This window comes from Pseudomonas sp. ASL8 (assembly GCF_056680355.1).
In genome coordinates this window covers 2057155-2517481 of sequence record NZ_CM155278.1, presented here as the reverse complement: position 1 = coordinate 2517481, position 460327 = coordinate 2057155, and the positions used below count along the sequence as shown (strand labels likewise).

The following is a 460327-nucleotide window of genomic DNA, read 5'->3' as shown; positions in this document are numbered from 1 at the left end:
ATCGCGGGTCAGATCACGCGAGTAGAAATCAGCAGCCTCGTCGCTCAAGGAAAAGCTCACGACCTGGCGTCCATCCGCCCGTGCTTGCCAGATGGCGAACGCCTTGTCATCACGATTGAGTACCGCGATACCGGTTGCGTCGAGGCCATCGATAATTTCACCCTTGGCCTGGACAATTTTTTCCGGGCCGCCGAACTCACCCACGTGGGCAGTTCCGGCATTGGTGATCAGTGCGACATGGGGTTTGGCCAGGCTGACGGTGTAGGCAATTTCGCCGACACGTGAAGCGCCCAGCTCGATCACTGCGGCCGTGTGTTCAGGCGCCAGCTCGAGCAGGGTCAGCGGAACCCCCAGGTCGTTGTTCAAATTACCGCGCGTGGCCAGTACCGGCCCGCGCGTGCGCAAGATGCTCGCGAGGATTTCCTTGACCGTGGTTTTACCGCTGGAGCCGGTGATCGCGGCAAGCGGCTTGTCGAACGCATTACGGTTCAGGGCACCGAGCTGCGCCAGCGCCTGACGGGTATCTTCGACCACCAGTTGCGGCAGAACGGAGCCTGCAACCTCACGCTCGACCAACGCACCGACCGCGCCTTTGCTCGCGACGTCATCAAGATAATCATGGCCGTCGAAACGTGGACCGGTCAGCGCTATAAACAGCTGGCCCGGAACAATCGCGCGGCTGTCGATGCTGACACCGGTAAAGCTGCAATCTGCATTGACCTGACGGCCAGCGAGTGGCCCGATCAGTTGACTGAACGTCAGCGGCTTAAGCATGTGCCACCCCCCATGCAGTCAACGCTTTGCCGGCTTCTTCCAGATCGGAGAACGCATGGCGCTCGCCCTCGATTTCCTGGTAGTCCTCATGACCCTTGCCTGCCAACACGATCACGTCCGCCGCGCTGGCACTGGCAATCAATTGGGCAATGGCCTGACCGCGACCGGCAACAAAGCTGACTTTATCGACGGCAACAAACCCTTGGCGGATGTCATCGAAAATCTGCGCAGGCACTTCTGTCCGTGGATTGTCATCGGTGACCACGACCGTATCCGCCAGCCGCTCAACCACTTCAGCCATCAACGGACGCTTGCCGCGATCTCGATCCCCGCCACAACCGAACAGGCACATCAGCCGGCCCTTGGCGTGCGGGCGCAGAGCTTCGAGGACTTTTTCAAGCGCGTCGGGGGTGTGTGCGTAATCGACCACGACCAACGGCTGGGTGCCGCCGCCCAGGCGCTGCATGCGACCGACCGGACCTTCCAGTTTCGGCAGCACGCTTAAAATTTCATCCAGCGCGTAGTCCAGGCCCATCAGCGCGCCGACCGCAGCCAGCACGTTGCTCAGATTGAAACGACCCAGCAGGCTACTTTGCAGATTGTGCTCGCCTTGCGCGGTGACCAGCATGGCGCGTACGCCATCGTCATCGAAGTGCGCATCACGGCAGTAAAGGTCTGCGCGGGGATCGTCAAGGCTGTAGCTGATCAGCCGCGATTCGTGTTTTTCTTTGACCAGTTGCCGACCGAAATCGTCATCCAGATTGATCACCCGGCAATGCAGATCTGGCCAGGCAAACAATTTCGCCTTGGCGGCTGCGTAGGCTTCCATCGTGCCGTGGTAGTCCAGATGATCACGGGACAGGTTGGTCAGCACCGCGACGTCGAACGCCAATGCAGTCGCACGTCCCTGATCCAGACCGTGGGAAGACACTTCCATCGCCACCGCACGCGCGCCGGCTTTCTTCAAATCGGCCAGCATCGCTTGCACGGCTATCGGATCAGGCGTGGTATGACGGCCGCTTTGCAGCGCGCCGTAAAACCCTGTGCCCAGGGTGCCAACAATCCCACAGTGTTGCCCAAGCTGATCCAGCGCTTGCGCGACCAACTGGGTGACACTGGTTTTACCGTTGGTGCCGGTGACGCCCACCAGATTCAGGCTGCGGCTCGGGTCACCATAAAAGCGCCCGGCGATGTCGGACAGTTGTGCCCCCAAGCCCTTGACCGGAATCAACGGCGCATCAGTGATGGGCAAAACTGTTGCGCCTTCAACTTCGTAAGCAACTGCCGCAGCGCCCCGCTTGAGCGCATCGGCGATATGCGCACGACCATCGAGTTTGCCGCCCGGCACCGCCAGAAACAGATCGCCAGCCCGCACATTACGGCTGTCGAGAGTCAACTCGCGGATCAACAGATCGCGCTCGGCGTGGGCAAAAATCTTGTTCAGGCTAACAGGCATTAACCACGCCCTCCTTTAACAACAGGCGCAGCATTGACTTGTTCCTGCGTGGGAATAGGGGCCAGGTTATCCGGGGTAACGTTCATCAGTCGCAACGTGCCGGACATGACCTTGCTAAATACTGGCGCCGACACCAGACCACCGTAGTAGCCCGCTTTGCCGGGTTCGTCGATGACCACGACTACCGCGTACCGCGGGTTGCTCATCGGACCAAAGCCTGCGAACAAAGAGCGATAGGAGTTTTCGGCGTAACCCTTGGTGCCCACCGCTGTTTTACGTGCGGTACCGCTTTTGCCGGCCACATGGTAGGACGGCACCCGGGCGCGGAACACACCACGCGGGTCTTCGATCACTTGCTGCAACATGCCTTGTACGGTTTTTGCGGTGGCCTCCGGAATCGCCTGGGTAGCCTCCGGTGGCGTATCGGTTTTCAGGATGGTCAGCGGCACGATACGGCCATTGTTGGCCAGCGCGGAATAGGCATGCACCAGTTGCAACGCGGTGACCGACAGACCGTAGCCGTAGGACAAGGTCGCGGTTTCTGCTTTGCGCCACTCACGGTAGTTGGGCAAATTGCCAACGCGCTCGCCCGGGAAACCCAGGCCAGTGTATTGGCCCAGCCCGACTCGCTGCATCGCACGGAAAATCGCTTCGCCGCCGACGTCGAAGGCCACCTTGCTCATACCGACGTTACTGGAGTTGATCAGGATCCCGGTCAAATCGAGGATCGGGCCCTCGGTCTTGGTAACGTCACGAATGGTGTATTTGCCGATCTGCAGTGTGCCTGGGTAAACCTCGACTTTGTCGGTAGGTTTCCAGCGGCCACTGTCCAGAGCGGCGGTCATGGAGATCGGCTTCATGGTCGAGCCGGGCTCGAACACGTCGATAATGGCGCGGTTACGCATCGCCGCCGGCACCATGGTGCGACGGTTGTTGGGGTTGTAGGTCGGCGAGTTGACCATGGCCAATACTTCGCCAGTCTTCACGTCCATGATCACCAGGCTGCCAGCTTTGGCGTCGTTTTCCTGAATGGCGTTGCGCAACTCGCGGGTGGCCAGATATTGCAGGCGCAGATCAATAGACAAAGCCAAGGTCTTCCCGGCCTTGGCGTTTTTTGTAACCTGGACATCCTTGATAAGTCGTCCGCGCCGATCCTTGATGACCTGTCGCTTGCCCGGTACACCGGCCAGCCAGTCGTCATACGCCAGTTCGACCCCTTCACGACCGTGGTCGTCCAGGTCGGTGAAGCCGACCATGTGCGCAGTGACATCGCCCGCCGGGTAGAAACGCCGGAACTCTTCGATGCCATAGACGCCTGGGACTTTCAGGTCGAGCACGACTTGACCTTGCTCCGGCGTCAGGCCGCGAACCAGGTAGATGAATTCTTTACCGGCCTGAGCATCCAGGCGGTCGCCGAGCAGTTTTGCGTCCTGGCCCAGAGCGGCGGCAAGCGCAGGCCATTTTTCTTTGGCCAGTTGCATTTCTTTCGGGTTGGCCCACAGCGTCGTCACGGGCGTACTGACCGCCAACGGCTCGCCGTTGCGGTCGGTGATCAAGCCACGGTGAGCCGGGATAGGGATGTGCCGTACGCTGCGAGCATCGCCCTGACCTTTCAGGAAGTCATGGTCAATCACCTGCAGATCGATGATGCGCCAGCAGATCGCGCCCACCATGATCCCAAGCAGCCCCACCACCACGCGAAAGCGCCAGGGATAGAGGGCGCCCTCGAGCTTCATCATGGCGCCACCATCCGCACTTCAGCAGCGCTGGGGATACGCATTTTCAGCTGTTCGCTGGCCAGCGTTTCAATCCGGCTGTGGGCGGTCCAGGTGCTTTGCTCGAGAATCAGGCGCCCCCACTCTGCCTGCGCTTTGTCGCGCACGCTCAGCTCGGAGTACAGGGAGTTAAGTAACTGCCGGTTCCAGTGTGCGCTGTAAGCCACGCCGATCGCCGAAACGAGCACGGCAACGAACAGCAGCAACATAATGAAACTGCCGCCAGGCAGAGGCTTGAGAAAAAGCCGGCTCACCGGAGCTTCTCCGCCACACGCATGACAGCGCTACGCGAACGTGGATTGGCTTTGGTTTCAGTCTCGGAGGCGAATTGCGCCTTGCCCAGGATTTTGATTTTTGGATCAAACGCCTGAAAACGAATCGGCAGGTCGCGGGGCATTTTGTCGGCTTCGCCTTTGGCGAGCTTGCGCATGAACAGTTTGACGATGCGATCTTCCAGCGAGTGGAAGCTGATCACAACCAGACGGCCACCGATTTCCAGCGCTTCGAGTGCAGCCTCAAGCCCGGCTTCAAGATCGCCCAGCTCGTTGTTGACGTGAATACGCAATCCCTGGAACGCGCGGGTCGCTGGATTCTTGCCTTTTTCCCACGCAGGGTTGGCAACCTTGAGCACTTCAGCCAGATCGCCCGTGCGCTCGAAACGCTGGGTCTCACGACGCTGAACCACGGCATTTGCCATGCGCTTGGCAAAGCGTTCTTCGCCGTATTCCTTGAACACACGGGCGATTTCTTCTGCTGATGCAGTGGCGATAAAATCGGCAGCGCTGATGCCACGACTCGGGTCCATGCGCATGTCCAGCGGACCGTCGTTCATGAAGCTGAAACCGCGCTCAGGGTCGTCCAGCTGCGGAGAGGACACGCCAAGGTCGAGCAAAACGCCGCTGACCTTGCCCGCAAGACCGCGACTTTCGAGTTCAGAACCCAGCTCGGCAAAGCTGCGCTGCACAATGACAAAGCGGCCGTCTTCGGCCGCCAGCGCTTGCCCGGTGGCAATTGCCTGGGGGTCTTTATCGAATCCCAGCAAGCGACCGCCGGGACCCAGGTGCTGCAATATCAAACGGCTGTGTCCGCCACGCCCAAACGTGCCATCCAGGTAGCAGCCATCGGCACGCACCGCGAGAGCCTCTACAGCTTCATCAAGCAGTACGGTGATGTGGGTAAAGCCGCTATTCATAGTCACAAGATCAAATCACGCAGTTCATCAGGCATAGCGCCCGGTTGTTGAATGGCCGCCAGATCCGCTTCAGCAAGAGCGTTCCAGGCGTCCTCGTCCCACAGTTGAAACTTATTAAGCTGGCCAACTAACATCACGCGCTTATCCAACTTGGCATAATCGCGAAGGCGCGGCGGGACCAGAAAACGGCCGCTACCATCAAGCTCTAAATCAACCGCATTCCCGATCAATAACCGTTGCAAGCGACGGTTCTCTTCACGAAATGTCGGCAAATCACGCAATTTGGCTTCAATCAATTCCCATTCGGACAATGGGTACAAACATAAGCAGGGGCTGGCAGCATCAATTGTCACGATCAACTGCCCGGCGCTAAGCGAATCCAGCTCGTCGCGGTACCGGCTCGGCATAGCGAGACGGCCCTTTGCATCGAGATTGATTGCATTAGCACCACGAAACACAACCGCGATCTCCGAATATTAACTTTTTACGGCGAAAAAACCCACTTCATGCCACTTCTCGCCACTTGTGCACACTATAGGAATGCGCCCACCACACCGTCAAGGCGCGGTCCTAAGGAAAACCCTTACAGATCGGAGATTTAGGAGGGGAAAAACAGGTGAAGGAACAATTTCTCAATTGTTTTGACGAATAAACCTGAATTGACTCAAAGCACTGTGGCTCGAAGTTAAAGTGATTTATCAAGAGTAAGATTTTTTTGATATTACAAAAGCGCTTCTGCTACGAAAAAGCAGAGAGGGGGAAAAGGTGGAGAGTCGATCTGTAAGCCGGGTTCTGTCGAGGACAGTCATTCCTCTACGACGGCCATCACTGGACGCCTTTAGCAACCTACCCGGTTCCAGCGCGGGCCACGCCTTGGAACCCTATTTGGTCTTGCTCCGAGTGGGGTTTACCTTGCCACGAACTGTTGCCAGACGTGCGGTGCGCTCTTACCGCACCTTTTCACCCTTACCGGCACCGAAGTGCTTAGGCGGTTATTTTCTGTGGCACTTTCCGTAGGCTCGCGCCTCCCAGGCGTTACCTGGCACTCTGCCCTATGGAGCCCGGACTTTCCTCCCCCCCCTATTGCGGAACAATAGAAGGCAGCGACTGTCCAATCGACTCTCCGCCGCCAAGGTTAGCGGCACGGAGGCTCAAGAACAAGCTTTAATAAGTCCCGCGCATTTTGACGGTCAGGCCAAGAAGGATCTTTTATGCATCTTTTTGTTTTTCCAGCGCTACCTGATAAAGCAAATTCTTGCGCACCCCGGTGATCTCCGCCGCCAAGGCCGCCGCGCGTTTGAGAGGCATCTCCTCCAGCAGCAAATCCAGGATACGCCGAGCTTCGGTACCGATGACGTCCTCATCTTCGGGCAAGGTCCAGCCTGCCACCAGCACCACGCATTCACCGCGCTGCTGATTACTGTCACCTTCGACGAACGCACGAAGCTCCGCCAAGGGCAGACCTTTGAGGGTTTCGAAGGTTTTAGTCAGCTCGCGCGCCAACAACGCCGGACGCTCAGGGCCGAACACCAGTTCCAGGTCTTGCAGGCACTCAAGGATGCGGTGTGGCGCCTCATAGAAGATCAAGGTGCGCGGCTCTTCTTTCAGCAGTTCAAGTCGCGCCCGCCGCCCTACCGCTTTGGCTGGCAAGAAGCCTTCGAAAATAAACCGGTCCGAGGGCAAGCCGGCCGCTGACAAGGCCGCGATCAGCGCACAGGCACCCGGCACTGGAACCACCGCGATGCCAGCGGCACGCGCCTGTCGCACCAGGTGATAACCGGGATCAGAGATAAGCGGCGTCCCTGCATCAGAGATCAGTGCGACGTCATCGCCCGCGAGCAGCCGTGTAATGAATCGACTCCCCTCCTCACGCTCGTTGTGCTCGTGACAGGCAGCCAAGGGCGTGGAAATACCGAAATGCTGCATCAGCCGTAACGAGTGGCGAGTATCTTCAGCGGCAATCAGCGCAACCTCTCGCAACACTTTTAATGCGCGCACGCTCATATCATCCAGGTTACCGATAGGCGTGGCCACGACATAAAGCGAGCCAGCAGCGGAATTCAAAGCACCTGGAGCAGTCAAAGCGCACACCTCTTGTGTTGGTGAAAAAAACGCATTGTACAGATTACGGCATGAACCAATGGGTAGCCGGCCAAGGTCAGCACTTAAAAAAGAATGAAAAAAGCGTTTGCTTTCGTTGCAACAGAGGATGAACAGCATGAAAAAAGGCTGGATTCATCCTTATTTCCCGGCCCAACGACCAATATGACCGCTTTAACGCCACTAACATCGCGCCCCGGCCAGTGCTTGGGTACAATTCCCCGCTAATTTGCTCGAGTATCAGGAACACTTACATGATCGCTTGCCTGCGGCTGTTCTCTGCCCTCTTTCTTGCTGCCCTGTTGGCAGCTTGCGCCAGCTCGCCCTCGTCAAGTCTTGGCGAGCTTCCACGCACTCCGGACGCCAGCATCGAGCAATTGCTCGAACAAGCCGCTGCCGCCAAGTCGCCCGATAAAGCTGCACTGCTGAGACTCAGTGCAGCCGATCAGGCCAATCGGCAAAATGACCCAGGTCGCGCCGCGCGGATTCTCGAGCAGGTGCCTCTTGATCAGCTCAAGCCTGCGCAACAGGTGTATGCCAGCACGCTATCCGCTGAACTGGCGCTGGGCCGCAACCAGCCCAAGGCCGCGCTGACAGCCCTGAGCCACCCTAGCCTGCAACGACTGGGTGAGCTGCCGGTCGAGCAGCAGATACGCACCGGGCTGGTCCAGGCACGCGCCCTGGAAGCTGACGGGCAGATCATGCCTGCTGCCAGCGAGCGAGTATTTATTGCGCCATTGCTCAAGGGCGCTCAAGCCAGCGCTAACCATGAAGCAATCTGGGCACTGGTTGCCGGCTTGCCCGCCGAGCAACTGCAAAGCACCAGCAACAATGACCTGAGTGGCTGGCTGAGCCTGGCCCGCGCAGTCAAAGGCGGCGGCACCCTGGAGCAACAACAGGCGGCCATCGATGCCTGGAAAGCGCAAAACCCACAGCACCCGGCCGCCCTGCAACTGCCAGCCCCACTGGCCCAACTCAAGGCGCTGACCAGCGAACCACTGACCAAAATCGCCCTGCTGCTGCCGCAAGACGGCCCGCTCGCGTCTGTTGCCCGCGCATTGCGTGAAGGCTTTATGGCGGCGCACTACCAGGCGCAGCAAGCAGGCCAAAAGCCGCCAGCCATCGAAGTGTTCGACAGCTCGCACCTGACCTCTCTCGATGACTTCTACCGCCAGGCCAAAGCATCAGGCGTGCAGTTGGTCATCGGTCCGCTGGAAAAGCCGCTGGTCAAACAACTGAGCAGCCGCCCGCAATTGCCTATCACCACACTGGCGCTGAACTACAGCGACGCAGGCCGGGACGGACCACCGCAGCTGTTCCAGTTCGGCCTTGCCGCTGAAGACGAAGCCCGCGAAGTCGCACGTCGCGCCTGGGCCGATGGCAAGCGCAGTGCCGCAGCCATGGTCCCTAAAGGCGAATGGGGCGACCGCGTCCTGGATGCCTTCCGCCAGAGCTGGCAAGCGGCCGGCGGCACGTTTATCGTTGCTGAACATGTCGACCAGCCTGTCGCCCTGGCCCAGCAAATCGCTGACATGTTCCAGCTCCGGAACAGCGAAGCTCGCGCCAAGAGCCTGCAAAGCACCGTCGGCACGCAAGTAGCGGCACAACCGACACGTCGCCAGGACATCGACTTCATCTTCCTCGCGGTAACGCCTCAGCAAGCGCAGCAGATCAAGCCCACGCTGGTGTTCCAGTACGCAGGCGATGTTCCGGTGTACGCGACTTCACACCTGTTCACCAACAGCGGCGACCAGGCGCAGTATCTGGACCTGGAAGGCATTCGCTTCTGTGAAACGCCGTGGCTGCTCAACACCAACGATCCACTGCGCCAGCAAGTGACCGTGCAATGGCCACAAGCGGCAGGCAGCCTTGGCCGACTGTACGCCATGGGGATCGACGCTTATCGTCTGGCACCGCGCCTGGCACAGCTCAAAACCCTGCCAGACAGCCGCATCGACGGCCTGACCGGCAGCCTGAGCATGGGTTCGGGTCAACGTGTCGAGCGTCAATTGCCATGGGCCCAGTTTGTCGGCGGCAAGGTTCAGCATCTGCCGGACACTCCGCGTTAATGCCGAGCACCCCTCGGCAACAAGCAGGGCGCGAGGCTGAAGCCTACGCCCTGCAACATTTGCAACAACAGGGCCTGCGCCTGATTACGCAGAACTGGTTATGTAAACGAGGCGAGCTCGATCTGGTCATGCTCGACGGCGATACAGTAGTATTCGTCGAGGTTCGCTATCGACGTCACGCAGGCTGGGGCGGAGCGCTGGAAAGCGTCGATGTCCGCAAGCGTGGAAAGCTCATACTCGCCGCACAGTTTTTTCTCCAAAAAGAGTCGCGCTGGGCAGATTCCCCATGCCGTTTCGATGTGGTGGCCATTAATGGCGACCCCGGCAGCGCACCTCCGCTGGACTGGGTGAAGAACGCATTTGATAGCTGATTCAAAGCGCCCGACTGACCCTTTGGACGGCGCGTTTCAAGCCCTGACGTATAGAAAGCCCACACACCGATTTCGCTCTTTGCTTTGCAGGCTGCACTTTCTTGTGCCTGGAGCAGCCGCCCTACTTAAGGTCACCCGATGGACATGCAATCCCGAGTTCGCCAGCTTTTCCAGGCCAGCATCGATACCAAGCAGCAGGCGATGGAAGTGCTTGCCCCCTACATTGAGCAAGCCAGCCAGGTCATGGTGAATGCCCTGCTCAACGAGGGCAAAATGCTTTCCTGTGGCAATGGCGGCTCGGCCGGTGACGCACAGCACTTCTCCTCGGAGCTGCTCAATCGCTTCGAGCGTGAGCGCCCAAGCCTGCCCGCGATTGCGCTGACCACCGACAGCTCGACCATCACCTCCATCGCCAACGACTACAGCTATAACGAAATCTTCTCCAAACAGATCCGCGCACTGGGTCAACCGGGCGATGTCCTGCTGGCGATTTCCACCAGCGGCAACTCGGCGAACATTATTCAAGCCATCCAGGCCGCACATGATCGCGAAATGATTGTCGTAGCATTGACGGGGCGCGACGGTGGCGACATGGCCTCGTTGCTACTGCCCGAGGACGTGGAGATACGTGTCCCGGCCAAAGTCACCGCACGGATTCAAGAAGTCCATCTGCTGACGATCCATTGCCTATGCGATTTGATCGACAGCCAACTGTTCGGGAGTGAAGAATGACCCCTAATCGCCTTAGCCTACTGGCTTTGACACTGTGCCTCAGCATCAGCGGATGCAGCTCGGTCCTGACCGCAACCCGCGACAAGCCCATTGAGGATGATCGTGGTACCCGGACTTTCGGTAGCAAGATCGATGACTCCCTGATCGAAACCAAGGTCGCGGTCAACGTTGCCAAGGCCAACCCCGATCTCGACGAAGGCTCGCATATCGTCGTGAGCAGCTTTAACGGCATCGTATTGCTCGCGGGCCAGACACCACGCGCCGACCTGAAAGCCCTCGCAGAGCAAGCCGCCAGCTCCGTGCAGCGCGTCAAGAAGGTCAACAACGAACTTCAAGTCATCGCACCCTCCTCGCTGCTGGCGCGCAACAATGACGCCTGGCTGACCACCAAGATCAAGACGCAAATGCTGACTGACAACACCATTCCAGGCTCGCGCATCAAAGTCGTGACTGAAAATGGCATCGTCTACCTGCTGGGTCTGGTGACTCAACAGGAAGCCACCCGCGCAACCAACCTGGTGCAGGGCGTGTCGGGCGTACAGAAAATCGTCAAGCTGTTTGAGTACATTGATTAACAGCAGCACGCCGGTTTTGTCTCGATGGCAAAACCGCGAATCAAAAAAGGCGATCCCTGGGGATCGCCTTTTTTTTGACTCTTTGCTTCAGGTTACTTGACCACTTTCAGACTGGGCCTGCCGGTAGGTCGCGGTGGTTCGCTACCCGGTGGCGGACTGTCATCATCGGGTTCGATCACGCCATCCTCTTCCAGAGGAGGCTCCAGATCGAAAACCATACCTTGGCCATTCTCACGAGCATAAATGCCCAGGATCGCGGCTATAGGGACGTACAACGTATGTGGCACGCCACCGAAGCGGCCTTCGAAGCTGACGGCGTCGTTATCCATGTGCAGATGACGCACAGCACTGGGCGACACATTCAAAACAATCTGACCGTCATTGGCAAAGCCCTGAGGGACCTGTACCGACGGGTACTCCGCATTGACCAGCATGTGCGGGGTGCAATCGTTATCGACAATCCACTCATACAAACCGCGAATCAAATAAGGGCGACTGGAGTTCATCAACGGCTCCTTAAGCCTTAGCGCATATCGCGTTCAGCACCGGACAGACTTGTCTGGAAAGCTTCACGCGCAAATTGGCGCTCCATGTAATCAAGCAGCGGCTTGGCTGGCCGCGGCAATTCTATACCCAGGATCGGGAGACGCCAGAGTATGGGCAATAGACAACAGTCGACCAGACTTTGATCTTCACTGAGGAAAAAAGGTTTATCAGCGAACAGCGGAGAAACGCCGGTAAGGCTTTCACGCAGCTCTTTACGCGCCTGAACACGAGCAGGCTCTTTGCTGCGCGAATCCAGAATCAAATCCACCAGACCACACCAATCACGCTGAATGCGATGAATCAGCAGACGGCTATTGGCACGCGCGACCGGATAGACCGGCAGCAGAGGTGGATGCGGGTAACGTTCATCCAGATATTCCATTATCACTGTCGACTCGTACAGCGCCAGGTCACGATCGACCAGTGTTGGCACGCTGCCGTACGGGTTCACCTCGATCAGCTTTGGCGGATGACGACCCGCCACTACATCAATGATCTCAGCGCTGACACCTTTCTCTGCGAGCACAATGCGCACGCGGTGGGAATAGTGGTCGGCGGGGTCGGAGTAACAGGCCAACCGATTGGTCACGCCCATGGCGGTCCTCCTCGCTTGTTAAAGTTTTCAGAAGCAGAAAAACGAGCGCGCCCAAAGGGCGCCTCCGATATCGACCGCGCAGAAACAGGTGGCCGTTGAAAGCAGCCCGGCGGCTCATCCATCAAACATGAATGACCCAACCTGACCACCTTCGCCCTACCTGCCCCACGCTCGTTATCTTTAAAGAGACGCCCTAGGGCGCGCATCGTTAACAGCAGGGATTACAACTTGATCAATGGACATCTTTCCAGTATTCGCGCTTCAGCAGGTAAGCGAATACGAAGAAGAACGCCAGGTAGAGCAATACATACGTACCGATGCGCTGATGTTCCAGCTTCACCGGGTTTGCCGAGTAGGCCAGGAAGGTCACGAGATTCTTGACCTTCTCATCGAACTGCTCTTCGTTCAGCGCACCGGTTTTCGGCAACACGGTCAGTTGATCGCACGCTTCATGAGTCAGCGGAGTACCGGTCAACGGATCATATTGCTTCTTGCCGCCCTCAACCACTTGCACTTGCTTGCAACCGATCACCTGACGACCTTGCAGGCCGACCAGAACGTTTGGCATGCCGACGTTCGGGAAAATCGTGTTGTTCACGCCCCAAGGACGCGTCGGATCTTCGTAGAACGAACGCAGGTAGCTGTAGAGCCAGTCAGTACCACGAACACGGGCCACCAGGGTCAGATCGGGCGGTGCCGCGCCGAACCAGGCTTTCGCGTCAGAAGGCTGCATGCCGATACTCATGTGGTCGCCAATTTTGGCGCCGGTGAATATCAGTTTTTCCTGCATCAGATCGTGAGAGATGCCCAAATCGTCCGCAACGCGTTCATAGCGCTGGAACTTGGCACTGTGACAGCCCATGCAGTAGTTGGCGAAGGTACGCGCCCCATCCTGCATCGCGGCCTTGTCAGACACGTCGATATCGACCTTCTCCAGCTCAGGACCCTCTGCGTTTGCAAAGGACAAGGTAGGCAGAAGCGCAAACATCAATACAGCAAATAGCTTTTTCATCAGCCAGTCACCCTTTCTGGAACCGGTTTGGTCTTCTCGAGCCGGGTATAGAACGGCATCAGAATGAAGTAGGCGAAGTACAGGAATGTACAGACCTGCGACAAGATCGTGCGCTCAGGGGTTGGCGGCAGAACGCCCAACACACCCAGAATCACGAAGGCCACGCAGAACACTACCAACCAGCCCTTGCTCAGCCAGCCTTTGTAGCGCATGGACTTGACCGGACTACGGTCGAGCCATGGCAACACGAACAGCACGGCAATCGCAGCACCCATGGCGATAACGCCCATGAGCTTGTCCGGAATCGCACGCAGGATCGCGTAGAACGGCGTGAAGTACCAAACAGGAGCAATGTGCAATGGAGTCTTGAAGGCGTTCGCCACTTCGAAGTTAGGCTTCTCGAGGAAGTAGCCACCCATCTCAGGGAAGAAGAACACGATCGAGCAGAAGATGAACAGGAACACCACCACGCCGACGATATCTTTCACGGTGTAGTACGGGTGGAAGGCAATGCCGTCCAGCGGTATACCGTTTTCGTCTTTGTGCTTCTTGATGTCGACGCCATCAGGGTTGTTCGAACCGACTTCATGCAGCGCCAGAACGTGCAACACCACCAGACCCAGAATGACGATCGGCAACGCGACCACATGGAGGGCAAAGAAGCGGTTCAGGGTAATCCCGGAAATCAGGTAGTCACCACGAATCCACTGCGTCAGGTCGCCGCCAATCACCGGGATCGCACCGAACAGCGAGATGATCACCTGGGCGCCCCAGTAGGACATCTGACCCCAAGGCAGCAGATAACCCATGAAGGCTTCAGCCATCAGCGCCAGGTAGATCAGCATCCCGAAGACCCATACCAACTCGCGCGGCTTCTGGTAGGAACCGTAGAGCAAGCCACGGAACATATGCAGATAAACCACGATAAAGAAGGCGGAGGCCCCGGTGGAGTGGAGCAGGCGCAGGATCGAGCCGTATTCCACGTCACGCATGATGTATTCGACAGAAGCAAACGCCTCTTCAGCCGACGGCGTGTAACTCATGGTCAGCCAGACACCCGTAACGATCTGATTGACCAGCACCAGCAAAGCCAGCGAGCCGAAGAAGTAGAAGAAGTTGAAGTTTTTTGGTGCGTAATATTTGCTGAGATGGTCTTCCCACATTTTTGTGGCGGGAAAGCGCGCATCAACCCAGTCCATGAACTTGCTCATCACGCTTTCTCCGGATCGACGCCAATGACAATAACATTGTCCGACTCATAGGAATGCGGCGGCACTGGCAAATTCAAAGGGGCTGGTTGCGATTTGTAGACGCGGCCTGCCAGATCGTAGTGAGAGCCGTGGCATGGACAGAAGTATCCGCCCACCCAGTCTTTACCCAGATCAACGGGTGCGACTTCAGGACGAAACGTCGGCGAACAGCCTAAGTGGGTGCAAATTCCGACCAACAGAAGAATCTCTGGCTTGATCGAACGTGTCTCTGGGTCGACGTAGGTCGGTTGTATTGAGTTCTTGGAGTTCGGATCGGAGAGTTGCCCTTCGATCTTCTTCAGGTTTCCCAATATTTCCTCGGTACGACGAACGATGAACACCGGCTGACCTCGCCACTCAGCAATCATCTGCTGACCTGCTTCGATCTTGCTGACATTCACCTTTACCGGTGCACCTGCGGCTTTCGCCTTGGCACTGGGAAACCATGACCCCACGAACGGGACCGCAGCCCCCACCGCTCCTGCAGCACCCACGACGGACGTGGCTGCTACGAGGAAGCGACGCCGGCCTGCATTCACGCCGTCATTGCTCATTCCGTTCCTCTCCCATCAGCTCTGTGACCTGTTAAACCAGGCATCTACTAAGTAAAAATCTGAACTGTGTAAAAATTTTGCCGAATGGTAATGAAAAGCCCCTTAGTTGACAAGGTAATTACCATCCTGAAACGGCTTGAAGCCTTATAACACGCGGCGCCCGTTGATGTGGCAAGTTGTCACACCTAAAATGAACGCCCATAAAAAACGCCCAGCTCCGAAAGGAAACTGGGCGCTTTTGAACGAAGCAGCGAATTAACGCTTCGAGTACTGCGGACGCTTACGCGCTTTACGCAGGCCAACTTTCTTACGTTCAACTTCACGAGCATCGCGAGTTACGAAGCCTGCTTTGCGCAGAGCGCCGCGCAGGGTTTCGTCGTACTGCATCAGAGCGCGAGTGATACCGTGGCGGATTGCGCCAGCTTGACCACTTACACCGCCACCGATAACGGTGACGTAGATGTCGAACTTCTCGGTCATCTCGGTCAGTTCCAACGGCTGACGAACTACCATACGGGCAGTTTCGCGACCGAAGAACCCGTCGAGGGTACGGTTGTTGATGGAGATGTTACCGGTACCTGGACGCAGGAAAACGCGAGCGGTTGCGGTCTTGCGACGGCCAGTGCCGTAATTTTGAGTCGCCGACATAATGAACTATTCCGTTAAAACTTCAGTTCTTGGGGCTGCTGAGCAGTATGAGGGTGTGCAGTGCCCGCATAGACTTTCAGCTTACGATACATGTCGCGACCCAGCGGGTTTTTAGGCAGCATGCCTTTAACCGCGGTCTCGATCACGCGCTCAGGAGCTTTGGCGATCAGCTTTTCAAAGTTGATCGACTTGATCCCGCCCGGAAAACCGGAGTGTGAGTAGTAGATCTTGTCGGTGGCTTTAGCACCGGTAACGCGGATTTGCTCAGCGTTGATAACGACGATGTAATCGCCAGTATCGACGTGCGGAGTGTATTCCGGTTTGTGCTTGCCACGCAGACGGCTCGCGATCTCGGTCGCCAGACGACCCAGAGTCTGACCAGCAGCGTCGACGACGAACCAGTCGCGCTGAACTGTTTCCGGTTTAGCAGTAAAAGTCTTCATTCTTTAATAGCCTCAGGGGCCGCCCTGATAAATTAGACGGCGGATCTTACTGAATAGTGCGTACTTTGACAAGGTCAAAGGCAGCCGGAAACAGACGCTGTCGGGGGCTCGGGTCGGCGCGTCCGTAATACGGCAAGATTCTTCGGCAGACGGCGCATCACTTCCACTGCAAAGAGCTGCGGAATTATGCAGATTGCGAAAAAAATTTCAACCTGCTTTTATGATTCCCCTCAATTAAAGGAGAAAAATATGGATTACCGCCGACTCGGCCGAACCGACCTGAACGTCAGCGCCCTGTGCCTGGGCACCATGACCTGGGGCGAGCAGAACAGCGAGCCAGAGGCCTTTGAGCAGATCGAGAGAGCCAAGGCTGCCGGGATCAACTTCATTGATACGGCGGAAATGTACCCCGTACCGCCCAAAGCCGACACCTACGCTACCACTGAGCGGTTCATCGGTAATTATTTCAAAACCCGAGGCGATCGCGCCGACTGGATTCTGGCCAGCAAGATCGCCGGGCCTGGCAACACCATTGATTACATCCGTGACGGCAGCCTCAAACACAATCGCGAGCACATCGTTGCCGCCGTGGATGCCAGCCTCAAGCGCCTGCAGACTGACTACATCGACCTGTACCAGCTGCACTGGCCCGAGCGCAGCACCAACTTCTTTGGCCAGCTGGGCTACACGCACAAGGAAGGCGAGTTCACGCCGCTGGAAGACACCCTCGAAGCACTCGACGCGCAGGTCAAGGCTGGCAAAATCCGCCACATAGGCCTGTCCAACGAAACGCCGTGGGGCACGATGAAGTTTCTGGAATTAGCGCAAAGCCGCGGCTGGCCGCGTGCAGTGTCGATCCAGAACCCTTACAACCTGCTCAATCGGACGTTCGAGATCGGCCTTGCAGAAGTCGCCATTCGTGAGCAATGCGGCCTGCTGGCTTACTCACCGCTGGCGTTCGGCGTGCTGTCAGGAAAGTACGAAAACGGCGCACGGCCACCCAAAGGCCGCCTGAGTCTTTACAGCCGCTTCAGCCGCTACTTCAACCCGCAATCGGAAGCCGCCTGCAGCCGTTACGTCGCGTTGGCGCGAGAGCACGGCCTGGACCCGGCGCAAATGGCCCTGGCTTTCGTCACTCGCCAGCCGTTCGTCACCAGCAACATCATCGGTGCGACCACCCTCGAACAACTGGACAGCAACATCGCCAGTTTCGAGCTGAATCTTTCCGACGAAGTGCTGGCGGGCATCGAAGCGATTCACAAGGATCACCCAAACCCGGCGCCGTAGTACGGCGCCAACCTGCGTTACAACGCCCGGGCGATGATCTCTTTCATGATTTCGTTGGTCCCGGCGTAAATTCGCTGTACCCGAGCATCTGCCCAGGCCCGGGCAATCGGGTATTCCCACATGAAGCCGTAGCCGCCATGCAGTTGCACGCACTCGTCGAGCACCTTGCATTGCAGGTCCGTGCACCAATATTTCGCCATCGCGGCCGTCGGCACGTCCAGCTTGCCTTGCAAATGAAGCTCCAGGCAACGATCAACGAATACGCGGCCGATCTGCACTTCGGTCGCGATTTCAGCGAGTTTGAAGCGGGTGTTCTGGAACTCGGCAATCGCCTTGCCGAACGCTTTACGCTCACGGGTGTACGCCAACGTCCACGCCAACGCCGCCTCAGCCGATGCCAAGGCCCCTATGGCGACGGTGAGGCGCTCCTGCGGCAATTCCTGCATCAAGTACGCGAACCCCATGCCGGCCTGCCCCAGGAGGTTCTCCTTGGGCACACGCACGTCCTGGAAAAACAGTTCAGACGTGTCTTGCGCCTTCATCCCGACCTTTTCCAGACGCTTACCCTTGGCGAAGCCCGGTGTATCGGCTTCAACCAGGAACAAACTGGTGCCTTTGGCGCCCGCCTTGGGGTCGGTTTTCGCTACCACAATGACCAAATCGGCCAGAAATCCGTTGGTGATAAACGTTTTCGAGCCGTTGATCACATACTCGTCACCGTCCAGCACGGCGGTTGTTTTCACCCCCTGCAGGTCCGAGCCTGCGCCCGGCTCGGTCATCGCGATCGCGGTCACCATCTCGCCCGACACCAGTTTAGGCAGGTACTTGAGCTTCAACGCTTCGCTGCCGTAATGCAGGATGTACGGCGCAACGATGTCCGAATGCAGAGAAAAACCAATGCCGGTCAAACCCAACCGACCGACCTCCTCGATCACCACGGCGCTGTAAAGGAAGTCAGCCGCCATGCCGCCATATTCCTCGGGCAGGTGCGAGCACAGCATCCCCTGCTCCCCCGCCTTGTTCCAGAGCGCACGGTCGATGTAGCCCTGTTTTTCCCATTGAGCATGAAAAGGCACGGCCTCCTGTTCGAGAAATTTACGCACGCTGCTACGGAAAAGTTCGTGCTCGGAGCTGAACAGGGTTCTAGGGATCATGCGGCACCTGCGAAAGTGGGTAAGCCCGGATTGGCATGCAGAGCCTAAGCCGATGACCTGCGCGAGGACACTGGACACATCCGCCAAAAAATAAGACGATCCAGCCGTTGTTTGACCACTTTCCCATATAAGAACAAAAGAATTATGTCTACCCAACACTCCGCGCCCCTGCGGCGCGTCAGCATCCTGGCCATTGAAGGGGTGTTCGCTTCAACCCTGATGCAAGCCAAAGATTTTTTCCATCTCGCCAGCCTGCGCTACGGCAAACAGCTGGGCCAGGGCCTCAAGACGACCTTCGAAACCCGCATCGTCAGCCCGGACGGGCTCCCGGTGCGCAGCTTCAGCGATGTGATCCTGCCCGTGGATGGCGGCCTGGAACAGAGCGACGTGATCATCCTGCCCGCGTTCTGGGATGACTTCGATGCACTGTGCCTGCGCTACCCCCAGGTTTTGCCATGGCTGCGCGAGCAACACGCCAAGGGCGCCGTGCTGTGCGGCGAAGCCAGCGGCGTTTTCTGGCTGGCGCAGGCAGGCCTGCTCGATGGCAAGGAGGCGACCACTTATTGGCGATTCTTCAGCGAGTTTGGCGAACGCTTCCCCGCAGTACTCCTCAATCAGGAAAAGCACCTGACCGATGCGGACAATGTGTATTGCGCGGGCGGCACGACGTCAGCCTGTGACCTGTACATCTACCTGATCGAGCGCTTCTGCGGGGCAAATGTCGCGCAAGCCGTAGCCCGCGACATTCTTTACGAGGTGCAGCGCAATTATTCGCCGGGACGAATGGGTTTCGGCGGGCAAAAACTGCATCAGGACGTGATCATTTTGCAGATACAGCAATGGCTCGAAGAGCATTTTGCTGACAAGTTTCGCTTCGAAGATGTCGCCCGCGAACACAGCATGAGCATCCGCAATTTCATGCGCCGCTTCCAGACCGCCACGGGAGACAAGCCCCTGCATTACCTGCAACGGCTGCGCATCGAAACCGCCAAGGGCCTGCTTTCCGGCACCCGCAAAAGCATCAAGACCATCAGCTACGAAGTCGGCTACGACGATGCCAGCTTCTTTGCCCGGCTCTTTCGCCAGCACACCGAACTGTCACCGAATCAGTATCGACAACAGTTTCTGCAAGCAGCTTGAGTTGAATGGGCACACCCTACGAAGGCTGTGCATCCAGCCCTACGGCTTGTGTGCCCGCGACAGGAACTCGTGGGACTGCATTTCCAGCAGACGGCTGAGCGTGCGCTGGAACTCGAAGTTCAGGCGCCCACCGGTGTACAGGTCTTTTAGCTCGACCTCGGCGGAAATGATCAGCTTGACGTTGCGGTCGTAGAACTCGTCGACCATGTTGATAAAGCGTCGGGCGATATCGTCAGTGGTCACACTCATCTGCTCGACGCCGCTGATCAACACGGCGTGGAAGATTTTTCCGAGTTCAATGTAGTCGTTCTGGCTGCGCGGACCGTCGCACAGCTCACGAAAATCGAACCAGGCCACGTCATCGCACGTCAGCAGCGCGCGAATCTCACGATTCTCGATCATCAGCACGTCGTCTTTGGTCGCCTGAGCGCAGTCCGGGGTCAGCGCACGGAAACTCTTGCGCAGGCTCTCCTCGGCGGCAGCATCGAGCGGAAAATGGAAAAGCTCGGCTTGCTCCAGATGGCGCAGACGATAATCCACGCCGCTGTCGACGTTAACGATTTCGGTGTGCTGCTTGATCAGGGCGATGGCAGGCAAGAAGCGCGCGCGCTGCAGACCGTCCTTGTACAGACCGTCAGGCACGATGTTCGACGTAGCGACCAGGGTTACGCCATTTTTGAACAATTCTTCCATCAAGGTGCCGAGAATCATCGCGTCGGTGATGTCCGAAACGAAAAATTCATCGAAACAGATCACCCGCGCCTCATCGGAAAAACGCTTGGCGATCAGGACCAGCGGGTTCTTCTCGCCGCTGAGAGTCCGCATCTCTTCGTGCACACGCTTCATGAAACGGTGGAAGTGAGTGCGCACCTTTGCCTTGAACGGCAAGGCTTCGAAGAAGGTATCGACCAGGTACGTCTTGCCCCGGCCAACGCCACCCCAGAAGTACACGCCCTTGACGGGCACCTGTTCTTTCTTGCCGAACAGTTTGCCGAACATCCCTGGCTTGTTCTGCTGCGCGGCGACCAGATCGTCGTACAGGCGCTGCAAATGACGCACAGCGTTTTCCTGCGCGGCATCATGGAAGAAGTCAGGGTTTTTCAGATCAGCTTGATATCGTTCTAGGGGAGTCATATTCGTTAGCAAGGCAACAAAAACGGGCCGCCACTGTAGCGACGACCCTTGAAAATGGCAATCAGACCTATTGCGGTGTCAGTGCCGTTTTCAGGTTTTCGATGGCCGCGTCACGCGCAACGCTGTCGGAAAACAGCGGACTGTCTGCCACACAAGCACCCTCCAGCCATACGCTAAAACGGTCATCCTCACTGCGCAGGTCCAGTTCGCCGCCTTGCTGCAACTGCTTGCTGACGGCACCCGCCGTCTTGCCGTCGGCAAAATTGCGCGACAGCAGCAATTGCTCGCCATCGGCAGCCAGCAACCGGAAACGGAAACTGCCGTCGTCTTCACGGAAGCTGACGAAACGCGCGCCCTTCACTGCTTTTTTCTTACCGCTGTCCGCGCTTTGGACGACGCTACGGAAAGAACGCAGGCCGACGGCCTCACGCAACTCACCGAGAAACGGCGTTGCAACGCTGCGTGCTTTTTCCGCACCGGCCAGAAGAATGTCTTCCAGATCGGCCGGACGTTCCATAAACCCGTGGTAGCGCTCACGCGCCTCGCTCAGCTCGCCCTCAAGCAGCTGGAACAAGCGCTGCTTGGCCTCGCCCCAACCCAGGCCCTGCAACAGCTCAGAACGGAACTCAGCGCCTTGCTCGGGCGTTGCGAAGGCCTGATAGAGCGTAAACAGGTGCGAATTATCAGGATCCTTGGCTTCACCCGGCGCACGTGAGTCAGTAACGATGCGCGAAATCGCCTCTTTCATGTCCTTGGGGCTACTGAACAACGGGATGGTGTTGTCGTAGCTTTTGGACATTTTGCGCCCGTCCAGACCCGGCAGCGTGGCGACGCTCTCCTCGATCAAGGCTTCGGGCATGACAAAGAATTCCTTGCCCTTGCCGAACAGATGGTTAAAACGCTGACCGATGTCGCGGGCCATTTCGACGTGCTGAATCTGGTCACGACCGACCGGCACTTTATGCGCGTTGAACATCAGGATGTCGGCGGCCATCAGCACCGGGTAGCTGTACAAGCCCATGGTGATGCCTGCGTCCGGGTCTTCGCCGGCTTCGACGTTTTTATCCACCGAGGCCTTGTAGGCATGCGCACGATTGAGCAAGCCCTTGGCCGCGACGCAGGTCAGCAGCCAGGTCAGCTCAGGGATTTCCGGGATATCCGACTGGCGATAAAAAGTGACCCGATTCACGTCCAGGCCAGCAGCCAGCCAGGTTGCGGCGATTTCCAGACGCGAGCGCTGAATGCGCAGCGGGTCATCGCATTTGATCAGCGCGTGGTAGTCGGCCAGGAAATAGAACGAATCGGCACCGCTCTGGCGGCTGGCGACGATGGCCGGACGGATGGCGCCGGCGTAGTTGCCAAGGTGTGGCGTGCCGGAGGTGGTAATACCGGTCAGGATACGAGTGGTCATGGCTAGTCGCTTATAGGGTTAGGCGCCTATGGAGTCAGGCGCTTGTGGCTGCAATCAATTCGAAAGGCGCGGCAGGACCAGCTCTTTGAGTTCGGTCAGCTTGCCATGAAAAAAGTGCCCACATTCTGCCACTTTCAGTAGCTCATGGGGGCGTTCAAGGGCGTCGGACCACGCGTAAACCGCTTGCGGGTCGACCACCTCGTCAGCTTCGGGCTGAATCAGGGTCAGCGGGCAGTTCTGCGGCAGTACATGCTCATTACCCAGACGCGCCACCGCCGCCGCCACCATGAACAGATGACTCAACTGCTCACCCTTGGCTTCCAGGCGTCCGCCCAGGCTCGCCGCGACAAAGCCGCCGAAGGAAAACCCGAACAGCGTGATCGGCAGATCGGGATGCTGCTCGCGCAACCATTGTGCTGCGGCTTCGGCGTCGTCGATTTCGCCAGAGCCCATATCGTGTGCGCCAGCGCTGGCGCCAACCCCGCGATAATTGAAGCGCAAGGTGATCAAACCGGCGTCGCGAGCAGTGCGCTGCAACGTCGACACGACTTTATTGAGCATGGTTCCACCCTGCACCGGGTTAGGATGGCAGATCAGCGCCATGCCGCGGGCGTCCTCAAGATCGAGGTAAAGGGCTTCAAGCTGGCCTACCGGGCCATCAATCAATACAGGGGTTTCGCGGATGAGCAAGAATGAACTCCGTGACCTCGAAATGGGTCGACTCGTCTAGCTGATAGTCTGTGACTTGCATACCCGTGAGCGTGCCACGGTATACAGCGCAGGTTCGAGCCGTTAACGTAAAGCAAAGCCGTTTATAGAGGAAGGACTCGTGGAACTCTCGCTCTTAGTTTGGTTGTTGCCGACGCTTGCCCTGGTTGTCGGCGTCGTCGTTGGTTTCCTGGTCGCACGTCTGCTACCCGGCGCCGCCCCTAACAGCACGCAGCGTCAGCTGGATGATGTTCAGGAGCGCTTCAACAGTTATCAGAACGAGGTGGTTACCCACTTCAACAGCACGGCAACCCTGGTGAACAAGCTTTCGCAGAATTTCCAGGAAGTACAGGACCATCTCTCCGATGGTGCCAACCGCCTGGCGCTGGATGAAGTGACACGTCAACGTTTGCTGGCCAGCCTGCACGCCGATGCAGCACAAGCGCCTCGCGACCGCCTGACCCCACCCCGCACCACAGAAGCGCCGAAGGATTACGCGCCCAAAACACCGAATGCCCCCGGCATGCTCGATGAGCATTACGGTTTGAAAAAATGATTTGAGTTCCAAAAACAAAAAACCGCCGCTCTGACCGAGCGGCGGTTTTTTTATTTGGGCGGGACGCGTAGTTGCAAACAAGCCCACAGGGTTTTATGTGCAGCAAACCTGTAGAAGCGCTTGCCCGCGATGGCGGTGTGTCAGACACACCGCCTCATACCCATCAGATCGCGCCGCGGCTGCGTAGCAGCTCCAGGACTTGCTTGACGCTGTCGTCGAGTGACAGCGATTGAGTGTCGATCACCAGATCGGCATTCAACGGCACGTCATACGCGAAGGATTCACCCGGAATGTTGTCGCCATTGGCGGCATACAGACCCTGCGGATCACGCTCGCGGCAGACCGCTGGCGAAGCCTGGACGTAAACGGTGATCAGACGATCATCGCCAATCAGCGATTTAGCCTGTTCGCGACCTTCGGCGTCCGGCGCAACGAATGCCGCCAGTGTCAGCAGGCCCGCTTCGTTGAACTGACGCGCCACGTGCGCGGCACGTCGCCAGTTTTCGGTACGCCCGGCACGGTCCTGCGGTAGACCCTTGTTCAGGTCGTGGCGCAGGTTCTGGCCGTCAAGCACGTAGACCGCACGGCCCATGTCGAACAGCTTGCGTTCAACGGCATAGGCCAGGGTGCTTTTGCCAGCGCCGGACAAGCCGCTGAACAATACCGTGGCAGGCTGTTGACCGAAACGACGCGCACGTTCTTCAGTGGCAACGTGAGCCTTGTGGTCGTGGTGGCTACCACCAACAACGACTGGGCGGGCGATGATCATGCCCGCAGCAACGGTGCCGTTGGTCAACCGATCGATGACGATGAAAGAACCCGTGGTGCGGTTGCTGTCATAACCATCCAGCGCAATCGCGCTGTCGAGGCTGATCTTGACCCGACCGATTTCGTTCAGTTGCAACGCGCTGGCCGGACCTTCGGCCAACGTGTTGACGTCGACCCTGTAGGCGATGCTGGCAACAGAGCCCTGCACGTAGCTGGTGGCACGCTTGATGTCGTACTTCTTGCCCGGCAGCATCGGCTCTTCAGCCATCCACACCATCATCGCATCGAAGCTGTCAGTGATCTGCGGAATGCTGTCGGCATGCACCAGCAAGTCGCCACGGGAGATGTCGACTTCGTCTTCCATGGTCAGGGTCACGGCCTGGCCTGGACCGGCGTGTTCCAACTCGCCATCAAAGGTGACGATGGATTTGACCCGGCTGGTCTTGCCGGACGGCAACACGATGATTTCATCGCCTTTGTGCACGATGCCGCTGGCCAGGGTACCGGCGAAACCACGGAAGTTCAGGTTCGGACGGTTAACGTACTGCACCGGGAAACGCAGGTCGGTGAAGTTGCGATCAGCCGCAAACTCTACGGTCTCGAGAATCTCCATCAACGTCTGGCCGGTGTACCACGGCGAACGCTCGCTGTGATTGACCACGTTGTCGCCTTTCAGCGCGGACATCGGGACGAAATGCATGGTGGTCGGCTTGAGCGCGATGCCATCGGCAAACTTCAGGTAATCGGCCTTGATCGACTCGAAAACACCTTCATCGAAGTTCTTCAGGTCCATCTTGTTGATGGCGACGACGATATGTTTGATGCCCAACAGCGAAGCGATGAAGCTGTGGCGGCGGGTCTGGGTCTGCACGCCGTAACGGGCGTCCACCAGAATGATCGCCAGGTCACAGGTCGACGCACCGGTGGCCATGTTGCGGGTGTACTGCTCATGGCCCGGGGTATCGGCAATGATGAATTTGCGTTTGGCGGTGGAGAAATAGCGATACGCGACATCGATGGTGATGCCCTGCTCACGCTCGGCCTGCAGGCCGTCTACCAGCAACGCCAGGTCGATATCGTCGCCGGTGGTGCCGACTTTTTTCGAGTCGCGGGTAATGGCTTCCAGGTGATCTTCGTAGATCATCTTGGAGTCATGCAGCAGGCGGCCGATCAGCGTGCTTTTGCCGTCGTCGACGTTACCGCAGGTGAGAAAGCGCAGCAGTTCTTTACGTTCGTGCTGGCCCAGATAGGCGAGGATGTCCTCGCTGATCAATTCTGATTGATGCGACATGTGAGACACCCTGTTTAGAAATAGCCCTGACGTTTCTTGTCTTCCATGGAACCGGCGCCATCGTGATCGATGACTCGGCCCTGGCGTTCGGACGTTCGCGTCAGGAGCATTTCCTGAATGATGTCCGTGAGGCTGGTCGCCTCGGACTCAACCGCGCCCGTTAACGGGTAGTCGCCAAGTGTACGGAAACGCACTTTCTTCTTGACGATACGCGCCTTGTCCTCATCGCTGAGGTGATTCAGGAGACGCTCGTCGTCGATCATGACCAGGGTGCCATTCATCTCGATCACATCACGCTCGGCCGCAAAATACAGCGGTACGATCGGGATGCCTTCGAGGTAGATGTACTGCCAGATATCCAACTCGGTCCAGTTCGACAGCGGGAATACCCGGATCGACTCGCCCTTGTTGACCTTGCCGTTGTACACGTTCCACAACTCGGGACGCTGGTTCTTCGGGTCCCAACGGTGCTTGCTGTCACGGAAGGAATACACGCGCTCTTTGGCGCGGGACTTCTCTTCATCGCGGCGAGCACCACCAAACGCGGCATCGAAGCCGTATTTGTCGAGGGCCTGCTTGAGGCCTTCGGTCTTCATGATATCGGTGTGTTTGGAGCTGCCGTGAGTCAGGGGGCTGATGCCCTGCGCCACGCCGTCCGGATTGACGTGCACGATCAGATCCAGGCCCAGTTCTTCGACCATGCGGTCGCGGAAGCTGTACATTTCCTTGAACTTCCACCGGGTATCGACATGCATCACCGGAAACGGCAATTTGCCCGGGAAGAACGCTTTACGCGCCAAGTGCAGCATTACGGCGGAATCTTTACCGACGGAGTACAGCATCACCGGGTTATCAAACTCGGCGGCGACCTCGCGGATGATGTGGATGCTTTCCGCCTCCAGCTGTTTCAGATGCGTCAGTTTGTCGACCATAGCTACTCACGAAAACGTACGGATGGACGGCCAGCGGGCCGTGTTCGAGCCGGGCACTCTAGCACAGCGCCTGCTTCTATTCAGGGGGCGAGCTAGATCGAAACGTTCTATGAATAGATCGCCTCGTTTGGGTCTTCAAATTGGATTGGGGCAATCGATGAACAGATGCTCCAGCGCAAAGCGTCGCGCCAGATAATCCCCCAGCGCTTGAACACCATAGCGCTCGGTGGCGTGGTGACCGGCGGCGATAAAACTGATGTCGTTTTCCCGCGCGCTATGGAACGTCTGCTCGGAGGCCTCGCCACTGAGGTACAGATCGACACCGGCCAGTACACCCTGATCGATATAACCCTGACCACCCCCGGTGCACCACCCGACCCGACGAATCATTTTGCTGCCTTCGATCAGCAGCGGCTCTCGACCCAGCGCGTCCTGCACGCGCCGGGCGAAGTCACGGGGCGTCACCGGCTCGGCCAACGAACCGACCAGCCCGACGATGCGCGGATTGTCCGGGTCCAGCGGCCCTTCGACGGTGATGTCCAGCTGACGAGCCAGTTGCACGTTATTCCCGACTTCTGGGTGCAGGTCCAGCGGCAAGTGGTAAGCCAACAGACTAATGTCATGCTTGAGCAATGTTTTCAGGCGACGCTGCTTGATGCCGGTGATGCAAGGATTCTCGCCCTTCCAGAAGTAGCCGTGATGCACCAGGATCAAATCCGCCTGAGCCTCGACCGCGGCATCGAGCAAGGCCTGGCTGGCAGTGACACCGCTGACGATCCTCATCACTTGCGGGCGGCCCTCGATTTGTAATCCGTTGGGGCAATAATCCTGGATCCGCGAGCTATTCAGATAGCGGTCCGCTTCCTCGACCAGGGTGCTCAGGGCAACAGCCATAAAAGACTCCTAAATATGCAGTTCAGCGCTGCTCGGTACTCGTATAATGCCCGCCATTATGGCGCAGCTCAGGCAAAAAGCTGCTGCGCTTGGCAATCATCAGGACTTTGCTCAATGCTCAAGGCACTGCGTTTCTTCGGCTGGCCGTTGCTGGCCGGCGTGCTCATCGCTCTGCTGGTTATTCAGCGCTACCCGCAATGGGTGGGGCTGCCCAGCCAAGACGTGAACCTGCAACAGGCGCCGCAGTCGTCTACGGTGCAGAAGGGCCCGGTGTCCTATGCCGATGCGGTCAGCATCGCCGCACCTGCCGTGGCCAACCTGTACACGACCAAAGTGGTCAACAAATCAAATCACCCGCTGTTCGAAGACCCGCAGTTCAGACGCTTTTTCGGCGACAACCTGCCCAAACAGCGGCGCATGGAGTCGAGCCTCGGTTCAGCCGTGATCATGAGCCCGGAAGGCTACCTGCTGACCAACAACCACGTGACCGCGGGCGCTGATCAGATCGTCGTGGCACTCAAGGATGGCCGTGAAACATTGGCCCGGGTAATTGGCAGCGACCCTGAGACCGATCTGGCGGTCCTGAAAATCGACCTGAAAAATCTGCCCGCGATCACCATCGCCCTCTCGGACAACATCCGTATCGGCGACGTCGCGCTGGCCATCGGCAACCCGTTCGGGGTTGGCCAGACCGTGACCATGGGCATCATCAGTGCCACCGGGCGCAATCAACTGGGCCTCAATACGTACGAAGATTTCATTCAGACCGATGCGGCGATCAACCCCGGCAACTCCGGCGGTGCGCTGGTGGATGCCACCGGCAATCTGACCGGGATCAACACGGCGATTTTCTCCAAGTCCGGTGGCTCGCAAGGCATCGGCTTTGCGATCCCGACCAAACTGGCGCTGGAGGTGATGAAAGCAATCATTGAGCACGGCCAGGTGATTCGAGGCTGGCTAGGGATTGAAGTTCAGCCACTGACCCAGGATCTGGCCGAGTCTTTCGGCTTGAAAGACCGCCCAGGCATCGTGGTAGCCGGTATTTTCCAGGACGGTCCGGCGCAAAAAGCCGGCCTGCAACTGGGCGACGTGATTCTGAGCATCAACGGCGAACCTGCCGGCGATGGTCGGCGCTCGATGAATCAGGTAGCGCGCACCAAGCCCAGCGACAAAGTCGACATTGAGGTTATGCGCAACGGCAAGGATCTCAAGCTGACCGCTGAGGTCGGCTTGCGTCCGCCGCCGCTGACGAAGCCAGCAACAGAGGAATAACGCGGTACATCGGCCAAGCCGTGGGAACGAATGAGTTCGCGCCCACGGTTTTTCTGGCTAGCCTTATAAATCAGAGCTCGCCCAAGCCGTCCAGCAACGCCTGATTCTGCTCTGGCGTGCCAATGCTGATCCGCAGGAACTGCGCGATGCGTTCCTGTTTAAAGTGCCGAACGATAACGCCCTGCTCCCTCAACTTGGCCGCCAGCCCCGCGGCGTCATGCTGCGGGTGACGTGCAAAGATGAAGTTGGCCGCTGAAGGCAATACGTCGAAACCCTTGCCCTTCAACTGCTCGACCAACGCGTCACGGCTGTCGATAACTGCCTTGCAGGTGGCGTCGAAATACTCACGGTCTTCAAACGCAGCTGCCGCACCGACAATCGCCAGACGATCCAGTGGATAAGAGTTGAAGCTGTTCTTGACCCGCTCCAACGCATCGATCAGGTCCGGATGCCCCACCGCCAAACCTACCCGCAGCCCCGCCAGCGAACGCGACTTGGACAGGGTTTGCGTGACCAGCAGATTCGGGTAACGGTCCACCAGACTGATCGCGGTTTCGCCGCCAAAGTCGATGTATGCCTCGTCCACCACCACTACCGATTCGGTATTGGCCTTGAGCAACTGCTCAATGGCGTCCAGCGCCAGCAGGCAACCGGTTGGCGCATTCGGATTGGGGAAAATGACGCCGCTGTTAGGCTGCGCGTAATCCTCGAGACGAATCTGGAAGTGCTCGTCCAGCGGCACTGCGGTGAAATCAATCCCGTATAAACCGCAATACACCGGATAGAAGCTGTAGCTGATATCCGGAAAAAGCAGGGGTAGATCGTGCTTGAAAAACGCGTTGAAGGCGTGAGCAAGCACTTCATCGGAGCCATTGCCGAGAAACACTTGATTGCCCTGCACGCCGTAATATCTGGCAACCGCCTGCTTAAGCAGGTCGCTGTTCGGATCCGGGTACAGGCGCAGGTCGTCGGAGAGCTCGGCGCGCATCGCCGCCAATGCTTTTGGCGATGGCCCATACGGGTTTTCGTTGGTGTTGAGCTTGGTCAGCTTGGTCAGCTTCGGCTGCTCGCCCGGCACATAAGGCACCAGACCGCTGACGAAAGGACTCCAGAATTTGCTCATATTATTTCGCCTCATTGCCAGCTGCGGGCTCTTTATTGTCGACGATCCGGTATTCGGCGCTACGGGCATGGGCGGTCAGGGACTCACCACGCGCCAGCACCGAGGCCGTTTTGCCCAACTCGGAAGCACCTTGCTCCGAGCAATAAATGATCGACGAGCGCTTCTGGAAGTCATACACACCCAGCGGCGACGAGAAACGCGCGGTGCCGGAGGTCGGCAACACGTGGTTCGGACCGGCGCAATAATCGCCCAGCGCTTCGCTGGTGTGACGCCCCATGAAGATCGCGCCAGCATGGCGAATCTGCGGCAACCAGGCTTCAGGATCGGCCACCGACAACTCAAGGTGTTCCGGAGCAATACGGTTGGCCACTTCAATGGCTTGCTGCATGTCGGCCACTTTGATCAGGGCCCCACGGCTGGTGATCGAGGTCTTAATGATCTCGGCGCGCTCCATGGTCGGCATTAATCTGGCGATGCTCGCCGCCACTTTGTCGAGGAACTCGGCATCCGGGCTGACCAGAATCGCCTGAGCATCTTCGTCGTGCTCGGCTTGGGAGAACAGGTCCATGGCGATCCAGTCCGGATCTGTCAGGCCATCGCACACCACCAGAATTTCTGACGGACCGGCGATCATGTCGATACCCACTTGGCCAAAGACGTGACGCTTGGCGGTGGCAACATAGATGTTGCCAGGGCCAACGACTTTATCGACCTTGGGTACGCTTTCGGTGCCGTAGGCCAGCGCGGCCACTGCCTGAGCGCCGCCGATGGTGAACACGCGATCAACGCCCGCAATGCACGCCGCCGCGAGTACCAGCTCATTGATTTCGCCACGAGGCGTTGGCACGACCATGACCACTTCGGCCACGCCAGCCACTTTGGCCGGAATCGCATTCATCAATACCGATGACGGGTAAGACGCCTTGCCACCGGGCACGTACAGGCCGGCACGGTCCAAAGGCGTGACTTTCTGGCCCAGCACCGTGCCGTCGGCTTCGGTGTAGGTCCAGGAGTCCTGTTTTTGCTTTTCGTGATAGATGCGCACGCGCTCGGCAGCTTTTTCCAGCGCTTCGCGTTGCGCAGCAGTGATGCGGGTCAGGGCAAGTTCCAGGCGCTCGCGGGGCAGAATCAGCTCTGCCATGGAGGCGACTTCAAGCCCGTCGAAACGCTGAGTGAATTCCACCAATGCAGCATCGCCGCGCTCACGCACAGCCTTGATGATGTCGAGTACGCGTTCATTGACTGAGTCGTCAGACACACTTTCCCAGCTCAGCAGATGATCCAGATGGCGTGCAAAGTCTGAGTCAGCAGCATCAAGTCGGCGTATTGCAGTGGAAGCGGTCATAGCGAGGCCTCAATAATTGGCGATTTGCTCAGGTGCCGGGTGGGCGTGATCGCCCTAAGCTACCAAGCCATCCGCGCGGGCACCTGAGAAATTTGGCTATGACACGGATAGATGGGCGCGACTTAACGTCGCGCAGGTGGATCAGCCGCGGTGTCGCGACTCAACTGCTTTACGCAGCGTATCGATCAGCGCCTGAATGCGCGCATGTTGCATCTTCATCGAAGCCTTGTTCACCACCAGACGCGAACTGATAGTTGCAATCAGCTCCTGGGGCTCGAGGCCGTTGGCACGCAGCGTGTTGCCGGTGTCGACCACGTCGATGATTTTGTCGGCCAAACCGATCAGGGGAGCGAGTTCCATCGAGCCATAAAGCTTGATGATATCGACCTGACGGCCTTGCTCGGCGTAGTAACGCTTGGCAACGTTGACGAACTTGGTCGCCACACGCAGACGGCCCTTTGGCTCGATCGCGCCGATGGCACCGGCAGTCATCAGACGGCACTGGGCAATTTGCAGGTCCAGTGGCTCGTACAGGCCCTGACCGCCGTATTCCATCAGCACATCTTTACCGGCAACGCCCAGGTCGGCGGCGCCATGTTCGACATACGTTGGCACATCGGTGGCGCGCACGATCAGCAGGCGTACATCTGCCTGAGTCGTGGGGATAATCAGCTTGCGGCTTTTGTCCGGATTCTCGGTCGGCACAATGCCTGCTTCAGCGAGAAGCGGCAGGGTGTCGTCAAGAATGCGGCCCTTGGACAGTGCGATGGTTAACATGGGAAACGTAGGTCCTTAGCAATCGGGCACATCCGTGTGCCTCACGTGTCCTGTGCTGAACGAATTCAGGTCCAGGACATTAGTGCAGAACGATCAGTACGCAGGCCCTAGCCCGGAACGCGACGGATCTTGGCGCCGAGCATCTGCAGTTTTTCTTCGATGCATTCATAACCACGGTCAATGTGGTAAATGCGATCGATCAACGTGTCGCCCTGAGCAACCAGCGCCGCGATCACCAAACTGGCCGACGCACGCAGGTCGGTCGCCATGACGGGCGCGCCTTTGAGCAAATCAACACCGGTCACGACCGCGGTATTACCTTCAACCAGGATCTGTGCGCCCATGCGCTGCATCTCATAGACGTGCATGAAACGGTTTTCGAAGACCGTTTCAATCACGGCACCGGTGCCTTCGGCGATAGCATTCAGCGCAACGAACTGCGCCTGCATATCGGTCGGGAACGCCGGGTAGGGTGCGGTGCGCAGGTTCACGGCTTTAGGCCGCTTGCCGTGCATGTTCAGTTCGATCCAGTCAGCGCCAGTAGTGACTTCAGCGCCTGCTTCCTGGAGCTTGAGCAACACAGCTTCCAGAATGGTTGGATCGGTGTCCTTGAGCTTGACGCGACCGCCAGTGGCCGCCGCCGCTACCAGGTAAGTGCCGGTCTCGATGCGGTCGGGCATCACTTTATAGGTGGCACCGTGCAAACGCTTAACGCCATCGATGGTGATGGTGTCAGTGCCCGCGCCGGTGATGTTCGCACCCATGGCGATCAGGCAGTTAGCGAGGTCGACCACTTCCGGTTCACGGGCAGCGTTTTGCAACACGCTACGGCCGTTGGCCAGACTGGCTGCCATCATGATGTTTTCGGTACCGGTCACGCTGACGGTATCGAAGAAGAAGTTCGCGCCACGCAGGCCGCCTTCTGGCGCCTTCGCTTTGATGTAGCCGCCTTCAACGTCGATGGTCGCGCCCATGGCTTCAAGGCCACGGATGTGCAAATCGACCGGACGTGAACCGATGGCGCAACCGCCAGGCAACGCCACTTCTGCTTCGCCGAAACGGGCAACCATCGGACCCAGCACCAGGATCGAAGCACGCATGGTTTTCACCAATTCGTACGGGGCGATCAGGGTCTTGATGGTGCGTGCGTCGATTTCAACGCTGAGCTTTTCGTCGATCACAGGCTCGATGCCCATGCGCCCGAACAGCTCGATCATGGTGGTGATGTCGTGCAGGTGCGGCAGGTTGCACACCGTCACCGGCCCATCGGCCAGCAACGTTGCAGCAAGAATCGGCAGGGCAGAGTTCTTTGCCCCGGAAATGCGGATTTCGCCATCAAGACGAACGCCGCCAGTAATAATCAGTTTATCCATTAGAATCTCGACGCCAATTGGCTCAGGTGCGCTCGGCCCATGCAGCGCGGCTGAAAAATTTCATAGTGATCGCATGGATGCTGCCATCAGCGATCCAGGGGTTCAAATGGGCATAGATCTGCTGCTGACGCTTGACTGGGCTAAGGGTCGCCATCTCGTCACTGATCACATTCAGCTGAAAATTGCAGCCTTCACCTTCAACTTCTACCTGGATTTCCGGCAGCTTTCCTTCAAGGAAGCTTTTAACTTCTACGGCCTGCATGCTTAACCTCGATCGGCGCCCTACGCGCGCGGGTCGGCCATCATACAAAAAAGCCCCCTCGCTGCGAACCCCGGAATGACAGACTCGGACGGAAAGCTTTCTTTTATGACGGCTGATTCGGTTCCAGCAACTCAATCAAGCCGGACACTTGGGCGATTTGGCGCATATCGTCCGGCAGCGACTGAACGCTGACACTTTTTCCGGCTGCGTCGGCGTCGCGCATGAAAGCGAGCAGCAACGCCAGGCCGACACTGCTGGATTTCTCCACAGCGGAGCATTCCAGAATCAAGGTCGGCGCAGTGCAGGCCTTGATCAGGGCCTGGCCTTGCTTGCGCAAAGCCGGCCCGGTGCGGAAGTCGAGCACGCCACTCAGGTACAACTCACCTGCCGCGCCAAGACGAACACCTGACTCACTCATTGACAGGTTTCTCGGCCGCTTGATCGATGGTGCCCTTGGCCTTGGCAACTTCGCCCGCCCAACCGTTGATGGTTTTATCAAGGTCATTGCCATTGTGTTGCATGGCGTCAGCAAACTGATCACGGAACAGCTTGCCAATGTTGATGCCGTTGATAATGACGTTACGCACTTTCCACTCGCCGTTGATTTTCTCGAGCGTGTAGGACACAGGGTACAGGGTGCCGTTGGTGCCCTTGACCTGCATATCGACGCTGGTCCGGGTGTCGTTTTCATCTTTGGCGGCGGCGACTGTAATGCCCTGGTTGTTGTACTCAAGCAGTGCGTTGCCATAGAACTGCATCAGGCTCCGCTTGAAATTATCCTGAAAGCGCAGCATTTGCTCAGGTGTCGCTTTGCGAGAGTACTTGACCGTCATGATGCTTTTCGAGATGCCCTCGGCATCCACTACCGGGCCGACAATGCGGTTCAAGGCATCGTAAAAAGCGCTCGGATTGGTTTTGTATTGCTCTTTATGCGCGGCCAGATCGCTCAACAATTCCTTGGTCGTGCGATCCACCAGATCATGGGCGGACGGCGCGGCCGCCGCATTCGCGACCAATGGAAGCGCAGCCAGCAACACAAGCAGGCCACGGCGCAAGATTGAGATCATAGAGAAGCTCCTCATTTGGCGTCTTTACTCACGGTATTGAGCAGGAATTTGCCGATTAGATCCTCCAGCACCAGCGATGACTGGGTATCGTGAATCGTGCTGCCGTCTTTGAGCAGCGCCTCTTCCCCGCCCACGCTGATACCGATGTATTTCTCGCCCAGCAAACCGGCGGTAAGGATGGAAGCCGTGGAGTCCGATGGCAGGTTATTCACCCGCTTTTCAACTTCCATTGTCACCCGACCGGTAAAGCTGTCGCGATCCAGATCGATTGCAGTGACCTTGCCGATTGTCACGCCCGCCATGGTCACCTTGGCTCTGACAGTCAAACCGGCAATATTGTCGAAGTAGGCATAGAGTTTATAGCTGTCGTTGGTCGCGCTTACGCTCAAACCACTGACCCGCAAGGCCAGCAACAGCAAAGCCAAGATCCCGGCCAGCAGGAATAGGCCGACACCGGTTTCCAGGGTGCGGTTTTGCATCAAAAGTCTCCAAACATCAGGGCAGTCAGAATAAAGTCCAGGCCTAAGATGGCCAACGAGGCATACACCACTGTTTTAGTGGTGGCACGACTGATCCCTTCCGAAGTGGGCTCGCAGTCGTAACCCTGAAACACGGCAATCCAGGTAACAACAAAAGCAAAGATTACGCTTTTAATAACGCCATTGAGCACATCATCCGTGAAAGACACGCTGTTTTGCATGTTTGACCAGAATGAGCCTTCGTAAACGCCCAGCCAGTCGATCGCAACCCACGAGCCGCACCAGATCCCGACCACACTGAAGATCATCGCCAACAGCGGCAGAGAGATGAATCCAGCCCACAGACGCGGCGCAACGATGTACTTGAGCGGATCGACGCCAATCATTTCCAGGCTGGACAATTGCTCAGTGGATTTCATGTTGCCGATTTCAGCGGTCAGCGCAGAACCCGCGCGCCCGGCGAACAGTAGAGCCGCAACCACAGGCCCCAACTCACGCAACAGGGTCAACGCAACCATCTGCCCGACGGCCTGCTCCGAGCCATATTTAGTCAGGATGTTGAAGCCCTGGAGTGCCAACACCATGCCGATGAAGCCCCCCGAAACCACAATAATCAGCAGGGACATGACGCCGATTGAATGCAGTTGCCTGACCAGCAGTTGAAAACTGCCGCCAATGCCGCCGCGGCCGAACAACACATGAACCAGAAATATGCCGGAGCGCCCCAGCACCGCAATGCTATCGATCGCAGCGTGCCCGAACAGACGAATCCGCTCCAGTAGTGACTTTCTGCGCATCAGCGCTTCCCCAAAAGTTCTTCGCGATAATCCGGTGCCGGATAGTGAAACGGCACAGGGCCGTCAGGGTCACCGGTCATGAATTGATGAATACGAGGGTTGTCCGAGTTCATCAACTCCTCGGGGGTCCCCTGCCCCAATACCTGGCCATCGCCGACTACATAGAGGTAGTCAGCGATACTCGCTGTTTCGGCAAGATCGTGGGACACCACAATGCTGGTGATCCCCAACGCATCGTTGAGCAACCGAATCAAGCGCACCAGCACCCCCATGGCAATCGGGTCCTGGCCCACGAAGGGTTCGTCGTACATAAGGATTTGCGGGTCAAGGGCAATCGCCCGAGCCAGTGCCACACGACGCTTCATGCCGCCTGACAACTCGTCGGGCATCAGCTCGATGGCGCCGCGCAGTCCGACCGCCTGCAATTTGAGCAGGACGATGTCGCGGATCATTTCTTCCGGCAACTCGGTGTGCACACGAAGCGGAAAGGCCACGTTCTCGAACACATCGAGGTCCGTGAACAAGGCGCCACTCTGAAACAGCACGCCCATTTGCTTGCGTGCGTCGAACAGGTCGCTGCGCGACAATTCCGGCAGATTCTGGCCGTTGACCCAGACCTCGCCTTTGCTGGGACGCAACTGCGCGCCCATCAAACGCAGCAAGGTCGTCTTGCCACAGCCGGAAGGTCCCATGATGCCGGTGACCTTGCCCCGCGGAATACGAATATCAACATTATTGAAAATGCTGCGCGTCCCGCGCATGAAGGTGACACCCTTCAGCTCGACCGCGTAGGCGTTATCGGCACTCATCTAAACTCCTTGCGATGCAGCCTCACACTCTGACGCCAGGTCCGTGCCGCAAGACACGCGCTGTGGCTGTCCGGGGGGCAGAACCGGCGGCGAACTATACCACCGCCCGCGCGTGCGGCCCACGGTAGAAGCCTCTTTCGTTAAGGTGTGGGACAGATAATTCGAACAATTGCGAAACGTCCTACAAAGGACACAATCAGTCCATGTGTACCTGACCTGATTTTTGGGCGTACGACAAAGTCGGACGATCAAGCGTGAGGGATTGAGCCATTACCGCTATAATCGCCGCCTTTTCATCAGGCTGACCGATTTTTGACATGAGCCAATCCAGCGACCTGATTCAAACAGCACAACGCACCATCCGCCTCGAAATAGAAGCCGTAGAAGGCTTGCTGGCCCATATCGACGCGGATTTCGTGCGCGCTTGCGAGATGATTCTGGCCGGCACAGGCCGTGTTGTAGTGGTCGGCATGGGCAAATCCGGGCACATCGGCAACAAGATTGCCGCCACCCTGGCAAGCACGGGCACCACCGCCTTCTTCGTCCACCCGGCTGAAGCAAGCCACGGTGACATGGGCATGATCACCCGCGACGACATCATTCTGGCGATCTCCAACTCGGGTTCGACCGCCGAAATCGTCACCTTGCTGCCGCTGATCAAACGCTTGGGCATCAAGATGATCAGCCTGACCGGCAACCCTGATTCGCCGCTGGCCAAGGCCGCAGAAATCAATCTCAACGTCTACGTCACGCAAGAGGCCTGCCCGCTGAACCTGGCCCCGACGTCCTCGACCACCGCCGCACTGGTGATGGGTGACGCACTGGCGGTCGCCCTGCTCGAAGCGCGCGGCTTTACAGCAGAAGACTTTGCCTTCTCCCATCCAGGCGGCGCGCTTGGCAGACGTTTGCTGCTCAAAGTCGAACACGTCATGCATACCGGTGAAGACTTGCCGAAGGTTCAGCGCGGCACGCTGCTGCGTGATGCGCTGATGGAAATGACCCACAAGGGCTTGGGCATGACCGCCGTTGTGGAGGCCGATGGCCGCCTCGCCGGGATATTTACCGACGGCGATTTGCGCAGAACCCTGGACCGCAGCATCGATATTCGCAAAGCGACCATAGACGAAGTGATGACACTCCATGGCAAGACCGCTCGCCCCGAGATGCTTGCAGCCGAGGCGTTGAAAATCATGGAGGACCACAAAATTGGAGCCTTGATCGTGGTCGACAAGAACGACCACCCTATTGGCGCCTTCAACCTGCAAGACCTGCTGCGCGCGGGGGTTATGTAATGAGCGAAGTGACGATGCAGGACCTGCTGCAACGCGGCAAGAACATCAAACTGGCCATTTTCGACGTCGATGGCGTGCTAACGGACGGCCGCCTGTACTTTCTCGAAGACGGCAGTGAGTTCAAAACGTTTAATACGCTCGACGGTCAAGGCATCAAAATGCTGATCGCCTCGGGCGTGCACACCGCTATCATCAGCGGGCGCCGCACACCGGTGGTCGAGCGCCGCGCGCAGAATCTGGGCATCCAGCACCTGTATCAAGGCCGCGAAGATAAACTGGTCGTTCTTGACGAACTACTTGCCCAACTCAATCTAAGCTATGAACAAGTCGCTTACCTGGGCGACGACCTGCCAGACCTGCCCGTCATTCGGCGCGTCGGCCTTGGCATGGCGGTCGCCAATGCGGCCAGCTTTGTCCGGCAACACGCCCACGGGATTACTCAGGCTCGCGGCGGCGAAGGCGCGGCTCGCGAGTTTTGCGAGTTGATCCTTAGTGCTCAAGGCAGCCTTGAAGCGGCCCACGCCGCCTACTTATAGAAGTCATTTATGCTGAGTAAAAAGATTCGCCGGTTTTTGATTCTGGGTGTGCTTGCGCTGATGCTGGCGGCGGCAGGCTACTGGAACATCAGCCCTGAAACCTTTCTGGAGCAGCGGGCTGCACCTGTTGACGCGGCCACCATCGATTTTTATGCGATGAATGCTCACAGCGTGCAGTTCCTCCCGGACGGCAAGCTTCAATACGACATGACCGCCGACAAGGTCGAGCATGTGCAGATTTCCGACATCACCCTGCTGACCAATCCGGACCTGCAACTGTATCGCGGCGCCCTCTTCCCTTGGCATGTCCAGAGCAAGAAGGGAGAAGTCTCGCCCGGCGGCACGGAGGTCGAGCTCATCGATTCGGTACGTATCGCACGCACTGACGAAAAAAACCGGACAACGATTATTACCAGCAGTCGAATGACTGTATTCCCACAGAAGCAATATGCGCAGACCGAGCAAGCCGTTAGAATCGATGGTTTCGGCGGTGTATCCACTGGCACGGGTATGAAAGCGTATTTGAACGACGGCAGGATGCACCTGCTGTCCAACGTAAGAGGACAGTATGAGGCTCGTTAAAACCCTCCCTTTTTTGCTCGGTTTGGGCGCAGCACTGGGAAGCGTGAGCGCCTGGGCTCTGCCGACGGACCGCGATCAGCCTATTCATATTCAGTCTGACGATGCGCAACTCGATGACAAGCAGGGCATTGCCACCTACAAAGGCAATGTCATCATCACCCAAGGCTCGATGAAGATCACCGGCAACACCGTGACCATCACCCGGACACCAACCGGTGAAGTCGACGTATTCACCGCCGTCGGCAATCTTGCTTACTACGAACAGAAACCTGCCGTCGACAAGCCTATCGTTCAAGCGTACGGCGTGACCATCCAGTACTTCGCCGCCCTCGACCGGATCATCCTGATCGACAAGGCCAAGGTCATCAACGACGGCAATACGTCCGAAGGCGAGAAAATCGTCTATGACACGGTGAAACAGATCGTCAATGCCGGCCGCGCCAACGGCGCCAAGGTGACGGCACCACGTCCGCGAATCGACATGGTCATCCAGCCGAAAAACAAACCTGCACCGCAGAAGGCTCCGTAATGGCGACGCTTAAAGCCCAGCATCTGGCTAAAAGCTATAAGGGTCGTCAGGTTGTGCGTGATGTCAGCCTGTCGATCGAGAGCGGGCAGATCGTGGGACTGCTGGGCCCTAACGGCGCGGGCAAAACCACCTGTTTCTACATGATCGTAGGGTTGGTCCAGGCCGATCAGGGCCGCGTCTTGATCGACGATCAAGACGTCAGCCATCAACCCATGCACGGTCGCGCACGCGCCGGGATCGGCTACCTGCCGCAGGAAGCCTCGATTTTCCGCAAGCTGTCGGTTGCCGATAACATCATGGCGATCCTCGAGACCCGCAAGGAACTCGACCGCACGGCACGTCGCAAGGAGCTGGAAAGCCTGCTGCAGGAGTTCCACATCAGCCACATACGCGACAACCTGGGCATGAGCCTGTCCGGTGGTGAACGCCGCCGTGTGGAAATCGCTCGCGCCTTGGCGACTTCGCCAAAATTCATCCTGCTTGATGAACCGTTTGCCGGTGTCGACCCCATTTCCGTCGGCGACATCAAGCAAATTATTTATCACTTGAAAGCCAAGGGCATCGGCGTACTGATCACCGATCACAACGTACGTGACACCCTGGATATTTGTGAAACAGCTTACATCGTCAACGACGGGCAACTGATCGCTGAGGGTGATTCAGAAACCATTCTGGCTAACCAACTGGTTAAAGAGGTTTACCTCGGCCATGAATTCCGCCTGTAAGTTCTGCGGTGTTTCGCTCTTCATCGGCGACGGACGCTAGGGTGCAGTGCTAACAAGAACATTAATTGTCATCACACCCTAGGCAAACACTTAGGTTTCAGGCATATAATTTGCTTAAGCTGGCGCTTCGGCGCCCTGTAGTGGATGGCGCATGTGCGCCGGCGAATAAGGTGTTAAGCCCCTGCCATGAAACCATCGCTAGTCCTGAGAATGGGCCAGCAGCTGACGATGACACCGCAGCTGCAACAGGCCATCCGCCTCCTCCAATTGTCGACCCTGGACCTTCAACAGGAAATCCAGGAAGCGTTGGAGTCGAACCCTATGCTGGAACGCCAGGAAGAAGGCGACGACTTCGACAATGCCGATCCGCTGGCCGACAACATAGAGAAACCCAATCCTGACGTGCAGGAACCCACCTACCAGGAGCCCGCCCCGACGGTGGACAACCTGGAAGAAGGCGACTGGAACGACCGCATCCCCAGCGAGCTGCCCGTTGATACCGCTTGGGATGACGTGTATCAGACCAGTGCCAGCAGCCTGCCCAGCAGCAACAACGATGATGACGAATGGGACTTCACCACTCGCACATCGGCCGGCGAGAGCCTGCAAAGCCATCTGCTGTGGCAATTGAATCTGGCACCCATGTCCGATACTGATCGATTGATCGCTGTCACGCTGATCGACTGCATCAACAATCAGGGCTACCTGGACGAGTCGCTTGAGGAAATCCTCGATGCCTTTGATCCGGAAATGGATGTCGAACTGGATGAAATCGAAGCGGTACTGCACCGTATCCAGCAATTCGAACCCGCAGGTATCGGCGCTCGCAACCTGAGCGAATGCCTGTCGCTGCAATTGCGTCAGCTCCCCGCGAAAACGCGCTGGCTGGCCGAAGCACAACGCTTGGTCGGAGACTTCATCGACCTGCTTGGCAGCCGCGACTACGCTCAGCTGATGCGGCGCATGAAGCTCAAGGAAGACGAGCTGCGCCAGGTCATTGAACTGGTGCAAAGCCTTAACCCGCGCCCCGGCTCGCAAATCGAGTCCAGTGAGGCCGAATACGTCGTGCCCGACGTGATCGTGCGCAAAGACAATGAACGCTGGCTGGTAGAGCTCAATCAAGAGTCCGTGCCCCGCCTGCGGGTCAACCCGCAATACGCAGGGTTTGTCCGCAGGGCCGACACCAGCGCTGACAACACCTTCATGCGCAATCAGTTGCAGGAGGCCCGCTGGTTCATCAAGAGCCTGCAGAGCCGCAACGAAACGCTGATGAAAGTGGCCACACAGATCGTCGAGCACCAGCGCGGCTTCCTTGAGTATGGCGACGAAGCCATGAAACCCTTGGTTCTGCATGACATCGCCGAAGCGGTAGGCATGCACGAATCGACGATTTCACGGGTAACCACGCAAAAATTCATGCATACCCCGCGCGGTATTTACGAACTGAAATATTTCTTTTCCAGTCACGTAAGCACCTCGGAGGGCGGAGAGTGTTCGTCCACAGCCATCCGCGCGATCATCAAAAAACTGGTTGCCGCGGAAAATCAGAAAAAGCCGTTGAGTGACAGCAAGATCGCTGGTTTACTGGAGGCACAAGGCATTCAGGTAGCCCGACGCACTGTCGCTAAATACCGCGAATCACTTGGGATAGCACCGTCAAGCGAACGCAAGCGATTGATGTAAGGGTGGCCGTACGCCGTAGCGTTCCAGTGGTAGGCATTCAGGCCTGCCTCTTTATGTACTGGCAACGAAGGAGACGCTGTATGCAAGTCAACATCAGTGGACACCAATTGGAAGTGACCAAGCCCCTGCGCGAATACATCGAGCTCAAACTCAAGAAGCTCGAAGGGCACTTTGACAAGATTACCAATGTGCAGGTCACGATGGCGGTCGAGAAACTGAAACAGAAAATCGAAGCCACGCTGCACATCCACGGTGGAGAGGTGGTCGCTAACGCAGAACATGACGACATGTATGCGGCAATCGACCTACTCACTGACAAGCTGGACCGACAATTGCTCAAGCATAAGGAAAAGCAGCAGAACATCCTAAAGGGTGCGACAGCTCGCTAACACCCACAACCCATGATCCGACTTGAAAATATCCTGACTGCCGGCCGTTCACTTGTGAACGTGCCGAGCAGCAGTAAAAAAAATGTTCTTGAGCAAATTGCCAAGCTGATCGGCCGTGAAACGGAGCTCGATTCGGATTTGGTACTCACGAGTCTTATCGCCCGCGAAAAACTCGGCTCGACCGGCTTCGGTAATGGCATCGCTATTCCGCATTGCCGGCTGACGGGCTGTCCGATGCCCATCAGCGCCCTTTTACACCTCGACACCCCCGTAGACTTTGACGCCATCGACGGCAGGCCTGTGGACCTGCTTTTTGTGCTTCTGGTCCCGGAAGCTGCCACCGATGAACACCTGGAGCTGCTGCGCCAGATCGCCAGCATGCTCGACCGCGCCGATGTGCGCGACCGCCTACGCAGTGCCCAAAGCGATGAAGCGCTTTATCAGGTGGTACTGGACGTGCAGAACGGCCACTGATGATGCGCATGATCATCGTCAGCGGCCGATCCGGCTCCGGCAAGAGCACCGCGCTGGATGTACTGGAAGACAACGGTTTCTATTGCATCGACAACCTGCCTGCGGGCCTGCTCCCGGAGCTGGCCGAACGTGCCCTGATTCATACTGAGCTGGCTCAGCCGCTGGTCGCAGTCTCCATCGACGCGCGCAACCTGCCGAGCCATCTGTCGCGCTTTCCCGAATTGCTGGAAGAGGTCCGCAGCCGCCACATCCAGTGCGATGTGCTGTACCTCGACGCCGATGAAGAAACCCTGCTCAAACGTTTCTCTGAAACCCGTCGTCGCCACCCCCTGAGCAGCGCCAACCGCTCGCTTGCCGAAGCGATACGTGACGAGAGCAACTTGCTTGGGCCGATCATCGATCTGGCCGACCTGAAAATCAACACCACGCACCTGAACCTCTATCAGCTCCGTGACATGCTTAAACTGCGCCTGCTGAACAAGCCGGAGCCGGGCACTGCGTTTCTGGTTGAATCGTTTGGTTTCAAGCGTGGCATGCCAGTAGATGCTGACCTGGTATTCGATGTGCGCTGCCTGCCCAACCCCTACTGGAAGCCGGAGCTGCGCGAACTGTCCGGGCTCGACCAGCCCGTGGCCGATTATTTGGCGGCACAGCCGGATGTCGAAGAAATGTTCCAGGACATCTACACCTACTTGAACAAATGGTTGCCGCGCTTTGCGGCCAGCAACCGCGCCTACGTGACTATTGCCATTGGCTGCACCGGCGGACACCACCGATCCGTCTACCTGACCGAGCGCCTGGGTCAGGTCTTGCAACAATCTCTCAAGAACGTTCAGGTCCGCCACCGCGACCTCAGCTGAAAGGACCTTCATCGCGATGCCCGTTCGTCAAATCACCATCATCAACAAGCTTGGCTTGCACGCGCGCGCCGCCGCTAAATTCGTCGGCGTCGCCGGAAGATTCCCCTGCCAGATCAGAGTAGGTCGCGCGCCCGACAGCATGGTCGACGGCAAAAGCATCATGGCCGTAATGATGCTGGCTGCAGGCAAAGGCACCGACATCCACCTGCACACAGAAGGTGAAGACGAGCAGGCAGCACTCGAAGGCTTGATCGAGTTGATCAACAACCGGTTTGATGAAGGCGAGTGACCGTATCAGTAAGCGATGAACCAAAGTGACTTATTCGCAGACAAGTCAGCGCCCACCTCGACCGAGTTTGCTGTGTGACAGTGCAACGTATTGAGGCCGCTCGTACATCAAGGCGTTTCATGCGGGGAGCATGAAGCGCCTTTTTTAATGCAGATCAGCTACCCGCAACCGTCATGCGTTCGATCAGCACAGAGCCTGTGCGGATATTGCTGCGCAGTTCGAGATCGCTGCCGACCGCGACGATCTGTTTGAACATGTCACGCAGGTTGCCGGCAATGGTGACTTCCTGAACCGGGAACTGGATTTCGCCGTTCTCGACCCAAAAGCCTGCCGCGCCACGAGAGTAGTCGCCGGTGACCATATTCAAACCACTGCCCATCAACTCAGTGACCAGCAAGCCGCGGCCCATGCGACGCAGCAGCGCTGTCTGATCTTCCACACCGTGGGTGACGAACAGGTTATGCACGCCGCCTGAGTTAGCGGTGCTCGGCAGACCCAGCTTGCGGCCTGAGTAAGTGCCCAGAACGTAGGACACTAAATCGCCGTTCTCCACGAAGGGCTTGGCATAGGTTGCCAGGCCGTCACCGTCGAACGCCGAGCTGCCCATGGCACGCATCAGGTGCGGCCGTTCGTCGAGGGTCAGCCATTCAGGGAACAGGCGCTGCCCCATCGCTCCTTCCAGAAAGGATGATTTACGGTACAGATTGCCACCGGAAATGGCGGACAGAAGATGACCGAACAAACTGCCCGCCAATTCCGCAGCGAACAACACCGGAACTTCACACGTCGGTACAGGACGCGCACCCAAGCGGCTGGCCGCGCGCTGTGCCGCACGACGACCAATGCTTTGCGCGTCCGCCAACAACTCGCCCTGGCGACTCACGTCGTACCAGTAGTCGCGCTGCATCTGCCCTTCGCCCTCGGCGATCATCACGCAGCTCAAGCTGTGGCGCGTCGAGGCAGAGCCGCCAACAAAACCGTGGCTGTTGCCATACACGCGACACCCTTGATGGGTGTTGAGCGTGGTGCCGTCGGCATTCTTGATCCGGCTGTCGGCATCGAACGCCGCCGCTTCACAGATCAAGGCACGCTCAATGGCTTGTTCCGGGGTGATATCCCACGCGTGGAACAGATCGAAGTCTGGCTGTTCTTTAGCCATCAGCGCAGCGTCGGCGAGGCCGGAGCATTCATCTTCGGAGGTGTGTTTGGCAATCGCCAACGCAGCCGCTACGGTTTCGCGAATGGCGTCAGCGCCGCTGGCGGAGGTACTGGCCGAGCCTTTGCGCTGACCGACATACAGGGTGATACCAAAGCCCTGGTCGCGGTTGAACTCGACGGTTTCCACTTCACGCTGGCGAACCGTGGTCGACAAGCCCTGCTCCAGGGACACCGCCACTTCACAGGCGCTTGCGCCCTGACGCTTGGCTTCGGCGATGATTTGCTCAACCTGTTCTTGCAGTGCAGGCAAGGCTTGCGGGCCTACGCTTTGAGCTGTACTCATGACTTTCTCCATCAAATTCTGCTTTCGGCACAGGCCGAATACCGACCGGGCCGGACAAGTGGCCCCTGACTGGTTATCATGGCGGCGTTTATTAGCGGACTGCCCCCATGGTTGATTCTTACGACGACTCCCTCGATGAGGGTAAAAGCAAAACTCAGGTCAAACGCGAGCTTCATGCTCTGGTTGACCTTGGCGAGCGCCTGACAACACTCAAGCCTGACTTGCTGGCGAAACTGCCCTTGACCGACGCGTTGCGCCGGGCCTTGGCCGAAGCGCCCAAGCACACCGCAAACATTGCGCGTAAACGGCATATCCTGTTCATCGGCAAGCTGATGCGCGATCAAGACCTGGACGCCATTTTGGTGTTGCTTGATCAACTTGATGCCTCCACTCGCCAATACAACGAACGTTTTCACGGTCTGGAACGCTGGCGTGATCGCTTGATCACAGGCACCGACGACGTAGTCGAGAAGTTTGTCGGCGACTATCCGGAAGCGGATCGTCAGCAACTGCGTTCGCTTATACGCCAGGCCCAGCATGAACTTGCCCAAAGCAAGCCACCTGCTGCCAGCCGCAAACTGTTCAAGTACATCCGCGACCTGGACGACATGAAGCGCGGCCTGCGCTAGTGTTCAAGCACCGAATGAGTCGCACCCTGCGATTCATTCGGTGCAGTCTTTCAGGAACCCGTACCGCCTACCGTGATCGCATCGATCTTCAAGGTCGGCTGACCGACGCCTACTGGCACTGACTGACCGTCTTTGCCGCAAGTGCCCACGCCGCTGTCCAGCGCTAGGTCGTTACCGACCATCGACACCCGACTCATGGCTTCAGGCCCGTTACCGATCAAGGTCGCCCCTTTGACCGGCGCAGTGATTTTGCCGTCTTCGATCAAATAGGCCTCACTGGTCGAAAACACGAATTTGCCGCTGGTGATATCCACCTGACCGCCGCCAAGGTTGGCGCAGTAGATGCCCCTCTTCACCGACGCGATGATTTCCTCAGGATCGCTTTGCCCAGCCAGCATGTAAGTGTTGGTCATGCGGGGCATCGGCAGGTGCGCATAGGACTCGCGACGACCGTTACCGGTACGCGCCACACCCATCAATCGAGCGTTGAGCTTGTCCTGCATGTAACCCTTGAGCACGCCGTTTTCGATCAGCGTGGTGCAGTGGGTCGGCGTGCCTTCATCGTCCACCGTCAACGAACCTCGACGACCGGCCAACGTGCCGTCATCGACAATCGTGCACAGCTTGGACGCCACCATTTCACCCATTCGCCCGCTATATGCCGAGCTGCCTTTGCGGTTGAAATCGCCTTCAAGGCCATGGCCGACCGCTTCGTGCAGCAGTACGCCGGACCAACCGGAACCAAGCACCACCGGCAACGTGCCGGCAGGTGCGGGGATCGCTTCAAGATTCACCAGCGCCTGACGTAACGCTTCACGGGCATAACCCATGGCACGGTCCTCCGTCAGGAAATACCGGTAATCGGTGCGCCCGCCACCGCCATGCCCGCCTCGTTCGCGTCGGCCATTCTGCTCGACGATGACGCTGACATTAAAACGTACCAGCGGACGCACATCCGCCGCCAGGCTGCCATCGGTGGACGCGATCAGAATCCGCTCCCACACCCCGGCCATGCTGACCGTGACCTGCTGAATACGTGCATCCAATGCTCGCGTGGCAACGTCGATGCGCTTGAGCAGCTCGACCTTTTCCGCGCGCGTCATCACGTCCAGCGGGTTGTCCGGCGCATACAACTGGGCCACATCCTGCGTGGTGAATGCTTGCACCCGGCCTTCCTGCCCGGCGCGGGAAATCGAACGGGCAGCGCGCGCGGCAAGGCTCAATGCCTCAGGGGTAATCGCATTGCTGTAGGCAAATCCGGTTTTCTCACCCGATTGCGCCCGTACACCGACGCCCTGATCGAGGTTGAAACTGCCTTCCTTGACGATGCCGTCTTCCAACGACCAGGACTCGGAAATCTGCCCTTGGAAATACAGGTCAGCCGCGTCGATCCCGGGGCCAGCCAGCTCGCCCAGCACCGACTGCAAGCTGTCGAGGCTCAGGCCGCCAGGCGCTAAAAGGTGTTCGCTGACAGAGGACAAGTCGCTCATATTCACTCCGAGGTGTGCGCAGGCCGCAATGCGTCCCGCGAAAAAAATCGCCGGTGATCAGACACCGGCATCCGCGCCCGTATGGACGCCTGTTCATCGCTATCACGTTCGGCCAGCAGCACCGCTTCGCCCTGGGCCTGCTCAGCCAGCACGCGCCCCCAAGGGTCGATGATCGCGGCATGCCCGTAGGTTTCCCTTGGGCCGGGGTGCATACCCCCTTGCGCCGCCGCCAGCACATAGCACTGGGTCTCTATCGCGCGCGCCCGAATCAGAATGTCCCAATGCGCGGCGCCGGTGACGGCAGTGAAGGCCGACGGTGCAGTGATCAATTGCGCGCCCGCTTCACGCAGCGCGCTATACAACTCAGGGAAACGCAGGTCGTAACACACGCTCAAACCCAGGCGCCCCACGGGTGTATCGGCAACCACCACGTTGTCACCGTGGGCGTAATCATCCGATTCCCGATAACGACCCCGGTTGTCGGCCACGTCCACATCGAACAAATGCAGTTTGTCATAGCGCGCCACTTGCTCGCCGTGCTCATCGATCAGCAACGAACACGCGGTGACTTTGCCCTGCGGCCGATCAGCCGGTGGTAGCGGTAACGTGCCAGCCACTATCCATAATTTGAGGTCGCGAGCGGCCAGTTTCAACCATGGCAGGATCGGACCCTGGCCTTGAGCCTCGGCGCGACCGATATCGGCAACGTCGCGACGGCCCATGGCGGCAAAGTTTTCCGGGAGCACCGCAAGGCGCGCGCCGGACTCGGCAGCCTGTTCAAGCAAGCGGCGAGCCTGAGCCAGATTGGCCAGGACATCGCTCTGGCTGACCATTTGAACTACAGCAAAAGACATGGCGCGCTCCGGACAAGACATGCCACCACTGTACTCCATGGCGCGCTATTGAGGTTTTTCAAAGGGTTTGTCGAAGGTGATCTTGGGTTCTTTCCAGGGGCCTTCAACGCGGTATTGCACGCTGGCGAATCGCGCCACGCGGTCGCCCAGCAATTTGTCGACCAGGAACAAGGCACCACCAATGGCCGGCGCGCCAATGAGTAACGCCGCGATCGGCAAGTTATTGGTCACCGGCAATGTCACCAGAAGCTTGGCATCGACCCGGTCGTTGACCATGTCCAGCGTGCCCTCGAGCTCAAGATTGCTCGACGGCCCGGTCAGGGTGATCGGGTTTCGGGTCACATACACCCCGTCGCTGGAGACCAACAGCCCTTTGACCCGGTCGTAACTCAGGCCCTTGCCGAGCAAGTCCGAGAAATCCAGGCGCAAACGACGGCCGATGGAGTTGAAGTTGAGCAGACCAAACACCCTCAGGGCTTGTGCGCCCCCTTCCACTTCAACGAACTGACCGGAGCGAAGCGTCGCATCCAGGCTGCCCGAGTAACGCTTGACCCCTATCCAGGCCGGCGAACCGGGCCAACGGCCGTCGGCGTTCAGCTCGAACGTATCGCTGGTCACGGTCGGTGCAAACCCCCAGGCCTTCAATACATCCGCAAGGTTCTTGCCGCCGACACGGCCCTTGTACCAGCTACTGGTCGATCCCGGCGCGCCTTCCCAGCCACCGTCGCCCTGTAACAACATCCCCTTGAGACCCAGATTCAAATCGGAGAGCCGGACGCCCGCAGCGGTTGGCCTGGCTTTAAGCGCCCACGCTCCGACCAACTGATCGCCCTGGAACAGCTGAGAGACCTTGATATCCATCGCCGGAATTTGCCGTGGATCGACATCGACCAGTGGGTCCTTGCCATTCTCTACCACCGCCGCACTGGGATCAGGCGCAGGCAAACGCACATAGAGAAGGTCGATACCAATGGGGGCTGTTTTTGCGTCGGGCAGGTTGGCCGTGCCCTTGAGCAAGGCGCTGTCGACCGCCAAAGACCAGGAGGCGTCTTTTCGATTGAGTTGCACATCGACCTGATCGAGCGTGGCGCCCAGCGCACTCAATTTTCCGATCTGCAGGTTCGCGCTGCGCAGTAACTGCTTGGCGCTGCCGCCAGGATCATTGCCGGCATAGCGCTCGACCATGGTTTTCCATGGCGCGATGTCCAGCTCGGAGAGTGCCCCGCGTACTCTTAAACCTTTAGCGTCAGGAAGGACCGCACTGTTCTGACCGAGAAACAGCTCGCCCCGGCCTTCTGCGATATTGCCGCCTGGCGCCACGAATGCCAGATTAGCCAAGGCATCGTAAGTGGCCCAGTAACGCCGGTCAGAGCCACGCAAGGTCATGCGAAACTCACTCTCGCGCACGTCATCAGCCGCCTTGCCAAAGGGCGCAGGCAGATCGACGGCCAACCCTTTGAGGTTAGAGTTGACCCGCAGCTGACTGTCGGCACCGTCAAGGGTGACCTGCACCTGATACGGCAAATCACCGGACACTGGCAACGGCTGAGTCTCGCCTAGCCAATCGGTGAGTTTCTTCAGCGCGACCTGGCCATTGGCGACGACCCGGGTGGTGATCGCCCCCGGTTTTCCTTCCGCATAGATCTGCGCGGTGATCGGCCGCTCGAACGCTTGGGCGCGTATGCCGCTGCCGCTCAAGCCCTTGGCGTTGTCGAAACGGAATGCCCCCTTGAGCTGAGTCAACTCCAGCGGCGGCTCGCTCAGTTTCAAGCGTGCAGCGTCGGTGTTGAAGTCCACTGCAATTTTCTGCCCTTCGCCTTTGGCCAAGGGAATGTCCAGCTTCAGCTTGCCCTGCAACGAACCGTCGCCTTGCCAGCCCGCGAACATATCGGCCGTGCCGATGGGAGCCTCCTGAAGAATCTTCAGGCCATCACCCAAACCACCGACGAAATCACCGTCGACCAGCAAGTGACTGACTTGCCCGGTAGCCACATGCGGAATATTGACCAGAACATTGCTGACCTGGGTATCCAGAAGCTTGCCCTTGCTCGCTTTGATGCGGACGCCGCTGTCCTCGACGAATACATCCCCGTCCACGCCATTGAGCTGCGGCCAGCCAGGCTGGAAGGCCAGCGAGGCGTCGTGCACCTTGAAAAACAGACTGATGCTGCGCGCAGCGTCCGTTGCGTCGCTTCTGAGCGAGCCTTGATACTGGAAGAACCCTTGATCCACCGCGCCCCCCAGGATCGCGGTGCGCAGCCATCCGTCCAGCGCCGGGCTGAGCACGGCAGGCAGGTACTTGGCGGTGTAACGACCGTCGCCCTCGACCATACCGACCCGCAGGTCCATGTAATCTTCCTGGGTGTGATCGAAATGCAGGCGGATCAGAAAGTCGCTGGCGATTTTTCCTTCGTCGCCCAACACCTGGATGTAGGGGGCAATCAGGGTGAAGCCCTGCTCATCCAGCTTCCAGGTAAGACGGGCGTTAGCCTTTCGGTATTGCCAGGGATGCGTGAAGATCGGGTACAAATGCAGCATGAAGTCATCTGTGGCCAGGCGCAGTTCGCCCTGCCCCAGATCACCGCTGATGCTGCCGCTGACATTGCCGGCCGCCGGTGCGCCGTGGTAAGCATTGAAGCCGACCTTGTCCAGATTGGCCGCAAAGCTGAGACGTTTGTCACCCACGGCTTGTGGCCGGTAATCGAGCAATACGTTGCGCAATCCACCCGTGACTTTCAGGTTGTCGAGCACCGTCATGAGCGCGTCAGGCAATGGCGCCAGGGAATCGAGTATCGGGGTGATCGGCGTCAGGTCCAGGCGATCGGCCTGCACATGCCAAAGCTCTTCAACGTCCGGGGTCGCATCCTGCTGCTTGAGCTGAATGCGGCTTTCCCAGCGTTTGTCGCCAAGGTTCATGGCCAATGACTCGAACGACAGGCTGAAACCATTATTACTGCGCTGGAACCAGGCGTTGAGCGCCAGATTATCGATTTTCGTCGCCTTGCGGGCGGCATAGACCCCTTTCAACAGCGGGGCATTGACTCGCGCCACAGCACTTTGCAGCATGCCTTTGCCCCAGGTCAGCCAGAATTCACCGCCAGCCTTGAGTGTGGCGACCGTCCATTGCCGGGTCAGGCTGGCTGGCAACCAGCGCGCCCAGTCACTCTGCGGCAGGCTCAGGTAGACATCGGCCTCGCCATCACGCCAGTTTTCCGCCTGCACCCGTGAGCGCAGGTTGAGCGCCATCGGCTGGCCATCAGGCAAGGTCAAACGCGCGTCCAGCCGTTGACTGCTGCTCCCTGTGCGCAAACTGAAGCTGACGTACGTAAGGGTCGATGGCGCCTGTTCGTAAGGCTGAAAGGTGATCTGACTGTCGAGCAACGACAGTTCGGCAACCGCCTGCATCTGGGTCAATACGTGTTCCGGGTCGAAGGGCTTATCGTCCTGGACCGGCAAGCCCTGAAGCGCCCAATGACCATCCTTGTCTTCTTTGAGGCTCAGTTGCAGGCCATTGAATTCCAGGTGAGCGATGCGCACCTCGCGGGCCAACAGACTGGCCCAGATGTCAGGTACAGCCCGCACATTGTCCAGCCGCAGGGCACGGGCGCCCTCGCCCACCATCACATCGTGGGCCACCAGTGTTGGGGTAAAACCGTGCCAGCGGCCTTCGAGGCTGCCAATACTCAACGGCATATTCAGCGCGGCGCGGGCCTCGGTTTCAACTTCGCCACGGTACTCGGCCACCAAGGGCACCAGTTGTCGGCCGAGGCTGACGTACAGCGCCGTCAACACTAAACCCAAGGCGCACACGCCCAGACTCCAGCGAGTCAAGGCGGCGAGAAAACGCGTCAGACGCTCCATGTCAGCTGGCCCTCAGGGCTGAAGGCTGCGCGTGCAGGCGGCGCGGCCGTGCAGTCATCGATGGGGCCAGGAATTGCTCATTTGCCACGCAGAGTTCTCATTAGAAGGCGTCCTGCCATTAGTACTGAAGCTGACGGATGGTTGGCTGGTTAGAGCAACACCACGTCGTATTGCTCTTGGGAATACATGGTCTCGACCTGAAAACGAATGGTGCGGCCGATAAAACCTTCCAGCTCGGCAACGTTGCCCGATTCTTCATCGAGCAAACGGTCCACGACTTTCTGATTGGCTAATACACGATAGCCTTCCGCTTGATAAGCGCGGGCTTCGCGCAATATTTCTCGGAAAATTTCGTAACAGACCGTCTCGGGCGTCTTCAACTTGCCGCGCCCCTGGCAACTGCTGCAAGGCTCGCACAGCACTTGTTCAAGGCTTTCGCGGGTGCGCTTGCGGGTCATCTGCACCAGGCCCAACTCGGTAATACCGATGATGTTGGTTTTGGCGTGATCACGCTCCAGTTGTTTCTCCAGCGTACGCAGAACCTGGCGTTGGTGCTCGCCGTCCTCCATGTCGATGAAGTCGATGATGATGATCCCGCCCAGATTGCGCAGGCGCAATTGACGGGCAATCGCGGTGGCCGCTTCCAGATTGGTCTTGAAGATGGTCTCTTCGAGGTTTCGATGACCGACGAACGCCCCGGTGTTCACGTCGATGGTGCTCATCGCTTCGGCTGGATCGATGACCAGATACCCGCCGGATTTGAGTGGCACTTTGCGGTCCAGGGCTTTCTGGATTTCATCTTCGACACCGTACAGGTCGAAAATTGGCCGTTCCCCCGGGTAATGCTCCAGGCGATCAGCGATTTCCGGCATCAGTTCGGCGACAAATTGGGTGGTCCGCTGGAAGGTCTCGCGTGAATCGATACGGATCTTCTCGATGCGCGGGCTGACCAAATCCCGCAGGGTGCGCAGGGCCAGGCCCAGGTCTTCATAAATAACGCTGGGGGCGCCAACGGTCTTGATCTGCTCGCCGATCTGATCCCAAAGACGGCGCAGATAGCGGATATCCATCAGGATTTCATCCGCGCCAGCGCCTTCAGCTGCTGTGCGCAGGATGAAGCCACCGGCCTCCTTGATGCCTTCCAGCGCAACGCAATCGGTGACCACCTTTTTAAGGCGCTCGCGCTCGGCTTCGTCTTCGATTTTCAGGGAGATCCCGACGTGGGAGGTTTTGGGCATGTACACCAGATAGCGCGACGGGATCGACAATTGCGTGGTCAGACGCGCGCCTTTGCTGCCAATCGGGTCTTTGGTGACCTGCACCACCAGGCTCTGGCCTTCATGCACCAAGGCGCTGATGCTTTCGACGGCCGGACCTTCGCGCATGGAAATTTCCGACGCATGAATGAACGCCGCACGGTCCAGGCCGATGTTGATGAAGGCCGCTTGCATGCCAGGCAGCACCCGTACGACTTTGCCTTTGTAAATATTGCCGACGATGCCGCGACGCTGGGTCCGCTCGACGTGGACCTCCTGCAGCACACCGTTCTCAACCACGGCCACGCGCGACTCCATCGGCGTGATGTTGATAAGAATCTCTTCACTCATGGCTTATTACCTTCCAGGCGTTGCCAACAGGGTATGCCGAAATGGCCGAGCAGTTCTGCGGTTTCGCACAACGGCAATCCGACCACCGCCGAATAGCTACCGCGCAGATCAGCGACAAAAATAGCCGCCAACCCCTGAATCGCGTAACCGCCCGCTTTGTCGTGTGGCTCACCGCTGGCCCAGTAGGCCTTGGCTTCCTCAACCTGAATCGAGCGAAAGCGCACCAGGCTGCGGACCACACGGGTTTCGCAACGCTGATTATTGATCACGGCGATGGCGGTCAAGACTTCGTGTTCACGGTTGGATAAGGCGCTCAACATCGCCAGGGCATCGGCTTCGTCGACCGGCTTGCCGAGGATTTTCCCCTCGAGCACCACGGCGGTGTCGGCACCGATCACGCAAGGGCTGGAACCCTCTTTGCTGACTGCCAGCAATGCCAGACCGGCCTCGGCTTTGCCCCGCGCAAGCCGTTCGACATAGGTCGTCGGGGCCTCGTCGGGCAAAGGGGTTTCATCGATCTGTGCACTGAGCGAAGTGAAAGGCACGCCGATCTGCGTCAGCAGTTCACGGCGACGGGGTGAGCCAGAAGCCAGATAGAGCGGGGGCATAAGGACATCTCCCTGTCAGTGATCGTGGGCGTTGCCACTCTGCAATACGCGCTATGCAAAAAATGCCGCGGGACGAAACGTCAGGCGAATGTGAATTCGCCTAATTGATACTCAAGCGGTTACGCAAACCTCGCAGGCCATAACTCACCCATGGCCACAACAACGCACTGACCAGCGCTGGCAACACCAGTGCAAGCGTCGGCTGACGATTGCCGGTCAACGCGCTGAGCCAGAGCTGAGCCAACTGCGCCAGACCGAAAATCACCAGAATCACCAGACTTTGTTGCCACATCGGGAACATGCGCAAGCGCTGCTGCAACGACAACACAAGGAAGGTAATCAGGGTCAGGATCAGCGCGTTCTGCCCCAGCAAGGTGCCGTACAGCACGTCCTCGGCCAGACCGAGCAGCCAGGCGGTGGTCATGCCGATTTTGTGCGGCAACGCCAATGCCCAGAAAGCCAACAGCAGTGCCAGCCATAGCGGGCGAAAGATTTCCATGAACTGCGGCAGTGGTGAAACACTCAGCAGCAAACCGACCGCGAAAGTGAACCAGACCACCCAGCCGTTTTTTGCACGGGCGAGATTAACCATTATTGCCTCTCCCGAGGGGTAGCAGGCGCGGCGGCCGGTGGCTTGGACGTAGCGGGCTTGGCGACCGGTTTCGACACTGCGGTTGCCGGTGAACGAGTGGCAGTCGCTGCGGGTGCAGGTGTCGCAGGCGCACGGGACGGCACAGCGGACGCAGGATTTGCGTGCGTCGTCGCCGGGGTCGTCGGCGCAGCAGCAGGTGCATGGGCCGCAGCCGGATTGGCTGGGGTTGCGGCAGGGTCGGCTGCCTGCCGATCGATCGCTTCCTGAGCTTGCGCGGCGTCAGCGGCGCGCTGCTCGGGCGAGCGGCTATCACTGAACACCAGCAACAGGTAACGGCTGCGATTCAGCGCAGCGGTCGGCACCGCACGCACGATGGCGAACGGCTGACCGGAGTCATGAATCACTTCTTTGACCGTCGCCACCGGATAACCTGCCGGGAAGCGCTGACCGAGGCCGGAACTCACCAGCAAATCGCCTTCCTTGATATCAGCGGTGTCGGCGACGTGACGTAATTCCAGGCGCTCCGGGTTGCCGGTGCCACTGGCAATGGCACGCAGGCCGTTGCGATTGACCTGTACAGGAATGCTGTGGGTAGTGTCCGTCAGCAGCAGAACCCGCGAGGTGTAGGGCATCAGCTCGACCACCTGCCCCATCAAGCCACGGGCATCGAGTACCGGCTGACCAAGGACTACACCATCGTGCTCGCCTTTGTTGATGATAATGCGATGCGTGAAGGGGTTGGGGTCCATGCCGATCAACTCGGCCACTTCGACCTTTTCATTGACCAGTGCGGAAGAGTTGAGCAACTCGCGCAGACGTACGTTCTGCTCGGTCAAGGCCGCCAGTTTTTGCAGGCGCCCTTGCAGGAGCAAGGCTTCAGTCTTGAGTTTTTCGTTTTCGGCGATCAGCTCGGTACGACTGCCGAACTGGCTGGCGACACCCTGGTACAGGCGCTGTGGTAGATCAGCGATCCAGTACGACTGCATCAACACCAGTGACATCTGACTGCGAACGGGCTTGAGCACCGTGAAGCGGGCATCCACCACCATCAGCGCAACCGACAACACCACCAGCACCAACAGGCGCACGCCCAGAGAGGGACCTTTTGCGAAAAGCGGTTTAATAGGCCGCTCCTCCCAGGCATTTTTTTGCTGGATTGAGCTTCATCGGGTTGTGCTTATTCGGCATGGAACCGGCCTGGACGCAGATTGAGAAGTTGGACACCAAATGTTGGCGTCAGCCCAGCGCATACAGGTAGCACTGCTGAGTGCTACCTGTAAACGGGGCCACATGGAGAGTCGTCCGGCGAACTTATTCGCTGGAGAGCAGATCCATGGTGTGCTTATCCATCATTTCCAGGGCGCGACCACCGCCACGAGCAACGCAGGTCAGCGGGTCTTCGGCAACGATCACCGGCAAACCGGTTTCCTGAGCCAGCAGTTTGTCCAGGTCACGCAGCAACGCACCACCACCAGTCAGCACCAGACCGCGCTCGGCGATGTCCGAAGCCAGTTCCGGCGGCGATTGTTCCAGGGCGCTTTTCACCGCCTGAACGATAGTCGCCAAGGATTCCTGCAGTGCTTCAAGCACTTCGTTGGAATTCAGGGTGAAGGCACGTGGAACGCCTTCGGCCAGGTTACGGCCGCGTACGTCGACTTCACGTACTTCGCCGCCCGGGTAGGCCGTACCGATTTCCTGCTTGATACGCTCTGCAGTCGATTCCCCGATCAGGCTGCCGTAGTTACGACGCACATAGGTGATGATCGCTTCGTCGAAACGGTCGCCGCCCACGCGTACGGATTCGGCATACACCACACCGTTGAGGGAGATCAGCGCGATTTCAGTGGTACCACCACCGATATCGACCACCATCGAACCGCGAGCTTCTTCAACCGGCAGGCCTGCACCGATTGCCGCAGCCATTGGCTCTTCGATCAGAAATACTTCGCGTGCACCGGCACCCAGGGCTGATTCACGGATCGCCCGGCGTTCCACCTGAGTGGATTTGCACGGTACGCAGATCAGCACACGAGGGCTGGGCTGCAGAAAGCTGTTTTCGTGAACTTTGTTGATGAAGTACTGCAGCATTTTTTCACACACGCTGAAATCGGCAATAACGCCGTCTTTCATTGGGCGAATAGCTGCAATGTTGCCTGGAGTCCGGCCCAGCATACGCTTGGCCTCCATCCCGACAGCAACGACGCTCTTCTGGTTGCCGTGGGTGCGAATGGCCACAACCGACGGTTCATTCAGAACGATACCGCGCTCACGCACGTAAATAAGGGTGTTGGCAGTGCCCAGGTCGATAGACAGATCGCTGGAAAACATGCCACGCAGTTTCTTGAACATGGGAAAGGGACCCTAGGCAACGCGTGGGTAAAAAAGTGCGGCAAACTCTAACAACGACAGGGATTTTGGGCAAGGAGCCAATATGTTAAATTGGCTGTTTTTCCGAGCACGACCCTAGACGTTCGCGGCCTTATGACCGTAGAAATGCGATAGTGTTCCGACAATCTACCACACGGATGACATCCGTTTGCCTTCCACTGGAGAATCCCATGGCGCTTGAACGCTCCGACGTGGAAAAAATCGCTCATTTGGCTCGACTGGGCCTCAATGACGCCGATATCCCGCGTACTACCGAAGCACTTAATAGTATCCTCGAACTGGTCAGCCAGATGCAGGCCGTCGATACCCGCGGTATAGAGCCCCTTGCGCACCCGCTGGAGGCCTCTCAACGTCTGCGCGCGGACGTCGTGACAGAGCGAAATAATCGCGAGACTTACCAAGCCATCGCACCAGCGGTCGAAAAAGGCCTGTATCTGGTTCCGAAAGTCATCGAGTAAGGGAAAGAGCCTGCAATGCATCAATTGACTCTGGCCGAGATCGCCCGCGGACTCGCCGACAAAAAGTTTTCTTCCGAAGAATTGACCCGGGTTCTGCTGGCGCGTATCGCCCAGCTCGACCCCCAGCTCAATAGCTTCATCACGCAGACCGAAGCGCTGGCGATCAGCCAGGCGCAAGCCGCCGATGCCCGTCGCGCAGCCGGTGAGAACGGCCCTCTGCTGGGCGTGCCACTGGCGCATAAAGACCTGTTCTGCACCGAGGGCGTACGCACCAGCTGCGGCTCGAAGATGCTCGACAACTTCACATCGCCGTACGACGCGACCGTTGTTGCCAAGCTCGCAGCTGCTGGCACGGTCACGCTGGGCAAGACCAACATGGACGAATTCGCCATGGGTTCTGCCAATGAATCGAGCTACTACGGCCCGGTGAAAAACCCGTGGAATCTCGAATACGTTCCCGGCGGTTCGTCCGGTGGTTCGGCAGCAGCCGTTGCCGCTCGTCTGATACCTGCTGCAACAGGCACAGACACCGGCGGATCGATTCGCCAACCGGCAGCGCTGACCAACCTCACCGGCCTGAAACCGACGTACGGTCGCGTTTCGCGCTGGGGCATGATCGCTTATGCCTCCAGCCTCGATCAGGCAGGCCCGCTGGCTCGTAACGCGGAAGACTGCGCCCTGCTCCTGCAAGGCATGGCCGGTTTCGATCCAAAGGACTCGACCAGCATCGACGAGCCTGTGCCGGATTACTCCGCCAGCCTCAATGCCTCGCTGCAAGGCCTGCGCATCGGCATCCCGAAAGAATACTTCGGCGCGGGTCTCGACCCGCGCATCGCCGAGCTGGTGCTTGAAAGCGTCAAAGAGCTGGAAAAGCTCGGTGCCGTGGTCAAGGAAGTCAGCCTGCCGAACCTGCAACACGGGATCCCGGCCTATTACGTGATCGCCCCGGCGGAAGCATCCTCCAACCTCTCGCGCTTCGACGGCGTGCGGTTTGGCTATCGCTGCGAAGACCCGAAAGACCTGACGGATCTGTACAAGCGCTCACGCGCCGAAGGCTTCGGCCCGGAAGTTCAGCGGCGAATCCTGGTCGGTGCTTACGCACTGTCGGCCGGTTACTACGACGCTTATTACCTGCAAGCGCAGAAAATCCGACGCCTGATCAAGAACGACTTCATGAACGCGTTCGCTGAAGTCGACGTGATCCTCGGCCCGACCACGCCTAACCCGGCCTGGAAAATCGGCGCCAAGAACAACGACCCGATTTCTGCCTATCTGGAAGATTTCTACACCATTACCGCCAACCTCGCGGGCTTGCCGGGCTTGTCCATGCCTGCCGGTTTCGTCGAGGGCCTGCCGGTCGGCGTGCAACTGCTCGCCCCGTATTTCCAGGAAGGCCGCCTGCTCAACGTCGCGCATCAGTACCAGCAAGTCACTGACTGGCACACCCGCGCCCCCCAGGGATTTTGAAAGCTGCTGCGCTCGGTAATACTGCGTTGAAAACTGGCTCGCAATGCTCATTGACTACAGTCAACTCCGCTTGCTCGCCAGTTTCCGCCTTGTCTTACCGTCGCTCGCTACACTTTCAAATCTCCCTGGCATTTTTTGAGGAATGAACATGCAATGGGAAGTTGTGATCGGGCTGGAGATTCATACCCAGCTCGCCACCCAATCGAAGATTTTCTCCGGCAGCAGCACCACGTTCGGCTCTGAGCCCAACACCCAGGCCAGCCTGATCGACCTGGGCATGCCAGGCGTGTTGCCGGTGCTGAACGAAGAAGCGGTGCGCATGGCGGTCAAGTTCGGTCTGGCGATTGATGCCGAGATCGGTCAGCACAACGTGTTCTCGCGCAAGAACTACTTCTACCCGGACTTGCCCAAGGGCTACCAGATCAGCCAGATGGAATTGCCGATCGTCGGCAAGGGCCACCTGGACATCACGCTGGAAGACGGCACGGTTAAACGCGTCGGCATTACCCGTGCACACCTGGAAGAAGATGCGGGCAAAAGCCTGCATGAAGACTTCAGCGGCATGACCGGGATCGACCTCAATCGCGCGGGCACGCCCTTGCTAGAAATCGTGTCCGAGCCGGACATGCGCACCGCCAAGGAAGCCGTGGCTTACGTCAAGGCGATTCACGCGCTGGTTCGTTACCTGGGCATCTGCGATGGCAACATGGCCGAAGGTTCGCTGCGCTGCGACTGTAACGTCTCGATCCGGCCAATGGGCCAGGTCGAATACGGCACGCGTTGCGAGATCAAGAACGTCAACTCGTTCCGCTTCATCGAGAAGGCGATCAACACCGAAGTGCAACGCCAGATCGAGCTGATCGAAGACGGCGGCCGGGTCATCCAGCAAACCCGCCTGTACGACCCGAGCAAAGACGAAACCCGCTCCATGCGCAGCAAGGAAGAAGCCAACGACTACCGTTACTTCCCCGATCCAGACCTGCTGCCCGTGGTGATCGAGGACGCGTTTCTGGTTGAGGTGCGCGCCACCCTGCCTGAACTGCCGCCGCAAAAGCGCGAACGCTTCCAGGCGCAATTCGGTCTGTCGGCCTATGACGCGAGCGTGCTGGCGTCGAGCCGCGAGCAAGCCGATTACTTCGAAAAAGTAGTCAGCATCGGCGGCGACGCCAAGCTGGCGGCCAACTGGGTCATGGTCGAGCTAGGCAGCCTGTTGAACAAACTGGGCCTGGAAATCGAGCAGGCACCGGTCAGTGCCGAGCAATTGGGCGGCATGTTGCTGCGCATTACCGACAACACCATCTCCGGCAAAATCGCCAAAATGGTGTTCGAGGCCATGGCCAACGGCGAAGGCAGCGCTGACGAGGTCATTGCCCAACGCGGCCTGAAACAAGTCACTGACAGCGGCGCCATTGAGTCGATGCTGGACGAGATGCTGGCCGCCAACGCCGAACAGGTCGAACAGTACCGCGCCGCGGATGAAGCCAAACGCGGCAAAATGTTCGGTTTCTTCGTCGGTCAGGCAATGAAGGTATCCAAGGGCAAAGCCAACCCACAACAAGTGAACGAATTGCTCAAAAGCAAGCTCGAAGGCTGATACATCGGCCCAGACAGGAACTGACGTGTCTGCTAAGCGTCAGTTCCTGTATCAGGGGATTAGTGCCGACCCCAAATCTGCTCAACATGAAGGACCCAAATCCATGTGGCGGCTCTTCAGCGCTTGTGCACTGCTTACTCTCCTGGCCGGTTGCGCCAGCCATGACATTGACCCACGCGGTTACAACGAAGTCGGCGGCGCCAGCTATTACGGCGCCAAACATCAGGGAAAACGTACCGCCAGTGGTGAACGCTTCGATCAAAACGCCCTGACCGCTGCCCATCGCGAACTGCCTTTCGGCACGCGGGTATTGGTCACCGATCTGGACAACGACAAGACCGTCGTAGTGCGCATCAACGACCGTGGCCCGCATACCCGTGGCCGCTTGATTGATTTGTCACGCAAAGCCGCTGCACAACTGGGTATGCTGCACAGCGGTGTAACGCGGGTGCGCGTGCAAACCTTGAGCGACTGAAGGGTGATCTGAATTCTCGAGCTATCGACGCTTCCGCTGCCAAGCCTGCTTCAGCTGTTTGGTGGCTTGCTCCTGCTGGTGATCGGTGCCGAGCTGTCGGTACGCGCCGCCGTGCGCCTGGCCGCCAGCCTTAAGGTCCGCCCGCTCATCATTGGCCTGACCGTGGTCGCACTGGGCAGCAGCGCCCCGCAGATGGCGGTCAGCCTGCAAGCGGCCTTTTCCGACAGCCCCGACATCGCCGTGGGCAGCGTGATCGGCAGCAATATCTTCAACATCCTGGTCACCCTTGGGTTCTCGGCGCTGATCATTCCGCTGCGAGTGGCCCGGCAACTGGTGCGCGTGGATATTCCGCTGATGATCGGCGCCAGCCTGCTGGTCTTCGGCCTCTCATACAATGGCCAACTCAGCGCGCTGGACGGCTCGATCCTGCTGGTTGCCCTTTTTATCTATCTGTTGATCCTGCTGCGCCGATCCGCGCAAGGCGGTCGCCACAGTCATCTGCAGAACAATGCCCCGACAGAGGCACTTCCCACGAAAGCTCCGTGGCTCAGCAGTCTGGCGGTAATGGCCTGCGGTCTGGTCTTGCTGGTGATCGGCGGACGTTTACTGGTGGAAGCCGCCGTGGTGATCGCCCAGAATCTGGGCCTCTCCGAACGGATCATCGGACTCACCGTGATCGCCGTCAGCACCTCGCTACCGGCACTGACCACCTCGTTGATCGCCGCGTGGCGTGGCGAGCGGGACATTGCCGCCGGCAACGTGATCGGCAGTAATCTGTTCAACCTGCTGGGGGTCCTCGGCCTGACCGCCTTGATCGCACCGACCCCATTATCGGTATCGCCCAACGCGCTGGATTTCGATATACCGGTCATGCTGGCCGTCGCGGCGCTCTGCCTGCCGGTGTTCTATTCAGGTCTGCGGGTAACCCGTGCCGAAGGCTTGCTGCTTCTGGCCCTGTATGGCGCCTATGGGCTGCATATCATTTCGTTCACCACCGGCATGCCGCTGGCTGACACCCTTGAAAAACTGATGATTCATTTCGTGCTACCCCTGCTTGCCGCCTTGCTTGCGTTCAGCACGGTTCGAGCCTGGCGGCGCCAACATTGAGGAGATTGCCATGACTGACAGCAATAACAACGGCGTAAACATGCGCCGCCAGGTAATGGGTGATGCGTTCGTCGACCGGGCGCTGAACAACGCCACCGACTTCACCCAACCGTTGCAGGATTTCGTCAACGAACATGCGTGGGGCAGCGTCTGGAACCGTGAAGGTCTGCCGCTGAAAACCCGCAGCCTGATCACCCTCGCCGCCCTCACCGCGCTCAAATGCCCGCAAGAACTCAAAGGCCATGTGCGCGGCGCGTTGAACAACGGCTGTACTGTCGAAGAAATTCGCGAAGCGCTGCTGCATTGCGCGGTGTATGCCGGCGTACCGGCGGCGATCGATGCGTTTCGCGCGGCGCAGGAAGTGATCGACACCTACCAAAAAGCGGACTAGATCCAACCGCCCCATTGCAGAATGAAAATGCCGAGGTTAGTCGTCACCGCCGCCGCCAGGGTGGTGATGACGATGATCGCCGCAGCCAGCTCATGATTGCCATTGGCCGCGCGCGCCATGACAAAGCTGGCCGCAGCGGTCGGGCTGCCGAAGTACAGGAACAGAATCCCCAGCTCCGCCCCGCGAAAACCGCACAGCCAGGCGCCCAAAGTACAGAACACCGGCAGCCAGACCATCTTCACCAGACTGGCGCTGACCGCCATGTCACCACTCTTGCGCAATGCCGCCAGCGACAAGGTGCCGCCGATGCAGATCAATGCCAACGGCAAGGTCATCTGCGCCAGGTACTTGCCGGACGTTTCCAGCCAACCCGGTAAGCCAATAGTGAAATAGGCAAAAGGCGCGGCAGCCAGCACGCTGATGATCAAAGGATTGCACAGGATGCTTTTGAACACACTCCACGGGTCGGACTTGATCACCGGGCTGTAGACCGCCAACACGATGGTCGACAGCGTGTTGTAAAACAGGATCACCAGCGCAGCGAGAATCGCCCCCAGGGAAATGCCATAGTCTCCGTACATGCTGGCAGCCAGGGCCAGGCCGATGACGCCATTGTTCCCGCGAAAGGCGCCCTGGGTATAAATCCCGCGATCTTCATGCGGGCAACGCCAGATCGCCCAACCCCAGGACAAGGCAAAACTCAGCAACGTCGCCACGACAAAATAAGCGAGCAGCCTGGGCTGAAAGGCCGCATGCAGATCCGCATGAATAATGCCGAGAAACAACAGCGCAGGCATGGTGACGTTGAACACCAGCGCGGAAGCTGTGTGGATAAAGCTGTCGTTGATCCAGCCCACCCGCTTGAGCAACACGCCCAGAAACAGCATGGCAAACACGGGCGCGGTGATGTTCAGGGTTTCAAAAAATATACCCAGCATGCGGTTAAAACCCTGACCTGTCGTTAGGTGGCTAATGATAGGCCAGCCAGGGTTCTAAAGCCGCAGGGAATTTGCGTTTTGTAGGAGCGCGCTTGCCCGCGATGGAGCGCGAAGCGGTCCAAAAACGCTGAATACGGTTCTCTCTGGTAGAGTCGAGCGCGCTGATTTACGACTGCTACGGTCATCGCGGGCAAGCGCGCTCCTACAGTTTGAACCGCACGACAGCGATGCATCGAAGATGGGGGGGAATCTCCCACATGAAATCGACAACCCGTCAGACCACCGGCACCCCTTCCATTTCCACCACTTCCGGCCGCTTCAAAACCGCATACGCTACCCCCGTCAGTAAACTCCCAGCGACGATGGCGACTAAATACAGCAGCGCATGGTTGATCGCGTTGGGGATCAGCATGACGAACAGGCCGCCGTGAGGCGCCATCAGTTTGCAGCCAAAAAACATCGACAAGGCACCGGTCAGCGCGCCGCCCGCGACACTCGCCGGAATCACCCGCAGCGGGTCCTTGGCCGCGAAAGGAATCGCGCCTTCGGAGATGAAGCACAACCCCAACACCAGTGCAGCTTTACCGGCCTCGCGTTCACTCTGTGCAAACTTGTGCCGCGCGATGAAGCTGGCGATCCCCATACCAATCGGCGGCACCATGCCCGCCGCCATCGCGGCAGCCATCGGGGCATAACTCTGCGACGCCAACAACCCGACCGAGAACGCGTAAGACGCCTTGTTGATCGGCCCGCCCAGGTCGACGCACATCATCGCGCCGAGCAACACACCGAGCAGGATCGCGTTGGTCGTGCCCATGCTGTCGAGGAAATGCGTCAAGGCCTCGAGCATGCCCGCCACCGGCTTGCCGACCACATAGATCATCACCAGCCCGGTAAACAGACTCGACAGCAGCGGGATGATCAAAATCGGCTTGAGCGCCTCGACACTGGCCGGCAGGCGCGCATAACGATTGATCGCCCACGCGCTGTAACCGGCCAGGAAACCGGCGATGATCCCGCCAATAAAACCGGCGCCCAAGGTGCTGGCCAGCAACCCGCCGATCATCCCCGGTGCCAGGCCTGGACGGTCGGCGATGGAATAGGCGATGTAACCGGCGAGCAACGGCACCATCAGTTTGAACGCAGCGTCTCCGCCGATCTGCATCAGCGCAGCGGCCAGGGTGCCCTGTTCCTTGAACGCGGTAATCCCGAAAACGAACGACAGCGCAATCAATAAGCCCCCCGCCACCACCATCGGCAGCATGAACGACACGCCGGTCAGCAGGTGCTTATAGACCCCGGTTTTCTCTTGTCTCGGGGCGACTTGACCGGCGGCGGCCGAGGACTCCACCTGCCCTTCAGCCAAGGCTTTTTTCAGCGTGGCCTCAGCCTGTTTGAGGGCAATGCCGGTGCCGCAACGATAAATGCGCTTACCGGCGAAACGCTCGGTGTTGACCTCGATGTCCGCCGCCAGCAACACCACATCGGCCTCGGCAATGGCTTGGGCACTGAGTGGGTTACGCGCGCCGACCGAGCCCTGGGTTTCGACCTGCAGATCGTAGCCGAGGCGCTTGGCCGCTTGCTGGATGGCTTCGGCGGCCATAAAGGTGTGAGCAACCCCCGTCGGACAAGCAGTCACCGCGACCAGCTTTGGCTGAGCGCCAGTGCTGGCGACCGTTTGCACTGGCGCCGCTTGCGGGGCGACATAGACCGTCGCCTGCTCGGCTGCCGTGCGCAAAAAGCTTTCGACATCCTGCAACGCTTGGGCCGGTGACGTCTGGAACAGACGCTTGCCGACAAACCGGCTCAGGTCCAGCGGACCGGTATTAACGACCAATACCCAATCCGCCGCCGCCACGGCCTCGGGCGATAAACGATTGCCAGGCGCGTGCGGATCATGGATTTCAACGTTGGTGCTCCAACCCTGACGCTGCGCTGCCGCGTCCAGCAACCGTGCGCTGAGCACGCTGCTGACCTTGCCGTTCGGGCAGGCCGTAACAATGGCTAACTTCATCACAATCCCTCTTATTGTTCTGTCAGGGCGCGCACGCTGACGCCTTTTTCCAGCAGCTTCAGGTGTGCGACATCGCTGATGCCAAAGCCAATCTGTGTCACCGCCATCGCCGCAATGGCGGTGGCTGTGCGCAAAATCTGTTGTGGCGGATGGCCGCTGAGTAACCCGTGAACCATCCCGGCCAATAGCGAATCACCGGCACCCACGGTGCTGGCAACCACCACCTTGGGCGGCAAGGCTTGCAGGGCCACACCGGTACTGAACCAGTGCACACCTTCCGAACCTTGGGAAATCACTACATGTTCGACACCCTGCGCCCGCAAGCGGCTCGCCACCTCGGCCTGCGCCGCGATGGAAATGATCGGCGCATCCAGGGCGTCGGCCAGCTCTTCGGTGTTGGGTTTGATCAGCCACGGGCCCGCCGACAATCCAACCCGCAATGCCATGCCACTGGTATCCAGCGCCACTTTCAAGCCCAGTGCTTTCAGGCGCAGTAACAGCGCGTGCAACCATTCAGGACTGACGCCACGGGGCAAACTGCCGGCCACCACCACCACGTCGAAGTCGGGAGCGATCTGCTCAAGACGGGCCATCAACGCCTGCTGCGCCTCTTCGCTGACGAGCGGACCTGGGCCATTCAGATCGGTAATGCGTCCACTGCTTTCCGCCAGCTTGATGTTGCTGCGGGTTTCCCCGGCCACGCGAATGAACTCGTCGACGAACTGTCGATGCGCAAACAGCGATTCGAACGCTTGCTGGTTATCGACACCCAGAAAGCCCGCCACCGTCAGGTCATGCCCGAGGTCAGCCAGCACTTGCGCAACATTCAGGCCCTTGCCTGCCGCATGGCTGAGCATGGCGTTGCTGCGATTGACCTGGCCGACCTGCAACTGATCCAGCTGCACGGTCAGGTCCAGCGCCGGGTTCAGGGTCAGGGTGAGAATTTTCGCCATTACATGACCTCCGTGAACATGGCTTCCACCATTGTGCGCACTTCGCCAGCAGTCCCCAGGGTCAGCGCCTGCTGAGCCAACTGCTGCGTCGTACTCAGATTCCACTCGCGCACGCAGGCCTTGACCTCGCCAATGCTGCGCGCACCAACACTCAGCTCATCCACACCCAGGCCGACCAGGATCGGCACCGCCAACGGGTCCGCCGCCAACTCGCCACACACCCCCACCCATTTGCCATGGGCGTGGGCGGCACGCACAGTGATATCGATCAATTGCAAGACGGCCGGGTGCAAACCATCGGCCTGCCCCGACAACGTCGGATGACCCCGGTCGATGGCCAGGGTGTATTGGGTCAAGTCATTGGTGCCCACGCTGAAGAAGTCCACCTCACGGGCCAGCACCGGGGCCAAGAGTGCCGCCGACGGTACCTCGATCATGATGCCCAGCTGCAAATCTACGACCGGGATCTCTTCGCGTAAACGCAACGTCATGTCCCGCGCCTGGCGCCATTCTTCGACAGTGCCAACCATGGGAAACATGATTCGCAACGGGCGATTGTCTGCTGCGCGCAACAAGGCGCGTAGCTGGCTTTCCATGATCTGCGGGCGTTGTAAGGTCAGACGAATCCCGCGCACGCCGAGGAAAGGGTTTTCCTCTTTATCGATCGGCCAGTACGGCAGAGGCTTGTCGCCGCCGACGTCCAGGGTCCGAACGACCAAAGGCCGCCCGGCGAGCGCATCAAGCACACGGCGGTATTCGACTTCTTGAGTCGCTTCGTCCGGCGCCTGGGTGTGGGCCATGAAAATCAGTTCGGTGCGCAACAGGCCAATGCCCTCGGCCCCCTGCTCGACCGCAATGGCCGTGCTCGCGCTGTCGCCGATATTGGCGAACACCTCCACGGCATGCCCGTCCCGGGTCAACGCAGGCTCCAGACGCAACGCCGCAGCAGCCTGCAAGCGTTGGTCGCGGGTGTCACGTTCTTGCGTGGCGCGCTGCAAGGCCGCCGAATCCGGCGCGACACTCAGGCGTCCCCGTTGACCATCCAGCAGCAGCAACGTGCCCGGCGCGATCAGCAACACCGCATCACCCGCCCCCACCAGCGCCGGAATGCCCAAGGCGCGGGCGACAATCGCACTGTGCGCCGTCGCGCCGCCCCGGGCTGTCAGAATGCCCGCCACTCGCGCCGGGTCAAGCCGCGCCACGTCCGACGGGCCCACTTCCTCCATCACCAGAATGTAGGGTTGTTCAGGCTCGACCAGGGTCTCGACACCACACAGCTGAGCCAGTACCCGACGCCCGATGTCACGCAGGTCTGCGGCGCGCTCGGCCAGCAGGGCATCCTGCAACAGCTCCTGTTGCCGTGCGGCGGCGTCAATCACGCCAATCCAGGCCGCTTCCGCGCTTTCGCCCTGCTCCAGGCGGCTGCCGACTTCATCGGTCAGGCCTGGGTCATCGAGCATTTCCTGGTGGGTGGTGAAAATCTCGCGAATGGCTTTCGCCTGGCTGCGCTGGATCAGCCCTTCAAGATCCTGGCGGACCTCGCTCAGCGCCTGCTGCAAACGCTCACGCTCGACAGCGAAGGACTCTCCGCGCAGCGGATAATCGAAGGTCTGCGGCACCTGAATGTGCGCCGGCCCCATGGCGATACCGGGGGCGGCTGCGATGGCCTGAATCAGGCTACCTTCGGCGGGCGCAAGCAGACTTGGCCCCCATGCGTCGACCTCCAACACGGTGGTGATGACAACATCAACCTCAACGGCCGGGGCTTCCTGTGGCAACGCCTCGACGTCTTCGCCAAGACCTTCTCGTACGGCGGCGAGTATCGCGGGCAAGGCATCGGCGGCGATGCTCGGTTCAGCAATAAACTCCAGCACCTGACCGCGGCGCGCCCCCAGGCTGAGCAGCTTGCTCAGGCTCTTGACCGAGACGGCGGCTTCATCGCTGTCGACGATGCGCACCCGAATCTCGCCTTCAAAACCTTTAGCCAATTGCGCGAGGTTTTTCGCCGGGCGTGCATGCAAGCCATGGGCGTTGGCCAGCGCAATACGCTCACTTGGCCAATCCTGCGGCAGTTCACCCCCCAATACTGCGAGCACCGCGCGGCTGCTGGTGGCGTGGCCCAACTCATGACCACGACCTTCGATCAGCAGCGCGCATAAACGCTCAAGCAATGCCTGATGGGCCTCGCCCAGGCTGGCGAGACAGAACAAACCATTGAGTGGCTGACCCAGAAAGCGAATCGGTTTATCAGGCGTGACAAACGCCAGCCCCGGACGCTTGACCGTCTGCTCGCTGTGCAGCCACCACAAACCGTCGCCTAGAGGCAGCGCTTCAACCTGTTGCAGCACCGCCGCGAAGCCATTACTGACGCAATCAGCCTTGCGCAACAGCCGCGCGCCACGCCATACCAGCTCTTCAAAATCATCCGCCGACACGCCGAGGCTGATCATCTGCGCATCGAGCGCCAACTCCTGTGGCGCACCCTGAAGTAATTTCAGCAACGCCTCGGGGCTCTTCGCCCGACGCAACGCTTCGCCCAGATCGGTTTCGCCCAATGCACGCGTGAGCAATTGCAGTAAACGCAGATGCTCGTCGGATTTGGCGGCTATACCTATGGCCAGATAAACCATCTGCCCGTCGCCCCAGTCCACGCCCTCGGGGAACTGCAGCAAGCGCACGCCGGTGGCGAAGACCAGGTCACGGGTTTCGGGAGTACCGTGGGGAATGGCAATGCCCTGGCCCAGAAAGGTCGAGCCTTGCGCTTCGCGGCCCTGCAAACCCTCAAGGTAGCCCTCGGCAACCAGTCCATCGGCAACCAGCTTGCCGGCAAGCAGGTGCAATGCGGCGGACTTATCCACAGCCGTCTGGGCCATGGATATTTGCTCTACGGTGAGTTCGAGCATGCCTTTCTCCTTTGTAGCGCCGTTGGGCGCTTGCTTCTTGTTTTAGGAACCGATGAACAAGAACGGGGTGAATTGAACGACAGCTTAGGCGATGAAGGGATAACTGTCTGACAGTCCTGTGTTGTAGATTACGGCAGAAAAATTGTCTTGCTGAATCGTTTAATCTATCAAGTCCGGCACGTTACTCGATAATCTGCTGTCGTTGAAGTCCAACCGTCAGATGGTGGGCGGAAGTTTTTTCAAGGCACCCCCTGAAAAAGCTCGGGGCTTAATGAGGGATGATGACCTCATGAGCGAATAAATTTGCGAAAGCGCACTACCGGACGCAGAACATTCACCAGGCAATATAGAATTTCCACACAGATCGGCGCGCACACAAACAACGAAAGGAATTCTCGGTTTGAAACTCACTGATATTGCCCGTCTGGCCGGTGTTTCCGTCACGACCGCCAGCTATGTGATCAACGGCAAGGCCGAACAGCAGCGCATCAGCAGCGCTACGGTCGAGCGCGTGCGCAAAGTGGTCGAGGAACATGACTTCCGCCCCAACCCGCAGGCCGCCGGTTTGCGCAGCCGCCACACCCGCACCCTCGGCTTTATCCTGCCGGACCTGGAAAACCCCAGCTACGCCTGCATCGCCAAAGCGCTGGAGCAAGGCGCCCGCGCCCACGGCTATCAACTGCTGATCGCCAGCTCCGATGATGCGCCTGCCAGCGAGCTGCAATTGTTACAGCTGTTTCGCGCCCGGCGCTGCGATGCCCTGTTCGTCGCCAGCTGCCTGCCAGACAGCAATGACAGCTACCGCGAACTGCAGAAAGGCGGATTGCCGATCATCGCCATCGACCGGGAAATGGACGCCACGCACTTTTGCTCAGTGGTCAGTGACGACCATGAGGCCAGCCTGCAACTTACGCGCAGCCTGCTCAAACCGCTGCCACGGCATATCGCGTTGATCGGCGCGCGCCCTGAGCTCAGTATCAGCCGCGCCCGCGCCTCGGGCTTTCAACACGCGCTCGAAGGCTTCAAGGGCGCGGTGATGCTCGAACAGGGCGAGGCCTTCAGCCGTGCCTGTGGTCTGCGCCTGGCCGGCGACTTGCTCGAACGGCTCGGGTATTTACCCGATGCGTTGGTCACCACTTCATACGTGCTGTTGCAGGGTGTTTTCGACCTGCTGCAACACCACGCGCTCAACCCCGCACACTTGCACTTGGGCACGTTCGGCGACACGCAGTTGCTGGATTTTTTACCCCTGCCGGTCAACGCCATGGCCCAGCAGCATCACCTGATCGCCGAGAAAGCACTGGCCCTGGCGCTGGCGGCCATCGAGAAGGATGACTACCAACCCGGCGTCCACGCCATCGCGCGGACATTCAAGCAGCGGATTCACGAGGCCTGAGCATGACGCTGATCGACACCCACACCCACCTGGATTTCCCGGATTTCGACGCGGATCGCCAGACGGTCCTGGCCAATTGTCGGGCCATGGGTGTGCAACGGTTGGTGGTGCTGGGCGTGTATCAGCGCAATTGGCAACGCGTGTGGGACCTGGTGCAAAGCGATGCAGGACTGTACGCCGCGTTCGGCCTGCATCCTGTGTACATCGATGAACATCGTCCCGAGCACCTGACGGAACTGGGCGACTGGCTGACACGCTTGAAGGGCCATCGACACGTTTGCGCAGTCGGTGAAATCGGTCTGGATTATTACCTCGAATCCCTGGACCGCGAGCGCCAGCAAGCCCTTTTCGAGGCGCAACTGCAACTCGCGGACGACTTCAAACTGCCCGCCCTGCTGCATGTGCGGCGCAGCCATGCACAGGTGATTGCCACGCTCAAACGCTACAAATTGCAACGTAGCGGGATCATCCACGCCTTTGCCGGCAGTCGGGAAGAGGCACGGGAATACATCAAGTTGGGGTTCAAGCTTGGCCTGGGCGGTGCCGCGACCTGGCCGCAAGCACTGCGCATGCACCGGGTCATCGCCGACCTGCCGCTGGACAGTGTGGTGCTGGAAACCGACGCGCCGGACATGCCCCCATCGATGTACCCGAACCAGCGCAACAGCCCGGAGCATCTGCCCGATATTTGCCGGGTGGTCGCGGAGTTGATGGGCGTGCGCGCCGACGATCTGGCCGACGCCAGCACCCGTAACGCGTGCGAATTGTTCAACTGGGAATCAACGGCGACTCCCGTTGCTGGCTGAATACCCTCAGACCCGAAACGCGCTGATCAGCTGTTTCAACTCCACCACCTGCGCGGACAGTTGACGGCTGGCGTGCTCAGTCTGATTCGCGCCCTCAGCCGTACGCTCGCCAGCGCGATTGATCTCGACGATGTTTCGATCAATGTCGTGGGCGACGGCTGTCTGCTGCTCAACGGCTGTCGCAATCTGCTGGTTCTGATCGACGATCATGCCCACTGCGCCAAGGATATTTTCCAGCGCCCGCTGGACCTTTTCCGATTGGCCCACCGTGCCGTTGGCCACCTCATGACTGACGCCCATGGCCTTGACGGCCGCGCCCACGCCACCTTGCAACCTGGCGATCATTTGTTCAATTTCTTCGGTGGACTGTTGGGTGCGTTTGGCGAGGGTGCGCACCTCATCGGCGACCACCGCAAACCCTCGACCTTGCTCACCCGCACGCGCAGCCTCGATGGCAGCGTTGAGCGCCAGCAGGTTGGTTTGTTCTGCAATGCTTTTGATCACGTCCAGCACACGGCTGATCGACGCGCTGTCATTGGCCAGCTGATTGATCACCAGCACCGACTGATCAATCTCACTGGCGAGCCGGGCAATGCTGCCCTGCTGTGATTCGACCAGGCCGCGGCCACTCACGGTTTCCTGATTGACACTGTGCGCACTGCTCACCGCCGCTGCCGCACTGCGCGCCACTTCCAGCGCGGTCGCCGACATCTGATTCATCGCGGTGGCAACCTGCTCGATCTGGCTGCGCTGCCCCGCCACTGCCTGATTACTGACCGCCGATACCGACTCTACCTGGCTGGCCTGACGCTCGACCTCGACAACGGTCTGGCCCACCCGCTCGATCAGGTCATGAATTTTCATCACGGTGCCATTAAATACCATGCCCAGTTCGCCCAACTCGTCGCGGCTATCAGCCTTGAAACTGGCGGTCATGTCGCCCGCCGCGACTTTGTCCATCACGGCACCCAGTCGTTTCAACGTCGTCCGGGTCGACGCATAGAAGCCGCCGTACAGGTAAAAGATCAGGAAAAAGACCACCGCCAGCGCGGTCACCAGCAACATCATGTGCGAGCGGTTCTGCACCAGTCGCCCTTGCAGTTCCTGATTGAGAAACCCCAGGGTGGCATCATTCAGTTGATAGGTTTGCGCCATCAGCCCGGTGGTGTGCTGATAGAATTTTTGCCACGGCATATCCAGCGTATCGGCCGTGACCACCTGTTCTTCGAACAGCTCACTGCTTTGTTTGAGTGTTCCCAGGCTGGCCTTGGCCAACGCCTCAAGTGCCTTGCGCACGGCAGGACTGGCGTCCATGGCATCTTGCAGTTTCAAACCGTAATCGGCCTGAAGTTTTTCCAGATTCTGCAACAGCTCATCGAAGCGGGTACTGGCCGATGAATTAAGCACGCCCTGGCCTAACGAATACGAGCCCATGGCGCGACCGTCGCCAATCATCTGCGTCACCATCGGGGTCACACTGGTGACCAGCTCGATCAGTTGCCGCACATCGCTGCTGTCGTCCTGGCTGAGTCCGGCCTGGCTGGCGATGACTTTGCTGAAGGTCTGAGCCTTATTCAGCAGTTTTTCCATCAAGGCGCTTTTGTTTTGCAACGACGATTCGCCCTGCTGCGCCTTGAAGTCGGCGATCAGTTCGTCCCGTTTGGTGTTGAAAGCAGCGACTTGAACGACGTCTGTCGTCAGCAGCGTCAGGCTTTGCACGGTGTTGAGCAGCATGGCTTCCAGGGCGCTGATCTGCGCCTCGAGTTCCGCGGCTTGCACGGACTGGCCAAGAATGGCGTTGATCTCGACCAGATCGGTCAGGGTTTCCAGGTCCCGGCGCAGGGACAGACTGGTCCCCAGCAACTCAAGGCTTTCCAGCTCGGTACGGGTACCGACCAGCTCGTGATACGCATCACGCACCAGATAAAAATTGGTGACCAGCATGGGCAGGAAAAACAGGATGCTGATGAGGGTGAACTTCATCGCGAAGCTCAGACGGTTCATCAACGCGATTGCCGGGTACAAAAGGCTCTTCACAAGAAGTCTCCCTTTTCTTTTATTTTTATTGGGTGCCGCGAGTCATCCAAATAGCGCAAAGCCACTATTTAGCGATATGACCTGTATACCTGATATCGACTGGGGGTTTTGTAACTAAAGGTAAACGCGACAGCGCGGCGTCGCAGACCAGACGGCGCGATCTACCTGCCGCCCCACGATCCAGATCATGGCTATAGGGTCAAACCCAAACCTGTCGAAAGCCCGTGCCGGGCTTATTCGCAGACAAGTCAGCTCCCACGCCTTGAACTGCGCCCAAAGTGTTGGTCGTTGATCAGACCAGCAACGTCCACAAGGCAAAGCCTGCATACCAGACTATCGCTGAGCGCAGCAGCAGTTCCCAGAGCGCATCGAGGCTGGCAACGCCATCGGCGCCCACCACCGGCGCGGGTATTTCGCCCGCTACCCGACCGATTTTCGTGACCAACTGGGCCGCACTGATGTTCCAGTTGAGCAGCTCATGCAACATCACTCGGGTGACGGCGACAAAGTTGCCGACCAACGCAAAACTGGCGGCCAATAAACGCACCGGCACCCAATCAAAAGCATGCCGCAACTGCCCGGCACGCTCGATCAGTGCAGGGGTTTTCCCGTGCTCAGCGGCCAGGGCCAATAGCCGATAGCTCAGGGCCGCAACCGGGCCAAGCAGGAAATACCAGAAGATCACCGCAAAGAAGCTTTGATAGGCCTGCCACAGCAAATAACCCTGAACGCCTTCGAGCAGTTCCTCGCTGTTATCAGCGACCACCCTCATGTCGCGCTCCGCTACATGGCTGCCAGCCTGTTCGTCGCCTCTGCGCCAGGCATCGCGAAAGGGCCCCAATGCGGCCAACAGGTCGCCGCGCCCCAAGCTGTAGATCAACACCAGCAGGTGCACCGGAAACGCCAGCCAGCCATACGCCACCGACTGCAGCACAATCAACACCAGCGCCAGCAGCAACACCGGCAACAGCACCATCAACGCCAGGATCAGCCAGGGCCGGGTGCTCATGCGTGGGCCGGCTTCCATTTTGGCCAACTCCCGCAGCCACACGCCGTCACGCTGAACGCGCTGACGCAGGGCCGAAAACTTCTCTATCCAGACTGCCAGCAGTAACACCAGAAAACTCATTACCTGTCCCTCACTTCAATCCTGCAAAGCAGCTCGATAACGCGCCCAGTCAAAACAGGGGCCCGGATCGGTCTTGCGCCCCGGGGCAATATCGCTATGGCCACAGATTCGCTGCGTGGTGATGCTCGAAAACGTCGCCTGCAACTGCCGGGTCAACTCGATCAGCGCAGCATACTGGGCGTCGGTGAACGGCACATCATCGGTGCCCTCCAGCTCGATCCCGATGGAAAAATCATTGCACGTCTCACGCCCTTCGAAGCTGGACACACCGGCATGCCAGGCGCGGTCCAGACAGGAGACGAACTGAGTGACCACCCCGTCTCGCTCGATCAAAAAATGCGCCGACACGCGCAAATCAGCAATACCCGCAAAATAGGGGTGTTCTGTGACATCCAGTTGATTCTGAAAAAACGCCTGCACTTTGCCGGTTTTGAACTGAGCGGGCGGCAAGCTGATGTTGTGGATCACCAGCAGCGAAATTTCAGCGTTGGGTCGCGCATTGAAATTGGGCGACGGGCAGTGATGCACGCCGTGGCACCAACCGCTTGCGGAGTCCAGCTGCATGAAGGGTTCCCTGAACAGACGAATCGATGGGCACAAGTATGCCCTCGATAAGGGGAAGTGGGGCAGCAATATTCAGTGTCTGAACATGCCTCGCGACTGAGTTCGCTCCCACAGCCTGCACAGAAGGCCTGTGTCAGGCAGACAGGTTAATCGCGCTTGAGCCGACGCAAATTGCTGATCACCGATTCCAGCGCTCGATCAAACAGTAACGCATCGTCCAGCAGGCGGATGGCGCCACGGCGAAACTCCACAGCCAGGCCCATGCGGGTCTTTTCCAGGACTTTCATGCCTCTGCGGTTAACAAAAATATAACGGCCCGAGGGCTCAATGATGGTCGCCAGTTTGCAACGCATTGCCTGATCGTCATCTTCTTGCATCTCCACCCAGCAGCCTACCCGCAGCGTGTCGACCTGAAGCAGCGCGACATCGTCATCCGCCAAGCGAACCAAGGGCTCGCCGACCGGTTGTTCACCGGCCGCAAGCAGGACGATTTCCTCAACCACCTGAACCATTTCAGGCGTTGGCTCAGGGGCTGCGAGGTTATCTTCCTGAAGCTCCTGCTGACGTGCGAAGTGCTGAAAGGCCTGCACATGCAAGGCTTCCAGCTGACTGAAAAACTCGCTGGTGGCAAACGGATCAAACGCGGCACTGGTCAGACCGTCACGCAACGACTTGAGTAAACCGGGCACCAGATCCAGTAAGCGCTGGCGAGCATCGGCCTCCGAATGCAACTCGACGCTCCAGATCAGATCGTCCATGGCCGCCAGGCCCGCACTCCACTCCGCTGACTGCTCACCGTGCTTCAGGCAGGTCAACAACAACACCTTGCTCCAGGCTTCCTCCAGCAGGCGCACCACCACCTCGGGCAATGTCTTGCCCAGCAGACGCTGGTTCAATTCCTGCTGGACGCGCTGGCGAGCCAACTCGGCCCTGGCGCGACCCTCTTCAGCATCGCGGGTGCGCTGTTCCAATAACTCACTGCGCCGACGTTCATCGTTGGTGAACGTCAGAAAGTCCGCGAGCAACTCGGAAAAAATCGCCGGATCATCGACGAAATCATTCAGCAGGCGTTGCACGATGTGTTCGACCCGCAGGTACAGGCTGTCGCGCAGATTATCGTCACGCCCGCCCCAGCCCAGCGCGGCTGAAGCGATTTCATTGAGCAGCCGCCGCGCCGGATGGGTGCCGCGACTGAAGAAACTTTTGTCGAGTACCGCGACCTTGAGCATCGGGATTTGTAGCCGCCCGATCAAAGCCTTGAGCGAATCCGGCAAATTGCGGTCATCAAGGATGAACTCGAAGAGCATCGCGATCAGGTTGATCACGTCCTCATCCATCACGGCCACCACGCGAAACTTGCCGCTTCTCATACTGACCCGGGCCAACAACTGATCCAGCTGATTACGCAGATCGAAATCATCCTGCGCGTCCGGGGTCGGCACGTACTGCTGCATATGCGACAACAGGCGCAACAGGTCTTGACTGGAAATCGGCCTGGTTTCGCTGTTGGCTTCATTCGGGGGCGTCACACGGCCGCGCACGAGCAAGAGTAACTCCTGCAATGCCGCAAACACCTCTTGCACGTCCTGTTCAAGTTTCTGACTGGCGCGTATCGAAACAGCCTCTTCAGCGCCCTGAGTTAAACGCACGCTGGCGGTCGCACGGTCTGCGGCGCGACGCACAGGCGCGGCTTTGAGTTCAGGAAGAATGCCATTGTCGATCAACAACTGGTTGGCTTCGGCATACAACTGATCAGCATCGGCCAGTACGTACTTTTCAAACAGCTTGAAGATGATCAGTTTGACCTTGATTTCCACGCCAAGGCTGCGCCCTGCCTGCAAAAAGAAATCGCACAACAAGGCCGGCCCCATAGGGTTGGCTTCGTCGCTCAAACGCTTGGGGATGAGGGTGTTCAAGCGCGTGGTCAACTGGCCCAAGGCAAAGCCATCGCGACTCAGTACTTTGGAGACCATCGCCTCTACGGCAACCGTCCTTTCCAGGTCGTCGTTGTGCACCAATGCCAGCTTGTCGAAGGACACGGGCGGCGCAATGATCGGTTCGTTGACCTCGTATTGCCCCAGACGCAGGAAGGCCTCGAAAAACTTGTCGAGAAAGCCGCGCTCGATGCTTTTGCGCTTGAGGCGCAGGTCGCGCATGGCCTCGAAGAAAATATTCTGTTCGGCGTTGTTGTGCGCCCGATCCGCCATTTCGAACAATGTGTCGTCAGCGTTATCGAACAAGGTTTGCAGCGCTTCCTTGAGTTGCTGCGCGGCTTTATCGCGGACTTGCAACAGCACGACGGGCAGCCTGGCCAGCGACGAACTCGCCGCTTGCTCAGGGGTTACCTTATTCAACGGCACCACTTTTCCGTCGTTTTGCATGCAAGCTTCCTCTTGAATACAGTCAAAACCCCTCTGACAGACAAGACGTGTAAGCCGTGCCTGTAAAGCGATTTCCTTTAAATTCGATTTCCGTCAAAGCCATGACGTCAATTGCAAGGCGGAGTATCTTGCAAAAGATGTCTGTTATGCCAGCGAACTCTTCATCCCGCAGAAAATGACCTGCGCTGGATAGACCGTCAAAAACGTCATCTATCGCACAGCCGTCGATAAAACCGACCAACTGCACGCCAAGGCTTTAGACAAGGGGCGTGTCACGGGGTGGGTTGCGGCGGTGGGGTGCCTTATACTCCGGCCACTTAGAAAGTGGAGCCCGCTATGCCAAATCTACGCCTCGCCCACCTGACTGCCGAAATCGAAGCCAACGTGCGCCGTGCGTTGCTTGAGGACGTTGGCAGTGGCGATATCACCGCCCAATTGATCCCCGCAGAACGCCTCGCCAAAGCCACCATCATCACTCGCGACGCCGCAGTGATCAGTGGCACGGCGTGGGTGGATGCGGTTTTTCGTCAGTTGGACCCCCGCGTTGCCGTGCACTGGCAGGTCACCGATGGTGATCGGGTCAAGCCCAACCAAGCGTTGTTCCACCTCGAAGGCCCCGCGCGTTCATTGCTCACCGGCGAACGCAGCGCGCTGAACTTTCTGCAAATGCTGTCGGGCGTTGCGACGTGCGCCCAGTTCTACGCGGACAAAGTCGCCGACACCCAGGTCAAACTGCTGGACACCCGTAAAACCTTGCCGGGCCTGCGCCTGGCCCAAAAGTACGCCGTCACCTGCGGCGGCTGCCATAACCACCGCATTGGCCTGTTCGACGCCTTCCTGATCAAGGAAAACCACATCGCGGCCTGCGGCGGCATTGCCCAAGCCATCAGCGCCGCCCGTAAAATCGCCCCCGGCAAGCCGGTGGAAGTCGAAGTCGAAAGCCTCGACGAACTCAACCAGGCCCTCGCTGCCGGTGCTGACATCATCATGCTCGACGAACTGAGCCTGGACGACATGCGCGAAGCCGTCCGCCTCACCGCCGGCCGCGCCAAACTCGAAGCCAGCGGCGGCATCAACGACACTACCCTGCTGCCGATTGCCGAAACCGGCGTCGACTACATCTCCATTGGTGCGCTGACCAAGGACGTAAAAGCCGTGGACCTCTCGATGCGTTTGAGCCTCTGACGTTTTGCCAGAACATGAAAAAGCCCGATCAGTGATCGGGCTTTTTCATGCGTGGAAATCGGAGTCAGGACTGCTCCCGCGCATGCGCAGAGCGCTCTGTGTAATGTCGCGTCGCGATCCGCGACGGACGGCAACATAATTGAGCCGTTTTGTACTAATTTCTACACAGCATTAGTACTCGAGCGAGCAGGTGTCATGACCACCGCCGATTACCCAATGCAGGTCGGAGACGCGAGCTAGACAGTGGCTGTGCACCTGTCACCCAGCGTCATCGACAAAGCTTTCAAGGCATGGGCACACAGCTCCCACGCCAGATAAGCGCTACAACCCGCAGCCTTACGGGCAGTCGGCTGTTGATTGTGAAGGGGGCAATTGATGACTGCCGTTTTTGTGCTCGACCCCAACTCCGTCTATGACGTTAAACACCCCGACCATGTAAATCCCGTCTGGCGCATCCAGGATCGGAAGGTCTACGCATACCTTGAGGACGATGCTCGCCGGGACTGGAGTGGTGATATAGGCATATTGATCCTCTGCTCGCCGCAGCGACTGGTCGATCACGACGGGCAAGAGTTTGCGTTCATCGAAGGTGGCAACGTGCGTTGCGTCGACGGCAGGCAACTTTCTCTAATTGAAGCCTGGATATAAGCGCCGGACGCAGCAACATTGCGCATGGAGGCAGGCACCAAACCCTGACGCGCCGCAAAAGGCGAGCGCAAAAAAACCGGCTCAAATATGGCCGGTTTATCTGGTTTACAGCCTGACTCAATGGAGCTTGGGAGTAAGGGGACACATGTAGCTGGTGCCGAAAATAGGAATCGAACCTACGACCTTCGCGTTACGAGTGCGCTGCTCTACCGGACTGAGCTATTTCGGCAATAATCTAACGCTAGCAGCAAAAGAACCCGTTTTTCACAAGTAGGGCTCTCTGATGCTCAAACCACAAAAGACGTTGAAATCATCACTTGATGCTTATCAGCAACCTTTTGGCAGATAATCCGCGCCAACGCTTGAAGAGCAAGTCCAAACCCCATCCGCAGCACGAGCAAGCGTGACAGTACCTGCAGCCACAGCAGGAGGCGCGTTTGCCAGAGTACACACGAGGGCTGCTGCTGTTACACCTACGACTGTAGTACAGTTGGCAGTAGTGGCTGGAACCGCAAGAAGAGCATTGGTCGGGGCTGTTCCCTGATTAATCAGGTCTTCATAACCAACCTTCAAAGCTGTTATTTCTGCCAACCCCGCAGTAACCTTCGCTTTAGCCTGATATTTGGAATATGCCGGAATAGCAATCGCGGCCAAAATCCCGATGATCGCAACAACGATCATTAACTCGATGAGGGTAAAGCCTTTTTGCCCTTTCATTGGGTACTTCTCCAAGCGTGAGTTAGGTGTCGCATTGTTTAACCAAAAGCACGGTTTATGCCAACCCATTTTACTAACGGTGGCAATGCATTTCTAAGCATATTCGTGATCGATACACCCCCAAAAAGAGTACAAACTGACAATTTTAGTCACTTTTCTTTGCTATATTTGGCAGCACCGTCCGACTGCGCTATAAACCTCCCACTGTCTGTGTCTGGTGGTTTTATGACTGATGTTGTCCTTACCGGTTTGGCCAAGCAATTAGTGCTGACCAACCTGCTCGACGAAAAAACTGCGCAGCAGGCGTATCAACAAGCCCTACGCGACAAGGTTTCGCTGGTCAGCTACCTGGTGCAAAACAAGCTGGTGAAAAGCCTGGTGCTGGCCGAGATCGCTTCCGAGCAATTTGGCGTGCCGTTCCTGGACCTGAGCAGCCTGGACAAGGACAGCCTGCCCAAAGGCCTGGTCAGCGAAAAGCTGATTCGCCAGCACAATGTGTTGCCGTTGTGGCGTCGCGGCAATAAATTGTTCATCGGGATATCCGACCCGACCAATCACCAGGCCGTCACCGACATTCAGTTCAATACCGGGCTGACCACCGAAGCCATTCTGGTCGAGGACAACAAGCTCACTGACGCCATCGACAAATTTTTCGACAGCCAGTCCTCGGGGATGGGCGACCTCGCCGATGTCGATCTCGAAGGATTAGACGTTGGGGTCGCTGACGATAAAAAGCAGGACTCTATTGCGGGTCAAGATGCCGACGATGCGCCCGTGGTGCGCTTCGTCAATAAGATGCTGCTGGACGCCATCAAACTGGGCTCATCGGACTTGCACTTCGAGCCGTACGAAAAGTCTTACCGGGTGAGGCTGCGTACCGACGGCATTTTGCATGAAGTCGCCAAGCCACCGATCCAGTTGGCCGGCCGAATTGCAGCGCGCTTGAAGGTGATGGCCGGTCTGGATATTTCCGAGCGGCGCAGGCCGCAGGATGGCCGGATCAAGCTGCGCATCTCAAAAACCAAGTCGATCGATTTTCGGGTCAACACCCTGCCGACCCTGTGGGGCGAAAAAGTTGTGATGCGGATTCTCGACTCGTCCAGCGCACAAATGGGCATTGACGCCCTTGGCTACGAACCCGAGCAAAAAGCACTGTACCTGGAGGCGCTGAAACAGCCGCAAGGGATGATTCTGGTCACCGGCCCCACGGGCTCGGGTAAAACCGTTTCGCTGTACACCGGTCTGAACATCCTCAATACCGAAGACATCAACATTTCCACCGCGGAAGACCCGGTGGAGATCAACCTGGAAGGCATCAACCAGGTCAACGTCAACCCGAAACAGGGGATGGATTTCGCCCAAGCGTTGCGTGCGTTTCTGCGTCAGGACCCGGACGTGATCATGGTCGGCGAAATCCGCGACCTGGAGACTGCTGAAATTGCGATCAAGGCCTCGCAGACCGGGCACATGGTCATGTCCACGTTGCACACTAACAGCGCAGCTGAAACCCTGACCCGCCTGCAGCATATGGGTGTCGCGGGGTTCAATATCGCGACCGCGATCAACTTAATCATCGCTCAACGCCTGGCGCGTAAACTCTGTACCCATTGCAAGAAAGAAATCGATATTCCGCGTGAAACCCTGATCAAGGAAGGCTTTCCTCCTGAACGCATCGGCAGCTTCAAGATTTATGCACCGGTCGGTTGCGAGCACTGCAATGGCGGTTACAAAGGTCGCATAGGGATTTACGAAGTGGTTAAAAATACGCCAGCCCTGTCACGGATTATCATGGAGGAAGGCAACTCCATGGATATCGCGATCCAGATGCGTAAAGATGGTTTTAACGACCTGCGCACCTCCGGCCTGATGAAGGCCATGCAAGGCATCACCAGCCTTGAAGAAATCAACCGCGTCACCAAGGACTAAACATGGCAACAACAGCAGTCAAAGTCAGTGTTTACTCTTGGGAAGGTATCGACAGGAAAGGCACCAAACTGACGGGTGAATTGAGTGGGCACAACCCTGCGCTGATCAGAGCTCAGTTACGTAAACAAGGCATCACACCGAGTAAAGTGCGCAAAAAATCCGCCTCTATTTTTAGTGCCGGCAAAAGAATCAAATCACTGGATATCGTACTGTTTACCCGACAGATGGCGACCATGATGAAAGCGGGGGTTCCGCTGCTGCAGTCCTTCGACATCATCGGAGAGGGCTTCGATAATCCGAACATGCGCAAATTGGTCGAAGAAGTGAAACAAGAAGTAGCTGCGGGCAACAGCTTCGCCACGGCGCTACGCAAAAAACCACAATATTTCGATGAGTTGTACTGCAACCTGGTAGACGCAGGCGAACAAGCTGGTGCATTGGAAACCTTGCTGGACCGGGTCGCGACCTACAAGGAAAAAACCGAGGCGCTTAAGGCCAAAATCAAGAAAGCCATGACCTACCCTATCGCGGTTTTGGTCGTGGCATTCATTGTGTCAGCTATTTTGCTGATCAAAGTTGTGCCGCAATTTCAAATGGTCTTCGAAGGTTTCGGAGCAAAACTACCAGCGTTTACCATGATGGTCATTGGCCTTTCTGAAATGATGCAGGAGTGGTGGCCAGCCGCGATTGCGGGCGTAGCTATCGCTGTATTTGGATTTAAATACGCACTGAAGCGCTCGCAACGTTTTCGCGATGGTCTGGATAGAGGCTTGTTGAAGCTACCTATCATTGGCGCCCTTATTTACAAGTCGTCAGTCGCCCGTTATGCACGCACGCTTTCCACTACTTTTGCTGCTGGCGTACCCTTGGTCGAAGCGCTGGAGTCAGTCGCAGGCGCGACAGGTAATGTTGTATTCAAGAATGCGGTCAATCGAGTTAAACAAGACGTCTCAACCGGTATGCAGTTAAATTTCTCCATGAGAACTACCGGCGTCTTTCCTACCATGGCAATTCAGATGACTGCCATTGGTGAAGAGTCGGGTTCGCTGGACGCCATGCTCGACAAGGTCGCCACCTATTACGAAGACGAAGTCGACAATATGGTCGATAGCCTGACGAGCCTGATGGAGCCTTTCATCATGGCGATTCTGGGCGTTGTCGTCGGTGGATTGGTCGTCGCCATGTACCTCCCCATCTTCCAGCTCGGAAACGTAGTCTAAACATGCCCCTCCTCGACTTCCTGGCCAGCTCACCGCTGGCCTTTGTTTTATCCACGCTGATCCTGGGCCTTCTGATCGGTAGTTTTCTCAACGTCGTCATCTACCGCCTGCCAAAAATGCTCGAACGCGAGTGGAAAATTCAGGCTCGGGAAGTATTGGCGCTACCTGCTGAACCCATCGGCGAAACGTTCAACCTGATGCTGCCCCACTCCCGGTGCCCGCAGTGCGCGCACACGATTCGTGCCTGGGAAAACCTGCCGGTGATCAGCTATCTGTTCTTGGGTGGTAAATGCTCAGGCTGCAAGGCGCCGATCAGCAAACGTTACCCCTTGGTTGAGCTGGCCTGTGGCGTGCTCTCGGGGTTTATCGCCTGGCATTTCGGCTTTGGCTGGCCAGCGGCGGCGATGCTGGTGTTGAGCTGGGGCTTGTTGGGGATGAGCCTGATCGATGCGGATCACCAACTGTTGCCCGATGCACTGGTGCTGCCGCTGTTGTGGCTGGGGTTGATCGTGAACGCCTTTGGGCTGTTCACCAGCCTGCATGACGCCTTGTGGGGCGCAGTGGCCGGGTACATGAGCCTGTGGCTGGTGTTTTGGCTGTTCAAACTGGTCACGGGCAAGGAAGGCATGGGCTACGGTGACTTCAAGTTGCTGGCGATGCTGGGCGCCTGGGGTGGCTGGCAGATTCTGCCGTTGACGATTCTGCTGTCGTCGCTGGTGGGCGCGGTGCTCGGCCTGATTATGCTGCGGTTGCGCAATGCCACGACCAGCACACCGATCCCCTTTGGTCCCTATCTGGCGATTGCAGGGTGGATTGCTTTGCTCTGGGGTGGTCAAATAACCGCCTCCTACATGCAGTTTGCCGGTTTCAAATGACCAACCCTGCTTTCAAACCCTGGATTCTTGGCCTTACCGGCGGCATCGGTAGCGGCAAAAGCGCTGCGGCGCAGCACTTTATCGACCTCGGCGTTCATTTAGTGGATGCCGACAATGCCGCGCGCTGGGTGGTTGAACCCGGCCGTCCAGCCCTGGCGAAGATCGTCGAGCATTTCGGCGCCCAGGTGCTGCAGGCCAATGGCGAGCTGGACCGCAGCGCATTGCGCGGCCTGATCTTTCAGGACCCCGAGCAGCGCCGCTGGCTGGAAACATTGCTCCATCCGCTGATAGGCCAGGAGATCATCAGTTACCTGGCACGCGCGGAATCGCCCTATGCGATTCTGGTGTCACCGTTGCTGGTGGAGTCCGGTCAGTACAAGATGACTCAGCGCGTGCTGGTCATTGATGCCCCGGAGCAGTTGCAGATCCAGCGCACGATGCAGCGCGACAGTACCAGCGAGGAACAGGTGCAGGCCATTCTCAAGGCTCAAGCCAGCCGCGAGCAGCGTCTGAGTCACGCCGATGACGTGCTCATCAACGACCGCGATCCCGCGTGGCTGAAGAGCGAAGTCGAGCGTCTGCATCACTTTTATTTAACCTTGCGTGGAGGCCAACCATGAGCAAACCATTGACCATCGACTGCCCAACCTGCGGCGCGCCCGTAGAATGGGGCACTGCCAGCCCGTTTCGCCCCTTCTGTTCTGATCGCTGCAAGCTGATCGACCTAGGCGCCTGGGCTGCAGGGGAAAACGCGATCCCTGTCAGCCCGGATGCCGAAGACGAACTGTTTTCCGGCGACTTGCCGTCACACGACCATTGATCAAGCGCGACAGCTGATGACCCCCATCAGCTGTCGCCTTTGCGCGGCCCGTCATCGTTCCACGGCGCTTGCAGGTAACGGGTTCGATTGAACGTTTCGAGCCATTCGGGACAAAAAACCACCAGCGCACTGATCACGATGCCGTTGATAAACGCCTCGGGGAAAATAATCAACCACAGGTAGCCGACAAAATCCTCCAGCCACTCGGGCATGGCGAACAGGCCGTCGAACCACAGCACACCAAGCCCCAGCAGCAGGCAAAACAAAGCCGACAATGCCGCGGCAAAAAAGCCCGAGCAGAAGATGTACACGAACGGGTTTTTCGGTTGCGCCCGCTCCACCAATACCGCGCAGGTTTCGGTCACGAGCACCGGCAGCACAATAAGAAGCAGGCCGTTCACCCCCAGAGCCGCAAGATCCTGCCGCCCCAGCGCCAGCAAACCCAGTTGCGCCACCAGCCCACCGACAATTGCCAGCGGCCAATCGAGCAGCAAGGTCACCGCAGTCATGCCAATGAAGTGGTACGACACACCGGTATCGAAATCACGCCGCACCAGCCATAGCAGAAACAACGCGAAGACGGTCCCGAACAGCAGGTGTTGGCGGCGACTGTCGGTAAACAGCTCGACCCACGGCGAACGCCACACCGCCCACAACAGCACGGGCAGATAGAGTAGCCAGCCAACGGTCATGGTTTCCGTGGACAGGACCTGCGCGCTGATCATGGCTGATCAAGCGCCTTGCGCAACTCATCAGCCGTGCTGAATTGCTGTTCTTTGACCAGCCGCCCGTTATGCAATTGCAGCCACAGTACTTTGTCGGGGTCACCGGTATAACGTGGCACGACCCGCGCTTCGCGATCGAGCATGACCCGGTAGGAATAAGCGCGCATGGCGGGCACCGCGAACAGCTTGGCGACTAAGGCTGGCATCTTCTCGATATCGGCAACGAACACGGTATTGCGCGCTTCCAGGTAGCCCTTGGGTTTGCCCTGCAAAGCGGCATTCACCAGCTTGGCGGCACCCATGCTCCGAGCAACCAACAAGGTGTGCGCCTGGTCATTCAAGGTGTAGGCCTGATCGAACTGATCCAGTAGCGTCCATGGGGCCACCTGTTCCCCGACTTCAAGCGCCTGCGCACCCAATGGCAAAAGACAGAGCATTAAAACTGGCCAAAATTTCACCCGACGTTCTCCTCTGGTACCGGTTTAATTCTTGCTCGCAGTCTACACCGACGCCGTGGCGCCAAACTCAATGCATTCGTAGACCTGAACGCAAACATACCGCTCAGTCAGGTATTTTGCATTGACCCGCAGAGTTACAGCGCCTGGCACCTTCAGGGTGAGGTAACCATGCAAGATGTGGCCGCAATACGCTGAATAGCTTATAGGCGATCAAAAGTATCGGTCGCAAAAGAGGCCAGGCCAAGGGCGCAGCCCATCGACCAAGGCCTGCGGCGCGCCAGCTCCATAAGGTGGCGTCAATACCTGTCAGCCAGGTGCCGTTGGCAGTGCGCGCATGAAGCCGATTGCGCAACGCGTTTACATCTCGATCAAGGCCGCTCGCGTCGAACTCAGGCGCGCTGATATCAATCAGTATCAACCGGGCCGGATCGGCATGACGCCGCAGCCAGGCAACCTCTCGAGCGCATAACGGACAATCCCCATCGACATAGAGCGCCAGTGGCAGAGTCGGCGCCCCGCAAAATGCTTTAGTCCTCATTACAGCTCTCCTCATCTGTACCGACAGGCCGTCAGGCAATAATTCACAGGCGTGCACCGCGACTGTCACACCGCAAAATGTTGTACACGACTATCAACGAACCATCAATCTGTACAAGTATATTCGCTATTAGCGAGAGATTAACGCCAAATAATTGTACACAGTACTATTTTTCGTATAAGTTTTTATCCGGAGGGCAGTTGGCAAGGTGTCGTACTGGTCAGGTACCCAGCACTGCGTCGCTGCCCTCCTCTTGTCATCAACCTCAAGCGAACATCCCGCTGACTGCGGCGCCACCGTAGCCCCGACACCTCCGAGTCCAGCCCCCTTCATGAATTTTCAACATTATAAAGACGCTTACCCAAGGCCAAGCCTGCAAGGACTACATTCAATGAATGACCAACTGCCTGATCAGTACCGCGAGATTCTCTCGAGTATTGGCGAAAACCCTGAGAGGGAAGGCTTGCGCGATACCCCCAAGCGTGCGGCCAAGGCCATGCAATACCTGTGTAACGGCTATGGCAAAAGCCTTGAGACCGTGGTCAACGGCGCACTCTTCAGTTCTTCAAGCGATGAAATGGTGATCGTCCAGGACATCGAGCTCTACTCGCTGTGCGAGCACCATCTGCTGCCTTTCATCGGCAAGGCACATGTGGCCTACATTCCCACGGGCAAGGTCCTGGGACTCTCGAAAGTCGCACGCATTGTCGATATGTATGCGCGGCGTTTGCAGATCCAGGAAAACCTGACCCGGCAGATTGCCGAGGCCATTCAAGAGGTCACCCGTGCCGCCGGTGTAGCGGTGGTGATCGAGGCCAAGCACATGTGCATGATGATGCGCGGGGTGGAAAAGCAGAACTCGGTGATGAACACATCGGTCATGCTGGGCGCATTCCGAGAGTCCAGCACGACTCGTCAAGAGTTCCTGCAGTTGATAGGACGGCACAAGTAAGTACTCAGGCTTCGAGTAGCTGCACCTGCCCCGTCATATTGTCTTGGTTGAAGACCTGTTGGTGGCGTTCGCCAACAAGAGCAACCGCTGAAAACCTGCCGGCTTTCAGGCGGCAGCGTTATCCATCAGCGCACAAAAGCCATCAGCCGTTGTTTACAGGTACCAGCGGTATTCCCGCGCATTGATTTCTTGCATGAAGGCCAAGTGGTCCTGGCGTTTATTCTCGCAGTAGACGTCGACAAACTCCGCGCCCAGGCCCTCGCGGATCCGTGGTTCGTCTTGCATGGCACGCACTGCGTCGAGTATTTCCAGCGGAAAGTCGATGCCGCTGCTGCGGTCTTCGTTGAGTGGCGCGATGGGTTCATGGCCGTTGGCCAAGCCGTTCTCCAGCCCGATCAGGATCGCCGCCAGAACCAGATAAGGATTGGCGTCGGCGCTGGCCAGACGATATTCGATTCGCAGGTTCTGCGGGTCCGACTCGGGAATCCGCACACAGGCATCTCGATCCTCAAAACCCCAGCTGGCCCGCGTCGCTGCGTTCACTGTGCCGCCCAGACGGCGAAAGGCATTCTGGTTAGGTGCGAAGATCGGCATGCAATGGGGTAGCAGCTCCAGGCAACCGGCCACCGCATGACGCAGCGCCTGCTGTTGGTTGGCTGCCAGCAGGTTATTGCCCTTCTCATCGTAGAGGCTGACATGTACGTGCATGCCACTGCCCGGGTGCTGCAAATACGGCTTGGCCATGAAGCTGGCGCGGTAGCCGTGCTTGAGGGCGACACCACGCGTGCTGCGGCAAAACAAAGCGGCCCAGTCAGCGGCACGCAGACCGTCATTAAGGTGACCAAAATTGATCTCGAATTGACCCGGACCCAGCTCGGCCGTGATCACCGTGGTGTCGATGCCCTGGGCCAGCGCCGTCTCGACCATGTCATCGAGCACCGGGGCAAAACGCGACAAGCGTTCGATGTGCATATTCGGCTGATCATCGGCATCGTCCGTCAACAGATCGCGTGGGAACTGTGGCTGTCCATCGCGCAGCTGTTTATCGAACAAATAGAACTCCAGCTCGAAGGCCACCACAGGGTGAATACCCTTGCTGCGCAGGCGATCCAGCACCTGTGCCAGGACTTCACGCGGTTCGAACTCGATAGGCGCCTCGGTACCATCGGAGGTAATCAACATCTGCCCCAAGGGTTGTGCTTCCCAGCTCACGGGCTTGAGTGTGCCGGGCACCAGACGGCGACGGGCATCCGGGTCGCCGTCGTTGAAGCAGTAGTCGCCAATTTTGAACAGCCCGCCCTGCACACCCAGCAGCACGCAATTCTGCGGCAGTTTAAGGGCGCTGCCTGCAGCAACTTTCTCAAGCATATCCAGCGGATAGCGCTTGCCGTAAAAATGCCCGGGAATGTCCAGGGAAATCAGGTCGACGTAACGCACCTCAGGGTAGCGTTGGCGAAAAGCACGAACCTCGGCCAGCAGATCGGAGCATGCAGCATCCATCGTTGTTCTTCCTTTGATTTTTGTCGGTGTTATCAGGTGTAAACCCATAGAACCCGGGTGAGCTGATCCGTGAGGTTGCCGTAGCGACAATGGGTATGGCTGGCCAGTTGGAAACTGTCGCCGGGGTACAAGGTGACCGGCTCCTCGTCATCCTTCAGCCACAGCGTCAATTCGCCTTCCAGGACATAGCCACCCTGCTCGGAGCTGTCGCTCAAGTGCCTCTCGCCACTGCTGGCACCCGCCTCCAGCTGGCTTTCGAGCATGGAGAAGGCGGCCTTCATCTTCGGCGAGACCAAAATATCGGTAATCCCGTTGGCGAAATACAGCGTGCGTCGCTCATCCGGCCGGGTAACCCAAGGCAACTCCTTGAGTTTTGGCAAACTGTAAAAATAGGTAGTCGGTACCCCAAAGGTTTCACTGATCGCCGTCAAATCAGCCACGGTGGGCCGTGACAAACCACGCTCGACTTGCGAGAGAAAGCCGACGGAACGGCCGATTTTGTCTGCCAGTTCCTTCAGGGTGTATTTCTTGTGCTTGCGCAGATCGCGAATAAGGATCGCCAAGGCAGCGATTTCTTCTTGCTTGTTCATGCCAGGCGCTCCAAAAGGTGAGCGTAATAGCGGGTAACGTGCGGGGTTGATTGCTGAAACATGCAGGCGCCTGTGAAATTATTATTTAATAATTTCATGAAAAACTACCACCTAAATTTCATGCACGCAACACTCCGTTTCAATCACTCAAACAAATAGCCTTTTCGAATCCGAGCCCTGAAGGCGGATGAGCCTCAAACCTTTGCCGTGGACCTAATGCCGCAGGCAGGGGTTATTCGGTAAAAAGTCTGAAAGACTCTATTTTTCAGGACCTAAATGAACGCTAAGCTTGGTTCATGGATGACTCAGATTATTTACGCCTGCTTACGATCCAGGCCGAACAAGCCAACGCGTTCCTCTCCAATGCGCGTAAGTGGGAGCGTGAGCGTTGGGTTTGCCAGCGTTTGCTGCAAGGCCTGAATATCACGCACCGCAATGAAGACTTCACCCCGGCCGGACAAGAACCGCCAGACGTGCTGTTTCGCGATGCGAGTTTCGAAGTGTTTTTTGTTCTCGATGAAGGCCGTCGGTTGAACGACGAGTGGCGCGAAGAGTTACAGCGGCGGCGCAGCGCGTTTTCGTTAAGCCAACTGGTGCGGCGCGAGGCGAAACCCAAGCGCATCGCGGCCCATGAACTGTTGCAGCGCCTCGCACCCACCTTGCGTAAAAAAGCACACAACTACGGCGAACGCGGGCTGGACCTCGGCGAACTGGACATCATTGCTTTCGCCAGCCTCAAGCGTGAAGTGCTCGACCTGAACAGTCACTTTCCGCCACCCACGGAATACCTGCGCCAAGGCTGGCGCTCGTTATCGTTGGTCGGACCAACCTTCGCCCGCGTGCTGTTCGCGCACCCGGATGCACCGGATTTCCTGCGAACCAATCTAGGTCGCAGTGTCGTTTTCGATGTTGGAATCAGCTTATGAACCCGTTACAGACCAGCCCACTGCAAGCACTGCTGGCGGATGTCCCTCAACAGGGCCAGGTACGCTGGATCGGCGTACGCCCCGAATCCCGCATCGACATGATCGAGCTTGAAGCGGTGGAAGCACGCCGTGAGGCTGGCCTGACGGGCGATCATTCGCGGCCAGGCCCGCGTAACGCACGCCAGGTGACGCTGATCCAGTGGGAGCATCTGGCGGTGGTCAGCTCGTTAATGAGCCGGACCGAGAAAAACCCCATCGTGCCGCAAGACCTGCGGCGCAATCTGGTGATCAGCGGCATCAACCTGTTCAGCCTCAAGGGACGACGCTTCAAAGTCGGTCAGGCGATCCTGGAAACCACCGGCTGGTGCCAACCCTGCGCCCGGCTTGAGCAACGCTTGGGACATGGCACCTTTCAGGCCCTGCGTGGCCACGGCGGAATCACTGCACGGGTGCTGCAAAGCGGGATCATTCGCCTGGACGACGCCCTGTGCATCGAACCCCTTTAGATCATTCGTGCCTGACACCAAGAGAGTCCGGTTTTCACGACTAGACTTCCACTCATGTGTTTTCACCGACCGAATGAGGCTCAAATGACCAGCCGCCTGAACCCTGAAGATCAACAACGCGTCGAAGAGTACCTGCGAACACCCGTGCATACCGTCGAGCGCAGGCCTTTCAGGCCGTGGCTGCTCCTTGCTGTGGTGCTGATCGTGGTGATTGGTCTGGGCCTGTTGAGCCGCTTGTTGAGTTATCTGACGTTATGAGCTGCGCCGAAAACCGGGCGGCATCTCCTACAAAACCAGTATCAACCTCAAATCAAAGGCATAAAAAAAGGCGTCCCGAGGGACGCCTTTTTTATTTGGCTTCGATGCGCATCGCATCTCGCCTTGATCTTCAACCCATGTACAACCTGAGTAGAATATGGTCGGGGTAAGGGGATTCGAACTCCTGACATCCTGCTCCCAAAGCAGGCGCGCTACCGGACTGCGCTATACCCCGGTTGAAACTTTAGAGACACCTCAACAAGCTGTCTTGCGACCTGACACTCATGGCATCAGATCTATAAGATTCGGCTTCAAAGATTACTTTGAAGCCAAAAATGGTGGGTCGTGTGGGATTCGAACCTACGACCAATTGGTTAAAAGCCAACTGCTCTACCAACTGAGCTAACGACCCAAAAATGGTCGGGGTAAGGGGATTCGAACTCCTGACATCCTGCTCCCAAAGCAGGCGCGCTACCGGACTGCGCTATACCCCGATAATACAGCTACATCTTGATGAAAATGGCTCCACGACCTGGACTCGAACCAGGGACCCAATGATTAACAGTCATTTGCTCTACCAACTGAGCTATCGCGGAACTATGCATTTCAGACGTAACTTCTACAACTACTGCGCTGAATTTGCTGCTTATTTCAGCCTCAACGACCCGTTTGCATCGCTACGTTCGCGTCTCTGAGGCGCGCTATTCTACAATTTTAAAAAAGACTGTCAACCCTTAAAACTGCATTTAAGACAATGATTTGCGATTTTTTTCGGATAGCCCGGCTTACACCTGATATCCCGGTTTCTCGCCCCTAACGCCGCGCTGATAAAAAGGCCCTCACGAGGAGGGCCCTTCTATATATAGATACAACGAACGAATCAGCCGAAAGCAATCTCGTCGCCGACCACGGTACCGGTCACGGTGGCGCCAGGCAGGAAGTGCCCGGACAGAATCAACTGCGCCAACGGGTTTTCGATCCAGCGCTGTATCGCACGCTTCAGAGGCCGTGCGCCGTACACCGGGTCGTAACCCACCGCGATCAGTTTATCCAGCGCCTCGGCGCTCAGCTCCAGCTTCAGCTCGCGCTCAGCCAGACGACCACGCAAACGGCCTAGCTGAATGTTGGCGATGCCAGCAATCTGATCACGCGCCAATGGCTCGAACACCACGACTTCATCGATACGGTTGATGAACTCAGGACGGAAGTGCGAACTGACTGCGTCCATCACCGCCGCACGCTGCGCCTCGCGATCACCAACCAACTCCTGGATCTGCACCGAGCCCAGGTTGGAGGTCATCACGATCACGGTATTGCGGAAATCCACCGTGCGTCCGTGGCTGTCAGTCAGACGACCATCCTCAAGCACCTGCAGCAGCACGTTGAACACGTCCGGGTGAGCCTTTTCCACTTCATCCAGCAAGATCACTGAATAAGGCTTACGCCGCACGGCCTCGGTAAGGTAGCCGCCCTCTTCATAGCCCACGTAGCCCGGAGGCGCGCCGATCAGGCGAGCCACAGAGTGTTTCTCCATGAACTCGGACATGTCGATACGCACCATCGCCTCTTCGGTATCGAACAGGAACTCGGCCAGCGCCTTGCACAGCTCCGTCTTACCGACACCGGTAGGGCCGAGGAACAGGAACGAGCCGCTCGGACGATCCGGATCGGACAACCCGGCACGCGAGCGCCGCACGGCGTTGGATACCGCGACCACGGCTTCGTCCTGGCCAATCACGCGTTGGTGCAACAGGCTTTCCATCTTCAGCAGCTTGTCGCGTTCGCCTTCGAGCATTTTCGAGACCGGGATCCCGGTCCACTTGGACACGACCTCGGCAATCTCTTCTTCGGTCACTTTGCTGCGCAGTAACTGGTTTTCGCTTTTGCCGTGCTGATCGACCATCTGCAGGCTGCGCTCCAGATCAGGGATAATCCCGTACTGCAACTCTGCCATCCGATTCAGATCGCCACGACGACGGGCCGCTTCCAGCTCCTGACGCGACTGTTCGATTTTCTGCTGAATCTGCGCCGAACCTTGAACCTCGGCTTTTTCCGAGGTCCAGATTTCTTCGAGATCGGCGTACTCACGCTCAAGCCGGGCAATTTCCTCCTGAAGTTTCTCCAGACGTTTGATTGCGGCTTCGTCGTCTTCTTTTTTCAGGGCCTGGGATTCGACCTTGAGTTGAATCAGGCGCCGCTCAAGACGGTCGAGCACTTCCGGCTTGGAGTCGATTTCCATCCGAATACGGCTGGCCGCTTCGTCGATCAAGTCGATGGCCTTGTCCGGCAATTGACGATCAGTGATATAGCGATGGCTCAACTTGGCCGCCGCGATGATCGCGCCGTCGGTAATAGCAACCTTGTGGTGGACTTCGTAGCGCTCTTTCAAGCCACGCAGGATCGCGATGGTGTCTTCTTCACTTGGCTCATCCACCAGCACTTTCTGGAAGCGCCGCTCGAGGGCCGCGTCCTTCTCTATATATTGACGGTATTCGTTGAGCGTGGTCGCGCCGACGCAGTGCAGCTCGCCGCGAGCCAGAGCAGGCTTGAGCATGTTGCCTGCATCCATCGCGCCTTCGCCTTTACCGGCGCCGACCATGGTGTGCAGCTCATCAATGAACAGGATGATCTGACCTTCCTGCTTCGACAGCTCGTTCAGCAGCGCTTTCAACCGTTCTTCGAATTCACCGCGGAACTTGGCACCGGCAATCAGTGCGCCCATGTCCAGCGACAGTACACGCTTGCCTTTAAGGCCATCCGGCACTTCACCGTTGACGATCCGCTGGGCCAGGCCCTCGACAATCGCGGTTTTACCCACGCCAGGCTCACCGATCAGCACCGGGTTGTTCTTGGTCCGACGCTGCAGCACCTGAATGGTCCGACGAATTTCGTCATCACGACCGATCACCGGGTCGAGCTTGCCTTCTTCGGCGCGCTTGGTGAGGTCGATGGTGTATTTATCCAACGCCTGACGCGACTCCTCGACGTTGGCATCATTGACCGCCGCACCGCCACGCAGGTTGGTAATGGCGTTTTCAAGCGCCTTCTTACTGACGCCCTGGCCCAGCAAGAGTTTGCCAAGCTTGTTGTTCTCGTCCATTGCCGCCAGCAGCACCAACTCGCTGGAGATGAACTGGTCGCCCTTCTGCTGCGCCAGGCGATCAGCCTGATTGAGCAGGCGCGCCAAATCCTGCGACATATTCACGTCGCCGGTAGGGTTCTGGATTTTCGGCAGTTGGTCGAGCTCTTTGCTCAACGCCTTGCGCAGGCTGTTGACGTCAAAGCCGACCTGCATCAGCAGGGGCCTGATCGTACCGCCCTGCTGTTCAAGCAGCGCCTGCATCAAGTGCGCCGGCTCAATGCCTGAATGGTCCAACCCCACAGCCAGGGACTGAGCATCAGATAAAGCCAACTGCAACTTGCTGGTTAACTGGTCTATACGCATTAGTTACCTTCCTTATTAAGCAGGCCGGAGCGATGGAGACACCTATAAAGAAAACCTGCTGGACTGCCCATTAGATGTGGTCGATTTTGCAGGATTCAAGCGCTGTTTGATTGACGTAAGTCAGCAATTATGATGAGTGAGCGTAGTCGACTCAGTCAATCCAGACCAGAGAGGCGAAACGACCGGTGCGAGCGCTCCGGCGATAGGAATAGAAGCGTGGATCATTGACTGTGCAGAAGCCGCCGCCATACACCGCCGTCACACCACATGCCGCCAGACGCAGACGCGCGAGGACATAGATATCGGCCATGAAGCGACCGGCATTGAGGCTTGGCACAAATGCCAGGGCGGTTTCGGGGTGAGTACTTATAAACGCTTCACGAACTTCCGGTCCGACTTCGAACGCTTGCGGACCGATGGCCGGGCCGAGCCAGACCAGAATGTCGTTCGCCGGCACTGCCAAACGATCGACCGTCGCCTCCAGTACGCCAGCAGCCAGACCACGCCAACCGGCATGGGCCGCCGCGACACGACTGCCCGCACGATCACAAAACAGCGCTGGCAAGCAGTCCGCGGTCATGATGGTGCACGCGACACCTGGAGTCATCGTCCAACTGGCATCGGCTTCGACAACACAAAGAGGATCGGCTTGAGCAACGACAACACCGTGCACCTGACGTAGCCAGGCAGGCTGGATATTCAGGCTGGATGTCAGACGCTGACGATTGGCAGCCACCGACTCTGGGCAGTCATCAACGTGATCACCCAGATTGAAGCTGTCGAACGACGCCTGACTGACGCCGCCCGCACGGGTGGTGACACACGACTTGACCCCTGCCGGCGCAGGCCAGTCAGGGATCAGCCAGTCCGTCACGAACGTGTTCACCCGATGAACGCCTCGCGATCCTGCTTCAATAGCGTCAACAGCCAGACAAAATCGTCTGGCAGCGGCGATTCCCACTTCATTCGCTTACCGGTCGTCGGATGATCCAGCTCCAGGAAACGCGCATGCAGCGCCTGACGCGGGAAATGTTTCAACGATTCGACCATGGTCACGCTGGCAGCCGGCGGAATACGGAAGCGCCCACCGTAGGCGGGATCACCGACCAACGGGAAGTTGATGTGCGCCATGTGCACACGAATCTGGTGAGTACGACCGGTTTCCAGCTTGACCCTTACATGGGTGTGGGAACGGAAACGCTCAAGCACACGGTAATGACTCACCGCCTGCTTGCCACCCTCCATGACCGCCATGCGCTGACGCTGCTGGCCGTGACGGCCGATCGGTGCGTCGATCTTGCCACCTGCGGTGACAACACCAATGACGATGCATTCATAGATCCGGCTGACGCTGCGATTCTGCAACTGCGTCACCAACTGGGTCTGCGCCTGGATTGTCTTGGCCACCACCATCAGACCGGTGGTGTCCTTGTCCAGACGGTGCACGATGCCGGCACGCGGAACATTGACGATGTCCGGAAAGTGGTGCAGTAGAGCGTTAAGCAGCGTGCCATCGGCATGACCCACTGCTGGGTGAACCACCAAACCGGAAGGTTTGTTGATCACCATAATTTGATCGTCCTCGTAGACGATATCGAGCTCAATATCCTGCGCCACCCATTCACCTTGGGCTTCCTGCTCTGCGGACAGCTGCAGAACAGCGCCGCCATGAACGATGTCACGTGGGCGCAAAACGCCTCCGTCCACAGTCAGGCAGCCGTCTTTTATCCAGGCGGAAAGGCGCGAGCGCGAGTGCTCAGCGAATAATTGTGCGGCGACTTGATCGAGGCGTTGACCGCCCAATTCGGACGGCACCTCTGCGCGGAGTTCTATATTCTCGGACATGCTCAGACTAGGCTGCGGCGTAGCCTTTGGTTTCGGCTGCGCGCTTGTGGTTAAATACGGCGTCTTTTGCCCCGGTGGTTTCACGGGGCGCCCATCATAACAGGACGGCCCCGCCCAAGACAGCGGGCCGTCATAGGGACGCTAGCCGCCATGCAAGTGAAACACCTGCTGCTGATCGCCATCCTCGCACTCACCGCTGCCTGTTCATCGAAAGAAGTCATCGACGAAAATCTGAGCGAAGTCGAGCTGTACCAGCAGGCGCAGGCCGACCTGGACAACAACAACTACAACAGTGCAAGCAACAAGCTTAAGGCACTGGAGTCGCGTTATCCCTTTGGACGCTATGCCGATCAGGCACAGCTGGAGCTGATCTACGCCAACTATAAAAACGGTGAGCCGGAGGCTGCGAAGTCTGCCGCTGAACGTTTTATTCGTTTGCACCCACAGCACCCCAACGTCGACTACGCCTACTACCTGAAGGGCCTGACCTCCTTCGACCAGGACGTCGGCCTGCTGGCTCGCTTCCTGCCGCTGGACATGACCAAGCGTGACCCGGGCGCTGCCCGCGACTCCTACAACGAGTTCGCCCAGCTCACCAGCCGCTACCCCAACAGCCGTTATGCGCCGGATGCCAAGCAGCGCATGATTTACCTGCGTAACCTACTGGCTGCCTACGAGATCCACGTCGCGGACTACTACCTGACCCGTCATGCTTACGTTGCAGCCGCTAACCGTGGCCGCTACGTGGTCGAGAACTTCCAGGAAACGCCGTCCGTCGGCGATGGCCTGGCAGTGATGGTCGAGGCTTATCAGCATATGCACCTGGACGAACTGGCTGCCACCAGCCTGGAAGTCCTCAAGCTGAACTACCCGAACCATCCAAGCCTGGTCGATGGCCAGTTCGTGCCGCAGATCGCCGACGAGGACAACCGCTCATGGCTGTCGAAGGTCACCCTGGGCTTGATCGAAACCAATACGCCGTTGCCGCCAGGTGAAACTCGCGCCAACCAGGACGTGCTCAAACAGTACCAGGATGCCAAGGACGCGATTCCGTCGGAATTGCTGCCTGCCAATCAGGACGAGGTCGACGAGCAGAATCATCAAGCGGAAGGCAACAGTAAAGACCGCTCGTGGTTCAGCTACATGACGTTGGGTATTTTCGACTGAATTCAGTCGGATTGAAAAAGAGGCCTGCGGGCCTCTTTTTTTATTGGGCATTTCTCCGCTGTGCGCCCGACAGCTCCTTGGCTACACTGCCGAATCTTCAATCAGAAAGCTGGTAGTCATGGTTCGCTTACTTTTGTGGGTCGTTTTAATCGGGGCGGCGGTGTACTTCTTCAAACGCATGGGTAAACGCTCTGCGCCAGACAGGAAGACTGAGCCACCTGAAATTGCTGCCGAGCCCATGGTCCGTTGCGCCCACTGCGGCGTCCATCTACCCCGTGACCGTGCGCTGAGCCTGGAATCGAACGTGGGGAAACAGTGGTACTGCAGCCAGACACACCTGGAACAAGGCCCAGGCTCTCGTGACCGCTGAGACACTCTCACTGAGCGGCAATCAGGCCCAGCGTATCCTGCGGCTTTATCACCTTTATCGCTTGGTCATCGGCATCACGCTGGTCCTGATGATCTCCAGCAATCTGGACGATGACCTATTGGAGCTGGCCAACCCGATCCTTTTTCGGACCGGTTGCTGGCTGTATCTGGTGTTCAATATTCTGGTCGTCGTGCTGCTGGACAGGCCGAACAACGCGGTGCAGACATTCAGCCTGGCGCTCGCCGATGCAGTGATGCTTTCGGCGTTGTTCTACGCAGGCGGCGGCGCGCCCAGCGGCATCGGCAACCTGCTGATCGCATCGGTCGCCATCAGCAACATACTGCTGCGAGGGCGCACCGGGCTGTTGATTGCCGCGGTTGCAGCCATCGGCATCATTTACCTGACGTTCTATCTGAGCTTCAATCGACCGTCGGCGTACAACCACTATCTCCAGGCTGGCTCGCTTGGCGCCATGTGCTTTGCCGCCGCGTTGTTGGTACAGGCACTGACCCATCGCCTGCACCTTAGCGAGTCGCTGGCGAAAGAACGCGCGGCAGATGTCGACAACCTCGAAGAACTCAACGCGCTGATCCTGCAACGCATGCGCACCGGCATTCTGGTGCTCGACGCCCAGCGTCAGGTGCTGCTGGCCAATCACGGCGCCCTGACCCTGCTGGGCCAGGAACACCTGATCGGCAAAACCATCGACGACTATTCCCCACAACTGGTCGACCGGCTGCAGCAATGGCAGGTCAACCCGATGTTGCGCCCGCAGAGCATTGCGACGTCCGCACTCGGGCCTGTGCTGCAACCAAGCTTCATCGCCCTCAATCGCGACGAACGGCGTCACACGCTGGTCTTCCTCGAAGACCTGTCGCAGATCTCCCAGCAGGCCCAGCAACTCAAGCTCGCCGCATTAGGCCGCCTGACCGCCGGGATCGCCCACGAAATTCGCAATCCACTGGGCGCCATCAGCCATGCCGCCCAGTTGCTCAAGGAGTCAGAGGATCTGACGGCGCCTGATCAGCGCTTGGGCCAGATCATCCACGATCAATCGCGGCGGATGAACCTGGTGATTGAAAACGTCCTGCAACTGTCTCGCCGACGTCAGGCCGAACCGCAGCGGCTCGATGTCAGACGCTGGCTGGAGCCGTTTATCAGCGACTTTCGCAGTGCCGCCACGGCCAACCAACAGTTGCATGTCGACATCGGCATTGGGACCCTGACGACGCGCATGGACCCCGAACAGCTGACGCAGGTGCTGACCAACCTGCTGCAAAACGCATTGCGGTATAGCGCCAAGGTCAATGAACGGGCGCAAGTCTGGCTAAAACTGTGTCACGATCCGATCAGCGACTTGCCGATTCTGGAAGTGTTTGATGACGGCCCCGGCGTGGCCAGCGAGCATCTAGCGAAGATTTTCGAACCCTTCTTCACCACGGAAAACAAAGGCACCGGACTGGGCCTTTATATTTCCCGCGAGCTGTGCGAAAGCAATCAAGCACATCTGGATTACAGTCCCCGGGAAGGTGGCGGGAGCTGTTTCCGCATCACCTTCGCCCATCCGCTCAAACTGAGTTGAACATGAGCCCACGGCAAAAAATCCTGATCGTCGACGATGAACCGGATATCCGCGAACTTCTGGAGATCACGCTGGGGCGGATGAAGCTCGACACCCGCAGCGCACGCAACGTCAAAGAAGCGCGCGACTGGCTGCTGCGCGAGCCTTTCGACCTGTGCCTGACCGACATGCGCATGCCCGATGGCAACGGCCTGGAACTGGTGCAGCACATCCAGCAACGTCACCCGCAGGTGCCGGTCGCGATGATTACCGCGTATGGCAGCCTCGACACCGCGATCAATGCACTCAAAGCCGGGGCCTTCGACTTTTTGACCAAGCCGGTGGACCTCACCCTCCTCCGCGAACTGGTGACCAGCGCCCTGCGCCTGCCCCCCCCGACCCCAGCTGACAGCAGCAGCATCGACAGTCGCTTGCTGGGCAACTCGCCGCCCATGCGTGCGTTGCGCAACCAGATCAGCAAACTGGCCCGCAGTCAGGCGCCGATCTACATCAGTGGCGAGTCGGGCAGCGGCAAAGAGCTGGTTGCGCGTTTGATTCACGAGCAAGGTCCGCGCATCAGCCAACCCTTTATTCCGGTCAACTGCGGCGCAATTCCCACCGAACTCATGGAGAGTGAGTTCTTTGGCCATCGCAAAGGCAGCTTCAGCGGCGCGGTGGAGGACAAGCCCGGATTGTTCCAGGCTGCCAACGGCGGGACGCTGTTCCTTGATGAAGTCGCGGACCTGCCGCTGGCCATGCAGGTCAAGCTGCTGCGCGCTATCCAGGAAAAAGCCGTGCGCTGCGTGGGTGGACAGCAAGAGTTGGTGGTGGACGTGCGCATTCTTTGCGCGACCCACAAAGACCTGAGCGCCGAAGTCGCTGCCGGGCGTTTCCGCCAGGATTTGTACTACCGCCTGAACGTCATCGAACTGCGCGTACCGTCCTTGCGCGAGCGCCGGGAAGACATCGGCCAACTCGCCGACAACGTCCTCCGACGCTTGGCCAATGGCTCGGGCCAGCCCGCTGCGAAGCTCAACGCACACGCGCTGGAGACCCTGAAAAGCTATCGATTCCCCGGCAATGTGCGCGAGCTTGAAAACATACTTGAACGCGCCTACACCCTGTGCGACAACGACCAGATCGACGCCAGCGACCTGCGCCTGGCCGACTCACCCAGCGCCCACGACCCCGACGGCCCCAACCTGGCCGAGATCGACAACCTGGAAGACTACCTGGAAAGCGTCGAGCGCAAGCTCATCCTCCAGGCCCTGGAAGAAACCCGCTGGAACCGCACCGCCGCCGCCCAACGCCTGAACCTGACGTTTCGGTCCATGCGCTATCGGCTGAAGAAACTGGGGCTGGATTGACGGGTTCCACGCTGTCGCGGAGCAACCTCGGTCAATTGTAGGAGCTGTCAAAGGCTGCGATTGGCCACCAAACGACAGCGCCCCGAATACACATAAAGGTCGTTCCGACCTTATCGCAGCCTTCGGCAGCTCCTACATTAAGCAGCCCGGCACCTCAGCCCACCAATCTTCCATCTGGCGCATACGGCGCGGCATCGATGATCGGCTCTCGCCCGGACAGCAGGTCCGACAGCAACTGGCAGGACGCTGGCGCCAGCACCAGACCGTTGCGGAAATGCCCGCAGTTCAGCCACAACCCGTCAAGCCCGGGCACAGGCCCGATGTAGGGGATGCCTTCAGGCGAGCCAGGACGCAGCCCCGCCCAATGCCCCACAACCTCAGCGTCCGCCAGTGCAGGGATCAGCTCAACGGCTGAGGCCTTCAGGCTCTCCAATGCGCTGTCCGTGGTGGTTTTGTCGAAGCCCTCATATTCCAGCGTACTGCCGACAAGGATGTGCCCGTCACGCCGCGGAATCGCGTAGCGACCCTTGGCAAGGATCATCCGAGGCAGGAAATCCGAGGCGCATTTGTACAGGATCATCTGACCCTTGACCGGCTCGACCGGCAGCTCCAGGCCAAGGGTCTTGAGCAGTTCACCACTCCATGCCCCCGCCGCTAGCACCACGCGATCCCCGAGCACGTCACCGGCCGCAGTGTGGACGCCAAGCACCTTGTCACCTTCGCGGATAAAACCACTGACTTCGCACTGCTCATGAAGCGTGACGTTGGGCAGCGCCAGCAAGGCCGCTTTCAGCGATTTCACCAGACGCGGGTTACGCACGTTGGCGACGTTGGCCATGTAGATCGCCCGCGAATACCCCTCGCCTAGCACCGGCACCGCCGCGTAAGCCGCCGAAATATCCACCGCACTCAACGGCCGGTTTTCCCGAACCGCCCACTCCAGTGCTTCTTTTTCATCATCCAGATCGAGCCAATACAGGCCGGTCGTATGCACCTCGGGATCGATGTCCGTGGCCGCAAACAAACGCTCGGCCAATTGCGGATAAAAATCCTGCGACCAATGCGCCAACGCGGTCACCGCCGGGCTATAGCGCCAAGGGTAAAGCGGCGAAACAATACCGCCACCCGCCCAGGACGACTCCTGACCGACGTCGGCACGATCAAGCAAAACAACGCTTTCTACCTCGGCCGCGAGAGTGAACGCGGTCAACAGACCGATCACCCCACCGCCGACGATCACTACTTGCTGATGCTTAGCCATTATTTATCCGACAGTAAAATAAGATATGTGCGCCGTCGAGCTAACGCCCCAGAGGGTACGCGGTCGACGTTTGAGCCTGGTTTCGATTATGGCCCTTGTCACGCGCAACGACGAGAGTTGTGACTGATAGGGATCAAATTGCCACTGGTCTGGTGAATTGCCCGGATATCTATTACATAAGGACTTTCAATCTGAGTAGTATCACGATATTTCAACCTGCAAAATGGAATTCCCGTAATGGATTTCGGCTCTGGCTTCAGACATTCGAAAGCGCATCGCAGCCGTCACAGCCCATGCCCAGCAGGCTCTAATCGAGGATTCACGTTGATCGAATTAGTCGTCACCATGGTCATCGTAGGGATCTTTGCCGCTATTGCGATCCCCAGTTTCAGCAGCCTGATCCATCGAAACAGCGTAACCGCTACAGCCAATGAGTTTTACGACCTGCTGCAATACTCGCGCGGCGAGGCAGTGACACGCGGGACTAAAATCGTCATCAGTGCACCCAGCGCCAATAACGCTGCCTGGAATGGCGACATTGCAGTGAGCATCAAATCTCCGGCTCTCGTACTCAGACAGATTGGCGTCGGCGGACTGCAAACCGGGGTCACCATCACCGCGACAGTCGGCAGTCTCGAGTTCTCGCCCACTGGCAACGCCTCATCGGCAGCCTGCTTTGAATTTAGCTACAACGGAGACGCCGCGATTCAAACCCGATATGTCGGCGTACAAGCGAGCGGCCGTATCAACGCGCCAGCGGGGGCATGCAATTGATAACCGGCACCGCCAGCAAATCTTCCGGTTTCAGCATGATAGAGGTGCTGGTCAGTCTTCTGATCATTGTTATTGGTGTGCTGGGCATGGTCGGCCTGCAAAGCAAGGCGATCCCTTACACCCAGGACTCGGTACAACGAAATTCCGCCATCATGCTCGCCGATGATTTGCTGGAGCTGATCCGAAGTAGCCCGGACTGCAGTACATCTGGCAGTTGTCAGAAACTTCCCGGCGCGACCTTTCCAAGCGCTCCGTCGTCCTGTAGTCCCACACCCGCCAGTTTTAATGACCGGCTGGGATGCTGGGCTGCACAAGCAGCCAGTGCTCTGCCGGGGGCGAGCAACCTGTTAGATAGCACCTTCTACATCTGCTGGAGTTCAACCCCAGGCGACACAACCACTACAAGTTGCGGCTCAGGAAAAGAGCTAGAGATCCAACTGGCGTGGACCGTCAAAACAGCAAGCGACTGCATGGACCCCTCAAACAGCAGTACGACCTGCACTTACAAAATCAGGACGCGCCGGTGATGAGTTCAATGTTCAAAAAAAATAGCGTCCATCGTTTTCAACGAGGTATTTCGTTGATCGAGTTAATGGTTGCCATGACCATCGGCTCTTTTTTAGTGCTCGGCATTACGCAAATCTTTATTACTAGCCAAAAAAACTACCTCTTTCAGCAGAGCCAGCTTGGCAACCAGGAAAATGGACGTTTTGCACTTGTAGTCCTGGGGCAGGAGTTATCCAAAGCGGGCTACCGTAGCAAGCCGACCACCTTATTCGCCGCCAGCAGCGCCGTGGTTTCAGGCTGCAACTTTCCGGAAGGCGCCTCAGTGGTAGCACTCTCGACGACATCCCTGTGTATTCAATACCAAGCCAGTAATCGCGCTGAAATAACGTGCCAAGGTGCTGCGCTGTCGGGCGCAGATCAAGCCACCATCGTCAGTCCTTATGGCCAAATCAACCCACTCATCGTTGAAAAAATCGAGTTTGATAAAAATACGAATTCAATAACCTGCACAACGGGTGGCGCCACACAGCAGTTGGTGACAGGCGTTGCCGATATTCGCTTCGATTACGGCTCCGGGGATAACAAAACAGTGACAGCATTTGGCTCCAGCCCCACCCTGACGGTAGGCGCTGTCCGCTATGCCGCACTGATGCAAAGCGGTAACTCCACGATTCGCGATACCACGACGGTGCCCAAGGTTCTTTCAGACTGGAAAAACCGCTTCGGCGGAACGGTTTCCGACAACACCAAAATTTATCAAATCGTGCAAAGCACCATCATGCTCAGGAACCAGATGCAATGAGTGCCCCCTTGAGCCCACGCCTCACCCTCGTGCCACGCAAGCAAGCAGGGGTGACATTGATAATAGCGATCGTCTTTCTACTGGTGATTACTGTTTTGGGTATTTCCAGCATGCGCGGTGTATCGCTTGAGTCAAGAATCACTGCCAATCTCAAACAGCAAAAAGCACTGATTGGCGCAGCGGAAGCCGGTTTACGTATCGGTGAGAATTGCGACACCTTGAAGGAGTTGGCGCTGCCCGTCGCAGATACCAACATAGATACCCCGCCTCTTTTCACGGCGGCTAATGCCGCAAAAGTGGCAACGTTAACGACTGAATACGCTACTAAAATTCAATGGTATGCAATACCGCTCGGACCGCTCGGGCCGAGTATCGGTAATAACGCAGCCACGGGAGAAGGACTCCATTATTTCGAGATCAACGCCTGCGCATCGACGGTGCTGTGCACCAGCGATACGACCACACGGCGCATCATCCTACGCAGTGTCCTTGCCTGCTCTAAATAATGAATACGCGCCAACACTGGACAACTAATGAACAGTTTAAAAAAATTCCAGATCATTTTCACTGCGCTCACCAGCCTGTGCATTCTCCATTTTTCGACAGCAGAGGCAGCCGCTGTCAGCCAAATCCCCGCGCAATTGCCCCTGTTCGTCAATAGCGCGGTTCCGCCACTTAACATGCTCATTGTCGGGCGCGACCATAAACTTTTTTTCCCAGCGTACAACGACGCCTCAGACCTTGACGGTGACGGATCAATTGATATCCGCTACAAGCCCTCCATCACGTACCTCGGCTATTTTGACTCCAATAAATGCTACACGTATGGAAGCGGCTATTTCTCGCCAACGTCCACGACCGCGACTAAAAAATGCAGCGGCAACTGGAGTGGCGACTATCTAAACTATTTGACCACCTCCAGGGCCGATGCATTACGCAAGGTACTCTACGGCGGCTACCGTTACGTTGATACGGCAACGCAAACCATTTTGTCGCGGGCTTACATCTCTCCAGACGCACACACGTGGGGCAAGGAATATAAGAGCCTCGCGGTGGATGGCTACAACCTTTCCGACTACACGCCGTACGCGAATCCCGACGCTGGAAATTACGCATTGTTTGCCAATAACAGCCAGGGCACTAATGAGTCCACCTCTCCGCCACTGCTCAGGGTTCTCCCCAACATTGCCAACGTCCGTATATTTGGCTGGGTTTCTCGAGAAAGCGTCCAGGGTGGTACCACCGCCACGAATACAAGCTTTACAAACGTTACTGTTGCGCCCACTGACCTCAACGTGAGAGTCGAGGTCTGCAAGACTAACTTCCTGGAAAGCAACTGCAAAATCTATCCCAACGGCCATTACAAACCTACCGGTATTCTTCACGATTACGGTGAAGGCAATCAAATGTATTTCGGCCTGATGACCGGCACGTATACCAACAACCTTCAGGGTGGAGCACTTCGCAAAGCAATGGGCAGCTTTGCAAGCGAAATAGATGCAACTACGGGGATTTTCGGGACCCTATCCGGCTCAACTTATACCAAAGGGGGCATCATCGGAACACTCGACGGCATCAAGCTGAGCCCCACCACTTGCTATATTTATAGCAACATCCTCCCCAACTCCAATTGCCCCAATTGGGGAAATCCGCTTGCTGAAATGATGTTCGAAACCATGCGTTATTTCAGCGGCACCACCGCGCCTACGACCGGCTATCTTTCAGGCTCTGCCGATACCGGGCTCAGCGGACTTACCGTCTGGACTAACCCCTACTCGAGCAGTCCCAACGCTAATGCAACCAACCCGACATACCCCAGTTGCTCCAAACCCTTTGAAACATTGTTCAGCGACGTCAACCCAAACTATGACTCTGACCTCCCCGGGAGCAGCTTTACCACCACGGCAGAGCCAACCGCAACGACAGCTCTGCAAGACCTAAGCGTTTCGACCCTCGGTAGCACAATATGGAACACGGATGTCGGAGGTAGTAAAAGCATCAATATTGGCGAAGTGCTGACCATTAACGACACAGCCCCTACGGCCAAAACAGCATCAAGCTTTGGTTCCATACGAGGGCTCGCGGAAGAACCGACGAAACAGGGAACCTTTAATGCAGGGGCGGTGGCGTACTTTGCGAATACCCACCCGATCACGTCACTTGGCAACCAAAAAGTTCAGACGTTTTCCATTGCGCTCTCGTCAACGCTGCCACGCATCCAGATGCCCGTAGGTACCGGCACTATTACCTTGCTGCCCTTCGGCAAAGTAGTCGGTACCGACGTGACCGAGCAATTTTCCGGTTTTTATATCGACTCACTCTATAACATGCCAGGACAGCCATCGGATGCCACCATCAATGGAGGTCGAGCACGGGCTGTGTTCCGGGTGGTATTCGACGACTGCGGCCAAGGCTGTGACTATGATATGGACGCTATCGTACTGTACACGGTAGCGGTGACTGCAACCGGGACGCTCGACGTTACGCTGCAGACTGTTTACTCGGTATCGGGCTCAGAGTCTCACATGGGGTATACCATTTCGGGTACTACGCATGACGGCATCTATATCGAAGTGACCGGCGGAGGCAGTTTAGCTAAGACAGCTCAATACAGCCTTGACACCCCAGGAACTCAACTTCCCGGGTCATGCAAAAGTCCCGCAAACTGTGCCCTCTTGCCCGGCCGGAAGACCAACAGCGTTATCGTTAATGGCAGTGATACCCATACGCGTAATTTTACGGCGTCATCAACAACGTCTATTACCAACCTGCAGAACCCACTCTGGTACGCCGCCAAGTGGGGCGGTTTCGGTGATGCAGCCAATACAACGAGCAGCCTGCCTGTCGCAGGGCAATGGGACTCGAACACCGCCGGCACCCCTAACAACTACTTCCTGGTGACCAACGCCTCTACCCTGAAAGCTCAATTGTCCAAGGCCTTCAATCAGATTTTGCAGAAGAACAGTGCAGTGGCCGCGCCTGCAGTGTCCCAATCGCTTAGCGCCAGCAACTCAAGCTCTTCGTACGTGAATAGCCTAAACGTCGCCTACTGGAGTGGCGATCTGACCAAGAGCACCACGTCCAGCACGACAACAGGCACAACCACCACCACGACCACCGTGCAAAACTGGGTCGCGAGCCAACAGATGCCCGCGTGGGGGTCGAGACAGATCATGATGGCCAACACGGCCGGCACAGGCTTGCAGAGCTTTACTTACAGCAACCTCTCAAACCTCACGTATGCGGGCGTTCAGCTTCAAACCACCTTGACCTCTGCGCAGGTAGACTTCGTGCGAGGCGACACCAGCAAGGAGACGTCAACCTTTCGCAAGCGCGCCTCGCTGATAGGAGACGTGGTCAACTCCGGACCGGTTGTTGTCAGCACCGCTGACTTCCTGCCTTCTGTCGCCGACACCCTGGATGGCACATCAGGGACCTACGCTACGTTTAAAACCACACAAGCCTCACGCCGCGCCCAAGTATATGTGGGCGCCAACGACGGGATGCTGCACGCTTTCGATACCACCACCGGTGTCGAAAAGTTTGCCTTCATCCCCACCGCCGTCATTTCCAACCTCAGCACCTTAAGCACCAGCACCTATAACTCAGACTCATCACTGCATAAGTATTATGTGGACGGCACCTCTGTGACCTCGGATGTGTACTTTGGCGGTGCATGGCACACCGTACTTGTTGGCACACTGGGGGGCGGGGGGCGTGAAGTTTTCGCACTGGATGTCACTAACCCAGACAACATTACACTGCTGTGGGAGTTTACCTCGCAGACAGACGCCGACCTGGGTTACACCTTTGCGGCACCCGTGATTGCTAAACTGCATTCAGGGGAATGGGGGGTCATCGTTGGCAATGGCTACAATGGCAACAACGGTAATGCGTCGCTGCTTATTCTCAATATTGCCACGGGTGCCACCATTAAAAAACTGGCAACCTCCGTCAGCGGTAATAATGGTTTATCGTCCCCGGTGGTACTCGATGCCAACTCCGACGGCATTGCTGATTACGTGTACGCGGGCGATCTACAGGGCAACGTGTGGCGCTTCGATCTTATCGGCGCAAGTTCACTGACTGACACAGCATCTGCCAGTAGTTTCAAAGTTGCATTTGCCAATAAGCCGCTCTATGCAGCCACCGCAAGCGATACAGCGGGTTCCGCCGTCCAGTCCATTACAGCGCCGCCAACCTTAGTGCGGCACCCGAGCGCAAACGGAATTTTGGTAGTGTTCGGTACCGGCCGCTATTTCACGACGGCGGATAAGTCCACCACCGACCTGCAGACCTTGTACGGCATCTGGGATAAACAGACCGCTGCACAAGCCGCAGCGAGCACGCCAATCCTCGCTCGATCCAGCCTACAGGCGCAAACCATTACGTTGCAGGTCAACAACGCAACCTTTGGCTCATCCACAAGCGCCATACGGACTGTCAGTAAAAACTCCGTCGACTGGGGCAGCAAATCCGGCTGGTACCTGGACCTCGTCGTTGGGAGCTCGCTAATCGGTGAACGCCTGGTTGATCCCATAATCCCTTTCGGCAGTGTACTGTTTGCGTCAACACGAACACCGAGCACAGATGTGTGTACCCCCGGCATCACCGGATGGACGTATGGCCTTGATCCAACGACGGGAGGGCGAACCAGCTTTTCGGTGTTCAACCTGTCCAGAAATGGCACCGTTTCCGACTCTGACAAATACAATGACACCGTCGTAAGCGGCTTCAGCACGGCCGCAGGTGGTTTTGTTGTGACATCCAAATCTAATGGATCCGGCAGCGTGAACATTGAAAACAACATCGACACCCTCGGCGCGTACACCGGGCCCAATTTTAATGGCCGTCAAACCTGGCGCGTTATTCCCTCGCCTTAGGAATTAAGCATGCGTAATGTCACGAAAGCACAACACGGCTTCACCCTGATCGAACTGATGATCACCGTGGCAATCATCGGCATCCTTACCGCGATTGCTTACCCTAGCTATACGACGTACGTGCAACGCGGCTATCGCTCCGAAGGCATCGGAATGCTGGCAGACGGGGTTGCGAGGATGGAGCGTTACTATGCTCAAAACAATAGCTACGCAGCCGCAGATTTGGCCGCTATAGGCATTACCAACGCCGCATCCCAAAGTGGAAAATATGTCATCAGTTTCAACGGAGCTACAGGCGCTGCAACTTATTCACTTCAGGTAGTCCCACAAGGCGCACAGGCCAATGATGGGTGCGGAACATTGAGCATTAATCAAACCGGCACAAAATCACCTGTCACCGCTAATTGCTGGAAATAATTCCTCCTGACCTACGACCCTGTTGTGGGGCCGTTGTATATGACGGGTTAACGGCTCCAGCACAACAGCGTTATAGCCCCACCGGCCATGTTGAGGTTGTCGCGTTTGCCAGTATTGTCGATTACAAAACTGCCGCATTTATCACCCTTCATCATGGCCGTTCCGATAGGCGTGGCGGTCAGGGTAAATGCCTGAGCATTCGTGCGATCCGCGACGACAGCGTAGAACGCGTTTCCGGCAGAGACCTCAAGCGTCACAGAAGGCGGACCGGGAACATCGGAATACTGCCCATTACGCGAATAAAACCGCTCCAGGTGCTGGGCGGTTTCCGAGAGCAGTCCGGCGATTTCGGCGCGATGGGTTCTCTTCACATATTCTGTGTAGCTCGGGTATGCGACAGCCGACAGAATGCCTACTATCGCCACGACGATAATCAGTTCGATCAAGGTGAGGCCTTCATTCTGCCGATGCATGGGTTCCCTCTTCACTGTATTTGCCGCCACATGATTCGGCGGCTAACGCCATAGACGCTCTCCAGCACCGTCCGGGAACCGCCCTGCACACCCACTCCAGTGATGCGGTACAACGTCCATTGTTCTGGCTCTTGCGATCCAGTCACCGGTCGCACATTGACGGGGTCCGTTGTTATGGCGAAATTTTGCACAGCATAAAAACCGCCACTGACGGCTACCCACGTCACGCCTGACGCCGAACGCGGACCGGCTGCCGTCAAGGTGATCGCCTCAGGGGGAGGTGCACAGGTGGTGACTGTCGGACAGGCCGGCAGCGAGTAATCGGGCCGTTGCACGGCTGACTCGCCTATCCGCAAGGCGGCCTCCGCGAACTGGAAAGACTCGTTGCGCAGCTTCACGCTACCGGCCATTTTTTCCTGAAGGGTCGCATTCTGCATTGACGACAGGCAGCTCAACGTCAGCAACAGCAGGAAGACCAGACTGATCAACAACACCGTCCCACGTTGCGAACGCGCAAGCCCCGGACTGACCCCAAACGTTTTCATACTGACGCCCCCTACCCTAGCCGGTTGCGCAGGGCTGCCACGACACTGAATGTCTGGCTTTTGACCCTGTTGGCCGAATCCGATAACGTCATGGACACCCGAATACTTCGGATAAGTGCAGGGTCTTCAGGGTTGGCGGTATACCGTGAAACGACGGTATCCGAGGCGGTAGCGGCAACACCGAAAAGCACATCGAACGCACTGACGTTATTGATCAGTACCAGAGGACCAAGCAATACCTCATGACGGCGACTGCGGTAGGTGTATTCGACCTTACGGATCGGGAACGCCAGCTCACCTTCCTTCAAACCCGGGGCATTTAGACCGGAATAAGCGGTGGCGAATGACGCGCAGTCAGAATGCACAATCCAACTCGGTGTACCGCCCCCAATGCCGACGTCAGCTGTCATCAGTGTCAATTTCTGTGCACTACTGTCCCAATGGATCGGCGTACGTTGGGCGGCCATAAAATCGCCCGTTGCACTGGAGTCCTTCACCGTCGCCAGGCAGCCGAACATGCCAACCATGCGGAGTTCCTGAATCATTTTGCTCAGCACGAATCGCGCATCCTCTTGCATGCTGGCTGACGCGTTCTGGCTGATATAGGTGCTCTTGGCGCTGGTGAGTATTTGGATAAGGGCCAGCGTAATGACCAATCCCAATGTCATCGCCACCATGATTTCGATCAACCCAAAGCCCTTGGACAGGTTGTTCATCGGACCACCAGCGGGTCGATTGCGACGCGACTCTTCAAGGTAAATGTCTGCAGACTGCCCGGTGCGTTAACGGCACGGGAGTCGTTCCAGGTGATGGTTATCGTGACTGCGCGCGTGGCCACTGCAATGGCGGCAGCCGCGTCCAGGCCCGCGAAGTCGGTGACATGGGTGGCGAAGTCGAAGAGGTCTTGATCGCGCGGCGCGGCGAGATTGCCAGCCGTCGGTGCATCACCCAAGGAGGCCAGCGTGTAATCCCCCTCCGGGTTGGCGCGTATGCGATCCATCATGTCGTAGGCGATGAAACTGGCCTGACTGCTCAGGGTGGCGCTGTCGGTGTACTTCAGTGCATTGAGCTGCATAGCCGCTGCACCGAGCAAACCGATGGCGAGGATGAGCACTGAGATCAGTACTTCGATCAACGTCATCCCGACTTGGGAATGTTTGTTTCCATCACGCATCAACAGGCTCCATCCAGACCAATCCGTCCAGACCATTGAAGCCGATGAAAGGGATGTACGTGGTCTCGCGAGCAATCTGATTTGTAACTATTCCGCTCCGTTCATGCCGACACAGCGACTAACAATTCAATCAGGCTGAAGCCCTTGGAGCGATGGCGCATCGGGTGTCTTCTTGACGACCCGCTCGACACCCCATTTCCAGGAAGGAAGCCCCACATGAAGCAAACAGGTTTTGGCCTCATCCAGCTACTGACAGGGATCACGCTGATCGCGATTGTCGCCCAGTTTGCCGTTCCGGGGTTTACCCAATTGATTGAAGCCCAGCGTCGTGATGACGCAGCCCGGCAGTTGGCCAGCGGAATACGTTCAGCACGCACCGAAGCGATCATGCGCAATCAGGTGGTGTTGATCCATGCGATAGACGATGACTGGAGTCTGGGCTGGCGGATTATTGTCGACCACAACGGTGCGGGTGCAGGAGACGAGAGTAATCCGGTGCTGGTGGAGCGGGCGAGTAGTGGGAAAGTCCCGATTGTCGGCAATACCCCGGTGAAGCGTTTTGTACGCTTCAACGGCCTGGGGGCGCCACTGCATGCGAGTGGCGGCTTTTTGGCCGGGACGCTCCACGTTTGTGACCCGAAACAATCTGCCAGTTACTACCAGGTGGCGCTGTCGAAAACCGGGCGGGTCAGTCTCAGAAGCAACAAAACCGAAAACAAGCTTTGCCGCCCGGTATAGCACTCAAAGCAACGACTTCACCCGCAGTTCCTTGGGCATAGAGAACGTGACGTTCTCTTCACGGCCAACCAGCTCATCAGCGCCGGTTGCACCCCAGGCGTGCAGTTGCTGAATTACGCCGCGCACCAGCACTTCCGGGGCCGAGGCGCCTGCGGTGATGCCGATCCGCGCGACGCCATCAAACCAGCTGCGCTGCAGGTCTTCCGCGCCATCGATCAGGTAGGCCGGAGTGGACATGCGTTCCGCCAGCTCGCGCAGACGGTTGGAGTTGGAGCTGTTCGGGCTGCCGACCACTAACACCACGTCGCACTCGTCTGCCAGTTGCTTGACCGCGTCCTGGCGGTTTTGCGTGGCGTAGCAGATGTCGTCCTTGCGTGGGCCGCCAATGCTCGGGAAGCGCGTGCGCAGGGCATCGATGACGCGACTGGTGTCGTCCATGGACAACGTCGTCTGGGTCACGAACGCCAGGCTTTCCGGGTTGCGCACTTGCAGGTTGGCGACATCATCTTCGTCTTCGACCAGGTAAATCGCCCCGCCGTTGCTGGCGTCGTATTGGCCCATGGTGCCTTCGACTTCCGGGTGTCCGGCATGGCCGATCAGGATGCACTCGCGACCGTCACGGCTGTAGCGCGCAACCTCGATGTGCACCTTGGTTACCAGCGGGCACGTGGCGTCGAATACTTTCAAGCCACGACCAGAGGCCTCGGTGCGCACGGCCTGGGACACGCCGTGGGCACTGAAAATCACGATGACGTCATCCGGCACCTGATCCAGCTCTTCGACGAAGATCGCGCCACGTGCGCGCAGGTCTTCGACGACGAATTTGTTGTGAACCACTTCATGGCGCACGTAAATCGGCGGGCCAAACACTTCAAGTGCGCGGTTGACGATTTCGATCGCACGGTCAACGCCCGCGCAGAAGCCACGTGGGTTGGCGAGTTTGATTTGCATGCGGTGCCTCGTGTCTACGCGCAGGAGAACAGGACGTTCAACCGGCCCGACCGAAGCCGGGCACAGGTTGGGCTCTAGAAGATCAGAGCGCTTTGACCTCGAAGATTTCCACTTCGAAACTCAGCGTCTTGCCAGCCAACGGGTGATTGAAGTCGATGGTCACTTGAGCATCGTCGAACGCTTTGACCACGCCCGGCAGCTCAGTATTGGCCGCGTCGTTGAAGATCACCAGCAGGCCTTCGGACAGCTCCATGTTCTGGAACTGCGAACGCGGGATGATCTGCACGTTTTGCGGGTTAGGCTGACCGAAAGCGTTTTCCGGCAACACTTCGACGGTGCGTTTGTCGCCGGCCTTGAAGCCGAACAATGCCATTTCGAAACCCGGCAACAGGTTACCGTCGCCGACCTTGAAGGTCGCAGGCGCCTTGTCGAAGGTACTGTCGACGGTGTCGCCGTTCTCCAGGCGCAGGGCGAAATGCAAGGTGACTTCCGTGTTCTGGCCGATGCGTTGCTCAACCAATAACTGCTCAGTCATGAACGGGTTCTCCGGACTTTTTACTTTTGAACATATCCAGCGCCAACATGATCGCGCCGACGGTAATCGCGCTATCGGCAACGTTGAACGCCGGGAAATACCAGCGGTTCTGCCAATGCACCAGAATGAAATCGATCACATGACCCAACACAATGCGGTCATAGAGGTTGCCAAGGGCGCCCCCCAATACCAGCGCCAGCGCCATGGCCAACCAGGTTTCGCCCGGGCCCAGGCGTTTGAGCCAGACCACCAGCACCGAGCTGACCACCACCGCGATCAACGCGAACAACCAACGCTGCCAGCCGGAGCTGTCAGCGAGGAAGCTGAACGCAGCGCCGGTGTTGTAGGCCAGGGTCCAGCTGAAGTAATCCGGTATCACGACAATTTGCTGATACAAGGTCAGCCCATGCTCGAAATAGAACTTGCTGGCCTGGTCAATGACCAGTACCAGCACGCTCAACCAGAGCCAGCTCAGACGGCCGATACGGCTCGCCGTGCCCGCATTAGGCATAGTGACGCACCTCGCCCTTGCCGCTGATGTTGTCTACACAACGACCGCAGATTTCCGGGTGCTCCGGATCGACACCCACATCTTCGCGGTGATGCCAGCAACGGGCGCATTTCGCGTGCCCGGACTTGACCACTTTGAGCTTCAGACCGCTGACTTCGGTGACGACGGCATCGGCCGGCGCATCGAGCAGAGGCGCAACAGTAGCCGTGGAGGTGATCAGCACGAAGCGCAATTCGTTGCTCAGCTTCGACAGGTCGGCGACCAGCGAGTCTTCAGCATACAAGGTGACTTCAGCCTGCAGGTTGCCACCAATCGCTTTGGCTGCACGCAGGTTTTCCATCTCTTTGTTGACCGCGACTTTGACCGCCATGATCCGCTCCCAGTAAGCGCGGTCCAGCTCGAAGCCTTCCGGCAATTCGCTGAGGCCTTCGTACCAGGTGTTGAGCATCACCGATTCGTTGCGCTCGCCCGGCAGGTACTGCCACAGCTCGTCGGCGGTGAAGGCCAGGATCGGAGCGATCCAGCGCACCAGCGCTTCGGAGATGTGGAACAGCGCGGTCTGGCAAGAGCGACGCGCGGTGCTGTCGGCCGCCGTGGTGTATTGGCGATCCTTGATGATGTCGAGGTAGAAACCGCCCAGCTCCTGCACGCAGAAGTTGTGCACCTTGGAGTAAACGTTCCAGAACCGGTATTCGCCGTAATGCTCTTGCAGCTCGCGTTGCAGCAGCGCGGCACGGTCAACCGCCCAACGATCCAGCGCCAGCATTTCTTCGGCCGGCAGGATGTCGGTGGCCGGGTTGAAGCCGGTCAGGTTGGAAAGCAGGAAGCGCGCAGTGTTACGGATGCGCCGGTAGGCGTCCGCGCTGCGTTGCAGGATCTGGTCGGAAACCGCCATTTCGCCCGAGTAGTCGGTGGCAGACACCCACAGACGCATGATATCGGCGCCCAGGGAGTCATTGACCTTCTGCGGCGCAACGACGTTGTTCAGCGACTTGGACATCTTGCGACCGTTCTCGTCGACGACGAAACCGTGGGTCAGCAATTCGCGGTACGGCGCGTGGTTGTCGATGGCACAACCGGTCAACAGCGACGAGTGGAACCAGCCACGGTGTTGATCCGAACCTTCCAGGTACAGGTCAGCACGCGGGCCGGTTTCGTGGCCCATCGGATGCGAGCCGCGCAGGACGTGCCAGTGCGTGGTGCCGGAGTCGAACCAGACGTCCAGGGTGTCGGAGATCTTGTCGTACTTCGATGCTTCGTCACCGAGCAGCTCGGACGCGTCCATTTTGAACCAGGCTTCGATGCCTTCCTGTTCGACGCGCTGGGCAACCTCTTCCATCAGCTCAACGGTACGCGGGTGCAGCTCGCCGCTTTCCTTGTTCAGGAAGAACGGGATCGGCACGCCCCAGTTACGTTGACGCGAGATGCACCAGTCCGGGCGGTTGGCGATCATCGAATGCAGACGCGCCTGACCCCAGGCCGGGATGAACGCGGTCTCTTCAATGGCCTTTACGGCACGTTCACGCAAGGTGGCGCCCGTGACCGGCTGCTTGTCCATGCCGACGAACCACTGCGCGGTGGCGCGGTAGATCAGCGGCGTCTTGTGGCGCCAGCAGTGCATGTAGCTGTGGCTGATGATTTCGGTATGCAACAGGCTGCCGACTTCCGCCAGCTTGTCGACGATGTTCTGGTTGGCCTTGAAGATGAACTGGCCACCAAAAAACTCCAGCGAGTCAACATACACACCGTTGCTCTGCACCGGGCTGATGATGTCGTCGTTGGTCAGGCCGTAACTTTTGCTGATCACAAAGTCGTCGACGCCATAAGCGGGCGAGCAGTGAACCACACCGGTACCGGCGCTCAGTTCGACGTAGTCAGCCAAGTACACCGGCGACAGGCGATCGTAGAACGGGTGACGGAAGTTGATCAGTTCCAGCGCCTGGCCTTGAGCGGTGGCGATCACCGAACCTTGCAGGTTGTAGCGTGCAAGGCAGGACTCGACCAGCTCTTCGGCCAGCAGCAGCAGTTTGTCGCCGACATCGACCAGGGCGTAGGTGAACTCAGGGTGGACGTTCAGCGCCTGGTTGGCCGGGATGGTCCACGGTGTAGTGGTCCAGATCACGACGGAGGTCGGTTTGCTCAGTTCAGCCAGGCCGAACGCCGCCGCCAGCTTCGCTTCATCAGCGATCGGGAACGCCACGTCGATGGTTGGGGATTTTTTGTCGGCGTATTCGACTTCAGCTTCAGCCAGGGCCGAGCCACAGTCAAAACACCAGTTGACCGGTTTCAAACCCTTGAACACGAAACCGCCCTTGACCATTTCAGCCAGCGCGCGGATTTCCCCGGCTTCGTTGGCAAAATCCATGGTGCGGTAAGGGTTGCTCCAGTCGCCCAGCACGCCAAGCCGGATGAATTCGGCTTTTTGCCCTTCGATCTGCTCGGCAGCGTAGGCACGGCACAGCTCACGCGTCTTGTCGGCGGTCAGGTTTTTGCCGTGGGTGACTTCGATTTTGTGCTCGATTGGCAGACCGTGGCAGTCCCAACCCGGAACATAAGGCGCGTCGAAACCCGAAAGGGTTTTCGAGCGGATGATCATGTCCTTGAGAATCTTGTTTACGGCGTGACCGATGTGAATATTGCCGTTGGCATAGGGAGGACCGTCGTGCAGAACGAACTTTGGACGATCCTTGCCAATTTCGCGCAGCTTCTGGTACAGGCCAATGCTGTCCCAGCGCTGCAGAGTTTGCGGCTCGCGCTGGGGCAGGCCGGCCTTCATTGGGAAGGCGGTGTCCGGAAGGTTTAGCGTGGCTTTATAGTCGGTCATTTAAGGCTCTTAATTAGCGATTAGCGCTACTTATGTTACTGGCGCCAATGGGCACGGGCGGCGGCGACATCCGCATTGATCGCCGTCTTCAGCGCCTCCAGAGAGGCGAAACGCTGCTCATCACGCAGCTTTTGGTGGAAAGCCACCGTCAAACGCCGGCCATAGAGATCACCGGTAAAATCCAGAATATGTATTTCCAGGTGGGCACTGCCATCACCTGACACGGTCGGACGCACGCCAATATTGGCGACACCCGGCCATGTTTTGCCATCAATTTCCGTACTGACCAGATAAACCCCGGTCAACGGTACTCGACGACGTTTGAGCTGTACGTTGGCGGTGGGCGTACCCAACTGCCGAGCCAGTTTCTGTCCATGCAAGACCCGTCCGGCAATCTGAAACGGGCGACCCAGCAAACGTTCGGCCAGGACGAAATCCGCCGCAGCCAAGGCATCACGAACCTTGGTGCTGCTGACCCGAACCCCGCCTATTTCAACAGTCTGCGCCGCTTCTACGGTGAACCCTTGGGCCACGCCCGCTTGCTGCAGAAAATCGAAATCGCCGAGCCGATCACACCCGAAACGGAAGTCGTCGCCGACTTCCAGATGCTGTACGCCCAGGCCGCCGACCAGAATCGTGTCGACGAACTCGGCGGCACTGAGCTTCCTCAGGCGCTGATTGAAGGCCAGGCATAACACCAGGTCGACGCCCTCACCTGCCAATAACTCGAGCTTGTCACGCAAACGTGTCAGGCGCGCAGGTGCGGTGTCGGGTGCAAAAAACTCACGCGGTTGCGGTTCAAAAATCACCACGCAGCTGGGCACGCCCAACTCGACCGCTCGCTCACGCAGGCGCGCCAGAATAGCCTGGTGGCCACGGTGAACACCGTCAAAGTTGCCAATAGTGGCGACACAGCCCCGATGCTGGGGGCGCAGATTGTGGAGGCCTCGAACCAGCTGCATAACACGCTTCTTGCTCATAAAGTGGCCGATTATAACCACACACAGCCCTGGACGACAGGCAACAGTCCGAGGCAAAACGCAAGCAGTCGGCCTTCAGCCCGAAAAACCGACGATTGCCCCTCCTCTAACCCCTTACATAATCGCCTTGCGAGCGAAGTCCTTCAGGCGAAAGCCAAGCAACAGCAACGCGCCGAAATAGACCGCGACACCCGCCGCCACCAACGCCCCAAGGCGAATAAGGCGTTCAAGCATGTGCCCCTCGTCCCACGCCGGCATGACGTGCATCAGGCCGAGCAACACGCCGGACATCAACAACACCGCGACGACCAGCTTGAATAGAAATTTCGTCCAGCCTGGCTGCGGCTGAAACAGTTCCTGCTTGCGCAACTGCCAAAACAACAGCCCGGCATTGATGCAGGCGCCCACGCTGATTGCCAGTGCCAGCCCGGCGTGCTGCAGCGGGCCAATGAACGCGAGGTTGAGCAACTGAGTGACGATAAGCGTGAAGATCGCGATTTTCACCGGGGTGCGAATATTTTGTTGCGCATAAAACCCCGGCGCCAGGACCTTGATCACAATGATGCCCAGCAGCCCCACCGAATAGGCGATCAATGCACGCTGAGTCATGGCGGCATCCAGAGCATCGAATTTGCCGTACTGAAACAGCGAAACCGTGAGCGGCTCGGCCAGAATCCCCAGCGCCAAGGTACACGGCAAGACCAGCACGAAGCACAGACGCAGACCCCAATCGAGTATCCGCGAATACTCTTGACGGTCTTTGCTGGCGTAGGTTTTCGACAGAACCGGCAGCAGGATGGTGCCCAACGCCACGCCGAGGACGCCGGAAGGCAACTCCATCAGGCGGTCGGCGTAGTACATCCAGGACACAGAGCCGGCAACCAGAAACGAGGCAAAAATCGTGTTGATGATCAGGGATATCTGACTGACGGAAACACCCAGAATCGCCGGCAGCATCTGTTTCATGACACGCCAGACACCGCTGTCGTGCAGGTTCAGACGCGGCAGGACCAACATGCCGATTTTTTTCAGGTGTGGCAGCTGATACAGCAATTGCAGGAGCCCACCGGCCAGCACTGCCCACCCCAACACCATGACCGGCGGATCGAAATACGGCGTCAGGAACAGCGCAAACCCGATCATGGCGACGTTAAGCAGGGTCGGAACGAAGGCCGGCACTGCAAAGCGGTTCCATGTATTGAGGATCGCCCCTGCGAGCGATGACAGGGAGATGAGCAATATATAAGGAAAGGTCACTCGCAACAGATCGGTGGTGAGCGCGAACTTTTCCGGCGTATCGGCAAAACCGGGGGCGGTTACCCAGATCACCCAGGGTGCCGCGACGATCCCCAGCAGCGTGACCAGCGCCAGCACCAAGGTCAGCAAGCCGCTGACGTAGGCAATCAGCGTGCGCGCCGCCTCCTCGCCCCGCTGGCTTTTATATTCGGCCAGAATCGGCACGAAGGCTTGAGAGAAAGCGCCTTCGGCGAAGATCCGGCGCAACAGGTTGGGCAGCTTGAAGGCGATAAAAAAGGCATCCGTCGCCATTCCAGCACCAAAAGCACGCGCAATAATCGTGTCCCGCACAAAGCCCAATACGCGGGAAAGCATCGTAATAGAGCTGACGGCGGCTAATGATCGAAGTAGGTTCATTGAAAGAGTTGTGCGCCTTGGCTAAAGGACGGGCCCTTAAGCTGCCCGTTTATGCGATACTCCGCGCCGCAGCAGCACAGAGCCAAAGTCCGCGAGTTTACAGGTCGTACGCTGGAAATAAATAACCCGGCGATATACCAGTACCACTCAGCGGAGCGCATCATCTGCCCTTGACAAGACATCAACTCGTCGGCATGATTCGCGGCCTTATTTGTTTGCTATTTCACAAGTCTTTCGAGGAGCTCGACGGTGGCCAACACACCTTCCGCCAAAAAACGTGCAAAACAGGCTGAGAAGCGTCGCAGCCACAACGCCAGCATGCGTTCCATGGTTCGTACCTACATCAAGAATGTAGTTAAGGCCATTGACGCAAAAGACGCTGAAAAAGCGCAAGCTGCTTATGTTCTGGCTGTGCCAATCATCGACCGTATGGCCGATAAAGGCATCATCCACAAGAACAAAGCTGCTCGTCATAAGAGTCGCCTGAACGGCCACGTCAAGGCTCTGAACCTTGCTGTAGCTGCGTAAGCGATAAGCTTGTTAAAAAACCGACCTCAGGGTCGGTTTTTTATTGTCTGCGATTTGAGGCTTATCTGAAACATCGAATCGCCTGATTCGCAGCGGGACGCATAGTTGCAAGCTTGCGCCCATCAAACTAGATGTAACTGATTGAAAATAAAGAATATATATTATTGAATTTTCAGCCAATCACCGATCCTCTACAGGAGCGCGAAGCGGCCCCAAAAATGCCGAGCACCGCTCTACTGTCAAAATCGAACTCGCTGATTTTGCGACTGCTACGCAGCCGATCGCGGGCAAGCGCGCTCCTACAGGATCATTTCACCCTCAAGGCGCGCTGTGTGTCCACGGCAGGATCGGAATAGCTGTCACCGCATTCTGCGGGCTGCCTTCGATGATTCGGTCGCTGTAGACCAAATACACCAACGTATTGCGCTTTTTGTCGAAGAAGCGAACGACCTGCATGGTTTTGAAAACCAGCGAGGTGCGCTCTTTGAAAACCTCTTCGCCATCCCTCAACGGCTCCTGGAAGCGAATCGCCCCCACCTGCCGGCACGCAATGGAGGCTTCGGCGCGATCCTCTGCCAGACCCAGACCACCTTTCAACCCACCGGTCTTGGCGCGGGACAGGTAGCACGTCACACCCTCGACTTTCGGATCGTCGAATGCCTCGACCACGATTCGATCATTGGGCCCGACAAACTTGAACACCGTCGACACCTGACCGATTTCTTCGGCCGAAGCCAGCAAGGGCAGCGCCAACAGCACGCCCAACACGCCTTTTATTACTCGCATCACACCTTCCTGCTTCTTAATAGGGGGCCGGGTCGCAACCGCTCACACCAGAATCAGATTATCCCGATGCACCAACTCCGGCTCAGCCATATAGCCCAATACACGGACGATGGCCTCGGATGACTGGCCTATGATTTTTTGAGCCTCTAGCGCACTGTAGTTGCTCAAGCCCCGAGCAACCTCACGACCATCCGGCGCGACGCACACCACCATTTCGCCGCGACGGAAGCTGCCTTGCACCAGCTTGACGCCCACCGGCAGCAAGCTTTTGTTGCCTTGCGCCAAAGCGACCACCGCACCCGCATCAAGCACCAGGGTGCCGCGCGTTTGCAGATGCCCAGCCAACCACTGCTTACGCGCCGCCAGCATTTCCCGCTCAGGTGACAGCAGCGTGCCCAGTCGCTCGCCAGCTTTAAGTCGCGCCAGCACACGCTCGATACGCCCACCAACGATAACGGTGTGCGCCCCGGAACGTGCAGCCAGACGCGCCGCACGCAGCTTGGTCTGCATGCCACCACGACCCAGTGCGCCGCCGGTACTGCCCGCGACAGCGTCCAGCGCCGGATCATCGGCACGCGCTTCGTGAATCAGTTTCGCATCAGGATTGTTGCGCGGATCAGCATCGAACATGCCGTCGCGATCAGTGAGGATCACCAACAGATCAGCTTCAACCAGGTTCGCCACGAGCGCCGCCAGCGTGTCGTTGTCACCGAAACGGATCTCGTCAGTGACCACGGTGTCGTTTTCGTTGATCACCGGGACCACGCCCAGCTCGACCAAGGTGCGCAACGTGCTGCGTGCATTCAGATAGCGTTTACGGTCGGACAGGTCGTCGTGAGTCAATAGGATCTGCGCGGTATGGCGACCATGCTCGGCGAAACTCGACTCCCACGCCTGCACCAGGCCCATCTGGCCAATCGCAGCAGCGGCTTGCAACTCGTGCATGGCAGTGGGTCGAGCTGTCCAGCCCAAACGACTCATGCCGGCAGCGACAGCCCCGGAAGAAACCAGTACCAGTTCGACGCCCGCCTCGTGCAACGCCACCATTTGCTCGACCCAGACACCCATTGCCGCCCGATCCAGACCCTTGCCATCAGCGGTCAGCAAGGCACTGCCGATTTTCACGACCCAGCGCTGGGCACCCGTCACTTTGCTGCGCATCATCTTCCAACCTTAGCCAGAGAATTTTGGTTAATACAAATCCTAGATACTAAAACGCCGCTATCAAAGCGGCGTTTAGTTTACTGCACCCGATCAGTCACGGACGTAAATGATTTCCGGACCATCTTCATCGTCCTCTTCATCATCGCCCCAAACATCTTCTTCGGCATCATGCACGCTCTTCACGCCGCTGCGGCGCAGAGCACGCTGATCGTCCAGCGCTTGCAGCTGCGCACGCGCCTCGTCTTCGATGTTCTGATCCAGCTCGGCCAGTTCACGGGCGAACGCCGGATCTTCAGCGATACGCAGGTTACGCTCTTCGAGGTAACGCATGATGTCGCGGCTAAGCTGCTCGGTGCCCTGCTTGGAGATCGCGGAAATGACGTAGACCGGACCGGCCCACTCCAAACGATCCACAATTTCCTTGACCCGCTCTTCGTGCTCTTCTTCGAGGATCTGGTCGCACTTGTTGAGTACCAGCCAGCGATCACGCTCAGCCAGTGACGGGCTGAACTTGATCAGCTCGTTGACGATGACTTCAGCCGCGTCCGGTGCGCTGGTGTCATCCAGCGGCGCCATGTCGACGAGGTGCAACAGCAAACGCGTACGCGCCAAGTGCTTGAGGAAGCGAATCCCCAGGCCAGCACCGTCGGAAGCACCTTCGATCAAGCCTGGAATATCGGCTACCACGAAGCTCTTCCAGCGATCGACGCTGACCACACCCAGGTTCGGAATCAACGTAGTGAACGGATAATCCGCCACTTTCGGCTTGGCCGCGGACACAGAACGGATAAAGGTACTTTTGCCCGCGTTTGGCAAGCCCAGCAGACCGACGTCCGCCAGCACTTTCAATTCCAGTTTGAGGTCACGCTGATCGCCGAACTTGCCCGGCGTGGTCTGACGTGGCGCACGGTTGGTGCTGGATTTGAAGCGGGTGTTGCCCAGGCCGTGCCAGCCACCGCTGGCCACCAGCAAGCGCTGACCGGCCTTGGTCAGGTCACCAATGATTTCCTGGGTCGCAGCATCGATCACCGTGGTGCCGACCGGCACACGCAGCACCATCTCTTCGCCTTTCTTACCGGTGCAGTCTGCGCTACCGCCGTTGGAACCGCGCTCAGCATCGAAGTGCCGGGTGTAACGGTAGTCGACCAGGGTGTTCAGGTTTTCGTCGGCGATCATGTAGATCGAGCCGCCATCACCGCCATCACCGCCGTTAGGGCCGCCGTTTTCGATGAACTTTTCCCGACGGAAGCTCATGCAACCGTTGCCACCATCACCTGCTTTTACTCGAATCGAAACTTCATCTACAAATTTCATAACGCACGCCTCCCGCCACAGGGACGAGCTGAAAAACACAAAGACATAAGACTCTTGCAAAAATGAGCGTTGCGATACCGATCAGAAACCAGCGACCCCAAGGGTCCACATCACAACAGCCCGCACAAACAGTTTTGCGAGAGACTCACCTACATCTACAAACAAAAAAGCCCCGTCGCAAGACAGGGCTTTTCCAGCAACTACGTAATTATGCCGCGACGACTACTGCAGCTGCAGTCTTCGGAACGATGCTTACGTAACGACGACCGAAGGCGCCTTTAACCTGGAACTTGATCACGCCTTCCACTTTCGCGAACAGGGTGTGATCTTTGCCCATGCCAACGCCGTAGCCAGCGTGGAATTGGGTGCCGCGCTGACGCACGATGATGTTGCCCGGAATGATTGCCTGGCCGCCATACATCTTGACGCCAAGACGCTTGGCTTCTGAGTCGCGACCGTTACGGGTACTACCACCAGCTTTTTTGTGTGCCATGAGTTCAATACTCCAAATAGAGGATTAGGCTGAATTAAGCCTGAATACCGGTGATTTTGATCTCGGTGTACCACTGGCGGTGGCCCATACGCTTCATGTGGTGCTTACGACGACGGAACTTGATGATGCGGATCTTATCGTGGCGACCTTGGGAGATCACCTCAGCGACTACAGTGGCGCCAGGAACGACTGGAGCGCCGATGCTGACGTCGTCGCCGTTGCCGATCAACAGAACACGATCAAAAGTCACGGATTCGCCGGTAGCGATTTCCAGCTTTTCGATCTTCAGGTATTCGCCCGGGGCGACTTTGTACTGCTTGCCACCGGTAACAATTACTGCGTACATGGTATTTCTCCGTTAATCCTGCTCACCCAGCTCTTTATAAGTAGAGTATTGGCTGGCATGGCTGCATTGGGCTGGAACGGCCCGTTGCAATTGCGTAAGGCAGGTGCTGCCCAGGAAAGTTAGGGTGCGCGATTGTACGCAAGGCGCAAAAGCGATGCAAGTGCCTAATCAGCATACCTTGACAGGGTAAGGCCCTAGACCTAGCATGCCGCGCAACCCTTTTGGAGCGCCTGTCGCTGATGCAACCCCAAGCTTTCTACCGCGCGGTGGCGGACGACTTTAGTGCCGTTGACGTCATTATCAAAAAGCAGCTGGCGTCACGCGTGCCGTTGGTGTCGAAAATCGGCGACTACATTACCTCGGCCGGTGGTAAACGCCTGCGTCCTCTATTGGTACTGTTGTGCGGTAAAGCGCTGGGTCGCGAAGGCGATGACCTGCGTCTGCTGGCGGCTACCATCGAGTTCCTGCACACCGCCACCCTGCTGCACGACGACGTGGTCGACATGTCCGGCATGCGCCGTGGCCGCTCCACTGCCAACGCCTTGTGGGGCAACGCGCCCAGCGTATTGGTCGGTGACTTTCTGTACTCGCGCTCTTTCGAGATGATGGTTGAACTGGGCTCTATGCCCGTGATGAAAATCCTCTCCAAGGCCACGCGCGTCATCGCAGAAGGCGAAGTGCTGCAGCTGTCGAAAATTCGCGACGCCAGCACCACGGAAGAAACCTACATGGAAGTGATTCGCGGCAAGACAGCCATGCTGTTCGAAGCCTCGACTCACAGCGCTGCAGCCTTGTGCGGCGCCACCCACGAGCAAAGTGAAGCCCTGCGCACGTTCGGCGATCACCTGGGCGTGGCCTTCCAGTTGGTCGACGATCTGCTGGATTATCGCGGCGATGCCGAAACCCTGGGCAAAAATGTGGGTGATGACCTGGCAGAAGGCAAACCAACCCTTCCGCTGATCTACACCATGCGCGAAGGCACGCCAGAACAGGCTGCACTGGTGCGTCAGGCTATCCAGAAAGGTGGTCTCGAGGACCTGGAAAGCATTCGAGAAGCCGTCGAAAACGCGGGCGCCCTGGATTACACCGCGCAACTGGCCCGTGATTACGTCGCCAAGGCCATTGCCTGCCTTGATGTGCTGCCAGCGAGCGAATACCGCGATGCGCTGGTTGAACTGAGTGAGTTTGCGGTCGCGCGTACCCACTGACACACAGCATCAGCTCATTTGCAGACACGTCAGCTCCAGAATCGCGTACACCGCGATAGGTGCACCCGGCACAGATCATGTGCGGGAGCTGACGTGTCTGTGAAAGCGACCTCGCTGACACCCCTCCAAACAAATATCCAATAGTCCCTTGCTATTATCTGAATAAGAATTATTCTCATCTAAACCCGAAAGGAGATGAGACATGACTTATGTGATTGATGCATGGCTGGACCGCCCACACCCTTACCTGCGAATCCTCCATCGTGAAACGGGGGAAGTTTGTGCGGTACTGGAAGAGGAGGCGCTGGACGAATTGCGTGATCAGGGAGATCTGGACGTTACGGGGCTGAGTTCGAGCGAACCCGGCGTGCTGAAGGAGATGGTGCGAAACCTGTTTTTATTTTGCTATGCGCGGGCGCTACGCCCTGCCGGTGAGCTGCACTGAACATGCGCGCTGAGCACACCCTGCCTGCCTGTCATGGTTGAACGGACCAGGACGATCCGTTCAGCCATCATCTGCTTACAACGCTACGATTACAGAACGTCCAGCAGCTCGACGTCAAATACCAGAACGCTGTGCGGAGGAATGCCGCCGACGCCTTGTGCGCCGTAAGCCAGTTCGCTCGGAACGTGCAGACGCCATTTGCTGCCGGCGTTCATCAGTTGCAAGGCTTCAGTCCAGCCGGCAATCACGCCACCGACCGGGAATTCAGCAGGCTCGCCACGATCGTAAGAGCTGTCGAACACAGTGCCGTCGATCAGCGTGCCGTGGTAGTGAGTACGAACCTGATCTTCGCGCGATGGCTTGGCGCCTTCACCGGCGTTCAGGATTTCGAATTGCAGGCCCGAGGCCAAGGTTGTAACGCCTTCACGCTTGGCATTCTCAGCCAGGTAAGCCAGGCCAGCACCCGCGGCTTGTTCAGCCTTGGCCGCTGCTTCTGCCTGCATGATTTCGCGGATGACTTTGAAGCTGGCAGACATTTCGTCCTGACCTACACGGCTTTCTTTGCCGTGGAAGGCGTCATTCAGGCCAGCCAGGATCGCGTCCAGGCTGATGCCCGGTGGCGGGTTATCACGCAGCTGGTCACCCAACTGACGGCCAATACCGTAGCTGACGCGGGTTTCGTCGGTGGACAAGTTAACTTCGGACATAACACTGCTCCGCTGAGGGGGCGCCTGGAAAAGGCCGGACGTGGGCACGCTGAGCGGCTAATCCACGGCTCGCCTGAAGACGCCCCGAACCAAAAGGGCAAGCAGCCTAGCACAGATGAGCAAGCGCTCCCTACCCGCAGGTATCACCACGCAGAGTGGAAGGCGATCGGCACACTCAGGGGTTGTTCGTCGACAGTGTGCAGACCGCACATTTCGTCGTGAACCACGGCATGCACCAGATTGAACGGCACCTTTGGCAAGGCGTGCAGCAGATCCCGCGCGTGCTCCACGGAGCGCAAGTGCAGGGTTTTGCCGTTCAGGTCATTGAGCGGGTACGCCACGCCACGTACGCGGGCCTCCAGCAAATAGATACCCCCTTCCATAGAGATCAGATTCAATTCATCCACAAGCCCTGCATGGGCAAAAGCGGTCAGTTCCTGGAGATTCATGAGAAGGTCCTGTCACAGCTGTACCGATGAGTCGGAAGTATAAGTCTTGTACAGGACGGCGAAATCACAACCTGGAAACGGCACCGCCCGTCCATTTCCTCTCCGAAGAGCGTAATGGCCGGGCGGCTGATGGTCGGTGGTCAAAGCGCTTAGTGCTTGGTCAGCTTGTCCAGGTAGCCCATGGCGAAAGCCGAAATAACGAACGTCATGTGAATGATCACGTACCACATGAGGTATTGCGGCTCGATGTTCTTCGCATCCATGAACACTCGCAGCAGGTGGATCGAGGAAATGGCCACGATCGACGCCGCAACTTTCATTTTCAGCGAGGTGGAGTCCATCTTGCCCAGCCAGCTGAGCTTTTCTTTGTCCTCAGCGATGTCCAGTTGCGAGACAAAGTTTTCGTAGCCGGAAATCATCACCATGACTAACAAGCCGCCGACCAGCGCCATGTCGATCAAGGACAGCAGAACCAGGATGAGATCGGATTCAGCGAGGGAGAAAACATTGGGAATAACGTGAAAGACTTCCTGGAAAAACTTCAGCGCCAAGGCCAGCAAACCCAAGGACAAACCAAAGTAGATCGGCGCCAGCAACCAGCGCGAGGCGTACATCGCATTCTCGAAAAAGCGTTCCATTAATACTCACAAGTGGTTAAAAAATCGTCGCGAGTATATCAGTGGCCGCTTGTGCGAAATGGTTGATAGCCACTGTAGGAAAGGTCCGCGCGAACAAAACTGTAACCAAACATGTAAAAGCAGAGAGCGCCCAAGGGCGCTCCCTGACACGCATTAAAAACAACAGCCCCCGACGAGAACGAGTAACAAACCTCGTCAGCGCCGCGCACTCAAAACGGGGACATTCGCTGACAACGCGAGCCTTCTCCGTTTATGCGACGCAACTCGCCTTGCAGGTGCACCTGCCAAATGGGGACGTCTTCGGCCACCTGATAACCATGCAGCGTCAGGCTTTCGGCGATGGCCATCAATACCGTTTCAGCAGCCAGTGGCCCATGGAAAGGCCCTTGAGCCTTGAGTGCGGAGGGTTGCTCGTCTGACATGCCGGCGGCGAACAGTAACGTCCACATACCGTTATCTCCTGAGAGCGGGCGAATCACACATTCGATACGGGTGACCAGACCCAGACATTGGCGGGTAAGACAGAGGCTGCGCGACATGGCGAGCTCCTCGATAGATACAGTGTTCGCCCCTCAAACCGCAGGAAGGAGCGCGTCAGTCCTTTTGACAACTGTGATATCTGTCCAGAGTAGAACAAAAGCAGAATTCGAAAAGTACCCAGCGTGACTGGGCGCCGAATGGTCATGCCATCCCTGCGGCGCCCTGCCCTTTCAGTCCGCTTTTTTTGCCAAGGCCTTGAGTTCCGGCTGCAACTGCGCCGGTTCTTTTCCCAGCTCCTTGAGTTCTTCATCACTGAGTATCTCGGCGATGTCCCGCAAACGCTCAACCACACGAGCGTTTACACTGCCTTCCGGGAACTGACCGTCTTCGTCTGGCGCTCCGGCAGGCTCGCCAACCAACAGGCTCAACGCCTCGTCAGCCTGACGCACCGCGTACACATGGAACTGCCCGGCACGCACGGCTTGCAGCACACGCTCGTCGAGCATCAGGGTGGCCACGTTCGCCTGCGGAATGATTGCACCCTGCTCGCCAGTCAAGCCACGCGCCTCGCAGAGACGGAAGAAGCCTTCGATTTTTTCGTTGACCCCGCCCACCGCCTGCACTTCACCAAACTGATTGATCGATCCGGTAATGGCGAAACACTGCTTGAGCGGTGTTTTCGAGAGTGCCGAAATCAAGGTACACGCTTCGCCCAGTGACGCACTGTCGCCATCCACATAACCGTAGGATTGCTCCAGAGCGATGCTCGCGGAAATCGCCAGCGGGAATTCCTGCGCGTAGCGGCTGCCCAGATATCCCGTGAGAATCATCACCCCCTTGGAGTGGATCGGCTGACCCAGGTTGACCTCACGTTCGATGTCGACGATACCGCTGCCCCCGGGATAAACCGTCGCCGAAATCCGCGCCGGCACGCCAAACGCCGAATCGCCGACTTCCAGCACCGTCAGCCCGTTGCACTTGCCCACGGCAGCACCGGCGGTGTCGATCAGGATGATGCCCGCGAGCATGTCGTCGAGAATCCGCGCCGACACCCGGCCCGTGCGCGTGGCCTTGGCCTTGAGCGCGCGCTCGATGTGCCCGGCATCGGTCTTGTCGTCATTGGCCAGTTGGCGAATGAAATCCGCCTCGCTGACCAATTGGAACAGGTCACCGATGCGCGCCGATAACCGGCCCTGATGTTCAGCCAGGCGGGCGCTGTACGTGGCCAGGCGGGCGACAGCGTCAGCGGTCAACGGCGCCATGCCTTCTTCGGAGGTGCGGGTTTTGAGCAACTGGGCGAACTGCTCCAGCGTCTCGTCGCCCATCGGGATGTCTTCATCGAAATCCACCAACACCCGGAACATCTCCTGGAAGTCCGGATCGGCGTCTTGCAACGCGTAATACAGTGAACGTGCACCGATGATGATGACTTTGACCTGTAGCGGGATCACTTGCGGGTTCAAGGTCACCGTCGCCAGACGACCCAACTCGCCCAGTGGCGATTCCATTTTCAACTTGCGCGATTGCAAGGCGCGCTTGAGCGCGTCCCAGACAAACGGCTCGCTGAGCATTTTTTCGGCTTCGAGCACCAGAAAACCACCGTTGGCCCGATGCAGTGCACCGGGGCGCAATTGACGGTAGGTGGTGTATAGAGCGCCTTGATCGGTGCTGTATTCGATGCGCCCGAACAGGTTGTCGTAGGTGGGATGCGGTTCGAAAATCACCGGCGCGCCCGAATTGACCGGGTGGTCGACCACCAAGCTCGGGCAGTACTGCTCTTCGAGCAGCTTACGCGCCTCGGCGTCGGTCTTGCTGTCGTCGACCAACTGCTCGACCACGGTTTTCAGCAGGTAGACCTGCACCCCTTGCAGGTACGCACAAACCCCGGCGTTCTCGTCGTACTTCTCGGACAACGGTGCCAACAACGGCTGCAAGGCCAGCGTGATGGTTTCTTCATTCAACTGGCGCATCTGGTTGCTGGATTCACGCTTCCATTGCGGCAGGCTGGCCAGTTCCTCGTTGAGGCGCTCTTCCAGAGCGGAAATATCGGTATGAAAACGCTCGCGATCAACTTCAGGCAGCTGCGAAAATTCGGCCTCGTCCAGCGCCTTGCCTTCGCTCATCGGCGTAAAGGCAATGTTGGTGCTGTCGCGGTAGAGGGCGACTTCTTTTTCCAGGGCCAAACGCTCGATAACGTCCAGCGCGCGGTCATAACGTTGATTGAAAGCGCGGTCGATGGCGCTTTTTTTCTGCTGGTACGACGGGTGTTCGAACACCGCCGGGAAGGTCGCCAGCAGGTTATCGATCAGGCCATTGATGTCCGCAATGAACGCACCCGCGCTGCCAGGAGGCAACTCCAGTGCGCGCGGCTCGCGAGGTTCATCGAAATTGTTGACGTAAACCCAGTCCGACGGCGTCTCCATGCGCTTGCCTTCGGCCTTGAGGTAGCGCTTGACGAAGGAGAAGCGGCCGGTACCGGGCTCACCCATCACAAATACGTTGTAACCGGGGCGCGGCATGGCCACGCCAAACTGTAAGGCTTCGACTGCTCGCTCTTGGCCGAGCACACCGCGAAAGGGTTCCAGATCATTGGTTGTCGTGAAGCTGAACTGTTCAGCGGAGAAAGGACATGTCAGCGCTTCAGGCGCAAGACGCAAGCTGGCAGCAACAGGATCGGGCATCGGACATCCTTACATCGAGCGGGGCAGATAGCGGCATTCTGGCGCTCGCTGTACCCCGCTGGCAAGGCACGGTGCGGCCGATTTTTTTGCACATAACCCTTCACTCTCCTTAATGGGAGAAAAGTCTCCAACCCTATAACAATTTGCAATAAATCACGGAACCCTTGGATCGTGCCTAAACTCCAACTTGCGCGGCCAGTCATAACAACTCTGGCTTGCCCTGGCGCAATGACCGGCCAGGAACCTTGACCCTTGGTTGATCACAAAAGAGACTAAAGCTATGAAACGGATTCTTCTTGGTACTCTCTTCACCGTCGCATCCCTCAACGCCATGGCCCAAGCGCCAGGCGGCCCGGATTGCGGCTGGGGCAACATGCTGTTCGAAGGCCAGCGTGGAACTCCAGCCCACTTTCTGGCTTCCACCACCAACGGCACATCGGGTAACGCCACCTTCGGCATGACCTCCGGTACGAATGGCTGCGCCACCAACGCTGCGTTGACCTACGGCGGCAAATCCTGGCTTGCCATGAACGGCATGATGGACGAGCTTTCCAAAGACATGGCCATGGGTCAGGGCGAAGCGCTGACCACGTACGCGGTCGTGTTGGGCGTTGCACCGCAAGACCGTGCGCATTTCGCCGCAGTCACCCACGAGCACTTCCAGCAAATTTTCAGCAAAGCAGACACGACCGCTGAAGATGTCCACAACAACACCCTCGCGGTGTTGAAAAACGACCCTCTTCTGGCGAAATACGCAACTCAGGCTTAAGCTCGCACCGCCTGCCCCCGCCTCAGGGGGCAGGCCTCTGTTTACAATCCCGAACATTGATTGCCCTGCCTCCTGACTAGTTGCCCTCTATGCTCAAACGCCTTGGTTATGTGGCGCTCTGTGTCTGCGCCCCGCTGTATGCCACGCCGCATATCGACAATGATCGCTTGCAGCAACTGGCAAATACGCAGTTCTGGATATCCCTGGGTCACTATGAGACGGCCAAGCTGGGTGGTTGGCGCAGCTATGTAGATGACCCCAAATTTTTTCTTGCCGCCAACGGTGCCCACGATCCGGCAGCGGAACTGAGCGCCACGCTCGATGCGATTTATGCGCCCGTCAGCAGCAACGACACCCTGGCTCAAAACAGCCACGCCCAATGCGTTTATCCGGCACGGACCCGTTGGCTGCGCGACCAACTGCAACTGACCGACCTGCCCGCCGTGGACTGCAAAGAATTCAAGCAATGGTTCAAGGACGTGGCACCCGACAGCGCCGTATTGATCTTTCCGGCCGCTTATTTGAACAGCCCTTCCTCCATGTTCGGTCACACCCTGTTGCGCATCGACCAGGCTGACGTGCAGACCAATCACACAGCCCTGCTCAGCTATGCGATTAACTTTGGCGCGTACATCGAAGGCATGGACAACAGCATTCTGTATGCGTGGAAAGGCTTGATGGGCGGTTATCCGGGCCTCTTCGCACTGGTGCCCTACCAGGAAAAACTGTCCGAATACCGCAGCCTGGAAAACCGTGACCTTTGGGAATACCGGCTGAACCTGACCCACGAAGAAACCGGGCGGATGGTCGAGCATGTCTGGGAGCTCAAGCAGATTCGCTTCAGCTATTTCTTCTTCGACGAAAACTGCTCGTATCGTTTATTGGAGCTGCTGCAAGTCGCACGACCCGGCCTGAACCTGACCCAGCACTTCCCGCTGACAGCGATCCCGACCGACACCGTACGCGCAGTGAAAGACGCAGGTCTGGTGGAGAGAACCGACTATCGGCCGTCCCGCGAACGTGAGTTGCTCAGCCGCGCCGCGCCCCTTGAGAGTGAAGAACAGCAATGGGTGCTGAAGGTCAGCGCCGATCAGAAACAACTGCAAAATAACGATTACCTGGCCCTGCCCAAAGAACGCCGCGCGTTGATTCAGGACGCCGCCTACCGCCTCGAACGCTATCGCGCCAACGGCCTGGAACGCGATACAGAGCGCTCGCAGCGCAGTTTCGAGCTGCTGCGTGCGATCAACCAGAACCCGCCGCCACCACTGGACATCGCACGCCCCGGTTTGACGGAGGACGGTCATGAGTCTCGTACCTGGCAATTGGGCGCGGGCAGCCGTGATGACAAGGGGTTCGCCGAATATGGCCTGCGCATGGCGTATCACGACCTGAACGACAATGCCTATGGTTTCCCATTGGGCGCGCAGATCGAGATTCTCCAGCTCAAATTGCGCCAATACGAAGGAAATCACTGGCAGGTCCAACAGTTCGATCTGGCAACCATCCGCTCGCTGACTCCACGCAATGCCCTGCTCAAACCCTGGTCCTGGCAAGTCTCCGGGGGGCTGGAACGGGTGCTGGGCAAACATGAAGATGAAACTCTGGTCAGCCACGTCAACGGTGGCGGCGGCGGCACCTGGCAACTGACCGACGACATGCTCGGTTTTGCATTGGGCACCGTGCGCATCGAACACAACGCCGACTTCGCGGCCCTTGTTTCGCCTGCTGCGGGCTTCAACACCGGCCTGCTGTGGCGCAACCCGCTGGGCAACCTGAGCCTGGAGGCCAAGGGTGATTACTTCACCAATGGCGAAGTACGCCGCAGCATCAGCCTGAACCAGCAATGGGAACTGTCACGTAACCTTGGCCTGCGCCTGAGCGCCCAACGCGAGTACAGCCAACTGGCTTCGCCGATCAACGAAGTGATGCTGGAAATGAAGTGGTATCACTATTGATCTTAAGCGTCTTCACGGACGCTTTCGCGGACATCACAGATTTATAACGCCGTTTTTACGCGGCACTCACACATGCCCCCCTAGACTTGATACTTGAGTCGAGGAGTGGGCAATGAAGTGGCGTTGGTCTGTGCTGTGCTTGATCGTGTTTGTCGGCGGTTGTCAGTCAACCCGAGAACAGCTGTTGGCTGAAGGTTACCCACCGGCCTTTGCCGATGGCTTTCAGGATGGGTGTGGCAGCGGTCGTCAGGCTGCGGGCGTTATCAGCGGAGAATTCAAGAAAAACGTCCCGCGTTACCTGAAAGACCCCCAATACGCCGAAGGCTGGGATGATGGCTTTCGCCAATGCAAGGCGATGGTGGAAAGCCAGGACCGCAACGACTACCGCGACCATTACTGGAATGAGCGCGACCAACGATGGCAGCGTGAAAAGGATCGCGATAACGCCAGGGCTTATCGATCGCAATAGGTCGCTCTCAAGCAACTGACGCCCCTCAATCAGGGCCATCATGGTCAAAACCCAATACAGGGAGAAACGCCATGAGCCGCGCCTTCGTCAATGAAGATCAAGCCGCCGCGCAAGCCGACCAACCGGTGGAACGACGGATCAGCGAGCAGCCCAACTACGTCACCGCCCGCGGCCTCGTGCAGCTACAGACGCACGTGACCGAGTTGCAGGCGCAGTACAGCGAACAATCGGCCCTCGGGGATCAGGCTGACAAGCAACGTCAGGCCGACATCGAGCGCGATCTGCGCTACTTCAACCAACGCCTGCACAGCGCCCAAGTGGTCGCACCGGCCCTGTCGACCGAGAAGGTGCACATCGGCAGTTGGGTGACGTTTGCCGATGAGAACGGCGCGGAACAACGGGTGCAGTTGGTGGGTGAAGACCAGGCCGACGCGGCCAGCGCCTTGATCAACTGGGGCTCACCGCTGGGCCGGGCGCTGCTGGGCGCGCAACCGGGCGATGAGGTGCTATGGAAGCGCCCGGCGGGGGATCAGTTGATTGAGGTGGTCAGGATAGAGGCGGATGTTTGATTTATTGCGATCACTTCGTGATCGTTCGCAGACACGTCAGCTCCTACGCCCTACGGGCAGAATCGAGACCCCGTTTGCTCATCGAGGGTCAAGACGGTATCTACAGTTGATCGCATTCCCCTGTAGGAGCTGACTTGTCTGCGAAGACGGCATATCAGGCACAGGCAATTTGCCTGAACTAAACCCCACATGAAAACGGAGCCCGAAGGCTCCGTTTTCATGGCAGATCAAATCACGCCAGTTTCTTGTGACGTACCCGGTGCGGTTGGGCCGCTGCTTCGCCGAGGCGTTTCTTGCGGTCGGCTTCGTACTCGGTGTAGTTACCTTCGAAGAACACGGCTTGCGAGTCATCTTCGTACGCGAGGATGTGCGTCGCTACGCGGTCAAGGAACCACCGATCGTGAGAGATCACAATGGCGGCGCCCGGGAAGTCGAGCAACGCTTCTTCCAGCGAACGCAGGGTTTCAACGTCGAGGTCGTTTGACGGTTCATCGAGCAGCAGCACGTTGCCGCCCTCTTTGAGCGTCAATGCCAGGTGCAAGCGACCGCGTTCACCACCCGAGAGGTCCTTGACGAACTTCTGCTGATCGCCCCCTTTGAAGTTGAAACGGCCAACGTAGGTGCGCGACGGGATTTCATAGTTGCCGATGCGGATCACATCGGAACCATCGGAAACCGCCTGGAACACCGACTTGCTGCCGTCCAGATCGTCGCGGCTCTGATCCACGCACGCCAGCTGCACGGTTTCACCGACTTCAATCGTGCCGGAGTCCGGTTGTTCCTTGCCCATCAGCATGCGGAACAAGGTCGACTTACCGGCACCGTTACCACCGATAACACCGACAATCGCGCCTTTAGGCATGGAGAACGACAGGTTGTCGATCAGCACGCGATCGCCATAACCTTTGGAAACGTTCTTGAATTCGATGACCTTGTCGCCCAGGCGTGGACCGGCCGGGATGTAGATCTCATTGGTTTCGCTACGCTTCTGGAATTCCTGCGATTGCATTTCTTCGAAGCGTTGCAGGCGCGCCTTGGATTTCGATTGACGCGCCTTGGCACCTTTGCGAACCCACTCCAGCTCGTCTTTCATGGCCTTTTCATGGGCCGACTGCTGCTTGGATTCCTGGGCCAGACGATCGGACTTGGCTTCAAGCCAACCCGAATAGTTGCCCTCGTAAGGAATACCGGCGCCGCGGTCGAGTTCGAGAATCCAGCCAGCGACGTTATCCAGGAAGTACCGGTCGTGCGTGATCGCAACCACAGTGCCCGGGAAGTCATGGAGGAAATGCTCCAGCCAGGCCACGGAATCGGCGTCCAGGTGGTTGGTCGGTTCGTCGAGCAGCAGCATGTCCGGTGCGGACAGCAGCAGACGGCACAGGGCCACACGACGCTTTTCACCACCGGACAGGAATTCGATCTTCGCGTCCCAGGCCGGCAGGCGCAGCGCATCGGCAGCGACTTCCAGTTGACGGTCCAGGTTATGACCGTCGCTGGCCTGGAGGATGGACTCAAGCTTGGCCTGTTCGGCAGCCAGCTTGTCGAAGTCGGCATCCGGCTCGGCGTATTCGGCATATACCTGATCAAGGCGCGCCTGCGCATTTTTGATCACGCTGACCGCTTCTTCGACCACTTCACGCACAGTCTTGGTCGGGTCCAGCTGTGGTTCTTGCGGCAGATAGCCGATGTTGAGCTCTGGCATCGGCCGAGCTTCACCGTCGAACTCAGTGTCGACACCGGCCATGATTTTCAACAGTGTGGATTTGCCCGAACCGTTCAAGCCCAGTACACCGATCTTGGCGCCTGGGAAAAACGACAGGGAGATATTTTTCAAAATTTCCCGCTTCGGCGGCACAACTTTGCTCAGCCGATGCATGGTGAAGACGTATTGAGCCATGGAAAGAAAACCCGGTGTCTGTAGCTGTGATAAAGCGCGGGCTTAGAGCGCGCCTCGAAAATAGCGGTACAATTTTATTTATCTCCGGCGCTTGCCGCCAGAGAGATTGACGCTTTGATTGAACGTGCGCCGACCGGACATCGATTGCCGACATCACGTTATCTGGATATGGATCAATGCTTGCAGGCAGTGAAATCACTATCGTTAGAAACGGCCTAAACCGCACATCGGGCAAAGCTACCCGAATGCACCCGTCAGGGCAAACCATCCAGCCCAATGGGACTGGCACTTCGCCACACATCAAGGCATGCTAGCCGCCCTTTGGGCGTCCGGCTTATAGTGCATTTCGCATTCGCCGCTTCAGTCCCGTCTTCAGGATTAAAGTTTGTCCACATCACTGTCCCCTTCTCCTCTGCGCACCCCTAGACGCGTACCCACGGTGCATTTTCGCGGCTCAGTGAAAGCTGTGCTCGCAGCCTTGGTGTTGCTGATGGTTGTGCTGTTGTTCTGGCAACTGATGGATCAATTCCAGCAGACTCAGGACCGCCAGCGTCAGCGTAGTCTCGACTACAGCGCCCAGCTGGCCGATCGTTTGAGCCTGAACATGGCACTCAGTGCGCAGGGCGCGCTCAACGTCCTGGATAATACGAAAGCGCAAACCCCAACCGCCGCACAACAAGTGCTGATGCTGGACACCCTGCGCCAGACCCTGCCGTCATTGCGCAGTGCTGTCTGGTTGAATGCCGAAGGCGAAGTGGTTAAAGACAGCGCCCGCAGCGATGCAGGTCCATCCAGCGACGCGACCTTCCTCGCGCAATTGATGCAGCGTGGTCAGGCGCATGCTTATTATTTCGGCAACGCATCGGATGGCTCACAGGTTTATTTGTTGGTGCGTCAGCCTGGCGAGACGACAAAAGGCTATTGGGTACTGCGCCTCGCGCCCGATGTGCTGACGAAACTTACTCACCAGACAACTCAGGATTTCCAGCCCATGTGGCTGCTGGAAAACAGCGTCAGCCAAACGGTGATCCATCGCGATGCCGCCGGCATGGACAGCCCGGAAGACGCCAGCCTTGATGGCATCCAGAATGTGTTGCTGTCACCGTTGACCCATAGCGACTGGCAATTGCGCGGCCTGTTCGATGCCAGCAAAGCGCGCCAAGAGTTGCTGCCTGCGCTGATCGGCAAATGCCTGATCGGGCTGTTGTGTTCTCTGCTGCCGCTGCTGGCCCTTGCCAGCCTGCGCCGTCGCCAACGACAAATGCTTGAGAGCAAACGTCGCTATCAGGACATTTTCGACGGCACCGGCGTCGCGCTCTGCGTGCTCGACCTGTCAGGGCTGCTGGGCTACCTGGGCAAGCTGCAGGTACACAGCCGCGATGATCTGGACCGTGTACTGACGACGCAACCGCAGCTGTGCCCGGAACTGCTACAACAACTGCGCATTACCGAAGTCAATCAGGTCGCGCTCGATCTGCTGAAAATCGAATCCGGCGCCCAGGCGTGGCAGCACCTGATCGAGGGCTGCCCGAGCACCCAGCAAGGGATTGGCCTGCAACTGATTCACGCGGTACTCACCCGGCAGAGTCAACTCGAACTGGAAATCCGTCTGGCCAGCCCGCAAGGCGACGATCAGTACCTGTGGCTGGTGATGCGCTTGCCGGAACCAGCCGACTATAAGGCCGTGATCCTCAGCATCAGCGACATCAGCAGCCGCAAGCGCGTCGAACTGTCTTTGGTCGAGCGCGAAGGTTTCTGGTCCAATGTGGTGCGTACCGTACCGGATCATCTGTACGTGCAGGACGTCATCAGCCAGCGAATGATTTACAGCAACCACCATCTTGGCGAAACGCTGGGCTACAACAAGGCCGAGCTACAGAAGATGGGCGAGTACTTCTGGGAGATCCTGCTGCACCCGGACGACGCCGAACACTATCAAGCCATGCGCCGACTGCAACGGCAAACCGGGCATGCCGAGTTGCTGCAATGCCAGCTGCGCTTCCGTGATCACAATAATCACTGGCGTCGCTTCGATATCCGCGAGCAAGCGTTGGTGCGTGACAAGAACGACGTTGTGACGCGCATCATCGGCGTGGCCAAGGATATTACCGAACAGCTCGAAGCCAGCGAGTCCCTGCGCGACAGCGAACAGCGTTACCGGATGCTGGCTGAAAGCATCAGCGATGTGATTTTCTCCACCGACAGTGCGCTGAAACCCAATTACGTCAGCCCCTCGGCGCAGACCGTCCTGGGCTACAGCGCTGAATGGATCCTCAAGCACGGCTGGCAATCGACCATCGCCAACCCACAGCAATTGACCAAGATGAATGCGCTACTCGAACGTGTCGCCAAGGCCTTGGGCAGACCCGACGAGTTGGCGAAATTGCGCGCGGACCTGCCGACCCAGTTGTTCCTCTTTGACTGCCTGCGAGCCGACGGACGCAAGATCCCGATCGAGCTGCGCCTGATTCTGGTGTGGGATGAGCACGGGACCTTTGAGGGCATCCTCGGTGTCGGGCGTGACATCAGCCAGCAACGTCGTGCCGAGAAAGACCTGCGCATGGCCGCCACGGTATTCGAACACTCCACGTCGGCGATCCTGATCACTGACCCGGCTGGCTACATCGTGCAGGCCAACGACGCGTTCAGTCGCGTCAGCGGTTATGACGTGTCAGAAGTACTCGATCAACTGCCCACCATGCTGACCGTCGATGATCAGCAGGAAGCGCACTTGCGTTACATCATCAAGCAGCTGCACCAACGCAGCAGTTGGGAAGGCGAAGTCTGGCTCAAGCGTCGCAGTGGCGAGCATTACCCGGCGTGGGTCGGGATCACTGCGGTGCTCGACGATGAGGGCGATCTTGCCAGCTACGTGTGCTTCTTCAGCGACATCAGCGAGCGCAAGGCCAGTGAACAACGCATCCATCGGTTGGCCTATTACGACGCCCTGACGCACCTGCCCAACCGCACCCTGTTCCAGGACCGCCTGCACACCGCACTTCAGCAGGCCGAGCGTCAGCAGGCGTGGGTAGTGCTGATGTTCCTCGACCTGGACCGTTTCAAGCCGATCAACGACTCCCTCGGCCACGCCGCTGGCGACCGCATGCTCCAGGAAATGGCCTCGCGACTGCTGGGTTGCGTTGACGACGATGACACCGTGGCACGTATGGGTGGTGACGAATTCACCCTGCTGCTGCAACCGAGGGCCACTCGGCAGATCGCCCTGAACCGCGCGATCCATGTTGCTGAACAGATCCTCGGCAGCCTGGTGAAACCATTCGTCCTCGAAGGTCGCGAGTTTTTTGTGACCGCCAGTATCGGCATCGCGCTCAGCCCGCAGGATGGCAATGAGCTGAGCCAGTTGATGAAAAACGCCGACACGGCCATGTACCACGCAAAAGAGCGCGGCAAAAACAACTTCCAGTTCTATCAAGCCGACATGAACGCCACCGCCCTTGAGCGTCTGGAACTCGAAAGCGATTTGCGTCACGCCCTTGAGCAAGAAGAATTCACGTTGTATTACCAACCGCAGTTCAGCGGTGACGGTAAGCGCCTGACAGGTGCCGAAGCCCTATTGCGCTGGAACCACCCGCGACGCGGTCTGGTGCCGCCGGGCGACTTCATTCCGGTGCTTGAAGAACTCGGGCTGGTCGTGGAAGTCGGGGATTGGGTACTGATCGAAGCCTGTCGCCAGCTCAAGAGCTGGCACCAGGCCAAGGTCCGCGTGCCCAAGGTGTCAGTCAATATTTCCGCGCGGCAGTTCTCCGACGGTCAGCTGGGCACGCGCATTGCCAACATTCTCAAAGACACCGGCCTGCCGCCGGCGTGCCTTGAACTGGAACTGACCGAAAGCATTCTGATGCGTGAAGTCAACGAAGCCATGCTAATTCTGGACGGTCTCAAGCGCCTGGGCCTGAGCATCGCGATTGATGACTTCGGCACCGGCTACTCGTCGCTGAACTACCTCAAGCAATTCCCGATTGATGTGCTGAAAATCGACCGGACGTTCGTCGACGGCCTGCCGTCGGGTGAGCAGGACGCGCAGATCGCTCGCGCCATCATCGCCATGGCCCACAGCCTCAACCTATCGGTCATCGCCGAGGGCGTGGAGACCCATGAACAGCTGGAGTTCCTGCGCGAACATGGCTGCGACGAAGTTCAGGGCTACCTGTTCGGCCGCCCGATGCCGCCCAATCGCTTCGAAGCGCAATTCGCCAACGATGCGCTGTTCATGCTTGATTGATGGCTGCGGTGACTCACGTGAAAACCGCTTGTCTCTGACATGACTGCCTTTCATATGCCAGATAAAAGCCTATGGGTTAGAATGGCCTCCTTTTCTACTCCCCCGATCCTTGAGGACCGCCATGTTCAGCCGTGATTTGACTCTCGCCAAGTACGACTCCGATCTCTTTGCCGCCATGGAGCAAGAAGCTCAGCGCCAAGAAGAGCACATCGAGCTGATCGCTTCGGAAAACTACACCAGCCCCGCAGTGATGGAAGCCCAAGGCTCGGTCCTGACCAACAAGTACGCTGAAGGCTATCCAGGCAAGCGTTACTACGGCGGCTGCGAATACGTCGACGTGGTTGAGCAACTGGCTATCGATCGCGCTAAAGAGCTGTTCGGCGCCGACTACGCCAACGTTCAACCACACGCAGGCTCCCAAGCCAACAGCGCGGTCTACCTGGCATTGCTGCAAGCGGGCGACACCATTCTGGGCATGAGCCTGGCTCACGGTGGTCACTTGACCCACGGCGCCAGCGTCAGCTCGTCCGGCAAGCTGTACAACGCCGTACAGTACGGCATCGACGGCAACGGCCTGATCGATTACGACGAAGTCGAGCGTCTGGCCGTTGAACACAAGCCAAAAATGATCGTGGCGGGTTTCTCCGCGTACTCGCAAATCCTGGATTTCCCGCGCTTCCGCGCAATCGCTGACAAAGTCGGCGCTTACCTGTTCGTCGACATGGCGCACGTAGCCGGTCTGGTTGCTGCGGGCGTGTACCCGAACCCGGTTCCATTCGCTGACGTGGTCACCACCACGACTCACAAAACCCTGCGCGGTCCACGTGGCGGCCTGATTCTGGCCAAAGCCAACGCCGACATCGAGAAGAAGCTGAACTCAGCCGTCTTCCCGGGCTCCCAGGGCGGTCCGCTGGAACACGTGATCGCAGCCAAGGCCGTCTGCTTCAAAGAAGCCTTGCAGCCTGAGTTCAAGACTTACCAGCAACAAGTGGTCAAGAACGCCAAGGCCATGGCCGGCGTGTTCATCGAGCGCGGCTTCGACGTAGTGTCTGGCGGTACCGAGAACCACCTGTTCCTGCTGTCGCTGATCAAACAGGACATCTCCGGCAAAGACGCTGACGCTGCCTTGGGTCGCGCATTCATCACCGTGAACAAGAACTCGGTGCCGAATGACCCACGCTCCCCGTTCGTGACCTCCGGCCTGCGCTTCGGCACCCCAGCCGTAACTACCCGTGGCTTCAAAGAAGCAGAATGCAAGGAACTCGCTGGCTGGATCTGCGACATCCTGGCTGACCTGAGCAACGAAGCCGTGATCGACGCAGTACGTGAAAAAGTCAAAACCATCTGCGCTAAATTGCCGGTGTACGGCGCTTAATCGCCCCGTATTACTGGCGACATGAAAAAGCCCGGCTCTTGAGCCGGGCTTTTTGCTATATAAATACAGTCAAGCCTACAGCAATAGCACCCCATTTATTGTCGATCCTTATTCCAAAAAACTCTTGAAACCTGTCACTTCTGACAGTAGATGAAACCCCCAACAAACCCTTATGATTTTTCCTCGCCCGAAAATTAATTGGCAAGGCAAGGAGATTTATCATGAGCACGGAAGTAGAAAACTCGTTCTTGGCCACGCTTACCTTTGAGGCAGGCTTGGATGCAAGAAACAACCCAATTAACGTGCCTATTGATTTTTCATACTCCACGTTAGTTAGCGACACTAACGCTAAAACTATAAATTTGACGGGCGATGTTAGCGCTCATTTCGAAAACGCACATAACGAATATTTATACGCGAATGTTTTTGCGGAAAAACCCGTACTGCTTTATTTCCGATACATCGAATCGACAGGCTTTTATAATATTTGGATTCGAGACGGAGAGCAGTTTGGCAAGTCCATATCAAAAAGCAATTTGGGGTATATATACGCTGACTCCGGCGGCCTGCGAGTCGGCGACTTCAACTTGATTAGGAACGGAAAAAAAATAACGCTAGGCGATATCGAAGGGGATTCAGAAGCTGCAATTCGCCTTCAGCTAATGGTAGATAACACTGGGTTCAACCTAGAACTTTATAACAGGGTAACACTCGACCCCCGCGCCCCAAACAGATGGCATGCTTCCGTCGTCGACAAAGCGTCAGGCAACGCATATTTTACCCTCCACATATCAAAAAGAAATGTTGATTATATAAACCCGTAAGACACCTTTTTATTTAAACCACAATAATATTCTACTGAAACCAATTTGTTGGCGAAGCGTTGTATCAGACTCACCGCCTCGCCAACAAGTCTTCTATAAGCTGTTTTAAATCACCCGCGCAAACCCTGCCCTGATCTTCTCTTCCGGCAATTCATCAGCAATAAACACGATGACGCTTTCGCGCTTTTCATCTTCAGACCATTCAGTGTCCCAATCAAAGCCATACAACTTCAGCACGCCTTGAAACACCATGCGTCGGGGTTCGTTGGCGATGTTGAGGACGCCTTTGTAGCGCAGCAGTTGTTTGCCATGGTCTTCCAGCAGTTCGTTCATGAACTCGCTGAGTTTGTCGATATCCAGTGGCTGATCGGTGCGCAGGACGAGGCTGGTGATGCGGTCGATGTTGCCTGCGCTGCTTACTGGTTTCAGCGGACGCAACGTCATGCCGCCGCCAACGTCGGCATTGAGGTTGAAGCCGCGTACGTCCAGCAATTCAGCCAGATCAATATTGCCGTGTTCAACCACTCGAATCGGAGCACGACGGTTGATCCGGGTCAGCCGTTCACTCAGGGCATTAAAAGCGGCGTCATCCACCAAATCGCGCTTGCTCACCAACAGGCGATCAGCGAAACCGATCTGCGCCTGGGCGATGGTTTGGGTCAGGTGTTGCTCGGCATGGGCCGCGTCCACCAGGGTGATGATACCGTCGAGGAGATAACGCTCGCGCAGCTCCTCATCAATGAAGAAGGTTTGCGCCACCGGTGCCGGATCGGCCAGCCCGGTGCATTCAATCACCAGACGGTCAAAGGCAATCTCACCGCTGTCGAGCCGCTCAAGCAGCAAGTACAACGCCTTGGTCAAATCGGTGTGAATGGTGCAGCACACGCAGCCGTTGGACAGGGTCATGACCTGCACGGGCTCGGTGCCGAGCAATTGGGTGTCGATCCCCGCATCGCTGAACTCGTTCTCGATGACGGCGATTTTCAGGCCGTGTTCAGCCTTGAGCAGATGGCGCAGCAAGGTGGTTTTGCCCGCGCCGAGAAAGCCACTGAGTACAGTGACCGGAATGGGTTGCGAAACAGTCATGCGTACTCCTGCGTTTAAATGCGCTTCATAGCCAGACCCCAGAAACGAAAACGCGCCACGACTGGCGTGGCGCGCGGGATCAGAGATGACAATCCATCAGAGGTTCAGCAGCACTTCGGGCCACCTTTGCCACCGTAACGAGCCTCTTGGCGTTCACGAAAGAACGCTTCGTAGGTCATTACCGGCTTATCAGGGTGCCTGATCTGCATATGCTCGACGTAATTGTCATAGTCAGGCATGCCCACCATCAGGCGCGCAGCCTGACCGAGGTATTTCCCGAGACGACTCAGGTCATTGAACATGTGCAATTCCTCCGTTGAAGCCCGGGTTCATCGTGCGTTCGGCAGCGCCTGGAAAGGCGCCTCTTTGTCCGTACGCCCTTTGGTGCCCCACGCTGCCACACCGACCTTGATCGCATAGAACAGGATCGCGAACACCACCACCATGAACAGCGCGGTCAGGGTCGCGTTGGTGTAAGCGTTGAAGATCACGTGCTGCATCTGATCAATGCTGTTAGCCGGAGCCAACACCTGACCGGCGTCCAGAGCTGTGCGGTACTTGGTCGCCAGTGCCAGAAAACCAACCGCCGGGCTCGGGTCGAACAGCTTGATGTAGCCGGCCGTGGTGGTGCAGATCAGCAGCCACACCGCTGGCAGCATGGTGACCCAGATGTAGCGTTGGCGTTTCATTTTGATCAGCACAACAGTCGCGAGCATCAGTGCAATGCCAGCCAGCATCTGGTTGGAGATGCCGAACAATGGCCACAAGGTATTGATCCCGCCCAACGGGTCGATCACGCCTTGATAGAGCAAGTAGCCCCACATCGCGACGCAGCCTGCGGTCGCGATCAGGTTGGCAGGCCATGAATCCGTGCGTTTAAGCGCCGGAACAAAAGTACCCAGCAAATCCTGGAGCATGAAACGACCGGCTCGGGTCCCCGCATCCACGGCGGTGAGGATGAACAGCGCCTCGAACAGAATCGCGAAGTGGTACCAGAACGCCATGGTGTCTTTGCCCGGCAGCACCTGATGCAGGATCTGCGCGATACCGACGGCCAGGGTTGGCGCGCCACCAGCACGGGCCAGCACCGTGGTTTCGCCGATGTCTTTAGCCACCGCAATCAGCGCTTCCGGGGTAATGGTAAAGCCCCAACTGCTGACGGTTTGCGCAACCGTGACCGCGTCGCTGCCGACAATCGCTGCCGGGCTGTTCATCGCGAAGTACACGCCTGGATCGATCACCGAAGCCGCCACCATGGCCATGATCGCCACGAAGGACTCCATGAGCATGGCGCCGTAGCCGATGTAACGGGAGTGGGCTTCGCTCTCAAGCAGCTTCGGCGTGGTGCCCGACGCGATCAACGCGTGGAACCCGGACACCGCACCGCAGGCAATGGTGATGAACAGGAAAGGAAACAGTGCGCCTTTCCAGACCGGACCGGTGCCGTCGGTGAACTGAGTCAGCGCAGGCATTTTCAACTCAGGCGCAATGATCAGGATGCCAATCGCCAAGGCGAGGATGGTGCCGATTTTCAGGAACGTCGACAGGTAATCCCGGGGCGCCAACAGCAGCCAGACCGGCAGTACCGCCGCAACGAAACCATAACCGACCAGCATCCAGGTGATTTGTACGCCGGTGAAGGTGAAGGCCTTGGCCCAGACCGGATCCGCAGCAATCTGCCCGCCGGTCCAGATCGACGCCAGCAGCAGAATCACACCCACCAACGAGATCTCGCCAATCCGACCCGGACGGATATAGCGCATGTAGATGCCCATGAACATCGCAATCGGGATCGTCGCGAGCACCGTGAACATGCCCCACGGACTGCCCGCCAGCGCTTTAACCACGATCAGCGCCAACACCGCGAGGATGATGATCATGATCAGGAAGCAACCGAACAAGGCAATAGTGCCCGGCACACGGCCCATTTCTTCACGGACCATCTCGCCCAGGGAGCGACCGTTACGCCGGGTGGACAGGAACAGAATCATGAAATCCTGCACCGCACCGGCGAACACCACACCGGCAATCAGCCAGAGCGTGCCGGGCAGATACCCCATCTGCGCCGCAAGCACCGGGCCTACCAGAGGACCAGCGCCCGCGATGGCGGCAAAGTGGTGACCAAAAAGAATGTGTTTGTTGGTCGGCACATAGTCCAGACCATCGTTATTGAGGACCGCAGGGGTGGCGCGATTAGGGTCCAGTTGCATCACTTTGGTGGCGATGAACAGGCTGTAATAACGGTAGGCAACCAGATAAATCGCGATAGACGCGACCACGATCCAGAGTGCGTTGATGGCTTCACCGCGACGTAAAGCCACGACCCCCAAGGCAAACGCTCCAACAACTGCAAGGATCAGCCAGGGCACATGACGCAGCAGGCTAGTATTGTTTTTCATTTTTTTTATTTTCCAGCGAGTGATCTAGGAACAGACCTCCGAGTTTAGACTCAACAGCGCGAAAGGCCACCCCCCGAACAGGGTCCAGCGCGGGTTTTCGGCGACGAAAGACCAAGAACAGCTCGCAATCAACCCGCAGGGAAAATGTCGGCAGGTACAGGCCGGTTTATGACGCTATAGTCAGCGCTTCAGAGGGTGAAACCATGACCGAATCCAACGCAGAGCGTCGACGTTTCAAACGCATCGCTTTCGACGCCAAAACCGAACTCAGCCAAGGCCCGAACCGCTGGCCGGTGCGGCTGCTTGACCTGTCCCTCAAGGGCCTGCTCATCCAGCGCCCAACCCCATGGCTCGGCGACCCGGATCAACCCTTCGCCGTCGACATCCACTTGAGCGAAGACGTCGATGTGCGCATGGACGTCCAACTGACCCACGAAGACAACCAACAGCTGGGATTTGTTTGTTTGCATATCGGGCTCGAGTCGATCAGTCACCTCCGTCGCCTGATCGAGCTGAACCTCGGGGATATGGATGAACTGGAGAGAGAAATAAAGGCGTTGGTTGAGGGTTGAGGTCAGGAGACAGTGCGAAAATGGCTGACCATGACCTGCAGCTCATTGCCCAAGCGTGCCAGTTCGACGCTGGAGGCTGCGGTTTCCTCGCTGGCGCCAGCGGTTTGCTCGGAGATGTCGCGCACATTGAGCACGCTGCGATTGATCTCCTCGGCCACGGCACTCTGCTCCTCGGCGGCGGCGGCAATTTGCTGGTTCATCGACTGGATGGTCGACACCGTGCGCGTGATACTTTCCAGTGATGTGACGGCGCGACGGGTCAATTCGACGCTGCTATCCGTGAGGATTCGGCTGCTTTCCATTACAGCAGACACTTCCTGTGTACCGCTTTGCAGGCTAGTGATCAGCCCTTCGATTTCCTCGGTGGATTTCTGAGTGCGCTGAGCCAGGCTTCGGACTTCGTCGGCAACCACAGCGAAACCCCGTCCCGCCTCTCCCGCTCGTGCGGCTTCAATGGCGGCGTTGAGCGCCAACAGATTGGTTTGTTGAGCCACGGCCTTGATCACATCGAGTACGCCGCCGATTTTTTCGCTTTCTTCCTTCAGATGGTTCATCGCGTTGTTGGAGTTGCCGACCTCGACAGCCAACAGTTCGATTTGATCGATAGCCTCGCCAATAACTTTTTCGCCTGCTCGCGCCTCTTTATCAGCGGCGGCGGCAGCATTTGAGGCTTCTTCGGCGTTACGTGCCACTTCTTGTACGGTGGCGGTCATTTCGTTCATGGCGGTCGCGACTTGATCGGTTTCGACTCTTTGGCTGTTCACACCCGCACTGGTCTGCTCGGTAACGGCAGACAACTCTTCCGCCGCACTGGCAATCTGGGTGACACCCTTGCTGATGCCTCCAATCAGCTCGCGCAAGCTCACCGTCATACCCTGCATGCTGCGCTGTAACTGGCCAAGCTCGTCACGCCGCTCGGTCTTGATGTCATGACTAAGATCACCCGCAGCGATGCGTTCTGCGGCTTTCAGGGTTTCCAGCAGCGGATGGACTATCTGTGCCGTGATGACCCAAGCCGCGAGGATGCCCAGGGCCAACGCCAGCAGCGTGCTGATCACCAGCCATTGGCGAGCACTTTGCGCTTCGCTGTCGCGTGCCAGGCTTTGGCTGTCTATGAGCTTCTGGCTAAGCGCTTCCAGACTGACGCCCGAAGCAGCCATCAGATCGAGCGTTTCCAAGCTGGTGTGTACTTGCGCAGCATAGTTCTGCACATCCTTGCGGTACTGTTGCAGCACGTGTTCCGCTTGCGTCAGGCCGCCCTGCTCTCGAGACCCGGTCGCGGCGCGGACCTTGATCAGTTCAGCGGTGATCTGGTCAATAGTCGCCAGGGTTCCTTGCTCTTTGTTCGGATCATTGGTGTAGATGAAGCTGTACACCGCTATGCGGGCCTGCTGGATATGCACGGCGAGCAGGCTGACGGCCTGGAACTGGCTTAGACGCAGAGAGTCATCTTGCCCTTCAATCGCCGGGGCGCTCACAAGGTCATGGGTGGTTTCATTTAGCGCCTCGGTAATTTCCGCAGCGCTCTGCACCAACTTCGCGAGCGCTGCTTCGCGGTCTTTAAAGGTTCGCTCAAGCGTGCTGAACCGGGTCCGGTAGTCCTCGACGATGCGGCCTTGCTCCTCGATAAGTTGCAGGTCCACAGGATTATTCATCACGCCGTTCAGAGACCGCTGACTGTCCTGGATACGCTCCAGCACGCCTGTCACTGCGGCGCTGTTTTGTTCGTTGCGCTCAGCCTGATAGCGCAGGCGGTTAACGCGCAAATCTTTAGTCAGGGCACTCAGGTTAGCAATGGCGCTGATCTTGTTGCTACGGTCAACCATATTATTGGCGCTGTGCCAGCCGGTCAGCGCGATCAATAAGGTCAGTAGCACCAACAGGCCGAAGCCCAAACCAAGCTTGGCATTTACACCGACATTACCCAAGGTCTGACTAAAACGTTTAAACATTGTATTTCCTCAAAGGGCTGCGAACTGACGGCCACAAACAGATGTGACAGCCAATCGGCTGGATATGGCCGATATCGGCCGTGTCCATGAGGAACTGTAGGGTGTGGGATGAGCGACTTTAGTCTGCTTGTGCCAGTGCACCATAAGAAACTAAGGGGTGCCAGAATGCAGTGACAGCTGCTGCCGTGGATCCCTTGGTTGACCACCTCGCCGGTGGCTTGAAACGCCCCACACTCCGGCTTTCGAATGCATGATTCAGCCCTTGGAAAACCCGCGCGTGAACGCCTGAAAACACCCTTTAGTTTTTCTTCCTGATTAGCTTGTTCATGTAGTACTTAAGGCTTAAACGATCTTTAGGCCTTGGCTTGTAGTGGGTTTTGTTTCGCTGCGCAGGATCAACTGCAACGGTTGACGCGGTGTAGTAATAAAGCGCAATGGACTTGCGCGACAGGTGCACTGGCGTACTCAAGGGCTCTGGGTGCCCATGATTGCTGTCTTTGTCTGTATTGAAAATGACACAACGATTATACACAGGGAGGATTTTTTTCAGGCAGGTCTTCATGTCGACGTCCCAAAGCTCCAGGTGACCGCCGTATTCCTCTTTCCAGTCGTTGTTCAGGTAAATAATGATATTCAGCCTGCGCTCAATATTAAGCTTTTTGTTCAGCCTGAAATCAGAGTGCACACCCAGGAAACCACCCGTTTTCGTTTCATGCAATCCGCCACCGCTGAAATAAGGATCGGGTATCAGGCCTTCGATGCCGGTGAGCTTTTCAAGAAATTGCAGCATGGGTGCCGAGTTGAAGGCGCTGAAAATATTTCTCAGAAAGGGATCGCATTGAGTGGGGTTGATTTGCCTTTTGTGCTGCCCCTTGTAACCGCGCTCGTAGAGCATTTCATTGTGAGTGGGTTCGATTGGAAAGTGCGAGCAAATGCCTGCAATCAGGTCTTCCGGTAAAAAATTATCGATTACGATGTGCGGAAATGGCGTGGCCTGAGTGTAGCCACTGGCGAGCGAGTGACCAAACGCGCTGGCGGCGTCCAAGTCAAAATCAAGTTCCGGGGTGATGGCGATGGGCAGTGTGTGGGGGATGGATGTCATTGCCGCTCCAATAGACTAATAATAAACATCATGGATGACGTTAAGTAATGTCGCACATACTGCTTACTCACCGCCTGCAAAATTACTCTTTGTAGCCACTCTTACTCAGACGCTTAAGTATAGTATTGTACATCTTGGTTCGCCGATGAGTTTTTCCATAACTGCCAGCGGCTGCAACAGTGCCCGACTGAATGTGATCCAGATAGCTGAATATTTTACGGGGCGATAAAAATTCAACGGTATAACCCAACGCGCTCATGCGGTCTTGCAGGGTATAACCAGGCACACGATCATCCATCAAAAAATGCATATCGTGTTGCTTGATCAGCTTGCAATTCCATAGCGTACAGAAGCTCTTCAAGTGGACTTCCCTGTAGGGTTTTGGCTCTTTTGAGCGCAAACCAAGGGACAACTTCAGGCATCTGTAGTGGTGTTTGAACAGTCGCGAACTAAAGCGCCAAAGGGTTCTCGCGGTACCGCGGTTTATTTGCTCTACACAGCCGACCGCCACCACCTTCGGATTCTTTATGCACTTATTCAGCATCATGGAAAACACATTTTTATCGAAAACAAATGTATCGGTGTGCAGCAGGAATAAATAGTCGGTTTCAACTCGGTCCAAAACCATATCAAGTGCTTTGCCATGCGCAATATGGCCCTGCTCTGAGTCGGGGGTGACTCGTTCGATCAGGTTGATCCAGTCAAGGGTGCGCAGATACTCAGTACTGTCATCGGCGGAACCGTTATCAACCACCCACACCGGGACATTGCTGTTGCCCACGTGCTGGTGCAGTAGCCCCAAACATATCTTGGTCATTTCGAGTGTTTTGTAATTAACCAGAACAATACTGAAAACTGGATTTTCTCCAGACAAAAAATCAGTGTTACTCATTGTTCTGACACTCCGTAATCGCCTGGAGACCGATGCACAACTAATCACGCCTGGCTCCAGCAGCTGTTTATTATTGCCCGCTTGCACTTTGCGCGGGCAATAATGGTAGCTTTTTTAAAACCGCCAGTCACTCCGAGAGCCATCATCGCCGACCAAAAACCAACCAATAATTGTATCTGAAAATTTCATCGCATAAGACTCTCGCGTGCTGTTTTTTGGAACAACTTACTCTTTCATCAGCGCTCCCATCGCGGCGCGTGCTTGCTGGAGCGTGCTCAAAAAGATCCAGACAGCCCTCGCACCGCAAGTAACACCTTACGAAATCAATAGGGGCCACATTGTCCAATAGTCACTTAAGCAAAAGATACTCATCGGCACCTACGATAGTATGGGTTCATGCATTCAATGGTCGTGGTTTTGCAACGAGGCATTGACAGCAATTTATGCGCCAGAGTTATATCTTTTAAACAACCAATAAACCCTCGCTTTCTCTATCATGCTTGCACCCGAACCCTGGGTTCATGCGCATTGATAATCGGGGCAAATGAATACACAGGGCAGACATGTACCCGACGCTCAAGCACGCACTTCTCTGCACTGTCTGCGTTTGCGCATCGATGACGGTGCACGCACAAGAAACTGAGCTTGCGCCGATTCACGTCATCGGCAGTTCCCCTGTAGCCGGCGATGCAATTGATCGGGACAAAGTTTCGACAGACACTCAATCGCTGATTTCTGACGACTTCGACCGCAATAAATCAACTTCCGTGCTGGATACGCTGGTTCAGCAGACGCCTGGCATGGTGATCTCCGATGTACAGGGCAACCCGTTTTCCCAGGACATCAACTTGCGCGGCTTCAGTGCATCTCCCGTGCAAGGAACACCGCAGGGACTGGCCGTTTATCTCAATGGCGTCCGGGTCAACGAAGCGTTTGGCGATACCGTGAATTTTGATCTGGTGCCAACGGTGGCCATCGACCGCGCCGACGTGTGGACCAGCAATCCGGTCTTTGGCCTTAATGCCCTTGGGGGAGCGATCAACCTGCAACTTAAGAACGGGTTCACTTATGACGGATTAGAAGCGGAAGTCTCGGGAGGATCATTTGGACGAATCGGCAGTTCCCTCCAATACGGTGCTCAGAAGGACAACTGGGCTTTCTATACATCGGGTGAAGAAATTCATGAAGACGGCTGGCGTGATCATTCCTCTTCTACCATCAAGCGGTTCTACACCGACCTTGGGTACCGAGACGACAAGAGTGAGTACCATCTGAGCCTCTCGGGTGCAGCGAATACGCTTGGCGTTATTGGTCCAACACCCGTTGAGGAGTTGTCCCGAAAATACTCCAGCGTCTACACGTTTCCCCAGACAACAGAAAATAATATGTTGATGGCAGCCCTTAACGGCAAGGTATCAATCAATGACAACTGGGCGGTGCAAAGCAATATTTATGTGCGTCATTTCGACCAGAAACATGTCGATGGCAACACCTCTGATGTGACGGCATGCGAGGCGGATTCAACGCTGTTGTGCCTTGGTACTGCAATTACGCAGAACGCATCGACCGGAGCGAATCTATCATCAAGCTTGCTCCCTGGCACCGGATTGAACCAAGGGATCGCCGGATCGATAGACCAGACTCACGTCAACTCCAACACGGTCGGCGGCTCTCTCCAGACCACTTATGATGGAGTGTTCCTCGACCTGAACAATCATTTCGTGGCTGGTGGCAGCATCGACTATTCCAGCCTGTCGTTTTCTGGAAAAAATGAACTCGGTACGATACCGGACACGACGATAGACCCTTATGTCGCGGGTACCGGAATCACTTACGAGACAACCGACGGATTGATTCAGCCGGTCAAGCTGAGAGCGAAGAACACTTATCAGGGGCTGTTTGCTTCCGATACGCTCGATGTGACAGATCGTCTGTCGGCCACTGTCGGCGCGCGGCTGAATATCGCCCAGATCAACTTGAACGACTCGCTGGGGACCTCCCCCGGGCTCACCGGCAACCACCACTACGCGCGATTGAACCCGCTCACCGGTCTCACGTACAAGCTGACCCCGGATCTGACGGTCTACGGCGGTTACTCGGAAGCCAACCGAGCCCCCACTCCGCTTGAACTTGGCTGTGCAGACCCGGCGAAACCCTGCCTGCTCGAAGGCTTTCTGGTATCAGACCCGAGCCTGAAGCAAGTCGTCTCAAGAACATACGAGGCGGGTCTTCGTGGGCACAGCGCGGTGGCCACCGACTCGATGATTGACTGGAAGCTTGGCGCATTTCTCACTAACAACACTGATGACATCGTCAGTCAGCCAAGCAGTCTGGTTCCGGGCTATGGCTACTATCTGAATGCGGGCAAAACCCGTCGGCAGGGTGTCGATGCCTACTTCCAGTACCGGACCACCGACTGGTCGGCCTACACAACACTGGCCTATGTCGATGCAACCTACCAATCCAAACTAACCCTGACGTCGGCCAACAACCCTGATGCCGATGCAAACGGCACTATTTTTGTCACCCCCGGCAACAAGATCCCCGGCATTTCGCCCCTACAGTTCAAGTTGGGCGGCGACTATAAAATGACGTCTGCATGGACCTTGGGTGGGGACGTGATCGCCAACAGCAGCCAGTATTATGTTGGCGACGATTCAAACAAAAATGCCAAGTTGGGCGGGTATACGGTTTTCAATGTCCACAGCGCCTACCAGCTTACTGACACCATCAAACTGTTCGCCAAACTTGATAACGCCCTTGATCGGCAATATACGACCTACGGTGGATTCGCCGCCGTTGGCGACATCCCCTCCCTTGGGCTATCAAACCCCCAAACAACCACCCCCGCGGCGCCTCGCGCGATGTACGCCGGGTTCAACGTCAAGTTCTGAGGCCTTCAAAACAGAAAGCCGGCTATTCGAACAACGCATCCAGCGCCTGTTCCAGACGGCTCACGGCAATGATCTGCAGCCCTGGCGGCGCTTCCTTGGGGGCGTTGCCTTTGGGGACGATGGCGCGTTTGAAGCCGTGTTTGGCCGCTTCTTTCAACCGTTCCTGACCGCTGGGCACCGGACGGACTTCGCCGGAGAGGCCAACTTCGCCAAACACCAGCAAGTCGTGAGGCAGCGGGCGGTTGCGCAGGCTGGACATGACGGCGGCCATCAAGGCCAGGTCAGAGGCGGTTTCCAGTACTTTCACGCCGCCGACCACGTTGAGGAATACGTCCTGATCATGGGTAGGAATCCCGCCGTGGCGATGCAGGACGGCCAGCAGCATGGCCAGACGGTTCTGATCCAGACCGAGCGTGACACGACGCGGATTGGCCAGATGGCTGTCGTCGACCAGCGCCTGAACTTCCACCAGCATTGGCCGGGTACCTTCCCACGTCGCCATGACGACACTGCCGGGGACTTCTTCCTGTGCGCGGGTCAGAAATATCGCCGAAGGGTTGGAGACTTCTTTCAAGCCCTTATCGGTCATGCCGAACACGCCCAGTTCGTTGACCGCGCCGAAGCGGTTTTTCACCGCGCGCAACAGACGCAAACGCCCGTCTGATTCGCCTTCGAAATACAGCACGGTGTCGACCATGTGCTCGAGCACGCGAGGACCGGCCAGTGAGCCTTCTTTAGTGACATGCCCAACCAGGAAAATCGCCGTGCCGCTCTGTTTTGCGTACCGCACCAGCAGCGCCGCGCTCTCGCGCACTTGCGACACGCCGCCAGGTGCCGATTGCAGTTGTTCGGTGAAGATGGTCTGGATCGAGTCGATCACCATGACCTTGGGCTGCTCGATGCGAGCCGTGGCGATGATGGTTTCGATGCAGGTTTCGGTCATGACCCGCAGCTTGTCCTGGGGTAAACCCAGACGTCGGGCGCGCATGGCGACCTGTTGCTGCGACTCTTCGCCGGTCACGTAAAGCGCGGGCATACGCTCGGCGATAGCGCACAGGGTTTGCAGGAGAATGGTGGATTTACCGATGCCAGGGTCGCCGCCGATCAGCACCACTGACCCATCGACCAGGCCACCGCCCAACACACGATCAAGCTCGGCGGAGTTGGTGGAGAAGCGGGGGACCTCCTGGACGCTGACTTCAGCCAGAGTCCTGATTTGCGCTTGCTGCCCGGTCCAGCCGGAGCGACCGCTCGGAGGGGTGGCAGCACCGTGTTCCAGGAGGGTTTCGACCAGGGTGTTCCAGGCGCCACATTCGCCGCACTGGCCCGCCCATTTTGGAAAAGTCGCACCGCACTCGGTACAGCCGAACATGCGCTTAGCCTTGGCCATAACCACCCCAGTCTAAAAAGGGGGCAATCATAACGCAGGTTTGCGCGCCTGCGACGGCGTGGAACATGAGTACGCTCATGGGATTCCTTTGCATGCATCACTTCCACCCAACCTGCACCGAGGCAGAAGTGACACGACGCTGCCGACTGAATCAGTCCGTCAGTTTTTTCGCTAGCGCTTTTACCCGAACGAGATCGCCCATCGCAACCTTGGTGACGCCGGTGCCATATTCCGGGTCTGCCTTGTAAAGGAACGAAAGGATGATGTGTTTGCTTTCATCGTCGGAGGAAGACAACGAGCCGCCGAAATTTTCAATCAGATCGGCCCGCTCTTTTTTGCTGTAGGAACGGTACAGCTCTCCAGCTTGCTTGAAGTTCTGCTCACGCTGGATTTTCGCTTGCTGGGTTGTACCTGCCAACGGTAGCTGACTGTAACGGGCATCCGCCTGCTCTTCACGCGGGCTGAGGCGGCTCGGCTGATAATTGACACCCGAACTGCTGTGACCTGCGTTCATCGCGCCGTCCTGATTACCGTTATTGACCGGCACTTTTGGCGCATTGACTGGCAGTTGCTGCGCGTTTGCACCCAGGCGGTACAACTGCGTGTCGGAATACGAGAAGACCCGTCCCTGCAGCAGGCGGTCTTCGGATGGCTCGATGCCCGGCACCAGATTGGAAGGCGCCATCGCGGCCTGCTCGGTTTCCTGGAAGACGTTGCCCGGGTTCTTGTTCAAGACCATCTGCCCGACCTTACGCTGAGGAACGTCTGGCCAGATTTTGGTGGCATCCAGCGGGTCAAAGTCGAACGTTGCCAACGCTTCAGGCTTGAGCACCTGCACATACAGGTCCCATTTCGGAAAGTTACCCTGATTGATATGGGTCACCAGGTCGTTGGTCATGTGGCTGTAATCGCGGCCCTGCACTTCAGCGACCTGCTTCGAGTTGAGGTTTTTTATGCCCTGCAAACTCTTCCACTGAAATTTCACGTAGTGAACCTGACCTTTGGCATTCACCAGTTTGTAGGCATGCACCCCGTTACCGTCCATTTCACGGTAACTGGCTGGCGTGCCGCTATTGGAGTACAGCTCGGTCAACGTGCGGGTGGCTTCAGGGACATGGGAGAAGAAATCAAACCGACGGGAGTCGTCGTCAAGGTTGGTCCTCGGATCCGGCTTGAACGCATGCACCATGTCCGGGAACTTGATGGCATCGCGAATAAAGAAGGTCGGAAAGTTATTGCCTACCAAATCCCAATTGCCTTCACGGGTATAGAACTTGGTCGCGAAACCTCGCGGATCGCGCAAGGTTTCGGGGGAGTGATTGCCATGCACCACTGCGGAAAATCGTACAAACACCGGGGTCGTTTCACCGGCAGCGAAGACTCGGGCTTTGCTCAAGTTGCTCAGGTCGTCCGTTACCGTGAACTGACCATAAGCCCCTGTGCCGCGAGCATGCACGACACGCTCCGGGATACGCTCGCGATCGAACCGTTGAAGCTTCTGGATCAGCTGCACGTCTTGCAGCAAGACCGGGCCGCGCTCGCCCGCAGTTTGCGAGTTTTGATTGTCACCGACGAGTGCCCCGTTATCGCGGGTCAGGTTTGCGGCTTGAACGGAAACGGAAAGCAGGCTGACCGTCAAAAGGCTCACAAGTCTTCGGCGGGAAACAATTCCCAGCGCGAGGGTGGCGTTCATGCTTAACGTCCTTTTATTAAGATTTTTAGGCGCATTCAACTGCGCCCTTCAATCCTAAAAGCAATCGGCGCTTTTTTTCGCAAAAGTCACCCGATGAAACACATCATAAAACTTGTTTATTTTCAAATAGATAGCTGAATTCAGAGTCCATCTGAAAACCCTGGTAAAACTAATCGGGCAATTTTCGGTCGATTGTCAAGTCGCAGGGCGCGATGCGTATAGCTGAATTACACTGCGTTAACCCACTCATCTGTAACAAGGAACAACCTATGAGCGTACTGAGCGAGTTCAAGGCATTCGCCGTCAAAGGCAACGTGGTCGACATGGCGGTCGGGATCATCATTGGCGCGGCCTTCGGAAAAATCGTTTCGTCGTTCGTCGGCGATGTTGTCATGCCACCGATTGGGCTGTTAATCGGCGGGGTGGATTTCAGCGATCTGGCCGTTACTCTCCGACCTGCAGAAGGCACTCTGCAGGCCGTGGTCGTGTCTTATGGCAAGTTTATCCAGTCGATTATCGACTTTGTGATCGTGGCGTTCGCCATCTTCATGGGCGTCAAGGCCATCAATCGCCTCAAACGCGAAGAGGCTGTCGCGCCAACGCTGCCGGCCGCTCCTAGCCCGGAAGAAGTGCTGTTGAGCGAGATCCGTGACTTGTTGAAAGCACAGAACAGCAGACCGCTGGAAAGTGTGATTGCCGATCCAACCCGGCTGGGTTGATGCGCCACTGATCGTTCCCCCATACGCCATGCGGGAACGGTCACTTACCAATAATTTTCCACCGCGACCTGCCCCGGACGGCGGCTCAGGCTGAGTTGCAGGTCGCGCAGCTTGAGCATCTGGCGGGTGTCGTCGATCATTTGCGGGTTACCACACAGCATGACTCTCGAGTGCTCGGGGGTCATTTGCAGCCCGGCCGCCCGTTCCAGTTCGCCGCTTTCAATAAGCTGAGTAATGCGTCCACCCAATGCTCCGGGGTAATGCTCGCGGGTGACGGTCGGCAAAAACAGTAACTTGCCGGCGTAGTCGGCCAGATAGTCGCGCTCGGTGAGTCCGGCGATCAGTTGCTGATAGGCCAGCTCGCGAGCTTCACGCACGCTATAGACCAGAATGATGCGCTCGAATTTTTCCCACACCTCGAAGTCCTGCAGGATCGACAGGAACGGCGCAATGCCGGTGCCTGTGGATAACATCCACAGGTCACGCCCGTCGACGAAGCGGTCCAGGGTCAAGAAGCCGAATGCCTGACGATCGATCAGCAGCGTGTTGCCTTCACGCAGACGGCTCAGTTCGCTGGTGAATTCGCCGTCCGGTACCACGATGGAAAAGAACTCGAGAAATTCATCGTGGGGCGACGACACCATCGAATACGCCCGCCAGACAATGCTGCCGTCGGCCTTGGTCACGCCCAACCGTGCAAACTGACCCGCCCGAAAGCGAAAACCCGGATCGCGGGTGGTACGCAAGGTGAACAGATTCGGGGTCAATGACGTGACGTTGAGCAGCGTCTGGTGGGTGTATTTCTCTGCGCTGGCAGTCATGGGCGCTCCTGGCTCCTGCAATTAAAAAGAGGAGCGTCCAGTGTCCCGCAAAGCAACGTCGATAAACACCGGCGGTTTGTAGTGGCATTTAGAAGAAAAGAGCGTGTTGACCCTACGCAAATGCTCTAAACACAAAAACGTATAACGCCACGCTGAATCATTCTGATCTGGACTTAACAGGTCTCACCCTCTTTTCGAAAACCTCGGTCGCTCCCCCCGTACAAGCAGGGGTTTTATGGAAAAACGAACCAAAAAAATATCGTTCGTTTGAATAGTGTGTAACGGCCAACCCATTCACCTGATCACTTGCCGGCCCTACTTACCTCACAGTGTAGGAAAATTCCTCCTACACTGGGAATCGTATGTATCGAGTATGGAAGCTCAATAATGGACAGCTTAAACCCGGATCAACTAGAGACATTGATGTCCACCGTGGAAGAATCCGTTTGGGAAAATGCCTTTTCCTCTCGGTTGAGACAGAGCGGAGTCCACTCTATTCAGGACCTTCGTGGCGTCAAAAAAAGACTGACACAGACACGTAATCACGAAACGACTTCATCCACAGAGTGCTACGAAAAAGTCGAACAAACGTTATGGCTGTGTAACCTGCTGCGCACCTTCATGACAGAACGGTTATCAACCAAAACCCCGCCCACCATCAGCCCCCCGCTGTCGATCAGGGAAACTGAAGTACTCAAATGGTCTGCCAAAGGCAAAACCGCCGATGACATAAGCACCATCCTCAAGTTGAAAACACGCACGATCAATTTTCATATCGCCAACGCGATTAAAAAAATGGGCGCGACCAACAAAACCTCGGCGGTGGTGCAGGCCGCCTTGAGCGGCATCCTCTGAGTGTTTTTATAGCCACTCGGAAATCCAGCAGGTGTCCGGGTGCAAAAGCACGTAAAATCGACGGCTTCTGCGCGCGTCATGCCATCAGTGACGTGCGCAATAGTCTCCGAAAACAGAGTTCCCCTGCCCATGCCCCTGCTTAACAGCCCTTTCGCTCAGCTCGATCTCATCCGCCAGCCTGACCAACAGAACGAGCCGTTGCAGGCGTTCGACGCAGCCGATGAATACCTGCTCAGTCATGTGGCGGAGCAGGGTCTGACTCCGGACAGCCGCGTGCTGGTGCTCAACGACAGCTTTGGCGCGCTGGCAGCCAGCCTGGCCAGCCACGCGAACGTGGTCAGTAGCAGCGACTCCTTTCTCGCCGCGCAAGCACTGGAGAAAAACCTGGTGCGCAACGGCCAGGCCTTTGATGCAGTGCCCATGATCCCGGCCAGTGACATGTTCACCGGACCGTTCGATTGGGTACTGATCCGTGTCCCGAAGACTCTGGCCTTGCTTGAAGAACAACTGATTCGCTTGCAGGGCCAACTGGCACCGGGTGCGCAGGTGATTGCAGCCGCGATGATCAAACATCTGCCGCGCGCGGCGGGTGATTTGCTGGAGCAATACATCGGGCCGGTGCAGGCGTCATTGGCGGTGAAAAAAGCGCGCTTGCTGTTTGCCACCCCGCACATCAAAAGCGTGCAGCCCTCACCCTACCCGACCCGCTACACACTCGAAGACCCGGTCATCGAACTGGTGAACCACGCCAACGTGTTCTGTCGCGAAGGGCTGGATATCGGCACCCGGGCGTTTCTACCGCACTTGCCGAAAAACCTCGGTTCGGCACGTGTAGCAGACCTGGGCTGCGGCAACGGAGTGCTGGCCATTGCCAGCGCACTGGCCAATCCGCAAGCGCACTACACGCTGGTGGATGAGTCGTTCATGGCCGTGCAGTCAGCCACTGAAAACTGGTGGACCGCATTGGGTGAGCGCGAGGTTATTGTGCGGGCTGGCGACGGGTTGGCCGGTCAGGAGGCTGACTCGCTGGACGTGGTGCTGTGCAATCCGCCCTTCCATCAGCAACAGGTGGTCGGCGATTTCCTCGCCTGGCGTATGTTCCAGCAAGCGCGTGATGCGTTGGTGGTGGGCGGTGCGCTGTACATCGTCGGTAACCGCCATTTGGGCTACCACAGCAAACTGGCGCGACTGTTTCGCGGCGTGGAGCAAGTCGCCACAACCCCGAAGTTCGTGGTGCTTAAAGCACGTAAATGAAGGCACCGCCGCGATGGCGGTGCCTCAGGCAAACCGCGGCGGGACGCGTAGTTGCAAGCGCGCTCCTGCAAGGAGCTTGCGCGAGCCCTCAGTGCGTAGTCAGCCCTGCCGCGTTCATGAACAACCGCATACCGTAAGCGACTATCCCCAACGCCATCACGCTGCCGGCGTAGATCGCAACCAGCCAGGCTACACGCTGCCAGACCGGTTTTTTCAGCGCCGGGTCCGGCTCATGGGAAGATTCTTCAGCAGACATCGTCATCCCCTCCTCACTAGTGATAGCCGTCTTCGTGGGTGACCTTGCCACGGAACACGTAGTAGCTCCAGAAGGTGTAGCCCAGGATGAACGGGATGATAAACAGCGTGCCCACCAGCATGAAGCCCTGGCTTTGCGGCGGCGCGGCGGCCTCCCATATGGTGATCGACGGCGGCACGATGTGCGGCCACAGGCTGATGCCCAACCCGCTGTAGCCGAGGAAGATCAACACCAGCGTCAGCAAAAACGGCGTGTAGTGAGCATGGCGTGCCACGGCACGCAGCAGACCGTACATCGTCACCAATACCAGAATCGGCACCGGCAGGAACCAGAACAGATTCGGCAGGCTGAACCAGCGGGTGGCGATTTCAGGATGGGTCAGCGGCGTCCAGATGCTGACGATAGCGGTCACCGCCAACACCACCAGGGCCAACGGCCGAGCCAGATCGTGCATCTGTTTTTGCAGCTTGCCTTCGGTTTTCATGATCAGCCAGGTGCAGCCCAGCAGCGCATAAGCGACGATCAGGGCCACGCCACAGAACATCGTGAACGGCGTCAGCCAGTCCAGTGAACCCCCGGCGAACTGGCGATTGACCACCGGAATACCATCGATGAACGCCCCCAGCGCTACGCCCTGGAAGAAAGTCGCGGTCAGCGAGCCGCCGATAAACGCTTTGTCCCACAAGTGACGCTTGTCATCTTTGGCCTTGAAGCGGAACTCGAAGGCAACCCCGCGAAAGATCAAACCGATCAGCATCAGGATCAGCGGCAGGTACAGCGCCGACAACACCACCGAATAGGCCAGCGGGAAGGCGCCAAACAACGCTGCGCCCCCCAAGACCAGCCAGGTTTCGTTACCGTCCCACACGGGGGCCACGGTGTTCATCATCACATCGCGCTCGGAATCGTCCTTGATGAAGGGGAAAAGAATCCCGATCCCCAGGTCGAAACCGTCCATGACCACATACATCATGATCCCGAAGATGATGATCACAGCCCAGATAAGCGGAAGATCAATACCCATGACTCAATTCCCCTTGCTCAGGCTGTGAGTGTCATCACCGCCGGAGCCGTCTTCGGCAGCCGAGAGTGGACGTGCAGGCGTGCGTTGCTGGCCCGGACCACCGGGGTTCTGCTCCTTGCCTTCGTTGCTGACCGGGCCTTTGCGCACCAGGCGCATCATGTAGCCCAGACCGACGCCGAACAGCGTGAAGTAGACCACCACGAACAACCCCAGGGTCAGGCTCATCTGCCCGAAACTGTGCCCGGACGACGCATCGGCGGTGCGCATCAGACCGTAGACGACCCACGGTTGACGCCCGATTTCAGTGGTGAACCAGCCCGCCAACATTGCAATCAGGCCCGACGGGCCCATCCATAAGGCCAGGTACAGGAACGCCCGCGAGTGATAAAGCTTGCCGCGCATGCGCAGCCACAGGCTCCACAAACCGGTAAAGATCATCAGGAAGCCCAGCCCGACCATGACCCGGAACGACCAGAACACGATGGTCGAGTTAGGCCGGTCTTCAGGTTTGAAATCCTTCAACGCAGGCACTTGCTCGGTCAGCGTGTGGGTCAGGATCAAGCTGCCAAGGTAGGGGACTTCCACGGCGAAGCGGGTTTTTTCAGCCTTCATGTCCGGCCAGCCGAACAGGATCAGCGGGGTCGGCTCATTGCCGACGTTTTCCCAGTGACCTTCAATCGCGGCGATTTTAGCCGGTTGATGCTTGAGCGTATTGAGGCCGTGGAAGTCGCCGATCACTGCCTGAACAGGCGCCACCAGCAAGGCCATCCACATGGCCATTGAGAGCATGGTGCGAATTTGTGGGGTGTCACGACCGCGCAATAAATGCCAGGCCGCCGAGGAACCCACGAAGAACGCGGTTGCCACAAATGCCGCCGTGGCCATGTGTGCCAGACGGTAGGGGAACGACGGGTTGAAAATCACCGCAAACCAGTCCACCGGAATTACTTGGCCATTGACGATTTCAAAGCCCTGCGGGGTCTGCATCCAGCTGTTGGAGGCGAGAATCCAGAACGTCGAAATCAGCGTGCCGATGGCAACCATGACCGTGGCGAAGAAGTGCAGGTTGCGACCGACCTTGTTCCAGCCGAACAACATCACCCCGAGGAAGCCCGCTTCCAGGAAGAATGCGGTGAGCACTTCATAGGTCAGCAGCGGCCCGGTGATCGACCCGGCGAAGTCGGAGAACCGACTCCAGTTGGTGCCGAACTGATAGGCCATGACTAGCCCGGAGACCACGCCCATGCCGAAGTTGACGGCAAACACCTTGGACCAGAAGTGGTACAGATCACGGTACACATCGTTCTGCGTTTTCAGCCACAACCCCTCAAGCACCGCCAGGTAACTTGCCAGACCGATGGTGATGGCAGGAAACAGGATGTGGAATGAGATGGTGAACGCAAACTGAATTCGGGCGAGATCGAGTGCCTCTAAACCGAACATAGGACTTCCTCTAATCAGGTGGTACTGGCTACTGACCCGAGGTCAGCAGCGACTGCCCCCATGGATATGGAGTGCTGCGGGTTGAAATTGTTCTGTTTTGTTTCGCAATGCGAGGATTCGTGCAGCCGATCAGCATGCAAAGCCAGAAAATGCATTGACGCAGATCAACCAGCGATCAAAGAGTAGCCCTGTTTTGCAGGGTGAACTGTGTGGTCGATTGTCGCGTGGCGAGTTGCCCCACCTTCGCAAAACCGGATTGCGGCGCGCCCATAGTGGCAAACAAATGTTACAAAGCACGTGATAATCTCTCGCATTCACCGCCGAGGCCGCCTTTCCAATGCCTGATCAAGCACCTGTGTTGCTGCGTCATCATCGACCCTTCCTGGCTTTCTGGTTTGCGCGAATCTTCACCGCCAGCGGCTTTCAGATGTTGACCGTGGCCATCGGCTGGAACCTCTATCAACTGACCGGCAACGTTTTGGATCTGGGCCTGGTGGGCCTGGTCCAGTTCATCCCCCGGGTGATTTTCATGCTGCACACCGGGCACATGGCTGACCGTTATGACCGACGCAAGGTCTCCGCGATCTGCCAGGCAGCCCAGGCCTTGATCGCCCTGGCACTGGTGATCGGCAGCACCACCAACAGCGTCACCCCGGAAATGATCTTCATTCTTTCGTTTCTGCTCGGTGCCGCCCGCTCTTTCGAAATGCCGACCACTCAGGCGCTTTTGCCTTCCATCGTGCCCAACTCGCTGTTTCCAAGGGCGGTGGCGGCGTCGCAGTCCGCTCAGCAGTCGGCAACCATTGTCGCGCCCGCGCTGGGCGGCTTTCTGTTTGCGTTCGGCAGCACCTGGGTCTACGGCCCGACGGTGCTGCTGTATGTCATTGCCTGCGCGCTGATGCTCAATCTGCCTGCGCGGCAGACGCCATTGAGCAAAGCCAAGGCCACGCTGGACTCGCTGCTGGCCGGGATTCGTTATATTCGCAGCCGCCCGGACATCCTCGGCGCGATTTCGCTGGACCTGTTCGCCGTATTGCTCGGGGGCGCCACGGCGCTGCTGCCGGTATTCGCCAAAGACATTTTACTGACCGGTCCCTGGGGACTGGGTCTGCTGCGATCAGCTCCCGCAGTGGGTGCGCTGCTGATGTCATTGTGGCTGGCGCGCTTCTCGGTCGAGCGCAACGTAGGACGGGTGATGTTCACTGCCGTGGGCATCTTCGGCGTCGCCACCATTGCCTTCGGCCTGTCGACCTCGTTCTGGTTTTCCCTGGCGGTGCTGGTCGTACTCGGCGCGGCGGACATGATCAGCATGGTGATTCGCGCCTCGTTCGTGCAGCTCGAGACACCCGACGAAATGCGCGGCCGGGTCAGCGCAGTGAATGGCTTGTTCATCGGTGCGTCCAACCAGCTCGGTGAATTCGAGTCCGGCCTCACTGCGCATTGGATGGGGACTGTACCGGCCGTGGTACTCGGCGGCATCGGCACACTCGCCGTCACCGGAATCTGGATCAAACTTTTCCCCAGCCTGGCCAAGCGCGACCGAATGCGCGATCTGGTGGTAGAGCAAGAGAAACAGCCGGCCTGATAGAGGGCGCTGCCTTACACGACAGGCGACATTAGATAAGCAGCAACTTAACCATGGCCGCCCGTTTACCTTTACCGCACAACTGCTCCACCAGCGTCAGCGCAAACTCCAACGCTGCACCAGAACCTTGCGCGGTGATGCAGTTGCCATCGACCACCACCGGTTGATCGACGTAGGTACACCCCGACAACCGATCACTGAATCCCGGATGGCAAGTCATGCGCCGTTGTTTGAGCACGCCGTACACTTGCAGTGCCACGGCAGGCGCTTCACCGATGGCGGCGTAGAGCCGCCCCGCCTTCACCTGTTCATTCACTCGCTGGGCCAACGGCTGATGATCGGCCAGATGCTGTGCGCCTGGCATGCCCCCGGGCAAAACGATCAGGTCGAAGCTTTGCGCCAGCACATCGACCAGCATCGCATCAGCGGTCAACCGCGTACCACGCGCGCCCGTCAACATGCGTCGGGACTCGACGCTGGCGACCAGCACTTCAATCTCGGCGCGGCGCAGCACATCGATCAGGGTCACGCTTTGCAGGTCGTCGATGCCGTCGGCAACGGTGATCAGGGCTCTTAACGTCATAAACGAATCCTTGGCAGTGATGCGTTGAGTCTAGTCAGCTTTTATGGCCCGGCAGCTTTTCCCCTAAGCATCTGCTAACCCCCATCCACACACGCTGCTGTTATGATGCGCGGCTTTTTCCGACCTACAGAAAATGTACAGGCCAGTGGCACAGTCTGTGCTTTGCTGCTTTAGTCGATTCATTCAAGGCGCAGGACGCGTCACGGGGAGCCAGGCATGCTGGAAAGGCTGTTTCAACTCAAAGCACACAACACCAATGTGCGCACCGAGATTCTTGCGGGCGTTACCACCTTCCTCGCCATGGCCTACATCCTGTTCGTCAACCCGAGCATTCTCGGCGAAACCGGTATGGACAAGGGTGCGGTGTTTGTCGCCACCTGTCTGGCAGCTGCCATCGGTTCGGCCGTGATGGGCCTGATCGCCAACTACCCGATTGCGCTGGCGCCGGGCATGGGCCTCAACGCCTTCTTTACCTACACCGTGGTCCTGCACATGGGCCACACCTGGCAAGTGGCGCTGGGTGCGGTGTTCATCTCGGCAGTGATGTTTTTCCTGCTGTCGATCTTCAAGATTCGTGAATGGATCATCAACAGCATTCCGTTGGCGCTGCGCTCGGCGATTGCGGCCGGTATCGGTTTGTTCCTGGCGCTGATCGCCCTGCACAACGCCGGTATCGTGGTCGGTAACCCGGCGACCATGGTGGGCCTGGGTGATCTGAAACAACCGGCACCGATCCTCGCCACCCTGGGCTTTTTCCTGATCGTCGCGCTGGAAGCCCTGCGCGTGCGTGGCGCGGTGTTGATCGGCATTCTGGCCGTGACCATCGTGTCCATCGTGCTCGGTTTCTCCCCGTTCGGCGGCGTGATGTCGATGCCGCCGTCGCTGGCACCGACCTTCTTGCAACTGGACATCAGGGGCGCACTGGATATCGGTCTGTTCAGCGTGATCTTCGCCTTCCTGTTCGTCGACCTGTTCGACAACTCCGGCACCCTGATCGGCGTAGCAAAACGTGCTGGCCTGATGGGCAAGGACGGCTATATGCCGAAAATGGGCCGCGCCCTGATCGCCGACAGCACCGCCGCCATGGCCGGTTCACTGCTGGGCACCTCGACCACCACCAGTTACATCGAATCGGCGGCCGGCGTGAGCGCGGGCGGACGTACCGGCCTGACCGCCGTGGTGGTCGGGATCCTGTTTCTGCTGGCGTTGTTCTTCGCACCGCTGGCCGGTAGCGTTCCGGCGTTCGCCACGGCACCCGCCCTGTTGTTTGTTGCGGTGTTGATGATGTCGGGCCTGGCTGAAATCGACTGGGACGACATCACTGTTGCCGCACCGGTGGTGGTTACCGCCCTGGCGATGCCATTCACCTACTCCATCGCCAACGGCATCGCCTTTGGTTTTATCTCCTGGACGGCTATCAAGCTGTTGTCCGGGCGCCGGCACGAACTGAATTCGGCGCTGGTGATTCTGTCCATCCTGTTCGTGATCAAGTTGGGTTGGTTTAACGCATGAGTGTCCCTTTCGACCCTACGAGCTATAGCCATCAGCTCGCAGAAAAAACCACGCGCTTGCGTGAATTGCTGGCGCCGTTCGATGCGCCCGAGCCGCAGGTATTCGACTCGCCGCGCGAGCACTATCGCCTGCGTGCCGAGTTCCGCTTGTGGCGCGAGAATCAGCAGCGCTTCTATGCGATGTTTGTCCCCGGCAACAACCACACGCCGATTCTGGTCGACGACTTCCCTATCGCCAGCCAGCGCATCAATGACTTGATGCCGCTGCTGCGTGAACGATGGGAAGCCAGCGCGACCTTGAACTTCAAGCTGTTCCAGGTGGATTTCCTGACCACGCTGGCAGACGATGCGATCATCACCCTCTGCTATCACCGGCCACTGGATGACGTCTGGCAGGCGGTTGCGGAACAGCTCGCGGCCGACCTTAATGTTTGCGTGATCGGCCGCTCAAAGGGCCAGCGCATTGTCATCGGTCGGGACTATGCGATCGAAGAGCTTGAGGTAGCCGGACGCACCTTCAGCTATCGGCAACCGGAAGGCTCCTTCACCCAACCCAACGGCGCGGTGAATCAGAAGATGCTCAACTGGGCATTCGACGCTCTGGGCCAGCGCGACGATGACTTGCTGGAGCTGTATTGCGGCAACGGCAACTTCACCCTGCCTTTGGCGACTCGGGTGCGCAAAGTGCTGGCGACCGAGATCAGCAAGACCTCGGTCAACGCCGCCCTGAGCAACCTTGCCGACAACGGCGTGGACAACGTGACCCTGGTTCGCCTGTCTGCCGAAGAGCTGACCGAAGCATTGAATGAAGTTCGCCCGTTCCGCCGCTTGTGGGGCGTCGACCTGAAGAGCTACGAATTTGGAAGCATCTTCGTCGATCCGCCGCGCGCCGGCATGGACCCGGACACCTGCGAACTCAGCCGGCGTTTCGAGCGCATCCTGTATATCTCCTGCAACCCGGAGACCCTTGCGGCGAACATCGCGCAACTGCACGACACCCACCGCATCGAACGCTGCGCACTGTTCGACCAGTTTCCCTATACACACCATATGGAATCAGGGGTGATGTTGGTTCGGCGATAAATACAGGACAGAGGGCCATTGCGCGAGAGCCTGAAAACGCCACTGTCCTGCGAACTATTGGCTGAAATCTGTCTCTACATCCGCAACAAATCGCTATTGATGCCCCTGAACGGACTGGCGCGGGGCATCGTCAACAGCGACACTCCTCGCTGGGTAAACAGAGGCTTCCCACATGCTATGGAAAAAAGGCAGACGCAGCGACAACGTGGAGGATGCACGTGATGACGCAGGAGGCGGTGGTGGGATGCGTTTTGGCGGAGGCAAAGGCCTGGGGATCGCCGGGATTGTGATCGTCGTCGCCTTTGGGCTGCTGACCGGGCAAGACCCGATACAGATCCTCAACCAGCTTACCGGTCAGATGAGCCAAACCTCGACGGCCGTCACTCCCCAGACCCGAAAAGCACCGCCAGCCAATGATCAGCAGGCCGACTTCGTGCGGGCCATTCTGGGTGATACGGAGGACACGTGGCGCTCGGTCTTCCAGCAGGGTGGCCGCCAATATAAAGACCCGACCCTGGTTTTGTTTCGCGGTCAGATAAACTCGGCCTGTGGCTTCGCTTCATCGGCCAGCGGGCCGTTCTATTGCCCGGCGGATCAAAAGGTCTATCTGGACATGGACTTCTTCCGCGAAATGTCCCAACGCTTTTCCGCAGCCGGTGATTTTGCTCAAGCCTACGTCATTGCCCACGAAGTAGGCCATCATGTACAAACCCTGCTGGGGGTCTCAGCCAAGGTTCAGGCCGCCCGCCAACGGGGTCAACGCATGGAAGGCAACAACGGTTTACTGGTGCGCCAGGAGCTGCAGGCCGATTGTCTGGCCGGGGTGTGGGCCTATAACGCACAAAAGCGTTTGAATTGGCTGGAGCCGGGTGATATTGAAGAAGCTCTGAATGCAGCAAACGCTATTGGCGATGATCGCTTGCAACAGCAGGGTCAAGGCCGCGTGGTACCCGATTCGTTTACTCACGGCACCTCTGCACAGCGCGTGCGCTGGTTCAAGACAGGTTTCGCTCAGGGCCAACTCAATCAGTGCGACACTTTCGCCGCAAAGAGCCTCTAATCACATGATAAAACCGCTATTGGTCTTGTTGTTGAGCACCCTCCTGAGCCTTACGGCGAATGCAGCGGATACTGCGGTGAAAGCCCTCAGCCCCCAGCGGCTGGCCATCAATGGCGGTCTGGCGACTGTCGGCCTGAGCAAAGACTGGAAAACGCCGCAGCCCAACACCCGACGCGCCGTGATCGTCATTCACGGTCGCTTGCGCAACGCGCAAACCTACCTGCGTAGCGCCGAACGAGCGGCCTATCGGTCCGGGTATCGCAGCACTACCCTGCTGATCGCTCCGCAGTTCCTGGATCGGAAAGACATCGTCAAACACCAACTGCCGGATTCGATACTGCGCTGGCACAAAGACGACTGGATGGAGGGTGACGCGGCTATCGGGCCGGTGCCGGTGAGCTCCTTTACGGTCATCGACGAAATTCTGGCGAAGCTGAGCGATCGCAAACTGTTCCCTGCGTTGCGCGAAGTGATTGTCGCCGGGCATTCGGGCGGTGCGCAGGTGGTTCAGCGCTACGTGTTGATTGGCAAGGGCGGTGTGGCACTGGAGAAAGCCGGAGTCACCCTGCGTTACGTGGTCGCCAACCCGTCGTCATACGCGTATTTCGATGCACAGCGGCCCGGACCGGTGGACAAGGCGTCTTGCCCGGGGTTCGATACCTGGAAATACGGGATGAACAAGTTGCCGCCTTACGCTGGCAAGCAAACCGTCGAGCAGATCGAACAGAATTATGTGAAGCGTGACGTCACTTACCTGCTGGGTCAGCTCGATACCGACATCGATCACCCGGCACTGGATAGAACCTGCGCCGCCGAAGCTCAGGGCGCCTACCGCCTGATTCGTGGTCACAACTTCTTCAACTATCTGCAACAGCGCCACCCTGAAGGGCTGAACCAGCGGTTGATTGAAGTGCCTGGCGTCGGGCATGACGGCGATGCGATCTTCACCTCACCTGAAGGGCAAGCCGCATTGTTCAGGCCGGAGTAAACGACTCAACAGGATCGGTTCTGCTCGGAGGGCGTAGCAGCTGAGTTCATCACGCCAAATGCGCGACTGCTGCGCAGCCGATTCGCAGACAAGTCAGCTCCTACAAATAATGTTCTATTTCAAATGGTTACCGGTTGCTTGATAGATGCTGGCTTAAAGCGCCAGCATCTCGCGCAATGCAAAGCAATCGCTGGCGTACCAGTCGGTCAGTTCCGGCCATGGATTTTCGGGCAGGTTGACCAATACGGTATGGGTGCCTGCCGCACGACCACAGTCGAGGTCGAAGCGGTAGTCGCCGACCATCACCATCTGTGAGGGGTCGACATTCCACGCCTGAGCCAGTTTCAGCAGCCCTCCGGGATCGGGTTTTGGCGGCGCTTCGTCGCGACCGAGAACGTCATCGACGGCAAAACAATCCGCCAGGCCAATCGCGCCGAGCGTTACGTGCGCCAACTCGCGGGCATTGCGAGTGAGGATGCCCAGCCGATATCCGCGCGCCGCCAACTCTCGCACCAGTTCGACCGCACCCGCCGCAGGCTGCGACGCCAGGGCCAGCTCACGCTCGTGCTCCAGCAGCCAGGCATGCTTGGCCGCTGAAATATCGGGCGGCAGCGCGGCCAGATGACTGAGGATGTCATCCTGCTGCGGGATATCCAGGGCACGCTTGATCGCGGGAAAATCATGCACGGCCAAGGTCAGGGTGCCATCCATGTCGAACACCCAATGCCGAACCTGCGCCAGACTCACACCCAATCCTTACGATGACGGATCAAGCCTTCCTGGGTGACAGAGGCCACTAACTTGCCTGCGCGGGTATACACGCTGCCTCGCGAGAAACCACGAGAATTGCCGGCCCACGGGCTGTCCATCACGTACAGCAACCAGTCATCGGCGCGCAGATCGGCGTGAAACCAAAGGGAGTGATCAAGGCTGGCGACCTGCATATCTTTCTGCCAGACCGACTTGCCGTGAGGCTGCAACGACGTCGTCAGCAGATTGAAATCCGAGGCGTATGCCAGCATGTACTTATGCAGTGCCGGCACATCCGGCAGCGTACCGTCGGCGCGAAACCAAACGTATTTGATCGGCTCTGTCGGCTGAGGGTTATAAGGATCAATGTCAGTTACCGGGCGGAACTCGATCGGCTTCGGGCACAGCAGTTTTTCACGCATGTGATCCGAGAGCAGGTGCGCGCGCTGGCGGGTCAACTCAAGTTCCGAGGGCAGGTTTTCTGGCCCGACGACGTCCGGCATCGTGGACTGGTGCTCATAACCCTCTTCGTCGTACTGAAACGATGCGCTGCACGTGAAGATCGGCTGCCCCTTCTGGATCGCCGTGACCCGACGGGTGCTGAAGCTGCCGCCATCGCGCACCCGGTCGACCTGATACACCACAGGCAAGGCGACGTCGCCGGGGCGCAGGAAATAGCCGTGCAACGAATGCACATGGCGCTCGTCTTCGACCGTCTGACTGGCTGCCGACAGGGATTGGCCCAGCACTTGCCCGCCGAACAACTGGCGAAAGCCAAGGTCCTGACTACGTCCACGAAAGAGGTTCTCCTCAATGGGTTCCAGGGTTAGCAGTTCAACCAGATCATCCAGCACTTGGCTCATTCAGGGACTCCTCTCACAAAACTATGCTGCGCCTTCAAGGCTGCGGCGGGCGACGTATTCAGGCAGAGACAGAGGGTAACCCTAAGGTGTTGTCCCGGTCTGCGCGGCCGATGGCCAAATGATACAGAATTTGTCGGCGCCAGCCTTACTCATCCCTTCAGGGTTTGCAGCCATTGTTGCCGAGTGATTCGATACAACACATGAGGCTTCAACGGATCACCGTCAGCCAGTTTCGGATGCTCGAAGTCATCCGCAAGATCATGCTGCATGCCGATGGCCTGCATGACTTTCTGTGACGCCAGATTGTTCTGCGCAGTGAAAGACACGACTTGATCCAGCTCTAAGCGCTCGAAGCCGCAACGCAGAGCGGTCCAGGCCGCCTCACTGGCAAAACCCAAACCCCAATGTTCCCGCGCCAGACGCCAGCTGATCTCGACAGCCGGTGTGAAGTGAGCATCGAAGCTCACCACTTCCAACCCGGTAAAGCCGATAAAAGCCCCCGTGTCCTGGCGTTCCAATGCCCACAGACCAAACCCCAGCTCGGCGAAATGCCCGCGCATTCGTCCGATCTGGGCCGCGCTTTCCAGCCGGCTCATGGGTGCTGGAAAATAACGCATCACCTGCGGGTTGGCACACATCGCCGCGAACGCCGGCAAATCGTCATCTCGCCACTGCCGCATCAGCAACCGGGCACTGTTGAGTTCCAGTATCCGCTCCATCGGGCTGCTCCTATAACTGTCCAGTAAATGGCTTGCCAAAGTAGTACACCGCTCAGCAGTCCTCAATCAAGGTGCTGTGCGGGCAAGGACAATGCTGGCAACATTCAGCTTCGACCGCTGACCGGAAGCAAAATGCCCCTGCCGCTCATCTACCACGATGATTACAGCCCGGATTTCCCGGCTGAGCATCGCTTTCCGATGGATAAATTCCGTTTACTGCGCGACCACCTGATCGAAAGCGGCCTGACCACTGACGCCCAGCTGTTGCGCCCGGACGTCTGCCCAAGCGATGTTCTGGCGTTGGCCCATGATCCGGCGTACATCCAGCGCTACATGAGCGGTGACCTGTCCCGCGAAGACCAGCGCCGCCTTGGCCTGCCGTGGAGCGAGGCCCTGGCGCAGCGCACAGTGCGTGCGGTGGGCGGCTCGCTGCTGGCGGCCGAACAGGCGCTGCAACACGGCATGGCCTGCCATCTGGCGGGCGGCACGCACCATGCGCACTATGACCATCCCGCCGGCTTCTGCATTTTTAACGACCTGGCAGTGATCAGCCACTATCTGCTGGAAAGCGGTCGGGTCGGGCGCGTATTGATCTTCGATTGCGACGTGCATCAGGGCGACGGCACCGCGCGCATCCTCGCCAACACGCCCGACGCGATCACCGTTTCCCTGCATTGCGAAAAGAACTTCCCGGCACGCAAGGCTGAAAGTGACTGGGACATCCCCCTGCCCATGGGCATGGGCGATGACGATTACCTGAAAGTGGTCGACGATCTGTTGAACTACTTGCTGCAGTTCTATCAGCCGGACCTGGTGCTGTATGACGCCGGGGTCGACGTGCACAAGGACGATGCCCTGGGTTATCTGCAACTTACCGACGCAGGGGTGGCGGCTCGCGATGAAGCCGTGCTGCGCCATTGCCTGCACCGGGACATTCCGGTGATGGGCGTGATCGGTGGTGGCTACAGCAAGGACCGCAAGGCGCTGGCGCGACGGCACGGGATACTGCACCACAGTGCGCAAAAGGTCTGGGTGTCTGCCGGACTGAACTGAGCGTTTACCGCTGCCGCCCCGCCTTAACTGTCCACAATGGCTGTGGAACTGCCTGTGGATAACCTGAGCGAAAGCCTCTCCAGGCCCTATTCCGCGGGGCCTGGCGATAGCTGTATGTTTTTTGATCACGAGTTGTCCACAGGCTGATCCTGCGCACAGCCCTGAACAGAGCGCCTGTCCTCCGGTAGAATGCACGGCTTACTTCGCCGACCCGCAGTGCGCCATGACCCACGTCCCTCCAGCTGTTGCTCATTCAGTCGCGATCATTGGCGGCGGCCCTGCGGGATTGATGGCGGCCGAGGTCTTGAGCCAGGCCGGGATCAAGGTCGATCTGTACGATGCCATGCCCTCGGTAGGTCGCAAATTCCTGCTGGCGGGTGTTGGCGGGATGAACATTACTCACTCCGAACCCTACCCGGCGTTTCTCTCCCGTTACGCTGAACGCGCGCCCTTCATCGCGCCGTTACTGCGCAGCTTTGGCGCCGATTCGTTGCGCAACTGGATTCACGAACTGGGCATCGAGACCTTTGTCGGCAGTTCGGGCCGGGTGTTCCCCACGGACATGAAAGCAGCGCCGCTATTGCGCGCTTGGCTCAAGCGCCTGCGCGAATCGGGCGTCACCCTGCATACCCGCCATCGCTGGCTGGGCTGGAATGCCCAAGGTGAGTTGCGCATGGCCCACGCTGACGGCGAACAAACAATCAAACCCGACGCGGTGCTGTTGGCACTCGGCGGCGCCAGTTGGGCGCGGCTCGGTTCAGATGGCGCCTGGCTGCCCTGGCTGGAGCAACGCGGTATCAGCATCACGGCCCTGCAACCGAGCAACTGCGGGTTTGAGGTGGCGGGCTGGAGCGAACTGATGCGTAACAAATTTGCAGGCGCCCCGCTGAAGAACATCGCCATCGGCCTGCAAGGGCAAACGCCTCGCCTGGGCGAATGTGTACTGACCGAGACCGGCGTCGAGGGCAGCCTGATTTATGCGTTGTCGGCGCACATCCGTGAGCAGATCAATCAGCAGGGCTCGGCAACCGTGGACATTGACCTTCTGCCGGGCAAGTCGATCGGGAACGTCCAGGCAGCGCTGGCCAAACCACGTGGCTCGCGCTCGATGTCCAAGCACCTGCACAGTCAGTTGGGGATAGATGGGGTCAAGGCGGCGTTATTGCGCGAACTGGCGCCCACTGAGTCGTTCGCCGACCCAGTATTGTTGGGCAACGCGCTGAAGGCTTTGCCGCTGACGCTGGTCAAAGCGCGACCGCTGGATGAAGCCATCAGCACCGCAGGCGGGGTGCCGTTCGAAGCGATGACGGAAAACTTGATGCTCAAACAGCTACCGGGAGTGTTCTGTGCCGGAGAAATGCTCGATTGGGAAGCCCCCACCGGCGGCTACCTGCTGACAGCGTGTTTCGCCAGCGGCCGCGCGGCAGGGTTGGGCATGCTGGAATGGCTTCACAGCAACTCCCTCTAGCAGCGCGCTTGCCCGCGATGGCGGGCAAGCGCACTCCTGCATCAAGGTTTTTTCTTGCGCGGCCCGGTATTGAACACCGGCACTTTACGCACTGCCTTGACCATCGGCACGTCGGCGGCGGTTTCGCCACTGTCGACCCATTTGCCCAGGTTACGTTTGCCACCGCCTGACACTTTTGGTCTTTTCGGCTTCTTCGGTTTTTTCAGAATCTGGCCGCTGGCGTCGGTGGTCGGCACGCGATGCTCCGGCTCGAAATCCTGCTCTTCATGACGTTCCAGGGTCTGGCGAGTCAAGGTTTCGATGGCAGACAGCAGTTCCACTTCATCGGCGCAGACAAACGAAATCGCTTCGCCAGTCAAACCCGCACGCCCGGTACGACCGATCCGGTGGATGTAATCCTCGGCAACAATCGGCAGGTCGAAGTTGATCACGGTCGGCAGGTCGTCGATGTCCAGACCGCGAGCGGCGACGTCGGTGGCGACCAGAATCTGGACCTCGCGGGCCTTGAAACGATCAAGCGCGCGCTGACGGGTTGCCTGCGGCTTGTCGCCATGAATACCGTCGGCGTTGATGCCCAAACCTTGCAAGCGCTCGACCAGTTGATCAACACCCACACGGGTCTTGGCGAATACCAGCACCTGACTCCAGTGCTGCTTTTTCAGCAGATGGATGAACAGTTCGGTCTTGCGTTTTTTGTCTACCGGCACCACCCACTGCTTGACCGAGCTCGCCGCGACGTTGCGCGGGCTGACTTCGATGGTCAGTGGGTCATCGAGCATCTGCCCGGCCAGTTGGCGGATGGCGTCGGAGAAGGTCGCGGAGAACAGCAAGGTCTGACGACGCTTGGGCAAGGCAGCATAGATGTCACGCAGCTCTTCGGAGAAACCGAGGTCGAGCATGCGATCCGCCTCGTCGAGAACCAGGATTTGCAATTGATTAAACTTCAGCGCTTTCTGCCGATAGAGATCCAGCAGGCGACCTGGGGTTGCCACCAGTACATCGACCCCGCTGCGCAGCTTCATCATCTGCGGATTGATGCTGACGCCGCCGTACACCGCGTAAGTTTTCAGCGGCAGGTTTTCGTTGTACTGCTCAATGTTTTCATGAACCTGCTCCGCCAGTTCGCGGGTCGGCACCAACACCAGTGCGCGCACTGAGTTGGAGGCCACTTTCGGGCCTTCCATCGTCAGGCGTTGCAGCAGCGGCAAGGCGAAACCGGCGGTCTTGCCGGTGCCGGTCTGGGCGGCGGCCATCAAGTCGCGACCGGCCAGCACCGGAGGAATCGCTTGTGCCTGCACAGGCGTCGGAGTCTGGTAGCCGAGGGCCTCAAGGGCACGCAACAAGGGTTCGATCAGGCCGAGGGTGGCGAATGTCATGGGGATACCGTAGGGGAAATTCAGCGCAAGGCGCGCAGTTTACCCTGTCCGCACCGATCCAGCCTGTTCCTGTTGTTGTTCTGGTTGCTGTTCCAGGCCAGGTTGCTTGCGCCACTGTGGCAAACCGATCAGCACCACCGCGCTGATGATGACTGCCATCGCCAGACACTCTTCGACGCCGATGTGCTCACCCGCGAACACAATACCCAGCAGCACCGCCACGGCCGGGTTGACGTACGCATAGCTGGTCGCCGCCGCCGGGCGCACGTTTTTCAGCAGGTACATATAAGCGCTGAACGCCACGATTGAGCCAAATACCACCAGATACGCCAAGGCGCCCCAACCTGCTGCGCTCGGCATTGCGTGCAGATGCTCACCGCTCAAGGCGCTGCCAATCAACAGCACCACACCGGCGACGATCATTTCCGCCCCGCTGGCGATGGGGCCGACTGGCAACGGCAGACTTTTGCTCCAGACCGAACCGAACGCCCAGGAGGCCGCCGCGAAAATCACCAGCGCCGCGCCATACGGGCTGGACTGCAGATTGGAACCCATGTTGAGCAGGCCGATTCCGATCAAGCCCAGGAAGATCCCGGCCCATTCCAGACGGGTGTTGCGATGCCCCCATAACAGACCAAACAGCAGCGTGAACAAGGGCACAACGGCGACAGACAAGGCCGCGACACTGGATGTCACGCCCAGATGCTCGGCCACCGTGATCCCGCCGTTGCCGCAGGCGAGCAGCAGAAAGCCGATCATGCCCGCCGCCTTCCATTGCCTCCAGGTCGGTGCCGGGGTCCCGCGAAAGCGCATGAAGGCATAGAGCAGGCAACCGGCAATCAGAAAGCGCACCCCAGCCATCATCAGCGGTGGCCAGGATTCGATGCCGATGCGAATCACCAGGTAGGTCGATCCCCAAATCACATACAGCGCAAAAAAAGCGCCAATCAGGAGCAATGGAAAACGGCGTGAGTTCGACATACCAGGCTCTTAAGTCAGTTCTTGTGATGACTTATCTTATGAAAGTGCCAGCGGAAAAATAAGCAGCAAACCCTGTTTGTTCGCACCTGATACTTTTCAAAGAACGGATGTTTGGCTTATAAACAGTACTTTCGAAAGCTGGCCAAAGGTGCGTGATGAACCTGGATAAATACGATCGAATATTGCTCGATGCACTGCTGGAAAACGGCCGCGCTTCTTTTGCGCAATTGGCGCGCCTGGTCAACCTGTCAGCACCCGCAGTGGCCGAACGCGTGGCCAAGCTGGAAGCCAGTGGAGTGATCACCGGCTACGAGGCAAAGGTGGACATGGCCAAGGTCGGCCTGCCGATTCAATGCGTGATCGAGTTGCGCCTGGCCAGCCATGGCAATCAGCAGACTTACGATGATCTGGTGCGGATTCCCGAGCTGACCCAATGCCACCGCGTCACGGGCGACCCGTGCGTGATCATGCAGGCGGCTGTGGGTTCGATGCCGGAATTAGAGAACCTGATCAACCGGGTGGCACAGTTCGGCTTCAGCAAAACCTCAATCGTGCTGTCGACAGCAATCGAGCGGCGCATGCCGCTGGGTCATCTGGACGGTCACGGGAAGGCCTGAAAGGCGCCGCTTAAAAACCGCGCTGACGCTTCAGGGCTTCGCTGATTTTAGCCGCGGGGACTTTTTGCAAGGTGCACAGAAACTGATGGGACACCCCGGCGATGCCGTGGGTCTGGCGCAGCTCATTGGCCAGGTGCGCGGTGAGGTTGGCCGCCATCTCCGCATCGGCCATGGCCCTGTGCGCCTTGCCCGTGTGCGGCAGCTTGGCCCACGTGGTCAGGGTGCCCAGCTTGTGATTCGGTGCGCCCGGCATCAAGCGGCGCGCCAACAGCATCGAACAGGCGAAGCTTTGTTCGCGGCTGCGTTGAATGCGCGACAGTTCGTAGTCCCAGAACTTCTGGTCGAATGAGGCGTTGTGCGCCACCAGCGGGGTGGTGCCGACAAACTCCGCCACTTCATTCATGACCTGGGTCGCCGAGGGTGCCGTGCGCAGCATGCTGTTGCTGATGCCGGTCAGCCCTTCGATAAACGCGGGGATACGCACCCCGGCATTCATCAGGCTTTGGTAACGCTCGACAATGCGCCCCTGCTCCATGATCACCACGGCAATTTCGGTGGCCCGGCAGCTGTTGTTGGGGGAAATGCCAGTGGTTTCAAAGTCGATGACTGCAATACGTTCCAAACGTGATCCAACCCGTCAAAAATTTCAAATACAAAAAAGTCAGCGTTTCTGCGTTTCAGCCGATCAGCTTTTCAGCAGCAGCGCGCCTTCGATCGGCACATAACGGCTGGCGGCGCGAATCAGTGAGTTCGCGGTCAACCCTGGCACGCCATACGCGATGGCTTCGACCCCGTGTTTGCTGATGATACGATCGAGCAGCAGATCGAAATCGCCATCACCCGAAGCCAACACCACCTCATCGACATGCGGCGCGGCGTCCATGATATCGATGGTGATACCCACGTCCCAGTCGCCCTTGGCCGAGCCATCGCTGCGCTGGATATAAGGTTTGAGTTTCACGGTAAAACCGAGATTGCGCAGAATCTGCTGGAACTGCTGTTGTTTGCTGTCACCCCGATCGATGGCGTAGGCATACGCCTCGACAATCTGCCCGCGCTGGCTGATATCGGCCCACAGGGCGGCGTAGTTGAAGTGGCAACCATAAGCCTGGCGCACGGTGTAATAGAGGTTCTGTACATCGGCGAACACCGCGATTTTCTTCACCGGAAATCCTCATGGCGCAGGCGTGCGCAAGCTGGCAGCAACGACCCGGAGATTGGGTCGGTGCTCAGTATGCCAGCTTGGGGGATATTTGAAGAGAAAGGGTGTTACCCCTGTAGCGCACTTTAATCAGACGAAGGAATCGTCATCGTCGGAAAACGAACCGCCGTCATCATTGCCGTAGTCGGTATCGGCGAAACCACCCTGGTCGTTGCCATAGCCGTTGTTGTCGGTCACGCGCTGATTGTCATTACCCCAGTCATTATTGCTGCTGTTGTCACTGGCCTGGGCTGGCTCTTCCTTGATCACCTCGACCACTTCCTGCGGTTGCTGGTTGTGATGGAACAGGCTACTGATGCCTTGTGCCAACATCACGCCACCGGCCACACCGGCTGCCGTCTTCAATGCGCCGCCGAGAAATCCACTGCCCATCGGCGCGGCAGGTGCTTGTGGTTGAAACTGGCCTTGAGGCGGAGCCGCGTAATTGCCTTGTGGGGCGTTATACGGTGGCGGGCTTGCCGACGGTGACGGTTCGCGCCAGCCACCGGAAGAAGGCTGCGCGGCTGCCGGACGAGGCTGCGAGAACGATTGTGGCTGGGCTTGAGGCTGAGCGTCGCGCGAGCCACCAAAAATGCTCGACAGGAAACCGCCGCTGCTTGGCGCCGGAGCTGCCGCTTGGGCCTGAGCCTGCGCTTGTTGCAGTTGGGCCTGCAGTTGCTTGACCTGCTCGGCGAGCTGTTTGCCGTGCTCATCGAGTTGTTTGATCGCTGCTTCTTGCACCAGGATCGCCTGCGCCATGTAGTACGGGGCGGCTGGTTGCTGGTTCAGATGCTCCTTGATCCGTGCTTCAGCCTGGGCATCCCGGGGGGCTGAATCCGCTTCGGCTTGCCTCACTTTCGAGAACAGGCCATCGATCAGGGTTTGTTCTTCGCTGTTCATGGCGACCTCGTTAGATTGCCGTTAAAAAACATCACCCAGTCAGATTGACCGGACGTATTCAAGGTAATGGGGTTGATCGACGCCGTTTCAATAGAGGTTTCAAAATGTTGCCTCACCCGTGGACACGTCTCCGGGCTAAGTGCGCGGTTGGCCCGTCCCCGGCCATACGCTAAAGTGTGGCACCGCTTTTTGCCTTGCGATCCGATCAATGAATCCGCTGACCGTTCTACAAGACTCGCTGTACTTTTTCCGGCGCAACCTGAGCAGCATCCTGATGCTGTGCCTGCCGCTGGTGGTGGTCGAGGCCTTGAGTAAACAAATGCTCAGCAATGCGCTGGCCGCTGACGCCTCGCCTGCTTACGAATTACTCGTGGGGCTGCTGTTCTACCCACTGTATACCGGCGCGCTGATTCTGTTCCTGGACGCCCGCACCCGCAGCGAACAACCGCGTAAACGCGACTTGATGGCCATGGCGCTACGGCTGTGGCCGACCTTTGCCGTGCTCTCGGCCTTGAGCACGCTGCTGATCATGTTCGGCCTGTCGATGTTCATCATTCCCGGCATCTGGGTGATGGTCAAACTGGTGTTCTCCGAGTACCTGCTGGTCTTGCGCGGGATGACGCCACTGGCGGCCATGCGCGAGAGCATCAAGATGACCCAAGGCCATTTTCTGCGGATCCTGGCCTGTGTGCTGTGCGTCTACGTGCCCTTGTCGGTGCTTGAAGGGGTCAGCCTGTTCATCCTGCCAGAACCGTTGAGCATGCCGGTTTCCTTGATCATCGACAGCACCAGCAGCTTTTTGCAGTTATTTACCAGCGTCGTGATGTTCCGCTTGTTCATGCTGATCGAGGACGCCCCGGAAAAGGTTTGACCTCCCAGGCCTCTGCCCCTTTGGCGACACCTCGGCTATGCTCAGGCTCATCTTGCAACGCGATTCAGTCATTGAACGTCCTGCGTTCTAAGTTGAGCCGATGACCCGTTTATTGCGCTACACCTTGATTGGCCTGTTGGCGATGGGCTTGATGTGCCTTTTGATCTACACCCTGACCTGGCATCCCGCCGCACGCGAGTCGCTGCAGGCCAGTTGTAAAAACCCGGCACCGGTGTTGGTGCCCGGCCAGGCGCTGAAAGTCATGACCTGGAATATCCAGTACCTGGCCGGCAAGCGTTATGTGTTCTGGTACGACATGGCCGACGGCAGCGGCCCGGATGATCGCCCTACTCCGGAGGACACTGCCTACAACCTCGATGAAGTGGTCCGGGTGATCCGTGATGAACAGCCAGACATCATCCTCCTGCAAGAAGTGAACGACGGCGCCAAGAACACTGACTACGACAACCAGCTGGCGTTAATGCAAGAACGGCTCAGTGATCTGTACCCCTGCAGTTCGGAGGCGTTTTACTGGAAGGCCGACTTCATTCCGAGCCCGCATATCTTTGGCAGCGTCGGGATGAAACTGGCCACCTTGAGCCGCTACGAAATCGAACACACAGAACGCATCCAGCTGCCGCAACCCTCGACCAATCTGATCCATCGCCAGTTCCAACCCAAACGCGCCCTGCTCGTGAGCTACCTGCCATTGCGAGATGGCGGACAACTGGCAGTGATCAATACGCACCTGGACACCTTCACCCCGAACGACGACACGCTGCAGCGCCAGATAGAGGCGACCGGCAAACTGCTGGATAAATTCGAGAGTCGCGGCACGCCGTGGTTGATCGGGGGCGATTTCAATCTGTTGCCCCTGGGCCAATACCAACGGCTCGCCCCGGAACTGCGCAGTGAGTACATGCCAGACAGTGAGCTGCACAGCCTGTGGGACAAGTACCCGATGATCCCGAGCAACGCTGAAGTCGGCGGTATTGATCGCGGCAAATGGCTAACCCACTTCCCCAACGACCCACGCATCAGCGGCCCGGACCGGACCGTGGATTACTTCTTCTACAGCCCGCGACTCAAGCGCATCGACGCTCAGGTGCGAGGAGAAGACACCCTGCTGATCTCTGATCACTTTCCGGTGATAGCGCGGTTTCTCCTGCCGATGCTGCCTTAAGGCCGCATCGGGGCTTTCTGGCTCACTTCCGGGGTTTTATCCGCGCGGTCGCTTCGGCCACTAACGGGTCATCCGGCCAATAGTGTTTGGGGTAACGCCCCTTCAGGTCCTTTTTCACTTCGGCATAGGTGCTGCGCCAGAAGTTGGCCAGGTCTTGAGTCACCTGCACCGGGCGGCGCGCGGGTGACAGCAGGTGCAGTTTGATAATTTGTCGGCCGCCCGCAATGCGCGGGGTTTCGGCCAAGCCGAACAGCTCTTGCAAACGCACCGCCAGAATCGGTGGATGCTCGCTGTAGTCCAGACGCACTGAAGATCCCGACGGCACGCTCAAGTGATGCGGCGCCAGTTCATCGAGACGCTGCGGTAACGGCCACGGCAACACATTGTGCAGGATCGACGACAGGTCCAGGTTGGCGAAATGACTGAGGCGCGACACCTTGCCCAGATACGGTTGCAACCAGTGTTCCAGGCTCGCGAGCAATGCTGCATCACGTACATCCGGCCATTCGCTATCGGCCTGTTTGTCCAGATCCAGCTGACGCAGCAGCGCCACCCGCGCCTGCCATTGGCGCAGCTCGGGGGTCCACGGCAACAGCTCCAGTCCTTTACGCCGAATCAGTGCCAATAACGCCTGACTGCGGGCGGATTCGTCGAGACCCGTCAGTGGCTCGCGGCTGAGGATCAGTTCGCCCACCTTGCGCTGACGCTCGGCACGGAACACGCCTTCTCGCTCGTCCCACTCCAGATGATCGAGGGCAATCACTTGTTCTGCGAGTACTGAGTCGAAGAGCGCCGGATCAAATTCCGCCGCCAGATAAATACGTTCTTCACGCTGACCCTGACGACTGCCGAGATCGGCGACCACCAGCCATGGTTGTTTCATCAAGGCATCGGCTTCCGCGAACAACGCGGCACGACCATTGGCCAGGCGATATTCAGCGCCCCCGGCACGCCGCTGCTGTGCCACGCGATCCGGATAAGCCAGCGCCAGCAAGGCGCCCAGCCAGCGTGGGTGATCGGGATCGCTGACGGGGGTGTTAGCCGCGCTACGCTGCTGTCGCTGCAAAAGACTTCGGTACTGCCGGGCCAATTGTTTCGCCCGCTGCACACCGCCCTGAGCACCACGGGCCGCGCGCTCGGTGCCGGCCAGCAAGGTCAGTCGACTGTGCAAGTCGGCGCCGCCGCCACGCAAGATGTCGCGCTCGCCGAGCAAGGCCGCCACGTCACAGGCCAGCTCGCCCAGACCCAGCGCCTGACCGCGCAACAGTAAATGCGCAATGCGTGGATGCGCCGGCAGCTCAGCCATGGCCTGGCCGTGCCCGGTGAGTTTCCAGTCCTCACCCGATTTCTGGCTCAGCGCACCCAGCCGACCGAGCAGGTCCTGGGCCTGCGCAAAGGCGGCCGCCGGTGGCTGGTCGAGCCACACCAGTTGCGCCGGCGTAACGCCCCAGCGCGCCAGTTGCAGGGCAAGCCCTGCCAGATCCGCCTGAAGAATTTCTGCCGTGCCGTAGGCGGCCAATTGATCGTGCTGGGCTTCGGACCACAGCCGATAACACACGCCCGGCTCCAGTCGCCCCGCCCGCCCGGCGCGCTGGGTCGCACTGGCGCGGGAGATGCGCTGAGTATCGAGGCGAGTCATGCCGCTGCCGGGATCGAAACGCGGCACGCGCGCCAATCCGGCATCGATCACCACCCGCACCCCATCAATAGTAAGACTGGTCTCGGCGATATTGGTCGCCAGCACCACTTTGCGTGTGCCACTCGGCGCTGGCTCGATGGCCGCGCGCTGGGCATTCAAGTCCAGCTCGCCGTGCAACGGACACAGCAAAATATCGTGGCGCTCGCCCAGGGCCTCGGCCAATTGTTGATTAACCCGGCGAATCTCGGCCTGCCCCGGCAGGAATACCAGCACGCTACCCGACTCATCGCCCAGCGCGTCGAGTACGGTTTGCACCACCCGAGGCTCGATAAATTCACCGGTCTGAAACGCTCGCCCCCAGCGCATCGCCACCGGGTACATACGCCCGTCACTGCGGACAACAGGCGCATCGCCCAGCAGACTGGACAGGCGCTCACCTTCCAGCGTCGCCGACATCAACAGGATCTTTAGCGGTTGCTCGTCCCGAAACAGGCCTCGTCCATTCAGGCTCAAGGCCAGTGCGAGGTCGGCATCCAAGCTGCGCTCGTGGAACTCATCGAAGATCAGCAGGCCGACGCCTTCCAGCGCCGGATCGTCCTGCAAGCGACGGGTGAGAATGCCTTCCGTGACCACTTCGATTCGGGTCGTGGGACCGACTTTGCTTTCCAGACGGATCCGGTAGCCGACGGTTTCACCGACTTTTTCGCCCAGCTCCCAAGCCAACCGCTCAGCCGCCGCTCGCGCTGCCAGCCGTCGCGGCTCAAGCATCAGAATGGTCTGCCCGGCCAGCCACGGTTCTTGCAACAGCGCCAAAGGCACACGCGTGGTTTTACCGGCGCCCGGAGGCGCTTCGAGCACCGCTTCGTGACGCGCCGCCAAGGCATCGCGCAAGGCAGGCAGGACAGCATCGATTGGCAGAGAAATCATGGCAGCTCCAGAACAGGCTGCCGATTATACGGGGCCAGCGTCATCGCACGAAGGACGACTGCAATAGTCTTAGCCATGAAGCATTTGCCTTGTATAGTTACCCCCATCATTCAGGAGATCTTTATGCGCATTCCTTCCCGCATTATCGGCGGCGTTCTGGTCGCTGCCTTACTGACCCAAATGACCGCCTGTGGCAGCATTTTCTTCCCCGATCGCCGTGGCCAGATCGACGGCAAGGTCGACCCCCTGGTGATCGGTCTTGATGCCATCGGCCTGTTGTTCTACATCATTCCCGGCTTGATCGCCTTTGGCGTCGACTTTGCAACCGGCGCTATCTATTTGCCCGGCGGCAGCACTGCCCAGGTCACCCCTGAAAAGCTGCAACCTGCGATCAAGGCTGACGGCAGCGTCGATAACAGCAAGCTGCAAGCAATCCTAGAAAAAGAGCTGGGCCGTAGCCTGCCGCTCAATGACCCACGCCTGATCCAGCACCGTGGCAGCGTGCAACAACTGGCGATGTACGGCCTGCAACCGTCAGCCTGATTTAGGAAAGCACCATGACCACCCTCCCCGAACACGCGCGCCTGTTGCGTCTGGCGACCCGTGCCTCACTGGCTGTCGCGAGCATCCTGATCGTCACCAAAGGCATTGCCTGGTGGCTGAGTGGCTCGATCAGCCTGCTGGCCGGGTTGACCGACTCGGCGCTCGATGGCGTGGCGTCGTTCCTCAATCTGCTGGCGGTGCATTATGCGTTGCGTCCGGCCGATGACGATCACCGTTATGGCCACGGCAAGGCGGAAGCACTATCAGGCATTGCCCAGGCGTTGTTCATCGCCACGAGTGCGGCGCTGATCGCCTATCAAGCGGTCGAACGAATCCTGCACCCGGAGCCGTTGGGGGCGCCGGGTTTGGGGATTGCGGTGATGGTGTTGTCGATAGTGTTGACGGTGGCGCTGCTCATGCTGCAGCACAAGGTCATCCGCGAAACCGGCTCGACCGCCATCCGCGCCGACTCGCTGCATTACCGTTCCGACCTGCTGCTCAACGCCAGCATCCTGCTGGCGCTGATCCTTGCCCTGTTCGGCTGGCAGCAACTGGACGCGTATTTCGGTCTGGCAATCGCCGTGTACATTTTGTGGAGCGCAGTCCAGATCGCCCGCGAAACCGTGTCGGTGCTCATGGATCAAGAACTACCGCCGGATGTCAGCCAGCGCATGCTGGACATGGCGTGCAGCGTGCCCGGCGTACTGGGCGCCCATGACATACGCACCCGGATATCGGGTAATCATTGGTTCGTTCAGTTACACCTGGAGCTGCCAGGGCATTTGACCCTGTCCGTCGCTCACGCCCTGTGTGACCGAGCGGCCGATGCCATCCAGGAAGAGTTCCCGAAGGCCGAAGTGCTGGTGCACGCCGACCCACGGGAAGTGCTCGAACCTAGCGTTTAGTTGACGCTGTAACCGCGCCCTGCAAGGCAAGCAGCCATCGAACGGCGGTAGATGTCCGCAACCGAGGCCGGAGGCGCATAGGCTGCGGCTGCCGGGTCAAAGCCGCTTTGGTTCACGCCCCACATATGGCAGTCGTACATATCCTGCTGTTGCTGCTCAGGACCTTGACCGTTGGCGGGGTAAGCCACGGGATCATAGCCGTTGGCTTGCACCTGCTGCTGTGGCGGACCTGGGGCATAGATGGGCTCGACACCTTGCGGCGGGGTGGCGACAACGTAGTCCTGAGTCTCCGCTTGATACAGGTAATAGGTGCCGGCGGCGAGGAAGAACAATGTGCTGCCCAACCAGACTTCCTGCGAAAACGACGGCAAGCTGCGCACACGAATCCCGTAGGGCGGCGCCACTATCACGTAGCGTGGGCCTTGTGGGCGATACCAGTAACCACCGGAGTAAAAGTAATCCTGTCCACGCCAGCCAATGCGCGAATGGCTGCTGGGCATGCGGTTAATCTCATAGCCGGGACGGTACTGCGGGCCTGGGCCCCAACCGTTGCCATGCCCATCGGGCCGGCCTTGCCAGTGGTCATTGCCAGGTCGACCGTCGCCACCACCGGGACGCGGCGAGTTGCCGCTCTGCCAGTGTTGATTCTGGTTTGAATTGCCCTGACGAGGATTGTCCTGGTAATAGCCCTGACGCGGTTGCTGGGTTTGCCGCACCTCGTCGGGGCGACTCTGGATCGGCAGGCGCTGTTGCTGCTGACGCTGTTGATCCTGCTGATGCTGTTGCTCTTGCTGCTGGCGCTGTTGCTGCTGCACCTGCTGCTGACGTTGCTGGTCTTGCTGCTGACGTTGTTGTTGCTGCCCCTGCTGCTGGCGCTGTTGCTCTTGCACCTGCTGCTGACGTTGCTGATCTTGCTGCTGACGCTGTTGCTGCTGCGCCTGCTGCTGACGTTGCTGGTCTTGCTGCTGACGTTGTTGTTGCTGCCCCTGCTGCTGACGTTGCTGATCTTGCTGCTGGCGCTGTTGCTGCTGCCCCTGCTGCTGACGTTGTTGGTCTTGCTGCTGACGCTGCTCTTGCCCGGATTCTTGACGGCCCTGGCCCGAATTGCCCGGACGCTCATGATTATCGCCGTTACGGCCGTTACCGTTTTGGTTCGGCCCTGAATCATTTCGTTCGTCCGCCAGCACCTGAGCGTTGACACTCAAACACAGCAAACTTACACCTGCCAAACGCCAGATGCGCGATTTCATGCTTTCCTCACTATGGTGCAAATGCCCATTGATAAAACTGCTTTTTGGATGCGCCAGGAGCAGCACTTTAACAGCCCATTCGACACGTGACGGGCGCTTTTAGTTAAAGGTCACGCACAATAAAAAAGGGAGCCAGTGATGGCCCCCTTCGGGAATTTCGTCCGTGCTCAACGCTTTTGACGTTGGCTCACCTCACGCCGTCTTCTGGACAGTGTGTAGCCCGGGGGCCTGCCCAACCCTGTGGGGTTGGCGGCCGCGGCTGACCTGATTCGGAGAGCCGCGCTGGACGCTATGTCCGGGCAGTGATTCTGGTGTTAAGAATAGGCCTGAGGCAGCAGCAGAGGATTGCGAATATTGCTCAATAAAACATGACTTGCGCAATTTTTAACTTCAGATAGATAATTCAGCGCAATAGATATCATAAAGGGGCATTTAGTGAGCAAACTCGACAGATATGACCTGAATATATTGGCTGAGCTGCAACGTGACGCACGCATCTCCAACCAGGAATTGGCCGAGCGCATCGGCTTGTCGCCGTCACCTTGCTCACGACGGGTCAAACAGCTGGAAGATGACGGCTATATTTCCCGCCAGGTTGCGCTGCTGGACCGCAAAAAGCTGGGCCTGAACCTGACCGCTTACGTACTGATCGGCATGGATCGACACACGCCCGAGCGTTTCGAGCATTTCGAGCAGCAGATTCGTACCCTGCCCCAAGTGCTTGAATGCAGTCTGGTGACCGGGATGGACGCTGACTATCAGCTGAAAGTCGTAGTGCCAGACATGGATCATTATCAGAAACTGCTGCTGGGCCATCTGACCCGTATCGACGGCGTCACCAGCGTGCGTTCGAGCTTTGTACTCAATCAAGTGCTGGCCAGTACGGAACTACCGTTGACGCACCTGCGCGGTTAAGCCTCACGCAGCGCCCCGGACTTTCCCGTATAATCGCCGCCCCATTGCCATCCGGTTGGAGATTAATGATGGATATCGATCCTGCGCTATTTGAAGAGTGGATGATGACGATTCTGGTCACCATCCTGGTCGGCTTCATGGGTTTCATCGTCTGGGATCTGGCGAAGAAGTCCAAGGCTGGCAAGTTCGGCACCTTTATTCTGTTCTTCGCACTCGGGCTGGGTATCTTCGCCTTCGTGGTCAAAAGCGTTGTGATCGCGTTTATTGAAGCCTGACCGGACAGTCGAGCAGCAACAAACCACGTCTCAGAGCGACGCCGGCACTTCCCGCCACTGCCCTTGATCCAGCCCTTCTATAGTCCAGTCGCCGATGCGCACGCGCACCAATCGCAGGGTTGGCAAGCCGACTGCCGCGGTCATGCGTCGAACCTGGCGGTTGCGGCCTTCCTTGATCACCAGCTCCAGCCAACTGGTCGGTATGCTCTGACGAAAGCGCACCGGCGGATTGCGCGGCCAAAGCTCAGGCTCGTCCAGTTGCCGCGCTTGCGCAGGCAAGGTCGGGCCATCGTTCAGTTCGACACCCTCACGCAAACGCTGCAACTGCTCAGCCGTCGGCACGCCTTCGACCTGGACCCAATAGGTCTTTGGCAGCTTGTGTTTGGGATCGGCAATTCGCGCCTGTAGCTGACCGTCGTTGGTCAGCAGCAACAAGCCTTCGCTGTCACGGTCCAGTCGCCCAGCCGGGTACACGCCCGGGATCGAGATGAAGTCCTTGAGTGTCGCCCGCCCTTCTCCGTCACTGAATTGCGTCAGCACATCAAACGGCTTGTTGAACAGGATCAGCTTGGGTTCGGCGGGCGGGGCTTTGGCCACGCGCCGGGTATTCCCTGAGTTGTTGGCGGCAGGACGGCGGGACACTGGACGTTGGGTGCGGGGCATGACGATTCAATATTCGAAAACAGAAAGGGCCACTTTAGTGGCCCTTCGCGTAAATGACTAACCCAACCGATCAATTAACGGAACGGTGGCTCATCAAAGCTGCGCAGTTTGCGCGAGTGCAGCGAGTTGAGTTGGGTACGCAGCAGGTCGACTGCGGCGATACCAATTTTCAGATGCTGACTGACCGCGCGCTCGTAGAATGCGTTGGCCGAGCCGGGCAGCTTGATTTCGCTGTGCAAGGGCTTGTCCGAAACGCAAAGCAACGTGCCGTAAGGTACCCGCAAGCGATAACCCTGGGCGGCGATGGTGCCGCTTTCCATATCCACCGCGACGGCCCGCGACAGGTTGATCAGCGGCCGTTCCTGAGCCCAGCGCAATTCCCAGTTACGGTCGTCGTAGGTCAACACGGTGCCGGTACGCAGACGTTTTTTCAGCTCATCGCCGCGCTCGCCGGTGACTTGTGCTGCGGCTTCATGTAACGCGAGCTGTACTTCGGCCAAGGCCGGAATCGGAATATTCGGCGGCAAGACCCGGTCGAGAATGCCGTCGCGGCGCATATACGCATGAGCCAGCACGTAGTCGCCGATGGTCTGCGATTGGCGCAAGCCGCCGCAGTGACCGATCATCAACCAGCAATGCGGGCGCAGTACGGCCAAGTGGTCAGTGATGTTCTTGGCGTTGGACGGGCCGACGCCGATGTTGACCAGGGTTACGCCATGACCGTCGGTCGCGATCAAGTGATAGGCCGGCATCTGGTAGCGGTGCCAGACCACGCCAGCGACGATGGCCTGCGCCTCGCCGTGATCCATGCTTTTGTCGACGACCACGTTGCCTGGCAAGACCATGCGCACGAAGCGCGGGTCATCACGCAGTTTTTCCAGGCCATGGACGATGAACTGATCGACATAGCGGTGGTAGTTGGTCAGCAGAATCCACGGCTGCACATGACGCCAGTCGCTGCCGGTGTAATGCACCAGTCGGCGCAGGGAAAAGTCCACCCGCGCGGCATCGAACAACGCCAGGGGCAGCGGGTCGGTGTTGGCCCAGTCGTACAGACCGTCGGCAATACCATCAGTTGCAGCGGACAAGTCAGTACTCGGGAATACCCGCGCCAGCGCCGCAGCAGTGACGCCGGAGCCGGCCAGTTCATCGCCCTGCTCGACCACGTACGGATAAGGAATGTTCTGCTCGCTGACGCCCACTTCCACCGTGATGGTGAAGTCGTTCATCAACGGCACCAATTGCTCGAGCAAGTAGTTACGAAACGCCGACGGATGGGTCACGGTGACACTGTAGGTGCCCGGCAACTGGACCTTGGCGTAGGCCCGAGTCGTCAGTGGCACTTCGCCCTGGCACAGATACGTCAGGCGCAATTCCGGGTAGTGGAACAGTTCACGCTCAGCCGCATCCGGCTCGACCCGATCTTTGAGATAGCGCTTGAGCGCCTGACTCAGCGCGCTGGTTGCGCGCTCATGCAGTACAGCAAGCCGGTCCACGGCTTGCTCGGCGGTTTCAACGACAATAAAAGCTTCGGTCACGGTACGCATCCTGTCTGATCTTGCAGGCTTGTATCTTGCCTGCATCGCCGGACGAAGGCACTAAGGGCTTTTATGGACAACACGCTGAGCCCTGCAGGGACCACGCAGGATCACCCCACCTGCGGCGACGACCTTGCCACCAGCTCCTCGACATCAACCCCTCGCGGCAACGTGCCATACACCCGGCCCGAGGCTGCCAGTCGGCTGGCGATGAACCCGTCGCTGACGCTGGCATTGCCGGCTTCCAGCAAGAGCTTGGCTTGCAGCCCTATGGCGATGTCTTCAGTTAATTGTCGTGCGCGGTACTGGATGTCAGTGGTGTCCTTGAACGCCGCTTTAAGGTGCACGATGTGCGCAGCCAACCGTTTGTCGCCGTGGCCATCGCCCAGCTCGTCGAACAACGCATCCAGCACGCCGGGCTCCTTGGACAGCGCGCGCAGGACGTCCAGGCATTGCACATTGCCAGAGCCTTCCCACGTCGAGTTGACCGGCGCCTCACGGTACAGGCGCGGCAAAATGGTCTCTTCGACATAACCGGCGCCGCCCATGCATTCGGCTGCTTCGTTGATCATTGCCGGGGCGCGCTTGCAGATCCAGTATTTGCCCACGGCCGTGACCAAACGGGCGAAGCGCCCTTCTTGCGAGTCTTGCAGATGGTCCAGCGCGCGCCCCATGCGCATCGTCAGCGCCAACGCCGCTTCGCTTTCCAGCGCCAGATCGGCCAGTACGTTTTGCATCAACGGCTGCTCGCTGAGCACTCGCCCGCCAACGCTGCGATGCGCGCAGTGGTGCGCCGCCTGAGTCAGGGCCTGGCGCATCAGGGCGCTGGAGCCGACCATGCAATCGAAACGGGTCATGGCCACCATTTCGATAATGGTGGGTACGCCGCGCCCTTCTTCACCGACCATCCAGGCGAGCGCGCCTCGGAACTCGACTTCGCTGGAGGCGTTGGACCAGTTGCCCAGCTTGTTTTTCAGGCGCTGGACGTAGAACTGATTGCGGCTGTCGTCCGGGCGATGGCGCGGCAGCAAGAAGCAGGTCAGTCCTTTATCAGTTTGCGCCAACGTCAGAAACGCATCGCACATCGGCGCCGAGCAGAACCACTTATGCCCAACCAACTCATACGCCTGACCCGGCCCCGTCGCACCGACCGGATAGGCCCGCGTGGTGTTGGCGCGCACATCGGTGCCGCCCTGTTTCTCGGTCATCGCCATGCCGATGGTCACACCCGCCTTGTGGCTGATGCCGACATTGCGCGGGTCGTATTCGGTGGCAAGGATTTTTGGCAACCAGATCTCAGCCAGATCAGGCTGGATTTTCAGCGCTGGTACGCTGGCAAACGTCATGGTCAACGGACAGCCACTGCCCGCTTCAGCCTGACTGTGCAGGTAACTCATGGCCGCACGTGCGACGTGAGCCCCAGGTTGCGGATCGGTCCAGGGCAGGGACGGCAATCCATGCTCGACCGCCGTGCGCATCAGTTCGTGATAAGCCGGATGAAACTCCACCAGATCGATGCGATTTCCGTAGCGGTCATGGCTGACGAACACCGGTTTGTTCTGATTGGCGAGGAACCCGGCCGCCATCAGCGGTCCCCCGGCCAGCGCGCCGTAGGTGTCGATCCTCGACTGCGCCCAACCGGCACCGTAACGATGCGACCACTCTTGCAGGGGCAGGTCGATGCGGTACAAATTGATGCCGTCCAGTGAAGGCGGCTGGTTGGTGACCTCATGGGTCTCGGCGAACTGATGCAGGTTCATTCCTGAGCGCTCCTGTCTTCGCGGACGTACCAAAGGACACGCCCATAAAACTCAGTGAATCACGCACACAACCCTATAAAAAGTGACATATCCGACTAAATACCGGCGCTTTCACCCTGCAATTCATCTCAACCCACTCACCATGGGCCGTGACTGACCATTGATCCGCATTGCGACGTTTCGGCTTCGCGCTGAAGTTCAAGCCGGAGCCTGAAGCAACTGCCCCGCCCCGGCTCGGATTCATGACTCAAACGGCCGCCCATCCGCTCAACCAATTGTCGGCAGATCGCCAGACCAATGCCCAAGCCACCGTATTCACGGGTCATGGAGCCGTCGACCTGGAAAAATGTCTGATACAAGGTCGCCTCATCCAGCCGATGAAAACCAATGCCGGTGTCGATCACTTCAATCAACAAACGCAGGGTTGCCACATCGTCTGACTGACCCGTCACCCGAACCATGATCGCCCCGGTCTTGGTGAATTTTATCGCGTTATCCAGCAGGCACCCGACGCATTGCTGCAATTTGCCGACATCGCCGAGCACGTTATCAGGCAGCTTCTCATCCAGCTCAATGGCGAAATCCAGGTGTCTGTCCTCTGCCAGGCTGGCGTACCTGCCGTGCACGCTGGCGAGCAGTTGACGCAAACTGAAGGGGCTATTCACCGCGCCAAGCCTGCCGGCCTGCAATTCAGTCAACGTCAAAATGCCATTGATCATGCCCATCATGTCCTGGGCAGAGTCGGCAGCGGTCTGTTGGTAGAACGTCAGTTCGCTGTCCATCGGCACCGTGCGCATCAACTCCAACGAACCGATCACCCCATTCATTGGGGTACGCAGCTCGTGGGTGAGCGTGGCAAGAAACTCGTCCTTCAAGCGGTTACTGGTAGCCAACTGCTGATTCAAACGTTCGAGGCTTTGCCCCGCCTCAAGGAGGGTTTGCGCTTGTTGATCGCGCATCAAGTTGATTCGGTCAGCCAAGGCCAGCGACAGCAGCGCCACTTCCAGTACCGAGCCGATCTGACTGGAATACATGGTCAGGAAGTTATTGGGCAAGTAGCCGAGCAGCATGAACGCATTGATCAGGCCTCCGGTGAGAAACACCGACCAGGCAATGACGAAGTAGCGCGCAACGCGCAACCCGTGCAGCCAGGCCGTGATGCCGGTGGCGACCATCACCAGGGTAAACAGCAGCACCAATCCCGTTGCCAGTCGTAGCGCCAAACCGTAGCCGGCAGCCACTGCCAGGACCATGACCACCGCAGCAGAAGCCATCATCAACACGAGCAAGCGATCAAGCCAACGGCCCCAGGTGGGCGTCTGTAAAAAGTGCCGAGAGAACTGACTGGCGAATAACACCGACGCGCCCACCAGAAACGGGGTTGCCGCATTCGCCCACCACGGATTGTTCGGCCACAAGAACTCGATGCCCGCGCCGTTCACCGAGATCTGATACAGCCCGAACGAGGCGATATAAAGGATGTAGTACAGGTAACTGGTGTCACGCACGCTGAGGTAAATGAACAGGTTGTAGACCAGCATCCCCAGCAACATGCCGTAAATCAGACCCAGCACGTAGATGCGCGCAGGTTGCGCTTCGATATAGGCGTGGCTGGACCAGAGGGCGAGTGGCGCCTGGATCGAGCCTTGGCTGGTCAGGCGCAGGTACACCGTCTGCACTTGATTGGCCGGCAGGTCGAGGGCAAAGAGGTAATTGTTCTGTTCAATCTGGCGACTGGAAAAAGGCAGCATATCCCCGGTCTGCCAAGCCACCCGAAAGCGACCGGAGGCGTCGGCGGTGAAGAGATCGACGTGGTCCATGGGTGGATAGGCCAATTCCAGCAGCCAATCCCGCTGAACGTCTGGACGTTTCGGGCGAAACTGCAGGTCCAGCTTCAGCCAGAACGCCGAACGTGAATAACCCGCGTTGAGGGTGTCGGCGTTCAGCGCACGAAAGAGCGCAGCCGTGGCCGGAGCGCTGACCTGATCGATGGTCGCCTCACCCGTTACGTCTTCGAACACCTGCACCGCCCGCCCTAAAGGCAAGGTGCCGGTATCCTCGTCAAATTCGATGGCGCTGGCAAAAAGAGGCACCCAGGCGACCAGCATTATCAGCAAATAGCGCATACAACCCCAGCATGGCCTGTCCGGCTGATCGCAAAGCCCCCTCTCCCTGTGAGACACCGTCAACCTGCAGGTCCTGTTATTAGTATTGAACACGTCAAGGCCCGGTTTCACGCCGGCTGTCCATTGTGCGTGAGACCGTGTTTTTTGCAAATTTGCTTAGTTCTCGGCAACTGAAGCGCCGGCCAGGCACTGTTGCCTCGGTAAGGATGGCGTGAGCATAGCGGTGAATGGCCATGAGACACCACTCTTTTAGTTAAACGGAAGGCTCTATTCCGGGCCTTTCAGAAGAACTCTCGAGTAACCGTCGACGTGTTCGAGCCCTTCAAACAAGCGACGGGGCCGTTCAGTTGTATGAAAAATCCGACACCGGCTAGCGGCTCCGGAAAAAGTTTGGTGGTAAGCTCGCGCACCATGAATACCTATAGCTCCCGCCCCGTTGTCCTCTGTCTCTCCGGCCACGATCCTAGTGGTGGTGCCGGCCTGCAGGCAGATATCGAAGCCCTTCTCGCTCAAGGCTGCCATGCCGCACCGGCAATCACCGCCCTGACCGTGCAAGACACCGTCAATGTCAGCGATTTCCGGGTCCTGGACCGCGAGTGGGTATTGGCACAAGCCAACGCCGTGCTCAACGACTCGACCGTGGCCGCCGTCAAGCTGGGCATGCTCGGCTCGCTGGAAATGGTCGACACCGTTGTCGGGCTGCTCCTGGCGCATCCGCATTTGCCCCTGGTCTGCGACCCGGTGCTGCGTGCTGGCGGTGGCGGTCGCCTGGGCAAGGACGAAGTCGGTTACGCCATGCGCGAACGACTGCTGCCACTGGCCACCATCGCGACCCCGAACTTGCCTGAAGCGCGCATCCTTGCCGAACTGCCCGAAGGCACCGCCGACGAATGCGCGGAAAAGCTTCTGCCCTTTTGCCAGCACCTGCTGATCACCGGCGGTCACGGCGACGAAGAACTTATCCACAATCGCCTGTACATCCGCAACGGCGAAACCCGTACGTTCACCTGCCAACGCCTGCCCGGCAGCTACCACGGTTCTGGCTGCACATTGGCGAGTGCACTGGCCGGACGCCTGGCATTGGGGGAAAATCTGGTGAGCGCGGTGCAAACGGCGCTCAACTATACTTGGCGCACGTTGCGCGATGCCGAGCAGTTGGGCAAAGGCCAATACGTGCCGCGCCGTCTGCCCCTTGATTTTTGCTCGTAAGACCCTGTTTGCCCGTAACGCCGCGCCATGAGGTTTGACCGATGAAACTACGTGGCTTGTACGCCATTACCGACAGCCAACTGCTGGCTGGCAAGTTCCTGTCTTACGTCGAGGCCGCCCTTGAGGGCGGCGTCACCCTGTTGCAGTACCGCGACAAAAGCACCGACGAAACCCGTCGCTTGCGCGAAGCCGATACCCTGCTCAGGCTGTGCGAGCGCTACAACACGAAACTGATCATCAACGATGATGCCGAGCTGGCCGCGCGCCTCGGCGTCGGCGTGCACTTGGGCCAGACTGACGGCTCAATGCCGGTCGCCCGTGCCCTGTTACGGCACAAGGCGATCATCGGCGCGACCTGCCATGGCCAACTGGAGCTGGCTGAAAAAGCCAAAGCCGAGGGCGCCAGCTACGTCGCGTTTGGGCGCTTCTTCAATTCCAGCACCAAACCCGGCGCGCCCACTGCGACCCTCGATCTGTTGGACCAGGCTCGCGCCCGCCTCCATCTGCCGATTGCAGTCATTGGCGGGATCACCCTGGAGAATGCCGCGCCACTGGTGGCCCACGGTGCCGACCTGCTGGCGGTGGTCCACGGCCTGTTCGGCGCGGACAGCACCCAGGAAGTCACCCGACGCGCCCGCGCATTCAACGCCTTGTTTAAATCCGCCTGACGCCGATTCAAACCTTTTTCCGATTCAAATAGAGACCCGACCATGTCCCGTTCTGAAATCCTGTTCGCCAACGCCCAAAAACACATCCCAGGCGGTGTCAACTCGCCGGTTCGTGCCTTCAAAAGCGTGGGCGGCACGCCGTTGTTCTTCAAGCACGCTGTCGGCGCCTACGTGACCGACGAAGACGATAAGCGTTATGTGGATTACGTCGGCTCCTGGGGCCCGATGATTCTCGGCCACAGCCACCCGGACGTGCTCGATGCCGTGCGCAAGCAACTGGAACACGGCTTGTCCTACGGTGCGCCAACGGCCATGGAAACCGAGATGGCCGATCTGGTCTGCGCCATCGTGCCGTCGATGGAAATGGTGCGCATGGTCAGCTCCGGCACCGAAGCGACCATGAGCGCGATTCGTCTGGCTCGAGGTTTCACTGGCCGCGACAGCATCATCAAATTTGAAGGCTGCTACCACGGTCACTCCGATAGCCTGTTGGTCAAGGCCGGTTCCGGCGCGCTGACCCAAGGCGTTCCAAGCTCGGCGGGCGTTCCCGCTGCGTTCGCCAAACACACGCTGACCGCACCCTTCAACGATATCGACGCGGTCGAGCAACTGCTCAACGAAGTCGGTCAGGAAGTGGCGTGCATCATCGTTGAACCAGTCGCCGGCAACATGAACTGCGTACCGCCAGCGCCGGGTTTCCTCGAAGGCCTGCGCAGGCTCTGCGACAAACATGGCGTGGTCCTGATTTTCGACGAAGTGATGACCGGGTTCCGTGTCGCACTCGGCGGTGCCCAAGCGTTTTACGGCGTGAAGCCGGACCTGAGCACCTTCGGCAAGATCATCGGTGGCGGTATGCCGGTCGGCTGTTTTGGCGGTAAGCGCGAAATCATGTCGCACATCGCGCCATTGGGCCCGGTCTATCAGGCTGGCACCCTGTCGGGCAACCCGCTGGCCATGGCCGCAGGCCTGACGACGTTGCGCCTGATCAGCCGTCCAGGCTTCCATGACGAACTGAGCAGCTTCACCCGCCGCCTGCTCGATGGCCTGCAACAACGCGCCGACGCTGCGGGCATTCCGTTCGTGACCACTCAGGCGGGCGGCATGTTTGGTTTGTATTTCAGCGGTGCAGACGACATCGTCACCTTCAAGGACGTGATGACCAGCGATGCCGACCGCTTCAAGCGCTTCTTCCACCTGATGCTCGAAGGCGGCGTGTACCTGGCACCGAGCGCATTCGAAGCCGGCTTCACCTCCATTGCCCACGGTGACACCGAACTGCAACTGACCCTCGATGCTGCTGAAAAAGCGTTTGCTGCATTGAAATAAGCCACAGCCGATCTCCTGTAGGAGCCGCCAAAACGCGGTTTTCTGGAAGAATCTTGACACCGGTTTTCGACCGTTTCACGGTCGATCGCGGGCAAGCGCGCTCCTACAAGGGGATTTATGGGGGTTTGATCAGCCTTTTCCCTCGCAAAATCAGGCACATCAAGCCCGCGCAGCAGAAAATCAGTAAAGACTTTGTAAGGTTGGCCCTGCTTATTTCATAATGTGCCGCCAGCACGTTCCGCTGGACGGGTACGCCCGCACCTTTTCAGAGGCAAGTCGATTCCCATGAACCGCACCGGCCGGGCCCTTGCTTTGGGCTGCCTGTTGCTTCTTCATCCCCTGCTGGCGAATGCAGGCGGCAACTCGTTGTTAATCCCAGCGGTGGGTCGTTGCACCCTCAATACTCAGCCAGACAATCTGCCTGAGGCGTTGGCGGCATGCCAAAAAGCTGCGCAAACCGGGGATGCACAAGCACAATTCGAGTTGGGCGAGTTTTACTACGACGGCAAAAACGCACCGCGTGATCTCACCCAGGCACTGAACTACTTCGAGCAGGCTTCGCTGCAAGGCCATGCCCAGGCGCAATATCGGCTGGGTTTGATGTTTTATCGGGGCGAAGGCGTGCAAGCCAATAACATTCAGGCTTATATCGTGCTGAAGATGGCGGCGGTCAATGGTGCAGAGGACGCGCTGGATACGGCCGATGAAGTATCTGCACAGATGCAGCGCGACGAGCTGGAAATCGCAACTCAGGTACTGGGACAGATTTTCCGCAATTACCTGCTGGAGCTGCAATCGGCTGAAGGTCGTACGCCGTTCGCGCCATTACCTTGATTCACTGATTCAATCCTTGAACCCTGAACAGCCTCTTACTTGTCCGGCATCGGCATCGGGAACGGCATGACATTGCTGGTGCCCCGGGCCTCGCTGATCTTCGGCGTGCCCATGCGCTCGACTTCATCGATGCGCACAATCGAGTGCATCGGCACAAAACTGCGCACCACACCTTCGAACTGAGCCTTGAGTTTCTCTTCGCTCGGGTCCACGACCACGGTCGTGCGCTCACCAAAGACGAACTCTTCCACCTCCAGAAAGCCCCACAAATCGCTTTGATAGATCTGCTTGGCGTACATTTCGAACACCTGGCCCTGGTTGAGGAAAATCACCTTGTAAATTGGAGCATCACGTTTGGTCATAACGGGCGGGTAACAATCGGGGGATATAAAAGAGGGCGCAAACTATAGCATGTCCGCTGGACAGGCAACGCTAGGAACCGGAGGCTGGCGCCACTATAATGTGCGGTTCTTCGAATCACCTGATGATCACGCATGGCCAAGAAGCTTTATATCGAAACCCACGGTTGCCAAATGAACGAGTACGACAGCTCGCGCATGGTCGATCTGCTGGGCGAACATCAAGCCCTGGAAGTCACTGCTCGCGCAGAAGATGCCGACGTCATCCTGCTCAATACCTGCTCGATCCGCGAACGTGCTCAGGACCGGGTTTACTCCCAGCTGGGCCGCTGGCGTGAACTGAAACTGGCAAAACCGGACATGGTGATCGCCGTCGGCGGTTGCGTGGCCAGCCAGGAAGGCGCAGCGATTCGTGATCGCGCACCCTATGTGGACGTGGTCTTCGGCCCACAGACCCTGCACCGTTTGCCGGAAATGATCGACGCCGCGCGCACCACACGCCTGCCTCAGGTCGATGTGTCGTTCCCGGAAATCGAAAAATTCGACCACCTGCCCGAGCCTCGCGTCGATGGACCGAGCGCCTATGTGTCAGTGATGGAAGGTTGCAGCAAATACTGCACCTTCTGCGTGGTGCCCTACACCCGGGGCGAAGAAGTCAGCCGTCCGTTCGACGGTGTTGTCGCCGAAGTTATGCACTTGGCCGAAAACGGCGTACGCGAAGTGACGCTTCTGGGGCAGAACGTCAACGGCTATCGCGGCGCGACGCATGACGGGCGCGTGGCCGATCTGGCCGAGTTGATCCGAGTGGTCGCGGCAATCGACGGCATCGACCGTATTCGCTACACCACCTCGCACCCGCTGGAATTTTCCGACAGCCTGATCCTGGCCCACGCCGAAGTGCCCGAACTGGTCAAACACCTGCACTTGCCGGTGCAATCGGGTTCCGACCGGATCCTGTCGGCGATGAAGCGCAATCACACCACCCTCGAATACAAATCCAAGCTGCGCAAACTGAGAGCCGCCGTACCGGGCATCAGCATCAGCTCGGACTTCATCGTCGGCTTCCCCGGCGAGACCGAAAAAGATTTCGAGCAGACCATGAAGCTGATCGAAGACGTGGGTTTCGACTTTTCGTTCTCCTTCGTCTACAGCCCACGACCGGGTACGCCTGCGGCCGACTTGAAAGATGAAACCCCTGAAGCGCTGAAAAAGCAGCGCCTGGCCGCCTTGCAGCATCGCCTGAATCAGCAGGGTTTCGAGATCAGCCGGCAGATGGTGGGCAGTACTCAGCGAATCCTGGTGACCGATTACTCGAAAAAAGACCCCGGCGAGTTGCAGGGTCGCACCGAGAATAATCGAATCGTCAACTTCCGCTGCGACAATCCCAAGCTGATCGGTCAGTTCGCCGACGTCTATATCGACGACGCACAGCCGCACTCGCTGCGGGGGTCATTGTTGCAATAAGCCGACGCACACAACTTTGTAGGCGCTGGTGAGTTCAACGAGTCCGCGACTGCTTCGCAGCGGGTCGCGGGCAAGCCCGTTCCTACAGTTTTGCGGTGCGAGCCAATCGCCCCAACCACCATTAGTAAGTGAAGGCTTTCCCACACAGATTTACGGGGTTATCCTTGATTCCATCTCCATTGCCATAGGGCGGCTATAAACGACCTTGAACGCACCCATAGCACCTCATCGTTTCATCCTCGAACCTTTTGAGGCCCATCGCTTCGCAAATCTGTGCGGGCAGCTCGACGAGCATTTGCGCTTGATCGAACAACGCCTGGATATCGAAATCCGCAATCGCGGTAATCAATTCGAATTGATTGGCGAACTTAAACACACCACTTCTGCCGAAAACCTGCTGCGCCGTCTGTACCGGGAAACCCAAGGTACGGATCTGTCGCCAGACATGGTTCACCTGTTCCTCCAGGAATCGGGCGTAGACGAACTGGACAACCACCCTGCTGCCGAAGTCGGCGTAGCCTTGCGCACGAAAAAGGGCATGATTCGCCCGCGCGGCTTGAATCAGCAGCGTTACGTCAAAGAGATTCTGAGCAACGACATCAACTTCGGTATTGGCCCGGCGGGTACAGGCAAGACGTATCTTGCGGTTGCCTGCGCGGTGGACGCACTGGAGCGCGAGCAGATTCGACGCATCCTGCTGGTGCGCCCGGCGGTCGAAGCGGGCGAAAAGCTCGGCTTCCTGCCCGGCGATCTGGCACAGAAAATCGACCCGTACCTGCGCCCGCTGTATGACGCGCTGTATGAAATGCTCGGCTTCGAATATGTCGCCAAGCTGATCGAACGTCAGGTGATCGAAGTTGCACCGCTGGCCTATATGCGCGGTCGCACACTCAATAACTGCTTCATCATTCTCGACGAAAGCCAGAACACCACCGTCGAACAGATGAAGATGTTCCTGACCCGCATCGGCTTCGGCTCCACGGCCGTCATCACCGGCGACATCACTCAGGTCGACTTGCCCAAGGGCACCAAGTCGGGTCTGAACCATGTCATCGACGTATTGAAAGACGTGCCAGGCATCAGCTTCACCCACTTCAAGCCCAAGGATGTGGTACGCCACCCGTTGGTGCAGCGCATTGTCGAGGCCTATGAGCGCTTCGAAGATCGCTTCAGCGACGAGCCGCCGGCCAGAGCCTCCTCCAACAGGGACAACCGCCGCGATGCTTGAGCTGGACCTGCAACTTGCCAGTGAAGCGCCCGCCCCCAACGAAACCCAGTTCCGCCAATGGTGCGAACTGGCGTTACGTCAACGCAGCGCTGATTCGGAGCTGACCATTCGCCTGGTCGACGAAGCTGAAGGCCGCGAACTCAATCACACCTGGCGCCACAAGGACTACGCGACCAACGTGCTGTCCTTTCCCGCCGACGTGCCTGATGAGTTCCTGGATATTCCGCTGCTCGGCGATCTGGTGATTTGTGTGCCAGTGGTGGTTCGCGAAGCCGCCGAACAGGGCAAGACACTCGATGCCCATTGGGCGCATCTCGTCATTCATGGCTGCCTGCATCTGCTGGGTTACGACCACATAGACGATGCCGAAGCCGAAGAAATGGAAGCACTGGAACGAACGTTGCTTGAGGAACTGGGCTACCCCGATCCTTATGCCGACGACGAAACCGCTGACCATCATCATCCAGAGACAACCAGCAAGGACCACGAGTAAGGGCTATGAGCGAAGACCGATCGAGCACCGGGCAAAAGTCATGGCTGGGGAAAATCACCCAGGCTTTTGCCCACGAGCCGAAAAACCGCCAGGAGCTGCTTGAACTCCTGCGCGAAGCCCACCAGAACAAGCTATTGGACAGCGAAGCGCTGGCCATCGTCGAAGGCGCCATTCAAGTGGCTGACCTGCAAGTGCGCGACATCATGGTGCCGCGTTCGCAGATGATCAGCATCAAGGCGACCCAGACCCCTCGTGAGTTTCTTCCTGCCGTCATCGACGCCGCGCACTCGCGCTATCCGGTGATTGGCGAAAGCCACGATGACGTGCTCGGCGTGTTGCTCGCCAAGGACTTGCTGCCGCTGATCCTCAAGGAAAACGGCGAAAACGAAAGCATCACCAATCTGCTGCGCCCGGCGACGTTCGTACCTGAGTCCAAGCGCCTGAACGTGCTGCTGCGTGAGTTCCGCGCCAACCATAACCACATGGCCATCGTCATCGACGAGTACGGCGGCGTGGCCGGTCTGGTGACCATCGAAGACGTGCTGGAACAGATCGTCGGCGATATCGAGGACGAACACGATGTCGAGGAAGACAGCTATATCAAACCGCTGCCCAGTGGCGACTTCCTAGTCAAGGCCCTGACCCCCATCGACAGCTTCAACGAGTTCTTCGACAGCGAGTTCTCCGACGACGAATTCGATACGGTTGGCGGTCTGGTGATGAGTGCGTTCGGCCACTTGCCAAAGCGCAATGAAACCACGGAAATTGGTGCTTATCGCTTCCGTATCCTCAATGCCGACAGCCGTCGCATCCACTTGTTACGCTTGAGTCCCATCTCCCGCTAAGGAATGTAAATGCGCTGGATCACCCGCCCCGGCTGGCCCGGTAACCTGCTGGCCATGGCGGCCGGCGCGATTACCACCCTGGCCCTGGCGCCTTTTGATATCTGGCCAGTGGCCCTCGTATCACTGGTCGTTTTTTACCTTGGTTTGCGTGAACTGAATCCCCGTCAGGCCTTGGGCCGTGGCTGGTGCTATGGCTTCGGCCTGTTCGGCGCAGGCACCAGCTGGATCTACGTCAGCATCCACACCTATGGCGGCGCCTCGGCCCTGCTGGCCGGTTTGCTGATGCTGGCGTTCATCGCGGCCATCGCCCTGTTCTTCGCCCTGCCCGCCTGGATCTGGGCGCGCTGGATTCGGCGCAATGAAGCGCCGCTGGCCGATGCCCTGGCATTCGCCGCGTTGTGGCTGGCCCAGGAAGCCTTTCGCGGCTGGTTCCTGACCGGCTTCCCTTGGCTTTACTCCGGCTACAGCCAGCTTGATGGCCCCCTGTCCGGCCTTGCCCCGATGGGCGGTATGTGGCTGATCTCCTTTACCCTGGCGCTGACCGCCGCCCTGCTGTGCAACCTGCCACGGCTGCGGGCGCGCAAGGCGTTTCTCGGTGCGGGCGTGCTGCTGCTTTTGGCGCCATGGGTGCTGAGCCTTGCGCTGAAAAACCACGAATGGACATCCCCGTCGGGTCCGCCATTGAGCGTTGCAGCGATTCAGGGCAACGTTGAACAAAGCATGAAGTGGGACCCGGCGCAGTTGAACGCACAATTGGCCCTGTATCGCGACATGACGTTCAGCTCCAGACGCGCGGACCTGATCATCTGGCCAGAGACTGCGATTCCGGTACTGAAGGAGTCGGCGGAAGGCTTCCTGACAATGCTCGGCAAATTTGCGGCTGATCGCGACTCGGCACTGATCACCGGTGTGCCGCTTCGTCAGCAAGGCGGACGCGGCGAGTACCGCTACTACAACGCGATCACCGTGGTCGGCGAGGGTGACGGCACTTACCTGAAACAGAAGCTGGTGCCGTTTGGTGAATACGTACCCTTGCAGGATCTGCTGCGCGGACTGATCACCTTCTTCAACCTGCCGATGTCGGACTTTGCTCGCGGACCCAGCGATCAGGCACTGCTGCAAGCCAAGGGCTATCAAGTCGCACCGTACATCTGCTACGAAGTGGTCTACCCCGAGTTCGCCGCAGGCTTGGCCGCCCAAAGCGAGCTGCTGCTGACCGTCAGTAATGACACGTGGTTCGGCACCTCAATCGGCCCGCTGCAACATTTGCAGATGGCGCAAATGCGGGCACTTGAGGCTGGACGCTGGATGATCCGTGCCACCAACAATGGTGTGAGCGGGCTGATCAACCCGTTCGGCAAGATCACCGTGACCATCCCGCAGTTCCAGCAGGGGATCCTGTATGGCGACGTAGTGCCGATGCACGAACTGACGCCCTATCTGCGCTGGCGTTCGTGGCCGTTGACGATTTTCTGTCTATTCCTGTTTGGCTGGGCCTTGTTGGCCGGTCGGATTGCCAAGACAGTCTGACACCCTACGGCAGCTCCCACAGGCAGGCCGTGCGCCACTGTGGGAGTGGCTATTCCCGTCCACGAAGACATCGTCATTGCAACGCCGGACCAGAAGCACGCCCTGCCCTACCGATACACCAACGGATACATCAATAATCCCACCGCTTCATTGAGCAACAGCCCACTCTGCCAAACCGCTTTGCTCTCTGGCAGCCAGCCCTTGAACGGCCGGGCATTGTCTACGCCAACAAACCCCACCGGCGCACTGATCACCGTAAAACCGGCCTGTTCGAAACTCCAGCGCGCCCTTGGCATGTGCCAGGCCTGCGTCACCAGTACCACCCGCTTGATGCCCAACGGCTGCAACACCGCAGCGGTCATCGTGGCGTTTTCCCACGTAGTCCGGCTGAGCCCTTCTTGCCAGCGCACGGTAACGCCAAAGTCATTTTGCAACGAGTCCGCCATGATCGCCGCTTCACTTGGCGGTTCGTCGTAGTGCAGGCCGCCAGTGGTCAATATCGGCAGCCCTGACTCTTTTGACAAACGCGCAGCAAAACGCATGCGTTCCAGTGCCAGGCCGGTAGGGATGTCGCTGCCCCACGTAAGGTCTTTGCGCTCACGCCCGGAACCCAACACCACAATGGCATCGGCCTGTTGCCCAAGGGTCGCCCATTGGGCCTGCGCCAACGGCGGCTCTTGCTCAAGCGCGCGCGCCGCCCACTCCACGGCAATCGGCAGGCTCATCACCCATAACCCGACAAAACCCAGAACGAAGCACAGCCCGGCGAGCCGCGGGCGAGAACGACGAAACCACCAGGCAAGCAAAAGCAGCAGCAAAAGAATGCCGGGCGGCAGGAGCAATTGTTTGAGCAAGTATCGAATAGGCATCGAGCATCTCCAGAGATGCTCGAAGCCTAGAAGGATTAACGCTAAGCAACAATGCTTATCAAGCAGGCCCGCAGCCTGCGTAGGCTAACGTGCAACGGTGTAACGTTTGCTGACTATCACAATCACCTGAAAGACAACGATTTAACCTTTATCGAAACCTTGTCGCGCTTTTTATCCTTCAACCAGATGACCTCGGCTGAACGACGCGGCGTCGAAATCGACCCATCAAGCTCCGGTGCAGGAAAAGAACTCCTCCACACATCATCAGCCTTAAAACCAAAAGCGCCTGTGTCCAGATAGGCTTCGATCAACTCGAATTCAGCAGGACTCAGACCACGCAGTTCCAGATCAACAGGTACTTCATCACGAAGCCAAACTGCTGTTTTGGCCACATCCAGGGCGATCCCCAGACGATTAATCAAGCGGTCGTATAGCTCGGGTTTTACTGCTGTTTGCTGCAACTCTGCCATCCGCTCACCTCATTGAAGATAAAACATGCACCCTCATTCAACAGCTTAGCGCTGCGCTCCGATTCAGCCCGATGCCGCGACCAACGGCCTCGGAGAGCATCGACGAAGCAATCAGGGTTTCCCTCGATAGTCGGCGCTCATGTATGCTACGGCGCTTCCTGTAATTCCACTTCCCGCTCTCCTGAGCCCGAACGCACCGCACAGGCAGTCTCAATCTTCCGGCAAGCGGTGCCGACCGATTCAGAGTTGCAACGAAGAGGTTAAGGTCACCCCTTTTTAGTAAAAAGTAGCCATGCACGAACTCTATCAGCCCCGCGAAATCGAAGCCGCCGCCCAAACCTTTTGGGACGAGCAAAAATCTTTTGAAGTCAGTGAACAGCCAGGCAAAGATACTTTTTATTGCCTGTCGATGTTCCCTTACCCCAGCGGCAAGCTGCACATGGGTCATGTGCGCAACTACACCATCGGTGACGTGATCGCCCGCTACCAGCGCATGCTGGGCAAGAATGTCTTGCAACCCATGGGTTGGGACGCGTTCGGCATGCCCGCGGAAAACGCCGCGATGAAGAACAACGTGGCCCCGGCCAAGTGGACCTACGAAAACATCGCCTACATGAAAACCCAGCTGCGAAGCCTGGGCCTGGGCGTCGACTGGTCACGTGAAATCACCACCTGCAAACCCGATTACTACCGCTGGGAACAATGGCTGTTCACTCGCCTGTTCGAAAAAGGCGTGATCTACCGCAAGAACGGCACCGTCAACTGGGACCCGGTGGACCAGACCGTACTGGCCAACGAACAAGTGATCGACGGCCGCGGCTGGCGTTCCGGCGCGCTGATCGAGAAGCGCGAAATCCCGATGTACTACTTCAAGATCACCGCTTACGCGGAAGAATTGTTGGAGGGTCTCGACGAATTGCCGGGCTGGCCTGAGCAAGTCAAAACCATGCAGCGCAACTGGATTGGTAAATCCCGTGGCATGGAAGTGCAATTTCCGTATCACCAGGCTTCGATTGGTGAAGCTGGCGCACTGAAAGTGTTCACGACACGTCCGGACACCCTGATGGGCGCGACCTATGTCGCCGTTGCCGCAGAACACCCGCTGGCGACCTTGGCGGCGAAAGGCAACCCTGAGCTGCAAGCGTTCATCCTTGAATGCAAAAGCGGCAGTGTCGCGGAAGCGGACATCGCCACCCAGGCGAAAAAAGGCCTGCCAACTTCCCTGTTCGTCGAGCACCCACTGACCGGCGAAAAATTGCCGGTGTGGGTCGCCAACTACGTATTGATGCATTACGGCGATGGCGCCGTAATGGCTGTCCCGGCTCACGACGAACGCGATTTCGAGTTCGCCACCCAGTACAACCTGCCGATCAAGGCCGTTGTGCGCACCAGCGCTGGCGATGAAACGCCTGCCCCGTGGCAGGATGCGTATGGTGAACACGGCGAACTGATCAACTCCGGCATTTTCGACGGGCTGGATTTCGCAGGCGCCTTCGACGCCATTGAAGTCGCCCTGCAGAAAAAGAGCCTCGGCCAATCACGCACTCAGTTCCGCCTGCGCGACTGGGGCATCAGCCGTCAACGCTACTGGGGCTGCCCGATCCCGATCGTGCATTGCGACACCTGCGGTGACGTGCCGGTCCCTGAAGACCAGTTGCCGGTTGTATTGCCAGAAGACGTCGTGCCCGATGGCGCCGGTTCGCCGCTGGCGCGCATGCCTGAGTTCTACGAATGCGCCTGCCCTAAATGCGGCGCACCGGCAAAACGCGAAACCGACACCATGGACACCTTCGTCGAGTCCTCATGGTATTACGCTCGTTATGCCTCGCCGCACTATGAAGGTGGCATGGTCGACCCGGAAGCAGCCAACCACTGGTTGCCGGTGGATCAGTACATCGGCGGCATCGAACACGCAATCCTGCACCTGCTGTATGCGCGCTTCTTCCACAAGTTGATGCGCGACGAAGGCCTGGTCAGCTCCAACGAACCGTTCAAAAACCTGCTGACCCAAGGCATGGTCATCGCCGAAACGTACTATCGCCTTGAGGCCAACGGCAGCAAGACCTGGTTCAACCCGGCCGATGTCGAACTCGTGCGTGACAGCAAAGCCAAGATCATCGGCGCCACACTGATCAGTGACGGCCTGCCGGTCGAAATCGGCGGCACCGAGAAGATGGCCAAGTCGAAGAACAATGGCGTCGACCCGCAGTCGATGATCGATCAATACGGCGCCGATACCTGCCGTCTGTTCATGATGTTTGCCTCGCCACCCGACATGAGCCTGGAATGGTCCGATTCGGGCGTCGAAGGCTCGCACCGGTTCTTGCGTCGGGTCTGGCGTCTGGCTCAGGCGCATGTCAGCCTGGGCTCAACGGTCAAACTTGCCATCGCCGCCTTGAGCGACGAGCAGAAAGTCATTCGCCGCGCGATCCACCTGGCCATCAAAAACGCCAGCCAGGACGTCGGCCAGCACCAAAAATTCAACACGGCCATCGCTCAGGTGATGACGCTGATGAACGTGCTGGAAAAGGCCGCGCACACGACCGAACAGGACCGTGCACTGCTTCAGGAAGGTCTGGAAACCGTCGCCCTGCTGCTGGCCCCGATCACCCCGCACATCAGCCATGAGCTGTGGGGCCACTTGGGCCACAGCGGCGCAATCATAGACGCTGGCTGGCCGGTACTGGATCAGACCGCGCTGGTGCAAGACAGCCTGGTGTTGGTCATTCAGGTCAACGGCAAGCTGCGTGGACAGATCGAAATGCCTGCCAGCGCTACCCGCGAAGAAGTCGAAGCAGCGGCGCGCATCAATGAAAACGTGCTGCGTTTCACCGAAGGCCTGACGATCCGCAAAGTGATCGTGGTCCCTGGCAAGCTGGTCAATATCGTCGCAAGCTAATGGCATCAAGCGCCCGGTATCGATCGGGCGCTGAACACAACTTTCAGGGGACGCAACGTCGGCCCCTACGGATTCAAGGGGAGCATCAAATGATCAAACGCAATTTGCTGGTGATAGGTCTCGCCCTGTTGCTGGGCGCCTGTGGTTTCCAGCTGCGTGGCACGGGCACTAACCAGCTGACGATCACAGAAATCGATCTGTCTGCACGTAACGCTTACGGCGAAATCGTGACTCAGTTGCGTCAGACCCTGGAAGGCAGCGGCGTGCGGGTTCATTCCGGTGCACCGTACAAACTGATTCTGGTCGATGAAAACGAATCGCAGCGCTCCCTCAGCTACACCGGCGCGTCAGGTTCGGCCGAATATGAAATGACCGCCGTGCTCAACTATCAGATCCATGGCGCTCAAGACCTGTCGCTGCTCGACGGCAAACTGCAAGTGCAGAAAGTCTACGTGCATGACGGCAACAACTTGATGGGCTCTGATCAGGAAATGGAGCAGGTTCGTAAAGAAATGCGCAACCAGCTCGTCCAGAACATGATGGTTCGTCTGCAACTGCTGACTCCGACCCAACTGGAGCAACTGCAGCAGACCGCAGACAACAAAGCAAAAGCGGATGCTGATGCCCTGGAAGCTGCGCAGAAGATCGAGAACGAGACACCTCGACAATCGCCTATTGAAATCCCTTCCCGATAAATGCCTCGGGGCCGGTTCGCTGGCCCCGGCATCTTCTGACCTATGAAGCTCACTCCAGCCCAACTCGGCAAACACCTCCAGGGCAACCTTGCGCCGGTGTATGTCGTCAGCGGCGATGATCCGTTGCTGTGTCAGGACGCGGCAGACGCCATCCGCGCGGCCGTACGCCAGCAAGGTTTTGACGAACGCCAGGTGTTCAGCGCCGATGCCAGTTTTGATTGGGGCACGCTGTTGCAGGCGGGCGCCAGCATGTCGTTGTTCGCGCAAAAGCGCCTGCTGGAGCTCCGTTTGCCTTCGGGCAAGCCCGGTGACAAAGGCGCGGCAGCACTGATCGAGTATTGCTCGCGCCCGGCCGAAGACACGATTCTGTTGATCAGCCTGCCAAAACTCGACGGCAGCGCGCAAAAAACCAAATGGGGCAAGGCGCTGGTTGAGGGTCCACACACGCAGTTCGTGCAAATCTGGCCGGTGGATGCCAGCCAGTTGCCGCAGTGGATTCGTCAACGCCTGTCACAGGCCGGCTTGACGGCCAGCCAGGATGCGATCGAACTGATCGCCGCCAGGGTCGAAGGCAACTTGCTGGCCGCTGCTCAGGAAATCGAAAAGCTCAAACTGATGGCCGAAGGTGGCCAGATAACCGTCGAAACCGTGCAGGGGGCCGTGGCCGACAGTGCACGTTTCGATGTTTTCGGTTTGACCGATGCCATTCTCAACGGCGAAGCCGCTCATGCGCTGCGCATGCTTGAAGGCCTGCGCGGCGAAGGGGTGGAAACGCCGGTGATTCTCTGGGCCCTGTGTCGTGAACTGCGGGTGCTGGCCAACCTGGCGTTGCAGTTCAGCCAGGGTATCCCGCTGGACAAGGCCTTCAGCCAAGCCAGACCGCCGATCTGGGACAAACGCAAACCGCTGATGAGCAAAGCCCTGCAACGCCACTCTGCGCAACGCTGGGGCCAGTTGCTGATGGATGCTCAACGCATCGACGCACAAATCAAGGGCCAGGCCGCCGGTTCGGCCTGGAGCAGCTTGAGCCGATTGGCGCTGCTGATGGCTGGACAGCGGCTGAATTTGCCTGCTGAGTAAACCCTGATCCCTGTAGCCGCTGGCTTGCCTGCGATAGCAGACATCTATTAGACAGATCCCTCCGTCAAGCGGATGATTTGCACCGATTCAACCCCCACTGAGAGAGTATCCGCCATGAGCAAGCCGTCCAGGCCCAACAAGGCCAAGTCCATCATCGCCCAGCCGTTGTTCCGCAGTCGTCAGGAACCCGCCGGCAAGGGCAAAGGCAGCTACCGCCGCGAAGCCTTCCAGTCTAAAAGCTGGGAGGCTTCTTACTTTCTGGCCGCCTGAACCGTCGCCACTCTTGCCAAGGCCCCTTCGAACGTACAGGCATGATAAGGTCTGCGTTTGTCGGTAATACCCTGGACCCAAGCATGCCCTCTAGTTTTTCCCGTCGTTGGCATTTTCGCCAACTGATCACCGCCTCCAGCTTCATCCTGTTAGTCGCCTGCGCGGAAAAACCGACCGCAGCAGACGCCACGCCTCTTCAAGTCGCTAACACCCCTGCGGCTGCCGCGTTGCCTGCGAGCCCGCCCGCCAATGTGCCCGGCGATAACGAATTCGATATTCAGCCCACCATGAGCTTCAGCGACTGGGAAGCCGGTTTTCGAGTCGAAGCGCTGAAGGCTGGCATCCGGGCCGATATTTTCGACAGAGCCTTTGCCGGCGTCGTGCCGGACATGACCGTGGTCAAATTTGATCGCAGCCAGCCCGAATTCACTCGCCCGGTCTGGGAATACCTGGACGGCGCCATGTCTGCGGTGCGCGTGCGCAAAGGTCAGGCCTTGCTCGTGCAATACGCCGATGTGCTGCAAAGCATTGAACAACGCTATGGCGTCGACCGCCAGGCACTGGTCGCGATCTGGGGCATGGAAAGCAGCTTCGGCCAGTTCCAGGGCACACAATCGGTGATTCGATCGCTTGCGACGCTGGCCTACGAAGGCCGTCGTCCAGGCTTTGCGCAAAGCCAGTTGCTGGCGGCGCTGGAAATTCTTCAGCACGGCGATATCGCGCCCGAGAACATGCTCGGCTCGTGGGCGGGTGCCATGGGCCAGACGCAGTTCATCCCCACCACCTATAACACCCATGCCGTGGACTTCGATGGCGACGGTCGTCGCGATATATGGAATACCCCGGCCGACGCTCTGGCCTCGACAGCTCACTACCTGCAAAGCTCGGGCTGGCAAAAAGGTCAGCCGTGGGGGTTTGAAGTCAAGCTGACGCAAGGCTTTGACTACGCACTGGCCGATGCCTCGACACGCAAAACCGTAGCCGAATGGCAGCAGATGGGGCTCAAGCTACCCAGCGGCAGCGCCCTGCCCGCCAATGTCGCGCAACTACAGGCTGCCCTGCTATTGCCAGCGGGTTACCGAGGCCCGGCATTTCTGGTGCTGGATAACTTCCGCACGATCCTCAAGTACAACAACTCGTCGTCCTACGCCATGGCCATCGGCCTGCTGTCCGAGCGTTTCAACGGCGGCGGCTATGTACTGGGCGATTGGCCGCGCGGAGACCTTCCTCTGAGCCGCTCTGAGCGCATAGAGCTGCAAACCCTGCTCTCGTCACGGCAGTACGACGCAGGCGCGCCTGACGGCATCATCGGCGCCAATACGCGCAAAGCAATCCGTAGCGCACAACAGTCGTTCGGCTGGCCGGCCGATGGTTACCCGACTCATGAACTGCTGGATAACCTGCGCAAGCCGTAACGGCCTCTTCGCAGGCAAGCCTGCGCCTACAGGTGATCACGTTCACCCTGTGAGGGCAGACACCACAAAAAAGGGCCGGATATCACTATCCGGCCCTTTTTTTGATCAGCGCCTATTCAGCTCAGATCATGGCCTTGATCGCGGCACCCGCCTGCTCATCGGCATGGTACGAAGAACGCACCAGCGGGCCTGAGGCGACGTTCTTGAAGCCCATTTTGTAGCCTTCCTCAGCGAACCAGGCGAAGACGTCAGGGTGCACGAAACGCTCCACTGGCAAGTGGCTGCGCGACGGTTGCAGGTACTGGCCGAGGGTCAGCATGTCGATATTGTGCTCACGCATACGTTGCATGACTTCGATGACTTCCTCGTCGGTTTCGCCCAGACCCAGCATCAAGCCGGATTTGGTCGGTACGTGCGGGACCATCTCCTTGAAGCGTTGCAGCAAGGTCAGCGACCACTGGTAATCCGAACCCGGACGCGCAGCCTTGTACAGGCGCGGCACGGTTTCCAGGTTGTGGTTGAACACATCCGGCGGCTCTGCAGCGGTGATTTCCAGCGCGATGTCCATGCGTCCACGGTAGTCCGGGACCAGGGTCTCAAGCTTGACGTTTGGCGACAGCAGGCGAATTTCGCGGATGCAATCGGCAAAGTGCTGGGCACCGCCGTCACGCAGGTCATCCCGGTCAACCGAGGTGATCACCACGTACTTGAGGCGCAGATCGGCGATGGCAACGGCCAGGTTTTTCGGCTCGTCGACGTCCAGGGCTTTCGGTCGGCCGTGGCCAACGTCACAGAACGGGCAGCGACGGGTGCAGATATCACCCATGATCATGAAGGTCGCGGTGCCGCCGGAGAAACACTCGCCCAGGTTCGGGCAGGATGCCTCTTCGCACACGCTGTGCAGCTTGTGCTTACGCAGCAGTTGTTTGACGCGGTCTACTTCGGGAGAAACCGGGATACGTACACGAATCCAGTCGGGCTTCTTCGGCAAGTCGACGGTCGGAATGATCTTTACCGGAATTCGCGCGACTTTTTCCGCGCCGCGCAGCTTCACGCCGGCTTCCACTTTCGGACGGGCCGCATGCTCAGCGATGGCGAGCGTCGGGATAAGGGTTGGCGCAGTATCAGTCGCAGTAGTCATAGTCAGTCGATTCCGCCCGTTAGGGTCGTCTGCTCAGCATAGTCGAGGTGTTTGACGAGCTGCGCGCGCAGCCGGGCACTTACCTCGGCAAATTCAATCGGGCCTGCATGGTCGCGTAGCTGGGTCATTGCCAGCCCCGCATACCCGCAGGGATTAATTCGTCGAAACGGTTCAAGGTCCATGTCCACATTCAACGCCAGGCCGTGGAATGAACAACCGTTGCGAATCCGCAGGCCGAGGGAAGCGATTTTCGCTCCATCGACATAGACACCCGGCGCATCCGCTTTCGCTACCGCTGTTACGCCGTAGCTGGCCAACAGTGCAATCAGGCTGCGCTCGATCCGGGTGACCAGTTCGCGCACACCGAACCCCAAGCGCCGTACATCCAGCATCAGGTAGGCGACCAGTTGGCCCGGCCCATGATAGGTCACTTGACCACCACGATCGACCTGTACCACCGGAATATCACCCGGCAGCAACAGATGTTCGGCTTTGCCTGACTGACCTTGGGTAAACACGGGGGGGTGCTGCACCAGCCAGACCTCGTCACCCACATCGCGCGCGCGCTCGTCGGTGAAACGCTGCATGGCGTGCCAGGCCGGCTCGTAAGCGACCAGACCCAGGTCACGGAAGCCCAGGCTGCCGGACATCAGAGCACCATGTGCACGAAACCCGTAGCGCGCAACGCACTATTGATATCGCGCAATTGTTCTTCGCCAGTCGCGGTGATGTGCAGCTGTACGGTGGTGTATTTGCCATTGCTGCTTTGACGCTCGGCGAGCGTGGCAATGTCGAGCGTGGCGTGCTTGGCCAGGGTCTCGATCACAAGGGCAGTGAAACCTACGCCGGTGTCGCCGATCACCTTGATCGGGTAGTCGAGGCAGGGAAATTCGATTTTATGCGACTTAACGTCGGTATCAGTCATGGCAGTAACGGCCTCGTAAGCCGTGACGAGCGGCACGCACCGCGCTCTGGGTCAGAGCCGGTGCACGCCGGTCGGCAATATCAGTTGAACAAACCGTAGAAGAACAGGCGAATGCTGTCCCACACGCGACGGAAGATTCCACCCTGGTCGACAGCGTCGAGGGCGATAAGGTCGGCAGTGTGCACGATCTTGTCGTCCATTTTCACTTCAACTTTACCGATCACGTCGCCCTTGGCGATAGGCGCAACCAGCTGTGGATTCATAGTCATGCTAGCGGCCAGCTTTTTCAATTGGCCTTTAGGCAATGTCATGGTCAGGTCATCAGCCAGACCGGCTTTGACTTGATGCTCGGCGCCTTTCCAGACAGCTGCCTGAGCCAGCTCAGTGCCCTTCTGATAGAACGTCTGGGTTTCGAAGAAGCGGAAACCGTACGTCAGCAGCTTTTGAGTCTCGGCCGCACGAGCCTGTTCACTGTTGGTACCAAACACCACGGCGATCAGACGCATACCATCACGTACTGCCGAAGACACCATGCAGTAACCCGCTTCGTCGGTGTGACCGGTTTTCAGACCATCAACGGTCTTGTCACGCCACAGCAGCAGGTTGCGGTTAGGCTGTTTGATGCCGTTCCAGAAGAACTCTTTCTGCGAGTAGATCGCATAGTGAGCAGGGTCTTCATGGATGATCGCGCGGGCCAGCACGGCCATGTCATGAGCCGACGAGTAATGCTCCGGGTTTGGCAGACCGGTCGGGTTCATGAAGTGGCTGTTGGACATGCCGAGGTCGCCGGCAGTTTTGTTCATCATGTCGGCGAAAGCATCTTCGCTGCCGGCAATGTGCTCGGAGAGCGCGACGCTGGCGTCGTTGCCCGACTGGATAATGATGCCGTGCAGCAGGTCGCTGACGGTCACCTGGGTGCCCACTTTGATGAACATCCGCGAACCGCCTGTGCGCCAGGCGTTTTCGCTGACGGTCACTGGATCGTTTTCACCGATCTGGCCGCGACGGATTTCCAGGGTCGCAATGTAAGCCGTCATCAGCTTGGTCAGGCTTGCGGGCGCCAAACGCTGGTCGCCGTTATTCTCGACCAGAACGTTACCGCTGGAGGCGTCCATGAGCACATAGGCTTTGGCGGCCAGTTGCGGCGGCGATGGCATCATCTGTTCAGCCGCCCAGGCGGCAGGGGCGATGATAAGCGGGACTAGCAGGCACAGGCGTTTTGCAAAGGTGGTGATGTTCATCCGTCTCTCGAAATTGCTAATGGGCAAACATGCCCTCGCGGGCAAAGCTAATCTGACTGGCGAAAAATGACGTTTTCATCCGGTCTGCGACGCCAGGCATTACCCCTGGCTTACAAAACAGCCTGATTGATCAGGCTGCCCTGTGAACAGTTGCATGTATCGCTTGCTCTGTCGGCAAGTCACCGTCGGCCAAACAACTGCACATCAACCCTGAACCAACCCGGGTTGAATTATTAATCCGACGTCACCACGCTCGGCTGGCCAAGATTGGCCGACCGGACGCTGGCTTGTAATTGCTGGGCTTCACCCTGAGTGTCTATCGGCCCCATCCGAACCCGATACAGCGTTTGCTGACTGCGTACTGTCGAGCTGACGAACACTGGAGTTTGCACCATCCCGCTCAGCTTCGACCTCAGGAGTTCCGCAGCGTCCGGGTTGGCGAAAGCGCCCACCTGGAGATACAGCCCAGAGGCTTGTGCGGAAGCGTTTTTTTTTGCATCAATTTGCATGGCTGGAACTGCCACAGCGTGCTGCTGGGGCGGTGGCGTATATTGCTCGACCGTTCCAGTGGAAGCCGTAAAGGCAGGCGGCGCAGCCTGGGCGATGACTTGCGGTTGTTCAAGCATCAGCGGCGCTGGACGTCCGCGCTGCGCCCACCACTCCTGCGGGTCGATACCTTCAACCTTGACCCGCGCAGTACCGATTTCGGCGTAACCGAGCTTTTTCGCGGCCGCGTAGGACAGGTCGATAATCCGGTCGGAATAGAACGGCCCACGGTCATTGACCCGCAGGATCACGCTCTTGTTGTTGTCCAGATTGGTCACACGCACATAGCTGGGCAACGGTAACGTCTTGTGGGCGGCACTCATGCCGTACAGGTCGTATTTTTCACCGTTGGCCGTGTCCTGGCCGTGGAACTTGGTGCCATACCAGGACGCTGTTCCCGACGCTACGTAGCGCTTGGAGTCAGACAGCGGGAAATAGGTCTTGCCCAACACGGTGTAGGGGTTGGCCTTGTACGGGCCGTTATGCAGGGTCGGCACTGCGTCCGGAATCCGCGAGACATCGACATCCCACCACGGCGCACCATCTTTGTGCGCACGGTTGATGTCCAGACCGGGGCCCGAACGCACGGTCGTGCTCTGTGGCGAGCGGCTGGTCGAGCAGCTGGCCACCAGGATGGTCAAGGCTGCAAAGGCCAGGAACTTTAGTGGTTTGCGAATCGGCAATGCCCGCATTACTTGACGCCCCGTGCTTGGATCAGCAGTTCAGACAGTTGATGCACGGCCATGGCGTACATCACACTGCGGTTGTAGCGCGTGATTGCATAAAAATTCTTCAGGCCCATCCAGTATTCGGGGCCATTTTCGCCATCGAGCCGGAAAGCGGTCACCGGCATATCATCGCGCAGCGCATCATGACTCGACCACCCCAAAGCTCGCAACTCCCCAACATTCTTTACCGGATCGATTCCGGGGCTCAAACCTTCGTCGGCATGCTCCCCGCGCACCGTCGCAAAGCTCACAACGGGCTCGCCTGCGACCCAACCGTGACGCTTGAAATAGCTGGCAACGCTGCCAATTGCGTCGTCCGGGTTGGTCCAGATATTAATGTGGCCATCACCGTCGAAATCCACGGCATACGCCCGAAAACTGCTGGGCATGAACTGCGGCAATCCCATCGCTCCGGCGTACGAGCCTTTAAGTGTCAGGGGGTCGACCTGTTCTTCACGCGCCAGCATCAGGAACTCGCGCAGCTCCTTGCGGAAGAAGTCGGCACGCGGCGGATAGTCGAAGCCCAACGTCGACAAGGCGTCTATTACGCGGTAGTTGCCGGTGTTGCGACCGTAAAATGTTTCCACGCCGATGATCGAAACGATGACTTGAGCCGGTACGCCGTACTCCTGCTCGGCACGTGCGAGAGCCGCTTCGTGCTGACGCCAGAAGTCCACGCCACGCGCGATACGCGCATCAGTGACGAAAATCGGCCGGTAGTCCTTCCACTGTTTTACCCGTTCGGCCGGACGAGAAATCGCGTCGAGAATGGCCTGTTTGCGTTCTGCTTCGCGGAAAACAGCCATGAGCTGTTCACCGGCAAACCCATAATCGCGGGTCATTTCACCGACGAATTCAGCCACTTGCGGCGAGCCTTCGTAATCGCCTGCGGCCGCCTCCTGCACTGAACCAAGGATGCCCACCAGGCCGACCAACGGAGCATATCGAGCAGCCCAGCTACGCATTACTTGCATTGAGTTGTTCACCTTAATCAAACCTGTGCGATCCACTTACGATGGGTATGGACCGACATCAAAACCCCAAACGCTGACAGCAGTGTTACCAAGGAGGTTCCGCCATAGCTAATAAATGGCAATGGGACACCTACAACCGGCAACAGGCCACTGACCATACCGATGTTGACGAAAACGTAAACAAAAAACGTCATTGTCAGGCTGCCGGCCAACAATTTGCCAAACAGCGTCTGCGCTTGAGCGGTGATCACCAGCCCTCGACCGATCAGCAGGACATAGATCAGCAACAGGGCGCAAATGCCTACCAGGCCGAATTCTTCACCCAACACCGCAATGATAAAGTCGGTGTGGCTTTCCGGCAAAAAGTCCAGGTGCGACTGCGTGCCCAGCAACCAGCCCTTACCAAATACGCCGCCCGAACCAATCGCCGCCTTGGACTGAATGATGTTCCAGCCCGTGCCCAGCGGATCGCTTTCCGGGTCGAGGAAGGTCAGGATTCGTTGTTTCTGGTAGTCGTGCATGAAGAAAAACCACATGCCGACCGCCACCGGCACGGCGGCGGTGACCACGCTGATAATCCAGCGCCAGCGCAGGCCGGCCATGAACAGCACAAAAGTACCCGACGCCAGAATCAGCAGAGAGGTGCCCAGGTCCGGCTGACGCACGATAAGGATGAACGGGAGACCGATCAGCCCCAGGCTCAAGGCCACGTGCTTCAAGTGCGGCGGCAACGTGTGCTTGGCCAAGTACCAGGCGATGGTCGCTGGCATGATGATTTTCATGAATTCGGAAGGCTGGAAGCGGATGACACCGGGAATGTTGATCCAGCGGGTCGCGCCCATGGCGTTGTGGCCCATGACGTCCACTACCACCAGCAGCATCAGCCCCACTACGTAGGCGGCCGGTACCCAGCGCGCCATGAAGCGCGGCTCGAGTTGCGCGATGATGAACATCGACACCAGACCGATACCAAAAGAAGTTGCCTGTTTGATCAGCAGATCCCAATTCTTGCCGCTGGCCGAATACAGCACGAACAAACTGCCGGCAGCCAGGGTCAGCAACAGGATCAACAACGGCCCATCAATATGAATGCGCTGGAGGAAACTGGCGCGACGGCGCATCACGTCCTCGCTGGAAAGGATGCGGTCGAAATTACTCTTCACGGGCCGAAGCCTCCGCATTTGAGGTGCTGGCGTACTCAGGTTTGAGCACGCCGTCCGGGCCGAGCAACCAGGCATCCATCACCTGGCGGACCACGGGGGCCGCGACGCCGGAACCGGACTCGCCGTTTTCCACCATCACTGCCACGACTATTTTCGGGTTATCCGCCGGGGCAAAGCCGACGAACAGGGCGTGGTCACGGTGACGTTCCTGAATCTTGGAGCGGTCATACTTCTCGCCCTGCTTGATCGCCACCACTTGAGCTGTACCGCTCTTGCCGGCAATCCGGTATGGCGAACCGATCGCCGCCTTGCGCGCCGTACCGCGGGCGCCGTGCATCACTTGTTGCATGCCGTGGTTGACCTTGTTCCAGTCCGAGGCGTCACGCAGCACGATGTCCGGCATCGGGTTTTCGTCTACCGGCGGCAAGCCTTCGATGGTTTTTGCCAGGTGCGGACGATTCCACTTGCCCTTGTTGGCCACCAGCGCAGTCGCTTGCGCCAGTTGCAGCGGGGTCGCCTGCATATAGCCCTGACCGATACCGAGGATCAGCGTCTCGCCAGGAAACCAGGCCTGACGCCGGGTTATCCGCTTCCAGTCTCGCGACGGCATCAAGCCCGGCGACTCTTCGAACATGTCCAGCGACACCTTCTGCCCGATCCCGAACTTGTTCAGGTACGACGACAGCCGGTCGATGCCGAGCTTGTGCGCCAAGTCGTAAAAGTAGGTGTCGTTGGAGCGCATGATCGCCGTGTCCAGATCGACCCAGCCATCGCCCGTGCGGTTCCAGTTGCGGTATTTGTGGTCGTAGTTCGGCAATTGGTAATAGCCCGGGTCAAATACCCGGGTGGATGCCGTAACGACGCCACTGTCGAGCCCGGCGATAGCAACGGCCGGTTTGATCGTCGAACCCGGCGGGTACAAACCACGCAGAATACGGTTGAACAGGGGCCGGTCAATGGAGTCCCGCAGCTCGGCATAGGCTTTGAAGCTGATGCCGGTGACAAACAGGTTAGGGTCAAAACTCGGCTGACTGACCATCGCCAGTACTTCGCCAGTACGTGGATCAAGCGCAACCACCGCACCGCGACGCCCGGCCAATGCAGCTTCGGCGGCTTCCTGCAGTTTGATGTCGAGGCTCAGGACGATGTCTTTGCCTGGCGAAGGATCGGTGCGTTTGAGCACACGCAATACTCGCCCACGGGCGTTGGTTTCAACTTCTTCGTAGCCCACCTGACCATGCAGCTCCGGCTCGTAGAAACGCTCGATGCCGGTTTTGCCGATATGGTGGGTGCCGCTGTAATTGACCGGGTCGAGCACCTTGAGCTCTTTCTCGTTGATCCGCCCCATGTAACCCACCGAGTGCGCGAAGTGCGCGCCCTGCGGATAGTGGCGAACCAGCTGCGCAACCACCTCAACGCCGGGCAGCCGGAACTGGTTGACGGCAACACGGGCAATTTGCTCTTCAGTCAGCTCGAACAGAATCGGCACCGGCTCGAATGGCCGACGCCCCTGCTTCATGCGCTTCTCGAACAGCATCCGATCATCAGGCGTCAATTCCAGCACGCTGACGATGACGTCCAGCACCTGCCCCCAGTCGCCAGAACGCTCGCGGGTCATGCTCAAGCTGAAACTGGCCCGATTATCGGCGACGACCACGCCATTGCGGTCGTAGATCAACCCACGGGGTGGCGGAATCGGCTGAACATGAACCCGGTTGTTCTCTGACAGGGTCGAGTGATACTCGTACTGGATGACCTGCAGGAAATACAGCCGCGCAATCAGCACGCACACCAGTACCACCACCGCCACAGCCCCGACCACGACTCTGCCGCGCACTAGGCGGGCATCTTTCTCGTGGTCCTTGAGGCGAATCGGCTGGGACATTTAGGGCGAGTTCACACGACTACTTGTGATAAGGGTGCCCGGACAGAACAGTCCAGGCGCGATACATCTGCTCACCAATGAGGATGCGCACGAGAGGATGCGGCAAGGTCAGCGGGGACAACGACCAGCGTTGTTCGCTGCGCGCGCAGACCTCCGGTGCCAGCCCTTCCGGGCCGCCGACCATGAGATTCACCGTGCGCGAATCCAGACGCCAGCGATCAAGTTCGACCGCCAGCTGCTCGGTGCTCCACGGTTTGCCGTGCACTTCGAGGGTGACGATACGCTCGCCCGGCTGCACTTTTGCCAGCATGGCTTCGCCTTCCTGACGGATGAAGCGCGCCACGTCGGCATTCTTGCCCCGGGTATTGAGCGGAATTTCCACCAGTTCGAGCGCCAGTTCGGATGGCATACGCTTGGCATATTCATGCCAACCTTCCTCCACCCACTTTGGCATGCGCGAACCGACAGCGATCAAACGCAGACGCACAGCAACCCCTTACTCTTTGTCAGCCGGTGTTTTGTCGAATAACATTTTGTCGGCTGCCATCGGGTCAAACGGGTTTGCGTCATGGTTTTCATGGCTTGCGCGGCTTTGCTCGGCACCATGCCACAGACGCTCAAGGTCGTAGAACTGACGGGCGCTGGCGGTCATTACGTGCACGATGATGTCGCCCAGGTCCAACAGAACCCAATCGCTGTCGCCCTTGCCTTCTTCACCCAGTGGTTTGAAGCCCTGAGCCTTGACCTTGTCGCGCACGTTCTCGACCATCGAGGCGATGTGGCGGTTGGAGGTACCGGTGGCGATGAGCATGTAATCAGTGATGCTGGTCTTGTCGCGCACGTCGATGGCCAGGATGTCCTGGGCCTTGATGTCTTCCAGTGCAGCCGTTGCCAGCTTGATCAGGATTTCGCTATTTTGCTTCGTCATAAAAAACTCATTCAGCTCGTGTGTATGAGGACCTGAAACGCCATCTAGAGAGGCTGTTTCAAAGGGTCCCCTGAGTGTTCGGCGCATGGTACAGCCCGTGCGCGTCGATATAGGCCAGTACCGCGTCTGGCACCAGAAAACGTACCGACTTCCCGCTGGCCAGCAGTTGGCGGATCTGGGTGGCAGACACCGATAACGGCGTCTGCCAGACGAATGTAATGTGTCCGCCCGGCCCTTTCAGGGCCTTCGGATCGCTGACTGCGCGCCCCGCCAGCAAGTTGCGCATGGCGTCAGGCGACTCGCTGTCGGCGTCCGGGCGTTGCAGCACCACGATATGGCAGTGCTCCAGCAGTTCTTCCCAGCGATGCCAGGTCGGTAGCCCACAAAAGGCATCCCAACCCAATAACAGGAATAACTGGTCATCTGCGGCCAACTCGGCCCGCATCAGTTCCAGGGTGTCGATGGTGTACGACGGTTTGTCCCGTTGCAGCTCACGGTCATCCACCGTCAAAGGTGGCACACCGGCCACCGCGCACTTGACCATCGCCAGACGGTGCTGCGCACTGACGCTTGGCATGTCGCGATGAGGCGGCCTGGCACTGGGTGTCAGGCGTAACTCATCAAGCCCCAGCAGCTCGGCGACTTCCAGCGCACTGCGCAAATGGCCGATGTGCACGGGGTCGAACGTGCCGCCCAGCATACCGATACGTCTGGGCAGGCCTGGCGTCTGTTGCACCTGCGCAGCGGGTTTTTCGGGATCGGCCAAGTCAGGCAGGCTCCTGGCCACGCAACTGACCATCGCCGACCACGATGTACTTCTCGCAGGTCAAACCTTCCAGACCGACCGGACCGCGGGCGTGCAGCTTATCAGTAGAAATGCCGATCTCCGCACCCAATCCGTATTCAAAGCCATCAGCGAAGCAGGTCGGGGCGTTGATCATCACCGAACTGGAGTCTACTTCGGCCAGGAAACGCCGAGCCTGGCCCTGATGATCAGTGACGATGGCATCGGTATGGTGCGACCCATAGCGGTTGATATGTTCGATGGCCTGATCCAGATCCGCCACCACAAGGATCGACAAAATCGGCGCAAGGTATTCGGTGTTCCAGTCTTCTTCAGTCGCTGGCAGGGCGTCAATCAGCTCGCGGGTGCGTTCGCAACCGCGCAACTCGACACCTTTTTCGCGGAACTGTGCGGCCATTGGCGGCAAAAACTCGGCAGCGACAGCCTGATCCACCAGCAAGGTTTCCATCGCACCGCAGATGCCGTAACGGTAGGTCTTGGCGTTGAAACTGATGCGCTGAGCCTTGGACAGATCGGCGTGAGCACTGACATAAACGTGGCAGATGCCGTCCAGATGCTTGATCACCGGCACCCGTGCATCGCGACTGACTCGTTCGATCAGGCCTTTGCCGCCGCGCGGAACGATCACGTCGACGTACTCGGGCATGGTGATCAGCGCGCCAACTGCCGCACGATCCGTCACTTCAACCACTTGCACCACGGCTGCCGGCAAATTGGCGACCGCCAGGCCGCGCTGAATGCAGGCGGCGATGGCACGGTTGGAGTGAATGGCTTCAGAACCACCGCGCAGAATCGTGGCGTTGCCCGACTTCAGACAAAGGCTCGCAGCATCGATCGTCACATTCGGACGCGATTCGTAAATAATCCCCACCACACCCAGCGGCACACGCATCTTGCCGACCTGAATACCCGATGGCCGATAGCTCATGTCGCGAATCGCGCCAATCGGGTCCGGCAGGCTGATCACCTGACGCAAACCTTCGATCATGCTGTCGATGCGGGCCGGCGTCAGGGTCAAACGCTCGAGCATGTACGGCGACAGGCCATTGGCCCGACCAGCGGACAGGTCCAGCTCATTGGCAGCAGACAATTCGGTGCGCGCGTCATCGAGAGCGTCAGCCGTGGCTTGCAGGGCGCGGTTTTTCTGCGCAGTGCTGGCACGGCCGATCACGCGCGAAGCTTCGCGGGCGGCGCGACCCAAACGGGTCATGTAGTCAAGAACGGACTCAGTCATGGTCTCAGAGGTCTTGGCAGAGAGGAAAGCGGCCGATTATAGCTGTAGGGCCCGAGTAACGACAGCGGTGACAGGCGGATGGTCGATAACCCCTGCAAAGTCGGGATAAAAAGCCCTCTGGAACACCCCATATTTCAATCCGGAGCCCAACACACCGTCATTCAGCTTTGATTAAGACAGTTGTTGTTATCATCGCCGCCCAGATTGCCATTCGACGACCGTAAGCACCGATGCCCAACCCCCTGCCGGACTCGTTTTTCAACCGCGATGCGCAAGTCCTCGCCCGGGCGTTACTGGGCAAGGTGATTCGTCATCGCGTAGGGAGCGGCCAGGATTCGTTATGGCTGTCGGCGCGGATCATCGAGACGGAAGCCTACTACTGTGCAGAAAAAGGCAGCCACGCGTCCTTGGGTTACACCGAAAAACGCAAGGCGCTGTTTCTCGAGGGCGGGCACATCTATATGTACTATGCCCGCGGGGGTGATTCGCTGAACTTCAGCGCCGAAGGGCCCGGCAATGCTGTGCTGATCAAGTCCGCGTATCCGTGGGTCGACGAACTGTCCGACGGCAACAGCCTCGCGCACATGCTCTTGAACAACCCTGATGCCAAGGGGGCGCTGCGTCCGCCCGAGCGCCTGTGTGCCGGTCAAACCCTGCTGTGCAAGGCGCTGGGGCTCAAAGTCCCGACGTGGGACGCCAAACGCTTCGACCTTGAGCACCTGTTCGTCGATGATGTCGGTGCCGAGCCCAAGCAGATTATCCAGACCACACGACTGGGCATCCCCGAGGGCCGCGACGGGCACCTGATGTACCGTTTCGTCGACGCCGCCTACGCCCGGTATTGCACGCGGAACCCGCTGCGACGCGGCCAGGTCGAAGGCCACGATTACTTTTTACTCAAGCAAGGAAACTGAGACATGGGCCCATGGCTCGATGGCATTACCGGCTGGCTGAGCGCAAACCCTTCGTGGCTGGGTCTGGCGATTTTTTTGGTGGCGTTCCTCGAATGCGTGGCCATCGCCGGGATCATCGTGCCAGGCACCGTGCTTTTGTTCGCCGTCGCGGTACTGGCTGGCAGTGGCGCCTTGTCATTGGGTGAAATACTTTTACTGGGCTTTTGTGGCGGCTTGCTGGGTGACGGTCTGTCGTATTTCCTCGGTAGACGCTTTCACCAAAACATCCGCCGCCTGCCGGGGCTGCGACATCACCCGGAATGGATCGGCGGTGCGGAGCTCTACTTCCAGCGCTATGGCATTGCCAGCCTGCTGGTCGGACGCTTTATCGGGCCACTGCGACCCATGCTGCCCATGGTCGCAGGCATGTTCGACATGCCTTTCCCGCGCTTTGCGGCTGTCAGCGTGATCGCGGCCGCCGGCTGGTCCCTCGCGTACCTGCTGCCGGGCTGGGCCACCGGCGCGGCGATGCGCTTGCCGCTGCCCGAGGGCTTCTGGCCACAGGCCGGGATGATCGGTGGTGGGTTGGCGGTGTTGCTTGGCGTCAGTATCCATAGCAGCTTTGGCGGGAAGCGGTATGCAACCCCGCTGATCGCCGTGTTGAGCCTTGTCATGCTGGCCGGGGTATTTTTCGGCTGGCCCTACCTGACGCACTTCGATCAGGGCTTGATGACACTGGTGCAGGAACATCGCAGCGAAGCGGCTAATCAGTTTGTGGTGATGATCACCCGGCTCGGCGACTTCAAAACCCAGGTGGCCGTCGTCACCCTGTTGCTGGTGCTGTTGTTGGCAACCCGGCAATGGAAACAGGCGATATTTGCTGGCGCAGTGACCGTAGGCTCGGCACTGGCCAATACCGGAATGAAATGGTTCTTTGCCCGCACGCGTCCCGACGTACTGATCGACCCGCTCACCACTTACAGCATGCCCAGCGGGCACAGCTCGGGGTCATTCGCGCTGTTTATGGCGTTGGCGATACTTGCAGGGCGAGGTCAGCCGGTGCGTTTGCGCCTGACCTGGTTATTGCTGGGCGGTATTCCGGCGCTGTCGATTGCCATGTCGCGGGTTTATCTGGGGGTGCATTGGCCAACTGATGTGCTGGCCGGGGCCCTGCTCGCGTTCTGCCTCTGCGCCGCCAGCCTGTTCTTCATCCAGCGTAAAACGCCTCTTGAGCCCATGCCGGTGCGGGTGTGGTGGCTGATCCTGCCAGCGCTGGTCGCCTTATACGGCTTCTTCGCCCTGCATTCACTGTCCCACGCGGCGCTGCGTTATCAGTACCTGACCCCCACCGGGGCGATTAACTAACCCGTCAGGCCTGCAACTCGCCCTGCATTTCATCGAGCAGGTCCTGAATCGCGTCCAGGCGCTCCTGAGCATCGCTGAGTTCCAGCAACTCGACCTTGTCTTCTTCGGTGAAAGGCAGCAGATAGGCCAGCTGATTGGCCAGCGATTGCTGGCCGCTGGCCGTTACGCCCATATTCAGCGCGGCAACCATCGGGTGCTCGGCCAAGGCGGCAAGCAAGGCCACCAGATCGGCGTCTGCTTCCTGCAGCGGGCGCTCCGGCAGCTCATCCAGCCACTCAACGTCAGCCAGAATCAGCTGGTCGCGCTGCACCTGGGTACTGACCACGCGGAAACGTCGTCCACCTTGCACGCGAATCCCCAGCAAGCCGTTGTCCTGCTGCTGAAAGTCCCGCACCAACGCTTCGCAACCCACCAGCGCATAGCCCTCTGGCGCCTGCCCGACTTCTTCGCCGTCAAGAATGCACACCACGCCAAAGCCTTCGCCCTGTTTCATCCCGCGGCTAACCATGTCCAGATAGCGTGCCTCGAACAGCTGCAAGTCGAGCATGCACCCCGGGAACAGTACTGCGTTGAGCGGAAATAATGGCAACATCATGGAAGCCTCCTTAAACGACCAGCGTAACGGCCAATGGCAGGAATACCGCCGTGCCGACGCCCATCAAACTCATTGCCAGCGCGGCGAACGCACCGCACTCCTCACTTTCCTGCAACGCCACCGAGGTGCCGACGGCATGCGCGGCCAAACCGAGGGCCATACCGCGCGCAGCCTGATTTTCCACCCCTATGAGAGACAGCAGACCGGGGCCAAAAATCGCACCGATCACCCCGGTAATCAACACGAACACCGCCGCCAGTGGTGCGACGCCACCAATCTGTTCGGCCACCAACATGGCAATCGGCGACGTTACTGACTTGGGCGCCATGGTCATCAAGATCATGTGATCGGCACCGAACAGCCAGCCCAGCGTCACACCCAGGGATGTCGCCAGCACTCCGCCCACGATGAGCGTAGTAAAGGTCGGCCAGAACAGTTGGCGAATACGTCGCAGGTTCAGATAGAGCGGCACCGCCAGCGCAACCGTCGCGGGCCCCAACAAAATACTGAGGATTTCCGTGCTTTTACGGTACTCGGCATAGTTCAGGCCGCAGCTGACCAGAATGCCGACCACCAGCAACATCGAGATAAGCACCGGCTGCAAAAATATCCAGCGGGTTTTTTCGTAAGCGGCCAGCATCAACTGGTACGCCCCCAGCGTAATCGCAATGCCGAACAGCGGATGATGGATCACCGCGTTCCAGGCGCCACTCCAATCCATGCTCATGAGGACTCCCCGCGTCGCGACTGGCGCAGAACCAGCTTCTGCATCAGCCAGCCGACGAACGCCAGGGACAGCAACAACGACAGCATCAACGATCCGACAATGGCCCAGAAATCGGCGGCAATCTCGGCAGCGTAGACCATCACCCCCACGGCGGGCGGCACCAACAGCAGCGGCAGATAACGCAATAAGCTGCTGGCGGCCAGACTCAATGGCTCACTGACTTCGCCACGCGTCATCAGAAAAATCAGTAACAACACCAGGCCAATAATCGGCCCAGGCAGTATCGGCAAAAACAGGTGATTGAGCGCTGTGCCCACCAATTGGAACAACACCAGCCATGTCAGACCCCGTAGCAACATAAGAAACTCCAGCAAATTCGCGCCGCCATTATAGGCACGCTGTCGTGATGGCTGATAAATCAGCATTCGCCAAAGGCATACATCCTTGACCATCCCTAAAGCCCGTGCTGATCTTAAGCCTTGGCACGGTGAAAAATCCGACGCCCAAAAACACTGAACACGACAGCCATGCCTACAAAAAACCGATGACAACAAGGAGAGTATCTATGCCCTTTGTACCCGTTGCAGAGCTGAAGAACTATGAAGGCAAGGAACTGGGATGTTCCGAGTGGTTCACCATCGACCAAGAGCGCATCGACGTGTTTGCCGAAGCCACCGGCGACTTCCAGTTCATCCACGTTGATCCTGAAAAAGCGGCGAAAACCCCCTTCGGCAGTACCATCGCCCACGGTTTCCTGTCGTTATCGCTGATCCCGAAGTTGATGGAAGACCTGCTCGTAGTGCCCGAAGGGCTGAAAATGGTGGTCAACTATGGCCTGGACAGCGTGCGTTTTATCCAGCCGGTAAAAGTGAACTCACGGGTTCGTCTCAACGTAACCATGACTCAAGTCACCGAAAAGAAACCCGGCCAATGGCTGCTCAAAGCCACGGCAACCCTCGAAATAGAGGGCCAGGACAAGCCAGCCTTCGTCGCTGAACCCCTGTCGTTGTGCTTCGTGTAAGACCACTAAAAAGCGAAACAGCTGTTACCGGCTGTTTCGTTGCCTCTATAAAGCAACCACATAGCTGCGTCATACTGCTCGCGGCTGTGTGAAAGCGACTGTTCAGGGACGTCTTCAACACGCTTGGATTTTTATCTTCAGGATCGACCATGCGCGCGTTCGCCCCTCTTGCCCCTCTGGCACTCATTCTTTTACTCGCGGCTTGCGGCGAGGGCGAACCACTGTCGCCCCCAGACGCACGTCTGCCCGACGGCGGTCGTTACCGCGGCGATGTCGTCAATGGCCTGTTGCAAGGCCAGGGCCGGGTCGACTACCCCAACGGCAGTTGGTATGCCGGTCAGTTCCAGAATGGCCAGTGGCATGGCGCCGGCGAATGGCACGCCAGCAACGGCGACGTCTATCGCGGCCAATTCCAGAACGGTCTGTTTCACGGCTTCGGCACGTTGACCACCAGCACCGGCAGTTATGTCGGCGGCTTCAAGCTGGGCCGACGCGAGGGTGAAGGCACGCTCAAAGAGCCAGGCATGGCCTATCGGGGCGAATTCAAGGCTGACCAATACGACGGCCTCGGCCACCTCGAGCTTGATGACGGCAGCCAATATCAAGGCCTGTTCGCCCACGGCAAACCCAATGGCGAAGGCCAGCGCAGCGACGCCAGTGGCAATCAATTCAGCGGCAAATTCGTCAACGGTCAGTTGGAAGGCAACGGCAGCTTCAACAGCGCCGAGGGTGATCAATACGTCGGCGGCTTCAGCAACAACCAACTGCAAGGCAAAGGCCGCTACGAAAACAGCGACGGCGATGTCTGGATCGGGCAGTTCAAAGACGGCGCGCTCAACGGCAAGGGCGAACTGATCGGTGCCGATGGCAGCCATTACCAGGGTCAGTTCAGCAACTGGCGCTTCAACGGCGAGGGTTTTCTGTACCTGGTCGATGGCAGCACCTATCAAGGTCAGCTCGCCGACGACACCTATCAAGGCAAGGGCACCTTGACCCTGGCGGACGGCAGCGTTCAAAGCGGCACCTGGGCCAACGGTCAGCGTGTGCGAGACGCGCAAGGCAACCTGTTGCCCGATGCACTTGAGGTCGGCTTACTCGCCCAAGGCCCGCTGCTGGAAAAAGCCCTGGCCGCAGTGCCCGCCTCCACTTCCGCGGTCGAGCTGTACAGCCTGGTCGTGGGCGGCGACGGCAAGCAGAGCGTATTCATGCGCGAAGCGGATTACGTGAACAACCTGCTGGCCACGCGCTTCGGCGCCTACGGGCAGATCAGCTTGGTCAATCATCGCGATCACATGAACGACCGGGCGCTGGCGACCCGCGAAAGTATCAGCCGTGCGGTGCAGACCTTGGCGCAACGCAGCGGACCGGAAGATCTGGTGTTCATCTACCTGACCAGCCACGGCACTCAAGAACATGAGCTAGTGCTTGATCAACCACGCATGGAACTGGCCGACCTGCCCGCCGATGAGCTGGCCGTCGTCCTCGCCCCGTTAAAAGGCCGCGACAAAATCATCGTGATTTCCGCCTGCTATTCCGGTGGTTTCATTCCGGCACTCAAAGACGAAAAAACCGTGGTGATCACCGCCTCGCGTGCGGACCGAGTGTCTTTCGGCTGCTCGGAAGAGGTCGACTTCACTTACTTTGGTGAAGCCATGTTCGCCAAAGCGCTGGTTGAAACAGACAACCTGCAACAAGCGTTCAACGATGCCAAATCGTACGTCGCCGCCCGCGAAATAACCGAAAGCTTCGAGGCATCCGAGCCGCAGATCTGGGCGCCCAAGGGCGTCATCGCGCACTGGCAGCAGTTGCGCAAGAACCAGGCGCAGAGGGCCCTCACTACATCTTTGAGCAGCAAGGAAGCGAAGACCACGGGCAACCGCTAGACTGCCTTGTAGAATAAAAGGGAGAAACAGCATGTATTTGACGCCCCAACACATCTTGCTTGCTGGAGCCACCGGTCTGACCGGCGAACATTTACTCGATCGTTTACTCAACGAACCCACCGTCAGCCGCGTGCTGGCACCGACCCGTAAACCCCTGAGCAAGCACCCTCGCCTGGAAAATCCGGTGGGTGAACTCAATGCACTGCTGCCAACGTTGAGCGGGCGGGTCGACATCGCCTATTGCTGCCTGGGCACCACGATCAAGCAGGCTGGCTCGCAGGAAGCGTTTCGCGCGGTCGATCTGGATCTGGTGGCGGCCTTCGGCAAGCGCGCTCGCGAACTCGGGGCACGGCATCTGGTGGTCATCAGCGCGGTCACAGCCGACCCAAAATCGAGCATCTTCTACAGCCGGGTCAAGGGCGAAATGGAGCAAGCGCTCAAAGCCCAGGACTGGCCGCAACTGACCATCGTCCGTCCCTCGTTATTGATCGGCAGCCGTAACGAGCAGCGCCTGGCCGAACAAATAGCAGGTCCCTTGGCGAAATTGATTCCCGGCAAATATCGCGGTATCGAAGCCTGCTGCCTCGCCAGGGCCCTGTGGCGCCTCGCGCTGGAAGAACAGGACGGGGTGCGGATCGTCGAAGCCGAAGAGTTGAACAAGCTGGGCAAGTGAGCCCGACAGCACGCCAGATTCAGCCGTCTACAAGCCGCCCGTCGCCTGAAACCCCACACCCAACACGGTCAGCAGCGACAACGGTAAAAGCAGGGTGTCGAGCAACGCGCTGGCGGGCAGGTCCACGCCTGGATAGCTCGGCGCCTCGGCACCGAAACGATCCATCTCGCAGCAACCACCCTGCATCGCATACCAATCCAGACGCGTACCCGAATACACAACGGGGGCCCCAGGTTTGGCGGCATCCAGCGTTCTGGCCGTGGCACACCCCGTCAGCTGTAGCACCAACAGGGTCAACAGCAGGCGCTTATTCATCTGCACTCAGGTGGTGCTCGCCCCAGCGCGGCAACATGTCTTGAGGGATATTCAGCACATTGAGAATCCGTGCGACCACAAAGTCGATCAGGTCATCAATGGTTTGCGGCTGATGATAGAAGCCCGGTGACGCCGGCAGAATCACCACGCCCATGTTCGACAGTTTGAGCATGTTCTCCAGATGGATACTGGAAAACGGTGCCTCGCGCGGCACCAGAATCAATTGGCGGCGCTCCTTCAACGTCACGTCTGCCGCACGCTCGATCAGGTTGTTGCATGCCCCGGTCGCAATCGCCGACAAGGTGCCCGTGGAACAGGGCACCACCACCATCGCGCTGGGCGAACCCGAGCCGGAGGCCACGGGCGACATCCAGTCTTCCTTGCCATACACCCGAATTTGCCCCGCCGCTGCGCCGGTGTATTCAGTCAGGAACGCTTGCATCATCAGGGTTTTCGGCGGCAGCGAGACATCGGTCTCGGTGGCCAACACTAACTGGGCCGCCTTGGAAATCAGGAAGTGCACTTCCCGGTCCTCACGCACCAGACAGTCGAGCAAGCGCAACCCGTACTGCGCGCCAGACGCGCCAGTCATCGCCAGGGTGACGCGTTCCGGACCACTCATTTCAGCGCCTCAGCCAACTTGCCGTGCAGGCCGCCGAAGCCGCCGTTACTCATGATGACAACCTGCGTACCCGGTTTAGCCAGGCTTTTCACTTGGGCGATGATCGCCTCAAGGGAGTCGCAGACCACCGACGGCACCGTGCACAACGCTGTAGTGGCGGCCAGGTCCCAGCCCAGATTGGCCGGCGCGTACCAGATCGCCTGATCGGCCTGACGCACACTTTCCGGCAAGCCGTCGCGGTGCGCGCCGAGCTTCATGGAATTGGAACGCGGTTCGATGATCGCAATCACCGGAGCGTCGCCAACGTGTTTGCGCAACCCGTCGAGGGTGGTGGCAATAGCCGTCGGATGATGAGCAAAGTCATCATAAATAGTGATGCCGTTGACCTCGGCGACCTTTTCCATGCGGCGCTTGACGCTTTTGAACACGCCCAGCGCTTCGATACCCTGCTTCGGCACCACGCCGACATGCCGCGCGGCCGCCAGAGTGGCCAAGGCATTGGCCACGTTGTGCTGACCGGTCATGTCCCACTCGACCACGCCCTGGACTGCGCCTTTAAAGATCACTTCGAAACGCGAGCCGTCGTCGCTGAGCAGGCGCGCCTGCCATTGACCGCCTTCGCCAGTGGTTTGCACCGGCGTCCAGCAGCCCATTTGAATCACTCGCTGCAACGCCGGCTCAGTGGTCGGATGGATCACCAGACCTTCGCTTGGGATAGTCCGCACCAAGTGGTGGAACTGCCGCTCGATGGCTGGCAGATCGGGGAAGATGTCGGCGTGATCGAACTCCAGGTTGTTCAGAATCGCCGTACGCGGACGGTAGTGGACGAATTTTGAGCGTTTGTCGAAGAAGGCGCTGTCGTACTCATCAGCCTCGACGACAAAGAACGGGGTCTCGCCCACACGCGCCGACACGGCAAAATTCTGTGGCACGCCGCCGATCAAGAAACCGGGGCTCATGCCAGCATGTTCCAGCACCCAGGCGAGCATGCTGCTGGTCGTGGTCTTGCCGTGCGTACCCGCGACGGCCAACACCCAACGCCCTTGCAGCACGTGATCGGCCAGCCATTGCGGGCCGGAAACATAAGGCAGGCCTTTGTTCAATACATACTCTACCGCCGGGTTGCCTCGCGACAGCGCGTTGCCAATGACCACCAGATCCGGTGCCGGATCAAGCTGTGCGGCGTCGTAGCCTTGGGTCAGCTCAATGCCCTGCGCCTGCAACTGCGTGCTCATCGGCGGGTAGACATTGGCGTCCGAACCGGTAACCCGATGGCCCAGTTCTTTGGCGAGTACCGCCAGCGAACCCATGAAAGTACCGCAAATACCGAGAATATGAATATGCATGATCGACCTCGTAAACTATGGGCGCAGGTTAGCGTAGAGGGCGACAAATCACACCTCGAGTTTAAATGCGAAGTCGATTCAGAAAGATAGCGTTAAGCCATTCGCGAACGCGCGATCCCGTGCTTGCGCAATTTCCGGTACAGCGTATTTCGGCTGACCCCCAGTTGTTCGGCAGTGTGGGTCATGTGCCAGCGCTGGGCGTCCAGGGCTGACAGCAGGGCGATACGCTCGGCGTCGTCCAGCGGGTGTTCGCCCATCAGTGCAAGGGCCGGCGCGGATGCGCTTTGTCGAATGGCGTGCGGCAATTCATCGAAGCAAATGTGCTGGTCATCGCACAACGCCGCCAAGGTGCGCAGGACGTTGCGCAATTGCCGCAGGTTGCCCGGCCACGCGAAGTCCAGCAGCGCCTGGCGGGCGTCCGCGTCGAGGATCACGGGCTGGCCGCCCGCCTCTTCTTCCAGGAGAAAATCCAGCAACTGCGATTTGTCGCTGCGCTCGCGCAACGGCGGCAACCCGATCTCCAGGCCGTTCAAGCGGTAATAAAGATCTTCGCGGAAGCTGCCATCAGCCACGCGTTCCAGCAAGTGGCGGTGAGTCGCGCTGATGATCCGCACATTCACCGCTTGCGGCTCACCCCCCAAGGGCACCACCAAACGGTCTTCCAGCACCCGCAACAACCGGGTTTGCAGCGCCAGCGGCATGTCGCCGATTTCATCGAGAAACAACGTGCCGCCATCGGCCTGTTGCAGCTTGCCGCGCATGCCTTCCTTGCTCGCACCGGTAAAGCTGCCACCGCGATAGCCGAACAGTTCACTTTCGATCAAGCTTTCAGGAATCGCCGCACAATTGAGCGCGATGAACGGTTTGTCGCAGCGCACGCTGGCTTGATGCACCGCCTTGGCGAACGCTTCTTTGCCGGAACCTGTTTCACCGTTGATCAGCAAAGGCACGTCGCGCTCGAAAACCCGCAGGGCGCGACGGAAATCATTCTGCAGCGTGGCATCGCCCAGGCAGATCCCACTCAAGCGCGGCACCGCACCCGCCAGGCCGACCGGCAACGCTGTCGGCACGCTATGCGGTCGACCGCGCAGCCGTGCGAACAAACGTCGGCCTTCGCGGGTACGCAACGGCCAACTGGCGCTGGCCTCAACGCTGGCACGGCCAAGCAGCTCATCCAGCGAGCAATCGAACAAGGTCTCGACTGATTGCCCGAGCAAACCGCCGCGCCCGAGGCCCAGCAGGTTCAAGGCACTCTGATTGACCGCACTGACCCGCCCCTCATCATCGAACGCCAGCAAACCCTCGCTGAACAAACCGGCGGACTCGACCTGCACGTGAAAACGCAACAGCCACTGATTGTCGAAGTGGCGCAGGAAATAGCAGCTCTCGATCATCTTCGCCGACAGATTGACCAGCGCCATGGTGTGGAACTGGCTTTGCCGGGACACATCATGGCGTGCCGACGAGACATCCAGCACTGCCAGCAAGTCGCCATGAGGGTCGAAAACCGGACTGGCCGAGCAGGTCAGCCCGGTGTGGCGTCCGCGAAAATGCTCCTCCTGATGAATGGTCAGGGACTGGCGCTCGACCAGGCAGGTGCCGATGCCGTTAGTGCCTTCACAGGCTTCGCTCCAGTCGGCACCCAACCAGAGCCCGGCGCGTTCGAAAATCTTGCGTTCAGTGGGGGCGGTCACGCAGTTGAGGATCACCCCGCGCGCATCGGTCAATAAGACGGCATGCCCGGCACCCGACAACTGCTGATGCAGGCTGGTCATTTCGCCACCGGCAATGCTCAGCACTTGCTGCATGCGCTCACGGCTTTCCAGCAAGCGGTCGTGTTCGAGGACAGTCGGCGCGATGGCCAGTGCGGGGTCGAGATGATAGTCCTCAAGACAACGCAACCAGGACCGCGCAATGGAAGGATCGCTGCCCGGCCCGCGCAACTGCGCTTTGCCCTGGGTAACCGTCAGCACTTGTCGAGCGTGCCGTGTCAGGTGATTGCTGTGCACTTTTTATTATTCTCCTTTTTGCGACGCTTTTGCGGAGGTGCAGCCCAGCATCCTCCTCGCGACACGGCATTGCAATGTCGTCCAAACCGATGAATCACGCGCTGTACCGATAGCGGTACAAAGTGTCACATCCACCGTATCGGATACGTGACAACGCTGGCGTTTCGCCCTCACGAAAACCGCCAAAAGCCTTATAAACCGTGCCGTACAGGGCGCTGGCCCGACCTTTGCTCTACGCTTAAGGTAAGCGCTACAGCGCGTCTTCCCCTATAACCACAAAAGTCAGGAGACACTCACCATGCGTTACGCCCATCCCGGTACTGAAGGCTCTATCGTCACCTTCAAAAACCGTTACGGTAACTACATCGGTGGCGAGTTTGTGCCGCCGGTCAAAGGCCAATATTTCGAAAACACGTCGCCGATCACCGGCAAGCTGATCGCTGAATTTCCGCGCTCCAGTGCCGAAGACATTGAAAAAGCGCTGGATGCCGCCCATGCCGCTGCCGATGCATGGGGCGCAACCTCGGTGCAGGCGCGTTCGCTGGTGCTGCTGAAGATCGCCGACCGCATCGAAGCAAACCTGGAACTGTTGGCCGTCACTGAAACCTGGGACAACGGCAAAGCCGTTCGTGAAACCCTGAATGCCGATATCCCGCTGGCCGCCGATCACTTCCGCTACTTCGCGGGCTGCTTGCGTGCTCAGGAAGGCAGCGCTGCCGAAATCGACGGCAACACCGTGGCTTATCACATCCATGAGCCGCTGGGCGTGGTCGGGCAAATCATCCCATGGAACTTCCCACTGCTAATGGCGGCCTGGAAACTCGCGCCGGCCCTGGCTGCCGGTAACTGCGTGGTGCTCAAACCTGCCGAACAAACCCCACTGGGTATCAGCGTGCTGATGGAGCTGATCGGCGATCTGCTGCCACCCGGCGTATTGAACGTGGTGCAGGGTTATGGCCGCGAGGCCGGCGAAGCATTGGCCAGCAGCAAACGTATCGCCAAGATTGCCTTTACCGGCTCGACGCCCGTGGGCTCGCACATCATGAAACTGGCGGCGGAAAACATCATTCCGTCCACCGTGGAACTGGGCGGCAAGTCGCCGAACATCTTCTTCGAAGACATCATGCAAGCCGAGCCCGAGTTCATCGACAAAGCTGCGGAAGGCCTGGTGCTGGCGTTCTTCAATCAGGGCGAAGTCTGCACCTGCCCGTCGCGGGCACTGGTGCAAGAGTCGATTTACCCGGAATTCATCAAAGCAGTGATGAAAAAGGTCGCGCAGATCAAACGCGGCGACCCGCTGGACACCGACTGCATGGTCGGTGCTCAGGCGTCGGAGCAACAATTCGACAAGATTCTCTCGTACCTCGAAATTGCCAAGGGCGAAGGTGCCGAGTTGCTGACCGGCGGCAAGGTGGAAAAACTCAGTGGCGACCTGTCCACCGGTTACTACATTCAGCCGACCCTGCTCAAAGGTAATAACCAGATGCGGGTGTTCCAGGAAGAAATCTTCGGTCCGGTGGTCAGCATCACCACCTTCAAGGACGAAGCCGAAGCCGTGGCCATCGCCAACGACACCCAGTTCGGCCTGGGCGCCGGTGTATGGACCCGCGACATCAACCGCGCCTACCGTGTCGGCCGCGCCCTCAAGGCTGGCCGCGTGTGGACCAACTGCTACCACCTGTATCCGGCGCACGCGGCGTTCGGCGGCTACAAAAAATCCGGCGTCGGCCGCGAAACCCACAAAGTGGCGCTTGAGCACTATCAACAGACGAAAAACCTGTTGGTGAGCTACGACACCCATCCGCTGGGTTTCTTCTAAACCCTTAGCCTCTCGTCACACCTTCTCCCCAGTCAGTTGCGGCGTGATCCGCAACTGGCGCGGGGGTTGCATGCGTGCAGTACCCATTACTGAAAGTCCATCAATCGAACAATAAAAACACACGCGAGGACTTATGACTTCTACAACACAGCTCAAACCGACACTCGGGACCCTGCATTTATGGGGCATCGCTGTTGGCCTGGTGATCTCCGGCGAATACTTTGGCTGGAGTTACGGCTGGGGCGCGGCGGGCACGCTGGGCTTCCTGATCACCACGTTGATCGTGGCAACGATGTACACCTGTTTTATCTTCAGCTTCACCGAATTGACCACCGCTATTCCTCACGCTGGCGGCCCCTTTGCCTACAGTCGGCGGGCTTTCGGTGAAAAAGCCGGGCTGATTGCCGGGATCGCCACGCTGATCGAGTTCGTCTTCGCCCCACCTGCCATTGCCATGGCGATCGGCGCTTACCTGAACGTGCAGTTCCCGGAACTGGACCCGAAACACGCGGCGGTTGGCGCCTATTTCGTGTTCATGACCCTGAATATCCTCGGCGTCAGCATCGCGGCCACCTTTGAATTGGTGGTGACTGTTCTGGCGGTTGCCGAGCTGTTGGTGTTCATGGGCGTGGTTGCGCCGGGCTTCAGTTTCAGTAACTTCGCGCTCAACGGCTGGTCCGGCTCCGACACGTTCACCATTGCGTCTGTACCCGGCATTTTCGCCGCGATTCCCTTTGCCATCTGGTTTTTCCTCGCCATCGAAGGCGCGGCCATGGCCGCTGAAGAAGCCAAAGACCCGAAACGTACAATCCCCAAGGCCTATGTCAGCGGCATTCTGACCCTGGTATTCCTGGCCATCGGCGTGATGGTGATGGCAGGCGGCGTCGGCGACTGGCGGCAACTGTCGAACATCAACGATCCGCTGCCGCAGGCGATGAAAGCCGTGGTCGGCACTAACTCCAGCTGGATGCACATGCTGGTGTGGATTGGCCTGTTCGGCCTGGTCGCGAGCTTTCACGGGATCATTCTTGGCTATTCGCGGCAGTTCTTCGCCCTGGCCCGCGCCGGTTATTTGCCTAAAGGCCTGGCCAAGCTCTCGCGCTTCCAGACCCCGCACCGCGCCATTCTGGCGGGCGGCGTGGTCGGCATCGCGGCGATCTACAGCGACGGTCTGGTCAACCTGCAAGGCATGACCCTGACCGCCGCCATGATCACCATGTCGGTGTTCGGCGCCATCGTGATGTACATCATCAGCATGCTCAGCCTGTTCAAACTGCGCAAAACCGAACCACTACTGGAACGCACCTTCCGTGCGCCCGGTTACCCGATCGTGCCCGGCATCGCCCTGCTGCTGGCGCTGGTGTGCCTGGTGGCAATGGCCTGGTTCAACGCGCTGATCGGCTTGATCTTCCTTGGCTTCATGGTTGTAGGCTTCATCTACTTCCAGCTGACCGCCAAGCAGCGTTCCGACGCGCCGGCTGACGCGATGCTCACGGGTCTATAAGTTGCACCTGCGCCGGGCTCGCGTCCGGCACAGGCCCTATTCAGGTGCAGGCCAGGCGCTTTAGAGTGATCTGGTTAGAACCACAGGAGGACTCCGTCCATGGCTGCTTTTGCCCATACCGTCGGCGCCCAGACCCACCGCTTCGACAGCCTCAAGGACGTCATGGCCAAGGCCAGCCCCGCACGCTCCGGCGATTTCCTCGCGGGCATTGCGGCGCTCAATGACGGCGAGCGCGTGGCCGCTCAGATGGCGCTGGCCGATATTCCGCTCAAGCATTTTCTTGAAGAAGCCCTGATCCCCTACGAAGACGATGAAGTCACCCGACTGATCATCGACACCCACGATAAACAGGCGTTTGCCATCGTCAGCCACCTTACAGTCGGCGGTCTGCGCGACTGGCTGCTCAGCGATCACGCCAATGAAGACAGCCTGCGCGCCCTCGCCCCCGGCCTGACCCCGGAAATGGCGGCAGCCGTGTCGAAGATCATGCGCGTGCAGGATCTGGTGCTGGTGGCGCAGAAAATTCGTGTCGTCACCCGTTTTCGAGGGACGATGGGCTTGCGTGGACGCCTCTCGACCCGACTGCAACCCAATCACCCCACCGACGAACCGGCCGGGATCGCCGCGAGCATCCTCGACGGGCTGCTGTACGGTAATGGCGACGCCATGATCGGCATCAACCCGGCCACCGACAGCACGTCATCCATCTGCACACTTCTGGAAATGCTCGACGCGATCATCCAGCGTTATGAGATCCCGACTCAAGCCTGCGTGCTGACCCATGTCACCACCTCAATCGAGGTGATCAATCGCGGCGTGCCCGTGGACCTGGTGTTCCAGTCCATCGCCGGCACCGAAGCAGCCAACGCCAGTTTCGGCATCAATTTGAACGTGCTGCAGGAAGGTTATGACGCAGGCCTGAGCCTCAAACGCGGGACCCTCGGGCACAACCTGATGTATTTCGAAACCGGCCAAGGCAGCGCCCTCTCGGCCAACGCTCACCACGGTATCGATCAGCAGACCTGCGAAACCCGCGCCTACGCCGTGGCCCGACATTTCAAGCCGTTTCTGGTGAACACCGTGGTCGGTTTTATCGGCCCCGAATACCTGTACAACGGCAAGCAGATCATCCGTGCAGGTCTTGAAGATCACTTCTGCGGCAAGCTGCTCGGCGTGCCGATGGGCTGTGACATCTGCTACACCAACCATGCCGAAGCCGATCAGGACGACATGGACACCCTGCTGACGTTGCTGGGGGTGGCCGGGATCAACTTCATCATGGGCATCCCGGGCTCGGACGACATCATGCTCAATTACCAGACCACCTCGTTTCACGATGCCCTGTATGCGCGGCAGACCCTGGGCCTGAGGCCCGCCCCGGAATTCGAGGCATGGCTGGCAAAAATGGGGATTTTTACCCAGACCGATGGTCGCGTGCGCTTCGGCGACAACCTGCCGCCGGCCTTCCGCCACGCCCTCGCACATTTAGGATGAGTGAGCTGCCCATGGCCAAGAAGCCCGTTTTGCCTAGCGACAGCCAGAACCCGTGGCTGGAGCTGCGCCGTCTCACACCAGCACGAATCGCCCTCGGACGCACCGGCACCAGCCTGCCGACAAGCGCGCAGCTGGACTTTCAGTACGCACATGCTCAAGCACGCGATGCCGTGCACCTGCCCTTCGACCATGCCGGGCTCAGCACCCAAATGGCCGAACGCGGGCGCGACACCCTGCTGCTGCACAGCGCAGCGCTTGACCGTAACAGCTATCTACAACGCCCTGACCTGGGCCGACGTTTAAACGAAGCCTCCGCTCAGCAACTGCGCGACTATGCCCTGGCCCACCCCGGCGGCGTCGATCTGGCGGTGGTGATCGCCGACGGCCTGTCGTCGCTGGCGGTCCATCGGCATGCCCTGCCATTTCTGGCGCGAATGGAAGAACAGGCCCTGGCCGAAGGCTGGTCACTGTCGCCGGTGATGTTGGTGGAGCAAGGCCGAGTGGCGGTGGCCGACGAAATCGGCGAGCTGCTCGGGGCAAAGATGGTGGTAATCCTGATCGGCGAACGCCCCGGTCTCAGCTCGCCGGACAGCCTGGGCCTGTATTTCACCTACGGCCCGAAAGTCGGCCTGACCGATGCTTATCGCAACTGCATTTCCAATGTTCGCGTGGAGGGTTTGAGCTACGGCATGGCCGCTCACCGCCTGCTTTACTTGATGCGTGAAGCCTGTCGACGGCAGCTTTCGGGGGTCAATCTAAAGGATGAAGCCCAACTTCATACCCTGGAATCGGATGCACCACGCCCTATGAGCAGCAATTTCCTGCTGGCGAAGCCCAAAGACTGAAGGTCATTGGATTGCGCTTTCTAAATGCTTTAGGCAGCATCGAAAACGACCGGCTGAGCGACCCGTTCGCTGTCATCCCCCATTGTGAAGTTGAGGCCCAACGTATGCGGATCATTCAAGCCACCCTGGAGCACCTGGACCTGCTGAGCCCGCTGTTCGTCAAATACCGCGAGTTTTACGGCGAGCTGCCTTTCCCCGATTCATCCCGCGCCTTTCTGGAAAAACGTCTGCGTCGCAAAGAGTCGGTGATTTACCTGGCACTGCACGATGACGACGACAGCAAGCTGCTTGGCTTCTGCCAGCTTTACCCCAGTTTTTCGTCGCTGTCGCTCAAGCGCGTGTGGATTCTCAACGACATCTACGTCGCCGAAGACGCCCGCCGCCAACTGGTCGCCGACCATCTGATCCAGAAAGCAAAAAAAATGGCCAAGGAAACCCACGCGGTGCGCATGCGCGTTTCTACCAGCAGCAACAATGACGTGGCGCAGAAAGTCTACGAGTCCATCGGCTTTAAAGAAGACACGCAGTTCAAGAACTACGTGTTGCCGATCAACGAGGATTGATTCAAGCCCACTCACCGACAGGCATTCGCCCACAGATTCTGCGGGCGATTGCCTACGAACAAACTGATACGGTCTGATCGGCCTGCACCCGCTCCCCCTCCGCGCATCAATAAACATTCTATTGACATACTTCGCGACAAACTGACGGGGCATTAGAGGGTTGCCCCCCTATAATGCAGCCCATATCGCCCCAGCATTCCCCTTAGCACACGACCCAGAATCAGGTCATCTACACAGGTGCCGTACATGGACTTCAACCCGATCGACATTATTTTGCATCTCGACGTGTACCTCGACATGCTCGTAACCAACTACGGCGTCTGGATCTACGCGATCCTGTTTCTCGTCATCTTCTGCGAGACAGGGTTGGTGGTCATGCCATTCCTGCCCGGTGACTCATTGCTGTTCATCGCTGGCGCGGTTGCAGCCGGCGGTGGCATGGACCCGGTCCTGCTCGCTGGCCTGCTGATGCTGGCGGCGATTCTTGGTGACAGCACTAACTACTTGATCGGCCGAACAGCAGGCGAAAAACTGTTCAGCAACCCGAACTCGAAAATTTTCCGGCGCGACTACCTGCAACAAACCCATGACTTCTATGATCACCATGGCGGTAAAACCGTAACGCTGGCGCGCTTCCTGCCCATCATCCGCACCTTCGCCCCCTTTGTCGCGGGCGTGGCCAAGATGCCCTACCCGCGCTTTTTCGGGTTTAGCGTACTGGGCACTGTCGCCTGGGTCGGTGGCCTGGTCACCCTGGGTTACTTCTTCGGCAACGTACCGTTCATCAAGAAAAACCTGTCGTTGCTCGTGGTCGCGATCATTCTGCTGTCACTGATGCCGATGATCATCGGCTTGGTGCGTGGGCGTCTGGCCCGCTCAGCTGCTGCGCGCTGACACTTGATGTGGTCGCTTGGCGCTTGGCACAGAAACCGGATTCTCGACCAGCATCCGGTCGATCAACAGGTCTGGGATCGCGTCCGGCAACGGCTGGCGATTCTCGACGGGTTAAATGCGGAGGAGGATCAGCGCCTGCGCGAACGCAGCGTGCTGTTCCTTCAGGACAAGCACTTGACCGCCCTGCCCGGCGTCGAACTGGACGACGAGCAACGTCTGTTTCTCGCCGCCCAGGCGCAATTGCCGCTGCTCAACCTTGATGAGTTGAACTGGTACCAGGGCTTCCATGAACTGGTGCTGTACCCGGACGACTTCATCAGCCCGCAACGTCATCGCGACAGCAACGGCGTCGAGCATGAATGGAACGGCAAACACAGCGGCGAAGCCTGGTCCCAGGGGCCTGTGATCCTGGCGTGGCCGGGGGTGTTGTCCAGCGGTGGCTGGCACGCCTATAACCTGGTCATCCATGAACTGGCGCATAAGCTCGACATGCTCGATGGCGCCGCCAATGGGGTGCCGCCGCTGCACAGCGACATGCGCAGCAGCGACTGGGCCAGCGTCATGCAAACGGCTTACGACGACCTCAACCGACAACTGGATCACCACCCGCACGCCCAACCGGCCATCGATCCGTACGCCGCAGAAAACCCCGCAGAATTCTTCGCCGTCACCAGCGAGTACTTCTTCAGCGCGCCGAACCTGTTGATCGCGGCCTATCCAGCCGTCTACGAACAGCTGAAAGCCTTCTACCGACAAGACCCCCTGGCACGCCTGCGGCAACTTCGCCATGACCATCCCGCCTACAAGACCCACTACTAAGGTCTATGGGCCAATCGCCACGCGTGGCAACCGGCTCTGAGTATGCCTATAATCGCCACCACTTTTTGGTCGATTCGACCAAAGCCTGACTGGTCAACTACGGGGGCAACGCCCAATGAGCTATAGCAAGATTCCGGCTGGTAAAGACCTGCCGAACGACATCTACGTCGCGATCGAAATTCCGGCCAACCATGCGCCGATCAAATACGAAATCGACAAAGAAACCGATTGCCTGTTCGTTGACCGTTTCATGGCCACCCCCATGTTCTACCCGGCCAACTACGGTTTCATCCCGAACACCCTGGCTGACGACGGCGACCCCCTCGACGTGCTGGTCGTAACCCCTTACCCGGTTACGCCAGGCTCGGTTATCCGCGCCCGTCCGGTCGGCATCCTGCACATGACAGACGACGGCGGCGGCGATGCCAAAGTCATCGCAGTCCCGCACGACAAGCTGTCCCAGCTGTACGTCGACGTTAAAGAATACACCGACCTGCCGCCCCTGCTGCTTGAGCAAATCAAGCACTTCTTCGAGAACTACAAAGATCTCGAAAAAGGCAAATGGGTGAAAATCGAAGGTTGGGGCGATGCAGAAGCCGCTCGCACTGAAATCATGAAGTCGGTTGCTGCCTTCAAGGGCTGATCGACGACGGTTGCTGCGTCAGTAGCACCGTGAAAGAGCCTTGGTTTCTTGATGAGAAGCCAGGGCTTTTTTTCGCCTCGAACTTCTGTTGTTTACCGGTCACGAAACACTGATGGAAACCCCCTACAAAGCAGCGTCACGCCTGTAGTACGCGCGCTCATTTCGCGATTTGACGCACCGCTCATTTGAACACCTCGTTTATTTAAACAAGCTCACGACCTCCGTAAACTCGGTGCTTATGAAGACATCAGGTGATCGCTTACGCGCCCTCCTTCGGGAGTGCCATCTCTCAGCCACGGACTTTGCCGCCAATCGCCAAGTGACGCCGCAGCACGTGAACAACTGGTTCAAGCGCGGCATCCCTATGGCCCGCCTGGTGGAAGTGGCTGAATTATTGACCGTCAACCCACAGTGGCTGCGCTCGGGTGATGGGCCCAAACACCCGAAAGAACGCATCGAGAACACCTACAACAACAGCAGCACTTCAGTCGCCATCCGGGCAGACGCCCCGCTGTCCTCCGAAGACGTGCGCGTGCCATTGCTCAAGGAAATCGCATCCACCCACGGCCCTGGCCGAACCGTCGTCGCCGAAGCCCCCGGCCGTAAAGTCCGCCTGTCACTGCACACCCTGCAAGCCATGAACATCGACCCCAGCAACGCCGTGTGTGCTGCGATCATCGGCAACAGCATGGCCGAGACGATCCAGGACGGCTCGATCATCGGCATAGACCGCGGAACGACACAGGTCATCGACGGCGAAATGTACGCCCTCGAACACGACGGCATGCTCCGCGTGAAATACCTCTATCGCCTGCCCTGCGGCGCCATGCGCCTGCGCAGCCACAACAGCGCCGAATACCCGGACGAGTTTTTTAGCGCCGAACAAATCAAGAAACAAAATATTCGGGTCATGGGCTGGGTATTTTGGTGGTCAACATTAAACACCCGCCGACAAACGGCATCGTTTCGGTAATCGTGCTAAACACCGCATTCAAGGTTGAGCGCAAACTCTAACAACCTCTGTAGGAGCTGACTTGTCTGCGAAGGCCGCAACTCGGTGGATATGGAAAAACACCACCTTTAATCGCCCCTCCAGACGCAGAACGAGAATGATCGGCCCAAACGCTGGGCATCAGGCACTAACCCAAGTATGCTACGCGCCTCGTTTTAGACGCCCCGAACGCTACGTTCGCGTCGCCCCCACATTCAGTCGCCCCCGTTGCGGGTCGCACATTTTGAAGGCGGTTGCGGTTTACCAAAAATAAACCAAAACCGTCCCCGAGAAGCCGGCCACAAGCCGGCTTTTTAATGTCCGAAATAATCCCAACAAAGTCCTGGAAAAACCTCTTCATCAAGCTCGTCGCATGCAAACGCTGATGGTTGGAATGCGACCTGTCATGTCGCGAAAATAGAGTTTCAGGAACATGTAGCGCTGACGTGTCGCCGTCGGCGACACACCACCTGTACGTGTCGCAAAAACTAAAAAACAGCGACACGTAAACCTCGTATGTCTACACTGATGCCACGCGTTGGAGCGCCCTACCGCTTCAAATGGATACCGCAAAGATCAGAGTCCCATTAATGACTGAAACTCCTCCCCCGTGGCAGGCTGACAAACCCTATAACCAGCTCCCATCGTTACCGCCTGCAGTAGAACTGGAAACACGCGCCGTCCTCAAACGCTGCATCGAGGCACGCGTTGCCTTGGCCGAGTTGAAACAGGCGGCAGAACTTATCCCTAATCAGACAGTGCTGATCAACACTATCCCGCTGCTGGAAGCTAAAGACAGCTCGGAGATCGAGAGCATCGTCACAACGACGGATTTGCTTTTCCAGCATGCCCAGCACGGTGAAAACAATGCAGACCCGGCAACCAAGGAAGCTCTGCGCTACCGCACGGCGTTGCATCTTGGTTTCCAGTCTCTCGCGCAGCGCCCGCTGTCCACCGGTACGGCAGTGGACATCTGTCGCACGCTAAAAGGCGTGAATATGGACATCCGTCGCACGCCAGGAACACAGCTCGCCAACGAGCGCACCGGTGAAATCATCTACACCCCGCCGGAAGGAGAGGAGCACCTGCGCGATCTGCTGGCCAATTGGGAGCGCTTCCTGCATAACGAGACCGACCTCGATCCACTCGTTCGAATGGCGATAGGGCACTACCAATTTGAAGCCATCCACCCGTTTACCGACGGTAACGGCCGCACCGGACGCGTCATAAACACCTTATTTCTGATCCAGGAAGGCTTATTGGGCTTGCCCATCCTGTACCTCAGTCGCTACATCATCGCTCACCGCGCCGACTATTATCGCCTGCTACTCGACGTAACCCGCGAGCAGGCCTGGGAACCGTGGCTGCTCTACATGCTCAACGCAGTCGAAGAAACCGCTCGATGGACCACCGCCAAAATTGCTGCAATCCGCACACTGTCCGAGCACACCACTCAATTTGTTCGCGATCAATTACCGAAAACCTATTCGCACGAGTTGGTGGACGTCATCTTTGAGCAACCTTACTGCCGCATCAGCGACCTCGTCGAAAAGCAAATTGCCCAGCGCCAGGCGGCATCGCGCTATCTCAAAGAGTTGGTAGCCATCGGGGTCCTGCAAGAGGCTCAAGTCGGCAAGGAAAAACTCTTTATCCACCCCAAACTGATGCAACTACTCACCCGCGACAGCAACGAATTCAAGCCCTACGCCTGAAGCACTCAGATCAAAGCCTTCATTGATAGCGAGCATCCTCCCGCTCGATGTACTGTGCTATGGCTTCACGCATGATCCAGTGAGCAGAGCGCTGCCGTAAACCGGCCAAATGCTGAATTCGGCTTTTCAGCTCGTCGTCGATTTTAATAGAAGTCGCCATCTCAGAATCCTCATTAGCCCAAGGTATTGCCTTTCGATAAGGTATCAGTTGGTTCGCAGGACTCCATTTATGAGTCTCGCCGCAGGTCCGGTCAGCCATTGATTTTCGTACGACGGTGCCACCCCAAAAGCTTGAGCATCATGCATCAGCGGGTTACTCAAACAGGCGCTCTCAGAGGATCTGACGGGAAAAGGTTATCAAGACAACTGAATCAGATGGTGTTCGGCGGAATGTCTTTTTGAAATCCATCCTCATCTACTGCAAATCGCTGGCGCCCTACTAGAACAGGGGGGTTCAGACTATGTTGTCCTGTGACTTCACAGCCCCCGAAGCCAATGCAAAAGTTGCTAACTGGCAAATGCCGGGGCAAGCTCATTAGCATCGGTACAACCAGAGTTTTCTATTCATGGACGAAATACCCACCCAGCCCTCGGATGATGTGCCTGACCTTCAGAGCACCGTACAGCGCAAGCTTGGGCGTTGTATGTTGCAGGTGCAGCAGTACGAACGGCTGCTCAAGGACATAGTTGCCCATAATGCGCTGAGCGGCTCGCCTGAACGACTCCAAGCCATCCAGAGTGAGAAGGTTGCTTGTGCCTATAAAAAAACCATGGGCACCTTGGTGGGGATGCTGACTGAAAGCTACCTGACACGGCCAAATTCATCCGACGAGTCGTCGCATACGGACGCTGACACAGGCGATCAGTCGTGGTTCAGGTTACGGTTTCAGAAGGAGTTACCGGAGGAGCTATATACCGAGACCAAGGCTGCGCTCAAGGAGCTGGTAGACCTGCGCAATGAGTTGGTACACCACTTTCTCCAGCGTTTCGACCTTTGGGATGCGTCAGGCTGCAAAGCGGCTGATGCGTTTCTCGATGAAAGCCACGAAACCATCGCCAGCCACTACCTGACACTGCGTGACTGGGCCAAATCCATGGATGAGGCTCGTGCCTTGATGGCTGCGTATATGCAATCGCCTGAGGTTATTGATGCCGTTGAAAACGGTATCTGGCCGGATGGTTCCGTACACTGGCCCATCAGCGGAATAACCGCTTGTTTGCGCGAAGCGGAAACCGAGCTGGCTCAGGCAGGTTGGACGCATCTTTTCGAGGCCATTCGCTGGATTACCAAGACATATCCCGAGCAAACACCCAAGCGCTATGGCTGCGGTAGCTGGCGGCATGTGATGCACGAGTCACAGCAGTTTGAGATGCGTAAGCAAACCCATGCAGATGATGGCCGTTCGGTCGTGTGGTATCGAAGTCACCCAAGGGAAACCTCCAAGGATCAGGAATAAGCAATGAGCCAGGCAGGATCTGTCGGAAGAACAGAAAGAGATCACGGGCCAGCGCCAGGACGCCTCACGCATGGGCAGTTTCTACGTTAGCCCCGGCTCCAAAGTAGACGAAACGCCTCCCGGCGTACTCCGTAGACTACGAACGCAAATCACTCACGACGTTTAGCGGGTTCAAAAACCACCCGCAGCCCCAAACAACCCGCTTATGAATAGCAATAAACACTAAACCCATCCGAATAAATGCTGCCCCCCCTCCTGCGTCTGTTATCTTCTGCGGACTTCATCTCCTCCTCGCCTGCGTTTCTAGCGGCAATCTGTGAGCATGCTCTGCGGCGCTGCCTTTTCGGTTCGCTGGTGTGATTGTTTACGGAAAGAACCCAATGGACGAGAACAGTTCAGGCGATGGTGCGCGACTGTTGCGTGCCGAAGGTGTAGTCGAGTCCCGTAGGCAAGAGACGTTGCTCAAAACTGGCGCCTTGCAGGACGCTATCTTTAATAGCGCCTATTTCTCCAGTATCGCCACTGACGAAAAGGGTGTGATCCAGATTTTCAACGTCGGTGCGGAGCGCATGCTCGGCTATGAGGCGCAGGATGTCGTCAATCTGATCACACCGGCTGATATCTCTGACCCTGCGGAGTTGATCGCGCGCGCTGCCACGCTCAGCCTGGAGTTGGACACACCTATCACTCCGGGCTTCGAAGCCCTTGTATTCAAGGCATCGCGGGGCATCGAGGACATCTACGAGCTGACCTACATCCGTAAGGACGGCAGTCGTTTCTCGGCCATTGTCTCGGTGACTGCCCTGCGCGACGCTCAGGACGACATCATCGGCTATCTGTTGATCGGCACTGACAACACCGCGCGCAAGCAGGAGGAGGCAGCCCAGGCATTGCTCGATCAGCGCTTGCGTGATCAGCAGTTCTACACGCGCTCCCTGATCGAATCCAATATCGATGCGTTGATGATGACCGATCCCCAAGGGATCATCTCCGACGTCAACCAACAGATGATCGCCCTTACCGGTCGTACCCGTGATGAGCTGATCGGCGCACCCTGCAAAAAATTCTTTACCGACCCGGTGCGCGCGGATGCAGCCATCAAGCGCGTGCTCAGTGAGCACAAGGTCAGCGACTATGAACTGACCGTGCGCGCGCATAACGGCACGGAGACGGTGGTGTCTTACAACGCCGCCACGTTTCATGACCGCGACCGCAAGCTACAGGGGGTTTTCGCCGCTGCCCGCGACGTGACCGAGCGCAAACGCTTCGAGCGCACCCTGGAGGAAAAGAATATCGAGCTGGAACATGCCAGCCGCATGAAGTCGGAATTCCTGGCCACCATGTCGCACGAATTACGCACGCCCTTGAACGCTATCATCGGTTTTTCCGAGGCACTCAAGGATGGTCTGGCGGGTGAAATGAGCGCGACTCAGTTCGAATATGTCGGCGATATTTTCACCAGCGGCCAGCATTTGCTGTCTCTGATCAATGACATCCTCGACCTGTCCAAGGTTGAGGCCGGGATGATGGCCCTGGAACTGGAAGCGGTTGACCTGCAGAGCCTGCTGGGCAATAGCTTGTCAATCGTCAGGGAAAAGGCGGCGGCCCAGCGCATCCGTCTTGAGCTGGAAACCGCTGAAGACTTCGGTGTACTCGTGCTGGACCCGCGCAAGACCAAGCAAATTGTCTACAACCTGCTGGCCAACGCGGTCAAGTTCAGTGCAAGCGGTGGCCGTGTAATCCTCTCGGCCCGCCGGGTTGATCGCGATGTGGTAGGGACACTGGCCGGCGAGTGGCCGGTGTACGGTTTCCCCCTCGCCGACAGCGAACATACGCAATTTCTTGAACTCTGTGTGAGCGATACAGGCATCGGTATTTCCCAAGAGGACATGGCCAAGCTGTTCCAGGCGTTCAGCCAGATAGATAGCAGCCTCGCACGAAAATTCGAGGGCACGGGACTGGGGCTAGCGATGGTCAAGCAACTCGCCCAACTGCACGGCGGCAGCGTGGCCGTTGCCAGCCTGGTTGGGGCCGGCGCGCGCTTCGTCGTCTGGCTGCCATTACGTGATTCAGGACAAACCCCGCGACCGCAGGTAACAAGAGCGACAACGCCATGGCCCATGTACTGATCGTTGAAGACAATGCCGCCAACATGAAGCTGGCCCGGCTGCTGCTCAGCAATGCGGGCCATACCGTGTTGTGTGCGGTGGACGCGGAAACCGGCCTGACACTCGCGCGCGAGAAACAACCTGACTTGATCCTGATGGACATTCAGTTGCCCGGGATGGACGGGCTTGCCGCTACCGCCTTGCTCAAACAGGACCCTGCCACGGCCAATATCCCCGTCATAGCGCTGACGGCGATGGCCATGAAGGAGGATAAGGAAAAGAGTCAGATCGCCGGCTGCGACGGTTACATCGCCAAGCCTCTTCGCTACCGGGAACTGTACGCTGCGATCGACACGTTGCTGACCAACCGCGCAGGACCGAGCGCCCCTCACACGACACCGCCCGAGCCCACCCCATGATCAGTTCATCTGCAACCGTATTGATCGTCGATGACGACCCCCAGGTGCGCAAACTGCTGGAGCTGCTATTGCAGCACGAGGGCTACCGGACCCGCACCGCCGTAAATGGCGAAGAGGCGTTGGCGACGATCAAGTACGCCCAGCCAGACCTGATTCTGCTCGACGTCATGATGCCTGGAATGGATGGCTGTCAGGTCGCCAGTCATCTCAAGGGCAACGCCGAGACCTCAAGTATTCCAATCATCATGCTCACCGCGTTGAGCGACCGAAGCTCGCGCCTGGCGGCTCTGGAAGCTGGCGTCGAAGAGTTTCTGAGCAAGCCCGTGGACCAAGCCGAACTGTGGCTGCGTGTGCGAAATTTGCTGCGGCTCAAAGCGTTCGGCGACTTGCTTCGCAAACACAGCGCCAAACTGGAGGATCAGGTACAGCAACGCTCTGCAGATCTGCAGCAGTTTCGCACGGCGATGGACGTCACCGCGGACGCGATCACACTCATCAATCGCAGCACTTTGCGCTTCATCGAATTCAATGCCAGTGCCAGCGACATGCTCGGGTATAGCCGCGAAGAACTGTTGCAGATGTGCCCCGGCGAACTGGACGGCTCCTCCACCGCAGATTTGCAGGTGATGTTTGACGATATTATCGCCGGCCAAAACGCCAATGAATTGACCGAAACCCAATTGCGGCGCAAGAACGGCTCGCACGTGCAGGTCGAGATTCGCCGTCAGGCTTATCGCTCGGGAGATGAATGGATCATCGTCGGGGTCGTGCGCGATATAACAGAGCGTAAAGAGGCCGATAAGCGCCTGCTGCACATGGCCCATTACGATGCCCTCACCGGCCTGCCCAACCGCACCCAGTTTTATGCCACCCTGCAAATCATCCTCGCTCAAGCCGCAGAAAAAAAATGGCAAGTGGCGGTCCTGTTCATCGATCTGGACCACTTCAAGAACGTCAATGACACCTTCGGGCACGCTATCGGCGACGAACTGTTACGCCAGCTCAGTAATCGTCTGGTGCAATGCGTGGACATCCGGGACACCGTCGGACGGCTGGGTGGCGATGAGTTTGCGCTCATCCTGATGACGCAGGACGGCCAGAAAGGCGCGACCTCAATGGTCAACAAAGTCCGCGAGGAACTGCGTGCGCCCTTCCACCTAAAGGGCCATGACGTCCCGGTGACCGCAAGCATCGGGATTGCCCTGTACCCCGACGATGACATCGTTCCGGACACACTGATCAAATTCGCCGACACCGCCATGTATCGGGCCAAGCAAGCCGGTCGCGACAGCTATCGATTCTTTACGGCTGAAATGAATGCCGAGGTGTTGGCCCGCCTTGATCTGGAAACAGCCCTGCGCAAAGCCGTGGAGAATGAAGAGTTCGTCCTGCACTATCAGCCCAAGGTACGCCTGAGCGACGGCCGCGTCTGCGGCCTGGAAGCCTTGTTGCGCTGGGAGCGTCCCGGCCATGGTTTGATTTCGCCCAATGCCTTTATTCCAGCCCTGGAAGAGACCGGGATGATCATCCCGGTCGGCAAATGGATAATCGCCGCTGCCTGTCGGCAGATCGCCCAGTGGCAACGCTCGGGCATCGGCCCGGTTCAAGTGTCGGTCAACGTTTCGGCCCGTCAATTCAATGAGGGCGAGCTGTGGACAGATGTCATCAGCGCCCTCACGAACAACGATGTTGCAGCCGATTTACTGGAACTGGAACTGACCGAAAGCTCACTCATGATCAATACCGAGCGCACCATCGTCAGCCTGCAAAAACTGCGCGGCCTGGGCATAAAGGTGTCCATCGATGACTTTGGCACCGGCTATTCGAGCCTGTCCTACCTGCGCCGGTTTCAAATCGACACGCTGAAAATCGATATCTCCTTTATCCGCGAAGTCACCGTCAACTCGGAAGACGCCGCCATCGTCCTGGCCATCATCCACTTGGCCCATAGCCTGAAGCTGGACGTGATTGCCGAAGGCGTGGAAACCGTCGAGCAAATGGACTTCCTGCAAAGCAACCAATGCGATCAGATTCAAGGCTATCTGTTCAGTCGTCCGCTGGGCCTGCATGCCATCGAGCAATTACTGCGCGAGGATAGACGCCTGACATTGCTGGACTCATGCAGAGTCGGCCAGCCGTTGTAAATTCAGCGTTACGACCGACTCCCTGTCAAACGCTAATCCTTTGTAGGGACAACTGTCTTCACGCCTCCAATTCCTTCGGCCCTTATCGCAGGCAAGCCAGCGCCTACGCGCTGAACTGCGCCGCAACTGTTGCTACGCAAACAGCCATAAAACACTTTGCCCGCACCGCAACAGACCGCCCTCCCCGAACAAACAACTAACCCTATATAAATCAGCAGGTTGTGCTTCTGGTACAACTTTTGCTCTTTCTTGGCTGTCGACGTTTTCTCACAGACTTGCCCAAGCAAGCCCCGATAACAAAGCCGTACTTGCCCTGCGTTGCACGCCCCGTCGCTCCTCATCTTGCTCGAGGCCAGTGACGCCCACCCCTGCAACGAGGATTGTATTCATGAGTCTCGATATTTTCTGGTTTCTGCCCACCTCCGGCGACACCCGGTACCTGGGCAAGTCCGACAGCGGTCGCCCGGCCACCAACGAATACATGCGGCAGATCGCTGTGGCCGCCGAGAACCTTGGCTATGACGGTTTGTTGATCCCGACGGGCAGCAGTTGCCTCGACCCGTGGATCACCGCCGCCAGCCTGGTACCAGTGACTCAGCGCATCAAATTGTTGGTTGCACTGCGCACCTCTCTCGGCAACCCCACTGCGTCTGCGCGACAGGCAGCGACCCTGGACCAGGCGTGCCACGGACGTTTGCTGCTCAACGTGGTGCCCGGTGGTGATGCCACTGAATTAGCCGCCGACGGCATTTTCCTCGATCACGACGAACGCTATGAAGCCGCCGATGAATTCCTCACCGTATGGCGCCAACTGCTCAGCGGCGAGACCGTGGATTTCGCCGGCAAGCATGTGCGGGTGGAAGGCGCGCAAAACTTCTTCCCGCCGGTCCAGCGCCCTCATCCGCCGCTGTATTTCGGCGGCTCCTCACCGGCCGCCCATGAACTGGCCGCCAAGCATGTCGACGCCTACCTGACGTGGGGCGAGCCGCCTGCCGCTGTGGCCGAGAAAATCGCCGACGTGCGCGCGCGGGCCAAAAAGCACGGCCGCACGGTGCATTTCGGCGTGCGTCTGCATGTGATCGTGCGCGAAACCAACGAGCAGGCATGGGCCGCAGCCGAAGAACTGATCAGCCACCTCGACGACAACACCATCGCTGACGCGCAACAGAACTACGCGAAGATGGACTCCGAAGGCCAGCGGCGCATGGCCGCCCTGCATGGCGGGCAACGCGACAAGCTGGAAGTGTCGCCTAACCTTTGGGCCGGTGTTGGCCTGGTACGCGGCGGCGCTGGCACCGCGCTGGTCGGTGATCCACAAACAGTCGCCGCACGACTGCTGGAATACGCCGCCCTTGGCGTCGACCGCTTTGTTCTGTCCGGCTACCCCCATCTGGAAGAGGCCTTCCGCTTCGCTGAACTGGTGTTCCCGCTGCTGCCGGGCAAGCAGCCGGTCACCGTGAGCGATCAGGTATTGACCGGGGGAGCGTTCGACGTTCGCGCGGGCAAGAAACAAGCAAAAGATGAGGCCGCCGCATGAAAGTCATCGATTTGCGCTGCCGGCCGGCGTACCTCCACGACTTCTTCGGCGCCACACCCGGCTCCACGGAATACGCCACCGCACGCTGGCTCAATCGCCGAGTGGGCACTCGCGGCAACGATGAGCACTTCGCCCGCTCGCTGACGCCCGAGGGTTTCCTCGACGAAGTACGCGATGCTGGGCTGAGCAAGGCGGTGGTGGTCGGCCGCCACACCCCAAGCCAGCATCTGCCCAACGACCTGATCCACGGCATCGTTCAGGGCCATGACGAACTGCTCGGCATCGGCAGTATCGACCCCGCACTGCAAGGCATCGACGGTGCTATTGCCGAGATAGACCGTGCTATCAACCTGCTCGGCCTTTCCGGCATCGACCTGGAGCCGGGCTTCGGCGCGCCGGCTCGTCATCCGGACGATGCGCTGTATTGGCCGATCTACGAACATCTGCAACAGCGCGGTATCCCGCTGTTCCTGATGAGTGGCCCGACCACGCCCGACCCGGCGTTCAACAACCCTGGGCACCTGGCCAAAGTTGCCCAGGCATTCCCGCAACTGTCCATCGTCTGCTACCACGGCTACTGGCCGAACGTGCAACAGGCCATCGGCGTCGCCTTCCGCTACCCGAACATTTACCTGGTGCCGGACATGTACCTGTTCCAGCCCGGCAGCGAAGCCTATGTCCAGGCGGCCAACAGCTTTCTTGGCGACCAGTTGCTGTTTGGCTCGTCCTATCCGTTCAGGCCGATCCGCCAGTCCATCGACGACGCCCAGGCCCTCGGCTTCAACGAACCGGCACTCGACAAGCTGCTGTACCGCAACGCAGCAAGGCTGTTCGGCCTGTAACGCAGCCTGGATAAGCGCCGGAGCAAGCACCTGTCTATCAACAGGGGATGCCCGGCGCATGAACCTCGGTGACGGCCAGCGCCCTAGCCAATCAAGGAGTCACCTGTGACCACCCCAAACGATCCCTTGCAGATCGCCCGTCGTCTGGCGGCCGGATTTGCCACGACCGCTGCCGAGCGTGACGAACGCGGCGGCACCCCCAAGGCCGAGCGCGACGCCCTGCGCGACAGCGGCTTGCTCGCCCTCAGTATTCCCCGTGAGTTCGGCGGCCTCGGTGCCAGCTGGAGCGAAGCCCTGAATATCGTTCGCGAGTTTGCCAAAGTCGACAGCTCCATCGCCCACGTCTTTGGCTTCCAGCACTTGATGCTGGCCACCGTGCGCCTGTTCGCCAGGCCAGATCAATGGCAGCCCTTGCTGGAACAGACCGCCCGCAAGAACTGGTTCTGGGGCAACGCCCTCAATCCTCTGGACACCCGCACGATAGCGACCCGTTTCGACGGCTGGCGCGAGTTCTCCGGCACCAAAAGTTTCTGTTCCGGGTCCAGCGACTCCGACATGCTGATCGCCTCGGCGCTGGACGAAAGCCCCAGTGGCAAGCTGCTGATTGCGGCCATTCCTACCAACCGTACCGGCATCACGTTGCACGGCGACTGGAACAACATGGGCCAACGCCAGACCGACAGCGGCAGCGCCAGCTTTGAACGCGTGCGGGTCGAGGAGAACGAACTGCTCCTCGACCCAGGTCCGTTGAGCACGCACTTTTCCAGCCTGAGGCCGTTGCTGGCGCAACTGACCTTCGTCAACCTATTCCTGGGGATCGCCGAAGGCGCCTTCGAACAGGCTCGAGACTATACGGTTAATGAGGCGCGCCCCTGGTTCAAGGCCGATGTCAGCAAAGCCGTTGACGACCCCTACGTGCTGGCCCACTACGGGGAGTTCTGGGCGGGGCTGGAGGCCGTTCGCGCACTGGCCGAACGGGCCAATACACGGTTTGACCACGCCTGGAATAAAGCCGAAAACCTGGAAGCCGAGGAGCGCGCGCAACTGGCCCTCGCCATCGGCAGCGCCAAAGTCTACGCCACGCGGATCGGCCTGGACGTGTGCAATCGCCTGTTCGAAGTCACCGGCGCCCGCGCGACCAACGCCTCTCGGCGCTTCGATCGCTACTGGCGCAACCTGCGCACTCAGACCCTGCACGACCCGGTGGACTATCGCATCCGCGAACTCGGCGAGTGGGCGTTGAAGCAGACACCGCCTACTCCCAGTTTTTATTCCTGAGCCCCTGCCCACGCAGGAAATCGATTGCCGGGCCGGGCTTGCTGCCCGGCCTCTCCTAGCGGCGAACCGGACTGTTGGATATCGCCCAATCAAACAGCAAAGTGTTGCCCGGCCAACACTTGCAGACGCTAAAAACAGCCAGATCCCTTGTATTACGTGGCTTTCCTGACTCGGCACGGACTGTGCAATCTCGACATAAACAATCATTCATGTGCCGCGTGCGCTTAATGAACCTATCGAGTAAGGAGTTAACCGACTATGGCATCTCGCATTATTCTCAATGCATTCGACATGACGTGCGTTAGCCACCAGGCCGCTGGCACTTGGCGTCACCCGGAAAGCCAGGCGTGGAAATACAAGGACCTCGACTACTGGGTCGACCTAGCCAAGTTGCTCGAACGTGGCTATTTCGATTCGCTGTTCATCGCCGACGTCGTCGGTGTCTACGACGTCTATCGCGGCTCGGTGGAAACTTCGCTGGTTGACGCCGACCAGGTGCCGGTGAACGACCCGTTCTTTCAGGTGCCGGCGATGGCCACCGTGACCAAACACTTGGGTTTCGGTGTGACCTCTGCGCTGACCTACGAGCAGCCGTATGCTCTGGCGCGCAAGTTCTCCACCCTCGACCACCTGACCAAAGGCCGCGTGGCCTGGAACGTGGTGACCTCCTACTTGAACAGCGCCGCAGTCAATCTCGGCCTCAAGCAGCAGATATCCCACGACGAACGCTACGACATCGCAGACGAGTTTCTGGATGTCACCTACAAGCTGTGGGAGGGTTCCTGGGATGAAGACGCGGTGCTGCGCGACCGTGAGAGAGGCATCTTCACCGACCCGAGCAAGGTTCATCCCATCGGTCACAAAGGCAAGTATTTCGACGTGCCCGGCATCCACCTGTCCGAGCCGTCGCCGCAACGCACGCCGGTAATTTTCCAGGCCGGCGCTTCCACCCGCGGTCGCGCCTTTGCCGCCAAGCATGCCGAAGGCGTGTTCATCAGCCCGGCTACTCCAGAACAGGCGCGTGAAGTCTCCGATGACATCCGCAACCGCGCCGTGGAGGCAGGCCGTACACGCGACTCGCTGAAAATATTCACCCTGCTCACGGTGATCACCGCCGAAACCGATGAGGCTGCGCAAGCCAAATACCAGGAATACCTGGGCTACAGCAATGGCGAAGGCATGCTGTCGTTCTACGGCGGCTGGACCGGTATCGACTTCTCCGAGTACGACCCGGATCAACCCCTGGAAGCCATCGACAACGACAGCATTCGCTCGGTATTGGAGCTGCTCGCCACCGCCGACCCACACCGCAAATGGACACCGCGCGACATCATCAAGCACCGCAGCATTGGCGGCCTTGGCCCCGTGCTGGTGGGCGGCCCGAAAACAGTGGCCGATGAGCTGGAACGTTGGGTGGATGTCGGCGGTATCGACGGCTTCAACCTGGCCTATGCCATCACACCCGGATCGTTTGTGGACTTCGTCGAGTACATCGTCCCCGAACTGCAACGCCGGGGTCGTGTGCGCACCTCTTATGAGGGCAGCACCCTGCGGGAAAACCTGCTCGACAGCGATTCAGCCTACGCCGCAGCCGACCACCCTGCCGCTCAGTATCGCGGCGCGTTCACGGAAGGGGCCAACGCCACCGACCAGACCAAACCGTCCAAGTTTTCCAACCTGACCTGACGCGCAGTATCGCCCAAGAGGAGTTCAATCAATGTCTAGCCATCAACCGTTAAACCCCCTGTCCCTTGGTACCGACTACGAGCAGCTCGCTGCGCGTTTCAGGCCGATTTTCGCGCGTATCGCCGAAGGCGCGGTGGCGCGTGAACGCAACCGCGTACTGCCCTTCGAGCAAATCAAATGGCTGAAAGAGGCCGGGTTCGGCGCGGTCCGGATCCCGGTCGAATACGGCGGAGCCGGCGCCTCGCTGCCACAACTGGTCCAGTTGCTGATCGAGCTGGCCGAGGCCGACTCCAACTTGCCGCAGGCGCTGCGTGGCCACCTGGCGTTTGTCGAGGACCGTCTCAACGCCCACGCCACCCACTCTCAGGATGTCTGGTTCAAACGCTTCGTCGCCGGTGAACTGGTCGGCAACGCCTGGACCGAGGTGGGCGGCGTGAAGATCGGCCAGGTCATCACCCGCGTCAGCCGTCAGGGCGAGCAGTGGGTCGTGAACGGCACCAAGTACTACAGCACCGGCAGCCTTTTCGCCGACTGGATCGACCTGTATGCCCAGCGCGATGACAACGGCGCCGACGTGATCGCCGCCGTCAGGGTCCAGCAACCGGGCGTCCGCCAGAGCGACGACTGGGACGGCTTCGGTCAGCGCACCACCGGCAGCGGCACCTCGGTATTTGAGAACGCCGTGGTTGAAGAAGAGAACATCATCGACTTCTCCACCCGCTTCAAATACCAGACCGCGTTCTATCAATTGACGCTGCTGGCCGTGCTGGTGGGTTCCGGTCGTGCTGCCGTGCGCGACATCGCCGAGGAAGTGCGCACACGTACGCGCATCTTCAGCACGGGCAACGCGTCGTCCGCCAGCGCAGATGCCCAGGTCCAACAGGTCGTGGGCAAGGCGTCGGCCCAGGTCTATGCCGCCGAAGCTGCCGCCATCCGGGCCGCGCACGCCTCGCAGCGGGCCTACATCACCCGCTATGGCAAGGACGAGCAAGCGGAGCGCGATGCCAACATCGCCGCAGAGCTGGAGTCTGCCCAGGCGCAGGTAGCAATCGCCGAGTTGGTGCTGCGCGCCACCAGCGACCTGTTCAATGCACTGGGCGCATCGGCCACCAGCACCACCAAGCAACTCGACCGGCACTGGCGCAATGCCCGCACAACGGCTTCGCACAACCCGTTGATCTACAAGGAACGCATCATCGGCGACTGGGAAATCAACGGCACCGAACCACCTTATGTCTGGCAGATCGGAGGTGGCAGCAAGCAGACCGCCTGAAAAACCGGGTATCGCCCCACTGACGACAAAGGCCAGCGCTTGCGCTGGCCTTTGTCTATTCCGCGCCACGGAAAAACGACTGTCGGGCCAGCAACAGAACTTCATCATCACTGTCACTCGACAAACACTTGCGCGCAGCCATATCGACATAAAGTCGTTACAAAACAACAACTTGATATCTGGCACAAAGCCTGCAAAAGGTCTGGTGCTGCCCTGCATACCGGATGTACGGACGTGGTGGAGCAAACCCTATCGGCGTTTAAAACGCTGTCCGTCACACCTGGAATCAAGGAAGTGCTTTATGCAGTATCGCTGGCTAAGACGTACAACCCTCGGGGCCCTGCTATGTGTCGCGGCGCCATTGGTCTACGCAGAAAGCCCGTGGCAAGTGCGCGTAGGTATCAGCGACATTGTGCCTACCTCCGACCCTGGCAACATCACGCCCGGGACCATAGACATCAATAGCTCTATCGGTCCTACGTTCAACATCGCCTACTTCATCACCCCCAACTGGGCCATCGATGTACTCGGCGGCCTACCATTCAAGCACGACATCAAGCTCAACGGAGACAAGGTTGGCAGCACCCGCCACTTGCCGCCGATTGTTTCGCTGCAGTACCACTTCTTGCCCGGCGCCAAAGTGCAGCCCTTCGTAGGCGTAGGCATCAATTACACCTACTTCTTCGACGAGCACCTGGACAACGGCGCCAAACTTGAACTCTCCGACTCATGGGGCGCGGCCTTTCAGGCCGGTGTGGATGTGGCCATCGACGAGCACTGGAGTCTGGGCGCTGACGTGCGCTACGCGAAGATCAACAGCGACGTAAAAATCGCTGGCACCAAGGTCGGCAGTGTCGATGTCGACCCCACCATCTACAGCCTTAACCTCGGCTACCGCTTCTAAAGGAAATCATCATGAGCTCATTACCTAAAGTCGATACCGCCAGCCCGAGCGATCCGTACCTGCAGATCCAGTCCAAAACACCCGCCACTCGTCTGGAAAGCGAGGCCCAGGCCATCGATGCCGCCAAGCGCCTGGCCAGCCAGTTCGCTCAGGAAACCATCCAGCGCGACCGCGAACGTCGACTGCCATTCGCCGAGCTGGACGCTTATTCGCAAAGCGGCCTGTGGAGCATCGTCGTGCCCAAACAGTACGGCGGCTTAGGGGCCAGTTACCGTACCGTGGCCGAAGTCTTCAAATTGATCGCGGCCGCCGACGCCTCGCTGGGCCAGTTGCCTCAGAACCATTTCGTCATTCTCGTCCACATCGCACTGGACGGCACCGAGGAGCAGAAACGCTTTTTCTTCGACCTCGCGCTGTCCGGTACTCGTTTCGGCAACGCCTTCTCTGAACGTGGCGGGCGCAACGTTGCAGAGTTCCAGACCAAAATCAGCGCAGAGGGCGACGACTTTATCGTCGAAGGCCAGAAGTTTTTCTCCACAGGGGCCTTACTGGCGCACTGGATTCCTATCGTCGCGGTCAATGATGAGGGCTTGCCGCATCTGGCCATCGTCCCGCGCGATACCTCAGGGCTCAAGGTGGTCAACGACTGGTCCAGCTTCGGCCTGCGGACCACCGCAAGCGGCACGGTGCTGATCGACAAGGTGCGCGTACCCGCCAGTCATGTGATCCCGATCTGGCGCGCATTTGCCAACCCTACCGCTGCCGGGCCGATCTCCCAGTTTCTCCAGGCTGCCATCGACGCCGGCCTGGCCCGTAGCGCCCTGGAAGACACCCTGAAATATGTGCGCAGCTTCACTCGGCCATGGATCGACTCAGGTCAGGAAAAGGCCACTGACGACCCGTATATCCTGCAACAAATCGGCGACATTCAGGTGCGCCTGCGCGCCGCAGAAGCGGTCCTCGATCTGGCTGCCGACGCCATCGACCACGCCTTGCTCGAGCCGAGCGAAGACAGCGTCGCAGTGGCCTCGATCCGCACCGCAGAAGCCAAGATACTCACCACCGAGGCCGCCATCCTGGCCAGCAACAAGTTATTTGAGCTGGCGGGCACCCGCGCCACGCTGGAGGAATACGGCCTCGACCGTCACTGGCGCAACGCACGCACCCATACCCTGCACGACCCCGTGCGCTGGAAATTCCACGCCATCGGCAACTATGTTTTGAACGAGATCAAGCCGCCGCGTCACCCCTGGCTGTAAGCCTTGCACCTCGTCAGCACAGTCGCGCTGACGAGGTGTATCCCCCTGAAAAAATCAACCCGACGCCGCACCCGCCCAGCCAACGCCGCTCATATCACGGAAGATTGCCAGACGAATCGGTACACCTTGGCGGGCGGCTCCGGGTTGCATTGACCATTGTCCGCATCGGGACCGACCAGGGACCAGTCGGCCCGCGACGTATTACCGAGCTGGCGGGCCTTCTCCGGCTGGAAGCATCGAGCCAGATCACCCGAGGGAACCAGGGCGAATGCCTGCGGATGACCTCTCAACCACAGAGCCGCCTGATCGACCGTAGACCCCGTCAGAAAACCGAAATGTACGATGGGCTGTCGAGCGAATAACCAATGCCCCTCCCGCCATTGGGCCAGAACCAGGTCTGCCCCACCCGTCAGTTCGGCAGCCTGACGCATGATGGCTTCGTGCGGGTTTGGACCGTCGTTGATCGGCTCGATAAAGCCGCGAACAAACCAGGCACCGAACCAGACCAACGTCAGCGCAAAAAATATTTTGCGGCCACGGGGGCGATGGACAAACCAGCGGTGCAGAAGCCACGGCACCAGAGGGGCCGCCACCAGCGCCAGGCCGGGCAAGGCCGGGTAGATGTAGATTTTGCGCTTGCCGCTGCTCAGGCAGAAAAACAGGAGCACCAAAACGACCCAGCCAAGCAAGACCAAAACCCGACCGTCATGTTTAGCCAACTGCTTGCGCCATGCGGGCACGAACCACGGCAGAGCGAGGAACATCGGTAGCCAGTATTTAGGGATGACAATGACGAAGAAGTACCAGAACGGCTCCTTGTGTTCCCAGGCATTGGCATAGCGATTGGCGGTCTGGTGCAGAAGGATTTCTTTAATGTAAGCAATACCGTTTGCGTCACCTTGCAGCGTCACGCTCACCACCAGTGGCACGAGCCAGACCGAAACGGCCGCCAGCATCACCAACAGACCGAGCAGCCAGGAGAGTCCTCGGCCGGGCATCGCCACGACGCCTGTCCAGCCCTTGCGCACGGCATAGAAATAAGGGATCAACATCAGGATCGGGACAAACCCCACCCCCTTGCTGATGATGCCAAAGCCCATGGCGGCGCAGGCAACATAGAACCAGCCCCACGCCGGGCCAAGGAGCAGATGGCGCACCAGGCCATACATTCCGAGGACGGTCCACAGACAGAGGAAGCCATCGATCTGCCCGGTTCTGAGAATGCTGAAGGTCTGATAGGTCCCGAGGAACAGCAGCGCAGCGATGACCCCGACACGGCGATTCCACAAGCGCCGACCCAGGTCATACAAGCACCCTGTCGCGACCACGCCGGCGAGCAGCGCTGGCAAGTACAGCGCGATTTTTGGCAGGCCCGTCAACCGTGTAAAAAACGCCACCGCCCACATAAACAGAGGGGGCTTGTCCGGGTAAATTTCCCCGGCGCGGTGCGGAATAAACCAGAAACCGTCCTGCAGCATCTCCAGGGATACCCCGAGGAAACGCTCTTCATCCACATCAAGCGGTTGTCGCAAACCCAGGCCTGCGCCGATGAGCAGCAACGCCAACAGCATCAACCCCAGCTGTTCCATTCGGGGAGAAAGTACTCTACGCACTGGGCTAGTCGTCCTTCTGCTGTTTATGGCGGGCAATCAACTGCAGGTTACGCAGGTAAACAATGATCCCGAAGGACTGCCCGACAATGAATACCGGGTCTGCGCGATAAATTGCATACGCCAGCAGCAACAGGCTGCCGATGATGCTCAAGTACCAGAAGCTAACCGGAATGACGCTGCGCTTTTTGTATTCGCTGTAGAGCCATTGCAAGACAAAGCGACCCGTAAAAGCCAGTTGACCGATAAAGCCGACCGCCAACCACAGCGCTTCCCGGCTCATGTTCATCACTGCAACTCCTCCGGCGTGGCATCCAGTTTCGTGCGTTTGATCAGCCACCAGACGCCCATCAGATCAAGAATACCGACCAGCGCCCGGTCAATGTTTCCGTACTTGGAGACGCCTGCCACACGATGCCGGTGATTGACCGGATGCACGATCATTCGACCCTTGTGGCGTTGAATCAGCGCCGGAATATAGCGGTGCATGTGATCGAAGTACGGCAACCGCAGAAAAGCCTCTCGCTCGATCACTTTGAGACCGCAACCGGTATCAGGCGTCGCATCCTTCAGCAGGCGACTGCGCAGGCCATTGGCAAACCGCGAGGCCCAACGCTTGCTGGCCGTATCGCGGCGGTTTACCCGGTGTCCAGCGACCAGTTTTATACCGCCCGCAAGCCCTTCACTGCCGCGCACCAATGAGAGCATGCCGGGGATGTCCGCCGGGTCATTCTGCCCATCGCCATCGAGTGTCGCGAGCCAGTGACCGCGAGCTACGGTTGCCGCGTGAAAGATCGAAGTGCTTTGTCCAAGCGAGCGGGCATGACGGATGATTCGCAACTGATGGAAGCCGCCACGTTTCAGCGCACGCAACTCAGCAAGGGTGTTATCCGTGCTGCCATCATCGACCACAATGACTTCATAGTCCTCGCCGACCAGTGCGCTGCGGATCTCTTGCAGAAGAGGGGTCAGATTACTGGCTTCATTCTTTGCCGGAATCAGGACGGAAACATAAACGCTGTCGCTCATTGGTCACCCATGATCGTTATATAAGTGCTGTGAGGCTGGACCCGGTAGCGGCTAGACCTTGAAATAATCCCGGTACCAGTCGACGAAGTTCTTCACCCCTGTCTGAATGGTTACCTTCGGGAGAAAATCAATCGACTGTGCAAGCTCCGACACATCGGCCCAGGTTTGCAACACTTCCCCCGGCTGCATAGGCAAATAGTTCCTTTGCGCTTTGATTCCGATCTTATCTTCAAGGCACTCGATAAAGTCCAACAACTTCACCGGTGCGCCCCGTCCAATGTTGTAAACCTTGTTCGGGGCTGCTGGCCCAGTGACACCAACCATAGCAGAGGTCTCTGCTGACGGCGGGCGCAAGCGCACAATCCCCTCGACGATGTCGTCGATATAAGTGAAGTCGCGTGACATCAGCCCATTGTTATAAATATCAATGGGCTGCCTATTCAAAATCGCATGAGTGAATTTGAACAACGCCATATCAGGCCGCCCCCACGGCCCATACACGGTAAAAAAGCGCAGCCCTGTCGTTGGAATATCGTAGAGATGGGAATAGGTGTAAGCCATCAACTCATTGGCACGTTTGGTGGCCGCATAAAACGAGGCCGGGGCATCGACTGCGTCTGCCGTGGAAAACGGTACTTTGTCATTGCGGCCATACACGGAGCTGCTCGAGGCATAAATGAGGTGTTTCGGTTTGACCTGCCGACACGCTTCGAGCACATGCAGAAAACCGCTCACATTGGACTCGGCATAAGCATCCGGGTTATCCAGCGAATGGCGCACACCGGCTTGCGCCGCGAGATGAATGACCTGGGTAAAACCATGGGTCTGAAAAAGTTCGAGCAGCGCGGCTTTGTCGATAATATCCAGCGTCTGGAAACTGAAGTTGGGAACAGCCGCCAATTGCGCGAGACGTCCACGCTTGAGTTCCACGCTGTAGTAATCGTTAAGGTTGTCGATCCCTATAACCTTCAGGCCCTGTTGGCAAAGACGTTTAGCCGTATGGAAGCCAATGAATCCAGCCGCGCCGGTAACCAATACCGTCATGCGTCCCTCGCAGGTAAAAATAGACAGGCTATCGACACTTTCAAGCTCGACTACAGGGGATGCACGGGCCGTTAAATCGCCTCACCTCCAACAATCGCGAAGTGTAGACCACATCAATCAAACGGCAACCGAGCCCCATACGCGCCTGTTATTTGCCCCAAAGCCGCCGCTCTGCTAGTGTCGCGCCGGTTTAACGTCTACCGAGATAGCCGCCATGGCCCGCAAGAAAGCTGCACCGGATTTCGAACAGTCCCTCGCTGATCTGCAAACGCTGGTTGAGCGCCTGGAGAACGGCGAGCTGTCGTTGGAGGATTCGTTGACCGCCTTCGAACAAGGTATCCGCCTGACCCGCGACTGCCAAGGCGCCTTGGCGCAGGCCGAGCAGAAGGTGCAAGTGCTGCTCGAACGCGACGGCGAACTGGCTGAAGAGCCCTTCGACGAGGATCAGCCAGAATGATTGCCACCTATCAGGCCCGCAGTCAGGCCCGCGTCAATGCGGCTCTAGATGGCCTGTTCCAGGCACCCAGCCTCGAATTGACCCGCCTGTATGCCGCCATGCGCTACAGCGTGATGAACGGCGGCAAGCGTGTCCGTCCGCTGCTCGTTTATGCGGCCTGCGAAGCCTTGGGCGCCAACCCGGAGCTCGCCAACGGCGCGGCCTGCGCGGTGGAACTGATCCACGCTTACTCGCTGGTGCATGATGATTTACCGGCGATGGACGACGACGACCTGCGTCGCGGCCAACCCACTACCCATAAAGCCTTCGATGAAGCCTGCGCGATCCTTGCCGGTGACGGCCTGCAAAGCCTGGCATTCAGTGCGTTGCTCGACTCCGCATTGTCGCCGCAAGACACCGAAACCCGCTTAAGCATGGTCAGCACCCTGGCCCTGGCCGCAGGCCCGGCGGGCATGGTCGGTGGTCAGGCCATTGATCTGGGCTCCGTGGGCCTCAAGCTCGACCAGGCCGCCCTGGCCTTCATGCACCGGCATAAAACCGGTGCCTTGATCGAAGCCAGTGTAAAACTCGGCGCCCTGGCCAGTGGCCGCGCCGAGAAAGCCGACCTCAAAGCCCTGCAAGTCTATGCACAGGCCATTGGTCTGGCCTTTCAGGTGCAGGACGACATTCTCGACGTCGAAAGCGATACCGCCACCCTCGGCAAACGCCAGGGCGCCGATATTGCCCGCGACAAGCCGACCTATCCGTCTCTGTTGGGCCTGGAAGCTGCCAAAGGCTATGCCCTGGAGCTGCGTGATCAGGCGCTGCACGCCCTGCGACCTTTCGACGCGGCGGCAGAGCCCTTGCGCGAACTTGCGCGTTATATCGTTGAGCGTCGCAGCTGAAATACACCGCAACAACGCGCTCACGGACAACCGTCAGATCTGAAAATCCACGAGATTAAAGCCACTGTCTGATCATCCTCTGCCGTGCTTCGTGGGCAGCTTGCGTTGCATCAGGTAAACTGCCGCCTCTTTTACTTATATCGATTCGCCTGATGCCCACGACGTTCAAAGAGATTCCCCGCGAGCGCCCCACTACGCCCCTGCTCGACCGCGCGGCAACGCCAGACGGTTTGCGTCGGTTGGGTGAGGCTGAGTTGGAAACCCTGGCTGATGAACTGCGCCAGGAGCTGCTCTACACCGTAGGCCAGACTGGCGGGCATTTTGGTGCCGGCCTGGGTGTCATCGAGCTGACAGTCGCGCTGCACTATGTCTTCGATACCCCGGACGACCGTTTGGTCTGGGACGTGGGCCATCAGGCCTATCCACACAAAATCCTCACGGGCCGTCGGCACCGGATGGGCAGCCTCCGCCAGAAGGACGGCATCGCAGCCTTCCCGCGCCGCAGCGAGAGCGAGTACGACACCTTTGGCGTTGGCCACTCCAGCACGTCAATCAGCGCAGCGCTGGGCATGGCCCTGGCGTCCCGCCTGCAAGGCAGTTCGCGCAAGTCCATCGCCGTGATCGGTGACGGCGCCCTGACCGCCGGCATGGCCTTCGAAGCGCTGAACCATGCGCCGGAAGTGGCCGCCGACATGCTGGTGATCCTCAACGACAACGACATGTCGATCTCGCGCAACGTCGGCGGGCTGTCGAATTACCTGGCGAAAATTCTCTCGAGCCGCACGTACGCAAGCATGCGCGAAGGCAGCAAAAAAGTGCTGTCGCGCTTGCCCGGCGCGTGGGAAATCGCCCGTCGCACCGAAGAATATGCCAAAGGCATGCTGGTCCCCGGCACCTTGTTCGAAGAGCTGGGCTGGAACTACATCGGCCCGATCGACGGCCATGACCTGCCGACGCTGATCGCGACGCTGCGCAACATGCGTGACCTCAAAGGCCCACAGTTCCTGCACGTCGTGACCAAAAAGGGCAAAGGTTTCGCCCCGGCGGAAGCGGACCCGATTGGCTACCACGCGATCACCAAGCTGGAACCGCTGGACGCCCCTGCCGTTGCCCCGAAAAAAACCAGCGGGCCGAAGTATTCCGGTGTGTTTGGTCAATGGCTGTGCGACATGGCGCAAGCCGATTCACGTCTGGTCGGCATCACGCCCGCCATGAAAGAAGGGTCGGACCTGGTCGAGTTCAGCGAACGCTACCCGGCGCGCTACTTCGACGTCGCCATCGCCGAACAGCATGCGGTCACGCTGGCGGCGGGTATGGCCTGCGAAGGCGCCAAGCCGGTGGTGGCGATCTACTCCACCTTCCTGCAACGCGGCTACGACCAGTTGATCCATGACGTGGCCGTGCAGAACCTCGACGTGCTGTTCGCCATCGACCGCGCAGGTCTGGTGGGTGAAGACGGTCCGACCCACGCTGGCAGCTTCGATCTGTCTTACCTGCGCTGCATTCCCGGCATGCTGGTCATGACCCCCAGCGACGAGAATGAACTGCGCAAAATGCTCAGCACCGGTTTCCTGCATTCAGGCCCGGCGGCGGTGCGTTACCCACGCGGCACCGGCCCGAATGCGCTGATCGACAGCAGCCTTGAGCCGCTGGAAATCGGCAAAGGCGTGGTGCGTCGCATCGGTCAGAACGTCGCGATACTGGTGTTTGGCGTGCAACTGGCCGAAGCCCTCAAGGTCGCCGAAACGCTGGACGCCACGGTTGTCGACATGCGTTTCGTCAAACCGCTGGATGAAGCGCTGGTTCGAGAGATGGCAGCCAGTCATGCGTTGCTGGTAACGATCGAAGAGAACGCGATCATGGGTGGCGCGGGGGCTGCGGTCAGCGAGTTTCTCGCCCGCGAAAACATCCTCAAGTCGGTGCTGCACCTGGGCTTGCCGGACAGCTACGTCGAGCACGCCAAGCCTGCGCAAATGCTGGCGGAATGCGGGCTGGATGCGCCGGGTATCGAAGCATCGATCGAACAGCGTCTGCACCTGATCGAACAGGCTTCACGCTAAGCCTGCCCCTCTGAAACGGCGCACACTCGTTAACCCGGGTCGTGCGCCGGTTTTGCCTTATGCGACCTCTATGACTCTGCGCCGCCTTGCCCTGACCCTTTCGCTATTGCCCGCCACGAACGCGCTGGCCGATACCCTTGAACGCGATGCCGCGCTGAAACTGCCGGACATGCTGATCAGCGCCAACCGCCAGGTTGAAGAGCGCAGTACCAGCAGCGCCGCGAGCAGCGTATTCACCCGTGAGGACATCGAGCGCCTGCAACCCGGCAGCGTCAACGACCTGCTCAGCCGCGTGCCCGGCGTGCAAGTCGCACCGAGCGGCGGGCGCGGCAGCCTCCCGGGGATTTTCATTCGCGGGACCAAGTCGGCGCAGAGCCTGGTACTGGTCGACGGACAACGCATCGCCAATGCCACCTCGGCTGACAGCAATCTGCAGTTTCTCAGTGTCGATCAGATCGAGCGGGTGGAAGTGCTGCGCGGCTCACGCTCGGTGATCTATGGCGCAGACGCGATTGGCGGGGTGATTCAGATCTTTACCCGGCGCGGCGCTGAGCAGGGACTGAAACCACGCCTGAAAATGGGCTACGGCAGCAATAATAGCTGGCAGCGCAGCATGGGACTGTCCGGGGGCGATCAGCAGACGCATTTCAACCTTGGCGTCAGCCTTGATGAAACTGCCGGGATCAACCGGTCCCAGGAGTCTTTCGCCAGCGACGGCGATGACGATGCCTATCGCAACAAGTCGCTGAGCCTGAACCTCAGCCATCAACTCGACGACGATATCGAGATCGGCCTGAACCTGCTGGATAACCGCGGCAAGACCGAATTCGACAACAGCTTCGGCCGCTATGACCCCGCCACGCAGAGCAGCGTCGGGCAAAAGCCGTACAGCAAGTTCGACCTGAGCAGCGTCAGTACCTATTTCGACGTGCGACTCAGCGAGCTCTGGAAGTCCCGCCTGGAGCTGGGCCACAGCGAAAACCGCGACACGTCCCTCGATAAGCTCAGCGACGACCGCAGCGTCTTCAATACCTACAGGGACTCGGCCAACTGGCAGAACACCCTGACGCTCAATGATCGGCACAGCCTGATACTGGGCGCCGACTGGTACGAGGATCGGGTCAACAGCAGCACGGTATTCGATGAAGACAGCCGCTGGAATCGTGCCGCGTTTATCCAGCATCGTTATCAGAGCGAACATTTTTCAACGGAGCTCGGGCTCCGTCATGATCAGAACCAGCAGTTCGGCGGACAGAACACCTGGAGCGGCACGCTGACGGTGCCGATTAATCCCGACAACGATGTGCTGCTTTCGTACAGCGAAGGGTTTCGTGCGCCGACCTTTAACGACCTGTACTACCCCGACTTCAGCAACCCCAACCTGAAGCCCGAGCATTCAAAAAGCTATGAACTGCAATGGCGCAGCCGCCTGACCGAGACCAGCCGCCTGGAAGCGTCGCTGTACCGCACCGACTTGCAGGACGCGATTGCGCTGGACAGCAACTACCGCCCGCAAAACCTCGCCTCGGCACGCATCAACGGCTTCGAAGCCGCGCTGCACCAAGAGCTGTTTGGCTGGCAAAGCAGCCTGGGGCTGGCGATTATCGACCCGCGCGACCGTGACACCGGCCACACCCTGAACCGCCGTGCCCGGCGCACGCTCAGCCTGGATGTGGATCGTCAATTCGACCGGCTGGGTCTGGGCGCCACCTGGCAAACCTTCAGCCATAGTTACAACGACGAGAACAACCAGCAGCCCATCGGCGGTTACGCCCTGTTTGGCTTGCGCAGCAGTTGGGCGGCGAGTGATGAAATCAAGCTGGAACTGAAACTCGATAACGCTCTGGACAAACGCTACAGTCGAACGCTCTACAACTTCGAAGGCAACAACTACGGCTATCGCGAAGAAGGCCGCGCCTGGATGCTGAGCCTGACCTGGACACCGGAGTTGTAGCCACCACTCGCCCCTCAGCCAACTTACTCTCAAAGTTTGGAGGAGCAATGGAACCAAAACCAACATAAGCCTGATGTTGTTCCGCGGCGCCCTCCTCCTTCACTATATTCGGAAGCGTCCTACAGCCGGCTTGGCCCCCTTGGCAATAGACTGTCCAGCCGACGAAGACAAGGACTGGCACGTATGGCTAACCACGGTTACATGACCCTGGCAGGTAAGACTCAAGGACTGATTTCAGCGAGCTGTTCAACCCAAGAGTCCATGGGCAACAAATATCAGTCTGGCCATACCGACGAAATAATGGTGCTGTCCTACAACCACAACATGGTCAATATTGGAAATATCGATAGGCCAACCCACCACCCGATTATCATAACCAAAAACGTTGATAAATCATCGCCACTACTTGCTCAAGCGCTCTCAAGCAGAGAAGAAATAAACGGTACCATCAGTTTCTACCGCGTATCTCCCGCGGGGAAGCAGGAAAAATTTTATTCAGTGTCGATCAGTGGTGGGATTATTTCTGACCTGACGCTTGATATGCCGCATGTCATTTTACAATCCGATGCAGAACCTCAAGAACATGTCGCTATTCGCTACCGCGAAATCACCTGGAGGCACCACTTGGCGGGGACCAGCGGCCATAGCTTTTGGGGCGAAGAGGGATGAAACCCAACCGTTATGACCTCTGGGATGTCCACCAAGCCGCCGGCCAAGTGCTGGCGCAAGCCCATAGCCTCAGCGCTCGCCACCTTAGTCATGGCATCCCGCGTGTGCACTTCAATCGGGAAGTGGCCTATTACGCAAAGCGCATTGTCGATGATGTCGAGCTCGGTCATAAAACCCCCGAACAAGGCATACAGGCGCTGCGGCAAGAACGGAACGACCTGTTAAACCAGGCGCAGGCCGTGGTACGCAACGGCCACGTTGCAATAAGCGACGGGGTCAAGCGCATCCCGGCATACAGACTCACCCAACCCGTATTACAACCCGACCCCGAGCGCTTATTGCGCTTTGTCCATGCTCAACACCTCAACACGCCTGACGAGAAGGCTCAGCACACAACACAAGCGGCAGCCCCGCCACCTCCCGTCGAAACGCATAAGTTTTCCCCCCGAGAACAATGGCCAACGCCAATCGAGTTACACGACCCAGGGTTCTACATCGTCCCCAAGAGCACAAAGGCGGAACAGCTGGAAGCGCAGCTGTTCACCTCACGCAACCCGGCCGTGATTGCCAAATTCAGGGCCCTTAACCCTGGGTTGGATCAGGTAAAAGCGGGGCAGATGATCGTGCTAAGCGATCCCGAAAATCCGCGATGCACCCGAGAAGAAGCGCTGCTGATGGCAACGGCAAGCCGGGTGAATGAGGCGCTGGCGGACCTTAGCCCGGAAGAAGCCGATTTCATGGTCCGCCACCGTGACGAAATCGAATCATTCCTCACACATGGCGCCACCGCGATCGGCGTAGGAACGGCGATTTTCGCCAAGAATCTGGCCGATGTGAAATTTCTGCTGCAAGAGATAGAAGCCTTGCATACGCGCACCTTTGAGCAACATGGACACCTGCGCTCGGCGGAGTTCTTTGCCGACCGCAAGCGCCTGGTTACCCAGCTCGATACCCAACTCACCTCGCTGACCAAAAAAAGCATCGGCTTCCCCGACCACCCGAAGCTGAAAACTGCTCTGGGTATTTCCAGCCGCAGCCTGGTGCATCGCGCAGGAAGAGCGGGCGGATTCGGCCAGAACCCCGGCTATGCCACTCGCCTGGCCGCAGTGGCCAAGGCCTCCAAGTACGTCCAATACGGCGGCTGGGTCGGCACCGCTGTCGGCGGTGGAGCTTCATACATGAAGGTTCAAGACGTTTGCACAGCGGGCAATACCGAGGCCTGCGAAAAGGTGAAATACACCGAAGGCGGAGGCTTAGTCGGCGGAGTCGCGGGGGGTGCTGCCGTTGGTGCGTATTTAGGCGCTGCTGGGACTGGCACTATCTGTGTAGCTCTCGGGGTGCCTACTGGTGGAATAGGACTGCTTGTATGCGGCATTGTGGTAGTTGGAGGAGGTTCTTTCGCAGCGGGTGCTATTGGAGGAATAGTTGGTGAAACAGCAGGTGAAAAAATTTACGAGGCCACTAAATGAGCCTGAATACCGCTGACAAAATTTTCCTCTGTGTCGCCTTAATTGATTTAGGAGGTATCTTCGTTTGGCTTGGCGTCGCGCTACATCTCGCGTACACCAAAATGGACAGGATGTTGGACCACTTGAAGAACTGTCCCACTATTATGATCCGCACGTTTTTAATAAACACAGGCCCTTGGGGAAGGTTGATCGTACTCGGCGCAATAACGGGACTAATGATCACGCCTAGAATCCACCTCCGTATTGGAGGGGCCAGTGCTGAGGACCTAAACAACTTTCCTGCCGACCTTAAACGCAAACTTATTGTATTGTACTGGACGATCGGGATACTTGTATTGGCAATGTGTGGACTTGCAGCGGTAGTCAAGCTTGGCCTTGTCTAACCCCGCGGTATACGGCTGCTCGCCTTAGGCACGACTAGTGAACTTATTTACGAGGTTACTCAATGAGCGTGAGTACCGCTAACAAATTCATCCTATGGATCGGATTAATTGGTTTTGGAGGCGTGTTCGCTTTTCTTGGCGTTGCGCTGCATCTCGCCTACACCAAGATGGATATGATGCTGGGCCATTTAAAAAACTGTCCCGCTGTTATGATCCGGGCCCCCTTTAAGAACGGCGGGCCTGGAGGAAGGCTGTTTGTACTGGGTGCAATAATGGGGCTAATGACAGTCCCTCGTCTCTATCTCCGCGATGGAGGGGCTAGCGCTGAGGATTTAAAGAGTTTCCCTTCCGACCTTAAACGCAAATTGATTGTATTGCACTGGGGCGGCTGCGTGCCTCTATTGGTATTGTTTGGAATGGTTGCAGTAGTCGAATTTGGTCTTGTCTAACCTATCGAGTATACAGCAGCTTGCCCTCGGGAAGGGATGCAAAGTAATTTACGAGGTTGCTCAATGAGCGTGAGTACCGCTGACAAAGTCTTCCTCTGTCTCGGTTTAATCGATTTTGGAGGTATCTTCGTTTGGATTGGCATTGCGCTGCATCTCGCGTACACCAAGATGGATCTGATGTTAGCCCATTTGAAACACTGCCCCGCTGTTATGATTCGAGCCCCCTTTAAGGATGGAGGCCCTTCAGGGAGATTGTTTGTGCAGGGTGCAATAATGGGGCTAATGACCACGCCTCGTCTCTATCTCCGCGATGGAGGGGCTTGCGCGGAGGATCTAAAGAACTTTCCTGCCGACCTTAAACGCAAACTGATCATTTTGCATCGGACCGGCTGGGTACTGCTATTGGTGATGTGTGGGCTCGCAGCGGTAGCCAAATTCGGTCTTGTTTAACACTTCGGGTACATGGTTGTTCACCGGCGCCGGGCTCGCTTAATCGAGTCGAGATCGCGGCACGGGTTGGGCTAGCAACCTACAACAACGATTGCGGCACAAAAACGGGACGGGATCGCCTACGGGGATCAGCGCTTGGTTCCGTTAGTGTAGAGCGCCATGCTTTCGCAAAGTTTTTCGATGGCATCGAGCATTTGCCCGCTCGGCCGCTCCAGACCGTTGTCCAGAATCTGCAACAGTTGCCCATGAGCAACGGCCGCGACCTGGGGCCATACGCGCCAGGCATCGAGCTGAGCGGTGCTGCTTGCCAGGATGACATCGGGATTGCGTTGCAGCACCGACTCCAGGCTGACTTGCGGCGCCGCCAGCGGCAGGTCGGCGAATACGTTTTCACCCCCGCACACCTTCAGCGCATCGCTGATGATCTGCCCGCCGCCAACGGTGTACAGCGGGCGATCCCACACTTGGTAGAACACCCGCAACGGCACCTCTCGCCGGTAACGCTGACGCAGGGTGTTCAACCGGGTGCTGAACACCTGAGCCATTCGTTGTCCGGCTTCCGCGCGCCCCAACTGCGCCGCGACGTGCTCAAACTGAGCCGCCAACTGGTCGAGACTTTGCGGTTCGACGGTATAGGTCGGGATACCCAGGTGCTTTAATTGCGTGCGCTGGGCAACCCCGACACTGCCGGGCCAGAGCAACAGCAAATCAGGCTTGAGGCTGAGCAGACGCTCCATTTCCAGTTGGCCGTAGCGACCGACTGACGGCAGCCCAGCCACCTCGGCCGGGCGTTCGCCGCCATCGAGCACGCCGACCAGCAGGTCGCTTGCGCCCAGTTCGACAACGATTTCAGTGAGGGATGGTGCGAGGCTGACTACCCGTTCGACAGCCTGTGCCGGACTGACGAACGCCAGCAGCAGGCAAGCGAAGAGCCGGTTCATCAGCCCAATTGGCGGGGGATGCGATAGAGGTACAGCAGCACCACGCTGGAAAACGCCAGCAGGAACAACGGCACCGCCTCCAGCCCGACGAATACCGCCAAGGCGGAGATCCACGCAGGCAGGCCGGCAGCAAGAAACGCGCTGCGTCGACGGGCGGCGAGCTCGATCCAGGCAGCAGGCTCTTCAGGGCTATTCAGGGATTTTTCTGTCGCGATCAAGGCGCGCTTGTAGGCGCCAAAGAAGCGCAAGCTGACAAACATCGATGCGATGCCGGCAATGAAAATCGGCATTGCCAATACTGGAATAATGGCTTCGTTGCGGCCGAAAAACCCGTTGACCACCACCAGCGGCGCCAGCGTCAGGAACAGCTGCCACCACCAGGCAAGCGCCAGCCGACGACGCACATTACTGCGCGTCACGCGCGATCAACCTCGTCCAGATGCTCGTTGCCCATCATGTGACCGAGCTTGCCGGCCTTGGTCGCCAGGTACACTTTGTTGTGCGGGTTATGCCCGGTGTGCAGCGGCACGCGCTCGGCAACGGTAATCCCCATGTCGGTCAAGGCTTTGACCTTACGCGGGTTGTTCGTCATCAAGCGCAGGGATTTGACGCCCATGTGTTCGAGCATCGGCAGGCAGATCGCGTAATCACGCTGATCGGCGGCGAAGCCCAGACGTTCGTTGGCTTCAACGGTGTCGGCGCCGCCGTCCTGCAATTCATAAGCGCGGATTTTGTTCAGCAAACCAATGCCCCGGCCTTCCTGTCGCAGGTACAGCAATACACCACGGCCTTCAGCAGCGATGGCACGCAACGCGGCTTCCAGTTGCGAGCCGCAGTCGCAGCGCTGGCTGAACAGGGCATCACCGGTCAGGCATTCGGAATGCAATCGGCCCAGAACTGGCTCGCCATCAGCCACGTCACCGAGGCTGAGTACGAGGTGCTCACGCCCGGTCGCCTGCTCGAGAAAACCGTGCATGGTAAATTGCGCAAAAGGTGTGGGCAGCTTGGAAGCGGCAACAAAGACGACGGGCACCGTTGTGCTCCTGATCATATTGAGGACTGGAGATTCGCAGAGGCAGCATTGTAACAGCAGGTTCTGACAGACGCTTAGGCTGAATTATCACCTATCAAGATCGATAGACTTGATCAGTCACCCGCAGACGCCTGACACGTTTAAGCGAATGCCCACATGAGACCCTGCATCCCCAGCCAGGCAAAAACGCCGGCCAGCACATCGTCGAGCATGATTCCCACGCCGCCGTGTACGTTTTGATCGATCCAGCGAATCGGCCACGGCTTGAGGATGTCGAAGAAGCGGAACATCAAAAAACCCGCCAACAACCAGTACCATCCTTCCGGTACCAGCCAAAGGGTTATCCACATCCCGACCATTTCGTCCCAGACGATGCCTTCGTGGTCGTGCACACGCAGGTCATCGGCGACCTTGCCGCACAGCCAGAAGCCGAACAGCATGGTGATGCCGAGCATCAGCCAATAGCCCCAATCGGGCAGCATCTGCCACAGAGGAATGAACGGCAGTGCGACCAGGGAGCCCCAGGTACCGGGCGCCTTGGGCAGCGTGCCGGAGCCGAAACCGAACGCCAGAAAGTGCCAGGGATTGGTCCACACCGAGGGTGGGACTTGATCCGCAGGGACCTGTTTTGGATGATCTGTCACGGAGTCTCCCTAAAATGTTGATAGCCCCGTGTCGACGGAGTGACGTCCTGCCCATCGCCATCGATCAAGACCACACCCTGCCCCGCCACGACCCGACCGACCACATGCACCGAGAATCCGGCGGCGAGCAACCCGGCCAGTTGCGACGCTGGCAGCGTGAACGCCAGGACATAATCATCGCCCCCGCCAAGCGCCGCGTCCCGAGCCGCCTCCAGCCCGAGAAACGTCGTGAGCGGGGCTGACAGCGGCAACGCATCGCGCTCGACCACCACACGCACACCAGAGGCCAAAGCGATATGCCCACAATCGGCCAATAACCCATCGGAAATATCCAGCGCCGCCGTGGCCTTGCCCCGTAAGGCCAGACCCAGCGCCAACTGTGGCTGCGGCGACCAGTATTGCGCCAGCAACGCGTGAGCGATAGAGGCCTCGGCACTGCGCTGGTTCAACACCAATGGCAAAGCACCCGCCGCATCGCCCAATGGGCCACCGACACACAATAGATCACCCGGTCGAGCGCCACTGCGGGTCAGCGCCTGACCCGCAGGAACGCGTCCGAACACAGTCATGGTCAGGCTCAATGGCCCACGGGTGGTGTCGCCACCCACCAGGCTCAGCGAGCAGCTCTGCGCCATCAGGTTCAGACCGTGCGCAAAGGCTTGCAGCCAGTCAGGATCGACGTCGGGCAATGTCAGGGCGAGGGTGAATGCCAGTGGGGTTGCGCCCATGGCGGCCAGATCGCTGGCAGCCACCGCGAGGGCACGCTGCCCCAGCAGAAAGGGATCGCAGGCGTCGGGGAAGTGCACCCCGGCAACCAGGGTGTCAGTAGAAATCGCCAGCTGTTCGCCGGGCGGCACAGCCAGCAAGGCGCAGTCGTCGCCGATCCCCAATACGACTCCCTCACCCGTCTGCGCACACGGCGCAGCGGCGAAAAAATTGCGGATCAGCTCGAACTCACCCATAGGATGCAGGCGCCGGGGATCTGGAATAGAAAGGTACCAAGCGATGCTCAGGCACTTCTCATCCAGAGCCTCTTAGCGCTTGTAAGCCTTCACTTCGGCTTCGCGCAAGCGAGGAGCCAGTTTGTCCAGTACGCCATTGACGAATTTGTGGCCGTCAGTGGAGCCGTAGACTTTCGCCAGCTCGATGCCTTCGTTGATCACAACACGATAGGGCACGTCGACGCGCTTGAGCAGCTCATAGGTGGACAGACGCAAAATCGCCAGTTCAACCGGGTCGAGCTCTTCAAGGGTGATGTCCAGGCAAGGCACGAGGGCAGTATCGATCTCGGTCTTGTTGGACGGTACACCGTGCAGCAACTCACTGAAGTACGTGGCATCGACATTGGTGAAATCGTTATCGACGCGAAACTGCGCCTCGATTTCATTGATCGAATGACCAGCCATGTGCCACTGATACAGGGCCTGAGTCGCCAGCTGACGCGCTTCGCGACGCTTGGCGCTTTTGCTCTTGGCGACTGCAGGATCTTTTTCGTCCCGCGGGTTGAACTGGTCGCTTTCGTCGGAAATCATTTGGCCTCCAGCTGAGAAAGCAGGCTGACCATTTCGATCGCGCACAGCGCAGCTTCGGCGCCTTTGTTACCGGCCTTGGTGCCGGAACGCTCGATGGCTTGCTCGATGGTGTCAACCGTCAACACGCCGAAACATACCGGCACACCGAACTCCATGGAAACCTGAGACAGGCCTTTGACGCATTCGCCCGCCACGTACTCGAAGTGCGGCGTACCGCCACGGATCACAGCGCCCAGGGCGATGATCGCGACGTATTCGCTGCGTTGGGCAACTTTTTGCACTACCAGCGGAATTTCGAAGGCACCCGGCGCGCGGATGATGGTGATGTCGCTTTCGCTCACGCCATGGCGAACCAGTGCATCAACGGCACCGCTCACCAGGCTTTCGACGACGAAGCTGTTGAAACGGCCAACCACCAGGGCGTAGCGGCCTTGGGGAGCGATGAAGGTACCTTCGATGGTCTTCAGGGTCATTCGGGTGAGTCTCGTCTTAAAGAGCAAGCACGCCCGATCGGCGCGCTTTGAGGGATTTTAGGCCACCAATTGCAGACTGTCGGGCAGAAAGCGTGAAAGCCATCAGGTTTTCACACACTGCCCAACCGGTCTTTATTCGGAGGGCACGTATTCTACAACTTCCAGATCGAAACCGGATATCGCATTGAACTTCATTGGCGAACTCATCAGGCGCATTTTACGCACGCCCAGGTCACGAAGAATCTGCGAACCGGCACCAACGATGCTGTACGTGGTCGGGGTTTTCACCGGCACGTTTTCGGCAGTGTCACGAATATGCGCGAGCAAGACGTCACCATTGAGCGGGTGACCCAGCAACAGCACCACGCCACTGCCCGCCTCGGCGACCGCGACCATCGCAGCCCGAAGGCTCCAGCGGCCGGGCTGCTTGACCATCAGCAGGTCGCGCAGCGGGTCCATGTTGTGCACGCGAACCAGGGTTGGCTCTTCGGCGCAGATGTTGCCCAGGGTCAGCGCCATGTGCACGTCACCTTCGACCGAATCGCGGTAGGTCACCAGATTGAACTGGCCCAGTTCGCTGTCCAAAGGCTGCTCGGCAATCCGCTGAACGGTACGTTCGTGGATCATCCGGTAGTGAATCAGGTCGGCGATGGTACCGATCTTGATCCCGTGTTCGGCAGCAAAGGTTTCGAGTTCGGCGCGACGGGACATGGTGCCGTCGTCGTTCATCACTTCGCAGATCACGCCGCTCGGTTCGAAACCGGCCATGCGCGCCAGGTCGCAGGCAGCCTCGGTGTGGCCGGCACGCGCGAGGGTGCCACCGGCCTGAGCCATCAGCGGGAAAATATGACCCGGGCTGACGATATCCTCGGCGGTGGCATCCTTGGCGGCAGCGGCCTGCACCGTGCGGGCACGGTCGGCGGCGGAGATACCGGTGGTAACGCCGGTAGCGGCTTCGATGGAGACGGTGAACTTGGTGCCAAAACCGGAGTTATTACGCGGCGACATCAACGGCAGCTTGAGGATTTCGCAGCGTTCACGGCTCATCGGCATGCAGATCAGGCCACGGGCGTGCTTGGCCATGAAGTTGATGTGCTCGGCTTTGCAGCACTCGGCGGCCATGATCAGGTCGCCTTCGTTCTCACGGTCTTCGTCATCCATGAGGATGACCATCTTGCCCAGGCGGATGTCTTCAACCAGTTCTTCAATGCTGTTGAGCGCCACAAGGCACCCCCTTTCGGTTCAGGATTTGAGGTAGCCATTGGCGGCTAGAAAGCTTTCGGTGATGCCGCCTGATGAGTGGCTCGGCTCTGCGGCCTTGTCTCCCAGCAACAGACGTTCCAGATAACGCGCCAGCAAGTCCACTTCAAGGTTGACCTTACGACCCGGCCGGTACTCGGCCATGATCGTTTCAGCCAGGGTGTGCGGGACAATCGTCAGTTCAAACTCAGCGCCATTGACCGCATTCACCGTCAGGCTGGTGCCGTCGACGGTGATCGAGCCTTTGTGCGAAATGTACTTGGCCAACTCACGCGGTGCGCGGATACGGAACTGGATAGCGCGCGCATTTTCTTCGCGGGACAGAACTTCGCCGACACCGTCGACATGTCCGCTGACCAGGTGACCACCCAGACGCGTGGTCGGTGTCAGGGCTTTCTCCAGATTGACCGGGCTGCCGGTCTTCAGATCGACGAAAGCGGTGCAATCGAGCGTTTCGCGGCTGACATCGGCCCAGAAACCGTCGCCGGGCAACTCGACGGCGGTCAGGCAGACGCCGTTCACCGCAATACTGTCGCCGAGTTTGACGTCGCTGAGATCAAGCTTGCCAGTGGCCACATAAACGCGGATATCCCCGCCTTTGGGGGTCAGAGCGCGGATGCTGCCGATCGATTCAATAATGCCGGTAAACATGTGGTCCTCCACGAGAACAAGGCCAGCGCTGTGCGATGGCCGGAAATTATACGCTGCCAGCGGTCACGGGGATGGCAATCACTCGCCAATCATCACCCACTGCGCGCATTTCAACGATTTTCAACGCTGGCGCCTCACTCATCTGCGCCAACGGCAGATCAAGCAGCGGCCGAGCCGTTGAACCGAGGAACTTGCCCGCGATAAAAATCTGATACTCATCGACCAACCCCAGCCGCGTGAACGCGCCGGCCAATCGGGGACCTGCTTCGACCAACACTTCATTGACGCCACGGGCGGCCAGTTCGTGCATCAGCTTGCGCAAATCAACATGCCCACCGCTGTTGGCCAACGCCAGCATTTCATGGCCTTGATCGTGATAACGCTCACGCGCCTCAGCCGCCGCGCAGGTTACGACGAGCGTGTTGCCGGCCTGAAAGAATGGCGCGTCGAGGGGTACGCGCAAGCGCCCGTCGATCAACACCCGCAGCGGCGGCCGGGTGACGGCCAGCGCAGTCAGTTCGGCCCCCAGGCCCAGCTCATCCGGGCGCACCGTCAGGCGCGCGCCGTCTGCCAACACCGTGTCGGCGCCGGTCAGCACCACACTTGATTGCGCACGCAAGCGCTGCACCGCTGAACGCGCGGCAGGGCCGGTGATCCATTGGCTTTCGCCGCTGGCCATCGCCGTGCGCCCGTCGAGGCTCATCGCCATCTTGACCCGCACGTAAGGCAGGCCGTGTTCCATGCGTTTCAAGAAACCTTTGTTCAGCACGCGGGCTTCGCCTTCGAGCACGCCGCTCTGCACGGAGATCCCCGCCGCCATCAACCGCAGCAGGCCTTTGCCCGCAACTTCAGGATTGGGGTCCTGCATGGCCGCAACCACGCGCGCGACCCCGGCATTGACCAGTGCATCGGCACACGGCGGAGTCCGCCCCTGATGGCTGCAAGGTTCGAGGGTGACGTAAGCGGTGGCGTCGCGGGCCTTGTCGCCCGCCTGTCGCAGCGCATGCACTTCGGCGTGCGGCTCACCGGCGCGAACGTGCCAGCCCTCGCCGACGATCTGTCCATCGCGCACAATCACGCAACCCACGCGAGGGTTCGGGTGCGCGGAGTAAATGCCTTTGCGCGCCAATTCCAGCGCGCGCGCCATGTAATGCTGGTCCAGAGCGCTCTGCTCAGTCGATGGCAGGCTCACTCTTTCACCGGTTCGCGGGCCAGACGGTCGATTTCTTCGCGGAACTCATTGAGGTCCTGGAAGCGCCGGTAAACCGAGGCAAAGCGGATGTACGCCACTTCGTCGAGCTTCTGCAGCTCACCCATCACCAGCTCACCGACCACCAGCGATTTCACCTCGCGCTCACCGGTTGCCCGCAGCTTGTGCTTGATCCGCGCCAATGCGGCTTCCAGACGTTCGACACTGACCGGGCGCTTTTCCAGCGCTCGCTGCATGCCCGCTCGCAGTTTTTCTTCGTCGAAGGGCTGACGACTGCCGTCTTGTTTAATCAGACGTGGCAGCACCAGTTCGGCGGTTTCGAAGGTGGTGAAACGCTCACCGCAGGCCAGGCATTCGCGACGGCGACGCACTTGTTCGCCCTCGGCGACGAGGCGCGAGTCGATGACCTTGGTGTCGTTGGCACCGCAAAAGGGACAGTGCATGGTGGCAGGCAACAAAAAAAGGGAGGCTCATGGTAGGGCGAGTCGTCATTTATTTCCAGCGCTGCAACTAATTGCGGCTTTCCTCTGGCGCATCCCGCTGGCAAGACAATACTTAAGGTTTGCGGTATATAGTCGCGCGGCAGGCGGTGTGAAATTTATACGGCTGGGCAATACTGCACGACGCGCCTCGGCCGCCCCCTGATTTTTTCTGTTTTGTTGGAGCTGTTCATGTCGCTACGACCGCTTGTTTTGCTCAGTCTTGTCGGCCTGCTGGTCGCCTGTAGCAGCGAGCCACCCAAACCTGTCGCGGCCAAATCACAAGCGACGCAAGTGATTAAAATCCCTGCCAGCCTTGGCCCCTTGCTGCCTTATCAACGGGAACTGAGTGGTCAACTGCTCGGTGTACCGGCTGGCGCGGAAGTCGAGCTGGCGCTGCTGTTAATCGATGAGCGCAGCCGCCCGCAACGCCTGCTGGCCAGCACCAAGCTGCTCGGCAACAACCAGTCCCTGCCGTTCCAGCTGCGCTTCAACCCGGAATCCTTTCCGGCGGGTGCGCGCGTCGAACTGCGCGGCCGTGCCAGTCAGTCCGGTCAGTTGACCCTGCACCTGCCCTCGGTACGTATCAATGAAGCCTCCACCCAGGCGATGGGCCCGTTGCAGTTCGTACCGGCGCCATGACACCTCCGCATGACCTGCAACGGGCGCTGAGCGAACTGCTCGGCGACGCGCAGCTGGTTGCCACCGAGTTGCCGGGCACCGCTTTGAAACTCTGGCTGATTGATGCCGACAACATGGATCGCGCCTTCAGCCCGGAAGAAACCCGGCGCATTCTTGAAGAACCGCCGTACTGGAGTTTCTGCTGGGCCAGCGGTCTGGCATTGGCCCGCTTTCTCGCCGAACAACCGCAGTGGGTGGCGGGCAAACGCGTCCTGGATTTCGGCTCAGGTTCTGGCGTAGCAGCGATTGCAGCAGTGAAAGCCGGCGCGCTGGAGGTGGTGGCCTGCGACCTGGACCCGCTGGCCCTCGCCGCGTGCCAGGCCAATGCCCGGCTGAATGAGGTGCAACTGAGTTACTCGGCAGATTTCTTCGCCGAGACCGACCGCTTCGACCTGATCCTGGTCGCCGACGTGCTGTATGACCGCGCCAACCTGCCATTACTGGATCAATTCCTCAGTCGTGGCCGCCAGGCATTGGTTGCCGACTCGCGGGTGCGCGACTTCCAGCACCCGGCTTATCTCCGATTAGCGATGCTTGAAGCCCACACCCTGCCCGATCTGGCAGAGCCTGCGGAGTTTCGTAACGTCAGCCTTTATCACGCGTGCCGCGACCCGGCCTGACGCACACCGCTTTCGACAAAACGCCGCGACCTTTATAGTTGCCGCCATTGAACGACTTCCGAGACTAGCGATGAGCCAGGACACCCCGTACATCTTCGACGCCACCAGCGCCGACTTCGACCAACTGGTTATCCAGAAGTCATTCCTCACGCCGGTGCTGGTGGATTTTTGGGCTGAATGGTGCGCGCCGTGCAAAGCGATGATGCCGGTCCTCAAGCAAATCACCGAGGGTTACCAGGGCGAGTTGCTGCTGGCCAAGGTCGATTGCGACGCCGAGCAAGACATCGTCGCCCGCTTCGGCATCCGCAGCCTACCAACCGTGGTGCTGTTCAAGGACGGCCAGCCGGTAGACGGCTTTTCCGGTGCGCAGCCAGAGTCGGCTATTCGCGCGATCCTGGAACCGCATGTGCAAATGCCGCCACCCGCCGCTGCCGATCCGTTGGAACAGGCGCAAACGCTGTTTGCCGAAGGCCGGATCGCTGACGCCGAGGCGGTGCTCGTAGCCTTGCTGAGCGAAGACAACACTAACGCGCTGGCGCTGATTCTGTACGCACGCTGCCTGGCCGAACGCGGCGAACTGGGAGAAGCGCAGAGTGTGCTCGAGGCGGTCAAAGGTGACGCCCATAAAGCCGAGCTCGCTGGCGCGCGTGCACAACTGACCTTCCTGCGCGAAGCCGCCGAACTGCCCGACGTCGCCGACCTGAAAACCCGCCTGGCGCAGAATCCTCAGGACGATGAAGCCGCTTATCAACTGGCGATTCAGCAACTGTCACGCCAGCAATACGATGCGGCACTGGATGGCCTGTTGAAGCTGTTCATCCGCAACCGCAACTACGCCGAAGGCCTGGCGCACAAAACCTTGCTTCAGGTATTCGACCTGCTGGGCAACGATCACCCGCTGGTCACCACTTACCGTCGCAAGCTGTTTGCTGCGTTGTATTAACTGACCCAGCTATAGAGCGGTGCATCTGTGCCGCTCACGACGTTGACCTCGGCACTGTGACGCATGCGCACCATCAGGCGTTTTCCCGCTGCCGTGCTGCCCGTCAGGCCTTCCAACTGGTTGAGCAAATCCGGCCCGCTCATTTGCCCGGCCTTGCGCAGTAATTCTTTGGCGACTTGCCAGACAGCGTCGTCCTGATTGACGGGCTGCGCAGCGGCCTGCTCAGTCGCAGGTTTCGTCGTCTGCAATTGCGCACCCAACCGGGCCCAGTCGCCGTCATCCAATTCCAGGGTCAAGTCCACCGGCCACTCGCCGAGGGTTCCACGGATACGCAACATGATCTCGTTACCTTTTTCAGTGAACACCCAGTGTAGGAGTTGGCGTGCCTGCGATAAAGGCCGAAGGACTTTCCGACGAAGGTGAATCCAGCTTCTTTTGCGACCGCTGCGCGATCGATCGCGGGCAAAGACCGGGCGTCCCCACGCGCCGCATGGAAAACTCGGTGTGTCACGAAGCAACAAATGTTATAAGATCACATAACACTTTCCCACATCCATGCCGTGCCCGGAGATTCTTTATGCGCCGCCTGCTGCTCGCCCTGCCTTTTGCCCTGCTTCCACTGGCCATTGCTCATGCCGCCGAAGAAAAGGAGCATGCCAGTCTCGGCGCTCACGAGCACGGCGTCGCGCAGCTGGATGTAGTGCTCGACAGCAAGACGCTGGAATTCGAGCTGCGTAGCCCTTCGATGAACATCGTTGGCTTCGAACATCCCGCCAGCACCGATGCAGACAAGGCCAAGGTCGCCGAGGCCCGCGAGCTGTTGCTGAAGTCGCAGGCGCTGTTCAATCTGCCGTTGGCGGCCAAGTGCGCAGTGCTGGCACAAAAACTGGAAAGCCCGTTGTTCGGCGACAAACCGGATGCCGACGATCATGACGGCGACCATGCAGACCATGATGATCACGCCAAGGGCGAAGGTGAAGAGCACCATCACGAGCACAGCGAGATCCATGCGCATTACCAATTCGTGTGCGACACACCGTCCGCACTGAAGAAACTCGACCTGACGCAACTCTTCAAGACCTTCCCCGCTACCCATAAAATTCAGGTACAACTGATCGCCCCGAGTGGTCAGCAGGGTGTTGAAGCAACGCCAGAAAACGCCACGCTGAAGTTCTGATAACCCCCGGTGAACACGCCTCAAATGACCCAAGCACTTATCGAGCTGTCCGATCTTGGCTTTTCCTGGCCCGGTCACGCACCGTTGCTGGATATCCCTGCATTTCGTCTGGAGCCGGGTGAGACCTTGTTCCTGAAAGGCCCCAGTGGCAGTGGCAAAACCACTCTATTGGGGCTGTTGGGCGGCGTGCAAAAACCCAACCGAGGCAGCATTCGCCTGCTGGGTCAGGAGCTGACACAGCTGTCAGCCGGAGGTCGCGACCGTTTCCGGGTCGATCACACCGGGTATATTTTTCAGCAGTTCAACCTGCTGCCGTTCCTGTCGGTGCGTGAAAACGTCGAGCTGCCCTGCCGCTTCTCCAAGTTGCGCACCGCGCGCGCGACCCAGCGTCATGGCAGTGTCGATCAGGCCGCCGCAACGCTGCTCGCGCATTTGGGTTTGAAAGACCCGGCGCTGCTGAGTCGCCGCGCAGACTCGTTGTCCATCGGCCAGCAACAACGGGTCGCTGCGGCCCGGGCACTGATTGGCCAACCGGAATTGGTGATCGCCGACGAGCCAACGTCCGCACTGGACGCCGATGCCCGCGAGGCGTTTATTCGCCTGCTGTTCGCCGAGTGCCGCGACGCCGGGGCCAGCCTGTTGTTCGTCAGCCATGACCAAAGCCTGGCGCCGCTGTTCGACCGTAACCTGTCGCTGTCCGAACTCAATCGCGCCGCCATCGCCGCAGAGGTCTGAGATGTATTTGTTTCGCCTAGCCATGGCCAGTCTGGCTAACCGCCGATTCACCGCCTTTCTCACTGCATTCGCCATCGCCCTGTCGGTCTGTTTGTTGCTGGCCGTCGAACGCGTGCGCACTGAAGCCCGCGCCAGTTTTGCCAGCACCATCAGTGGCACCGACCTGATCGTCGGCGCCCGGTCTGGCTCGGTCAACCTGCTGCTGTATTCGGTGTTCCGCATCGGCAACGCCACCAACAATATCCGCTGGGACAGCTTCGAGCATTTCGCCAACGACCCTCATGTGAAGTGGGCGATCCCGATTTCCCTCGGCGACTCCCATCGTGGCTACCGTGTCATGGGCACCAACGAATCCTATTTCGAGCACTACCAGTTCGGCCGCCAGCAACATCTGGAGCTGGCCGACGGTCGTCCATTTGCCACTGACCCTTTCGAAGTGGTGCTGGGCGCCGAAGTTGCTGACGCCTTGAAGTACAAGTTGGGCGATAAGCTGGTACTGGCTCACGGGGTCGCGGTCGTCAGTCTGGTCAAGCACGACGACAAGCCATTCACCGTGGTCGGGATACTCAAACGCACCGGCACGCCAGTGGACCGCACGCTGCACATTAGCCTCGGCGGCATGGAAGCGATTCATGTCGACTGGCACAACGGTGTACCGGCTCATGGAGCCGGGCGCGTCAGCGCTGATCAGGCACGCAACATGGACCTGACGCCGACAGCGATCACGGCATTCATGCTTGGCCTCAACAACAAAATTTCGACCTTCGCCGTGCAGCGCGATATCAATGAGTTCCGGGGTGAACCGATGCTGGCGATTCTGCCCGGCGTAGCCCTGCAAGAGCTCTGGAGCCTGATGGGCACCGCCGAAAAAGCGCTGTTCGTGATTTCGCTGTTCGTGGTACTGACCGGGTTGATCGGGATGCTTACCGCAATCCTGACCAGCCTCAATGAAAGAAGGCGCGAAATGGCGATCCTGCGATCCGTGGGCGCTCGCCCTTGGCATATCGCCAGCTTGTTGATACTCGAAGCCTTCGCCCTGGCCTTGGCGGGCGTGGTCAGCGGCCTGGTCCTGCTGTACGTCGGCATCGCAGGGGCCCAGGGTTACGTGCAATCCAGTTACGGCCTGTTCTTGCCGCTGTCGCTGCCCAGCGAATACGAGTGGACCCTGCTCGGTGGTATTCTCTGCGCCGCGCTGCTGATGGGCACCGTGCCAGCCTGGCGCGCGTATCGCCAATCGTTGGCTGACGGCCTGTCGATTCGTTTATGAGGACACCCATCATGTCGCGCCCGCTGCTTACGCTGTTGCTGCTGATCGCGCCCTTACTGGTCACGACGCCACTCTTGGCTGCGCCGCCGAAGGACTTGACCTGGGCGCAGATGATTCCGCCGGACGCCCCGGTGATCGCCCCACAAACGGCGCCGATCCATAACTTGTCCGGCATGGCCGATGCGTTGTCTGCCGAAGCCGCGCCGGCTGCAAAGCAGCAATCGCCGTCCGCCCCCGTGGTCAAATCACTGGACGGTCAACAGATCAGGTTGCCCGGTTATATCGTGCCACTGGAAGTCAGCGAAGAGGGTCGGGCCACCGAGTTTTTGCTGGTGCCCTACTTCGGCGCCTGCATCCACGTACCGCCACCGCCCTCGAATCAGATCGTCCATGTCACCAGTAAGGTCGGCGTAAAACTCGATGAGTTGTATCAGCCTTACTGGATCGAAGGCACGATGAAGGTCGAAGCCTCCACCAGCGAACTGGCCGATGCAGGCTACAAAATGGAGGCAGACAAGATTTACGTCTATGAGTTGCCTGAGTCCTGATATTTTTTAGTCTCATGGCAATTTCATTGCGCTGGGTCAAAAGGCCTAATCCAGACGCCCCCTATCATTAGCCATCGCCACAACTAATGTCTAATGGAGCAATCATGCACAAGTCACTGCTCAGCGCGTCCCTGTTCGCGCTAGCGCTCAGCGCACCTCTCGTCCACGCCCACGAAGCCGGTGACATCATCGTCCGTGCGGGTGCGGCAACCGTTGCCCCTAATGAAGACAGCGGCAACCTGAAGCTTGATGGTGCCAAAGTTTCGGGCACGAAAGCGACCCTGGACAGCGATACCCAACTGGGTCTCGCAGTGGCTTACATGATCACCAACCACATCGGTATCGAGCTGCTGGCGGCAACGCCGTTCAATCACACCGTTGCAGTCAAGGGCCTCGGCCCGGCACTGGATGGCAAGCTTGGCGACATCAAACAACTGCCACCCACTTTGTCGTTGCAGTACTACCCGATGGAGTCCTCGTCCAAGTTCCAGCCTTACGCGGGCATCGGCTTGAACTACACCATGTTCTTCAATGAAGACCTGGACAGCACACGCAAAAGCGAAGGCTTCAGCAACCTCAAGCTGAAGGACTCCTTCGGTTTGGCCGGGCAAGTGGGCATGGACTACATGCTGACAGACCGGATGATGCTTAACGCATCGGTCTGGTATATCGATATCGACACTAAAGCAACCATGGACGGCCCGACTGCCCTCGGCGTAGGCCGCACCAAGGTCAATGTTGATGTTGATCCATGGGTTTACATGGTGGGTATCGGCTACAAGTTCTAACGCGCCCCAAAAGGCACGTATAAAAAAGGCACCTTCGCGGTGCCTTTTTTGCGTCGGCTGAATTAACGCCCGAGCAAACGCGCCAGACCGACGCTCAGTGGCGTTGGCTCAGGGAACTTGAAGCGTTCGAGCAAGCGTTGATTGTTGGCCCGTGAATGACGGATATCACCTGAGCGCGCCGGCAGGTAACTGATCGCAGGCAAGTCCCCCACCACCTGAGACAAAGCCATCAGCAGTTGATTCAAGGTGGTGGCCTGATTAAGGCCGACGTTGATTGCGCCAACCTCAACAGCAGGCAGTTCCAGCGCCTGCACCAATATCGACGCCAGATCGCCAACGTAGACAAAATCCCGGGTCTGTTCACCGTCGCCGAAAATCGCGATCGGCAGCCCTTTCTCGGCACGTTCGCAAAAAATGCTGATCACCCCGGAATACGGCGAAGACGGATCCTGACGCGGACCAAAGATATTGAAAAAACGGAACACCACCGGTTCCAGACCATGCTGGCGGCGGTAGAAATCCAGGTAGTACTCGCTCGACAGCTTGTCCGCCGCATAGGGGGTCAAAGGTGCCTTGGGCGTGTCTTCGAGGATTGACTCACCTTCACCGTTGTTGCCGTAAACAGCAGCACTGGAGGCGAACAACACACGTTTGATCCCTGCCTGCCGCATGGCCTCGCAAACGTTCAGGGTGCCGACAAAGTTACTTTGATGCGTGCGCACCGGGTCGTCCACTGACGCTTGCACCGATGCCACCGCCGCCAGGTGCGCAACAGCCTGGCAGCCGATGGCAGCGCGCGCGACCAATGCCGCATCGGCGACATCGCCTTCGATCAATTCGACGCGTGGATTATCCAGCGGCAGGTTACTGCGTTTGCCGGTGGACAGGTCGTCCAGAACGCGCACCGTATAACCCCTCTCAAGCAGGGCATCAATCAGGTGCGAGCCAATGAAGCCGGCGCCGCCGGTGACTAAGACAGGTGCATCAACCATGACGATAATAACGATCCAGTAGGCTTGGCAGACCGGCACGCCAAGCACGAGGCTTGATGCCAAAGGTATGGAGAATTTTCTTGCAGGCCAGCACCCCGTGTTGCGGCTCTTCGCTGGCATCGGGGCTGGCGGCATGGGCTCGCGCGGTCGGGGCTTCGATGGCCAGTGGGTGCAACAATCTCGCCTCGGTCAGGATCGCCTGCCCCAACGCCAGTGGCGTGGTCGCTTCGTGGCCCGCGTAGTGATAGGTGCCCCACAGCGGCGCCGCACAATCGAGTTGTTTGAGCACGGAAATAATCACCCGCGCCGCATCATCGACCGGTGTCGGATTACCGCGACGGTCATCGGCCATCGGTATTTCTTCAGTCGATTCAGCCCGTGCAAGGAAACGCCCGAGCACACCATCCCGGCTGTCATCGAGCAGCCAACCAAAACGCAGCAGCACATGCTGCGGGCAGGTCGCGCGCACGCTTTGTTCGATGCGCCACAATGCCTGACCGCGCTGACCCAACGGTATCGGTTCGTCTTTTTCGCTGTAGGCGGTCGCTCGCGAGCCATCGAATACCCGATAGCTGGACGGTTGCAACAGCACGATATTGTGGTGTTGGCACAGTTCGGCAAGGCGCTCGATAGAGCGTTCCTGGCCAGCCAGACGCGGCTCGCTCACTGTCTCCGCCTGAAACCAGTCGAAGTAGTAAGCAAGATTGATCAAGGCATCGGGGCGGGTGTCGTCGAGCAGTTGCGTCAGGCTCGCAGCGTCCCAACCGGCTTCCGGTGGACGTGGCGCGAGGAAACCAATGTCTTCCTCGGCACCCAGACGAATCAGCGCCTGCCCGAGGGCATTCCCGCCGCCCAATAGCATAAGGCGCATTCGCATAGAGTCAGCAGGCTCGGTGTCAGAATCAGTTCAAAAAGAGTCAAAAAACGTCTGCAAACATAACACGTTGGAACCTATCCCCCAAGAGGCGCAAGGCCTGCCGGGGTTTGCAGGCGCACCGCCCCCGACAGGTGATCCCGCAGATCGGGCCAATCCCGCGCCCTCTTGCATCTTGATCACGCCGCCCGCATAAATCACTGATGACTCTTCTCAGCCTTCCGGACCCGGTTCTGGGCGCGTTCCACCCCGCCGTCAGTGCCTGGTTTCACAGCACATTCCCGGCGGTGACGGCTGCTCAGGCGCAGGCGTGGCCGCTGATCAAGGCGCGGCGTTCGACCTTGATCGCCGCGCCCACCGGTTCCGGCAAAACCCTGACCGCCTTCCTTGCGGTACTCGACGATCTGGTTCATCAGGGCCTGGAGCATGGCGGCGAGCTGCCGGACCAGACGTTTGTGGTCTACGTGTCGCCGCTCAAGGCGTTGTCCAATGACATCCAGATCAACCTGCAAAATCCACTGATCGGCATCACCGAACAATTGGCGCGCATGGGCCTGCCCGAACTGCGCATCACCACGGCCGTGCGTACCGGTGATACGCATCAAAAAGAACGCACGGCGATGCGCAAGACCGCACCGCATATTCTGGTGACCACCCCCGAATCCCTGTATGTGTTGCTCGGTTCGGACTCAGGTCGGCGCATGCTCGCCAGCACCCGCACAGTGATCGTCGATGAAATCCATGCGATTGCCTCAAGCAAGCGCGGCAGTCATCTGGTGTTGAGCCTGGAGCGATTGCAGGCGCTGTGCCCGGAGCCGTTGCTGCGCATCGGCCTGTCCGCCACGCAAAAACCCATCGAGCGCATTTCACGCTTTCTGGTGGGCAGCGATCCCGTCAAACGGCCCTGCGCGATTGTCGATATCGGTCACGCCCGCCCACGTGATTTAGGGATCGAGGTGCCGCCCGTGCCACTGGGCGCGGTCATGGCCAACGATGTCTGGGAGTTGGTGTATGACCGCCTGGCGCAACTGACCCGCGAGCATCGGACCACGCTGATTTTCGTCAACACCCGGCGCATGGCCGAGCGCATGGCCCGGCACTTGAGTGAGCGCCTCAGCAAACACGCCGTCGCCGCGCATCACGGGAGCATGGCGAAAGAACATCGACTGGACGCCGAACAACGCCTCAAGCGGGGCGATTTGCAGGTGCTGATTGCCACTGCGTCACTGGAGTTGGGCATCGACATCGGTGACGTCGATCTGGTCTGCCAGATCGCCTCGCCACGCTCCATCTCGGGATTCCTGCAACGGGTCGGCCGCTCCGGGCACCAGGTCGGCGGCACGCCAAAAGGCCGCTTGTTCGCCACATCACGCGACGACTTGATCGAATGCACCGCGCTGCTCGATTGCGTGCGACGTGGCGAACTCGACACCGTGATCATCCCCCACGCGCCACTGGATGTGTTGGCGCAGCAGATCATCGCCGAAGTCAGTTGCCAGGAATGGCAGGAGCAAGCCCTGCTGGATATGATCCGCAGGGCCTCGCCCTACGCCACTCTCGATGACGAGCATTATCAGGCGCTGCTGCGTATGCTCGCCGAAGGTTACAGCGGCCGTCAGGGCGTACGCAGTGCCTACCTGCACCGCGACGCATTGACCCGCACCCTGCGCGGGCGACGTGGCAGCAAACTGACCGCTATCACCAGCGGCGGCACGATCCCGGACAACGCCGATTACAGCGTCATACTGGAACCGCAAGTCCTGAACATCGGCACGGTGAACGAAGACTTTGCCGTGGAAAGCATCGCCGGCGACATCTTCCAACTGGGCAATACCTCATACCGCATTTTGCGCATTGAAACCGGTCGGGTGCGGGTCGAGGATGCGCAGGGCCAGCCACCGAACATCCCGTTCTGGCTCGGTGAAGCGCCGGGACGCAGTGCCGAGCTGTCGTTTGCCGTGGCGCGCCTGCACGCGCAGATTGATGAACTGCTCAGCGCCAGCCCCGGCGATCTACAGCCCTGCATCGACTGGCTGATCGACACCCTCGGACTCGATCTGGCCAGCGCCGGGCAAGTGGTGGATTACCTGGCCCGAGCCCGCTTGGCGTTGGGCGCCTTACCGTCGCAAGACACCCTGATCATGGAGCGTTTCTTCGATGAGTCCGGCGGCACGCAACTGATTATCCACACGCCGTTCGGCAGCCGCGTCAATCGCGCGTGGGGCCTGGCGTTGCGCAAACGGTTTTGCCGCACCTTCAATTTCGAGCTGCAAGCCGCCGCCAGTGAGGACGCTATCGTGCTGTCGCTATCGACCAGCCACAGCTTCGAGCTGGATGAGGTCTGGCGTTATCTGAACGCCAACAGCGCCGAGCATCTGTTGGTCCAGGCCGTACTCGATGCTCCATTGTTTGGCGTCCGTTGGCGCTGGAATGCCAGTGTCGCCCTGGCCCTGCCGCGCTACGTCGGAGGACGTAAGGTCGCGCCGCAAATACAGCGGATGAAAAGTGAAGACCTGATCGCGACCGTGTTCCCCGACCAGATCGCATGCCTGGAGAATGTGGTCGGTGAACGTGAAATCCCCGATCACCCGCTGATCGAACAAACCCTCGACGACTGCCTGCACGAGGCCATGGACTGCGAGGGCTGGCTGGCGCTCCTGCGGCGCATGGAACGGGGCCAGGTGCGTTTGATCAGCCGCGACCTCCCTGCGCCCTCGCCCCTCGCGGCGGAAATTCTCAGTGCGCGACCTTACGCCTTTCTTGACGATGCGCCCTTGGAGGAGCGCCGCACGCAGGCGGTGCTCAATCGGCGCTGGAGCGACCCGCAATCAACCGATGACTTGGGCGCACTGGACGCTGACGCGATTGTTGCAGTGTGTGAGGAAGCATGGCCGCAGCCGCAAAACATCGATGAGATGCACGAGGCGTTGATGAGCCTGAGTTGCATCAGCGGCGCCGAAGCGCGTCAACATCCTCAGTGGCTGGCGTGGCTGGAAACCCTGGCAACTTCCGGGCGCGCAACACGCCTGCAGATCAGCCCCGAGCACGCCTTGTGGCTGACCCTGGAACGCTTGACGTGCCTGCGCGCGGTTTATCCACAGGCCGAAATGCACCCATCGTTGCAGGCGCTGCCCGGTTTCGATGACCACTGGAACGAAGACGAGGCCACGCTGGAAATCATCCGCGCGCGCCTCGGTGGCTTCGGCCCATTACCGCTGCACGAGATCGCTGAGCCCCTGGCTTTGCCCATCGCCAACGTGGCACAGGCGCTGGCTCGACTGGAAGGCGAAGGGTACGTCCTGCGCGGGCGATTCAGCCCCGGCGCAACCGACGATCAATGGTGCGAACGCCATCTGCTGGCGCGCATCCATCGCTACACCGTCAAACGCTTGCGCCGGGAAATCGAACCGGTGTCGCTACAGGATTTCATGCGCTTTTTATTCGACTGGCAGCACCTGTCCAGCACTACCCGCAGCCAGGGAAAAGCCGCATTGCCCGAGATCGTGAATCAGCTGGAAGGCTATTCGGCGGCCGCCAGCGCCTGGGACAGTGACATTCTTCCGGCCCGACTCAAGGACTATTCGCTGACCTGGCTCGACGATTTGTGCCGCTCGGGCAAAGTGGTATGGACGCGATTGGCGCCGCGCAATAAAACCGGCGCTGCGGCGTTGCGCAGTACGCCTGTCGTGCTGCTGCCCCGAAGCCAGGTAAACCTGTGGAGTGAGCTGACCGAGCAGCCATCGCCTTCAGCGCTATCCCTGCGAGCGCAGAAAGTCCACGCGGGATTGGTCAGTCATGGCGCGTTGTTCTTCGATGAACTGCTGCACGAAGCCCATCTGCTGCGCACCGAACTGGAAACCGCATTACAGGAGTTAGTCGGTGCCGGGCTGGTGAACGCCGACAGCTTTGCCGGCCTGCGCGCCTTGATCACGCCCGCCAGCAAACGCTCTGCACACACCAGCCGCCGTAACCGTGGCGCGTTTATTGGAGGCATGGACGATGCCGGTCGCTGGGCCTTGCTCCGTCGCTCACCTGCGCCAGCACCCAGTGACGCCCCTCGACCGCAGCAGACTGCCGCGCCGACTCTGGAACATATCGCCATGACGTTGCTGCGCCGATACGGCGTGGTGTTCTGGCGTTTGCTGGAGCGCGAGGCCGATTGGCTGCCCAGCTGGCGCGAACTCTTGCGCACCTTCCATCGACTGGAAGCGCGTGGCGAGATTCGAGGGGGGCGATTTGTCAGCGGCCTGGCGGGCGAGCAGTTCGCCTTGCCTGAAGCCATTCCGCTGCTAAGGGAAATCCGCAAGCGCCCACTCGACGGCAGCCTGATCAGCCTGTGCGGTGCCGACCCATTGAATCTGGTCGGCACACTGTTACCCGGCAGCAAAGTCCCGGCGCTGGCCGGTAACCGCCTGATCTACCGCGATGGCATTCCGGCAGCGGCGATCATTTCTGGCAAGCCACAGTACTGGCTGGAGCTGGATGCGCTGGCTATTGCACAGGTGAAGGATCGGTTGCTGCACTGACTTCTTGGCTCCCTGCGCAGATCAACTGTAGGAGCAGGCTTGCCTGCGATCCAGTGCGAAGCGCTGGCAAAATGGGTCAGTTCACCCCCACGGGAAGGTCCTTCGGCCCTTTTCGCAGGCAAGCCAGCGCCTACGGACTTCGGCCAGAAGCAATGATCAGACACTTGCTGGACTCTCCGACCCATCACCGTTGGTCACTGTCGGTTTGGGCGGCACAGGCGGTTCATCCGCATTGGCTTCAGCGTGTGGGCTCATCACCACCTGTGGAAAAGTCTGGGCGAAACGCACATCAGGGGTTTTATCCACAAGCTTTTTCAGCCGTTCGTTGAAGGCGCGACTCACCCCATATTGGCCCCCCGACACGGTGCGGAACTGCGCGGTCAACACAACGCCATTGAGGTCCATCCGATCCAGGCCAAACACTTCCAGCGGCCCTTGCAGATTGCCCTTGAGCAACAGGTCGTCGCTGATCGACCCCCCTGCCTCGCGAATCAGCGCGGTGGCAGAGTCGATGTCGGAGTCGTAGGTGAACTGGATGGCGAAGAAGGCATACGCAAACTGGCGCGATTGGTTGGTCACGGCTTTGATCTGACCGAATGGCACCGAGTGCACGAACCCTTTGCCGTCGCGCAGGCGCAGGGTGCGGATGGTCAGGCTTTCCACCGTGCCGGAGTGGCCAGAGTCGAGCACCACCCAATCACCGATGGAAATAGTGTCCTCAATGATGATGAACAGCCCGGTGATCACGTCCTGCACCAACTGCTGCGAACCGAAACCGATGGCTAGGCCAACCACCCCGGCACCGGCTAACAGCGGCGCGACGTTAATCCCTAGATTGGCCATCGTGGTGATCGAACAAATCACCACCAGGATAATTTTTATCGCGTTGCGCAGCATTGGCAGAATGGTTTTTATCCGGGTGCTGGGCTGGCGCGAAGAGCGTTTATTGAGCGGTGGTTTCAGGGCTTCCTGAATGGCCGTGTCGAGGACCACCCACAACAACCAGGTCACCAGCATAATCAGGCCGATGCTGCTGAGCGAGTCACTGATCACCCGACCGACCGTATTGCGCTGGGCGAACTCGAACAGCGAAAAACCCCAGATCCGCCCGAGCACTTCGATGAATACGACCGCGAGCGCAATTCGCAGCACGGCATGACACAAACTCAGCAAGCGCTCCTTGTAGACATGCCCGCCACGCTCGGCGGCGGCATCGGCTGGCTTGAACAGGTGCTGAAACACCGTGCTCAAAAATACCGTGGCAATCAGCAACACGGTGGTCAGCAGAGCACAGCGCAGGGCTTTCTGGCTGTCCTCGCCGGCACCGATCAGATGGATCGCCGAGACCAGAATCATCAGCAGGATCGGCAAGTACCAGAGGCCGGAAAAAATCTTCAGCGATTCTTGCAACGCCGGCTGGTGCAGGCGGCCACTCAAGGATCGATTACAGATCAGATGCGCCACCGGCCGACGCAGCTTGATCACCAGCATGCAGAACACCACCGAGGCGAACAGTCCGGTAAACACCGCAATACTGCTGGTGACGTTGCTGCCCAACTGCCGGGAAATCTGCGGGCTGGTCAGCGCGTCGCTCAGGGCCGCGAGAAAGCCTATCAGAAACAAAGGCCGTGGGCTGTATTGGCGAATGATCCGTACCGCAGCGCGTTTGTGCCCGGCATTGAACATCACGATCACGCACAGCAACACCGAGGTCGAAACAATCCCGCTGCTGGTCGCATAGGCAAAACACAGCGCCAACGCACGCCCTACCGACGCCGACATGAAGTGGCTGACATACAACGTCAGCGGCAAGCTGATCACCGCCGGAAGGGTATAGGGCACCACGTAGTTCAACAGCGCCTGCACACGGTAGCGCTCAATAAGAACCCGATGCCGATTGAGGCGCGAGGCTATCAGGCGACCCAGTGAAAACAGAATCGCGAACACACCGATCCACACCGCCGACAGCATCAGGAAGTCCCCGGCGATACTGACGTTCGAGCGTGAGGAACGCTGATTGACCAGATTGTCTATCTCGTCGGCGGCTCGACCCGCACGCAAACGCCAGGAGTCGACCAGATCGTTATTCAGATCAAGTTGGCCCTGGACGTTATCAATGCTGGAGCTGATGGCGCCGAGCAAACCGCCTTGCACCAGAATTTCCGGAGGTGTCGGGGCGGCAGGAGCCGGCGCGATGCTGGCAGGCGCCGCAGGGGCCACGGTCGCCGCTGGGGCAGCCGAGGCAGGCGCTACGGCAGGCGCATCAGCGGCCTGGAGGTTAAAACTGCCCGCGCAAAACAGGATGCACAACAGCGTCACGGTCTTGAACTTCAACAAAGCGCGGCCCCCCCTTACATTTGATTATCCAGTGAGTATGAGGCTTCTAGACACTGATCGACATTTGCCCTGCACGTTCGTTCTACTCGCAAAGTGAATCCACCTGCCGATAGAGCCAGTCGATCATGCAGTCACCAATAGCTATTGGATAAAAAATGCCCAGCCTTCTAGGCTCTGGAGACTCAGACCCTCCACTATGAAGGTCAATCCAACATCGCGCTCTTGAGTGCAGAGCAACGAGGTGCAATTGTCAGATCGGATCTTGATGGACAGCTTTTCTCGCAAGGTCGATTACCTGCGCATGTCAGTGACCGACCGTTGCGATTTTCGGTGCGTCTATTGCATGGCCGAAGACATGGAGTTCCTGCCGCGCCAACGCATTCTCACCCTGGAAGAGATTTACCAGTTGGCCGAGCGCTTCGTTGCGCTGGGCACGCGCAAGATTCGCCTGACCGGCGGCGAGCCTTTGGTGCGCCGCGGGGTGGTCGATTTGTGTCGGCAAATCGCCGCGCTGCCCGACCTGCGCGAGCTGTGCATGACCACCAACGGCTCGCAACTGAGCGCGCTGGCGGGGCCGCTGTTCGACGCCGGGGTCAATCGGCTGAATATCAGCCTCGACAGTTTGAACCCCGAACGCTTTCGCGAACTGACCCGCACCGGCGATCTGACAAAGGTCATTGCCGGGATCGACGCAGCGAACGCGGCGGGCTTTCAGCGCACCAAGCTCAACTGCGTGGTCATGAAAGGCCGCAACGATCACGAGATCAACGACCTGGTCAGCTTTGCCATCGACCGTCAGCTCGATATCAGCTTCATCGAAGAAATGCCGCTGGGCACCATCCTTGAGCACAGCCGCGCGGAATCCTTTTTCTCCAGTGACCAGGTCCGCGAACTCATCGCCGAACGCTACACCTTGATCGACTCGACGGAATCGACCCAAGGCCCTTCGCGTTATTGGCGCCTGGCTGAAGCACCTGATATTCGTCTGGGCTTCATCTCGCCACACAGTCATAATTTCTGCGCGACCTGCAACCGTGTGCGCTTGACCGTGGAAGGCCGCTTGCTGTTGTGCCTGGGCAACGAACACTCGGTCGACCTCAAGGCTGTGTTGCGCGCTCATCCGGGGCAGCCGGAGAAGCTGGAAAAGGCCATCATCGACTCAATGCGGATCAAGCCCTACCGCCACAACTTCGACGTCAACGACGAGGTTCAAGTTGTGCGTTTCATGAACATGACCGGAGGCTAGCCGTTCCGGTCTGTTCTCAATCGCTTCAGTTGCTCCAGGACCCTCAGTCCATGATTGTCAGACCCAAACCGAACCTGCTGCAGATCCTGACGTCACTTAAAGGGTCCATCGCCAAGCACATCGTTGTTCGCAGCTTGCTGGTCACCCTGTTGGCCTCGGCCATCGTATGGGTCGAAACCCTGCACCCCGCCTACTTTTCCCGCGTCAGTGCCACACCCTTCACGCTGCTCGGGCTCTCGCTGTCGATTTTCATGAGTTTCCGCAACACCATGTGCTACGACCGCTGGTACGAGGGGCGCAAGTTGTGGGGGGAAATGATCATGGACATGCGCTCGATGATCCGCGAAACCCAGGTCATCAAGGACTCCGCCGAACGTGGGAGCATTCTGCGTAATCTGTGCGGTTTCTCACATGCGCTGAACGCCCACCTGCGCGGGGAAGACGAATTGGCTGAGGCCCGTCCCTGGCTGGACTTCGCCCCAGCGCCCAGCACCCCGAATATCAGTGAGCGCATCCTGCGTCATGTTGGCCAACAGTGTTCCGATCTGGCCGTGGCCGGCGACATCAGTGAATGGCGCTACACCCTGATGGAAACCCGCCTGAGCAACCTGACACGCACCCTCACCGCGTGTGACCGGATCAAAACCACACCGCTGCCCTTCCCCTACACGCTGCTGCTGCACCGGACGATTTATCTGTTTTGTATCCTGCTGCCCTTCGCCATGGCCGAGCCCCTGGGCTGGATGACACCGGTTTTCACCGCGATCGTCAGCTACACCTTCTTCGGGCTCGACGCCATCGGCGATGAACTGGAGGACCCGTTTGGTCGTAACGAACACAACCTGCCCACCGACTTCATCGTGCGAACCATCGAACGTGAAGTGCTGGACGCGCTGGGCGAGACCAACCTTCCGCCCGTGCTCGAACCTGTGGATTACGTGCTGAGCTGACTGGCGCCTTGGCACTGTCCATGGGATCGTCGCCGTATCAATTTTTTGAGTGCTACGCATGAACGCTTCATCGAATGACCACGCAGAGCAAGGTGTGCCCTGCTCGATTCTGCTACTGGCCGGTGGGCGCGGGCAGCGCATGGGCGGGCAGGACAAAGGGCTTATTCTGTGGAACGACCAGCCCTTGATCGCTTATGTGCACGACGTTGTCAGGCCGCTGACCGATGACCTGATCATCTCCTGCAACCGCAATCAGGATCGCTATCAGGCGTTTGCAGATCAGTTAGTGGGCGATGAACAGCACGATTTTCCAGGACCGCTGGCCGGGGTATTGGCCGGGCTTTCGGTTGCGCACCATGCCTGGGTGCTGGTTCTGGCGTGTGATGCGCCGAGGATTGATCGCCCGCTGATCGAGCAGCTGCTGAGCCTCGCAGGCCCTGCGGCCTCACCGTTGATGGTGCGCCAGGCCGGGCAATGGCAACCGATGTTCAGTGTGATCCCCACAGCCTTGCTGCCTGAGTTGCGCAAGCGCTGGGACCAAGGGGAACGCAGTTTGATGCGGGTGTTATTAGCACATGATTTACGGGCGCTTGACTGTGCGCCCGATGATCTGCGGCTGACCAATTTCAACACCCCGGACTTGCTGGGCTGACCGCCTGCGGGCAGCGAACATCAACCCAGCTCGGCCAGACACTTCTCTAAGATATCCAACCCTTCATTGAGCACATCAAGCTCGGTGGTCAAGGGCGGCAGCAGGCGGATGATATGCCGGGCCTTGCCACTGGGCATCAGCAGCAGTCCATTGTTTCTGGCGGTTTCAAGGAGCATGGCCAACTGGGCTGTCGCGGGCTTTCCTTCCGGTGTGATCAGCTCGATCCCGCGCATGGCGCCGACCCCGGTCAGACGCCCAAGGAAGGGCGACAATTTGCTGTCAAGCCAACCCTGATAACGACTCACAATCGCGTGTTCTTGTGCTTCGCCCCACGAGGACAGATTGGCGTCGGTCATCTGGTCCAGAGTGGCCAGGCCCGCAGCACACGCCATTGGATTGCCCGAATACGTGCCGCCCAACCCGCCTTTGGGCAATGCATCCATCAAAGCCTTTTTGCCCACCACCGCACCGAGCGGCATACCGCCAGCGATGCTTTTCCCCAACAGAAGCAAATCTGGCTCGATGCCTAGCCGGGAGAATGCAAAGCGCTGGCCGGTGCGTCCAAACCCTGACTGGATTTCATCGATGATCAGCAGAATGCCTTTTTCATCGCAAAACGTACGCAGGGTTTTGGCGAACTCAACGTCCAGCGCAAGGAAGCCGCCCTCGCCCTGAACAGGCTCCAGGATGAAACAGGCGACCTCTTCAACGTCGATTTCGACGCTGAACAATCGATCCATGGCGCTCAATGCTTCCGCAGCGGTGACCCCGTTATCCTTGCTCGGGTAAGGCAAGTGGTACACCGGCCCCGGCAGCACGCCGACCTTTTGTTTGTAAGGTGCTACTTTGCCGTTGAGGTTCAAGGTCGCCAGCGTTCGCCCGTGAAATCCGCCATCGAAGGCGATAACCGCCGAGCGTCCTGTGTAAGCACGAACAATCTTCAGCGCATTTTCTGCGGCCTCGGCACCGCTGTTGGTCAGCATGCCGACGACGGGATAACTGACCGGAATGAACGCCGCGAGCCGCGCCATGAATTGTTTGTAAGGCGCGTGGGGTACAGCGTTGAAGCAGTAATGCGTCAGCCTGGTCGCTTGCTCGCGGATGGCGTCGACGATGCGCGCGTTGCAATGCCCCAGGTTCAAAACGCCAATCCCACCGACAAAGTCGATATAACGCTTGCCGTCGTCATCCCACACCTCGGCGTTCTTGCCGTGATCCAGGGTGATGGGGTGGACCATCGATATCGAACCGCTGATTGATGCGCTGCTCATGCGTGAAAACACTCGTCAAGAAATCCTCGGCCATCTAAGCGAGGAATGCCCGGGTGCCACAAGCGAAATAAAATCGCGGGGTTATTCCTGATTTTCGGGATGTACCGTGGTTGCCCAGGACGGTAGACCCCAACTGGCAGGTGGCGGTAGAGGCGTCGCAGATCATGCGCTCACACCTCCGCAAAACCAAAAAGGCCCGTAGCGTTGGACGCTACGGGCCTTTTTACAGCTGAGGAGCTATATCCTAGAACGGAATATCGTCATCAAAGCTGTCGAAATCCGGAGCCGGTTGCGGTGCGGCCTGCTGCTGTGGAGCAGGACGCGATTCGCGTTGTGGCTGGGATTGCGGTTGGGACTGCTGTGGACGCGACTGTTGAGGGCGCGGCGCGGAGTTGGACATGCCGCCTTGACCCTGTGGAGCGCCTTCGCCTTGTGGACGACCGCCCAGCAGTTGCATGGTGCCTTGCATGTCGACGACGATTTCAGTGGTGTAGCGCTTGATGCCGTCTTTTTCCCACTCGCGGGTTTGCAGCTTGCCTTCGATGTACACCTGCGAACCTTTGCGCAGGTATTCGCCGGCGATTTCAGCAACCTTGCCGAACATCGAAACACGGTGCCATTCGGTCTTTTCGACCTTCTGACCGGTTTGTTTGTCGGTCCACTGTTCGCTGGTCGCCAGACTCAGGTTGGTCACGGCGTTACCGTTAGGCAAGTAGCGAACTTCGGGATCCTGGCCGCATGTACCGACCAATATGACTTTGTTAACCCCACGGGCCATAACGTTCTCCTAGGCTTCGCACGCTGTCGGCACCGGGTCGTTGACCAGGCGCTCAAGGGACGTGCGATCCAATAGTTCGGTGTCTAATTTGATATAGATGGCAGCTTCATCAGCCACCACCACTGCATCTGTTACTCCGGTGACGGCCATCAAACGCTCGATCAGGCCGGCTTCGCGCTGTGCTTCTGGCGTCAACGGCACACGCAGGCTCGTCACGTACGGCGGTTCGCGCATAGTAACAGCAAAGGCGAGCCATATGGCACACAGGCCAGCCCCGCCCAGGAACACAATGCTCAATCCGCCGTGCTGAAACAACCAGCCGCCAAGGATGCCGCCAGCCGCCGAACCGAGGAACTGGCTGGTGGAGTAAACCCCCATCGCCGTGCCTTTGCCGCCTGCCGGTGACACCTTACTGATCAACGAGGGCAACGAAGCCTCAAGCAAGTTGAACGCGGTGAAGAACACCACCGTCCCGATCACCAAAGCCCGCAACGTATCGCCGAATGCCCAGAAGAATAGCTCAGTCAGCAGCAGCACGCTGACAGCGCCGAGCAATACACGCTTCATCTGGCGTTTCTTTTCGCCATAAATGATGAACGGGATCATGGCGAAGAACGAAATCAGCAACGCGGTCAGGTAGACCCACCAGTGCTGTTCCTTGGGCAAACCGGCTTTTTCGACCAACGCCAAGGGCAAGGCGACGAAGCTGGACATGAGCATCGCGTGCAACACGAAGATACCTAAATCCAGGCGCAGCAAGTCGGGATGACGCAAGGTCGGGCCTAACGCCTGGCGCGCGACGCCCGATTCGCGATGCTGCAGCGGCCCGGTCGACTTCGGCACCATGAAGGCGACGATCAGAATCCCCACCAGCGCCATCCCGCCCGTGGCCAGAAACAGCCCCGACAGGCCGAACGCGCGGGTCAGCAGGGGGCCGACGACCATCGCAACCGCAAAAGACAGTCCGATGGTCATGCCAATCATGGCCATGGCTTTGGTGCGGTGCTGTTCGCGGGTAAGGTCCGAGAGCAACGCCATCACCGCCGCCGAGATGGCGCCAGCCCCTTGCAGGATACGTCCGGCGATAACGCCCCAGATCGAGTCCGCATTGGCCGCCAGCAAGCTGCCAAGGGCGAAGATGATCAAACCGATATAAATGACAGGCCGCCTGCCAATCCGGTCGGAAATCATCCCGAATGGAATCTGCAGCACCGCTTGGGTCAGGCCATAAGCGCCGATAGCCAGGCCAATGAGCGCAGGAGACGCGCCCGCCAGGTCCATGCCATAGGTGGCCAGCACCGGCAAAACCATAAACATGCCAAGCATACGGAAGGCGAACACCAGCGCCAGACCGCTTGCTGCGCGGGTCTCGCTACCACTCATGCGTTCGCTAAGGGGATCGTGCATGGAAAAACCTCGTGTGAACCGGCAGCGATTCTACCAGTCCCATCGATGTAGAGCACATACGCGACGCTTTGCCGCGTAATGGCATGGAGCCGTATACTCCCGTGTTTAAGCCCGCCAAGCGAGGCCGCAGTGGACAAGATCCTGATACGTGGGGCGCGAACCCACAACCTGAAGAACATTGACCTGACCCTGCCACGCGACAAATTGATCGTCATTACCGGGCTTTCCGGTTCTGGCAAGTCGTCGCTAGCCTTCGATACGCTGTATGCCGAAGGGCAGCGGCGCTATGTCGAGTCGCTTTCCGCGTACGCTCGTCAGTTCCTGTCGATGATGGAAAAGCCAGACGTCGATACGATCGAAGGGCTGTCGCCAGCGATTTCTATCGAACAGAAATCCACGTCGCACAACCCGCGCTCGACGGTGGGCACGATCACCGAAATCTACGATTACCTGCGCCTGCTGTATGCGCGTGTCGGCCAGCCTCGCTGCCCGGACCACGATATTCCACTGGAAGCGCAGACGGTCAGCCAGATGGTCGACCTGGTGCTGGCGCAGCCTGAAGGCAGCAAGCTGATGCTGCTGGCGCCTGTGGTTCGCGAGCGCAAAGGCGAGCACCTGGCGATTTTCGAAGAGCTGCGTGCTCAAGGCTTCGTCCGCGCACGGGTCAACGGCAGGCTATGTGAACTTGATGAACTGCCCAAGCTGGATAAACAGAAGAAGCACTCCATCGACGTGGTGGTTGACCGGTTCAAGGTTCGTGAAGACATGCAGCAGCGTCTGGCGGAGTCCTTCGAAACCGCGCTGAAACTGGCTGACGGTATCGCCTGGGTCGCGCCGATGGATGACGAGCCGGGCGAGGAAATGATTTTCTCCGCGCGTTTTGCCTGCCCGATCTGTGGGCACGCCATCAGCGAGCTAGAACCCAAGCTGTTCTCCTTTAATAACCCGGCTGGCGCATGTCCGACCTGCGACGGTCTGGGCGTGAAGCAGTTTTTCGACATCAAGCGCCTGGTCAATGGCGAGCTGACGCTGGCCGAAGGCGCGATTCGTGGCTGGGACCGGCGCAACGTCTATTATTTCCAGATGCTCGGCTCCCTGGCCAACCACTACGGGTTCAGCCTCGAGGTGCCGTTCAACGAATTGCCCGCCGATCAGCAGAAAATCCTCCTGAATGGCAGCGGCACGCAGAACGTCGACTTCCGCTATCTCAATGATCGCGGCGACATCGTCAAGCGTGCGCACCCGTTCGAAGGCATCGTGCCCAATCTCGAGCGGCGTTATCGCGAGACCGAGTCGGCCACGGTGCGCGAAGAACTGGCCAAGTTCCTCAGCACTCAGCCCTGCCCGGATTGCCGTGGCACCCGTCTGCGTCGTGAGGCGCGGCATGTCTGGGTCGGCGAAAAAACCCTGCCGGCCGTGACCAATCTGCCCATCGGCGATGCTACCGAGTACTTCAGCACGCTGAAACTGACCGGACGGCGCGGCGAAATTGCCGACAAGATCCTCAAGGAAATTCGCGAGCGCCTGCAGTTCCTGGTCAACGTCGGCCTGGATTATCTGTCCCTGGACCGCAGCGCCGATACCTTGTCTGGCGGTGAAGCCCAACGTATTCGCCTGGCCAGCCAGATCGGCGCGGGCCTCGTCGGGGTCCTGTATATCCTCGATGAACCGTCGATTGGCTTGCATCAACGGGACAACGACCGGCTGTTGGGCACGCTCAAGCACCTGCGTGACATCGGCAATACGGTGATCGTGGTCGAGCATGACGAAGACGCTATTCGTCTGGCTGACTACGTGGTGGACATCGGCCCTGGGGCCGGTATTCATGGCGGGCACATCGTTGCCCAAGGCACTCCGGCCGAAGTCATGGCGCACCCTGATTCGCTGACTGGCAAATACTTGTCAGGCCGGGTGAAGATCGAAGTGCCGGCCAAGCGCACGCCACGCGACAAAAAGCTGAACCTGACCCTCAAGGGCGCGCGCGGCAACAACTTGCACAATGTCGATCTGGAAATCCCGATCGGTCTGCTGACCTGCGTGACCGGTGTTTCCGGCTCGGGCAAGTCGACGCTGATCAACAACACCTTGTTCCCGCTTAGCGCCACTGCGCTCAATGGCGCAACCACGCTAGAGGCAGCGGCGCACGACAGCATCGACGGCCTTCAGCACCTGGATAAAGTCGTCGATATCGACCAAAGCCCCATCGGTCGTACGCCGCGCTCCAACCCGGCGACGTATACCGGGCTGTTCACACCGATTCGCGAATTGTTTTCCGGTGTTCCCGAGTCGCGCTCGCGCGGGTACGGCCCAGGGCGTTTCTCGTTCAACGTGAAGGGCGGGCGTTGCGAGGCGTGCCAGGGCGATGGCCTGATCAAGGTCGAGATGCACTTTCTGCCGGACATCTACGTACCTTGCGATGTGTGCAAGAGCAAGCGCTATAACCGCGAAACGCTGGAAATCAAATACAAGAGCAAGAACATCCACGAAGTGCTGGAGATGACCATCGAGGAAGCTCGGGTGTTCTTCGATGCCGTACCTGCACTGGCGCGCAAACTGCAAACGCTGATGGATGTGGGGCTGTCGTACATCAAGCTGGGTCAGTCCGCGACCACGCTGTCGGGCGGCGAGGCGCAGCGGGTCAAGCTGTCACGCGAGCTGTCCAAGCGCGATACCGGCAAGACGCTGTACATCCTCGATGAGCCGACCACCGGTTTGCACTTCGCCGATATTCAGCAGTTGCTCGACGTACTGCATCGTTTGCGCGATCACGGGAATACCGTGGTGGTGATCGAGCACAACCTGGACGTGATCAAGACCGCTGACTGGTTGGTGGACCTGGGTCCGGAAGGCGGTTCCAAGGGCGGTCAGATCATCGCCTGCGGTACCCCGGAGGAAGTCGCAGAGATGAAGCAGTCTTACACCGGCCACTACCTCAAACCGCTGCTGCTTCGGGATAAAGCCGACGCAGTCTAGCCGGTGCGCTAACGAAAAAGCCCTGCCGCAGTTCATCTGTGGCAGGGCTTTTCTATGGGTGCGGTGCGGGAATCAGAACTGCGATTGCAGGTAATTCTCCAGACCGATCAACTTGATCAGGCCGAACTGCTGTTCCAGCCAGTACGTGTGATCTTCTTCGGTGTCGGCCAACTGAATACGCAGGATTTCGCGGGTCACGTAATCCTTGTGCAGCTCGCAGAGCTCGATGCCCTTGCAAAGCGCGGCACGGACCTTGTACTCCAGGCGCAAATCGCTGGCGAGCATCTCAGGGACCGTGGTGCCTACGTCCAGATCATCGGGACGCATGCGCGGCGTGCCTTCGAGCATCAGGATCCGGCGCATCAAGGCATCGGCGTGCTGGGTCTCTTCTTCCATTTCGTGGTTGATACGCTCGTAGAGCTTGCTGAAGCCCCAGTCCTCGTACATCCGCGAATGAATAAAATATTGATCGCGGGCTGACAGCTCCCCCGTCAGCAGCGTGTTGAGGTAATCGATTACATCCGGGTGACCTTGCATCGCCCTCATCTCCCTGCTTGAAAGTCCGTAGTTTGAACCAACCCGCCGAGGAGGTCACTTCACAAAAAGCCAGAAAGTGTGAAAAACGGCGAAAGCGGGTCAATCCAATACGAAAAACCGCCCCAATGAGGGCGGTTCTGGTTATCGCTTCGACTTAGACCTGGCTCAGTTGTACATCGAGGGCTTTGGCGACGCCTTCGCCGTACGCAGGATCAGCCTTGTAGAAGTACTGGAGCTGACGTTGCACGACATCAGCCGTCACACCGGCCATCGCACCGACGATGTTGCCAATCAAGAGTGCTTTCTGTGCATCGTCCATCAGGTTAAAGAGCGCACCCGCGTGACTGAAGTAATCACCGTCCTGACGATGATCGTAACGTGTGGCCTCACCGGTCAGTGCCAACCCGGGCTCAGCATAACGTGGCGCCTGTTTAGGGGCGTCAGCGTAGCTGTTGGGTTCGTAGTTAGGCGTTCCACCACCATTGCTTCCAAAGCTCATGGCGCCATCACGCTGATAGCTGTTAACCGGGCTCTTTGGCGCATTGATCGGTAATTGCTGGTGGTTGGTACCAACCCGATAGCGCTGTGCGTCAGCGTAGGCAAAGACACGCCCTTGCAGCATGCGATCAGGCGACAAACCAACACCGGGCACCATATTACTTGGCGCAAATGCAGCCTGTTCGACTTCGGCGAAGTAGTTTTGAGGGTTGCGGTTCAGCTCAAATTCACCGACCTCAATCAACGGGTACTCCTTCTGCGACCAGGTTTTGGTCACGTCAAAAGGGTTCTCGTGATGGGCAGCGGCCTGAGCCTCGGTCATGATCTGGATGCACACCCGCCATTTCGGGAAGTCACCCTTCTCGATCGCGGTAAACAGATCGCGCTGGGAATAATCCGGGTCAGTACCTGCCAGGCGAGCGGCGTCGGCAGGGGCCAGGTTCTTGATACCTTGCTGGGTCTTGTAGTGCCATTTGACCCAATGACGCTCACCCGTCGCGCTGATCAGGCTGTAAGTGTGGCTGCCGAAGCCGTGCATGTGGCGGTAGCCGTCTGGAATGCCACGGTCCGAAAACAGGATCGTGACCTGGTGCAGCGCCTCAGGCGAGTGCGACCAGAAGTCCCACATCATTTGCGCGCTTTTCAGGTTGGATTGGGGCAGACGTTTTTGGGTGTGAATGAAGTCCGGGAATTTAAGCGGGTCACGGATAAAGAAAACAGGCGTGTTGTTCCCAACGATGTCCCAGTTACCTTCTTCGGTATAGAACTTGATCGAGAAGCCGCGCGGGTCACGCTCGGTGTCTGCCGAACCTCGTTCGCCACCAACGGTGGAGAAACGCATGAAAATGGGCGTCTGCTTGCCCACGGACTCAAACAATTTAGCGCTGGTGTACTGCGTGATATCGCGATTAACCGTGAATGTACCGTGAGCGCCCGAGCCTTTCGCGTGCACGCGGCGTTCCGGGATGTTCTCGCGATTGAAGTGTGCGAGTTTCTCGATCAGGTGAAAATCGTCGAGTAACAGTGGGCCACGCGGGCCCGCGGACCGGGAGTTCTGGTTGTCAGCGACTGGAGCGCCACTGGCAGTCGTAATCGTTTTGTTCTGGCTCATACGAAATCTTCCTCTCTAACGTGTCCTGCCGGCTAAACGGCTTGAGAGGAGTATTGGCCAAATTTATTACACCATCAAATTTATTAAATTATAAACATCGATAGATTATTACTAATAGTCCAGACACAAAAAACCGGGCACTAGGCCCGGTTTTTTGTACAGACTGACGTCTTATTCAGCAGCTTCTACAACACCACCAACCGGACGATCAACCAGTTCGACGTACGCCATAGGCGCGTTGTCGCCAGTGCGGAAACCGCACTTGAGGATGCGCAGGTAGCCACCCTCACGGGTTGCATAACGCTTGCCCAGGTCGTTGAACAGCTTACCAACGATGGCTTTCGAACGAGTACGGTCGAAGGCCAGACGGCGGTTAGCCAAGCTGTCTGTCTTAGCCAGGGTGATCAGCGGCTCGGCAACGCGGCGCAGTTCCTTGGCTTTCGGCAGTGTAGTTTTGATCAGCTCGTGCTCAAACAGCGACACCGCCATGTTTTGAAACATGGCCTTACGGTGTGAGCTGGTGCGGCTCAGGTGACGACCACTTTTACGATGACGCATGGTTCATTCCTTACCAAACACAACGTTCGGTGATTACGACGATCAGGCAGTCGCCTTGTCGTCCTTCTTAAGACTTGCAGGCGGCCAGTTGTCGAGGCGCATGCCGAGGGACAGACCACGGGAGGCCAGAACGTCCTTGATTTCAGTCAAGGATTTCTTACCCAGGTTCGGAGTCTTCAACAGTTCTACTTCGGTGCGCTGAATCAGGTCGCCGATGTAGTAAATGTTCTCCGCCTTAAGGCAGTTGGCCGAACGTACAGTCAGTTCCAGATCGTCAACCGGACGGAGAAGGATCGGATCGATCTCGTCTTCCTGTTCGATAACCACTGGCTCACTGTCACCTTTGAGATCGACGAACGCAGCCAACTGCTGTTGCAGAATGGTTGCAGCGCGGCGAATAGCCTCTTCAGGATCCAGGGTACCGTTGGTTTCCAGATCAATAACCAGCTTGTCCAGGTTAGTACGCTGTTCGACACGGGCGTTTTCCACCACGTATGCGATACGGCGAACCGGGCTGAACGAAGAGTCAAGCTGCAAGCGACCAATGCTGCGGCTTTCGTCTTCATCGCTCTGACGCGAATCGGCCGGTTCATAACCACGACCACGAGCTACGGTGAGCTTCATGTTCAAGGCGCCGTTAGACGCCAGGTTAGCGATTACGTGATCGGGATTAACGATCTCGACATCATGATCCAGCTGAATATCGGCAGCGGTAACCACCCCCGAACCCTTCTTCGACAAGGTCAGCGTAACTTCGTCTCGACCGTGCAGCTTGATAGCCAGACCTTTAAGGTTCAACAGGATTTCAATTACGTCTTCCTGTACACCTTCGATGGCGCTGTACTCATGGAGTACACCGTCAATCTCGGCCTCGACTACTGCACAGCCGGGCATTGAGGACAACAGGATGCGTCGCAGCGCGTTGCCCAGGGTGTGGCCGAAACCACGCTCGAGAGGCTCGAGAGTGATCTTGGCGCGGGTTGGACTGACAACCTGCACATCAATATGGCGGGGTGTCAGGAACTCATTTACCGAAATCTGCATGGATGCACCTATTTTCTAGCCCTTACTTGGAGTAGAGCTCGACAATCAGGCTTTCGTTGATGTCGGCGGACAGATCACTGCGAGCTGGAACGTTTTTGAAGACGCCAGATTTTTTCTCAGTGTCTACTTCTACCCATTCTACGCGGCCACGTTGGGCACACAGATCGAGAGCTTGGACAATGCGCAGTTGGTTCTTTGCCTTCTCGCGAATAGCGACCACGTCACCAGGGCGAACCTGATAGGACGGTACGTTAACGGTTTTGCCGTTAATGCTGATCGATTTGTGCGATACCAGCTGACGGGATTCGGCACGAGTAGAGCCAAAACCCATACGGTATACAACGTTATCCAAACGGCATTCGAGCAATTGCAGCAGGTTCTCACCAGTAGCGCCTTTCTTGCCGGCTGCTTCTTTGTAATAACCGCTGAATTGACGTTCGAGAACGCCGTAAATACGACGGACCTTCTGCTTTTCACGCAGTTGGGTGCCGTAATCGGATTGGCGACCGCGGCGTTGGCCGTGGATACCTGGGGCTGCTTCGATGTTGCACTTGGATTCGATAGCGCGGACGCCGCTCTTCAAGAAGAGATCGGTGCCTTCACGACGTGCAAGTTTGCATTTTGGACCAATGTAACGAGCCATTTCTTACAGTCTCCTGGATTACACGCGGCGCTTCTTCGGCGGACGGCACCCGTTGTGCGGGATTGGCGTCACGTCGGTGATACTGGCGATCTTGTAGCCACAGCCGTTCAAAGCACGAACAGCGGACTCACGACCTGGACCTGGACCCTTGACGTTAACGTCGAGGTTCTTCAGGCCGTATTCCAGCGCAGCTTGACCAGCACGTTCAGCAGCTACTTGAGCAGCGAACGGGGTGGACTTGCGAGAACCGCGGAAACCCGAGCCGCCTGAGGTAGCCCAAGAAAGCGCGTTACCTTGACGATCGGTAATGGTGACGATTGTGTTGTTAAAAGACGCGTGGATGTGGGCGATGCCATCAACCACTGTCTTTTTAACTTTTTTACGAGGACGAGCAGCAGGTTTTGCCATGACTAAATTCCTGTCGTTGCGCTGGTGCGATTACTTGCGGATCGGCTTACGCGGACCTTTGCGAGTACGCGCGTTGGTCTTGGTACGCTGACCGCGTACTGGAAGACCACGACGATGGCGAAGACCGCGGTAGCAGCCCAAATCCATCAAGCGCTTGATTTTCATGTTGATTTCGCGACGCAGATCACCTTCAGTGGTGACCTTTGCCACTTCGCCACGCAGCTGTTCAATCTGCTCGTCGCTCAGATCTTTGATCTTCACCGCTGGGTTAACCCCAGTGGTTGCACAAATTTTCTGTGCGGTGGTGCGACCAACACCATAGATGTAGGTCAACGAGATAACAGTATGCTTGTTATCTGGAATGTTAACGCCTGCAATACGGGCCATTCAGTGGGACTCCAATTGACAGCTACCTACGCCCCGGAAGCCAAGAAATAGGGCGCGAGATAATATCGCTGTAATAACAAATAATCAACCCAGCAGCGCACTAGCTGCCGGGCTTTAAGCACAAATCACAATCAGCCTTGGCGCTGTTTATGACGTGGTTCCGCGCTGCAAATTACTCGAACAACACCTTCGCGGCGAATAATCTTGCAGTTACGGCACAGCTTTTTCACCGATGCACGAACTTTCATCACCAACTCCTCGAACCTTATGGGTGCTTCAGCGCAGCATGCCGCTACCGTAGCCCTTCAGGTTGGCTTTCTTCATCAGGGATTCGTACTGGTGCGAAACGAGGTGCGATTGTACTTGGGACATGAAGTCCATCACAACCACTACGACGATCAGCAACGAAGTCCCGCCAAGGTAGAACGGTACGTTTGCCGCAACCACCAGGAACTGGGGAAGCAGACACACGGCCGTCATATAAAGAGCACCGAACATGGTCAAGCGGGTCAGAACGCCATCAATATAGCGCGCAGACTGCTCGCCTGGACGGATGCCCGGAATAAAGGCACCGGACTTCTTCAGGTTTTCCGCTACGTCTTTCGGATTGAACATCAACGCCGTATAGAAGAAGCAGAAGAAAATAATCCCTGCACTAAACAGCAGAATATTCAACGGCTGACCAGGAGCGATCGACTGCGAGAGGTCCTGCAACCAGCCCATACCTTCAGACTGGCCAAACCAGGCACCCAACGAAGCCGGAAACAGCAAAATGCTGCTCGCGAAAATAGCTGGAATTACACCGGCCATATTCACTTTCAGCGGCAAGTGGCTAGTCTGCGCAGCGAAGACCTTACGGCCCTGCTGACGCTTGGCGTAGTGAACAGCAATACGACGCTGACCACGCTCAATGAACACCACAAAACCGATAATCGCTACTGCCAGCAAACCGATGGCAACCAAGGCGAAAATGTTGATATCACCCTGACGTGCAGACTCGAAAGACTGCCCAATCGCTCTCGGAAGACCGGCGACGATACCCGAAAAAATCAACATCGAGATACCGTTACCAACACCGCGCTCGGTAATCTGCTCACCCAGCCACATCATGAACATCGCGCCAGCCACAAACGTGGATACCGCAACGAAATGGAAGCCAAAGTCACCAGTGAACGCAACGCCCTGCCCTGCCAGACCAATGGACATGCCAATAGCCTGAACAAGAGCGAGGACGACAGTGCCATAGCGGGTGTATTGGCTGATCTTACGACGACCAGCCTCACCTTCCTTCTTCAACTGTTCCAACTGCGGGCTGACGGCGGTCATCAACTGCATGATGATCGATGCCGAAATGTACGGCATGATCCCCAGTGCAAAGATACTCATCCGTTCCAGCGCGCCGCCGGAAAACATGTTGAACAAGCTAAGAATGGTCCCCTCATTCTGTCGAAACAGGTCCGCCAGCCGGTCCGGGTTGATACCAGGAACTGGGATATGCGCGCCTATCCGGTAGACGATAATCGCCAGGAGTAGAAAACGCAGTCGAGCCCAGAGCTCGGTTAACCCGCCTTTGCTGAGCGCTGAGAGAGCACCTTGCTTAGCCATTTATTCCTCGAACTTGCCGCCAGCTGCTTCGATAGCCGCACGCGCACCTTTGGTGGCAGCGATACCTTTGATGGTGACAGCGCGAGTAACCTCACCGGACAACATGATTTTCACACGTTGTACGTTTTGGTTGATCACGTTGGCATCCTTCAGGGTCTGCACGGTGACGATGTCGCCTTCCACTTTAGCCAGTTCGGACAAACGCACTTCTGCGCGATCCATAGCTTTCAGAGAGACGAAACCGAATTTCGGCAGACGACGATGCAACGGCTGTTGGCCGCCTTCAAAGCCCGGAGCAATAGTGCCACCGGAGCGGGAGGATTGACCTTTGTGGCCACGGCCACCGGTCTTACCCAAACCACTACCGATACCACGGCCCGGACGATGCTTTTCGCGACGGGAACCCGGCGCTGGACTCAGATCATTGAGTTTCATCGATTAACCCTCGACTCGCAGCATGTAGTAAGCCTTGTTGATCATCCCGCGATTCTCGGGAGTATCCAGCACTTCTACAGTGTGACCGATGCGACGCAGACCCAAACCCTTAACGCACAATTTGTGGTTAGGGATGCGACCGGTCATGCTTTTGATCAGCGTTACTTTAACGGTAGCCATGATCAGAAGATCTCCTTGACACTTTTGCCGCGCTTGGCAGCAATAGATTCAGGAGATTGCATAGCTTTCAAACCTTTGAAAGTGGCGTGAACCACGTTTACCGGGTTAGTCGAGCCGTAGCACTTGGCCAGTACGTTCTGAACGCCAGCAACTTCCAACACTGCGCGCATAGCGCCGCCAGCGATGATACCGGTACCTTCAGACGCAGGCTGCATGTACACCTTAGAAGCGCCATGAGCAGACTTCATTGCGTACTGCAGAGTGGTACCGTTAAGGTCCACCTGAATCATGTTGCGACGAGCAGCTTCCATTGCTTTCTGGATCGCAGCAGGCACTTCACGTGACTTGCCACGGCCGAAACCAACACGCCCCTTACCATCACCCACCACGGTCAACGCGGTGAAAGTGAAGATACGGCCGCCTTTAACGGTTTTAGCAACGCGGTTCACTTGAACCAGCTTCTCAATGTAGCCTTCGTCGCGTTTTTGGTCGTTATTTGACATAACTTAGAACTCCAGCCCGCCTTCACGAGCAGCATCAGCCAGCGCCTTGACGCGGCCGTGGTACTTGAAGCCAGAACGGTCAAAAGCCACTTGCGAGACGCCTACGGCTTTCGCACGCTCAGCGACCAGCTGGCCAACCTTAGTGGCCGCGTCGATGTTGCCAGTGGCTCCATCACGCAGTTCTTTGTCCAAAGTCGAGGCGCTCGCCAAGACTTTGCTGCCGTCGGCCGAGATGACCTGGGCATAAATGTGCTGCGAAGAGCGGAACACGCAGAGACGCACGACTTCTAATTCGTGCATTTTCAAGCGTGCTTTGCGAGCGCGACGCAGTCGGGTAACTTTTTTGACGGTCATTTGCTATGCCCTACTTCTTCTTGGCTTCTTTACGGCGGACGACTTCGTCCGCGTAACGCACACCTTTGCCTTTGTATGGCTCAGGACGGCGGAAGTCGCGGATCTCAGCGGCCACTTGACCAACCAACTGCTTATCGATACCTCGGATGAAGATATCGGTCTGGTTGGGAGTCTCAGCGGTGATGCCATTCGGCAGGTCGTATTCCACTGGATGCGAAAAGCCGAGAGCCAGGGACAGCACTTTGTCTTTTGCTTGCGCTTTATAACCAACACCGACCAGCTGGAGCTTACGCTCGAAGCCTTGGCTTACGCCTTGGACCATGTTGTTAACCAGTGCACGAGTGGTGCCGGCCATTGCGCGAGTTTGTTGATCGCCATTGCGAGCAGCGAAACGCAGCTCACCAGCTTCTTCAACAATCTCAATGGACGAATGGATGTTCAGATCTAGAGTGCCCTTGGCACCCTTCACCGAAAGCTGCTGGCCGACGAGTTTAACTTCGACGCCTGCTGGCAACTTAACGGGGTTCTTAGCTACGCGTGACATGCTTATCCCCCCTTAGAACACTGTGCAAAGAACTTCGCCGCCGACACCGGCAGCGCGCGCAGCACGATCCGTCATCACACCTTTGTTGGTGGAGACGATAGACACACCGAGACCGCCACGAACTTTTGGCAGATCATCGACGGACTTGTACTGACGCAGGCCTGGACGGCTAACGCGCTTCACTTCTTCGATGACTGGACGGCCTTCGAAGTACTTCAGCTCGATGGATAGCAGCGGTTTGATTTCGCTGCTGATCTGATAACCCGCAATGTAACCTTCGTCCTTCAGAACTTTGGCTACAGCTACCTTCAACGTAGAAGATGGCATGCTTACGACGGGCTTTTCAGCCATCTGGGCATTACGGATACGAGTTAGCATGTCCGCTAACGGGTCCTGCATACTCATGGGCTAGACGCTCCTGTTACAAAAATAATTAGCCTTGCGGCTACAGCTTGTCGCCGAGAAACTCCGGGCAAATGAAAGCACGGGCTCAGGCGAGCCGATCATTCTAGACACACCCCGGAAATGAATCAAGCCCCAAAAGGGGCTTGATTCAAAATCACGCTCCACACAGACCAATCTTTTACAAGATTGACCCGTGCGAGACGGGATGGACGCCTTACCAGCTAGCCTTGACCAGACCAGGAACGTCGCCACGCATTGCTGCTTCACGCAGCTTGTTACGGCCAAGGCCGAACTTGCGATAGACGCCGTGTGGACGGCCAGTGATGCGGCAGCGGTTACGCATGCGCGCAGCGCTTGCGTCACGTGGCTGCTTCTGCAGAGCTACTTGAGCTTCCCAACGCGCTTCTGGACTTGCGTTCAGATCAACGATGATAGCTTTCAGTTCTGCACGCTTCTTGGCGTACTTGGCAACCGTGAGCTGACGTTTCAGCTCGCGGTTTTTCATGCTCATCTTGGCCATTGTCCTACTCCAATCAGTTGCGGAACGGGAACTTGAAGGCACGCAGCAATGCGCGACCCTCGTCATCCGTACGAGCAGTGGTGGTCAGGGTAATGTCCAGACCGCGAAGAGCATCGATCTTGTCGTAATCGATTTCCGGGAAAATGATCTGCTCTTTAACGCCCATGCTGTAGTTACCACGACCATCGAAGGACTTGGCATTCAGGCCGCGAAAGTCGCGGACCCGAGGCAGGGAGATCGACAGCAGACGATCCAGGAATTCGTACATACGATCGCGACGCAGAGTGACTTTAACGCCGATCGGCCAACCTTCACGGACTTTAAAGCCAGCGATGGATTTCCGAGCGTAAGTCACAACGACTTTCTGACCGGTGATCTTTTCCAGGTCAGCAACAGCGTGCTCGATGACTTTTTTGTCACCGACCGCTTCGCCAAGACCCATGTTCAGGGTGATCTTTGTAACGCGCGGAACTTCCATCACGTTCGAAAGCTTAAGTTCTTCCTTAAGTTTCGGAGCGATTTCCTTCCGGTAAATCTCTTTTAGTCGTGCCATGGTCTTCTACCTAGCAGTGTTCAAGCATCAACCGCTTTTTGGGTCGACTTGAAGACACGAATTTTCTTGCCGTCTTCAACTTTGAAACCAACGCGGTCAGCCTTGTTGGTTGCGCCGTTGAAAATGGCGACGTTAGAAGCGTGCAATGGCGCTTCTTTCTCGACGATACCGCCCTGAACGCCCGACGCCGGGTTAGGCTTGGTATGACGCTTAACCAGGTTAAGCCCACCAACGACCAGACGGTCGTCAACGAGAACCTTAAGCACCTTACCGCGCTTACCTTTGTCTTTGCCGGCGATCACGATGATCTCGTCGTCACGACGAATCTTTTGCATGTCGGATCTCCTTACAGCACTTCTGGGGCGAGCGAGACGATCTTCATGAACTTCTCAGTACGAAGTTCACGGGTCACTGGCCCAAAGATACGGGTGCCGATCGGCTCTTGCTTGTTGTTCAACAGAACAGCAGCGTTGCCATCAAAGCGGATGATGGAGCCGTCAGCACGACGAACACCATGGCGAGTGCGGACTACTACTGCAGTCATCACTTGGCCTTTTTTCACCTTGCCGCGCGGAATTGCTTCCTTGACGGTCACTTTGATGATGTCACCGATACCAGCGTAACGACGATGGGAGCCACCCAGCACCTTGATGCACATAACGCGGCGTGCGCCGCTGTTATCGGCCACATCGAGCATGGATTGAGTCTGAATCATATAATTTCTCCGACCCCTAGTCCTTAGACTTCCACAGCGCGTTCGAGAATATCAACCAATGCCCAAGACTTGGTCTTGGCCAGCGGACGAGTTTCACGAATCGTGACTTTGTCGCCGATGTGGCACTGATTGGTTTCGTCGTGCGCGTGCAGCTTAGTCGAACGCTTAACATATTTACCGTAGATCGGGTGCTTTACGCGACGCTCGATCAGAACGGTGATGGTCTTGTCCATCTTGTCGCTGACAACACGGCCAGTCAGCGTACGGACGGTTTTTTCGGCTTCAGCCATGATCACTTACCTGCCTGCTGGTTAAGCACAGTCTTCACGCGAGCAATGTCACGTTTAACTTGCGAGAGCAGGTGAGACTGCCCCAACTGGCCAGTTGCTTTCTGCATACGCAGATTGAACTGGTCGCGCAGCAGGCCGAGCAATTGCTCGTTCAGCTGCTGTGCTGATTTTTCACGAAGTTCATTCGCTTTCATCACATCACCGTCCGTTTAACAAAGGAGGTGGCGAGTGGCAGCTTCGCAGCAGCCAGGGCGAAAGCCTCACGCGCCAGCTCTTCAGTAACACCCTCGATTTCATACAGGACTTTGCCTGGCTGAATCTGGGCAACCCAGTACTCAACGTTACCCTTACCTTTACCCATCCGAACTTCGAGTGGCTTTTTGGTTACAGGTTTGTCCGGGAATACACGGATCCAGATTTTGCCGCCACGTTTAACGTGACGGGTCAGAGCACGACGCGCTGACTCAATCTGACGAGCGGTGAGACGACCACGAGCAACAGACTTCAGCGCATATTCGCCGAAGCTGACTTTGCTACCGCGCTGAGCCAAGCCACGGTTGTGGCCTGTCATCTGCTTGCGGAACTTCGTACGCTTTGGTTGCAACATTTGGCGTACCCCTTACTTAGCAGCTTTTTTACGAGGCGCTGGTGCTTGTGGTTTCAGCTCTTCTTGGCGACCACCAATTACTTCGCCTTTGAAGATCCAAACCTTTACACCGATCACACCATAAGTGGTGTGAGCTTCGTAGTTGGCATAGTCGATGTCAGCACGCAGGGTGTGCAGTGGCACACGACCCTCGCGATACCATTCAGTACGTGCGATTTCAGCACCGCCGAGACGACCGCTCACTTGGATTTTGATGCCTTTGGCACCAATGCGCATGGCGTTCTGAACAGCGCGCTTCATAGCGCGACGGAACATTACGCGACGCTCCAGCTGCTGAGCTACGCTCTGCGCAACCAGCATACCGTCGAGCTCCGGCTTGCGGATCTCTTCGATATTGATGTGCACAGGCACACCCATTTGCTTGGTCAGGTCCTGACGCAGTTTCTCAACATCTTCACCTTTCTTGCCGATCACGATGCCGGGACGAGCGGTGTGGATGGTGATACGTGCAGTCTGAGCCGGACGATGGATATCGATACGGCTTACGGACGCGCTTTTTAGTTTGTCTTGGAGATACTCGCGCACCTTCAGATCAGCGAACAAATAGTCCGCATAAGTCCGACCGTCTGCGTACCAGACGGAGGTGTGCTCCTTGACGATTCCCAGGCGAATGCCAATGGGATGTACTTTCTGACCCATCTCTTCGACTCCGTTACTTGTCAGCAACCTTGACAGTGATATGGCAAGACCGCTTGACGATGCGATCAGCGCGGCCTTTGGCACGCGGCATGATTCGCTTCAGCGAACGCCCTTCGTTGACGAAAACGGTGGAGACCTTAAGGTCATCAACGTCTGCGCCTTCGTTATGCTCGGCGTTGGCTACGGCCGACTCCAGCACTTTCTTCAGGATCTCGGCGGCTTTCTTACTGCTGAAAGCCAACAGGTTGAGCGCTTCGCCCACCTTCTTCCCGCGGATCTGGTCGGCGACCAAGCGGGCTTTCTGGGCGGAGATTCGAGCGCCCGACAACTTAGCGGCTACTTCCATCGTTCCTTACCCCTTAACGCTTGGCTTTCTTGTCTGCCACGTGCCCACGATAAGTGCGGGTACCGGCAAACTCGCCTAGTTTATGGCCGACCATGTCTTCGTTCACAAGAACTGGGACATGTTGACGACCGTTATGCACAGCAATGGTCAAACCGACCATTTGCGGCAGGATCATAGAACGGCGCGACCAGGTCTTAACTGGTTTGCGATCATTCTTTTCCGCCGCCACTTCGATCTTCTTCAGTAGGTGAAGATCGATAAAAGGACCTTTTTTCAGAGAACGTGGCACTGTCGTATCCCTCTATTTACTTGCGACGACGGACGATCATTTTGTCGGTACGCTTATTACCACGAGTCTTCGCGCCCTTAGTCGGGAAGCCCCACGGCGATACCGGATGACGACCACCAGAGGTACGACCTTCACCACCACCATGTGGGTGGTCAACCGGGTTCATGGCAACACCACGAACGGTTGGGCGAACGCCACGCCAGCGTTTGGCACCAGCTTTACCCAGCGAACGCAGGCTGTGCTCGGAGTTCGAGACTTCGCCAAGCGTTGCACGGCATTCAGCCAATACTTTACGCATTTCACCAGAGCGCAGACGCAGGGTCACGTAGACACCTTCACGAGCGATCAGCTGAGCAGAAGCACCAGCGGAACGAGCGATTTGCGCGCCTTTACCCGGCTTCAACTCGATGCCGTGTACGGTGCTACCCACTGGAATGTTGCGCAACTGAAGAGCGTTGCCCGGCTTGATCGGTGCCAAGGCACCTGCGATCAGCTGGTCGCCAGCACTAATGCCTTTAGGGGCAATAATGTAGCGGCGCTCGCCGTCTGCGTACAACAGCAGGGCGATGTGAGCAGTACGGTTTGGATCGTATTCGATACGCTCAACGGTGGCAGTGATGCCATCTTTGTCGTTACGACGGAAATCGACCAAACGATAATGCTGCTTATGACCACCACCGATGTGACGCGTGGTAATACGGCCATTGTTGTTACGACCACCAGTCTTCGATTTCTTCTCGAGCAGCGGTGCGTGAGGAGCGCCTTTATGCAGCTCCTGGTTGACCACCTTGACCACAAAACGGCGGCCAGGGGAAGTCGGTTTGCATTTAACGATTGCCATGATGCACCCCTTCCTTACTCAGCACTGCTGCTGAAATCGAGATCTTGGCCCGGTTGAAGGGAAATAATCGCCTTCTTCCAGTCATTACGCTTGCCCAGACCGCGAGCAGTACGTTTGCTCTTACCCAGAACATTCAGGGTAGTAACACGCTCTACTTTCACGCTGAACAGGCTTTCGACGGCCTTCTTGATTTCCAGCTTGGTTGCGTCTGTAGCAACCTTGAAAACGAACTGGCCTTTCTTGTCAGCCAGAACCGTAGCCTTCTCGGAAACGTGCGGGCCGAGTAGAACTTTAAATACGCGTTCCTGGTTCATCCCAGCAGCTCCTCGAATTTCTTCACGGCCGACACGGTGATCAACACCTTGTCGTATGCGATCAGACTAACTGGATCGGAACCCTGTACGTCACGAACATCAACGTGCGGCAGGTTACGAGCAGCCAGGTACAGGTTCTGATCAACAGCATCAGACACGATCAAGACATCAGTCAGACCCATGCCATTCAGCTTGTTCAGCAGGTCTTTGGTTTTCGGCGCTTCAACTACGAAGTCCTGAACCACGACCAGACGATCAGTACGTACCAGCTCAGCAAGGATGGAGCGCAATGCTGCGCGATACATCTTCTTGTTGAGTTTCTGGGAGTGATCCTGAGGACGAGCAGCGAAAGTGGTACCGCCGCCACGCCAGATTGGGCTACGGATAGTACCGGCACGAGCACGACCAGTACCTTTCTGACGCCATGGGCGCTTACCGCCACCGGAAACGTCTGAACGGGTCTTCTGGGCCTTGCTACCTTGACGGCCGCCGGCCATGTAGGCCACGACTGCTTGGTGAACCAGCGTCTCGTTGAACTCGCCGCCGAACGTCAGTTCGGAAACTTCGATCGCCTGAGCGTCATTTACATTTAATTGCATGTCAGCTTCCCCTTAACCGCGAGCCTTGGCTGCCGGACGTACAACCAGGTTGCCGCCAGTAGCGCCAGGAACAGCACCCTTGACCAACAACAGATTGCGTTCAGCGTCCACGCGCACCACTTCCAGGGACTGCACGGTCACGCGCTCAGCGCCCATATGACCGGACATTTTTTTGCCCTTGAATACACGACCAGGAGTCTGGCACTGGCCGATTGAGCCTGGGACGCGGTGGGATACGGAGTTGCCGTGAGTATTGTCTTGGCCACGGAAATTGTGGCGTTTGATCGTACCCTGGAAACCTTTACCTTTGGACTGACCGGTCACATCGACCATCTGACCAGCGGCGAAGATTTCTGCATTGATTACGTCGCCAGCCTGGTAGTCGCCTTCTTCAAGACGGAACTCCCAAACACCGCGACCAGCAGCAACGTTCGCTTTTGCGAAGTGACCTGCTTGAGCAGCAGTCACACGCGAAGCACGACGCACACCGACAGTGACTTGCACTGCACGATAGCCATCAGTTTCTTCGGTTTTGAACTGGGTGACGCGATTCGGCTCGATCTCAATGACCGTAACCGGAATGGAGACACCTTCTTCGGTGAAAATACGGGTCATACCGCATTTACGACCGACTACACCAATAGTCATGTTGTAAACCTCATGAGTGTACGGGGCTTTCACCCGCTATGGCCGCCCATTTCAGAGCGTTACACGACTAAGACCCGAGTCTTAGCCGAGGCTGATCTGTACTTCCACACCGGCCGCAAGATCAAGCTTCATAAGTGCGTCAACGGTTTTATCCGTTGGCTGGACGATGTCCAGAACGCGCTTGTGAGTACGGATCTCATACTGGTCACGCGCGTCTTTGTTGACGTGCGGAGAAACCAGAACAGTGAACCGTTCTTTACGGGTAGGAAGTGGAATCGGACCACGCACTTGTGCACCAGTACGTTTCGCGGTTTCCACGATTTCCTGGGTGGATTGGTCGATCAGACGATGGTCAAAAGCCTTCAACCTGATACGGATTTGCTGATTTTGCATTGGATTTCAGACTCCCAGCTGCTATTCCCACCGGACGCAATACGCCCGTTAAAAGGAGGCGCAATTCTATAGACGGCCCAACCTAGTGTCAACCCAATAAAAAAGCCCCCGCAAGCGGGGGCCCTTTTATCAATCAACGCTTACGCGAGGATCTTGGCTACTACGCCAGCGCCGACGGTACGACCGCCTTCACGAATGGCGAAACGCAGACCTTCTTCCATCGCGATGGTTTTGATCAGGGTAACAGTCATTTGAATGTTATCACCTGGCATTACCATTTCAACGCCTTCTGGCAATTCGCAGTTACCGGTCACGTCAGTTGTACGGAAGTAGAACTGTGGACGGTAGCCTTTGAAGAACGGAGTGTGGCGACCGCCTTCTTCCTTGCTCAGAACGTAAACTTCTGCGGTGAACGTAGTGTGCGGCTTAACCGAACCTGGCTTGACCAGAACCTGGCCACGCTCAACGTCTTCACGCTTGGTACCGCGCAACAGCACGCCGCAGTTCTCGCCAGCACGACCTTCGTCGAGCAGCTTACGGAACATTTCAACGCCGGTGCAGGTAGTGGTGACGGTGTCACGCAGACCAACGATCTCGATCGATTCCTGGATCTTGATGATCCCACGCTCGATACGGCCTGTTACCACGGTGCCACGACCAGAGATCGAGAACACGTCTTCGATTGGCATCAGGAACGGCTTGTCGATCGCACGTACTGGATCTGGAATGTAGCTGTCCAGAGTCTCAAGCAGTTTAAGAACCGAAGTGGTGCCCATTTCGTTATCGTCCAGACCTTCCAGCGCCATACGCGCGGAACCGATAATGATTGGAGTGTCGTCACCCGGGAAGTCGTAAGTGCTCAGCAGATCGCGCACTTCCATCTCAACCAGTTCCAGCAGCTCAGCGTCGTCTACCAGGTCAGCCTTGTTCAGGTAAACCACGATGTACGGAACACCTACCTGACGGGACAACAGGATGTGCTCGCGGGTCTGAGGCATAGGACCATCAGCAGCCGAGCAAACCAGGATAGCGCCGTCCATCTGCGCAGCACCAGTGATCATGTTCTTCACATAGTCAGCGTGACCTGGGCAGTCAACGTGAGCGTAGTGACGGATCTTGGTGTGATATTCAACGTGAGCAGTGTTGATGGTGATACCACGAGCCTTTTCTTCCGGCGCGCTATCGATGCTGCCGAAATCAGCTGCTTTACCACCAAACGCTTCTGCAGCCACTCGAGTCAGAGCAGCAGTCAGCGTGGTTTTGCCATGGTCAACGTGACCAATGGTGCCAACGTTGACGTGCGGGAGGGTACGTTCAAATTTTTCTTTAGCCACGACAATTAACTCCTAGCCTAAAGGGGCTGAATCAGCCTTGTTTTTTAGTGACAGCTTCGACGATATGCGCCGGAGCTACATCGTATTTTTTGAATTCCATAGAGTAGCTCGCGCGACCCTGGGACATGGAACGGACGTCGGTCGCATAACCGAACATCTCACCCAACGGAACCTCGGCGCGAATCACTTTGCCGGAAACCGTATCTTCCATACCCAAGATCATGCCGCGACGACGATTCAAGTCGCCCATCACGTCACCCATATAGTCCTCAGGTGTAACAACCTCTACAGCCATGACCGGCTCAAGCAGCACACCACCACCTTTAGTGGCCAACTGCTTGGTCGCCATGGAAGCAGCCACCTTAAACGCCATCTCGTTGGAGTCGACGTCATGGTAAGAACCATCGAACACGGTAGCCTTCAGGCCGATCAGCGGATAGCCGGCAACAACGCCGTTCTTCATCTGCTCTTCGATACCCTTCTGGATAGCCGGGATGAATTCCTTAGGAACCACACCACCCACTACTTCGTTCACGAATTGCAGACCTTCCTGACCTTCGTCAGCAGGAGCAAAACGAATCCAGCAGTGGCCGAACTGACCACGACCGCCGGACTGGCGAACGAACTTGCCCTCGATCTCACAGGCCTTCGTGATTTTTTCACGATAGGAAACCTGTGGCTTACCGATGTTGGCTTCGACGTTGAACTCACGGCGCATCCGGTCTACCAGGATGTCCAGGTGCAACTCGCCCATGCCAGAGATGATCGTTTGACCAGTCTCTTCATCAGTTTTGACGCGGAAAGATGGATCTTCCTGAGCAAGTTTGCCCAGAGCGATACCCATTTTTTCCTGGTCATCCTTGGTCTTTGGCTCAACGGCAACCGAAATAACGGGTTCCGGGAAGTCCATACGAACGAGGATGATCGGCTTGTCGCTCGAGCAAAGGGTGTCACCGGTGGTGACGTCCTTCATACCGATCAAGGCCGCGATGTCACCAGCGCGTACTTCCTTGATCTCTTCACGAGTGTTCGCATGCATTTGCACCATACGACCAACGCGCTCTTTCTTGCCCTTGACCGAGTTGATCACGCCGTCGCCGGAGCTCAACACGCCCGAGTAAACGCGCACGAAAGTCAGAGTACCCACGAATGGGTCGGTAGCAATTTTGAAAGCCAGAGCCGAGAACGGTTCGTCGTCGTTTGCATGACGTTCCATTGCGACTTCTTCGTCATCCGGGTCAGAACCCTTGATGGCTGGAATGTCGGCTGGAGCCGGCAGGAAATCGATAACGGCGTCGAGAACCAGGGGAACGCCCTTGTTCTTGAACGAAGAACCGCAGACAGCAAGAACGATCTCACCAGCGATAGTGCGCTGACGCAGAGCAGACTTGATTTCGTCGATGGTGAGTTCTTCACCTTCGAGGTACTTGTTCATCAGCTCTTCGTTGGCTTCAGCCGCAGCTTCTACCATGTTGCCGCGCCACTCTTCAGCCAGCTCAAGCATGTCCGCCGGAATTGCTTCGCGGCGAGGAGCCATGCCCTTGTCAGCGTCATCCCAGTAGACCGCTTCCATGTTGATCAGATCGATCTGACCCTGGAAGTTATCTTCAGCGCCGATAGCGAGCTGAATAGGGACTGGAGTGTGACCCAGGCGCTGCTTGATCTGAGCGACAACGCGCAGGAAGTTAGCACCCGCACGGTCCATCTTGTTTACGTAAACAAGACGCGGAACGCCGTATTTGTTGGCTTGACGCCATACGGTTTCCGACTGAGGCTCAACACCCGAGGTACCACAGAACACAACGACAGCGCCATCGAGTACGCGCAGCGAACGCTCTACTTCAATAGTGAAGTCAACGTGGCCAGGGGTATCGATGATGTTGAAGCGATACTTGTCGAATTGCTTGGCAGAACCCGACCAGAAGGCCGTGGTTGCAGCGGAGGTGATAGTGATACCACGCTCCTGCTCCTGCACCATCCAGTCCATGGTCGCGGCGCCATCATGCACCTCGCCCATTTTGTGGTTTACGCCGGTGTAAAAAAGGACGCGCTCGGTGGTGGTGGTTTTACCAGCATCCACGTGAGCTACGATACCAATGTTACGGTAGCGGTTAATCGGAGTAGTACGAGCCATAAAGCCCTCGCAAAATTAGTGACGCTGAAATTAGAAGCGGTAGTGCGAGAAAGCCTTGTTGGCTTCAGCCATACGGTGCACGTCTTCACGCTTCTTAACTGCAGCACCTTTACCTTCAGCAGCGTCCATCAATTCGCCAGCCAAACGCAGGGCCATAGACTTTTCGCCACGCTTGCGCGCGAAGTCTACCAACCAGCGCATTGCCAGGGCGTTACGACGGGACGGACGAACTTCGACCGGAACCTGGTAAGTAGCACCGCCTACACGGCGCGACTTCACTTCGACCAGCGGAGCGATGGCGTCGAGAGCTTTCTCGAAGATTTCCAGGGGGTCGCTGTTCTTGCGTTCTTTAACTTTTTCCAGCGCGCCATAAACGATACGTTCGGCAACGGCTTTCTTGCCGCTTTCCATCACGTGGTTCATGAACTTGGCCAGAATCTGGCTGCCGTATTTTGGATCGTCAAGCACATCGCGCTTGGCTGCTACGCGTCTTCTTGGCATGGATAAGCCCTCAAACGGTCTTCAGGTTAGCTCGGGACCACAGCGCTCTTGCGAGGTGCGCCCGACCTTACTCTTATCGACTCAGAAAAATAGAAATCTGCAATTTATAGCAAAAAACGGCCGATTACTTCGGACGTTTGGTACCGTATTTCGAACGACCTTGGTTACGACCTTTAACGCCGGAAGTATCCAGGGAGCCGCGAACGGTGTGGTAACGAACACCTGGCAAGTCTTTTACACGACCGCCACGAATCAGTACGACGCTGTGCTCTTGCAGGTTGTGACCTTCACCACCGATGTACGAGGAAACCTCGAAACCGTTGGTCAGGCGCACACGGCATACTTTACGCAGTGCCGAGTTAGGTTTTTTCGGCGTAGTTGTATACACACGAGTGCATACGCCACGACGTTGCGGGCAGTTCTGCAGCGCAGGTACGTCGGATTTCTCGACGATACGCTTACGCGGCTGACGTACCAGCTGGTTGATAGTTGCCATCTACTAGCTCCACTGTTGTCTTGCGACGCTATTGTCTTACAAGAAAAGCAAAATGGCAGGACACGAGTCCCGCCAAATTTAGGGGTACAAGAGTCTAAAGAGGATCCTGCCCCCAGTCAAGACAAAGCCCCAACCTCCCCGACCATGAAGACAACAGCATAACGCTATTGTCTTTTGGCCGGGAGGGCCAGGGCTTCAATCTCAATTACCGCTTGAGTTCAACGCTTCGGTCAGTGCGGCTTCGACTTCACTGGCGCTAACACGCAACGGTTTGTCTGCTTCACGGCGACGTTTGCGCTCGCTGTGATAAGCCAGACCGGTACCGGCCGGGATCAAACGACCCACGACCACGTTTTCTTTCAGGCCGCGCAAGTAGTCGCGCTTGCCGGTTACAGCCGCTTCGGTCAGTACCCGCGTTGTCTCCTGGAAGGAGGCTGCGGAGATGAACGACTCGGTGGACAACGATGCCTTGGTAATACCCAGCAACACACGAGTGAACTTGGAAACGAATTTCTCGTCTGCACTCAGGCGCTCGTTCTCGACCAGAACATGCGTCAACTCCATCTGGTCGCCCTTGATGAAGGTTGAATCGCCAGACTCGGCGATCTCAACTTTACGCAGCATCTGACGAAGAATCGTTTCGATGTGCTTATCGTTGATCTTCACGCCTTGCAGACGGTAAACGTCCTGAATCTCGTTGACGATGTACTTGGCCAGCGCACTCACACCCAGCAGACGCAGGATATCGTGTGGATCGCTCGGGCCGTCGGAGATAACTTCACCGCGGTTCACTTGTTCGCCTTCGAAGACGTTCAGGTGACGCCACTTTGGAATCAGCTCTTCGTACAGGTCGCTGCCATCGTTCGGGGTAATGACCAGACGGCGCTTGCCTTTGGTCTCTTTACCGAACGCGATGGTGCCGCTGACTTCAGCCAGAATGGAGGCTTCTTTCGGACGACGCGCTTCGAACAAGTCGGCAACACGCGGCAGACCACCGGTGATGTCACGGGTCTTCGAAGTCTCTTGCGGGATACGGGCGATAACATCACCGATCGCAACCTGCACACCATCCGCAACACCGACGAGGGCGTTGGCCGGCAAGAAGTATTGAGCCGGTACGTCTGTACCTGGCAGCAACAGATCCTTGCCGTCCACACCCACCATCTTAACGGCAGGACGGATGTCTTTACCGGCTGCAGGACGGTCTTTGGCGTCGAGTACTTCGATGTTGGTCATACCGGTCAATTCGTCTGTCTGACGCTTGATCGTGATGCCTTCTTCCATGCCCACGTAGGTCACGGTACCTTTCATCTCGGTGACGATTGGGTGAGTGTGCGGATCCCACTTGGCCACGATTGCGCCAGCGTCGACCTTGTCGCCTTCCTTCACCGAAATCACAGCACCGTACGGCAGCTTGTAACGCTCACGCTCACGACCGTAGTCATCAGCGATAGCCAGCTCACCGGAACGAGACACTGCCACCAGGCAACCATCAACTCGCTCAACGTGTTTCAGGTTGTGCAGGCGGACAGTACCGCCATTCTTCACCTGAACGCTGTCAGCAGCAGAGGTCCGGCTTGCAGCACCACCGATGTGGAACGTACGCATGGTCAGCTGAGTACCCGGCTCACCGATCGACTGTGCAGCGATTACGCCGACAGCTTCACCGATGTTCACCTGATGCCCGCGAGCCAGGTCACGACCGTAGCACTTGGCGCAGATACCGAAACGGGTTTCGCAGCTGATTGGCGAACGTACGATCACTTCGTCGATGCTGTTCAGCTCGATGAACTCAACCCACTTCTCGTCAACCAGGGTGCCGGCAGGAACGATGACATCATCAGTACCCGGCTTGAACACGTCACGAGCGATAACTCGACCCAGTACGCGCTCACCCAATGGCTCAACAACGTCGCCGCCTTCAATGTGCGGCGTCATCAGCAGACCGTGCTCGGTACCGCAGTCGACTTCTGTAACCACCAGATCCTGAGCCACGTCTACCAGACGACGCGTCAGATAACCGGAGTTCGCAGTTTTCAACGCGGTATCCGCCAAACCTTTACGAGCACCGTGAGTGGAGATGAAGTACTGAAGTACGCTCAAACCTTCACGGAAGTTCGCAGTGATTGGCGTTTCGATGATCGAGCCATCCGGCTTGGCCATCAAACCACGCATACCTGCGAGCTGACGAATCTGTGCAGCAGAACCCCGTGCGCCGGAGTCAGCCATCATGTACATCGAGTTGAAGGATTCCTGATCAACTTCGACGCCATGACGGTCGATGACCTTCTCTTTCGAGAGGTTCGACATCATCGCCTTGGAGACTTCGTCGTTGGCCTTGGACCAGAGGTCGATCACCTTGTTGTACTTCTCGCCCTGGGTTACCAGGCCTGAGGCGTACTGACTTTCGATCTCTTTAACTTCTTCGGTCGCGGCGTCGATGATGCGAGCTTTTTCATCAGGGATAACGAAGTCGTTAACACCAATGGAAACACCCGAAATAGTCGAGTAGGCAAAACCGGTGTACATCAATTGGTCAGCGAAAATAACGGTCTCTTTCAAACCAACCACGCGGTAGCACTGGTTGATCAGTTTGGAGATCGCTTTTTTCTTCATCGGCTGGTTGACCACGTCGTACGACAGGCCGGCCGGAACCACCTGGAACAACAGCGCACGGCCGACGGTTGTGTCGACGATACGGGTGTTCTTGACGCTGCCACCATCACGATCGTTGACGGTTTCGTGGATGCGGACTTTGACTTTGGCATGCAGCGCGGCTTCGCCGGCACGGAATACACGGTCAACTTCCTGCAGATCCGCGAACACACGACCTTCGCCCTTGGCGTTGATCGCTTCACGCGTCATGTAGTACAGACCCAATACAACGTCCTGCGACGGAACGATGATTGGCTCACCGTTGGCTGGCGACAGGATGTTGTTGGTCGACATCATCAGCGCACGCGCTTCGAGCTGGGCTTCCAGCGTCAGCGGTACGTGAACGGCCATTTGGTCGCCGTCGAAGTCGGCGTTGTACGCAGCGCAGACCAGCGGGTGAAGCTGGATAGCTTTACCTTCGATCAGAACCGGTTCAAACGCCTGGATACCCAGACGGTGAAGGGTCGGTGCACGGTTGAGGAGGACCGGGTGTTCGCGAATAACTTCAGCGAGAACGTCCCAAACCTCTGGCAACTCGCGCTCAACCATTTTCTTCGCGGCTTTGATGGTGGTGGCGAGGCCACGCATTTCCAACTTGCCGAAAATGAACGGTTTGAACAGCTCGAGAGCCATTTTCTTCGGCAGTCCGCACTGGTGCAGACGCAGAGCCGGGCCTACGGTAATTACCGAACGACCCGAGTAGTCAACACGCTTACCGAGCAAGTTCTGACGGAAACGACCTTGCTTACCCTTGATCATGTCAGCCAGGGACTTCAGAGGACGCTTGTTCGAACCCGTGATGGCACGGCCACGACGGCCGTTGTCGAGCAAGGCATCGACCGCTTCCTGCAACATACGCTTTTCGTTGCGCACGATGATGTCCGGAGCGGACAGATCAAGCAGGCGCTTCAAACGGTTGTTACGGTTGATCACTCGACGATACAGATCGTTGAGGTCAGACGTCGCAAAACGACCACCGTCAAGCGGAACCAACGGACGCAGATCTGGCGGCAGAACTGGCAGAACAGTCAGCACCATCCACTCAGGAAGGTTGCCGGAACCCTGGAAGGCTTCCATCAACTTCAAGCGCTTGGACAGCTTCTTGATTTTGGTTTCGGAGTTGGTTTGCGGAATTTCTTCGCGCAGACGGCCAATCTCGTGTTCCAGGTCGATAGCGTGCAGCAGTTCGCGGACAGCTTCAGCACCCATACGGGCGTCGAAGTCATCGCCGAACTCTTCGAGCGCTTCAAAGTACTGCTCGTCGTTGAGCAGCTGACCCTTTTCAAGGGTGGTCATGCCTGGATCGATAACGACATAGCTCTCGAAATAGAGAACGCGTTCGATATCACGCAGGGTCATGTCCATCAGCAAGCCGATACGGGACGGCAGTGACTTCAGGAACCAGATGTGGGCAACTGGCGAGGCCAGTTCGATGTGAGCCATACGCTCGCGACGAACTTTTGCCAGCGCGACTTCTACGCCGCACTTCTCGCAGATCACACCACGATGCTTCAAGCGCTTGTACTTACCGCACAGGCACTCGTAATCCTTTACCGGGCCAAAGATCTTGGCGCAGAACAGGCCGTCACGCTCAGGTTTGAACGTACGGTAGTTGATGGTTTCCGGCTTTTTAACTTCACCGAACGACCACGAACGGATCATCTCAGGCGATGCCAATCCAATACGGATGGCGTCGAACTCTTCGACTTGACCCTGGTTTTTCAGCAAATTCAGTAGGTCTTTCAAGGCCTTTCCTCCTGGCGGAGCAGGGAGCAGGCAATACAGCCCTGCTCCCAATTCGCGTCACGTGTTATTCGGTTTCCAGATCGATATCGATACCGAGCGAACGAATTTCTTTGATCAACACGTTGAAGGACTCGGGCATGCCCGGCTCCATACGGTGATCGCCGTCCACGATGTTTTTGTACATCTTGGTCCGACCGTTCACATCGTCCGACTTCACTGTGAGCATTTCTTGCAGAGTGTAAGCCGCGCCGTATGCTTCCAGCGCCCACACTTCCATCTCCCCGAAACGCTGACCACCGAACTGTGCCTTACCACCCAGCGGCTGCTGGGTAACCAGGCTGTAAGAACCAGTGGAACGCGCGTGCATCTTGTCGTCCACCAAGTGGTTCAGCTTCAGCATGTACATGTAGCCAACGGTTACCGGGCGCTCGAATTTGTTGCCGGTACGACCGTCGAACAGCTGCATCTGGCCGCTTTCTGGCATATCAGCCAGTTTAAGCATTGCCTTGATTTCGCTTTCCTTGGCACCGTCGAACACCGGAGTTGCCATTGGCACGCCGTTACGAAGGTTCTTCGCGAGATCCAGGATTTCCTTGTCGGTGAAGTCTTCCAGGTTTTCCTGGCGACCGCCGATTTCGTTGTAGATCTCGTTGAGGAACTTGCGCAAGTCTGCGACTTTACGCTGCTCTTCAAGCATACGGTTGATCTTCTCACCCAAGCCCTTGGCAGCAAGGCCCAGGTGGGTTTCGAGGATCTGACCGACGTTCATACGCGAAGGTACGCCCAGCGGGTTGAGGACGATATCGACCGGCGTGCCATTGGCATCGTGCGGCATGTCTTCAACCGGCATGATCACGGAGACCACACCTTTGTTACCGTGACGACCAGCCATCTTGTCACCCGGCTGGATGCGACGACGGATTGCCAGGTAAACCTTGACGATCTTCAGAACGCCAGGTGCCAGGTCATCGCCCTGTTGCAGCTTGCGTTTCTTGTCTTCGAACTTGTCGTCCAGAAGGCGGCGACGATCAACGATGTAAGCCTGAGCTTTCTCGAGCTGCTCGTTCAGAGCATCTTCAACCATGCGCAGTTTGAACCACTGACCATGCTCAAGACCGTCGAGAATTTCGTCGGTGATGTCCTGACCTTTCTTCAGACCTGCGCCGCCTTCAGCCGTACGGCCTACCAAAGCGGAACGCAGACGTTCGAACGTAGCGCCTTCGACGATACGGAACTCTTCGTTCAAGTCCTTACGGATTTCGTCGAGCTGGATCTTCTCGATGGACAGAGCACGAGCATCACGCTCAACACCGTCACGAGTGAAGACCTGAACGTCGATGACAGTGCCCTTGGTACCTGTAGGTACGCGCAGGGAAGTGTCCTTAACGTCGCTCGCTTTCTCACCGAAGATCGCACGCAACAGTTTTTCTTCTGGTGTCAGCTGGGTCTCGCCTTTCGGAGTGACTTTACCGACCAGAATGTCGCCAGCGCCGACTTCAGCACCGACATAAACGATACCGGCTTCATCAAGCTTGTTCAGTGCAGCTTCACCCACGTTCGGGATGTCTGCAGTGATCTCTTCAGGCCCAAGCTTGGTGTCACGAGCCACACAGGTCAGTTCCTGAATGTGGATCGTGGTGAAACGGTCTTCTTGAACAACACGCTCGGAAAGGAGGATGGAGTCTTCGAAGTTGTAGCCGTTCCACGCCATGAATGCGATGCGCATGTTCTGACCCAGCGCCAGCTCACCCATATCGGTGGACGGACCGTCAGCCATGATGTCGCTGCGCTCAACCCGATCACCCTTGCTCACCAGCGGACGCTGGTTGATGCAGGTGTTCTGGTTGGAGCGGGTGTATTTGGTCAGGTTGTAGATGTCTACACCGGCTTCACCGGTTTCAACTTCATCATCAGCAACACGAACCACGATACGGCTGGCATCAACCGAGTCGATCACGCCGCCACGACGAGCCACGACGCAAACGCCGGAGTCACGGGCTACGTTACGCTCCATCCCGGTGCCGACCAGCGGCTTGTCGGAACGCAGGGTCGGTACCGCCTGACGCTGCATGTTCGAACCCATCAACGCACGGTTGGCGTCGTCGTGCTCGAGGAACGGGATCAGCGAGGCCGCTACCGAAACTACCTGCTTCGGCGAAACGTCCATCAGCGTCACGTCTTCAGGCGCCTTGACGGTGAATTCGTTGAGGTGACGTACCGCAACCAATTCGTCGATCAGGTGACCGGAGTCGTTCATCGTGGCCGAAGCCTGAGCGATAACGTGATCCGCTTCTTCGATAGCCGAGAGGAACACGATCTCGTTAGTCACCAGTGCGTCTTTAACCACACGGTACGGGCTTTCGAGGAAGCCGTACTGGTTGGTACGCGCATAGGCGGCCAAGGAGTTGATCAGACCGATGTTCGGACCTTCCGGCGTTTCAATCGGGCATACGCGACCATAGTGAGTCGGGTGTACGTCACGAACTTCGAAGCCGGCACGTTCACGAGTCAAACCACCAGGGCCGAGTGCAGAGACACGACGTTTGTGGGTGATCTCGGACAGCGGGTTGTTCTGGTCCATGAACTGCGAAAGCTGGCTGGAACCGAAGAACTCTTTGACCGCGGCCGCGACTGGCTTGGCGTTGATCAGGTCTTGAGGCATCAGACCTTCGCTTTCCGCCATCGACAGACGCTCTTTGACCGCACGCTCTACACGTACCAGGCCAACGCGGAACTGGTTTTCGGCCATTTCGCCAACACAACGAACACGACGGTTACCCAAGTGGTCGATGTCGTCGACGATGCCTTTACCGTTACGGATATCAACCAGCGTCTTCAGGACGGCAACGATATCTTCTTTGCACAACACACCCGAACCTTCGATCTCGGTACGACCGATACGACGGTTGAACTTCATCCGGCCGACCGCAGACAGGTCATAGCGCTCAGGGCTGAAGAACAGGTTGTTGAACAGCGTTTCGGCTGCATCTTTGGTCGGTGGCTCACCAGGACGCATCATGCGATAGATCTCGACCAGCGCTTCCAATTGGTTGCTGGTGGAGTCGATCTTCAGCGTGTCAGAGACAAACGGACCGCAATCGATATCGTTGGTGTACAACGTTTCGACACGGACAACCTGAGCCTTGGCGATTTTTGCCAGAATCTCGGTGTTCAGCTCTGTATTGCATTCGGCAATGATTTCACCGGTAGCTGGATGCACGATGATCTTGGCGGTAGTGCGACCCAGGACATAGTCCAGAGGCACTTCCAGCTCTTTGATCCCGGCTTTTTCCATCTGGTTTACATGGCGAGCGGTAATCCGACGGCCTTGCTCGACAATGACTTTGCCTTTGTCGTCAAGGATATCAATAGCCGCAATTTCGCCACGAAGACGCTGAGGAATCAGCTCCAGATTCAGGTTTTCACCCTGCACATGGAAAATGTTGGTGGTATAGAACGCATCGAGCACTTGCTCAGTCGTATAGCCGAGCGCGCGCAACAATACGGACGCAGGCAGCTTACGACGACGGTCGATACGAACAAACACGCAGTCTTTCGGGTCGAACTCGAAGTCCAGCCACGAGCCGCGGTACGGAATGATACGCGCGGAATAAAGCAGCTTACCGGAGCTGTGCGTCTTGCCGCGGTCGTGGTCGAAGAACACGCCCGGGGAACGGTGCAACTGGGAAACGATTACGCGCTCGGTACCGTTGATTACGAAGGTACCGTTCTCAGTCATCAGGGGAATTTCACCCATGTAGACTTCTTGCTCTTTGATGTCCTTGATCGCTTTGTTCGACGATTCTTTGTCGAAAATGATCAAACGGACCTTGACCCGCAAAGGCACAGCGTAAGTCACACCGCGCAGCACGCACTCTTTGACATCAAATGCCGGTTCGCCCAAGCGATAACCCACATACTCCAGCGCAGCATTGCCGGAGTAGCTGATGATCGGGAAAACGGATTTGAAGGCTGCATGCAGACCGACGTCGCGGAACTGATCTTTGGTAGCTCCCGCTTGCAGGAATTCGCGATACGAATCCAGCTGGATGGCCAGGAGATACGGCACATCCATTACGTCCGGCAACTTGCTAAAGTCCTTGCGGATACGTTTTTTCTCAGTATATGAGTAAGCCATCAGCGTTCCCCAGCTTGGTCACCTGCTTGTTTGGCTTCTCCCGACGGGAGCAGCCAGAAAATCGTGCAAACCCCTTGGTTTGCACCACCCGCATCGGGTGGCTCTTACACGTTACAGATGCTGACCAGGCCAGCCATCTATAACGGAAAAAGGCCGGTGGCAAGAGCCACCAGCCATCAGCCTTTCGCTTAACGCTTGGGCTGGATACGCAAAGTCGATGCTTATTTCAGCTCGACTTTAGCGCCTGCTTCTTCCAGAACAGCTTTGGCTTTGTCAGCAGCATCTTTCGATACAGCTTCCAGAACGATGCCAGGAGCGCCGTCAACTACAGCTTTGGCTTCTTTCAAGCCCAGGCCAGTCAGTTCACGTACAGCCTTGATCACGTTAACTTTTTTCTCGCCAGTTTCGGTCAACATAACGTTGAATTCAGTCTGTTCTTCAACAACAGCAGCAGCAGCAGCTGGGCCGGCCGAAGCAGCGGCAGCAGAAACGCCGAATTTTTCTTCGAAAGCTTTGATCAGCTCAACAACCTGCAGAACGGACATTTCAGCTACGGCGTTGAGGATATCGTCTTGAGAGATAGACATGACTCTAATTCCTGATTTGGGGACGGCCTACGCGGCCATCGAAATAAACAAAAATACGCGAGAAGAAGTGCTCAGCCTTAAGCTGCGGCAGCTTCTTTTTGTTCGCGAACAGCCGCCAGAGTACGAGCCAACTTGCTGGTAGCGCCTTGAATCACGCTCATCAGCTGAGAAATAGCTTCGTTACGGGTCGGCAGAGTTGCCAGTACGTCGATCTGATTAGCTGCGAGGAACTTGCCCTCGAACGCAGCTGCCTTGATCTCGAACTTATCCTGACCTTTGGCGAATTCCTTGAACAAACGGGCAGCAGCGCCAGGATGTTCGTTGGAGAACGCAACCAAGGTCGGGCCTGTGAACACGTCGTTGAGCACGTCATATTGAGTGCCTGCAACGGCGCGTCGCAGCAAGGTGTTACGTACAACACGTACGTACACGCCTGCTTCACGGGCCTCTTTACGGAGTCCGGTCATAGCGCTTACTGTCACACCGCGGGCATCAGCCACGACAGCGGACAGAGCTACTTTGGCAGCCTCGTTGACTTCAGCGACGATGGCCTTCTTGTCTTCGAGTTTAATTGCCACGGGTTAACTCCTGCTTGTTACCGTTTCATCCAACCGAGGTCGGATGTCGTTTTGGTGTCTGATTCGGTAAGGAACCGGGAGCACCATCTGCGTAGGCTTGAGGTTTAAGACTTTCGCCGCCTACGGTCTTGGATAGCCCCCGCCAGGCAGGGACCCCAATCTTTCATAGGTGCAGTCGCCTGCACCCATTTGTCTTACGCGTCCAGCGAGCCTTGGTCGATGACCAGACCTGGGCCCATAGTGGTGCTCAGGGTAACGCGCTTGACATAAATACCTTTCGAAGAAGCTGGCTTGATACGCTTCAAATCAGCGATCAGCGCTTCAACGTTTTCCTTCAACTTGACAGCGTCGAAACCGACTTTGCCAACGGAAGTGTGGATGATGCCGTTTTTGTCGGTGCGATAACGAACCTGACCAGCCTTGGCGTTTTTAACCGCTGTGGCTACGTCTGGCGTCACGGTGCCGACTTTAGGGTTAGGCATCAGGCCACGTGGGCCGAGGATCTGACCCAACTGACCAACAACACGCATCGCGTCCGGGGAGGCGATAACAACGTCGAAGTTCAGGTTGCCGGCTTTCATTTCGGCGGCCAGGTCGTCCATACCAACGCGATCAGCGCCAGCAGCCAGAGCAGCTTCAGCAGCAGGGCCCTGAGTGAACACAGCAACGCGAACAGTTTTGCCAGTGCCGTGCGGAAGCACGGTTGCACTGCGAACAACCTGATCGGATTTACGCGGGTCAACACCAAGGTTAACCGCAACGTCAACAGATTCGCTGAACTTGACCGTCGACAGCTCGGTCAAGAGAGCAGCTGCGTCTGCGAAGTTATAAGCTTTGCCCGGCTCGATTTTAGCCGCGATAGCTTTTTGGCGCTTAGTCAACTTAGCCATTACACACCCTCCACGTTAAGGCCCATGCTACGAGCAGAGCCAGCGATGGTACGCACAGCGGCGTCCATATCACTTGCTGTCAGATCCGCGTTTTTGGTTTTCGCGATTTCTTCCAGCTGAGCACGGGTCACGGTGCCAACCTTAACGGTGTTCGGACGAGCTGAACCGCTAGTCAGACCAGCAGCTTTCTTCAGCAGAACCGAAGCAGGTGTGGATTTGGTTTCGAAAGTGAAGCTACGGTCGCTGTAGACAGTGATGATCACTGGAGTCGGCAGACCTGCTTCAAGACCCTGAGTACGGGCGTTGAAAGCCTTGCAGAATTCCATGATGTTCACGCCATGCTGACCCAGTGCAGGACCAACAGGTGGGCTTGGGTTAGCCTGAGCGGCCTTCACTTGCAGCTTGATGTAAGCGGTAATTTTCTTGGCCATGAGGCACTCCAATTACGGGTTCAGACGCCTTAAAAGGCTCCCCGGTTACTTGCGCGTTTATCCCAGTGACGACAAAACCCCACAGCCTAAGGCTGCGGGGTTGGGATTTTCGTTCAGCTATGCCTTTTCGACCTGGCTGAACTCTAACTCTACCGGAGTAGAGCGACCGAAAATAAGCACAGCGACTTGGATCCGGCTTTTTTCGTAGTTAACTTCTTCAACCGTGCCGTTAAAATCAGCGAACGGACCATCGGTGACACGAACAACTTCACCTGGCTCGAACAGTGTTTTTGGCTTCGGCTTGTCGCTACCATCAGCGACACGACGCAGAATCGCTTCTGCCTCTTTATCAGTGATCGGTGCTGGCTTATCAGCGGTACCGCCGATGAAACCCATCACACGAGGAGTGTCCTTGACCAAGTGCCAAGTACCCTCATTCATATCCATCTGTACCAGCACATAGCCTGGAAAGAATTTGCGCTCGCTTTTGCGTTTCTGGCCATTACGCATTTCAACCACTTCTTCAGTGGGAACCAGAATTTCGCCGAAGCCTTCTTCCATGCCAGCCAGCTTCACACGCTCAAGCAGAGAGCGCATGACATGCTTCTCATAACCGGAGTAAGCATGCACTACGTACCAACGCTTAGCCACGGGACACCCTTAGCCGACAATCAAAGAAACAAGCCAACCGAGCAGGGAATCTAAACCCCACAACAGCAGCGCCATAACCAACACAACAGCCACAACAATCAATGTGGTCTGCGTAGTTTCTTGGCGAGTAGGCCAAACGACTTTACGAATCTCGGTACGAGCTTCCTTTGCCAACACGAAGAAAGCTTTACCTTTTCCTGTCTGCAAACCAACAAACGCAGCAGCAGCAGCAATAGCAAGCAATACAAGCACGCGGTACAGGATCGGTTCCGCTGAGTAGTACTGATTGCCGACAACACCTACGACCACCAAAACGGCTACCAGGAGCCATTTAAGCAGGTCAAAGCGAGAGTCTTGGGCTTCAGCCTTGGGAGTCATCTACGAGGATCCTGTGAAAAGAAAGCCAGATTAACACCGAGTGAATCTGGCAGGTCAGGAGGGAATCGAACCCCCAACCTACGGTTTTGGAGACCGTCGCTCTGCCAATTGAGCTACTGACCTAAAAGCAAAATTAGGCCGACCATTATGCCGGCCCAACAAGAGTTTTTCAACAACTTACTCGATGATTTTAGCTACGACACCCGCGCCGACGGTACGACCGCCCTCACGAATAGCGAAACGAAGACCATCTTCCATCGCAATCGGTTGAATCAGGGTGACAACCATTTTCACGTTGTCACCTGGCATTACCATCTCAATGCCCTCTGGCAATTCACAGTTACCGGTCACATCCGTTGTACGGAAGTAAAACTGCGGACGGTAACCTTTGAAGAATGGCGTATGACGACCACCCTCTTCCTTGCTCAGAATATACACTTCGCCTTCGAACCTGGTGTGCGGCTTGACAGAGCCCGGCTTGGCCAGAACCTGACCTCGCTGAACATCATCACGCTTTGTGCCGCGCAACAGTACTCCGACGTTCTCGCCCGCACGACCTTCATCGAGCAGCTTCCGAAACATTTCAACACCCGTACACGTCGTCTTTATGGTGGGAACGATACCGATAATCTCGATCTCTTCCTGCACCCTGACGATGCCACGCTCAACCCGACCCGTTACTACCGTACCGCGACCTGAGATCGAAAAAACATCTTCGATCGGCATCAGGAATGGCTTGTCGATTGCACGCTCAGGCTCTGGAATATAACTGTCCAGAGTATCAACCAATTTACGGACGGCAGTTGTGCCCATTCCGCCTTCATCCTGACCATTCAACGCCATCAAGGCGGAACCAATCACGATCGGGGTTTCATCACCCGGAAAACCGTACGCACTCAGCAGATCACGAACTTCCATTTCGACCAGTTCAAGCAACTCTTGATCGTCGACCATGTCAGCCTTATTCAGGAAGACAACGATGTATGGAACCCCAACCTGACGAGACAGCAAAATGTGTTCACGAGTCTGCGGCATAGGACCATCAGCTGCAGAGCACACCAAGATCGCGCCATCCATCTGTGCAGCACCGGTAATCATGTTTTTCACATAATCAGCGTGACCTGGACAGTCGACGTGAGCGTAGTGACGGATCGCAGAATCATATTCAACGTGCGACGTGTTAATTGTAATGCCGCGCGCTCTTTCTTCAGGAGCATTGTCGATTTGAGAGAAGTCGCGAGCAGAACCACCGAATGCTTCAGCGCATACTTTGGTCAGAGCTGCAGTCAAGGTCGTTTTTCCATGATCAACGTGACCAATGGTACCAACGTTCAAGTGCGGCTTCTTGCGTTCGAACTTTTCTTTAGCCATCGACACCATCTCCAATAGAAGAATGAATCTTGACCGCTTAAAACAAAGGCAGATATTTTCATATCTGCCCTGGTAATGGAGCTCTTGAGCAGATTCGAACTGCTGACCTCACCCTTACCAAGGGTGTGCTCTACCAACTGAGCTACAAGAGCGAAACACATTGCACTAACAGCAAACTTGGAGCGGGTAGCGGGAATCGAACCCGCATCATCAGCTTGGAAGGCTGAGGTTCTACCGCTAAACTATACCCGCGGCGCTTGCTGCTAACGCTTAAATTTGGTGGAGGGGGAAGGATTCGAACCTTCGAAGTCGTAGACGTCAGATTTACAGTCTGATCCCTTTGGCCGCTCGGGAACCCCTCCTGAACGAGGCAGCATTTTCAACTCATGCTGCCCTTCTGTCAACTATTTTCTCATTAAAAACCTGAGGTTACATTCGCTGACAACAACTCTACAGGTGACGCGATTAACGCCACGCTGCGAAGCGGGCGCCATTCTATGCAAACTAATCCGCAGTTGCAATGCCTTCACAAGGCATTATTTTGTTTTTTAGCTGCGAGAAGTCCTGAGTGAGCTCACGAATCAGGCCTTCATCCACAAGCCGCCGACTCGAAGGGGCAACCTTCAACCAATAAGCAGCTGTAGAACCCGCACCCAGAGGCTGAAACTGCGCCTGTATATCGAGGCTCGTTAACCGCTGCTCAACCAGGCGCGCATCCTCCTGCCGAACAAAACCACCCAGATACAGGCACTTCTCCTCCCCCTCACGGGGAGCCGAAGGGTTTTCCCGCACCGCATCAGACTCACTCAGCAGATGAATATCTTGCTGCGAACCTCGATACAACGATAGGGAAATAACTTCCTTGGCCCGCAGAGGGGCTTCCTGCTGATGCCATATGTAATAGAAAGAATTGAGCATCAACAGCAAAAGAAATAGCCAACGCATAGCAACCTCAAGGCAATGGACAGGCCAGGGCCAGCCCCACGAAAACCAGATCAGGCATCATTCGCGCGTCCGGCAAAATCTCCCCAACCAAATCCGCGTCGCCGCCCGTAACAAAAACGGTGAAATCGTCCTTCCAATGGTCGCGAGCCATACTCAATTGAGTAAGTACAAAACCTCGCACCATCAACGAACACCCACGCTCCACCGCCTCAGCTGTCGAACGCCCCGGGGCGAAGCTGATCAGTGCGCGCTCTGCGGCAGCATCGTCGTAGCGTATCCGTCGTGTATGTGTACGCAGCTGATTGCGCATCAAGGGCATACCTGGACAGATAAAACCTCCCAGGTGTTGCCCATCGGGCGCAACAAAATCTGACGTGATAGCAGTGCCCAGATCCAGTACCAAGCACGCGCCACGCGCCAGATGATACGCACCCACGATGGCAAGCCACCGATCCAGACCTAAAAGCTCATATTCGTCATAACCATTTGTTACACCAGCCATGTGCCTTGCAGGAGCTGCATACATGACATCTATCGAAAAGGCCTTGACCAGAACAGCGACCAACTGGGCAGTTTCCTCGTTGCTACGCACGCTTACCAATCTACAGCGAGCCAAACGCAGACCAGGTACCTGATGAAGAGCCTGTAGCAGCGCCTCATCACAATCGACAATACCTCCCACGACTACCGACAGAGCATCCTCGTGGGCTACCCGCCATTTGATGAAGCTATTACCGCAATCAAGCTCAAGAATCATCACGCAGCCTCAAACTAAGCTCGCCACCACTAAAAATTTTCTCCTCCGCACCCACCTTCAGGCGCAGCGCACCTTGCGCATCAACCCCCAAAACGACACCTTCAACGCTACTGGCTCCCGCAAGTAGCGTCACGGCTCGCCCTTGCCACAAGTGACCCCGCTCCCACTCAGCCTGAAAAGCGGAGAATCCACTTTGCTGATGAATACTTAAATAGCGCTCAAGTGTGCGATTCAGTCGTGCGATCAAGTCATTACGATCTGACAAGACGCCGGTTTCAAGTCGAACAGAAGTCCAAAGCTGGTCGACTTCGGACGCCGCCTGCATATTCACGTTGATGCCTATACCTATTACAACGTGACAGACATCAGCAGGATCTCCCACCAACTCTAATAGAACGCCGGCAATCTTGCGCTGCCCGACCAGGATGTCGTTCGGCCATTTCAGGCCGGCATTCTCGACACCTACTCCACGGAGGGTCTGCATCACTGCCAGCCCCACAAGCAGGCTCAAGCCTTCAAGCTGGCGCATACCGCCCTCAACCCTCAAGACCAGGCTGTAGTAGATACTCTCCGCAAATGGACTTACCCATTTACGCCCGCGCCGCCCTCTGCCGGCAGTTTGCCGCTCAGCGAGTACAAGCACAGGCATCTCATCGCCGCGCTCAATTGCGCGCAGAGCCTCTGCATTGGTTGAGTCGATTGAGTCGAAGGTCAGGATTGGCCACGCAGGAGAAGAGCCCGCGATTGAGATTTCATCCCGGTCCAGTAGAGATATCGGATCGGCCAGGCGGTAGCCTCGACCTCTTACTTTATGGATCTCAAGACTCAACTCCGCTTCGAGCTGCTGCAGCTGCTTCCATACAGCACTACGACTGACTCCAAGAGCATGGCCCAGGGCTTGCCCCGAATGAAAATTGCCATCCTTGAGAAGCTTCAATAACGTCAGCATGCGGATATCGCCTAACAATGAGGCACGCATAATAGCCACCCGGCCCGCTAATGCCTAGAAACGAAAAATGTTTATCAAGCGCATAAACAAAACCCCTGTCTGCATAAGCAGACAGGGGTTTCGGAATTTAATCTTGACGATGACCTACTCTCACATGGGGAAACCCCACACTACCATCGGCGATGCATCGTTTCACTGCTGAGTTCGGGATGGGATCAGGTGGTTCCAATGCTCTATGGTCGTCAAGAAATTCGGTAGCTAGACCGTTACTTACGTAACGTGCCAGCGAATGGGGATGTGATAGATTTGTGGGTGTTGCCAATTTTCGGTTTGTGTCGTCTTCACACACCGCAATCTGCTCTTTCGACGCAAATTGCTTGGGTGTTATATGGTCAAGCCTCACGGGCAATTAGTATTGGTTAGCTCAACGCCTCACAGCGCTTACACACCCAACCTATCAACGTCGTAGTCTTCGACGGCCCTTCAGGGGACTCAAGGTCCCAGTGAGATCTCATCTTGAGGCTAGTTTCCCGCTTAGATGCTTTCAGCGGTTATCTATTCCGAACGTAGCTACCCGGCAATGCCACTGGCGTGACAACCGGAACACCAGAGGTTCGTCCACTCCGGTCCTCTCGTACTAGGAGCAGCCCCTCTCAAATCTCAAACGTCCACGGCAGATAGGGACCGAACTGTCTCACGACGTTCTAAACCCAGCTCGCGTACCACTTTAAATGGCGAACAGCCATACCCTTGGGACCGGCTTCAGCCCCAGGATGTGATGAGCCGACATCGAGGTGCCAAACACCGCCGTCGATATGAACTCTTGGGCGGTATCAGCCTGTTATCCCCGGAGTACCTTTTATCCGTTGAGCGATGGCCCTTCCATACAGAACCACCGGATCACTAAGACCTACTTTCGTACCTGCTCGACGTGTCTGTCTCGCAGTCAAGCGCGCTTTTGCCTTTATACTCTACGACCGATTTCCGACCGGTCTGAGCGCACCTTCGTACTCCTCCGTTACTCTTTAGGAGGAGACCGCCCCAGTCAAACTACCCACCATACACTGTCCTCGATCCGGATAACGGACCTGAGTTAGAACCTCAAAGTTGCCAGGGTGGTATTTCAAGGTTGGCTCCACGCAGACTGGCGTCCACGCTTCAAAGCCTCCCACCTATCCTACACAAGCAAATTCAAAGTCCAGTGCAAAGCTATAGTAAAGGTTCACGGGGTCTTTCCGTCTAGCCGCGGATACACTGCATCTTCACAGCGATTTCAATTTCACTGAGTCTCGGGTGGAGACAGCGCCGCCATCGTTACGCCATTCGTGCAGGTCGGAACTTACCCGACAAGGAATTTCGCTACCTTAGGACCGTTATAGTTACGGCCGCCGTTTACCGGGGCTTCGATCAAGAGCTTCGCGTTAGCTAACCCCATCAATTAACCTTCCGGCACCGGGCAGGCGTCACACCCTATACGTCCACTTTCGTGTTTGCAGAGTGCTGTGTTTTTAATAAACAGTCGCAGCGGCCTGGTATCTTCGACCGGCATGGGCTTACGCAGTAAATGCTTCACCCTCACCGGCGCACCTTCTCCCGAAGTTACGGTGCCATTTTGCCTAGTTCCTTCACCCGAGTTCTCTCAAGCGCCTTGGTATTCTCTACCCAACCACCTGTGTCGGTTTGGGGTACGGTTCCTGGTTACCTGAAGCTTAGAAGCTTTTCTTGGAAGCATGGCATCAACCACTTCGTGTGCCAAAGCACACTCGTCATCAGCTCTCGGCCTTAGAATCCCGGATTTACCTAAGATTCCAGCCTACCACCTTAAACTTGGACAACCAACGCCAAGCTGGCCTAGCCTTCTCCGTCCCTCCATCGCAATAACCAGAAGTACAGGAATATTAACCTGTTTTCCATCGACTACGCTTTTCAGCCTCGCCTTAGGGACCGACTAACCCTGCGTCGATTAACGTTGCGCAGGAAACCTTGGTCTTTCGGCGTGGGTGTTTTTCACACCCATTATCGTTACTCATGTCAGCATTCGCACTTCTGATACCTCCAGCAAGCTTCTCAACTCACCTTCACAGGCTTACAGAACGCTCCTCTACCGCATCACCTAAGTGATACCCGTAGCTTCGGTGTATGGTTTGAGCCCCGTTACATCTTCCGCGCAGGCCGACTCGACTAGTGAGCTATTACGCTTTCTTTAAAGGGTGGCTGCTTCTAAGCCAACCTCCTAGCTGTCTAAGCCTTCCCACATCGTTTCCCACTTAACCATAACTTTGGGACCTTAGCTGACGGTCTGGGTTGTTTCCCTTTTCACGACGGACGTTAGCACCCGCCGTGTGTCTCCCATGCTCGGCACTTGTAGGTATTCGGAGTTTGCATCGGGTTGGTAAATCGGGATGATCCCCTAGCCGAAACAGTGCTCTACCCCCTACAGTGATACATGAGGCGCTACCTAAATAGCTTTCGAGGAGAACCAGCTATCTCCGAGCTTGATTAGCCTTTCACTCCGATCCACAGGTCATCCGCTAACTTTTCAACGGTAGTCGGTTCGGTCCTCCAGTTAGTGTTACCCAACCTTCAACCTGCCCATGGATAGATCGCCCGGTTTCGGGTCTATTCCCAGCGACTAGACGCCCTATTAAGACTCGCTTTCGCTACGCCTCCCCTATTCGGTTAAGCTCGCCACTGAAAATAAGTCGCTGACCCATTATACAAAAGGTACGCAGTCACCCAACAAAGTGGGCTCCCACTGCTTGTACGCATACGGTTTCAGGATCTATTTCACTCCCCTCTCCGGGGTTCTTTTCGCCTTTCCCTCACGGTACTAGTTCACTATCGGTCAGTCAGTAGTATTTAGCCTTGGAGGATGGTCCCCCCATATTCAGACAAAGTTTCTCGTGCTCCGTCCTACTCGATTTCACTGCAAAGAGATTTTCGCGTACAGGGCTATCACCCACTATGGCCGTCCTTTCCAGAACGTTCCGCTAATCTCAATACAGCTTAAGGGCTGGTCCCCGTTCGCTCGCCACTACTAAGGGAATCTCGGTTGATTTCTTTTCCTCAGGGTACTTAGATGTTTCAGTTCCCCTGGTTCGCTCCATACACCTATGTATTCAGTGTAAGGTAACGGTCTTATGACCGCTGGGTTCCCCCATTCAGACATCTCCGGATCAAAGTCTGTTTGCCGACTCCCCGAAGCTTTTCGCAGGCTACCACGTCTTTCATCGCCTCTGACTGCCAAGGCATCCACCGTATGCGCTTCTTCACTTGACCATATAACCCCAAGCAATCTGGTTATACTATGAAGACGACATTCGCCGAAAATTCGCAATTTAACTCACAAATTTTACCTTAGCCCGTGACACCACCAGTGAAAGTGCTGTCCGGTCTAACTTTCTATCACATACCCAAATTTTTAAAGAACGATCTAATCAAAGACTAGAAATCAACATTCACCATCACATCGATGGAATGCTCATTTCTAAGCTTTACAATACAGAAGCAGTAAGTGGTGGAGCCAAACGGGATCGAACCGTTGACCTCCTGCGTGCAAGGCAGGCGCTCTCCCAGCTGAGCTATGGCCCCGTATCTCTACAGGCGTTTCCCACACAAAATTGGTGGGTCTGGGCAGATTCGAACTGCCGACCTCACCCTTATCAGGGGTGCGCTCTAACCAACTGAGCTACAGACCCAATTTCGGGCTGCTTCTAAATCGTCTTTTTCAATGAATCAAGCAATTCGTGTGGGAACTTATGAAGAAGCTGAGGTCTTCGATTAAGGAGGTGATCCAGCCGCAGGTTCCCCTACGGCTACCTTGTTACGACTTCACCCCAGTCATGAATCACACCGTGGTAACCGTCCTCCCGAAGGTTAGACTAGCTACTTCTGGTGCAACCCACTCCCATGGTGTGACGGGCGGTGTGTACAAGGCCCGGGAACGTATTCACCGCGACATTCTGATTCGCGATTACTAGCGATTCCGACTTCACGCAGTCGAGTTGCAGACTGCGATCCGGACTACGATCGGTTTTCTGGGATTAGCTCCACCTCGCGGCTTGGCGACCCTCTGTACCGACCATTGTAGCACGTGTGTAGCCCAGGCCGTAAGGGCCATGATGACTTGACGTCATCCCCACCTTCCTCCGGTTTGTCACCGGCAGTCTCCTTAGAGTGCCCACCATTACGTGCTGGTAACTAAGGACAAGGGTTGCGCTCGTTACGGGACTTAACCCAACATCTCACGACACGAGCTGACGACAGCCATGCAGCACCTGTCTCAATGCTCCCGAAGGCACTCCGCTATCTCTAGCAGATTCATTGGATGTCAAGGCCTGGTAAGGTTCTTCGCGTTGCTTCGAATTAAACCACATGCTCCACCGCTTGTGCGGGCCCCCGTCAATTCATTTGAGTTTTAACCTTGCGGCCGTACTCCCCAGGCGGTCAACTTAATGCGTTAGCTGCGCCACTAAGAGCTCAAGGCTCCCAACGGCTAGTTGACATCGTTTACGGCGTGGACTACCAGGGTATCTAATCCTGTTTGCTCCCCACGCTTTCGCACCTCAGTGTCAGTATCAGTCCAGGTGGTCGCCTTCGCCACTGGTGTTCCTTCCTATATCTACGCATTTCACCGCTACACAGGAAATTCCACCACCCTCTACCATACTCTAGCTCGACAGTTTTGAATGCAGTTCCCAGGTTGAGCCCGGGGATTTCACATCCAACTTAACGAACCACCTACGCGCGCTTTACGCCCAGTAATTCCGATTAACGCTTGCACCCTCTGTATTACCGCGGCTGCTGGCACAGAGTTAGCCGGTGCTTATTCTGTCGGTAACGTCAAAACACTAACGTATTAGGTTAATGCCCTTCCTCCCAACTTAAAGTGCTTTACAATCCGAAGACCTTCTTCACACACGCGGCATGGCTGGATCAGGCTTTCGCCCATTGTCCAATATTCCCCACTGCTGCCTCCCGTAGGAGTCTGGACCGTGTCTCAGTTCCAGTGTGACTGATCATCCTCTCAGACCAGTTACGGATCGTAGCCTTGGTGAGCCATTACCTCACCAACTAGCTAATCCGACCTAGGCTCATCTGATAGCGCAAGGCCCGAAGGTCCCCTGCTTTCTCCCGTAGGACGTATGCGGTATTAGCGTCCGTTTCCGAACGTTATCCCCCACTACCAGGCAGATTCCTAGGTATTACTCACCCGTCCGCCGCTCGCCACCAGGTACAAGTACCCGTGCTGCCGCTCGACTTGCATGTGTTAGGCCTGCCGCCAGCGTTCAATCTGAGCCATGATCAAACTCTTCAGTTCAAACATCTTTGGGTTTTGACAAAACCCTAAACTTAGCTCAGCAATCGTTGGTTACATCTTTGATTTCTCGCGGAGTAACTTGTGATGCTGATAATCAGTTGACTTCAGTCTTACAACACAAGCACCCACACGAATTGCTTGATTCAATTGTTAAAGAGCGGGTGGTTGAGATCTTTCGTCTCAGCCGAGGCGCGCATTCTACAGCAGCCCCTGTTGCTGTCAAGCGGTTATTTTAACAAGTTTCAAAGTTTCCTTTGCAACTTCAACCACTTGCGCTTCGATCAACTTCACGTCTCTCGTTAGCGGGAGGCGAATTCTACAGCGTTACACGCTGCTGTCAACACCTCTTTTCTACCGCTTTCGATCCAGAAGATCAAAACCCCTTCCTCGCCGCTTACTCTGGATAACTCTTTGATTTACAAGGAGTTTTCCGTTTCATCTGCTCCGGAAGAGGTGCGAATTATAGGCTCGAAAAAACTTACGTCAAGGGTTAAATCAGGCCTATTCCAAATTAAGCGTAATTCGCCCAAAAGCCTTCTTACCTGCCTGGCAAACATGGGTCGCGCCCACCTTGAACACGAATGCGCGATCCACAACCTCACCATCTATACGCACGCCACCGGATGCCAGAAGATCCCGAGCAACCGCGGAGTTCTTGACCAAGCCTGCTTTATTAAGGACAGCCGCGATTGGCATGTCTTCAGTGGCCGCGAGACTGATCTCTGGCAGGTCATCAGGCAGGTCGCCGTCTTTCATGCGATTGCCCGCCGAACGATGCGCAGTCGCAGCCGCCTCTTCGCCATGGAATCGGGCAACGATCTCTTCAGCCAGCTTGATTTTGATATCACGCGGATTCGCGCCCGCCGCGACATCGGCCTTGAAGCCATTGATCTCCTCCATAGAGAGGAAGCTCAGCAACTCGAAGTAGCGCCACATCAAGGCATCAGGGATTGAAACCAGCTTGCTGTACATAATGCCCGGTGCTTCCTGAATCCCTACATAGTTACCCAGGGACTTGGACATCTTCTTCACGCCATCCAGACCTTCCAATAAAGGCATGGTGAGAATGCACTGAGCTTCTTGCCCATAGGCGCGCTGCAATTCGCGCCCCATCAGCAGGTTGAACTTCTGATCGGTACCGCCCAGCTCGACATCGGCACGCAGCGCGACAGAATCGTAGCCCTGCACCAATGGATACATGAACTCATGGATGGCGATCGGCTGATTGGTCGAGTAGCGCTTATGGAAGTCATCGCGCTCAAGCATCCGCGCCACGGTGTACTGTGAAGACAGGCGAATGAAGTCAGCCGAACTCATTTGATCCATCCAGGTGGAGTTGAACGCCACCTCGGTCTTTGCCGGATCAAGAATCTTGAAAACCTGGGTTTTATAGGTCTCTGCGTTAGCCAGAACCTGTTCGCGCGTCAGCGGAGGCCGCGTCGCACTTTTGCCACTAGGATCGCCAATCATGCCGGTGAAGTCGCCAATCAGGAAAATGACCTGATGGCCCAACTCCTGGAACTGACGCAGCTTATTAATAAGCACGGTATGACCCAAATGCAGATCCGGGGCCGTAGGGTCAAACCCGGCCTTGATACGCAATGGCTGACCACGCTTAAGCTTTTCGACCAGTTCGGACTCGACCAGGAGTTCATCCGCACCGCGCTTGATCAGCGCTAGCTGCTCTTCAACCGACTTCATAACAGCCCCGTAATGGCTCATCTAAATGGGACCCAACCATACAAGATCAGGGCCCAATTACAAGTTTTTGCCCTGCACCCTCCGCCGAATCACAGACTGATGCGTTCGTAGGGTTGCTTCGAGCATGATTTGGTTATATTTTATACAGTTATTTATTCATCATCATGTCATTCATCTTTTCCAATTCATCTCTTCAAAGTCAGATTACCTATGATCAACACACCGCCCAAGGCGCCTCCGCTTTATCCGAAGAGCCACCTGCTCGCTGCCAGCGGCATCGCCGCCTTGCTGAGCCTGGCGCTTCTGGTCTTCCCGTCCAGCGACGTTGAAGCCAAAAAAACCACTCTGAACCTTGATCTGGAAACACCTGCCGATCAACTGACACAAGAACAAGACGCTCAAGAACAGATTCAGGCCACACCCGACGTCACTGCATCGCCATTCGCGCAGATCGAAAATGGCGCTGATGACACTCAGGAAACGGCCACCGCAGAACCTGTGAAGGTAGAGCCTGCCCCCACAGTTGCTGCCAAGAATCCGAATCACAAAGAAGTTGTCGTCTCCAGGGGTGACACCTTGTCGACCCTGTTCGAGAAAGTAGGTCTTCCTGCTTCCGCCGTGCACGAAGTACTGGCCAGCGACAAGCAAGCCAGGCAATTCAGCCAACTGAAGCACGGCCAGATTCTGCAGTTCGAGCTCTCCCCGCAAGGTCAGCTCAAACAACTGCACAGCAAGGTCAGCGACCTGGAAAGCATCAGCCTGTCCAAGTCCGACAAAGGCTATGCATTCAGCCGGGAAATCACCAAGCCGAACATCCGCACAGCCTATGTTCACGGGGTTATCAACAGCTCGCTTTCCCAGTCGGCTCAACGTGCAGGCCTGTCCCACAGCATGACCATGGACATGGCCAGTGTTTTTGGCTACGACATCGACTTCGCTCAGGATATTCGCCAGGGCGACGAGTTCGATGTGATCTACGAGCAGAAAGTCATCAATGGCAAAACCGTCAGCACCGGCAACATCCTGTCAGCGCGTTTTACCAACCGCGGCAAAACGTACACCGCCGTTCGCTACACCAACAAGCAAGGTAACAGCAGCTACTACACCGCTGACGGCAACAGCATGCGCAAGGCTTTCATCCGTACCCCGGTAGACTTCGCCCGTATCAGCTCGATGTTCTCCATGGGCCGCAAACACCCGATTCTGAATAAGATCCGTGCCCACAAAGGCGTCGACTACGCAGCGCCTCGCGGCACACCGATCAAAGCAACAGGCGATGGCCAGGTTCTGTTGGCGGGTCGCCGTGGCGGCTACGGCAATACCGTAGTCATCAAGCATGGCAACACCTACCAGACCCTGTACGGGCATATGCAGGGTTTTGCCAAAGGTATACAAACCGGCAGCAATGTAAGACAGGGCCAGGTCATCGGCTATATCGGCACGACCGGGTTGTCGACCGGCCCGCACTTGCACTATGAGTTCCAGGTTAATGGCGTCCATGTCGACCCACTGGGCCAGAAATTGCCAATGGCCGACCCAATCGCCAAAGCTGAAAAGCAACGTTTCATGCAACAAAGCCAGCCGTTAATGGCACGCATGGACCAAGAGAAATCCACCCTGCTCGCTTCGAACAAGCGCTAAGCCATGGCCTTCTATATAGGTGTGATGTCCGGGACCAGTCTTGATGGGCTGGATATCGCCCTGATAGAACAGGACGACCGACCAAGACTGCTGGCGACCCACTACATACCCATGCCGGATGATCTGCGCGCCGAGCTTCTCGGGCTATGCGCCAGTGGTATCGATGAGCTTGCCCGGGCCGCTATCACCGAGCAGAAGTGGGTGCATCTCGCCGCACAGGGTGTTCTGGCGCTGTTGAGCCAAGAGCAATTGTCCGCGGGCGAGATACGCGCCATCGGCAGTCATGGACAGACTATTCGGCATGAGCCCGCGCGCGGCTTCACCCTCCAGATTGGCAACCCCGCACTGCTCGCAGAGCTGACAGAGATCACCGTCGTCAGTGATTTCCGCCGCAGAGATGTGGCCGCAGGCGGACAAGGCGCACCGCTGGTACCAGCGTTTCATGAAGCCCTTTTCGACAATCCGCTGGGCGCGCCACAGAATCATCGTGCGGTTCTTAATATAGGTGGCTTCAGCAACCTGAGCCTGCTGGAAGCCGACAAGCCCGTGTCCGGTTTCGACTGCGGACCAGGAAATGTCTTGCTTGATGCCTGGATACAAGCACAACGCAGTCTCAGCTTTGACCGCGACGGTGCCTGGGCGGCGAGCGGCAAGATCGAGCCAGCGCTGCTGCAATCGCTACTCAGTGACCCGTTTTTCCTGACCCAAGGTCCTAAAAGCACAGGCCGCGACGTCTTCAATACTGGCTGGCTTCAACATCATCTGTTCCAACTGCCAACGTTCGCCCCCGAAGACATCCAGGCAACCTTGCTTGAGTTGACTGCGCTGACGATTACCCAGTCGCTGCAGATCGCACAGGCGCAAACCGACGAGCTATTGGTCTGTGGTGGCGGCGCGCACAACTCGGCGCTGATGGCGAGACTGACCGCGTTGCTGCCTGACACCAAGGTCAGCAGTACAGCGGCTTATGGTGTAGACCCTGACTGGGTCGAAGCGATGGCTTTCGCCTGGCTGGCGCACTGTTGCCTTGAAGGCGTCCCCGGCAACCGACCCAGTGTCACCGGCGCTCGCGGTCTGCGCGTGCTAGGCGCCATCTACCCGGCATGACGCACACAGCAAAACGCCGCACATAAGCGCGGCGTTCTCTGACCAGCAAGCCAAATCAGACCGAGAATGACGAGCCGCAGCCACACGTGGTGGACGCATTCGGGTTTTTGATCACAAAGCGCGACCCTTCCAGCCCTTCCTGATAATCCACTTCTGCGCCTGCCAGGTACTGGAAGCTCATCGGATCGACCACCAGGCTGACACCATCACGCTCGACGATGGTGTCGTCATCCGCCACGTCTTCATCGAAAGTGAAGCCGTACTGAAAACCTGAACAGCCGCCACCGGTCACGAACACGCGCAGTTTCAGGCGATCATTGCCCTCTTCATCGACCAGGGTCTTCACCTTGTGCGCTGCACCGTGGGTGAATTCCAATGCCGTAGGGGTGAAGGTTTCGACGCTCATGCTAAATATCTCCCGGCGCTATGCCGTCATAATGCGTAATGACCGGCATTATCCGCTTGACCTAGTAAATTGGTCAACTAATCACGGCAGCATGCCGGCATGGGAAAGACCCAAACGCTCGTCCAGACCGAACAGAATGTTCATATTCTGTACCGCTTGGCCTGATGCGCCCTTGACCAGATTGTCGATGACCGACAACACCACCACCAGATCACCACCTTGCGGACGGTGCACGGCAATTCGACAAACGTTGGCGCCACGTACGCTACGTGTTTCAGGATGGCTACCGGCCGGCATCACATCGACGAACGGCTCATTGGCATAGCGCTTTTCAAAAAGCGCCTGCAAATCCACCGACTTATCCGTCACCGTGGCGTAGAGCGTCGAGTGAATGCCCCGAATCATCGGTGTCAGGTGTGGAACGAAGGTCAAGCCGACATCCCCACCCGAGGCACGCCGCAGACCCTGCCTGATTTCAGGCAGGTGACGATGGCCTTTGACGGCGTACGCCTTAAAGCTTTCGCTGGTTTCAGAGTACAACGAGCCAACGCTGGCACCGCGCCCTGCCCCGCTGACGCCTGATTTACAGTCAGCGATCAACCGGGAGGCATCAGCCAAGCCAGCTTCGAGCAACGGCAGAAAGCCCAGCTGTGTCGCGGTAGGGTAGCAACCGGGCACGGCAATCAGGCGCGCTTGCTTGATTTGCTCGCGATTGACTTCAGGCAAGCCGTAGACCGCCTCCTTAAGCAATTCAGGCGCGCCATGCGGCTGGCCGTACCATTTGGCCCACTCGTCTGCGTCTTCCAGGCGGAAATCTGCCGACAAGTCGATGACCTTGGTCCCGGCGTTCAACAGTTCGCCTGCCAACGCATGAGCAACACCGTGCGGGGTGGCAAAGAACACCACATCACAGGCACCCAGTGCTGCGATGTCCGGCACGCTGAAAGCCAGGCCATCGTAATGGCCTCGCAGGTTAGGGTACATATCGGCCACGGCCAGCCCTGCCTCGGAGCGAGAAGTGATGACCACCACCTCAGCTTGCGGATGCTGTGCCAACAGACGCAGCAGCTCGACCCCGGTGTAACCCGTGCCGCCGACGATACCGACCTTGACCATAAACCTGCCCCTTCAACGAACCTAGTGGAAAACCATTGATAATATGGGCGTATGGCCTGAGGAACAACCGCGAACGTGACGTATGGCCGTTCATACCACTACTATTTGGCCACCGTGAACTTGGGAATAACCAAAAATGCTTTTTCTATGGCTCAAAGCCCTCCACATCGTCTCGATGGTCTGCTGGTTTGCAGGTCTGTTTTATCTGCCGAGACTGTTCGTTTATCACTCAATGAGCGAAGACGCCGCGAGCCGGGAACGGTTCTGCATCATGGAGCGCAAACTGTACCGGGGCATCATGGGTCCCGCGATGATTGCCACACTGGCATTCGGCATCTGGCTGATCAGCCTCAACCCCAGTGGTTATTTCAGCCAGGCCTGGATGCACGCCAAGCTGACGTTGGTGGTTCTGCTGATCGGCTATCACCATGTCTGCGGCGCGCAAGTCAAACGCTTCGCGCGTGGCGAGAAGGGCCGCAGCCACGTCTACTATCGCTGGTTCAATGAAATCCCTGTATTGATCTTGCTGGCTATCGTCATTTTGGTTGTGGTCAAACCTTTCTAATCAATAGCTGAATGCGTGGAGTAACGCTCATGTCACTGCCAGCCTTGCTTGAACAGTCCCTGCGTCTGCCCGTCGTGGCCGCACCGATGTTTCTGATCTCCAATCCGCAATTGGTGCTGGCGTGCTGCCGCAACGGGGTGGTCGGGAGTTTTCCGGCGCTTAACCAGCGCGAAAGCAGTGGTTTCAAAGCCTGGCTAGAGGAAATCGAAGCCGGGCTGGCAGCGCTTGTAAATCCGGCGCCTTACGCAGTCAACCTGATCGTGCACAACAGCAACCCCCGTTTGCAGGCCGATCTGGCTATCTGCATCGAGCATAAAGTACCCATCGTGATCACCAGCCTCGGCGCCGTTAAAGAGCTGGTCGACGCGGTGCATGGTTACGGTGGTTTGGTGTTTCATGACGTGACCACTCGCCGCCATGCGGAAAAAGCAGCAGAAGCCGGCGTAGACGGTCTGATCGCTGTCGCGGCCGGCGCCGGAGGACATGCCGGAACCTGGAGTCCTTTTTCGCTCATTGCCGAGATCCGTCAGTTCTTCGATAAAACCTTGTTGCTGGCGGGCTGTTTAAACCACGGCCACGAGATTCTTGCCGCGCAATTGCTTGGCGCGGATCTGGCCTACTTCGGTACACGCTTTATCGCGACCCGTGAGAGCCATGCCCCGGACGCTTACAAAGAGATGCTGCTGACCTCCAAAGCCGCCGATATCGTCCATACCGCTGCGGTCTCCGGCGTACCTGCCAGCTTCATGCGCAAGAGTTTGGAGAATGCAGGTTTTGACCTCGCGGCTCTGCAAGGCAAGGGTGAAGTCGACTTCGGTTCGAAGCTCAAACCCATCAGCGATGAAGCAAAAGCCTGGAAAACCGTATGGTCCGCCGGACAAGGCGTTGGTGATATTAACGATCTGCCCAGCGTCGACGAACTGATTGCCCGCATGGATGCTGAATACCGTCAGGCGCAAACACGCTCAGCAGACCTGGCCAGACACTGGCCGCGCTGATCGCTCGCCCGCAGCCGCTTTTTCGGCTGGCGTCAGGCTCAGATGCGTTAGCAATAACTCTGTTTTACCCAGACAAGGAAGCCAAGCATGGCCGAAACCCACTTCAAGATTGTCTTCGAAGGGCAACTGCGCACTGGCGTCGACATCGAGACCGCCAAACTGAATATGGCTGGTCTGTTCAAACGCGAACTATCCGCCGTCGAAAAGCTGTTCAGCGGCCAGCCCGTTGCGCTCAAGCGCGGGCTGTCGCAAGAGCAAGCCCTGCACTACCTGAGCGCATTGAATGATGCAGGCCTCGAAGCACGGATTGAGCCGGACCCCACCATCAGTTTGAGCCTGGAAGAGATCGACGAGCCCACCCCGTATAGAGCGCCTGAAGAACCGCAGCACGAAGCATCGCCTTATGCTCCGCCACGGGCTCAGGTGGGTGCAACATGGCCAGAGTTTGGCGAACTCAAGGTGTTCACCGTTCAAGGCCGGATCGGTCGTTTACGCTATCTGGCCTGGACCCTGGTACTCATGGTCGCCATTATTGCCGTTACCGGCGTATGCGCAGCGATCCTGACCAGCTCACTGGTAGGCGGTGGATTGCTTATTGCCATCGCAGCGATCGGCTTTTTTATCGTCAGTGTGCAGATCGGTGTACAGCGGCTGCACGATGTCGGCTGGTCCGGCTGGCTGTTGCTGATCAATCTCGTGCCATTCGTGGGCAGCCTGTTTCCGATCCTGATGATGGTCATCCCGGGTAACACCGGCGCCAACCAGTACGGAGCGCCGCAACCACCCAACACCACGGCGGTAAAAGTCCTCGCCTCTTTGTGGCTGGCAATTATCGCCATCCTGATGGTCGGCGCATTCGTCGGCGGCATTTCCACGTTCGAGAGCGAAGTGCAATCCACCGCGAGCGAGTACGAAAATATCCTGCCTTACGACGATGATAATGACAGCGACACCGCGCAACCCGCCAACAGCCAGCGTCTGTAGACTATAAAGATGAATAACGCGCCCGCTTGAGCCCGACGCACACTGCCGTGGCTCGCGGCCGCTGCCTGGAGAATATGCATGACCCGTTACGCCCTGATCACTGGCGCCTCCAGCGGCATCGGCCTGGCCATGGCCGAAGCCTTGGCGCGCCGTGGTCGCAGCCTGATTCTGGTGGCCCGTCAACGGGACCTGCTGGAAAGCATTGCCATTGAGTTGAACCAGCGTTTTGGTGTCGAGGTCCTGTTTCGAGGCTGCGACCTGGGGGAGCCACTGCGTCTTTCCGGTTTCTTGCTGGAACTCGAAGAAGGCGAACGACAGATCGATTTGCTGGTGAACTGCGCAGGCATCGGGACCTGCGGACCGTTTTTGGCTCAGGATTGGGGCCAGGAGCAGGACTTGATCGAGCTGAACATACTGGCGCTCACCCGCCTGTGTCATGCCCTCGGCAATACCATGGCGGTCCAGGGTGGCGGGCAGATACTCAATGTCGCCTCGGTAGCAGCCTTTAAACCCGGCCCCTGGATGAGCAGCTATCACGCCAGCAAGGCCTATGTGCTGCACTTTTCTGAAGGGCTACGTGAAGAACTGAAAAAAACCGGTGTGAAAATTTCAGTCCTGTGTCCTGGCCCGACCCGCACCGAGTTTTTCCGCAATGCGCATTTGGAAGTAGGCAAGCTGGAACGCAGCAAAAGGATGATGAGCCCCGAAGAAGTCGCGCTTCATACGGTGCGGGCACTGGCGAAAAATCGCGCAGTGATCATTCCCGGCTGGCGTAATAAGCTGTTGGCGTTTACCCCCCGTCTGGGCCCGCGCTGGCTGACCCGGAAAATATCCGGCGCGATCAACAAGACGTACTGCCCGCGCTAAAGAGCTGGGCGTGATCCCTGCCCCTCAGTACACTCAAGCACTTATCAAAACGGAGAAATGGTTGTGGAGACTCTGTTCACCAAGATCATCAATAGAGAGATACCAGCAAAAATCATCTACGAAGATGACCAGGTGCTGGCCTTTCACGATATTGCCCCGCAAGCGCCGGTGCATTTTCTGGTCATTCCGAAAAAAGCGATCCGCACGCTTAACGACGTGACCGAAGATGACAAAGGGCTGCTCGGTCATGTCCTGTTCACTGCGCAACGTCTGGCCAAAGAACTGGGCTGCGACGACGGCTTCCGGGTAGTCATGAACTGTAATGAGCTGGGCGGACAGACCGTCTATCACATTCACATGCACGTACTGGGTCAGCGTCAGATGCATTGGCCGCCGGGCTGATTCACCGTTTAAACAACTTACGCCCGCCGAGACAGCCTGTGCAGACCCGGCGGGCTGATCCAGCTCAAGCCGCGCCCGACTGATTCGGGTAAACTGGCCGCCGTGGATTTATCCGGAGGTGCCCATGGCTACCGAACGTCACTACTCCCCTGTTGACCGTCTCTTATTGCAAGCCGATGCTGCGATGCGCACGCTGCTGCCTTTCAGCGTGCAACCGTATCGACCATCACCCGCCATTGTTCAGTCCGAAACCAAGATGAGCGACGTCGATACCCGACACGTTGCGGGCCTGATGCGCATCAACCATACCGGCGAGGTCTGCGCGCAAGCGCTGTACCAGGGCCAGGCGCTGACCGCCAAGTTACCGAAAGTGCGGGCAGCCATGGAACACGCGGCCGAAGAAGAAATTGACCATCTGGTCTGGTGCGAACAACGCATCCACCAATTGGGCAGTCACACCAGCGTGCTCAACCCACTGTTCTATGGCATTTCCTTCGGGATAGGTGCCGCCGCTGGCATGATCAGCGACCGGGTCAGCCTGGGGTTCGTCGCCGCGACCGAAGATCAGGTCTGCAAGCACCTGAACGATCATTTGCAGCAGTTGCCTGCCGAAGACGAAAAGTCCCGGGCCATTCTCGAGCAGATGCGTATCGATGAAGAGCGCCACGCCGAAAGCGCGCTGGATGCCGGTGGATTTCGTTTTCCGGCGCCTATCAAATTCGGTATGAGTCTGCTGGCCAAGGTCATGACCAAAAGTACGTATCGGATATAAACACTGCGCCATAACGGCAGACACAAGAAAGGCGCCTCGATGGGCGCCTTTCTTCTTTGTACTGACGAATCCGGACAATCTTAAACGTTGACGTTGCGTCCGTAGAAGATTTCCAGCATTTCGTGCTTCACGCGCTCGGTAACCTGATCACGCTGTTCGGTCGACAAGTTGCTGGTCGCATCACCGAACAGGTAGTCATCCAGTTCGAAGTTCTTGAGCAGCATCTTGGTGTGGAACAGGTTCTCCTGGTAAACGTTCACGTCGGTCATCTGGTAACCGGCGCGCGTGTCCACAGAGAGGTAATTCTGGATCGAGTTTATCTCGTGGTCGATGAAGTGTTTTTTACCTTCAACGTCACGGGTGAAGCCACGCACACGATAGTCGACAGTGACGATGTCGGAATCGAACTGGTGGATCAGGTAGTTGAGCGCCTTGAGCGGTGAAATCACCCCACAGGTCGACACGTCAATGTCCACACGGAATGTCGCGATGCCATCGACCGGGTGAATTTCCGGGTAGGTGTGCACCGTGATATGGCTCTTGTCGAGATGCGCCAGGATGGTCTCTGGCAACGGTCCCGGGGACTCTTCGATCTGGCTGTCGGTAGGCGTCACCGGCTGCTCGGAGATCAGAATGGTCACGCTAGCACCTTGCGGGTCGTAATCCTGACGGGCGATGTTCAGGATGTTGGCGCCAATGATATCGACAACCTCGGTGAGGATCTGCGTCAGGCGTTCGGCGTCGTACTCGTGATTGATGTACTCGACGTAAGCTTGCTGGTCCTGCGGAGTTTCCGCATAGCAGATGTCATAGATGTTGAAGCTCAAGGTCTTTGTCAGGTTATTGAACCCGTGGAGCTTGAGTTTGCTTTTCACCGTTAAAAACTCTCTATATATATGCGGCCCGGGCCGCGTGATCAAGCATGCCCGTCAGATGAGGCCGGCTCATCTGCGTAGGACGGTTAACACCTCTTCGCGGTGGCGATTTTGGTTGTCCGTTCGGGGGCGACTATAGCCTTGGTAAAGCGGGTCGCACCCTGAAAAAGTGGCGCATTATGCCGACGTCGGCGCCTGTCGGCTAGCGTGTATCGTAAAGTGTGCGCCGCTTTTGTGAAAGTTGGGTGTCGTTTCAGCCCAGTTCGATGATTTCATAGTCGTGGGTAATTTCCACACCGGCATTACCGAGCATGATTGAAGCCGAACAATACTTCTCGGCAGACAGCTCGATAGCGCGTTTGACCTGAGCCTCTTTCAAGCCTCGGCCCTTGACCACAAAGTGCAGATGGATTTTGGTGAACACCTTTGGGTCTTCGCTCGCGCGCTCGGCTTCCAGAAACGCCTCGCAGCTTTCTACTGGCTGACGGGACTTCTTCAGGATGCTGACCACGTCGAAGTTACTGCAACCGCCCAAGCCGAGCAGGAGCATTTCCATAGGACGCACGCCCAGATTGCGACCGCCGCTTTCCGGCGGACCGTCCATTACCACCACATGACCGCTACCGGATTCACCGAGGAACATGGCTTCGCCAGCCCATTGGATGCGTGCCTTCATCGCCAAGACTCCACTGCTAAAAAAGTGGTCGCCAGCTTAGCACAGGGCCACGCTTTCACTGGATGTCCGGTTAAATGTCCGCTCGAAATAAGCCTGTAGGAAATTTCCCAAAAAACAACAAACTCTCCTGATAAGCTGCGGCAAATCACCCGCACGGCCGATACCCATAAGGATGCCGTGTGGCGCAGTACTTTTTCGGGATACATGCATGGTTGCTATAACCCTTACACCCAAAATAAAAAACCTCGACACACTTCTCGGCCATTGCCAGCGGCGCCGTTACTCCGCCAAACACAACATTATTTGCGCAGGTGATCGCTCTGAGTCGCTGTTCTTCATTATCAAAGGCTCTGTCACCATCCTGATCGAGAACGACGAGGGGCGGGAGATGATTGTCGCGTACCTGAATGCCGGCGATTTCTTTGGTGAGCTGGGCCTGTTTGACCGGATCGGGCACGAGGTAGAGCGCAGCGCCTGGGTTCGCACCAAAACCGAGTGCGAAGTGGCTGAGATCAGCTACAGCAAATTCCGCGAAGTCACACAGCAAGAACCGGACATCCTCTACGCCATCGGTAGCCAGATGGCTGACCGGTTACGCAATACCACGCGAAAAGTCGGCGACCTGGCGTTTCTTGACGTCACCGGAAGGGTCGCACGCAGCTTGCTGGATCTGTGTAAGCAACCCGATGCCATGACCCACCCCGACGGGATGCAGATCAAGATTACCCGCCAGGAAATCGGGCGCATTGTCGGTTGCTCAAGGGAAATGGTCGGCCGTGTGCTCAAGGCACTGCAAGAGCAGAACCTGGTGCACGTCAAAGGCAAAACCATGGTGGTGTTTGGTACGCGCTAAGCGAACCGGGCAGCTTAAAACCCTGTAAGGATCTTTTGATAGCGCTCGGCTAACTGGTCCAGCACATCAGCCGCCGGGAAGGCTTCATGCAGGGCAATGTGGCTGTGGGCGCGGACTCGTTGATCCTGCTCGCAGATCTGGTTGAAGCGGTTGACCGCCTCGACCATTTGCTCGCGCTCGTTATCCAGCAGCAGCGCGCCGTGAGCCAGTACGACGGGGCGTTGCCCGCCCTGACTCTGCCGCCAACGCTGAGCCGTACCGACCATTTTCCGGCCGTCCAGGTTGACGTTGAAACGTCCGTCACAGAAGGCACCGTCCACTTCCCCGAGCGAAGCGGCACCGCCCAGCTCGATCAGTACATCACAGATCGGCTGACACAGACGGTTGTAGGCATTTTCGATCCGGTCGCGGTCATTGTCACTGCGCGGCTGGGCGTAAACCAATGCGATGTTCACCACCGCCGGCGATTGAGGGACCGGTTCGCCGCCGCTTTCACGCAGCAGTATTGGCCACCCGCTGACCGCCAATGCTTCGGTAGCCTGTTCAAAACCTGCGAGACGGCTCATCCGGCGCGGCATCACCAAGGCCCGGTCAAGCGGTCGCCATAACAGCAAACCGTACTCGAACTCGCCGGCACACACAGCGGCGAGCAAATCCTGCTCGGCCTGCAGGCCTGCCTCGACGGAGATATCGATGACTTTGTCTAACATGCTGGTTTCTCTGTAGGCACTGCGTCAGGGCTATCCGCTTAATTACTGATCAACGGCCCACGCTCAGGGAAGAACAAGCGTTGCAGTTCAGCCCCCGGGTGTTGCTTACGCATGAACGCTTCACCCACCAGGAATGAGTAGACCCCGCTGACTTCCATCAGCTCGACATCCGCGCGATTAAAAATGCCGCTTTCGGTGATGACCAAGCGATCACTAGGAATCTGCGGCAGCAGGTCCAGCGTAGTTTCCAGGTTGACGTCAAAGGTGTGCAGGTTACGGTTGTTGATGCCCACCAACGGCGTATCCAGTGTTTTGAGGGCGCGTTCCAGCTCAGCGGCATCGTGCACTTCGACCAGCACGTCGAGGCCCACGCTTTTGGCGACGGCGGCCAGCTCGGCCATCTTCGAATCGTCCAGCGCGGAAACGATCAGCAACACGCAGTCGGCGCCCAATGCGCGGGCTTCGACGATCTGATACGGATCAATCATGAAGTCCTTACGAATCACCGGCAGACTGCAGGCGGCACGCGCCTGTTGCAGGTAATCATCAGCACCTTGAAAGAAATCAATGTCGGTCAGAACAGACAGACAGGTTGCCCCACCCGCTTGATAACTTTTGGCGATGTCAGCAGGAAGAAAGTTTTCCCGGATCACGCCTTTGCTCGGCGATGCTTTTTTGATTTCAGCGATGACCGCAGGGTGCTTACTCTTGGCCTGCTTGATCAACGCCTTGGCAAAGCCGCGTGGCGCGTCGGCCAATGCCGCTTGGCGCTCAAGCTCGGCAAGGCTCACTATGGCACTGCGGGCAGCGACCTCCTCAACCTTGCGGGCGAGAATTTTTTCCAGAACCGTCGGCACACTCATCCTTCATTCTCCTGCTTGAATACCGCGGTAAAGGCACCCAACTCTTCCAGTTTTTCCCGTGCAAGGCCGGTGTGCAGCGCATCGTGGGCCAGTGCAACGCCCTCTTTCAACGTAGACGCATGATCAGCAGCATAGAGCGCTGCGCCCGCATTGAGCACGATCATGTCGGCCGCTTTCTGCCCGTTTTCGGTCTTGCGTCGCCCCAAGGCATCGCGAATCAACTCCAGCGACGCAGCAGGGCTTTCAACGGCCAGGCCGATCAGGCTCTGACTTTTTATCCCCACATCTTCTGGCTGGACCCAGTATTCAGTCACTTCACCATTTTTCAGCTCGGCCACGAAGGTCGGTGCGGCGAGGCTGAACTCATCCAGACCATCCTGAGAGTGCACCACCAACACGTGCTTACTGCCCAGACGAAGCAAGACTTCGGCCAACGGCCGGCACAGCGCCTGACTGAACACCCCAACCACCTGATGGCGGACGCCAGCCGGATTCGTAAGCGGGCCAAGCATATTAAACAGGGTGCGCAATCCGAGGTCACGGCGCGGGCCAGCGGCGTATTTCATTGCGCCGTGGTGGGACTGGGCAAACATGAAGCCGATGCCCACGTTTTCGATACAGCGGGCTACTTGCACAGGCGTCAGGTTCAAATAGATACCCGCCGCCTCAAGCAGATCGGCGCTGCCACTTTTGCCGGACACAGCCCGATTACCGTGTTTGGCGACCGTGCAACCGGCCGCCGCGACCACGAAGGACGATGCCGTGGAAACGTTAAAAATATTCGCGCCATCGCCGCCCGTGCCAACCACGTCGACGACGCCGTCGAGGGTCTTGAGCTCGACTTTGCTGGCCAACTCACGCATGACCGAAACAGCACCGACGATCTCATCAATGCTTTCGCTTTTCATGCGCATGGCCATCATGAAGGCACCGATCTGCGCTTCAGTGCATTGGCCCGTCATGATTTCACGCATGACGTCGCGCATTTCCTCGGTGCTCAAATCAAGCTGGTTGACGATGCGAGCCAGCGCGCCTTTGATATCCATAGCCATAACCTTGAAAGCCCCTTAACCCTGACGGCTGCCGCCAGTTTGCTTGAGGAAGTTGGCGAACAGCTCATGTCCCTGCTCGGTAAGAATCGACTCAGGGTGAAACTGCACCCCCTCGATATTCAGCGTCTTGTGCCGCAGGCCCATGATTTCATCGACCGAACCGTCTTCAAGCTCGGTCCAGGCGGTCACTTCCAGGCAATCGGGCAAGGTTTCGCGCTTGACGATCAGGGAATGATAACGGGTGACCGTCAACGGATGATTCAAGCCTTCGAACACGCCAAGGTCTTCATGGATCACCGGACTGGTCTTGCCATGCATCACTTGCCGCGCCCGCACTACATCGCCACCAAATGCCTGACCAATAGACTGATGGCCCAGGCACACGCCCAGAATCGGCAGCTTACCGGCGAAGTGTTTGATCACCTCCAGCGATACGCCCGCTTCAGTCGGGGTGCATGGGCCAGGGGAAATCACAATGCGCTCGGGGTTCAGGGCTTCGATCTCGGCAATGCTCAGCTCGTCGTTGCGGATCACTTTGACCTCGGCACCCAACTCACCCAGGTATTGCACGACGTTATAAGTAAACGAGTCGTAGTTATCAATCATCAGCAACATGTGTTTAACCTCTCGAAATTACTGACGTCTAAAGCAGCCCGTGAACAATGTCAGCTTCGCGTTAACCAGCAAGGCGTAAGCCTGGCTGTGAGTCTGGACGATTGACACAGTATGTGCAGGCGCTGCCGAAGACTGCGATAGCGGGGTGTCTGAAAAACACCGCATCAAGCCATTCGCGAATAAATTCGCACCCACAGTAGATAGGGGTATCTCTGTGGGAGCGGGTCTCAGGAAAGCGGCTCTTGCTCGGCAAGCGCCACCGCACGGAACATGGCGCGGCGCTTGTTCAGGGTCTCTTCCCATTCCAGCGCGGGCACCGAGTCAGCGACGATACCGCCACCGGCTTGCACGTGCAGTTCACCGTTCTTGATCACTGCGGTGCGGATCGCAATCGCGGTGTCCATGTTGCCGTTCCAGGCCAGATACCCCACGGCGCCACCATAGACGCCACGCTTGACCGGTTCCAGCTCGTCAATAATTTCCATGGCGCGGATTTTCGGCGCGCCAGACAAGGTGCCCGCCGGCAGAATCGCACGCAGGGCGTCCATCGCCGTCAGGCCGTTTTTCAACTGGCCAGTGACGTTGGAAACAATGTGCATCACGTTGGAGTAACGCTCGATGACCATCTTTTCCGTGAGTTTGACCGAGCCGATTTCAGACACGCGACCGGTGTCGTTGCGCCCCAGATCGATCAACATCAAGTGTTCGGCGACCTCTTTGTGATCGGAAAGCAGGTCTTTTTCCAGCGCCAGGTCTTCTTCTTCATTTGCGCCGCGCGGACGGGTACCGGCAATCGGGCGCACGGTGATCAGGTTGTCTTCGACCCGCACCAGAACTTCAGGCGAACTGCCCACGACATGGAAGTCGCCAAAGTTGAAGAAATACATATAAGGCGTCGGGTTGAAACAACGCAGCGCACGGTACAGGTCGATGGGGGCGGCCTTGAAGTCGATCGACATGCGTTGCGACGGAACGACCTGCATCACGTCACCGGCAAGGATGTACTCCTTGATGGTGTCCACTGCGCGCTCGTAATCGTCTTGAGTGAAACTGGAGCGGAATATCGGATCAGGCGCCTGCGGCCGGGTCAGATCAAGACCGCGACGCGGGGTAATCGGCTGACGAAGTTTTCCCATCAACTCATCCAGGCGCGCCAGACCCTTTTCGTAGGCGCCGGCTTCAGCCGGGTCGACCAGCATGATCGCGTGCATCTTGCCTGCGAGGTTATCGAACACCACCACCGCATCCGACACCATCAGCAGGATATCCGGCACGCCCAGCGGGTCCGGGTTTGGACACTTGCCCAGGCGCTTCTCGACATAACGCACGCAGTCGTAGCCGAAGTAACCCACCAGCCCGCCATTGAAACGCGGTAAACCGGCAATGGTCGGCACGTTGTAACGCGCCTTGAATTCTTCGACGAACGCCAACGGGTCTTCCGACTTCAGGCGCTCGATCTCGACGCCATCCTGGGTCACGCTGATCTGCTGTTCGTGGACACGCATCACGGTGCGGCATGGCAGGCCAATGATGGAGTACCGGCCCCACTTCTCGCCGCCCTGCACCGACTCCAGCAAATAGGAGTTCGGCTGGTCGGCCAGTTTCAGGTAGATCGACAGCGGTGTGTCGAAGTCGGCAAGGGTTTCGTAGGCAAGCGGGATACGGTTGTAACCGGCAGCAGCCAAACGCAGAAATTCTTCGCGGGTCATGATCAGCCTCGTGGCTTGAGGGTAAAACGGTCAGGTATGCAAACGCGCCGGTGGACCGGCCAGAGTCAAGTCAGGCGCGCCAACGCCAGCGGGCCAGGGCCTTAATGACTTTCATCCAGAGCTTGCGGGTGACCACCACGATGGAATCTCTTTGAGGGGGGGATTTGACGTCGGCCAACGTTAGCGCAGCGGCAGGATCTAAGCAACCGGGGAGCAGCATACGCAGGTCATCAATAACCAGCGACGGCGATTCCTCGGCAATCGGCCGGCCATGGTTGTAGCCATAGCTGAGTGCCACACTGGCAACGCCTGCCGCTTTTGCTGCCAACACATCGTTGCGCGAGTCACCGACGAACAGCGACTGGGATGCCGGAACACCGGCCATTTTCATCACAAAAAACAACGCAGCCGGATCAGGCTTCTGTTGCGGCAACGTATCGCCACCAATGATCCAGCGGAAAAACCGTCCCAGCTTCAACTCATCCAGCAGCGGCGCGACGAAACGCTCCGGCTTGTTGGTGATCAGGGCCATTTCAACGCCCTGTTTCTGCATCCACTTCAAGGTTTCGCGCACGCCGGGGTACACCTGCGTCAGCGCGTGACTGCCCGCGTACACCTCCATGAAAATCGCCAGGGCCTCTTCGGTGTCTGCGTCGCTCACGGACGAATGATCGAAGTCATTGGCCAGGGCGCGACGGACTAACACCCGGGCGCCATTACCGATCCAGACTCGCACCGACGCGATTCCGGCCGGCGGGCGCCCGAGCTTGAGCAGCATGTTGTCCACGGCCACCCCGAGGTCTGGCACCGAGTCGATCAATGTGCCATCCAGATCGAACATCACCAGCTTGGGCAAGCGGCCCGGGAACAGCTGCTCAAACCCGCTCATGGACGAGCCAACGCCAGTTCGGCACGCATTTTCTGGATAACCTCTTGGTAGTCCGGCGCATTGAAGATAGCTGAGCCTGCAACAAAGGTGTCGGCACCGGCGGCAGCGATGTCACGAATGTTGTTCACATTGACCCCTCCGTCGATTTCCAGACGAATGTCATAGCCGGAGGCTTCTATCAGCGCCCGCGCTTCGCGCAGTTTGTTCAGGGTGCCGGGAATGAACTTCTGCCCGCCAAAACCTGGGTTAACGCTCATCAGCAAGATCATGTCGACCTTGTCCATCACATACTCAAGCACGGTCAGCGGCGTGGCCGGGTTGAACACCAGGCCGGCCTTGCAACCACCTTCACGGATCAACTGCAGTGAGCGGTCGACGTGTTGTGTGGCTTCAGGGTGGAAGGTGATGTACGTGGCGCCGGCTTCGATGAAGTCGCCGATCATGCGGTCAACCGGGCTGACCATCAAATGAACATCGATGGGCGCGGTGATGCCGTACTTGCGCAGGGCCGTGCAGACCATCGGGCCGATGGTCAGGTTAGGTACGTAGTGATTGTCCATGACATCGAAGTGGACAATGTCCGCGCCAGCGGCAAGAACATTGTCGACTTCCTGGCCCAGACGGGCGAAGTCGGCGGAAAGAATCGAAGGAGCAATAACGAAGGGCTGCATGACGCACCTTTGAGCAGAATCACGGTGGCGCGCATTGTACCTTAGTCAGGCCGGGTGCAACTCTCCGCAGATCCGAGCCAAACCCCGATCCCGCAGAACCGGGGTCAGCCTCAGATTTTTCCTGCCAGATCGATCAAGCCACTTGAGTTCGCAACTTCTCGCTGCGCCCACGCAACCATTCCAGCACCAGCAACAGCACCACCGAGAAGGCGATCAGCATGGTGGCCGCAGCCGCGATGGTCGGGCTGAGGTTTTCGCGGATACCGCTGAACATCTGCCGAGGCAGCGTGGCCTGTTGAGGGCCAGCGAGGAACAAGGTCACGACCACTTCATCGAATGAGGTAGCGAACGCAAACAGTGCACCCGATACCACACCTGGCGCGATCAGCGGCAAGGTCACCCGGCGGAACGCCGTCAATGGCGATGCCCCAAGGCTGGCAGCAGCACGAACCAGGTTGTGGTTGAAGCCCTGCAAGGTCGCCGACACCGTGATGATCACAAAGGGCACACCCAACACTGCATGCACCAGAATCAGCGATATGTAGCTGTTGCCCAACCCCAGCGGGGCAAAGAACAGGTAGCTGGAGACACCGACAATGACCACCGGAACGACCATTGGCGAAATCACCAGGGCCATGACCAGCGCCTTGCCCGGGAAGTTGCCACGGGTCAGGCCAATCGCTGCCAGCGTACCGAAGCCCATTGCCAATACCGTGGCGGCCGGTGCAACGATCATGCTGTTCTTCAGCGAGCGCATCCATTCAGCGGAGGCGAAGAAGTCCTGGTACCAGTGCATGGAAAACCCTTGCAGCGGGTAAACCAGAAAGCTCCCGGAGTTGAACGACAGCGGGATGATCACCAGCACCGGCAGGACCAGGAACAAAAGTACCAGCCCGCAGAGAATACGCAGGGCGTAATACCAGACCCGCTCAATAGGAGACGTATAAGGGCTCAGCATGTTGATTCTCCTCAGCTCAGGCGCATGCGGCTGGCGCCGACTAGCCAGTTATAAATCAGGTAAAGCACGATGGTTGCCATCAACAGCAAACCGCCCAAAGCCGTGGCCATGCCCCAGTTGATACTGGTGTTGGTGTAGAAGGCGACGAAGTAGCTGACCATCTGATCGTTCGGGCTGCCGAGCAACGCCGGCGTGATGTAGTAGCCAATCGACAAAATGAACACCAACAGACAACCCGCACCGACACCGGCATACGTCTGCGGGAAATACACGCGCCAGAAGCTGGCGAATGGATGGCAGCCCAGGGAAATCGCAGCCCGCATGTACGTCGGGGAAATACCCTTCATCACGCTGTAAATCGGCAGAATCATGAATGGCAGCATGATGTGCACCATCGAGATGTAAACGCCGACCCGGTTGAACACCAGCTCCAGCGGTTTATCAATGATGCCCATCGCCATCAAGGCGCTGTTGATCAAGCCACTCGACTGGAGCAATACGATCCACGCGGCAACCCGCACCAGAATCGAGGTCCAGAATGGCAGCAGCACCATGATCATCAGCAGGTTGCTTTGCCGGGAAGGCAGGTTCGCCAGCAGGTACGCCAACGGGTAAGCCAGCACCAGGCAGATCGCGGTGATGACCAGACCCATCCAGAACGTGCGGGCGAAAATATCCACGTAAATGGCTTGATCAGGGGTCGCGGGCGCCACTTCACCGAGGTCATCGATGCGATGGTCGACTGCGGCCAGCAAGTAATAAGGGGTGATGCTACTGGTGTTACGGCGGATCGCTTGCCAATAGGCAGGATCGCCCCAGCGCTCATCGACAGCTTCGAGCGCTTCTTTATAAGAAGTCGGTTCAGTCTTGAACGGTAATGCGCGGGCGGTTTTCGTCAGCAGGCTGCGATAACCGGCCAGTTCCATGTTCAGGCGCTTGGACAAATCGCCCAGGGTCTGATTCTTGCGGGTTTCAGCCAGGTCCACGCTCAGTGCCTGGTACGCAGCCTCGGACGGAAGACTCTTGCCGTCCCATTGGGCCACCGCTGCAACCGTACGCGGTAAGGCGCCGACCACTTCTGGGTTACCGACGCTCTTGTAGAGCAGCGCAATAATTGGCACCAGAAATACCAGCAGCAAAAACAGCACCAGCGGAGCGATCAATGCCTGAGCCTTCCAGCGATTGACCCGTTCAGCACGAGCCAGACGCTGTTTCAGGGTGGGGCTGGCGCCTTCTGTAAGGGGCACTGTGATGGCCATAGCGAACTCCGAAAATCTTTGAACGATGGATGCGCCCCTCCTCCCTATCCACAGCAGAAGAGGGAGCGCACCTGGATCTGACTCAGCGTAAAACGGTTACTTGGCCGCCCACGCGTTGAAGCGCTGTTCCAGTTGCTCGCCGTTGTCAGCCCAGAAGCCGACGTCGATCTGCACTTGGTCCTTGATGTTTTCCGGAGTGGTCGGCATATCTTTCAAGATGCCTTTGTCCAGCAGCGGTACGGCTTGGGTGTTAGCTGGGCCGTAAGCGATGTTTTCCGAATAGATCTTCTGCTGTTCTGGCTTGACCGAGAAGGCGATGAATTTCTTCGCTGCTTCGGCGTTTTTCGAGCCTTTTGGGATGGCCCATGCGTCGAAATCGTAGATGCCGCCGTTCCAGACCACTTTCAGGTTGCTTTCTTTTTGCACTGCGGCGATACGGCCGTTGTAGGCAGAGCTCATCACGACGTCACCGGAGGCCAGGAACTGTGGCGGTTGAGCGCCCGCTTCCCACCACTGAATGTTCGGCTTGAGTTCGTCGAGTTTCTTGAATGCACGGTCTTGACCGCCTTTACCCGCCAGCACCTTGTAAACATCTTTAGGCGCTACGCCGTCGGCCATCAAGGCGAATTCCAAGGTGTACTTGGCACCTTTACGCAAGCCACGCTTGCCTGGGAATGTCTTCACGTCCCAGAAATCGGCCCAGCTGGTAGGTGCGGTTTTCAGCTTGTCGGCGTTGTAGGCCAACACGGTGGACCATACGAAGAAACCAACGCCGCAGGTCTGGATAGCGCCTTTGACATAGTCTTCCGACTTGCCAAGCATCGCTGGATCAATCTCTTCGAACATCCCTTCATCGCAACCACGGGACAGCTCAGGCGATTCGACTTCTACCAGGTCCCAAGAGACGCTCTTGGTGTCGACCATGGTTTTGACCTTGGCCATTTCACCGTTGTACTCGCCCGCAACCACCTTGCCGTTGCCCGCTTTTTCCCACGGTGCATAGAACGCTTTTTCCTGAGCTGCCTTGTTAACGCCGCCGAAGGATATAACGGTCAGATCTGCCGCCGCCATGGCGTTTGCCGCGCACATCATGCCGAGCGTAATAGCGGTGAACTTCAAAGATTTAAGCATTTATTGTTCTCTCCACAGTGCAGTGTTGGGTATGCGTGGGGCGATTGATTCGCCTCTGACTGTTAATTAATGCGCTTCCAGCAAGGGATCGAGCGCGCGAACGTGTTCGACCTGCCATCCAATTGGCACAACGTCGCCCACCGTCAACCCCGGATCCAGCTCGGCGATTGGCTGCTTGACGAAGAAGTCTGTTTTTCCTGCAACTTCCAGACGCACACGAACGTGGTCACCCAGATAAATGAATTCAGCGACGCGGCCAGAGAAACGGTTCACACAGCTTTCGCTGTGGCCGTTCACCCGAACGCGCTCAGGGCGAATCGACAAGGTCACCGGGTCACCGATCTTGCCGACATTGACTGCCAGCGCTTCGACCTTCTCGCCACGGGCCAGTGCCACGACACACCGATCACCGGTGCGGCTGACCAGGTTGCCGTTAAGACGGTTGTTTTCGCCGATGAAGTTGGCGACAAACGTGTTTTTCGGTTCTTCGTAGAGCGTGCGCGGAGGCGCAATCTGCTGGATCTCGCCCTGATGGAATACCGCCACCCGGTCGGACATGGTCAGAGCTTCACCCTGGTCATGGGTCACGTACACCACGGTAACGCCGAGGCGTTCGTGCAGGTGTTTGATCTCCATCTGCATGTGTTCACGCAGTTGTTTGTCCAACGCACCCAAGGGTTCGTCCATCAGCACCAGTTGTGGTTCGAACACCAGCGCCCGGGCCAAGGCCACACGCTGTTGTTGACCGCCGGAAAGCTGCGCCGGGTAACGATGGGCGAAGGTGTCGAGCTGAACCATGCTCAGCACGCGCTTGACCCGCTCGCTGACGTCGGTCTTGTTCAAGCCGCGGACTGTCAGCGGAAACGCCAGGTTTTCCGAGACGGTCATGTGCGGGAACAAGGCGTAGTTCTGGAACACCATGCCGATGTCACGCTTGTGCGGCGGCACGTTGTTGATCGCGCGGCCAGCCAACAGGATTTCGCCAGCGGTTGGCGTTTCGAAACCGGCCAGCATCATCAAGCTGGTGGTCTTGCCAGAACCGGAAGGCCCCAGCAGGGTGAGGAACTCGCCTTTGCGAATTTCCAGGTTGAGGTTTTTGACGATCAGTGCTTCGCCGTCGTAGCTCTTTTGCACACCACGGAAGCTGACCAGAACTTCACTCGCCCCAGCACTTGAATCGACGTCGCTCATTACCCACACCTTTGTTTTGTCTGCCGTGGATTAATCCTAGATCAGACCATTGGCCGCGCAAATCGGGGAGCAAGAGAGATTGCTGTAGGGATTGCCCTACAGCGATGGCGCGATTAGATATGAGGCGTCGTAACTGGATCGCGTCGCCACCGTTCACGACACGTCAACGCCTACAAAAACATGAGGTTGAAGCGTGTCGTTTTCAGGCATACGCCTGATTAGAGCAACTTGTGCTCCATCGCATACTTCACCAGATCGGCCAGCGAAGTGACGTGGAGCTTCTGCATCAGTCGCGCTTTGTGCGTGCTGATGGTTTTGCTGCTCAAGGCCAGTTGCTGAGCAATGTCGTTGACGTTCGCCCCCTGTGCCAAGCGCTCGAACACTGAAAACTCGCGCTCGGACAGCAGCGAGTGGAGCGGACGGTTATCGGTCAGGCCGACTTCAAATACCATGCGGTCCGCCAGGTCCGGGTCGATGTAACGCCCACCGGCAGCCACCCGCCGAATCGCCGTCAGCAACAACGCCGGATCACTGTCCTTGGTGGCATAACCGGCAGCGCCGATCTTCAATGCACGGGCGGCCATCTGCGCCTCGTCGTGCATGGACAACACCAGAATCGCCGGCGGGTTGTTAAGGGCGCGAATTCGCGGGATCGCTTCCAGGCCATTTACGCCCGGCATGGAAATATCCAGCAGCACCACTTCGCACTCGACATGACGCAACGTTTCCAGCAGCTGTTCACCGTTGCTGGCCTCACCCACCACCGCCAGATCCTTCGCCAGCCCGATCAGCTGTTTGATGCCTTCACGGACAATGGTGTGGTCTTCGGCTACCAATACACGAATCACGTTTCACGCTCCTGCCCAGCAGTTTTCAATCATTAATCGGCAAGTGGAATGTACACACGCAAGGTTGTGCCTTCACCGGACTCACTGTCCAGCAGCAATCTGCCGCCCAGCATCAACACCCGCTCGCGCATGCCCACCAGACCGAACGAGGTCGGCCTGCCCTGCTCGGGCACAAAACCGCAGCCGTCGTCGGCGATGGTCATGCACAGCATGCCGTCATCCAGCGTCAGACTCAGCTCGACGGTATGCGCCTGGGCGTGACGCATCACGTTGGTCAGTGCTTCCTGAAGAATCCGAAACAAGCCGATGGCCTTGGCATCGCTGAGCATGGGCAGGTTATCGGGGACCTCTACCAGACACGGAATCTGGGTGCGCGCTTCAAAACGTCGGGCTTGCCATTCGATGGCCGACGCAATGCCGGCATCGAGAATCGGCGGGCGCAGCGCCGTGGCGACATCACGCACCAGTTGAAAGAGCTGTGAGATCAGGCGTTTCATGCTGTTCAGCCGCTCGTGCAAGCCTGGATCAAGGTCGGCGTAGGCCAGCTCGCACATCGACGTTTCCAGCTTGAGTACCGTCAGCATCTGCCCCAGCTCGTCATGCACCTCGCGGGCGATACGGGCCTTCTCTTCTTCACGCACACTTTCCAGGTGTGCCGACAGTTCGCGCAGTTGCTCGCGGGAACCGGCCAGTTCCAGTTCTATACGCTTGCTTTCACTGATGTCCCAGACGATCCCGTCCCAGACCACGCGGTCATCCTCCAGATGCCGGGCGATGGCCTTGATCTCCGCCCAGCGCTCCTCGCCATTGCGGGTCAGGATGCGCCCCTGCCATGACCAGTCGCTGTTGCCGTCCAGAGAGCGATCCTGAATGACGTGATAGCCCGCGCGATCATCCGGGTGCACCAGATTGCGCAGCCCCATCTCTTTGTGACGCAAGGTCGCGGGCGAATAGCCGACCAGGCTTTCACTGCCTTCACTGATATACGCGAACTCTGGCGCATCGCCGGCGTTCGCCCGCTCCAGACGAAACACCAGACCCGGCACGTTGGCCGCGATCCCTTGCAGACGCGCTTCACTTTCTTGCAGCGCGGCCAATGCTCTACGCCGATCAGTGACGTCGGTGAGGTAAACCACAAGGTACTCAGCATCGCGAAAGCGCAGAAAACTCAAGGACACGTCGGTGGGCAACATGCTGCCATTCGCACGGATACAGTTTGTCTCGAAACTTTGTGGGCTGTCCTCCGTGGAACGGGCGCGCCGCCACAGGTTCAACCAGCGGTCCATGTGCAGGCTTGGTTCGAAGTCGATTAGTGGCCGATCCACCACCCCGCCCACGCCGTACCCCAGCATGGCCTCGGCGGCGCGATTGGCATAGCGCACATGGCTGTCCCAATTGACCCAGAGAATGCCAACCGTGCTTTGATCGATAGAGAACTGCGTCAGCCGCAACGCCGCTTCACTGGCCTGGCGCAAAGCAATGTCTTCACGCGCAGCCAGCAGACTGTGTTCCAGTTCCTGTTGCTGACGACGCTGCCAGATCACAATCGCAAAGCAGGCCAGCCCCATCACCGCAAACAACAGACTGAGGTTTTGCCAGAAACCCGGCGACTCAGTCAGCCGTGGGTACTTGGGCTGCAACCAGCGTGCGTGCAGTTGCTCAAGGTCTCTGGCGGGGATCGCATGCAGCGCGGCACTGACGATGTCAGCCAGCTCTGGCAAGTTTTTTCGCGACGCCACGCGTAATAGCTGCGGCAAGCCGATGTCGCCCACCACCGCCAACTCGGCAAAATCCGGTTCGATGGACAAACGGCTGAGCTGCGCTTCATCAATCACGGCGTATTTGGCCTGCTGGCTCAACAACAACTGCAACGCCTGGCGCTCCAGAGGCACCCCTTGCAGATTGAGGTGCGTGTAAGTCCCGCGCAAATAATCAGCGACTGTACTGGGCATGCGCACGGCAACGCGGACGCTGCTGTCGAGCTTTTCCAGATCGACTGCACCCGCCCCTTGGCGCTCGCCGACCACCAGATTCGGCACGCGCATGTAAGGGTCGGAAAACAACCATAAACGCAAACCCGCAGGCGTTTGTGTCAGCCCCGGCGCCAGATCGACAGCCCCCTCGCCCAAGGCCTTCTCCAGCGCGGCCTGATCCGGAAAATTGCGCCAGAGCAGTTCGACCTGCAGGGTATTGGCCAGCGAGTTCATCAGGTCGACGTTGGCGCCCGACAATTGCTGCAGGCGCCGATCAAACTGTGCATAGGGCGCTTGCAGGACCAGGCCCACCCTTAACGGGCCGTGCTGGTCGAGCCAGGCCCGCTGCTCCACGCTCAACGTCGCGGCAGAGGATGCTGGCGCTGGCTCGGCCAACGCCACGAACGGCACGCCCACCAAAGGCAGAGCAATCAAGCCCCTCCATGCACAGGCAAGAACCCAAAATCGCAGTGATCGAATCATGAGCGTGTCATTCCGTGGCTTCCTGAATTGTGTCCCGCATTGCATTACTGCCCTGAGCGTGCCTGACAAATGCTGATCAACCCATTAGGCTGCCAGGATTGTTTCTGGCTTGGAATATCCGATGTCCTACACCTTTAGCGCAACGTTTCCCGCGTTATGCCTGTCGCTGATACTACCTTGTGCCATGCCGGTGATGGCCGCTGATCCAGCGTCAGACAAACCGGCAGCCGACGCAGTACCGGCAGAACGCCAACTGATTCTGGACCGCAGCCAGGAAGACACCCTCGCTCTCCAACGCCAACTGCCGCAGCAGGAGCAACAGGAATTGCAGGCCGACAGTGGTAGCTTCCTCGCCCTGTGGAAACCCGCCAACGTCGCTCAACCCAAGGGCGCAGTGATCATCATCCCGGGGGCAGGCGAGTCGGCGGACTGGCCGCAAGCGGTAGGCCCCCTGCGGCGCAGATTTCCCGACGTTGGTTGGGACAGCTTGAGCCTGACCCTGCCAGATGTGACCAGCGGCGGCAGCTTGCCACGCATTGAAGAAACGGCGGCTGTCGCAGATCAAACTGCAGCGGACAAGGACGCCAAAACCGGCGACGCCTCAAAAAAAGCCGACCCCGCGAGCACTGCCGAAGCCGACGCCGCTGACAACGTGGCGCGCGCAGCTGCCGCTGAAGAGCAAGCCAAGGCGGAGGCCGAGCGCATTTTCGCCCGCATCGAAAGCGCCATCGCCTACGCGCAACAGCAAAAAGCCCGCAGCATTGTATTGCTTGGGCATGGCAGCGGCGCATATTGGGCCGCCCGCTACTTGAGCGAGCGACCTTCGCCAAACATTCAGAAACTGGTCATGGTATCGGCGCAGGAGCCCTCCAACACCAAGCCAGCCCTGGATGAACTGGCGACAACGCTGAACGTAAAAACGGCTGACTTCGTCTACAAAGACTTGCCGCAATACCGCCAGGCGGCACTGCAACGCATGCAAGCGAGCAAACGCACGAAAAACAAAGGCTACACGCAGGTCGCGCTGACAGCGTTGCCGGGCGACAACGCCAACGAACAGGAGCAACTGTTCCGACGCGTTCGTGGCTGGCTGGAGGCCAAGTAATGTAAGCGCCCCCCACGCCTCAGATCAGCGAAAGTCCCGCCGCTCGCGAATCAGCGTATAGGCTTGATGCAGTTCGCGGGTTTTCTCGGTGGCTTCGCGCACCTGCAAGAGGTTGGCCCCTGTGCCCGCGACTTTATCCGGGTGGTGGCGGCTGAGCAGACGTCGATAAGCGCGCTTGATCTGCGCCGGCTCTGCGTCCGCTGTCACGCCCAGCAACTGCAGCGCCTCTTTATAATCATCGCCGCTACGGATCAGTGGCTTTTTGTGCGGATCGTACTCGCTGGCTAATGCCTCAACGTTTGGCGCTGACCACCCCAGCCATTTACCCCACAGCACAATCAACTCACGTTCAGCCCGTGACGCCTTGCCGTCGGCCCAGGCCATGCGCCAACACGCCCGCAGCAGCCCTTCGGCAGCATGCGGTTGAGTCTTCATGCGGCCCAGGTATCCGCGCAGTCGGTCGTGCCCTTCCTTGCCGCGATTGAAGGCCAGAATCGCTCGACGCTGAGCCGGCTCACTCAGGCCCAGTCGCCGCATTTCCACGCGTGCCTGCTGGATATGCCCATCAACCACTCGCCCATCGCTCTTGGCCAAACGGCCGAGCAGAATGAACAGCAACTCATCGTCACGCGGGACCTTGCGCCCACCCAGGCGCTGACGCAGATGCGCCCAGCTATGCAATTCCAGACGCCGATCAAGCGCCTGTCCGAGCAGCGCGCCCAGCAGCGCGCCCGGAATGCTGGCGATAGCAAAACCGGCGCCAGCGCCAATCAACGTGCCTGGCCACAGCATTTAGCGACTCACCGCAAGCAACTGCTCGACTTCAGCCAAGCGCTCATGGGTGCCGACATCGACCCAGCGCCCCGTGAAATGCTCGCCCGTGACCTGTCCGTGCGCCATGGCTTCGCGCAACAACGGCGCCAGCTTGAAGGCCCCCGCCACGCAACCGTCGAACAGGCGTGGATTGAGGATGGCCACGCCGCTGTAGGTCAGCCGCGGTGCGGTTTGGCTGGCAACCTCATGGCTATCCAGGACATGCCCATCCACCAGCGCAAAATCGCCTGCCGGGTGATGCGCAGGGTTATCGACCAACACCAAATGCGCCAGCCCTGGGATAGGCCGATGCAAACGGGTGAAATCGTAATCCGTCCAGATATCGCCGTTCACCACCAAAAACGACTCATCGCCCAACAGCGGCAGTGCACGGAATATCCCGCCACCGGTTTCCAGGGGCTCGCCTTCGGCGGAATAACGGATGCTCAAACCCAGGCGCTGCCCGTCACCGAGATAATCGACGATCTGCTGACCCAGCCAGGCATGGTTGATCACCACCTCTGTGAATCCCGCCGCGAGCAGCGCCCGCAGGTGATATTCGATCAGAGGCACATCGCCCGCACGCACCAGAGGCTTGGGCGTGTGCAGGGTCAAAGGGCGCATGCGCTCGCCTTTGCCTGCGGCGAGAATCATCGCCTTCATGCGCTTACTGCCTTCATCTTCATACAACAGCTCCAACAGGTTGACGCAGACTTGCCAATAACTCAGCCAGCTCAGCCAGCTCCGGGCGCCGCGCCAAGACGGTGTCTATATAGGCGAAGAAACGTGGCACGTCGGCCAGGTAGCGAGGCTTGCCATCACGGTGGCAAATACGCGCAAAAATACCGATCACTTTCAAATGTCGCTGCACGCCCATCAAATCACTGGCCCGCAGAAAATCTTCAAACTCCGCCTGCACCGGGATGCCCAGCTTGCCGGCAGCTTGCCAATAGGTCAGCAACCAGCCGCGCACACGCTCCTCGGGCCAGCTCAAGAATGCATCCTTGAACAGGCAGGTCACGTCATAGGTCACCGGCCCATACACCGCATCCTGAAAATCCAGCACGCCGGGGTTCGGCTCGCTGTGCATCAAGTTGCGCGGCATATAGTCGCGATGCACCAACACGCTGGGTTGCGCCAGCGCGCTGTCGATCAACAGATCGCTGACCCGCTGCCACATCCCCAGTTGCGCCTGGCTCATCTCGACGCCCAGATGGCGTCGTACATACCACTCGGGGAAGAGTTCCAGCTCGCGGCGCAACAGCGCGACGTCGTAGCTCGGCAACGGCGCGTCCATCGGCAACTGCTGATAGGCCAGCAACGCGTCGAACGCATCGGCGAACAGCGCATCGGCATTCTCGGCATTGATCACGTCGAGGTAGGTCTTGCGACCCAGGTCGTTGAGCAGAAGAAAGCCTCGCGTCAGGTCTTCGGCATAAATTTTCGGAACATTAATTCCTGATTTAGCTAATAAATGAGCGATATCCACGAAGGGTTTACAGTTTTCCTGGGGTGGAGGCGCGTCCATCACAATAAAAGTGCGGCCTTCGCCCTCCCAACGGAAATACCGCCGGAAACTGGCATCACTGCTGGCGGCGGTCAACGTGGCCGGGGGTACAGCGCCCCAGCCTTGAGCTGCGAACAGCGCAGGTAACTGATCATCGAGCCAAACTTTCAGGTGTTGCAGGCGTACATCTTGATCTGGCATTGCAAGGGTCTCCGACGGCGCTAGCCGTCAAGCGGGTCATGCTTTATTATCCGACATCTTTTTCAGCCCATCGAGAGGCGTGCGGCCCCCCGCCGGCAGATGGCACGCAGGAAGCCCGGACTAATAAGATGGCATTGAAATCCCCCGCGTTCCGTAAAAAATTTCCGTTGCTCGTAACCGGCAGTTTGCTGGCGATGCAACCTCTAGCCACTCAATTCGTGGTTGCCGCGGAACAGTATGACTGCTCAGTCTCTGCTTCGGGCACCTGGGATTGCGCGCCGAAAGCCAACGCTGCTCAACTGCCGCCGCGGCCCGTGCATAGCACGGACGCTGTCAGTTCGAATGGCCAGGGCCCTTCGGACAGCGGCTCCCGTGGCGGCGAAAAAGCCACCCCCACGCTGGTCACCGAAGCCAAAGGCCGAGGCCTGAAGTCGCGCAGTGCTGACTACAGCCACCTGGATTGGGTTCCGCGGGAGAAACTTACCCCGGCTCAATTGGCCGAAACAGGCCCCTATTGTTCAGGTGCCTACGTCGAGCCGATCCGTCCTGGCATGAATGACAAGACGAAGATGAGCGACGCGCCGATGTTCGTCGGTGCCAAGGCCTCTCGTTATCAGCAGGAAGAACAGGTCGCGACCCTGGCCGGTGACGTGGTATTGCGTCAAGGTGGCCTGCAGGTCGAGTCTGAAGAAGCCAGCCTTCATCAGACCGAAAACCGTGGCGAACTGAACGGCAATGTCCGTCTTCGCCAGAACGGCGCCCTGATCGTCGGTGACCACGCCGAGCTGCAACTCGATACCGGCGAAGCCAAAGTCGACAACGCCGAATACGTGATGCACAAGTCCAATATTCGCGGGAGCGCGCTGTACGCCAAGCGTGCCGAGAACGCGATCATTCGACTCAAGGACGGCACGTACACCACCTGTGAACCGAGCAGCAACGCATGGGAAATCAAGGGTAATAACATCACCTTGAACCCGGCCACCGGTTTCGGTACCGCGACCAACGCGACACTGCGGGTCAAAGACATACCGATCTTCTACACCCCGTACATCTATTTCCCGATCGATGATCGTCGCCAGTCTGGCTTCCTGCCGCCGTCTATCAGCAGCGACAGCAAGACCGGTCTGATGTTGGTCACGCCGTATTACTTCAACCTGGCACCTAACTACGATGCCACGTTGTACCCGCGCTTTATGGGCAAACGCGGTTTGTTGATGGAAGGTGAGTTCCGCTACCTGACCAAAACAAGCGAAGGCCAGTTCGGCGGCGCGTACCTCAACGATCAAGACAATGATCGCCAGCTGCAGACAGATTACAAAGACACACGCTGGATGATCAACTGGCAGCACAAGGGTGGTCTGGATTCGCGTCTGATGAGTCAAGTCGACTACACCGACATCAGCGACCCGTACTACTTCCAGGATTTGCAGACCGATCAGATCGGTATCAAGAAAACTGACTACATCAATCAGCAAGGTTCCCTGACCTGGCGCGGCGACGACTACACCGCACGGTTCAACATGCAGGCGTTCAAGCTGGCGACCGTTGCGGATATCACCCCGTACAATCGCCTGCCGCAACTCACCTTCAACGGTGCGCTGCCGTATCATCCGGGCGGGTTGAACTTCGCTTACGAGACCGAAGCTGTACGTTTTGACCGGAATCTGGAGACAGGTAATTTTGTCGACAAGGATGGCGGAACCAGTCCCCGCCTCGATACAAACGTGTCCGGCCTTGCTCGTGCCAACGGCGACCGCCTGAATCTTGCTCCGGCTGTCAGCCTGCCGATGAATTGGACGTATGGCTTTATCAAGCCGTCGCTCAAGTATGTGTACACCAAGTACGATCTGAGTCTTGATAGCCAAGGTAAAGACTATCTGTTGTCGAACGCGAACCTGACATCGCCTACCCAACAGACGTTCAACAGCTCGCAAGACCGTGCTGTGCCTATCGCCAGCATCGACAGCGGTCTGTACTTCGACAGAGACACCCAGTGGTTCGGCAAAAACTACCGCCAGACATTGGAACCGCGCCTGTTCTACCTCTACGTGCCGGATAAAGACCAGAACGACATCCCGGTTTTCGACACGAGTGAAACCACGTTCAACTATGCCTCGCTGTTCCGCGACAATCGTTTCGTGGGCTCCGACCGTATTGGTGACGAGAACAAACTGTCCCTGGGCATCACCAACCGCTGGATTGAAGACAATGGCTTCGAACGCCAACGCTTCAGCATCGGTCAAGCGATGTACTTCAAGGATCGCAAGGTTCAACTGCCAGGCATTGATTACCATACGCGTGCCGATGCTCTGGCCAACGTATCGCCTTATGCACTGGAATACGAATACCGCTTCAACCGCGACTGGCGCGCGACGTCCGATTTCAACTGGGATCCGGACAGCCGCAGCACCCGTTCTGGCAGCGCGATGATGCACTACCAGCCTGAAGACAACCCGGGCAAGATCATCAACGCCGGTTACCGCTACCGTAATGACCTGGTGCGTTACGACCAGACCACCGGTAAGTGGAGCGTTGGCGGTGGCGATTACGGCACCCCAGGCCAACCGGGCTACGTGAAGGATTACTACAAAATCCAGCAACACGACTTCTCGGTGATCTGGCCAATCGTGCCGCAATGGAGCGCGATCAGCCGCTGGCAGTTCGACTACAACCGCAACCGTACCCTCGAAGCCTTTGGTGGCTTTGAATATGACAACTGCTGCTGGAAGCTGCGTCTGATCAACCGCTACTGGATTGACTACGACGAGTTCAGCCAACAAGCGCCTCAGAACGAAAAAGGCGACCACGGCATTTTCTTACAAGTTGTGTTGAAGGGACTGGGCGGTGTTACTGGCGCCAAAGTTGAATCCTTCCTCGACAAAGGCATTCAGGGTTATCAAGAACGTGAAGACAAAGCTTTCTAACTGTCTGCGCCCGCTCCTGCTGGGCGCGCTACTCCTGGGCACCACAGCGCACGCTGCGGTGCAGCCCCTCGACAAGGTCGTGGCCATCGTCGATAACGACGTGATCATGCAAAGCCAGCTGGACCAGCGAGTCCGTGAGGTACAGCAGACCATCGCCAAGCGTGGCTCTGGTGTGCCGCCTGCGAGCGCTCTGGACCAGCAAGTGCTCGAGCGCCTGATTGTGGAGAATATCCAGCTGCAAATCGGTGATCGCTCCGGTATCCGGATCACCGATGAAGAGCTGAATCAGGCCATCGGCACCATTGCCCAGCGCAACAGCATGAGCCTGGATCAATTCCGCGCCGCGCTGGCTCATGACGGTTTGTCCTATAACGACGCTCGCGAACAGGTCCGCCGGGAAATGATCATCAGCCGGGTGCGTCAGCGCCGGGTTCAGGAGCGTATCCAGGTGTCGGAACAGGAAGTGAAGAACTTCCTCGCGTCTGATATGGGCAAGATGCAAATGTCCGAGGAATACCACCTGGCCAACATCCTGATCGCCACCCCCGACAGCGCGTCTTCGTCGGCGATCCAGGCGGCAGCCAGTGACGCCAAGGATGTTTACGATCAACTCAAGCGCGGCGCCGACTTCGGCCAGATGGCGATTGCCAAGTCCAAAAGCGAAAACGCGTTGGACGGCGGTGATATGGGCTGGCGTAAAGCCGCTCAGTTGCCACCACCGTTCGACAAGATGCTTGGCTCCATGCCAGTGGGCGATGTAACACCGCCTGCACGCACACCCGGTGGCTTCATTATCCTGAAGCTGCTGGAAAAACGCGGAGGCCAGGGTAAATCACTGATGCGCGATGAAGTGCACGTACGCCACATTCTGATCAAGCCGAGCGAAATCCGCAGCGAAGAGGAGACTCACCGTCTGGCCGAGCGCTTGTATGAGCGCATCAAGAACGGCGACGACTTTGGTGAGCTGGCGAAAAGCTTCTCCGAAGATCCGGGTTCGGCACTTAACGGTGGCGACCTGAACTGGGTCGATCCAAACTCCTTGGTACCGGAATTCCGCGAAGTCATGGCCAATACTCAAGCCGGCGAATTGTCCAAACCGTTCAAAACGCCTTACGGCTGGCATGTTCTGGAAGTCCTTGGCCGTCGCGCCACCGACAGCACCGATCAAGCCCGTGATCAGCAGGCTCTGACTGTGCTGCGCAACCGTAAATATGATGAAGAGCTGCAAACCTGGCTGCGTCAGATCCGCGACGAAGCCTACGTTGAAATCAAGCTCCCAGGCGCTGAGCAGACCGGCCAAGCTGGTCAGGCTGTGCAGTGAAGCCACTGCGCTTTGCTCTGACACCCGGCGAGCCGGCCGGTATAGGTCCCGACCTGTGCCTGCTGCTCGCCTCGCAACCTCAGCCGCACCCCCTGATTGCCATTACCAGCCGTGACCTGCTCCTCGAGCGGGCCACACTGCTGGGCGTGGCCGTCAATCTGTTGTCGGTGACCCCCGATGCCTGGCCAGACCTGCCCGCCCCGGCTGGCAGCCTGTACGTCTGGGACACGCCCTTGCAGGCGCCCGTGACCGCAGGCCAACTGGACAAAGCCAATGCTGCCTTTGTGCTGCAGACGCTGACCCGCGCTGGACAGGGCTGTATCGATGGCGACTTTGCCGGGATGATTACCGCGCCAGTACATAAGGGCGTCATCAACGAGTCAGGCATCGCCTTTTCAGGTCACACCGAATTCCTCGCCGAGCTGACGCACACCGAACAGGTCGTGATGATGCTCGCCACCGGCGACTTGCGTGTGGCACTGGTGACCACTCACCTGCCCCTGCGCCAAGTGGCCGATGCGATCACACCGGCGCGGCTGGAACGCGTCACGCGGATCCTGCACGCCGATCTGGTCAACAAGTTTGGCATTGCCCAGCCACGTATTCTGGTCTGCGGGCTTAACCCGCATGCCGGCGAAGGTGGACATCTGGGCCGCGAAGAAATCGACATCATTGAACCTACTCTGGAGCGCCTGCGCAGTGAGGGCCTCGACTTGCGCGGCCCACTGCCTGCCGACACTCTGTTTACCCCCAAATATCTGGAGCACTGCGATGCAGTGCTGGCGATGTACCACGACCAGGGCCTGCCCGTGCTGAAGTACAAAGGCTTCGGCGCCGCCGTCAACGTGACGCTGGGCTTGCCGATCATCCGCACATCAGTGGATCACGGCACCGCACTGGATCTGGCCGGCAGCGGCAAGATCGACACCGGCAGCCTGAAGGTCGCCCTGGAAACCGCCTACCAGATGGCCGAGACGCATTCATGACCGAGCAATTCCAACACCGGGCGCGCAAGCGCTTCGGGCAAAACTTCCTGCACGATGCAGGCGTGATCGATAAAATCCTGCGTGCCATCCGTGCCCGCCCGGAAGATCGCCTGCTGGAAATCGGCCCGGGCCAGGGCGCCCTGACCGAAGGCCTGCTCAACAGCGGTGCACAACTGGATGTGGTTGAGCTGGACAAAGACCTGATCCCGATCCTCATGCATCAGTTCGGCAACAAGCCCAACTTCCATCTGCATCAGGGCGACGCACTGAAGTTCGACTTCACCAGTCTGAACCCGGCGCCGAACAGCCTGAGAGTCGTCGGCAACCTGCCGTACAACATCTCTACGCCGCTGATCTTCCATCTGCTGCAGAACGCCAATCTGATCCGCGACATGCACTTCATGCTGCAAAAAGAAGTGGTCCAGCGTCTCGCCGCAGGCCCTGGCGGTGGTGATTATGGTCGCCTGTCGATCATGGTTCAGTACCACTGCCGCGTCGAACACCTGTTCAACGTCGGACCTGGCGCGTTCAATCCGCCGCCTAAAGTCGACTCGGCCATTGTCCGCCTGGTGCCACACGATGTGTTGCCGCACCCGGCCAAGGATCATCGCCTGCTCGAACGCGTCGTACGTGAAGCCTTCAATCAACGCCGCAAGACCCTGCGCAATACACTCAAGGCGTTGCTCAGCAGCGAAGAGATTACAGCTGCTGGCGTCGATGGCAGCCTGCGCCCCGAACAACTGGACCTTGCAGCCTTCGTCCGCCTGGCGGACAAACTGAGCGAGCAACCCATCGCAGAGTAAAGTGACTGGGTATCCAGGAGGTTAAAACGCCATTGCAGGCACACAGCCTGCAGAGGGTTGGTTTTTTACCTCCTAAATGCCCTAGACTGGATTTCACCGGTATTGTCCGCCTTTCTCCGCTTTTGCTTTCAAGGCCTCTTGCATGTCCGATCCCCGTTATCAGGTCGACGTCAGCGTCGTCACTCGCTTCCTCGTAGAACAGTCGCAACCCGAGCAGAACCGTTTCGCGTTCGCGTACACCGTCACGGTGCACAACAGTGGCGAGCTGCCCGCCAAACTGCTCTCCCGGCACTGGGTCATCACCGACGGTGACGGCCATGTCGAGGAAGTTCGGGGGGATGGCGTGGTTGGCCAACAACCCCTGATCAAAGCCGGGCAAAGCCATACCTACAGCAGCGGCACGGTCATGATGACGAAAGTCGGCAACATGCAAGGCAGTTATCAAATGCTGGCCGAAGACGGCAAGCGTTTCGATGCGGTCATTGCACCCTTTCGCCTGGCGGTGCCCGGGGCCCTGCACTGATGGCGGTGTATGCCGTCGGTGACGTGCAAGGCTGCCTGGAACCCCTGCAATGCCTCCTCGAACATGTCGCCTTCGACCCGAGTAAAGACCGCCTGTGGCTGGTGGGGGATCTGGTCAATCGCGGCCCGCAATCACTCGAAACCCTGCGCTTTCTGTACGGCATTCGCGACGCGCTGGTCTGCGTGCTGGGCAACCATGATCTGCACTTGCTCGCGGCTTCACGCAATATCGAGCGGCTCAGGAAAAACGACACCCTTCGCGAAGTGCTTGAAGCACCCGATTGCGGCGACCTGCTTGATTGGCTACGCCAGCAAAAGCTCATGCACTACGACGCCGAACGCAATATCGCCATGGTGCATGCCGGCATCCCACCCCAGTGGACGCTGAAAAAGGCGCTCAAATGCGCCAGCGAAGTCGAAGAAGCTCTGCGTGACGACAACCTGCTCGAGCCTTTTCTCGATGGCATGTACGGCAACGAACCTGCCAAGTGGGACAAAGACCTGCGCGGCGTGACGCGACTACGGATGATCACCAACTACTTCACACGCATGCGTTTCTGCACCAGCGACGGCAAGCTCGACCTCAAAGGCAAGGAAGGTGCAGACACCGCCCCGCCCGGTTATGCCCCATGGTTCAGTTACAAGGATCGTAAAACCAGTGACGTGAAGATTATCTTCGGCCATTGGGCAGCCCTTGAAGGCAAGTGCACCGAACCCAACGTGATTGCGCTCGACACGGGCTGTGTCTGGGGCAGCGCCATGACCTTGCTCAACGTTGACAGCGGCGAGCTGCACCGTTGCAATTGCGACAACAAGGGCCTGGCACGCGCCAACCCTGCTTCAATTGCAGGTGCCGGGTTACACACCACCAGCAAGCGTTAGAATCCACTTTCCAGCCAAACCCAAGGAGCCCAGTCCATGACCGAGTTCAAGCGCATCCCTCCCGCGCAAGCCCACTCCCTGCGCGAACAAGGCGCCGTATTGGTCGACGTACGCGACCCCCAGGCGTTTGACGCCCAACACATCCCCGGCTCGCAGCGCCTGGATAACCACTCCATCGCCGACTTTATCGCCAAGGCCGATCTGGACAAACCCTTGGTGGTCGTCTGCTATCACGGCAACTCCAGCCAAAGCGCCGCAGCCTATCTCGTGGGGCAGGGTTTTTCGGATGTTTACAGCCTGGATGGCGGTTTTGAGTTATGGCGCAGCACCTATCCCGACGAAACCGCGCAAAGCACCCCAGAATAATTTTTTTATATTGCCCGATCCCGCGCCCCGCGCGGGCTTGGGCCTCGAACTGACAGACGGTCAGACAGACTTATTGCTCATCCCTTCTTTCTCTTTCTGATTCCGAACTATCCTTAGCCGTAGGCCATCCAAATCAGGGGAGAGCCGGTACACCGGCGCGCGGGTCATCGGTAGTAACTTTATGGTGTTCTGGGGGGTAAACAGCAGCTGGATTTCAGCTGTATGCCAGCATCGACATCGACTGACGATCCGCCGCCGGCTCCACGTATCGAGCGAGGTGACGTCATGAGTATTTTTAGCCACTTCCAACAACGCTTTGAATCGACACGCCAGGAAGAGCTCTCGTTACAGGAGTATCTAGAGCTCTGCAAAAGCGACCGTAGCGCCTATGCCTCTGCCGCAGAACGTCTTCTGCTGGCCATAGGCGAGCCTGAGCTGCTGGATACCTCGGCCAACTCACGGTTATCCAGGATTTTCTCCAACAAGGTGATCCGCCGCTACCCGGCGTTCGAAGACTTCCATGGCATGGAAGAATGCATCGATCAGATCGTCTCCTACTTCCGGCATGCCGCGCAGGGCCTCGAGGAGAAGAAACAAATCCTCTATCTGCTCGGCCCCGTGGGTGGCGGTAAATCGTCGCTGGCTGAAAAGCTCAAGCAGCTGATCGAGAAAGTGCCCTTCTACGCCATCAAAGGCTCACCCGTTTTCGAGTCACCGCTCGGTCTGTTCAATGCGACTGAAGACGGTGCGATTCTCGAGGAAGACTTTGGAATCCCTCGGCGCTACCTGAACACCATCATGTCGCCTTGGGCGACCAAACGTCTGGCCGAGTTCGGGGGCGACATCAGTCAGTTCCGCGTGGTCAAGCTGTACCCCTCCGTCCTCAACCAGATCGCCGTGGCGAAAACCGAACCAGGGGACGAGAACAACCAGGACATTTCTGCACTGGTGGGCAAGGTCGATATCCGCAAGCTGGAAGAATTCCCTCAGAACGACGCTGATGCCTATAGCTACTCCGGGGCACTCTGCCGGGCCAACCAGGGCCTGATGGAATTCGTCGAAATGTTCAAGGCGCCGATCAAGGTCTTGCACCCGTTGCTGACCGCCACTCAGGAAGGTAACTACAACAGTACCGAAGGCCTGGGCTCGATCCCGTTCACCGGCATCCTGCTGGCCCACTCCAACGAATCGGAATGGCACAGCTTCCGTAACAACAAGAACAACGAAGCCTTCATCGACCGAATCTACATCGTCAAAGTGCCGTACTGCTTGCGGGTCAGCGATGAGATCAAAATCTACGACAAGCTGCTTTTCAACAGCTCGCTGGCCAACGCCCACTGCGCGCCTGACACCCTGAAAATGCTGGCACAGTTCACCGTATTGTCGCGCCTCAAAGAGCCCGAAAACTCGAACATCTACTCGAAGATGCGGGTGTATGACGGTGAGAACCTCAAAGACACCGACCCAAAAGCCAAGTCCATTCAGGAGTACCGTGACAACGCCGGTGTCGATGAAGGGATGAACGGCCTGTCGACACGCTTCGCGTTCAAGATCCTGTCGAAAGTCTTCAACTTCGACCCGCATGAAATCGCCGCCAACCCGGTTCACCTGCTGTACGTGCTCGAACAACAGATCGAGCAGGAGCAATTCCCGGCGGAAACCCGCGAACGTTATCTGCGCTTCATCAAAGAGTACCTGGCGCCGCGCTATATCGAGTTCATCGGCAAAGAAATCCAGACCGCCTACCTGGAGTCCTACAGCGAATACGGCCAGAACATTTTCGACCGCTACGTGCTCTACGCAGACTTCTGGATTCAGGATCAGGAGTACCGCGATCCGGAAACCGGCGAAATCCTCAATCGTGTCGCGCTGAACGAGGAACTGGAAAAAATCGAAAAACCTGCCGGCATCAGCAATCCAAAGGATTTCCGCAACGAAATCGTCAACTTCGTATTGCGTGCGCGGGCTAACAACAACGGCAAAAATCCAACGTGGCTCAGCTACGAAAAACTGCGGGTGGTGATCGAGAAAAAAATGTTCTCGAACACCGAGGACCTGCTGCCGGTTATCAGCTTCAACGCCAAAGCCAGCAAAGAGGATCAACAAAAACACAACGACTTCGTCACACGGATGGTCGAACGCGGTTACACCGACAAACAGGTACGACTGCTGTCCGAGTGGTATCTGCGGGTTAGAAAATCACAATAACCCGCTGCCGGTTACACCGGTTGTCGTTAGCCGAGAGCCTGTGTCAGCGTTTTCTGCTACACAGGCTCCAAGAGGTTGTTTTAGAAATCGACAGCGAGGCTCAGGCAGAGCAAAAGTGGCGCACGCCCGTCACATTGTTCTAAACGTCATGCCAGCCCGCCATTTTTCAAGACAGCTTCGAAGGAGCAGTCATGAGTTATGTGATCGACCGACGTCTCAATGGCAAGAACAAGAGCACGGTAAACCGCCAGCGTTTCCTGCGGCGTTACCGTGACCACATCAAAAAAGCCGTCGAAGAGGCGGTCAGCCGCCGATCCATTACCGACATGGAGCACGGCGAACAGATCAGTATTCCCGGTCGCGATATCGACGAACCGGTACTTCATCATGGTCGCGGCGGCAAACAGACCGTCGTTCATCCCGGTAACAAGGAATTCACCACGGGTGAGCATATCGCCCGTCCACAAGGAGGCGGTGGCGGTAAAGGCGCGGGCAAGGCCAGCAATTCAGGCGAAGGCATGGATGAGTTTGTCTTCCAGATTACCCAGGAAGAGTTTCTGGAATTCATGTTCGAAGACCTCGAACTGCCCAACCTGGTGAAGCGCAACCTGATGGGCACCGACACCTTCAAAACCGTGCGCGCGGGGATCAGCAACGAGGGCAACCCGTCACGGATAAACATCATCCGCACCCTGCGCTCAGCCCATGCACGACGCATTGCATTGTCTGGCAGCAGCCGTGCAAAACTGCGCGAAGCCGTTAGTGAACTGGAGCGCATGAAGCGCGAAGAACCCGACAACTTCGGCGACATTCAGGCGCTTGAGGCCGAAATTGAGCGACTCAACGCCCGTATTCGTCGAGTGCCCTACCTGGACACGTTCGACCTCAAGTACAACCTGCTGGTCAAGCAACCCAACCCCAGTTCCAAGGCGGTGATGTTCTGCCTGATGGACGTTTCCGGCTCCATGACCCAAGCGACCAAGGACATCGCCAAGCGTTTCTTTATCCTGCTCTACCTGTTCCTCAAGCGTAACTACGACAAAATTGAAGTCGTGTTCATTCGCCATCACACCAGCGCCCGCGAAGTCGACGAGGAGGAATTTTTCTACTCCCGGGAAACCGGCGGCACCATCGTTTCCAGCGCGCTGAAACTGATGCAGGAGATCATGGCCGCGCGGTACCCGACCAACGAGTGGAACATTTACGCGGCGCAAGCTTCGGACGGCGACAACTGGAACGATGACTCACCGATCTGCCGCGACATCTTGATCAAGCAGATCATGCCCTTCGTGCAGTACTACACTTACGTGGAGATCACCCCACGCGAGCATCAAGCGCTGTGGTTTGAATACGAGCGCATCAGTGAAGCGTTCTCTGATACGTTTGCCCAGCAACAGCTGGTCTCTGCCGGTGATATCTATCCGGTATTCCGTGAACTCTTCCAGCGCAGGTTAGCAACATGACCGCTAGAGAGCAGAAACGCCAACCCCTGTCCACGGGCTCAGAGTGGACATTCGAACTGATCCAGGCCTACGACCGGGAGATCGGCCGTATTGCCAAGCGTTACGCCCTGGACACCTACCCCAACCAGATCGAGGTGATCACCGCCGAGCAGATGATGGATGCTTACGCGTCTGTCGGCATGCCACTGGGTTATCACCATTGGTCCTACGGCAAGCACTTCCTCAGCACCGAGAAATCCTACAGTCGTGGCCAGATGGGGCTGGCCTATGAAATCGTCATCAACTCGGATCCCTGCATCGCTTACCTGATGGAAGAAAACACCATCTGCATGCAGGCGCTGGTCGTGGCGCATGCCTGCTACGGGCATAACAGCTTCTTCAAAGGTAATTACCTGTTTCGCACCTGGACGGACGCCAGCTCGATCATCGATTACCTGGTGTTCGCCAAGCAGTACATCATGCAGTGTGAAGAGCGGCATGGCATCGACGCGGTAGAAGACTTGCTCGACTCCTGTCACGCATTGATGAACTACGGCGTTGACCGTTACAAACGCCCTTACCCTATTTCCGCCGAGGAAGAACGTCGGCGGCAGAAAGACCGTGAAGAACATCTGCAGAAGCAGATCAACGATCTGTGGCGGACCATTCCGAAAGGCGCGGACAAGAACAGCGACAAGGACAATGCTCGCTTCCCCTCCGAGCCACAGGAAAACATCCTGTACTTCATCGAAAAACATGCGCCACTGCTGGAGCCCTGGCAGCGGGAGGTGGTGCGGATCGTGCGCAAGATCGCGCAGTACTTTTATCCGCAACGTCAGACCCAGGTGATGAACGAAGGCTGGGCGACCTTTTGGCACTACACCCTGATGAACGATCTCTATGATGAAGGCTTGGTGACCGACGGCTTCATGATGGAGTTCCTGACATCGCACACCAGCGTCATCTACCAGCCGGGCTTCGACAGCCCGTATTACAACGGTATCAACCCCTACACCCTGGGGTTCGCCATGTACCGGGATATCCGGCGGATTTGCGAGCACCCCACCGATGAAGACCGCCACTGGTTCCCGGACATCGCCGGCAGCGATTGGCTGGCCACCATCAAGTTCGCCATGAGCAGCTTCAAGGACGAGAGTTTTATCCTGCAGTACCTGTCGCCCAAGGTGATTCGCGACCTGAAACTGTTCAGCATCATGGACGACGATCAAAAGGACGACCTGCTCGTTCCCGCCATCCATGACGAACCGGGGTACAAAACCATTCGGGAAACCCTGGCCGCCCAGTACAACCTGGGTAACCGCGAACCAAACGTGCAGATCTTCAGCATCGACCGCCGTGGCGACCGCTCTCTGACCCTGCGCCACCAACAGCACGATCGCAAACCGCTGGGAGATTCCACGGAGGAAGTGCTCAAGCACCTGCATCGCTTGTGGGGCTTTGATATTCATCTGGAGACACTGCAGGGCGATCAGATCATGAAAACCCATCATGTCCCCCCCAAAGGAGAGCATGCCGACAGTGAATATCCCCGGCTCGACTTGGCCGTCATCCACCTATAAACGGTTGTAAGCGTTTTCTGTTTTAACCTCCGTGAGTGCGTCGCAAGGGTTATCCTGTCGCGCTTACGGAGGTTTTTTATGCAGATTTATAAAGTGGGCGGCGCAGTACGTGATCGCCTGTTGGGCAAGACCGTCGCCGATACCGACTGGGTCGTGGTGGGCGCAACCGCCGATGAAATGCTCAGCCAGGGTTTCCGCCCGGTTGGTGCGGATTTCCCGGTATTTCTGCACCCGAAAACCGGGGAGGAATATGCCCTTGCCCGAACGGAACGCAAGAGCGGCACAGGCTATGGCGGGTTCATCTTCCACGCGGATCCAGAGGTCAGCCTTGAAGAAGATTTGATTCGTCGGGACCTCACGATCAACGCCATTGCGGAAGATGCGCAGGGTCGATTGACTGACCCCTACCACGGCCAAGAAGATCTTAAAGCGCGCATTTTACGTCATGTATCACCGGCGTTCGCCGAAGATCCTTTGCGCGTACTGCGTGTCGCCCGCTTTGCCGCACGCTATGCCGCGGACGGCTTCACCATCGCACCCGAGACGATGACGCTGATGCAGCAGCTCAGCGCGTCTGGCGAACTGGAGGCCCTGACCCCCGAGCGCAGCTGGAAGGAAATCTCCCGCGCCCTGATGGAAAATCAGCCCCAGGTGTTCATCCAGGTGCTGCGCGAGTGCGGGGCACTCAAGGTACTGTTTCCGGAAGTCGATGCATTGTTCGGCGTACCGCAGCCCGCAGCCCACCATCCGGAAATCGACACGGGTCAGCACGTGCTCAGCGTCCTGGAGCAGGCCGCAATCCATCATCAGCCGCTGAGCGTGCGCTGGGCATGCCTGCTGCATGATTTGGGGAAAGGCCTGACACCGGAAAGCGAATGGCCTCGGCACATCGCTCACGAGCACACAGGCCTGCGCCTGATCAAAGCCGTGAATGCACGCTTCAAGGTTCCCCGGGATTGTCAGGAGCTGGCAATGCTGGTCGGCCAGTACCACACCCATGGACACCGAGCGCTGGAGCTAAAAGCGTCGACGCTGTTTGAGCTGATGCAAAGCTTCGACATTTACCGTCGGCCACAACGTTTCGAGGAGTTTATCGCCGGGTGCGAGATGGATGCCCGAGGCCGCTTGGGCTTCGAACAGCGCGATTACCCCCAGGCCGAGTATCTGCGAGGGGCCGCCAACGCTGCACGAACCGTGGCTGTGCAGCCGTTGCGCGATCAGGGCTACGAAGGGCCCGAGCTGGGCGAAGCGTTGAAGCAGGAGCGTTTGAAGGCGGTGCAAGCTTACAAGGCGACGTACAACGCTTGAGACCTGCGATACCAGGACCAGGCCTGTGTATCGCTAGGGATGAGTGCTTAACAGAGCCTCAGGCGTCAACGGCATCCCGCGCCACTCAAACGCAACCGGCGCCAGCACCTGATCAATCTGCGCGTCCCGCCACAAATCCTTGAAGGATTTGTTCACACCAGGGTGCAGCCGCTCTGGCGCGATCAACGACAACGGCCAAAGCACGAACGCATTTTTCAGGATTTCCGCGCGAGGCAGAATCAAGCCATCGAAATTACCGACCTGCTCCCCGTAGAGCAGCACGTCGATATCCAACGGCAAGCCCCGGCGCTCCGGGGCATAGCGACCGTTATCCGCCTCGATGAATTTCAAACGGCGGTCCAGCTCCATCAGCGGCAGATCGGTATACCCCGTCACCACCAGATTAAAAAATGGCCCGCTTTTGATCCCCACCGGCTGACTTTCGAATACCGGCGAACAGGTCATTTGCTGCAAGAATCCATCAAGCGCTTCAAGCCCTGCGCTCAGGTGCTTGAAGCGCTCGATATTGCTGCCGAGGCCGAGGAATATCTGGGTTAGCGACATCCGCGCTCGATCTCCACGCCCACACCCGTAGCCGCCGCAACGGCGCCTGGCTTGGTCAGTTTGAGGTGCAGCCAGGGAATCTGGAATTCACTCATCAACACTTCAGCCAGGCGCTCGGCAAACGTCTCGACCAGCTGGAATTTTGCGTCTTCGGCAAACGCCTGAATTCGTGCCGAGACACTAGCGTAGTCGAGCGCCTTGCTCAGATCATCGCCCGCCGCAGCAGGCCGAATGTCCCAGGCAAAACTCAGGTCCAGACGCAGGCACTGGCGAATGCCACGTTCCCAGTCATAGGCGCCGATAACCGTATCGACTTCCAGACCCTCGATAAAAACTCTGTCCAAGCACTTTTCTCCGCTGCACGACAAGGGCGCGATGCGCCGTTAGAATCAGGGCGTCCTCGCCCGGAATAGTTAGCATGTTTTGGTTACTGGCGACCCTCGCCTACCTGCTTGGCTCACTGTCCTTCGCCATTTTGCTTAGCCGCCTCACTGGCAGCCCCGACCCGCGCGCCAGCGGTTCCGGCAATGCCGGCGCGACCAATATGTTGCGTCTGGCGGGCAAAAAGCTCGCCGTTCTAACCCTGATCGGCGACGTTTGTAAAAGTCTCCTCCCCGTCCTGGCCGCCCGACTGCTCGACCTTGATCCTCAACAGCAAGCCTGGATAGGCCTTTGCGCGGTCCTGGGTCACTTGTTTCCGGTGTACTTTCGCTTTCGTGGCGGCAAGGGTGTTGCCACGGCGGCAGGCATGCTGCTGGGCCTGTTCCCACCTGCAGCAGCGCTGGCTATCTGCGCCTGGCTGCTGGTGTTCTACCTGACCCGCACCAGCTCACTCGCGGCGCTGATCGCCACCCCGCTGACCCTGCCATTACTGGCGTGGCAGGAGCCTCAAGCGCTACTGCCGATGAGCATCCTCACCCTATTGATCGTGTGGCGCCATCGCGGCAATTTACGCGACCTGTTTGCCGGGCGCGAACGGCATTTTTGAATCATCGCCATGAACCGGACTCAGGTTGACGCCGTTACAGCCCTGACAATTGCTCCATCGGCCAGCGGGCCTGCACGCTGATGCTCAAATCCTCTTTCTGCCCCGCCAGAAGACGCTGACAACCGGCAAACGCAATCATCGCGCCGTTGTCGGTGCAGAACTCGGGCCGCGCATAAAAAACATTGCCATGCAGTTCGCCGAGCATTTTTTCCAGCGACAGGCGCAACGCTGTATTGGCACTGACGCCGCCAGCGATGACCAGACGCTTGAGACCAGTCTGCTTGAGGGCGCGCTTGCACTTGATGGTCAAAGTCTCTACCACCGCATGCTGGAAGGCCAGAGAGATGTCGCAACGGGTTTGCTCACCGTCGTCTCCAGCGCTTTGGCACTGATGCCAGGTGTTCAAGGCGAAGGTTTTAAGACCGCTGAAGCTGAACGCCAGACCCGGTCGGTCGGTCATCGGCCGCGGGAAGACGAAACGCCCTGCCACGCCCCGACTCGCGAGTCGCGCAATCTCCGGGCCGCCCGGATAGTGCAGGCCCATCATCTTCGCGGTTTTGTCGAACGCCTCACCGGCGGCATCATCCAGCGTCTCGCCCAACACCTGATAAAGACCGATGCCATCGACCCGAACTAACTGCGTATGGCCGCCGGAAACCAACAAAGCGACGAACGGGAACTCGGGAGGCTGCTCTTCGAGCATTGGCGCCAGGAGATGCCCCTCCATGTGATGCACGCCCAAGGCTGGAATGCCCCAGGCAAAGGCCAGCGCCTGTGCGCAGGAGGCGCCTACCAGCAACGCCCCGACCAAACCCGGACCTGCGGTGTACGCAATGGCGTCGATTTCGGTGGCGACACAGTCTGCTTCAGCCAGCACCTGGCGGATCAGCGGCAGCATACGCTTGACGTGATCACGCGAAGCCAGCTCGGGTACAACCCCGCCGTACGCGCGATGCAGGTCGATCTGGCTGAACAATGCGTCGGCCAGCAGGCCCCGTTCACTGTCATAAAGTGCGACACCGGTTTCGTCGCAGGAGGTTTCTAATCCCAGTACTAGCATGGGTTTGCGCCTTATTCGAAGGCGCGCATAATAGTCGCCACTCCAGCCCCCGACTAGCGGTTTTCGATCAGAGGCTTTGCATTCCTCTCAATGAGGGGTTAACATCCGCAACCCTTAAAAACCGACGAACTTATGTGCAGTTTTTGCACGAGTCGTTGACCCCGGTAATGAATGAAGGTAGCTCTGGATGCCAGCCGTCAAAGTTAAAGAGAACGAACCCTTCGACGTAGCTCTGCGTCGTTTCAAGCGCTCCTGCGAAAAAGCCGGTGTTCTGGCTGAAGTTCGTAGCCGCGAATTTTACGAGAAGCCGACTTCGGAGCGTAAACGTAAAGCAGCAGCTGCTGTTAAGCGTCACGCGAAGAAAGTACAGCGCGAACAGCGCCGTGCCGTTCGTCTGTATTAATTTACAGACGTCCGTCGCAAGTTTCTGCCACGCCCGGCCTCAAAGCCGGGCTGCCGGCAGTTGCACATCAAGCCTCAAGATTCATTGACAGAGGCTGTCTAAGCCGCAGGTGCACGTCAACTGCGTCTCAGACAAACCCCGTCAAGGCACGTCTAGTCTGATTCAGGCTGCGTTGATCGCGTCTACACTGACGAACGAATCAAGGCACACGACGAGCACGCCTCGCTGATCTTCGAAAGAAGCTCAATCAAGGCAGCGTCTCCCAATATCAGTTTAGTGAACACAATGGTCCGCAAAGGCCAATGTCGTTACGTTTTAGTTTCGCCACGATTTTGCTGGCGGGCCGCCTGATGATGAGAACGCCATGGCCGGGCTAATTCCCCAGAGCTTTATTGACGACCTTCTGAACCGCACCGACATCGTCGATGTTGTCAGTTCACGTCTGCAATTGAAGAAAACCGGGAAGAACTACAGCGCCTGCTGCCCGTTCCACAAAGAAAAAACCCCTTCGTTCAGCGTCAGCCCGGACAAACAGTTCTATTACTGCTTTGGTTGCGGCGCAGGCGGCAATGCCCTCGGTTTCATGATGGACCACGACAACCTGGATTTTCCCCAGGCCGTCGAGGAACTGGCCAAAGCCGCCGGCATGGAAGTCCCGCACGAACAAGGCGTCAAAGGTCAAAAACCACGTCAGCCGACCGACTCGCCGCTGTATCCGCTCCTGACGGCAGCCGCCGAGTTTTATCGCCAAGCCCTTAAAAGCCATCCGACGCGCAAATCCGCGGTGGACTACTTGAAAGGCCGCGGCCTGTCCGGCGAGATCGCGCGCGATTTCGGCCTGGGATTTGCTCCACCCGGCTGGGACAACCTGTACAAGCATTTGAGCAGCGACACACTGCAGCAAAAGGCCATGATCGACGCGGGCCTGCTGATTGAAAATGCCGAGACCGGCAAGCGTTATGACCGCTTCCGCGACCGCGTGATGTTCCCGATCCGCGACAGTCGTGGCCGGGTCATTGCGTTTGGCGGTCGAGTATTGGGCGACGACAAACCCAAATACCTGAACTCACCGGAAACACCGGTATTTCACAAAGGACAGGAACTCTACGGCCTGTTCGAAGCGCGCAAATACAACCGCAACCTCGATGAAATCATCGTGGTCGAAGGTTACATGGACGTCATCGCCCTCGCCCAGCAAGGCTTGCGCAATGCCGTCGCCACGCTGGGGACAGCGACCAGCGAAGAGCACCTTAAGCGGCTCTTCAGGGTAGTGCCCAACGTACTGTTCTGTTTCGACGGCGACCAGGCCGGCCGCAATGCCGCCTGGCGTGCACTGGAAGCTGCACTGTCGAGCCTTCAGGATGGACGACGCGCGCGCTTCCTGTTTCTGCCTGAAGGCGAAGACCCCGATACGCTGGTCCGCTCGGAAGGGACCGATGCATTCAAGGCGCGGATCAACCAGCACGCGCAACCGCTGGCCGATTATTTTTTTGAGCAGCTGACCAAAGAAGCCGATCCGCGCTCGCTGGAGGGGAAGGCCCACATGGCGACCCTGGCCGCACCGCTGATCGACAAGGTGCCGGGCGCCAACTTACGTACGCTCATGCGTCAACGCCTGAGTGAGATTACCGGGCTGAACAGCGAAGCCGTCCATCAGTTGGTGCAGAGCGCACCCGCAGAAGCGCCACCCAGTTATGACCCGAACATAGATTACGACGCCATTCCCGACTACGCTGATTATCAGCCTCACAACGCCTACGAAGCGCAGCCGGAATGGACGCCAAAGAAAGCCGGCGGTCAAAAGAAGTGGGATAAAAAACCCTGGGACAAGAAAGGCAAACGGCCTGACTTCGAACCCCGCGGCCCACGCACACCCGCGACGGTGGAACCACCGACGCTGACCGCGCTAAGAACACTTCTGCACCACCCGCAACTGGCAGCGAAAGTCGAAGATGCCAGCCAGCTGGCCGCAGAAGACCATATTTACGCGCAGCTACTGGTTTCTCTGCTCGAAGCACTGCAGAAAAACCCCACGTTGCGTTCACTTCAATTGATTGCGCGCTGGCATGGCACCGAACAAGGCCGACTGTTGCGCGCATTAGCAGAGAAAGAATGGCTGATTGAGGCCGACAACCTTGAACAACAGTTTTTCGACACTATAACTAGCTTATCCGCCCGCCAACGCGAGCGTAGCCTGGAACATCTGATCAGGAAAGAACGTCAAACAGGGTTGAATGCGGAAGAGAAAGTCCAGCTGCTCAACCTGTTAAAACGCAAAGTTCCTGCACAAACCCCGACCTCAACTGGCGCGTGAGGTCATAGCTCGGGTATAATCCTCGGCTTGTTTTTTGCCCGCCAAGACCTTCAGTGGATAGGGTGTTATGTCCGGAAAAGCGCAACAGCAGTCTCGTATCAAAGAGTTGATCACCCTGGGTCGTGAGCAGAAGTATCTGACTTACGCAGAGGTCAACGACCACCTGCCGGAGGATATTTCAGATCCGGAACAGGTGGAAGACATCATCCGCATGATTAATGACATGGGGATTCCCGTACACGAGAGCGCGCCGGATGCGGACGCCCTTATGTTGGCCGACGCCGATACCGACGAGGCAGCCGCTGAAGAAGCGGCCGCAGCGTTGGCAGCGGTCGAGACCGACATCGGTCGCACGACTGACCCAGTGCGCATGTACATGCGCGAAATGGGTACCGTTGAGCTTCTGACCCGTGAAGGCGAAATTGAAATCGCCAAACGTATCGAAGAGGGCATCCGTGAAGTGATGGGCGCAATCGCGCACTTCCCTGGCACGGTTGACCATATTCTCTCCGAATACACACGAGTCACGACCGAAGGTGGGCGTCTTTCCGATGTTCTGAGCGGTTACATCGACCCGGATGACGGCATTGCGCCGCCAGCCGAAGTGCCGCCGCCTGTCGACCCGAAAACAGCGAAAGCTGCTGAAGGTGACGACGACGAGGAAGAGAAGGACGAAACCGCAACCGACGACGAAGAAGAAGTCGAAAGCGGTCCGGATCCGATCATTGCTCAGCAGCGCTTCGGTGCAGTTTCCGATCAAATGGAAATTGCCCGCAAGGCATTGAAGAAGCACGGCCGTGGCAGCAAGCAGGCAACCGCCGAGCTGGTTGCACTGGCACTGCTGTTCATGCCGATCAAACTGGTTCCTAAACAGTTTGAAGGCCTGGTCGAGCGAGTTCGCAGTGCACTTGATCGCTTGCGCGCTCAGGAACGCGCCATCATGCAGCTGTGTGTACGTGATGCACGTATGCCACGCGCCGACTTCCTTCGCCTGTTCCCGGGCAATGAAATCGACGAGAGCTGGACCGATGGGCTGGCTAAAGGCAAAGGCAAATATGCTGAAGCCATTGGTCGCCTGCAACCGGATATCCAGCGTTGCCAGCAAAAGCTGATCGCACTCGAAACCGAAACAGGTTTAAAGATTTCCGAGATCAAGGACATCAACCGTCGCATGTCGATCGGTGAGGCTAAAGCCCGCCGCGCGAAGAAAGAGATGGTTGAAGCTAACTTGCGTCTGGTGATCTCCATCGCCAAGAAGTACACCAACCGTGGCCTGCAGTTCCTCGATCTGATTCAGGAAGGCAACATCGGCTTGATGAAAGCGGTGGACAAGTTCGAATACCGTCGTGGTTACAAGTTCTCGACTTATGCCACCTGGTGGATCCGTCAAGCGATTACCCGCTCGATTGCCGACCAGGCACGCACCATTCGTATTCCGGTGCACATGATCGAGACGATCAACAAGCTCAACCGTATTTCCCGGCAGATGCTGCAGGAAATGGGTCGCGAACCGACCCCGGAAGAGCTGGGCGAACGCATGGAAATGCCTGAGGACAAAATCCGCAAGGTATTGAAGATCGCTAAAGAGCCGATCTCCATGGAAACCCCGATCGGTGACGACGAAGATTCGCACCTGGGTGACTTCATCGAAGACTCGACTATGCAGTCGCCAATCGATGTCGCCACGGTCGAAAGCCTCAAGGAAGCGACGCGCGAAGTGCTCTCGGGCTTGACCGCTCGCGAAGCCAAGGTTCTGCGCATGCGCTTCGGCATCGACATGAACACCGACCACACGCTTGAAGAGGTCGGTAAGCAGTTTGACGTAACCCGTGAGCGGATTCGTCAGATCGAAGCCAAGGCGCTACGCAAGTTGCGTCACCCGACGAGAAGCGAACATCTACGTTCGTTCCTCGACGAGTAATACGTAGACCCGATACAACAAAACCCCCGGCCTTGCTGGGGGTTTTGCATTGTGCAGAATTAAGTTTGCCCACCTCCTCCGGCGCCCGACTACACTCGGATTACATCCTTTTGCCTAATTGAGGCTGCCATGCCACGACTGCCGGCCATTATTTTCTTTTACATGATCGGCGCGACAGTAACGGCGAACGCCCTGACCCTTTCTGATGAGGAACATACCTGGCTTAGTTCACACAAAGAACTTCGCCTGGGCGTTGACGCCACATGGCCGCCTTTTGAATTTCGCGATGAAAATGGGCGTTATCAAGGGCTTGCGGCGGACTACGTTGCACTTATCGAGCAGCGGCTCGCCGTCTCATTGCAGCCGATCGAACCGGTCGGATGGAGTGAGGTTTTAAACGAAGCCAAACGAGGTGAAATAGATTTACTGCCAGGAATAATGTCCACACCGGAGCGCCAGAACTATCTATCGTTTACCCGCCCTTACCTGGATTTCCCGATTGTTATTCTTGCCCATGAAGGCAGCGTACACCCGCACAACCTGCAAGAGCTTTACGGCCTTAAAGTTGCCGTCGTGGATAACTATGCACCTCACGAACTCCTGCGCACCCATCACCCCGATCTAAACCTGGTCGCGCTGCCCAACGTCAGCTCCGCCCTTCAGGCCTTGGCCGCGGACCAGGTAGATGCCGTCGTGAGCGATCTGGCGTCCAGCGTCTGGAGCATGCGTCAACTCAAGCTTGGGGGCATCTACGTAAGCGGTGAGACACCGTATCGCTATCAACTGGCAATGGCCGTTCCGCACGATCAACCCTTGTTGGCCGGCATCCTGGATAAAGCGCTGGCCGACCTGAGCCCAGCGGAAATCAGCAGCATTCAGGAGCGCTGGGTGGGCAGCGTGCTTGATCACCCCAGGTTCTGGCAGAACTTCCTGCGCTACGGGCTTCCCGGGCTGTTGCTGCTGTCCACCGTGCTCATCGTGGTCATTCGCATCAATCGCAGACTGAGCTCGGAAATATCGCGGCGAGTGGATCTGGAACAAGAGCTACGCAGTAGCGAATACCACTATCGCGGGTTGGTCGAAAGCCTATCGGCCATCGCCTGGGAAGCGAGCATGAGCGATTACACCTACAGCTATGTCTCCCCCCACGCGGAAGATCTGCTCGGTTATCCATTGGCCGATTGGCGTAAACCGGGGTTCTGGCGGAGCATCGTGCACCCGGCAGACATCGAGGAAGCGGAGCGGTTTTGCAATCAGGAGACCTGTTTAGGCAGGGACCACAGCCTCGACTATCGCGTCATCAGCGCCGAAGGCAAAACCCTCTGGGTACGGGATATTGTCAGCCTGATCGAACATGGCCACGAACCGGTGATGCGCGGTCTGATGATCGACATCAGCGAAACCAAACAAACCGAGAACGCTCTGCGCCTCTCTGAAGAGAAGTTCGCCTCAGTGTTCAGGCAATGCCCGGACATCCTGGTGATCGCCCGCCGGTCCGACGGCTGCCTGCTTGAGGCCAACAAAGCGTTTGAAGAGCAAGTCGGGATCGCTGCCAGGGAGGTCATCGGTAAAACCGCAACCCAGCTTGATATCTGGGGCGTGCCCGGCATCGGTCCAAGCCTGCTGATGCGCTTGCAGGGCGGCAGCATCCGCAACCTGGAAATGCCCTTTCGCCGCCTGGACGGACGTCTGTTCACCGGCCTGATATCCGCCGAGCCATTCGACCTCGACTCGACGCCGGCCCTCGTGGTCGTCGTGCGTGACATCAGCCCACTCAAAGAAGCGCAACAACAACTGCAAATATCCGAGGAGAAATTCGCCAAGGCCTTCCACTCCTCCCCCGATGGCTTGCTCATCACACGCGAAAGCGATGGCCTGCTGATTGAAGTCAATGAAGGCTTCAGCCGAATCACTGGCTACAACAGCGCACTCTCTTTGGATCGCTCGACCCTCGATCTGGGGATTTGGGTCGATCTGAACGAGCGCGCCAAAATGATCGAGCAGCTCAAGCGCGATGGTTTTGTTCGTGACTTCAGCACCCACATTCGGCGCAGGGATGGTCAGATAAGGCTGTGTGAAATGTCCGCGAGGCCGCTGCCAATCGGCGGTGAAGACTGCATGCTGACCATCGCCCGCGACATCACTGACCGCCATCAAATGCAGGAGAAACTGCAACTCGCCGCTACCGTATTCGAGAGCACGGCCGAGGGCGTATTGATCACCGATACCCAACAGAACATCAGCGCCGTAAACCGCGCGTTCACTGAAATCACCGGCTACAGCGAAGAGGAAGCCCTCGGCCAGACCCCACGTCTGCTCGCGTCAGGCCAGCATGACAGCGCCTTCTACGCCGCCATGTGGTACCAGTTGACGGACGAAGGGCATTGGCAGGGTGAAATCAGCAATCGGCGCAAGAACGGCGAGCTTTATCCAAGCTGGCTGACGATCAGCGCAGTGCGTAACCCCGAGCAGGTCATCACCCATTTCGTCGCGGTGTTCGCCGATATTTCCAGCCTCAAACATGCACAGGCACGTCTCGACTATCAGGCTCACCACGACCCGCTGACCGGTCTTCCCAACCGCACGTTGTTCGAGAGTCGCCTGCAAGCAGCGCTCAGTCATAGCGAGGAAGTCTGTGGCCAGGGCGCAGTGCTTTTTCTCGACCTGGACCGCTTCAAGCACATCAACGACAGCCTCGGCCACCCGGTGGGTGATCTACTGCTCAAAGGCATCGCGTTGCGCCTCAAAGAGCAACTGCGCGACGTGGACACCGTCGCACGCCTGGGTGGCGACGAGTTCATCATCCTGCTGCCCGGCCTGCTACATCCCGGCGACGCCGAAACGGTCGCGAACAAACTGCTGGCGTGCTTCGGCGCGCCGTTCCAGGCAGGCGAACACGAGTTTTTCATCAGCGCGAGCATTGGCACCAGCCTCTTCCCGGCCGACGGCGGCGATGTCGCCACACTGGTCAAAAACGCCGACGCCGCGATGTACCGCTCCAAAGCCAAAGGGCGCAACCGGGTCGAAAGTTATACCCGCGACCTCACCGCACAGGCCAGCGAACGAATTGCGCTGGAACATGAGCTAAGGCGCGCCATGGAGCGCAACGAGCTGAGTCTTTGCTATCAGCCGAAACTGTGCCTGCTGTCAAAACGGCTGGTGGGGGCTGAAGCCCTGATTCGCTGGCGTCACCCGACACTCGGCGACGTGCCCCCGGAACACTTCATACCCCTGGCTGAAGAAAACGGCATGATCCTGCAGATCGGCGACTGGGTGCTGGAAAGCGCCTGTCGCCAGATGTGTGAATGGAACAAGAACTACAAACCGTTCGGACCGCTCTCGGTCAACCTGGCCGGCATGCAACTGCGCCAACCCAACCTGCTGCAACGGATCGAACAACTGCTCAAAGAATCCGATCTCGAACCCGGCTGCCTGCAACTGGAAATCACCGAAAACTTCATCATGAGCCAGGCCGAAGACGCACTCGCCGTGCTGCACAAACTGAAAAAGCTCGGCGTCCAACTCGCCATCGACGACTTTGGCACTGGCTACTCATCCCTCAGCTACCTCAAACGCCTGCCACTGGACATCCTGAAGATCGACCAATCCTTCGTCCGCGGCCTACCCGACGACACTCACGACGCAGCCATCGTCCGCGCCATCATCGCCCTGGGACGCAGCATGCAACTGACTGTCATCGCCGAAGGCGTAGAAACCCTGGAGCAGCAGGAATTCCTTGCACAAGAAGGCTGCGAACAAATCCAGGGCTTCATCGTCAGCCTGCCCCTGCGCGCCGAAGAATTCTGTGCGAGGTTTCTTCTTATGAACGTTTCGGACTTTTCGGATAGCACAGCAGGGAAACCATCGTTATAATCCGCGACCTACTGAGGGCCTATAGCTCAGTTGGTTAGAGCAGGGGACTCATAATCCCTTGGTCGTAGGTTCGAGTCCTACTGGGCCCACCATACAAAAAGCCGCGCATTGCGCGGCTTTCGTGTTTCTCGGCATATGGGCCTTGGCCCAGGATTGATCCTTGCCAAGCCTCATTACAGGCCTTTCTATTTGGGGTCGAAATGTGAGGTCTTGCTGGCCTCCAGGCCTGACCACAGTTCGTCGATGCCTTTGAAGCCCCAATCTTCAACTCTCTCGCGACTGATAATTCTGTCCTCCCCTGCCCGCTTGGCCAGATCCACTATGGTTTGCTCAATTGGCACTCTGGATCGAGCCGAAAAGAATACCTTCACTTTCGGTGTCAGCAGCGACTTGTCGTGCTGCTCAATGACCACGCCGATGCGTCCGCTTTCCAGGCGAACCAAGGTGCCGACCGGATAGATGCCGATACATTTAACAAATGCCTGGAATATTTTCTTGTCGAAATGGCCCTCCCATTCGGCCATTTTTCGAATTGAGTCCGCAGGGCACCAGCCTTTTTTATAGGGGCGATCAGACGTTATCGCGTCATAGACATCGCAAACAGCTCCCATCCGGGCGAACAGGCTGATCTGCTCACCCGCAAGCCGATGCGGGTAGCCACTGCCATCGTACTTTTCGTGATGGTGAAGGCACACATCCAGTATCCGAGCACTGAAGTGTCGGCTCCCCAGCAACATCTCCGCACCCGCTTCGGGGTGGCCGCGCATAGTATCGAACTCGGTATCACTGAGCTTGCCTGGCTTATTGAGGATGGCAATGGGGATGGCCAACTTGCCTACGTCATGCAGCAAACCCGCCATCCCGGCTTCCTTGACCTGCTCAGCCGAAAAGCCCAGTTGGCGGGCTAATGCGATCATCAACCCACAGACAGCGACCGAATGCATGTACGTGTATTCGTCGGACTGCTTCAAGCGCGCCACGCTGATCAGCGCATGGGAATTGCGCAGTAACGAGTTGGATATGTCCTCGACCAGTCCGCCGATGCCCTCCAGCTCGACCGCGCGGCCCATGCGCAAATCACTGAACATCTCGACAACGGCTGCCTTGGAGCGAGAGCACAGCTTCAATGCCTGTGATATTTCTTCCTTCAGGGATACTCGAGGCGGCGTAAGGCCCTCTTCTACCTGCTCAGGTATTTGAGTAGCGGTATCGCGCTCCTCTGATACTTCGCCCGCTTGAGCCGCGCCTGTGTCGCCCCCCTTATCCGTATCAATCCACAGTTCGGAGAGATTGGATGCGAGAATCCGCTGCAGTTCGCTTTCACTTTTGAGCAGAAAGCTGGGCTTCCAGAAAGAGTGGTCGACCCATGAGCCGCAGAATTTATGAATGTACATCCCGAGGCAAAGCTCGGTCACTGCAATACGTTTAAGCACGATGAACACCGGCTTGTAATGACGCGTGGGCATTACTGCTCTACGGAGTTCTAGTTAAAACGATCCCCGAAAAGTCCCCCGACCATCTGTTTAAACAGAAAATCTCGACACCAGCCTGTTCAGGTCTACCGCAAGCCTGGAGAGCTCGCCACTGGCCACAGATGTCTGGCTGGCCGCCGATGAGCTCTGGATGGAGAGATTGCGAATACTTATAAGGTTCTGATCAACCGATCGCGCCACGTGTGCCTGTTCTTCCGAGGCGGTCGCGATCAGCAGGTTCCGTTCATTAATCGCGGAAATGGCCGCAGCTATTTCCGAGATGGCGACCCCGGCTTCATGGGCAATCGAAAGCGTGGCAGTCGCGTCTCCACTGCTTTGCTTCATCGATTGCACCGCTTTATACGACCCGGCCTGTATGACCTGGATCATTTGCTCGATCTCGTGGGTAGACGTTTGAGTACGGTGCGCAAGCGCCCTGACTTCATCGGCGACGACAGCAAATCCACGACCTTGCTCGCCGGCACGCGCAGCCTCGATGGCGGCATTCAATGCCAGCAGGTTGGTTTGCTCTGCGATTGAGCGAATGACATCAAGTACCTTGGCGATGTCCTGAGCCTGCCGGGCCAGATCTTCCACTTCAGTACTCGTCTGATCGACACTCGAATTGAGCTTTTCAATCGAGCCAATGGTCTGACGAACTCTTTCCTGACCGGTTTGAGCCGAGCGCTCGGACGCCTGCGTCGAATGCGATGCCGAAACGGCGTTGCGCGCGACCTCCTCCACTGCGGCTGTCATTTCATTAACGGCAGTCGCCGCCTGCTCGGTTTCCATGCTTTGTTGCTGGATGCCGGCGGTGGACTCCTTCGTGATCGCGCTCATTTCTTCTGCGGCGGAGGCCAGTTGGCTGGAGGAATCCGAGATATGCTGGATCGTCGTTTTAAGACTTAGAAGCATCGCCGCCGTCGCCGTTTGAAGGTCAGTCAGTTCATCTGAACCCGTGACGTCCACTGCGGCTCGCAGGTCCCCTGCAGCGATTTGCTTCGTTGCCCCCAGCAGCGCCAGAACAGGCACGGTAATACTGCGGGTAAACGCAGTCGCCACCAGGATCGTAATAATAACCGCGACCACGACAAATATAATCGTCAGGGTCAATCCACTTTCAAAACTGTCACGCGCACTCTGACCCGACAGCTGAGCGCCCTCTTCATTCAGGCGGATCAACTCCTGAACCGAGGCTTGCAACGCTTTTGCCGAGGGGCTGGTGACGTCGCGAATAAACACCGTGAGCTCTGCAACAGGCTTTGTTTTACTGAGCTCCATGAGTTCGTCAATTTTGGCTTCATACGCTGCGACATTACGGCTGACTTGTTTATATTTATCCCCTTCTTCGGGACTGGAAACAAGCGGTGCATACGCCTCGGAAAGCTCTGTCAACGTTGCCTTCAACGTGTTCAGCTTTTCTCGTGAAGCGGCACTTTGCCGGTCGTCATCCATCACGAAACGCCGTGCATCGAGGCGATAAAGCAGGCCAGCGGCTTCGATCTTCGAGGCTTGACGCACACTGGGTAACCAATTGGTTTGAAGATCAACCACTGACGTATTAATGGCGCTCATTTTATAGAGTTCTGTTCCGCCAAGCCCTATCAGGAGGAGACAGATGATGCCAAAACTGAGGAGGGCTCTTGTATTCAGCTTGATATTTCTTAACGTCATAATGAGCGCCTTATTATTGTCAGGTAACGCACTTTCACAGTAATACCACCGTGACATTGCTTATGTGAATATTGTGTCAAAGACATTCCATCAAAGTTTAAACTGACTCACAACTTTTCCTAGCCGTTTGGCATCTTCACCTGCCGCCTTACCACGGGCCAGCGTACTTTCAGACAGTTTGACAGTCCGCACCGCCACGTCGGCCACATTACTGATGCGTTGGTTGATTTCGTCGCTGACTGTCGATTGTTCACGTGCGGCCTCGGCGATCTGCGAACTCATCTCCGAAACGGATGCCACCAGCGTGCTGATGCTGATTAAAGCCTGACCCGCTGATTCAACCTGCGCGACACCTCTTTCGGCATGTCCACAACTGTCTTCCATGACCTTCACTGCCTGCCTGGACGTATTTTGCAGGCGCTCTATCATGCCTTGAATTTCCTGAGTTGAAGCCTGCGTTCGACTGGCCAGCGTCCGCACCTCATCGGCGACCACAGCAAAACCTCGACCTTGCTCGCCCGCACGTGCCGCTTCAATGGCAGCGTTGAGTGCCAGTAGGTTGGTCTGCTCGGCAATAGTGCGGATAACCTCCAGAACGCCACCGATGGATCGCGAGTGTGTTTCCAGGGCTTGAATGACTTCGGCGGCCCCGCGCACTTCATCGGCCAACGTGTGGATATCAGCGATTGTCTGGTTGATTGCGCCCAGTGCCACCTGCGCCTGGCGATCCGCATCGCCGGTTTGTGTGGAGCTGGCTTTGGCATTGGAGGCGACCCCTTGAACCGTTGCAGCCATCTGATTGACAGCCGTGGCCACCTGTTCAATTTCAACGCGCAGTACTTCAGCGCTTTGCTCGGCAGCCTGTGCGTCATTGACCAACTGACTGGACGAGTCGCCCAAGGTGTTACCGACTTCGGCCACGGTCGATATTTGCAGACGCAGCCCAGCCACAAACTTATTGAAATCAGCGACTACTTCACCGATTTCGTCGTCATTGTCCTGGCGTAAGGTATGGCTAAGATCGCCTGTTCCCGCACTCAAATCCTGCAATGAATGAGACAAGTGATTTAGCGGCGGCAGCACTCGACGACTGATCAACCATAGCGTGCCGAGCATGAACACCAACACCAGCGCCCAGGCCAGCAAATTATTAACTTTAAGAGATTCGCGCACCGTGTCGGTTATAGCGAGGTTGGCTCTGTAGTTTTCAGCCAAGGGGCCGTGAAGAGCCGCAAAGCTGCGGATAACCTCATCCGAATGCCGGTCAAACGCTTCCATTACTTTATCGCCAGCGACTTTGCCTGAGACGCTGTACGCCTGAAACATTTGTTCGCCGACGCTATCGAGCCGCTCCATCGGCTCACGCGTAGCCTCCAGTTCACGACTCAGTTCCGGAACCAGACGCTTCAGTTCAATCAGTTTTTCGAGAGCCTGCTGGAAATGCTGGTGGCCTTCGCTGGCGGCTTCTCGGTCGCCGGTCAAACTGGCGTCGGTATAAAACTGCTGTACCTGCGCCGTGTGATAGCGCAGTTCTTGCGCGCCTTCCTGAGCCTCGCTGAGGTTCTCCAGTTGGTTGCCCAAATCGTCTAACCGGTTGACTTGGTAGGACGTCCACAATGAGAGACCCAGCGCTACAAGGATGAGTACGGTCGCGCTACCGAGCATCAAGCGTGCAATGTTGAACTTCAAAACTTTAATCCTTCGTGCACGTTGAGGTGGAGGTGAAGGTGGAATGACAAGGCCAAGCCTGGAAAGGTCGTCATATCATTTAGATGCTCAAGCCTGCTTATATTGAAATCAACTTGCACCCAGTTGTACGAATAAACAGTTAGAGGTGAAAACATTACTTCCTCACGTGCTCGCAAAACTCGCTCTGCGAACAACCAGGAGGGCGCCTATATTTTTTGTCTGAACCACCTGCCAGCAAAGCTATACACAAACCAAAGCTTGTACAAGTACTGCACAGCAACAAATGACACATTCCGTAACTAGTTAGGCAGCTAAGGACAGCGCAAGAAGCTGACGCTCACTCATGGCCGCCAGATCGGTCGCCACCAAACGGCTCAAGCACGGGCTTGTTACGTTTGGATACATCTTAATATCCCCTTAAGCTTCAGCTGCCAAGTTCGCGTCGCTTTCACCATTAGCCGCGCGAGGCATGAGCATGAAAATCCGTTTCCCCAGGCACCACAACCTGACTATTGCTCTGCACTGGACAACCTTCGGGATCATTATCTTCGCCGTTTGCGCAGTGCTGCTGCGTGATGTTGTCGAGGCCAGTGAAGTACGCCTTCTTCTGCTCAACCTTCACCGCTCCTTCGGCGTCGTTATTTTGCTGCTTGTTGTGGCACGTCTGATCGCTCGCTTTCGCATTTCATCTGAGCATGTCTCTGCCAGTTTGCCGAAAGGCATTCGTCTTCTTTCGCAGGCCGCGCACACGGTGCTCTATCTGTTCTTGTTGGCACTGCCTGTCACCGGATGGTTGTTCAGTAATGCGGCGGGTAAAGCCGTCAGCCTCTTCGGACTAGTGAACTTGCCAGAGCTGATCGCAAAAAACCGTGATCTGGCTGACCAACTCGGTGATGTGCACGAAACCCTGGCATGGCTATTTATCGCACTGATCGGTGCGCATGTCGGTGCAGCCCTTTGGCATCACTTCTGGCGTAAGGATGACGTCCTGCGCTCCATGCTTCCTGTACGCCTATTGAGAACGCTTGCGCCCATAAACAAGGGCTGAACAAGGCTATCGACATGGGGCTCGGACACGTACCGGAACAGCAACAACACTTAAAAAATCGCACTGATCCAGCAAGGAAACGTCATGCAGTACACGGACAATAATCATCCCCTCACCTCGATTCACCGGCGCATCAAACGCAGTCGCATGGGTAGCTGGGCAGCTTTGGCGCTTTGCCTGAGCCTGCCGTACCAAGCCAATGCCTTGCCAAGCTTTGCCCGTCAGACCGGTCAGGCCTGCACGGCCTGCCATATTGGCGCCTTTGGTCCGCAGCTCACGCCGTACGGCCAGAAATTCAAGATCGGGGGCTATACCGAAAAAGGCGGCTCCGACGCAGGTGGTCCAGAATCCCTGCTGTCGGCCATGCTGGTCGGTACCGTCGAGCACACGAGCAAAAAGCTTCCGGACAATGCCGGCCCTTACGATGGTAAGAACGACAACTTGTCGCTCCAGGAAGCCTCAGTGTTTGCCGCTGGCGGTGTGTCCGAACATTTTGGCGGCCTCGCTCAAGCCACTTACTCCGACATTGACCGCAAAACCGCACTTGATAACGTCGATCTGCGTTATGCCACGACCACCACGTTGGCAGGCAAAGACACCGTTCTCGGTCTGTCGCTGAACAACAATCCGACGGTCCAGGACCCTTGGAACACCACGCCTGCCTGGGGCTTTCCCTACATGACAGCGGAGCTGGCGCCTGCCCCAAGTGGTTCGCCGCTTATTGCTGGAGGGCTGGAGCACCAAGTGATGGGCCTGACGGGCTACGCCTTCTGGGACGACAACATTTACGTTGAGCTGGGCGCTTACCGCAGCCAGTCTCTTTGGATGCTGAAAAAGACCAACGTGGCGCAAACCAGCGCCGACGTGAGCCAGATAAGTGGTTTGTCGCCCTACTGGCGCGTGGCCTACACCAACTCATTTAACCGGCAGAATTTCAGCGCCGGGCTGTTCGGCATGAACGCCGACATACACCCTGGTTCAACGTCCGGAGCGACGGATAAATACCGGGATATCGGCGTCGATGCGAGCTACCAGTTTCTGGGCACTCGCCGTCATGTCTTCACTCTCAACAGCAGCTTGATCCATGAGAAAAAGACCCTGGATGCTTCGCTCGCTGCCGGGGATGTTGGTCGTAGCGACAACACGACCAACGCGCTTAACCTGAATGGCTCGTACTACTTCGACAATACCTACGGCGTCACCTTGGGCTACTTCAACAACTTCGGTTCCAAGGAAGACACCACCGCCTTCACATCGAACCCTCTGGACGGCAGTCGCACAGGCCTTACGGACACCAGCGGCTACATACTTCAGGCCGACTGGTCACCGTTCGGCAAAGAAAATTCGTGGGGTGCGCCGCTGGCCAACGTACGGTTGGGCGCGCAATACACGATGTATAGCCGCTACAACGGTTCAAGTACTAACTACGACGGCAATGGCCGCGATGCATCAGATAACGACACCTTGATGCTGATGATATGGACTGCCTTTTAATGCGTGCCGGAGAGGTTCAAATGCAAACACGTAGAGCAGCACCCCTTCAGAAACTGGTCTTGACCGCGCTTACATGCATGGCGCTGACGCAGTTTGCATCGCCTGCGAGCGCCGCCGACGCGACTGCCGGAGCTGACTCGTTCGACGCCAACTGCTCGGACTGTCACAGCCTGGCCAAGCCGTTGAAAAACAAGAAAGGCCCCAGCCTGGTCGGCGTACTCGGTCGCCCATCGGCCAGCGTGCCGGGCTTCGACTATTCCGACGCCATGAAGGCCGCGAACCTGAAGTGGGCTGCAGACAAGCTCGACGCTTACATCGCCAATCCAAAAGCCGTAGTGCCCGAAGACAAAATGAAGTTCAAGGGCCTGCCGGATGCCAAGGAACGCGGTGATTTGATCGAGTTTTTATCGCAACAAAAGTAAGCGCTTCGCGGTGATCTTCAGCCGCTGATTCGCTTTGCAAGAAAGCCGCGCATTGCGCGGCTTTCTGCGTTTCCGAGGGTTCACAGTGACGGCCTTGCCATTTAGCCCCCACCCACCCATACAACTTTTTATTGAGTCACCCTGACGCTCCCGATCATTTGCGGGTGCAAGATGCAGAAATACTCAAATGTGCCGGGTATCAAGAACGTGTAGGAAAAAGAGTCATTGGTATCCAATGCCCCTGACCGGAACACCTTATTCACTTCAACGACCGTGTGGGGCACCTGGTCATCATTCACCCAGGTCACTTTTGTGCCAACCGCCACTGTTAGCTCTTTCGGCGAGTACATGAACTCTTTTATGTTGATTTGTATGTCTTGCGCCCACGTTGAGGCCGAGGCCAACAAGCCGCTCAGAGCAAGCATCTGCGCATATTTTTTCATAGGGATAGGTTCATTAAATAAGCGTTGAGTTGATCAATGCCAAAGGGTGATCGCCTTGTGTCGCCTTGACGTCGGTGATCCCCAGATAATTGCGCAACTGATCGGCAGGCACAGTCATGGGACCGGGGGCAGGCGCAGTGCCAGGAGCCGGTTGGGGATAAGACGTAGCGCGCGCAGTGTGGAAGGTGATGTTTCCCTCGACCTTCTGAATGACTTGATGAATGTGACCATTGAGGACCGTCACCGAGCCATACTTACGAAGCATTGCGATGGCCTGATCACCGTCCTCGGTTCCCCACCCCCAAGGCTGATAGATAGTCCACAGCGGGATATGGGTGAATACAACGACGGGCGTGCTGGTTGCTACCGCGCGTAAATCATCTGCCAACCATTGCAACTGGTCAGCACCGAGCGTCGCTTCACGACCTGGCTGAAAATCAAAGACATTTACCAGACCAATGAAATGTACGCCATGGTCATCGAAGCTGTACCACCCGTTGCCTTTTGTGCCTTTACCATATCGAGCCAGATACGCTTTGCCACCGCCCTCATCAAGCGTGTCGTGCTCGCCCGGTACGTAGTGCACAGTCGACGGCAGGCGCCTCAGCACCTGATCGGCGGTGTCGAACTCTTCCTCTTTAGAGAGATGGGTAATGTCACCGGTGTGCAAAATAAGTGAGGGCTTTTTCGGCAGGGCGATGACCTTGTCGATTGCCAGTTGCAATGTTTTGAGCGGTTCGGGGTTCGCTTCTTTGTTGAAACCGATATGCGTGTCGCTTATCTGCACAAAGTGAAAGTCGCTGGCCAGTACATCTCCTTTCAATACCGCCCCGGCATCATCCAGTGCAAATGCACGCGGAATGCCACCGCTCATCACCCATAGCACCCCCGCGCCCGCCCACGCCGAGCATTTCAAGAGTTCTCTTCGGCTAAGACCGCGGCGTTCATCGGTCACGTCTTCAGGTGTGTTCGGACCCGTTTTCATAAAGACTCCTCAAGGTGTGGTTTGCAGTGAACAGGCTGTCAGGGTCTATAACTAGCGAAGGGGCATTTTTATTCCACGATCAAAAATATTGCGGCATGAGGGAATAAAACCGGCCGAATGAGAGTTGATAACGAGATGAGACTGAGCCACACAGCCGATATGAAGCGTTTTGATGAGCTGTTAGCGCCGCACATGGACGCGGCTTACAACCTCGCGCGGTGGCTCACCGCCAACGAAAGTGCTGCACATGATGTTGTGCAGGAAAGCGCTTTAAAGGCGTTTAAATTCCTCCATCGTTTTGAGGGCGGGAATGCCAAGGCGTGGCTGCTGACCATTGTCCGCAATGAAAGCTATAACTGGCTCAAGGCCTCGGCAGGCCACCGATGGGTCGCGATAGGTGAAGGCATATCGGAAGATGATATGGCGCTTAGTCATGCGCTGACGCCGGAGATTGACGCCATACGTACGGAAGATGCCGCACTCCTTCAGCAGGCACTCAAAGCCCTGCCACCGGTGTTCCGTGAGGTGATCGTTTTAAAGGCATTGGAAGACATGCCTTACAAGGACATTGCGAAGGTGACTGACGTACCACTGGGCACGGTCATGTCGCGGTTGGCACGGGCGAGAGCCATGCTCAAAACTGAATTTCTGAAGTTGTACCGTCATGAATGAGATGAACTGTGGTCTGTGCCACACGCTGATGCACGGCTATCTGGACAACGAGCTGGAAACGCCCGTGCAGGAACAGCTTGCCGAGCATTTGGGAAACTGTTCCGAATGCACGCAGCGACTCGAAGAAATGAAACGACTGGCACGTGCCGTAAAGGCACACGCCCCCTACTACAGAGCGCCCGTATCGCTTACCGAAAGCATACGTTCCAGCCTTCAATCGCCGCCCGCTTCCAAGACAAGTACCTGGAAGATGCTATGCAACTGGGGCGCCCCCGTTCTGTCAGCCGCAGTATTTGCGGCAGCACTATTCCTCTACGCAGAAACCCCGTCCAGTGACGACATCTGGACGGATGAAGCCGTCTCAAGCCATGTACGCTCACTCATGGGCGAGCATTTAATGGATATCGCTTCCTCCGACAAACACACTGTCAAACCCTGGTTTACTGGCAAACTTGATTTTTCACCCCCTGTGTATGACTTCTCCGCCCAGGGTTTCCCTCTCCTTGGCGGACGCCTGGACTATCTGCAGCATCAGACCGCAGCCGCACTCTCCTATCGCCATGACAAACACATCATCAACACGTTTGTTGTACCCACGACACAAGCAGACAGTGGACTGCAAAGCCAATCAAAACGCGGCTATAACATCGTGTCCTGGCGCCAGAACCACATGCGTTTCATCATCGTCTCCGATCTGGATAAACAACAACTGGAAACCTTGGGCCAACTGACTCGAAAGGGCCTGTAGGTTTAGCGGCGGAGTATCAGCTCCGTAACGGTTTACTGAGGGGGATATGGCTTGTCACGTAGTTAACCAGCTTCTCCAGACTCGCTGCGATCGATTCATTACCCGTGTCGAGGGTCAGCTCAGGATCCTCCGGCGCTTCATACGGCGCGCTGACACCGGTGAATTCAAGCAGCTCGCCAGCATGCGCTTTCCTGTACAGACCTTTAGGGTCTCGTGCCTCGCACGTCGCGAGGTCGGCTGCGATATGAATTTCGTGAAACACCTGCCCGATCGAATCACGTGCACGCGCACGGTCCTCGCGGTAAGGGGAAATAAACGCGGTGATGCAAATCAAGCCCGCGTCGGCAAACAAGGCCGCCGCCTCCCCCACTCGCCGTATGTTCTCGGTTCTGTCTCGCGCACTGAAACCGAGATTGGCATTCAGGCCTCTGCGCACGTTGTCACCGTCGAGCACATAGCAGGAATACCCCATCTCCGTCAGGGCGAACTCCAGCGCCATGGACAAAGAGGATTTACCCGAGGCGGAGAGCCCGGTCAGCCACAATACCGCGCCGCTATGGCCATAATGCGCATTGCGATCCGACGCAGTCAGCGAGTGCGGTACGGCGGTCAGGTTATTATTCATCGTCAGAATCCTGTGGAGCATAAAGGTGGGATCTTGAGCAGATCCGGCCAGCGGCCAGCCCAGTCGCTTTCATGATTCATGCCCGGCACGACATGAGTTTGTGCACATCGGCCGCCAGTGGCAGCGACGAAACGTTGCGCAATCAAAGGCGGCACGACCGCGTCATCGCCGCCACTGAAGTGGATCTGCGCGATGCTTGCTACTTGAGGGGCAACATCGATGGCATTGAGCGATCCCGGCATTGGCGACACATGGTGCAGGCGATTGACCTCGGCATGATCAAGGTTGCCGGCCACAGTACGCACTGATGCAACATCGTTACGCCTTGCCGCAATCAACACTGCCAGTGCGCCACCGCCCGAATACCCAACCAGATGGATGCGCTGCCCAGGGACTTGATCGGCGTAGTGGGTCACCGCCTGATTCATGGCAACGACGACTTCATCGGCGAAGCGCTTGTTGGTCCAGTAGTTTTTATCACAGCGTGGATTGGCAGCCATCGGCGTGAACTGGCAAGGACGCGCCAGATAAACCACGTTGGCCGCAGGGTCCGCCGCAGCCAACGCCAGGCCCAGCGCCTGATGCGGTGTCGGGTCGGCGGATGGCTCGGTACGCGAACGCCAGGCCAGACCATCGCCCTCGATGTAGACGGTCAATGGCAAGTCAGGACGGGTTATCCGGTAAAAGCTGGTCAGCACGAAGCTGTCGGTAGTGACCTGAGCACGACGCAAGTGCGCGGTTTGCGCCATGGCGTCGGCATGCAGGTTCGGGTCGGCGCAGCCAGCGAGCATCCCCAGCATCATGCACAAACACGCGAGCGCTCCCAACAGAAGGAACGGCCGCCGCGCACTTGAGTCTTTCATGCTTCGGTAATCCCCAGCGCCGCCAGCAATGGGCCGAGCTGTTCGGCATGAGCACGCCAGCGACCTTTGGACGTTTTGTAGATGGGTTGCCGCACCTGATTGACGCTCGCGGTACGTACCACGCGCTGGGTCTTGTGGAAGTCCAGACACGCGTCGTCCCACGGCAAATCGATAAAGTCGATCAACCGCTTCGCCTGACCTTCAAGGTCGTCCACCACCGACTCGTAGTCCACCTCAATAAAGCACTCGGCGGGCAACAGCTCGCGCCAATGCGCCATCAAGTCTTGGTAGTCGAGATGAAATTGCCCGAGTTCGGTCTGGTCGTAGGTGAACCGTTGCTCTCCGCCGAACTGCTTGCTGTAGCAGGACAGGCACGTGTCGACCGGGTCGCGGCGACAGTGAATGATGCGTGCGCCGGACAGGATCAACGGAATCAGACCCGCATAGAGAAAGTTGGCGGGCATCTTGTCGACGAGGCGATCGCGCCCCTTGGCCAGCGGCGTGATCCGTTCAAGGTACTCGCGGCCAATTCGGGCCAGATCGTCAGGTGAACAGGTTTCCGTGCTTTGCGGGAAAGGGCCCATGCTTTCGACCGCCAGGCGCAGCGACGACAGTTCTCCAGCACCCTGTACCTGCGGGTGGGAAGCCAAAATCTGCTCAACCAGACTGGTGCCGGAGCGCGGCATGCCAATAATGAAGACCGGCAGCGACGATGCCGCCCCCATCCCTTGACGCGCAGCGTGCAATTCGTCGGTGAAAACCTCTGCGATACGCTGCATCCATTGCTGTGTAGCACGGGGATCAAAAGCGAAGGTTTCACGCTTCAGGCGATTCCCCGTATCCAGGTGCTGGAAGGCGCGCGCCGAATCCCCCGTGTCGAGGTAAGCCTTGCCGAGAGCGAAATGGGTGGCGAGCTTGTCACTCAACAACAGACCTTCCGAGCGCGCCAGTCCAGCTTCCATCGCGGCAATATCGGGATCGTCGGCTTTGAATTTTTTGCTGTCAGAACGGCCAACCATCGCGCGAATCGATCCTGGAAACGCCAGCGCAACCTGTTCGAAAGCCTCTGCGGCTTCTTCCTTTCGGCCGCTTTCCAGGAATAGCGCAGCGCGTGCGAGCAACGCTTCTTCGACAACAGAACCAGGCAGTGCTGCTGCCTGATCGAAGTGTCCCAATGCCTCATCGTGTAAACCGAGGCCCTGTAGCACATTGCCCATGGCGTTATGGACGCTTGCGTCATCGGGTGCCAATGCCAGCGCCTGCCGCGCGCATAGCAGCGCCTCGTCGAACCGCTCTGCTTTTCTCAAGACAAGGGCGCGTGCCGTAAGGCCACCCACGTGATCGGGCGCAAAGGCGTGCAGTGCATTCAACCAGCGCAAGGCCTCACCCAGTTGCAGGCGCTGGGTCTCGGCCTCCGCGATGTTCAGGTACGCGTCGGCCAGGCGTGGATTGAGCTCAATAGCCCGTCGCCCGGCAGCCACTGCATCGTCGAAGTGTCCTTGTGAACTCAGCAAAAAAGACAAATTGCTGTGTACCTCGGCGTAACCAGGGTCGAGAGTCAACGCCTGTTTGTAATGCCACTCGGCTCGATCCTGTCGATCCAGGCGCCGATACGTATTGGCCAGATTGTTGTGCGCTTTTGCCGCGTCGGGACACAGGGTCACGACACGCTCGAGGCACTCAAGACTGGCGTCCAGTTTGCCGCTTTCCTGCAAAATAATGCCCAGGTTGCTCCAGGCATCGACCAGCGCAGGGTCCAGCGCAACGGCCTGTCGGCCAGCCTGTTCGGCCTCGACCAGCAGACCCCTTTGCCGGCACATTTCAGCCAGATTGCTGAAATAGGTCGCTGGCGCGCCCAGTGCCTGGCAAGCCTGGCGCATATAGTTGATGGCCAGATCCAGCCGACCAAAAGCGTGTGCGATCAGCCCGAGTAAATGCAAGGCGTCGGCCTGCTGGGGCCATTTGGCCAATATGCGCAGACACAGGTGTTCGGCCTGTTGTGCCTGACCCGAGTTCCAATGCGTATAAGCCAGCGTAACGGCTTCAGACATCGTGAGTTGCGGGCCGTCGAAAGACGTTGGTGTACCGCTCATACAGGACCTTCTAAAAGAGGTGGGCACTATGGCGTAACGGATTCGTATCCGCCGTCGCCCAGAATCTAAAACGCCCACTTTCTATGACAGCAAAATGGGCGTTAACCACTAAACCGAATTTAACGGATTAGAAGTCCCAACGCACCTGCACATCGCCGGTGTTGGCAGCGTAACCGCTGGCCGCTTCAAGGGTGTACTTCGCCCCGACGCTCAGGTTCTGGCTGCGCATCAACGTCACGCCAAGGGCCAATACGCCGGTGTCGGCGATGGTTTTCGCACCCGTGGTGGTGAAGCTGGTGGCACCCGAAGTATCGGCCGCATAGTTGGAAACCGACTGCAGGCCTTTGTCATGGTACTCATGACGCCAGGTCAATTGCGCCGATGGCACTACGTTGCCATATGGCGTGCCGAACGAACGCTCCAGCTTGGCACCCAGGTCGCTCTTCAGCGAACCGATATTGTCGGCGTTGACGCTCAACGCTGCGCCGCCGCCATCTTTCTCGGTGTAGCTGTCCTGGCGCAGGGTGCTGTAGGTCAAACCGGCAATCGGTGTCAGCACGGTGTTGGCCATCTTCGAGCCAAGATCGATCGGGTAACCGGCCAATACCGAGGCGATGTACTGCATGCCATCGTGTTGGCCTTTGGCGGTGCTGGTAAAGCCGGGGAAGCTGACTTCACGCGTGGTGTCGTATTGGTGCTGAATCGCACCGAGCGACATGTCCACATACCAAGGGCTGCCGGTGTAGCTGGCGTAGCCGAACAGACCGTAGGACTTCACATCGGCCGAGCTGCCGGAGTTATTGCCGTCGTTGTTCACTGTGGTTTTGGTGTAGCTGAACACACCACCCGCACGCCAGCTGTCGTTCAGCGCAGCGTCCGCACCGAGCAGCATGCCGCTGTAATGAGCGTGGTAGCCCGCGACATCATCGCGCTCACCCAAGCGAGAGGTGCCGCCGAAGCCCTGGCCCCAGAGCCCGGTGTTGCTGGCGCTTTCGCCAGTGGACACACCGCTGCTGCCGATCTGAGAGGTGCGCAGAACATCCATGTGCGCGCCGGTGACATTCAGCACTTGCACGGTGGAAGCAGTAGACGCCTGAGTGGCCGCCGACAGGGTCGCGGTCGGGCTCAACTGGGCGCCAGCGCGGTTACCCGCTGCGGAAGAATCAAGCGCGGCAGCGGCGTTGAACAGGTTCATCACGCCGGCATCATAGCCGCTGTAATTGAACAGTCCGGCCAGGGTCGCGTTGCCACCAGTGCTGGTCGCCTGATTGATCGGGGCATAGTCCGGCGTCGTCGGCGTGACCGGGGTGGTGACCGGTATTGCACTGCCCAGGGTCAGCAGCAGGTCAGTGTTGCTGCCATCCACCACGCTGCTACCCGTCACGTTATAACCCGCTGCGGTGTAATGAAGGTTGCTGGCGTTATAGTTGGTACCGGTAGTGTTGGCCTGAACCACAACATACCGCTGGCCTTGGGCAAAGCCATACGTGCCCAGCTGTTTCAAACCGATCGAGGAACCCGCCGCAATGTTCGCGCTACCGGATACCAGCAAACGACCATAGCCGTCGGTGGAGCTCACAATACCCGTGTTGGTGACTGCGTTGTTACCCACCCCGAGGATTAGACTGGCATTCGCAGCCTGAGAGTAATTGCCGGTGATGTTGATCGAGTTGTTAACTTGCAGGGTGGACCCGGAGTTAGACACCGTACCCGTACCGACATCTATATGATCGTTGAGCAATTGATTGCCGGCGGCAAAAATCAGGTTGGAGTGGGTGTTGGTGATCTGGCCGATATCGCTTGCCCCAGTACCACCACTGTAGCCAGTGAGCAGGCCATAGGTGGAGCCGGTGCCGCCGTTGATCGTCAGGTTTTGCGTGGCGTCATTCTCGATCGCGCCCGCGAGGGTGCCGGAGTTGGTAACCGTACCTAGGGTACCGCTTGAAGCATTGTAAATGGCATAGCTCGCGCCACTGATGATGCCGCTGTTGCTTAGCGCGCCGATGCTGCCACTGTTGTAAATACCAGAGCTGACACCGCCCTGGATAGTACCGCTGTTGCTCAGCGCGCCGATGCTGCCACCGTTGTAAATGCCATAGCTGCCACTGATGATGCCGCTGCTCGCGTTGCTCAGAGAGGTAATGGTGCCGTGATTCGAAATACCCGCATAGCTACCGATAATAAGGCCACTGTTGCTTAGCGTGCCGATGCTGCCTGTGTTTCTGTTATAAATGCCAGAGCTGACACCGCCATGGATAGTGCCGCTGTTACTGAGTATGCCAATGCTGCCACCGTTGTAAATACCAGTGCTGCCGCCAATGACGTGGCCGCTATTGCTGAGTATGCCAATGCTGCCGCCGTTGTAGATTCCAACATTGTCGCCACTGATGGTGCCGCCGATGGCGTTGTCCAGCGAAGTGATCGTGCCTGTGGAGCTATTGTAAATGCCACTGATATTGACAGCTCCGCCCGCGCCGACTGTGCCGGTGATGGTCCCGCTGTTGCTGAGTGTGCCAATGTGGCCGTCGTTGTAAATCCCAGCAGTGCTGCCGCTGATGACGCCGCCGCTAAGGTTGTTCAACGAAGTGATGGTGCCGGTGCCGGTGCCGAGATTGTAAATGCCAGTGTAACTGCCCGTGATGGTCCCACTGTTGTTCAGGGTGCCGATGTGCCCCTCGTTGGCAACCCCATGACTCATGCTGCTTCTAATGACGCCGCCGCCAAGGTTGTTCAGCGAAGTAATGGTGCCGGTGCCGTCATTGTAAATGCCACTGAGACTGCCCGTGATGGTCCCGCTGTTATTCAGCGTGCCTATGGTGCCGCCTGTGTTCGCAAAGCCGGTATAAATGCTAGTGAACACGACTGAGTTATCCAGCGTGTCGACAGGGATGCTGTTGGTCGCCCCCATCGTATCCGCCTGAACCTGTCCAACCACCAGTGTGGAAGTAATGGCGATGGCCAGGATCGTCAAACGGCTTGGCGTTCGTGATGGATGCTGTTTAAACGCGTGCATACGGTGTTCCCCGGAAAAGTGTTGTTGTTGTAGCAAGAGCGACATTGCGAATTCCGGGATCGTCCATGCAGAGCAGCCTCACCCCCCTGAATCACAACTGTGTTGGCAGGTATTTTTGCGCGAGTGTGCGTGACCTTTCGGCGAGGTCTTGACCGTGCGTCTCAGTTTTTGAATTATTTTTACTAAATGCTTCAGATAAATCAGCGCAACGGCAGTTGTTGGCCAAGGGGATTTTCGTCCACTGCCGCCCAGAATCCAAAACGCCCACTTTCCATGACAGCAAAGTGGACGTTAATCGTTAAACCGAAGTTAACGGATTAGAAGTCCCAACGCACCTGCACATCGCCGGTGTTGGCCGCGTAACCGCTGGCCGCTTCCAGGGTGTACTTCGCCCCGACGCTCAGGTTCTGGCTGCGCATCAACGTCACGCCAAGGGCCAATACGCCGGTGTCGGCGATGGTTTTCGCACCCGTGGTGGTGAAGCTGGTGGCACCCGAAGTATCGGCCGCATAGTTGGAAACCGACTGCAGGCCTTTGTCGTGGTACTCATGACGCCAGGTCAGTTGCGCCGATGGCACTACGTTGCCATATGGCGTGCCGAACGAACGCTCCAGCTTGGCACCCAGGTCGCTCTTCAGCGAACCGATATTGTCGGCGTTGACGCTCAACGCTGCGCCGCCGCCATCTTTCTCGGTGTAGCTGTCCTGGCGCAGGGTGCTGTAGGTCAAACCGGCAATCGGTGTCAGAACCATGTTGGCCATCTTCGGACCTAGATCAATCGGGTAACCCGCCAATACCGAGGCGATGTACTGCATGCCGTCGTGTTGGCCTTTGGCCGTGCCGCTAAAGCCAGGGAAATTGATTTCACGCGTGGTGTCGTATTGGTGCTGAATCGCACCGAGTGACATGTCCACATACCAAGGGCTGCCGGTGTAGCTGGCGTAACCGAACAGGCCATAGGACTTCACATCGGCAGAACTGCCGCTGTTGTCACCATCGTTATTCACCTTGCTATTGGTGTAGCTGAACACACCGCCCGCACGCCAGCTGTCGTTCAGTGCAGCGTCCGCACCCAGCAACATACCGCTGTAATGGGCGTGGTAGCCCGCGACATCATCGCGCTCGCTCAAACGAGAAGTGCCGCCGAAGCCCTGGCCCCACAGCCCTGTGCTGCTGGCGCTTTCGCCAGTGGACACACCGCTGCTGCCGATCTGAGAGGTGCGCAGAACATCCATGTGCGCGGCGGTCACATCCAGCACTTGCACAGTAGCCGCAGTCGACGCCTGAGTCGCTGCCGTCAGGTTCGACGTCGGGCTCAACTGGGCCCCGGCGCGGTTACCGGCTGCCGAGGAATCCAGCGCAGCGCCGGCGTTGAACAGGTTCATCAAGCCGGCGTTGTAGCCGCCATAATTGAACAGTCCGGCCAGGGTCGCGTTGCCACCAGTGCTGGTCGCCTGATTGATCGGGGCGTAAGACGTTGGTGTCGTCTCTGGCGGTGTAATGGGTGTAATGGGTATCGCACTGCCCAGGGTCAGCAGCAAATTAGTATGGCTCCCGTCGACCACACTGGTTCCGACCACCGTGGCACCCGCCACGTTATAACCCGCAGCCGTGTAATGCAGAGTGCTGGCGTTATAGTTGGTGCCGGTCGTGTTGGCTTGAACCACAACATACCGCTGGCCTTGGGCAAAGCCATACGTGCCCAGCTGTTTCAAACCCACCGTGGAACCCGAATCAATATTCGCGGTACCGGACACCACCAAGCGACCATAGCCGTCGTTGGTACCGGCAACGCCGGTAGTGGTTACTGGGTTGCTGCCTACCCCAAGGATCAGGCTGGCGTTGGTGCCTTGGTTGTAATTACCATTGATATTGATCGAGTTGTTAACTTGCAACGTGGCGCCTGTATTGGCTACGGCAAATGTACCCACATCGATATTGTCGTTGAGAATTAAATTGCCGGAACCGAAGACAAGATTGGAGTGTGTATTGGTGAGCAGGCCAATATCAGAGATCCCGGTGCCGGCACTGAACCCGGTGAGCAGGCCAAAAGTAGAACCACTTCCGCCATTGATTGTCAGGACGTTGCTGGAATCATTCTGGATCGTGCCGGCGATAATGCCGGAGTTTGTGACCGTACCCAAGGTGGCATTTGAACTGTTGTAAATGGCATAGGTGCCACCGCTGATGGTACCGCCGGTAGCGTTGTCCAGTGCACTGATAGTGCCGTAATTCTGAATCCCCCTTGCACCACCGTTAATAAGGCCGCTGTTGATGAGTATGTCAATCTGGCCGCTGTTGTTAATGCCAACGCCACCACCACTGATGGTGCCTCCGACAGTGTTGTTCAGCGCGGTGATGGTGCCGTAAGTGTAAACCCCCGCCCACACCCCCTTAATAAGGCCGCTGTTGGTGAGTGTGTCAATCCGGCCGCTGTTTTCAATCCCATAATAGTAGTCACCACTGATGGTGCCGCCGATAGCGTTATTCAGCGCGGTAATGGTACCGTAATTCTGAATCCCCAACACCCCCCCGCTAATAAGGTTGCTGTTGGTGAGTATGTTAGTCAGGCCTATGTTTTCAATCCCAACGCCACCACTACTGATGGTGCCGCTGTTGTTCAGTGTGTCAATGATACCTTCGTTGTTAATACCATTACCATAGCCAAAACTAGTACCACTACTGATGGTGCCGCTGTTGTTCAGCGTAGTAATGGCACCCTGATTGTTAATACCCGCATTGTAACCGCTAATGCTGCCGCTGTTACTCAGCGTGCCTATGGCGCCATTGTTGTTATTGTTAATGCCATTGCCGTTACTGGTACTGCTGATGCTACCAGCGGTGGAATTGTTTAGCGAGACAATGGTACCCTGATTGTTAATACCCTCATTGGCACTACTGATGCTGCCGCTGTTATTCAGCGCGCCTATGGTGCCATTGTTGTTAATGCTAATGCCGCTACTGCTACTGCTGATGCGGCCAGCGGTGGAATTGTTCAGTGAGAGAATGGTGCCCTGGTTGTTAATACCCGTATTGGAACCACTGATGCTGCCACTGTTATTCAGCGTGTCTATGGTGCCGCTTGTGTTCACAAACCCAGCAGTACCGCCAATGAAGGTGGCTGAGTTTTCCAGCAAGGTGACGTTGCCGCTGTTGGTCGCCCCCATCGTATCCGCCTGAACCTGTCCAACCACCAGTGTGGAAGCAATGGCGATGGCCAGGATCGTCAAACGGCCTGGTATTCGTGATGGGTGGTGGTTAAACGAGTTCATGCAGTGTTCCCCGGAAAAGCGTCGCTGATGCTGCAAAGGGTTTCGCGATTATCGGGAACAGTCATGCAGCACGACACATTCCCTCGGATCGCCATCTTGCTTGCAACTATATGTATGGCAGTGTGCCACTTATTTGTAGGACAGACTCGATCTATATCTCAGCGTTGAATCTATTTTTCCTGCAAAGGGCCACTCAGAACCTAAAACGCCCACTTCCCCTGACAGGGAGGTGGGCGTTAGTTCACGGTTCAACGAGACTTAACGGATCAGAAGTCCCAACGCACCTGCACATCGCCGGTGTTGGCGGCGTAACCACTGGCCGCTTCAAGGGTGTACTTCGCCCCGACGCTCAGGTTCTGGCTGCGCATCAACGTCACGCCAAGGGCCAATACGCCGGTGTCGGCGATGGTTTTCGCACCCGTGGTGGTGAAGCTGGTGGCGCCCGAAGTATCGGCCGCATAGTTGGCAACCGATTGCAGGCCTTTGTCGTGGTACTCATGACGCCAAGTCAGTTGCGCCGATGGCACTACGTTGCCGTATGGCGTACCGAAGGAACGTTCCAGATTCGCGCCCAGGTCGCTCTTCAGCGAACCGATATTGTCGGCGTTGACACTCAACGCTGCGCCGTCGCCATTTTTCTCGGTATAGCTGTCCTGACGCAGAGTGCTGTAGGTCAAGCCCGCAATCGGCGTCAGAATGGTGTTGGCCATCGTCGAGCCGAGATCGATCGGGTAACCGGCCAATACCGAGGCGATGTACTGCATGCCATCGTGTTGGCCTTTGGCGGTGCTGCTAAAGCCGGGGAAGCTGACTTCACGCGTGGTGTCGTATTGGTGCTGAACCGCACCGAGCGACATATCGACATACCAAGGGCTGCCGGTGTAGCTGGCGTAGCCGAACAGACCATAAGACTTCACATCGGCAGAGCTGCCCGAGTTGTTGCCGTCGTTGTTCACGGTGGTTTTGGTGTAGCTGAACACACCGCCCGCACGCCAGCTGTCGTTCAGTGCAGCGTCCGCACCCAGCAACATACCGCTGTAATGGGCGTGGTAGCCCGCGACATCATCGCGCTCGCTCAAACGAGAAGTGCCGCCGAAGCCCTGGCCCCACAGCCCTGTGCTGCTGGCGCTTTCGCCGGTGGCGATACCACTGCCGTTATTGCCATTCTGCGCGGTGCGCAGGCCATCAACGTGCGCAGTGGTGACATTGAGCACTTGCACGGTGGAAGCAGTAGACGCCTGAGTCGCCGCCGTCAGGGTCGCGGTCGGGCTCAACTGGGCGCCGGCGCGGTTACCCGCAGCAGGAGAGTCAAGCGCGGCTGCGGCGTTGAACAGGTTCATCACGCCGGCATCATAGCCGCTGTAATTGAACAGTCCGGCCAGGGTCGCGCTGCCACCAGTGCTGGTCGCCTGATTGATCGGGGCGTAAGACGTTGGTGTCGTCTCTGGCGGTGTAACCGGCGTGATGACTGGTATCGCACTGCCCACAGTCAGCAGCAAGTCAGTGTTGTTGCCATCAACCACGCTGCTACCCGCCACGTTATAACCCGCTGCGGTGTAATGAAGGTTGCTGGCGTTATAGTTGGTACCGGTAGTGTTGGCCTGAACCACAACATACCGCTGGCCTTGGGCAAAGCCATACGTGCCCAGCTGTTTCAAACCGATCGAGGAACCCGCAGCGACATTCGCGTTACCGGACACCAGCAAGCGACCATAGCGGTCGGTTTCGCCGATAACACCCGTATTGGTGACTGCGTTGTTGCCCACCCCGAGGATTAGACTGGCATTCGCGCTCTGAGAGTAATTACCGGAGATATTGATCGAGTTGTTAACTTGCAGGGTGGACCCGGAGTTAGACACCGTACCCGTACCGACATCTATATGCTCGTTGAGCAATTGATTGCCGGCGGCAAAAATCAGGTTGGAGTGGGTGTTGATGATCTGGCCGATATCGCTTCCGGTACCACCACTGTAGCCAGTGAGCAGGCCATAGGTGGAGCCGCTGCCGCCGTTGATCGTCAGGTCATGCGCGGCGGTATTCTGGATCGTGCCCGCGATGGTCCCGGAGTTGGTAATCGTACCCAAGGTACCGGTTGCAGTGTTGTCAATGGCGAGTCCATCGGACGTTATCAGGCCACTATTGCTTAGCGCACCGATGCTGCCACTGTTAGAAACGCCATGGGTCACGCCACTGATGGTGCCGCCGCTCGTGTTGCTCAGAGAAGTAATGGTGCCGATGTTCGTAACACCCGTATGGCCACCGGTAATAAGGCCACTGTTGCTTAGCGTGCCTATGCTGCCATCGTTGAAAATGCCAGAGCTGACACCGCCTGTGATGGTGCCGCTGTTGCTGAGTATGCTAATGCTGCCGCTGTTGTAAATCCCCGCACTGCTACCGCTGATGACGCCGCCGCTAAGGTTGTTCAGCGAAGTGATGATGCCGGGGATGGCATTGTAAATGGCACTGTTGTAGCCCGTGATGCTCCCGCTGTTGGTAAGCGTGGTAATGCTGCCGCTGTTGGCGATTCCAGTGTTGCCGCCGCTGATAGTGCCGCTGTTACTGAGTATGCCAATGCTGCCGCTGTTGAGAATGCCAGAGTGGCCGCCACTGATGGTGCCGCTGTTGCTGAGCGTGCCAATGTGGCCGTCGTTGTTGTTAATCCCAATACCCGCGCCACTGATGGTGCCGCCGATGGCGTTGTTCAGCGAGGTGATCGTGCCGGTGGATCTATTGTAAATGCCACTGGTCTTGGCAAAGGGGGCCCCGGCAATGCCCGTGATGTTCCCACTGTTATTCAGGGTGCCAATGCTGCCGTAGTTGTAAACCGCAGCAGTGTGGCTGCCGCTGATGACGCCGCCGCCAAGGTTGTTCAGCGAAGTGATGATGCCGGGGGTGTCATTGTAAATGCCGGCATAATAGCCACTGATGGTACCGCCGGCAGTGTTGCTCAGCAACGCGATGTTGCCTTGGCTGGCAATACCGATAAGACTGCCCGAGATGCTCCCACTGTTGCTCAGCGTACCGATGGTCATGCTGCTGGCAGGGGTCTGCACGGTGTTGGTGCTGGAGGGTATCCTGCCAATACCGATACCGATAAGACCGCCCGAGATGCTCCCACTGTTGCTCAGCGAAGCGATGTTGCCTTGGCTGACAATACCGCCAATACCGCCCAAGATGCTCCCGCTGTTGCTGAGCGTGCCGATGCTGCCACTGTTGTTAATCCCGGTACGGGTGCCACTAATGGTGCCGCCGTTAAGGTTGTTCAGTGAGGTGATGGTGTCTCTGTTGTCAATGCCATATGTACTATCCGCATGAACCTGTCCCACCACCAGTGTCGAAGCGATAGCGATGGCCAGGATCGTCAAACGCCCTGGCGTTCGTGATGGGTGGTGCCTAAACGAGTGCATGCGGTGTTTCCCAAAAAGTATTGTTGTAGCAAGAGCGTCATTGCGACTTTTCGGGAACAGTCATGCAGCACGCAACATTCCCTTGGATCGCGATCTAGCTTGCAATTATGGATATGGCATTGTGCCATATATATGGGGTCGACTTGACTCTATGTCTCGGTGCTGAACCTATTTTTCATGCACCGAGAACCAGAAAGGTCAAAAACTAACGGCTGAATCCACCATTCATGCAGGCCTTCTATTAAGGATGCTCGCGCAGAGGTTTAGCATTTGCTGCCACTCAGAACCTAAAACGCCCACTTCCCCTGACAGCAAAGTGGGCGTTAACCGCTAAACAGCCTTTACCGGATTAGAAGTCCCAACGCACCTGCACATCGCCGGTGTTGGCGGCGTAACCGCTAGCCGCTTCAAGGGTGTACTTCGCCCCGACGCTCAGGTTCTGGCTGCGCATCAACGTCACGCCAAGGGCCAATACGCCGGTGTCGGCGATGGTTTTCGCACCCGTGGTGGTGAAGCTGGTGGCACCCGAAGTATCGGCCGCATAGTTGGAAACCGACTGCAGGCCTTTGTCATGGTACTCATGACGCCAGGTCAATTGCGCCGATGGCACTACGTTGCCGTATGGCGTGCCGAAGGAGCGCTCCAGCTTGGCACCCAGGTCGCTCTTCAGCGAACCGATATTGTCGGAGTTGACGCTCAACGCTGCGCCGTCGCCATTTTTCTCGGTGTAGCTGTCCTGGCGCAGGGTGCTGTAGGTCAAGCCGGCAATCGGCGTCAGCACGGTGTTGGCCATCTTCGAGCCAAGATCGATCGGGTAACCGGCCAATACCGAGGCGATGTACTGCATGCCATCGTGTTGGCCTTTGGCGGTGCTGGTAAAGCCGGGGAAGCTGACTTCACGCGTGGTGTCGTATTGGTGCTGAATCGCACCGAGCGACATGTCCACATACCAAGGGCTGCCGGTGTAGCTGGCGTAGCCGAACAGACCGTAAGACTTCACATCGGCAGAGCTGCCGGAGTTGTTGCCGTCGTTGTTTACTGTAGTTTTGGTGTAGCTGAACACACCACCCGCACGCCAGCTGTCGTTCAGCGCGGCATCCGCACCGAGCAACATGCCGCTGTAATGAGCGTGGTAGCCCGCGACATCGTCGCGCTCACCCAAACGAGAAGTGCCGCCGAAGCCTTGGCCCCACAGGCCGGTGCTGCTGGCGCTTTCGCCGGTGGCGATACCGCTGCCGTTATTACCATTCTGTGCGGTGCGCAGGCCATCAACGTGCGCAGTGGTGACATTCAGCACTTGCACGGTGGAAGCGGTAGACGCCTGAGTGGCCGCCGACAGGGTCGCGGTCGGGCTCAACTGGGCGCCAGCGCGGTTACCCGCAGCAGGAGAGTCAAGCGCGGCAGCGGCGTTGAACAGGTTCATCACGCCGGCATCATAGCCGCTGTAATTGAACAGTCCGGCCAAGGTTGCGGTACCACCCGTGCTGGTCGCCTGATTGATTGGGGCATAAGACGGTTCGCTCGGTGGCGTCACTGGTGGCGTCACTGGCGGCAATACCGGTGTGATGACCGGTATCGCACTGCCCACAGTCAGCAGCAAGTCGGTATTGCTACCGTTGACCACACTGCTACCCGCCACGTTATAACCCGCGGCCGTGTAATGCAGGCTGCTGGCGTTATAGTTGGTGCCGGCCGTATTGGCCTGAACCACGACATAGCGCTGGCCTTGAGCAAAACCATACGAGCCCAGCTGCTTCAACCCCACCGAGGAACCCGAATCGATATTCGCGCTACCGGACACCACCAAGCGACCGTAACCGGCATCGGTAGCGATATCACCGGTGGTGACTGCATTGCTGCCTACCCCAAGGATCAAGCTGGCGTTAGCGCCCTGGTTGTAATTGCCGGTGATAGCGATCGAGTTGTTAACTTGCAGCGTGGATCCCGTGTTAGATACGGCAAATGCACCGACATCAATAGTGTCGTTGAGCAGTTGGTTGCCAGCGGCAAAAATCAAGTTCGAGTTGGCATTGGTGATCAGGCCAATATTATCTGCCCCGGTGCCATAACTATTTGTATTGACGTCAAGCAGTGAACCGGTGAGCCGGCCAAAGGTGGAGCCGCTTCCACCGTTGATTTTCAGGTCTTGCGTCGAGTTATTGAGGATCGTACCAGCGATAGTGCCGGAGTTGGTGACGGTGCCTAGGGTGGCGTTTGACTCATTATCAATAGCGTATATAGGCCCCGTGATAAGACCGCTGTTGTTCAGTGCACCAATGCCGCCATTGTTGTAAATACCATATTGGCCACCGCTGATGGTGCCGCTATTGTTCAGTGTGCCAATGGTGCCAGAGTAAGCAACGCCACTATTGGTGCCTGCATTATTTTCAATGCCCCTTCCCCCGCCACTGATGGTGCCGCCGATAGCGTTGTTCAGCGAGTTGATGGTGCCAGAGTTTTCAATGCCCGAGTTGTAGTGACCACTGATGGTGCCGCTGTTGTTCAGTGTGCCGATAGTGCCAGAGTAAGCAACGCCATTACGGGTGCTGTAAGTGTTGGAAATGCCAACACTACCACCACTGATGGTACCGCCATTACTCAATGTATCAATGGTGACCGCGCCAGCAGTGCCCGCGACATTATTAATACCCACCCAACTGCTGCTACTGATGGTGCCGCGATTGACCAGCGAGCTGATGGTACCTTGGTTATAAATGCCCTGATAGTAATCGCCACTAATGACGCCATCATTGGTTAACGTACCAATCGTGGCGCCGGCCTCATTATCAATACCGTCATAGTGAGAATTCAGAGTGCCACTGTTGTTTAGCGCAGTGATAGTCCCATAGTTTTGAATACCATGGTCGCTGCCAATGATGCTGCTGTTTATGGCATTGTTCAACGTGTCTATATTGCCTTGGTTGTAAATACCAAAGCTGCCGCCACTGATGGTGCCGCCGATAGCGTTGTTCAGCGTGGTGAGGGTGCCACCATTGCTAATCCCCGCCCAACTACCGTTAACAATGCCGTTATTGGTGAGTATCCCTATGGTGCCTCCGTTGGAAATCCCAGTGCCGCGAGAGCTACTGGTTAACGTATTGTTTATATGGCCACTGTTGGTAAGTGTGTCTATGTTGCCGTTGTTGTAAATCCCAGCTTGACCACCACTGATGGTCCCGTCGACAGTGTTATTCAGTGCGGTGATGGCGCCATCATTGTAAACACCCACCCAGCCGCCATGAATAGCGAGACTATTGATAATGCCACTGTCCGGCATACCCAGCGTACCTATATGGCCACTGCTCCTGTTGTAGATGCCAATGTTGCCGTCAATGCTGCCGCTGTTGCTCAGCGTGCCCAGGGTGCCATTGTTGTTAATGCCATTGCCGCCACTGGTACTACTGATGCTGCCAATGGTGGAATTGTTCAGCGAGGTAATGGTGCCCCGGTTGTTAATACCCGTATTGTAACCGCTGATGGTACCGCTGTTATTCAGCGTGCCTATGGTGCCGCTTGTGTTCATAAAACCAGTAGAACCGCCACTGACGCTGGTTGAGTTATTCAGCAAGGTGACATCGCCGTTGTTGGTAGTGCCCAGCTGATTGGGATCAGGAACCACAGCCTGAGCCTGTCCAATTACCAGTGTCGAAGCGATGGCGATGGCCAGGATCGTCAATTGGCCTGGCGTTCGTGATGGATGGTGTTTAAACGCGTGCATGTGGTACTCCCCGAAAAAGTTTTGTTGTAGCAAGAAGGTCGTTGCGATTTTGGGGATCAGCCATGCAGCACAGCCCCCACCCCTGAATCACAACTGGGTTGGCAGTTATTTTTGCGGGATTGTCCGTGATCTTTCGGAGGGGTCTTGACCGTGCGTCTCAGTTTTTGAATTTTTTTACTAAATGTTTCAGATAATTCGCCGCAACCGCAGTTCTCCACTCATCGAGACAAACTAATGGCGCCGCAATAATGGCACATTGATAGCGCCTATTAACATAAGTTAAAATTCAATGTGAAGACTAGATACCCATTGTTGTAGCAATGAAGCCGTTGTGTCTTCGGGATCATCCAGTCAGGACAGTACTCTTCCTTGAATCACAACTGGGTTAGCCATAGTTTTTGTGGGATTGCGCAGAGACTTGACCGCGCGTCTCAGACTTGGAACTGTTTTTGCAGATCATGCAGGTTGCCCACTCAAGCTGTGTGGGTACTGACGCCTTGGCGGGAATGATGGAATGGTCAGCGTAATAACTAGAAACCTGCAAGGCAGTCTTTCGCCCGCGAGTGAAGTTACCCATAAACACTTCAATGTGACGGGGAAGTTACCGCAACAGCAGTTGCTGGCATGGCGGGATCGGGTCAGTCATGTCATTGATGTCGTACCCTCGTTGACGCAAGTCGAAAACCCCTTCAATGCGTCAATCGACCGTTACGACATTGGACCACGACGCTTTACCGACTGTCTCTCCGACGCCTTGTTACTCGAACGCTCGGTGGCGCGCATTTCCACGGACAACCATCGCGATTATGTTTTCCATGTTTTCACGAGGGGGGGGAACGAGTCCATCGAGGGGATCAGCCTACCTCGTCGCAAAGCGCATTCTTCGGCCAGTGTTCTTGCGCTGGACCTCAATCAACCGGTGCGCATGCAGCGTGGGGCATGCAGGGTACTGACGTTGTTCGTGCCCAGGGCGATCGTGGACGCCGCCTTTCCCCACGCAGAGTCGATCCATGGCCGGGTGCTTGAAAATACATCGCCCCTGGCCTGCCTGCTTATAGAGCACGCGGACGCGCTTTCCCAAAAACTGCACCTCATGAGTGCGGCCGAGGCGAGCAGTGCCTTCGACACCAGCGTCCAGCTTCTGCTTGGCGCTTTTGGTAAACAGGCAAAACTCAGTGGCAATGCGCGCGCAGCGGTGCTCGCGGCCATGTTCGACAAGGCGCGCCGCTATGTTCAGACCAACCTCCACCGTGGGACGCTGACCCCGGAAACGTTGATCGAGGCATTGCAACTGCCTCGTTCTACAATTTATCGCCTGTTCGAGCACGAGGGCGGTCTTGGCGCCTATATCCGCAATTGCAGGCTGCGCGAGGCCGTCGATGAGTTGGTCAACTTCCCGAACCTGCCCGTGGCCGGGATCGCTTACGGGCTGGGCTTCAAGAGCGCTTCGGATTTTACCCGAGCCTTCCGTCGGACCTACGGGATGACACCACAAGAACTGCGGGTCACGGCGTTACAGAGCGCCTGCATGCTGGAGTCGTAATTGCTCCTGGTTGCCTGGAAACCGGACCAGCGCGAACAAACTGATGCTCAAAGCTGCCAACAAATACCACGCGGGCACCATTGGGTTACCGGTTACGCCAATCAGCCAGGTGACGATAAAGGGGCAAAAAGCGCCAAAAATTGTCGTACCCAAGCTGTAGATCATCGAGACACCGGTCGCCCGATGATGGCGAGGGAACGCTTCCAGTATCATCACGGTAGTTGCAGCGTTACCGCACAGCAACAACGCCGAATAGCCGCCGATAACCAGCAATGAAGATACCTCGCCGATCCCTCGGGTCAACAGAAGGAAAGCCGGGTACACCAGCACGATGCTACTGATGATCGTCGCGTACTGAATCGGCTTACGCAGGCGTTGCCGGTCGGCGACGCGTGCCATCAGCGGCACGCCGATAAAAATCAGCGTACTTGAAAGGCAAGCTGAGAGCAGGCTGACCATCGGCAGCATATGCAAGGTGCCGACCAGATAGATAGGCATGTAATACACCATGAGATAGATACCCGCCGTGGGCGCGGCCATCAACAGTATCCCCAACCCTAGCGTACGAGCATGCTGCGCCAGCATGGCCTTCACCGATGACCGGTGAGGGCTTTTCATGGGGGTATTTTCCATGTTGCGACGGATATACCACCCGACTGGCCCGATCAGCATTCCCAAAATGAACGGAATGCGCCAACCCCATTGATGCAACGCCTCAGGGGTCATCATCGCCGTTGTACACGCCCCGACCAGCGCACCCGCCAGTGCCGCTGCCGCTTGGCTGGCCGAGCGCCAACTGACCACATAACAGCGGCGCCCCTTGGCAGCCAGCTCCATCAATACAACAGAAGAGACGCCAATCTCGCCCCCGGCTGCGAACCCCTGCAACAACCGCCCACAAACAATAAGCAGCATGGACGCCACGCCTATGGAGCTGTAGGTCGGCGCACATGCGATTATGCCTGTGGCCAGCGTCATCAACACGATGGACAAGGTGAGCCCTGCCTTGCGTCCTTTGCGGTCTGCCAGATTGCCAATAACCAACGCGCCAATAGGCCGCATCGCGAACCCGGCACCAAAGGTGAGCAGTGCCATTAGCAGCGATGCAAGCGCGCTGTCGGAGGGGAAGAACAACTTGCCGATGGTCATTGCGGAAAAACTGTAGACCGTGAAGTCATAGGTCACCAGACCATTACCAATGGCAGCAGCCCATACAAGGCGTTTTTTTTGCGCGCGAACAGGCGCCAGCAACGGATCCGTTGGCGAAGTTGCAGGTGAAAGAGCGGCGGAGCCTTGCATTTATTCTGAACCTTGGACGGTACTGAACGTCAGGACATTCTCATTTCGATGTCTCGAAACAAGGGAGCACAAATCAATATCAAACTGCCATAAAACAGGATAATAACCAAGTATCGCTGCGGCGGCTAATTGCGCTCGGAGCAGGTAACATGCTCGCCGTACTGAAGGAGATGACCTTGCCCGATAGCCGCCCACCCGCCCTTGACGAAATCGACCGCCAATTGATTGCAGCCCTGCAGATCAACGCGCGCGAAAGCGTCGCGATGCTTGCCCGGCATTTGGGGATTGCCAGAACCACGGTGACGTCACGCCTGGCCCGACTGGAAAAAGCCAAGGTCATCACCGGTTACGGTGTGCGCCTGAGTCAACGCGTGGTAGATGGCGGGTTGCAGGCGTATGTCGGCATTACCGTGCAGCCGCGCTCGGGCAAAGAAGTCGTTCGTCGCCTCAGCACCATGGCTCAGGTGCAGCAGCTGTGTGCGGTAAGCGGCGAATTCGATTACGTGGCGTGGCTGCGCACTGACTCCCCCGAGCAGCTCGATCAGTTGCTGGATTTGATTGGCAGCGTCGATGGGGTGGAGAAGACCACAACCTCGATCATCCTCAGTAGCAAGGTTGATCGCGGGCAACCGGTTTAGCGTCTGGGACAGAGGCAAGTGTCTTCGCTAATGAGTTCGCGTCCACAAAACCAGGGGCGCCTGACAATATGATCAGATATTTCGTCATATTGAAGTATAAAGCTGCAAAACGACGACACATTGCGTCTTATTAACGTGCTGACTCTTATCTAGACTGATTCTTTTGCACCCTAGTCGAGCAAGGTCAGTCATGAATAATAATCGCCATCCTGCAGACGGTAAAAAACCGATCACTATTTTCGGCCCGGATTTTCCTTTCGCCTTCGACGACTGGATCGAGCATCCAGCCGGGCTAGGCAGTATTCCGGCCGAGAACCATGGCACGGAAGTGGCGATTGTCGGCGCTGGCATCGCAGGTCTGGTCGCGGCCTATGAGCTGATGAAGCTCGGCCTCAAGCCCGTGGTGTACGAAGCTTCGAAGATGGGCGGTCGTTTGCGCTCGCAGGCGTTTGAAGGCACGGAAGGGATCATCGCCGAACTGGGTGGGATGCGTTTCCCGGTGTCGTCCACGGCGTTTTATCACTATGTCGACAAGCTCGGCCTCGAATCAAAACCCTTCCCTAACCCGCTGACCCCCGCGTCCGGCAGCACGGTTATCGACCTGGAAGGCACCACGTATTACGCACAGCAATTGTCGGACCTTCCGGCTCTGTTTCAGGAAGTGGCCGACGCCTGGGCCGATGCGCTGGAAGCGGGCTCGCAATTCGCCGACATTCAGCAAGCCATCCGTGACCGCGATGTGCCGCGCCTGAAAGAGCTGTGGAACACCCTCGTGCCGCTGTGGGATGACCGCACGTTTTACGATTTCGTCGCCACCTCCAAAGCCTTCGCCAAACTGTCCTTCACTCACCGCGAAGTGTTCGGCCAAGTGGGCTTCGGTACCGGCGGCTGGGACTCGGACTTCCCCAACTCGATGCTGGAAATTTTCCGCGTCGTGATGACCAACTGCGACGATCACCAACACCTGATCGTCGGCGGTGTAGAACAAGTGCCGCTGGGTATCTGGCGCCATGTGCCGGAACGCTGCGCCCATTGGCCAGAAGGCACCAGCCTCTCGTCGTTGCATCACGGAGCAGCGCGCACCGGGGTCAAACGCATCGCCCGCGCTGACGATGGCCGCTTCGCAGTCACCGATAACTGGGGCGACACCCGCCACTACGCAGCGGTGCTGACCACCTGCCAAAGCTGGCTGCTGACCACCCAGATCGAGTGCGAAGAGTCGTTGTTCTCGCAGAAGATGTGGATGGCACTCGACCGCACGCGCTACATGCAATCGTCAAAAACGTTCGTCATGGTTGACCGCCCGTTCTGGAAGGACAAAGACCCTGAAACCGGTCGCGACCTGATGAGCATGACCCTCACCGACCGACTCACGCGCGGTACGTATCTGTTTGATAACGGCGACGACAAACCGGGGGTGATTTGCCTGTCCTATTCATGGATGAGCGACGCGCTGAAGATGCTCCCGCAGCCCATCGAGAAGCGGGTGAAGCTGGCGCTGGACGCACTGAAGAAAATCTATCCGAAGGTCGACATTGCCGCGCGCATTATTGGCGACCCGATCACCGTCTCATGGGAAGCGGACCCGCATTTCCTCGGGGCGTTCAAAGGCGCATTGCCAGGGCATTACCGCTATAACCAGCGCATGTACGCGCACTTCATGCAGCAGGACATGCCGAGCGAACAACGCGGGATTTTCATCGCTGGGGACGACGTGTCGTGGACACCTGCCTGGGTTGAAGGCGCAGTTCAGACTTCATTGAATGCGGTGTGGGGCATCATGAATCACTTTGGCGGCAGTACCCATCCAGAGAACCCGGGCCCGGGCGATGTGTTCCACGAAATCGGGCCTATCGCGCTCGCTGACTGAGAGGAAAACACGGACATGCGCATCGCCCTGTATCAATGCCCGCCGCTGCCGCTGAATGTCAGCGGCAACCTGCATCGCCTGGCGCAACGGGCGTCTGAAGCCGCAGCACAAGGGGCAGACCTGTTGGTCTGCCCGGAGATGTTCCTGACCGGTTACAACATCGGCGCGGCCGCTGCGTTTTCGCTGGCCGAGACCCGTGACGGTCACTCGGCCGGGCAGGTGGCGGCCATCGCTCAGGCGGTGGGGATTGCCATTTTGTATGGCTACCCGGAACGTTCCAGCGATGCGCAGATTTACAACGCCGTACAACTGATAGACGCCCAGGGCAGGAGCGTCTGTCACTACCGTAAGACCCATCTTTACGGTGAGCTGGATAAGTCGATGTTCACCGTCGGCGGCGATGATTTCCCGGTGGTTGAATTGAATGGCTGGCGTCTCGGCCTGCTGATTTGCTACGACCTGGAGTTCCCGGAAAATGCACGGCGTTTGGCCTTGGCCGGCGCCGATCTGATTCTGGTGCCGACCGCGAACATGGCGCCCTACGATTTCATTGCCGAGGTCACCGTTCGTGCCCGCGCGTTCGAAAACCAATGCTATGTGGCCTACGCCAATTACTGCGGCAACGAAGGCGACATCCACTACTGCGGCCTGAGCAGCATCGCTGCGCCCGATGGCAGCCGAATCGCTCAAGCGGCGCAGGATGAAACGTTGATCATTGGCACGCTGAACCGCCAGTTGATGGACGACTCACGCGCGATCAACAGCTACTTCAAGGACCGACGGCCGGCGCTGTATGCCGGGCTGAGCAAAGGCTGAACCGTTCCCCCGATAGACCGTGTCGCGTTCTTCGCGCTAGCAATACCGACCCAAACCCCGGCATATCCGCTAGCATGACAATCCTCTCGCTGATACGCCGGAAGATGGCATGCCCGCGCTGAACTCCTACACTGTCGAACACCTCACCTTGCCCAACGGGTTGCGGGTTGTGCTGTGTCACGCCCCGCGCCTGAAGCGCTGCGCGGCAGCCTTGCGAGTGGCGGCCGGCAGTCATGACGTGCCCCCGATGTGGCCAGGCCTGGCGCACTTTCTTGAGCATTTGTTTTTTCTCGGTACCGAACAGTTTCCAGCCGAAGAGAATCTGATGGCCTTCGTCCAGCGTCATGGTGGACAGGCCAATGCCAGTACCCGAGAGCGCACCACAGACTTCTTCTTCGAGCTACCGCAGCCCGTGTTTGCCCAAGGGCTGGAGCGCCTGTGTGAAATGCTCGCTCATCCGCGCATGGCCCCGGCCGATCAACTGCGCGAGCGTGAAGTGCTGCATGCCGAGTTCATCGCATGGTCGCGGGATGCCGAAGCGCGTTATCAAACAGACTTGATCCAACCCCTTTCTGCGCAACACCCACTGCGCGCGTTTCATGCCGGTAATCGCTACAGCCTGCCGGTCCCGCGCCAGGCTTTCCAGCAGGCGTTGCACGACTTTTATCAGCGTTTTTATCAGGCCGGGCAGATGACCTTGAGCCTGACCGGTCCGCAACCGCTGGCCGAGTTGAAAGCCCTGGCCACGGCGTTTGGCAGCTGCATCGCCGCAGGGGAAAAGACTGAACAGTCCAGGTCTGCGCCATTGATGAACGAAGCGCCCCGCCTGCAGCCCATCGCTGACCCGCGTCGGCTGCATCTGGTTTTTGCGTGCGAAGACTTACCGGAGTCCAGCCCCGAAGCGGTGGCGTTTTTCTGTACCTGGCTGACCGCCGCACACCCTGGCGGGTTGCTATTCGAACTGCGTGAACGCGGCTTGATCGAATCGCTCAGCGCCGCACCGTTGTATCAGTTCGATCAACAACTGTTGCTCAATATCGAGTGCGCATTGAGTGTCGACGGCATTGAACAACGCAGGCAGATCACCGCGTTGTTCTTTGACTGGCTGGCGTTCTTCAAGGCTCAGGGCGACTGGCCGACCCTGCGTGAAGAATACGCGCTGCTGCAACAACGCCGCTTGGCGGTGGGCAGCGCCCTCGATCTGGCACGGCATTTTAGTAAGCGCCTTGAGCCTGCGGATTTGCTGCGGCCCCTCAACGCCCTGCTCGCACAATTGCAGCCCTCGCGGGTGTTACATCCGCTGGCCGACGCGGCTGTGGATAACTTGAGCACAGAACAGATTGCGTGGCGCTTACCTGAACCCAATCCCTTCCTGCGCCCTGCCACGCCGCCGGTCATGAGCGTACCAGCGGCGGCGTCCATGCACTTCAGCGATGCCCTGCCCTGCGACTCCGGCGAAGGGGCGATTTTCCTGCGCTGGCGGCTGGACGCGGCGCATCCCGTCCTGTGGCAGATGCTCAACGACAGCCTGAAAACCCTCAGTGATACCGCGCAACAAGCGGGTGTCAGCCTTGGATTCAGTGCGTACGGCCATTTTTGGCAACTCAAGCTGAGCGGCCTGTCTGCACCGATGCCGGCCATCCTCCGTCACGCCTTGCGCTGGCTGACGGCGCCCGACAGCAACACCTTGGCACGATATGGCCAAGCCAGCACCGAGCCCGCCCTGATTCCGATCCGGCAGTTGCTCAAGCGCTTGCCGGATGTCTGCCAAGGCCCTGTTGTGTGCGTTCACACCGACGATTTACCGGCCCGGTGGTCAACTGCGCAGTGGATGGGTTTTGCTGTCGGCCTGACAGACGATGACCGCGCCGCGCTGAATGCCGAGCTGAAGCTGATGCCCGGCACGCTCGATGACCAGCCCTTGAAAGCACTGCCCTCTCGGCCGGGTAAACACTGGCACACAGAGCCGTCGGAATCATCTGAAAATGCAGTGCTACTGTTCTGCCCCGCGCCGAGCCAAAGCCTGTTTGACGAAGCCGCCTGGCGCGTATTGGCGCACCTGGGGCAAGCGCCCTTCTATCAACGCCTGCGGGTCGAACTGCAACTGGGCTATGCCGTGTTCAGCGGTTTTCGGCAGGTAGCCGGGCAAGCGGGATGGCTGTTGGGCGTGCAATCGCCCAGCGCCATGGCAGAGGACATCGTCAGCCACCTGCAAGACTTCATCAGCCGCTTGCCGACGTTGATCTGCGAAGCGAATCTGCCGCTACAGCAGCAAGCATTGGCCGCGCAGTTCGAGATAGCCGCCATGGACCTCCTGCAAGCCAGCGAATGGCTCTGGCAGGCGCACCTTGCCGGGCATGACGAACAGTATCCGCGCCATCTGCAAACGGCTCTTTTATGCATCAATCAGCAACAATTACTGAGCGCCGCTGATCGGCTGCTGAATGCGACTGGCGGCTGGCTATGCTTGGCTAACCGCTTGAGCCCGGGCCTTCCCTGGCAAGCGGTCGGGTAACTGTCCTCAATTCTGCAATTGGCTTTGTTGAAAATGGCGGCGTATACAAGGACAGGAGTTTAGTAACATAGCTACCTAAGTATCTGAACGTCTCCCTGCGAAGGTGGACTAAAGATGTAGTTATCCCCGCTGTACCTACTCTAAAGGAGTCTTTTATGTGGACTAAACCTGCTTACACTGATCTGCGGATCGGCTTTGAAGTCACCATGTACTTCGCAAGCCGTTGATGTCGACGCTGTCCAACGCCTCGGCTCGCCGGGGCGTTTTTATTTATAGCGTCATTGAAAACCAAATTTCGAACCTCTCGTGGTGGAGCTGATATGTACATCCAGATTCTAGGATCCGCCGCGGGGGGTGGTTTCCCTCAGTGGAACTGCAACTGCACCAACTGCGCGGGCTTTCGCGACGGTAGCCTGCGGGCTGTGGCTCGCACTCAATCCTCCATCGCCCTGTCGGACGACGGCGTGCATTGGGTGTTGTGCAACGCCTCGCCCGACATCCGCGCACAACTCCAAGGCTTCGCGCCCATGCAACCGGGCCGTGCCCTGCGTGACACCGGCATCAACGCCATCGTGTTGATGGACAGCCAGATCGACCACACCACCGGCCTGCTCAGCCTGCGCGAAGGCTGCCCGCATCAGGTCTGGTGTACCGACATGGTTCATGAGGACCTGAGCACCGGCTTCCCGCTGTTCCCCATGCTGACCCACTGGAACGGCGGCCTGAACTGGAACCGCATTGAGCTTGAGGGCAGCTTTGTCATCCCCGCCTGCCCGAACCTGCGCTTCACCCCGTTCCCGTTGCGCAGTGCCGCACCTCCCTATTCGCCGCACCGCTTCGACCCGCACCCGGGCGACAACATTGGCCTGATCGTTGAAGACCTGAAAACCGGTGGCAAGCTGTTCTATGCGCCAGGCCTGGGCAAAGTCGATGAAACATTGATACAGAAAATGCGTGCCGCCGACTGCCTGTTGGTGGACGGAACCATGTGGGAAGACGACGAAATGCAGCGCCGTGGCGTCGGCACCCGCACCGGTCGCGAGATGGGCCACCTGTCACAGAACGGCCCTGGCGGCATGCTCGAAGTACTGGAGCAACTGCCGGACCAGCGCAAAGTGCTTATCCACATCAACAACACCAACCCGATCCTCGACGAAGACTCCCCAGAGCGCGCCGAGCTGGCCCGGCGTAATGTCGAAGTTGCCTACGACGGCATGAGTATCGAGCTTTAGGAGCCCACATGAGCGACGCCACTGCGCTGTCCCCCGCTGAATTCGAACAGGCCCTGCGTGCCAAAGGTGCGTATTACCATATCCATCACCCGTTCCACGTGGCGATGTACGAAGGCCGTGCGACCCGTGAACAGATTCAGGGCTGGGTCGCCAACCGCTTCTATTACCAGGTGAACATCCCGCTCAAGGATGCCGCGATTCTGGCCAACTGCCCGAACCGCGAAGTGCGTCGCGAGTGGATTCAGCGCTTGCTCGATCACGACGGCGCGCCGGGTGAAGACGGTGGCATCGAAGCCTGGCTGCGTCTGGGACAGGCGGTGGGGCTGGACCCGGATCAGTTGCGCTCGCAGGAGTTGGTCCTGCCCGGCGTGCGTTTTGCCGTCGATGCCTACGTCAACTTCGCCCGCCGTGCCAATTGGCAGGAAGCCGCCAGCAGCTCGCTGACCGAACTGTTCGCGCCGCAGATCCACCAGTCACGCCTGGACAGCTGGCCGCAGCACTATCCGTGGATCGACCCCACCGGTTACGAGTATTTCCGTACCCGTCTGGGTCAGGCCCGACGGGACGTGGAGCATGGGATGGCGATCACCTTGCAGCACTACACCACGTTCGAAGGCCAGCAGCGCATGCTGGAAATTTTGCAGTTCAAACTCGACATACTGTGGAGCATGCTTGATGCCATGAGCATGGCCTATGAGCTGAACCGCCCGCCCTACCACAGCGTCACCGACCAGCGCGTCTGGCACAAGGGGATAGCCCTATGAGCTTCGATCAACACCTGACGCCACGCTGGCGCCAGGGCTATCGTTTCCAGTATGAGCCTGCGCAAAAAGGTCATGTGCTGCTGTACCCGGAAGGCATGATCAAACTCAATGAAAGCGCCAGCGCCATCGGTGGCCTGATCGATGGCGAACGCAGCGTCGCGGTGATTATCGAGATGCTGGGCCAACAGTTCCCAGGCTTTCCCGAACTCGGCGCCGACGTCGAGCAGTTTATGGAGGTCGCTCGTGCTGAACACTGGATCGAACTCATCTGAGTTGACGCAGCAACTGCCGCCCAAGCCTGAAACCGGTTTGCCTTTATGGCTACTGGCCGAGCTGACGTATCGCTGCCCGTTGCAATGCCCGTACTGCTCCAACCCGCTGGATTTCGCCGCGCAAGGGCAAGAGTTGACCACCGAAGAGTGGTTCAAGGTGTTCCGTGAAGCACGGGAGATGGGCGCGGCGCAGATCGGTTTTTCCGGTGGCGAACCGCTGGTGCGTCAGGACCTGGCAGAACTGATTGCCGAGGCGCGTCGGCTGGGCTTCTACACCAACCTGATCACCTCCGGCATAGGCCTGACCGAACAGAAAATCGCTGACTTCAAAAAAGCCGGGCTGGACCATATCCAGATCAGCTTCCAGGCCAGTGACGAGCAAGTGAACAACCTGCTGGCCGGCTCGAAAAAAGCCTTCGCGCAGAAGCTGGAGATGGCCCGCGCGGTGAAAGCCCACGGCTATCCAATGGTGCTGAATTTTGTCACCCACCGGCACAACATCGACAAGATCGACCGCATCATCGAGCTGTGCATCGCACTCGAAGCGGACTTCGTCGAGCTTGCCACCTGCCAGTTTTATGGCTGGGCCCAACTCAACCGTGTTGGCCTGTTGCCGACCCGCGAGCAACTGGTGCGTGCCGAGCGCGTCACCAACGAATACCGGGCCAAACTGGCCGCAGAAAATCACCCGTGCAAACTGATTTTCGTCACCCCGGACTACTACGAAGAGCGCCCAAAAGCCTGCATGAATGGCTGGGGCAGCATCTTCCTCACCGTGACCCCGGACGGCACCGCCCTGCCGTGCCATGGCGCGCGGCAGATGCCGGTGCAGTTTCCCAATGTGCGCGATCACAGCATGCAGCACATCTGGTACGACTCGTTTGGCTTCAATCGTTTCCGTGGTTATGACTGGATGCCCGAGCCTTGCCGTTCTTGCGACGAGAAGGAAAAAGACTTCGGTGGATGCCGTTGCCAGGCCTTTATGCTGACCGGTGATGCCAGTAATGCCGACCCGGTCTGCAGTAAATCGGAGCATCACGGGATGATTATTCAGGCCCGCGAAGAAGCCGAGTATGCTACTCAGACCATTGAGCAGCTGGCTTTCCGCAATGAACGCAACTCACGCCTCATCATCAAATCCTGAGCTTTTAAGTGCCGCACAGGCGGTGGCGGCGGGCGTTGATTTCGCAGAGCTGGCGGTCAGCCCGGCCGGCCTGTTCTGGAACGAATACCGACCTGAAGATGCGGCCTGTCGCGTCTGGCGCTGGCATCAGGGCCAGACGCACTGCCTGACGCCAGACGGTTTCAGCGTGCGCAGTCGGGTCTACGAATATGGCGGCGGGTCGTTCTGCTTGAGCGACGACGCCGTGCTGTTCGTCAATGAGGCTGACCAGCAAATATATCGCCAGCGGTTCGATACCCGCGTGCCCGAGCGACTCAGCCACGGCGGCAAACGCTACGGTGATTTGCGCTTCGCCAATGGCCAGGTTCTGGCGGTCGAAGAGGATCACAACACCCATCGCTTGGTCGCCCTCGATGTCACGGACGGTGAACGCCATCTGCTGGCTGAGGGCGCTGATTTCTATGCTGCACCGACCCTTAGCCCGAACGGTAAGCGCCTGGCCTGGATCGAGTGGCAACGCCCGCATCAGCCGTGGACCTCGACCCGATTGATGTGCGTCGAACGCCTGGCCGATGGCAATTGGGGAGCGGCACGCTGTGTGGCCGGGGATGTCACCGAGGAGTCTCTGCAACAACCACGCTTCGATGCCCAAGACCGCCTGTTTTGCCTGACTGATCGCGATGGATTCTGGCAGCCGTGGGGAGAGACGCCCACCGGCCTCGCGGCGCTTCCTGCTGCCAAGGCTGATCACTCCCCCGCGCCGTGGCAATTGGGCGGCAGCACGTGGTTGCCGCTGGGTAACGGCGATTATCTGGCGAGCTGGTCCGAAGAGGGTTTTGGCCGACTGGGTCTATGTCATGCCGACGGCACGCTGGAGGATTTCACTGGCGATTACAGCCGCTTCCGCAGCCTGGCCGTAGATGAGCAGTTTATCTACTGCATCGCGGCCTCGGCGATCAGCCCGTCGGCCGTCCTGGTCATCCAGCGCAAGGACCATCGCGTGCAGGTGCTGGCCGGTGGTGTTGCGCCGCTGCCCGCCGAGCGCATCAGCCGCCCTCAAGCGCTGCGCTACCCAAGCGGCACCGGCGAAGCCCATGGCTTTTTCTACCCGACCATGACCGGTGAGCAAAAACCTCCCTTGGTGGTGTTCATTCATGGCGGCCCGACATCGGCCTGTTATCCGGTCCTTGATCCGCGTATCCAATACTGGAGCCAACGTGGATTTGCCGTCGCCGACCTCAACTACCGTGGCAGCACCGGCTATGGTCGCGCCTATCGGCAAAGCCTGCATTTGAACTGGGGCGACGCAGACGTCGAAGACGCCTGTGCCGTGGTCGCACACCTCGCCGAACGGTCGATGATCAACCCTGATCAGGCCTTCATTCGAGGCGGCAGTGCAGGCGGTTACACCACCCTGTGTGCGTTGGCATTCCGTCGGGTATTTCGCGCAGGGGCAAGTTTATATGGCGTCAGCGATCCGATTGCACTGGGCCGTGTGACGCACAAATTCGAGGCTGATTATCTGGATTGGCTGATCGGCGATCCCGAGAAAGATATCGAGCGCTATCAGGCCCGCACCCCGCTATTGCACGCCAGCGAGATCAGCGTGCCGGTGATCTTCTTTCAGGGCGAACTGGACACGGTGGTAGTGCCCGCGCAGACCCGCGACATGCTTAAGGCCCTGCTGGACAATAATATCCGCGCCGAAGCCCACTTCTACCTCGACGAGCGCCACGGTTTTCGCAAAGCGGCGAACCAGGCCCATGCGCTGGAAGAGGAGTGGCGGTTTTATCGCGATGTCATCGACAGGTGAGACACGGTGTAGGCCCCCCCTCAAGCCGCAACAACATCCCAGCGCTCGTGACTTGAAGCGGTCGAGCGGGCCAATACCGCGGCCACCGGCCTGTTGCCTTCCACCGCGCCGCCCAGGACGATGATGTCGGCGCGGATCCCGCAACACGCTTCGCACTGCAGCGTTTCGCGACGGCCCATGCCCGTCAGGGTTTCATCGAGAATCAACAGGATCTTCAACTCGCGACACAGCTGGGCGACACCCTGAAAGTACACACGGGTCGCGGCCAGGCTTTCTTGGCTGCCACGAATCGGCTCGAGAATGATCGCAACAGTCTGCGCGTCGACAGCGGCATGCAGCGCCGCCAGGTCATTGAACGGAACGTTGATCGCATTCGGTCTGCTGCTGCCCGACGAAATGATCCCGAAGGCACCACGGCGATGCTCCTGACCCCAGGTGCTTGTCAGCCTGATTGCCACCTCGCGGGCCTCGGCGGCAGTATCGACGATATGCACCTGATCGCTGGCCGTACTGCAGCGCAAGCGCTCACCCAGACTGAGCCCGGCGTACGCATCAGCGCTTTCCGGTTCCAGCTCGATACCCGCGTCAGTCTGTTCCAGACGACTAAACAACAGCTTGAACACGTTCATGCCCGTAACCCCTCCAGCGGAAGCCCCAGCAGGCGATCAGTCCAGTCTTCGACCTGCCCGGTGCGCAAGCGCTTGAGCGCAACATCACGCCAGCGCGAAGCGAGTGCGGGGCAATCCACCAGTTTTTTCAGACCCGCACGCTCCAGCGGCTCCGTGTAGAAACTGCGCAAGGCCCAAGCGACGGTCAAGCCGGGGTAGCTGCGCTGAACCAGCTCGAAAGGATCGCTCGCGCTGACGAACCCGGGCTTGAGCACCCGGTAAAACCAGCCACAGCGACCACTGTCTTGCGCCTGTTGTGGCATGTCTTGCAGACCCCAGCGCTGGCTCAAGCGATAACACGGCGAGCGCGGCTGACTGATCTGCAGCAGCGCCGTGCCCCAGCGGAACATGTCACCCAGACAGGCATGTTCTTCGGTCAAGCCAAGGGTGGAGAGGTTTTCACCAAACGCCGGGGCACTCCAGTCGATGTGCGGGTAAAGCGCGCGCCAGTAGGCATAGTGTTCGGCGGGATAGTGATGCAGGGCGCGCTCGGGGCCGGTGTGAAAGCGCGGATCGCCATGCTCATCACATCCGAGGCCTTGTGGCCAGAGCCAAGTTCGGCGTTCGAGCCGTTGTTTATCGATATCAATGACCAATCCATGACCAAGGTTTTTTGCTTTCCCTATGTAAACGCCTTCGACATACACGCTATTCATCGAAATTTCTGGCCCTGTAAGCCTCGTGGAATGGGCGTAGACTAGGCTTCCTAGGGGCTCACAGCCATTTCGATTTCCCAGCACTTTCGATAAGATTTACTTATGGATTTTCGGCAGCTGCGGTATTTTGTCGCTGTATATGAAGAAGGCCACGTCGGACGTGCCGCGGAGCGACTTTCGCTGTCGCAACCGGCGCTTTCGCAGCAGATTCGTCAGCTCGAACACACCCTCGATGTCAGCCTGTTCGAGCGCAGCAGCAAGCGTCTGGTGCCGACCCTGGCCGCACACACGCTGTACAACCACGCCCTGCCTTTGCTCGACGGCATGCAACGCGCCCGCGATGCACTGCGCAACTTCAAAGGGCAGTCGGCGCATACCTTGGCGATTGGCGTGCTGCAAACCGTGCTGGGCCTGGTGCCACAGTTACTCGAGCGCGTACGCAAGGCGCAGCCGCATTTGGTGGTGCACATCTACGAGCTGTCCGGGCTGGAGATCGAACGGCGCCTGCTCAATGGGGCGCTGGACATCGGCATCAGCTTTCTGCCTGCGCACCAACCGGGCTTGCACAGCTTGCTGCTCTATGAAGACGAGTTACAGTTGGTCATCCCCGCCAACCACCCGTTGCGCGAGTTCAAGAAGGTGTCGCTAAGTCAGGCGGCGGAACTGCCGATGCTATTACTGGGCGAGGAATATCAGGTGCGGCAAATCTGGCAGGCACAACTGGCTAACCTGGGACGCAGGCCGCATGTGCAGGCGGAACTCAATAGCATGTCAGGCATACTCGACAGCCTGCTCAATACCACGTTGGCGACGGTATTACCGGGGCGCGTGCAGCGGACTCAAGGAAACCCGGCCCTGCTTTGGAAACCGCTGACAGAGCCGCGGGTGCCGCTCAAGGTTGGATTGGTTTACCGCGACGCGCAACGTCAACAGCCGACGCTGGAACTGCTGCGTTCATTGATGGAGGAAGTGGTCAATGGACGTCCGGGCCTGCCGGTGTCGCTGGATGAGCTGAGCTGATATCCAGCAGGCGTGTGACGCTAAATCGCGCACAAAAAGAAAACCCCGCCGAAGCGGGGCTTTGCAGACTGTTTCCCTGACATCCTTTTCGCCCCGCCATCCTGGCAGGAATCCTTACGTGTCCGTGTTGTGTTTTATGCGCTTCCTGCGCTACGTCCATGTGAAGTAGATTAGCTTTGGATCCATGCAAACGATAGGGGCAAACAGCAGCACGTTATGTAAGCAAATGCTTACATTGCGTCAGACCTGTCCGACCCTAAATCAGAACTGCGAAGCATCCAGCAGGAACAGCGTTTCACTGCCAGCCTTGACCGATGCACTCAAGGACTGAATACGCGGCAGCAAACGGGCGAAGTAGAAACGCGCAGTTCCCAGTTTGCCGGCATAAAAGTCTTCCTGGGTTTCTTTACCGAACGCAGCCTTGGCCATCAAGGCCCACATGTAGGCGTAGGCGGTGTAGCCGAAAGCGTGCAGGTACTCGACCGACGCGGCGCCGATTTCGTTGGGGTTGTCTTTGGATTGCTCCAGCACCCAATGCGTCAGCTCGTCGAGGGTATCGAGTGCAGCGTTCAACGGTTTGGTGAATTCGGCCAGCTCGCTGCCAGCATCGGCGGCGAACTGCCGAATTTCGTCAGCGAAAAGCGTGTAGTACGCACCGCCGTTGCCAACGATTTTGCGCCCGACCAGGTCCAGCGCCTGGATACCGTTAGTGCCCTCGTAGATCTGGGTGATCCGCACGTCACGGACCAGTTGTTCCTGACCCCACTCACGAATGAAGCCGTGACCGCCGAACACTTGCTGGCCGTGCACAGTGGTTTCCAGCCCGAGATCGGTCAGGAAAGCTTTTGCCACTGGCGTCAGCAACGCCACCAGATCGTCGGCACGTTTACGCGCTGCAGCGTCTTCGCTGAACTTGGCGATATCCAGCTGCATGGCCACGTAAGTGGAGAACGCACGACCGCCTTCGTTGGAGGCTTTCATGGTCAATAGCATGCGGCGCACATCGGGGTGAACAATGATCGGATCGGCGATTTTGTCCTTGGCTTTAGCACCGGTCGGCGAGCGGCTTTGCAGGCGGTCGCGGGCATATTCGATAGCGTTCTGGTACGAACGCTCGCCAGAGGCCAGGCCCTGGATGCCGACGCCCAGACGCTCGTAGTTCATCATGGTGAACATTGCCGCCAGGCCTTTGTTGGGCTCACCGACGAGGTACCCGACCGCTTCATCGAAGTTCATCACGCAGGTAGCGGACGCCTGGATACCCATTTTGTGTTCGATGGAGCCACAGTTGACCGGGTTACGCTCACCCAGACTGCCGTCGGCATTGACCATGAACTTGGGCACCAGGAACAGCGAAATGCCTTTCGGGCCTGCTGGCGCATCTGGCAGCTTCGCCAGCACCAAATGGATGATGTTTTCAGTCAGGTCGTGCTCGCCGCCCGTGATGAATATCTTGGTGCCGCTGATTTTGTAGGAGCCGTCGGCCTGAGGATCAGCCTTGGTGCGAATAATCCCCAGATCGGTACCGGCGTGGGACTCGGTCAGGCACATGGAACCGGCCCAGACGCCAGCGTACATGTTCGGCAGATAAGTGGCCTTGAGCGCTTCGCTGGCATGGGTGTTGATCGAGACACACGCACCTGATGTCAGCATCGGATACAAACCGAACGCCAGGCTTGAGGAGTTGATCATTTCTTCGACCTGAGCCGACACCACTTTGGGCATGCCCATGCCGCCGAACGCAGGGTCACCACCCACACCGACCCAACCACCGTCAGCGTACGTCTGATAAGCCTCGGTGAATCCGGCCGGAGTGGTCACGACGCCGTCATGCCAGTGGCAGCCCTCTTCATCACCACTACGACTGAGCGGCGCGATGCTTTTGCTGGTGACTTTGCCCGCCTCTTCGAGAATGGCTTCTACCGTGTCGGCGTCCACTGTTTCGGCCAACGCCGGCAGCTGAGCCCAAAGCGTGGCCACCTCGAAAACTTCATTAAGGACGAAGCGCATATCACGCAGGGGCGCTTTGTAGTCAGCCATGGCAAACCTCGCAAAAAATTGAGCCGGTGTAACGGAGGCATCGAGTGTACCCGAACACCATTTGCGACACATAGGGTCAAAGCATGACCAATTTGTAATTTTTGGTCATGCTCATTGGAATGATGCCGCGCTCACGATCAAGCAAGGATTACAGGGCGAACATCTGCGCGGGCAACTGCATCAGGCAATCACTGCCCGCCTCGATGGCAACTTGATGGGCACCGGTGCGCGGCAACAGGCGTTTGAAGTAGAACGCGCAGGTCGCCAGCTTGGCCTGGCAATAATCCGCCTCGCCGCTGCCGTCATCCAGCTGAGTCTGAGCCACCAGCGCCATGCGCAACCACAGATACCCAAGAATGATATAGCCGCTGTACATCAGGTAATCCAGCGCAGCTGCGCCCACTTCATCCGGGTTTTTCATGGCCGCCATGCCGATGTGGGTGGTCAGTTCGCCCCACTGCTTATTCAATCCACTCAACTGCGCGACGAAGCCCTTGAGCTGCGGATGCCCGGCATTGGCTTCGCAAAATGTGTGGACGATTTTGGTGAAGCCGCGCAGCAATTTGCCTTGGCTGCCCAATACTTTGCGACCGAGTAAATCGAGGGCCTGAATGCCGTTGGTGCCTTCATAAATGGGTGCAATCCGACAGTCGCGCACCAACTGCTCCATGCCCCACTCACGAATATAACCGTGGCCGCCGAAGACCTGCATGCCATGGTTGGTCACTTCCAGGCCGGTCTCGGTCATGAACGCTTTGCAGATCGGCGTGAGGAACGCCAACAGGTTTTCCGCCTCCTCGCGCTGACCCGCATCGCTGCTCATGTGGGCGGTATCGAGCAGCTGTGCAGTCATGTACGTCAGGGCGCGATTGCCTTCGTTAAAGGCTTTCATGGTCAGCAACATGCGGCGTACATCAGGGTGGACAATGATCGGATCAGCGGCCTTATCCGGCGCTTTTGGGCCAGTCAGCGCACGCATCTGCAAACGCTCATTGGCGTATTTTATCGCGCCCTGGAAGCTGGCTTCGCCCAGGCACAAGCCCTGCATCCCCGTGCCCAGGCGTGCATGGTTCATCATGGTGAACATGCAGTTGAGGCCCTTGTTGGCCTCGCCTATCAGGTAACCGGTGGCGCTGTCGAAGTTGAGCACGCAGGTGGCCGATGCCTTGATCCCCATCTTGTGCTCGATCGAACCACACGACACGCCATTGCGCTGGCCCGCGTCGCCTGCGGCGTCCGGCAAAAACTTGGGCACGATGAACAGCGAGATGCCCTTGGTACCCGCCGGTGCATCCGGCAGTTTTGCCAGCACCAGGTGCACGATATTCTGGCTCATGTCGTGTTCGCCAGCGGAGATAAAAATCTTGCTGCCGGACACGGCGTAGCTGCCATCCGCTTGCGGTACGGCCCGGGTTTTGATGATGCCCAGGTCGGTGCCGCAATGGGCTTCAGTCAGGCACATAGTCCCGGTCCATTGACCTTCTGTGAGCTTGCTCAGGTAGGTCTGTTTCTGCGCTTCGGTGCCGTGGGTATGGATCGCCGACATCGCGCCGTGGGTCAGGCCGGGGTACATCCCCCACGACGTATTGCTCGACCCGATCATTTCGCTGATGACCAGGCCCAGAGACAACGGCAAGCCCTGCCCGCCATAAGCCGGATCCGCTGCCAGGCCGTGCCAGCCGCCCTCGACGTAGTGGGCAAACGCTTCCTTGAAGCCCTTGGGTGTGGTGACCACGCCCTGATCGAAATGACAGCCTTCTTCATCGCCAGACCGGTTCAGCGGCGACAGCACCTGTTCGCAGAACTTGGCCCCTTCTTCAAGGATCGCGCTGACCATATCCGGGCTCGCGTCGTCGGCCCCCAGCTTTGCGTAATGAGCAGGGAAGTCGAAAACGTGATCGATCAGAAAACGCATGTCACGCAGGGGGGCTTTATAGTCAGGCATGGTTATTTCTCCGGCAGCAGATGCGTCAACCTACTGCGCAGACCTGACCCGAACAATCACACTAGAGACGCTGAATACGCCGCCATCACTCAACCGGCAGCGCCAGCCATCCGCACCGCGCCGCGGCGGTTCTGGCCGTGGGACATCACGCAATTACGCCCCGCACCTTTGGCACTGTAGAGCGCCTGGTCGGCAGATTTGAGGACTTCCTCAGCGGTTCGGTGGTCCACTTGCCGTTCGGCGACACCGATGCTGACGGTCACCGAAACGCTGTTCGCCTGGGCGCCGCTTCTGCGTTGACGCCCCTGTTGATCGTCTTGTGGGCGATCCTGATTGCGTAGATGGATGTCGTACGTGCCGATGGCTTCGCGGATCGCCTCCAGGTGAGGCAGGCATTCTTCCAGCGTCTTGCCAGCAAACACCACCGCAAACTCTTCACCGCCATAGCGATAGGCGCGACCGCCGCCGGTGACTTTCGACAGTTTGCTGGCCACCAGACGCAGCACCTGATCGCCGACGTCGTGCCCATGGGTGTCGTTGAATTTCTTGAAGTGATCGACGTCGGTCATCGCCAGCACATAATTGCGCCCCAGACGCTGCATGCGCTCATTGAGCGCACGACGACCCGGCAGCCCTGTGAGCTCATCGCGGAAGGCCATTTGATAAGCCTCATGCGCAACGGCCGCAGCAATCATCAGCATCACCTGGCTGCACATGACGTTCAGGGTGAACGGCAGGATGAATGTTTTCGGCAGCGCCCAGAACAGCCCCACCAAACCCACTATCTGAGCGGCGTGCAACGGACGCGGTTTGCGCAGGTATTGCACCGTCAACAAGACGAAGCACGCGAAAAACACCGGGTACGCCAACTGAATCAGGCTCATCCAGTTGCCATGCAGGGCCGGCCAGCGGATCACTGCCAGCCAGTTCAGCAGCGCCTGTGGATAACTTTGCTCCAACGCCAGGGCGACACTGCCAACCGCGAACAATACGGCGAAGCGGGCCACCAGATCGCGGAACAAATGAGTGCGTTCCTCCCATGCGGCGAACACACCGAACAGCAGCGGCAGCAACAGGCAGCACAGGTGAAAGACCACGGCCGCGTCTTCACGCACCTTGCCATTGTCTCGGTAATAATCGGTCTGGGTGTCGAGCAGGTAGTAAGCGATGTAGACCGTGATCATCAGAAACAGCTCGCGCTGCCGCCGATAGACCCCGCAGTACGCACCACCCAACAACAGAACCAGGGTTGGCAGCACGTTGAACAGCGAAGTGAAGAAGACGTTGAGGTCCTTCACGTACGCAGCAGCAAGCCCCGCAACCAGCAACAGCAACGATGGCAGGAAATGGCTGAACCGTACGGGAGAAAAACGCGGCAAGGGGGATGACTCCTACCCGGCGTGACAACAGAAATATCGACAGCTGGCATTGTGCCTGTACTGCCTGCGTTAAGCACTCAAATGGCTCAAAAACATGGTCAAGCCCTTGTTAGCGGCCATGCGGGGGAAATCTGAACGTAAAAAAGCCGCTTCCCCCGGAGGAGAAGCGGCTTTTCAGAGACTGCGCGAGGGTTTAGTAACCCAGAGCGAAGTTTTCTTCTTTCATGTCCATCAGGTTGTTTGCACCCGACAGCATGGTCACAACGTGTGTACGGGTACGCGGCAAGATGCGCTGGAAGTAGAAACGTGCTGTTTGCAACTTGGCCGTGTAGAACGCTTCTTCACTGGTACCGGCTGCGAGTTTTTCCGCCGCCAGACGCGCCATGTCAGCCCAGAAGTAAGCCAGGCATGCGTAACCGGAATACATCAGGTAATCCACCGACGCAGCACCGACTTCTTCGCGATCTTTCATGGCCGCCATGCCGACCTTCATGGTCAGTTCGCCCCACTCTTTGTTCAGCGCAGCCAACGGCTCGACGAACTCTTTGACCGCTTCGTTGCCTTCGTTGGTCTGGCAGAACTTGTGGACGATCTTGGTGAAGCCCTTGAGCGCTTCGCCTTGAGTCATCAACACTTTACGGCCGAGCAGGTCCAACGCCTGAATACCGGTGGTGCCTTCGTACAGCATGGAAATACGGCTGTCGCGAACGTTCTGCTCCATGCCCCACTCGGCGATGAAGCCGTGGCCGCCATAGATCTGCACGCCATGGTTGGCGGACTCGAAGCCCACTTCAGTCATGAAGGCCTTGGCAATCGGGGTCATGAACGCCAACAGGGCGTCTGCTTGTTTCTTCTGCTCAGCGTCTTGGCCGTACTTGACGATGTCGACCAGTTTGGCAGTGAAGTACACCATCGCACGGTTGCCTTCGGCGAAGGCTTTCATGGTCAACAGCATGCGACGTACATCAGGGTGCACGATGATCGGGTCAGCGGCTTTTTCCGGCGCTTTCGGGCCCGTCAAAGAACGCATTTGCAGGCGATCACGCGCATATTTCAGGCCGCCCTGGAAGCCGATCTCGGCGTGAGCCAGACCTTGCAACGCAGTGCCCAAACGCGCGGTGTTCATAAAGGTGAACATGCAGTTCAGGCCTTTGTTCGCCTGGCCGATCAGGAAACCGGTGGCCGCGTCGAAGTTCATCACGCAGGTCGCGTTACCGTGGATGCCCATTTTGTGTTCGAGGGAACCACAGTTCACGGCGTTGCGAGCGCCGATGCTGCCGTCAGCGTTTGGCAGAAACTTCGGCACGATGAACAGCGAGATGCCTTTGGTGCCAGCCGGTGCATCCGGCAGACGTGCCAGCACGATATGGACGATGTTGTCGGCCATGTCGTGTTCGCCAGCAGAAATGAAGATTTTGGTGCCCGTAACTTTGTAGGAACCGTCAGCCTGAGGTTCGGCTTTGGTGCGCAACATGCCCAAATCAGTACCGCAGTGCGATTCGGTCAGGCACATGGTGCCGGTCCATTCGCCGGAAACCAGCTTGGTCAGGTAAGCCTGCTGCTGTTCTTCGGTGCCGTGCTCGGAAATGGTGTTCATCGCGCCGTGAGACAGGCCTGGGTACATGCCCCACGACCAGTTGGCTTCGCCAACCATTTCACTGACTGCCAGACCCAGCGACTCAGGCAGGCCTTGGCCGCCGTGTTCAACGTCATGGGCCAGGCTTGGCCAGCCGCCTTCCACGAATTGCTGGTAAGCCTGCTTGAAGCCCGATGGGGTTTTCACGCCGGACTCGCTCCAGGTACACCCTTCGGTGTCGCCTACACGATTCAGCGGGGCCAACACCTGCTCACAAAACTTGGCGCCTTCCTCAAGAATGGCGTCAACCATGTCTGGAGTAGCGTCCTGGCAAGCCGGCAGGCTTTGATAATGCGCTTCATAACCGAGCAGTTCGTCACGAACGAAGCGAATATCACGCAAGGGGGCCTTGTAGTCAGGCATAGCGATAAACCTCTGCTGATGAATCCTGGAATGAATGACCGATCGGTCGCTGTGGGGATTTCCCCAACCACCTGACAATCTCAAGTTGCCTAGCGGTCAAACAGTTGTTTGAAACATACGTTTACGACCAAACCTTGTCAAGCGCAGTGAGTGAGCCATTCATCGCCGATGGGCTGCACATCCCGCGCGCAAAGGCCCACAGCCGCAGACGAGCACGCGCACGCGCAGGACAACAATGCCGAGCAGTCTCGAAAAAGAAAGTTTAGTTGGGCGTAAAAGAGGCAGGGGGTGTATCGCGGTGCGCGAGCGCGCACCGAAAGGGTTGAATTCAAGCGTGGGTATCGATCAGCGTGCCAAGGACTTCATCGGAGGCTTTGGCAACCTTGACCCCGAGTTCTGCCTGGATCTTGCCCATGGACAGCTCCGCCGCACTGGTGGCCAAGTCAGTTTGTCGACTGCGATCAACCGAATGCAGGCGGTCAGCCTGGTAGTTGGACGACTGGTTATTCGCGGAGGTTTCGACCCCGTTCTGGGCGATCTGGCTGGCCGCTTGATCGACACGCGCCTGCCCCGCCTGAATGCTGCTCAGGCCAGAGTAAAAAGCAGTGTTTCCGGAGATTTCCATACGACGGTCCCTCAGTTCATAAAGCGAACAGCGGTCATTGAAGCAGACTGAAACCTAAAAGGCCCGACAAAAAGAATAATGGCAATTGGCCTCGCGATAGTCAAAGCACTTTTGACACCGCGCTGTCGTGCAGCAAACCCGGTCAATTGCAGGAGCTGCCGACGGCGGCGACAGGCGGCGTGAGCCCCCTCAGGTCGCGGCTTAATCCAGCAGCTCCAGATGAAGAAATTCCGCCACCGCTTCAGCCGTCGGCTTTTTCAACCGGGGCACGCGTCCCAGGCACGGTGCAGGCAAGCGTTCGGCCAAGGTGGCGAGGTTTTCTTCCAGACGAGCCGTCTTGCCATCGATAATGTTGGCGACCCAGCCCGCCAGTTGCAGGCCGTCCCGGGCGACGGCTTCGGCGGTCAACAGTGCGTGGTTGATGCAACCCAGACGCACCCCGACCACCAAAATCACTGGCAATTGTAAGGCCTTTGCGAGATCGGACAGATTGCTCTGGTCGGCGAGCGGCACGCGCCAGCCCCCTGCCCCTTCGATCAAGGTGAAGTCTGCACCTTTGCCCAATAGGTAGCGCATGGGTTCCAGCAGCGATTGCACGGTCAATGCCACGCCCGCTTCACGCGCCGCCAAATGGGGAGCGATGGCCGGCTCGAACGCCACCGGGTTCACCTCTTCATACGTCAGCGCCACTGAGCATTCCGCCAGCAGTGCCAGTGCATCGGCGTTGCGCAGTCCCTCGGGGCTGACAATGCAACCCGACGCTACGGGTTTGCCTGCTACCGTGCTCAAGCCTGATTGGCGGGCGGCATACAGCAGCCCGGCGGCAATGGTGGTTTTACCGATGTCCGTATCGGTGCCCGCGATGAAATACGAACGGCTCATCTCAGTACCTTCTGTTCAAGGTTTTTCCAACACCGCGTAGACCACTTGGTAAGTGGCCGGCAGCCCTTCGCTCTGGCGAAAATGCTCATACGCATCGATCAATCCCAGTATGCGCGCGCGTCCGGTCAAACCACCGGGTCGGCCAGGGTTGAGGTTGTGCGCGCCGAGGGCTTTCAGCTCATGAGTCAGGCTGCGCACGTCCGGGTAATGCAGGACATGGGGCCGCACTTCGAGGCTTCGCACCCGCAAGCCGCTGGCCGCGCACAGCTGTTGATAGTCGTCGAACGGGCGGAAGTGGTTAACGTGCACCAGCCCGTCCACCGCCTGCCAGCTTTCGCGCAGCTCATACAGGGTGCCAACACACAGGCTGGCAAACGCCAGCACGCCACCCGGTTGCAGCACACGCCGTGCTTCGCTGAGTACCGCAGCGAAGTCCGCGCACCACTGCACCGCAAGGCTGGAAAAAATCAGCCCACAGCTTTGATCCACCAACGGCAGGCGCTCGGCATCACCGGCGACAAAATGCTGCGCCCCGCCCGATGGACGCGCATGACGCAGCATGCCTTCGGCGATATCCAGGGCGACGCCTTCGCTCCGGGTGAAATGTTCAGCCAGCGCGCGACTGAAATAGCCGGTGCCGCTGCCCAGGTCCAGCCAACGCGACGGGCTCAGCTGCTCCGGCAAGCGTGCGAGCAGTTCACTGCCCACGGCGCGCTGCAATTCGGCGACGCTGTCGTAGCTGGCCGCTGCACGGGAAAAGGACGCGGCAACCTGGCGCTTGTCCGGCAAGGCACCTGGCAGTGTGGTGTTTGGTTGTTTGAAAGAGGATAAATCAGTCATCACCCGACTCATGCAAAAAGGCGTGAATTGCCGCCGCCACTCCGTGAGGATTTTCCAGGATGAACGCATGGCTGGCCTGTTCGATCAGACCAACCTCGACATCAGGCAGCAGGGTCAGCACATCACTGGCAGCCTCTGCCGGTACCAGCGCATCAAGGCCCGCGAACAGGTGCAACTGCGGGCCGCGATAGGCCTGCAAGGCAAGCCGGGTATCGAGCTGCCCCAGCAACTTCAAGCCATTGAGCAGCACGTCAGCCGGGGTATGGGGCGCACCGGCATACAGCAGACGCGCCAGACCGCGCGGGTCTTCCGCACC

General features: G+C 57.9%; 428 protein-coding genes, 12 tRNA genes, 3 rRNA genes, 1 other RNA gene and 2 pseudogenes (2 of these 446 running past the window's edge). 184 read left to right on the top strand and 262 right to left on the bottom strand.

Annotated elements, in window-relative coordinates; genetic code table 11:
- From AC1MEA_RS11530 to rsmI, 8 genes are all read right to left on the bottom strand, one after another.
- On the bottom strand, positions 1 to 774 hold the 5' portion of the coding sequence (locus AC1MEA_RS11530; RefSeq protein ID WP_480917865.1) for a UDP-N-acetylmuramoyl-tripeptide--D-alanyl-D-alanine ligase. The gene continues 594 nt to the left of window position 1, outside the view; 774 of the gene's 1368 nt are visible here — the first part of the coding sequence; the start codon lies at positions 772 to 774; the stop codon falls past the left edge of the window.
- The gene (locus tag AC1MEA_RS11525; protein WP_480917863.1) at positions 767 to 2230 is read right to left on the bottom strand and encodes a UDP-N-acetylmuramoyl-L-alanyl-D-glutamate--2,6-diaminopimelate ligase; all 1464 of its coding nucleotides are present in this window, start codon (positions 2228 to 2230) and stop codon (positions 767 to 769) included. Before AC1MEA_RS11525 ends, AC1MEA_RS11530 begins: the two co-directional genes overlap by 8 nt.
- On the bottom strand, positions 2230 to 3966 hold the full coding sequence (locus AC1MEA_RS11520; protein WP_449635069.1) for a peptidoglycan D,D-transpeptidase FtsI family protein: 1737 nt from the start codon (positions 3964 to 3966) through the stop codon (positions 2230 to 2232). The genes AC1MEA_RS11525 and AC1MEA_RS11520 overlap by 1 nt, the downstream gene beginning before the upstream one ends.
- Positions 3966 to 4259, bottom strand: a complete 294-nt coding sequence (gene ftsL / locus AC1MEA_RS11515) for a cell division protein FtsL (protein ID WP_219062261.1) — start codon at positions 4257 to 4259, stop codon at positions 3966 to 3968. Before ftsL ends, AC1MEA_RS11520 begins: the two co-directional genes overlap by 1 nt.
- Positions 4256 to 5197 carry a 16S rRNA (cytosine(1402)-N(4))-methyltransferase RsmH gene (gene rsmH, locus AC1MEA_RS11510; protein ID WP_219062360.1) on the bottom strand — a complete coding sequence of 314 codons (942 nt, stop codon included), beginning with the start codon at positions 5195 to 5197 and terminating at the stop codon, positions 4256 to 4258. Before rsmH ends, ftsL begins: the two co-directional genes overlap by 4 nt.
- Before the next feature lie 2 nt (positions 5198 to 5199).
- Entirely contained in the window at positions 5200 to 5655 is a 456-nt protein-coding gene (mraZ, locus tag AC1MEA_RS11505) for a division/cell wall cluster transcriptional repressor MraZ (protein ID WP_219062262.1), read from the bottom strand.
- 307 nt (positions 5656 to 5962) lie between these two features.
- An RNA gene (gene rnpB / locus AC1MEA_RS11500) (RNase P RNA component class A) lies at positions 5963 to 6320 on the bottom strand.
- Between the two features lie 86 nt (positions 6321 to 6406).
- Positions 6407 to 7279, bottom strand: coding sequence for a 16S rRNA (cytidine(1402)-2'-O)-methyltransferase (gene rsmI / locus AC1MEA_RS11495; RefSeq protein WP_480917861.1), 873 nt, complete (start codon positions 7277 to 7279; stop codon positions 6407 to 6409).
- Between the two features lie 272 nt (positions 7280 to 7551).
- Between rsmI and AC1MEA_RS11490 the strand changes: the two genes are divergently transcribed.
- The 4 genes from AC1MEA_RS11490 to AC1MEA_RS11475 all read left to right on the top strand — a co-directional run bounded on the left by AC1MEA_RS11490 (position 7552) and on the right by AC1MEA_RS11475 (position 11044).
- Complete coding sequence (locus AC1MEA_RS11490) at positions 7552 to 9366, top strand: penicillin-binding protein activator (protein WP_219062264.1); 1815 nt, start codon at positions 7552 to 7554, stop codon at positions 9364 to 9366.
- Positions 9366 to 9737 carry a YraN family protein gene (locus tag AC1MEA_RS11485; RefSeq protein ID WP_480917859.1) on the top strand — a complete coding sequence of 124 codons (372 nt, stop codon included), beginning with the start codon at positions 9366 to 9368 and terminating at the stop codon, positions 9735 to 9737. The genes AC1MEA_RS11490 and AC1MEA_RS11485 overlap by 1 nt, the downstream gene beginning before the upstream one ends.
- Before the next feature lie 138 nt (positions 9738 to 9875).
- On the top strand, positions 9876 to 10469 hold the full coding sequence (locus AC1MEA_RS11480) for a phosphoheptose isomerase (protein ID WP_219062266.1): 594 nt from the start codon (positions 9876 to 9878) through the stop codon (positions 10467 to 10469).
- On the top strand, positions 10466 to 11044 hold the full coding sequence (locus tag AC1MEA_RS11475; RefSeq protein ID WP_219062267.1) for a BON domain-containing protein: 579 nt from the start codon (positions 10466 to 10468) through the stop codon (positions 11042 to 11044). Before AC1MEA_RS11480 ends, AC1MEA_RS11475 begins: the two co-directional genes overlap by 4 nt.
- A 92-nt stretch (positions 11045 to 11136) precedes the next feature.
- Here AC1MEA_RS11475 and AC1MEA_RS11470 read toward each other — a convergent pair whose 3' ends face one another.
- The 7 genes from AC1MEA_RS11470 to rplM all read right to left on the bottom strand — a co-directional run bounded on the left by AC1MEA_RS11470 (position 11137) and on the right by rplM (position 16092).
- On the bottom strand, positions 11137 to 11550 hold the full coding sequence (locus AC1MEA_RS11470) for a ClpXP protease specificity-enhancing factor (protein ID WP_480917857.1): 414 nt from the start codon (positions 11548 to 11550) through the stop codon (positions 11137 to 11139).
- Positions 11551 to 11567: 17 nt separating this feature from the next.
- On the bottom strand, positions 11568 to 12185 hold the full coding sequence (locus tag AC1MEA_RS11465; protein ID WP_219062269.1) for a glutathione S-transferase N-terminal domain-containing protein: 618 nt from the start codon (positions 12183 to 12185) through the stop codon (positions 11568 to 11570).
- 232 nt (positions 12186 to 12417) lie between these two features.
- Positions 12418 to 13197, bottom strand: a complete 780-nt coding sequence (locus tag AC1MEA_RS11460) for a cytochrome c1 (protein WP_449635037.1) — start codon at positions 13195 to 13197, stop codon at positions 12418 to 12420.
- Positions 13197 to 14408 (bottom strand): cytochrome b, encoded by a 1212-nt coding sequence (locus AC1MEA_RS11455; protein ID WP_219062271.1) that lies wholly within the window; start codon positions 14406 to 14408, stop codon positions 13197 to 13199. Before AC1MEA_RS11455 ends, AC1MEA_RS11460 begins: the two co-directional genes overlap by 1 nt.
- Positions 14408 to 15001 carry a ubiquinol-cytochrome c reductase iron-sulfur subunit gene (petA, locus tag AC1MEA_RS11450; protein WP_219062272.1) on the bottom strand — a complete coding sequence of 198 codons (594 nt, stop codon included), beginning with the start codon at positions 14999 to 15001 and terminating at the stop codon, positions 14408 to 14410. Before petA ends, AC1MEA_RS11455 begins: the two co-directional genes overlap by 1 nt.
- A gap of 255 nt (positions 15002 to 15256) precedes the next feature.
- Entirely contained in the window at positions 15257 to 15649 is a 393-nt protein-coding gene (gene rpsI, locus AC1MEA_RS11445) for a 30S ribosomal protein S9 (protein WP_219062273.1), read from the bottom strand.
- 14 nt (positions 15650 to 15663) lie between these two features.
- Complete coding sequence (gene rplM, locus AC1MEA_RS11440) at positions 15664 to 16092, bottom strand: 50S ribosomal protein L13 (protein WP_219062274.1); 429 nt, start codon at positions 16090 to 16092, stop codon at positions 15664 to 15666.
- 249 nt (positions 16093 to 16341) lie between these two features.
- Here rplM and AC1MEA_RS11435 point away from each other — a divergent pair, with 249 nt between their 5' ends.
- Positions 16342 to 17379 carry an NADP(H)-dependent aldo-keto reductase gene (locus tag AC1MEA_RS11435; protein ID WP_219062275.1) on the top strand — a complete coding sequence of 346 codons (1038 nt, stop codon included), beginning with the start codon at positions 16342 to 16344 and terminating at the stop codon, positions 17377 to 17379.
- 17 nt (positions 17380 to 17396) lie between these two features.
- Here the strand turns inward: AC1MEA_RS11435 and AC1MEA_RS11430 are convergent, their stop codons facing one another.
- Complete coding sequence (locus tag AC1MEA_RS11430; RefSeq protein ID WP_480917853.1) at positions 17397 to 18533, bottom strand: acyl-CoA dehydrogenase family protein; 1137 nt, start codon at positions 18531 to 18533, stop codon at positions 17397 to 17399.
- 219 nt (positions 18534 to 18752) lie between these two features.
- On the opposite strand from AC1MEA_RS11430, the gene AC1MEA_RS11425 reads away from it, so the two are divergent.
- Entirely contained in the window at positions 18753 to 19673 is a 921-nt protein-coding gene (locus AC1MEA_RS11425; protein ID WP_219062361.1) for a GlxA family transcriptional regulator, read from the top strand.
- A gap of 39 nt (positions 19674 to 19712) precedes the next feature.
- Here the strand turns inward: AC1MEA_RS11425 and zapE are convergent, their stop codons facing one another.
- The 3 genes from zapE to AC1MEA_RS11410 all read right to left on the bottom strand — a co-directional run bounded on the left by zapE (position 19713) and on the right by AC1MEA_RS11410 (position 22908).
- Positions 19713 to 20807 carry a cell division protein ZapE gene (zapE, locus tag AC1MEA_RS11420; protein ID WP_219062277.1) on the bottom strand — a complete coding sequence of 365 codons (1095 nt, stop codon included), beginning with the start codon at positions 20805 to 20807 and terminating at the stop codon, positions 19713 to 19715.
- A 67-nt stretch (positions 20808 to 20874) separates the two neighbouring features.
- Positions 20875 to 22218, bottom strand: a complete 1344-nt coding sequence (locus AC1MEA_RS11415) for a tryptophan--tRNA ligase (RefSeq protein ID WP_219062278.1) — start codon at positions 22216 to 22218, stop codon at positions 20875 to 20877.
- A 54-nt stretch (positions 22219 to 22272) separates the two neighbouring features.
- Positions 22273 to 22908: an alpha/beta hydrolase gene (locus AC1MEA_RS11410; protein ID WP_219062279.1), complete on the bottom strand. Its 636-nt coding sequence runs from the start codon at positions 22906 to 22908 to the stop codon at positions 22273 to 22275.
- A gap of 139 nt (positions 22909 to 23047) precedes the next feature.
- Between AC1MEA_RS11410 and AC1MEA_RS11405 the strand changes: the two genes are divergently transcribed.
- Positions 23048 to 23482, top strand: coding sequence for a Z-ring associated ZapG family protein (locus AC1MEA_RS11405; protein WP_219062280.1), 435 nt, complete (start codon positions 23048 to 23050; stop codon positions 23480 to 23482).
- Between the two features lie 163 nt (positions 23483 to 23645).
- Here the strand turns inward: AC1MEA_RS11405 and cysN are convergent, their stop codons facing one another.
- The 3 genes from cysN to AC1MEA_RS11390 form a co-directional block, all read right to left on the bottom strand.
- Entirely contained in the window at positions 23646 to 25541 is a 1896-nt protein-coding gene (cysN, locus tag AC1MEA_RS11400; protein ID WP_480917850.1) for a sulfate adenylyltransferase subunit CysN, read from the bottom strand.
- 14 nt (positions 25542 to 25555) lie between these two features.
- Positions 25556 to 26473 carry a sulfate adenylyltransferase subunit CysD gene (cysD, locus tag AC1MEA_RS11395; protein WP_219062283.1) on the bottom strand — a complete coding sequence of 306 codons (918 nt, stop codon included), beginning with the start codon at positions 26471 to 26473 and terminating at the stop codon, positions 25556 to 25558.
- A 135-nt stretch (positions 26474 to 26608) separates the two neighbouring features.
- A complete protein-coding gene (locus AC1MEA_RS11390; protein ID WP_219062284.1) occupies positions 26609 to 27367 on the bottom strand; it encodes a Nif3-like dinuclear metal center hexameric protein in 759 nt (252 codons plus the stop codon).
- 114 nt (positions 27368 to 27481) lie between these two features.
- On the opposite strand from AC1MEA_RS11390, the gene algW reads away from it, so the two are divergent.
- Entirely contained in the window at positions 27482 to 28639 is a 1158-nt protein-coding gene (gene algW, locus AC1MEA_RS11385; protein WP_449635041.1) for a Do family serine endopeptidase AlgW, read from the top strand.
- 70 nt (positions 28640 to 28709) lie between these two features.
- Here the strand turns inward: algW and hisC are convergent, their stop codons facing one another.
- The 10 genes from hisC to AC1MEA_RS11335 all read right to left on the bottom strand — a co-directional run bounded on the left by hisC (position 28710) and on the right by AC1MEA_RS11335 (position 36671).
- Complete coding sequence (gene hisC, locus AC1MEA_RS11380; RefSeq protein WP_480917847.1) at positions 28710 to 29762, bottom strand: histidinol-phosphate transaminase; 1053 nt, start codon at positions 29760 to 29762, stop codon at positions 28710 to 28712.
- A 1-nt stretch (position 29763) separates the two neighbouring features.
- A complete protein-coding gene (hisD, locus tag AC1MEA_RS11375; protein ID WP_480917845.1) occupies positions 29764 to 31107 on the bottom strand; it encodes a histidinol dehydrogenase in 1344 nt (447 codons plus the stop codon).
- A 141-nt stretch (positions 31108 to 31248) separates the two neighbouring features.
- Positions 31249 to 31884 (bottom strand): ATP phosphoribosyltransferase, encoded by a 636-nt coding sequence (gene hisG / locus AC1MEA_RS11370; RefSeq protein WP_322181866.1) that lies wholly within the window; start codon positions 31882 to 31884, stop codon positions 31249 to 31251.
- A gap of 107 nt (positions 31885 to 31991) precedes the next feature.
- Positions 31992 to 33257 carry a UDP-N-acetylglucosamine 1-carboxyvinyltransferase gene (gene murA, locus AC1MEA_RS11365; protein WP_219062289.1) on the bottom strand — a complete coding sequence of 422 codons (1266 nt, stop codon included), beginning with the start codon at positions 33255 to 33257 and terminating at the stop codon, positions 31992 to 31994.
- Between the two features lie 22 nt (positions 33258 to 33279).
- Complete coding sequence (locus tag AC1MEA_RS11360) at positions 33280 to 33519, bottom strand: BolA family protein (protein ID WP_219062290.1); 240 nt, start codon at positions 33517 to 33519, stop codon at positions 33280 to 33282.
- 103 nt (positions 33520 to 33622) lie between these two features.
- A complete protein-coding gene (locus tag AC1MEA_RS11355; protein WP_480917842.1) occupies positions 33623 to 33937 on the bottom strand; it encodes an STAS domain-containing protein in 315 nt (104 codons plus the stop codon).
- Positions 33930 to 34586: an MlaC/ttg2D family ABC transporter substrate-binding protein gene (locus AC1MEA_RS11350; protein ID WP_219062292.1), complete on the bottom strand. Its 657-nt coding sequence runs from the start codon at positions 34584 to 34586 to the stop codon at positions 33930 to 33932. Before AC1MEA_RS11350 ends, AC1MEA_RS11355 begins: the two co-directional genes overlap by 8 nt.
- 11 nt (positions 34587 to 34597) lie before the next feature.
- The gene (mlaD, locus tag AC1MEA_RS11345) at positions 34598 to 35065 is read right to left on the bottom strand and encodes an outer membrane lipid asymmetry maintenance protein MlaD (protein WP_449635043.1); all 468 of its coding nucleotides are present in this window, start codon (positions 35063 to 35065) and stop codon (positions 34598 to 34600) included.
- A complete protein-coding gene (gene mlaE, locus AC1MEA_RS11340; RefSeq protein WP_449635044.1) occupies positions 35065 to 35862 on the bottom strand; it encodes a lipid asymmetry maintenance ABC transporter permease subunit MlaE in 798 nt (265 codons plus the stop codon). Before mlaE ends, mlaD begins: the two co-directional genes overlap by 1 nt.
- A complete protein-coding gene (locus tag AC1MEA_RS11335; RefSeq protein WP_449635045.1) occupies positions 35862 to 36671 on the bottom strand; it encodes an ATP-binding cassette domain-containing protein in 810 nt (269 codons plus the stop codon). The genes mlaE and AC1MEA_RS11335 overlap by 1 nt, the downstream gene beginning before the upstream one ends.
- A 317-nt stretch (positions 36672 to 36988) precedes the next feature.
- Here AC1MEA_RS11335 and AC1MEA_RS11330 point away from each other — a divergent pair, with 317 nt between their 5' ends.
- The 10 genes from AC1MEA_RS11330 (at position 36989) to AC1MEA_RS11285 (ending at position 44030) form a co-directional block, all read left to right on the top strand.
- A complete protein-coding gene (locus tag AC1MEA_RS11330) occupies positions 36989 to 37963 on the top strand; it encodes a KpsF/GutQ family sugar-phosphate isomerase (RefSeq protein ID WP_449635046.1) in 975 nt (324 codons plus the stop codon).
- Complete coding sequence (kdsC, locus tag AC1MEA_RS11325) at positions 37963 to 38499, top strand: 3-deoxy-manno-octulosonate-8-phosphatase KdsC (protein ID WP_219062297.1); 537 nt, start codon at positions 37963 to 37965, stop codon at positions 38497 to 38499. Before AC1MEA_RS11330 ends, kdsC begins: the two co-directional genes overlap by 1 nt.
- A 9-nt stretch (positions 38500 to 38508) precedes the next feature.
- Positions 38509 to 39081: an LPS export ABC transporter periplasmic protein LptC gene (gene lptC, locus AC1MEA_RS11320; RefSeq protein ID WP_219062298.1), complete on the top strand. Its 573-nt coding sequence runs from the start codon at positions 38509 to 38511 to the stop codon at positions 39079 to 39081.
- The gene (gene lptA / locus AC1MEA_RS11315) at positions 39068 to 39610 is read left to right on the top strand and encodes a lipopolysaccharide transport periplasmic protein LptA (protein ID WP_219062299.1); all 543 of its coding nucleotides are present in this window, start codon (positions 39068 to 39070) and stop codon (positions 39608 to 39610) included. Before lptC ends, lptA begins: the two co-directional genes overlap by 14 nt.
- Positions 39610 to 40335 (top strand): LPS export ABC transporter ATP-binding protein, encoded by a 726-nt coding sequence (gene lptB, locus AC1MEA_RS11310; RefSeq protein ID WP_219062300.1) that lies wholly within the window; start codon positions 39610 to 39612, stop codon positions 40333 to 40335. The genes lptA and lptB overlap by 1 nt, the downstream gene beginning before the upstream one ends.
- A 186-nt stretch (positions 40336 to 40521) precedes the next feature.
- On the top strand, positions 40522 to 42018 hold the full coding sequence (locus AC1MEA_RS11305; protein WP_449635049.1) for an RNA polymerase factor sigma-54: 1497 nt from the start codon (positions 40522 to 40524) through the stop codon (positions 42016 to 42018).
- An 80-nt stretch (positions 42019 to 42098) separates the two neighbouring features.
- Positions 42099 to 42407 carry a ribosome hibernation-promoting factor, HPF/YfiA family gene (gene hpf, locus AC1MEA_RS11300; RefSeq protein ID WP_065832888.1) on the top strand — a complete coding sequence of 103 codons (309 nt, stop codon included), beginning with the start codon at positions 42099 to 42101 and terminating at the stop codon, positions 42405 to 42407.
- Positions 42408 to 42419: 12 nt separating this feature from the next.
- On the top strand, positions 42420 to 42881 hold the full coding sequence (ptsN, locus tag AC1MEA_RS11295) for a PTS IIA-like nitrogen regulatory protein PtsN (protein ID WP_219062302.1): 462 nt from the start codon (positions 42420 to 42422) through the stop codon (positions 42879 to 42881).
- Between the two features lie 2 nt (positions 42882 to 42883).
- Positions 42884 to 43741 carry an RNase adapter RapZ gene (gene rapZ, locus AC1MEA_RS11290; RefSeq protein WP_480918129.1) on the top strand — a complete coding sequence of 286 codons (858 nt, stop codon included), beginning with the start codon at positions 42884 to 42886 and terminating at the stop codon, positions 43739 to 43741.
- A 16-nt stretch (positions 43742 to 43757) separates the two neighbouring features.
- Positions 43758 to 44030, top strand: a complete 273-nt coding sequence (locus tag AC1MEA_RS11285) for an HPr family phosphocarrier protein (protein WP_449635050.1) — start codon at positions 43758 to 43760, stop codon at positions 44028 to 44030.
- A 154-nt stretch (positions 44031 to 44184) separates the two neighbouring features.
- Here the strand turns inward: AC1MEA_RS11285 and pmbA are convergent, their stop codons facing one another.
- On the bottom strand, positions 44185 to 45531 hold the full coding sequence (gene pmbA, locus AC1MEA_RS11280) for a metalloprotease PmbA (RefSeq protein WP_449635051.1): 1347 nt from the start codon (positions 45529 to 45531) through the stop codon (positions 44185 to 44187).
- Positions 45532 to 45638: 107 nt separating this feature from the next.
- Here pmbA and yjgA point away from each other — a divergent pair, with 107 nt between their 5' ends.
- On the top strand, positions 45639 to 46160 hold the full coding sequence (yjgA, locus tag AC1MEA_RS11275) for a ribosome biogenesis factor YjgA (RefSeq protein WP_480917836.1): 522 nt from the start codon (positions 45639 to 45641) through the stop codon (positions 46158 to 46160).
- Positions 46161 to 46210: 50 nt separating this feature from the next.
- Here the strand turns inward: yjgA and tldD are convergent, their stop codons facing one another.
- The 8 genes from tldD to mreB all read right to left on the bottom strand — a co-directional run bounded on the left by tldD (position 46211) and on the right by mreB (position 57521).
- On the bottom strand, positions 46211 to 47650 hold the full coding sequence (gene tldD, locus AC1MEA_RS11270; protein WP_449635052.1) for a metalloprotease TldD: 1440 nt from the start codon (positions 47648 to 47650) through the stop codon (positions 46211 to 46213).
- A 2-nt stretch (positions 47651 to 47652) separates the two neighbouring features.
- The gene (locus AC1MEA_RS11265; RefSeq protein ID WP_449635053.1) at positions 47653 to 48504 is read right to left on the bottom strand and encodes a carbon-nitrogen hydrolase family protein; all 852 of its coding nucleotides are present in this window, start codon (positions 48502 to 48504) and stop codon (positions 47653 to 47655) included.
- A 45-nt stretch (positions 48505 to 48549) separates the two neighbouring features.
- Entirely contained in the window at positions 48550 to 52365 is a 3816-nt protein-coding gene (locus tag AC1MEA_RS11260) for a YhdP family protein (RefSeq protein ID WP_480917833.1), read from the bottom strand.
- 149 nt (positions 52366 to 52514) lie between these two features.
- A complete protein-coding gene (gene rng / locus AC1MEA_RS11255) occupies positions 52515 to 53972 on the bottom strand; it encodes a ribonuclease G (protein ID WP_322181910.1) in 1458 nt (485 codons plus the stop codon).
- The gene (locus tag AC1MEA_RS11250; protein WP_449635055.1) at positions 53969 to 54580 is read right to left on the bottom strand and encodes a Maf family protein; all 612 of its coding nucleotides are present in this window, start codon (positions 54578 to 54580) and stop codon (positions 53969 to 53971) included. Before AC1MEA_RS11250 ends, rng begins: the two co-directional genes overlap by 4 nt.
- 100 nt (positions 54581 to 54680) lie before the next feature.
- Positions 54681 to 55172 (bottom strand): rod shape-determining protein MreD, encoded by a 492-nt coding sequence (gene mreD, locus AC1MEA_RS11245; protein ID WP_219062313.1) that lies wholly within the window; start codon positions 55170 to 55172, stop codon positions 54681 to 54683.
- On the bottom strand, positions 55172 to 56296 hold the full coding sequence (mreC, locus tag AC1MEA_RS11240; protein ID WP_449635071.1) for a rod shape-determining protein MreC: 1125 nt from the start codon (positions 56294 to 56296) through the stop codon (positions 55172 to 55174). The genes mreD and mreC overlap by 1 nt, the downstream gene beginning before the upstream one ends.
- Positions 56297 to 56483: 187 nt before the next feature.
- Entirely contained in the window at positions 56484 to 57521 is a 1038-nt protein-coding gene (gene mreB / locus AC1MEA_RS11235) for a rod shape-determining protein MreB (RefSeq protein WP_020292894.1), read from the bottom strand.
- Positions 57522 to 57730: 209 nt separating this feature from the next.
- On the opposite strand from mreB, the gene gatC reads away from it, so the two are divergent.
- The 6 genes from gatC (at position 57731) to AC1MEA_RS11205 (ending at position 63052) form a co-directional block, all read left to right on the top strand.
- Positions 57731 to 58018 carry an Asp-tRNA(Asn)/Glu-tRNA(Gln) amidotransferase subunit GatC gene (gene gatC, locus AC1MEA_RS11230; protein ID WP_480917832.1) on the top strand — a complete coding sequence of 96 codons (288 nt, stop codon included), beginning with the start codon at positions 57731 to 57733 and terminating at the stop codon, positions 58016 to 58018.
- A gap of 15 nt (positions 58019 to 58033) precedes the next feature.
- Positions 58034 to 59485, top strand: a complete 1452-nt coding sequence (gene gatA, locus AC1MEA_RS11225; protein ID WP_480917831.1) for an Asp-tRNA(Asn)/Glu-tRNA(Gln) amidotransferase subunit GatA — start codon at positions 58034 to 58036, stop codon at positions 59483 to 59485.
- Positions 59486 to 59633: 148 nt separating this feature from the next.
- Positions 59634 to 61079, top strand: coding sequence for an Asp-tRNA(Asn)/Glu-tRNA(Gln) amidotransferase subunit GatB (gene gatB / locus AC1MEA_RS11220; RefSeq protein WP_219062316.1), 1446 nt, complete (start codon positions 59634 to 59636; stop codon positions 61077 to 61079).
- A gap of 103 nt (positions 61080 to 61182) precedes the next feature.
- Positions 61183 to 61554: a septal ring lytic transglycosylase RlpA family protein gene (locus AC1MEA_RS11215; RefSeq protein ID WP_219062317.1), complete on the top strand. Its 372-nt coding sequence runs from the start codon at positions 61183 to 61185 to the stop codon at positions 61552 to 61554.
- 45 nt (positions 61555 to 61599) lie between these two features.
- Complete coding sequence (locus tag AC1MEA_RS11210) at positions 61600 to 62661, top strand: calcium/sodium antiporter (protein ID WP_480918128.1); 1062 nt, start codon at positions 61600 to 61602, stop codon at positions 62659 to 62661.
- A gap of 10 nt (positions 62662 to 62671) precedes the next feature.
- Positions 62672 to 63052 carry a carboxymuconolactone decarboxylase family protein gene (locus tag AC1MEA_RS11205; RefSeq protein ID WP_219062318.1) on the top strand — a complete coding sequence of 127 codons (381 nt, stop codon included), beginning with the start codon at positions 62672 to 62674 and terminating at the stop codon, positions 63050 to 63052.
- On the opposite strand, the gene AC1MEA_RS11200 is transcribed toward AC1MEA_RS11205, so the two are convergent.
- From AC1MEA_RS11200 to ptsP, 4 genes are all read right to left on the bottom strand, one after another.
- A complete protein-coding gene (locus tag AC1MEA_RS11200) occupies positions 63049 to 63990 on the bottom strand; it encodes an AEC family transporter (RefSeq protein WP_219062319.1) in 942 nt (313 codons plus the stop codon). The two genes, AC1MEA_RS11205 and AC1MEA_RS11200, sit on opposite strands and share 4 nt — an antisense overlap.
- Before the next feature lie 274 nt (positions 63991 to 64264).
- Positions 64265 to 66004, bottom strand: a complete 1740-nt coding sequence (locus AC1MEA_RS11195; protein WP_480917830.1) for a PTS fructose-like transporter subunit IIB — start codon at positions 66002 to 66004, stop codon at positions 64265 to 64267.
- An 11-nt stretch (positions 66005 to 66015) separates the two neighbouring features.
- Complete coding sequence (gene pfkB / locus AC1MEA_RS11190) at positions 66016 to 66957, bottom strand: 1-phosphofructokinase (RefSeq protein WP_480917829.1); 942 nt, start codon at positions 66955 to 66957, stop codon at positions 66016 to 66018.
- Positions 66957 to 69860 carry a phosphoenolpyruvate--protein phosphotransferase gene (gene ptsP / locus AC1MEA_RS11185; protein WP_480917828.1) on the bottom strand — a complete coding sequence of 968 codons (2904 nt, stop codon included), beginning with the start codon at positions 69858 to 69860 and terminating at the stop codon, positions 66957 to 66959. The genes pfkB and ptsP overlap by 1 nt, the downstream gene beginning before the upstream one ends.
- Before the next feature lie 400 nt (positions 69861 to 70260).
- Between ptsP and cra the strand changes: the two genes are divergently transcribed.
- Both cra and AC1MEA_RS11175 read left to right on the top strand, forming a co-directional pair.
- Entirely contained in the window at positions 70261 to 71256 is a 996-nt protein-coding gene (cra, locus tag AC1MEA_RS11180) for a catabolite repressor/activator (protein ID WP_480917827.1), read from the top strand.
- Positions 71257 to 71258: 2 nt separating this feature from the next.
- Complete coding sequence (locus AC1MEA_RS11175; protein WP_480917826.1) at positions 71259 to 72062, top strand: TatD family hydrolase; 804 nt, start codon at positions 71259 to 71261, stop codon at positions 72060 to 72062.
- Between the two features lie 6 nt (positions 72063 to 72068).
- On the opposite strand, the gene AC1MEA_RS11170 is transcribed toward AC1MEA_RS11175, so the two are convergent.
- From AC1MEA_RS11170 to AC1MEA_RS11155, 4 genes are all read right to left on the bottom strand, one after another.
- Entirely contained in the window at positions 72069 to 72773 is a 705-nt protein-coding gene (locus AC1MEA_RS11170) for a methyl-accepting chemotaxis protein (RefSeq protein ID WP_480918127.1), read from the bottom strand.
- A gap of 1618 nt (positions 72774 to 74391) precedes the next feature.
- Positions 74392 to 75228 (bottom strand): regulatory signaling modulator protein AmpE, encoded by an 837-nt coding sequence (ampE, locus tag AC1MEA_RS11165; protein WP_219062326.1) that lies wholly within the window; start codon positions 75226 to 75228, stop codon positions 74392 to 74394.
- 15 nt (positions 75229 to 75243) lie between these two features.
- Entirely contained in the window at positions 75244 to 75792 is a 549-nt protein-coding gene (gene ampD / locus AC1MEA_RS11160; protein ID WP_480917825.1) for a 1,6-anhydro-N-acetylmuramyl-L-alanine amidase AmpD, read from the bottom strand.
- Positions 75793 to 75938: 146 nt separating this feature from the next.
- Entirely contained in the window at positions 75939 to 78173 is a 2235-nt protein-coding gene (locus tag AC1MEA_RS11155; protein ID WP_480917824.1) for a DUF1631 domain-containing protein, read from the bottom strand.
- A gap of 336 nt (positions 78174 to 78509) precedes the next feature.
- Between AC1MEA_RS11155 and nadC the strand changes: the two genes are divergently transcribed.
- Positions 78510 to 79358, top strand: coding sequence for a carboxylating nicotinate-nucleotide diphosphorylase (gene nadC / locus AC1MEA_RS11150; RefSeq protein WP_480917823.1), 849 nt, complete (start codon positions 78510 to 78512; stop codon positions 79356 to 79358).
- 375 nt (positions 79359 to 79733) lie between these two features.
- Positions 79734 to 80006, top strand: coding sequence for a hypothetical protein (locus AC1MEA_RS11145; RefSeq protein ID WP_480917822.1), 273 nt, complete (start codon positions 79734 to 79736; stop codon positions 80004 to 80006).
- A 152-nt stretch (positions 80007 to 80158) separates the two neighbouring features.
- Here the strand turns inward: AC1MEA_RS11145 and AC1MEA_RS11140 are convergent.
- Positions 80159 to 80235: transfer RNA gene (locus AC1MEA_RS11140), tRNA-Thr, on the bottom strand.
- 98 nt (positions 80236 to 80333) lie between these two features.
- Positions 80334 to 80723: a pilin gene (locus tag AC1MEA_RS11135; protein ID WP_480917821.1), complete on the bottom strand. Its 390-nt coding sequence runs from the start codon at positions 80721 to 80723 to the stop codon at positions 80334 to 80336.
- A gap of 225 nt (positions 80724 to 80948) precedes the next feature.
- On the opposite strand from AC1MEA_RS11135, the gene pilB reads away from it, so the two are divergent.
- Genes pilB through yacG form a run of 5 tightly spaced genes read left to right on the top strand, consistent with a single transcriptional unit; the run spans position 80949 to position 85564 of the window.
- Positions 80949 to 82649, top strand: coding sequence for a type IV-A pilus assembly ATPase PilB (gene pilB / locus AC1MEA_RS11130; RefSeq protein ID WP_480917820.1), 1701 nt, complete (start codon positions 80949 to 80951; stop codon positions 82647 to 82649).
- Between the two features lie 2 nt (positions 82650 to 82651).
- On the top strand, positions 82652 to 83869 hold the full coding sequence (locus tag AC1MEA_RS11125; RefSeq protein ID WP_480917819.1) for a type II secretion system F family protein: 1218 nt from the start codon (positions 82652 to 82654) through the stop codon (positions 83867 to 83869).
- A 2-nt stretch (positions 83870 to 83871) separates the two neighbouring features.
- Positions 83872 to 84744 (top strand): prepilin peptidase, encoded by an 873-nt coding sequence (locus AC1MEA_RS11120; protein ID WP_480917818.1) that lies wholly within the window; start codon positions 83872 to 83874, stop codon positions 84742 to 84744.
- Entirely contained in the window at positions 84741 to 85364 is a 624-nt protein-coding gene (coaE, locus tag AC1MEA_RS11115) for a dephospho-CoA kinase (RefSeq protein WP_449636476.1), read from the top strand. The genes AC1MEA_RS11120 and coaE overlap by 4 nt, the downstream gene beginning before the upstream one ends.
- Positions 85361 to 85564, top strand: coding sequence for a DNA gyrase inhibitor YacG (gene yacG / locus AC1MEA_RS11110; protein WP_219062335.1), 204 nt, complete (start codon positions 85361 to 85363; stop codon positions 85562 to 85564). Before coaE ends, yacG begins: the two co-directional genes overlap by 4 nt.
- A 26-nt stretch (positions 85565 to 85590) precedes the next feature.
- Here yacG and AC1MEA_RS11105 read toward each other — a convergent pair whose 3' ends face one another.
- The 3 genes from AC1MEA_RS11105 to AC1MEA_RS11095 form a co-directional block, all read right to left on the bottom strand.
- A complete protein-coding gene (locus tag AC1MEA_RS11105) occupies positions 85591 to 86289 on the bottom strand; it encodes an energy-coupling factor ABC transporter permease (RefSeq protein WP_480917817.1) in 699 nt (232 codons plus the stop codon).
- A complete protein-coding gene (locus AC1MEA_RS11100) occupies positions 86286 to 86747 on the bottom strand; it encodes a hypothetical protein (protein ID WP_480917816.1) in 462 nt (153 codons plus the stop codon). The genes AC1MEA_RS11105 and AC1MEA_RS11100 overlap by 4 nt, the downstream gene beginning before the upstream one ends.
- A gap of 103 nt (positions 86748 to 86850) precedes the next feature.
- The gene (locus tag AC1MEA_RS11095; RefSeq protein ID WP_480917815.1) at positions 86851 to 87285 is read right to left on the bottom strand and encodes a thiol-disulfide oxidoreductase DCC family protein; all 435 of its coding nucleotides are present in this window, start codon (positions 87283 to 87285) and stop codon (positions 86851 to 86853) included.
- 391 nt (positions 87286 to 87676) lie between these two features.
- Between AC1MEA_RS11095 and folE the strand changes: the two genes are divergently transcribed.
- On the top strand, positions 87677 to 88237 hold the full coding sequence (gene folE, locus AC1MEA_RS11090; RefSeq protein WP_219062339.1) for a GTP cyclohydrolase I FolE: 561 nt from the start codon (positions 87677 to 87679) through the stop codon (positions 88235 to 88237).
- Positions 88238 to 88390: 153 nt separating this feature from the next.
- On the opposite strand, the gene AC1MEA_RS11085 is transcribed toward folE, so the two are convergent.
- Together AC1MEA_RS11085 and AC1MEA_RS11080 are read right to left on the bottom strand one after the other, a co-directional pair.
- Positions 88391 to 89737, bottom strand: a complete 1347-nt coding sequence (locus AC1MEA_RS11085; protein WP_480917814.1) for a glutamine synthetase family protein — start codon at positions 89735 to 89737, stop codon at positions 88391 to 88393.
- Between the two features lie 32 nt (positions 89738 to 89769).
- Positions 89770 to 90327 carry a helix-turn-helix domain-containing protein gene (locus tag AC1MEA_RS11080; protein WP_480917813.1) on the bottom strand — a complete coding sequence of 186 codons (558 nt, stop codon included), beginning with the start codon at positions 90325 to 90327 and terminating at the stop codon, positions 89770 to 89772.
- 296 nt (positions 90328 to 90623) lie between these two features.
- On the opposite strand from AC1MEA_RS11080, the gene AC1MEA_RS11075 reads away from it, so the two are divergent.
- From AC1MEA_RS11075 to AC1MEA_RS11065, 3 genes are all read left to right on the top strand, one after another.
- The gene (locus tag AC1MEA_RS11075; RefSeq protein WP_480917812.1) at positions 90624 to 91253 is read left to right on the top strand and encodes a DUF1780 domain-containing protein; all 630 of its coding nucleotides are present in this window, start codon (positions 90624 to 90626) and stop codon (positions 91251 to 91253) included.
- On the top strand, positions 91250 to 91759 hold the full coding sequence (locus AC1MEA_RS11070) for an MOSC domain-containing protein (protein ID WP_480917811.1): 510 nt from the start codon (positions 91250 to 91252) through the stop codon (positions 91757 to 91759). Before AC1MEA_RS11075 ends, AC1MEA_RS11070 begins: the two co-directional genes overlap by 4 nt.
- 84 nt (positions 91760 to 91843) lie before the next feature.
- Entirely contained in the window at positions 91844 to 92017 is a 174-nt protein-coding gene (locus tag AC1MEA_RS11065; protein ID WP_219062345.1) for a DUF3094 family protein, read from the top strand.
- A gap of 158 nt (positions 92018 to 92175) precedes the next feature.
- Here AC1MEA_RS11065 and AC1MEA_RS11060 read toward each other — a convergent pair.
- The 7 genes from AC1MEA_RS11060 to rluD all read right to left on the bottom strand — a co-directional run bounded on the left by AC1MEA_RS11060 (position 92176) and on the right by rluD (position 97307).
- Positions 92176 to 92252 (bottom strand) — tRNA-Pro (locus AC1MEA_RS11060).
- Between the two features lie 101 nt (positions 92253 to 92353).
- Positions 92354 to 92429: transfer RNA gene (locus AC1MEA_RS11055), tRNA-Lys, on the bottom strand.
- Positions 92430 to 92434: 5 nt separating this feature from the next.
- A tRNA-Pro gene (locus AC1MEA_RS11050) sits at positions 92435 to 92511 on the bottom strand.
- 26 nt (positions 92512 to 92537) lie between these two features.
- A tRNA-Asn gene (locus AC1MEA_RS11045) sits at positions 92538 to 92613 on the bottom strand.
- A 284-nt stretch (positions 92614 to 92897) separates the two neighbouring features.
- On the bottom strand, positions 92898 to 95462 hold the full coding sequence (gene clpB, locus AC1MEA_RS11040) for an ATP-dependent chaperone ClpB (protein WP_449635436.1): 2565 nt from the start codon (positions 95460 to 95462) through the stop codon (positions 92898 to 92900).
- Positions 95463 to 95613: 151 nt separating this feature from the next.
- Complete coding sequence (gene pgeF / locus AC1MEA_RS11035) at positions 95614 to 96336, bottom strand: peptidoglycan editing factor PgeF (RefSeq protein WP_480918126.1); 723 nt, start codon at positions 96334 to 96336, stop codon at positions 95614 to 95616.
- A gap of 8 nt (positions 96337 to 96344) precedes the next feature.
- Positions 96345 to 97307, bottom strand: a complete 963-nt coding sequence (gene rluD, locus AC1MEA_RS11030) for a 23S rRNA pseudouridine(1911/1915/1917) synthase RluD (RefSeq protein WP_480917810.1) — start codon at positions 97305 to 97307, stop codon at positions 96345 to 96347.
- Between the two features lie 150 nt (positions 97308 to 97457).
- Between rluD and AC1MEA_RS11025 the strand changes: the two genes are divergently transcribed.
- The 4 genes from AC1MEA_RS11025 to AC1MEA_RS11010 all read left to right on the top strand — a co-directional run bounded on the left by AC1MEA_RS11025 (position 97458) and on the right by AC1MEA_RS11010 (position 101772).
- Positions 97458 to 98474, top strand: a complete 1017-nt coding sequence (locus tag AC1MEA_RS11025) for an outer membrane protein assembly factor BamD (protein WP_449635437.1) — start codon at positions 97458 to 97460, stop codon at positions 98472 to 98474.
- A gap of 118 nt (positions 98475 to 98592) precedes the next feature.
- Positions 98593 to 98844, top strand: a complete 252-nt coding sequence (locus AC1MEA_RS11020) for a PP0621 family protein (RefSeq protein ID WP_449635438.1) — start codon at positions 98593 to 98595, stop codon at positions 98842 to 98844.
- The gene (locus tag AC1MEA_RS11015; protein ID WP_480917809.1) at positions 98834 to 100426 is read left to right on the top strand and encodes a sensor histidine kinase; all 1593 of its coding nucleotides are present in this window, start codon (positions 98834 to 98836) and stop codon (positions 100424 to 100426) included. The genes AC1MEA_RS11020 and AC1MEA_RS11015 overlap by 11 nt, the downstream gene beginning before the upstream one ends.
- A 2-nt stretch (positions 100427 to 100428) precedes the next feature.
- On the top strand, positions 100429 to 101772 hold the full coding sequence (locus AC1MEA_RS11010) for a sigma-54-dependent transcriptional regulator (protein WP_480917808.1): 1344 nt from the start codon (positions 100429 to 100431) through the stop codon (positions 101770 to 101772).
- 154 nt (positions 101773 to 101926) lie between these two features.
- Here AC1MEA_RS11010 and thiO read toward each other — a convergent pair whose 3' ends face one another.
- Positions 101927 to 103033: a glycine oxidase ThiO gene (thiO, locus tag AC1MEA_RS11005; RefSeq protein ID WP_480917807.1), complete on the bottom strand. Its 1107-nt coding sequence runs from the start codon at positions 103031 to 103033 to the stop codon at positions 101927 to 101929.
- A 324-nt stretch (positions 103034 to 103357) separates the two neighbouring features.
- On the opposite strand from thiO, the gene AC1MEA_RS11000 reads away from it, so the two are divergent.
- The 6 genes from AC1MEA_RS11000 to AC1MEA_RS10975 are packed head-to-tail and all read left to right on the top strand — an operon-like array spanning position 103358 to position 110416.
- Positions 103358 to 103807, top strand: coding sequence for a GspH/FimT family pseudopilin (locus tag AC1MEA_RS11000; RefSeq protein ID WP_480917806.1), 450 nt, complete (start codon positions 103358 to 103360; stop codon positions 103805 to 103807).
- Positions 103798 to 104334: a type IV pilus modification protein PilV gene (gene pilV, locus AC1MEA_RS10995; RefSeq protein WP_480917805.1), complete on the top strand. Its 537-nt coding sequence runs from the start codon at positions 103798 to 103800 to the stop codon at positions 104332 to 104334. The genes AC1MEA_RS11000 and pilV (AC1MEA_RS10995) overlap by 10 nt, the downstream gene beginning before the upstream one ends.
- The gene (locus AC1MEA_RS10990; protein WP_449635444.1) at positions 104334 to 105116 is read left to right on the top strand and encodes a prepilin-type N-terminal cleavage/methylation domain-containing protein; all 783 of its coding nucleotides are present in this window, start codon (positions 104334 to 104336) and stop codon (positions 105114 to 105116) included. The genes pilV (AC1MEA_RS10995) and AC1MEA_RS10990 overlap by 1 nt, the downstream gene beginning before the upstream one ends.
- A complete protein-coding gene (locus AC1MEA_RS10985; protein WP_449635445.1) occupies positions 105113 to 105622 on the top strand; it encodes a pilus assembly PilX family protein in 510 nt (169 codons plus the stop codon). The genes AC1MEA_RS10990 and AC1MEA_RS10985 overlap by 4 nt, the downstream gene beginning before the upstream one ends.
- 27 nt (positions 105623 to 105649) lie before the next feature.
- The gene (locus AC1MEA_RS10980; RefSeq protein ID WP_449635446.1) at positions 105650 to 109999 is read left to right on the top strand and encodes a pilus assembly protein; all 4350 of its coding nucleotides are present in this window, start codon (positions 105650 to 105652) and stop codon (positions 109997 to 109999) included.
- Positions 110000 to 110008: 9 nt separating this feature from the next.
- On the top strand, positions 110009 to 110416 hold the full coding sequence (locus AC1MEA_RS10975) for a type IV pilin protein (RefSeq protein ID WP_449635447.1): 408 nt from the start codon (positions 110009 to 110011) through the stop codon (positions 110414 to 110416).
- Positions 110417 to 110463: 47 nt separating this feature from the next.
- Here AC1MEA_RS10975 and AC1MEA_RS10970 read toward each other — a convergent pair whose 3' ends face one another.
- From AC1MEA_RS10970 to AC1MEA_RS10950, 5 genes are all read right to left on the bottom strand, one after another.
- On the bottom strand, positions 110464 to 110889 hold the full coding sequence (locus tag AC1MEA_RS10970; RefSeq protein ID WP_480917804.1) for a type IV pilin protein: 426 nt from the start codon (positions 110887 to 110889) through the stop codon (positions 110464 to 110466).
- An 11-nt stretch (positions 110890 to 110900) separates the two neighbouring features.
- Positions 110901 to 111434 carry a pilus assembly PilX family protein gene (locus AC1MEA_RS10965; RefSeq protein WP_480917803.1) on the bottom strand — a complete coding sequence of 178 codons (534 nt, stop codon included), beginning with the start codon at positions 111432 to 111434 and terminating at the stop codon, positions 110901 to 110903.
- An 11-nt stretch (positions 111435 to 111445) separates the two neighbouring features.
- The gene (locus tag AC1MEA_RS10960) at positions 111446 to 112150 is read right to left on the bottom strand and encodes a PilW family protein (RefSeq protein WP_480917802.1); all 705 of its coding nucleotides are present in this window, start codon (positions 112148 to 112150) and stop codon (positions 111446 to 111448) included.
- Entirely contained in the window at positions 112147 to 112608 is a 462-nt protein-coding gene (pilV, locus tag AC1MEA_RS10955; RefSeq protein WP_480917800.1) for a type IV pilus modification protein PilV, read from the bottom strand. The genes AC1MEA_RS10960 and pilV (AC1MEA_RS10955) overlap by 4 nt, the downstream gene beginning before the upstream one ends.
- 101 nt (positions 112609 to 112709) lie before the next feature.
- Positions 112710 to 112769 carry a prepilin-type N-terminal cleavage/methylation domain-containing protein gene (locus AC1MEA_RS10950; RefSeq protein ID WP_480918125.1) on the bottom strand — a complete coding sequence of 20 codons (60 nt, stop codon included), beginning with the start codon at positions 112767 to 112769 and terminating at the stop codon, positions 112710 to 112712.
- A 55-nt stretch (positions 112770 to 112824) separates the two neighbouring features.
- On the opposite strand from AC1MEA_RS10950, the gene AC1MEA_RS10945 reads away from it, so the two are divergent.
- Entirely contained in the window at positions 112825 to 113346 is a 522-nt protein-coding gene (locus AC1MEA_RS10945) for a GspH/FimT family pseudopilin (protein ID WP_480917798.1), read from the top strand.
- Positions 113347 to 113349: 3 nt separating this feature from the next.
- Here the strand turns inward: AC1MEA_RS10945 and ispH are convergent, their stop codons facing one another.
- The 6 genes from ispH to murJ form a co-directional block, all read right to left on the bottom strand.
- Positions 113350 to 114297, bottom strand: a complete 948-nt coding sequence (gene ispH, locus AC1MEA_RS10940; RefSeq protein ID WP_219062593.1) for a 4-hydroxy-3-methylbut-2-enyl diphosphate reductase — start codon at positions 114295 to 114297, stop codon at positions 113350 to 113352.
- A gap of 82 nt (positions 114298 to 114379) precedes the next feature.
- Complete coding sequence (locus AC1MEA_RS10935; protein WP_219062594.1) at positions 114380 to 114832, bottom strand: FKBP-type peptidyl-prolyl cis-trans isomerase; 453 nt, start codon at positions 114830 to 114832, stop codon at positions 114380 to 114382.
- Positions 114825 to 115343, bottom strand: a complete 519-nt coding sequence (lspA, locus tag AC1MEA_RS10930; RefSeq protein ID WP_480917796.1) for a signal peptidase II — start codon at positions 115341 to 115343, stop codon at positions 114825 to 114827. The genes AC1MEA_RS10935 and lspA overlap by 8 nt, the downstream gene beginning before the upstream one ends.
- The gene (gene ileS / locus AC1MEA_RS10925; RefSeq protein WP_480917794.1) at positions 115336 to 118167 is read right to left on the bottom strand and encodes an isoleucine--tRNA ligase; all 2832 of its coding nucleotides are present in this window, start codon (positions 118165 to 118167) and stop codon (positions 115336 to 115338) included. Before ileS ends, lspA begins: the two co-directional genes overlap by 8 nt.
- Positions 118168 to 118202: 35 nt before the next feature.
- Positions 118203 to 119129 (bottom strand): bifunctional riboflavin kinase/FAD synthetase, encoded by a 927-nt coding sequence (ribF, locus tag AC1MEA_RS10920; RefSeq protein WP_449635455.1) that lies wholly within the window; start codon positions 119127 to 119129, stop codon positions 118203 to 118205.
- 132 nt (positions 119130 to 119261) lie between these two features.
- Positions 119262 to 120800, bottom strand: coding sequence for a murein biosynthesis integral membrane protein MurJ (gene murJ / locus AC1MEA_RS10915; RefSeq protein WP_219062598.1), 1539 nt, complete (start codon positions 120798 to 120800; stop codon positions 119262 to 119264).
- Positions 120801 to 121049: 249 nt separating this feature from the next.
- On the opposite strand from murJ, the gene rpsT reads away from it, so the two are divergent.
- Positions 121050 to 121328, top strand: a complete 279-nt coding sequence (gene rpsT / locus AC1MEA_RS10910; RefSeq protein ID WP_219062599.1) for a 30S ribosomal protein S20 — start codon at positions 121050 to 121052, stop codon at positions 121326 to 121328.
- 318 nt (positions 121329 to 121646) lie between these two features.
- Here rpsT and AC1MEA_RS10905 read toward each other — a convergent pair whose 3' ends face one another.
- From AC1MEA_RS10905 to rplU, 5 genes are all read right to left on the bottom strand, one after another.
- Positions 121647 to 122114, bottom strand: coding sequence for a CreA family protein (locus tag AC1MEA_RS10905; RefSeq protein ID WP_219062600.1), 468 nt, complete (start codon positions 122112 to 122114; stop codon positions 121647 to 121649).
- Between the two features lie 42 nt (positions 122115 to 122156).
- The gene (gene proB / locus AC1MEA_RS10900) at positions 122157 to 123275 is read right to left on the bottom strand and encodes a glutamate 5-kinase (RefSeq protein WP_219062806.1); all 1119 of its coding nucleotides are present in this window, start codon (positions 123273 to 123275) and stop codon (positions 122157 to 122159) included.
- A 93-nt stretch (positions 123276 to 123368) separates the two neighbouring features.
- A complete protein-coding gene (gene cgtA, locus AC1MEA_RS10895; protein ID WP_480917791.1) occupies positions 123369 to 124592 on the bottom strand; it encodes an Obg family GTPase CgtA in 1224 nt (407 codons plus the stop codon).
- Positions 124593 to 124800: 208 nt separating this feature from the next.
- On the bottom strand, positions 124801 to 125085 hold the full coding sequence (gene rpmA / locus AC1MEA_RS10890; protein WP_297836646.1) for a 50S ribosomal protein L27: 285 nt from the start codon (positions 125083 to 125085) through the stop codon (positions 124801 to 124803).
- A gap of 34 nt (positions 125086 to 125119) precedes the next feature.
- Positions 125120 to 125431 (bottom strand): 50S ribosomal protein L21, encoded by a 312-nt coding sequence (gene rplU / locus AC1MEA_RS10885; RefSeq protein ID WP_219062603.1) that lies wholly within the window; start codon positions 125429 to 125431, stop codon positions 125120 to 125122.
- 239 nt (positions 125432 to 125670) lie between these two features.
- On the opposite strand from rplU, the gene AC1MEA_RS10880 reads away from it, so the two are divergent.
- A complete protein-coding gene (locus tag AC1MEA_RS10880; protein WP_219062604.1) occupies positions 125671 to 126639 on the top strand; it encodes a polyprenyl synthetase family protein in 969 nt (322 codons plus the stop codon).
- Between the two features lie 202 nt (positions 126640 to 126841).
- Positions 126842 to 127084, top strand: a complete 243-nt coding sequence (locus AC1MEA_RS10875) for a PA4570 family protein (RefSeq protein WP_219062605.1) — start codon at positions 126842 to 126844, stop codon at positions 127082 to 127084.
- Between the two features lie 89 nt (positions 127085 to 127173).
- On the opposite strand, the gene bamJ is transcribed toward AC1MEA_RS10875, so the two are convergent.
- From bamJ to AC1MEA_RS10850, 5 genes are all read right to left on the bottom strand, one after another.
- A complete protein-coding gene (gene bamJ, locus AC1MEA_RS10870) occupies positions 127174 to 127791 on the bottom strand; it encodes a BamJ family beta-barrel-assembly machinery protein (RefSeq protein WP_219062606.1) in 618 nt (205 codons plus the stop codon).
- Positions 127792 to 127934: 143 nt separating this feature from the next.
- Positions 127935 to 128240, bottom strand: coding sequence for a DUF6482 family protein (locus AC1MEA_RS10865; RefSeq protein WP_480917788.1), 306 nt, complete (start codon positions 128238 to 128240; stop codon positions 127935 to 127937).
- Positions 128241 to 128389: 149 nt separating this feature from the next.
- Complete coding sequence (locus AC1MEA_RS10860; protein WP_219062608.1) at positions 128390 to 128878, bottom strand: TIGR00645 family protein; 489 nt, start codon at positions 128876 to 128878, stop codon at positions 128390 to 128392.
- Positions 128879 to 129087: 209 nt separating this feature from the next.
- The gene (locus AC1MEA_RS10855; RefSeq protein ID WP_219062609.1) at positions 129088 to 129417 is read right to left on the bottom strand and encodes a PA4575 family protein; all 330 of its coding nucleotides are present in this window, start codon (positions 129415 to 129417) and stop codon (positions 129088 to 129090) included.
- 171 nt (positions 129418 to 129588) lie between these two features.
- Positions 129589 to 132039: a Lon protease family protein gene (locus AC1MEA_RS10850; protein ID WP_480917786.1), complete on the bottom strand. Its 2451-nt coding sequence runs from the start codon at positions 132037 to 132039 to the stop codon at positions 129589 to 129591.
- Positions 132040 to 132319: 280 nt separating this feature from the next.
- Between AC1MEA_RS10850 and AC1MEA_RS10845 the strand changes: the two genes are divergently transcribed.
- From AC1MEA_RS10845 to AC1MEA_RS10830, 4 genes are all read left to right on the top strand, one after another.
- Positions 132320 to 132808 carry a DUF3015 domain-containing protein gene (locus AC1MEA_RS10845; protein ID WP_480917784.1) on the top strand — a complete coding sequence of 163 codons (489 nt, stop codon included), beginning with the start codon at positions 132320 to 132322 and terminating at the stop codon, positions 132806 to 132808.
- A gap of 89 nt (positions 132809 to 132897) precedes the next feature.
- On the top strand, positions 132898 to 134766 hold the full coding sequence (locus tag AC1MEA_RS10840) for an Lnb N-terminal periplasmic domain-containing protein (protein WP_480917782.1): 1869 nt from the start codon (positions 132898 to 132900) through the stop codon (positions 134764 to 134766).
- Positions 134767 to 134878: 112 nt separating this feature from the next.
- Positions 134879 to 135235 (top strand): hypothetical protein, encoded by a 357-nt coding sequence (locus AC1MEA_RS10835; RefSeq protein WP_449635459.1) that lies wholly within the window; start codon positions 134879 to 134881, stop codon positions 135233 to 135235.
- A 71-nt stretch (positions 135236 to 135306) separates the two neighbouring features.
- Positions 135307 to 135804 carry a GreA/GreB family elongation factor gene (locus AC1MEA_RS10830; RefSeq protein ID WP_480917780.1) on the top strand — a complete coding sequence of 166 codons (498 nt, stop codon included), beginning with the start codon at positions 135307 to 135309 and terminating at the stop codon, positions 135802 to 135804.
- Positions 135805 to 136036: 232 nt separating this feature from the next.
- Here the strand turns inward: AC1MEA_RS10830 and ettA are convergent, their stop codons facing one another.
- Positions 136037 to 137701, bottom strand: coding sequence for an energy-dependent translational throttle protein EttA (gene ettA / locus AC1MEA_RS10825; protein ID WP_219062615.1), 1665 nt, complete (start codon positions 137699 to 137701; stop codon positions 136037 to 136039).
- 397 nt (positions 137702 to 138098) lie between these two features.
- Here ettA and AC1MEA_RS10820 point away from each other — a divergent pair, with 397 nt between their 5' ends.
- The 3 genes from AC1MEA_RS10820 to AC1MEA_RS10810 all read left to right on the top strand — a co-directional run bounded on the left by AC1MEA_RS10820 (position 138099) and on the right by AC1MEA_RS10810 (position 144143).
- Positions 138099 to 141944, top strand: coding sequence for a sensor domain-containing protein (locus AC1MEA_RS10820; protein ID WP_480918124.1), 3846 nt, complete (start codon positions 138099 to 138101; stop codon positions 141942 to 141944).
- A 121-nt stretch (positions 141945 to 142065) separates the two neighbouring features.
- Positions 142066 to 143319: a serine hydroxymethyltransferase gene (gene glyA / locus AC1MEA_RS10815; RefSeq protein WP_449635461.1), complete on the top strand. Its 1254-nt coding sequence runs from the start codon at positions 142066 to 142068 to the stop codon at positions 143317 to 143319.
- Positions 143320 to 143540: 221 nt separating this feature from the next.
- Positions 143541 to 144143 (top strand): hypothetical protein, encoded by a 603-nt coding sequence (locus tag AC1MEA_RS10810; RefSeq protein ID WP_480917778.1) that lies wholly within the window; start codon positions 143541 to 143543, stop codon positions 144141 to 144143.
- 105 nt (positions 144144 to 144248) lie between these two features.
- Here the strand turns inward: AC1MEA_RS10810 and yjiA are convergent, their stop codons facing one another.
- The 3 genes from yjiA to AC1MEA_RS10795 form a co-directional block, all read right to left on the bottom strand.
- On the bottom strand, positions 144249 to 145229 hold the full coding sequence (gene yjiA / locus AC1MEA_RS10805) for a GTPase (protein WP_480917776.1): 981 nt from the start codon (positions 145227 to 145229) through the stop codon (positions 144249 to 144251).
- Between the two features lie 104 nt (positions 145230 to 145333).
- Positions 145334 to 145531: a YbdD/YjiX family protein gene (locus tag AC1MEA_RS10800; protein ID WP_219062619.1), complete on the bottom strand. Its 198-nt coding sequence runs from the start codon at positions 145529 to 145531 to the stop codon at positions 145334 to 145336.
- Between the two features lie 27 nt (positions 145532 to 145558).
- Positions 145559 to 147628: a carbon starvation CstA family protein gene (locus AC1MEA_RS10795; RefSeq protein ID WP_480917774.1), complete on the bottom strand. Its 2070-nt coding sequence runs from the start codon at positions 147626 to 147628 to the stop codon at positions 145559 to 145561.
- 203 nt (positions 147629 to 147831) lie between these two features.
- Here AC1MEA_RS10795 and AC1MEA_RS10790 point away from each other — a divergent pair, with 203 nt between their 5' ends.
- Positions 147832 to 148200: a PilZ domain-containing protein gene (locus AC1MEA_RS10790; protein WP_480917772.1), complete on the top strand. Its 369-nt coding sequence runs from the start codon at positions 147832 to 147834 to the stop codon at positions 148198 to 148200.
- A gap of 2 nt (positions 148201 to 148202) precedes the next feature.
- Here AC1MEA_RS10790 and AC1MEA_RS10785 read toward each other — a convergent pair whose 3' ends face one another.
- The 4 genes and pseudogenes from AC1MEA_RS10785 to AC1MEA_RS10770 all read right to left on the bottom strand — a co-directional run bounded on the left by AC1MEA_RS10785 (position 148203) and on the right by AC1MEA_RS10770 (position 152146).
- On the bottom strand, positions 148203 to 148913 hold the full coding sequence (locus AC1MEA_RS10785; protein WP_480918123.1) for a methyl-accepting chemotaxis protein: 711 nt from the start codon (positions 148911 to 148913) through the stop codon (positions 148203 to 148205).
- Positions 148914 to 149111: 198 nt separating this feature from the next.
- Positions 149112 to 150026: pseudogene (locus tag AC1MEA_RS10780) on the bottom strand (methyl-accepting chemotaxis protein); the annotation flags it as partial.
- A gap of 424 nt (positions 150027 to 150450) precedes the next feature.
- Positions 150451 to 151254, bottom strand: a complete 804-nt coding sequence (locus AC1MEA_RS10775; protein WP_480917771.1) for a 2OG-Fe(II) oxygenase — start codon at positions 151252 to 151254, stop codon at positions 150451 to 150453.
- Positions 151255 to 151336: 82 nt separating this feature from the next.
- Entirely contained in the window at positions 151337 to 152146 is an 810-nt protein-coding gene (locus tag AC1MEA_RS10770) for a glycosyltransferase (RefSeq protein ID WP_480917769.1), read from the bottom strand.
- A 563-nt stretch (positions 152147 to 152709) separates the two neighbouring features.
- Here AC1MEA_RS10770 and AC1MEA_RS10765 point away from each other — a divergent pair.
- Entirely contained in the window at positions 152710 to 155040 is a 2331-nt protein-coding gene (locus AC1MEA_RS10765) for a TonB-dependent receptor (protein WP_480917767.1), read from the top strand.
- Positions 155041 to 155062: 22 nt separating this feature from the next.
- On the opposite strand, the gene radA is transcribed toward AC1MEA_RS10765, so the two are convergent.
- Both radA and AC1MEA_RS10755 read right to left on the bottom strand, forming a co-directional pair.
- The gene (gene radA, locus AC1MEA_RS10760) at positions 155063 to 156430 is read right to left on the bottom strand and encodes a DNA repair protein RadA (RefSeq protein ID WP_219062628.1); all 1368 of its coding nucleotides are present in this window, start codon (positions 156428 to 156430) and stop codon (positions 155063 to 155065) included.
- Between the two features lie 151 nt (positions 156431 to 156581).
- Complete coding sequence (locus AC1MEA_RS10755) at positions 156582 to 158123, bottom strand: catalase (RefSeq protein ID WP_480917765.1); 1542 nt, start codon at positions 158121 to 158123, stop codon at positions 156582 to 156584.
- Positions 158124 to 158392: 269 nt separating this feature from the next.
- Between AC1MEA_RS10755 and mscL the strand changes: the two genes are divergently transcribed.
- Positions 158393 to 158842 carry a large-conductance mechanosensitive channel protein MscL gene (mscL, locus tag AC1MEA_RS10750; RefSeq protein WP_480917763.1) on the top strand — a complete coding sequence of 150 codons (450 nt, stop codon included), beginning with the start codon at positions 158393 to 158395 and terminating at the stop codon, positions 158840 to 158842.
- A 44-nt stretch (positions 158843 to 158886) separates the two neighbouring features.
- Here the strand turns inward: mscL and AC1MEA_RS10745 are convergent, their stop codons facing one another.
- Positions 158887 to 159663, bottom strand: coding sequence for a ferredoxin--NADP reductase (locus AC1MEA_RS10745; protein ID WP_480917761.1), 777 nt, complete (start codon positions 159661 to 159663; stop codon positions 158887 to 158889).
- A 387-nt stretch (positions 159664 to 160050) separates the two neighbouring features.
- Here AC1MEA_RS10745 and AC1MEA_RS10740 point away from each other — a divergent pair, with 387 nt between their 5' ends.
- Both AC1MEA_RS10740 and AC1MEA_RS10735 read left to right on the top strand, forming a co-directional pair.
- Positions 160051 to 160518, top strand: a complete 468-nt coding sequence (locus tag AC1MEA_RS10740; protein WP_480917759.1) for a helix-turn-helix transcriptional regulator — start codon at positions 160051 to 160053, stop codon at positions 160516 to 160518.
- Between the two features lie 129 nt (positions 160519 to 160647).
- Positions 160648 to 161772, top strand: a complete 1125-nt coding sequence (locus tag AC1MEA_RS10735; protein WP_480917757.1) for a methyltransferase — start codon at positions 160648 to 160650, stop codon at positions 161770 to 161772.
- Between the two features lie 88 nt (positions 161773 to 161860).
- Here the strand turns inward: AC1MEA_RS10735 and AC1MEA_RS10730 are convergent, their stop codons facing one another.
- The 3 genes from AC1MEA_RS10730 to AC1MEA_RS10720 are packed head-to-tail and all read right to left on the bottom strand — an operon-like array spanning position 161861 to position 164495.
- The gene (locus AC1MEA_RS10730; RefSeq protein ID WP_219062633.1) at positions 161861 to 162028 is read right to left on the bottom strand and encodes a DUF2474 domain-containing protein; all 168 of its coding nucleotides are present in this window, start codon (positions 162026 to 162028) and stop codon (positions 161861 to 161863) included.
- Positions 162029 to 162044: 16 nt separating this feature from the next.
- Complete coding sequence (gene cydB / locus AC1MEA_RS10725) at positions 162045 to 163052, bottom strand: cytochrome d ubiquinol oxidase subunit II (RefSeq protein ID WP_480917755.1); 1008 nt, start codon at positions 163050 to 163052, stop codon at positions 162045 to 162047.
- A 3-nt stretch (positions 163053 to 163055) separates the two neighbouring features.
- On the bottom strand, positions 163056 to 164495 hold the full coding sequence (locus tag AC1MEA_RS10720) for a cytochrome ubiquinol oxidase subunit I (protein WP_480917753.1): 1440 nt from the start codon (positions 164493 to 164495) through the stop codon (positions 163056 to 163058).
- A gap of 337 nt (positions 164496 to 164832) precedes the next feature.
- Between AC1MEA_RS10720 and AC1MEA_RS10715 the strand changes: the two genes are divergently transcribed.
- Entirely contained in the window at positions 164833 to 166080 is a 1248-nt protein-coding gene (locus AC1MEA_RS10715; protein ID WP_480917751.1) for an MFS transporter, read from the top strand.
- A gap of 31 nt (positions 166081 to 166111) precedes the next feature.
- Here AC1MEA_RS10715 and AC1MEA_RS10710 read toward each other — a convergent pair whose 3' ends face one another.
- Positions 166112 to 166663 carry a DJ-1 family glyoxalase III gene (locus AC1MEA_RS10710; RefSeq protein ID WP_480917749.1) on the bottom strand — a complete coding sequence of 184 codons (552 nt, stop codon included), beginning with the start codon at positions 166661 to 166663 and terminating at the stop codon, positions 166112 to 166114.
- A 216-nt stretch (positions 166664 to 166879) separates the two neighbouring features.
- Between AC1MEA_RS10710 and AC1MEA_RS10705 the strand changes: the two genes are divergently transcribed.
- The 4 genes from AC1MEA_RS10705 to AC1MEA_RS10690 all read left to right on the top strand — a co-directional run bounded on the left by AC1MEA_RS10705 (position 166880) and on the right by AC1MEA_RS10690 (position 171305).
- Positions 166880 to 168175 carry an NCS2 family permease gene (locus tag AC1MEA_RS10705; RefSeq protein WP_480917747.1) on the top strand — a complete coding sequence of 432 codons (1296 nt, stop codon included), beginning with the start codon at positions 166880 to 166882 and terminating at the stop codon, positions 168173 to 168175.
- On the top strand, positions 168172 to 169257 hold the full coding sequence (gene trmA / locus AC1MEA_RS10700) for a tRNA (uridine(54)-C5)-methyltransferase TrmA (RefSeq protein WP_449635477.1): 1086 nt from the start codon (positions 168172 to 168174) through the stop codon (positions 169255 to 169257). The genes AC1MEA_RS10705 and trmA overlap by 4 nt, the downstream gene beginning before the upstream one ends.
- 172 nt (positions 169258 to 169429) lie before the next feature.
- Positions 169430 to 170317 carry a KPN_02809 family neutral zinc metallopeptidase gene (gene ypfJ, locus AC1MEA_RS10695; protein WP_449635476.1) on the top strand — a complete coding sequence of 296 codons (888 nt, stop codon included), beginning with the start codon at positions 169430 to 169432 and terminating at the stop codon, positions 170315 to 170317.
- A 4-nt stretch (positions 170318 to 170321) separates the two neighbouring features.
- Positions 170322 to 171305, top strand: a complete 984-nt coding sequence (locus AC1MEA_RS10690; RefSeq protein WP_219062641.1) for an alpha/beta hydrolase — start codon at positions 170322 to 170324, stop codon at positions 171303 to 171305.
- Between the two features lie 153 nt (positions 171306 to 171458).
- Here the strand turns inward: AC1MEA_RS10690 and AC1MEA_RS10685 are convergent, their stop codons facing one another.
- The 3 genes from AC1MEA_RS10685 to AC1MEA_RS10675 form a co-directional block, all read right to left on the bottom strand.
- A complete protein-coding gene (locus tag AC1MEA_RS10685) occupies positions 171459 to 172052 on the bottom strand; it encodes an HAD family hydrolase (protein WP_219062642.1) in 594 nt (197 codons plus the stop codon).
- Positions 172049 to 172918: an acyl-CoA thioesterase II gene (gene tesB, locus AC1MEA_RS10680; protein ID WP_480917744.1), complete on the bottom strand. Its 870-nt coding sequence runs from the start codon at positions 172916 to 172918 to the stop codon at positions 172049 to 172051. Before tesB ends, AC1MEA_RS10685 begins: the two co-directional genes overlap by 4 nt.
- A gap of 149 nt (positions 172919 to 173067) precedes the next feature.
- Positions 173068 to 173637: a GNAT family N-acetyltransferase gene (locus AC1MEA_RS10675; protein WP_480917742.1), complete on the bottom strand. Its 570-nt coding sequence runs from the start codon at positions 173635 to 173637 to the stop codon at positions 173068 to 173070.
- Positions 173638 to 173769: 132 nt separating this feature from the next.
- On the opposite strand from AC1MEA_RS10675, the gene AC1MEA_RS10670 reads away from it, so the two are divergent.
- Together AC1MEA_RS10670 and AC1MEA_RS10665 are read left to right on the top strand one after the other, a co-directional pair.
- Entirely contained in the window at positions 173770 to 174690 is a 921-nt protein-coding gene (locus tag AC1MEA_RS10670; RefSeq protein ID WP_480917741.1) for a histone deacetylase family protein, read from the top strand.
- A 223-nt stretch (positions 174691 to 174913) separates the two neighbouring features.
- Positions 174914 to 176158 (top strand): TIGR03862 family flavoprotein, encoded by a 1245-nt coding sequence (locus tag AC1MEA_RS10665; RefSeq protein ID WP_480917739.1) that lies wholly within the window; start codon positions 174914 to 174916, stop codon positions 176156 to 176158.
- A 41-nt stretch (positions 176159 to 176199) separates the two neighbouring features.
- On the opposite strand, the gene rhlE1 is transcribed toward AC1MEA_RS10665, so the two are convergent.
- Together rhlE1 and yedA are read right to left on the bottom strand one after the other, a co-directional pair.
- A complete protein-coding gene (rhlE1, locus tag AC1MEA_RS10660) occupies positions 176200 to 177534 on the bottom strand; it encodes an RNA helicase RhlE1 (RefSeq protein WP_480917738.1) in 1335 nt (444 codons plus the stop codon).
- A 39-nt stretch (positions 177535 to 177573) separates the two neighbouring features.
- Positions 177574 to 178515, bottom strand: a complete 942-nt coding sequence (gene yedA, locus AC1MEA_RS10655; protein ID WP_480917736.1) for a drug/metabolite exporter YedA — start codon at positions 178513 to 178515, stop codon at positions 177574 to 177576.
- A 161-nt stretch (positions 178516 to 178676) separates the two neighbouring features.
- Between yedA and AC1MEA_RS10650 the strand changes: the two genes are divergently transcribed.
- On the top strand, positions 178677 to 179132 hold the full coding sequence (locus tag AC1MEA_RS10650; RefSeq protein WP_449635491.1) for an Lrp/AsnC family transcriptional regulator: 456 nt from the start codon (positions 178677 to 178679) through the stop codon (positions 179130 to 179132).
- 10 nt (positions 179133 to 179142) lie between these two features.
- Here the strand turns inward: AC1MEA_RS10650 and AC1MEA_RS10645 are convergent, their stop codons facing one another.
- The 3 genes from AC1MEA_RS10645 to AC1MEA_RS10635 all read right to left on the bottom strand — a co-directional run bounded on the left by AC1MEA_RS10645 (position 179143) and on the right by AC1MEA_RS10635 (position 181233).
- Positions 179143 to 179754, bottom strand: a complete 612-nt coding sequence (locus AC1MEA_RS10645) for a 3'-5' exonuclease (protein ID WP_449635471.1) — start codon at positions 179752 to 179754, stop codon at positions 179143 to 179145.
- A gap of 63 nt (positions 179755 to 179817) precedes the next feature.
- Positions 179818 to 180297, bottom strand: coding sequence for an NYN domain-containing protein (locus AC1MEA_RS10640; protein WP_480917735.1), 480 nt, complete (start codon positions 180295 to 180297; stop codon positions 179818 to 179820).
- A 126-nt stretch (positions 180298 to 180423) separates the two neighbouring features.
- Positions 180424 to 181233 (bottom strand): DUF2076 domain-containing protein, encoded by an 810-nt coding sequence (locus tag AC1MEA_RS10635; protein WP_480917733.1) that lies wholly within the window; start codon positions 181231 to 181233, stop codon positions 180424 to 180426.
- Between the two features lie 208 nt (positions 181234 to 181441).
- Here AC1MEA_RS10635 and AC1MEA_RS10630 point away from each other — a divergent pair, with 208 nt between their 5' ends.
- Complete coding sequence (locus AC1MEA_RS10630; RefSeq protein WP_480917731.1) at positions 181442 to 182104, top strand: YciC family protein; 663 nt, start codon at positions 181442 to 181444, stop codon at positions 182102 to 182104.
- 100 nt (positions 182105 to 182204) lie between these two features.
- A complete protein-coding gene (locus AC1MEA_RS10625; protein ID WP_480917729.1) occupies positions 182205 to 183287 on the top strand; it encodes an endonuclease/exonuclease/phosphatase family protein in 1083 nt (360 codons plus the stop codon).
- Between the two features lie 22 nt (positions 183288 to 183309).
- Here the strand turns inward: AC1MEA_RS10625 and hrpB are convergent, their stop codons facing one another.
- Entirely contained in the window at positions 183310 to 185853 is a 2544-nt protein-coding gene (gene hrpB / locus AC1MEA_RS10620; RefSeq protein ID WP_480917727.1) for an ATP-dependent helicase HrpB, read from the bottom strand.
- Between the two features lie 123 nt (positions 185854 to 185976).
- Between hrpB and AC1MEA_RS10615 the strand changes: the two genes are divergently transcribed.
- Positions 185977 to 186396, top strand: a complete 420-nt coding sequence (locus AC1MEA_RS10615; protein ID WP_219062655.1) for a polyribonucleotide nucleotidyltransferase — start codon at positions 185977 to 185979, stop codon at positions 186394 to 186396.
- Between the two features lie 14 nt (positions 186397 to 186410).
- A complete protein-coding gene (locus tag AC1MEA_RS10610; protein ID WP_219062656.1) occupies positions 186411 to 187301 on the top strand; it encodes a cation diffusion facilitator family transporter in 891 nt (296 codons plus the stop codon).
- On the opposite strand, the gene AC1MEA_RS10605 is transcribed toward AC1MEA_RS10610, so the two are convergent.
- Positions 187298 to 188116 carry a DUF6515 family protein gene (locus AC1MEA_RS10605; protein ID WP_480917726.1) on the bottom strand — a complete coding sequence of 273 codons (819 nt, stop codon included), beginning with the start codon at positions 188114 to 188116 and terminating at the stop codon, positions 187298 to 187300. The genes AC1MEA_RS10610 and AC1MEA_RS10605 overlap by 4 nt on opposite strands.
- Between AC1MEA_RS10605 and AC1MEA_RS10600 the strand changes: the two genes are divergently transcribed.
- The 3 genes from AC1MEA_RS10600 (at position 188078) to AC1MEA_RS10590 (ending at position 189741) form a co-directional block, all read left to right on the top strand.
- Positions 188078 to 188464, top strand: a complete 387-nt coding sequence (locus AC1MEA_RS10600; RefSeq protein ID WP_480917725.1) for a hypothetical protein — start codon at positions 188078 to 188080, stop codon at positions 188462 to 188464. The genes AC1MEA_RS10605 and AC1MEA_RS10600 overlap by 39 nt on opposite strands.
- Positions 188465 to 188986: 522 nt before the next feature.
- Positions 188987 to 189466 (top strand): Lrp/AsnC family transcriptional regulator, encoded by a 480-nt coding sequence (locus AC1MEA_RS10595; protein WP_219062658.1) that lies wholly within the window; start codon positions 188987 to 188989, stop codon positions 189464 to 189466.
- 74 nt (positions 189467 to 189540) lie between these two features.
- The gene (locus AC1MEA_RS10590; RefSeq protein ID WP_219062813.1) at positions 189541 to 189741 is read left to right on the top strand and encodes a DUF2788 domain-containing protein; all 201 of its coding nucleotides are present in this window, start codon (positions 189541 to 189543) and stop codon (positions 189739 to 189741) included.
- A gap of 30 nt (positions 189742 to 189771) precedes the next feature.
- Here AC1MEA_RS10590 and AC1MEA_RS10585 read toward each other — a convergent pair whose 3' ends face one another.
- From AC1MEA_RS10585 to AC1MEA_RS10570, 4 genes are all read right to left on the bottom strand, one after another.
- Positions 189772 to 190338: an rRNA large subunit pseudouridine synthase E gene (locus AC1MEA_RS10585; protein ID WP_219062815.1), complete on the bottom strand. Its 567-nt coding sequence runs from the start codon at positions 190336 to 190338 to the stop codon at positions 189772 to 189774.
- Between the two features lie 140 nt (positions 190339 to 190478).
- Positions 190479 to 191951, bottom strand: coding sequence for an AMP nucleosidase (amn, locus tag AC1MEA_RS10580; protein WP_374028662.1), 1473 nt, complete (start codon positions 191949 to 191951; stop codon positions 190479 to 190481).
- A 101-nt stretch (positions 191952 to 192052) separates the two neighbouring features.
- Complete coding sequence (locus tag AC1MEA_RS10575; protein WP_480917722.1) at positions 192053 to 193702, bottom strand: acyl-CoA dehydrogenase family protein; 1650 nt, start codon at positions 193700 to 193702, stop codon at positions 192053 to 192055.
- Positions 193703 to 193839: 137 nt separating this feature from the next.
- Positions 193840 to 195828: a sensor histidine kinase gene (locus AC1MEA_RS10570; protein ID WP_480917721.1), complete on the bottom strand. Its 1989-nt coding sequence runs from the start codon at positions 195826 to 195828 to the stop codon at positions 193840 to 193842.
- 411 nt (positions 195829 to 196239) lie between these two features.
- Here AC1MEA_RS10570 and AC1MEA_RS10565 point away from each other — a divergent pair, with 411 nt between their 5' ends.
- The 4 genes from AC1MEA_RS10565 (at position 196240) to AC1MEA_RS10550 (ending at position 199865) form a co-directional block, all read left to right on the top strand.
- Entirely contained in the window at positions 196240 to 197037 is a 798-nt protein-coding gene (locus tag AC1MEA_RS10565; RefSeq protein ID WP_480917720.1) for a hydroxymethylpyrimidine/phosphomethylpyrimidine kinase, read from the top strand.
- Positions 197038 to 197078: 41 nt separating this feature from the next.
- On the top strand, positions 197079 to 197705 hold the full coding sequence (thiE, locus tag AC1MEA_RS10560; RefSeq protein ID WP_219062663.1) for a thiamine phosphate synthase: 627 nt from the start codon (positions 197079 to 197081) through the stop codon (positions 197703 to 197705).
- Between the two features lie 42 nt (positions 197706 to 197747).
- Positions 197748 to 199031 carry a glutamate-1-semialdehyde 2,1-aminomutase gene (gene hemL, locus AC1MEA_RS10555; protein WP_219062664.1) on the top strand — a complete coding sequence of 428 codons (1284 nt, stop codon included), beginning with the start codon at positions 197748 to 197750 and terminating at the stop codon, positions 199029 to 199031.
- A gap of 285 nt (positions 199032 to 199316) precedes the next feature.
- A complete protein-coding gene (locus tag AC1MEA_RS10550) occupies positions 199317 to 199865 on the top strand; it encodes a tetratricopeptide repeat protein (RefSeq protein WP_219062665.1) in 549 nt (182 codons plus the stop codon).
- A 35-nt stretch (positions 199866 to 199900) separates the two neighbouring features.
- Here AC1MEA_RS10550 and AC1MEA_RS10545 read toward each other — a convergent pair whose 3' ends face one another.
- Positions 199901 to 200227 (bottom strand): DUF1820 family protein, encoded by a 327-nt coding sequence (locus tag AC1MEA_RS10545; RefSeq protein WP_219062666.1) that lies wholly within the window; start codon positions 200225 to 200227, stop codon positions 199901 to 199903.
- Between the two features lie 132 nt (positions 200228 to 200359).
- Between AC1MEA_RS10545 and miaB the strand changes: the two genes are divergently transcribed.
- The 5 genes from miaB to lnt all read left to right on the top strand — a co-directional run bounded on the left by miaB (position 200360) and on the right by lnt (position 205784).
- Entirely contained in the window at positions 200360 to 201688 is a 1329-nt protein-coding gene (gene miaB / locus AC1MEA_RS10540; RefSeq protein WP_219062667.1) for a tRNA (N6-isopentenyl adenosine(37)-C2)-methylthiotransferase MiaB, read from the top strand.
- A gap of 205 nt (positions 201689 to 201893) precedes the next feature.
- Entirely contained in the window at positions 201894 to 202916 is a 1023-nt protein-coding gene (locus tag AC1MEA_RS10535) for a PhoH family protein (protein ID WP_219062668.1), read from the top strand.
- The gene (gene ybeY / locus AC1MEA_RS10530; protein WP_480917717.1) at positions 202909 to 203409 is read left to right on the top strand and encodes an rRNA maturation RNase YbeY; all 501 of its coding nucleotides are present in this window, start codon (positions 202909 to 202911) and stop codon (positions 203407 to 203409) included. The genes AC1MEA_RS10535 and ybeY overlap by 8 nt, the downstream gene beginning before the upstream one ends.
- Positions 203410 to 203414: 5 nt before the next feature.
- Complete coding sequence (locus AC1MEA_RS10525; RefSeq protein WP_219062670.1) at positions 203415 to 204254, top strand: HlyC/CorC family transporter; 840 nt, start codon at positions 203415 to 203417, stop codon at positions 204252 to 204254.
- A 9-nt stretch (positions 204255 to 204263) separates the two neighbouring features.
- A complete protein-coding gene (lnt, locus tag AC1MEA_RS10520; RefSeq protein WP_480917715.1) occupies positions 204264 to 205784 on the top strand; it encodes an apolipoprotein N-acyltransferase in 1521 nt (506 codons plus the stop codon).
- 107 nt (positions 205785 to 205891) lie between these two features.
- Here the strand turns inward: lnt and AC1MEA_RS10515 are convergent, their stop codons facing one another.
- Positions 205892 to 206653, bottom strand: coding sequence for a YdcF family protein (locus tag AC1MEA_RS10515; RefSeq protein ID WP_480917713.1), 762 nt, complete (start codon positions 206651 to 206653; stop codon positions 205892 to 205894).
- Between the two features lie 122 nt (positions 206654 to 206775).
- Entirely contained in the window at positions 206776 to 207123 is a 348-nt protein-coding gene (locus AC1MEA_RS10510) for a hypothetical protein (protein WP_480917711.1), read from the bottom strand.
- A 292-nt stretch (positions 207124 to 207415) separates the two neighbouring features.
- Here AC1MEA_RS10510 and leuS point away from each other — a divergent pair, with 292 nt between their 5' ends.
- The 5 genes from leuS (at position 207416) to AC1MEA_RS10485 (ending at position 213482) form a co-directional block, all read left to right on the top strand.
- Positions 207416 to 210022 carry a leucine--tRNA ligase gene (gene leuS / locus AC1MEA_RS10505; protein ID WP_480917709.1) on the top strand — a complete coding sequence of 869 codons (2607 nt, stop codon included), beginning with the start codon at positions 207416 to 207418 and terminating at the stop codon, positions 210020 to 210022.
- Between the two features lie 89 nt (positions 210023 to 210111).
- Positions 210112 to 210717: an LPS-assembly lipoprotein LptE gene (locus AC1MEA_RS10500; protein ID WP_219062675.1), complete on the top strand. Its 606-nt coding sequence runs from the start codon at positions 210112 to 210114 to the stop codon at positions 210715 to 210717.
- A gap of 42 nt (positions 210718 to 210759) precedes the next feature.
- On the top strand, positions 210760 to 211797 hold the full coding sequence (gene holA / locus AC1MEA_RS10495; protein ID WP_219062676.1) for a DNA polymerase III subunit delta: 1038 nt from the start codon (positions 210760 to 210762) through the stop codon (positions 211795 to 211797).
- Between the two features lie 114 nt (positions 211798 to 211911).
- A complete protein-coding gene (gene arfA, locus AC1MEA_RS10490) occupies positions 211912 to 212067 on the top strand; it encodes an alternative ribosome rescue factor ArfA (protein WP_219062677.1) in 156 nt (51 codons plus the stop codon).
- Positions 212068 to 212150: 83 nt separating this feature from the next.
- Entirely contained in the window at positions 212151 to 213482 is a 1332-nt protein-coding gene (locus AC1MEA_RS10485) for a lytic murein transglycosylase (RefSeq protein ID WP_480917707.1), read from the top strand.
- 121 nt (positions 213483 to 213603) lie between these two features.
- Here the strand turns inward: AC1MEA_RS10485 and lipA are convergent, their stop codons facing one another.
- From lipA to AC1MEA_RS10425, 12 genes are all read right to left on the bottom strand, one after another.
- On the bottom strand, positions 213604 to 214623 hold the full coding sequence (lipA, locus tag AC1MEA_RS10480; RefSeq protein WP_449635141.1) for a lipoyl synthase: 1020 nt from the start codon (positions 214621 to 214623) through the stop codon (positions 213604 to 213606).
- A 2-nt stretch (positions 214624 to 214625) separates the two neighbouring features.
- Positions 214626 to 215273, bottom strand: coding sequence for a lipoyl(octanoyl) transferase LipB (lipB, locus tag AC1MEA_RS10475; RefSeq protein ID WP_449635140.1), 648 nt, complete (start codon positions 215271 to 215273; stop codon positions 214626 to 214628).
- Positions 215273 to 215548: a DUF493 domain-containing protein gene (locus AC1MEA_RS10470; protein ID WP_219062680.1), complete on the bottom strand. Its 276-nt coding sequence runs from the start codon at positions 215546 to 215548 to the stop codon at positions 215273 to 215275. The genes lipB and AC1MEA_RS10470 overlap by 1 nt, the downstream gene beginning before the upstream one ends.
- 80 nt (positions 215549 to 215628) lie before the next feature.
- A complete protein-coding gene (locus tag AC1MEA_RS10465; protein WP_449635139.1) occupies positions 215629 to 216789 on the bottom strand; it encodes a D-alanyl-D-alanine carboxypeptidase family protein in 1161 nt (386 codons plus the stop codon).
- A 233-nt stretch (positions 216790 to 217022) separates the two neighbouring features.
- Entirely contained in the window at positions 217023 to 218027 is a 1005-nt protein-coding gene (locus tag AC1MEA_RS10460; RefSeq protein WP_219062682.1) for a septal ring lytic transglycosylase RlpA family protein, read from the bottom strand.
- Entirely contained in the window at positions 218027 to 219037 is a 1011-nt protein-coding gene (mltB, locus tag AC1MEA_RS10455; protein ID WP_480917703.1) for a lytic murein transglycosylase B, read from the bottom strand. The genes AC1MEA_RS10460 and mltB overlap by 1 nt, the downstream gene beginning before the upstream one ends.
- 17 nt (positions 219038 to 219054) lie before the next feature.
- Entirely contained in the window at positions 219055 to 220158 is a 1104-nt protein-coding gene (gene rodA, locus AC1MEA_RS10450) for a rod shape-determining protein RodA (protein ID WP_219062817.1), read from the bottom strand.
- Positions 220159 to 220189: 31 nt separating this feature from the next.
- Positions 220190 to 222085 (bottom strand): penicillin-binding protein 2, encoded by a 1896-nt coding sequence (gene mrdA, locus AC1MEA_RS10445; protein ID WP_480917701.1) that lies wholly within the window; start codon positions 222083 to 222085, stop codon positions 220190 to 220192.
- Between the two features lie 19 nt (positions 222086 to 222104).
- On the bottom strand, positions 222105 to 222572 hold the full coding sequence (rlmH, locus tag AC1MEA_RS10440) for a 23S rRNA (pseudouridine(1915)-N(3))-methyltransferase RlmH (protein ID WP_219062685.1): 468 nt from the start codon (positions 222570 to 222572) through the stop codon (positions 222105 to 222107).
- Between the two features lie 9 nt (positions 222573 to 222581).
- Positions 222582 to 223013 carry a ribosome silencing factor gene (gene rsfS / locus AC1MEA_RS10435; protein ID WP_449635136.1) on the bottom strand — a complete coding sequence of 144 codons (432 nt, stop codon included), beginning with the start codon at positions 223011 to 223013 and terminating at the stop codon, positions 222582 to 222584.
- Positions 223014 to 223071: 58 nt separating this feature from the next.
- Positions 223072 to 223731: a nicotinate-nucleotide adenylyltransferase gene (nadD, locus tag AC1MEA_RS10430; RefSeq protein WP_219062819.1), complete on the bottom strand. Its 660-nt coding sequence runs from the start codon at positions 223729 to 223731 to the stop codon at positions 223072 to 223074.
- A gap of 49 nt (positions 223732 to 223780) precedes the next feature.
- Entirely contained in the window at positions 223781 to 225052 is a 1272-nt protein-coding gene (locus AC1MEA_RS10425) for a glutamate-5-semialdehyde dehydrogenase (RefSeq protein ID WP_480917699.1), read from the bottom strand.
- A 230-nt stretch (positions 225053 to 225282) separates the two neighbouring features.
- On the opposite strand from AC1MEA_RS10425, the gene AC1MEA_RS10420 reads away from it, so the two are divergent.
- Together AC1MEA_RS10420 and AC1MEA_RS10415 are read left to right on the top strand one after the other, a co-directional pair.
- A complete protein-coding gene (locus AC1MEA_RS10420) occupies positions 225283 to 225966 on the top strand; it encodes a DNA-3-methyladenine glycosylase (RefSeq protein ID WP_449635134.1) in 684 nt (227 codons plus the stop codon).
- Positions 225967 to 225969: 3 nt separating this feature from the next.
- A complete protein-coding gene (locus AC1MEA_RS10415) occupies positions 225970 to 227310 on the top strand; it encodes a bifunctional DedA family/phosphatase PAP2 family protein (protein WP_480917697.1) in 1341 nt (446 codons plus the stop codon).
- 4 nt (positions 227311 to 227314) lie between these two features.
- On the opposite strand, the gene AC1MEA_RS10410 is transcribed toward AC1MEA_RS10415, so the two are convergent.
- The 3 genes from AC1MEA_RS10410 to AC1MEA_RS10400 are packed head-to-tail and all read right to left on the bottom strand — an operon-like array spanning position 227315 to position 228991.
- Entirely contained in the window at positions 227315 to 227905 is a 591-nt protein-coding gene (locus AC1MEA_RS10410; protein ID WP_480917695.1) for an LON peptidase substrate-binding domain-containing protein, read from the bottom strand.
- Positions 227906 to 227915: 10 nt separating this feature from the next.
- On the bottom strand, positions 227916 to 228632 hold the full coding sequence (locus AC1MEA_RS10405; RefSeq protein WP_449635131.1) for an LrgB family protein: 717 nt from the start codon (positions 228630 to 228632) through the stop codon (positions 227916 to 227918).
- Entirely contained in the window at positions 228629 to 228991 is a 363-nt protein-coding gene (locus AC1MEA_RS10400; protein ID WP_480917694.1) for a CidA/LrgA family protein, read from the bottom strand. The genes AC1MEA_RS10405 and AC1MEA_RS10400 overlap by 4 nt, the downstream gene beginning before the upstream one ends.
- A gap of 206 nt (positions 228992 to 229197) precedes the next feature.
- On the opposite strand from AC1MEA_RS10400, the gene AC1MEA_RS10395 reads away from it, so the two are divergent.
- The 3 genes from AC1MEA_RS10395 (at position 229198) to AC1MEA_RS10385 (ending at position 232209) form a co-directional block, all read left to right on the top strand.
- A complete protein-coding gene (locus AC1MEA_RS10395) occupies positions 229198 to 229653 on the top strand; it encodes a MaoC family dehydratase (RefSeq protein WP_480917692.1) in 456 nt (151 codons plus the stop codon).
- Positions 229654 to 229802: 149 nt separating this feature from the next.
- A complete protein-coding gene (locus AC1MEA_RS10390) occupies positions 229803 to 231536 on the top strand; it encodes a C13 family peptidase (protein WP_480917690.1) in 1734 nt (577 codons plus the stop codon).
- A gap of 31 nt (positions 231537 to 231567) precedes the next feature.
- The gene (locus AC1MEA_RS10385) at positions 231568 to 232209 is read left to right on the top strand and encodes an oxidoreductase (RefSeq protein WP_449635130.1); all 642 of its coding nucleotides are present in this window, start codon (positions 231568 to 231570) and stop codon (positions 232207 to 232209) included.
- Between the two features lie 27 nt (positions 232210 to 232236).
- Here the strand turns inward: AC1MEA_RS10385 and AC1MEA_RS10380 are convergent, their stop codons facing one another.
- The 4 genes from AC1MEA_RS10380 to AC1MEA_RS10365 all read right to left on the bottom strand — a co-directional run bounded on the left by AC1MEA_RS10380 (position 232237) and on the right by AC1MEA_RS10365 (position 236501).
- Positions 232237 to 232524 (bottom strand): YceK/YidQ family lipoprotein, encoded by a 288-nt coding sequence (locus tag AC1MEA_RS10380; protein WP_219062695.1) that lies wholly within the window; start codon positions 232522 to 232524, stop codon positions 232237 to 232239.
- Positions 232517 to 233146: a flavin prenyltransferase UbiX gene (gene ubiX / locus AC1MEA_RS10375; protein WP_219062696.1), complete on the bottom strand. Its 630-nt coding sequence runs from the start codon at positions 233144 to 233146 to the stop codon at positions 232517 to 232519. Before ubiX ends, AC1MEA_RS10380 begins: the two co-directional genes overlap by 8 nt.
- A complete protein-coding gene (gene mpl / locus AC1MEA_RS10370) occupies positions 233143 to 234492 on the bottom strand; it encodes a UDP-N-acetylmuramate:L-alanyl-gamma-D-glutamyl-meso-diaminopimelate ligase (RefSeq protein WP_480917688.1) in 1350 nt (449 codons plus the stop codon). The genes ubiX and mpl overlap by 4 nt, the downstream gene beginning before the upstream one ends.
- A gap of 92 nt (positions 234493 to 234584) precedes the next feature.
- Positions 234585 to 236501: a sigma-54-dependent Fis family transcriptional regulator gene (locus tag AC1MEA_RS10365; RefSeq protein WP_480917687.1), complete on the bottom strand. Its 1917-nt coding sequence runs from the start codon at positions 236499 to 236501 to the stop codon at positions 234585 to 234587.
- A 298-nt stretch (positions 236502 to 236799) separates the two neighbouring features.
- Between AC1MEA_RS10365 and exaC the strand changes: the two genes are divergently transcribed.
- The 10 genes from exaC to fic all read left to right on the top strand — a co-directional run bounded on the left by exaC (position 236800) and on the right by fic (position 247785).
- On the top strand, positions 236800 to 238320 hold the full coding sequence (gene exaC, locus AC1MEA_RS10360; protein WP_480917685.1) for an acetaldehyde dehydrogenase ExaC: 1521 nt from the start codon (positions 236800 to 236802) through the stop codon (positions 238318 to 238320).
- Positions 238321 to 238453: 133 nt separating this feature from the next.
- The gene (eat, locus tag AC1MEA_RS10355; protein WP_480917683.1) at positions 238454 to 239824 is read left to right on the top strand and encodes an ethanolamine permease; all 1371 of its coding nucleotides are present in this window, start codon (positions 238454 to 238456) and stop codon (positions 239822 to 239824) included.
- A gap of 99 nt (positions 239825 to 239923) precedes the next feature.
- Positions 239924 to 241318 carry an ethanolamine ammonia-lyase subunit EutB gene (locus tag AC1MEA_RS10350; RefSeq protein WP_480917681.1) on the top strand — a complete coding sequence of 465 codons (1395 nt, stop codon included), beginning with the start codon at positions 239924 to 239926 and terminating at the stop codon, positions 241316 to 241318.
- Positions 241319 to 241329: 11 nt separating this feature from the next.
- A complete protein-coding gene (gene eutC, locus AC1MEA_RS10345) occupies positions 241330 to 242163 on the top strand; it encodes an ethanolamine ammonia-lyase subunit EutC (protein ID WP_480917680.1) in 834 nt (277 codons plus the stop codon).
- A gap of 104 nt (positions 242164 to 242267) precedes the next feature.
- Positions 242268 to 242726, top strand: a complete 459-nt coding sequence (locus AC1MEA_RS10340; protein ID WP_219062702.1) for a GNAT family N-acetyltransferase — start codon at positions 242268 to 242270, stop codon at positions 242724 to 242726.
- A gap of 246 nt (positions 242727 to 242972) precedes the next feature.
- Positions 242973 to 243620: a DedA family protein gene (locus tag AC1MEA_RS10335; protein ID WP_480917679.1), complete on the top strand. Its 648-nt coding sequence runs from the start codon at positions 242973 to 242975 to the stop codon at positions 243618 to 243620.
- 6 nt (positions 243621 to 243626) lie between these two features.
- On the top strand, positions 243627 to 244439 hold the full coding sequence (locus AC1MEA_RS10330) for a M90 family metallopeptidase (RefSeq protein ID WP_480917677.1): 813 nt from the start codon (positions 243627 to 243629) through the stop codon (positions 244437 to 244439).
- A gap of 115 nt (positions 244440 to 244554) precedes the next feature.
- Positions 244555 to 245082, top strand: coding sequence for an inorganic diphosphatase (gene ppa, locus AC1MEA_RS10325; RefSeq protein ID WP_219062705.1), 528 nt, complete (start codon positions 244555 to 244557; stop codon positions 245080 to 245082).
- Between the two features lie 238 nt (positions 245083 to 245320).
- The gene (locus AC1MEA_RS10320; protein ID WP_219062706.1) at positions 245321 to 246055 is read left to right on the top strand and encodes a LexA family transcriptional regulator; all 735 of its coding nucleotides are present in this window, start codon (positions 245321 to 245323) and stop codon (positions 246053 to 246055) included.
- Positions 246056 to 246663: 608 nt separating this feature from the next.
- The gene (gene fic, locus AC1MEA_RS10315; RefSeq protein ID WP_480917674.1) at positions 246664 to 247785 is read left to right on the top strand and encodes a protein adenylyltransferase Fic; all 1122 of its coding nucleotides are present in this window, start codon (positions 246664 to 246666) and stop codon (positions 247783 to 247785) included.
- 19 nt (positions 247786 to 247804) lie between these two features.
- On the opposite strand, the gene AC1MEA_RS10310 is transcribed toward fic, so the two are convergent.
- Positions 247805 to 247945, bottom strand: a complete 141-nt coding sequence (locus AC1MEA_RS10310) for a CopG family ribbon-helix-helix protein (RefSeq protein WP_480917672.1) — start codon at positions 247943 to 247945, stop codon at positions 247805 to 247807.
- A gap of 406 nt (positions 247946 to 248351) precedes the next feature.
- Between AC1MEA_RS10310 and AC1MEA_RS10305 the strand changes: the two genes are divergently transcribed.
- From AC1MEA_RS10305 to AC1MEA_RS10255, 11 genes are all read left to right on the top strand, one after another.
- A complete protein-coding gene (locus AC1MEA_RS10305) occupies positions 248352 to 249242 on the top strand; it encodes an OST-HTH/LOTUS domain-containing protein (RefSeq protein WP_480917671.1) in 891 nt (296 codons plus the stop codon).
- Between the two features lie 380 nt (positions 249243 to 249622).
- Complete coding sequence (locus AC1MEA_RS10300; RefSeq protein ID WP_449635122.1) at positions 249623 to 251371, top strand: PAS domain-containing sensor histidine kinase; 1749 nt, start codon at positions 249623 to 249625, stop codon at positions 251369 to 251371.
- Positions 251356 to 251769 carry a response regulator gene (locus tag AC1MEA_RS10295; RefSeq protein ID WP_219062710.1) on the top strand — a complete coding sequence of 138 codons (414 nt, stop codon included), beginning with the start codon at positions 251356 to 251358 and terminating at the stop codon, positions 251767 to 251769. The genes AC1MEA_RS10300 and AC1MEA_RS10295 overlap by 16 nt, the downstream gene beginning before the upstream one ends.
- Positions 251766 to 253913 carry a GGDEF/EAL domain-containing response regulator gene (locus tag AC1MEA_RS10290; RefSeq protein WP_480917669.1) on the top strand — a complete coding sequence of 716 codons (2148 nt, stop codon included), beginning with the start codon at positions 251766 to 251768 and terminating at the stop codon, positions 253911 to 253913. The genes AC1MEA_RS10295 and AC1MEA_RS10290 overlap by 4 nt, the downstream gene beginning before the upstream one ends.
- 388 nt (positions 253914 to 254301) lie before the next feature.
- Positions 254302 to 255450 carry an FMNH2-dependent alkanesulfonate monooxygenase gene (ssuD, locus tag AC1MEA_RS10285; protein WP_480917667.1) on the top strand — a complete coding sequence of 383 codons (1149 nt, stop codon included), beginning with the start codon at positions 254302 to 254304 and terminating at the stop codon, positions 255448 to 255450.
- Positions 255447 to 256292, top strand: coding sequence for an amidohydrolase family protein (locus AC1MEA_RS10280; RefSeq protein WP_480917666.1), 846 nt, complete (start codon positions 255447 to 255449; stop codon positions 256290 to 256292). The genes ssuD and AC1MEA_RS10280 overlap by 4 nt, the downstream gene beginning before the upstream one ends.
- A gap of 105 nt (positions 256293 to 256397) precedes the next feature.
- Positions 256398 to 257570 (top strand): acyl-CoA dehydrogenase family protein, encoded by a 1173-nt coding sequence (locus tag AC1MEA_RS10275; RefSeq protein ID WP_480917664.1) that lies wholly within the window; start codon positions 256398 to 256400, stop codon positions 257568 to 257570.
- Positions 257571 to 257828: 258 nt separating this feature from the next.
- Complete coding sequence (locus AC1MEA_RS10270; protein ID WP_480917662.1) at positions 257829 to 259256, top strand: LLM class flavin-dependent oxidoreductase; 1428 nt, start codon at positions 257829 to 257831, stop codon at positions 259254 to 259256.
- Between the two features lie 31 nt (positions 259257 to 259287).
- The gene (locus tag AC1MEA_RS10265) at positions 259288 to 260529 is read left to right on the top strand and encodes an acyl-CoA dehydrogenase family protein (RefSeq protein WP_480917661.1); all 1242 of its coding nucleotides are present in this window, start codon (positions 259288 to 259290) and stop codon (positions 260527 to 260529) included.
- A gap of 301 nt (positions 260530 to 260830) precedes the next feature.
- Positions 260831 to 261433, top strand: a complete 603-nt coding sequence (locus tag AC1MEA_RS10260) for an OmpW/AlkL family protein (RefSeq protein WP_257604399.1) — start codon at positions 260831 to 260833, stop codon at positions 261431 to 261433.
- An 11-nt stretch (positions 261434 to 261444) separates the two neighbouring features.
- Entirely contained in the window at positions 261445 to 262692 is a 1248-nt protein-coding gene (locus tag AC1MEA_RS10255) for an SfnB family sulfur acquisition oxidoreductase (protein WP_480917659.1), read from the top strand.
- Between the two features lie 89 nt (positions 262693 to 262781).
- On the opposite strand, the gene AC1MEA_RS10250 is transcribed toward AC1MEA_RS10255, so the two are convergent.
- The 4 genes from AC1MEA_RS10250 to AC1MEA_RS10235 are packed head-to-tail and all read right to left on the bottom strand — an operon-like array spanning position 262782 to position 266375.
- Positions 262782 to 264305: an ArnT family glycosyltransferase gene (locus AC1MEA_RS10250; protein ID WP_480917657.1), complete on the bottom strand. Its 1524-nt coding sequence runs from the start codon at positions 264303 to 264305 to the stop codon at positions 262782 to 262784.
- A 4-nt stretch (positions 264306 to 264309) separates the two neighbouring features.
- On the bottom strand, positions 264310 to 264591 hold the full coding sequence (locus AC1MEA_RS10245; RefSeq protein ID WP_219062718.1) for a lipid-A-disaccharide synthase N-terminal domain-containing protein: 282 nt from the start codon (positions 264589 to 264591) through the stop codon (positions 264310 to 264312).
- The gene (locus AC1MEA_RS10240; protein WP_480917655.1) at positions 264591 to 265331 is read right to left on the bottom strand and encodes a glycosyltransferase; all 741 of its coding nucleotides are present in this window, start codon (positions 265329 to 265331) and stop codon (positions 264591 to 264593) included. The genes AC1MEA_RS10245 and AC1MEA_RS10240 overlap by 1 nt, the downstream gene beginning before the upstream one ends.
- A gap of 51 nt (positions 265332 to 265382) precedes the next feature.
- Positions 265383 to 266375 (bottom strand): NAD-dependent epimerase, encoded by a 993-nt coding sequence (locus tag AC1MEA_RS10235; protein WP_480917653.1) that lies wholly within the window; start codon positions 266373 to 266375, stop codon positions 265383 to 265385.
- 214 nt (positions 266376 to 266589) lie between these two features.
- Here AC1MEA_RS10235 and AC1MEA_RS10230 point away from each other — a divergent pair, with 214 nt between their 5' ends.
- From AC1MEA_RS10230 to AC1MEA_RS10195, 8 genes are all read left to right on the top strand, one after another.
- Positions 266590 to 266832: an exodeoxyribonuclease VII small subunit gene (locus AC1MEA_RS10230; RefSeq protein WP_219062722.1), complete on the top strand. Its 243-nt coding sequence runs from the start codon at positions 266590 to 266592 to the stop codon at positions 266830 to 266832.
- On the top strand, positions 266829 to 267716 hold the full coding sequence (gene ispA / locus AC1MEA_RS10225) for a (2E,6E)-farnesyl diphosphate synthase (RefSeq protein WP_219062723.1): 888 nt from the start codon (positions 266829 to 266831) through the stop codon (positions 267714 to 267716). The genes AC1MEA_RS10230 and ispA overlap by 4 nt, the downstream gene beginning before the upstream one ends.
- 152 nt (positions 267717 to 267868) lie before the next feature.
- Positions 267869 to 269776, top strand: a complete 1908-nt coding sequence (gene dxs, locus AC1MEA_RS10220) for a 1-deoxy-D-xylulose-5-phosphate synthase (RefSeq protein WP_480917651.1) — start codon at positions 267869 to 267871, stop codon at positions 269774 to 269776.
- A gap of 70 nt (positions 269777 to 269846) precedes the next feature.
- The gene (locus AC1MEA_RS10215; RefSeq protein ID WP_480917649.1) at positions 269847 to 271730 is read left to right on the top strand and encodes a TonB-dependent receptor domain-containing protein; all 1884 of its coding nucleotides are present in this window, start codon (positions 269847 to 269849) and stop codon (positions 271728 to 271730) included.
- Positions 271731 to 271913: 183 nt separating this feature from the next.
- The gene (locus AC1MEA_RS10210; RefSeq protein ID WP_219062726.1) at positions 271914 to 272399 is read left to right on the top strand and encodes an Hcp family type VI secretion system effector; all 486 of its coding nucleotides are present in this window, start codon (positions 271914 to 271916) and stop codon (positions 272397 to 272399) included.
- On the top strand, positions 272396 to 273868 hold the full coding sequence (locus AC1MEA_RS10205) for a hypothetical protein (RefSeq protein WP_480917646.1): 1473 nt from the start codon (positions 272396 to 272398) through the stop codon (positions 273866 to 273868). Before AC1MEA_RS10210 ends, AC1MEA_RS10205 begins: the two co-directional genes overlap by 4 nt.
- Positions 273869 to 274313: 445 nt before the next feature.
- Positions 274314 to 274700 carry a hypothetical protein gene (locus AC1MEA_RS10200; RefSeq protein ID WP_480917645.1) on the top strand — a complete coding sequence of 129 codons (387 nt, stop codon included), beginning with the start codon at positions 274314 to 274316 and terminating at the stop codon, positions 274698 to 274700.
- Positions 274701 to 274763: 63 nt separating this feature from the next.
- Positions 274764 to 275150 carry a hypothetical protein gene (locus AC1MEA_RS10195; protein ID WP_480917644.1) on the top strand — a complete coding sequence of 129 codons (387 nt, stop codon included), beginning with the start codon at positions 274764 to 274766 and terminating at the stop codon, positions 275148 to 275150.
- A 128-nt stretch (positions 275151 to 275278) separates the two neighbouring features.
- Here the strand turns inward: AC1MEA_RS10195 and AC1MEA_RS10190 are convergent, their stop codons facing one another.
- The 11 genes from AC1MEA_RS10190 to nrdR form a co-directional block, all read right to left on the bottom strand.
- Positions 275279 to 276091 (bottom strand): cobalamin-binding protein, encoded by an 813-nt coding sequence (locus AC1MEA_RS10190; protein WP_480917643.1) that lies wholly within the window; start codon positions 276089 to 276091, stop codon positions 275279 to 275281.
- On the bottom strand, positions 276091 to 276510 hold the full coding sequence (locus AC1MEA_RS10185; protein WP_219062732.1) for an MFS transporter: 420 nt from the start codon (positions 276508 to 276510) through the stop codon (positions 276091 to 276093). Before AC1MEA_RS10185 ends, AC1MEA_RS10190 begins: the two co-directional genes overlap by 1 nt.
- Positions 276507 to 277124, bottom strand: coding sequence for a GTP cyclohydrolase II (ribA, locus tag AC1MEA_RS10180; RefSeq protein WP_219062734.1), 618 nt, complete (start codon positions 277122 to 277124; stop codon positions 276507 to 276509). Before ribA ends, AC1MEA_RS10185 begins: the two co-directional genes overlap by 4 nt.
- A 140-nt stretch (positions 277125 to 277264) precedes the next feature.
- Complete coding sequence (locus tag AC1MEA_RS10175; protein ID WP_219062736.1) at positions 277265 to 277768, bottom strand: phosphatidylglycerophosphatase A family protein; 504 nt, start codon at positions 277766 to 277768, stop codon at positions 277265 to 277267.
- Positions 277765 to 278730: a thiamine-phosphate kinase gene (gene thiL / locus AC1MEA_RS10170; RefSeq protein WP_480917642.1), complete on the bottom strand. Its 966-nt coding sequence runs from the start codon at positions 278728 to 278730 to the stop codon at positions 277765 to 277767. Before thiL ends, AC1MEA_RS10175 begins: the two co-directional genes overlap by 4 nt.
- A 72-nt stretch (positions 278731 to 278802) precedes the next feature.
- Positions 278803 to 279300, bottom strand: coding sequence for a transcription antitermination factor NusB (gene nusB / locus AC1MEA_RS10165; protein ID WP_322182278.1), 498 nt, complete (start codon positions 279298 to 279300; stop codon positions 278803 to 278805).
- Positions 279297 to 279773: a 6,7-dimethyl-8-ribityllumazine synthase gene (gene ribH, locus AC1MEA_RS10160; RefSeq protein WP_219062741.1), complete on the bottom strand. Its 477-nt coding sequence runs from the start codon at positions 279771 to 279773 to the stop codon at positions 279297 to 279299. Before ribH ends, nusB begins: the two co-directional genes overlap by 4 nt.
- A 132-nt stretch (positions 279774 to 279905) precedes the next feature.
- Positions 279906 to 280997 carry a bifunctional 3,4-dihydroxy-2-butanone-4-phosphate synthase/GTP cyclohydrolase II gene (gene ribBA / locus AC1MEA_RS10155; RefSeq protein ID WP_219062742.1) on the bottom strand — a complete coding sequence of 364 codons (1092 nt, stop codon included), beginning with the start codon at positions 280995 to 280997 and terminating at the stop codon, positions 279906 to 279908.
- A gap of 18 nt (positions 280998 to 281015) precedes the next feature.
- Positions 281016 to 281684, bottom strand: coding sequence for a riboflavin synthase (locus AC1MEA_RS10150; RefSeq protein ID WP_219062743.1), 669 nt, complete (start codon positions 281682 to 281684; stop codon positions 281016 to 281018).
- Positions 281685 to 281730: 46 nt separating this feature from the next.
- Positions 281731 to 282831 (bottom strand): bifunctional diaminohydroxyphosphoribosylaminopyrimidine deaminase/5-amino-6-(5-phosphoribosylamino)uracil reductase RibD, encoded by a 1101-nt coding sequence (ribD, locus tag AC1MEA_RS10145; RefSeq protein ID WP_480918122.1) that lies wholly within the window; start codon positions 282829 to 282831, stop codon positions 281731 to 281733.
- Positions 282832 to 282872: 41 nt separating this feature from the next.
- Complete coding sequence (gene nrdR / locus AC1MEA_RS10140) at positions 282873 to 283337, bottom strand: transcriptional regulator NrdR (protein ID WP_219062745.1); 465 nt, start codon at positions 283335 to 283337, stop codon at positions 282873 to 282875.
- 228 nt (positions 283338 to 283565) lie between these two features.
- On the opposite strand from nrdR, the gene AC1MEA_RS10135 reads away from it, so the two are divergent.
- The 3 genes from AC1MEA_RS10135 (at position 283566) to trxA (ending at position 285617) form a co-directional block, all read left to right on the top strand.
- On the top strand, positions 283566 to 284015 hold the full coding sequence (locus AC1MEA_RS10135; RefSeq protein ID WP_480917641.1) for a hypothetical protein: 450 nt from the start codon (positions 283566 to 283568) through the stop codon (positions 284013 to 284015).
- The gene (locus AC1MEA_RS10130) at positions 284012 to 284674 is read left to right on the top strand and encodes a class I SAM-dependent methyltransferase (protein ID WP_480917640.1); all 663 of its coding nucleotides are present in this window, start codon (positions 284012 to 284014) and stop codon (positions 284672 to 284674) included. The genes AC1MEA_RS10135 and AC1MEA_RS10130 overlap by 4 nt, the downstream gene beginning before the upstream one ends.
- 70 nt (positions 284675 to 284744) lie before the next feature.
- Complete coding sequence (trxA, locus tag AC1MEA_RS10125) at positions 284745 to 285617, top strand: thioredoxin (protein WP_480917639.1); 873 nt, start codon at positions 284745 to 284747, stop codon at positions 285615 to 285617.
- Here the strand turns inward: trxA and AC1MEA_RS10120 are convergent.
- The gene (locus tag AC1MEA_RS10120) at positions 285614 to 285955 is read right to left on the bottom strand and encodes a hypothetical protein (RefSeq protein ID WP_480917637.1); all 342 of its coding nucleotides are present in this window, start codon (positions 285953 to 285955) and stop codon (positions 285614 to 285616) included. The two genes, trxA and AC1MEA_RS10120, sit on opposite strands and share 4 nt — an antisense overlap.
- 239 nt (positions 285956 to 286194) lie before the next feature.
- Between AC1MEA_RS10120 and AC1MEA_RS10115 the strand changes: the two genes are divergently transcribed.
- The 5 genes from AC1MEA_RS10115 to AC1MEA_RS10095 all read left to right on the top strand — a co-directional run bounded on the left by AC1MEA_RS10115 (position 286195) and on the right by AC1MEA_RS10095 (position 290132).
- Positions 286195 to 286794, top strand: coding sequence for a DUF2796 domain-containing protein (locus AC1MEA_RS10115; protein ID WP_480917635.1), 600 nt, complete (start codon positions 286195 to 286197; stop codon positions 286792 to 286794).
- Between the two features lie 24 nt (positions 286795 to 286818).
- The gene (locus AC1MEA_RS10110) at positions 286819 to 287529 is read left to right on the top strand and encodes an ABC transporter ATP-binding protein (RefSeq protein WP_219062753.1); all 711 of its coding nucleotides are present in this window, start codon (positions 286819 to 286821) and stop codon (positions 287527 to 287529) included.
- A gap of 1 nt (position 287530) precedes the next feature.
- Positions 287531 to 288796: an ABC transporter permease gene (locus AC1MEA_RS10105; RefSeq protein ID WP_449635099.1), complete on the top strand. Its 1266-nt coding sequence runs from the start codon at positions 287531 to 287533 to the stop codon at positions 288794 to 288796.
- Complete coding sequence (locus tag AC1MEA_RS10100) at positions 288793 to 289344, top strand: DUF3299 domain-containing protein (protein ID WP_219062755.1); 552 nt, start codon at positions 288793 to 288795, stop codon at positions 289342 to 289344. Before AC1MEA_RS10105 ends, AC1MEA_RS10100 begins: the two co-directional genes overlap by 4 nt.
- A 104-nt stretch (positions 289345 to 289448) precedes the next feature.
- Entirely contained in the window at positions 289449 to 290132 is a 684-nt protein-coding gene (locus tag AC1MEA_RS10095; RefSeq protein WP_480917633.1) for an OmpW/AlkL family protein, read from the top strand.
- A 62-nt stretch (positions 290133 to 290194) separates the two neighbouring features.
- Here AC1MEA_RS10095 and AC1MEA_RS10090 read toward each other — a convergent pair whose 3' ends face one another.
- Both AC1MEA_RS10090 and AC1MEA_RS10085 read right to left on the bottom strand, forming a co-directional pair.
- Positions 290195 to 291124, bottom strand: a complete 930-nt coding sequence (locus tag AC1MEA_RS10090; protein WP_480917631.1) for an NAD-dependent epimerase/dehydratase family protein — start codon at positions 291122 to 291124, stop codon at positions 290195 to 290197.
- Positions 291117 to 292001, bottom strand: a complete 885-nt coding sequence (locus tag AC1MEA_RS10085) for a sugar nucleotide-binding protein (RefSeq protein WP_480917629.1) — start codon at positions 291999 to 292001, stop codon at positions 291117 to 291119. Before AC1MEA_RS10085 ends, AC1MEA_RS10090 begins: the two co-directional genes overlap by 8 nt.
- 200 nt (positions 292002 to 292201) lie before the next feature.
- Between AC1MEA_RS10085 and AC1MEA_RS10080 the strand changes: the two genes are divergently transcribed.
- A complete protein-coding gene (locus AC1MEA_RS10080) occupies positions 292202 to 296524 on the top strand; it encodes a DEAD/DEAH box helicase (RefSeq protein WP_480917628.1) in 4323 nt (1440 codons plus the stop codon).
- Positions 296525 to 296680: 156 nt separating this feature from the next.
- Here the strand turns inward: AC1MEA_RS10080 and AC1MEA_RS10075 are convergent, their stop codons facing one another.
- Positions 296681 to 298861 carry a mechanosensitive ion channel family protein gene (locus AC1MEA_RS10075; protein WP_480917626.1) on the bottom strand — a complete coding sequence of 727 codons (2181 nt, stop codon included), beginning with the start codon at positions 298859 to 298861 and terminating at the stop codon, positions 296681 to 296683.
- A 247-nt stretch (positions 298862 to 299108) separates the two neighbouring features.
- Between AC1MEA_RS10075 and moaA the strand changes: the two genes are divergently transcribed.
- From moaA to mobA, 3 genes are read left to right on the top strand one after another with little or no spacing between them, the layout of a single operon-like run.
- Positions 299109 to 300107: a GTP 3',8-cyclase MoaA gene (gene moaA, locus AC1MEA_RS10070; protein ID WP_449635093.1), complete on the top strand. Its 999-nt coding sequence runs from the start codon at positions 299109 to 299111 to the stop codon at positions 300105 to 300107.
- Positions 300108 to 300157: 50 nt separating this feature from the next.
- A complete protein-coding gene (locus AC1MEA_RS10065; protein ID WP_449635092.1) occupies positions 300158 to 301057 on the top strand; it encodes a bestrophin family protein in 900 nt (299 codons plus the stop codon).
- A gap of 58 nt (positions 301058 to 301115) precedes the next feature.
- On the top strand, positions 301116 to 301709 hold the full coding sequence (gene mobA, locus AC1MEA_RS10060; RefSeq protein WP_480917625.1) for a molybdenum cofactor guanylyltransferase MobA: 594 nt from the start codon (positions 301116 to 301118) through the stop codon (positions 301707 to 301709).
- A 20-nt stretch (positions 301710 to 301729) separates the two neighbouring features.
- Here the strand turns inward: mobA and AC1MEA_RS10055 are convergent, their stop codons facing one another.
- From AC1MEA_RS10055 to AC1MEA_RS10045, 3 genes are all read right to left on the bottom strand, one after another.
- Positions 301730 to 302980: a 2-aminoadipate transaminase gene (locus AC1MEA_RS10055; protein WP_480917623.1), complete on the bottom strand. Its 1251-nt coding sequence runs from the start codon at positions 302978 to 302980 to the stop codon at positions 301730 to 301732.
- Between the two features lie 244 nt (positions 302981 to 303224).
- Complete coding sequence (locus AC1MEA_RS10050) at positions 303225 to 303758, bottom strand: single-stranded DNA-binding protein (protein WP_219062767.1); 534 nt, start codon at positions 303756 to 303758, stop codon at positions 303225 to 303227.
- 9 nt (positions 303759 to 303767) lie between these two features.
- Complete coding sequence (locus AC1MEA_RS10045; RefSeq protein WP_480917621.1) at positions 303768 to 305165, bottom strand: MFS transporter; 1398 nt, start codon at positions 305163 to 305165, stop codon at positions 303768 to 303770.
- Positions 305166 to 305294: 129 nt separating this feature from the next.
- Here AC1MEA_RS10045 and uvrA point away from each other — a divergent pair, with 129 nt between their 5' ends.
- Positions 305295 to 308138 carry an excinuclease ABC subunit UvrA gene (gene uvrA, locus AC1MEA_RS10040; protein ID WP_219062768.1) on the top strand — a complete coding sequence of 948 codons (2844 nt, stop codon included), beginning with the start codon at positions 305295 to 305297 and terminating at the stop codon, positions 308136 to 308138.
- A 72-nt stretch (positions 308139 to 308210) separates the two neighbouring features.
- Here uvrA and bfr read toward each other — a convergent pair whose 3' ends face one another.
- The 56 genes from bfr to tyrS form a co-directional block, all read right to left on the bottom strand.
- A complete protein-coding gene (gene bfr, locus AC1MEA_RS10035; RefSeq protein WP_219062769.1) occupies positions 308211 to 308675 on the bottom strand; it encodes a bacterioferritin in 465 nt (154 codons plus the stop codon).
- A 154-nt stretch (positions 308676 to 308829) separates the two neighbouring features.
- Positions 308830 to 310284 (bottom strand): catalase, encoded by a 1455-nt coding sequence (locus AC1MEA_RS10030; RefSeq protein WP_480917619.1) that lies wholly within the window; start codon positions 310282 to 310284, stop codon positions 308830 to 308832.
- 171 nt (positions 310285 to 310455) lie between these two features.
- The gene (gene rplQ, locus AC1MEA_RS10025) at positions 310456 to 310842 is read right to left on the bottom strand and encodes a 50S ribosomal protein L17 (RefSeq protein ID WP_219062771.1); all 387 of its coding nucleotides are present in this window, start codon (positions 310840 to 310842) and stop codon (positions 310456 to 310458) included.
- A 42-nt stretch (positions 310843 to 310884) separates the two neighbouring features.
- A complete protein-coding gene (locus tag AC1MEA_RS10020; RefSeq protein ID WP_003176403.1) occupies positions 310885 to 311886 on the bottom strand; it encodes a DNA-directed RNA polymerase subunit alpha in 1002 nt (333 codons plus the stop codon).
- 22 nt (positions 311887 to 311908) lie between these two features.
- Positions 311909 to 312529 (bottom strand): 30S ribosomal protein S4, encoded by a 621-nt coding sequence (gene rpsD, locus AC1MEA_RS10015; protein ID WP_219062773.1) that lies wholly within the window; start codon positions 312527 to 312529, stop codon positions 311909 to 311911.
- An 18-nt stretch (positions 312530 to 312547) separates the two neighbouring features.
- Positions 312548 to 312937 (bottom strand): 30S ribosomal protein S11, encoded by a 390-nt coding sequence (gene rpsK / locus AC1MEA_RS10010; protein WP_002555466.1) that lies wholly within the window; start codon positions 312935 to 312937, stop codon positions 312548 to 312550.
- 30 nt (positions 312938 to 312967) lie between these two features.
- Complete coding sequence (rpsM, locus tag AC1MEA_RS10005) at positions 312968 to 313324, bottom strand: 30S ribosomal protein S13 (RefSeq protein WP_219062774.1); 357 nt, start codon at positions 313322 to 313324, stop codon at positions 312968 to 312970.
- Positions 313325 to 313455: 131 nt separating this feature from the next.
- Positions 313456 to 313572 (bottom strand): 50S ribosomal protein L36, encoded by a 117-nt coding sequence (gene rpmJ / locus AC1MEA_RS10000; protein WP_002555468.1) that lies wholly within the window; start codon positions 313570 to 313572, stop codon positions 313456 to 313458.
- Positions 313573 to 313600: 28 nt separating this feature from the next.
- Positions 313601 to 314929: a preprotein translocase subunit SecY gene (gene secY / locus AC1MEA_RS09995; protein WP_480917614.1), complete on the bottom strand. Its 1329-nt coding sequence runs from the start codon at positions 314927 to 314929 to the stop codon at positions 313601 to 313603.
- Complete coding sequence (gene rplO / locus AC1MEA_RS09990; protein WP_480412761.1) at positions 314930 to 315364, bottom strand: 50S ribosomal protein L15; 435 nt, start codon at positions 315362 to 315364, stop codon at positions 314930 to 314932.
- Positions 315365 to 315367: 3 nt separating this feature from the next.
- Positions 315368 to 315544 carry a 50S ribosomal protein L30 gene (gene rpmD, locus AC1MEA_RS09985; RefSeq protein WP_003186033.1) on the bottom strand — a complete coding sequence of 59 codons (177 nt, stop codon included), beginning with the start codon at positions 315542 to 315544 and terminating at the stop codon, positions 315368 to 315370.
- A gap of 2 nt (positions 315545 to 315546) precedes the next feature.
- Positions 315547 to 316047 carry a 30S ribosomal protein S5 gene (rpsE, locus tag AC1MEA_RS09980; protein ID WP_003186035.1) on the bottom strand — a complete coding sequence of 167 codons (501 nt, stop codon included), beginning with the start codon at positions 316045 to 316047 and terminating at the stop codon, positions 315547 to 315549.
- A gap of 3 nt (positions 316048 to 316050) precedes the next feature.
- Positions 316051 to 316401, bottom strand: coding sequence for a 50S ribosomal protein L18 (gene rplR, locus AC1MEA_RS09975; RefSeq protein WP_219062777.1), 351 nt, complete (start codon positions 316399 to 316401; stop codon positions 316051 to 316053).
- A gap of 10 nt (positions 316402 to 316411) precedes the next feature.
- Positions 316412 to 316945 carry a 50S ribosomal protein L6 gene (rplF, locus tag AC1MEA_RS09970; protein ID WP_219062778.1) on the bottom strand — a complete coding sequence of 178 codons (534 nt, stop codon included), beginning with the start codon at positions 316943 to 316945 and terminating at the stop codon, positions 316412 to 316414.
- 12 nt (positions 316946 to 316957) lie between these two features.
- Positions 316958 to 317350 (bottom strand): 30S ribosomal protein S8, encoded by a 393-nt coding sequence (gene rpsH, locus AC1MEA_RS09965; RefSeq protein WP_065833640.1) that lies wholly within the window; start codon positions 317348 to 317350, stop codon positions 316958 to 316960.
- Between the two features lie 214 nt (positions 317351 to 317564).
- Positions 317565 to 317870, bottom strand: a complete 306-nt coding sequence (gene rpsN, locus AC1MEA_RS09960) for a 30S ribosomal protein S14 (RefSeq protein WP_219062780.1) — start codon at positions 317868 to 317870, stop codon at positions 317565 to 317567.
- 13 nt (positions 317871 to 317883) lie between these two features.
- Positions 317884 to 318423: a 50S ribosomal protein L5 gene (rplE, locus tag AC1MEA_RS09955; protein WP_219062782.1), complete on the bottom strand. Its 540-nt coding sequence runs from the start codon at positions 318421 to 318423 to the stop codon at positions 317884 to 317886.
- Between the two features lie 20 nt (positions 318424 to 318443).
- Positions 318444 to 318758, bottom strand: a complete 315-nt coding sequence (gene rplX, locus AC1MEA_RS09950) for a 50S ribosomal protein L24 (RefSeq protein ID WP_219062783.1) — start codon at positions 318756 to 318758, stop codon at positions 318444 to 318446.
- A gap of 11 nt (positions 318759 to 318769) precedes the next feature.
- A complete protein-coding gene (rplN, locus tag AC1MEA_RS09945; protein WP_002555479.1) occupies positions 318770 to 319138 on the bottom strand; it encodes a 50S ribosomal protein L14 in 369 nt (122 codons plus the stop codon).
- Positions 319139 to 319161: 23 nt separating this feature from the next.
- Positions 319162 to 319428 (bottom strand): 30S ribosomal protein S17, encoded by a 267-nt coding sequence (gene rpsQ, locus AC1MEA_RS09940; RefSeq protein ID WP_003444370.1) that lies wholly within the window; start codon positions 319426 to 319428, stop codon positions 319162 to 319164.
- Between the two features lie 2 nt (positions 319429 to 319430).
- On the bottom strand, positions 319431 to 319622 hold the full coding sequence (gene rpmC / locus AC1MEA_RS09935; protein ID WP_002555481.1) for a 50S ribosomal protein L29: 192 nt from the start codon (positions 319620 to 319622) through the stop codon (positions 319431 to 319433).
- Entirely contained in the window at positions 319622 to 320035 is a 414-nt protein-coding gene (rplP, locus tag AC1MEA_RS09930; RefSeq protein WP_095080428.1) for a 50S ribosomal protein L16, read from the bottom strand. Before rplP ends, rpmC begins: the two co-directional genes overlap by 1 nt.
- A 12-nt stretch (positions 320036 to 320047) precedes the next feature.
- Positions 320048 to 320734 (bottom strand): 30S ribosomal protein S3, encoded by a 687-nt coding sequence (rpsC, locus tag AC1MEA_RS09925; protein WP_003176422.1) that lies wholly within the window; start codon positions 320732 to 320734, stop codon positions 320048 to 320050.
- 13 nt (positions 320735 to 320747) lie between these two features.
- Positions 320748 to 321080 (bottom strand): 50S ribosomal protein L22, encoded by a 333-nt coding sequence (gene rplV / locus AC1MEA_RS09920; RefSeq protein WP_002555485.1) that lies wholly within the window; start codon positions 321078 to 321080, stop codon positions 320748 to 320750.
- Between the two features lie 13 nt (positions 321081 to 321093).
- Complete coding sequence (gene rpsS, locus AC1MEA_RS09915) at positions 321094 to 321369, bottom strand: 30S ribosomal protein S19 (protein WP_002555486.1); 276 nt, start codon at positions 321367 to 321369, stop codon at positions 321094 to 321096.
- Positions 321370 to 321385: 16 nt separating this feature from the next.
- Positions 321386 to 322210 (bottom strand): 50S ribosomal protein L2, encoded by an 825-nt coding sequence (gene rplB, locus AC1MEA_RS09910; RefSeq protein ID WP_219062784.1) that lies wholly within the window; start codon positions 322208 to 322210, stop codon positions 321386 to 321388.
- A gap of 14 nt (positions 322211 to 322224) precedes the next feature.
- Positions 322225 to 322524, bottom strand: a complete 300-nt coding sequence (rplW, locus tag AC1MEA_RS09905) for a 50S ribosomal protein L23 (RefSeq protein WP_017129879.1) — start codon at positions 322522 to 322524, stop codon at positions 322225 to 322227.
- Positions 322521 to 323123 (bottom strand): 50S ribosomal protein L4, encoded by a 603-nt coding sequence (gene rplD / locus AC1MEA_RS09900; RefSeq protein ID WP_219062785.1) that lies wholly within the window; start codon positions 323121 to 323123, stop codon positions 322521 to 322523. The genes rplW and rplD overlap by 4 nt, the downstream gene beginning before the upstream one ends.
- Before the next feature lie 12 nt (positions 323124 to 323135).
- Positions 323136 to 323771, bottom strand: a complete 636-nt coding sequence (gene rplC, locus AC1MEA_RS09895) for a 50S ribosomal protein L3 (protein ID WP_219062787.1) — start codon at positions 323769 to 323771, stop codon at positions 323136 to 323138.
- 81 nt (positions 323772 to 323852) lie between these two features.
- The gene (gene rpsJ, locus AC1MEA_RS09890) at positions 323853 to 324164 is read right to left on the bottom strand and encodes a 30S ribosomal protein S10 (protein WP_003186070.1); all 312 of its coding nucleotides are present in this window, start codon (positions 324162 to 324164) and stop codon (positions 323853 to 323855) included.
- Between the two features lie 140 nt (positions 324165 to 324304).
- Positions 324305 to 325498, bottom strand: a complete 1194-nt coding sequence (gene tuf, locus AC1MEA_RS09885) for an elongation factor Tu (RefSeq protein ID WP_219062788.1) — start codon at positions 325496 to 325498, stop codon at positions 324305 to 324307.
- Between the two features lie 31 nt (positions 325499 to 325529).
- Positions 325530 to 327632, bottom strand: coding sequence for an elongation factor G (fusA, locus tag AC1MEA_RS09880; protein ID WP_219062789.1), 2103 nt, complete (start codon positions 327630 to 327632; stop codon positions 325530 to 325532).
- Positions 327633 to 327662: 30 nt separating this feature from the next.
- Complete coding sequence (gene rpsG, locus AC1MEA_RS09875) at positions 327663 to 328133, bottom strand: 30S ribosomal protein S7 (protein WP_003400433.1); 471 nt, start codon at positions 328131 to 328133, stop codon at positions 327663 to 327665.
- 124 nt (positions 328134 to 328257) lie between these two features.
- Positions 328258 to 328629 (bottom strand): 30S ribosomal protein S12, encoded by a 372-nt coding sequence (gene rpsL, locus AC1MEA_RS09870; RefSeq protein WP_003186084.1) that lies wholly within the window; start codon positions 328627 to 328629, stop codon positions 328258 to 328260.
- A 201-nt stretch (positions 328630 to 328830) separates the two neighbouring features.
- Positions 328831 to 333030: a DNA-directed RNA polymerase subunit beta' gene (gene rpoC, locus AC1MEA_RS09865; protein ID WP_219062790.1), complete on the bottom strand. Its 4200-nt coding sequence runs from the start codon at positions 333028 to 333030 to the stop codon at positions 328831 to 328833.
- A gap of 64 nt (positions 333031 to 333094) precedes the next feature.
- Positions 333095 to 337168 (bottom strand): DNA-directed RNA polymerase subunit beta, encoded by a 4074-nt coding sequence (rpoB, locus tag AC1MEA_RS09860; RefSeq protein WP_219062791.1) that lies wholly within the window; start codon positions 337166 to 337168, stop codon positions 333095 to 333097.
- 221 nt (positions 337169 to 337389) lie between these two features.
- Positions 337390 to 337755: a 50S ribosomal protein L7/L12 gene (gene rplL, locus AC1MEA_RS09855; protein WP_219062792.1), complete on the bottom strand. Its 366-nt coding sequence runs from the start codon at positions 337753 to 337755 to the stop codon at positions 337390 to 337392.
- 77 nt (positions 337756 to 337832) lie between these two features.
- On the bottom strand, positions 337833 to 338333 hold the full coding sequence (rplJ, locus tag AC1MEA_RS09850; protein WP_219062794.1) for a 50S ribosomal protein L10: 501 nt from the start codon (positions 338331 to 338333) through the stop codon (positions 337833 to 337835).
- A 194-nt stretch (positions 338334 to 338527) separates the two neighbouring features.
- On the bottom strand, positions 338528 to 339223 hold the full coding sequence (rplA, locus tag AC1MEA_RS09845; protein WP_219062796.1) for a 50S ribosomal protein L1: 696 nt from the start codon (positions 339221 to 339223) through the stop codon (positions 338528 to 338530).
- Positions 339223 to 339654, bottom strand: a complete 432-nt coding sequence (rplK, locus tag AC1MEA_RS09840; RefSeq protein ID WP_219062797.1) for a 50S ribosomal protein L11 — start codon at positions 339652 to 339654, stop codon at positions 339223 to 339225. Before rplK ends, rplA begins: the two co-directional genes overlap by 1 nt.
- Before the next feature lie 117 nt (positions 339655 to 339771).
- Positions 339772 to 340305 (bottom strand): transcription termination/antitermination protein NusG, encoded by a 534-nt coding sequence (nusG, locus tag AC1MEA_RS09835; protein ID WP_219062798.1) that lies wholly within the window; start codon positions 340303 to 340305, stop codon positions 339772 to 339774.
- A 9-nt stretch (positions 340306 to 340314) separates the two neighbouring features.
- Positions 340315 to 340683, bottom strand: a complete 369-nt coding sequence (secE, locus tag AC1MEA_RS09830) for a preprotein translocase subunit SecE (protein ID WP_219062800.1) — start codon at positions 340681 to 340683, stop codon at positions 340315 to 340317.
- 47 nt (positions 340684 to 340730) lie between these two features.
- Positions 340731 to 340806 (bottom strand) — tRNA-Trp (locus tag AC1MEA_RS09825).
- A gap of 54 nt (positions 340807 to 340860) precedes the next feature.
- A complete protein-coding gene (tuf, locus tag AC1MEA_RS09820; RefSeq protein ID WP_219062801.1) occupies positions 340861 to 342054 on the bottom strand; it encodes an elongation factor Tu in 1194 nt (397 codons plus the stop codon).
- Positions 342055 to 342130: 76 nt separating this feature from the next.
- Positions 342131 to 342206: transfer RNA gene (locus tag AC1MEA_RS09815), tRNA-Thr, on the bottom strand.
- A 26-nt stretch (positions 342207 to 342232) separates the two neighbouring features.
- Positions 342233 to 342306, bottom strand: a tRNA-Gly gene (locus tag AC1MEA_RS09810).
- A gap of 25 nt (positions 342307 to 342331) precedes the next feature.
- A tRNA-Tyr gene (locus tag AC1MEA_RS09805) sits at positions 342332 to 342416 on the bottom strand.
- A gap of 142 nt (positions 342417 to 342558) precedes the next feature.
- The gene (locus AC1MEA_RS09800) at positions 342559 to 342999 is read right to left on the bottom strand and encodes a hypothetical protein (RefSeq protein ID WP_480917605.1); all 441 of its coding nucleotides are present in this window, start codon (positions 342997 to 342999) and stop codon (positions 342559 to 342561) included.
- A 7-nt stretch (positions 343000 to 343006) separates the two neighbouring features.
- A complete protein-coding gene (locus AC1MEA_RS09795; protein ID WP_480917603.1) occupies positions 343007 to 343756 on the bottom strand; it encodes a pantothenate kinase in 750 nt (249 codons plus the stop codon).
- Positions 343746 to 344705 carry a bifunctional biotin--[acetyl-CoA-carboxylase] ligase/biotin operon repressor BirA gene (gene birA / locus AC1MEA_RS09790; RefSeq protein ID WP_480918121.1) on the bottom strand — a complete coding sequence of 320 codons (960 nt, stop codon included), beginning with the start codon at positions 344703 to 344705 and terminating at the stop codon, positions 343746 to 343748. Before birA ends, AC1MEA_RS09795 begins: the two co-directional genes overlap by 11 nt.
- Before the next feature lie 131 nt (positions 344706 to 344836).
- Positions 344837 to 344952: ribosomal RNA gene (gene rrf, locus AC1MEA_RS09785) — 5S ribosomal RNA — on the bottom strand.
- A gap of 141 nt (positions 344953 to 345093) precedes the next feature.
- A 23S ribosomal RNA gene (locus tag AC1MEA_RS09780) occupies positions 345094 to 347984 on the bottom strand.
- A gap of 236 nt (positions 347985 to 348220) precedes the next feature.
- Positions 348221 to 348296, bottom strand: a tRNA-Ala gene (locus AC1MEA_RS09775).
- Positions 348297 to 348326: 30 nt separating this feature from the next.
- A tRNA-Ile gene (locus AC1MEA_RS09770) sits at positions 348327 to 348403 on the bottom strand.
- 83 nt (positions 348404 to 348486) lie between these two features.
- Positions 348487 to 350025 (bottom strand): 16S ribosomal RNA (locus AC1MEA_RS09765).
- The 16S, 23S and 5S rRNA genes sit together here with 2 tRNA genes alongside, the layout of an rRNA operon.
- A gap of 501 nt (positions 350026 to 350526) precedes the next feature.
- Positions 350527 to 351726 (bottom strand): tyrosine--tRNA ligase, encoded by a 1200-nt coding sequence (gene tyrS, locus AC1MEA_RS09760; RefSeq protein ID WP_449633931.1) that lies wholly within the window; start codon positions 351724 to 351726, stop codon positions 350527 to 350529.
- Positions 351727 to 351936: 210 nt separating this feature from the next.
- Here tyrS and AC1MEA_RS09755 point away from each other — a divergent pair, with 210 nt between their 5' ends.
- Together AC1MEA_RS09755 and AC1MEA_RS09750 are read left to right on the top strand one after the other, a co-directional pair.
- Positions 351937 to 353367, top strand: coding sequence for a peptidoglycan DD-metalloendopeptidase family protein (locus tag AC1MEA_RS09755; protein WP_480917602.1), 1431 nt, complete (start codon positions 351937 to 351939; stop codon positions 353365 to 353367).
- 3 nt (positions 353368 to 353370) lie between these two features.
- Positions 353371 to 354474 (top strand): anhydro-N-acetylmuramic acid kinase, encoded by a 1104-nt coding sequence (locus AC1MEA_RS09750; protein ID WP_219064334.1) that lies wholly within the window; start codon positions 353371 to 353373, stop codon positions 354472 to 354474.
- Positions 354475 to 354529: 55 nt separating this feature from the next.
- On the opposite strand, the gene erpA is transcribed toward AC1MEA_RS09750, so the two are convergent.
- Both erpA and argC read right to left on the bottom strand, forming a co-directional pair.
- The gene (gene erpA / locus AC1MEA_RS09745; RefSeq protein ID WP_480917600.1) at positions 354530 to 354880 is read right to left on the bottom strand and encodes an iron-sulfur cluster insertion protein ErpA; all 351 of its coding nucleotides are present in this window, start codon (positions 354878 to 354880) and stop codon (positions 354530 to 354532) included.
- A gap of 81 nt (positions 354881 to 354961) precedes the next feature.
- On the bottom strand, positions 354962 to 355996 hold the full coding sequence (gene argC / locus AC1MEA_RS09740; RefSeq protein ID WP_219064336.1) for an N-acetyl-gamma-glutamyl-phosphate reductase: 1035 nt from the start codon (positions 355994 to 355996) through the stop codon (positions 354962 to 354964).
- 136 nt (positions 355997 to 356132) lie between these two features.
- Here argC and hemJ point away from each other — a divergent pair, with 136 nt between their 5' ends.
- The 6 genes from hemJ to coq7 all read left to right on the top strand — a co-directional run bounded on the left by hemJ (position 356133) and on the right by coq7 (position 360584).
- The gene (gene hemJ, locus AC1MEA_RS09735; RefSeq protein ID WP_219064337.1) at positions 356133 to 356561 is read left to right on the top strand and encodes a protoporphyrinogen oxidase HemJ; all 429 of its coding nucleotides are present in this window, start codon (positions 356133 to 356135) and stop codon (positions 356559 to 356561) included.
- Positions 356562 to 356590: 29 nt separating this feature from the next.
- A complete protein-coding gene (locus AC1MEA_RS09730; RefSeq protein ID WP_480917599.1) occupies positions 356591 to 357559 on the top strand; it encodes an NAD(P)H-dependent flavin oxidoreductase in 969 nt (322 codons plus the stop codon).
- Positions 357560 to 357646: 87 nt separating this feature from the next.
- Positions 357647 to 358543, top strand: a complete 897-nt coding sequence (locus tag AC1MEA_RS09725; RefSeq protein ID WP_219064339.1) for a DUF805 domain-containing protein — start codon at positions 357647 to 357649, stop codon at positions 358541 to 358543.
- A gap of 78 nt (positions 358544 to 358621) precedes the next feature.
- Positions 358622 to 359410: an SDR family NAD(P)-dependent oxidoreductase gene (locus tag AC1MEA_RS09720; protein WP_219064340.1), complete on the top strand. Its 789-nt coding sequence runs from the start codon at positions 358622 to 358624 to the stop codon at positions 359408 to 359410.
- Between the two features lie 63 nt (positions 359411 to 359473).
- Complete coding sequence (locus tag AC1MEA_RS09715; protein ID WP_219064341.1) at positions 359474 to 359812, top strand: histidine triad nucleotide-binding protein; 339 nt, start codon at positions 359474 to 359476, stop codon at positions 359810 to 359812.
- A gap of 124 nt (positions 359813 to 359936) precedes the next feature.
- The gene (gene coq7, locus AC1MEA_RS09710) at positions 359937 to 360584 is read left to right on the top strand and encodes a 2-polyprenyl-3-methyl-6-methoxy-1,4-benzoquinone monooxygenase (RefSeq protein ID WP_219064342.1); all 648 of its coding nucleotides are present in this window, start codon (positions 359937 to 359939) and stop codon (positions 360582 to 360584) included.
- 80 nt (positions 360585 to 360664) lie between these two features.
- Here coq7 and speD read toward each other — a convergent pair whose 3' ends face one another.
- Together speD and AC1MEA_RS09700 are read right to left on the bottom strand one after the other, a co-directional pair.
- Positions 360665 to 361459 carry an adenosylmethionine decarboxylase gene (gene speD, locus AC1MEA_RS09705; protein WP_219064343.1) on the bottom strand — a complete coding sequence of 265 codons (795 nt, stop codon included), beginning with the start codon at positions 361457 to 361459 and terminating at the stop codon, positions 360665 to 360667.
- 253 nt (positions 361460 to 361712) lie between these two features.
- Positions 361713 to 362135 (bottom strand): OsmC family protein, encoded by a 423-nt coding sequence (locus tag AC1MEA_RS09700; RefSeq protein WP_219064344.1) that lies wholly within the window; start codon positions 362133 to 362135, stop codon positions 361713 to 361715.
- Positions 362136 to 362343: 208 nt separating this feature from the next.
- Between AC1MEA_RS09700 and crp the strand changes: the two genes are divergently transcribed.
- Complete coding sequence (gene crp, locus AC1MEA_RS09695) at positions 362344 to 362988, top strand: cAMP-activated global transcriptional regulator CRP (protein WP_449633925.1); 645 nt, start codon at positions 362344 to 362346, stop codon at positions 362986 to 362988.
- A 14-nt stretch (positions 362989 to 363002) separates the two neighbouring features.
- Here the strand turns inward: crp and AC1MEA_RS09690 are convergent, their stop codons facing one another.
- The 13 genes from AC1MEA_RS09690 to AC1MEA_RS09630 all read right to left on the bottom strand — a co-directional run bounded on the left by AC1MEA_RS09690 (position 363003) and on the right by AC1MEA_RS09630 (position 377340).
- Positions 363003 to 363698, bottom strand: coding sequence for a lipoyl protein ligase domain-containing protein (locus AC1MEA_RS09690; protein ID WP_219064346.1), 696 nt, complete (start codon positions 363696 to 363698; stop codon positions 363003 to 363005).
- Positions 363699 to 363736: 38 nt separating this feature from the next.
- The gene (gene trpC, locus AC1MEA_RS09685) at positions 363737 to 364561 is read right to left on the bottom strand and encodes an indole-3-glycerol phosphate synthase TrpC (RefSeq protein ID WP_480917595.1); all 825 of its coding nucleotides are present in this window, start codon (positions 364559 to 364561) and stop codon (positions 363737 to 363739) included.
- Positions 364558 to 365607, bottom strand: coding sequence for an anthranilate phosphoribosyltransferase (gene trpD / locus AC1MEA_RS09680; RefSeq protein WP_480917593.1), 1050 nt, complete (start codon positions 365605 to 365607; stop codon positions 364558 to 364560). The genes trpC and trpD overlap by 4 nt, the downstream gene beginning before the upstream one ends.
- Before the next feature lie 21 nt (positions 365608 to 365628).
- Positions 365629 to 366228: an aminodeoxychorismate/anthranilate synthase component II gene (locus AC1MEA_RS09675; protein ID WP_219064349.1), complete on the bottom strand. Its 600-nt coding sequence runs from the start codon at positions 366226 to 366228 to the stop codon at positions 365629 to 365631.
- Positions 366229 to 366455: 227 nt separating this feature from the next.
- The gene (gene trpE, locus AC1MEA_RS09670) at positions 366456 to 367937 is read right to left on the bottom strand and encodes an anthranilate synthase component I (RefSeq protein WP_480917591.1); all 1482 of its coding nucleotides are present in this window, start codon (positions 367935 to 367937) and stop codon (positions 366456 to 366458) included.
- 70 nt (positions 367938 to 368007) lie between these two features.
- Positions 368008 to 368826: a phosphoglycolate phosphatase gene (locus tag AC1MEA_RS09665; RefSeq protein WP_480917590.1), complete on the bottom strand. Its 819-nt coding sequence runs from the start codon at positions 368824 to 368826 to the stop codon at positions 368008 to 368010.
- Positions 368823 to 369497 carry a ribulose-phosphate 3-epimerase gene (gene rpe, locus AC1MEA_RS09660; RefSeq protein ID WP_480917589.1) on the bottom strand — a complete coding sequence of 225 codons (675 nt, stop codon included), beginning with the start codon at positions 369495 to 369497 and terminating at the stop codon, positions 368823 to 368825. The genes AC1MEA_RS09665 and rpe overlap by 4 nt, the downstream gene beginning before the upstream one ends.
- 133 nt (positions 369498 to 369630) lie before the next feature.
- Positions 369631 to 370455, bottom strand: a complete 825-nt coding sequence (locus tag AC1MEA_RS09655) for an ABC transporter permease (protein ID WP_449633923.1) — start codon at positions 370453 to 370455, stop codon at positions 369631 to 369633.
- 11 nt (positions 370456 to 370466) lie between these two features.
- Positions 370467 to 371714, bottom strand: a complete 1248-nt coding sequence (locus AC1MEA_RS09650; RefSeq protein WP_219064354.1) for an ABC transporter permease — start codon at positions 371712 to 371714, stop codon at positions 370467 to 370469.
- Positions 371715 to 371810: 96 nt separating this feature from the next.
- Positions 371811 to 372845, bottom strand: a complete 1035-nt coding sequence (locus tag AC1MEA_RS09645; RefSeq protein ID WP_219064355.1) for an ABC transporter substrate-binding protein — start codon at positions 372843 to 372845, stop codon at positions 371811 to 371813.
- A 66-nt stretch (positions 372846 to 372911) separates the two neighbouring features.
- Entirely contained in the window at positions 372912 to 374036 is a 1125-nt protein-coding gene (locus AC1MEA_RS09640; RefSeq protein WP_322182456.1) for an ABC transporter ATP-binding protein, read from the bottom strand.
- Positions 374037 to 374254: 218 nt separating this feature from the next.
- Positions 374255 to 374884, bottom strand: coding sequence for a response regulator (locus AC1MEA_RS09635; protein ID WP_219064357.1), 630 nt, complete (start codon positions 374882 to 374884; stop codon positions 374255 to 374257).
- Between the two features lie 32 nt (positions 374885 to 374916).
- Positions 374917 to 377340 (bottom strand): PAS domain-containing sensor histidine kinase, encoded by a 2424-nt coding sequence (locus AC1MEA_RS09630; RefSeq protein ID WP_480917586.1) that lies wholly within the window; start codon positions 377338 to 377340, stop codon positions 374917 to 374919.
- Positions 377341 to 377461: 121 nt separating this feature from the next.
- On the opposite strand from AC1MEA_RS09630, the gene AC1MEA_RS09625 reads away from it, so the two are divergent.
- On the top strand, positions 377462 to 378445 hold the full coding sequence (locus tag AC1MEA_RS09625) for an alpha/beta hydrolase family protein (RefSeq protein ID WP_480917584.1): 984 nt from the start codon (positions 377462 to 377464) through the stop codon (positions 378443 to 378445).
- 24 nt (positions 378446 to 378469) lie between these two features.
- Here the strand turns inward: AC1MEA_RS09625 and AC1MEA_RS09620 are convergent, their stop codons facing one another.
- From AC1MEA_RS09620 to AC1MEA_RS09610, 3 genes are read right to left on the bottom strand one after another with little or no spacing between them, the layout of a single operon-like run.
- Entirely contained in the window at positions 378470 to 379237 is a 768-nt protein-coding gene (locus tag AC1MEA_RS09620) for a DnaJ domain-containing protein (protein WP_480917583.1), read from the bottom strand.
- Complete coding sequence (gene murU, locus AC1MEA_RS09615) at positions 379238 to 379921, bottom strand: N-acetylmuramate alpha-1-phosphate uridylyltransferase MurU (protein WP_480917581.1); 684 nt, start codon at positions 379919 to 379921, stop codon at positions 379238 to 379240.
- Between the two features lie 19 nt (positions 379922 to 379940).
- Entirely contained in the window at positions 379941 to 380966 is a 1026-nt protein-coding gene (locus AC1MEA_RS09610) for an aminoglycoside phosphotransferase family protein (RefSeq protein ID WP_480917579.1), read from the bottom strand.
- Positions 380967 to 381094: 128 nt separating this feature from the next.
- Here AC1MEA_RS09610 and AC1MEA_RS09605 point away from each other — a divergent pair, with 128 nt between their 5' ends.
- The 11 genes from AC1MEA_RS09605 to AC1MEA_RS09555 all read left to right on the top strand — a co-directional run bounded on the left by AC1MEA_RS09605 (position 381095) and on the right by AC1MEA_RS09555 (position 395311).
- Positions 381095 to 383893: an LPS-assembly protein LptD gene (locus tag AC1MEA_RS09605; RefSeq protein WP_480917577.1), complete on the top strand. Its 2799-nt coding sequence runs from the start codon at positions 381095 to 381097 to the stop codon at positions 383891 to 383893.
- The gene (gene surA, locus AC1MEA_RS09600) at positions 383874 to 385214 is read left to right on the top strand and encodes a peptidylprolyl isomerase SurA (RefSeq protein WP_480917576.1); all 1341 of its coding nucleotides are present in this window, start codon (positions 383874 to 383876) and stop codon (positions 385212 to 385214) included. Before AC1MEA_RS09605 ends, surA begins: the two co-directional genes overlap by 20 nt.
- Entirely contained in the window at positions 385211 to 386200 is a 990-nt protein-coding gene (pdxA, locus tag AC1MEA_RS09595) for a 4-hydroxythreonine-4-phosphate dehydrogenase PdxA (RefSeq protein WP_480917575.1), read from the top strand. Before surA ends, pdxA begins: the two co-directional genes overlap by 4 nt.
- Positions 386197 to 387003 (top strand): 16S rRNA (adenine(1518)-N(6)/adenine(1519)-N(6))-dimethyltransferase RsmA, encoded by an 807-nt coding sequence (rsmA, locus tag AC1MEA_RS09590; protein ID WP_219064366.1) that lies wholly within the window; start codon positions 386197 to 386199, stop codon positions 387001 to 387003. The genes pdxA and rsmA overlap by 4 nt, the downstream gene beginning before the upstream one ends.
- Before the next feature lie 142 nt (positions 387004 to 387145).
- Entirely contained in the window at positions 387146 to 387526 is a 381-nt protein-coding gene (gene apaG, locus AC1MEA_RS09585; protein WP_219064367.1) for a Co2+/Mg2+ efflux protein ApaG, read from the top strand.
- Positions 387526 to 388407, top strand: a complete 882-nt coding sequence (locus AC1MEA_RS09580) for a symmetrical bis(5'-nucleosyl)-tetraphosphatase (protein WP_480917574.1) — start codon at positions 387526 to 387528, stop codon at positions 388405 to 388407. The genes apaG and AC1MEA_RS09580 overlap by 1 nt, the downstream gene beginning before the upstream one ends.
- 36 nt (positions 388408 to 388443) lie before the next feature.
- Entirely contained in the window at positions 388444 to 388773 is a 330-nt protein-coding gene (glpE, locus tag AC1MEA_RS09575) for a thiosulfate sulfurtransferase GlpE (protein ID WP_219064369.1), read from the top strand.
- Positions 388774 to 389058: 285 nt separating this feature from the next.
- Complete coding sequence (locus AC1MEA_RS09570) at positions 389059 to 390981, top strand: PrkA family serine protein kinase (RefSeq protein ID WP_449633914.1); 1923 nt, start codon at positions 389059 to 389061, stop codon at positions 390979 to 390981.
- Between the two features lie 191 nt (positions 390982 to 391172).
- Positions 391173 to 392444 (top strand): YeaH/YhbH family protein, encoded by a 1272-nt coding sequence (locus AC1MEA_RS09565; RefSeq protein WP_219064371.1) that lies wholly within the window; start codon positions 391173 to 391175, stop codon positions 392442 to 392444.
- A complete protein-coding gene (locus tag AC1MEA_RS09560; RefSeq protein WP_219064372.1) occupies positions 392441 to 394003 on the top strand; it encodes a SpoVR family protein in 1563 nt (520 codons plus the stop codon). The genes AC1MEA_RS09565 and AC1MEA_RS09560 overlap by 4 nt, the downstream gene beginning before the upstream one ends.
- A 78-nt stretch (positions 394004 to 394081) precedes the next feature.
- Complete coding sequence (locus tag AC1MEA_RS09555) at positions 394082 to 395311, top strand: multifunctional CCA addition/repair protein (RefSeq protein ID WP_480917571.1); 1230 nt, start codon at positions 394082 to 394084, stop codon at positions 395309 to 395311.
- A gap of 33 nt (positions 395312 to 395344) precedes the next feature.
- Here AC1MEA_RS09555 and folK read toward each other — a convergent pair whose 3' ends face one another.
- Both folK and folB read right to left on the bottom strand, forming a co-directional pair.
- Positions 395345 to 395875: a 2-amino-4-hydroxy-6-hydroxymethyldihydropteridine diphosphokinase gene (folK, locus tag AC1MEA_RS09550; RefSeq protein WP_480917569.1), complete on the bottom strand. Its 531-nt coding sequence runs from the start codon at positions 395873 to 395875 to the stop codon at positions 395345 to 395347.
- A complete protein-coding gene (folB, locus tag AC1MEA_RS09545) occupies positions 395866 to 396219 on the bottom strand; it encodes a dihydroneopterin aldolase (protein ID WP_219064375.1) in 354 nt (117 codons plus the stop codon). Before folB ends, folK begins: the two co-directional genes overlap by 10 nt.
- A 74-nt stretch (positions 396220 to 396293) precedes the next feature.
- Here folB and plsY point away from each other — a divergent pair, with 74 nt between their 5' ends.
- A complete protein-coding gene (gene plsY / locus AC1MEA_RS09540) occupies positions 396294 to 396863 on the top strand; it encodes a glycerol-3-phosphate 1-O-acyltransferase PlsY (RefSeq protein WP_219064376.1) in 570 nt (189 codons plus the stop codon).
- A 34-nt stretch (positions 396864 to 396897) separates the two neighbouring features.
- Here the strand turns inward: plsY and tsaD are convergent, their stop codons facing one another.
- The gene (gene tsaD, locus AC1MEA_RS09535) at positions 396898 to 397923 is read right to left on the bottom strand and encodes a tRNA (adenosine(37)-N6)-threonylcarbamoyltransferase complex transferase subunit TsaD (protein ID WP_480917567.1); all 1026 of its coding nucleotides are present in this window, start codon (positions 397921 to 397923) and stop codon (positions 396898 to 396900) included.
- A gap of 187 nt (positions 397924 to 398110) precedes the next feature.
- Between tsaD and rpsU the strand changes: the two genes are divergently transcribed.
- From rpsU to AC1MEA_RS09510, 5 genes are all read left to right on the top strand, one after another.
- A complete protein-coding gene (rpsU, locus tag AC1MEA_RS09530; RefSeq protein ID WP_002551877.1) occupies positions 398111 to 398326 on the top strand; it encodes a 30S ribosomal protein S21 in 216 nt (71 codons plus the stop codon).
- A 364-nt stretch (positions 398327 to 398690) separates the two neighbouring features.
- Positions 398691 to 400640: a DNA primase gene (gene dnaG / locus AC1MEA_RS09525; protein WP_219064378.1), complete on the top strand. Its 1950-nt coding sequence runs from the start codon at positions 398691 to 398693 to the stop codon at positions 400638 to 400640.
- Between the two features lie 67 nt (positions 400641 to 400707).
- Positions 400708 to 402561 carry an RNA polymerase sigma factor RpoD gene (gene rpoD, locus AC1MEA_RS09520; protein ID WP_219064379.1) on the top strand — a complete coding sequence of 618 codons (1854 nt, stop codon included), beginning with the start codon at positions 400708 to 400710 and terminating at the stop codon, positions 402559 to 402561.
- 129 nt (positions 402562 to 402690) lie between these two features.
- The gene (locus tag AC1MEA_RS09515; RefSeq protein ID WP_480917564.1) at positions 402691 to 406434 is read left to right on the top strand and encodes a bifunctional diguanylate cyclase/phosphodiesterase; all 3744 of its coding nucleotides are present in this window, start codon (positions 402691 to 402693) and stop codon (positions 406432 to 406434) included.
- A gap of 15 nt (positions 406435 to 406449) precedes the next feature.
- A tRNA-Ile gene (locus AC1MEA_RS09510) sits at positions 406450 to 406526 on the top strand.
- Positions 406527 to 406619: 93 nt separating this feature from the next.
- Here the strand turns inward: AC1MEA_RS09510 and AC1MEA_RS09505 are convergent.
- From AC1MEA_RS09505 to AC1MEA_RS09490, 4 genes and pseudogenes are all read right to left on the bottom strand, one after another.
- Positions 406620 to 407867 (bottom strand): cyclic di-GMP phosphodiesterase, encoded by a 1248-nt coding sequence (locus AC1MEA_RS09505; RefSeq protein ID WP_449633939.1) that lies wholly within the window; start codon positions 407865 to 407867, stop codon positions 406620 to 406622.
- 90 nt (positions 407868 to 407957) lie between these two features.
- On the bottom strand, positions 407958 to 409580 hold the full coding sequence (locus tag AC1MEA_RS09500) for a methyl-accepting chemotaxis protein (protein ID WP_480917562.1): 1623 nt from the start codon (positions 409578 to 409580) through the stop codon (positions 407958 to 407960).
- A gap of 90 nt (positions 409581 to 409670) precedes the next feature.
- Positions 409671 to 410375, bottom strand: coding sequence for a methyl-accepting chemotaxis protein (locus AC1MEA_RS09495; RefSeq protein ID WP_480918120.1), 705 nt, complete (start codon positions 410373 to 410375; stop codon positions 409671 to 409673).
- Positions 410376 to 410576: 201 nt separating this feature from the next.
- Positions 410577 to 410696 (bottom strand): annotated as a pseudogene (locus tag AC1MEA_RS09490) (hypothetical protein); the annotation flags it as partial.
- Positions 410697 to 411744: 1048 nt separating this feature from the next.
- Here AC1MEA_RS09490 and AC1MEA_RS09485 point away from each other — a divergent pair.
- The 3 genes from AC1MEA_RS09485 to AC1MEA_RS09475 all read left to right on the top strand — a co-directional run bounded on the left by AC1MEA_RS09485 (position 411745) and on the right by AC1MEA_RS09475 (position 414233).
- A complete protein-coding gene (locus AC1MEA_RS09485) occupies positions 411745 to 412317 on the top strand; it encodes a cytochrome b (RefSeq protein WP_449633908.1) in 573 nt (190 codons plus the stop codon).
- 84 nt (positions 412318 to 412401) lie between these two features.
- Positions 412402 to 413811, top strand: a complete 1410-nt coding sequence (locus tag AC1MEA_RS09480) for a hypothetical protein (protein WP_480917560.1) — start codon at positions 412402 to 412404, stop codon at positions 413809 to 413811.
- 20 nt (positions 413812 to 413831) lie between these two features.
- Complete coding sequence (locus AC1MEA_RS09475) at positions 413832 to 414233, top strand: c-type cytochrome (RefSeq protein ID WP_480917558.1); 402 nt, start codon at positions 413832 to 413834, stop codon at positions 414231 to 414233.
- A gap of 128 nt (positions 414234 to 414361) precedes the next feature.
- Here the strand turns inward: AC1MEA_RS09475 and AC1MEA_RS09470 are convergent, their stop codons facing one another.
- Both AC1MEA_RS09470 and AC1MEA_RS09465 read right to left on the bottom strand, forming a co-directional pair.
- Positions 414362 to 414676 (bottom strand): cupredoxin domain-containing protein, encoded by a 315-nt coding sequence (locus tag AC1MEA_RS09470; RefSeq protein ID WP_449633905.1) that lies wholly within the window; start codon positions 414674 to 414676, stop codon positions 414362 to 414364.
- Positions 414677 to 414689: 13 nt separating this feature from the next.
- Positions 414690 to 415661 carry a metallophosphoesterase family protein gene (locus tag AC1MEA_RS09465; RefSeq protein ID WP_480917556.1) on the bottom strand — a complete coding sequence of 324 codons (972 nt, stop codon included), beginning with the start codon at positions 415659 to 415661 and terminating at the stop codon, positions 414690 to 414692.
- Positions 415662 to 415820: 159 nt separating this feature from the next.
- On the opposite strand from AC1MEA_RS09465, the gene AC1MEA_RS09460 reads away from it, so the two are divergent.
- Together AC1MEA_RS09460 and AC1MEA_RS09455 are read left to right on the top strand one after the other, a co-directional pair.
- Positions 415821 to 416333 carry a sigma-70 family RNA polymerase sigma factor gene (locus AC1MEA_RS09460; protein WP_480917555.1) on the top strand — a complete coding sequence of 171 codons (513 nt, stop codon included), beginning with the start codon at positions 415821 to 415823 and terminating at the stop codon, positions 416331 to 416333.
- Positions 416326 to 417081, top strand: a complete 756-nt coding sequence (locus AC1MEA_RS09455) for an anti-sigma factor family protein (RefSeq protein WP_480917554.1) — start codon at positions 416326 to 416328, stop codon at positions 417079 to 417081. The genes AC1MEA_RS09460 and AC1MEA_RS09455 overlap by 8 nt, the downstream gene beginning before the upstream one ends.
- 16 nt (positions 417082 to 417097) lie before the next feature.
- Here the strand turns inward: AC1MEA_RS09455 and cysC are convergent, their stop codons facing one another.
- The 7 genes from cysC to AC1MEA_RS09420 form a co-directional block, all read right to left on the bottom strand.
- Entirely contained in the window at positions 417098 to 417706 is a 609-nt protein-coding gene (cysC, locus tag AC1MEA_RS09450; protein ID WP_480917552.1) for an adenylyl-sulfate kinase, read from the bottom strand.
- Between the two features lie 2 nt (positions 417707 to 417708).
- Positions 417709 to 418569, bottom strand: coding sequence for an alpha/beta hydrolase family protein (locus AC1MEA_RS09445; protein ID WP_480917550.1), 861 nt, complete (start codon positions 418567 to 418569; stop codon positions 417709 to 417711).
- On the bottom strand, positions 418566 to 420662 hold the full coding sequence (locus tag AC1MEA_RS09440) for a tetratricopeptide repeat-containing sulfotransferase family protein (RefSeq protein ID WP_480917549.1): 2097 nt from the start codon (positions 420660 to 420662) through the stop codon (positions 418566 to 418568). The genes AC1MEA_RS09445 and AC1MEA_RS09440 overlap by 4 nt, the downstream gene beginning before the upstream one ends.
- Before the next feature lie 127 nt (positions 420663 to 420789).
- Positions 420790 to 423720: an autotransporter outer membrane beta-barrel domain-containing protein gene (locus tag AC1MEA_RS09435; protein WP_480917547.1), complete on the bottom strand. Its 2931-nt coding sequence runs from the start codon at positions 423718 to 423720 to the stop codon at positions 420790 to 420792.
- A 272-nt stretch (positions 423721 to 423992) separates the two neighbouring features.
- On the bottom strand, positions 423993 to 426947 hold the full coding sequence (locus AC1MEA_RS09430) for an autotransporter outer membrane beta-barrel domain-containing protein (protein ID WP_480917545.1): 2955 nt from the start codon (positions 426945 to 426947) through the stop codon (positions 423993 to 423995).
- Positions 426948 to 427213: 266 nt separating this feature from the next.
- Positions 427214 to 430354, bottom strand: coding sequence for an autotransporter outer membrane beta-barrel domain-containing protein (locus AC1MEA_RS09425; protein WP_480917543.1), 3141 nt, complete (start codon positions 430352 to 430354; stop codon positions 427214 to 427216).
- Positions 430355 to 430703: 349 nt separating this feature from the next.
- The gene (locus tag AC1MEA_RS09420; protein ID WP_480917542.1) at positions 430704 to 434072 is read right to left on the bottom strand and encodes an autotransporter outer membrane beta-barrel domain-containing protein; all 3369 of its coding nucleotides are present in this window, start codon (positions 434070 to 434072) and stop codon (positions 430704 to 430706) included.
- A gap of 514 nt (positions 434073 to 434586) precedes the next feature.
- Here AC1MEA_RS09420 and AC1MEA_RS09415 point away from each other — a divergent pair.
- Positions 434587 to 435615: an AraC family transcriptional regulator gene (locus AC1MEA_RS09415; protein WP_480917540.1), complete on the top strand. Its 1029-nt coding sequence runs from the start codon at positions 434587 to 434589 to the stop codon at positions 435613 to 435615.
- Here the strand turns inward: AC1MEA_RS09415 and AC1MEA_RS09410 are convergent.
- Positions 435586 to 436914 carry an MFS transporter gene (locus AC1MEA_RS09410; RefSeq protein WP_480917539.1) on the bottom strand — a complete coding sequence of 443 codons (1329 nt, stop codon included), beginning with the start codon at positions 436912 to 436914 and terminating at the stop codon, positions 435586 to 435588. The two genes, AC1MEA_RS09415 and AC1MEA_RS09410, sit on opposite strands and share 30 nt — an antisense overlap.
- Before the next feature lie 176 nt (positions 436915 to 437090).
- Here AC1MEA_RS09410 and AC1MEA_RS09405 point away from each other — a divergent pair, with 176 nt between their 5' ends.
- The 10 genes from AC1MEA_RS09405 (at position 437091) to AC1MEA_RS09360 (ending at position 447957) form a co-directional block, all read left to right on the top strand.
- Entirely contained in the window at positions 437091 to 437552 is a 462-nt protein-coding gene (locus AC1MEA_RS09405; protein ID WP_219064584.1) for an Lrp/AsnC family transcriptional regulator, read from the top strand.
- A 190-nt stretch (positions 437553 to 437742) separates the two neighbouring features.
- Complete coding sequence (locus AC1MEA_RS09400; protein ID WP_219064578.1) at positions 437743 to 439422, top strand: flavin monoamine oxidase family protein; 1680 nt, start codon at positions 437743 to 437745, stop codon at positions 439420 to 439422.
- A 15-nt stretch (positions 439423 to 439437) separates the two neighbouring features.
- A complete protein-coding gene (locus AC1MEA_RS09395) occupies positions 439438 to 440238 on the top strand; it encodes a carbon-nitrogen hydrolase family protein (protein ID WP_480917537.1) in 801 nt (266 codons plus the stop codon).
- A 109-nt stretch (positions 440239 to 440347) separates the two neighbouring features.
- Positions 440348 to 442753 (top strand): pyrroloquinoline quinone biosynthesis protein PqqF, encoded by a 2406-nt coding sequence (gene pqqF / locus AC1MEA_RS09390; RefSeq protein WP_480917535.1) that lies wholly within the window; start codon positions 440348 to 440350, stop codon positions 442751 to 442753.
- Positions 442754 to 442908: 155 nt separating this feature from the next.
- Positions 442909 to 442980, top strand: a complete 72-nt coding sequence (pqqA, locus tag AC1MEA_RS09385) for a pyrroloquinoline quinone precursor peptide PqqA (RefSeq protein ID WP_008365141.1) — start codon at positions 442909 to 442911, stop codon at positions 442978 to 442980.
- 93 nt (positions 442981 to 443073) lie between these two features.
- On the top strand, positions 443074 to 443985 hold the full coding sequence (pqqB, locus tag AC1MEA_RS09380) for a pyrroloquinoline quinone biosynthesis protein PqqB (RefSeq protein ID WP_449633893.1): 912 nt from the start codon (positions 443074 to 443076) through the stop codon (positions 443983 to 443985).
- An 8-nt stretch (positions 443986 to 443993) separates the two neighbouring features.
- The gene (gene pqqC / locus AC1MEA_RS09375; RefSeq protein ID WP_219064574.1) at positions 443994 to 444749 is read left to right on the top strand and encodes a pyrroloquinoline-quinone synthase PqqC; all 756 of its coding nucleotides are present in this window, start codon (positions 443994 to 443996) and stop codon (positions 444747 to 444749) included.
- A complete protein-coding gene (pqqD, locus tag AC1MEA_RS09370; protein ID WP_219064573.1) occupies positions 444746 to 445021 on the top strand; it encodes a pyrroloquinoline quinone biosynthesis peptide chaperone PqqD in 276 nt (91 codons plus the stop codon). Before pqqC ends, pqqD begins: the two co-directional genes overlap by 4 nt.
- Positions 444993 to 446165, top strand: coding sequence for a pyrroloquinoline quinone biosynthesis protein PqqE (pqqE, locus tag AC1MEA_RS09365; RefSeq protein ID WP_374029324.1), 1173 nt, complete (start codon positions 444993 to 444995; stop codon positions 446163 to 446165). The genes pqqD and pqqE overlap by 29 nt, the downstream gene beginning before the upstream one ends.
- Positions 446131 to 447957: a S9 family peptidase gene (locus tag AC1MEA_RS09360; protein ID WP_480917533.1), complete on the top strand. Its 1827-nt coding sequence runs from the start codon at positions 446131 to 446133 to the stop codon at positions 447955 to 447957. Before pqqE ends, AC1MEA_RS09360 begins: the two co-directional genes overlap by 35 nt.
- 20 nt (positions 447958 to 447977) lie before the next feature.
- Here AC1MEA_RS09360 and AC1MEA_RS09355 read toward each other — a convergent pair whose 3' ends face one another.
- Together AC1MEA_RS09355 and AC1MEA_RS09350 are read right to left on the bottom strand one after the other, a co-directional pair.
- Entirely contained in the window at positions 447978 to 448586 is a 609-nt protein-coding gene (locus AC1MEA_RS09355; RefSeq protein WP_480917531.1) for an aminotransferase class III-fold pyridoxal phosphate-dependent enzyme, read from the bottom strand.
- Positions 448583 to 449281, bottom strand: coding sequence for an MOSC domain-containing protein (locus tag AC1MEA_RS09350; protein WP_480917529.1), 699 nt, complete (start codon positions 449279 to 449281; stop codon positions 448583 to 448585). Before AC1MEA_RS09350 ends, AC1MEA_RS09355 begins: the two co-directional genes overlap by 4 nt.
- A gap of 102 nt (positions 449282 to 449383) precedes the next feature.
- On the opposite strand from AC1MEA_RS09350, the gene AC1MEA_RS09345 reads away from it, so the two are divergent.
- Complete coding sequence (locus tag AC1MEA_RS09345) at positions 449384 to 450301, top strand: LysR family transcriptional regulator (RefSeq protein WP_449633890.1); 918 nt, start codon at positions 449384 to 449386, stop codon at positions 450299 to 450301.
- A gap of 261 nt (positions 450302 to 450562) precedes the next feature.
- Here the strand turns inward: AC1MEA_RS09345 and AC1MEA_RS09340 are convergent, their stop codons facing one another.
- The 8 genes from AC1MEA_RS09340 to AC1MEA_RS09305 all read right to left on the bottom strand — a co-directional run.
- A complete protein-coding gene (locus AC1MEA_RS09340) occupies positions 450563 to 452341 on the bottom strand; it encodes an acyl-CoA dehydrogenase C-terminal domain-containing protein (protein ID WP_480917527.1) in 1779 nt (592 codons plus the stop codon).
- 148 nt (positions 452342 to 452489) lie between these two features.
- Entirely contained in the window at positions 452490 to 454286 is a 1797-nt protein-coding gene (locus AC1MEA_RS09335) for an acyl-CoA dehydrogenase C-terminal domain-containing protein (protein ID WP_480917526.1), read from the bottom strand.
- A gap of 89 nt (positions 454287 to 454375) precedes the next feature.
- A complete protein-coding gene (locus tag AC1MEA_RS09330; RefSeq protein ID WP_480917524.1) occupies positions 454376 to 455665 on the bottom strand; it encodes a GGDEF domain-containing protein in 1290 nt (429 codons plus the stop codon).
- A gap of 193 nt (positions 455666 to 455858) precedes the next feature.
- Complete coding sequence (locus tag AC1MEA_RS09325) at positions 455859 to 457664, bottom strand: phenylacyl-CoA dehydrogenase (RefSeq protein WP_219064565.1); 1806 nt, start codon at positions 457662 to 457664, stop codon at positions 455859 to 455861.
- Positions 457665 to 457992: 328 nt separating this feature from the next.
- Complete coding sequence (locus tag AC1MEA_RS09320) at positions 457993 to 458289, bottom strand: pyrroloquinoline quinone biosynthesis protein PqqE (RefSeq protein ID WP_480917522.1); 297 nt, start codon at positions 458287 to 458289, stop codon at positions 457993 to 457995.
- A gap of 201 nt (positions 458290 to 458490) precedes the next feature.
- Positions 458491 to 459171: a dethiobiotin synthase gene (gene bioD / locus AC1MEA_RS09315; protein ID WP_219064563.1), complete on the bottom strand. Its 681-nt coding sequence runs from the start codon at positions 459169 to 459171 to the stop codon at positions 458491 to 458493.
- A 15-nt stretch (positions 459172 to 459186) separates the two neighbouring features.
- Positions 459187 to 460011, bottom strand: a complete 825-nt coding sequence (gene bioC / locus AC1MEA_RS09310) for a malonyl-ACP O-methyltransferase BioC (RefSeq protein WP_480917521.1) — start codon at positions 460009 to 460011, stop codon at positions 459187 to 459189.
- On the bottom strand, positions 460004 to 460327 hold the 3' end of the coding sequence (locus tag AC1MEA_RS09305) for an alpha/beta fold hydrolase (protein ID WP_480917519.1). 423 nt of this gene lie beyond the right edge of the window; only the last 324 of its 747 coding nucleotides appear in the window; the start codon falls outside the window, past its right edge; its stop codon occupies positions 460004 to 460006. Before AC1MEA_RS09305 ends, bioC begins: the two co-directional genes overlap by 8 nt.

Bases quoted from the DNA above. Each gene is read 5' to 3' on its own strand.
- AC1MEA_RS11525 (WP_480917863.1), bottom strand. From the start codon at position 2,230: ATGCCTGTTAGCCTGAACAAGATTTTTGCCCACGCCGAGCGCGATCTG.
- AC1MEA_RS11520 (WP_449635069.1), bottom strand. From the start codon at position 3,966: ATGAAGCTCGAGGGCGCCCTCTATCCCTGGCGCTTTCGCGTGGTGGTG.
- rsmH (WP_219062360.1), bottom strand. From the start codon at position 5,197: ATGAATAGCGGCTTTACCCACATCACCGTACTGCTTGATGAAGCTGTA.
- AC1MEA_RS11490 (WP_219062264.1), top strand. From the start codon at position 7,552: ATGATCGCTTGCCTGCGGCTGTTCTCTGCCCTCTTTCTTGCTGCCCTG.
- AC1MEA_RS11485 (WP_480917859.1), top strand. From the start codon at position 9,366: ATGCCGAGCACCCCTCGGCAACAAGCAGGGCGCGAGGCTGAAGCCTAC.
- AC1MEA_RS11480 (WP_219062266.1), top strand. From the start codon at position 9,876: ATGGACATGCAATCCCGAGTTCGCCAGCTTTTCCAGGCCAGCATCGAT.
- AC1MEA_RS11475 (WP_219062267.1), top strand. From the start codon at position 10,466: ATGACCCCTAATCGCCTTAGCCTACTGGCTTTGACACTGTGCCTCAGC.
- AC1MEA_RS11470 (WP_480917857.1), bottom strand. From the start codon at position 11,550: ATGAACTCCAGTCGCCCTTATTTGATTCGCGGTTTGTATGAGTGGATT.
- AC1MEA_RS11465 (WP_219062269.1), bottom strand. From the start codon at position 12,185: ATGGGCGTGACCAATCGGTTGGCCTGTTACTCCGACCCCGCCGACCAC.
- AC1MEA_RS11460 (WP_449635037.1), bottom strand. From the start codon at position 13,197: ATGAAAAAGCTATTTGCTGTATTGATGTTTGCGCTTCTGCCTACCTTG.
- AC1MEA_RS11455 (WP_219062271.1), bottom strand. From the start codon at position 14,408: ATGAGCAAGTTCATGGACTGGGTTGATGCGCGCTTTCCCGCCACAAAA.
- petA (WP_219062272.1), bottom strand. From the start codon at position 15,001: ATGAGCAATGACGGCGTGAATGCAGGCCGGCGTCGCTTCCTCGTAGCA.
- rpsI (WP_219062273.1), bottom strand. From the start codon at position 15,649: ATGTCGGCGACTCAAAATTACGGCACTGGCCGTCGCAAGACCGCAACC.
- rplM (WP_219062274.1), bottom strand. From the start codon at position 16,092: ATGAAGACTTTTACTGCTAAACCGGAAACAGTTCAGCGCGACTGGTTC.
- AC1MEA_RS11435 (WP_219062275.1), top strand. From the start codon at position 16,342: ATGGATTACCGCCGACTCGGCCGAACCGACCTGAACGTCAGCGCCCTG.
- AC1MEA_RS11430 (WP_480917853.1), bottom strand. From the start codon at position 18,533: ATGATCCCTAGAACCCTGTTCAGCTCCGAGCACGAACTTTTCCGTAGC.
- AC1MEA_RS11425 (WP_219062361.1), top strand. From the start codon at position 18,753: ATGCAAGCCAAAGATTTTTTCCATCTCGCCAGCCTGCGCTACGGCAAA.
- zapE (WP_219062277.1), bottom strand. From the start codon at position 20,807: ATGACTCCCCTAGAACGATATCAAGCTGATCTGAAAAACCCTGACTTC.
- AC1MEA_RS11415 (WP_219062278.1), bottom strand. From the start codon at position 22,218: ATGACCACTCGTATCCTGACCGGTATTACCACCTCCGGCACGCCACAC.
- cysN (WP_480917850.1), bottom strand. From the start codon at position 25,541: ATGTCGCATCAATCAGAATTGATCAGCGAGGACATCCTCGCCTATCTG.
- cysD (WP_219062283.1), bottom strand. From the start codon at position 26,473: ATGGTCGACAAACTGACGCATCTGAAACAGCTGGAGGCGGAAAGCATC.
- AC1MEA_RS11390 (WP_219062284.1), bottom strand. From the start codon at position 27,367: ATGGCTGTTGCCCTGAGCACCCTGGTCGAGGAAGCGGACCGCTATCTG.
- algW (WP_449635041.1), top strand. From the start codon at position 27,482: ATGCTCAAGGCACTGCGTTTCTTCGGCTGGCCGTTGCTGGCCGGCGTG.
- hisC (WP_480917847.1), bottom strand. From the start codon at position 29,762: ATGAGCAAATTCTGGAGTCCTTTCGTCAGCGGTCTGGTGCCTTATGTG.
- hisD (WP_480917845.1), bottom strand. From the start codon at position 31,107: ATGACCGCTTCCACTGCAATACGCCGACTTGATGCTGCTGACTCAGAC.
- hisG (WP_322181866.1), bottom strand. From the start codon at position 31,884: ATGTTAACCATCGCACTGTCCAAGGGCCGCATTCTTGACGACACCCTG.
- murA (WP_219062289.1), bottom strand. From the start codon at position 33,257: ATGGATAAACTGATTATTACTGGCGGCGTTCGTCTTGATGGCGAAATC.
- AC1MEA_RS11360 (WP_219062290.1), bottom strand. From the start codon at position 33,519: ATGCAGGCCGTAGAAGTTAAAAGCTTCCTTGAAGGAAAGCTGCCGGAA.
- AC1MEA_RS11355 (WP_480917842.1), bottom strand. From the start codon at position 33,937: ATGAGTGAGTCAGGTGTTCGTCTTGGCGCGGCAGGTGAGTTGTACCTG.
- AC1MEA_RS11350 (WP_219062292.1), bottom strand. From the start codon at position 34,586: ATGATCTCAATCTTGCGCCGTGGCCTGCTTGTGTTGCTGGCTGCGCTT.
- mlaD (WP_449635043.1), bottom strand. From the start codon at position 35,065: ATGCAAAACCGCACCCTGGAAACCGGTGTCGGCCTATTCCTGCTGGCC.
- mlaE (WP_449635044.1), bottom strand. From the start codon at position 35,862: ATGCGCAGAAAGTCACTACTGGAGCGGATTCGTCTGTTCGGGCACGCT.
- AC1MEA_RS11335 (WP_449635045.1), bottom strand. From the start codon at position 36,671: ATGAGTGCCGATAACGCCTACGCGGTCGAGCTGAAGGGTGTCACCTTC.
- AC1MEA_RS11330 (WP_449635046.1), top strand. From the start codon at position 36,989: ATGAGCCAATCCAGCGACCTGATTCAAACAGCACAACGCACCATCCGC.
- kdsC (WP_219062297.1), top strand. From the start codon at position 37,963: ATGAGCGAAGTGACGATGCAGGACCTGCTGCAACGCGGCAAGAACATC.
- lptC (WP_219062298.1), top strand. From the start codon at position 38,509: ATGCTGAGTAAAAAGATTCGCCGGTTTTTGATTCTGGGTGTGCTTGCG.
- lptA (WP_219062299.1), top strand. From the start codon at position 39,068: ATGAGGCTCGTTAAAACCCTCCCTTTTTTGCTCGGTTTGGGCGCAGCA.
- lptB (WP_219062300.1), top strand. From the start codon at position 39,610: ATGGCGACGCTTAAAGCCCAGCATCTGGCTAAAAGCTATAAGGGTCGT.
- AC1MEA_RS11305 (WP_449635049.1), top strand. From the start codon at position 40,522: ATGAAACCATCGCTAGTCCTGAGAATGGGCCAGCAGCTGACGATGACA.
- hpf (WP_065832888.1), top strand. From the start codon at position 42,099: ATGCAAGTCAACATCAGTGGACACCAATTGGAAGTGACCAAGCCCCTG.
- ptsN (WP_219062302.1), top strand. From the start codon at position 42,420: ATGATCCGACTTGAAAATATCCTGACTGCCGGCCGTTCACTTGTGAAC.
- rapZ (WP_480918129.1), top strand. From the start codon at position 42,884: ATGCGCATGATCATCGTCAGCGGCCGATCCGGCTCCGGCAAGAGCACC.
- AC1MEA_RS11285 (WP_449635050.1), top strand. From the start codon at position 43,758: ATGCCCGTTCGTCAAATCACCATCATCAACAAGCTTGGCTTGCACGCG.
- pmbA (WP_449635051.1), bottom strand. From the start codon at position 45,531: ATGAGTACAGCTCAAAGCGTAGGCCCGCAAGCCTTGCCTGCACTGCAA.
- yjgA (WP_480917836.1), top strand. From the start codon at position 45,639: ATGGTTGATTCTTACGACGACTCCCTCGATGAGGGTAAAAGCAAAACT.
- tldD (WP_449635052.1), bottom strand. From the start codon at position 47,650: ATGAGCGACTTGTCCTCTGTCAGCGAACACCTTTTAGCGCCTGGCGGC.
- AC1MEA_RS11265 (WP_449635053.1), bottom strand. From the start codon at position 48,504: ATGTCTTTTGCTGTAGTTCAAATGGTCAGCCAGAGCGATGTCCTGGCC.
- AC1MEA_RS11260 (WP_480917833.1), bottom strand. From the start codon at position 52,365: ATGGAGCGTCTGACGCGTTTTCTCGCCGCCTTGACTCGCTGGAGTCTG.
- rng (WP_322181910.1), bottom strand. From the start codon at position 53,972: ATGAGTGAAGAGATTCTTATCAACATCACGCCGATGGAGTCGCGCGTG.
- AC1MEA_RS11250 (WP_449635055.1), bottom strand. From the start codon at position 54,580: ATGCCCCCGCTCTATCTGGCTTCTGGCTCACCCCGTCGCCGTGAACTG.
- mreD (WP_219062313.1), bottom strand. From the start codon at position 55,172: ATGGTTAATCTCGCCCGTGCAAAAAACGGCTGGGTGGTCTGGTTCACT.
- mreB (WP_020292894.1), bottom strand. From the start codon at position 57,521: ATGTTCAAGAAACTGCGTGGCATGTTTTCCAGCGATCTGTCTATCGAC.
- gatC (WP_480917832.1), top strand. From the start codon at position 57,731: ATGGCGCTTGAACGCTCCGACGTGGAAAAAATCGCTCATTTGGCTCGA.
- gatA (WP_480917831.1), top strand. From the start codon at position 58,034: ATGCATCAATTGACTCTGGCCGAGATCGCCCGCGGACTCGCCGACAAA.
- gatB (WP_219062316.1), top strand. From the start codon at position 59,634: ATGCAATGGGAAGTTGTGATCGGGCTGGAGATTCATACCCAGCTCGCC.
- AC1MEA_RS11215 (WP_219062317.1), top strand. From the start codon at position 61,183: ATGTGGCGGCTCTTCAGCGCTTGTGCACTGCTTACTCTCCTGGCCGGT.
- AC1MEA_RS11205 (WP_219062318.1), top strand. From the start codon at position 62,672: ATGACTGACAGCAATAACAACGGCGTAAACATGCGCCGCCAGGTAATG.
- AC1MEA_RS11200 (WP_219062319.1), bottom strand. From the start codon at position 63,990: ATGCTGGGTATATTTTTTGAAACCCTGAACATCACCGCGCCCGTGTTT.
- AC1MEA_RS11195 (WP_480917830.1), bottom strand. From the start codon at position 66,004: ATGAAGTTAGCCATTGTTACGGCCTGCCCGAACGGCAAGGTCAGCAGC.
- pfkB (WP_480917829.1), bottom strand. From the start codon at position 66,957: ATGGCGAAAATTCTCACCCTGACCCTGAACCCGGCGCTGGACCTGACC.
- ptsP (WP_480917828.1), bottom strand. From the start codon at position 69,860: ATGCTCGAACTCACCGTAGAGCAAATATCCATGGCCCAGACGGCTGTG.
- AC1MEA_RS11175 (WP_480917826.1), top strand. From the start codon at position 71,259: ATGACGCTGATCGACACCCACACCCACCTGGATTTCCCGGATTTCGAC.
- AC1MEA_RS11170 (WP_480918127.1), bottom strand. From the start codon at position 72,773: ATGTCGGCGACCGCGCTGGAAGTGGCGCGCAGTGCGGCAGCGGCGGTG.
- ampE (WP_219062326.1), bottom strand. From the start codon at position 75,228: ATGAGTTTTCTGGTGTTACTGCTGGCAGTCTGGATAGAGAAGTTTTCG.
- ampD (WP_480917825.1), bottom strand. From the start codon at position 75,792: ATGCAGCTGGACTCCGCAAGCGGTTGGTGCCACGGCGTGCATCACTGC.
- AC1MEA_RS11155 (WP_480917824.1), bottom strand. From the start codon at position 78,173: ATGCAAAACGACGGAAAAGTGGTGCCGTTGAATAAGGTAACCCCTGAG.
- nadC (WP_480917823.1), top strand. From the start codon at position 78,510: ATGCCAAATCTACGCCTCGCCCACCTGACTGCCGAAATCGAAGCCAAC.
- AC1MEA_RS11145 (WP_480917822.1), top strand. From the start codon at position 79,734: ATGACTGCCGTTTTTGTGCTCGACCCCAACTCCGTCTATGACGTTAAA.
- AC1MEA_RS11135 (WP_480917821.1), bottom strand. From the start codon at position 80,723: ATGAAAGGGCAAAAAGGCTTTACCCTCATCGAGTTAATGATCGTTGTT.
- pilB (WP_480917820.1), top strand. From the start codon at position 80,949: ATGACTGATGTTGTCCTTACCGGTTTGGCCAAGCAATTAGTGCTGACC.
- AC1MEA_RS11125 (WP_480917819.1), top strand. From the start codon at position 82,652: ATGGCAACAACAGCAGTCAAAGTCAGTGTTTACTCTTGGGAAGGTATC.
- AC1MEA_RS11120 (WP_480917818.1), top strand. From the start codon at position 83,872: ATGCCCCTCCTCGACTTCCTGGCCAGCTCACCGCTGGCCTTTGTTTTA.
- coaE (WP_449636476.1), top strand. From the start codon at position 84,741: ATGACCAACCCTGCTTTCAAACCCTGGATTCTTGGCCTTACCGGCGGC.
- yacG (WP_219062335.1), top strand. From the start codon at position 85,361: ATGAGCAAACCATTGACCATCGACTGCCCAACCTGCGGCGCGCCCGTA.
- AC1MEA_RS11105 (WP_480917817.1), bottom strand. From the start codon at position 86,289: ATGATCAGCGCGCAGGTCCTGTCCACGGAAACCATGACCGTTGGCTGG.
- AC1MEA_RS11095 (WP_480917815.1), bottom strand. From the start codon at position 87,285: ATGAGGACTAAAGCATTTTGCGGGGCGCCGACTCTGCCACTGGCGCTC.
- folE (WP_219062339.1), top strand. From the start codon at position 87,677: ATGAATGACCAACTGCCTGATCAGTACCGCGAGATTCTCTCGAGTATT.
- AC1MEA_RS11085 (WP_480917814.1), bottom strand. From the start codon at position 89,737: ATGGATGCTGCATGCTCCGATCTGCTGGCCGAGGTTCGTGCTTTTCGC.
- AC1MEA_RS11080 (WP_480917813.1), bottom strand. From the start codon at position 90,327: ATGAACAAGCAAGAAGAAATCGCTGCCTTGGCGATCCTTATTCGCGAT.
- AC1MEA_RS11075 (WP_480917812.1), top strand. From the start codon at position 90,624: ATGGATGACTCAGATTATTTACGCCTGCTTACGATCCAGGCCGAACAA.
- AC1MEA_RS11070 (WP_480917811.1), top strand. From the start codon at position 91,250: ATGAACCCGTTACAGACCAGCCCACTGCAAGCACTGCTGGCGGATGTC.
- AC1MEA_RS11065 (WP_219062345.1), top strand. From the start codon at position 91,844: ATGACCAGCCGCCTGAACCCTGAAGATCAACAACGCGTCGAAGAGTAC.
- clpB (WP_449635436.1), bottom strand. From the start codon at position 95,462: ATGCGTATAGACCAGTTAACCAGCAAGTTGCAGTTGGCTTTATCTGAT.
- rluD (WP_480917810.1), bottom strand. From the start codon at position 97,307: ATGTCCGAGAATATAGAACTCCGCGCAGAGGTGCCGTCCGAATTGGGC.
- AC1MEA_RS11025 (WP_449635437.1), top strand. From the start codon at position 97,458: ATGCAAGTGAAACACCTGCTGCTGATCGCCATCCTCGCACTCACCGCT.
- AC1MEA_RS11020 (WP_449635438.1), top strand. From the start codon at position 98,593: ATGGTTCGCTTACTTTTGTGGGTCGTTTTAATCGGGGCGGCGGTGTAC.
- AC1MEA_RS11010 (WP_480917808.1), top strand. From the start codon at position 100,429: ATGAGCCCACGGCAAAAAATCCTGATCGTCGACGATGAACCGGATATC.
- thiO (WP_480917807.1), bottom strand. From the start codon at position 103,033: ATGGCTAAGCATCAGCAAGTAGTGATCGTCGGCGGTGGGGTGATCGGT.
- pilV (WP_480917805.1), top strand. From the start codon at position 103,798: ATGCAATTGATAACCGGCACCGCCAGCAAATCTTCCGGTTTCAGCATG.
- AC1MEA_RS10990 (WP_449635444.1), top strand. From the start codon at position 104,334: ATGAGTTCAATGTTCAAAAAAAATAGCGTCCATCGTTTTCAACGAGGT.
- AC1MEA_RS10985 (WP_449635445.1), top strand. From the start codon at position 105,113: ATGAGTGCCCCCTTGAGCCCACGCCTCACCCTCGTGCCACGCAAGCAA.
- AC1MEA_RS10980 (WP_449635446.1), top strand. From the start codon at position 105,650: ATGAACAGTTTAAAAAAATTCCAGATCATTTTCACTGCGCTCACCAGC.
- AC1MEA_RS10975 (WP_449635447.1), top strand. From the start codon at position 110,009: ATGCGTAATGTCACGAAAGCACAACACGGCTTCACCCTGATCGAACTG.
- AC1MEA_RS10970 (WP_480917804.1), bottom strand. From the start codon at position 110,889: ATGCATCGGCAGAATGAAGGCCTCACCTTGATCGAACTGATTATCGTC.
- AC1MEA_RS10965 (WP_480917803.1), bottom strand. From the start codon at position 111,434: ATGAAAACGTTTGGGGTCAGTCCGGGGCTTGCGCGTTCGCAACGTGGG.
- AC1MEA_RS10960 (WP_480917802.1), bottom strand. From the start codon at position 112,150: ATGAACAACCTGTCCAAGGGCTTTGGGTTGATCGAAATCATGGTGGCG.
- pilV (WP_480917800.1), bottom strand. From the start codon at position 112,608: ATGCGTGATGGAAACAAACATTCCCAAGTCGGGATGACGTTGATCGAA.
- AC1MEA_RS10945 (WP_480917798.1), top strand. From the start codon at position 112,825: ATGAAGCAAACAGGTTTTGGCCTCATCCAGCTACTGACAGGGATCACG.
- ispH (WP_219062593.1), bottom strand. From the start codon at position 114,297: ATGCAAATCAAACTCGCCAACCCACGTGGCTTCTGCGCGGGCGTTGAC.
- AC1MEA_RS10935 (WP_219062594.1), bottom strand. From the start codon at position 114,832: ATGACTGAGCAGTTATTGGTTGAGCAACGCATCGGCCAGAACACGGAA.
- lspA (WP_480917796.1), bottom strand. From the start codon at position 115,343: ATGCCTAATGCGGGCACGGCGAGCCGTATCGGCCGTCTGAGCTGGCTC.
- ileS (WP_480917794.1), bottom strand. From the start codon at position 118,167: ATGACCGACTATAAAGCCACGCTAAACCTTCCGGACACCGCCTTCCCA.
- ribF (WP_449635455.1), bottom strand. From the start codon at position 119,129: ATGCAGCTGGTTCGAGGCCTCCACAATCTGCGCCCCCAGCATCGGGGC.
- murJ (WP_219062598.1), bottom strand. From the start codon at position 120,800: ATGAACCTACTTCGATCATTAGCCGCCGTCAGCTCTATTACGATGCTT.
- AC1MEA_RS10905 (WP_219062600.1), bottom strand. From the start codon at position 122,114: ATGCGAGTAATAAAAGGCGTGTTGGGCGTGCTGTTGGCGCTGCCCTTG.
- proB (WP_219062806.1), bottom strand. From the start codon at position 123,275: ATGCGCAGCAAAGTGACGGGTGCCCAGCGCTGGGTCGTGAAAATCGGC.
- cgtA (WP_480917791.1), bottom strand. From the start codon at position 124,592: ATGAAATTTGTAGATGAAGTTTCGATTCGAGTAAAAGCAGGTGATGGT.
- rpmA (WP_297836646.1), bottom strand. From the start codon at position 125,085: ATGGCACACAAAAAAGCTGGTGGTAGTACCCGTAACGGTCGCGACTCA.
- rplU (WP_219062603.1), bottom strand. From the start codon at position 125,431: ATGTACGCAGTAATTGTTACCGGTGGCAAGCAGTACAAAGTCGCCCCG.
- AC1MEA_RS10880 (WP_219062604.1), top strand. From the start codon at position 125,671: ATGCAACCCCAAGCTTTCTACCGCGCGGTGGCGGACGACTTTAGTGCC.
- AC1MEA_RS10875 (WP_219062605.1), top strand. From the start codon at position 126,842: ATGACTTATGTGATTGATGCATGGCTGGACCGCCCACACCCTTACCTG.
- bamJ (WP_219062606.1), bottom strand. From the start codon at position 127,791: ATGTCCGAAGTTAACTTGTCCACCGACGAAACCCGCGTCAGCTACGGT.
- AC1MEA_RS10865 (WP_480917788.1), bottom strand. From the start codon at position 128,240: ATGAATCTCCAGGAACTGACCGCTTTTGCCCATGCAGGGCTTGTGGAT.
- AC1MEA_RS10860 (WP_219062608.1), bottom strand. From the start codon at position 128,878: ATGGAACGCTTTTTCGAGAATGCGATGTACGCCTCGCGCTGGTTGCTG.
- AC1MEA_RS10855 (WP_219062609.1), bottom strand. From the start codon at position 129,417: ATGTCGCGCAGCCTCTGTCTTACCCGCCAATGTCTGGGTCTGGTCACC.
- AC1MEA_RS10850 (WP_480917786.1), bottom strand. From the start codon at position 132,039: ATGCCCGATCCTGTTGCTGCCAGCTTGCGTCTTGCGCCTGAAGCGCTG.
- AC1MEA_RS10845 (WP_480917784.1), top strand. From the start codon at position 132,320: ATGAAACGGATTCTTCTTGGTACTCTCTTCACCGTCGCATCCCTCAAC.
- AC1MEA_RS10840 (WP_480917782.1), top strand. From the start codon at position 132,898: ATGCTCAAACGCCTTGGTTATGTGGCGCTCTGTGTCTGCGCCCCGCTG.
- AC1MEA_RS10835 (WP_449635459.1), top strand. From the start codon at position 134,879: ATGAAGTGGCGTTGGTCTGTGCTGTGCTTGATCGTGTTTGTCGGCGGT.
- AC1MEA_RS10830 (WP_480917780.1), top strand. From the start codon at position 135,307: ATGAGCCGCGCCTTCGTCAATGAAGATCAAGCCGCCGCGCAAGCCGAC.
- ettA (WP_219062615.1), bottom strand. From the start codon at position 137,701: ATGGCTCAATACGTCTTCACCATGCATCGGCTGAGCAAAGTTGTGCCG.
- glyA (WP_449635461.1), top strand. From the start codon at position 142,066: ATGTTCAGCCGTGATTTGACTCTCGCCAAGTACGACTCCGATCTCTTT.
- AC1MEA_RS10810 (WP_480917778.1), top strand. From the start codon at position 143,541: ATGAGCACGGAAGTAGAAAACTCGTTCTTGGCCACGCTTACCTTTGAG.
- yjiA (WP_480917776.1), bottom strand. From the start codon at position 145,229: ATGACTGTTTCGCAACCCATTCCGGTCACTGTACTCAGTGGCTTTCTC.
- AC1MEA_RS10800 (WP_219062619.1), bottom strand. From the start codon at position 145,531: ATGTTCAATGACCTGAGTCGTCTCGGGAAATACCTCGGTCAGGCTGCG.
- AC1MEA_RS10795 (WP_480917774.1), bottom strand. From the start codon at position 147,628: ATGAAAAACAATACTAGCCTGCTGCGTCATGTGCCCTGGCTGATCCTT.
- AC1MEA_RS10790 (WP_480917772.1), top strand. From the start codon at position 147,832: ATGACCGAATCCAACGCAGAGCGTCGACGTTTCAAACGCATCGCTTTC.
- AC1MEA_RS10785 (WP_480918123.1), bottom strand. From the start codon at position 148,913: ATGACCGCCACCGTACAAGAAGTGGCACGTAACGCCGAAGAAGCCTCA.
- AC1MEA_RS10775 (WP_480917771.1), bottom strand. From the start codon at position 151,254: ATGACATCCATCCCCCACACACTGCCCATCGCCATCACCCCGGAACTT.
- AC1MEA_RS10770 (WP_480917769.1), bottom strand. From the start codon at position 152,146: ATGAGTAACACTGATTTTTTGTCTGGAGAAAATCCAGTTTTCAGTATT.
- AC1MEA_RS10765 (WP_480917767.1), top strand. From the start codon at position 152,710: ATGTACCCGACGCTCAAGCACGCACTTCTCTGCACTGTCTGCGTTTGC.
- radA (WP_219062628.1), bottom strand. From the start codon at position 156,430: ATGGCCAAGGCTAAGCGCATGTTCGGCTGTACCGAGTGCGGTGCGACT.
- AC1MEA_RS10755 (WP_480917765.1), bottom strand. From the start codon at position 158,123: ATGAACGCCACCCTCGCGCTGGGAATTGTTTCCCGCCGAAGACTTGTG.
- mscL (WP_480917763.1), top strand. From the start codon at position 158,393: ATGAGCGTACTGAGCGAGTTCAAGGCATTCGCCGTCAAAGGCAACGTG.
- AC1MEA_RS10745 (WP_480917761.1), bottom strand. From the start codon at position 159,663: ATGACTGCCAGCGCAGAGAAATACACCCACCAGACGCTGCTCAACGTC.
- AC1MEA_RS10740 (WP_480917759.1), top strand. From the start codon at position 160,051: ATGGACAGCTTAAACCCGGATCAACTAGAGACATTGATGTCCACCGTG.
- AC1MEA_RS10735 (WP_480917757.1), top strand. From the start codon at position 160,648: ATGCCCCTGCTTAACAGCCCTTTCGCTCAGCTCGATCTCATCCGCCAG.
- AC1MEA_RS10730 (WP_219062633.1), bottom strand. From the start codon at position 162,028: ATGTCTGCTGAAGAATCTTCCCATGAGCCGGACCCGGCGCTGAAAAAA.
- cydB (WP_480917755.1), bottom strand. From the start codon at position 163,052: ATGGGTATTGATCTTCCGCTTATCTGGGCTGTGATCATCATCTTCGGG.
- AC1MEA_RS10720 (WP_480917753.1), bottom strand. From the start codon at position 164,495: ATGTTCGGTTTAGAGGCACTCGATCTCGCCCGAATTCAGTTTGCGTTC.
- AC1MEA_RS10715 (WP_480917751.1), top strand. From the start codon at position 164,833: ATGCCTGATCAAGCACCTGTGTTGCTGCGTCATCATCGACCCTTCCTG.
- AC1MEA_RS10710 (WP_480917749.1), bottom strand. From the start codon at position 166,663: ATGACGTTAAGAGCCCTGATCACCGTTGCCGACGGCATCGACGACCTG.
- AC1MEA_RS10705 (WP_480917747.1), top strand. From the start codon at position 166,880: ATGCTGGAAAGGCTGTTTCAACTCAAAGCACACAACACCAATGTGCGC.
- trmA (WP_449635477.1), top strand. From the start codon at position 168,172: ATGAGTGTCCCTTTCGACCCTACGAGCTATAGCCATCAGCTCGCAGAA.
- ypfJ (WP_449635476.1), top strand. From the start codon at position 169,430: ATGCTATGGAAAAAAGGCAGACGCAGCGACAACGTGGAGGATGCACGT.
- AC1MEA_RS10690 (WP_219062641.1), top strand. From the start codon at position 170,322: ATGATAAAACCGCTATTGGTCTTGTTGTTGAGCACCCTCCTGAGCCTT.
- tesB (WP_480917744.1), bottom strand. From the start codon at position 172,918: ATGAGCCAAGTGCTGGATGATCTGGTTGAACTGCTAACCCTGGAACCC.
- AC1MEA_RS10675 (WP_480917742.1), bottom strand. From the start codon at position 173,637: ATGGAGCGGATACTGGAACTCAACAGTGCCCGGTTGCTGATGCGGCAG.
- AC1MEA_RS10670 (WP_480917741.1), top strand. From the start codon at position 173,770: ATGCCCCTGCCGCTCATCTACCACGATGATTACAGCCCGGATTTCCCG.
- AC1MEA_RS10665 (WP_480917739.1), top strand. From the start codon at position 174,914: ATGACCCACGTCCCTCCAGCTGTTGCTCATTCAGTCGCGATCATTGGC.
- rhlE1 (WP_480917738.1), bottom strand. From the start codon at position 177,534: ATGACATTCGCCACCCTCGGCCTGATCGAACCCTTGTTGCGTGCCCTT.
- yedA (WP_480917736.1), bottom strand. From the start codon at position 178,515: ATGTCGAACTCACGCCGTTTTCCATTGCTCCTGATTGGCGCTTTTTTT.
- AC1MEA_RS10635 (WP_480917733.1), bottom strand. From the start codon at position 181,233: ATGAACAGCGAAGAACAAACCCTGATCGATGGCCTGTTCTCGAAAGTG.
- AC1MEA_RS10630 (WP_480917731.1), top strand. From the start codon at position 181,442: ATGAATCCGCTGACCGTTCTACAAGACTCGCTGTACTTTTTCCGGCGC.
- AC1MEA_RS10625 (WP_480917729.1), top strand. From the start codon at position 182,205: ATGACCCGTTTATTGCGCTACACCTTGATTGGCCTGTTGGCGATGGGC.
- hrpB (WP_480917727.1), bottom strand. From the start codon at position 185,853: ATGATTTCTCTGCCAATCGATGCTGTCCTGCCTGCCTTGCGCGATGCC.
- AC1MEA_RS10615 (WP_219062655.1), top strand. From the start codon at position 185,977: ATGCGCATTCCTTCCCGCATTATCGGCGGCGTTCTGGTCGCTGCCTTA.
- AC1MEA_RS10610 (WP_219062656.1), top strand. From the start codon at position 186,411: ATGACCACCCTCCCCGAACACGCGCGCCTGTTGCGTCTGGCGACCCGT.
- AC1MEA_RS10600 (WP_480917725.1), top strand. From the start codon at position 188,078: ATGCTGTTGCTCTTGCTGCTGGCGCTGTTGCTGCTGCACCTGCTGCTG.
- amn (WP_374028662.1), bottom strand. From the start codon at position 191,951: ATGCGTACCGTGACCGAAGCTTTTATTGTCGTTGAAACCGCCGAGCAA.
- AC1MEA_RS10575 (WP_480917722.1), bottom strand. From the start codon at position 193,702: ATGAACCTGCATCAGTTCGCCGAGACCCATGAGGTCACCAACCAGCCG.
- AC1MEA_RS10570 (WP_480917721.1), bottom strand. From the start codon at position 195,828: ATGCGCTATTTGCTGATAATGCTGGTCGCCTGGGTGCCTCTTTTTGCC.
- AC1MEA_RS10565 (WP_480917720.1), top strand. From the start codon at position 196,240: ATGAATACCTATAGCTCCCGCCCCGTTGTCCTCTGTCTCTCCGGCCAC.
- thiE (WP_219062663.1), top strand. From the start codon at position 197,079: ATGAAACTACGTGGCTTGTACGCCATTACCGACAGCCAACTGCTGGCT.
- hemL (WP_219062664.1), top strand. From the start codon at position 197,748: ATGTCCCGTTCTGAAATCCTGTTCGCCAACGCCCAAAAACACATCCCA.
- AC1MEA_RS10550 (WP_219062665.1), top strand. From the start codon at position 199,317: ATGAACCGCACCGGCCGGGCCCTTGCTTTGGGCTGCCTGTTGCTTCTT.
- AC1MEA_RS10545 (WP_219062666.1), bottom strand. From the start codon at position 200,227: ATGACCAAACGTGATGCTCCAATTTACAAGGTGATTTTCCTCAACCAG.
- miaB (WP_219062667.1), top strand. From the start codon at position 200,360: ATGGCCAAGAAGCTTTATATCGAAACCCACGGTTGCCAAATGAACGAG.
- ybeY (WP_480917717.1), top strand. From the start codon at position 202,909: ATGCTTGAGCTGGACCTGCAACTTGCCAGTGAAGCGCCCGCCCCCAAC.
- AC1MEA_RS10525 (WP_219062670.1), top strand. From the start codon at position 203,415: ATGAGCGAAGACCGATCGAGCACCGGGCAAAAGTCATGGCTGGGGAAA.
- lnt (WP_480917715.1), top strand. From the start codon at position 204,264: ATGCGCTGGATCACCCGCCCCGGCTGGCCCGGTAACCTGCTGGCCATG.
- AC1MEA_RS10515 (WP_480917713.1), bottom strand. From the start codon at position 206,653: ATGCCTATTCGATACTTGCTCAAACAATTGCTCCTGCCGCCCGGCATT.
- AC1MEA_RS10510 (WP_480917711.1), bottom strand. From the start codon at position 207,123: ATGGCAGAGTTGCAGCAAACAGCAGTAAAACCCGAGCTATACGACCGC.
- leuS (WP_480917709.1), top strand. From the start codon at position 207,416: ATGCACGAACTCTATCAGCCCCGCGAAATCGAAGCCGCCGCCCAAACC.
- AC1MEA_RS10500 (WP_219062675.1), top strand. From the start codon at position 210,112: ATGATCAAACGCAATTTGCTGGTGATAGGTCTCGCCCTGTTGCTGGGC.
- holA (WP_219062676.1), top strand. From the start codon at position 210,760: ATGAAGCTCACTCCAGCCCAACTCGGCAAACACCTCCAGGGCAACCTT.
- arfA (WP_219062677.1), top strand. From the start codon at position 211,912: ATGAGCAAGCCGTCCAGGCCCAACAAGGCCAAGTCCATCATCGCCCAG.
- AC1MEA_RS10485 (WP_480917707.1), top strand. From the start codon at position 212,151: ATGCCCTCTAGTTTTTCCCGTCGTTGGCATTTTCGCCAACTGATCACC.
- lipA (WP_449635141.1), bottom strand. From the start codon at position 214,623: ATGACTACTGCGACTGATACTGCGCCAACCCTTATCCCGACGCTCGCC.
- lipB (WP_449635140.1), bottom strand. From the start codon at position 215,273: ATGTCCGGCAGCCTGGGCTTCCGTGACCTGGGTCTGGTCGCTTACGAG.
- AC1MEA_RS10470 (WP_219062680.1), bottom strand. From the start codon at position 215,548: ATGACTGATACCGACGTTAAGTCGCATAAAATCGAATTTCCCTGCCTC.
- AC1MEA_RS10465 (WP_449635139.1), bottom strand. From the start codon at position 216,789: ATGAACATCACCACCTTTGCAAAACGCCTGTGCCTGCTAGTCCCGCTT.
- AC1MEA_RS10460 (WP_219062682.1), bottom strand. From the start codon at position 218,027: ATGCGGGCATTGCCGATTCGCAAACCACTAAAGTTCCTGGCCTTTGCA.
- mltB (WP_480917703.1), bottom strand. From the start codon at position 219,037: ATGCAAGTAATGCGTAGCTGGGCTGCTCGATATGCTCCGTTGGTCGGC.
- rodA (WP_219062817.1), bottom strand. From the start codon at position 220,158: ATGCGCCGTCGCGCCAGTTTCCTCCAGCGCATTCATATTGATGGGCCG.
- mrdA (WP_480917701.1), bottom strand. From the start codon at position 222,085: ATGTCCCAGCCGATTCGCCTCAAGGACCACGAGAAAGATGCCCGCCTA.
- rsfS (WP_449635136.1), bottom strand. From the start codon at position 223,013: ATGACGAAGCAAAATAGCGAAATCCTGATCAAGCTGGCAACGGCTGCA.
- AC1MEA_RS10425 (WP_480917699.1), bottom strand. From the start codon at position 225,052: ATGACTGAGTCCGTTCTTGACTACATGACCCGTTTGGGTCGCGCCGCC.
- AC1MEA_RS10420 (WP_449635134.1), top strand. From the start codon at position 225,283: ATGCCCAACCCCCTGCCGGACTCGTTTTTCAACCGCGATGCGCAAGTC.
- AC1MEA_RS10415 (WP_480917697.1), top strand. From the start codon at position 225,970: ATGGGCCCATGGCTCGATGGCATTACCGGCTGGCTGAGCGCAAACCCT.
- AC1MEA_RS10410 (WP_480917695.1), bottom strand. From the start codon at position 227,905: ATGATGTTGCCATTATTTCCGCTCAACGCAGTACTGTTCCCGGGGTGC.
- AC1MEA_RS10405 (WP_449635131.1), bottom strand. From the start codon at position 228,632: ATGAGCATGGATTGGAGTGGCGCCTGGAACGCGGTGATCCATCATCCG.
- AC1MEA_RS10400 (WP_480917694.1), bottom strand. From the start codon at position 228,991: ATGTTGCTACGGGGTCTGACATGGCTGGTGTTGTTCCAATTGGTGGGC.
- AC1MEA_RS10395 (WP_480917692.1), top strand. From the start codon at position 229,198: ATGCCCTTTGTACCCGTTGCAGAGCTGAAGAACTATGAAGGCAAGGAA.
- AC1MEA_RS10390 (WP_480917690.1), top strand. From the start codon at position 229,803: ATGCGCGCGTTCGCCCCTCTTGCCCCTCTGGCACTCATTCTTTTACTC.
- AC1MEA_RS10385 (WP_449635130.1), top strand. From the start codon at position 231,568: ATGTATTTGACGCCCCAACACATCTTGCTTGCTGGAGCCACCGGTCTG.
- AC1MEA_RS10380 (WP_219062695.1), bottom strand. From the start codon at position 232,524: ATGAATAAGCGCCTGCTGTTGACCCTGTTGGTGCTACAGCTGACGGGG.
- ubiX (WP_219062696.1), bottom strand. From the start codon at position 233,146: ATGAGTGGTCCGGAACGCGTCACCCTGGCGATGACTGGCGCGTCTGGC.
- mpl (WP_480917688.1), bottom strand. From the start codon at position 234,492: ATGCATATTCATATTCTCGGTATTTGCGGTACTTTCATGGGTTCGCTG.
- exaC (WP_480917685.1), top strand. From the start codon at position 236,800: ATGCGTTACGCCCATCCCGGTACTGAAGGCTCTATCGTCACCTTCAAA.
- eat (WP_480917683.1), top strand. From the start codon at position 238,454: ATGACTTCTACAACACAGCTCAAACCGACACTCGGGACCCTGCATTTA.
- AC1MEA_RS10350 (WP_480917681.1), top strand. From the start codon at position 239,924: ATGGCTGCTTTTGCCCATACCGTCGGCGCCCAGACCCACCGCTTCGAC.
- eutC (WP_480917680.1), top strand. From the start codon at position 241,330: ATGGCCAAGAAGCCCGTTTTGCCTAGCGACAGCCAGAACCCGTGGCTG.
- AC1MEA_RS10340 (WP_219062702.1), top strand. From the start codon at position 242,268: ATGCGGATCATTCAAGCCACCCTGGAGCACCTGGACCTGCTGAGCCCG.
- AC1MEA_RS10335 (WP_480917679.1), top strand. From the start codon at position 242,973: ATGGACTTCAACCCGATCGACATTATTTTGCATCTCGACGTGTACCTC.
- AC1MEA_RS10330 (WP_480917677.1), top strand. From the start codon at position 243,627: ATGTGGTCGCTTGGCGCTTGGCACAGAAACCGGATTCTCGACCAGCAT.
- ppa (WP_219062705.1), top strand. From the start codon at position 244,555: ATGAGCTATAGCAAGATTCCGGCTGGTAAAGACCTGCCGAACGACATC.
- AC1MEA_RS10320 (WP_219062706.1), top strand. From the start codon at position 245,321: ATGAAGACATCAGGTGATCGCTTACGCGCCCTCCTTCGGGAGTGCCAT.
- fic (WP_480917674.1), top strand. From the start codon at position 246,664: ATGACTGAAACTCCTCCCCCGTGGCAGGCTGACAAACCCTATAACCAG.
- AC1MEA_RS10310 (WP_480917672.1), bottom strand. From the start codon at position 247,945: ATGGCGACTTCTATTAAAATCGACGACGAGCTGAAAAGCCGAATTCAG.
- AC1MEA_RS10305 (WP_480917671.1), top strand. From the start codon at position 248,352: ATGGACGAAATACCCACCCAGCCCTCGGATGATGTGCCTGACCTTCAG.
- AC1MEA_RS10300 (WP_449635122.1), top strand. From the start codon at position 249,623: ATGGACGAGAACAGTTCAGGCGATGGTGCGCGACTGTTGCGTGCCGAA.
- AC1MEA_RS10295 (WP_219062710.1), top strand. From the start codon at position 251,356: ATGGCCCATGTACTGATCGTTGAAGACAATGCCGCCAACATGAAGCTG.
- AC1MEA_RS10290 (WP_480917669.1), top strand. From the start codon at position 251,766: ATGATCAGTTCATCTGCAACCGTATTGATCGTCGATGACGACCCCCAG.
- ssuD (WP_480917667.1), top strand. From the start codon at position 254,302: ATGAGTCTCGATATTTTCTGGTTTCTGCCCACCTCCGGCGACACCCGG.
- AC1MEA_RS10280 (WP_480917666.1), top strand. From the start codon at position 255,447: ATGAAAGTCATCGATTTGCGCTGCCGGCCGGCGTACCTCCACGACTTC.
- AC1MEA_RS10270 (WP_480917662.1), top strand. From the start codon at position 257,829: ATGGCATCTCGCATTATTCTCAATGCATTCGACATGACGTGCGTTAGC.
- AC1MEA_RS10265 (WP_480917661.1), top strand. From the start codon at position 259,288: ATGTCTAGCCATCAACCGTTAAACCCCCTGTCCCTTGGTACCGACTAC.
- AC1MEA_RS10260 (WP_257604399.1), top strand. From the start codon at position 260,831: ATGCAGTATCGCTGGCTAAGACGTACAACCCTCGGGGCCCTGCTATGT.
- AC1MEA_RS10255 (WP_480917659.1), top strand. From the start codon at position 261,445: ATGAGCTCATTACCTAAAGTCGATACCGCCAGCCCGAGCGATCCGTAC.
- AC1MEA_RS10245 (WP_219062718.1), bottom strand. From the start codon at position 264,591: ATGAACATGAGCCGGGAAGCGCTGTGGTTGGCGGTCGGCTTTATCGGT.
- AC1MEA_RS10240 (WP_480917655.1), bottom strand. From the start codon at position 265,331: ATGAGCGACAGCGTTTATGTTTCCGTCCTGATTCCGGCAAAGAATGAA.
- AC1MEA_RS10235 (WP_480917653.1), bottom strand. From the start codon at position 266,375: ATGACGGTATTGGTTACCGGCGCGGCTGGATTCATTGGCTTCCATACG.
- AC1MEA_RS10230 (WP_219062722.1), top strand. From the start codon at position 266,590: ATGGCCCGCAAGAAAGCTGCACCGGATTTCGAACAGTCCCTCGCTGAT.
- ispA (WP_219062723.1), top strand. From the start codon at position 266,829: ATGATTGCCACCTATCAGGCCCGCAGTCAGGCCCGCGTCAATGCGGCT.
- dxs (WP_480917651.1), top strand. From the start codon at position 267,869: ATGCCCACGACGTTCAAAGAGATTCCCCGCGAGCGCCCCACTACGCCC.
- AC1MEA_RS10215 (WP_480917649.1), top strand. From the start codon at position 269,847: ATGACTCTGCGCCGCCTTGCCCTGACCCTTTCGCTATTGCCCGCCACG.
- AC1MEA_RS10210 (WP_219062726.1), top strand. From the start codon at position 271,914: ATGGCTAACCACGGTTACATGACCCTGGCAGGTAAGACTCAAGGACTG.
- AC1MEA_RS10205 (WP_480917646.1), top strand. From the start codon at position 272,396: ATGAAACCCAACCGTTATGACCTCTGGGATGTCCACCAAGCCGCCGGC.
- AC1MEA_RS10200 (WP_480917645.1), top strand. From the start codon at position 274,314: ATGAGCGTGAGTACCGCTAACAAATTCATCCTATGGATCGGATTAATT.
- AC1MEA_RS10195 (WP_480917644.1), top strand. From the start codon at position 274,764: ATGAGCGTGAGTACCGCTGACAAAGTCTTCCTCTGTCTCGGTTTAATC.
- AC1MEA_RS10190 (WP_480917643.1), bottom strand. From the start codon at position 276,091: ATGAACCGGCTCTTCGCTTGCCTGCTGCTGGCGTTCGTCAGTCCGGCA.
- thiL (WP_480917642.1), bottom strand. From the start codon at position 278,730: ATGGGTGAGTTCGAGCTGATCCGCAATTTTTTCGCCGCTGCGCCGTGT.
- nusB (WP_322182278.1), bottom strand. From the start codon at position 279,300: ATGATTTCCGACGAAAGCGACCAGTTCAACCCGCGGGACGAAAAAGAT.
- ribH (WP_219062741.1), bottom strand. From the start codon at position 279,773: ATGACCCTGAAGACCATCGAAGGTACCTTCATCGCTCCCCAAGGCCGC.
- AC1MEA_RS10150 (WP_219062743.1), bottom strand. From the start codon at position 281,684: ATGTTTACCGGCATTATTGAATCGATCGGCAGCATCCGCGCTCTGACC.
- ribD (WP_480918122.1), bottom strand. From the start codon at position 282,831: ATGGCGCGCGCGCTGGAATTGGCGCGCAAAGGCATTTACTCCGCGCAC.
- nrdR (WP_219062745.1), bottom strand. From the start codon at position 283,337: ATGCACTGTCCCTTTTGCGGTGCCAACGACACCAAGGTCATCGACTCG.
- AC1MEA_RS10135 (WP_480917641.1), top strand. From the start codon at position 283,566: ATGTCGCTACGACCGCTTGTTTTGCTCAGTCTTGTCGGCCTGCTGGTC.
- AC1MEA_RS10130 (WP_480917640.1), top strand. From the start codon at position 284,012: ATGACACCTCCGCATGACCTGCAACGGGCGCTGAGCGAACTGCTCGGC.
- trxA (WP_480917639.1), top strand. From the start codon at position 284,745: ATGAGCCAGGACACCCCGTACATCTTCGACGCCACCAGCGCCGACTTC.
- AC1MEA_RS10120 (WP_480917637.1), bottom strand. From the start codon at position 285,955: ATGTTGCGTATCCGTGGAACCCTCGGCGAGTGGCCGGTGGACTTGACC.
- AC1MEA_RS10115 (WP_480917635.1), top strand. From the start codon at position 286,195: ATGCGCCGCCTGCTGCTCGCCCTGCCTTTTGCCCTGCTTCCACTGGCC.
- AC1MEA_RS10110 (WP_219062753.1), top strand. From the start codon at position 286,819: ATGACCCAAGCACTTATCGAGCTGTCCGATCTTGGCTTTTCCTGGCCC.
- AC1MEA_RS10105 (WP_449635099.1), top strand. From the start codon at position 287,531: ATGTATTTGTTTCGCCTAGCCATGGCCAGTCTGGCTAACCGCCGATTC.
- AC1MEA_RS10100 (WP_219062755.1), top strand. From the start codon at position 288,793: ATGAGGACACCCATCATGTCGCGCCCGCTGCTTACGCTGTTGCTGCTG.
- AC1MEA_RS10095 (WP_480917633.1), top strand. From the start codon at position 289,449: ATGCACAAGTCACTGCTCAGCGCGTCCCTGTTCGCGCTAGCGCTCAGC.
- AC1MEA_RS10090 (WP_480917631.1), bottom strand. From the start codon at position 291,124: ATGGTTGATGCACCTGTCTTAGTCACCGGCGGCGCCGGCTTCATTGGC.
- AC1MEA_RS10085 (WP_480917629.1), bottom strand. From the start codon at position 292,001: ATGCGAATGCGCCTTATGCTATTGGGCGGCGGGAATGCCCTCGGGCAG.
- AC1MEA_RS10080 (WP_480917628.1), top strand. From the start codon at position 292,202: ATGACTCTTCTCAGCCTTCCGGACCCGGTTCTGGGCGCGTTCCACCCC.
- AC1MEA_RS10065 (WP_449635092.1), top strand. From the start codon at position 300,158: ATGATTGTCAGACCCAAACCGAACCTGCTGCAGATCCTGACGTCACTT.
- mobA (WP_480917625.1), top strand. From the start codon at position 301,116: ATGAACGCTTCATCGAATGACCACGCAGAGCAAGGTGTGCCCTGCTCG.
- AC1MEA_RS10055 (WP_480917623.1), bottom strand. From the start codon at position 302,980: ATGAGCAGCGCATCAATCAGCGGTTCGATATCGATGGTCCACCCCATC.
- AC1MEA_RS10050 (WP_219062767.1), bottom strand. From the start codon at position 303,758: ATGGCCCGTGGGGTTAACAAAGTCATATTGGTCGGTACATGCGGCCAG.
- AC1MEA_RS10045 (WP_480917621.1), bottom strand. From the start codon at position 305,165: ATGCACGATCCCCTTAGCGAACGCATGAGTGGTAGCGAGACCCGCGCA.
- bfr (WP_219062769.1), bottom strand. From the start codon at position 308,675: ATGCAAGGTCACCCGGATGTAATCGATTACCTCAACACGCTGCTGACG.
- AC1MEA_RS10030 (WP_480917619.1), bottom strand. From the start codon at position 310,284: ATGAGCCAGAACAAAACGATTACGACTGCCAGTGGCGCTCCAGTCGCT.
- rplQ (WP_219062771.1), bottom strand. From the start codon at position 310,842: ATGCGTCATCGTAAAAGTGGTCGTCACCTGAGCCGCACCAGCTCACAC.
- AC1MEA_RS10020 (WP_003176403.1), bottom strand. From the start codon at position 311,886: ATGCAGATTTCGGTAAATGAGTTCCTGACACCCCGCCATATTGATGTG.
- rpsD (WP_219062773.1), bottom strand. From the start codon at position 312,529: ATGGCTCGTTACATTGGTCCAAAATGCAAACTTGCACGTCGTGAAGGC.
- rpsK (WP_002555466.1), bottom strand. From the start codon at position 312,937: ATGGCAAAACCTGCTGCTCGTCCTCGTAAAAAAGTTAAAAAGACAGTG.
- rpsM (WP_219062774.1), bottom strand. From the start codon at position 313,324: ATGGCCCGTATTGCAGGCGTTAACATTCCAGATAACAAGCATACTGTT.
- rpmJ (WP_002555468.1), bottom strand. From the start codon at position 313,572: ATGAAAGTTCGTGCATCGGTGAAAAAGCTGTGCCGTAACTGCAAGATT.
- secY (WP_480917614.1), bottom strand. From the start codon at position 314,929: ATGGCTAAGCAAGGTGCTCTCTCAGCGCTCAGCAAAGGCGGGTTAACC.
- rplO (WP_480412761.1), bottom strand. From the start codon at position 315,364: ATGAAACTCAATGATCTGAGTCCAGCGCCGGGTTCCCGTCGCGAAAAG.
- rpmD (WP_003186033.1), bottom strand. From the start codon at position 315,544: ATGGCTACCGTTAAAGTAACGCTGATCAAAAGCATGACCGGTCGCATC.
- rpsE (WP_003186035.1), bottom strand. From the start codon at position 316,047: ATGTCAAATAACGACCAAAAACGCGACGAAGGCTACATTGAGAAGCTG.
- rplR (WP_219062777.1), bottom strand. From the start codon at position 316,401: ATGACCGTCAAAAAAGTTACCCGACTGCGTCGCGCTCGCAAAGCACGC.
- rplF (WP_219062778.1), bottom strand. From the start codon at position 316,945: ATGTCACGCGTAGCTAAGAACCCCGTTAAGTTGCCAGCAGGCGTCGAA.
- rpsH (WP_065833640.1), bottom strand. From the start codon at position 317,350: ATGAGTATGCAGGACCCGTTAGCGGACATGCTAACTCGTATCCGTAAT.
- rpsN (WP_219062780.1), bottom strand. From the start codon at position 317,870: ATGGCCAAGATGAGCATGAAAAACCGCGAGCTGAAACGTCAGCTCACG.
- rplE (WP_219062782.1), bottom strand. From the start codon at position 318,423: ATGGCACGACTAAAAGAGATTTACCGGAAGGAAATCGCTCCGAAACTT.
- rplX (WP_219062783.1), bottom strand. From the start codon at position 318,758: ATGCAAAAGATTCGTCGTGACGACGAGATCATCGTGATCGCCGGCAAA.
- rplN (WP_002555479.1), bottom strand. From the start codon at position 319,138: ATGATTCAGACTCAATCCATGCTCGATGTGGCCGATAACAGCGGCGCA.
- rpsQ (WP_003444370.1), bottom strand. From the start codon at position 319,428: ATGGCTGAAGCCGAAAAAACCGTCCGTACGCTGACTGGCCGTGTTGTC.
- rpmC (WP_002555481.1), bottom strand. From the start codon at position 319,622: ATGAAAGCGAATGAACTTCGTGAAAAATCAGCACAGCAGCTGAACGAG.
- rplP (WP_095080428.1), bottom strand. From the start codon at position 320,035: ATGTTGCAACCAAAGCGTACGAAGTTCCGCAAGCAGATGACAGGCCAC.
- rpsC (WP_003176422.1), bottom strand. From the start codon at position 320,734: ATGGGTCAGAAAGTACATCCCATTGGCATTCGCCTGGGAATCGTCAAG.
- rplV (WP_002555485.1), bottom strand. From the start codon at position 321,080: ATGGAAGTAGCCGCTAAGTTGTCGGGCGCTCGAATCTCCGCCCAGAAA.
- rplB (WP_219062784.1), bottom strand. From the start codon at position 322,210: ATGGCAATCGTTAAATGCAAACCGACTTCCCCTGGCCGCCGTTTTGTG.
- rplW (WP_017129879.1), bottom strand. From the start codon at position 322,524: ATGAACCAGGAACGCGTATTTAAAGTTCTACTCGGCCCGCACGTTTCC.
- rplD (WP_219062785.1), bottom strand. From the start codon at position 323,123: ATGCAATTAAATGTAAATGACGCTCAGGCGATCGAAGTTTCCGAACTG.
- rplC (WP_219062787.1), bottom strand. From the start codon at position 323,771: ATGACTATTGGTGTAGTCGGTCGTAAATGCGGTATGACCCGTATTTTC.
- rpsJ (WP_003186070.1), bottom strand. From the start codon at position 324,164: ATGCAAAATCAGCAAATCCGTATCAGGTTGAAGGCTTTTGACCATCGT.
- fusA (WP_219062789.1), bottom strand. From the start codon at position 327,632: ATGGCTCGTACTACTCCGATTAACCGCTACCGTAACATTGGTATCGTA.
- rpsG (WP_003400433.1), bottom strand. From the start codon at position 328,133: ATGCCAAGAAGACGCGTAGCAGCCAAGCGCGATGTGCTTGACGATCCA.
- rpsL (WP_003186084.1), bottom strand. From the start codon at position 328,629: ATGGCAACTATCAACCAGCTGGTACGTCAGCCGCGTAAGCGTATCGTC.
- rpoB (WP_219062791.1), bottom strand. From the start codon at position 337,168: ATGGCTTACTCATATACTGAGAAAAAACGTATCCGCAAGGACTTTAGC.
- rplL (WP_219062792.1), bottom strand. From the start codon at position 337,755: ATGTCTATCTCTCAAGACGATATCCTCAACGCCGTAGCTGAAATGTCC.
- rplA (WP_219062796.1), bottom strand. From the start codon at position 339,223: ATGGCTAAGTTGACTAAGCGCCAAAAAGCTATCGCGGCTAAAATCGAG.
- rplK (WP_219062797.1), bottom strand. From the start codon at position 339,654: ATGGCCAAGAAAATTACCGCTTACATCAAGCTGCAAGTGAAGGCCGCT.
- secE (WP_219062800.1), bottom strand. From the start codon at position 340,683: ATGACTCCCAAGGCTGAAGCCCAAGACTCTCGCTTTGACCTGCTTAAA.
- tuf (WP_219062801.1), bottom strand. From the start codon at position 342,054: ATGGCTAAAGAAAAGTTCGAACGCAAGAAGCCGCACTTGAACGTTGGT.
- AC1MEA_RS09800 (WP_480917605.1), bottom strand. From the start codon at position 342,999: ATGCGTTGGCTATTTCTTTTGCTGTTGATGCTCAATTCTTTCTATTAC.
- AC1MEA_RS09795 (WP_480917603.1), bottom strand. From the start codon at position 343,756: ATGATTCTTGAGCTTGATTGCGGTAATAGCTTCATCAAATGGCGGGTA.
- birA (WP_480918121.1), bottom strand. From the start codon at position 344,705: ATGCTGACGTTATTGAAGCTTCTCAAGGATGGCAATTTTCATTCGGGG.
- tyrS (WP_449633931.1), bottom strand. From the start codon at position 351,726: ATGAAGTCGGTTGAAGAGCAGCTAGCGCTGATCAAGCGCGGTGCGGAT.
- AC1MEA_RS09755 (WP_480917602.1), top strand. From the start codon at position 351,937: ATGATCAACACACCGCCCAAGGCGCCTCCGCTTTATCCGAAGAGCCAC.
- AC1MEA_RS09750 (WP_219064334.1), top strand. From the start codon at position 353,371: ATGGCCTTCTATATAGGTGTGATGTCCGGGACCAGTCTTGATGGGCTG.
- erpA (WP_480917600.1), bottom strand. From the start codon at position 354,880: ATGAGCGTCGAAACCTTCACCCCTACGGCATTGGAATTCACCCACGGT.
- argC (WP_219064336.1), bottom strand. From the start codon at position 355,996: ATGGTCAAGGTCGGTATCGTCGGCGGCACGGGTTACACCGGGGTCGAG.
- hemJ (WP_219064337.1), top strand. From the start codon at position 356,133: ATGCTTTTTCTATGGCTCAAAGCCCTCCACATCGTCTCGATGGTCTGC.
- AC1MEA_RS09730 (WP_480917599.1), top strand. From the start codon at position 356,591: ATGTCACTGCCAGCCTTGCTTGAACAGTCCCTGCGTCTGCCCGTCGTG.
- AC1MEA_RS09725 (WP_219064339.1), top strand. From the start codon at position 357,647: ATGGCCGAAACCCACTTCAAGATTGTCTTCGAAGGGCAACTGCGCACT.
- AC1MEA_RS09720 (WP_219064340.1), top strand. From the start codon at position 358,622: ATGACCCGTTACGCCCTGATCACTGGCGCCTCCAGCGGCATCGGCCTG.
- coq7 (WP_219064342.1), top strand. From the start codon at position 359,937: ATGGCTACCGAACGTCACTACTCCCCTGTTGACCGTCTCTTATTGCAA.
- AC1MEA_RS09700 (WP_219064344.1), bottom strand. From the start codon at position 362,135: ATGAAGGCACGCATCCAATGGGCTGGCGAAGCCATGTTCCTCGGTGAA.
- crp (WP_449633925.1), top strand. From the start codon at position 362,344: ATGGTTGCTATAACCCTTACACCCAAAATAAAAAACCTCGACACACTT.
- AC1MEA_RS09690 (WP_219064346.1), bottom strand. From the start codon at position 363,698: ATGTTAGACAAAGTCATCGATATCTCCGTCGAGGCAGGCCTGCAGGCC.
- trpC (WP_480917595.1), bottom strand. From the start codon at position 364,561: ATGAGTGTGCCGACGGTTCTGGAAAAAATTCTCGCCCGCAAGGTTGAG.
- trpD (WP_480917593.1), bottom strand. From the start codon at position 365,607: ATGGATATCAAAGGCGCGCTGGCTCGCATCGTCAACCAGCTTGATTTG.
- AC1MEA_RS09675 (WP_219064349.1), bottom strand. From the start codon at position 366,228: ATGTTGCTGATGATTGATAACTACGACTCGTTTACTTATAACGTCGTG.
- trpE (WP_480917591.1), bottom strand. From the start codon at position 367,937: ATGACCCGCGAAGAATTTCTGCGTTTGGCTGCTGCCGGTTACAACCGT.
- AC1MEA_RS09665 (WP_480917590.1), bottom strand. From the start codon at position 368,826: ATGAGCGGGTTTGAGCAGCTGTTCCCGGGCCGCTTGCCCAAGCTGGTG.
- rpe (WP_480917589.1), bottom strand. From the start codon at position 369,497: ATGCAGCCCTTCGTTATTGCTCCTTCGATTCTTTCCGCCGACTTCGCC.
- AC1MEA_RS09655 (WP_449633923.1), bottom strand. From the start codon at position 370,455: ATGCTGAGCCCTTATACGTCTCCTATTGAGCGGGTCTGGTATTACGCC.
- AC1MEA_RS09650 (WP_219064354.1), bottom strand. From the start codon at position 371,714: ATGGCCATCACAGTGCCCCTTACAGAAGGCGCCAGCCCCACCCTGAAA.
- AC1MEA_RS09645 (WP_219064355.1), bottom strand. From the start codon at position 372,845: ATGCTTAAATCTTTGAAGTTCACCGCTATTACGCTCGGCATGATGTGC.
- AC1MEA_RS09640 (WP_322182456.1), bottom strand. From the start codon at position 374,036: ATGAGCGACGTCGATTCAAGTGCTGGGGCGAGTGAAGTTCTGGTCAGC.
- AC1MEA_RS09630 (WP_480917586.1), bottom strand. From the start codon at position 377,340: ATGATTCGATCACTGCGATTTTGGGTTCTTGCCTGTGCATGGAGGGGC.
- AC1MEA_RS09625 (WP_480917584.1), top strand. From the start codon at position 377,462: ATGTCCTACACCTTTAGCGCAACGTTTCCCGCGTTATGCCTGTCGCTG.
- AC1MEA_RS09620 (WP_480917583.1), bottom strand. From the start codon at position 379,237: ATGCTGTGGCCAGGCACGTTGATTGGCGCTGGCGCCGGTTTTGCTATC.
- murU (WP_480917581.1), bottom strand. From the start codon at position 379,921: ATGAAGGCGATGATTCTCGCCGCAGGCAAAGGCGAGCGCATGCGCCCT.
- AC1MEA_RS09610 (WP_480917579.1), bottom strand. From the start codon at position 380,966: ATGCCAGATCAAGATGTACGCCTGCAACACCTGAAAGTTTGGCTCGAT.
- AC1MEA_RS09605 (WP_480917577.1), top strand. From the start codon at position 381,095: ATGGCATTGAAATCCCCCGCGTTCCGTAAAAAATTTCCGTTGCTCGTA.
- rsmA (WP_219064366.1), top strand. From the start codon at position 386,197: ATGACCGAGCAATTCCAACACCGGGCGCGCAAGCGCTTCGGGCAAAAC.
- apaG (WP_219064367.1), top strand. From the start codon at position 387,146: ATGTCCGATCCCCGTTATCAGGTCGACGTCAGCGTCGTCACTCGCTTC.
- AC1MEA_RS09580 (WP_480917574.1), top strand. From the start codon at position 387,526: ATGGCGGTGTATGCCGTCGGTGACGTGCAAGGCTGCCTGGAACCCCTG.
- glpE (WP_219064369.1), top strand. From the start codon at position 388,444: ATGACCGAGTTCAAGCGCATCCCTCCCGCGCAAGCCCACTCCCTGCGC.
- AC1MEA_RS09570 (WP_449633914.1), top strand. From the start codon at position 389,059: ATGAGTATTTTTAGCCACTTCCAACAACGCTTTGAATCGACACGCCAG.
- AC1MEA_RS09565 (WP_219064371.1), top strand. From the start codon at position 391,173: ATGAGTTATGTGATCGACCGACGTCTCAATGGCAAGAACAAGAGCACG.
- AC1MEA_RS09560 (WP_219064372.1), top strand. From the start codon at position 392,441: ATGACCGCTAGAGAGCAGAAACGCCAACCCCTGTCCACGGGCTCAGAG.
- AC1MEA_RS09555 (WP_480917571.1), top strand. From the start codon at position 394,082: ATGCAGATTTATAAAGTGGGCGGCGCAGTACGTGATCGCCTGTTGGGC.
- folK (WP_480917569.1), bottom strand. From the start codon at position 395,875: ATGTCGCTAACCCAGATATTCCTCGGCCTCGGCAGCAATATCGAGCGC.
- plsY (WP_219064376.1), top strand. From the start codon at position 396,294: ATGTTTTGGTTACTGGCGACCCTCGCCTACCTGCTTGGCTCACTGTCC.
- tsaD (WP_480917567.1), bottom strand. From the start codon at position 397,923: ATGCTAGTACTGGGATTAGAAACCTCCTGCGACGAAACCGGTGTCGCA.
- rpsU (WP_002551877.1), top strand. From the start codon at position 398,111: ATGCCAGCCGTCAAAGTTAAAGAGAACGAACCCTTCGACGTAGCTCTG.
- dnaG (WP_219064378.1), top strand. From the start codon at position 398,691: ATGGCCGGGCTAATTCCCCAGAGCTTTATTGACGACCTTCTGAACCGC.
- rpoD (WP_219064379.1), top strand. From the start codon at position 400,708: ATGTCCGGAAAAGCGCAACAGCAGTCTCGTATCAAAGAGTTGATCACC.
- AC1MEA_RS09515 (WP_480917564.1), top strand. From the start codon at position 402,691: ATGCCACGACTGCCGGCCATTATTTTCTTTTACATGATCGGCGCGACA.
- AC1MEA_RS09500 (WP_480917562.1), bottom strand. From the start codon at position 409,580: ATGACGTTAAGAAATATCAAGCTGAATACAAGAGCCCTCCTCAGTTTT.
- AC1MEA_RS09495 (WP_480918120.1), bottom strand. From the start codon at position 410,375: ATGGCTGCAACGGTTCAAGGGGTCGCCTCCAATGCCAAAGCCAGCTCC.
- AC1MEA_RS09485 (WP_449633908.1), top strand. From the start codon at position 411,745: ATGAAAATCCGTTTCCCCAGGCACCACAACCTGACTATTGCTCTGCAC.
- AC1MEA_RS09480 (WP_480917560.1), top strand. From the start codon at position 412,402: ATGCAGTACACGGACAATAATCATCCCCTCACCTCGATTCACCGGCGC.
- AC1MEA_RS09475 (WP_480917558.1), top strand. From the start codon at position 413,832: ATGCAAACACGTAGAGCAGCACCCCTTCAGAAACTGGTCTTGACCGCG.
- AC1MEA_RS09470 (WP_449633905.1), bottom strand. From the start codon at position 414,676: ATGAAAAAATATGCGCAGATGCTTGCTCTGAGCGGCTTGTTGGCCTCG.
- AC1MEA_RS09465 (WP_480917556.1), bottom strand. From the start codon at position 415,661: ATGAAAACGGGTCCGAACACACCTGAAGACGTGACCGATGAACGCCGC.
- AC1MEA_RS09460 (WP_480917555.1), top strand. From the start codon at position 415,821: ATGAAGCGTTTTGATGAGCTGTTAGCGCCGCACATGGACGCGGCTTAC.
- AC1MEA_RS09455 (WP_480917554.1), top strand. From the start codon at position 416,326: ATGAATGAGATGAACTGTGGTCTGTGCCACACGCTGATGCACGGCTAT.
- cysC (WP_480917552.1), bottom strand. From the start codon at position 417,706: ATGAATAATAACCTGACCGCCGTACCGCACTCGCTGACTGCGTCGGAT.
- AC1MEA_RS09445 (WP_480917550.1), bottom strand. From the start codon at position 418,569: ATGAAAGACTCAAGTGCGCGGCGGCCGTTCCTTCTGTTGGGAGCGCTC.
- AC1MEA_RS09440 (WP_480917549.1), bottom strand. From the start codon at position 420,662: ATGAGCGGTACACCAACGTCTTTCGACGGCCCGCAACTCACGATGTCT.
- AC1MEA_RS09435 (WP_480917547.1), bottom strand. From the start codon at position 423,720: ATGTCGCTCTTGCTACAACAACAACACTTTTCCGGGGAACACCGTATG.
- AC1MEA_RS09430 (WP_480917545.1), bottom strand. From the start codon at position 426,947: ATGAACTCGTTTAACCACCACCCATCACGAATACCAGGCCGTTTGACG.
- AC1MEA_RS09425 (WP_480917543.1), bottom strand. From the start codon at position 430,354: ATGCACTCGTTTAGGCACCACCCATCACGAACGCCAGGGCGTTTGACG.
- AC1MEA_RS09420 (WP_480917542.1), bottom strand. From the start codon at position 434,072: ATGCACGCGTTTAAACACCATCCATCACGAACGCCAGGCCAATTGACG.
- AC1MEA_RS09415 (WP_480917540.1), top strand. From the start codon at position 434,587: ATGGTCAGCGTAATAACTAGAAACCTGCAAGGCAGTCTTTCGCCCGCG.
- AC1MEA_RS09410 (WP_480917539.1), bottom strand. From the start codon at position 436,914: ATGCAAGGCTCCGCCGCTCTTTCACCTGCAACTTCGCCAACGGATCCG.
- AC1MEA_RS09400 (WP_219064578.1), top strand. From the start codon at position 437,743: ATGAATAATAATCGCCATCCTGCAGACGGTAAAAAACCGATCACTATT.
- AC1MEA_RS09395 (WP_480917537.1), top strand. From the start codon at position 439,438: ATGCGCATCGCCCTGTATCAATGCCCGCCGCTGCCGCTGAATGTCAGC.
- pqqF (WP_480917535.1), top strand. From the start codon at position 440,348: ATGCCCGCGCTGAACTCCTACACTGTCGAACACCTCACCTTGCCCAAC.
- pqqB (WP_449633893.1), top strand. From the start codon at position 443,074: ATGTACATCCAGATTCTAGGATCCGCCGCGGGGGGTGGTTTCCCTCAG.
- pqqC (WP_219064574.1), top strand. From the start codon at position 443,994: ATGAGCGACGCCACTGCGCTGTCCCCCGCTGAATTCGAACAGGCCCTG.
- pqqD (WP_219064573.1), top strand. From the start codon at position 444,746: ATGAGCTTCGATCAACACCTGACGCCACGCTGGCGCCAGGGCTATCGT.
- AC1MEA_RS09360 (WP_480917533.1), top strand. From the start codon at position 446,131: ATGAACGCAACTCACGCCTCATCATCAAATCCTGAGCTTTTAAGTGCC.
- AC1MEA_RS09355 (WP_480917531.1), bottom strand. From the start codon at position 448,586: ATGAACGTGTTCAAGCTGTTGTTTAGTCGTCTGGAACAGACTGACGCG.
- AC1MEA_RS09350 (WP_480917529.1), bottom strand. From the start codon at position 449,281: ATGAATAGCGTGTATGTCGAAGGCGTTTACATAGGGAAAGCAAAAAAC.
- AC1MEA_RS09345 (WP_449633890.1), top strand. From the start codon at position 449,384: ATGGATTTTCGGCAGCTGCGGTATTTTGTCGCTGTATATGAAGAAGGC.
- AC1MEA_RS09340 (WP_480917527.1), bottom strand. From the start codon at position 452,341: ATGGCTGACTACAAAGCGCCCCTGCGTGATATGCGCTTCGTCCTTAAT.
- AC1MEA_RS09335 (WP_480917526.1), bottom strand. From the start codon at position 454,286: ATGCCTGACTATAAAGCCCCCCTGCGTGACATGCGTTTTCTGATCGAT.
- AC1MEA_RS09325 (WP_219064565.1), bottom strand. From the start codon at position 457,664: ATGCCTGACTACAAGGCCCCCTTGCGTGATATTCGCTTCGTTCGTGAC.
- AC1MEA_RS09320 (WP_480917522.1), bottom strand. From the start codon at position 458,289: ATGGAAATCTCCGGAAACACTGCTTTTTACTCTGGCCTGAGCAGCATT.
- bioD (WP_219064563.1), bottom strand. From the start codon at position 459,171: ATGAGCCGTTCGTATTTCATCGCGGGCACCGATACGGACATCGGTAAA.
- bioC (WP_480917521.1), bottom strand. From the start codon at position 460,011: ATGACTGATTTATCCTCTTTCAAACAACCAAACACCACACTGCCAGGT.